This window comes from Streptomyces sp. NPDC088157 (genome assembly GCF_044741545.1).
Taxonomy (GTDB): domain Bacteria; phylum Actinomycetota; class Actinomycetes; order Streptomycetales; family Streptomycetaceae; genus Streptomyces.
The window spans coordinates 493205-880462 of record NZ_JBIUSU010000005.1; the positions used below are offsets into that span (position 1 = coordinate 493205).

A 387258-nucleotide genomic window follows, 5' to 3' on the forward strand; every position below is an offset into this window, starting at 1 on the left:
ACCGCTGCCGGCGCGGTCGAAGCTGAGGACACGGCCGAGGCTGAGGGCACGCCGGAGGCGGCGGCGGGCGTGGCTGGAGTGAGGGGGGCGGACGAGGCGGAGTACACCAGGTCGCCCACCTCCCCCTCCCTCGCGATCCGGGCCAGCGCCGCCTGGTGCAGCCGTTCGACCGCCGGACGGCCACCGCTGCGCAGTATCGTCGCGACCGCCCTCATGTACGACGGCGCGGCGACGGACCGCCGTCCCGGCGGCGGGGCGACCCGCCCGTACACGGACACCGCGGGCCCGCAGTCCAGGGCGTTCCCCCGCAGCCAGTCCCACGTCTCCGGGTCCGCGCGCAGATCGAGCACCACCGTCGTGGACCCGGCCGCGCGCAGCCGCAGCTCCTCCCGGAACCAGTGCCACGGGAACGCCGTGTACCGCACGGTCGCGGGCGTCGTACGGGCGAGCGCCAGGTGCGGCAGCCGCTGACGCCGGTCGAGTTGCAGCTGCCCCGCGACGAACAGGGTCAGCGGCCCGGGCGTCACCGCGGCGGCCCGCACCCGGGTCAGAACGGCCTGCGGTTCCAGCGGATCGGCGAGCTCGACGACGTTCGCGGTGTCGGTGCCGGCCAGCACGGGAGGCGGCACGGCGGCCAGCACGGGGAGCACGGAGGCCGCGTCCACCAGACACCCCTTGCCCATGGGCGAGGCCGCGAGCAGCAGCACGGTTCCGGGCATGGTCCCCTCCCGCATCGTCCCCTCCCCTGTCGATCACGTACCTCAGCACCGTAACCGCTGCTGCTGCAAAGGGGAGCCTCAGGACTGCAAACCTCCCCGTACGGGGCCTTCGTCGGGCTGCGGCCCCGGCGTCCCGGTCCGTACGGGCCGCACCAGCCGCACGTCACGATCCGGCCACACCCTGGCCACCCACGATCCGCCACACCCCGCAACCCAGGATCCGCCACCCCCCACCGCGCGCGATCCGCCGCACAAACCCGGTGCACCCGACTTGCCACCGCCCCCGCCCAGGTGTGCCCTGGAAGGCGGGGGCGAGGAGAGAGGAGTGCTCTCATGGCTCATGCGGCACCCAAACCGGGCATGCTGACCACGACCGCGCGTACCCGAACACCCGACGTCTTCAGCGAACGGACCCACCGGGCCGCGCAGTGGACGACAGCCGTGGGTCTGGGGCTCGTCTACGGCTACTGGGCTGCGGCCAACAACCGCTCCGGCGGCCCCATCACCGGCTGGAACCTCCTACTGGGCTTCGTGAGCGCGTTCGTGTTCGCGGCGCTCTACCTGGGCGTCCACGCCCTGGCCTCACGCGTGCGGCGCGAACTGCACGCCCTGCTGTGGGCGGCGTTCGCCGGCTGCGCCTTCGGCTTCCTGTACAGCCAGACCGACGCCGCCGTCCTGCGCTCCGCGGGCATGGCCCTGGCGATCGCGGCAGCCGTCTTCGCGACGCTGTTCTTCCGCTACTACACGCACGAGGACGCGGCTGGACACCGCATCCGCTGACCCGCCCACCGAACCCACCCACGACACGGGCCCCGGCGTTGTACGCCGGGGCCCGTGCCTTCCCTCATCCCTCCACTCACCGTCCGACCGGGATCCACTCCCAGTCGTCCGACGAGGTCCCTGACGTTCCGCCGACGCTGAAGCTCCAGGAGCCGGAGAAACTGAACGAGCCGGAGGCCGAGACTCCGAACGAGCTGTTGCTGAACGGGTCGTCCCAGTTGGTCCAGTCCCCGTTCTTCCACCGCGGGCACGGGTCGGCGCAGTCGGGGACCCGCGCGCCGTGGGTGTCCACGAGGGCGGCGCTCGCCCAGCCCTGGGCGTCGAAGAGCCAGTACCAGTCCGGGTTGCCGTTCACGCTCTGACCCTTGACCCTGCACTGCACACGGTCGTGGCTGCCTGGCGCGAGCGCGGCGACGACGGGCGAGTGGGTGGTGGGTTCCTGTCGCACGTTCAGCTCGGTGCGGGAGACGACGGTGCCCCGGATCGGACCGTTCCCGTCGCCGCCGCTGGTCGGCGGGGCCGCCGCCGCCGTGGTGCCCAGCGCCGCGCCGGCGAGGGTGCCACCGGTGAGCAGGGCCGCGGCCAGGGTCCGCAGGGCCAAAGTGGTGCGCATGATCGACCTCCTTCTCCCCAGAACCAGGAAACACCCGTTCGGGTGAACCCTCCACCGGAAGGTGTCGTCGGCGCGCCACCCGGACGGCCGCGACGGGCTCGCGCTCCCGGCCCCGAACCCGTTGCCTGGAGAGGTGTCCCGAAGCCTGCGGACCGCCCCTTCGGCCGTCCTCGTCGCACTGTCCTGCCTGCTCGTACCGTTCGGCACGCTCGCGGCCTGGGCGGCGTACGGCCTCACCGACACCCGCGGCTACGTCACCACGATGGCGCCGCTCGCCTCCGACCCCGCCGTACGGGACGCCGTCGCCGACGCGGTGGGTGACGAAATGGCACGTGAGGCCGGGATGAACCCGCTCTTCCTGCGGGACGCGGTCCGCTCGTTCACCGCGACCCGCGCCTACCGCACGGCCTGGAACGCGGGCAACGAGGCGGCCCACACGGCCGTGATGAGAGCGCTGAACGACGAGAGCGCCGACCGCGACTCCTATCCGGTGATGGTGGACCTCGCGGCCGTGACCTCACCGATGAAACGTCAACTGACCGCCGACCACGTGCCGTTCGCCGACCATCTGCCGGTGCGTCACACGCGTGTCGCGCTCCTCCCGCCAGAGGAACTGGCCGTACTCCGGAAGGGCTACCACGTGCTCGACGTAGCCGGTTTCTGGCTGCCCCTGGCAGCCGTCCTGTTCGCGGCGGCCGGTATCGCCATGGCGGCCTGCCGCCGCCGGGCGGTCACTGCGACCGCCCTCGGCACGGCCCTGGGCGGCGCGTTGCTGGGCCTCGCCGTCGCGATCGCCCGCCGTCTGACCCTCTCCGACCTCCCCGACGCGGCTCATCGCCCGGCGGCGGGCGCGGTGTACGACGCGCTCACCGCAACCCTGCGCACGGCCTCCTGGCTGCTGCTCGCACTGGGCCTCACCGTGGCGGCAACGGCCTGGCTCACCCGGCCCCACTCCCCGGCGGTCCGGCTGCTGCGACGCCGGCGAGTGTCCGCAACGCCCTTGCCAACTGCCCCTCCGGAGCCGACGCGAGTCCGAGTCTGACCGCGTCCGGGGTGCGGTGCGGGTCGACGGCGAAGGCGGTCCCCGGGGTCACGGCGATGCCGTGCGCGGCGGCAGCGGCGGTGAAGGTGTCCGCCCGCCAGGGCGCGGGCAGCTCCCACCAGGCGAAGTAGGCCCGCGGATCGGTCCGTACGGTGCCCCCGCCGAGCCGCCCGGCCAACCGCTCGGCGACGCCCTCGGTGTGGTGTTCGGTGAGGTGATCGACGAGGTGCTCGGTGAGGATCGCCTGCCGCCGGGCGACATCCGCCCGCTTCGCCTCGACGAGCCGTCGCACCACCCCGTCCGCCGTCCACCGCACGGCCGCCTCCACCGCGAACCGTCCCGCACTCCACCCGCCGGACCGCACCGCGGCTCCCACGGCCTCCACCCGCTCCTCCGGTACGACGAGAAAGCCGACCGTCAGCCCCGGCGCGACCCGCTTGGACAGACCGTCGACGACGTGGGTGAGCCCGGGGGCGTGGGCGGCGAACGCGGTGGCGTCCGGGCACAGAAAGGCCCAGACGCGGTCCTCGACGACCGGCAGGCGCCACTCGACGACCAGCCGCCCGAGTTCGCGCCGCCTTGGCTCGCTCATGGTCGAGGACGTCGGGTTGTGGAGCGTCGGCTGGAGGTAGAGCGCGGAGAGCGGGGCGGCGCGGTGAGCGGCGGCGAGGGCGTCCGGCCGCACTCCCTCCGCATCGCCCGCGAGGGGCACGAGAACCACTCCCAGCCGTCCGGCGATCTCCTTGACCAGCGGATACGTCAGCTCCTCCACCCCGAGCCGGCCGCCCGGCCGGACCAGGGAGGCGAGGGCGGCGGCGATGGCCTGGCGGGCGTTGCCGGTGAACAGGATCTGCGCGGGGTCCGGCCGCCAGCCCGGCAGGGCGAGCAGCCGGGCGGCGCTCTCGCGGGCGGCCGCGGTCCCGTCGGCGGCGCCCGGACGCATCGCCTCCGTCAGTACGTCGGCCCGCAGCAGCGGCGCGAGGGAGGTGGCGAGGAGCTCCGACTGTCCTTTGGCGGAAGGGTAGTTGAGCTCGAGGTTGACGGGCGCGGAGGTGGCCGTCTCGATGAGCGCCCGCCCCTGCCCGACGGCCGGCGCGGCTCTCACGAAGGTCCCCCGGCCCACCTCGCCCACCACCAGTCCCCGCCGCACGAGTTCGCCGTACACCCGCCCGGCCGTCGAGGGCGCGATGCGGTGCCGGCGCGCGAACCACCTTTGCGGGGGCAGCCGTTGGCCGGGGCGGAGCCGCCCGGCGGCGATGTCGTCGGCGATGCGGTCGGCGATGAGCCGGAAGTCGGCCATGGGATCTCCGGGAACCTTCCGTCGGTCTTCCTTCGGTCTTCGGTCTTCCTTCGGTCTGCGGTCTGCGGTCTGCGGTCGGGATTGCACCGAGGGCAAAGATCTTATTGCACCGAGAAGTCGGCCCGCCCTACTGTCGATCACATGGCACCCTTCCTCGCATACGAGGACAAAGGCACGGATACGCCTCCGGCGCTCCCCCTCGTCCTCGTCCACGGCCACCCCTTCGACCGCACCATGTGGGCCCCGCAGATCGAGGCGTTCTCCACCACCCGCCGGGTCATCGCCCCCGACCTGCGCGGCTACGGCGCGTCCCCGGTGGTCCCCGGCATCACGCTGCTGTCCGACTTCACCCAGGACATCGCCGCGCTTTTGGACGAACTGAAGGTGGAGGACTTCGTGCTGGCCGGGCTGTCGATGGGCGGCCAGATCGCGATGGACATCTACTGGCGGTTCCCCGACCGCGTCCGGGGCCTGGTCCTCGCCGACACCTTCCCGGCGCCGGAGACCCCCGGCGGGCGACTGGCGCGCAACGAGATGGCCGACCGGCTGCTGGCGGAGGGCATGCGGGGCTACGCCGACGAGGTCCTGGAGAAGATGGTCGCCCCGTACGCGGCCCCCGAGGTCAAGCGCCACGTCCACCGCATGATGACGTCGACGCCTCCCGAGGGCGCGGCGGCCGCCCTGCGCGGCCGGGCCGAACGCCCCGACTACCGGCCCCTGCTGACCCGCGTCACCGTCCCCGCCCTGGTCGTCGTCGGCGAGGACGACGAGTACACCCCGGTGTCGGACGCGGAGGCGATGCACGCGGCGCTCCCGCACTCCGAGCTGCGGATCGTCGAGGGCGCGGCCCACCTGCCGAACCTGGAGCGGGCGTCCGAGTTCAACCGGGCGTTGGCGGAATTCCTGGCGAAGACCGGGGCGTAGCCTTCGGCGGGATGAGGTCGATGCGAGGACGGCTCCTCGGCGCCTGGTGCGCCGGGCTGCTGCTGGCCGGGGTGAGCGTGGTCGTCGGGTGCCGCGTCGCCGACACCGATGCCGTCACCCCCGTACCGCAACTGCTCGCCTTCCTGCCGTGGCTGTTGGTGCCCGCCGGGGCCGGGGTCCTCGTCTCGCTGCTCGCCCGGTGGTGGACCGGGCTGGTGTGGGGGACGGTCCTGCTCGGGCTGCTCGCCTGGTTCGTCGAGCCCTACGGAACGGGCGGCCGGCCGGCCGGGCCGGTGCTCGCGCGGCTGCGGGTGCTGACGTCGAACGTGGAGTTCGGGTGGGCGACCGACGCCCTGATCCCGGTGGTCCGGCGCGAGAAGCCGGACATCGTGTTCGTGGAGGAGTGCGAGTACAGCTGCCAGGCGGCGGTGGAGAAGCGGCTCGGGAGCGCGTATCCGCACCGGCAGGCAGTCGCGGGCGACAGCTCCGTCGGGTCCGTCATCCTCAGCCGGTTCCCGTTGACGGCCGCCGCGGGCGTGCCCGGCAGCATGGGCATGCCGGGCGCGGTGGCCGACGTCGGCGGACACGCCGTACGGCTCCAGCTGGCGCACCCCAAGCCCCCGCTGCCCCGCCAGGTGTCCCTGTGGAAGCGGGAGCTGGGGCGGCTGCGGGACTTCGCCGCCCGGTACGACGACGGCCCGCTCGTCCTCGCCGGGGACTTCAACGCCTCCCAGGACCATGCCGCCTTCCGCCGCGTCCTCGACACCGGACTGCGCGACGCGGCCCGGCTCGCCGGTCACGACCGCGAGCCGAGCTGGCCCAGCAGCACCGCGCCCGTCCTCGGCGCCCAGATCGACCATGTGCTGGTGTCACGGGACTTCTCGGCGAGCGCCGCCCGTTTCCTCCACCTGGACGGCACCGACCACCGGGCGCTGGTCGTGGACATCACTCTCCACCAGGGCCGACGGTCCGGGCCCTGCGCCCATGCGGCCGGGGCCCGGTGCTCATAATGAGCGCATGTCCCGCGAGTTCCCCATCGGCCTCACCCCTCCCGACTGGCTGGTCCGGAACCTGCGCTCCCAGCGGTCCGCCGTCAACCGGCCCGCCGTCGCCCGCGCCGCGCTGGCCATGGCTCTGCCGCTGCTGATCGGCCTCGCCGTGGGACAGCCCGCGTACGGCGCGCTCGCCTCCATGGGCGCCCTGTCCGGAGTCATCGGCGACACCGCCGACGCCTACCGCATGCGGATCATGAACATCGCGATCCCGCAGCTGTTCGGGGCGGTGGGCGTCACCCTGGGATCGGCCGTCCACGGGCACGGGTGGCTCGCGGTGACCACCGTCACCGGCGTGGCCCTGGTCTCCGGGATGATCTCGACGATCGGGGCCGTGGCGTCCGTGTCCGGGCTGCTGCTCCTGCTCAACTCCGTGGTGGGGGCCGGGCTGTCGATGCCCGGTCAGTGGTGGCTGGCGCCGGTCCTGATGACCGGCGGCGGGCTCCTCGTGCTCCTCCTCGCACTGCTGGCCTGGCCGCTGCGCTCCGGGGTGCCCGAACGCACGGCGGTCGCCGCCACCTACCGCACGGTCGCCGACCTGCTGGCCGCGTGCGGCAGCGAGGTCCCCGGCGAGTACGAGGCCGCCCGGCACACCGTCACCCAGTCCCTGAACCAGTCCTACGACCTCGTCCTCGCCCGCCGCACCGGTTACCACGGCCGCAGCGCCGAACTGACGCGCCTCATAGCCGAGTTGAACGCCATCACCCCGGTGGTGGAGGCGGCCCCCGCGGCCCATCTGAACGGCCGCCCGCTCCCGGCGGAGGTCCCCGAGGCCGTAGTCCACCTCGCGCGGGCGGTGGAGACCGGCTTCACCGGACCGATCGGGCTCCGGCTGCCCGACCCCGGCTCCGAGACCGCGCGCGCCGTCGACCACGCCCTGCGGCACGCCGCCGAGGTGGTCGCCGCCTCCGACCCCGATCCCCGGGGCGTCGACGACCGGCTCGGCCGTCCGGCCGGCCTGCGGGTGCGCGCCGCCCGCGCCGCCCGTGACGTCGCCCTCTCCGCCGCGTCCTGGCGCTACGGCCTGCGGCTGGCCCTGTGCATCGGTCTCGCCCAGGTCCTGGTCTCGATCGTCCCGGTGCCGCGCTCCTACTGGGTGGCCCTGACCATCACCTTCGTGATGAAGCCCGACTTCGGCTCGGTGTTCTCACGGGCACTGCTGCGGGCGCTGGGCACGGTGGCCGGGCTGGTCGTCGCGGCGGCGGTGCTGTCCCAGGTGCCGCGCGGATACTGGGACGTACCGGTGATGCTGCTGCTGGCCCCGCTGATCCCGGCCCTGACACCCCGCGGGTACGGCTACCAGACCGCGGCGATCACCCCGGTGATCCTGCTGCTGTCGGACGTCCTGAACCACCAGGGCACCGCGCTCCTGCTGCCCCGCCTGGTGGACTCGCTGATCGGGTGCGGCATCGCGCTCGTGGCGGGCTACCTGCTGTGGCCGGAGAGCTGGCACACCAGGGTCGGCGACCGGCTGGCGGACGCCGTCGCGGACACCGCCCGCTACGTCGAATCGGCCTTCGGTCCGGACGTCGACCCCGCCGAGCGCGCCCGGATGCGCCGCCGCCTCTACCGCGACCTGTCCGTCATCCGTACGGAGTTCCAGCGCGCCCTGACCGAGCCCCCGCCCACCGGACGCCGGGCCGCCGCCTGGTGGCCGCTGGTCGTCGCGGTGGAACGCATCGTGGACGCGACGACGGCGGCCCGGGTCCGGGTGAAACACGGAGCCGAACCGCCGTCGGGGCGGGAGGTCGGTCATGTCACGCTGCAACTGCGTGAGCTGGCCGACGGCCTGCGCGACACGGACGTGCTGTACCCCGTCCGCACCGACCTGACCGGACCACCCGACAGCGTCCTGGAGCCCCTGCGCCAGGAGGTCGCGGCGGCGAGGGTGATCACCTCACCGCACACCGGCGGCTAGTGCCTCTCGTTCGGATCAGGCCGGGCTCTCCGGCGGCCAGGACCGGGCCCCTCGGCGAGGCGGCCATACGTCGATGTCCTCGCCGTCCTTCCGCCACACGGCCACGACGGCCGGGCGGACGATCTTCCCCGGACCGTCCGGCCAGGTGCTCGCCGGCTTGTCCACCGTCGCCCCGTCGACCTCGCCCGGGTGCTGCACGGCGACCAGCACCCGTCGGTCCTGGACAATTGGACCGCAGGTCTCCGCCCCGGTCGGCACCGTCAGGAACTGCTTCAGCTCACCGCGCCGCGAGCCGCGCGTCGCGACGCCGAACAGGCTGTCGTGCGAGCCGAGTTGGCCGCCGTCGGTGGAGATCCACAGGTTGCCGTGCGGGTCGAAGGCCACGTTGTCCGGGCAGGAGATCGGACTGACGTCGTCCTTCGGGAAGCCCGCGAAGTAGGTCGCGGGGTCGTCGGGGTCACCGGCGACGAGGAACAGCGACCAGGCGAACGAGGTGCTCTCGGGACGACTGCGCCTCTCGGTCAGCTCCAGGATGTGCCCGTGCTTGTTGGCGTTGCGCGGGTTGGCCTCGTCGGCCTCGGCGTTCGCGCCCACACCGCGATTGGTGTTGTTGGTGAGGGCGACGTACACCTCGCCGGTGACGGGCGAGGGCTGGATGTCCTCGGGCCGGTCCATCTTCGTCGCGCCGGCCTTGTCACCGGCGAGACGGGTGAAGACGACTGCCCGTACCCGTCCGGGACGGTGACGGCGTCGGCGGTGTTGGGAGCGACGGAGCTGTACCGCAGCCCGCGGGCTGCCTTGGCGGACGGCTTCCCGGAGGTTTTCCCGGAATCCCCCGAGGACTTTCCGGACGGGTCGGCGGGCGCGGCCGCCGCGGGCAGCGCTCCGGCCACACCGGCGGTCCCGGCGGCTGCCGCGACGGTGACGACCGCTGCGGCTCACACCATCGCGCGGCGGCCGATGGCCCCCGCGATGACCTCACCCACGTACGCGTTGTCGCTGGTGTTGGGAACCTCGTGGAAGCAGGCGTCCCCACACCGGAAACGACAGGTCATGGCGGAGCGTCCGCCGGGATGGGACCGGGACGGCGTTCCGATCAACGGCAGAAGCTTGCGCACCTTTAATCTCCCCTTGCATGCCCTTGGTGTTTTCTTGACGCCAGGGGCACATACGTGCGGAAGCGCTGCGGCGGGATGAACGGAGAGTGAAGCCCCGGCTGCCACAAGGGTGTTGGACTTGCGCGGAGGGGGTGCCGAGGCGGTATTGACACACCTGGATTCCTTACACTCACCCCTGCCCAAGATCGCCACTCGGGGCCGCTAACCTTACGTGTCCGTCCTGGCCAGGGATTACGGGCTTCAACTCACGCGAAGGGTTGCGCACATGGGCATTCTCACTCTCCTGCGGAACGCGTTCGGACGGTCACGCAAAGAGCGGGCCGCCGAGGCAGAGGGTGCGGAACAGGTTCCTTCGCAGGAACAGACCGCTTCTGAGGAGCGGGACCAGCAGTCGAACGGGGCCGACCCCACGTCGGCAGCCACCCCGACGCCGAAGCCGGCGCCGGAACCGACGGTCCCGTCCCCCTCCCCCGAACCCACCCCGAGGCCTACCCCGACGGCCCAGGTCCCGGAACCCCGCCCGGCTTCCGAGGACGAGCACGACCTCGTCTCAGCAGCCTTCGACAACGTCACGGTCCCCAAGCCGAGCCAGTCGACGGAGGACCTCCCCACCCCCGCACCTGCGGCAAAGGCAGAGCCCGAAGCGAAGCCGGAGGCAGCACCCGAGGCGAAGCCGAAGCCGAAAACCAGGGCCAGGGCCAAGGCGAAGCCCGTGGCCGAGGCCCCGGTCCCGGTCGTCGAGGCCGAGGCACCGGTCGAGGAGCCCGCGTCGGAGCCGGTCCCGGTCGCCGAGGCCGAGGCCAGGACCGAAGCGGAGGCAGAGCCCGTAGCCGGGGAGCCGACCGCCGAGGCGGAGCCCGCCCCGGAAACGGCCGCCGAAGCCGTCACGGAAGCGGAGCCCGAGCCGGTCGCGGCCGAGGAGCCGGCGGAGCCGAAGGCCGAGACCGAGGCCACGGCCGAGGTCAGGACCGAGGCCGAGGCACCGGTTGAAGCCGAGGCACCGGTTGAGGCCGAGGTCGAGGAGCCCGCGTCGGAGCCGGTCGCCGAGACCGCCCCCGACGTCACGCCCGGGCCGGTCACGCCCGAGCCGGTCGCGGCCGAGGAACCGGCAGAAGAGTCGGCGGAGCCGAAGACTGAGCCCGAGGCCACGGTCGAGGCTGAGGCCAAGACCGAGGCTGAGCCCGAGGCGAAGGTCGAGGAGCCCGAGGCCAAGGTCGAGGAGCCCGAGGAGGAAGCCGCAGCCGAGGAGCCCGCCCCGGAAACGGCCGCCGAAGCCGTCACGGAAGCGGAGCCCGAGCCGGTCGCGACGGAAGAGCCGGCGGAGCCGAAGGCTGACGCCAAGGCTGAGCCCGAGGCCAAGACCGAGCCTGAGGCACCGGTCGAGGAGCCCGCGTCGGAGCCGGTCGCCGAGGCCGTCCCGGTAGAGGAGCCCGCGCCCGAGCCGGTCGCAGCCGCGGCCGAGCCGGTGGCCGAGGCCCCCTCGGAGCCGGAGGTCGCGCCCGAACCCGTCGCGGTCGCCGAGGTGCCCGCTCCCGCCCTGCCGGCCGGTCTCGCCACCGCCTACCAGGCAGCAGCCACCGTCCTCGCGAACACGAACCTCACCGGCACCCGGGCCGGTGTCTACCTCGTGCTGGACCGCTCCGCGAGCATGCGCCCGTACTACAAGGACGGCTCCGCCCAGGCTCTCGCCGAGCAGACCCTCGCCCTCGCCGCCCACCTGGACCCGAAGGACACGAAGGTCCACGTCACGTTCTTCTCCACAGAGGTGGACGGCACCGGCGAACTCACTCCGGCCGACCACGAGAACAAGATCGACGAGCTCCACGCGGGCCTCGGCCGCATGGGCCGCACGAGCTACCACGTGGCCGTGGAGGACGTCCTCACGCACCACCGGAAGGAAGCCTCCGGCAACCCCGCCCTGGTGATCTTCCAGACGGACGGCGCCCCGGACGCGAAGACCCCGGCCACGCAGTCCCTCACCGACGCGGCGAAGAACCACCCCGACGTCTTCTTCGCCTTCGTCGCTTTCGGCGACCCGGAGAACAAGGCCTTCGACTACCTCCGCAAGCTGAAGCTGGCCAACACGTCCCACTTCCTCGCGGGCGAGACCCCGCGCGAGCTCACGGACACGGAGCTCTACGAGGGCATCCTGGCGAACTGGCGCCCGTAGGCCCCGCCGGCGTCCACCGGGGGGTGGACGGAGCGGACCACTCGTCCGCCTCGTCCACCCCCCGAAACGCATGTGAGTGGATCTTCGCGGGGCCAGTAGGATTTCGGGCATGGCGGCCACTGGATCCGAGAAGCAGGGTGGCAAGGCGTTCTACGTCTCCACCCCCATTTACTACGTCAACGACGCTCCTCACCTGGGCCACGCCTATACGACCGTCGCAGGCGACGTGCTCACCCGCTGGCACCGCCAGCGCGGCGAGAAGGTGTGGTACCTCACCGGCACGGACGAGCACGGTCAGAAGATCATGCGCACCGCGGAGGCGAACGGCGTCAGCCCTCAGCAGTGGGCCGACAAGCTCGTCGACGAGGCCTGGCGCCCCCTCTGGGAGCACCTCGAGATCGCGAACGACGACTTCATCCGCACCACGCAGCAGCGGCACACCGACCGCGTCCAGGAGTTCGTGCAGGACCTGTACGACAAGGGCGAGATCTACAAGGGCGGCTACGAGGGCCCGTACTGCGTCGGGTGCGAGGAGTACAAGCTCCCGGGCGAGCTGCTCGACGGCGAGGGTGACTTCGCAGGTCAGAAGCTGTGCCCGATCCACAAGAAGCCCGTGGAGATCCTCAGCGAGGAAAACTACTTCTTCAAGCTGAGCGAGTACGGCGACAAGCTCCTCGCCCTCTACGAGGCCAACCCCGGCTTCATCCAGCCCGAGTCCGCGCGCAACGAGGTCGTGAATTTCGTCCGTCAGGGCCTTCAGGACCTCTCCATCTCGCGTTCCACCTTCGACTGGGGCATCCCGATCCCGTGGGACCAGAAGCACGTGATCTACGTGTGGGTCGACGCGCTGCTGAACTACGCCACGGCGGTCGGTTACAACGAGAACCAGGAGAAGTTCGAGGCCACCTTCCCGGCCGACGTCCACCTGGTCGGCAAGGACATCCTCCGCTTCCACGCGGTGATCTGGCCCGCCATGCTGATGGCGCAGGGCCTCCCGCTGCCCGGGAAGATCGCCGCGAACGGCTGGCTGATGGTCGGCGGCGAGAAGATGTCGAAGTCGAACCTGACCGGCATCAAGCCGCAGGACCTGACCTCGCACTTCGGCGTGGACGCGTACCGCTGGTACTTCCTGCGCGCCATCGCCTTCGGCCAGGACGGCTCGTTCTCGTGGGAGGACTTCTCCGCCCGCTACACGAGCGAGCTGGCGAACGACTACGGCAACCTCGCCTCCCGCGTGGCCGCGATGGTCGGCAAGTACTTCGACGGCGTCCTGCCCGGGGCCACCGCCGACAGTGAGGCCGAGAAGGCGCTGCACGACGGTCTGGCGAACGCGGTGGCGGTGGCCGACCGGAAGATCGGCGAGGAGCTGGACTTCCAGGGCGGCATCCTGGCCGTGTTCGACTTCGTCAAGCAGGTCAACGGCTACATCACGGAGCAGGAGCCGTGGAAGGTCGCGAAGGACGACTCGGCCGAGGGCCGGGCTCGCCTCGCGACCATCCTCTACACCGCCGCGGAGTCCCTCCGTGCCGTCGCCGTACTGCTGAACCCCGTCATGCCCGAGACCTCCCAGAAGCTGTGGGACTCGCTGGGCGCCGAGGCGGTCCTGGGTGCTCTCGCGGACCAGCGGGTCCAGGAAGCCGGAACCTGGGGCACCCTCCCGGCCGGTACCACGGTCACCAAGGGAGCGGTTCTCTTCCCTCGCCTGGAGGAGAAGCCGACCGCGTAGCGCGCGGGACGAACGCCGCTGCGCGGTGACTGACGAGGGGGTCCGGGAACGAACCGTTTCCCGGACCCCGGTCGGAAGATCAGGACCCCGGCCGGAAGAAGCAGCCGTAGCCCCGTAGAAGTCTCCCCGCCTCCGGTGTGTTCCCGCCAAGCCGTATGGTTTCCGCCATGGCAGTCCCCAACGTCATTCCGATCGCCTACGAGCCGAAGCACCGCACCGAGTCCATCGGGCGGTACGCGGACGGCCAGTTCCTCGCGTCGGTCACGTACGCCTTCCCGGAAGGGTTCCGTCTCGACGACGGCTGGGAAGAGCACAAACGCCTCTACACCGTGCTGCACACCTTCGACGCGGACGGCCACTACCGCGACTCGGACATCTGGTGTGCCGGCACCTGGGCCGAGCAGCAGCGCGACCCGCACGGCGACGACTCGGTACTCACCCGGGCCCGCGTCCGCCTCGCCACCCTCCTGCGCAGCCTGCCCCGCCGCTCCTACACGGACATCGCGGTCCGCCCCTTCCACCTCACGTACGAGGGCGTCCTGTTCGGCCTGGTGATCCGGGAGGAGAAGGACGACGACGGCGAACCGGACACCTGGGCGGAGCTCTACCCGGACCGCCTGGCCTTCGCCGAACCCTGGGACGGCACGTACGACACCTGACGGGCACCGGCGGCGTTGTCTTCCCGACTCCCGACCCTGACTTCCAGTCCCCGCCCCAGCCCGCGCGAGACCGTCCGGGCCGAACTCCTTTCGTCACACCCGCGGACGCCCCGGGATCGGCCGCATCCTGACTGAGCCTCCCGGTCTCCTGCAACCAGCTGCAACCAGCCCGGAAACCACGTAGCGGCAGACACGTCGCAAGTCAGAGGCCACTGGCCCGACGCCCCACCCCCAGCCGAGCGCCCGCCCCGCAAAGTCATCCTTCGCTCCCGGGCACAGGACAGGGGGCGTGCTTCCGCGGGCGGCCGAGTAGCCGTCCGGAGCGGCGGACCGACACTGTGCGGCCGTGTCACATGAAGAACGGCACCAGTGACGCGACCAGTCCGACAACGCCGATCACGAGTCCCGCCACCTCCCAGGGATGGTCATTGATCACCGCACCGAGCCCTCGAAGCGGGGGGTCCGGGAGGCTCCACGGCAGGCCGCGCAAGCCGCCTGGGAGCATGGCCTCCAGGCGCGAGAGGGCAGTCACGTTGAGCGAAGCACGGCCGATACGGAAGTCGGGATCGAGCAAGTCGCCCTCGTCGACCCAGCGCGCCCCAGGCCCTGGTCGCAGCCGGTCCGTGTCGGTCTTCAGCAGGAAGAAGGTCATGCGGTACCCGGTGAGGGCGCCGTGGGTACGCGACGGCTGAACCGCCTCCACCACGCCGAGTTCAGTGAGGACGTCCCGGTCGGACCGGTGGGCGTAGCCGTCCAGCTCCTCCTCCAATTCCCGGACGGCGGTCGCTCGCGCGTCCGTGTCGGAAGCCCGGGCGTGGCCTCCCGGCAACTGGTACTGACGGGCCCGCTCGTCGTACTGGAGGAGATACCTGGCCCGGCTGCCACGACGCCTCAGCCGGGACTTGACCAGCACCTGGACGACGTCCACCTGGCGCAGCGGCGGCGCGGCGGGATCCAGTGCCAGCCGGTGCGTCTCGGCCAGGTGAAGGAACTGCGGGCCGGCTAGCACTTGGCCGGCCGTGAACGGCCCGGTGTCGGTCCCAGCCCGCTCCCAGTTGTCGAGGACCGTGTGTCCGGAGCGCACGTAGGCAGCCAGACATCGCAGAAAATAAGCCGCTTGGGGGCTGATCACAGCGGTGGCCGCGGCGCCGTCCGGCGTGCTCTCCTCGCGCAGCACGCCGAACGCGCCCGCGAGCGCCAGCACCACGGGCACAGAAGTACTCGCCTCGGTTGAGGTGAGCCCGGCCAGGAGGCCGAGATCCTCCACGGTCACGGGCCTGATCCCTTGCTGGTCCGCCAGGCGTTCCAGCAGAACGGCGGTCGTCGTCCGCCACTCATCGGTCACGCCTCACCTCCGGGCGTGCTCCCGCCTGCCTCGTCCTCGCCGATCCTGCGCAGGCTCCACATGCCAGGTCCGATCTCAACCGCCTCGTATCCGTACTTCTGGGCCAGCCGCCGCAGTCCCGGCCGACCGACGACTGCGCGGTAGGTCTCCACCCCCCAGCGCTCGACGAGTCGATGGCCGACGTTCACGACCGCGGCCTCCCTGCCCTCAGCAACCAGGGAGTCGATCGCGGCGGCAAGATCAGCGGCAATGTCCGCAGGCTCCACGACGGGTACCTGCGACAGGGATGCCGAAGCGGACGAGAGCTGGTCCGGATTGCCCGATTCCTCGTTCCGGCGTCGCGCCACGCGGTGCCCTGGGCGTACCTCGTACGCCTCCCAGCCCGGCTGGCTGTTCACCCACGCGGTAAGTGATCTGCCCACGACGGACGGGTAGTCCTCAGCGAGCCGTGCCCGCAGAGCTTCGCCGAGATCGGAAAGATAGGGCCCGCTCTCCTTGGCGCGCATGTCACGCACGACGGCTTCGAGCAGGGCCTCGTCGGACGATGCGGCACCTCGATCCACGCGTTCCGGCGTGCGGCGGATACGTCCCGGCCGGCCCGGCCTGTCCACCACCTCCCACCCCGGCTCCGCGAGGATGCGTTCGTGCAGCGAGCGGCCGCCGTCCGGTCCGACCACCTTGTAGTACTTCTTCCGCCCGAGCGTGTGCCGCAGCCGCTTCGTGACCATCGGGAACTCCGGGTCCGTGCCGTGCTGTTCGCGAAGGTGGTCGACCGCCTCGGCCAGGGCAGCGCCGAACGAGGCCGACGGCGTCCTGGGGCGAGCCCGAGCCTCCCCGTCGGGCTGCCCGTCGAAGCCCAGTCGGCCGAACACGGCCCGCGACTCCAGGGACAGGAAGCGGCCTCCGTCACCCGTCCTGCAGCGCAACCAGTCCAACTCACCCCACAGGCTGGACAGGTGTCCGATGCCCAACCGCTCGGCAAGGGGTATCGCTCCTACGAACTGCTCCTCGAGCCACTCGACCACCTCGGTCTCGGACACCCTCTCGCTGCCCTGGCTCGTCCAGGCGTCCATCTGGTCGCGCAGGTGGCCTTCCAGCCGTTCCCTCAGCTGATCGCCCGGGACGAGTTCGTCGTCGACGAGGGTGGAGTCCAGCGGCAGCAGTTGCACGTCCCGGGCGGCGTTCTGCCCGCGCCGGTCCAGCTCCGGCTCAAGCCATATGAGTTGGCCGTGCCGGGGTGTTGTCGCGTCTGGCTCCGGGACGTCCTCCGGCCGAACCCTGGCCAGCAGACCGCCGGAGTGCGCAACCATCCAGGTGCGAGTGGATTCCTGCACCCGCACGACCTGGCCCAGGACCCTCCGCCCGGATCGGAGAGGGGAACGCGGCGGCGCGACTTCCGTGCTCTGGTGCGCTCCCGGCCGACGGGGGGCGTCGTCCAGGAGTACCTCCGGGTCGTCGCCGCCTACGTAGCGGATCCGGCCGGTCCGGTCGAGGAGTGCCTCGATATCGACGTCATGCCGGTAAAGGGCCCGCAGTCGCTCCGTGAGCGCTGACAGCCGGGGCGTCTGCCCGACCTCCTGCCAGGCGAGCAGCAGCGACAGCAGGAACTCGATCTGCTGCTCGTCCCGGATCTCCTCGGCTCGTGCGGCCAGGACCGTGGACGACACGACGATCGTCTCCCGGTCGGGCTCCGCCGGGACCAGGCGGGGCAGCTCCGTTTCGACCGCGCTGCGTGCCGAGACGGCGTCCGGCAGATGCCCGGGTCTGGCCTCCCATGCCTGCAAGCCGTCCGGGCTCATCCCCAGGTAGAAGTTGACCTCCTGCTCCTCGTCGCTGTCCGGCAGGAAGTCCCCCTGCTTCGGCACGAAGAATGCAGTGACCGAACCGTCCAGTCGGATGAGACCCGACCAGAGACTATGCATCACGTCGATCTGGCCGTTGACGCGTCGTAGTGGTTCGGTGTTCTTCCAGAAGTTCTTCTTGCGGTCCCACTCGCCGAGGTCACTGTCCGCGATCAGTGTGTATCCGCCGGGTGCCTTGGCGAACCACAGATAGGACTGCTTGGGGCGGCCGGACACCAGCTCCCGGCTGATCCGCTGAGCCTCGCGGAACTCGGCGGTGTCATCGCTGAGTCCCTTGAACCACAGGTGGAACAGCAGGCAATAGCGGTAGTAGTGGCCGCGCCAGGCCGACAGGCGGTCCAGCCACCCGTCGAGCAGCGACAGGGCTTGGTCCGCGTCGAACTCGGGCAGCTCCTTGAACGCCTCGAACCACAACCGGTAGTCCTCCGCCCGGCCGTCGTGGCGGGAGAGGTTGCGCCGGGCCAGTTCCACGATGCGGCGAAGCTCGGGCGCACTCAGACTGCGCCATCGGCGACCCGCCCTGACGTAGTACGCCTGCGCGAGGGCCCTCTGCACCATGGGGTTGCTCCGGCGTCCGGTACTGGCGACCTCCCACGTCTCGACCACTGCGTCGAGGTCGTCGTACAGCTGGTCGATGCCGGTGCGGCACTCCACGACGAACCTGTCCTGGTCGTCAAGAGTGCCGCGGACCCTGGTCGCCTCGTGGAGGAGCGCGTTGGCCTCGCCGATCTGTTCGGCCACCCAGTCACCGGCGCGGGAGTCCAGTTGCGCGACGGAGTTCACGCGCGCGGCGGCCTTCAGCGTCCTGGCGGCGGTGATGATGGTCTGTACGTGTGTGATGTACGCGTACAGGTTCTCGGGATTGAGCCGTCGGGACGTCTCGAAGCAGTCGACCGTCCACTCGAAGTACTCATCGATGACTCCCATGACCGCCGTGACCCCGCGGGACTTCTTCCGTGTCAGCTCCTGCCTGAGGATCGCCCGCCGGGTGAGCCCGAGGGTGTGGTGATGGATGAAGTCGTCCTCGGCCAGGGAGACCGCGTGGGAGACGTACTCCTCCGCCTTGTCGAGGTCCCGTTCCAGCCGGTACATCTGGTGCCGCCCGAGGTGGTTCCAGAAGTGCGGTTCCTTCGGCATGTGGTGGGTCAGCGCGCGCAGCACCTCGTGCGCCGCGTCTACGCCGAGACGCTCGACGAGGGGGGAGAAGTCGCCGCGCTCATCGTCGTCCGCGCTGTCCACCGTGCCGCTCTGCCGGATGACGAACATCTGTTGGAGCAGTACCCGGACGGGGTCGGAGGACACGTCGGTGGTGTGGGTGAGAGCCTCGATGAAGTCGATCGCGAGGTCTTTCAGGTGGTACTGCCACTGTTCGTCGTCGTAGAGACAGGCGAGGGCCTGCTCGGCGATGAGCTGGTGCTGGAGGCGGACCCGACCTGAGCGGACCACGACGAGCCGGGCCGCGCCAGGTCCCAGTACGTCGGCGAGTTCGAGACCGGCGGAGGGGGAGGCCAGGCGCATCAGCCTGTGGACCAGCTCCGACTGGAGCCCGGTGTTGGAGTACACGGTCACCAGCGCCAGGTACTTCATCACCTCGGCGGCCCGGCCCTTGACCCGTTCCAGATGGCTGCTGACGTAGTCCGAGAGCTTGGTGAATTTCCGCTCGAATGTGATCAGACCGTAGAAGAAGGGCGTCCGGTACTGCTTGTAGGACTTGCGCGAGAGCCGTTTCAGCTCGCTGATCCGGGCCCGTTCGTCGACGAGCTCGCTGTAACGCCGCTCGAAGTCCGCGGTCTCCGTCGCGTTCAGGTGCTCGTCCACCACGAGGGCGCTGCTTCCGGAGCCGCTGACCCCACGCCGGACGTAGAGCACTGTCGTGTGCGTGCCGCGCTTGCCGAGCTCCTGGTAGAGCGCTTCGCGGTCGGACTCGCTGAGGTCTCCGGACTCCGCGACCAGAAGAACCGGCTTCTGCGTCCTCCGGTACAGCAGATTGAGTCGGTCCGCGATGAGAGGAACGCGGGCACGGTCGACGACGACGCCGTGCGGCAGCACCGCCACCGGATACTCGTGGTGCAGGTCCCACGCCGCACGCAGCGCCAGGGTCGTACCGCCGGTGCCGGGCTTGTGTTCCAGCAGGACGGTGCGGGTCCGGTGCTCCTCCAGGCTGTCGCGCAACGTCGTCGCCAGGCTCGGTGCGATCGTGCGCGGCAGGTCACGGCGCTGGTCGAGATCGGCCCAGCTGATCAGTCCGCCGCGCCAGAACTCGTCGTTGTGCCGGCCTTCCGCGGGCGGGACGGTCAACTCGATCCCGTCGTGCAGGACAACCAGGTGCTCCCACAGTTTCTGCATGGTCTCGGGAGCCAGGGCGGCTGTCCCCCGGTCAGCGGCCGGGACGGTGTAGTCCACCTCGTCGGGAGTGGTGCCGAGCGTTTCTGCGAGCCGGTCGAGCAGTGCCGACAGCCGCAGGGGCACCGTGCTCAGTTCCGCGGCGACAGCAGGCTTGGTCGGCCCCAGGTGCAGAAAGGTTCCCTTTCCCTGAAGCGCCTCGTCCACGGCGTCGATCACGAGCAGCAGGCGCTCTCGCTCGGTCCCGAAACCACGTGATCCGTCACCTTCGAGGACAAGCACACGGACCGGGGCGTCCCCGACGGACTGCTGGAAGGAGGACACCAACTGCCTCAGCGGGTTGAGGCGTTTGTAGACCCAAGTGCGCAGTTCGTCGGGCTGCTCCTTGCGCCGCACGGATCCGACGGCGAGATTCCAGGCCGTGCCCCTGCCGTAGTCGGTCGGCAGCTGCTCGCGAGTGAAGAGATGGACGGCCCGCTGGGCTTCGAGGACCGGCCCCGCCCGGTGGTACAGCCCGTCGTGGTCGGAGCGGGGGTCCATGTCCACGATCAGCGACCAGGGGATACGGCCCAGCGCGGCCACGGACGCGCTGTCCGGCATGCGTTCGGCGATCAGGACGTAGCGGGCGGCGCTCTGCGAGAAACCGGAAACGGAGTCCCACACCGACTCCCAGAGTTCGGCCTCCGCCGCCTCGCGGCGTGCAGCCTCGGACTCTGCGCTATCCGCGTCCCCGGCAGAGGTGCCGGGCGGGGCCAGGAGGCCGGCGGCTTCGGCCGTGGCCCGCCTGTACCTCTGCGCGTACCACCCGGCGTAGACGAGACAGATCTTGGCCGCCGGGCTCCCGGGGCTGAAGCGCCGTGCCCACAGCAGTCCGGCGATCACGCGGAGGAGCATGAACTGGCAGGCGAGCTGGTCCAGTCGGCCCGTCTGCTCGAGGATCCACTCCTGGATCCCCTCACGGGACTCCCGGAGGAATGCCATCAGCCAGTCGGTGCCGTCCGGGACGGTCCTGCTGGCGACGCTCTCGACGCTGGTCAGGCAGCGGTGGAGGGTCGAGAGGCGAATGTCCTGCATGAGGTTGACCAGGACACTGACCTCGAGATAGGCGAGGTCGAATCCGGCGGCTCCGTCGTGCGCTCGGTCCGTGTCGACGATCCAGTAGGCGGTGTCGCTTTCGGCCTGTTCGTCGCGCGGCACAAGCAGGTTCCTGTTGTGCAGGTCGCCGTGGCAGCACCCTCCCATCACCGGTACGGAGTCACTGCGGCCGGGGCCGAGAATTTCACGGGGGTCCAGGACGGGATAGCCGCTCTCGTCGTTGTAGAGGCCGGCCGTGAAGTAGTGCTCGGCGTTTCCGAGGCACTCCCGCGCCCTGTCCTCGCCGACCAGCTCGACCAGCAGCTCGTGCGGGGTCATCGCCCGCACTCGGTTGGGGTCGGACCAAGCGGTGAGGACGTCCCTGGCGACTCTGCGGGCCACCTTGCGTAAGCCGGTCGACTGGGTGCGGGGGGCCACGTAACGGCTCAGACTGCCCCCGGCGAGCTGGTGCAGGGTGACAACCAGGCGGTCGTCGCCCTCGCCCGTCGGATGGATGCGCAGCAGCCGGGGGATGTGCTCGTCGGCGAACGCCGGGTCGGCGTCGCGCAGCAGGGCGCTGGCGGCGAGTTCGTTTCGCTGGGCCAGCCTGTCGTCGGGCGGGCCCACCCGTAGGACGTAGCCGCCCACCGCGAAGCCGGTGGTGTCACCACTGACGTCGACCCCGACGAGTTCGGCGCCCGAGGTTCCCTGCGGCGTTTCCGTGAAATGCAGCGTGGCGTTGGGCAACCACAGATCCAACGCCTTGCGCGCAGCTTCCCGCTGACCGCTGTGCTGCAGCGGCACCCCGTTGTCCACACGTTCCCCCAAGGGTTCCTGCCCGAACACAACTCAACGGTTGTAGCACCGGCACATGCAGCGTGCCCGGAAACCGGTGATACCGAACCGTCGGAGGTCCGCACACACGCAAAAAGGGACGCGCAAAAAAGGGTGGGAGCCCTGAACTCCGGTGTCGCGGGCCCTGACCCGTCGTGTGTCCGGGAACACCGGCCGTCGTCCCGAACCCGATGTCGACGGGCTCTGCACCGGCGTCCGGAGACCGCGGTGCGGCCGCCTTGAGGGTGTAGCGCGTCACCGGGGTCCTGTCTCAGCCGGGGGACGCGCTGCCGAACCCTCCACGGCTGTCCGAGCACATCGGCCCCTTGGAGACGGCCACTGATCCCGACGATCCCCTGCTGATCCGCTTCGTCGCGGCCCAGCCCGCCGCCGGTCTGGCTCACCGGCTCACAGAAATCATCCGCGTTTGGCGCGCCGAGGCCCCCGGAATGACCGGAGCGGGACTCGCCCTGGCTCTTGCCACCGCACGCTCGTTGCCCCGGCCCCAGCCGGCCCAGGTCGTGGTGAGTGGTCCGCTGAGCGCTTCGGTATCGGCGAGACTGACGAGCGGGGTAGCAGGGGAGGTCATTCGCTCGGCGAGCACCTCGCTGTTGATCGCCAGCTTCGCGGTCCACGGAGCGCGGGAGGTCGTCGCAGAGATAGGGCGAGCCGTTGACCGAGGGGTGAGCGTGGATCTCCTGCTCGAGGAGTCCACACAGGCGTCGGCGGCCTTCGTCGCACTGCCCAGCGAGGTACGCGTCTGGCACCGGGTGGCGACTTCCGGTGTTCTGCACGCCAAGCTGGTCGCCGCCGATCGACACACCGCCCTGCTGGGAAGTGCCAACCTCACCGACCGCGCCCTGTCCGACAACATCGAGCTCGGTGTGGTGCTGCGGGATCCGTACGTGGTGGAGCCGCTGGTCGACCACTTCCACTGGCTGCTGGCCTCGGAGAACAAGGTCATGCGTCGTGCGTGAACCTCTTGTGGACGCATGCGCGGCAGGCGAACGCGAGGGCCGGGGGCTCGTGGTCTCCCGGCCCTCGCGTGTCTGGGGGTGCTACTTCAGGACGCCCGCGCCCGTCGTCGTCGCCAGCGAGGTCGGCAGGTTCTTCGCCGACGTCTCCAGGCCCGCCGTCAGGGTCGGGGTCCAGTTGACCGTGGTCTTCAGGTCCTTCGACGAGGCCGCGTTGTACGCGGCGACGAGGTCGGTGGCCATGCCGTTGACGAGGTTGCCGGTGCCCTTGACCGCGCCGGTTCCGTCGCCGCTGAGGAGCTTGGCGACCTTGCCGCCGGTCGGGATCTTCCAGTAGTTGTTCTCCGCGACGACCTGGGCCTTGGCGCGGGAGTTGATGCTGTACTGCGTCGCGTAGCCGTTGAGCGTCGTGACGTCGTAGTAGTTGTCGTAGATGTGCACCTGGCCGACCCGGGCCAGCGGGGCGCGCTGGACGATGCCCTTCCAGATGTTGTGGTGGATGGAGACGCGCAGCTTCCCGGCGGGCTCGCTGTCGCTGCTGCCGATCAGCATCGTCTTGTCGTGGTTGGTGAACTGGTTGCGCGAGACGGTCACCAGGTCCGAGCTCTTGGTGATGTCCAGGGCGCCGTCGTGGATCTGGTACTCGCGGCCGTAGTACTTGGGGTTGGCGCTGTCGAGGTGGGGCGCGTCGGTGAACGTGTTGTGGTCGGCCCAGACGTGGGTCGCGCCGCGCAGGGTGACGGAGTCGTAGTTGGAGTTCCAGTTGCCGTCGTCGCCGTCGGTCGGGTCCCACTGCGGGAAGCAGTCCTCGGTGGCGGCGAAGTTCAGGTTGCGGACGACGACGTTGTCCACGTTCTGGATCTGGAGCATGCCGCCGGATATCCCGGCGCTGGTGCCCGGCACGCCGACGACGCTGGTGTTGGCCGGCACCTTGAAGACGATGTTCTTCGCCTGCTTGGTCTGGGCGGCGGCGCGGGCCTTCTCCTGGGTGCCGGAGGGCAGCTTGGAGGTGCCGTAGGAGGAGGGATCGTACGCCTTCAGATAGGCGGAGAGCGAGTAGCCCGTGCCCGACGCGTAGTCGGCGCAGGTCAGCTTCTTGCCCGCGTCGTTCGTGTTGGCGTCGATGGTGCCCTTGACCTTGATGATCCGCGGGGTGGTGTCGGTCGCCGAACCGAGCGCCTTCACCAGCTCGGCGCGGGTGGAGACGGTGAAGGTGTGCGCGGCGTCGGCCTTGGTGCCACCGGTGGTGCCCGTGCCGGAGGAGGCCCAGCCGTCCTTGGCGGCGAGCGTCTGGTGGTACAGGTCGGCGGCCGAGGCGTTCGCGTTCATCACGACGACCCCGGCGCCGACACCCGCGGCCACGGCGGCGGCGGTGACGACGAGGACGCGGCGCGAGCGGAGGGACCGGCGGTGGGAGGGAGCTGCCACGGGGGGATCCTTACGGGGAGGAGCGGGCTTACGTCGTGTCAGTGGTCGCCGTCCGGTGAAGAGTTGCCGCCCATTGCGGATTTTTTCCGCCGCCTCCTCCGCCACTCGTTCAAACGCCTTCACGATTCCCCCACCTGCCCCCTAAGGTCGCATCGCGGACGAACACCTCCCTCCGCGGAGGGATCGCCGCACATGGACCGACGACGACGTCACCAACTGGGGGATCTTCCGTGGCACTCTTCGGCAACGCGCATCCCGTCGACCCGGCGCAGGCCCAGCAGGACTACGCCCGTCTGCTGGGTCAGGGTGAGCATGTGCAGGCCGCCTACCTGCTGATCCGCGACACCATCCTGTTCACGGACCGCCGGCTGATCCTCGTCGACAAGCAGGGGATCACCGGCAAGAAGACGGAGTACCACTCCATTCCGTACCGCAGCATCACCCACTTCGCGGTGGAGACCGCCGGCACCTTCGACCTGGACGCCGAGCTGAAGATCTGGGTGTCCGGCTCGTCCGTGCCGATCCAGAAGACGTTCACCAAGGGCGTGGACATCTACGAGGTACAGGCGATCCTCACGCAGTTCGTCGCGAAGTAGCGCCCTCGTCACGCCTTCACCCAGGACGGAGGCGGGCGTCCCGGACGCCGCGAGGCGGGGGACGGGTCCGGTACGACGGTCGCGGTCGGGACGTGAACCGCGACGGCAGGCCGGAGTACCGCGTACCGGGCGTCCGGGTCGGGCGGCGGGCACCGCGGCTGTCACGCCCGCTCGGTCACACCTGGTACGACTACTCGGTGGACCTTCTCCGACCCCACCTCCGACTCCTCGCCGAGGTCTTCGACGTGGCTGCCGCCGGCGCTCCCTGGGCGCTGGCCGGCGGCTACGCGCTCCAGGCGCACGAACTGCTCCAACGCCCGCACGCGAACGTGGACTTGGCGACGGAGAGCGCGGAGCCGATGCCCCGGCTGGCCGAGGCGCTGGGCGCGGCGCTCACCTCCAGGGGCGGCCACGTGGCGACGCTCGAGGACTCGGACCCGCTGTCCGCGCACCTTTCCGTGCTCGACCGCACCACCGACACGGTCCTCCGGTTGGCCCTGCACAAGGAGACCTTCTGGAGCCCGCCCGTCGAGACCCCCTACGGTCCGGCGCTCTCGCTCCCGGACGCGGTGGGCACCAAGGTCCGGGCGCTCTACGACCGTGGTCTGGCCGTCGACCTGATCGACGCGAGGGCTGCGTCCGCCCGCTTCACCCACCCCGACCTGGAGGAACTGGCCCGCCGCCACGCCCGGGACGACTTCGACCTGCCCACCCTCCAGGCCCGGCTGACCGGCACGGACCACTACCCGGACTCGGCGTTCACGGCGTACGGCCTGTCCGAGGACCAGCTCACGGACCTGCGCGCGTGGGCGCAGACCTGGTCGACGGACATCGCGGAGCGCCTGCTGGAGGAGGGAGCGTCACCGGACGAGTGAACGGGACGGCTCCCGCCGCACCCAGGAGGAGATCGTGCCCCGGCCGTACGCCCGGCCGTAGCGAGCCGCCGCACGACTCCCCGGCGTCGCGCTTGAACCGGTCGACGGGTGTGCGCGGTATCCGGGGAGTCGTCTCGTCCTCGGTGCCGGCTCACACTCGGCGAGCCGGATCAGCCAACGGCGCCGCTCAGCCGGCGGAAGCGGACGCCTCGGCCGACGCCGTCTCGGACGCGCCCGGCCGGACGGCGTCGTCGGTGCCCTCGTGGGCGGCTTCGGGTTCGACGCCCATGGTGATCGAACCCACGACGCCCTTGGCGATGTTCTTCTTGTCGTACTTCAGCTTGAGCAGACCGCCCTGGACGCCGCTCTGGTCGTAGATCGTGTCCTCTGTGAGGGTGGTGCGCTCGGTGGTGCTGGTGGAGTACGGCTCCACCTCGGCCGAGGCCAGCACGGACGCCTCGTCGAAGAAGAACTGGCCGGTGTGGCAGGTGTTGCCGCCCTCGTAACCGGCGTCGGTCCACTCACCGTTGACGTGCACCTTGGTGTGGATGTGGACGGTGCGGCCGCGGTACCAGCCCGGGAAGACCGTCTTGAAGGTGACCCGTCCCTGCCGGTCGGTCTTCCAGGTCCCGCGCAGATAGCGCTCGTCGTCGGTCGGCTCCTCGTGCCCACCGCCACCGCCGCCACCGGACGGCGGCTCGCCGGTCGGGGCGCCGGTCGGAGTGCCGGTCGGAGTCCCGGTCGGAGTCCCGGAGGGCGCGTCGGTGGGAGCGCCGCCACCTCCACCACCGGTGGAGAGGCTCTCGTAGCCGGAGTAGATGCCGAGGGCGTCGCAGTGCCAGACGTCCACGGCCGCGTTCACGATGGGCTTGCAGGTCGCGGAGTCGATCACCTTGAGCGCGAGGGTGAGCGGGATGCCCTCCTTGTCCTCGGTGATGTCCTGGCGGAGCTTGTCCGCGTCGATGTAGTACGGGCCTTCGGTGGTCTCGGAGGTGAGCTTGTAGCAGGCATCGCCGGCACTGGCGGAGGCGGCGGCCTTGGGCTTGCCACCGCCCTTCTCCCCGGCGAAGGCACCGGCGGCGAGCGCCCCGCCCGCACCGACGGCGACGGCCGCGCCCGCACCGGCGACGACCACCTTCCGGCGGGTCAGATCACGCTTGTGCCTGGGGCCCTGCCCGTCGTTCTCGGTACCGGCCGTGTTCGCTGTGGTTCCTGGGTTTCCCGTCATGGCCGCGAAGCTAGGAGGCGGACCTGTCAGGGGCGTGGCAACGACCTGTGGACTTCCAAGGGCAGGTAAAGATGGGCCGGTTCAGGGGTCTGTTTTCAGCCCGCTCACGGTAAAGGCGCCGGTGCCGGACGGCCCGCCGTGCGACGCGTCCCGCCCGGCGGCGTCCAGTCGGGGCACCGGGCCGACGACGCGTGGCTACCGCGCACCCGCGCCGGCCGGTCGCCGAGCCTCGGGCGTGCGGTCGTCGACGGGGGTCGGTGTGAGCCCCAGCGCCGCACGCGCCACCCGAAGCTGCTCCAGCCCCTCCTTCGCCACCCGTGTGACCTCCGCGTACTCCCCGGCCGTACGGGCCTCGTCGAGCTGAGCCCGCGCCGCCCGAAGGCACTCCGCCGCGCTGATCAGCCCCCGCCCCTCCGACTCGTCCGCGCCCGCCCAGGCCCGCGCGTCCGGCGGGACCAGGCCGCCGCCCAGGCGTAGCAGCCAGTGGTTCGCCTCCGCCTCCGCGTCCAGGTCGGACAGCCCGGACGGGTGGGACGGGCCGGACGGGCGTCGGGTGCGCGCCGCGCGGCGCTGGGCCACCACCCCCACCACCGCACCGGCGATCAGCAGCACCGAAAGCGTGATCATGAACCCCGTGGATCCCATGGCTGTGGCTTCCTCCCTCGCCCCGTCGGCCCGTGCCGGCGTACCGCTATGAAACGACGCGGCGCTGTGCCCGCCCCCCGGGCTTCCTGTGCGGCTCCGGTGAGCTTTCCAGGAGCGGGGGCGGGAGCGGGGAAGGGAGCGGAAGCGGGGGCGGTGAGCCGGGGTCGGGAGCCCGGGCCGGGAGCAGGAGCAGGGAGCAGGGGCGGATCGGAGCGGCCCATGAAGGGAGCTACGCCCCCCGAAGCGCGTCGCAACGCGTCGCAACGCAGGCCGGAGGGCGTGGCCCGAAGAAATCCGTCAGCTCCCGGAAGCCGAGGGTGAAGCCGAGGCGGCATCCGAAGCCGAAGCGCTCGGCTGCGGCGGCATGCCCTGGCCGTCCTCCGTCACGTCCGGATCGACGCCGACCGTGATCGACCCGTGGACGCCCCTCGCGATGTCCCGCGCGTCGTAGCGCAGCTTCAGCAGGCCGCCCTGGGTGCCGCTCTGGTCGTAGATCGTGTCCTCGGTGAGGGTCGTGCGCTCGGCGGTGTTGCTCGCGTACGGCTCCACCACCGCGGAGGCGAGAACGGACTCCTCGTCGAAGAAGAACTGGCCGGTGTGGCAGGTGTGCCCGCCCTCGTAACCGGCGTCGGTCCACTCGCCGTCCACGTGCACCTTGACGTGGATGTGGACACACCGGCCCCGGTACCAGCCCGGGAAGACCGTGCGGAAGGTCACCTGACCGTGCCGGTCCGTTCGCCAGGTGCCACGCAGGTAGCGGCCGTCGTCCGTGGGCTCCTGGTGGCCGCCTCCCGGGGGCGCTCCGGTGGGCGCGCCGGTCGGGGGTTCGCCGGTAGGGGGCCCACCGGTCGGAGCGGGACCGCCGCCTCCGCCACCGCCTCCGTTGCCCTGGTCCTCGTAGCCCGAGTACACCCTCGCCGCATCGCAGTGCCAGATGTCGACGGCCGCGTTCCGGATCGGCTTGCAGCTCTCCGAGTCGATCACCTTCAGGCCGAGGAGGAGCGGGACGCCCTCCCGGTCCTCCGTGACGTCCCGGCGGATCTTGTCGGCGTCGATGTAGTAGGGGCCCTCGACCGTCTCCGAGGTCAGCCGGTAGCAGGCCTCCCCGTCGGCGCCGGCCCCGGTCCGGGCCGGTCTGCCGTGCTCGCCTGCGGCGCTCGCCGCGAAGGCGGTGCCGCCCAGCCCCGCCGTCGCGATGCCGCCGGCTGCGACGGCCACGACCTTCCGCCGCGATAAGTCCCGTTCGCTGTGTGGTTTCTGAGATCCCGTCATGAGGCCGGGACGCTAGGGACGAAACCTGTCAGGAGCATAAGGAAGGGCTGTCAGTTTCCGGGGAAAACGAAAGTGGCCCGGAACCGACGCCGGTTCCGGGCCATTTCTCCACGGCTTGCTCAGGCCACCTGCCTGCCCCCTACTTCGGCTGCGGCTTGCGCACCGACAGGTGCAGCTCCCTCAGCCGGGCCTCCTCCAGCTCCGTCGGCGCGCCCATCATCAGGTCCTGGGCGTTGCCGTTGAGCGGGAAGGCGATGGTCTCGCGGATGTTCGGCTCGTCGGCCAACAGCATGACGATGCGGTCGACGCCCGGGGCGATCCCGCCGTGCGGCGGGGCGCCGAAGCGGAAGGCGCGCAGCATGCCGGCGAACTTGTCCTCGACCGTGTCCCGGTCGTAGCCCGCGATCTCGAACGCCTTGAGCATGATCTCCGGCTCATGGTTCCGGATCGCGCCGGAGGACAGCTCGACACCGTTGCAGACGATGTCGTACTGCCAGCCCAGGATGTCCAGCGGGTCCTGGGTCTCCAGGGCCTCCAGACCGCCCTGCGGCATCGAGAACGGGTTGTGCGAGAAGTCGATCTTGCCGGTCTCCTCGTCCTTCTCGTACATCGGGAAGTCGACGATCCAGCAGAAGCGGAAGACGTTCTCCTCGAAGTGCCCGGCACGCTTGGCGGCCTCGACCCGCACCGCGCCCATGATCTTCGAGACCTCGTCGAACTCGCCCGCGCCGAAGAACACCGCGTGACCGGCGGCCAGCGACAGGCGCTTGGTCAGTTCGGCGACGTTCTCCTCGGTCAGGAACTTCGCGATCGGGCCGGTCAGCGTGGGGGTACCTCCCCGGCCGTCAGGGCTTTGGGGGACGTCCTCGGTCACGCGGACCCAGGCCAGGCCCTTCGCACCCAGTGTCACGGCGAAGTCGCCGAGCTGGTCGAAGAACTTGCGGGGCTGCGCGGAGACGTCCGGCACGGCCAGCGCGCGCACGTGCTTGCCCGCGAAGGCCTTGAACTCCGAGCCCTCGAAGATGTCGGTGATGTCGACGAGTTCCAGCTGAGCCCGCAGGTCGGGCTTGTCGGAGCCGTACTTCAGCATCGCCTCCCGGAACGGGATGCGCGGGAACGGGGAGGTGACATGCCGGCCCCCGCCGAACTCCTCGAACAGCTCCGTCATGAGCTTCTCGATCGGCTGGAAGACGTCCTCCTGCTCGACGAAGCTCATCTCGACGTCGAGCTGGTAGAACTCGCCCGGCGAACGGTCCGCGCGGGCGTCCTCGTCACGGAAACAGGGCGCGATCTGGAAGTACCGGTCGAAGCCCGAGATCATCAGCAGCTGCTTGAACTGCTGCGGGGCCTGCGGCAGGGCGTAGAACCTGCCCGCGTGCAGACGGGACGGGACGACGAAGTCGCGGGCGCCCTCGGGAGAGGTCGCGGACAGGATCGGCGTCGCCATCTCGTTGAAGCCCAGTGCCGTCATCTTGTGCCGCATCGCCGAGATGACCGACGTCCGCAGCATGATGTTGCGGTGCATGCGCTCACGGCGCAGGTCCAGGAAGCGGTACTCCAGGCGCCGCTCCTCGTTGACCCCGTCCTCGGAGTTGATCGTGAAGGGGAGCGGCTGGGCCGCGCCGAGCAGCTCGACCTCGCCGACCTCGACCTCGATCTCACCGGTCGGCAGTTCCGCGTTGACGTTCTCCGCGCCGCGCGAGACGACCTTGCCGTCGATGCGGACCGTCGACTCCTTGGTCAGCTTGTCGAGGGCCTCGTACGCGGGCGTGCCCGGACGTGCGACGAGCTGCGTGATGCCGTAGTGGTCGCGCAGATCGATGAAGAGGATGCCGCCCAGGTCGCGCCGATTGTGCAGCCAGCCGCTCAGCCGGACGTCGGTGCCGACGTCAGAGGCGCGGAGCTCGCCGCAGGTGTGGGACCTGTACCGATGCATCGTCGTTCATCCAGTCTTCGCGGATCGGGGTCTGGGTTCAACCGTGAGTCCCGGTCATGAGGCTCAACCATGCGTCTCGGCCGAGAGCCTCAGCCGAGGGGTCTCAGCCGGTGTTTCACGTGAAACACCCCCAGCCTACCGGGCAGCCCAAGCGCGGCTCCCCCCAATAGCGAGTGGTGATCAGAGTGGCACTCTTCTATCGCATCTTCTTAAAGTGGGGCAATGCGCACTGGCGAGCCGTTGCCCGCCGTGGGGGAGGTCCTGGCCTCCCTCGCGACCGGCCTGTGGCACTGGGACACCGCCACCGGGCTGGTCACGGTCGATACCGAGGCGGCCCGGCTGCTCGGGCTGCCCCCGGAGGAGAGAGTCCTCACCGAGGCCCAGACCCGGGCCCGCCTGCACCCCGTCGACTGGAACGAGATCACCGGGGTGATCCAGCTCGCCGTCGCCGAGGGCACCCTCGCCGAGGTACGCATCCGGATCATGGACGACCAGGGGCGGGTCGTCCGGGTCGTGCGCAGCCGCTCCAAGCCGTCCTTCGACCCGGTGAGGAAGGCGTACGAGCTGATCGGCACCCTCCAGGAGGTGACCGAGCCGACGCCGGGCACACCCGCCGGCCGGACCGCCGTCACCGGCGACTGGCGGCGCTCGCGTGAGGCGTTCCTGCTGGACGCGGGCCGGGCGCTGGCGGAGGCGCGGTCCACCGAGGAGGTCCTGAGGGTCGCGGCGGCTCTGTCCATGCCGGGCTTCTCACCGGACGGGCTCGCCGTCTTCGGGGTGGAGGGCGACCGGCTGACGATCATCGGCCACCACGGACACCAGTCCGGCGACGAGGACCCCTTCACTCAGATGTCCATCCATACGGACTATCCGGCCGCCGAGGTGGTGCGCACCGGACGGGCCGTGTACCTGTCATCCCCCGAGCGGTACAAGGAGCGCTACCCGCTGACCTGGCCGCTGGCCTCGCACTTCGGCCGTCATTCGTGGGCGTTCCTGCCGCTGACGGTGGCCGGCCGCACGATGGGCGCCTGGATGGCCGGCTTCGCCTACCCGGTGGCGTTCACCCCGGACGAGCGGTCCGTGCTGACCACGGTCGCGCGCATGCTCGCCCAGGCCCTGACCCGGGCCGGCGCCGCGGAGACCCAGCGCGAGCTGACCGACGGCCTGCAACGCTCCATGCTCCCGACCCTAGGCCCCGAAATACCCGGCATGACCCTCGCAGCCCGCTATATACCGACCGGCGGCGGCCTCCAGGTCGGCGGCGACTGGTACGACATGATCCCGCTGCCGAGGGGCCGTTTCGCCCTGGTGATAGGGGACGTCCAGGGCCACGACGTCCGTGCCGCGGGCCTCATGGGCCAGCTGCGCATAGCGGTACGGGCGTACGCCGCCGAGGGACACCGCCCCGACGCCGTCCTCTCCCGCGCCTCCGGCTTCTTCCACGGCCTCACCGCCACGGACGGCGGGGCAGGTGCCGATCCGCGGTTCGCCACCTGTCTGTACATGGAGGTCGACCCGGTGACCGGGGTGCTGGAGGCCGCCCGGGCCGGCCATCTGGACCCCGCGATCCGGATGTCCGACGGCACCGTGCTGGTCCGCGCGACCTCCGGGGGCCTGCCCCTGGGCATCGATCCCGACGCCGACTACCCCACCACCCGGCTCGCCCTGGAACCCGGCGAGACGCTGATGCTGTGCACCGACGGCCTGCTGGAGACCGGAGGCCACGACCTCGACACCGGCTGGCGGCGCGTGCGCAAGACCCTCGAGACGCACGAGGGCGATCTGGAGGAGCTGGCCGACGCCCTGGTCCAGGCGGTGCACGGCCCTTCCTCCCACCACACCACGGGCCCCCTCGCGGACCGGCGCGAGGACGACATCGCCGTACTGCTCCTGTGCCGCCAGGGCGACGGCGCCTGCGGCCCGAGCATGTCTCCCGTGCCGGTGCGGCAGCCCGTGCGCCGCTCGATGCTGACGGTCGCGCAGGCCGAGCCCGAACGGATCGCCGCCGCCCGGCAGCAACTGCGCGAGCTGCTGCACGACTGGACCTGCGAGGACCAGATCGACTCGGCGGTCCTCCTGGTCTCCGAGACGCTGACGAACGTCCTCGTCCACACCGACGCGGACGCCCTGCTCGTCGCCGAGGTCACCGGCGCCCCCGGCGAACGCCGGCTCCGCATCGAGGTCACCGACACCGGCGACGACCTCCCGCACATGCGCCGCCCCGGCGAACTGGCCTCCTCGGGGCGCGGCCTGGTCCTCATCGAACTGCTCGCGGACACCTGGGGGGTGGCGCCACGAGGCAAGGGCAAGAGCATCTGGTTCGAGCTCGTCGAGCCCCACGAGTCCTACGAGCCCACGTCGGACGAACCGTCGCCGGACGAGCCCTCGTAGGACGAACCGTCGTAGGACTAGCTCCTGTCGGACGAGAGCTCGTCGGAAGAGCTCTCGTCGGACGACTTGTAGCGCGCCCGCAGTTCGTGCAGGACCCCGAAGGCGGCGGCCGTCAGCGGCACGGCGAGCAGCATGCCCAGGATCCCGGCGACGGACGCCCCCGCCGTGATGGTCACCATCACCACCGCCGGATGCATCTGCACGGTCCGGCTCTGGATCATCGGCTGAAGCACGTGTCCCTCCAGCACCTGCACGGCCAGGACCACCCCGAGCGCCCACAGCGCGATGACGAAGCCCCGGTCGGCGAGCGCGACCAGCACGGCGACGGCCCCGGAGAGAAATGCGCCGAGATAGGGGATGTACGCCCCGACGAACACCAGGGCACCCAGCCCGACCGCCCCCGGCACATCGAGGACGAGCAGCCCGACGGTGATGCAGACGGCGTCGATGAAGGCGATGAAGGTCGTCCCGCGCATGAACCCTTCCACGGCGCGGAAAGCCCGCCGTGCCATGGCCTCCAGCGTGTCGCCGGTCCCACGCGGAGCGACGGACCGCAGTGTGCCGACGGCCCGGTGCGAGTCCCGCAAGAAGAAGAAGACGAGCAGCAGCGCGAGCACGGCCATGGCGATGCTCTCGCCGACGACACTGACCCCGCTGATGACATTGGAGGCGGCCGTCCCCCCGAACCTCGTGAGCAGTTCCTTCGCATGGGACGCGAGGTCGTCGAGCGAGGTCCCGGCGGCCCCGAAGTGCTCGGCGACACCCCGCGACGCCGACCTGAGCGCGGCGACGATCTGATCCCCGCTGTCGATCAGCGCGGCGACGACGATGTACACGGCCCCGCCGACCACGGCGACGACGGCGACACAGGTCAGCCCCGCCGACAGCGACCGGGACACCCCCACTTCCACCAGCCTCCGGTACAACGGCCTGAGCAGCGCGGTCCCGAGCAACGCGAGCAACACGGGCGTGACGGCGGTACGCAATTCGGCGCACAGCCGGATTCCCACGTACCCGACGCCCGCCGCGAGAAGAATCACGGCGCACCAGGCGGCGAACCGGCGGGCGGGGAGCGGGAGCAGGTGCACGTGTTCAGCGGACCACGCAGGCGCCGGGCTGTCCTGACCGGACGGCCGCCTGGGTGAGAGGACGTGACCCGGCATCAGAATCGAACCAGCGGTTCCCGGCTGTGGATGTGGCGACGGTGGCGGCCTACCTGGCGCCTGCGCTCGTCCTGGGTGAGGCCAGTCACCGCATCGAGGTGATCTCCACTCGCACGGGGCTCACTCGAGCTCGCGTCTACGACTGCCTGCGCACACTGCTCAAGCGCGGGTGCACGCGGCAGGCAGGCTGCTCCGCTGACGGAGCGCCGATCCACGTGCTGCTGTACGGGCATCACCGCCGAATGAGACAGGCCCGAAGTCGCAAACCAAAGTTGCGGCTTCGGGCCTTGTCGCACCGTACCGGTTTTCCGGCGAGCCGGAGGGCTAGATGCCCTCCGCCGTCATCCCGTGCACCGCCGGAATCGTGCCCAGCCGGCCCTTCTGGAAGTCCTCGAAGGCCTGCTGGAGCTCGTCCTTGGTGTTCATCACGAACGGGCCGTAGTGGGCCATCGGCTCACGGATCGGCTGACCGCCCAGCAGCACGACCTCCAGGTCAGGCGTGTGGGAGTCCTGCTTCTCGTCCGCGCGGACCGTCAGCGAGGAGCCCGCGCCGAAGACCGCCGTCTGCCCCAGGTGGATCGGGCGGCGCTCCGCACCGACCGAACCGCGGCCCGCCAGGACGTACGCGAGACCGTTGAAGTCCTCGCGCCACGGAAGAGTGAGTTCCGCGCCCGGCGCGAGGGTCGCGTGGACCATCGTGATGGGGGTGTGGGTGATACCGGGGCCCGCGTGCCCGTCCAGCTCGCCCGCGATGACGCGCAGGAGCGCGCCGCCGTCCTGGGTCGTCAGGAGCTGTACGTGCCCACCGCGGATGTCCTGGTAGCGCGGGGCCATCATCTTGTCCTTGGCCGGCAGGTTCACCCACAGCTGGAGGCCGTGGAAGAGGCCGCCGGACATGACCAGCGACTCAGGCGGCGCCTCGATGTGGAGGAGGCCCGAGCCGGCCGTCATCCACTGGGTGTCGCCGTTGGTGATGGTGCCGCCGCCGCCCTGGCTGTCCTGGTGGTCGAAGATCCCGTCGATGATGTAGGTGACGGTCTCGAAGCCGCGGTGCGGGTGCCAGGGGGTGCCCTTCGGCTCGCCCGGCGCGTAGTCCACCTCACCCATCTGATCCATCATGATGAACGGGTCGAGGTGTCGGTAGTTGATCCCGGCGAACGCGCGGCGTACCGGGAAGCCCTCGCCCTCGAAGCCGCTGGGCGCGGTCGTGACGGTGAGCACGGGACGGGCGACGGCGTCGGCCGCTGCCGTGACGCGCGGCAGGGTCAGCGGGTTCTCGACGGTCACTGCGGGCATGTCCGTACCTCCTTGGGCGATGTGCGTCCAGTTTAGTTGAGCGTTGAACTTTCTGCCACCCGTAACGACGGAAGTCCGGAAGACATTCCCATAGGGAGACGACCGCGCGAGAGATCGGTGGCGCGCGGGAGCGCGGGCAGGGCGCGTGGGTGCGGACGGGGCGCGGGGTGCGGGCAGCGCGGGGTGCGGCCGCCGCGAGGAACCCTATGGCATGGCTGCGACAAGAGCAGGGGAGCGCCGGGCCCCGGGAACAGCCGGGCAGCACCCGGAAGGAAGCGGGCCGAAGGGAGCCGGAGGAGGGACCGATGGAGGAAGGAGCCGTGCAGGAAGGCAGCCGGGGAGGACCCTCAGCCGTACATCCGTCGCATCGCGAACTCGACCATCTGCTCGACCGCCTTCGCGTCGAACACCATCCGGTGCTCGCCCTCCATGTCGAGGACGAAGCCGTAACCGGTGGGCAGCAGGTCGATCATCTCGGAGCCGGTGATCACGAAGTACTTGGACTCCTTGCCCGCGTACCGGCGCAGCTCCTTGAGCGAGGTGAACATCGGGATCACCGGCTGCTGGGTGTTGTGCAGGGCGAGGAAGCCGGGGTTGTCACCGCGCGGGCAGTAGACCTTGGAGGTGGCGAAGACCTGCTGGAAGTCCTCGGCGGCCAGCTGCCCGGTGGTGAACGCCCGCACCGCGTCCGCGAGGGACGGCGGGGACGGCTCCGGATAGAGCGGCGGCTGCTGACCGTACCCGCCGTGGCCGCCGGGCATCTGCTGCTGCGGCGGGGCGTACTGCTGCTGTGCAGCACCGCCGTCCATGGGCTGGCCGTATCCGTACATGGGCGCAAGCGTACCGAGCGCGCCCGCCGGACGGGGCGGTACGGGGCCCCGTACCGGGCCTGCGTGACGCGTTGCGCGTCACAGATGACCGGTTCGGGGTTGCGACTTATTACCGACGGGTAGCATCATCGTAGCTACTTGTTGGTATCTGAACTAGCGCGAGGATCCCGGTCCCTCGCCGATCTCTCTTTACGGAGCCGTCGCCATGGGGCATTACAAGTCGAATCTCCGCGACATCGAGTTCAACCTCTTCGAGGTACTCGGACGCGACAAGCTGTACGGCACCGGCCCGTTCGGGGAGATGGACACCGAGACCGCGAAAAGCATCCTCGAGGAGCTGACCCGCCTCGCGGAGAACGAGTTGGCGGAGTCCTTCACGGACGCCGACCGCAACCCGCCGGTCTTCGACCCCGAGACCAACACCGCGCCGGTGCCCGCGTCCTTCAAGAAGAGCTACCAGGCCTTCATGGACTCCGAGTACTGGCGGCTCGGCCTGCCCGAGGAGATCGGCGGCACCACCGCCCCGCCGTCCCTGATCTGGGCGTACGCGGAGCTGATCCTCGGCGCGAACCCGGCCGTGTGGATGTACTCCTCCGGCCCGGCCTTCGCGGGCATCCTCTTCGACGAGGGCAACGACGTCCAGAAGAAGATCGCGCAGATCGCCGTCGACCGGCAGTGGGGCTCCACGATGGTCCTCACCGAGCCGGACGCCGGCTCGGACGTCGGCGCCGGCCGCACCAAGGCGGTCCAGCAGGAGGACGGCTCCTGGCACATCGAGGGCGTCAAGCGCTTCATCACGTCCGGTGAGCACGACATGTCGGAGAACATCCTCCACTACGTGCTGGCCCGTCCCGAGGGCGCCGGACCCGGCACCAAGGGCCTGTCCCTCTTCATGGTCCCGAAGACGCTCTTCGACTTCGAGACCGGCGAACCGGGCGAGCGCAACGGCGTCTACGCGACGAACGTCGAGCACAAGATGGGCCTCAAGGCCTCCAACACCTGCGAGATGACGTTCGGCGACCGGCACCCCGCCAAGGGCTGGCTGATCGGCGACAAGCACGACGGCATCCGCCAGATGTTCCGCATCATCGAGTTCGCCCGCATGATGGTCGGCACGAAGGCGATCTCCACCCTGTCGACCGGCTACCTCAACGCGCTGGAGTACGCCAAGGAGCGCGTCCAGGGCTCCGACCTCGCGCAGTTCGGGGACAAGGCCGCGCCGAAGGTCACCATCACCCACCACCCCGACGTGCGCCGCTCGCTGATCACGCAGAAGGCGTACGCGGAGGGCATGCGCGCCCTCGTCCTCTACACGGCCTCCGTCCAGGACGCGATCGCCGTGAAGGAGGCGAACGGCGAGGACGCGAAGACGGAGCACGCGCTCAACGACCTGCTCCTGCCGATCGTCAAGGGCTACGGCTCCGAGAAGGGCTACGAGCAGCTCGCCCAGTCGCTCCAGACGTTCGGCGGCTCCGGGTTCCTCCAGGAGTACCCGATCGAGCAGTACATCCGCGACGCCAAGATCGACACCCTGTACGAGGGCACCACGGCGATCCAGGGCCAGGACTTCTTCTTCCGGAAGATCGTCCGCAACCAGGGCTCGGCGCTGAACTCCCTCGCCGAGGACATCAAGAAGTTCCTCGCGCTGGGCACCGGCGGCGAGCGGCTGGCCGGCGCCCGTGAGCACCTGGCCAAGGCCGCCGTCGAGCTGGAGGCCATCGTCGGCCTGATGCTGACCGACCTCGCGGCCACCGAGCAGGACGTCAAGAACATCTACAAGGTGGGCCTGAACACCACCCGCCTGCTGCTCGCCTCCGGGGACGTCATCGTCGGCTACCTGCTCCTCAAGGGTGCGGCGATCGCCGCCGAGAAGCTGGAGTCGGCCTCCACGAAGGCCCTGTCCGCCAAGGACGTGGCGTTCTACACCGGCAAGATCGCGGCGGCGAAGTTCTTCGCGGCCGACGTCCTGCCGGGCGTCACCCTGGCCCGCAAGGTCGCCGCGGGCGTCGAGCTGGACCTGATGGAGCTGGACGAGGCCGCCTTCTAGCACTCAGAGGCCGCGTTCCAGGACGCATCCGCACAACCGCGCAGCACTCCACATTGTCCTCACGAGGGCCCGCTCCCCATCACCGGGAGCGGGCTCTCGTACGTCGTTAAGGTGAACCCATGAGCGCACCCTCCCGCTTCGACCGCGGCCACACCGACGACCTCATGACGTTCCTGACGGCGAGCCCATCGCCGTACCACGCCGTGGCGAACGCGGCCGAGCGCCTGGAGAAGGCCGGTTTCCTGCAGGTCTCGGAGACGGACGCCTGGGACACGGGGACGTCGACGGTGGCCGCGGCCGGAACCGGCGGCAGGTACGTGCTGCGCGGGGGCGCGATCGTGGCCTGGTACGTGCCCGAGGGGGCCGCGCCGCACACGCCGTTCCGCATCATCGGCGCGCACACCGACTCCCCGAACCTGCGCGTCAAGCCGCAGCCCGACACCGGGGCGCACGGCTGGCGCCAGGTGGCCGTGGAGATCTACGGCGGTCCGCTGCTCAACTCCTGGCTCGACCGCGACCTCGGCCTGGCGGGCCGGCTGACCCTGCGGGACGGCTCGACCCGCCTGGTCGACGTCGGCCGCCCGCTGCTGCGGGTCCCCCAACTCGCCATCCACCTGGACCGGGCGGTCAACACCGACGGACTCAAGCTCGACAAGCAGCGTCACCTCCAGCCCGTCTGGGGCCTGGGAGGCGATGTGCGCGACGGCGACCTCATCGCCTTCCTGGAGGAGGAGGCCGGGCTGGCCCCGGGGCAGGTCACCGGCTGGGACCTGATGGCGCACTCCGTGGAGCCGCCCGCCTACCTGGGCCGCGACGAGGAGCTGGTGGCCGGCCCCCGCATGGACAACCTGCTGTCCGTGCACGCCGGCACGGCGGCGCTGGCGGCCGTGGCGACCGGCGGCGGGAGCCTGCCCTGCATCCCGGTGCTGGCCGCCTTCGACCACGAGGAGAACGGCTCGCAGTCGGACACCGGCGCGGACGGACCGCTGCTGGGCAACGTCCTGGAGCGTTCGGTGTTCGCGCGCGGAGGGTCGTACGAGGACCGGGCGAGAGCGTTCGCGGGGACCGTCTGTCTGTCCTCCGACACCGGTCACGCCGTCCACCCCAACTACGCGGAGCGGCACGACCCCACGCACCACCCGCGGGTCAACGGCGGTCCGATCCTCAAGGTGAACGTCAACAACCGTTACGCGACGGACGGTTCGGGCCGGGCGATCTTCGCGGCCGCCTGCGAGAAGGCGGGCGTGCCGTTCCAGAACTTCGTCTCCAACAACTCCATGCCGTGCGGCACGACCATCGGCCCGATCACCGCGGCCCGGCACGGAATCCGCACCGTCGACATCGGTGTGGCCATCCTGTCGATGCACAGCGCGCGGGAGTTGTGCGGCGACGCCGACCCGTACCTGCTGGCCAACGCGCTGGCGGCGTTCCTGGAGGGCTAGCAAGTCGGCCGCGGCGCATGGGAGTCGGACCCCTGGGTACCCGGATCGGGTGGTGAACCGGAACGGCCGGTACACCGGACAGGAGGCGACATCATGGGCCTCGGCGGGTGCATCATCCTCATCGCCGTGGGAGCCATCCTCACGTTCGCGACCGACTGGGACATGCAGGGCGTCAACCTCGACCTGGTCGGCGTCATCCTGATGATCGTCGGTCTGATCGGCGTGACGACGTTCAGCAGCATCGCCCGGCGCCGCCGGGTGATGGTGCCTCCGGCCTCGACCACGGTGGTCGAGACGGAGCGGCACCGACGCGGCGACGGCTACAACGACGGCTACGGCGTCTGACCGTGACCCGGCTCGGGCGTCCGGTCCGGCCCGGGGCCGACGGCGGGCGGTCCGCCCGGGACCCACGGCGGCCGGTCCGCCCCGCCTCCGGTGAGGCGGACCGGCCCGGCACGACTCCGCCCGCCCGCCCGACTGACGGCGGCGGGGGCCTTCGCGCCCCTGAGGCAGCGGGGGAGGGCGCGGTGCCGGCCTGCCGGCTGACCGAGCGTGGGGAGCGGCGGCCCGACCTGGTCGCGGCCGACTGGGGTCCGGGCACTGCCGCGAAGCCGCGCGCACGCGTGCGGCGCGTGACCAGGACTCGGCCCATCGGCCTACCGGCGGCGTTTCGGACCGGCCGCCGGGGAAGCCGTGACGACATGAGATTCCTCGTACGCGACCGGCTCCTCGGCATCGGCGACGACTACTGGATCGAGGACGACCACGGCAACAAGGTCTACCTCGTCGACGGCAAGGCGATGCGGCTGCGGGACACCTTCGAGCTGAAGGACGCCCGCGGACGGGTCCTGATCGACATCCACCAGAAGATGTTCGCCCTGCGGGACACGATGGTGATCGAGCGGGACGGCGGGCCGCTGGCCACGATCCGGCGCAAGCGGCTGTCGTTGCTGCGCAACCACTACCGCGTGGCCCTGGCGGACGGCCGCACCGAACTCGACGTCAGCGGCAAGATCCTCGACCGTGAGTTCGCGGTCGAGTACGACGGCGAACTGCTGGCCGTCGTCTCCCGGCGGTGGCTGCACGTGCGCGAGACCTACGGCGTCGACGTCGTACGGGAGGACGCGGATCCGGCGCTGCTCATCGCGGTGGCGGTCTGCGTGATCCACCTCGCCGACAAGGAGCGCGAGGACTAGGGCCTCTCGTTTGGATGAGGCCGGGCCGGCCCGCCAGGAAGGGGACCGCGCCGACTAGGACCGGCGTCCGGGTGTGCGCAGTCCGAGCACCCGGTCCTTCAGGGCCGGGAACTGCTCCCGGGTCGTGGCGACCCTGGACGGGTCGAAGTCGACCGTCAGGACCTCCTCGCCGGAGCCCGCCTCGGCCAGCACCTCACCCCATGGATCGACCACGATCGAGTGACCCGCCTGCGGAACTCCGGCGTGTGTCCCGGCCGTTCCACACGCGAGCACGAACGCCTGGTTCTCGACCGCCCGCGCCCGGGCCAGCAGCGTCCAGTGCGCCCGGCGGCGCTCGGGCCAGCCCGCGGGGATGACCAGGGTCTCGGCGCCGGCGTCGACGAGAGCGCGGAAGAGTTCGGGGAAACGGAGGTCGTAGCAGGTGGCGACGCCGACGGTCGTCTCCGGGAGGCGGACCGTCACGAGTTCCTCGCCCGCGCCCATCAGCACGGCCTCGCCCTTGTCGAAGCCGAAGCGGTGGATCTTGCGGTAGGCGGCGGCCAGCTCACCGGAGGGGGAGAAGACCAGAGACGTGTTGTACAGGGGGCCCTCGCCCGTGGGGGAGCCGCTGTCGGACGGCGCCCGCTCCGGGATCGATCCCGCGTGCAGCCAGACGCCCGCGTCGCTCGCGGCCTTGGCCATCGCCTCGTACGTCGGCCCGTCCAGGGGCTCGGCCTCGCCGGCGAACTCCTCATAGGCGAACGCGCCGGTCGTCCACAGTTCCGGCAGCACCACGAGGTCGGCGGCACCGGCCTGGGCTCTTACCAGCGCGGCGACCCGCACCCGCCGCGATTCGACCGATTCGCCCTCTTCTACAGCGATCTGGATGAGGGAGGCGCGCACACTACCACCGTCCTGGCATTCGAGTCGTTCACACGGGCCTACGATCGTCACACGAAAGCACTGCCGGGGTGCCTCACAGCAGCGTAACTTGGGGGTCCCCCCGATTTGAGCGCAGCCGAGAATCGAGGGAGTTTCGAGGCACCCGCCGACACCCGCCACCTCCCGCTGGCATCGCCGCCACAACCCACCCGAGTACCGACCGCCGAGGGGTCCCGTTTCCGTGAGTCTGCATCCCACCCTCCAGCCCTACGCCGACGCCTGGACCCACTCCATCGAAGCGATATCCGAGCTGGTGCAGCCGCTGGTGGAGGCGGACTGGAACCGCCGGACGCCGTGCCCGGGCTGGTCGGTGCGCGACATCGTGTCGCACGTCATCGGGCTGGACTGCGAGATGTACGGCGATCCGCGCCCCATCCACACCCTGCCGCGCGACCTGTTCCACGTCACCAACGACTTCCAGCGCTACATGGAGATGCAGGTCGACGTCCGCCGCCACCACACGGCGCCGGAGATGACGTCCGAGCTGGAGTACACGGTCATCCGCCGCAACCGCCAGCTGCGCAACGAGTCCCGCCAGCCCACCACGGTGGTGCGCGGCCCGCTCGGCACCGAGCTCACGCTCGAGGAGTCCATGCGCAGGCACGCGTTCAACGTGTGGGTGCACGAACAGGACCTGCGCGCCGCCCTCGGCCATCCCGGCAACCTCGACTCCCCCGGCGCGCACATCACCCGCGACGCGCTGCTCGCCGAGCTCCCGGCGGTCGTCGCCGAGAAGGCCGACGCTCCGCGCAGCTCGGCGGTCGTCTTCGACGTGCACGGGCCGATCGAGTTCCTGCGCACCATCCGCGTCGACATCCAGGGCCGCGGCACCCTGGAGACGGCCCCCGCGCTGGGTCCGGCCGCCGCGTTCACCCTCGACTGGGAGACCTACGTCCGACTGGCCTGCGGCCGGGTGACGGCGGAGGCGGTCTCCGACCGGGTGAAGGCGGAAGGAGAGCCGGAGCTGACGGCGGCGATCCTGCGGAACTTCGCGGTCACGAGGTAGCCGCCGTCCGGCCCGGAGGGGCGCGGACAACGGAACGGGCCCGCCGTGTGGATCACGGCGGGCCCGGTCGCGTACGCGGTCTGCGAGGTCAGCTGATCCTCGCGTAGCCGTAGTTGATGAGCTTCTTCACGTCGGCCGTGCGGTTCGCCGCGTCGGGGGCCGTGAGGACGGTGCCCATCACGGACTCGCCGTTGAGCGTGGCGGCGAAGATGAGGCAGTACTTGGCCTCGGTACCGGAACCGGTCTTCAGACCGAGCGTGCCGTTCCAGCCGAGCAGCGTGTTGGTGTTGGCCCAGGCGCCCATGGTGCGCGTGGCACCGGTCTTGGTGATCGTCTTCGCCGTGTACGACTTGGTCTTCACGACCGTCTTGAACGTCGAACTCTTCATCACACTGCGCGCGAGCTTCGTCAGATCGCGCGGCGTCGAGTAGTTGGCGCCGTTGCTCAGGCCGTCGAACGAGTCGAAGTGCGTGTTCGTCATGCCCAGGTTCTTGGCCGTGGTGTTCATCTTGGAGATGAAGTTCTTGGTGCGGGCCGCGACCGTCGTGCCGGTACCGAACTTGTCGGCGAGGGCCATCGCCGCGTCACAACCGGACGGCAGCATCATCCCGTACAGCAGCTGACGGACGGTGACCTTGTCGCCGACGATCAGCCTGGCCGACGACGGGTAGCCCTCGGCGACCATGTAGTCGCTGACAGCCTTCGAGATCGTGACCTTCGTGTCCAGGTTCAGGTTCGCCTGGGACAGCACGACCTTCGCGGTCATGACCTTGGTGGTGGAGGCGGTGAGCCGCTTGGTGTCCGCGGCCTTGGTGTAGAGGGTCGCACCGGTCGCACTGTTCATCAGGTATCCGCCCTTGGCGGTGATGGTCGGCGTCGTGACAGCCTGCGCGGGTGCCGCGGTGAGGGCTCCGGTCGCGAGCACGGCGCCGGCGGTGACGGCAACGGCTGCGGCCCTGCGGACTCGAACGCCCTTGATGGCGGTTATCAACTGAAATACCCCGATTACGTCGAATGCCCCTGCGGTGCGGCCAAGTTGAAAGGGGAAAAGGATGGGCCGCACATGTGTGACACGTAAGTAGCACACAAAGTTGTGCGCTTGCCGGACAGAATTTCCGATTACTTGGCCCGGCTCTTACCCGGCCTCACGCGCCGACCCCCGCCCGACACCCGCGCCGACACCCGCTCCGGCCCTCGCACCGGCACCCGCCCGACACCCGTCCACGGGTCCGCATTCTGGACCGGCCCCCCGATGCGTACGTGTTGTATCTATCCTGTGGGCATGCCGTCCTCAGCCCCGCCCGCCCCCGTTCCCCTGAAGCAGCCGCCCGCCGCCGACCGCGTGTACTCCCACATCAAGCAGGGGGTCCTGGACCGCCGCTACGAGGGCGGCACCCTCCTCACGGAGGGGGAGCTCGCCGAGGCCGTGGGGGTCTCGCGCACACCGGTGCGGGAGGCGCTGCTGCGCCTCGAGGTGGAGGGGCTGATCAAGCTCTACCCGAAGAAGGGCGCACTGGTCCTGCCGGTCTCCGCACAGGAGATCGCGGACGTGGTGGAGACCCGCCTGCTGGTCGAGGAGCACGCGGCGCGCAAGGCGGTCCCCGCGCCGGCCGGTCTGATCGAGCGCCTGGAAGAGCTGCTCGCGAAGCAGAAGGCGCAGGCCGCCGCCGGCGACCTGGCCGCGGCCGCCGTGACCGACCGCTGCTTCCACGCGGAGATCGTCCGCAGCGGCGGCAACGCGATCCTGTCCAGGTTGTACGACCAACTCCGCGACCGACAGCTGCGGATGGGCGTCGCCGTGATGCACTCCCACCCCGACCGGATAGCCAAGACGCTCAACGAGCACGAGGAGATCCTGCAGGCGCTGCGGTCCGGCGACGCCGAGGCAGCCGTCGAGATCGTGCACCGGCACGTCGGCTGGTTCTCGCACCTGGCCCGTGGGGAGGTCCGATGAGCACCGCACCCCGCAGCGTGAACTCCACCCTTCCGGGTGATCCGCCGGGCGGACGACGCGCGATGGCCGTCTGGGGGATCGGCGTCTCGGTCTATTTCGTCGCGGTCATCTTCCGCACCTCTCTGGGGGTGGCCGGCCTCGACGCCGCCGACCGCTTCCAGGTGAACGCCTCGGCCCTGTCCACCTTCTCGATCCTCCAACTCCTGGTCTACGCGGGCATGCAGATACCCGTGGGCCTGCTGGTGGACCGGCTCGGCACCAAGAAGGTGCTGGCCATCGGCGTCGTGCTGTTCACGGCCGGCCAGCTCGGTTTCGCCTTCTCCCCGTCCTACGGCACAGCCCTCGCCTCACGCGCGCTGCTCGGCTGCGGGGACGCGATGACCTTCATCAGCGTCCTGCGGCTGGGGACCAGGTGGTTCCCGGCACGCCGCGGCCCGATGGTCGCGCAGCTGGCGGGCCTGGCCGGGATGGCGGGCAACCTGGTCTCGACGCTCGTCCTGGCCCGCCTCCTGCACAGCATCGGCTGGACCGCGGCCTTCGCGGGCAGCGCGCTGGCGGGAGTGGTCGTCCTGGTCCTCCTGCTGCTCTTCCTGAAGGACCACCCCGAAGGCCACGAGCCCGAACCGTTCCCGCACCAGGGCGCGGCCTACGTCCGCCGCCAGATCGTCGCGTCCTGGCGCGAGCCGGGCACCCGCCTCGGGCTGTGGGTCCACTTCACCACCCAGTTCCCGGCCATGGTGTTCCTGCTCCTGTGGGGCCTCCCGTTCCTGGTGGAGGCGCAGGGTCTGTCCCGGGCGACGGCCGGCGAACTCCTGACCCTGGTGGTGCTCTGCAACATGGTGGTGGGCCTCGTCTACGGCCAGATCGTCGCCCGGCACCACGGAGCGCGGCTGCCGTTGGCCCTGGGCACGGTCGGCGCGACCGCCCTGATGTGGGCGGCCACGCTCGCGTACCCCGGTGACCGGGCACCGATGTGGCTGCTCGTGGTGCTCTGCGCGGTCCTCGGGGCGTGCGGCCCCGCCTCCATGCTCGGCTTCGACTTCGCCCGTCCGGCCAACCCGCCCGAGCGCCAGGGCACGGCCTCCGGGATCACCAACATGGGCGGCTTCGTGGCGTCGATGACGACGCTCTTCGCGGTCGGCGTGCTCCTGGACGCGACCGGCGACGACTACACGATCGCCTTCTCCTGCGTCTTCGTCCTCCAGGCCCTCGGTGTCAGCCAGATCCTGCGGCTGCGCAAGCGAGCGGACCGGCGGGAGCGGGAGCGGCTGGTGGCGAGCCGGGTGGAGACGGTGCACGTGCCGGCGTAGGCGCACCTGTTTCACGTGAAACACGCCCCTTCGCACGTACGCCTGCCGCGCTGCCGGGAGTCACGGGGCAGGGCAGCAGCCCCCGGCGCCGGGGGTTGCGACGCGGCTGCGCAGGTCCCGCCGTCGACGAAACCCGGTTGTACGGGCGTCTGTTCGACGACTACCGTCGGGCCTCATCGACGTGTAGCTCAGCAGCCAGAGCACCGGGCTCCAGACCCGGAGGGCGCAGGGGCGGAACCTGCCACGTCGGCTCATCGACGTGTAGCTCAGCAGTCAGAGCACCGGGCTCGGGACCCGGAGGGAGCGGGGGCGGCACCCGCCACGTCGGCTTATGAACGACGACGCTGACCAGCAGCACCTCGCAGAGGCCAACCCGGGCTACGCCTCCGGCCAACTGGCCGGGGCGCTCAGGACCGCGCTCACCCACGAAGACCCCGCCACCCGCCACCGGGCCGGGGACCGACAGCGGGGGTGGCGGTCCGTACTCGCGGGCATGGCGACCGGGCTGCTCACCATCGGCTCCCGCACACCGGTCCGGGATCTGCCCGCGTGGGTCACACCCGAGGTGCTCCGGGGCGGCTGGGCCACCGGCGGGCCGAGCGCCGGCGGGCCTCTGACGGAGTACGAGGTCGAGGCCGCGCGCCGGGCCGGAGTGCCCCAGGACCGGCGGGCGCTGTTCGCATACTGGCTGTCCGAGGACGGACTGGCCCGGCTCCACGAACTCCTCGACAGCGGACGGTACGCGGTGACCGTCCCCGAGGAGGCCGCCCTGCTCACCGTGGCCTGGCTGGCCCGGGCCGGGGAGACGGACGCGGCGCTGGAACTCGTCGAGGAGATCGCCCCGTTCGCGGGACGGCTGCGGTTCACGCCACGCCCGTCCACCCGCCCGGCGCCCGACGCCGGCATGGTGCACCGCCGGACCGTCGCCGAGGCCGGCGCGAGCCTGACGCGACGGCGGTCCAGCCAGGCGGTGGAGACACAACGGGAGGCCCTCGCCGTGTGGCAGCCGTTCGGCGACGAACTGCTCGCCCACTGGCTGCGGACCGCCGACGCCGGACAGCCCACCCGGGTGTTGACGCGAGCCCCCGACGACGCCTGGCACGAGCACGGCGCCGAACTGCTGCGACGTTACCGCGAGCTGGCCGGCCGTCACACTTACTGCGGCAAGCACCGCAAGCCGAAGGAGAACCTGGCGATCCTGCGCGGAGCGCTGGAGGAGACCGTCGCCGGACGGGAGCTGGACGCGCGCCGGCTCGGACTGCTGCGGCACGCCGTCACCTCCATGGTGCGGCGGCGCGGGCTGCCCGGCTCCGCGGAGCTCACGGCGCTGCGCGGGGCACAGGCCGTCCAGGCGGCGCTGCCCTCGCACCACGCGCTGGCCCAGCTGGTGCTGCGCCGACTGTCCGTGCTCGACCAGCAGGCGGGGGTGGCCGAGGTCGCGCCGCTCGTCGCCCCGGTGAGCGAGGAGGAGGCGCGGGAGACGGGGCTGCCTTCGGGCGCGGCGGTTCCGGCCGGTGTCCGGCGGCCCGTCGAGGCCGCCCTGAGCGCGCCTCTGAGCACCCTCGTGGAACGCGGGGTCGTGCCTTCGGCGGAGGTGCTGGCCGAGCTCGTCCCGCAGCTCGTCGCCACCACCACCGCGCAGGCCTACCCCGACCCGGCCCTGCGCACGCTGGCTGCCGCCAACCACCGGGCGTTCGCGGGCCGCCGTTCACTGCTGCTGCTCAACCTCCAGCGGCAGGTGCGGGCGGAGGAACTGCCGTGGGTGCGGGCCGTGGCCGGGCAGGGCACGAACACCGAGGCGGGCACGGTGTCGGCCCTCGCGCTGCGCCAGCTCGGTGAGCTGGCCGTGCAGGCCTTCCCCGGCACGATCCTGCCCAACCCGCTGATCAGTGAGCTGTCCGTGCTGGCCCGCCGGGCCGAGCTGGACGCTCCCCTGGTCGAGGAGCTGGCCGCGGACATCTTCATGGGCACGTTCACCCCGAAGTTCCTCGCCGCGGCCCGGATCGCGGCGGAACTGCTGGGCGGCGGCTCGCTCTACGAGCGCTACTACGCCATCGACTACCGGGCCGTCCGCAACATGGCGATCGCCGAGACCGCCGGGGCGGCGCCGTCGGACCAGTGGTCCCGGGCCGCCAGGACCTCACCCGGATTCGCGAAGCTGTGCGCCGAGCGGGCCGAGGCCACCTCGTCCCGCTCGCCCCACGGAGGCGGGTCGGTCGCCGCGAACGGCAAGGTGATCGAGCAGGCGCAGATCCTCACCACGCACAACCTGGCCACGCTGGTCCGCCGGGCCGGCATCGCCCCGGCAGCGGGCTGGCCGGACCTGGCCCGTCGCTGCTTCGTCACCGTGTGCCGGCTGACCGGCCGTGTGCACGGCGACCCGCGTCCGCTGAGGACGATCAAGGACGTGGCCTATGCGTGGCGGCAGATGGTGTTCCATCTGTCCCTGTGCACACCCGGCGAGCGGGCCCGCACCCTGGCCTGGCTGTCCGAGGAGCTCACCCGCCACCCCGGCCATGTGGCGGGCCGACTGGCCCCTGCCCTGACCGGACTGCGCCAGGTCGCCGAGGGCGGCCGGGCGGACGAGGGCACCGGCCGACTGCTCCTCGGCTGGACCACGGACGAACACTGGCTCAAGGCGAACCCGACCACAGCCACTTGACACCACCACCCCCGCGAACCAGCCCCTCGGCCCCCGAGCTAGGCGATCGAGTCCGGGCGGTCGAGCCCGGGCGGGCCGAACCAGGGCGGGCCGAACCAGGGCGGGCCGAACCAGGCGGACGAGCCAGGCGGCCGGAGCCGGGCGGTGGAGCCGCGCGGTGGAGCCGGGCCGCCCGGACCAGGCGGACGACCCAGGCGGACGACCCAGGCGGCCGGAGCCGGGCGGTGGAGCCCGCGCGGTGGAGCCCGCGCGGTGGAGCCCGCGCGGTGGAGCCGGGCCGCCCGAGCCAGGCGGCCCGAGCCGGGCGTCCGGCGTGCGTGCCCCAGGCTGGCAGGCATCGCAGGTCGGCGTCTTGGACCCACGTCCAGGGTCAGCGTCCAGGGCCGGTGACCCAACCGACGTCCAGGCCGACGCCCCAAGCCCGGGCCCCGGACCGCCGTCAAACCCTCGTCACCGGGCCTCGTCCCCGGCCGAAGTCCCCAACCTTCGTCCGGTGCATCCGGCGTCCGAGGCGTCCGGCGTCAAGGGGCCGGAGGGAAGGGGCCGCGCCCCTCGGGGTGCGCGGCCCTCCCGTCGGCTAGCCCCAGGTGATCAGCTTCCTGGGCTGCTCCAGGATCGCCGCCACATCCGCCAGCACCCTGGAGCCCAGCTCCCCGTCCACCAGCCGGTGGTCGAAGCTCAGTGCCAGTGTCGTCACCTGACGTGGCTTCACCTTGCCCTTGTGCACCCACGGCTGGAGCTTGATCGCGCCGATCGCGAGGATCGCGGACTCGCCGGGGTTGAGGATCGGGGTGCCGGTGTCGACGCCGAAGACGCCGACGTTGGTGATGGTCACCGTGCCACCCTGCATGGCGGCCGGGGACGTCCGGCCCTCCCTCGCCGTCGAGACCAGCTCGCTCAGGGACTCCGCCAGCTGCGGCAGCGTCTTGGCCTGGGCGTCCTTGATGTTCGGGACCAGCAGACCCCTGGGGGTCGCGGCCGCGATGCCCAGGTTGACGTAGTGCTTGACCACGATCTCCTGCGCCGCCTCGTCCCAGGACGCGTTGATCTCCGGGTTGCGCTTGATGGCGACCAGCAGGGCCCTGGCGATCAGCAGGAGCGGGTTGACCCGCAGGCCCTGCATGTCCTTGTCCCGCTTGAGCTCCTCGACCAGCTTCAGCGTGCGCGTCACATCGAGCGTCACGAACTCCGTGACATGTGGCGCGGTGAACGCCGAGCCGACCATCGCCGCCGCCGTCGCCTTGCGGACGCCCTTGACCGGGACCCGGGTCTCCCGAGCCGTGTCGTACGACGGCACGGGCACGGACGCGGATGCTGTGACCGGTGCCTGCGTCGCCGGCCCGGCTGCCGGTGCTGCCGAGACCGCCGGAGCCGCCGGAGCCGCCGCCGCGTGGACGTCCTCGCGGGTGATGATGCCGTCCGGGCCGGACGGGACCACCGTGGCGAGATCGACCCCGAGGTCCTTGGCCAGCTTGCGCACCGGCGGCTTGGCCAGCGGACGCTCCTTCATGGCGGGTGCGCCGCCGTGGCCGTTCAGCTCCGCCTGGACCGTGTCCGGGACCTGGGGGACCGCGATCTCCGGGCCCTTGCGCGGACGGCGCTTGGTGGAGGAGGCGGCCACGCCGTACCCGACGAGGACCGGCTGTCGGCCCGAGCCCACAGGCTTGGTCGCCTCGGCCTTCGGTGCCACGGCGGTCGGTGCTGCCGTGGCCGGTGCTGCGGCCTTCGCCACCTCCGGGGTGGGCGGCACCTGCGCGGCCGCCTGCGCCGGTACCTCGGCGACCGGGGCGCCGGCCGCCCCGCCCGCCACGTCCACCGCGATGATTGGCATACCCACGTCGACCGTGGTGCCCTCGGGGAAGTGCAGCGCGCGGACCACCCCGTCGTACGGGATGGGCAGTTCGACGGCGGCCTTGGCCGTCTCGACCTCACACACCACCTGGCCGTCCGTCACCGTGTCGCCGGGCTGGACGTACCACTTGAGGATCTCGGCCTCGGTGAGCCCCTCGCCCACGTCGGGCATCTTGAACTCGCGTACGGACGCTTCCGTCATCGTCGTCACGACCCTCTCCTCAGTACGCCAGGGCACGGTCGACGGCGTCGAGCACCCGGTCCAGGCCAGGCAGGTACTCCTCCTCCAGGCGGGCCGGCGGGTACGGGGCGTGATAGCCGCCGACCCTGAGCACCGGGGCCTCCAGGTGGTAGAAGCAGCGTTCGGTGATCCGGGCGGCGATCTCCGCGCCCGAGCCGAAGAACACCGGCGCCTCATGGACGACGACCAGGCGGCGGGTCTTCTCCACCGACACCTGGATCGAGTCGAAGTCCAGTGGAGACACCGAACGCAGATCCAGGACCTCCAGGTTCTTGCCCTCCTCGACGGCCGCGGCGGCGGCCTCCTGGCAGAGCTTCACCATCGGGCCGTACGCGACGAGGGTCAGGTCCGTGCCCTCGCGGACGACCTGGGCCTTGTGCAGGGGGCCGGGGATCGCCTCGGTGTTGACCTCGCTCTTGTCCCAGTAGCGCCGCTTCGGCTCGAAGAAGATCACCGGGTCGTCGCTCTGGATGGCCTGCTGCATCATCCAGTACGCGTCGGACGCGTTGGACGGGGAGACGATCTTCAGGCCCGACACGTGCGCGAAGAGGGCTTCCGGCGACTCCGAGTGGTGCTCGACCGCGCCGATGCCGCCGCCGTAGGGGATGCGGACGACGACCGGCAGTTTGACCTTGCCGAGCGAGCGCGCGTGCATCTTCGCGAGCTGCGTGACGATCTGGTCGTAGGCCGGGAACACGAAGCCGTCGAACTGGATCTCCACCACCGGGCGGTAGCCGCGCAGGGCCAGCCCGATCGCGGTGCCCACGATGCCCGACTCGGCGAGCGGGGTGTCGATGACGCGGCTCTCGCCGAAGTCCTTGTGCAGGCCGTCCGTCACCCGGAAGACGCCGCCGAGCTTGCCGACGTCCTCACCCATGATCAGAACCTTGGGGTCCTCCTCCAGGGCGCGGCGCAGCGACTCGTTGATCGCCTTGGCCAGGGCCAGGTTCTTGGACGTCACACTCTCCGCCATGTCAGTTTCCCCCCGAACCCGCGGCGAAGCCGCTGTCAGATTCCGTCGCGAACGATGCCTGGTAGGCCGCGAACTGGGCCCGCTCCTCGTCGACGAGCGCGTGTCCGTCCGCGTACACGTTCTCGAAGATGGCGAAACGGTCCGGGTCCGGCATGGCGCGGACCGCTTCGCGCACTCGCCTGCCCAACGCCTCGCTCTCCGCTTCGAGTTCCGCGAAGAATGCCTCGTCCGTGTGGTTTGAGGCCTCCAGATGGCGGCGAAGACGCAGGATCGGGTCCTTCGCCTCCCACGCCTCGCGCTCCTCGTCGGCCCGGTACTTCGTCGGGTCGTCGGAGGTGGTGTGGGCGCCCATGCGGTACGTGTACGCCTCGACCAGCGTGGGTCCCTCGCCGTCGCGGGCCCGGTCCAGCGCCCACCGGGTCACCGCGAGGCAGGCCAGGACGTCGTTGCCGTCGACCCGTACACCGGGGAAGCCGTAGCCCTGTGCGCGCTGGTAGAGCGGTACTCGGGTCTGCTTCTCGGTGGGCTCGGAGATCGCCCACTGGTTGTTCTGGCAGAAGAACACGACCGGCGCGTTGTAGACCGCGGAGAAGGTGAAGGACTCCGCCACGTCGCCCTGGCTGCTGGCGCCGTCACCGAAGTAGGCGATCACCGCGCTGTCCGCGCCGTCCTTGGCGATGCCCATCGCGTAGCCGGTGGCGTGCAGCGTCTGGGAGCCGATGACGATCGTGTAGAGGTGGAAGTTGTTGCCGTTGGGGTCCCAGCCGCCGTGGTTCACCCCCCGGAACATGCCGAGCAGGTTGGTCGGGTCGACTCCGCGGCACCAGGCGACGCCGTGCTCGCGGTAGGTCGGGAAGACGTAGTCGTCGTCGCGCATGGCCCGGCCGGAGCCGATCTGGGCGGCCTCCTGGCCGAGCAGCGAGGCCCACAGACCCAGCTCGCCCTGACGCTGGAGGGCGGTGGCCTCGGCGTCGAAACGGCGGGTGAGCACCATGTCGCGGTAGAGGCCGCGGAGCTCCTCGGGGGTGACACCGGCGACGTACTTGGCGTACTCGGCGTTCTTCGCGTTCTTGACCCGCTTGCCCTCCGGCGTCAGCAGCTGCACGAGCTCGGGCTCGGCGGCCTTGCTGATGGTGGTGCGGGTCGTGCGCTCGGTGCCGGTGGTGCCGGCCTTGCTACCGGCGCTGCGTCGCGGCTTGCGCGCGGCAGTGCTCTCCACGGTCACGTGTGCTCCTCCGTCGGTCCGGCCCCCGGGGTCGCCGGGTGACTGGGTCCCCCCAGCTCTTCAAGAGGCTGGGGGAGCGGCTCACCTGTTTCCGACACCCGTGCACGGGGTGGGTGTCACTGGGTCGGAACAGGTGTGACAGTTGCCCCGGCGAGCGCCCTGCGGTCATCACGTTACCCAGTGCTCCACATTTCTGTGAAACCCCTCCTGACCTGCGTTTTTGCTTGGATTTCCAAGTAAAATCGGTAAAGTCGGGAGAGAGCCTGGTCACAGCCTTGCAGGAGGCCGGAGCAACGGCACGTTATCCCGGCCACCCAGTCCACGGGAAGACTGCAATGTGAGACCGGACCAACACCCGAAGAATGAAAAATCATCTTTTTTCTACTCGTCGGCCTCGAGGTCGGCCCGCGCACGGGCCACTGGATGCCGTCCTCGAGGAGCGATATCGAGGTGCCCGGCGGTCCGGCACAGCGACCGGCGCACCAGGTCGGTGACCCTCGGGCGGGACCGTGAACACCCAGGGGACGACCTGAAATGACCACCTCTGGCACCCATTGCTCTTTCGTGACTGTGTGTGACAACGCCCAGCTCACAGCGGTGGAACATGCCCTAGCATCAGCCGCGTGCCGCGCCCCTGTGTACCCCCCTCTATGCTCCTCGCGCCCCCTCTGAGCACCCTGCTCCGCCGATACGCCGCCGGCACCGCACTCGCCTGCGAACCCGTCGAAGAGGGGCTCCTCAACCGCGGCTACCGGCTGCGCACCACTCGCGGTCGATACTTCCTCAAGCATCATTGCGACCCGGACACGGCCGACCCCGCCTCCATCGCCCGCCAGCACCGGGCCACCGAGCGCCTGGCCGACCTCGGCGTCCCGGTCGCTCCCCCGCTGCCCGGCCACGACGGACGCACGGTCGCCGTCGTCGGCGGCCACGCCTACGCCCTCCACCCGTGGATCGACGGCCGCCACCGCCACGGCGCCCAGCTCACCCCCGGCCAGTGCGGGCGCCTGGGAGCGCTGCTGGGCGTGGTGCACGCCGGCCTGGAGCACGTGATGCGGGCGCAGGGCGAGCGCCCGCCCCCCGGGCACGAGGAGCAAGCGGCTCCCGCGCGGGAACAGCGTGCGTCCCGAGGGCATGGAGACAGCGCAGGGCACAGGGACAGCGCGGGGCACAGGGACAGCGCGGGGCACGGAGACGGCGCAGGGCACGGCGGCAGCGCGGGGCGCACGGACGACGCAGGGCAAGGCGGCAGCGCAGGGCTCAGGGACAGTGCTCCAAGGGCGCGCGAACCGGAACGCCGCACCACCCCTCCCGAGCACATCGCCCGCGCCGGAAGCCCCGATCACGCCGAGCACGCCACTCCTGCCGAAGACGCCACTCCTGCCAGGCACGCCATCCCTGTCGGGCACGCCGGGCCTGCCAGGCACGCCATCCCTGCCGGGCACGCTGACCCCGGCGAACACCCCGCCGCTGCCGGACCTGGCGCCCTCGGCGACACCGCCACCCCTGCCGAGCCCGCCGCCCCCGTCCCGAGCCCCGACCCCGCCGACACCTTCGTCCTCATCGACGACCTCCTCGCGCGCGTGCGCCGTCACCGCCCCGCCGACTCCTTCGACGAGCTCGCCCGCCATCGCCTCGAGGAGCGGCGCACCCTGCTGGAACGGCACGCGGACCGGCGTCCCCCGCACGGCGGCCCGGTCGGCTGGGTGCATGGGGACTTCCACCCCTTCAACCTGCTCTACCGCGGGGACGCCCCGGCCGCCATCGTCGACTGGGACCGGCTGGGCGAGCAGCCCCGCGCCGAGGAAGCCGTCCGCGCCGCCGCGATCTTCTTCGTCCGACCCGACGGAACCCTCGACCTGCCGAGGACGAGGGAGTACGCACGCGCGTACCGGCGCGCGGCCGGGGCCACGCCCTGCGAGCTCGCGGCGGCCGTGCACCGTGTGTGGTGGGAGCGCCTCAACGACTTCTGGATGCTGCGCTGGCACTACGAGCGCGGTGACACCCGCGCGGACTCCCAGTTCCCGGCGGCCTCGGCCCTCGCCGTGTGGTGGACCCGGGAGTACGACGCGGTGTGCGGCGCCTTCACGGACTGACCCGGGCCCGCACCCGAACGCACACGCGCGCGTGGAGCGCTATGTAACGCACACGCGCGCGTGGAGCCCTATGTGACGGGCCCACGCGCGCGTGAGGCGAATCGTGACGTCAGCGTGCCACCACCGCCTGGGCCGCTCGCCGCGACCCCGGCCTGCTGCGCACCTGGCGCGTACGCCGGTGGGTCAGCCGATGCTGCCGAGCGTGGTGCCGCCCTGGTCCGCACCGCTCGTGGTGCCGCCCGTCTCGCCGGTTCCGCCGTCCGTCCCCGGGTCGGGCGACTCCGTGTCGCTCGGCTCGTCCGACGGCTGGGTCTCCGTCTCCTCGTCGGTCGGCTCACTGCTGGCCGACGGGGAGGAGGAGTACGACGGCTTGGACGAGGGCGAGGAGGAGGGCGTCCAGTTCGAATCGGAGTTCGACCCGGAGCTGTCATCCGTGTTTTCGTCCGTGGACGTGTCGGACGGCTCGTCGCTCGGCGACGCACTGGCGGTGTCGTCCGTCACGGACTGCGAGATGGACGGCGTCGGCGAGGTGTCGGCGTCGCCGCTGCCCTTGCCCTGGCCGTTCAGTGCGAGCGCGACGCCCGCGGCGATGGCGATCACCGCGAAGACGGCGAGGATCCACAGCTTGCCGCGGCCGCTGCCCTTGTTGCCGTGCCCCTCGAAACCGCCGTCGTCACCGCCGCCGTAACCGGTGGGCAGGATCGGCTGCGGGATCTGCGAGGTGCTGGAACCGTCGGCGCCGTGGGCCAGCACGGTCGTGCTCGCGAAGCCGCCGGCGGACGTGCCGCGGCCGTCCTGCGCGCCGACCGGGCCGGTGTTCCAGGTGCCGGTGTGGCCGCCCTGGTCGTACAGCATCTGGAGCCCGTACTGGACGAGGCCGCGCATCTCCTCGGCCGTCTGGAACCGGTCGTCCGGATCCTTGGCCAGGGACCGCATGACGAGGCCGTCGAGCTCCGGCGGGCACTCCCCGCCCGACGTCTGCGACGGCGGCACCGGGATGTCCTGCACGTGCTGGTAGACCACCGACAGCGGCGTCTCACCGGTGAAGGGGGGTCGCAGCGCGAGAAGTTCGTACAGCAGGCAACCCGTCGCGTACAGGTCGGAGCGGTGGTCGACGGCCTTGCCGAGCGCCTGCTCCGGGGAGAGGTACTGCGGGGTGCCCATGACCATGCCGGTCTGCGTCATCGTCGTGGACGCGCCGTGCAGGGCGCGCGCGATGCCGAAGTCCATCACCTTGACGGCGCCGTTGTGCGTGATGATCACGTTGGCCGGCTTGATGTCGCGGTGCACGATGCCGTGCTGGTGCGAGTAGGCGAGCGCCTCCAGTACACCCGAGGTGATGATCAGGGCCTGCTCGGGGCCCGGCGCCTCGGCGTTGAGGAGCAGGTCGCGGATCGTGCGCCCCTCGACGATCTCCATCACGATGTACGGCACGCTCTGGCCGCCCACGAAGTCCTCGCCGGAGTCGTACACGGCGACGATCGCATGGTGGTTGAGGCCGGCCACCGACTGGGCCTCGCGCGTGAAGCGGGCCTTGGACACCGGGTCCTCGGCCAGATCGGCGCGCAGCAGCTTGACCGCGACAGTGCGTCCGAGACGTACGTCCTCGGCCGCGAACACCTCGGCCATGCCGCCACGGCCGAGTCTGCGGGTCAGCCGGTATCGGCCGTCCCCAACCAGCCCGCCGTTGCCCCAGTTCTCCGGCGCATCTGACATACCGCCGCCAGTCGCCTCGGGGTCGGACGGGCCCTGAGCGCGCTGCTGTGCCATCAGTCCTCGCCGTCGTTTCTGCCCGCGGTGCGCGCGGTGTTGTTACGGTCTCCGTCGGCCACGCTACAGCCTCCGCGCAAGCCTCCGGCCCGGGACGATCCCCGGAACACCGCCCGGGACGGGCTCGGGAGCCGGTCCGCGACCGGCCGGTCATCAAACCTGTACGCCGTACCGACGTGCAAATTCCGTGTACCGGCCGTACGGCACCTGTAACGCTTCCGCGACGCTTCTTTCTCGTAGGGTCACGGATCGGGCACCGAGCTTGACGTGTCAGTGCCCTACGGCAGACTTGGCCCGAATAGCACTATCGATCAACGACAGTCAACGGCCCCTGAGGGCCTACGGGGGACGCAGAAGATGAGCCAGGACGGCGCGCAGGGCCGGTACGCGGGGCGGGCGCTCGCCGCCGGCCGCTATCAGCTGCGCGACTTGCTCGGCGAGGGCGGCATGGCCTCGGTGCACCTCGCCTACGACGCCGTGCTCGACCGTCAGGTCGCGGTGAAGACCCTGCACACCGAACTCGGCCGCGAGCAGGCCTTCCGCGAGCGCTTCCGCCGCGAGGCCCAGGCCGTGGCCAAGCTCACGCACACCAACATCGTCTCCGTCTTCGACACCGGCGAGGACGACGTCGACGGGCTGACGACGCCGTACATCGTCATGGAGTACATCGAGGGCCGCCCGCTCGGCTCGGTGCTCGACGAGGACGTACGGCAGCAGGGCGCGATGCCCGCCGACAAGGCACTGAAGATCACCGCTGACGTGCTGGCCGCGCTGGAGATCAGCCACGAGATGGGGCTCGTCCACCGCGACATCAAGCCCGGCAACGTGATGATGACCAAGCGTGGCGTGGTCAAGGTGATGGACTTCGGCATCGCCCGCGCGATGCAGTCCGGTGTCACCTCGATGACGCAGACCGGCATGGTCGTCGGCACCCCGCAGTACCTCTCGCCCGAACAGGCCCTGGGGCGTGCCGTGGACGCCCGGTCCGACCTGTACTCGGTCGGCATCATGCTGTTCCAACTGGTCACCGGGCGGTTGCCGTTCGAGGCGGATTCACCGCTTGCGATCGCGTACGCGCACGTGCAGGAGGAACCGGTGGCTCCTTCCTCGGTCAACCGGGCGCTGCCGCCGGCCGTCGACGCGCTGATCGCCCGCGCGCTGAAGAAGAACCCGAACGAGCGCTTTCCGACCGCCGTCGCCATGCGCGACGAGTGCCTGCGCGTCGCGGCCTCCTTCCAGCCGGCCCCGCCCAGCATCGTCCCGGGCGCGCAGACGTCGAGCGGCGCGGGCGTCGGTTCCGCGGTGTTCCCGCCGGTCGGTCAGGGCACCCCGGCGCCTCAGGCCGGTGTCCAGACGCCGTACCAGCCCGCACCGACCCCGAACCCGTACGGCACCCCGACGCCGTCCCCGTCCTACGGCTACCCGCAGCAGGGCGGCTACCAGACGCCCGCTCCGGCCTACGGCCATCAGCAGGCCCCGCACACCCCGCCCGCGTACAACCTGACCCCGCAGCCGTCCACCACGGTGTCCTCGGGCGGCGGGGGCCGCAAGAACAGCAAGGCGGTGCTGATCGGCTCGGGCGTCGTCGCCCTGGTGGTGGTCGGCGGCCTCATCACCAGCCTCGCGCTGAACGGCGGCGGCAACGACGACGACGCCAAGGGCGGTACCACCAGCTCCTCGCCGTCGGCGACGAAGGCGGCGGACTACCGGGCCCCGGACACCTCCAAGACGATCGAGTCGACGGAGTGCTCCGAGCCGCAGGAGTCCTACAACGACCCGGACAAGATCCGGGTGCCGAACTTCAAGTTCAAGTACATCGACTCGGTCAAGGAGTGCTTCCAGGCAGCGGGCTGGCCGTACAAGATCACGAAGATCGACGAGAACACGTACGGCGACGGGGCGGTCATGGACCAGTTCCCCTCCGCCGGGACGGACGTCGACCCGGAGGACATGCCCGAGATCGAGCTGAAGATCTCCACGGGCAACCCGCCGTCGTGACCGTCTGACGTCATGGGAAAGGGCCCGGCGCCGAACGCCGGGCCCTTCTCTTGTACGGCCGGGGGTGCAGGTACAGGTACAGGTCTGCGGCTCTAGAGGTACGGTCCGCCCGAGCGGCCGCCCGCGCGCGGGTCGTCGGCGCCCTCGAGGCTCACTCCCGGCGGCAGGGCCCGGCGCATCTGCTCCAACTGGGCACGCGCCGCCATCTGCTGGGCGAAGAGCGTGGTCTGGATCCCGTGGAACAGACCCTCCAGCCAGCCGACCAACTGGGCCTGCGCGATCCGCAGTTCCGCGTCGCTCGGGGTCGAGTCCTCGTTGAACGGCAGGGAGAGCCGCTCCAGTTCCTCGACCAGCTCCGGCGCCAGGCCGTCCTCCAGCTCCTTCACCGAGCTCGAGTGGATCTCCTTCAACCGGGCCCGGCTGGCCTCGTCCAGAGGAGCCGCGCGCACCTCCTCGAGCAGCTGCTTGATCATGCTGCCGATCCGCATGACCTTCGCCGGCTGCTCGACCTGCTCGGTCACCGGGATCTCACGGGAGTCCTCATCAGCGTCGATGTCACCGAGCGCCATGCCGTCCTGGCCTACGACCAGGATCTTCTGGGCGTTCTCCGGCGACCTTTCGTTCCTCGGCATCTCCATGCCGTCATTCTCTCGCACACCCCCACCTCATCACCGTGGCACCCCCCGGGAAAGGTGATCCACTGTTTCCGTTCGGCGGAGTCCGGAATGCGGCGATCAATTCCCGATGTGAGGCTTGTTGCGTCTTTTCTTGGCGACTGGGCACCGGGAGGGGGTCACGGACGTGACTCCATGGCAGCAGGCGTTGTGCGCGACGCGGGCCGGCGTGGGAGTCGGGGTGGGCGTGCTGGGCGTGCTCGTACTGCCCTACGGTGGCGTCTCGTCGTACGCGGCCGTCGCGTCGTACGCCACCGCGTCGGCGCCCGCCTCCGCCACCCCGTCCCCCTCCTCCGCCGAACCGGACCGGGCCGGAAGCCGGGCGGGCGAGGGGCGGCAGCGGCCCGGCCGGGAGGGCGACCGTGCGGACGAGGAGGCGGACGAGGAGGCCCAGGACACGGAGGGCGAGGACAGCGCGGACGAGGATCCGGACGAGGCGAGCGGCGACGGCGACCACTCCGACGACACCGGGGTGTCCGAGTCTCCGGAGGCCGCCGCTCCCGTGCCTCCGGCGGCGACACGGGACGCCGTGCGGCAGGCCGCGGAGCGGGGGGATCGGTCCGACGGCCCCGTGCTGCAGATCCTGCCGCTCGGCAGCGGCCTCGTCCTCATCGGCCTCGGCATCGCACTGGCCCTCGCCGCCCTGCGCCTGCGCCGCGCCTAAGTCCCGCAATCCCTGGTGGATCAGCGCGAGGCGTCGGATGCGGTGCATCGCAAGGCGGAGGCACGCCCGCATACTGGATGTGTTCGGGCGTTCCGACAACGCGGCGAGGTGCCGTAGCTGTCGTCGTGCGCCCGCCGGGGATCACGGGACAGCCCTTACGGCCTGCCCGGCCGCCTCAGTGCCTGCCGCCTGCCGCTGCCTCGGTCAGGTCGCGCTCTCCGGCGTGACCAGCAGCACCTTGCCTACGTGACCGCTGGCCTCGACGTGCCGGTGGGCGGCGGCAGCGTCGCTCATCGGGACCTCGCGGTCCACGACGGGGCGTACGTGGCCGGCGGCCAGCAGCGGCCAGACGTGTTCCCGTACGGCCGCCACGATGGCCGCCTTCTCCTCCAGGGGGCGGGCCCGCAGCGAGGTCGCGCTGATCGCGGCGCGCTTGCCGAGGAGCGCGCCGATGTTGAGTTCGGCCTTGATCCCGCCCTGCATGCCGATGATCGCGAGCCGGCCGTTGACGGCGAGCGCCTGAACGTTGCGGTCCAGGTACTTCGCGCCCATGTTGTCGAGGACGACATCGGCGCCCGCGCCGTCCGTGGCCTGCTTCAGCTCGGCGACGAAGTCCTGCTCGCGGTAGTTGATCAGGATGTCCGCGCCCAGCTCGGCGCACTGCTCCAGCTTCTCCTTGGTGCCCGCGGTGACGGCGACCCTCGCGCCGACGGCCTTGGCCAGCTGGATCGCCATGGTGCCGATGCCGCTGGAGCCGCCGTGCACGAGCAGCGTCTCACCGGGGCGCAGGTGGGCGATCATGAAGACGTTGGACCAGACGGTGCTGGTCACTTCGGGGAGCGCGGCGGCCCGCCGGAGATCGACGCTCTCCGGCACGGGCAGCAGCTGCCCCGCCGGCACCACGACCTTCTCGGCGTATCCGCCGCCCGCGAGGAGCGCGCACACCTCGTCGCCGACGGCCCAGCCGGAGACACCGGGACCGATCGCGGCGATCCGGCCGGAGCACTCCAGGCCGGGGTAGCGGGAGGCGCCGGGCGGCGGGTCGTAGAAGCCCTGCCTCTGAAGGATGTCGGCACGGTTGACGGCGCTGGCCACCACCTCGACCAGGACCTCGCCCGCGCCGGCCACGGGATCGGGGACCTCGTCCCAGACCAGCGCCTCGGGACCACCAGGTTCGGGAATCGTGATCGCATGCATGGAGGCGACGCTACTCCTCCGCCCTCCTCGCTTTCGATCATGATCCGCCCCGTGAAAACGGCCGGACCGGAAAAGCGAGGTGCGATCACCGATGAGTTCGGGTGACGGTAAAGGTCTCCCCATGCGTAGCCCAAGTACGCGGAAGGAACCCCCATGAGCCAGCACACCGCCGGCCTGGCGATCGAGACCGCGGGCCTGGTGAAGACGTTCGGAGAGACCAGGGCCGTGGACGGCGTCGACCTCGCCGTCCCCGCCGGCACGGTCTACGGCGTCCTCGGCCCGAACGGCGCCGGCAAGACGACCACCGTCAAAATGCTCGCCACGCTCCTGCGACCCGACGGCGGCCAGGCCCACGTCTTCGGCCACGACGTCGTCCGGGAGGCCGACGAGGTGCGCGGCCGAGTGAGCCTCACCGGCCAGTACGCGTCCGTGGACGAGGACCTCACCGGCACCGAGAACCTGGTGCTGCTGGGCCGGCTGCTCGGGCACGGCAAGAAGGCCGCACGGGAGCGGGCCGCGCAGCTCCTGGCCGCGTTCGGGCTCACCGACGCGGCAGGAAAGCAGGTCAAGCACTACTCGGGCGGCATGCGGCGCCGCATCGACATCGCCGCGTCCATCCTCAGCACGCCCGACCTGCTCTTCCTCGACGAGCCGACGACCGGACTCGACCCCCGCAGCCGCAACCAGGTGTGGGACATCGTGCGGGCGGTGGTCGCCCAGGGCACCACCGTGCTGCTGACCACGCAGTATCTGGACGAGGCCGACCAGCTGGCGTCCCGGATCGCCGTCATCGACCGTGGCCGGGTGATCGCCGAAGGCACGAAGGGCGAGCTCAAGGCGTCCGTCGGCGCCGGCTCCGTCCATCTGCGCCTGCGCGACGCCGAACAGCGGGCGGAGGCCGAGCAGCTGTTGCGGCTCGCCCTCGACGCCGACGTCCAGCGGGAGCCGGACCCGGTGGCGCTGACCGCCCGCCTCGGCGCGGCGGTGGGCGACACGGCCGCCGCGCAGGCCGCCCGGGCCCTCGGCGAGCTGGCCCGGGCCGGCGTGGTCGTCGACAACTTCTCCCTGGGCCAGCCCAGCCTGGACGAGGTGTTCCTCGCCCTCACCGGACACGACACGAGGGCCGACACCGAGACAAAGGCCGACTCCGACACGGCCGACGCCGACACACCGGACCGCGGCCAGAAAGGCGAGGTGGCGGTATGAGCACCGCGACCAGCACGGACGTCCAGGATCTCGCCCCCGTCAGCGCCGAGTCGCTGACCGCGCTGCTCGTCGCGCGGGAGCGGCCGCCCCGCCCCAGCGCCCTCTCGGCCTCGCTCACCTTCGGCTGGCGGGCGATCCTCAAGATCAAGCATGTGCCGGAACAGCTCTTCGACGTCACCGCGTTCCCGATCATGATGGTGCTGATGTACACGTACCTCTTCGGGGGCGCCCTGGCCGGGTCCCCGGAGGAGTACATCCAGTTCCTGCTGCCCGGCATCCTGGTGATGTCGGTGGTGATGATCACGATGTACACGGGTGTCTCGGTGAACACCGACATCGAGAAAGGCGTCTTCGACCGCTTCCGGTCGCTGCCGATCTGGCGGCCGTCGACGATGGTCGGCTATCTGCTGGGCGACGCGCTGCGCTACACGATCGCGTCCGTCGTGATGCTCACCGTGGGCATCGTCCTCGGTTACCGGCCGGACGGCGGCCTCGCGGGGGTGATCGCCGGAATCGCCCTGCTGGTCGTCTTCTCGTTCGCGTTCTCGTGGATCTGGACGATGTTCGGGCTCCTGCTGCGCACCGAGAAGTCCGTGATGGGCGTCAGCATGATGGTGATCTTCCCGCTCACCTTCCTGTCCAACGTGTTCGTCGACCCCCGCACCATGCCGGGCTGGCTCCAGGCGTTCGTCAACAACAGCCCGGTCACCCATCTGGCCTCGGCGGTGCGCGGACTGATGGCGGGTGACTGGCCCGGCGCGGAGGTCGCCTGGTCGCTGGGGTGGGCCGGGCTGTTCGTGCTGGTCTTCGGGCCGGTGACGATGCGGCTGTACAACCGCAAGTAGCGCGACCCGAAGCCACGCTCCTCAGGCCGGCGGGAGTGGCGGGACGCCGGGCATACCGGGCGTCCCGAGGGTGGCCCGGTCACGGTCCGGGCCCACCCGCACGATCGTGACCACCCGGTCCGTCGGTTCCAGCCTGCCGATCGCCGGGTCGTCGTAGGCGAGGACCCGGTGCCCCCGGACGACGCTCACCACCAGGTCGTCCGTGTCGCGCGGCCCCCGGCCCACCTCGGCCTTGGTGACGGTCCGTTCGACGAGATCGAGCCCGTCGCCCTGCTGGATGAGGTCCTCCATGATCTTGCCGGCCGCCGGACTGAGCACGGACAGGCCGAGGAGCCGGCCGGCCGCGCCGGCGCTGGTGATGACCTCGTCGGCGCCCGACTGCCTGATGAGCGGTGCGTTCTCCTCCTCGCGGACCGCCGCCACGATCTTCGCCCCGGGGTTGAGCTGGCGGGCCGTCAGCGCCACGAGGACGGCCGTGTCGTCGCGCTGGGTCGCGATGACGATCCGCCCCGCCCGCTGCACCTCGGCCCGCCGCAGCACATCACTGCGGGTGGCGTCCCCGACCACGCCCTCGTAACCCTCGGCCGTCGCCGCGTCGATCACTTTGGCACTGGGGTCGATCACCACGACCTGCTCCTTGCGCAGGCCAGCAGCACAGGCTGTCCGGATCGCGGACCGCCCCTTCGTACCGAAGCCGACGACGACAGTGTGGTCGCGCAAGGGGACCTCCGGGATCATGGACGTCCGTGGCCTCATGGACATCCGTGGACTCATGGACTCGTGTTGCTTCACGACGGGCACGAACCCGCCGGGAACCATGGTGCCCACCGATCGGATCACCGCCACAGGGGGCACACGATGAAGGACGACGAACGACAGCCGGCCCGCCCGGCCAGGCTCTCCCTCTTCAGGTCCCTCTGGTACCGCTCACGCTCCGAAGCCCGGGACGACGCCGAGGCGGGCCGTTCCATCACGATGCCCCTGCGCATCGCCGTCCCTCCCCTCCTGCAAGTGCTGCGGCGCCTCGCCATGGGCCTGCTGGTACTGGCCGTCACCACGCTGATCGTCTACGTCGACCGCGACGGCTACAACGACAACTCGGACGGCTCCGTCGGGCTCCTCGACGCCGCCTACTACGCGACCGTCACGCTCTCCACCACCGGCTACGGCGACATCACCCCGGTCAGTGACTCGGCCCGGCTCATCAACATCCTCGTCATCACACCGCTGCGCGTGGTGTTCCTGATCATCCTGGTCGGCACCACCCTGGAGGTACTCACCGAGCGCACCCGCCAGCAGGTCCGCGTCCACCGCTGGCGGGCCCGCACCAGCAACCACATCGTGGTCGTCGGCTACGGCACGAAGGGCCGCCACGCGGTGGCGACCCTCGTCGGGCAGGGCATCGCCAAGGACCGGATCGTGGTCGTGGACGCACAGCGCAAGGCCGCGCTCGCCGCCGGCGACGACGGCCTGGTATCCGTGACCGGGGACGCCACCCGCTCGGAGACTCTTCTCAAGGCCGAGGTCCAGAACGCCTCCCGGGTGATCGTCTCCCCGCAACGCGACGACACGGCCGCCCTGGTCACCCTCACCGCCCGACAGATGAACCGGCGCGCGACGATCGTCGTCGCCGCCCGGGAGGACGAGAACGTACCCCTGCTGAAGCAGAGCGGCGCGGACACCGTGATCACCAGCTCCAGCTCCGCCGGCCGTCTGCTCGGCGTCTCGATGATCAGCCCGACCGTGGCCAGGACCCTGGAGAGCCTGATGACCCTCGGCAGCGGCCTGGACCTCATCGAGCGCCCGGTCGGCAAGGCGGAGGTCGGAGAGACGCCCCGCAGTTGCAGGGACCTGGTCGTAGCCGTCGTCCGGGGCAAGGAGCTGCTGGACTACACCGATCCCCGGCTCACCCGTCTGCAACTGGGGGACCGCGTGATCACGGTAAGCCGCGCCGTTCCGGCCGCCGATCAGGCATGACGATGTTTCACGTGAAACAGGGGCGAGCGGCGACCGTTTCACGTGAAACGCGGGTGAACCAGGACTGTTTCACGTGAAACAGGCGTCGATACCGGCCGACGCCCAGGGCAGGTCGAGGAGCTCGGTCTCCTGACCCGCCCGTGCGCCACCCGGCGGCACGACGGCGAGAGCGTCGGCAGCCGCGATGCCCCGCAGCATGGCCGGGCCGTTGTAGTGCAGCGGCACGGCATGGTCACCCCGCAGGACGACCGGGATCAGCCGGGTGTCGTACGGGTGCCCGTGCGCCGCTTGCCTCAACGGCAGCGCGTACCGCTCGGGGGCCGGGCGGGCGGCGAGGGTGCGCAGCAGCGGCTCGGCCAGCGTGAGCAGACCGGAGACGGCCGCGAGAGGGTTGCCGGGCAGTCCGACGAGGTGCTGGTCCTCCTTGAGACGGGCCAGCAGCATCGGGTGGCCCGGGCGCACCTTGACGCCGTCGACGAGGAGCTCGGCGTCGACGCGGCGCAGAGTGGGGTGAACGTGGTCGACGGGTCCCGAGGCGGTCCCTCCGGTGGTGACGATGAGGTCGGCGCCGGATGCGGTGATGGCCTTGTACAGGGCCTTCGCGTCGTCGCCGAGCCTGCGCACGGCGATGACGTCGGCGCCCAGCCCACGCAGCCACGGGGGCAGCATCGGGCCCAGCGCGTCCCGGATGAGGCCGTCGTGCGGGCGGCCTTCGGTGAGCAGTTCGTCGCCGAGGACGAGCACCTCGACCCGGGGCCGGGGAACAGCGGCCAGCGTGTCGTACCCGGCGGCCGCGGCGAGGCCGAGGACGGCCGGCGTCACCACCGCCCCGGCACGCAGCAACTGGTCCCCGCTGCGGCACTCCTGGCCGCGCGGGCGGATGTCCTGGCCGTGCTGCATCTCGCGGGTCGGGTGCAGTCGGCCGTTGTCGTCGATCCGGCCGTGTTCGCTGCGCAGTACCGCGGTGGTGTCCGGGGGAATCCGGGCGCCGGTGGCGATCCTGACGGCCTCGCCGTCGGCCAGCGACGCGGGCGCCGCGCTCCCGGCCAGCACGCCCTCTTCCCGGACACGCCAGGGGCCGGGACCGGCGACCGCCCATCCGTCCATCGCCGAGGTGTCGAAGGAGGGCAGATCGGTGAGGGCCGTCAGCGGGGCGGCCAGAACGAGGCCGAGGGCGTCGCCGAGGGTCACGGAGACAGGGGTGGGGCGGGCGGCGCCGGAGCGGGCGGCGCGGGCGGCGATCGTCCGGGCGTCGGACCAGGGGATCGCCCGGTGGCGGTGCTCCCCAGCCTCTGCCCGGTGACCGGCCTCCGGGGAGGAGGGGGAGGCCGGGGTGCTGTTGCCGTCGCCCTCGCGCCGTGCCGGGCTGCGGTCGCCGGTCGGGCGCGCGGTGCCGTTGCCGTCCTTCACGAGGGCGAGCGCCTCCTCGACGTCGAGGTCCTCGGCGTCGAGGCCCTGCCCGGTGCCGCGGGCGGTCATCCGGCGTCCGGTCCGGAGCCGCCGGGCCCTGCGCTCTTCTCCTGCCCGGGCTTCTCCTGCCCGGGCTTCTCCTGTGCGGCTTCCTCCTGTGCGGCTTCCTCCGCCCAGCGCAGCGCCAGCGCGGCGGCCTTGCGGGCGGCCTCGGCGACGGCTTCGGGGCCTCCCTGGGCCTGCGCGGCCGCGTAGCCGACCAGGAAGGTGGTCAGCGGGGCTGCGGGTCTGGCCACACCGTGGGCGGCGTCACGGGCGAGATCGAGGAGAACGCCGGTGTCGACGTCGAGGTCGATGCCCAGCTCGTCCTTGACTGCGGAAATCCATTCATCCAACACGTGGCCATGCTCCCTGATACGTGCTCTGGCGGTGGCGATGTCGTCCCAGGTGTCGCAGTCGAACGACGCGACGGGGTCGGGGACGCGGGTGAGGTCGAGCCCGGCGGTCAGTCGGCGCAGTGGCAGGCCGGTGAGGCCACCCCGGTCGGCGGAGAGCACCGCCAGTTCGCGGCGCAGGGCGGCCGTGCGGTACACGGCGACGAGCGGCTGGTCGCGGCCGTCGGCGTCGGTGAGCAGCACGCCCTCGGCTCCGCCGGAACGCAGCGCGGTCAGCAGCCGCCGTACGGTGTCCGCCGCGAGGAAGGGCAGGTCGGCGGAGAGGACGAGGACGTCGTCCGCCGCGGTCCGGCGCAGTCCCGCGTCGAGTGCGGCAACGGGTCCCGCGCCCGGCGGGTCCTCGCGTGCCCAGCGCACGGGCCGGGCGGTGGGACGGGGGTCGGCGACGACGACGGTGGTGCGCGCGTCGGCGCAGGCGCCGAGCACCCGGTCGAGCAGGGCGCGCCCGCCCACCCGCACGCCCGGCTTGTCGGCGCCGCCGAGCCGGCGGGCGCCGCCACCGGCGAGCACGACGGCGTCGTGGGCGGCGGGCTCGTTCGAGGTCACCCCCCGAGTATGCGGGCCGCCCCGGGGATGCGGGCCCGTCCGATCACGGGAAAGGCACGAATCGCCGGGGCGCCTGCGCACTCACAGGGTGCGCAACAGCACCGCCGGCCGCTCCACGCAGTCCGCCACGTAGCGCAGGAAGCCGCCCGCCGTTCCGCCGTCGCAGACCCGGTGGTCGAAGGTGAGCGAGAGCTGGACGACCTGGCGCACGGCCAGCTCGCCCTCGTGCACCCACGGCTTGGGGACGATGCGGCCGACGCCGAGCATGGCCGCCTCGGGGTGGTTGATGATCGGCGTCGAGCCGTCGACTCCGAACACCCCGTAGTTGTTCAGGGTGAAGGTGCCCCCGGTGAGGTCACCGGGGGTGAGACGTCCCTCCCGTCCCGCCTCGGTGAGCCGGGCGAACTCGGCGGTGAGTGCCTCGGCGTCCCGGGCGTGCGCGTCGCGGACGACGGGCACGACAAGTCCCCGCTCGGTCTGCGCGGCGAAGCCGAGGTGGACATGGTCGAACTGGACGACCTCCCGGGCCTCCGGGTCGACGGTGGAGTTGAGCTCCGGGAAACGGGCCAGCGCCGCGGTGCAGATACGGGCGAGAAGCGCGAGGAGGGAGATCTTCGGCCCACCGGACGCGTTCATCACCGTCCGGGCTCCCATCAGTTCGGTCGCGTCGGCGTCCACCCAGCAGGTCGCGTCGGGGATCTCGCGCCGGCTGCGGGAGAGCTTGTCGGCGACGGCGCCCCGGACGCCCTTGAGGGGGATGCGGCGGCTTCCGGTGGCTGCGGGGGACCCGGGCGACCGCTGAGCCGCCTGTTCCCGGGGGGCGGCCACCCGCAGCGCGTTCTCCACGTCCGCCCGCAGGATCAACCCATCGGGCCCCGAGCCGGTGAGTTCCCGCAGGTCCACGCCGTTCTCCCGGGCGAGCCTGCGCACCAGCGGGGAGATCACCGGAACGGGTCCGTCGGGCGCCTCGGCCGGGGCTGTCGGGAGGGCCGGGGCTGCCGGGGCTGCGGCGTCGACGGTCACGGAAGCGGCGGGTTCGGGCCGCGCCGACCGGATCCGGCGCCGGCGCGCGGGTGCCTGCGAAGTGCCGTACCCGACGAGCACGTTGCCCGAGCCCTCGGTGTGGGCGGCCGGACCGCCGGAGGCCGGCGCGCCGACCGCGACCGTGATCAGCGGGGCGCCGACAGGCAGTTCGGTGCCCTCCTCGCCGAAGCGGGCGGTGACCACACCGCCGTAGGGGCAGGGCACCTCGACCATCGCCTTGGCCGTCTCCACCTCGACGACCGGCTGGTCGACGGCGACGACATCGCCGACCTGGACCAGCCAGCGGACGATCTCCGCCTCGGTGAGCCCCTCCCCGAGGTCGGGGAGCTTGAACTCCAGCACCTGTGCCATCAGTTCTCGGCCTCCCACTGCAACCGGGCCACGGCGTCCAGGATGCGGTCGACGCCGGGCAGATGGTGGCGCTCCAGCATCGGCGGCGGATAGGGGAGGTCGAACCCCGCGACGCGCAGCACCGGTGCCTCCAGGTGGTGGAAGCAGCGCTCCGTGACGCGGGCCGCGATCTCCCCGCCCGGGCCGCCGAAGGAGTTCGACTCATGGACGACGACCGCGCGGCCGGTCCGCCGTACCGAGGCGGAGACCGTCTCGTCGTCGAAGGGAACCAGGGAACGCAGGTCGACGACCTCGAGGTCCCAGCCCTCGGCGCGCGCCGCCTCGGCGGCCTCGAGGCAGACCGGCACCGACGGCCCGTAGGTGATGAGCGTGGCGCTCCGGCCCGGACGCCGCACCACCGCGCGGCCGATCGGCTCGACGCTCTGGGGGTCCTCCGGGTTCCAGGAGTCCTTGGACCAGTACAGGCGCTTGGGTTCGAGGACGACGACCGGGTCGTCGGATGCGATGGCGGCGCGCAGCAGTCCGTAGGCGTCGGCGACCGTGGCGGGCGTGACGACGTGGAGGCCCGGGGTCGCCATGTAGTACGCCTCGGAGGAGTCGCTGTGGTGCTCGACGCCACCGATGCCGCCGCCGAAGGGCACGCGGACGGTGATCGGCAGGGGCATACGGCCGCGGGTGCGGTTGCGCATGCGGGCGACATGGCTGATGAGCTGCTCGAACGCCGGGTAGGCGAAGGCGTCGAACTGCATCTCCACGACCGGCCGCAGTCCGTACATCGCCATGCCGACGGCCGTGCCGAGGATGCCCGCCTCGGCGAGCGGGGTGTCCGTGCAGCGGTCCTCGCCGAACTCCGCTGCGAGCCCGTCGGTGACCCGGAAGACACCGCCGAGGGTGCCCACGTCCTCGCCCAGGACGTGCACCGACGGGTCGGCGGCCATCGCGTCCCGGAGGGCGCGGGTGAGGGCCTGCGCCATGGTGGCGGGCTTGAGGGCGACGGTGGTCATCAGTGCGCGCCTTCCTGCTCGGCCTCGAGCTCGGCCCGCAACAGGTCGCGCTGTTCGCGCAGTTGGGGGGTGGGTTCGGCATAGACGTGGGCGAACAGGTCCATGGGGTCGAGGACCGCGTCCTGGTTCATGCGGGCGCGCAGGTCGGCGGCCATCGCCTCGGCGGCGTCCCGCGCGGAGTGCTTCGCGTCCTCGTCGAGCAGCCCGCGCGCGGTGAGTTCGCGCTCCAGCAGCTGGATCGGGTCGTGTTCGCGCCAGGTCTCGACCTCGGCGTCGCCTCGGTAGCGGGTGGCGTCGTCGGCGTTGGTGTGGGCCTCGATGCGGTAGGTCACCGCCTCCACGAGGGTGGGGCCGCCGCCCTCACGCGCGTGCCGTACGGCGTCGGCCAGCACCTCGTGCACGGCGGCCACGTCGTTGCCGTCGACCAGGCGGCCCGGCATGCCGTACCCGACGGCCTTGTGGGCCAGGGAGGGCGCGGCGGTCTGCTTGGCGAGCGGTACGGAGATCGCGAAGCCGTTGTTCTGCACGAAGAACACGACCGGGGCCTGCCAGACGGCGGCGAAGTTCAGCGCCTCGTGGAAGTCGCCCTCACTGGTGCCGCCGTCGCCGACCATGGCGAGCGCGACCACGTCGTCGCCCTTGAGACGGGCGGCGTGCGCGAGGCCCACGGCGTGCGGGAGCTGGGTGGCGAGCGGTGTGCACAGGGGCGCGACACGGTGCTCGTAGGGGTCGTAGCCGGTGTGCCAGTCGCCGCGCAGCAGGGTGAGGGCCTCGACGGGGTCCACACCGCGTGCGACGACGGCGAGGGTGTCTCGGTAGCTGGGGAAGAGCCAGTCCCGCTCCTGCAGGGCGAGCGCGGCGGCGACCTCGCAGGCCTCCTGGCCGGTGCTGGAGGGGTAGACGGCGAGTCTGCCCTGCTTGGTGAGCGCGGTGGCCTGGACGTTGTAGCGGCGGCCGCGCACCAGCTGGGCGTACAGCCGGCGCAGCAGTTCGGGGTCGGCCTGCGCGGCCGCGTCGGTGCCGAGGACGCGGTACGGCTCCGCGTCGGGCAGCAGCGGCGCGGGGTCGGTACGGGGCTGCCAGGCCGGCGGCGGAGTCGGCCGGTACGCGCCCCGCTGCTCCATGACCGTCATGACGGCACCTCCTCGTGGGAGTGGCTACGGGAGACGCGTCGGATGTGATGCGCCCCACCTACCGATTGTTCGGTCGTCGGCACATTTTGGCTACAGGGCCCCTCAGGCTGTGGACAAACGGTTCTCCACAACCTGAGATGGGTGCAGTACGTCCATGGTAGGGAGGCGGGGGGACATGGCATCTGAACAAATGGCCGACGGATCGGAGAACGGCGCCTCGTCGCCTCCGGGCAACCCTCCGCCGCCGGCCGGTGCCCCGTCGCCGAGCAGTGCCCCGCTGTCGCCGCCGCGTCCGCTGGACGCCATCGATCAGGACATCCTCCAGATGCTCCAGGCGGACGGCCGTGCCTCGATACGGTCGGTCGCCGAGCGCGTCCACGTCTCGCGCGCCAACGCCTACGCACGGATCAACCGGCTCATCGAGGACGGCGTCATACGCGGCTTCGGCGCCCGCGTGGACCACGAGCGCGCCGGGCAGGGCACGAGCGCCTACATCACGCTGAAGATCGTGCAGAACTCCTGGCGGACGGTGCGCGAGCAGCTCAGACAGCTGCCCGGCGCCTCCCACATCGCCCTCGTCGGGGGCGATTTCGACGTCCTGCTCCTGGTGCACACGCCCGACAACAGGGCGCTGCGCGAGGTGGTGCTCACCCGGCTCCAGGCGATCCCCGAGGTGCTCAGCACGCGCACGCTGCTGGTGTTCGAGGAGGAGGACCTGGAGCCGCAGGGCTGAGCCCTGGGCGCCGCCGCGAAGCCCGCCCTGCCCGGCGGGCGGGCAGCACCGCTTCGCAGACCCGGCCTAGGAGGCCGTGCGCAGCCCCTCGAAGACCAGCCGCACCACCGCGTCGGCCACCTCGCTCTCGACCATCCCCCGGCCGCCCGGCCGGTACCACTCGACGATCGAGTTGATCATCCCGAAGACCAGCCGGGTCGCGAGCCGTACCTCCATGTCGCCGCGTACGTCCCCCTCGGCGGCGGCCGCCTTCAGCAGTTCGGCGACGCGGTGGTCGAAGTCGCGGCGCCGCTCCAGGGCCCACCGCTCGGTGTCGGTGTTGCCGCGCACGCGCAGCAGCAGTGTCACGTACGGCAGATCGCCGATGAGCACCTCGACCATGCGCCGCACGACGTACTCCAGGCGCTCCGAGGCGTGCCCCACGCGCGCGTGCTCCTCGTCGAGGATCGCGAAAAGACCGTCCAGGGCGCGGCTGACCGCCCGCCGCAGCAATTCCTCCTTGCCGGCGACATGGTGGTAGATCGACGACTTGGAGATGCCGGCGGCCTTGGAGAGGTGCTCCATGGAGGTGCCGTCGTAGCCGCGCTCGTTGAAGACCTGAACCGCGACGGAGAGCAAGGTCTCCGGGGTGTACGTGTCGCGCTTGACAGTGGTCACGAGGCGCCCTCCCGCTTCTCGGTGGCGTAGGAGTGCCGGTAGAGCGCGAGGGAGGGCGCGTAGCGGCCGGAGGGGTCCCGCTCGTGCAGGTCGTCCAGGAGGGAGCAGGCCCAGGTGCGGCCCAGTCTGCGGCTCCACTCGAAGGGGCCGAGCGGGTAGTTCACGCCCAGGCGCATCGCGGTGTCGATGTCCTCCTCGGTGGCCACGCCCTTGGCCACGGCGTCGTGCGCGAGGTCGACGATCCGCGCCACCGTACGGGCGACGATCATGCCGGGGACGTCGCCGATGACGCTGACGTCCTTGCCGAGCGCCTGGAAGAGGCCGATCGCCTCGGACATCGTCTGTGTGGAGGTGTCCTGGGAGGCGGACAGGGCGACGCGGGTGGCCTTGCGGTAGTCGAGGGCGAGGTCGAAGTACACGACGTCGCGGAACTCCACGGAGGTCTGGCCGTCGGCGAGGGCCAGCTGGCCGTCTCCGGGCAGCACCAGGCGGGTGCCGTGGTCCTCTTCCTCCTCGCGGACCTGGATGCCCGCCTCACGGATCAGCGCGAGCAGTTCGGAGGCGGGTCCCAGGTTGCCCTCGGCGACGACGTACGCGGGCGGCTGGGCCTTCTCCGCGGTGTGCGGTTCGGCCTGTTCGGCGGCCCCGGTCGCGTCGGAGTAGTCGTACCAGCCCCGGCCGGTCTTGCGGCCGAGGCGGCCCGACTCGACCAGGCGGCGCTGGGCGAGCGAGGGCGTGAAGCGCACGTCCTGGAAGAAGGACCGCCACACGGAATGCGTGACCGACTCGTTGACGTCCTGTCCGATCAGGTCGGTCAGTTCGAAGGCACCCATCTTGAAGCCGCCGGACTCGCGCAGGATCGCGTCGATCGTGGCCGGGTCGGCGCCCTGCGCCTCGTAGACGGCGAACGCCTCGGCGTAGAAGGGCCGCGCGATGCGGTTGACGATGAAGCCGGGGGTGTCGGCGCAGGCCACCGGCGTCTTGCCCCAGGAGCGGGCGGTCTCGTACGCGCGCGTGGCCGAGGTGACGTCGGTGGCGTACCCGGAGACGACCTCGACGAGCGGCAGCAGCGGCGCGGGATTGAAGAAGTGCAGGCCCACCAGGCGGCCCGGATTGCGCAGAGCGCCCCCGACGGCGGTCACCGACAGGGACGAGGTGTTGGTGGCGAGCAGACAGTCCTCGCCGACGACCTCCTCCAGCTGCCGGAACAGCTCCTGCTTGACCTCCAGGCGCTCCACGACGGCCTCGACGACCAAGGAGCAGTCCGCGAGGTCGGCGATGCCCTCCGCGGGCAGCAGCCGCGCCCGGGCGTCGTCCCGGTCGGTGCCGGCGAGGCGGCCCTTCTCGACGAGCCGGTCCAGGCGGGCGCCGATCGCGGCGGCCGCCTCGCGGGCACGGCCGGGCGCGGCGTCGTACAGCCGCACGGTGTGGCCCGCCACCAGCGCGACCTGGGCGATGCCCTGGCCCATGGTGCCGGTGCCGACGACGGCCACGGGGCTGCTGAGGTCGAGTGCTGTCATGTGCGCGATCCTCCCGCACTGGGATTTCCACAGATGCGGCAGGCCCCCTTGTCCCGACCGATCGTTCGGTTACTCTAACCCTGACTGGCTGTTTCTGCCCAGGTTTCCGCCAGGTCATGAGCTCGACGGAGAGTTCTCAAGACGAGGAGTTGGTCCCGCATGGCCGCCGCAGAACCGACCGCGCACGCTCTGATCGCCCAGCACCGGCCCACCCTCGATCAGGCCCTGGAAGCGATCCGCACCCGCGCGTACTGGTCCCCGCACCCCGAACACCCCAAGGCCTACGGGGAGAACGGCAGCCTGGACGCCGCGGCCGGCAAGGCCGCCTTCGACGCCGTTCTGCACACCCGCCTCGACCTCGGCCAGCCCGGCACCGACGACTGGGTGGGCGGCGAGGTATCGCCCTACGGCGTCGAGCTGGGCGTGACGTACCCGCACGCGGACGTGGACACGCTGCTGCCCGCCATGCGGGCCGGGCAGCGCGCCTGGCGGGACGCGGGCGCGGAACTGCGCGCGGTGGTCTGCCTGGAGATCCTCAAGCGGATCAGCGACCGGACGCATGAGTTCGCGCACGCGGTCATGCACACCTCCGGCCAGGCCTTCATGATGGCGTTCCAGGCGGGCGGCCCGCACGCCCAGGACCGCGGCCTGGAGGCGATCGCGTACGCGTACGCGGAGCAGGTCCGCACACCCGGTACGGCCGAGTGGAGCAAGCCCCAGGGCAAGCGCGAGCCGCTCGCGATGACCAAGAGCTTCACGCCGGTACCGCGCGGGATCGCCCTGCTCATCGGCTGCAACACCTTCCCGACATGGAACGGCTACCCGGGCCTGTTCGCCTCCCTGGCCACCGGCAATGCGGTCCTGGTCAAGCCCCACCCACGCGCGGTGCTGCCGCTCGCGCTGACCGTGGGCGTCGCCCGCGAGGTGCTCGCCGCCGCCGGTTTCGACCCGAACCTGGTCGCGCTGGCCGCCGAACGGCCCGGCGAGGGCATCGCCAAGGCGCTGGCCACCCGCCCCGAGATCAGGATCGTCGACTACACCGGCTCGACCGCCTTCGGCGACTGGCTGGAGACCAACGCCCGCCAGGCGCAGGTCTACACCGAGAAGGCCGGCGTCAACACGGTGGTCGTGGAGTCCACCGACGACTACAAGGGCATGCTCGCCAACCTGGCGTTCTCGCTCTCCCTGTACAGCGGCCAGATGTGCACGACCCCGCAGAACCTGCTGATCCCCCGCGACGGCATCCGCACCGACGGGGGAACCAAGACCTACGACGAGGTCGTCGCCGACCTCGCCCGCTCGGTCGACGGCCTCCTCGGTGACGACGCGCGGGCGAACGCGCTGCTCGGCGCGATCGTCAACCCGGACGTCAAGGCCCGTCTGGAGGCCGCCGCGGGCCTCGGCGAGGTCGCCCTCGCCTCCCGCGAGGTGAGCAATCCGGAGTTCCCGGACGCGGTCGTGCGCACCCCGGTGCTCGTCAAGCTCGACGGGGCGCGGAAGTACTGGGAGGGGACCGACGACGAGGCCGCCTACATGAGTGAGTGCTTCGGCCCCGTCTCCTTCGCCGTCGCCGTCGATTCCGCGGCCGACGCGGTCGACCTGCTGCGGCGCACAGTGCGTGAGAAGGGCGCGATGACCGTCGGCGCGTACACCACCGACGAGGAGGTCGAGCGGGCGATCGAGGAGGTCTGCCTGGAGGAGGCCGCCCAGCTGTCGCTCAACCTCACCGGCGGGGTCTACGTCAACCAGACGGCCGCGTTCTCCGACTTCCACGGCTCGGGTGGCAACCCGGCGGCCAACGCGGCCCTCACCGACGGCGCGTTCGTCGCGAACCGTTTCCGGGTGGTCGAGGTCCGCAGGGACGTCTAGACGCCCACGGCGTGCGGTGCGCCCCCGGTGGCGCTCCAGTGGTACAGCGTCATGGCCACACTGGTCGCGAGGTTGTAGCTGGAGACCTGGGGGCGCATCGGCAGTGCGAGAAGGTGGTCGGCACGCGCGCGCAGCTCGGCGGAGAGACCGCTGCGCTCCGAGCCGAAGGCCAGCAGGGCGTCGTCCGGCAGTTCGACGCCCCGGAGGTCGTCGCCCTCCGGGGCGAGGGCGAACACCGGGCCGGCCGGCAGCTCGTCGACGGTCAGCCGCTCCACGGCGGTCGCGAAGTGCAGCCCCGCCCCGCCGCGCACCACGGTCGGATGCCAGGGGTCGAGCGTGCCGGTGGTGACCACCCCGGTCGCCCCGAAACCGGCGGCCAGCCGGATCACCGCGCCCGCGTTGCCGAGGTTGCGCGGGTTGTCCAGAACCACGACGGGAGCACTGCGGGGCGCGTGCGCCAGCCGCTCCAGGCGGGCCTCGCGGGAGGGCCGTACGGCCAGGGCGGCGACAGCGGTGGGATGCGGGCGCGGCACCAGGGACGTGTACGTCGCCTCCGGGACCTCCGTCAGGAGCGCCTCCAGGGCGTCGCGCACGTCGGGGGCGAGTTCGTCGGCGAGGGCGAGCGTCGCCCGCCGGTCGGCGGTGACCGCTACCGGAACCTCGGCCCCGAAGCGCACGGCGTGCTTGAGGGCGTGGAAGCCGTCGAGCAGCACGGTGGCGTCGGCGAGCCGGCGCCATCGGCCGAGCGGATCGGAACCGGCGGTCACGGGGTCGGTCATGCCGTGAACCCTACGCGGGTGTGCTCGGGCTCCTCCCTGGCCTGCGGCTCCGGCGCCCCGGCAGGACCGCTGCCGGGAAACAGCCGTCCACGCGCGCGTGCCGCCCAGCCGCCCAGCCGGTGCAGGAACGTCGTCGGCAGGAAGACGGCGTCCGTCGCGATCATCGCCAGTGAGAAGAACGGCAGCCCGAGCAGCACGGCGATGACCGCGTGCTCCGTCATCATCAGGGCCAGCAGCACGTTCTTCAGCCGCCGGTTGGCGAGCGTGAACGGGAAGGCGACCTGCACGATCACGGTCCCGTAGGTGGCCAGCAGGACCATCGTGCCGCTGCCGGCGAGCAGGTCGGCGAGTCCCGGCCAGGGCGAGAAGTAGTCCAGGTGCAGGGGGTAGTACGCGGCGGTGCCGTCCTGCCAGCGCGAGCCCTGGATCTTGTACCAGCCGGCCGTCGCATAGATCAGACAGGCCTCGGCCATGATCACGACCAGGGCCCCGTTGTGCAGGATGTTGCCGATCACGTCGAGCAGGATCCGGGGCTCCGCGGGCTTCGTGCGGCGCCCGACGGCCCACCACAGCCCCTGCACCGCCCACGCCGCCCACAGGAGCGCCGGAATGGTCCAGTCGCTGTGGAAACGGCCCGCCACGGTCACCGTGACCAGGACGAACCCGGACGCGGCCCACAGGGCGGGCCCCACCCGGTCCGTGACCCGCTCCCCCCGCGCGCGTGCCTCGTCCGCCCGCCGGGCCCGCCGCGCGTCCAGCGACCACACCCGACCGCACCGCATGAACACGAGGTAGATCGACATCAGGTGCAGGACGTTGTCCCCGCCGTCACCCACGAAGACGCTGCGGTTCTGCAGAGAGAGCACACCGACCATGAACAGCACCGACATCGCGCGGGTGCGCCAGCCGAGGAGCAGCAGCGCGGCGGCGACCAGCGCGAGCAGGTACACCGCCTCGAACCAGCCCCGCCCGTCCGACCACATCAGCGCCGTGAACGCGCCGTTGGTGTCGATCAGCTGCCGGGCCAGCTCCCAGTCCCAGGGACCGTCGGGGCCGTACAGCTCCTGACGGTGGGGGAACTCGCGCAACAGGAACAGCAGCCAGGTGGCGCTGAAGCCGATCCGGACCACGGCGCTCTGGTACGGCGCGAGCGCGGACTCGGTGACGCGGGCGATGGCGGCGGACACCGACAGGGAGAACCGGTTCACCTCGTGCCTCCCTCGGTCCCGCCGTCCGGCACCGACCACCAGGACAGCTCGCGGTACACCGGGCTCATCGACACCTTCTCGGTGCTCCACTTCGGCGGGGTCACGTTGGTGGTCTGCGAACGGACCTGGATCCGCTCGATGACGCCGCCGTCACCGGTGCCCCCACGCTCCAGACGCAGCACCACGATGCGGCGCAGGTACGTCTCGGAGAGGGCGCCGCGTATGCCGACGGGGCGGTTGTCGCTGTCGTGCGTGGCGGTGAAGAAGTCCCAGGCCCGGCGCAGCTCGTTCTGCTGGGTGTGGCTCGGCAGCAGATTGCCGTCGATGGCCCGGCCGTCCTGCGCGGACAGGTCGTACCAGCCGGTGGTCCGCGAACCGCCGTCCGCGCCACGGACCTGGGCGCGGACCTGGACGGCGATGTTCTGCTGAAGCGGGTTCGGCGCGAAGAGCTTCCAGTTCTGCTCGAACTCCGGGTAGATCCAGTCGTCGATCGCCTTGCCGTGCGCCTTGGTGACGGTGTTCGACGGGGCGACGTGCAGGAACACCATCCCGACATGCACACAGACGGCCACCGCGACCACGGCCAGCGCAAGCGCGGCGCCGACCTGATAGCGGGGGGACAGGGCGGCCACACCGGTACGCGTCCCGGACCGAAGCGGCTCGCCCACGAGACCGGCTTCGGTGACGGCGGTGGCGATCTCGCGAGGAGGGGCGGGTCGACGACCCGCGTGCTCGGCAGGGGAGCCAGGCTCAGGATCAGGCCCCCCGTCCTCGGCCGAAGGGCCGGGCTCAGGACCCGCGTGCTCGGCAGCGGAGCCCCGCTCAGGCCCCCCTTCGCCGGCCGAGGAACCAGGCTCACGCTCATGCCCGCTCACGTCGGCCGCCGATCCAGGCTCACGGTCCCCGTCTTCGACCGAGGAGTGAGATTTCGAGCCCGCGTCTTCGGCCCGGGAGACAGGTACAGAGCCCGGAAGTTCGGCTCGCGGGCGGGGAACGGCGTCCTGGGCGGGTGGACTCGCCGCCACCGCCTCCCCTGACGTGTTCGGCCCCTTGGGAGAGCCAGAGCCTCCGTCGTACACGTCCATTCCGCCCCGTTCCCCGACACCGGTCGTCTTCGCGCTGCGCCGCGCAATCGCGAACGGTACTCAGCCTCACCCGTTCGGCGCAGCCCCCTCCCCGCGGCGCCCGGGCCGGGAAAGGCCGGGGCAGGTCGTCCACAGGGGATGCCCGCAGGTTATCCACAGCGGTTGACACCTTACGACGGCCGTCCCACCATGGAATCGCACGGACCGAACGATCGGTCGGGAGAAGGCTCGGGCAGAGCCCACGCCCACGGCACCGAGCCGGGGCCCAGATCAAGGGGGACCGCATGGCGACAGCGCACCAGACGGCCCGCACACAGCGGCCCACCGCCGAGGACGGCGGCGTCGGCTCCGACGCGGCGTACGAGCGCGTCTTCGACGCCACCGTGGCCGCCGACGAACGCATCGAGCCACGCGACTGGATGCCCGACGCCTACCGCGCGACGCTGGTGCGCCAGATCGCGCAGCACGCCCACTCCGAGATCATCGGTATGCAGCCGGAGGCGAACTGGATCACCCGCGCGCCGTCCCTGCGCCGCAAGGCCATCCTCATGGCCAAGGTCCAGGACGAGGCGGGCCACGGGCTCTATCTGTACAGCGCGGCCGAAACACTCGGCGTCAGCCGCGAGGAACTGCTCGACAAGCTCCACACCGGCCGCCAGAAGTACTCCTCGATCTTCAACTACCCCACGCTGACCTGGGCGGACGTCGGCGCGATCGGCTGGCTCGTGGACGGTGCCGCGATCACCAACCAGGTCCCCCTGTGCCGCTGCTCCTACGGGCCCTACGCACGCGCGATGGTCCGCGTCTGCAAGGAGGAGTCCTTCCACCAGCGCCAGGGGTACGAGCTGCTGCTGGCCCTCAGCCGAGGCACCCCGGAGCAGCACGCGATGGCGCAGGACGCGGTGGACCGCTGGTGGTGGCCGTCCCTCATGATGTTCGGCCCGCCCGACGACGAGTCCGCGCACTCCGCGCAGTCGATGACCTGGAAGATCAAGCGCCATTCGAACGACGAACTGCGCCGGCGCTTCGTCGACATCTGCGTCCCCCAGGCGGCCTCGCTCGGCCTCACGCTCCCCGACCCGGACCTGAAATGGAACGAGGAGCGGGGACACCACGACTTCGGCCCCATCGACTGGACCGAGTTCAAGGAGGTCCTCAAGGGCAACGGCCCCTGCAACGAGCAGCGGATCACGCAACGCAGGCGCGCACACGACGAGGGCGCCTGGGTACGAGAGGCGGCCGCCGCCCACGCGGCCAAACACAGCTCTGGGACGGAAGTGGAGCAGGCATGACGAACACCGACTGGCCTCTGTGGGAGGTCTTCGTGCGCTCCCGGCGCGGCCTCTCCCACACCCACGCCGGCAGCCTGCACGCGCCGGACGCCGAATTCGCCCTGCGCAACGCGCGCGACCTGTACACACGCCGTGGTGAGGGCGTCTCCATCTGGGTCGTGCCGTCCTCCTCGGTCACGGCCTCCTCGCCGGACGAGAAGGACCCGTTCTTCGAACCGGCCGCCGACAAGCCCTACCGGCACCCGACGTTCTACGAGATCCCGGAGGGGGTGAAGCACCTGTGACCACGACCGCGCACACGGACACCGCCGCCCTCGCCCTCGGCGACGACGCCCTGGTGCTCTCCCACCGTCTCGGGGAGTGGATGGGCCACGCGCCCGTGCTGGAGGAGGAGCTCGCCCTCGCCAACATCGCCCTCGACCTGCTGGGCCAGGCCCGGATCCTGCTGTCGATGGCCGGGAACGAGGACGAGTTGGCGTATCTGCGTGAGGAACGCGCCTTCCGCAACCTCCAACTGGTCGAACAGCCCAACGGGGACTTCGCCCACACCATCGCCCGCCAGCTGTACTTCTCCACCTACCAGCACCTGCTGTACGCGCGGCTGGCGGCCGTGGAGGGCCCGTTCACGGGACTCGCCGCGAAGGCGGTCAAGGAGGTCGACTACCACCGCGACCACGCCGAACAGTGGACGCTGCGGCTCGGCGACGGCACCGAGGAGAGCCACGAGCGGATGCAGCGGGCCTGCACGGCACTGTGGCGGTTCACCGGGGAGATGTTCCGCCCCGTGAAGGGCCTCGACCTCGACCCGTCGGACCTGGAATCGGCCTGGCTGGAGTCGGTGCGCAGCGTGCTGGGCAGGGCCGGCCTGGCCGTGCCGGAGGGTTCGCGCACCGGAGCCTGGCGCGCCGGCGCGGGCCGCGAGGGTCTGCACACCGAGTCCTTCGGCCGGATGCTCTCCGAGATGCAGCACCTGCACCGCAGCCACCCGGGCGCGTCATGGTGACGCTCACGCCGCTGGAGGCGGAACTGCTGGCGGTCGCCGGCTCGGTGCCCGACCCCGAACTGCCCGTGCTCACACTCCAGGAACTGGGCGTGCTGCGCGCGGTGCACGTACGCGACACGGACGCCGTCGAGGTCGAGCTGACCCCCACCTACACCGGCTGCCCGGCGGTGGAGGCGATGTCCCTGGACATCGAACGGGCGCTGCGCGAGCACGGGGTGCGGGAGGTCACCGTGCGCACCGTGCTCTCCCCCGCCTGGTCGACCGACGACATCTCCGCCGAAGGGCGGCGCAAACTGCGGGAGTTCGGCATCGCGCCGCCCCGCGTGCGCAGGGCGGCCGAACCGGTCGGCGTCACCCTGGGCCCCACCCGCACCCTCACCACCAAGCCCAAGCCCAAGCCCACGGCGACGGGTGCGGTTGCCGGGGCAGGGACGGGTGCCGGGACGGGTGCGGTTGCCGGGACAGAGGCGGACGCGGAGACCGACCCGATCCGCTGCCCGCACTGCGGCTCCGCCGACACCGAGTTGCTCAGCCGCTTCTCCTCCACCGCCTGCAAGGCGCTGCGGCGCTGCCTCGCCTGCCGTGAACCCTTCGACCACTTCAAGGAGTTGTGATGGCCCGCTTCCACCCGCTCCAGGTGGCCGCGGTGGACCACCTCACCGACGACTCCGTCACCCTCACCCTCACCGTCCCCGCCGCGCTGCGCGAGGAGTACCGGTACGCGCCCGGACAGCACCTCGCCCTGCGGCGCGTGACCGACGGGGCCGAGGTCCGGCGGACGTACTCGATCTGCTCACCCGCACCCGGTCCCGACAGCGAGGGGCCCCGCACGCTGCGGGTGGGCGTGCGACTGGTCGAGGGCGGCGCCTTCTCCACCTACGCGCTGAAAGAGATCGCCGTCGGCGACGAGCTGGACGTGATGACTCCGGCGGGCCGGTTCACCCTCGCCCCCGCGCCCGGCCGGTACGCGGCGATCGTCGGCGGCAGCGGGATCACACCGGTGCTGTCGATCGTCTCGACGCTGCTGGCCCGCGAGCCCGCCGCGCGGTTCTGCCTCATCCGCAGCGATCGGACGGCGGCCTCGACGATGTTCCTGGAGGAGGTCGCCGACCTCAAGGACCGCTACCCCGAGCGGTTCCAGCTGGTCACCGTGCTCTCCCGGGAGGAGCAGCAGGCCGGACTCCCGTCCGGGCGGCTGGACCGGGAACGGCTGACCGGGCTGCTGCCTTCGCTGCTGCCGGTGCTGGAGGTGGCCGGCTGGTTCCTGTGCGGGCCGCTCGGCCTCGTCCAGGGCGCGGAGCAGGCACTGCGGGAGATCGGGGTCTCGCGGTCCCGGATCCACCAGGAGATCTTCCACGTGGAGGTCACGGCACCACCGGCGCGCGCGGCGGCCCCCGCCCACAGCACCGTGACCGCCCGGCTCGACGGCCGGGGCGGCAGCTGGCCGGTGCGGGGCGGGGAGTCGGTCCTGGAGACGGTGCTGCGCAACCGGCCCGACGCGCCCTACGCCTGCAAGGGCGGGGTGTGCGGGACCTGCCGGGCCTTTCTGGTCTCCGGCGAGGTCCGCATGGACCGCAACTTCGCGCTGGAGCCGGAGGAGACGAAGTCCGGGTATGTGCTTGCGTGCCAGTCGCACCCGCTGACGGAGGCGGTGGAGGTGGACTTCGACCGGTGAGGAGCGCCGGGCAGGGACGAATGCGCATTGGCAGTGCGCACGGAGGAGTACGCACTGAGGAGGCGACCGACCGTTCCCTTCTTCTAGAACCTGTTCTATCTTGACGCTCCGTCAGATCAGCTGACCCGTCGGGAGGACAGGCCGTGGACTTCACCTTCACCGAGGAGCAGCAGGCAGCGGCGGAGGCGGCGCGCGGAGTGTTCGCCGGGGTCGCCCCCGACGACGTCCCGAGCCCCGCACTCACCAGGGGCGCCGTGGCCGACGACTTCGACCGCGCGCTGTGGGCCAGGCTCGCCTCGGCGGACCTGCTGAGCCTGCTGCTGGACGAGGAGTTCGGCGGCGCGGGCCTCGACGCGGTCGCGCTCTGTCTGGTGCTGCGCGAATCGGCGAAGGTGCTGGCCCGCGTACCACTGCTGGAGAGCAGCGCGGCCATGGCCGCCCTACAGGCCTACGGCGGACCGGAGTTGAGGTCGTCGCTGCTCGCCCGGGTCGGCCGGGGCGAGATCGCCCTCACCGTCGCCACCAACGGCCGCACCGGCCACGCCCCGGCCGAACTCGCCGTGACCGCGCGACAGGACGGCACGGACGACAGCAGCGGCGCCGGCGGAACCGGCGCGGGCCCGGGCGGTGGTGAGTGGGTGCTGGACGGGGTGCAGACCATGGTGCCGTGGGCGTACGACGCCGACTACGTCGTCGTACCGGCGCGCACCGGGGACGACCGGAGCGTGCTCGCCGTCGTTCCGCGCGGACACGAAGGAGTCATGCTCGCCGAGCAGATCTCCACCACCGGTGAGCGCCTCGGCGAACTGCGCCTCGAATCGGCGAGGATCCCCGCAGGGGACGTCATCACCGCCGACGGCGCCTGGGAGTGGCTGCGCGCCCTGCTGACCACGGGGACGTGCGCTCAGGCGCTCGGTCTGGGCGAGCGCGTGCTGGCGATGACCAGCGAGTACGCCGGCAAACGGGAGCAGTTCGGACACCCGATCGCCAGTTTCCAGGCCGTCGCCGTGCAGGCCGCAGACCGCTACATCGACCTGCGTGCGATGGAGGTCACGCTGTGGCAGGCCGCCTGGCGGATCGCCTCCGGCGCACCGGGCGTGCTCCCGGCCTCCGGCGACGTCGCCGTGGCGAAGATCTGGGCGTCGGAGGGCGTACGGCGGGTCGTGCAGACCGCACAGCATCTGCACGGAGGCTTCGGCGCCGACGTCGACTATCCGCTGCACCGGTACCACGCCTGGGCCAAATACCTGGAACTGTCACTCGGCCCGGCCGCGGCTCACGAGGAAGCCCTGGGCGACCTGCTGGCCGCCCACCCCCTCGGCTGACGCCCAACCCGGCGGCTGAGGCCCGCCCCCTCGGCTGACGCCCGCCGCGCCGAGCCGGGCAGCCCGGCGACTGGTGGCTGCGGCCCGGCGAAACGGACAGCGGTCCGGCGACTTACAGGACGGAGCCCGGATCGCCCGCGTCCGTGACGACCTGGCGGCCCGTGGCGGCCCAGATCTGCATGCCGCCGTCGACGTTCACGGCGTCGATGCCCTGCTGGACGAGGTACATCGTGACCTGGGCCGAACGGCCACCGGAGCGGCAGATCACATGGACGCGCCCATCCTGCGGAGCCGCCTCGGTCAGCTCACCGTAGCGGGCGACGAAATCGCTGATCGGGATGTGCAGCGCCCCTTCGGCGTGACCCGCCCGCCACTCGTCGTCCTCACGGACGTCCAGCAGGAAGTCGTCGTCCTTGAGGTCGCCGACCTGAACCGTGGGCACACCAGATCCGAAACTCATGCCCCCGACGCTACCCGACGGGGCATACCTCACGACCGGTCCGCTAGCCCACCAGCTCGGCCAGCTCCGCCTCCCGGGCGGCGACGTCGGCGAGGAGCTTGTCGGCGATCTCGTCCAGAAGCCGGTCGGGGTCGTCCGGGGCCATCCGGAGCATCGAGCCGATCGCGCTGTCCTCCAGTTCCCGGGCGACCAGCGCCAGCATCTCCTTGCGCTGAGCCAGCCACTCGAGGCGCGCGTAGAGCTCCTCGCTGGGGCTCGGGCTGCGCTCCGCGGGCACCGGACCGGCCGCCCACTCCTCGGCAAGCTCCCGCAGCAGGGCCACCTCGCCACGGGCGTAGGCCGCGTTGACGCGGGTGATGAACTCCTCGCGCCGGGCCCGCTCGGCGTCCTCCTGCGCCAGGTCCGGGTGCGCCTTGCGGGCCAGCTCGCGGTACAGCTTGCGAGCCTCCTCGCTGGGCCGCACCCGCTGCGGAGGCCGGACCGGCTGGTCCGTGAGCATCGCCTCGGCCTCCGGGAACAGCCCTTCGCCGTCCATCCAGCCGTGGAACAGCTCCTCGACCCCGGGCATCGGCATCACCCGGGCCCGCGCCTCGGCGGCCTTGCGCAGGTCCTCGGCATCACCGGTGCGGGCGGCCCTGGCCTCGGCGATCTGGGCGTCCAGTTCGTCGAGCCGGGCGTACATCGGACCGAGTTTCTGGTGGTGGAGCCGCGAGAAGTTCTCGGTCTCGACGCGGAAGGTCTCCACCGCGATCTCGAACTCGATCAACGCCTGCTCGGCGGCCCGCACGGCCTGCTCCAGCCGCGCCTCGGGCCGGGGCTGCTCAGCTTCGGGGGTCGTCACTCGTCCAGCCTAGGCCAACGCTCACCCGAACCCGCCCGGCCGACCGTCGCACAGGGGTTCCCTGCCAGGGCGCCCCCTGGCCCCGACTCCGCCCGTCCCTGCCTCACACGCCCGTCTCCGCCGCGATCCGCCCCGCCCGTACCGCCGCCACCAGATCCGAGTGGTCCGCCTCGGTCCGATCGGCGTAGGCGACGGCGAACGCGGCGATCGCCTCGTCCAGTTCCTCGTTCTTGCCGCAGTAGCCGGCGATGGTTCGGGGGTCGGCACTGTGGGAGTGGGCGCGGGCGAGGAGCGCGCCGGTCATGCGGCCGTAGTCGTCGACCTGGTCGGCGGCGAGCGCGGCCGGGTCGACACTGCCCTTGCGGTTGCGGAACTGCCGCACCTGGAAGGGGAGTCCCTCCACCGTCGTCCAGCCCAGCAGTATGTCGCTGACGACCTGCATGCGCTTCTGGCCGATGACCACCCGGCGCCCCTCATGGTCCACCTGCGGCGCCTCGAAACCGGCGGTCAGCAGATGCGGGACCAGGGCCGACGCCCGGGCCTCCTTCACCTGGAGGATCAACGGCTCGCCCCGGTGGTCCAGCAGCAACACCACGTACGACCTCGTCCCGACGCTGCCCGTGCCGACGATGCGGAAGGCGACGTCGTGGACCGCGTGGCGGGCCAGCAGGGGGTGGCGGTCCTCGGACAGGGTGGTCAGGTAGTGCTCCAGGGACGCGGCCACCGCATGGGCCTCCGCGTCCGGGACGCGACGCAGTACCGGCGCCGCGTCGACGAAGCGGCGGCCGCCGTCCTCCGTCGGCTCGGTCGACTTCGCCGCGAACCGCCCACTGGTGTTGGCCCGCGCCTTCTCCGAGACCCGTTCCAGAGTGCCCAGCAGGTCGTGCGCGTCGGTGTGGGAGACCAGTTCCTCGTCGGCGATGGCGTTCCACGCGTCCAGCACGGGGAGCTTGGCCAGGAGCCTCATGGTGCGGCGGTAGGAGCCGGCGACGCCGTGCGCCGCCCTGCGACAGGTGTCCTCGTCCGCGCCCGCCTCCCGGCCCGCGAGCACCAGGGAGGCAGCGAGGCGCTTGAGGTCCCATTCCCAGGGGCCTTCGACCGTCTCGTCGAAGTCGTTCAGGTCGATGACCAGGCCGCCTCGTGCGTCCCCGTACAGACCGAAGTTCGCGGCGTGTGCGTCGCCGCAGATCTGGGCGCGGATCCCGGTCATGGCGGTGCGGGCCAGGTCGTACGCCATGAGTCCGGCCGAGCCGCGCAGGAAAGCGAACGGCGTCGCCGCCATCCGGCCGACCCGGATCGGAGCCAGCTCCGGGATGCGGCCCCGGCTGGACTCCTCGACCGCCGTCACCGCGTCCGGCCGGGAGGCATCCGGATCGAGTACGGCATGCGCCGCACGCGGCACCCGGCCGCGCAAAGCCCTGCCCTTCTCCTTGGGCGACTTCGGGGCGGTCCTCGCCTCCGGTCCCGCGGCGGGCCGCTCGACGGGCCACTCGGCGAAACCACGCACCCGGGGAAGCCTGCGCGCCCCGCCCATCTCTGTTCCCGCGCCACCGGCCTCGGTCACCACGACCGCCTCCCCCGCACACGTACGTCCGTCGGCTCGACGAGCCGAACATCAACTCGTGCAGACCGTACAGCCCGGCGACCGAACGGCGTCAGACCCTGTGGACAACCTCCCGCCTGTGGAAAACCCCTCGCCCAATCCGCTGCGCAACCCACCCACCGAACGCCCCCGCCGCCGGCAACGACGTCACGACGGCCAGGAGGCCCGGCGTGTTTCACGTGAAACACGCCCTCATGCCGGAGCACCCGCATCCCCCACACCCCTCGGCTTCACCCGTACCCGCCTCACCACACACAAGGCAGCTCCACAGCGACCGTGGTCGGTCCCCCGACGGGGCTGTCCACGCTCACCACACCGTCCAGCGCGGCGACCCGTCGCCGGATCCCCAGCAAGCCGGATCCGACACCCTCGTCCGCGCCGCCGAGACCCTCGTCCCGCACCACCGCCCGCAACCCGTTCCGCAGCCGTTCCAGCTCGACGGTCGCCCGCGGGGAGCCGCTGTGCTTGACCACGTTGGTGAGCGCCTCGGCCACCGCGAAGTAGGCAGCGGCCTCCGCAGCGGCGGGCGCCCGGAATCCGCCGGCGCCACGAGCACCATCGGCACCGACAGAACCCCCCGAAAGGCCACGCCTCGAGCCGGGCGCCCCGTCGCCGTGACCGCCGCCGCCGTCCGCGAGCCCCTCCACCCGCACCGTCACCTCCAGCCCGCTGCCGGCGGCCAGCGCCCGTACGGCTCCCGTGAGTCCGCGGTCGGTGAGGATCGGCGGATGGATGCCGCGGACGACGTGCCGCAGTTCCGTGAGCGCCTGTTCGGCCTGGTCCTGCGCGTCGGCCATGAGTTTGCGCGCGGCGTCCGGATCACGGTCGAAGGCCCGCTGGGCAAGCCCGATCCGCATGGACAGGGCGACCACACGGGCCTGCGCGCCATCGTGCAGGTCGCGTTCGATGCGGCGCAGTTCGGCGCCGTGCGCGGTGATCGCGTCGGCGCGGGTCTCGGTCAGCGCCCGGACCCGGGCGGCGAGGCGCGCCTTGGGCGACGGTTTGAGCAGGGCCGCCGACCAGCGCGCCTCGGTATCGGCGAGCCGGACGACCAACGGCAGGACGACCGCGTCCCGGCGCAGCAGCCCGCACCGCACTCCGTCGACGACCAGCCCCACCGGCCACAGCGGCAGTGCGAGCAGCACCAGCCAGCCGTAGACGTAGTGGGCGCCCAACCAGCGCAGGTCGGCGAGAGTGCCGGGGCCCCGGACGGCTGTGCGCAGGCGCTCACGCAGGGTGCCGCTGAGCGGCTCGTAGGCCCCGGGGATCCCGCGGCCCGTCCAGTCGGCGACCTGGCGGCGTTTGGCCCCGGCGATCCGGCGGGTCAGCAGTACCGCCTCGGGCAGCATCCACGCACCGACGACGACCAGCGTGCCGATGGCCGCGATGAGGAGCACGGTGACGAAGAGACAGGTGCCGAAGGCCATCACCGCGGCGATGAGCAGCCGACCCGTGGCTCGTCCCGCCCGCCGGACCGTCGTCGCCATCGGGATCGTCTGCGCCGTACACCCAACGCTGGGCCGCACCCGCGGCGAACGCGGTGCAGCCCGCTACACCCTTACGCGGGCCCTCGGCGTCCACCCAGCCCCACCGGCCGTCACGGTTCACGACCCTGAGATGTTCCTCACACACCGTGAGCAACCGTGGCCCATACTCGCCGGCCCTCGAGAACACGTCCGGAGACACGTGAAAGCCCCGCAGGTCTGAGACCTGCGGGGCTTTCAGCTGGTGCGCGAGGGGGGAGTTGAACCCCCACGCCCTTGCGGGCACTGGAACCTGAATCCAGCGCGTCTGCCTATTCCGCCACCCGCGCATTGGGTGCGTCTTCGGGCTTGTGGGCCTTGCGGCCTGGCGCCTTCCGACACGCAGAACATTAGCACGCGGGCCAGGGTGCGTTCACATCCCTTCTGTGCGGGCAGGGAGCAGGTGGGAGGCCGTGGGCAGCCCCGTACGTCTCGGCGGTGACTGGTTCACGTATCAACCTCGTACCTAAGGCGGCCGTCTCCCCAGGAGCCGGACGAGGACCACAGTCAGGTGCGGGACACTGGTCCTCGGCCGCCTCTACGATCCTGGGCAGAACCAGGTGCGCAAGAGGGTGTCGACACCGGTCGACGAGGCCGACAGGGGGAACCAGCCGATTCACCGGCGCGTGGATACGATCAGTAAGCAGTACCAGGTAAGCAGCACGGCACGGGACGGCAGCCACTACGGAGGAGGTGCCCCATGGGAGTCCTGAAGAAGTTCGAGCAGCGTCTCGAGGGTCTGGTCAACGGCACCTTCGCCAAGGTGTTCAAGTCCGAGGTCCAGCCCGTGGAGATCGCCGGCGCGCTCCAACGCGAGTGCGACAACAACGCGACCATCTGGAACCGGGACCGGACCGTCGTCCCCAACGACTTCATCGTGGAACTGAGCACGCCGGACTACGAGCGGCTCAGCCCGTACTCCGGGCAGCTCGGCGACGAGCTCGCCGGCATGGTGCGCGACTACGCCAAGCAGCAGCGCTACACCTTCATGGGGCCGATCAAGGTCAACCTGGAGAAGGCGGACGACCTCGACACCGGTCTGTACCGGGTGCGCAGCCGTACGCTCGCCTCCTCCAGCAGCCAGGCCCCCGAGGCGCCCGCCGCCGGCCGACAGCGACCTGCCGGACCCGGTTATCCCGGGGCCGGAGCCGGTGGCGCCGCCCCGCCCATGCCCTCCGCTCCGCCGCCCGGCGCCCCCGGCGCCCGTCCCGGCGGCTACGGCTACCCGCCCGCCGCGGGCGCCCAGCGCCCGGGCGCGGCCGGTGGAGGCCTGGCCGGGGCCCCGCAGCCCGGGTCACGCACCCGCCACTGGATCGAGATCAACGGCACCCGCCACCAGATCTCCCGCGGGACGCTCGTGATGGGCCGCAGCACCGAGGCCGACGTGCGGATCGACGACCCCGGCGTCTCCCGCCGGCACTGCGAGATCCGGACCGGGTCACCCTCGACGATCCAGGATCTCGGCTCCACCAACGGCATCGTGGTGGACGGGCAGCACACCACCCGCGCTACGCTCCGCGACGGCTCGCGGATCGTCGTGGGCAGCACCACCATCATTTACCGGCAAGCCGAAGGGTGAAGCGGGGGCAATGTCAGAGCTGACCCTCACGGTCATGCGGCTGGGTTTTCTGGCCGTACTGTGGCTGTTCGTCATCGTGGCCGTGCAGGTCATCCGCAGCGACCTCTTCGGTACGCGCGTCACCCAGCGCGGTTCGCGCCGGGAGGCCGGGCGGGCGCAGCAGGCACAGCGCCAGCAGGCGCCTCCACAGCAGCGCCAGCAGCCCGCCGCCGCGGGCCGCACACGCCGCAACGCACCAACCAAGCTGGTCGTGTCCGAGGGCACCCTCACCGGCACGACCGTCGCGCTCCAGGGCCAGACCATCACCCTGGGCCGGGCGCACGACAGCACGATCGTGCTGGACGACGACTACGCCTCCAGCCGCCATGCCAGGATCTACCCGGACCGCGACGGCCAGTGGATCGTCGAGGACCTGGGCTCCACCAACGGCACGTATCTCGACCGATCGCGGCTGACGACTCCCACACCGATCCCGCTGGGCGCGCCGATCCGTATCGGCAAGACCGTCATCGAGCTTCGGAAGTAGTGCTGCATCATGAGTGAGCGCGAGCGGAGCGAGCACGCGGCGGCGGCCGGCACCCATGGCCCCGGTGTGCTCCCGACCGGAGGGTGGGCAGTGTGGCTCGACACGACCGGCTGTACCCGGGGCCGACGGGCGAGGTGCGCATGAGTCTGTCACTGCGTTTCGCCGCCGGATCGCACAAGGGCATGATCCGGGAGGGCAACGAGGACTCCGGTTACGCCGGCCCCCGCCTGCTCGCCATCGCCGACGGCATGGGCGGCGCCGCCGCCGGTGAGGTCGCCTCCTCCGAGGCCATCTCCACCATCGTCGCCCTCGACGACGACGTTCCCGGCTCCGACGTCCTCACCTCGCTCGGTACCGCCGTCCAGCGCGCCAACGACCAGTTGCGCTCGCTGGTCGAGGAGGACCCCCAGCTCGAAGGCATGGGGACCACCCTCACCGCCCTGCTGTGGACCGGCCAGCGCCTCGGTCTCGTCCACGTCGGCGACTCGCGCGCGTACCTGCTGCGGGACGGCGTACTGACCCAGATCACCCAGGACCACACCTGGGTGCAGCGCCTCGTCGACGAAGGCCGCATCACCGAGGAAGAGGCCACCACCCACCCCCAACGGTCCCTGCTGATGCGGGCCTTGGGCAGTGGTGAACACGTCGAGCCTGACCTGTCGATCCGCGAGGTCCGGGCCGGCGACCGCTATCTGATCTGCTCCGACGGCCTGTCCGGCGTCGTCTCCCACCAGACGCTCGAGGACACCCTCGCCAGCTACCAGGGCCCGCAGGAGACCGTGCAGGAGCTGATCCAGCTCGCACTGCGCGGCGGCGGCCCCGACAACATCACCGTGATCGTGGCCGACGTCCTCGACCTGGACACCGGCGACACGCTCGCCGGGCAGCTGTCCGACACCCCGGTCGTGGTCGGCGCGGTCGCCGAGAACCAGCTCCAGCTCCACGACAACGGCATCATGCAGACCCCGGCGGGACGCGCCTCGGGCCTCGGCCGCAGGCAGCAGGGGCGCGGCGGAGGCGGCGAGTTCGGCCCACCCGGCTCCGGCGACATCACCGGTTTCATCCCCACCGACGGCTTCGGCGACTACACCGACGACGACTTCGTCAAGCCCCGCAAGGGCCGTAAGTGGCTCAAGAGATCCTTCTACAGCGTGCTCGCACTCGCCGTCATCGGCGGCGGCCTCTACGGCGGCTGGCGCTGGACGCAGACGCAGTACTACGTCGGCACCAAGGGCGAGCACGTCGCGCTGTACCGGGGCATCAGCCAGGACCTGGCCTGGGTGTCGCTGTCGAAGGTGGAGAAGGACCACCCCGAGATCGAACTCAAGTACCTCCCGGACTACCAGCAGAAGCTGGTCGAGGCGACGATCGCCGAGGGCAACCTGTCCACCGCCCGGAAGAAGATCGACGAGCTGGCCGTCCAGGCCTCCGCGTGCAAGAAGCACGCCGAGACCCCCACGGCGAGCAAGACCGGGGCGAAGACCGGCGAAGGCCAGGCCGGCGGCACCACGGGAACCACGCCCGTCTCCGTCACGTCCAAGGCATCGCCGAGCCCCTCGGCAACCGCGTCCCCGTCCGCACCCGCGACCACTACTCCCACCCCCGGCCCCAGCCTTTCGGAGGAAGAGCAGAAGGTCGTCTCGCGGTGCGGTGAGCAGTAGGCAAGCCGTGAGAGGCCCCGTCACACGATGAGCAGTACAACCAACTCGCCGACGCACCACACGTCAACGATCGGCTCGATCGGCACCCCGAGCCGGCGCAACACCGAGCTCGCGCTCCTGGTGTTCGCCGTCGTGATCCCGGTCTTCGCCTACGCCAACGTGGGTCTGGCCATCAACGAGGAAGTGCCGTCCGGCCTCCTGAGCTACGGCCTCGGCCTCGGCCTGCTGGCCGGCGTCGCACACCTCGTCGTGCGCAAGTTCGCGCCGTACGCGGACCCGCTGCTGCTGCCGGTGGCCACACTGCTGAACGGGCTCGGACTCGTCGCCATCTGGCGACTGGACCAGTCCAAGCTGCTGCAGCGGATCGAACAGGCCGGTACCGCCGCGCCGCGGCAGCTGCTGTACACGGCGATGGGCATCGCGCTGTTCGTCGTGGTGCTGGTCTTCCTCAAGGACCACCGCGTCCTCCAGCGCTACACGTACATCTCCATGGTCGGCGCGCTCTTCCTGCTGCTGCTGCCGCTCGTGCCGGGCCTCGGCCAGAACATCTACGGCGCCAAGATCTGGATCTCGGTGGCCGGCTTCTCCATCCAGCCCGGCGAGTTCGCCAAGATCGTGCTGGCGATCTTCTTCGCCGGCTATCTGATGGTGAAGCGCGACGCGCTCGCCCTGGCCAGCCGCCGGGTCCTCGGCCTGTACCTGCCGCGCGGCCGCGACCTCGGCCCGATCATCGTCGTCTGGATCATCTCGATCCTGATCCTGGTGTTCGAGACCGACCTCGGCACCTCGCTGCTGTTCTTCGGAATGTTCGTCATCATGCTGTACGTCGCCACCGAGCGGACCAGCTGGATCGTCTTCGGCATGCTGATGTCCGCGGCCGGCGCGGTCGGCGTGGCCAGCTTCGAGTCGCACGTCCAGCAACGCGTACAGGCGTGGCTCGACCCGATGGGCGAGTACAAGCTCAGCCAGTCCGGCGCCCCCGGCATCCACTCCGAACAGGCCATGCAGGCGCTGTGGGCGTTCGGCTCCGGCGGCACGCTGGGCACCGGCTGGGGCCAGGGCCACTCCGAGCTGATCCGGTTCGCCGCCAACTCCGACTTCATCCTCGCCACCTTCGGCGAGGAGCTGGGCCTGGCCGGCATCATGGCCCTCCTGCTGCTGTACGGCCTGATCGTGGAGCGCGGCGTGCGTACCGCCCTCGCCGCCCGCGACCCCTTCGGCAAACTGCTGGCCATCGGCCTCTCCGGCGCCTTCGCGCTCCAGGTGTTCGTCGTCGCCGGCGGTGTGATGGGCCTCATCCCGCTCACCGGTATGACGATGCCCTTCCTGGCCTACGGCGGTTCCTCCGTCATCGCCAACTGGGCGCTGATCGGCATCCTGATCAGAATCAGCGACACCGCGCGCCGCCCGGCGCCCGCCCCCGCCTCCAACCCCGACGCCGAGATGACCCAGGTGGTCCGCCCGTCATGAACAAACCCCTGCGCCGGATCGCGATCTTCTGCGGCCTCCTGGTCCTCACCCTGCTGCTGCGCGACAACTACCTCCAGTACGTCAAGGCGGACAGCCTCGCCAGCGACACCAAGAACCGCCGCGTCAACATCACGCGCTACTCCACCCCGCGCGGCGACATCATCGTCGACGGCAAGGCCATCACCGGCTCGGTCGAGACCAGCGGCGACTACAAGTTCAAGCGCACCTGGTCCAACGGCGCGATGTGGGCGCCGGTCACCGGCTACTCCTCGCAGGCCTTCGGCGCCAACCAGCTGGAGCGGCTGGAGGACGGCATCCTCAGCGGCAACGACGACCGGCTCTTCTTCCGCAACACCCTGGACATGATCACGGGCAAGGAGAAGGAGGGCGGCAGCGTCGTCACCACCCTCAACGCCGCCGCACAGAAGGCCGCCTACCAAGGCCTCGGCGACAAGAAGGGCGCGGTCGCCGCGATCGAGCCGTCCACCGGCAAGATCCTCGCGCTGGTCTCCACACCGTCGTACGACCCGTCGAAGTTCGCCGGATCCTCCGACACGGACGCCGAGGCGTGGAACGCGGTCCAGAAGAAGAACGACCCCGACGACCCCATGCTCAACCGCGCGCTGCGCGAGACCTACCCGCCGGGCTCCACCTTCAAGGTGGTCACGGCCGCCGCCGCGCTGGAGAACGGCGAGGTCTCCGACATCGACGAGAAGACCGACACCCCGGACCCGTTCAAGCTGCCGCAGTCCAGCACCAAGCTCACCAACGAGCACGGCGCCTGCGAGAACGCCACGCTGCGCTACGCGCTCATGGTGTCCTGCAACACCGTCTTCGCGAAGATGGCCGACAACGTCGGCAACGAGAAGATGATCGAGCAGGCGAACAAGTTCGGTTTCAACGAGGCCGAACTGGACACTCCGGTGCGCGCCGCCAAGTCCGTCTACCCCGAGGACAACGCGCCGCAGAACGCTCTGGACGGCATCGGCCAGGGTTCCAACGCGGCCACCCCGCTCCAGATGGCCATGGTCGCCTCGGCGGTCGCCAACGACGGCAAACTGATGAAGCCGTACATGGTCGACCAGATCCTGGCCCCGAACCTGGACCCCTTGGACACGACGGAACCCCAGCAGCTGTCCCAGGCCGTCTCGGCCAAGACGGCGCAGGCCCTGCAGAAGATGATGGAGACGGTCGTCAACGACCCGCAGGGCACCGGCGGCAAGGCCAAGATCGACAACGTCGTCGTCGGCGGCAAGACCGGTACCGCCCAGCACGGCCTCAACAACAGCGAGAAGCCGTACGCCTGGTTCATCTCGTACGCGAAGCTGTCCGACGACAGCGCGCCGGTGGCCGTCGCCGTCGTCGTCGAGGACGGCTCCGCCAACCGCAGCGACATCACCGGCGGCGGTCTGGCCGGTCCGATCGCGAGGAACGTGATGAAGGCAGTCATCGACAGCAAGAAGTGACCCCCATCACGTCGCCTACACATCGGTGCACGTTGCGATACCGGTCCTGTATCGGGTGACGGGCTTGGCCAGGTCACAGAGCGCCATCCGGGTACGGTATGCCCGGACGGCAGCCTCCGGCCGCACACGTGTGCCGGTCGGGACCGACGGAGAGGGCTGGTAGGTAGCTATGGAAGAGCCGCGTCGCCTCGGCGGCCGGTACGAGCTGGGCCACGTGCTCGGTCGTGGTGGCATGGCGGAGGTCTACCTCGCGCATGACACCCGCCTCGGCCGCACCGTGGCGGTGAAGACGCTGCGCGCGGACCTCGCGCGCGACCCTTCCTTCCAGGCCCGGTTCCGCCGGGAGGCCCAGTCTGCCGCCTCGCTCAACCACCCCGCGATCGTCGCGGTCTACGACACGGGCGAGGACTACATCGACGGGGTCTCGATCCCGTACATCGTCATGGAGTACGTCGACGGCTCCACGCTCCGTGAGCTGCTCCACTCCGGCCGCAAGCTGCTGCCGGAGCGGACGCTGGAGATGACCATCGGCATCCTCCAGGCCCTGGAGTACTCGCACAGAGCCGGCATCGTCCACCGCGACATCAAGCCGGCGAACGTCATGCTGACGCGCAACGGCCAGGTCAAGGTCATGGACTTCGGCATCGCCCGCGCCATGGGCGACTCCGGCATGACGATGACGCAGACGTCCGCGGTCATCGGCACCGCCCAGTACCTCTCGCCGGAGCAGGCCAAGGGCGAGCAGGTCGACGCCCGCTCCGACCTGTACTCCTCGGGCTGCCTGCTCTACGAACTGCTGACGGTCCGCCCGCCGTTCGTCGGGGACTCCCCGGTGGCCGTGGCCTACCAGCACGTCCGGGAGGAGCCGCAACCCCCGAGCGTCTTCGACCCCGAGATCACCCCCGAGATGGACGCCATCGTCCTGAAGGCGCTGGTCAAGGACCCGAACTACCGCTACCAGTCCGCCGACGAGATGCGTCTCGACATCGAGGCCTGCCTCGACGGCCAGCCGGTCGGCGCGACGGCGGCCATGGGCTCGGTCGGTTACGGCGGCTACGGCGACGACCAGGCGACCACGGCCATGCGCTCCGCGGACGCCGGGGCCACGTCCATGCTGCCGCCCATGAACCCGGACGACGGCGGCTACGGCTACGACGACCGTCCCGACCGGCGCCGCCAGAAGAAGTCCAACGCCTCGACGATCCTGCTGGTCGTCGCCGCCGTGCTGGTGCTCGTCGGCGCGGTCCTGATCGGCAAGTGGGTGTTCAGCGGCGGCGTCAACAACGACACGGTGCCTGTGCCCAGCCTGCTCGGCCAGACCCAGGCCGACGCCCAGAAACAGCTGACCAACAGCGACCTCAAGCTGGGGACGGTCACCCAGAAGGCCTGCGAGGACCAGCCCAAGGGCAAGATCTGCGACCAGGACCCGGATCCCGCGACCAAGGTCGACAAGGACTCCACCGTCAACCTGGTGGTGTCCACGGGCGCGCCGAAGGTGGCCGTGCCGAACGTGATCGACAAGGACGTCGAGACCGCTACGAAGCAACTTGAGGACAAGGGCTTCGAGGTGCAGACCAAGCAGACGGAGTCCTCCCAGGAGGCGGGCACGGTCCTCAGTCAGGACCCCGACCCGGCCACGGAGCTGGAGAAGGGCTCGACGGTGACTCTCGAGGTCGCCAAGGCCGAGGAGAAGTCCACCGTCCCGGACGTCTCCAACAAGAGCTGTGACGAGGCCAAGGCCCAGATGCAGCAGAACAACCTCAAGGGCAACTGCGTCGAGGTCGACACCCAGGACCAGAACCAGGTCGGCAAGGTCATCCAGACCGTCCCGTCGATCGGCTCCCAGGCCGACAAGGGCTCCACGGTCCAGATCCAGATCGGCAAGAGCACCCAGACCCAGGTCCCGAACAACCTCCAGGGCCTGAGCGTGAAGGACGCCAAGAAAGCGCTCCAGGACGCGGGTCTGAACGTCGGCAACATCACCGGTAACTCGGACGACGACGCCCAGGTCATCAGCTCGGACCCGGCCCCCGGCAGCACCGTCAACAAGGGGCAGACGGTCAACCTGGTCGCCTTCAAGAACGGCGACAACAACAACGGCGGCAACAACGGCGGTGTCAACTTCTTCGGCGGCACCGGCGGTTAGCAGCCGCGCATGGCAGGAGCGTGGGCCCCACCGGATGCGTCCGGTGGGGCCCACGCCTTTGTGCGGTGCGAGCTCGGTCCGAGGTCCGCTCCACTCTTTCGCCTCAATCGACCGCAGCACCCGCCGCCAAAAGATCGTGTCTTCATATCTGCCGACTCGTTGATCGATTGGGGTGGGGTGTCGCGTCACAGCTCTGCCCTGGCCGCACGGCTCGACCGGAACAGAGGGGCAGACGTGATCCACGAATCGGCACTGCTTGAATCCAAGAGTCTGCGCGACAGTGCGCTCGACCGCACGGACGTACTCGACAGGGTGAAGGCACTGTCACTGCTGCCGGACGGGATGCATGTGACCACGGCGATGGTGGCGGCGTACTTCGGCGTCACCGCCGAGGCCATCCGCCAGCTCAAAGCACGGCACCATGGGGAGCTGTCGGGCAACGGAATGCTCACCCTGCAGGGCCCTGACCTGGCAGAGTTTAAGCGTGACGTCCTGTCACGCTATCCGGGGGGTTATCCACAGCCCCGGTCCAGCCTCACTCTCTACTCCCGTCGCGCGGTCCTCAACGTCGCGATGCTCCTCCGGGACAGTGAAGTCGCCCGTCAGGTGCGCACATACCTTCTCGACATGGAGTACCGGGCGCGGACGCAGCCCGTGGACAACCCGGTCCCCTCGCACTCCGTGTCCCTCGACGACCGGATCGACCAGCGCATCACCCACATCCTCGGCGAGACCGTCGTACCCATGTTCAACGCCCTGATCGAGACATCAGGCGAGCATCAGCGGGAGCTGATCGCACTCCGAGCAGGCGTCCAGCAGGTCGAAAAGCGGCTCCGGCAGCACCACGCCCGGCTGCATCGGCTGGAAGGCCCACGTGAGGACCGGCCCCTCGCCGGAGTCATGGCCTCCATGGACGCCATGAACGGACGCGAGTTCGAGGAGCACATCGCCACCCTGCTGCGCCGCGACGGCTGCACCAATGTCGTCGTGCAAGGCGGCGGAAGGGACCGCGGCGTCGACATCACCGCCCTCACGGCCCACGGGCGACGCCTCGTCGTGCAGTGCAAGAGGTTCGCGCCCCACCTCTCCATCACCAGCCCCGAGCTCCAGAAGTTCCTCGGCGCAGCCAAGGTCCTGCACGACTTTGAGGTGGCACTGTTCGTAGCCACCTGTCCCTTCACACGTGATGCCCTCAACATCGCCGCCGAGACCGGCATCACCGCCGTGCACCGGGGGCTGCTGGAGGAGTGGAGCGCTGGGGCGGCCCTGACGGTTCTCGAGTAACCACGGGCCCCAGGCAGAAGGCCCGAAGCCGCAAAAGAAGGTTGCGGCTTCGGGCCTTCATCATGCTAGGTGAAAGCTCTCCCGAAAGGAGGCCTGTCACTTCAGCTCAGTTCCTTCGGCGGGGTCCGGTCCGCGTCCACCTTCTCCACCCGCACCAGCTCCCCCCACACCACGTACCGGTACCGGCTGGTGTACACCGGCGTGCAGGTCGTCAGGGTGATGTAGCGGCCGGCCTTCTTCTTGCCGGACTCCTTCGGGACCTGGCCGAGGACCTCGACGTTGTACTTCGAGGTCTCGGGAAGGACCGCGTACACCTTGTAGACGTACCAGTCGTCCCGCGTCTCGAAGACGATCGGATCGCCCTTCTCCAGCTTGTCGATGTTGTGGAACTTCGCGCCGTGGCCGTCGCGGTGGGCGGCGAGCGTGAAGTTGCCCTCCTTGCCGCTCGTCGGGAGAGCGGCCTTGAAGGGGTCGGTGTAGTAGCCGGCGACACCCTCGTTGAGGATCTTCGACGAGGTGCCCTTCGCCACCAGCACCTCCCCGTTCCTCATCGCGGGAACGTGCAGGAAGCCGATGCCGTCCTTGGTGTCCAGCGCCCCCGGGCCGGTGTCCTCCTGCGCCCAGTTGTCGCGCACCTTGTCGCCCTGCCGGTCCGCGTGCCGGTCGGCCACGACGTTGGTCCACCACAGGGAGTAGACGACGAACAGGCCGAGCACCAGGCCCGCCGTGATGAGAAGTTCGCCGAAGACGCTGACGGCCAACGCGATCCTGCCGCCCCCGCGGCGCCGCGGCGCCGGTTCGGGCGCATCCACACGCGCGTGCTCTTCGTGCTCGGTGTCGCCGGTGGTCGCTGCCACGTTCCTCTGCCCTCGCTCGACTGCGTGCCTACTCGACGAGCGCATCCGGCTTGCCCTTGCTGCGCGGCCGTTCCTCGACCATCTTGCCCCAGACGATCAAGCGGTACTTGCTGGTGAACTCCGGCGTGCAGGTGGTGAGGGTGATGTACCGGCCCGGCCCGGTGAATCCGGAATCCGGCGGCACCGGGTCCAGAACACTCGTGTTGCTCGGCGCGGTCACCGGCAACGAGGACGCCATCTTGTAGACGAAGTACTCGTCCTGCGTCTCGACGACGATGTCGTCGCCCGCCTCAAGCCTGTTGATGTACCGGAACGGCTCGCCGTGCGTGTTGCGGTGACCCGCGAGTCCGAAGTTGCCGGTCTTCGCGTCGGGCATCGCCGTCTCCAGCGGGCTCTCGCCGTAGTGCCCCACCATGCCCTTGTCGAGCACCTTCTTGTTGCTGATGCCCTCGGCGATCGGCACCACCACATCCAGCTTCGGAATGTGCAGGATGGCGAAACCCTGCCCGGGCGAGAACACCCCGGGGGCCCCCTTGCCGCTCGCCCAGTCGTTCTGGAGGCTGCTCGCCTCCTTGTCCGCCTGCGCGTGCGCCCGCACGTTCGTCCACCACAGCTGGTAGGTGACGAACAGCAGCATCAGCACGCCCGTGGTGATGAACACCTCGCCGACCGCCCGGCTGGCGACCACGGCGGCGCCCGGCTTACGGGCCCGTTGCCGCCGGCGCGCCTCGACGCGCGACAGCGGCCGCTCGTCCTGCGCGGGCGCGTCGGCCCCGTGGTACGACTCCGAGACCTCTCCCGGGCCCCCATGACGGCCACGACGGCCCTTGGCGGCCTTTCTGCGGGCCGCACGCCCACCGGCCGGGGTGCCAGGGGCAGGAGAGCCTGTTGAGCCGCCAGAAGCGGAAATGCGGCCGCCGCCCGACATGGACGCGGGCGGCGGGATACGCAGCGCCACCGTCTCATCGTCCATCGGCGGCTGGTACGGCTCCCCGGCGTAGGGGGCCGCCCCGTAGGCATCACCGCCGAAGGACTCGTACGACGCGGTGCCGTACGAGTCCTCGCGCTCGGGACGCAGCGCGGTCACGCCGTGGCCCTGCCCACCACCGGGGCGAGCCCCGCCGACCTCGCCACCGCGCCCTGGTCGCCGCACTCCACCAGCCAGTTGGCGAGCATCCGGTGCCCGTGCTCGGTCAGCACCGACTCCGGATGGAACTGAACTCCCTCGACGGACAGTTCACGGTGGCGCAAACCCATGATGATCCCGTCGTGCGTACGGGCCGTGACCTCGAGTTCGGCCGGGACCGTCGCCGGCTCGGCGGCCAGCGAGTGGTAGCGGGTCGCCGTGAAGGGGGTCGGCAGGCCCGCGAACACGCCCCCGCCCCCGTGCTCCACCAGCGAGGTCTTGCCGTGCAGCAGCTCCGGCGCCCGGTCCACCACACCGCCGTACGCCACCTGCATCGACTGCATGCCCAGGCAGACGCCGAAGACGGGGACACCGGTGGCCGCGCAGTGCCGGACCATCTCGACGCAGACGCCGGCCTCCTCGGGCGTACCCGGCCCGGGGGACAGCAGTACGCCGTCGAAACCTTCCTGGGCGTGGGCCGTGGAGACCTCGTCGTTGCGCAGGACCTCGCACTCGGCGCCCAGCTGGTACAGGTACTGGACCAGGTTGAAGACGAAGCTGTCGTAGTTGTCGACGACAAGGATGCGCGCGCTCACTGGTTGTCCACCGTCACATCGTTGAAGGGAAGCAGCGGTTCGGCCCACGGAAAGACGTACTGGAACAGCGCGTACACCACGGCCACGACCAGCATGATCGAGATCAGCGCCTTGGCCCACGCGTTTCCCGGCAGATGCCGCCAGATCCAGCCGTACATGCCGTCCCTTCCGTCGCATCACGGCACCTGACTCACGCCGTACGCCACCAGACTAACGGCGCAAGGCCTTCGGTTCGCCTGCCTCCACGGGCTGTGTGGAGTCCAGGTGCGCCCAGACGATCAGCCGGTGACTGTGCCCCCATTCCGGATCGCACGTGGTCAACGTCAGGTACCGGCCCGGACGCGTATACCCCGACTTACGTGGCACAGCGTCGATCACCTCGACGTCCGAGGGCACGGTTTTGTACGGCCCTTTGTCGATCCGATAGGTGAACCACGTCGTCCCGTCCGTCAGCACCACCGCGTCCCCCCGCCCGAGCTTCGGAAAGTCCTTGAACGGGTCGCCGTAGGTACGGCGGTGACCTGCGACGGAGAAGTTCCCGGTCTGCCCGAGCCGCGCGCTGCCCGCGTAGTGCCCCAGTCCCTTCTTCAGGGTGCCGGCGGCGGTCCCCTCGAGCACCGGCTTGTTCCACGTGAAACCGAGCCGCGGGATGTACATCACCGCGAAGGGCTTGCCGCTCCGGTACGGCGCCGTCGCCGGCGGCACGGTGGCGCTCGCGCCGGGGGCGGGGGCGGGGCCCGCGGTCTGCCGGTCCCACTGGTCGTGGAGATCGTCGATCTGGTCGCCCATGACACGGTCGGCCTGCACACCGGTCCAGAACAGCACGTAGACGACGAAGAGGACGATGACCGTGCCGGCGGTGATGCACAGCTCGCTGAACGTCCTGACGATCACCCGCACCGACACAGGCGCCCCCCGGCGGCCGCTACCCCACTACTCCACAGGCTTGGCGTAGTGCAGATCCACTGTGCCCGAGTAGCCCGGCAGAGTCACCGCCCCGTCCTCGGTGACTTTCCAGCCGAGGCCGTAGACGTTCACGTAGACCATGTAGTTCTGGATCGCCGGAGCGTCCGCGAGCGCCTGCTGGAGCTTCTCCGGGTCGCCGACCGCCTGGATCTTGTACGGCGGCGAGTAGACGCGGCCCTGGAGGATCAGGGTGTTGCCGACACAGCGGACGGCACTGGTGGAGATCAGCCGCTGGTCCATGACCTTGATGCCCTGGGCGCCACCCTGCCAGAGCGCGTTCACCACGGCCTGGAGGTCCTGCTGGTGGATGACCAGGTAGTCGGGCTGCGGTTCCGGGTAGCCGGGGAGCTTGGCGGTGGCGTTCGGCGGGGCGTCGTTGAGGGTGACCGTGATGGCCTTGCCCTTGACCTTCTGGGTCCCGGCCTTCTTCTCCAGCCCCGCGAGCTTGTCGTCCTGGGCCCGGGTACTTCCGTCGTCGGCCTCGGCCAGGGACTCCACGTCGTCGCGCAGGGCCCCGTTCGCCTCGTCCACCTCGCCGTTCTTCTGGCTGCGTTCCTGGATGAGGTCGGACAGCTTCAGCAAGGAGGCGTCCGTGCGGATGTTGGTGCCCTTGGCCGTGTTGAAGCTGGTGAAGAAGAGCAGGCCGGCGAGGGCGAAGACACCCACTGTGAGCACCCGCACGGGCCGGAAACCGCCCCGGCGATCGTGCGAAGAGGCCTGGGACGCGGCAGGGGAGGAGGCCGGCGAGGGCTCCGGAGCGGAAACAGGGGCGGGGTCGGGGGCGGAACCCGTTGTACCCGTCCGGGGGGAGTCGGCAGAATTGCTCAACGTACCCTTATCTCCTTCGGCGCCGTAGAAGCACTACGCTAACGGACGCCCGGGGGAGCCCCTCAGTCCCCTGGCACGCAGCCCCCGAGCCCGATCCAGCACCTGCGCGGCCACGCAGCGCATCGACAGGAGAGACCCTCGTGCCGAAGTCACGTATCCGCAAGAAGGCCGACTACACGCCGCCCCCGGCGAAGCAGGCGACCGCCATCAAGCTGAACAGCCGCGCCTGGGTCGCCCCCGTGATGCTGGCCATGTTCCTTATCGGGCTCGCCTGGATCGTGGTCTTCTACGTGACCGACGGGTCACTGCCCATCGACCAGCTGGACAACTGGAACATCGTGGTGGGCTTCGGGTTCATCGCGGCCGGGTTCGGCGTCTCCACGCAGTGGAAGTAGCGCTGGAGACAGCGGGGGCGACGCGGGGCGAGTAGCTCTGCCCAGGGGTATCCCCTGAGTTATCCACAGCAGTTTTCCACATGGGGAAAAGAAAGACGATCTGTGGATAACTCATCGAAGGTTGACGCCGGTGTGACCTAACTACCGGCTTCCACCTTCACTCGAATGCCTGTTCGCCCCCTGCCTGACCTGTGCAAACGCAAGTCGGTGGCAGGGGGCACAGCTGTTCCCGCACGTTGTGCACAAGATTCGGCACAGACTGTGGACAACGTGCTCAGGTGAGCTGGACGGTCCTCAGGAGCGTCACCACCACGACGACCGCCAGCACCACCGCACAGGTTCCGTACTGCACGAGAGCGCGGCGCTCGCGGGGGGCGTGGACCATGCCGATGCCGATGACGACACCGGCGACCAGGCCACCGATGTGGGCCTGCCAGGAGATGCCGTTCCAGCCGAAGGTGATGACCAGGTTGATCACCAGCAGGGCGATGACCGGCCGCATGTCGTAGCGCTGCCGGCGCACCAGCACGGCGAGCGCGCCGAACAGACCGAAGATGGCCCCGGAGGCACCCAGCGAGGCCTGGTTGGGCTCGGCGAGCAGGTAGCTCAGCGCGCTGCCGGCCAGGCCGGAGACCAGATACAGCGCGAGGTAGCGGACCCGGCCGAGGGCCGCTTCGAGGGGACCGCCGATCCACCACAGACTGAGCATGTTGGACAGGATGTGGATGTAACTGCCGTGCAGGAACATCGAGGTCAGCAGCCGGTACCACTGTCCTTCGGCCACGCCCTGGACCTCGCCGTACCCGAGGGCGGGCATGATCGCGCGGCCGATCAGGTCGAACCGCTCGGTGAAGGTGTCGCCGACAGCCTGCTGGGCCAGGAAGAACGCCAGGTTGAGACCGATGAGGATCTTGGTGACCAGGTGGGGATCCGCGGTGACCGCGCCCCCCGCGAGCGTGCGGGGCTGCGAGGCGTCTGGCGCGTGGCCGGTGCCGGATCCTTCGCGGACGCAGGTGGGGCACTGGAAGCCGACGGAGGCGCTGACCATGCACTCCGGGCAGATCGGACGCTCGCAGCGGGTGCAGCGAATGCCGGTCTCCCGGTCGGGGTGCCGGTAACAGACGGGCAGGCCGCTCTGCGCGTCGTCCTGTCGGCTGCCAGGCGCCTGATCCATGGGCTCCCCCAAGTAAGTCGTCCGAGCCGTCGTGGTCGGAGAGGTCGGCGTACCCCGGCGTAGTCGGAAAGGAACCGCCCTGCTCATCCTTACGGACGGACAGGGCGATTGGTTCCCGGTGATTCGTCTGGTTCCCGGTGGTCCGCCGCGGGCGTCGCCTCAGCCCTTGCGGCTCTCGACGACGACCGACTCGATGACGACGTCCTTCAGCGGACGGTCGGTGCGCGCGTTGGCCGGGGTGGCCGCGATGACGTCCACCACCTTCTGGCCGGCCGGGTCGACGACCTCGCCGAAGATGGTGTGCTTGCGGGTCAGCCAGGCCGTCGGGGAGACGGTGATGAAGAACTGCGAGCCGTTGGTGCCCGGGCCGGCGTTCGCCATGGCCAGCAGGTAGGGCCTGTCGAAACGCAGGTCCGGGTGGAACTCGTCCTCGAACTGGTAGCCGGGGCCGCCGGTCCCGTTGCCCAGCGGGTCGCCGCCCTGGATCATGAATCCGCTGATCACCCGGTGGAAGACCGTGCCGTCGTACAGCTTGTCCGAGGACCGCACGCCGGTTTCCGGGTTGACCCACTCCCGCCCGCCGGTGGCGAGCTCGACGAAGTTCTTGACCGTCTTCGGGGCGTGGTCCGGGAACAGCCGGATCTCGATGTCGCCGTGGTTGGTCTTCAGGGTGGCGTAAAGCTGCTCGGCCACGGTCTGCCTTCCGTTGTCTCTCTGTGAGACCCAGATCCTCGCACGGCCCGGAGCGGGCGTCGCCCGACGGACGATCCGGTACCGGAACCGACGGTTGGGGTACGGAAAAGCGCCCGACTCGGCCGGGACGGGAGCGGGCGGGGCCGATCCGTGGCATCGTCGGCTTTGTCGCCCTGTCGACCCTCTATTGCCATTGTCCCGATCCATCCCCTATCGCATGTGATCAGCACCCGTATGCCTGCCCGCGCATGCCGCGACAGCCATTCGCAGGCATGATCCGTAAAAGGGTGGAAAGTCGAAATACCGTACGCCACCGAGGAGGAGGAACCCGTGACCCGCATCGACAGCGTGCGCGCCGCGACCGGCTCGGCGAAGGACAGCGTGCTGCACGCCGCGGAAGTGGTGGCGCCCTACGCCGACACGGCCAAGGAACGGGCCGCGCTCTACGCGCATGAGGCCCGTGTACGGCTCGCGCCCAAGGTGTCGCAGGCCGCCGAACAGGCCCGCGTGCAGTATGACGCCCACGTCGCCCCGCGTCTGGAACAGGCGAAGACACATGTCCCGCCGAAGGTCGACCTGGCCGCGCAGGAAGCGGCCGCCCGCACCAGGCTGGCCGCACGGCAGGCCGCCGACTACTCCCGGCCGAGGATCGAACAGGCGGTGGCCGCGGCCGGGCCCGTGAAGGACGAGGCCGCCGCTCGCGGCGTCGCCGCGCTGGCCGCCCTGCGCGGCCAGGTGACGCCGAAGGAGATCGAGAAGCTGGTGCGCAAGCACCGGCGGCGGGCCAAGGCGGGCAAGCTCGCCAAGGCGCTGGCCGTGCTCGGTGCCGTCGCCGGCGGTACCTACGCGGCCTGGAAGTGGTGGGACAAGCAGGCCAACCCGGACTGGCTGGTCGAGCCGCCGGCGGCCACGGAGGTACCCGCCTCGAGCGGTCTGACCTCGGTGGACGGCAGCGGCGACCCGGCGGTCCTCGACCCCGAGGTGCAGGCCAAGGAGGCCGAGGAGGACGCCGCGAACCGCGACGACCGAGGCTGAGCGACCGACGCCTGTAGCTGAGCGGTCGGCGCCCGTAGCTGAGCGGTCGGCGCCCGCACTCCACGGAAAAGACCCCTCCCACCTGCTTATCCGCAGGTGGGAGGGGTCTTCTGTGTGGAGCCTAGGGGAGTCGAACCCCTGACATCTGCCATGCAAAGACAGCGCTCTACCAACTGAGCTAAGGCCCCGCTAGAGACGTCCGGCCAGAAGAACCTCGTACTGCCGGGCGCCGCAGACCAGAGTACCGGGTCACCCGGGGTATCTCGCAAAAAGATTGGGGGTCCCCGCAGATGACCACTCTCCGTAAGATGCTCGGACCGGGTTCGCTACAGCGAACCTCGGTTTCTGGGGAAGCGATGGGGAGACGCAATGGACGCCGCACAGCAGGAAGCGACCGCGAGAGCGCGGGAACTGCAGCGGAACTGGTACGGGGAGCCGCTGGGGGCGCTCTTCCGTAAGCTCATCGACGATCTTGGCCTCAACCAGGCTCGTCTCGCGGGGGTACTGGGACTGTCGGCACCGATGCTGTCGCAGCTGATGAGCGGTCAGCGGGCGAAGATCGGCAACCCGGCGGTGGTGCAGCGGGTGCAGCTGCTCCAGGAGTTGGCGGCGCAAGTCGCGGACGGCAGCGTCAGCGCCGCCGAGGCGACCGAGCGCATGGACGAGATCAAGCGGTCGCAGGGGGGCTCGGTGCTCAACAACACCACACAGACGACCAGCAGTTCGGGGGCGCCCACGGTCAAGCGGGTCGTCCGCGAGATCCAGTCCCTGCTGCGTTCGGTCGCCGCAGCCGGCGACATCATCGACGCCGCCGACACTCTCGCCCCGACCCACCCGGAACTGGCAGAGTTCCTCCGGGTGTACGGCGCCGGCCGTACCTCCGACGCGGTCACGCACTACCAGTCCCACCAGAGCTGAGCCCTCGGCCCGGTCGCCGAAGGGGGTTCGGCAGCCGGGCAGTCGGCAGTTCGGGGGGGCTGGGAACGCAGGACGCGGCAGAGGCGCAGCAGGGGACACGGGGGCCGGGGGGTCGTATCGCTCATCGCGGGGGTAGCAGAGGGGGAGACCCGAGCGGGACAAGGGGGAGGAGCGAGGCGCAGCCATGGGTGAGGTCTTCGCCGGACGGTACGAACTGGCCGATCCGATCGGTCGCGGAGGTGTCGGTGCGGTCTGGCGCGCCTGGGACCACCGCCGCCGCCGCTACGTGGCCGCGAAGGTGCTCCAGCAGAGCGACGCGCACGCACTGCTGCGGTTCGTCCGTGAGCAGGCGCTGCGCATCGACCACCCGCATGTGCTGGCGCCCGCCAGTTGGGCCGCCGACGACGACAAGGTCCTGTTCACCATGGATTTGGTGGCCGGCGGTTCACTGGTCCATCTCGTCGGCGACTACGGTTTGCTGCCCCCGGTCTTCGTGTGCACGCTGCTCGACCAGTTGCTGTCCGGGCTCACCGCGGTCCACGCGGAGGGTGTCGTGCACCGCGACATCAAACCCGCCAACATCCTGCTGGAGGCCACCGGGACGGCCCGGCCACGTCTCAGGCTCTCCGACTTCGGTATCGCGATGCGGCTGGGCGAGCCCCGCCTGACCGAGACCAACCTCGTGGTCGGAACGCCCGGTTACCTCGCACCCGAGCAGATGCTGGGCGCCGACCCGGACTTCCCGGCGGACCTGTTCGCCGTCGGCCTGGTCGCCCTGTATCTGCTGGAGGGCGCCAAGCCGGACGCCAAGGCGCTCGTCCAGTACTTCGCGGAGCACGGGACACCGGGCGCCCCCAAGAGTGTTCCGGAGCCGCTGTGGCAGGTGGTCGCCACCCTGCTCCAGCCGGACCCGCAGGCACGTTTCCGTACGGCCACGGGGGCGCGCAAAGCGCTCGCGGCGGCCGCTGAGCTGCTTCCCGAGCCCGGCCCCGACGACGAGCTGATCGAGATCTTCGACCAACTCGGCCCGCTGCCCGCGGGTTTCGGCCCCGACGGCCCGCCAAAGCCTCCTCGGACGCCCGGCCACCGCCCCGTCCGCCGAAACACCGCACCCGACTCGGCAGACCTGGGCGCCGTTTACGCCCCGGACCGCCCGAACGCCGTACCGACCCCGGGTCTCCCGAACGCCGTACCTGATTACGGACGCCCCAACACCGCACCCGGACCGGCCGGCCAGGGCACCGCTCGCGATCCAAACCACCCGACCACCGCGCCCGTGTCGGGCGGCCCGGGCACCGGCTCGCTGCCCGCCCGTCCGGAAGCGGCCCCCGATGCGGCCCCTCCGGGCACCGGATCTTTCCCCTTCGGTCCCACGGCGGCCGCCACTCCGGTCCACCCCGGCAGGGATGATCTGCCTCCCCGGCCGGACTCGGCACCCGAGCCGGGCCGCCCGGGCAGCGGCAGCGGCAACGGCAACGGCAACGGCAACGGCAACGGCAACGGCTCGGTGTGGCCGGGCGGAGACTCCGTACGCCCCGCCTTCGGCGATGCCCCACGCTCCGTACGTTCTGCCTCAGGCCATGCCCCGGACCCTGCCCCGAGGGAGGGGCCGGACGACGCACCGCGGAACCCGGATTCGGTGCCTACCGACCCCCGTCGTCACACGCTCCCGGCCCAGGGACCGACGACCCCGGCCACCGCTCTCGGACCCGCTCCCCTCCCCTCCATGTCGGACACCGGGAGCTTCCACCTACCGCCTCCGCAACCGACGGGCGGCTCCTTCCCCGAGTCCGACTCCGCCTCCCCGGAGCCCCCCACTCCGCATCCCCCCGCCCACGCACCGGCCCCCGGCCCCCTGGCCGCGCCCCCGTACGAGCCCACGTTCGTGTTGCCCACCCGTGGTCGGCGCGGTGACGTGTCCACCGCCTCGTACACCACTCAGGACCCTCACGGCTCCCAGGCCTCTCAGGCCCCACTGGCCCCTCGTAGGCCTCATACGCCTCATGGCCAGCAGGGTCCGGCTTCCGCGCGGGCCGCCTCGCCGCACGGCGGTCGCCGGGGGCATCGCGCCGCCCGCCGTGAGCGTCCCGGTCCACCCGCCAAGGTCGCGCTGCCGCTGCTGTTCCTCGCGCTGGCCTGCTACGCCGTCGGGTTCTGGGCGTTGACGCGCATCTGAGCCGCCGCCCGGCGCCGGGCGGCCAGCGTCCATACGGCGAGCACCATCAGCAGCGCGCTCCCGGTGCCGATGCCGCCCACGGCGACCGCTGTCATCGCGGGGTCGCCGCCCGACGCACCGTCACCCGACGCGTTGCCGCCCGCCGCCGCGCCCGCCGCGGGTTCGGGGTCCGGCGCTCCGACGTCGAAGAAGCCGCGGGGCGCCGACTGCCGCGCGTATCCCGGTCCGGGCTGTGTGCTTCCGCCGACACGGACGCGCAGGGTCAGCCCGTAGGGCCCTTCGCCGAAACGGTCCGCCACCTGTTCGGCGAGGTGCACCACGAGGTAGTACGAGCCGGCGAACCGCAGGGACGTCGTCGGGTCGGTGGGGGCGTACCGGTTGGCGTACCCGACGGGCGGTACCGGGGGCAGAGAGGCCGACTTCTGGCTGCCGCCGTAGCCGATGCTCGTGTCCTTGACGTCGGCTCGCACCGGGTTGTAGAGGGTCAGGTCCAGGGCGTCGACCACGTACCCGGAGTTCTTGTCCGCGCTGCCCAGGTCGACGGTCGCGGACGGCTGCCGTCCCCAGTCGACGGGCACCTTGTAGAAAAGGGTCTGCCCGGGGACGATCTCGTCGCTCCATACACCCTCCTGCACGGCGGCCGCCCCGGCGAAGCCCGCCCCGCCCCGGACGGAGGCCGGCTCGCCGACAACGGGCGTGGGCGTCGCGGAGTCCCACGCCTCGGGCACGTTCGTGGCGGCCGCCTTCTCCAGGGGCGGTTCCGAGACGGGCGCGAGCTCGAGGTCCCAGGGCTGGGCGGCGGAGGGGTCCGTCTCTCCTTCGCCGGTTCCGGTGTCGGAACCCGTGCCGATGCGCTCGACGACGACGTAGTACGTACCGGCCTTCCGACACAGCCCCTTACCCGGCAGCAGCTCACGCGCGCCCCAGGCGGTGAGCGGCTGCGGGCTCCTGGAGGCGCCGACGGTCACGGAGTCGGAGGAGCATCTGACGCTGTCGGCGTCCTGCACGGAGACGCTGATCCCGTCGCCGGCGGAGAGCGCGGCTCCCGCGCGCGGGATCGCCGTGACGGAGACATACACGTTCGACCTGCCGTCGAGTTCCAGCCGGTAATAGACCTCGGCCTTCTCCTCGCCCTGGCTCCCGCCCTGGCTCCCGTCCTGGCTCTGGCCTGAGTCCTGGAGGGAACTCCTGTACGTCGCACCTGGCTCGAGTCGTACGGCGTCGGTGGTGCCGGTCGCCGCCGGGGCGCTGCGGACGTCGTCGGCGAAGGCGTACGGAGGGACGTCCGGCGCGGCCACCGCGACCTGTCCGGGCAGCACCGCCGACGACACGCAGAGCACCGCTCCCACGACCGTGCTCCGCACGACGGCCCGCCACACGGCCGCTCCACGCCCCGTACGCCGGGCCATCGACCCCGCCCCCTCGCCTTCGACCGAACGTGGGCCATCCTGCCCCGCACGCGCGCGTGCCACCCCCGCATCCCGTACGGGCGTCCGAAAATCCCGCCTCTAACCGCAGGCCGGGGGATCCGCAACATGGCCGGGGGGACCCGCAACACAAAACCCCGACCGCGAGCGGCGGCCGGGGTTTGCTCAGTCTTCGGTATCGATACTCACGAACCCGTGGGCACGGAGTCAGTTGCCTCCGTCCACAGATCCTGCTCGGCGCGATCCGCCTGGATCTGGCGGTACACAAGGAGCCCGCCGATGGCGGCCAGTGCGACCAGGAGAAGCTTCTTCACCGCGCGACCTCGTCTTTCTTTGACGTTGGGGACCTCTGGCGCCCGACTATACACACCGACCGATATCGATCGGTGACCTGCGTCCGGCCCTCAACTCCCGCCTTCGGCAGCGCAGTAGGACCGGATCACATCGCTCGGATCGGAGGGTGATCACACTTGGACAGACCGTGATGTTTATACCTCTTCATCCCATCTGGTCCATTTTCTCCATTTTTAGAGCGCTTTGCATGCATACGGGTGGTGTTCATCAGAACAACACCACCCCGCGAGCGTCGGTCCACCACTTCGCACCGCCCCTACACATCATGAGGAAAGTACGCAAATCGCCAGACCCGAAAGTGAGGGGCCATGACCGAGAACCGGGTCATGAAGCTGTGGACCGCCATCGTCACCGCCGTGCTCGCGCTGTGCACGGCGCTCGGACTCATCACGACGACCGCCGGCACGGCGGCCGCGCAGACCCTTCCGACGCGCGGCGGCGAGAGCGCCACCGCGGCGGACACGACGGCGTGGCCGACGGTCTCGGCCCCCTGGGTCTGGCCCCGGGCCCGATCCCTGCCCCCCACGATGAAGCAGCGCATCCGCGCCGAGGCGCACGGCAAGTCCCCCAGCTGCCGCCACCGCGGGCTCCCGGACACGGAACCCGCCGAGCACACCACGGCCTCCTGCGACCCCGCGGACCCCGCCGAGCCGGCCATCCCCCTCCAGCGCTGAGCCCCACGGCACGCCGCGTGCCGACTCCCCCGACGTAACGGCGAACTTGCGTACAGCCCGCACGAGAAGGCCCGGCAGCTCCCCAGGAGCCACCGGGCCTTCGCCGTGCTCCCGCCGCCGCATCCGTCCCGGGCTCACCGGCGACCCGCGGCCCGTCGGTCGAGGTCACCCGGAGATGCAGCAGACCCCCGGTCCACTGGACCGGGGGTCTGCTGGCTGGTGGGGCTGACAGGATTTGCCCCTGTGGCCTCATCCATATCAGGTCGATCACGGGGGTCTGCCGATCGGCCAACTGCCGCTGCGCCGCGGTCGATCGTCCACCGAGGCCCGGTGCTGACCGCTGCGGTTCGTGCTTGTTGGTGTCAGCCGCTGGTGTCAGCCGTCGCATGCGGTCTTGACAAGGCTTACTTCGCCGCTCTGCAGCACCCGTCCTACTCCTCCGGTTCCCACGCGCGGAGCAGGTCGAACAAACCTGCGTCTCCGTCGATCTGCAGTGAGTCCGCCGGGATACGGTCGTACACGAAGAGGACCAGCTCACTGGCCGTGCCGCGGACGGAGACGCCAGCCGCGTTCGGGCCCTCGTCGGCAGCAGCGACAGGCGTCGTGCCGGGCGCGGGGATACGGGTGGAGCGTGCGCCGTCGCCGTCGACCGTCAGGCGCCAGGAGTGGCCCTCGTTGGCGTGGAAGTCGAAGGCGGTGGGCTTGTGCGGCCAGGCACTCGTCGTTGCGACGCAGGTGAACAGGAACTCCTCGACACCGTCGAGTGCCACCTCATCCGGCAGCGGCTGCGGGGCACCCACAGTGACCTGGGCGTCGTAGGTGTGCACCGCGATCTGCTGGAGCTGGTGCCGGGCGACGGCGCCACAGGTCTGCGGCGACTGCGACGCACCCCACCACGTCCAGCAACCGCGATCCGGGCCGGCCTCCCGCAGTGCGTCCAGCAACTCCTGCGTCGACGCGGCCAACCAGGCCGGCAGGGCCTCGCGCTCCCGAGGCGCAGCCGGGGCGCCCTCTGGGACGGACTTGGCCGGAGCGGCAGGCCCTGCGGCTACGGTGGCGGCCCAGGAGCGGCGCCCCTCGCCGATATGCTGCGCCAGATCGGACAGCGTCCACTCCGGGCAGGTCGGCACCTGCACCTCGAGGCTGGGCGCGGAGGCTACCGCGGCGCGGAAGGCGCTCGACCGTTCGTCGATCAGTCGCAACAGCACGGGGAACGCGAGTGTCGTTGTCACATGGACTCCCTATCACCGCGTTCCGACAATCGGACAGCGATTTTCACAGCCGACGCGGCGAGCGCGCGGCACGGGCCGGGCGCCCACAGGTGACGCCGTGTCCTCATTCTGAAACGATCAATGAGTCACGTAACGCCGCAGCGGCAACGCCTCATCAGCCGCTCTTGCCATGCCCACGTTGAGGTTTCCGATCGCGGAGCAGTCCACTTCCACGCGGTCATACGCATCGACGGCCCCGACGGCGGCGAGACTCCGCCTCCGTCATGGGCCACCGCCGAGCTGCTGACCGACGCCATCGGCGCTGCCGCGTCCAGGGTCGACAGTGAGCGGGAGGCTGTGACGCTGCTCGCAGAGCTGCTGGAGGACCCGCTGATCGGCTGACCGCAGCCCTTCAGCGCCGCTGGTGTCAACCACTGGTGTCAAAAGACCCCCGGACCAATGGCCCGGGGGTCTTCTCGCTGGTGGGGCTAACAGGATTTGAACCTGTGGCCTCATCCTTATCAGGGATGCGCTCTAACCAACTGAGCTATAGCCCCGCCGCGCTCTGCGGTGTGTGTCCCGCGCGCTGACTCCTGAAGATTAGCGCACGACGTGGGCAGTCCCAAAATCGATAGTCACGGGACGCACAGCAGGGTTTGGAACCGCTACGACGGCAAAGGTCACTCGTCCTCGGCGAGCGTCAGCTCGACGCCGCCGACGAAGCCCGCGGAGAGGTTGTAGATGAACGCGCCGAGTGTGGCGAGCGCGGTCGCGAGGACGACGTCGATGACCGCGATGATCGACGTGAACATCAGGACGTGGGGGAGCGACAGGAAGGACTGGAGGTCGAAGCCGTTCGACTCGTTGGAGCCGGTCGCCTCCGAAATCGTCCCGCCGACCGTCGAGAAGACGCCCATCGCGTCCATGACCATCCACAGCACGGCGGCCGCGATGATCGTGCAGATGCCCAGGGCGATCGAAAGCAGGAAGCTGACCTTCATCACCGACCAGGGGTCGGCCTTCGCCACGCGCAGCCGGGCCTTGCGCACGCGGGGCGTGGTGCGGGCGCCGGTCCGCGGTCGCCGTACGGCGCCGGCCGCGGCCGGCGCCGGGGGCGCCTGCGTCGGGTAGGCCTGCGGCGGGTGGTAGGGCCCGGCGGGCTGCTGCTGCGGCTGCCGCTCACCGGGGAGCGGCGACGCCTCCTGCTTGGCCTGCGTGCCTCGGGTTTCCGTCACGGTTCCCCCCTGGGATCCCTTCGATCCTTGTGTGTCGGTCGAGGGTGAGGGCGAGTCGGCCGCAGGGGGTTTGATGGCCTTCAGCTGGGTCGTGTGGGTGTCCGCCGCACGCCCGTCGGTCCCCCCGGCGCCCCGCGCGTCGGTCGTACGCGCGTCCCCCGCCGCCGACGCGGCGGAGCCACGGCCGCCGCCGTTCTTACCCGTACCGGCAGACGTACCGGCGCCCGTGGCTCCGCTCACGTTGACTCACTCCTCGCTACTCGGACGAGGGCGACTCACCCTCGTCCGTGCCGGTGGTCGTGGCTGCCTCGGCGATCTCGTCCACGGCGTCCTCGCCGTCGACCTCCTCCGCCTCACGCCCCGCCTCGGCGTTACGTGCGATGCCGACGACGGCATCGCGCTTGCCCAGGTTGATCAGTTGGACGCCCATGGTGTCACGGCCCGTCTCCCTGACCTCATTGACTCGCGTACGAATCACACCGCCGGACAGCGTGATGGCGAGGATCTCGTCGGTCTCCTCGACCACCAGCGCGCCGACAAGAGAACCGCGGTCCTCGACGATCTTGGCAGCCTTGATACCCAGGCCGCCGCGACCCTGGACGCGGTACTCGTCGACGGCGGTCCGCTTCGCGTACCCACCGTCTGTGGCAGTGAACACGAACGTACCGGGTCGAACAACATTCATCGAGAGCAGCTGGTCTCCCTCGCGGAAGCTCATGCCCTTGACGCCCGAGGTGGCACGGCCCATGGGCCGCAGGGATTCGTCCGTGGCGGTGAACCTGATCGACTGCGCCTTCTTGCTGATCAGAAGCAGATCATCGTCGGCCGATACGAGTTCGGCTCCGATCAGTTCATCGTCGGAACCGTCCTCTGTCTCGCGGAGATTGATCGCGATGACACCACCGGCGCGCGGCGAATCGTAATCCTTCAGAGGCGTCTTCTTGACCAGCCCGCCCTTGGTCGCGAGCACCAGGTACGGCACCGCCTCGTAGTCGCGGATCGCGAGGATCTCCGCGATCGCCTCGTCCGGCTGGAAGGCCAGCAGGTTCGCGACGTGCTGACCACGCGCGTCACGCCCGGCGTCGGGCAGCTCGTACGCCTTCGCCCGGTAGACGCGGCCCTTGTTGGTGAAGAACAGCAGCCAGTGGTGCGTGGTCGAGACGAAGAAGTGGTCGACGATGTCGTCTTCCTTCAGCTTCGCGCCACGCACTCCCTTGCCGCCGCGCTTCTGCGAGCGGTAGTCGTCGGCCTTCGTGCGCTTGACGTAGCCACCGCGCGAGATGGTGACGACGATGTCCTCTTCGGCGATCAGGTCCTCGATGGACATGTCACCGTCGTAGGGCACCAGCATCGTCTTGCGGTCGTCGCCGTACTTCTCGACGATCGCGGCCAGTTCCGCGCTCACGATGCCGCGCTGACGAAGCGGCGAGGCGAGGATCGCGTTGTACTCGGTGATCTTCGCCTGGAGTTCGTCGTGCTCCTGGATGATCTTCTGGCGCTCCAGGGCTGCCAGTCGCCGCAGCTGCATCTCGAGGATGGCGTTGGCCTGGATCTCGTCGATCTCCAGGAGCTGCATCAGGCCCGTGCGCGCGATGTCGACGGTGTCGCTGCGCCGGATCAGCGCGATGACCTCGTCGATGGCGTCCAGGGCCTTGAGGAGGCCACGCAGGATGTGCGCGCGCTCCTCGGCCTTGCGCAGCCGGAAGCGCGTACGGCGGACGATGACCTCGATCTGGTGCGTCACCCAGTGGCGGATGAACGCGTCCAGCGAGAGGGTGCGCGGGACACCGTCGACCAGGGCCAGCATGTTGGCGCCGAAGTTCGACTGGAGGTCCGTGTGCTTGTAGAGGTTGTTCAGGACGACCTTGGCGACCGCGTCCCGCTTCAGGACGATGACCAGGCGCTGGCCCGTGCGGGACGACGTCTCGTCACGGACGTCGGCGATGCCGCCGATCTTGCCGTCCTTCACCAGGTCGGCGATCTTCTGCGCGAGGTTGTCCGGGTTCACCTGGAACGGCAGCTCCGTGACCACCAGGCACTGGCGGTTCTGGATCTCCTCGACCTCGACGACCGCGCGCATCGTGATGGAGCCGCGGCCCGTGCGGTACGCCTCCTCGATGCCCTTGCGGCCGACGACGAGCGCGCCGGTCGGGAAGTCGGGGCCCTTGATGCGCTCGAGGAGGGCGTCCAGCAGCTCCTCGTGCGAGGCGTCCGGGTTCTCCAGGTACCACTGGGCGCCGGACGCGACCTCGCGCAGGTTGTGCGAGGGGATGTTGGTCGCCATGCCGACGGCGATACCGGCCGAACCGTTGATCAGCAGGTTCGGGAACCGGGCCGGCAGGACGGTCGGCTCCTGGGAGCGGCCGTCGTAGTTGTCCGTGAAGTCGACGGTCTCCTCGTCGATGTCGCGGACCATCTCCATGGACAGCGGCATCATCTTGCACTCGGTGTACCGCATGGCGGCGGCCGGGTCGTTGCCGGGAGAGCCGAAGTTGCCGTTGGAGTCCACCAGCGGCATCCGCATCGACCACGGCTGCGCGAGGCGGACCAGCGCGTCGTAGATCGAGGAGTCGCCGTGCGGGTGGTAGTTGCCCATGACGTCGCCGACGACGCGGGCACACTTGTAGAAGCCCTTCTCGGGCCGGTAGCCGCCGTCGTACATGGCGTACAGGACGCGGCGGTGGACGGGCTTGAGGCCGTCCCGGACGTCCGGCAGCGCGCGGGAGACGATGACGGACATCGCGTAGTCGAGGTACGAGCGCTGCATCTCCGTCTCGAGCCCGACGGGCTCGATGCGCATCACGACGTCGCCGCCCTCTTCAGGGGTGACGGGAGTGTTCTCGTCGGTCATTGCTGGTGAGAATCCTTTCTGGTGCGGTCAGCTGAGACCGACTCAGATGTCGAGGAACCGGACGTCCTTGGCGTTGCGCTGGATGAAGGCGCGGCGCGCTTCGACGTCCTCGCCCATCAGGACCGAGAACAGGTCGTCGGCCTGGGCTGCGTCGTCGAGGGTGACCTGGCCGAGGACGCGGTGCTCCTGGTCCATGGTCGTGATGCGCAGCTCCTCGGCGTTCATCTCGCCGAGGCCCTTGAAGCGCTGGATCGAGTCCTCGCGCACCCGCTTGCCGCGCTGACGGCCCATCTCCAGCAGCGCGTCGCGCTCCCGGTCGGAGTACGCGTACTCGATGTCCTCCCGGCCCCACTTGATCTTGTAGAGCGGGGGACGGGAGAGGAACACGTGCCCGGCCTCGACCAGCGGCCGCATGAAGCGGAACAGGAAGGTCAGCAGCAGGGTGTTGATGTGCTGGCCGTCGACGTCGGCGTCCGCCATCAGAATGATCTTGTGATAGCGGAGCTTGGAGATGTCGAAGTCCTCGTGCACACCGGTGCCGAAGGCGGAGATCAGCGCCTGGATCTCCTGGTTCTGCAGGATCTTGTCGATCCGCGCCTTCTCGACGTTGAGGATCTTGCCCCGGATCGGGAGGATCGCCTGGTACTGCGGGTTGCGGCCGGACTTGGCCGAACCGCCGGCGGAGTCACCCTCGACGATGAAGATCTCGCACTTGATGGGGTCGTTCGACTGGCAGTCGGAGAGCTTGCCCGGCAGGGACGCCGACTCCAGCAGACCCTTGCGGCGGGTCAGGTCGCGGGCCTTGCGGGCCGCCACGCGCGCGGTGGCCGCCTGGATGCCCTTGCGGACGATGTCCGCCGCCTCCACCGGATTGCGGTCCAGCCAGTCGTTGAGGTGCTCGTAGACCGCCTTCTGGACGAAGGTCTTCGCCTCCGTGTTGCCCAGCTTGGTCTTCGTCTGACCCTCGAACTGGGGCTCGCTCAGCTTGACGGAGATGATCGCGGTCAGACCCTCGCGGATGTCGTCACCCGTGAGGTTGTCGTCCTTCTCGCGCAGCAGCTTCTTGTCCCGCGCGTACTTGTTGACCAGGTTCGTCAACGCCGCGCGGAAGCCCTCCTCGTGCGTGCCGCCCTCGTGCGTGTGGATGATGTTGGCGAAGGAGTACACGCCCTCGGTGTAACCGCTGTTCCACTGCATGGCGACTTCGAGGGAGAGGCTCCTCTCCTTGTCCTCCGCCTCGAGGTCGATCACCGTCGGGTGCACCGCCTCGCCCTTGCGGGAGTTGAGGTACTTCACGAAGTCGACGATGCCGCCCTCGTAGTGGTACGTGACGGTCTTGACCTCGTCCTTCTCGTCCGCACCCGCCTCGTCCGCCCCGGCGGTGGCCTTGGCCGACTCGCGCTCGTCGGTGAGTTTGATCGTCAAACCCTTGTTGAGGAACGCCATCTCCTGGAAGCGCCTCGAGAGCGTCTCGAAGGAGTACTCCGTGGTCTCGAAGATGTCGGCGTCGGCCCAGAAGGTGACCGAAGTGCCCGTCTCGTCCGTGGCATCGTGCTTGACGAGCGGGGCCGTCGGGACGCCCATCTTGTAGTCCTGCGTCCAGCGATGGCCGTCGGTCCTGACCTCGACCGCGACCTTGCTCGACAGGGCGTTCACGACCGAGACGCCGACGCCGTGCAGACCACCGGAGACCGCGTAGCCGCCGCCGCCGAACTTGCCTCCCGCGTGCAGCACGGTCAGCACGACCTCGAGGGCCGGCTTGCCCTCGGACGCGACGATGCCCACCGGGATACCGCGGCCGTTGTCGATGACACGGACGCCGCCGTCGGCCAGGATCGTCACGTCGATGGTGTCCGCGTGGCCCGCCAGCGCCTCGTCGACCGAGTTGTCGACGACCTCGTACACGAGGTGGTGCAGGCCGCGCTCGCCGGTCGAGCCGATGTACATACCGGGTCGCTTGCGGACCGCGTCCAGACCCTCGAGGACGGTAATGGCGCTGGCGTCGTACGAGGCGGTGACCTCGCTGCTCGAGGTGTTGGCCTCGGCGCTCGCGCCGGCGTCGGTGGACGGGATGTTCTCGTTGGGGTTGCCGGAATCGGCCACGAAGCGCCCTTTCTGGCACAGCACCAGCCAGGCTCGTCGGCAGGTTGCCGGAGCGGCTGCGGCATGTTGCGTTGGTAAGCCTTGATCAGCGTTGCTCAGAGTCTCCCGGGCGGTCCCCACGTTCGGGGCGGGATTGGCTTCCAGTCTACCGGTAGCACTGACACTGATGGGGGTTTGCCGGTACCTGAGTCCGCATGTGCCGCCCTCAACCGGTCTCTTTGGGGTCCCGATATGCGGAAGGGGGCTTCAAGAGGCTCACGGAGGCACTCAGCGCTTCGGGGTGTCAACCCTTGGCTACTTGGGAGTCAGGTCCGAATTCGCACCCGCACGCGGGCGCACAAGACGAAGGCCGGGCGGTCGCCAGAGGACCGTCCCGGCCGGAGACGCGTGACGCACGTCACCCGTAGGTATCGCCGGGACCGGTGCTCCCCGGGGCCCTCAGAGGGCCGTAGCGGCGCGCGGGACCGTTGGGACCGAGCACCTTGATCAGCCGCACCGCGCCGTGGCCGAGATCCTCGTTGAGGCGCGCGACCAGGGTCGGGGCGAGCAGCCGCAGGTTCGTCGCCCAGGCCGTGGAGTCGCAGCGCACGATCAGCGCCCGCTCCTCCTCGTCGTACTTCTCAGGCACGCAGTGCTTGGCCACGTCCTCGCCGACGATCTGCGGCCACCGTCCCATCACCCCGCCCACCGCGGCCGGCGCCTCCCACCCGCGCTCGGTGAGCAGCCGGTTGATCGCGGCGCCCAGCGCCATGGGGTCACGGCCGTCGGCACGCGCGCCGGAGCGCAGGCCACCACCCCGCCGAGCCTGCTTCTTCTGCTGAGCCGCGTCCCCACGCGCGCGTGCCTGCTCCCGGGCGGCCCTGAGCGCCACCCGCGCGAGATCGACGCCGGAGGGCTCGGGGACCCGCTTCGCGGCAGGCTCTTCGTCGCTCATACGCGTTCCACGGTCCCCTCGGCCACGGCGTACCGGGCGCCCGCCAGCACGTGCGGCACGTCGTCGTCGACGGCCGCCGTCACCAGTACCTGCTCGCCCGGCGCCACCAGCTCGGCCAGCCGCTCCCGCCGACGGACGTCCAGCTCGGCGAAGACGTCGTCCAGGACCAGCACCGGCTCGTTGCCCTCGGCCCGCAGCAGGTCGTACGAGGCCAGCCGGAGCGCCAGCGCGTACGACCAGGACTCTCCGTGGGAGGCGTACCCCTTGGCGGGCAGCTGACCGAGCTTGAGGATCACATCGTCCCGATGCGGGCCCACCAGGGTGACGCCCCGCTCGATCTCCTGCTTGCGGACGTCCGCGAGCGCGGCCATCAGCTGGCCGTACAGGTCCTCACGCGTGTGTGCCTCACCGGGCGCGGACGGCTTGTACTCCAGGGCCACGGGACCGCCTCCGGGCGCCAGCTGCTCGTACGCCTTGTCGGCCAGCGGCTGGATCGCGGCGACCAGGTCGAGGCGTTGGGCGAGCAGCTCCGCGCCCACCCGCGCGAGGTGCTGGTCCCACACGTCGAGCGTCGAGAGATCCATGGAGCGCCCGCCGTGCCGCCGGGCGAGCGCGGCCGACTTCAGGAGCGTGTTGCGCTGCTTGAGCACCCGCTCGTAGTCCGAGCGCACGCCCGCCATCCGCGGGGAACGCGCGGTGATCAACTCGTCGAGGAAGCGGCGCCGCTCACCGGGATCCCCCTTGATCAACGCGAGATCCTCGGGCGCGAACAGTACGGTTCGTACGATGCCCAGCACATCACGAGGTCTGACCTGCGAGGACCTGTTGATACGGGCGCGGTTGGCCTTGCCCGGGTTCAGCTCCAGCTCGACCAGTTGCCGGCGGTCGCCCTGCCTGATCTGCGCCCGGACGATGGCTCGGTCGGCGCCCATACGGACCAGGGGAGCGTCCGAGGACACCCGGTGGCTGCCCAGGGTGGCGAGGTACCCGACGGCCTCGACGAGGTTCGTCTTGCCCTGCCCGTTGGGACCCACGAAAGAGGTGACGCCCGGGTCCAGTGGAACTTCGACCCGGGCGTACGAGCGGAAGTCGGCCAGCGACAGATGCGTGACGTGCATGGTCGTTCGCCGACCTCCCCCAGGGTTGTGGATCGCGGGGCGACCCTGTGGACTACTTCTTCTCGACCGCGTGGCCGCCGAACTGGTTGCGCAGCGCCGCGATCATCTTCATCTGCGGCGAGTCGTCCTGACGGGACGCGAACCGCGCGAACAACGAGGCCGTGATCGCGGGCAGCGGCACGGCGTTGTCGATGGCGGCCTCGACCGTCCAGCGGCCCTCGCCGGAGTCCTGCGCGAAGCCCCGCAGCTTGTCGAGGTGCTCGTCCTCGTCGAGGGCGTTGACGGCCAGGTCGAGCAGCCAGGACCGGATGACCGTGCCCTCCTGCCAGGAGCGGAAGACCTCGCGCACGTCCGTGACGGAGTCGACCTTCTCCAGCAGCTCCCAGCCCTCGGCGTAGGCCTGCATCATGGCGTACTCGATGCCGTTGTGGACCATCTTCGCGAAGTGGCCGGCGCCGACCTTGCCGGCGTGCACCGCGCCGAAGTCGCCCTCGGGCTTGAGCGCGTCGAAGACCGGCTGCACCTTGGCCACGTGCTCCGCGTCGCCGCCGAACATCAGCGCGTAGCCGTTCTCCAGGCCCCAGACGCCGCCGGAGACACCGCAGTCGACGAAGCCGATGCCCTTGGCGGCCAGCTCCCGCGCGTGCTTCTCGTCGTCCGTCCAGCGGGAGTTGCCGCCGTCCACGACGACGTCGCCCGGCTCCAGCAGCTCGGCGAGCTCGTCGACGGTCGACTGGGTGGCCGCACCGGCCGGGACCATCACCCAGATCACGCGCGGGCCCTTGAGCTTGCCCACAAGCTCTTGGAGGCTGTGGACATCGGCGAGGTCCGGGTTGCGGTCGTATCCGACGACGGTGTGGCCCGCGCGGCGGATCCGCTCGCGCATGTTGCCGCCCATCTTGCCGAGGCCGATGAGACCGAGCTCCATCAGTTGTTCCTTAGGTCGCTGTGTGGCGTGTGAGGTGCTCTCGCACCCGTGTCCGAGCCTAAACCCGGACGGTCACGCACACCTGTGGGCATACGCGCTCAGACGTACGACCCCACCTGGGGGTTCACCGGTGGCTTCTCCCCAGGGACCGCCCCGGTCGTCCACGGCCTGTGGACAACCGGTCGGACATCGGCACCGGCGTCAGCCGCTCAGGCGCACCGGCATGATCAGGTACTTGTAGGCCTCGTCCGCCTCCGCGTCCAGCGCGGGCTTGCCGCTGAGCAGCGCCGGCTTCGTGGACGTCGTGAAGGACAGCTGGGCGACCGGGGAGTCGATGGCGCTCAGACCGTCCAGCAGGAAGGTCGGGTTGAAGGCGATCGAGATGTCGTCGCCCTCGAGCTGCGCGTCGACCCGCTCCACAGCCTGTGCGTCGTCGCTGGAACCGGCCTCCAGGATGAGCACCCCCTGCTCGAAGCTGAGCCGCACCGGGGTGTTGCGCTCGGCGACCAGGGCCACGCGCTTGACGGCCTCCACGAAGGGGGCGGTCTCGATCACGGCGACGGAGTTGAACTCGGTCGGGAACAGCGTGCGGTACTTCGGGAGGTCGCCCTCCAGGAGGCGGGTCGTCGTACGGCGTCCCGCGCCCTCGAAGCCGATCAGGCCCTCACCCGAGCCGGAACCGGACAGCGCCAGGATGACGCTGTCGCCGCTCGTGAGCGCCTTGGCGGTGTCCAGGAGCGTCTTGGCGGGCACCAGGGCGACCGCGGACGCGTCCGGGTTCTCCGGCTTCCACAGGAACTCGCGGACCGCGAAGCGGTAGCGGTCGGTGGAGGCCAGCGTGACCGTGTCGCCCTCGATCTCGATGCGCACACCGGTGAGGACCGGCAGCGTGTCGTCACGGCCGGCGGCGATGGCGACCTGGGCGGCCGCGGAGGCGAAGACCTCGCCGGGGACCGTGCCCGTCGCGTTCGGCATCTGCGGCAGGGACGGGTACTCCTCCACAGGCAGGGTGTGCAGGGTGAAGCGCGAGGACCCGCAGACCACCGTCGCCCGTACACCGTCTGTGGAGATCTCCACCGGGCGGTTGGGCAGAGCCCGGCAGATGTCCGCGAGCAGGCGGCCGGAGACCAGGACCGTGCCCTCCTCCTCGACCTCGGTCTCCACGGAGACCCGTGCGGAGACCTCGTAGTCGAAGCTGGACAGGCTCAGCTGGCCGTCCTCGGCCTTCAGCAGCAGGCCGGCGAGGACAGGCGCCGGCGGACGGGCCGGGAGGCTGCGTGCCGCCCAGGCCACGGCCTCCGCGAGTACGTCGCGTTCCACCCGGATCTTCACTCTTGCCGCCTCCTGCTGTTGCCGGCGCTTCTCGCCCTGCCTGGCCTTCGTCGTCTGTCTCGGTGTGGTGGTCCCCGCTGCGGGGCAGACCCACCGGGGACCAGTCTGACGCACCGCACTGACAGTCGGTGCCTCTCGGGGTCAAGTCGTGACGAGGGGCAGCCGGGCACCGAAGAGCGAGTTGTGCACAGGACCCCCTTCTAAACGGATTTCTCGCTCTCTCTAGTTGGGAGTAGTAGTAGGGGCTGTGGAAACGGTGGATAACTGTGTTTTCGCAGCTCAGAGGCGAGATTTTGTCCACTGGCCCTGTGGGCGGAGGCGGTGGATAACTGGGGTCTTCTGTGGAGAACAAAAAGTTCTGCACACTCCGTGCACAGGCTGAGGCGAGTTCTCCCCAGCGGCGTCCCCAGGTTTACCCACCTTTCCCACAGGCCAACCAGGCACCTTCGTGTGACGCCTTTCACTCGACCCGGTGAGGAGGCGCGTCGGGTTGCCGAACAGTGGACAGCCATGTGGAGAAACCGGAGATCGCTGGGGACAACCGGTCGCAGCCTGTGGGTTGCCGGTGGACAACTTCGTGCACAGCCTGTGGATCATTTTTTTGTCCACAGGCTGTGGAAAACCTTCGTCCACGAATCCACAGCCAGATGACCTGGCCCGATCGTCCCGCACCGGCAGCGCCTGTGGACACAGTCTGGACAACTTCCCGGTCCCCAGGGTGTGGACGGGAAAAAGTCGCCGAATCTGTGGAGAGTGGCCGTAACCCGGCCGGTAATCGAACACCGGGTGAGCGGCGGACGACCGTTGCCGACCGCGGCCCGGCCGTGAACCGGGTGCCGTCCGGCCGTGTATCAGGTGCGGCCCGGCCGTGAATCGGGTGCCGTCCGGCCGTGAACCGGCCGCGGTTCGGGCCAGGGTCCGGTTGTCGCAGGCCGGCGCTGAACGATGTGCCTGGGCCCGGGAACGACGAAGGGCGTCCCCGGATCTTTCTCCGGGGACGCCCTCAGCGACGTCCGGGACGCGTTCTGCGGGGCCGTCAGCCGTTCTTGATGCGGTTGGTCAGCTCGGTGACCTGGTTGTAGATGGAGCGCCGCTCGGCCATCAGATTGCGGATCTTGCGGTCCGCGTGCATGACCGTCGTGTGGTCACGGCCGCCGAACAGCGCGCCGATCTTCGGCAGCGACAGGTCCGTCAGCTCGCGGCACAGGTACATGGCGATCTGCCGGGCCGTCACCAGCGCCCGCCCGCGTGAGGTGCCGCACAGGTCCTCGACGGTCAGTCCGAAGTAGTCGGCGGTCGCGCCCATGATGGCCGTCGACGTGATCTCGGGGGCGGAATCCTCGCCACCGGGGATCAGATCCTTCAGGACGATCTCCGTCAGCCCCAGGTCCACCGGCTGCCGGTTGAGCGACGCGAACGCCGTCACCCGGATCAGCGCGCCCTCCAGCTCGCGGATGTTGCGCGAGATCCGGGACGCGATGAACTCCAGCACCTCCGGCGGGGCGTTGAGCTGCTCCTGCACCGCCTTCTTGCGGAGGATCGCGATGCGCGTCTCCAGCTCGGGCGGTTGCACATCGGTGATCAGACCCCACTCGAAACGGTTCCGCAGCCGGTCCTCCAGGGTGACCAACTGCTTGGGCGGCCGGTCGCTGGAGAGCACGATCTGCTTGTTGGCGTTGTGGAGGGTGTTGAAGGTGTGGAAGAACTCCTCCTGCGTCGACTCCTTGTCCGCGAGGAACTGGATGTCGTCGACGAGCAGGATGTCCATCTCGCGGTACCGCTTGCGGAAGCTGTCGCCCTTGCCGTCGCGGATGGAGTTGATGAACTCGTTGGTGAACTCCTCCGAGCTCACGTACCGCACGCGCGTGCCCGGGTAGAGGCTGCGCGCGTAGTGCCCGATGGCATGCAGGAGGTGCGTCTTGCCGAGGCCCGACTCCCCGTAGATGAAGAGGGGGTTGTAGGCCTTCGCGGGCGCCTCTGCGACGGCGACGGCGGCCGCGTGCGCGAACCGGTTGGAGGCGCCGATGACGAACGTGTCGAAGAGGTACTTCGGGTTCAGGCGGGCGGTCGGCTCACCGGGGCCGGCGGTCGGCGAGGACTGCTTGGCCGACTGTCCGGGCCCACCCGGTCCGGACAGACCGGGCCCGCCCGGGCCGCCGCGGTGCGGATGACCGGGACCGCCCGACGGGTCGGACAACTCACGCCGACCGGTGTCGCGCTGGTCGTAGTCGGAGCGTGAGGGCTCGTAGTCCGACCGCTTCTGCTCGTACGGCGACGGGTCGTACGGAGGCCGTTCCATCGACTGGGGACGGTAGTCCTGCGACGGCGGACCGTAGGGATCCTGCTGTGACGGGGCGCCGTACGGGGCCTGGGACGAAGGCCCGCCGTACGTGTCCTGCGACGAAGGCGACGCGTAGGGGTCGCGCTCCGGGAAGCCGAGCCGCTGCTGCTGCCAGCTGTACTCGTCCTGCTGCGGCCGCGGCCAGGCGCCCGGCTCCGGGCGCTGGTACTCCGAGGGGTACGCGGGCCGCGCGGTGGGCAGTTGGTCCGGACGCTGGTCCGGACGCGAGCCGGGAGGCTGGTCGCCGGGCGCCGGGGGCAGCTGTTCGGCGCGGTGTCGGCCGTAGCCCTCGTACTGGCTTTCGTACGGTTTGTCGTAGCCGGTGTCGTAGCGGCCGTCCTGACCGTCGTACCGGCCGTCCTTGCCGTCGTAGGGGCCGGCGGGAAGCTCGGGCTCCTCGTAGCGCGACTGCTGCTGCACGGGGGGTGCCGGCGGGGCCGGAGGTTCACCGGCGGAGTCGTCGACAGTGATCGCGATACGGATCGGCCGCCCGCACTCGCGGCTCAGCGTCTCGCTGACGATCGGGGCCAGGCGGCCTTCGAGGACGCCCTTCGCGAATTCGTTCGGCACGGCGAGCAGAGCGGTGTCGGCGACCAGCGCCAGTGGCTGGCAGCGTCGGATCCAGTGCTCGTCCTTCACCTCGAAACCCTGGCCGCGACCCTCCCCGAGGAGCTGCTCCAGTACTCGTGGCCACACTGCGGCAAGATCGGCAGGCACGTCAGCCACAGGGCACGCTCTCTCGTGGGTCCCACGAACGTGTGGTTGCGGGACGGTCGGGATTCATATCGGGTGGGGCCAGGGACAAAGGAACGAATCGGAGTTCAGCCACGGTAGTCAGGGCGACGGGTGCGGTTCAAGTTGTTGTCCCCAGGCTGTGGATAGTGTCTCCCCGTGACCGCCGGTTTGACCGAATGGCGCAGCCGCGCGTACCGTAACCAGGTCGAGTTGTCGATGGCTGCTGCCGCCTGCCTCCGATGGGCACAGATCACGTCAGGTGATCGGGAAGCGGTGCACTCGGGCGTTTAACCGCGAGCTACCTCGTGGGCGCACGGTGACAGCCAGGACGGCACCCCGCCACCACCGATTGATTTCTGGAGCCCCCGAGTGAGCAAGCGCACCTTCCAGCCGAACAACCGTCGTCGTGCCAAGACCCACGGCTTCCGCCTGCGGATGCGCACCCGTGCCGGTCGCGCGATTCTCGCGAACCGCCGCAGCAAGGGTCGCACCAACCTGTCCGCCTGAGCCTGATCAGGTCATGACGTCGTGCTGCCTACCGAGCATCGGCTGAGGCGGCGCGAGGACTTCGCGACCGCGGTACGACGAGGTCGTCGGGCTGGCCGTCCGACCCTCGTGGTCCACCTTCGAAGCGGTGCCACGGACCCGCACGCGCCTGGGGAGAGCGCTCCCCCGACGCGTGCGGGTTTCGTCGTGAGCAAGGCCGTGGGCGGAGCGGTCGTGCGCAACAAGGTGAAACGCAGACTGCGTCATCTGATGCGCGACCGAGTCACCCTGTTTCCCCCCGGTAGCCTGGTAGTCGTACGGGCGCTGCCCGGGGCGGGCGACGCCGACCACGCACAGCTGGCCCAAGACCTGGATGCCGCCCTTCAACGGCTACTGGGAGGGGGCGCGCGATGAAGTACCCGCTGCTGGCTCTGATCAAGCTCTACCAGTGGACGATCAGTCCGCTGCTCGGGCCGGTGTGCAAGTACTACCCGTCGTGCTCCCACTACGGCTATACGGCCATCGACCGGCACGGCGCCATCAAGGGAACGGCACTTACCGCCTGGCGAATCCTGCGGTGCAATCCGTGGTCGCTCGGAGGCGTGGACCATGTTCCGCCGCGCAAGCGCCCGCGGTGGCACGAAATGTTGCGTGACGCCTGGCGTGCACGCAGGGGCGGGACCTCCGCCGCCGAAACGGCCACCGAAGAGAACCTTCCTTCTTCTTCGAGCCCGGCCGCAGAGACACCGTCCCATGCCCAAGGAGCATGATTAGTGGACACGATTGCCAGCCTCTTCAGCTTCATCACGACACCTGTCTCCTGGGTCATCGTCCAGTTCCACAAGGTGTACGGGGCCATCTTCGGCCCCGACACCGGGTGGGCCTGGGGCCTGTCGATCGTGTCCCTGGTGATTCTGATCCGAATCTGCCTGATCCCGCTCTTCGTGAAGCAGATCAAGGCGACGCGGGCCATGCAGACGCTCCAGCCCGAGATGAAGAAGATCCAGGAGCGCTACAAGAACGACAAACAGCGTCAGTCCGAAGAGATGATGAAGCTGTACAAGGAGACGGGCACCAACCCGCTCTCCTCGTGCCTTCCCATCCTGGCGCAGTCGCCGTTCTTCTTCGCCCTGTACCACGTGCTCAACGGCATCGCCAACGGTGAAACCATTGGCGTGATCAACGAGAGCCTTCTGGCGAGCGCGCAGAAGGCGCACATCTTCGGTGCCCCGTTGGCCGCGAAGTTCACGGACAGCGCCTCGGATCTGGTGTCGTTCGACGCCTCGCTGACCAACGTCCGCATCGTCACCGCGATCATGATCATCATGATGTCGGCGTCGCAGTTCTTCACGCAGCGCCAGCTCATGACGAAGAACGTCGACACCTCGGTGAAGACACCGTTCATGCAGCAGCAGAAGATGCTGATGTACGTCTTCCCCGTCATGTTCGCCGTCTTCGGCATCAACTTCCCCGTCGGTGTCCTCGTCTACTGGCTGACCACCAACGTGTGGACCATGGGCCAGCAGATGTACGTGATCCGCAACAACCCGACGCCGGGTTCCAAGGCCCAGGCCGCGTACCTGGAGCGCCTGTACAAGCAGGTCACGCACCACGGCAAGATCCGCAGCCGCGGCGAGAAGGCCATCGTCAAGGCCATCGTGGCCAAGGGCCGCGAGCGCAACGACGCGGAGCGCAAGTTCATCAACGGTCTGACCAAGGTGGGCTTCGCCGCCCAGGCCGACGGCACCGTGATCAAGAGCGAGGCCCAGGCCGCGGTCGAGACCGAGGACGGCACGCCGACGAGCGCGGCCGCCGCCAAGCGGCAGCAGCCCAAGCGGCAGTCGAAGTCCCAGCGCCAGTCCGCGGCCCCGGCGAAGGGTGCCGGCGAGAGCATCTCGCTGAGCAAGTCCGACGAGCCCGAGGACGCCAAGCCCTCCGGGACCGCCGGTACGGCCAAGCAGGCCGGTTCCAAGTCCGGTAGCGGAGGCCGCAGCAAGGCCCAGTCCGGGCAGCGCAAGGGCGGCCCGCAGCGCCCCAAGTCCCCGTCCAAGAAGTAAGAAGGAGCCCATCCCGTGACGGAAGGCACCACCTCCGCCGCCGCCGAGGGTGCAGACACCCTGACCCGCCTCGAGCAGGAGGGCGAGATCGCGGCGGACTACCTCGAGGGTCTGCTGGACATCGCCGACCTCGACGGCGACATCGACATGGATGTCGAGGCCGACCGCGCCTCTGTGTCGATCATCAGCGACGCGGGCACCCGTGATCTGTCGAAGCTGGTCGGCCGGGACGGCGAGGTGTTGGAGGCGCTCCAGGAACTCACGCGCCTGGCCGTGCACCGGGAGACCGGCGACCGCAGCCGGCTGATGCTGGACATCGCGGGCTACCGCGCCCAGAAGCGCGCCGAGCTCTCCGAGCTGGGTGCCAAGGCCGCGGCCGACGCGAAGAACAGCGGTGAGCCGGTCAAGCTGAAGCCGATGACGCCCTTCGAGCGCAAGGTCGTCCACGACGCGGTCAAGGTCGCCGGCCTGCGCAGCGAATCCGAGGGCGAAGAGCCGCAGCGCTTCGTCGTCGTACTGCCCAACTGATCCGGTACGTACGTGTCTCCGGCCCCGTCTGTTGCGCAGACGGGGCCGAACTTTGTCAGCCTGGTTGTTCTGGTGGTCGGCGCTCGAAGCGCTGATGCGGTACGGAAGGACGGTCCCCGTGACGGAGGCAGCGGAGCTCCCCCCTGCGCCTGAGGTGGCACGAGAGGTATTCGGCGATCGCTTCGGTGATGCGGTCCGCTACGCCGAGCTCCTGGCCGAGGCAGGTGTGCAGCGTGGGCTCATCGGCCCACGAGAGGTACCTCGCCTGTGGGAGAGGCACCTGCTGAACTGCGCGGTGCTCTCCGAGGTCGTGCCCGAGGGCGTGACGGTCTGCGACGTCGGCTCGGGCGCCGGTCTGCCTGGCATTCCCCTGGCGCTCGTGCGGGAGGACCTGAAGATCACCCTGCTGGAGCCGCTCCTGCGCCGCACCAACTTCCTCACCGAAGTCGTCGAGCTCCTCGGCCTGGACCATGTGACGGTCGCACGCGGTCGCGCCGAGGAAGTCATGGGCAAGATGCCGCCGGTGCATGTGGTGACCGCTCGTGCCGTGGCGCCTCTGGATCGTCTGGCCGCCTGGGGCATCCCGTTGCTGCGCCCCTACGGCGAGATGCTCGCCCTCAAGGGCGACACCGCCGAGGAAGAGCTGAAGAGCGCGTCCACGGCGCTGAGCAAGCTCGGCGCCGTGGGCACCTCGATCCTGCATGTGGGTGAAGGCGTGGTGGAACCGCTGTCCACGGTGGTGCGGGTCGAGGTGGGGGAGAGTCCGGGTGGTGTGAGGTTCGCCGCCAAGCGGGCCAAGGCGGCCCGCACCAGTCGAACGCGCCGCCGCCGCTGAGACGTACTCCACAGAAGCTGCCAAACCTGCGCATCACGGAGTGTCGCGAGGGATCCGGCTGTCGGCGCTGTGCATCGTGTTTCACGTGAAACGTCGCTCTCTGCTCCACGGCATCATCAGCCGCGGCCGCGCCGCAGCCGAACCCCGCGACCGTAAGCCTCTCGGTTCACTCGACGAGGGACGGGAGTTGTCCACAGAGGTGGATTTCTCCACAGAACAACAGGCCTCACTGGTTCATGACCCCGAAGGCATGGGAGGCTCTGTGCATTGCGAGCCTGAAGTCGAGGAGAGTGAATCCTTGCGGTCCAACGCCAACATCGCGGGACCGATGACCGATCCGGTCCCCGGTCCCCGTACCGAGTCGTTCGGGGAGGATGTTTCACGTGAAACACCGCCCCCAATGGACGACACTCCGATCGGTCGTGCTGCCCAACTCGCGGTGGAGGCTCTGGGCCGCGCCGGCGAGGGTCTACCACGTCCTGAGCAGACCCGTGTGATCGTGGTCGCCAATCAGAAGGGCGGAGTGGGCAAGACGACGACGACCGTCAACCTTGCCGCCTCCCTGGCTCTGCACGGTGGCCGGGTCCTGGTGGTCGACCTCGACCCCCAGGGCAACGCGTCCACGGCCCTGGGAATCGACCACCACTCCGAGGTTCCGTCCATCTATGACGTGCTGGTCGACAGTCGTCCGCTCGCGGAAGTCGTTCAGCCCGTCCCTGATGTAGAGGGCCTCTTCTGTGCTCCCGCCACGATCGATCTCGCCGGTGCGGAGATCGAATTGGTGTCCCTGGTGGCACGTGAGAGTCGCCTCCAGCGAGCGATCCAGGCTTACGAGCAGCCCCTGGACTACATCCTCATCGACTGCCCGCCGTCACTCGGTCTGCTGACGGTCAACGCGATGGTGGCCGGTGCCGAGGTCCTCATCCCTATCCAGTGCGAGTACTACGCGCTGGAAGGTCTGGGGCAGTTGCTGCGCAACGTCGACCTGGTGCGGGGACACCTCAATCCCACCCTGCATGTGTCGACCATTCTGCTCACCATGTACGACGGCCGGACGCGCCTCGCGTCGCAGGTCGCCGAGGAGGTGCGCACCCACTTCGTGGAGGAGGTGCTGAGGACGAGCATTCCCCGCTCGGTCCGTATCTCCGAGGCGCCGAGCTATGGACAGACGGTGCTGACCTATGATCCGGGATCGAGCGGCGCCCTCTCGTACCTCGAGGCAGCACGAGAGCTGGCGCTGAGGGGTGTCGGGGTCAGCTACGACGCGACACACGCCCATATCGGCGCCCAGAACAACCCGAACATGGTGGAGGACATCCAGTGAGTGAGCGACGGAGGGGGCTGGGCCGCGGTCTTGGTGCACTGATCCCTGCTGCCCCGACGGAGAAGACACCGGCGCAGGCCGCAGTGGGAGGATCCTTGTCCCCCGCAGCTGTACCGGTTCTGACGACCGATCGAGGAGTGGCCGCGGCGAAGGTGGCCACGCTCCCGCCTGTTTCACGTGAAACAGAGGAGCTGTTGGCGAACGGCTCTTTGGAGACGCCCCCGCCTCCTATCGGCGCGCACTTCGCCGAGATCCCCCTGGACCACATCGCGCCGAACCCGCGCCAGCCGCGTGAGGTCTTCGACGAGGACGCGCTGCACGAGCTCATCACCTCCATCAAGGAGGTCGGCCTCCTCCAGCCGGTCGTCGTTCGCCAACTCGGCCCCGCGCGTTACGAGCTCATCATGGGTGAGCGGCGTTTCCGGGCCTGCCGCGAGGCCGGCCTGGAGGCGATCCCGGCGATCGTGCGGGCCACGGACGACGAGAAGCTTCTCCTGGACGCCCTACTGGAGAACCTCCACCGGGCTCAGCTGAATCCGCTGGAGGAGGCAGCCGCGTACGACCAGTTGCTCAAGGACTTCAACTGCACACACGACCAGCTGGCCGACCGCATCGGTCGGTCCCGCCCGCAGGTCTCCAACACACTGCGTCTGCTCAAGCTCTCGTCGGCGGTCCAGCGCCGGGTCGCGGCCGGAGTGCTCTCCGCCGGTCACGCTCGGGCGCTGCTCTCCGTCGACGACTCGGAGGAGCAGGACCGGCTGGCCCACCGCATCGTGGCTGAGGGTCTTTCGGTACGGGCCGTCGAGGAGATCGTGACCCTCATGGGTTCGCGTCCGCAGACGGCTCAGCGGGCGAAGGGGCCGCGGGCCGGCGGTCGGGTCTCCCCGGCACTGACCGACCTCGCGACCCGGCTCTCGGATCGCTTCGAAACCCGGGTGAAGGTCGACCTTGGGCAGAAGAAGGGCAAGATCACCGTCGAGTTCGCCTCCATGGAGGACCTGGAGCGCATCCTCGACTCGCTCGCGCCCGGTGAAGGCCCCGTACTTCAGAAGGGCCTCGTGGAGGGCGACGTCGAGGAATCGGAAGGCTGAGCCGCAGCTCGGCCGAGCACGGGTCGGTCGTGGGACCTGTGAGCGAGCCGTGTCCGGTGTGTACCGGAACACGGCTCGCTCTTTGCTTTCAGGCAGTATCGATGGAATCGCATCGTGGATACGATGCGATTGGGTTTGTGGCGCATCCACCTGGCAGTACCTCGGAGCGGGAGGCGGGGGCCATGCGAACGATGAGCCGGACCGGATTGGTGAGCGCCGGGCTGGGCCTGGGAGCGGTCGGCGGTTTCGTCGGCAGCCTGCTCAGGGAACGGAGCGCTCTGACAGCCGCTCGCGACGCTGCGAGCGAAGGAAGCGAGGAACAGCCTTCATGGGGCGTCGGCTCGTACCGCTCACGCTGGACAACCTTCAAGACCTTCCCAAGCGCTGTCGGGCGTGTGTCTTCTGGGAGCTGGACCCCGTCCGCGGTGCGGCCGCGGTAAAAGCGGGTACGCCCGCCCTGGAGAAGGAGTCCTGGATCTCTGCCGTCCTGCTGGACTGGGGGTCGTGCGGCCGGGTGGTCTATGTGGACGACGTCCCCGTGGGCTTTGTGCTCTACGCCCCGCCTGACTACGTCCCCCGCTCGACGGCGTTCCCCACGAGCCCGCTGTCGCCGGATGCCGTGCAGCTGATGACTGCCTTCATCATGCCGGGCTACCAGGGACAGGGGCTCGGCCGCGTGATGGTTCAGACGGTCGCCAAGGATCTGCTGCGACGGGGCTTCAAGGCGATCGAGGCGTTCGGTGACGCCCGTTGGAAGGAACCGGCCTGCATGCTCCCGGCCGACCATCTGCTGGCAGTCGGCTTCAAGACCGTGCGTCCCCACCCCGCTCACCCTCGGCTGAGGCTGGAGCTGCGCACCACGCTCTCCTGGAAGGAAGACGTGGAGATGGCGCTGGACCGGTTGCTGGGGGCGGTCCAGAAGGAGCCGGCGCTGCGGCCGCTCTGAGGCGCGGCAAAGCGTATGGGCCGGCCCTCTCGGGCCGGCCCATAGGTGTTTCACGTGAAACATCAGCCGCTTGCGGGACGGCTCAGCGCGTCACTCGGAGATGAAGGTCTCCAGGTCGCGGACGAGCGCGGCCTTCGGCTTGGCACCGACGATGGTCTTGGCGACCTCGCCATCCTGGTACACGTTCAGCGTCGGGATCGACATGACGCCGTACTTGGCGGCCGTACCCGGGTTCTCGTCGATGTTGAGCTTCACGATCTCGATCTTGTCGCCGTGCTCGGCGGCGATGGCCTCGAGTGAAGGGGCGATCTGGCGGCACGGGCCGCACCACTCGGCCCAGAAGTCCACCAGGACGGGCTTGTCGCTCTTGAGTACGACCTCTTCGAAGTCGGCGTCGGTCACATTCTTCAGGGTGCCGGCCACAGGGGGCTCCTTAATTCTCTGTGCGGTGGGGCGGGAGGGTCAGACGGAGGTCTTCTCGGGCTCTGCCTGCTCCTCGTCCGCGAGGAAGGCGAGGTAGCGCTCGGCGTCGAGAGCGGAGGAGCAGCCGGTGCCGGCCGCGGTGATCGCCTGGCGGTAGGTGTGGTCGACCACGTCGCCGGCGGCGAAGACACCGGTCACGTTCGTCCGAGTGGAGGGCGCGGCGACCTTCAGGTAGCCCTCCTCGTCGAGGTCGAGCTGACCCTTGAAGAGCTCGGTGCGCGGGTCGTGGCCGATCGCGATGAACAGGCCGGTCACCGGGAGGTCCGAGAGCTCGCCCGTCTTGAGGTTCCGCAGCTTCAGTCCGGCCAGCTTCGGGGCACCCTGGATCTCGGCGACCTCGCTGTCCCAGACGAACTTGATCTTCGGGTCGGCGAAGGCACGCTCCTGCATCGCCTTGGAGGCGCGCAGGGTGTCCCGACGGTGGACGATCGTCACGGACTTGGCGAAGCGCGAGAGGAAGGTGGCCTCCTCCATCGCGGTGTCGCCTCCGCCGATCACGGCGATGTCCTGGTCCTTGAAGAAGAAGCCGTCACAGGTGGCGCACCAAGAGACCCCGCGGCCGGAGAGGGCGTCCTCGTTCGGCAGGCCGAGCTTGCGGTGCTGGGAGCCGGTGGTCACGATGACGGCCTTGGCCCGGTGGATCGTGCCTGCGGTGTCCGTGACGGTCTTGATCTCACCCGTGAGGTCGACGGAGACGATGTCGTCCGGGATGAGCTCGGCACCGAAGCGCTCGGCCTGGGCGCGCATGTTGTCCATGAGCTCGGGGCCCATGATGCCGTCCTGGAAGCCGGGGAAGTTCTCCACCTCGGTGGTGTTCATCAGTGCGCCGCCCGCGGTGACGGCGCCTTCGAACACGAGCGGCTTCAGGGAAGCGCGCGCGGTGTAGAGCGCCGCGGTGTAGCCGGCGGGCCCGGAGCCGATGATGATCACGTTACGGACGTCGCTCACGGCTTGATTCCTCGTCTCTGGGGACTGCATCGGTCGAGCGGTGGGAGCTACTTGGACTCTCACCCCACCCAACGGATCCTAAGGGGCGTGCATTCCCGGTGTGTCCGGGCACACGGAGGGACGACGCGGTGGGGGATGCCAGGAAGGCACGACGCGCGACGGAGACGTGGGCGTCAGCCGTCAGCGCCGCGTGTAGGTGTTCGTCAGCAGCACCTTCGCCGGACTCGACGCCGGGTGTTGCACACAGGTGGTGTCCACGATGTAGGCGTCGATCCGGGTGCTGTCGGATGAGTCCGGCAGCACGACGAGCAGGGCGTTCGTTCCCTGATAGGTGCCCTGCTCGGTGGCGAGGGCTGTGTCGCTGCGACCGATGCCCGCTTGTACGCAGGGGGGAATCGTGGGTTGCAGGAGGGTCTTGGGTGAGGCGGTACCGGGCGATGCGGAGTCGGACTCGCCCTGGATACCCAGGCTCTGTGGTGAGCGGGAGCCCTGAACCTTGGTGAGCAGATCAGTGACCCGCCCTTCCAGCCCGGTCGCGGAGAAGGTGTCGGGCCCGGTGGACTGATGGGCCGAACTGCCCGGCGCCCCGCCGCCGGTGAGTGAGGACACCAGCACGGACCCGAGTCCCAGTGCCGCGGCTGTGAGGACCGCGCCGAGGACAGCGACCCTGCGGCGGCCGCCCTTCTTCCGCTCCTTACGGCCCGGGCCGGTGGTGGTGGGGCGGGCGCGCCCGGCAGGTCGGTCTGTCGCTGTCACTGTCGCTGTTTCACGTGAAACGTGGCGCGCGTCAGCATCGGCCGTGACCGCGCCGACCGGCTGGGAAGCCTGGGCGTCCTGCGGTGCCGTGGAGTTCAGCAGCGCCTCGGCGGCGAGAGCTGCATCGATTCGGTGGGCGACATCGTCCGGCATGCGCGGTGGGCCGGGGAGAGTGCCCAGAAGGCCACGGATCTCCTCGAGCGACGCATGCACGTCAGCGCAGAGCTCGCAGCCGTCCAGATGCTGACGTACGTCGGCACTCCGAGCGGGAGCGAGCAGGCCCTCGGTGAGGTCGGAGATCTCCGCGACGTCAGGGTGTCCGGCCGTGTCCGTCGTCGAGGTCACGCTCGCCCACCTCCGCCCTTCACAGCAGCTGAATCGCCTGTCCCGGCGTTGCCCGGCCCCTCGTCCCGAGGTTCCGCTGCCGGTGGGACGGATGTCCCCTGCGCCCGGTTCCGTCCTGTGCCGATTTCTCTGTCGCCTCCGGCGCCGGCCGGGCGCAGATGGGCGAGGAGCGGCAGGAGTCTGGCTCTGCCCCGCGCGCAGCGGCTCTTCACCGTCCCGGTCGGAACGTCGAGCACGTGGGCCGCCTCGGCGACCGGGTATCCCTGCATGTCCACGAGGACGAGGGCGGCTCGCTGGTCGGGCGGGAGAGTGCCGAGCGCTTCGAGGAGCTGGCGGTGAAGATCGTTGCGTTCGGCGGGGGCGGACGCCGACTCGTGCGGCTCGAGCAGCTGCTCCAGTCGCTCGGTGTCGTCGACGGGTGAGGTCTTGCGGGAAGCCGCTTTGCGGGCGCGGTCCAGGCAGGCGTTCACCGTGATGCGGTGCAGCCAGGTCGTGACGGCGGATTGGCCGCGGAAGGTGTGGGCGGCCCGGTACGCGGACACAAGAGCGTCCTGGACGGCGTCAGCGGCCTCCTCGCGGTCTCCCAGCGTGCGCAGGGCGACTGCCCAGAGTCGGTCGCGGTGACGCCGTACGAGCTCACCGAAGGCGTCGGGGTCGCCCTCTACATGGCGAGTGAGGAGGTCCTGGTCGCTCGCTCCGTCGAATCCGGCGCCATCCGCCATCGGACCTCCTCCCCCTCCGGTGAGACGTCAGCCCGTGAACCTAACGTCGGTGATGGCCTGCTTGTAGCCCTCGCGACTGTACTCATCCGCCCCCGAGCGTGGCGCGGCGGTGATCCATACGAGAACGTACCGCGTCTTCACCGGCGTCTTGGCGGAGATCTTCAGTTCCTGCCCGGACGTCTGGGCGTCGGCGATCTTCGTCATGGAGGTGAGAGACGCCGACGACGAGAGTGAATCGGCCGCGTAAAGGCTCGCGGCGGTGTAGCTGCCGCTGTAGTGAAGCCCTATTGCGGCTGCCGAGACGCTCTGCTCGGAGCCCAGGTCGTAGACGATGCCCACACCCTTCTTGAACGGCGCGAGTACGGGCCCTTCGTCGAAGGAGCGCGACCGCCAGTACGTGGAGCTGTCACCGTCATAGGTGAGCGCCACGTCGTCGGCGTGCTGGGGAGTGCCGTCCGGGTAGTACTCGGCGGCGTCGTGGATCTTGAGCGTCTTGACCGGCTTGGGCGCGCTGCTGTTCTTGTCGCCCTCGTCCGTCGTCTGTGTCTGGTTGGTGTCGTCGGACTTGTCCCGGTTCATCAGAGCGTCCGCGAGCTGCCAGCTGCCCAGTCCGAGGGCGGCGATGAGAAGGGCGGAGACCGCCCACTTCAATGCCTTGCCGGTGGGGCTCTGCAGCGGGGGCGGCGGGGTCGCCACCTGCTGGGTGACGCCCGGGTGCGGCGCGGGACGACCGTAGGTGCCCTGCTGGTACGTGGTGCGCTGGTACTCGGGCGGGGCGGTGAACGCGGGCTCCGGCGGGCGGATGCGGGGCATCTCCCCGATCGCCTTCACCAGCTCCTCCGGTGTCGTGCAGGCGGCCTCGTGCCGGGAGGCGGTCGCCCCGTCGTTGACGAGGGCGCGCATGGACAGCTCCGACAGGCCCCGGTGGACTCCGGCGCGTACCTGGTCGGGGGCGATCAGCCCGACGTCCTTGGGCAGCCCCGACAGGCCGTAGGCGTCGTTCTCGTACGGCCAGCGCTGAGTGAGCGCCGCGTACAGCAGAGCGCCGATCGCCTCGGTGTCGGTGCGTTGCGGGGTGTCGGTGGTGATGCCGCGCAGGGCGGCGTTCACCGCGAGGCCGCGGATGCGCCACTGGCCCGAGGAGGTGCGCAGTACGGCGTTGGGGTTCAGCCGCAGGTGCGCCAGGCCCTCGCGGTGGGCGGCGGCCATGGCGGAGGCGATCTGACTCACCATCTGGTAAGCGTCGTGCGGCTCCAGCGGGCCGGCCGCGAGCAACGCGGTCAGCTCGGTGGCGTCCGGCAGCCATTCATGGACGACATAGACGAGGTCGTTCTCCTCGACGGCGTCCAGCACTTGGACGAATCGGGGATCGCCGAGCAGGGCCGAGGAGCGGGCAGCTGCCAGCACCGAACGGGCCCGTGTGTGATCCGCGGGCAGAATGTGGACGCCCACGGCACGGCGGAGTTTCTCGTCGACCGCGCGCCAACTGCTGAAACCGTCCAGACGGGTGACGCACTCTTCGAGGCGGTAGCGTCTGGCGAGCTTGTGGCCGCTGTGCAGTTCCGGTGGTGAGGCCTTTCCGGGACGCTCCGCCCCGCCACTCCCCTGTGCCTCGTCGCTGTCCGTGTCCTGCTCCCGGTTCTTGACCACCCCGTCGGCCGTGGACTGGTCCGCTTGTGCGGTCAGCGGCTTGTCACCGCTGTTGTCTGCCACGTCGACGGCAGCTGTGCTCCGTTCCGCCACCGTCGTTCCTGCCTCCCCATTCGATGCGCGCCGCTGGACCTCGCCGTCCGACGCCGAACCCAATTGTGCCCACAGTCCGCCGCTATGCACGACACGCGGCGGAGGACGATGGTTGTGCGCCTACCCCCTGTATCAGCGACCCAGGCGTCCGCGGACCATGCCGACGAGTGAGTTGAGCTCCTCGATGCGCATGCGGCGGGCGGCGACGAAGAAAATGCCGAACAACAGGGCTCCTCCGGCCAGCAGCGCCGCGAAGGAACCGAGGACACCCTGACCCAGGCTGTGGCCGATGCCGTAACAGGCCGCGCCGCTGATGAGAGCGGCAGGTACGGAGGCGATGCACAGCCGTGCGTAGGTCCGCAGGACATGGGAGCCGTCGAGGTCGCCGCCGAGCCGCTTGCGCAGCCTGTTCCAGGCGACGCCGACGCCGATCGCGTACGCCAGACCGTAGGAGGCCGCCATGCCGACCACGGCCCAGCGTGCCGGGAGGACGAAGTAACAGACCGCCGAGGCAGTCGCGTTGACCGCGGCCACGATGACGGTGTTGTAGAAGGGGGTCCGGGTGTCCTCGTAGGCGTAGAAGGCGCGCAGGACGACGTACTGCACGGAGTAGGGAATCAGGCCGAGGCCGAAGGCCATCAGCATGAAGCCCATGTTCGTGGCCTCGCTGGTGCCGGAGGAGCCGAAGATCAGTGTGCACATCGGGATGCCGAGCGCGAGGAAGCCGAAGGCGATCGGGACGATCGCGACGGCCGTGGTGCGCAGTCCCTGGGAGATGTCGTCGCGGACCGCGCCGCCGTCGCCCTCGGCCGCCGAGCGGGAGATGCGGGGCAGCAGGGCGGCCATCAGGGAGACGGTGATGATGGCCTGCGGCAGGCCCCAGATCAGCTGGGCGTTGGCGTAGGCGGCGAAGCCGGTGCCGTCGACCGGCGAGTCCTTGCCCGCCGAGGTGGACAGCTGGGTGACGACGAGCGCGCCGGCCTGGTTGGCCAGTACGAAGAGGACGGTCCATTTGGCGAGGGTCGCCGCCTTGCCGAGGCCGTGGCCCTTCCAGTCGAACCGCAGCCGCGGCCGGAACCCGGTCTCGCGCAGATACGGGATCATGGCGAGGGCCTGCACGACAAGGCCGAGCAGGACCCCGATGCCGAGGAGTCGCTCGCCCTCCGGCGGGATGGTCGTGACCTGCATGCCGGAGTCGGCGGCGGTGCCGTAGACCCAGATGAACATGCCCAGCGTCACGATGATGACGATGTTGTTGAGCACCGGCGTCCACATCATCGCGCCGAACTTCCCGCGCGCGTTGAGGATCTGCCCCATCACCACGTGGACGCCCATGAAGAAGATCGAGGGCAGGAAGTAGCGGACGAAGGTGATGCCGACCTCGTTGGCCGCCGGGTCGCTGGCGACCGAGTCGGACAGGAGGCGGATCAGTACGGGCGCTGCGGCGATCGCGCCGACCGTGAGCAGGCCCAGCGCCACCATGACCAGCGTGAGCAGTCGGTTGGCGTACGCCTCGCCGCCGTCCTCGTCCTCCTTCATGGCCCGCACGAGCTGAGGAACGAAGACCGAGTTGAGGCCACCGCCGACGGTCAGGATGTAGATCATCGTGGGCAGTTGGTAGGCGACCTGGAAGGTGTCGCCGAGCAGGCCGACACCGAGTGCCGAGACGATCAGGGCCGAGCGGACGAAGCCGGTGAGGCGGGAGACCATCGTGCCCGCGGCCATCACGGCGCTGGACTTCAGCAGGCCCGACGCGCGTCCGCCCTTCTTCGCGGCGGGGGCGGCGGGGGCGGCAGGGGCCGGCGTGGCCGTGAGGTTCATGGTCTGATCCGTCGCGGCGGACGGCGTCACCGGGACCTGGTACGCCGGTACCGCTCCCTGCCCGCCCGGGGCCGACGCGGGGCCGGGTACCGACGGGGGCTCCGAGGAGCGGTGACCGCTCTGCTGCTGGTCCCGGAAGAGGTGGGCGAAGGCGTCGGGCTGGTGCTGCTCCTCACCGGAGTGCGTCACCAGATCGTCCACGCCCACGAACTGGGTCGTGCGGGGATCGTCGCCGTACGGCAGGTACTGGGTGGGGCCCTCAGGCTCGGGCGCCGGGGTCTGGGCCCATACATGCGGGTCGGGGGCGTACGGGGACTGCGGGGGCCGACCGTACAGCGGCTGCTGCGGCTGCTGCATGCCCGGCGGCGGGGGGTGCGCGGCACGGTCGTAGAGCGCCTCGGCGACCGGGTCCTGCGCGGTGAGGTCCTGGGACCGGTAGGGGTCCTGGTCGTAGGCGTCCTGGAGGTACATGTCCGCCGGGTGCTGCGGCGGCACCTGGCCAGGCTCGGGCGGCGGGCCCTCGGGGTGGCCCGAGCGGCCCGCGGCCTGACCGCGGTCACCGTCGTACGGCGCGTTCATGGTTACCCCACCTCATCGTCCCGGGCCCACCGGCCACGACATCCTCAACGGTCCACTCTCTCACCCGTGCCGGACGGGTCGGCGTTTTCCATTGCGGTGTCCGGTGTCTCGTCACTCGGCTGCTCCGGGTCGGCTGCCCCGGCTCGGGCGCCGGAATCTTCGTCGGGACGGTTCTGGTGGGGGTCGGCTTCCTCCGGGCCGTCGGCGGGCGCGCCCGCCTCGTCGGCACCGTCCTCGCCGTCCTCGCCGTCCTCGTCGTCCTCGGCGGTCTCTGCGCTCTCTGCGGCTTCTCGGGCCGCGGCGCGCTTGCGCTGGGTGTACATGCGGAAGCCGGCCAGCACGAGCAGCAGGACACCGCCGCCGATGACCAGCATCACCGTGGCCGTGATCTCGGTGACCCGCACGTCGAAGGCGACCTCGTCGCCGTACTTCTGGCCGTCCTCGGTGTACAGCTGGGCGATCACCCTCGTCTGGCCGTTGACGTTGGCGGACGTGGTGAACTTCACCGTCGTGGTGTGCCCGCCGGAGACCGTGACCCGCTCTTCGGCGTAGGCGTCGTCGGAGATCTCGAGACGGGTCGGGTTCGTCGAGGTGAGCCGCAGGACCAGGTGGTCGACGCCCTGCACCAGGTTGTTCTGCACGGTCACCGGGATCGTGGCGCTGCGCCCGGAGAGCTTGGTCTCCGACTTGTCGATCAGCTTGACCTGACCGGTGAGGGTGTCCAGATAGGCCTGCACGCCTTGGCGGAACGAGCTCGCGGCGGTGCTCCGGCCCCGCCACGACGTGGACATCTCACGGTTCATGGCCCGCCCGAAGGGGGTCACCACCCGGGCCTCGTTGGCGAGGATCACCTTGAAGTTGTCCAGCCGGTCCTGCGTGTACGCGATCTGCTCGAAGGCCGACCGTGGCAGCTCCTGCTTGCGCAGTGCCGAAGGGTACGCCGACCTCGACGGCACCTTCGTGGTGGCGCCCGGGTCGGGCTTGGCCTTGGCGGCCGCCGCGAGCTGCTGGGACTGCGACCAGGTGCCGCCCTGGAGCAGGGTGACGGCTTCCGCCAGCGACCGGGCCTGGCCCGCGGTCGGCACACGCTGCGGGGCGACGACGATGCTGCGCTGCTTGCCGGTCTGCTGGTTCAGGGCGAGGCTCTGAGCGAGGAACTCCTGCACGGCGAGCGTGGACGTGGAGGCCTTCGTCTGATCGCCCTGGAACGCCGTGGACAGCCGCGCGTCCGCGACCACCGCCGTGGTGCCGCCGCCGATGGGCCGGGCCGCGGAGGGGGTGTAGTTGAGATCACCGGTCTCCGTCAGGCTGTCGCCGCGGGCGATGACCTTGTCGGCGCCGGCCGAGGTGGCGACCTTGACGATCGACGGGTCGACGGCACCGTCCACCGGCCAGGCGAAGTCGGTGCTCGGTGTCACGTGGAGCACGGTCTCGACCGTGGTGGCGGCGACGTCGGTGGCCGCCTTGAGCTGGCTCAGTGAGCCGGCGACACCAGTGCCGTTGTGGGCGAGCGAGGCCAGGTCGGGATCTGCGAAGGGGAGCGCGACGACCTCCTTGCCGAGCACCGCGTCCTGCAGTTCGTCGAGCCACTGCTTGGCGATCGCCTGGTGGGTGCCGGCCGTGGTGGTGTCGCCGGCGCCCCGGACCCGGTAGCTGCCGGTCATGGCGTCGACGGACGCCAGCAGGTCCGGGTCGATCACCCAGGTGACATCGAGCTCCTTGCCGAGGCTCAGGAGCTGGTCCAGACGGCCGCCGGGGGCGATCTCCTCGGACAGGTCGTCGTTGAGGAAGACCGGCGTCTGTTGCGCGTTCGAACCGGTCTCCGCCGTCATGTGGACGGTGGACACCAGCGGCCACAGCACTGTCGTCCTGGTGGGCGTGTCCGCCTTCTCGGGCTGCCACGGCAGGAAGGTCCGCTGGATGCCCAGCACCCGTTCCCACGGCTGCGCGGACGTCTCGCCGGAGAGGGAGACACCGAGCGGGTAGACGCCGTCATCGCCCAGGTCGAGTTTGTCGACCGGGACGGAGATGCTGAAGTGTTCCGCCACACCCGGTGTGAGCTTGGCGAACTTGGTGACGTACTTGCCGCCCACCTCTGAGCCGTCGTCGCCGGTGAGGGCGTCCGCGTGCTTGGCGGCCGTGTCGATCGCCGAGCGGGTGGTGAACGCGGAACCCACCCGCAGATCCACGTGGGCGTCGGTGACCGCCTGCTTGCCGTTGTTGGTGACGGTGCCGGAGACGGTCAGGGTGTCCCCGTCGGTGGGGGCAGCGGGGCTGAGCGAGTCGACGGCGACGGCCACCGTGCCCGCGTCGGAGGCCTCCTTGGCGGAGGCCTGGCCGACGGCCTGCGCGGAGGCGGCGGGCAGCTGGAGGAGACCGGCCAGCAGGGGCGCCCCGGCGAGCAGTGCGCCGGTGCGCCGCAGCCACCGGCGGGCAGGTGAGGGAGTCATCCCCGGAAAGTCTGCCGCCTCGGCCACGCGTTCGCCCGTCCCTCGTCGTCGTCAGTGGTCGTCGGAATGTGCGTCCACGCATGGTAACGATGCGCGCTGAGGGGAAGTGCCGCGGACTGCTCCACAAGATCGTGGAAGACGGTCGGATCGTCCGCTATGTGTGTGTATTAAGGGGAGTGTTTGTGTAGGTGGTAAAAGGCTCCTCTGACCGGCTATCGGCGTAGATGCGATCGCGCCCCAAAACCGGGCGCCTTCGGTCGGCCGGGCCACGTACCCTCTTCTGTTGTGCCGAACGCCAACGAAGACAATCTCAGCGTCCTGAGCCAGGTGCAGCACCGTGCGGTCAGTGAACTGCTGCGGGTCGCTCCTGTCGCCGACGACCTCGCCCGCCGCTTCCAGGAGGCCGGGTTCTCTCTCGCCCTGGTCGGCGGCTCGGTCCGGGACGCGCTGCTCGGCCGGCTCGGCAACGACCTGGACTTCACGACGGACGCCCGGCCCGAGGACGTCCTGAAGATCGTCCGGCCATGGGCGGACGCCGTCTGGGAGGTCGGGATCGCCTTCGGCACCGTCGGGGTCCAGAAGGACGCCCGTGTCGGAGACACTGATCGATGCTTCCAGATCGAGGTCACCACCTACCGGTCGGAAGCGTACGACCGGACCTCGCGCAAGCCCGAGGTGTCGTACGGCGACTCCATCGAGCAGGATCTCGTCCGGCGCGACTTCACCGTGAACGCGATGGCCGTGGCGCTGCCCGAGAAGGAGTTCATCGACCCGCACGGTGGCCTCGAGGACCTCGCGGCTCGTGTGCTGCGCACTCCGGGAACGCCGGAGGAGTCCTTCTCGGACGACCCGCTGCGCATGATGCGCGCCGCCCGATTCGCCGCCCAGCTGGACTTCGAGGTCGACCCCGAGGTCGTCACGGCGATGCGGGACATGGCCGGCCGCATCGAGATCGTCTCGGCCGAGCGGGTACGGGACGAGCTGAACAAGCTGATCCTGTCGGCGCACCCGCGCAAGGGGCTGTCGCTGCTGGTCGACACCGGTATCGCCGACCATGTGCTGCCCGAGCTGCCCGCCCTGCGGCTGGAGAGCGACGAGCACCACCGGCACAAGGATGTCTACGAGCACACGCTCATCGTCCTCGAGCAGGCGATCGCCCTGGAGGAGAACGGCCCCGACCTCGTCCTGCGGCTGGCCGCGCTGCTGCACGACATCGGCAAGCCGCGTACCCGTCGCTTCGAGAACGACGGCCGTGTCTCGTTCCACCACCACGAGGTGGTGGGAGCGAAGATGACGAAGAAGCGGATGACGGCTCTGAAGTACTCCAACGAGCTGGTGAAGGACGTCTCCCGGCTGGTCGAACTCCACCTGCGCTTCCACGGGTACGGCACGGGTGACTGGACCGACTCCGCGGTGCGGCGTTATGTGCGTGACGCGGGACCACTCCTCGACCGCCTCCACGCACTGACCCGCTCGGACTGCACGACGCGCAACAAACGCAGGGCGGCGGCGCTCTCGCGGGCGTACGACGGGCTGGAGGAGCGCATCGCCCAGCTGAAGGAGCGGGAAGAGCTGGACGCGATCCGCCCCGACCTCGACGGCAACCAGATCATGGAGATCCTGGGCGTGGGTCCTGGGCCTGCCATCGGCAAGGCGTACAAGCACCTGCTGGAACTGCGCCTGGAGAACGGACCGATGGAGTACGACGCGGCGGTGGAGGCACTCAAGGAGTGGTGGACCGAGCAGGACTGAGACTGAGGAGGAGGGCGGCCATGTTTCACGTGAAACATGGCCGCCCTCCTCGCTGCCGTGGCGGTGCGTCGAGCCACGCGTACCCGTGGCGCGTCGAGGCCCCCCTGGCCCGTGCCGGCGGACTGGTCAGATCCGCACCCATCGATCTTGTTGCTCGAGTGACTTGAGGGACAAGGAAGTTGAGGAAGCTCAGTGGTCCGCTCGTGGTGAGGGCGCGGACTCTCCGTTCCGCCGGACACGCAAGAGCGCCGCATCGGGTGAGTACGATGCGGCGCTCTTGAGGTACTCGTGGGGATGTTTCACGTGAAACACCGCCCCTGACTGCGACTGCCCTACTTCTTGTAGTCCTTCAGGCAGAGCAGGAAGTTACTGCCGTCACCGCTCTCGGTGTACGAGTACTGGAAGTCCTTGGCGGCCTCTTCGCACTTGCTGTCAGCCGTGAGCTGCGTGTACGTGCCCTTGACCTTGGCCAGCACGATGAACTGCGCTTGCGAGGAGTCGCACTTGACGACCTCGAGGTCGGGGTTGTTGTCGTCGCTGTTGCCGCGGTGCATGCAGTCGCCGACAGCCGCCGTCTTGGCGTCGTCTTGGCTCGATATGAAGGCTGCGACGGCCGCGCCGATGACCGCGATGACGACGACAACTTGCATGATCAGCTTGCCGACCTTGCGGCGGGGCTGCTCCGGGGGGACCGCGCCGTAGGGGGCGGTGGGGTAGCCGGGTTGGCCGGGCTGCTGGGGGTAGCCGCCCTGGGGCGGGTACGGGGCCTGGCCCTCCGGCTGGCCGTAGGGCTGCTGGCCCTGCTGCGCATACGGGTTCTGGCCCTGGGGCGGCGGAGTCGACACTTGGGGATCCCCCTGGAAATCGTTAGACGTGTGGCGCGAAATCACTCGCGAAGTAAGACGCACGTAAGTTACCGGCCCCCACTGACAACCCTGTAACCGACGGGGAGTCTGTGTCATTGATGTGACACTTACCGACGCTCAAAGCGGGCCATAGCGCCAGCAATTGCTCCGTAGATAACGGCGATCGTGACCACCAATGCCGCGGAACGCCCGTCAGGCGGCAGCATCAGGGCGGCGACGGCGGCGGCGCCGACGAACGCGACGTTGAACAGGACGTCGTAGAGGGAGAAGATCCGGCCGCGGAAGCCGTCCTGCACGGACGACTGGACGATGGTGTCGGTGGCGATCTTCGCGCCCTGGGTGACCAGACCCAGCACGAACGCCGCCGCGAACGTGGTGACTTGTGTGAACGGAAGCATGAGGGCGAGTACCAGGACCGCGGCGGCCGCGGAGCAGACGACGATCCAGCGGACCGGTCCCAGCCGTCCCGCAGCCGACGGGGTGACGACCGCAGCGACGAAGAAGCCCACGCCGGAGATCCCCACGGCCAGCCCCAAGAGGGCCAGCCCATCGTCCGGGTCGGACGACCAGGCGTACCGGCACAGCATCAACACCATGACGGTCAGGGCGCCGTAGGAGAACCGCATCAGTGAGATCGAGCCGAGCGCCCAGGCGGCCTTCCTGCGTTTCGGCTCGGCAAGGTGGCGCAGGCCGGCGGAAAGGCCGCGGGCGGTGCCCCTGAGCGCGCTCGTCAGCCGGGGCTGGACCGGACCACGGTCGGGGCCGAGCAGATCAGCGGCCATGGTCAGGGAGACGAGCCCGGCACACAGGTACAGCGAGCATCCCAGTAGCACCACCGCCGCGTCGGAGTCGGCCACCACCAGCCGGACGACGAAGGCGAGACCGCCTCCCGCGACCGCGGCCAGCGTTCCGGCGGTGGGAGAGACGGAGTTGGCCAACACCAGACGCTCGCCGTCGACGACGCGTGGCAGAGCCGCGGAAAGGCCGGCCAGGACGAAGCGGTTGACGGCGGTGACGCACAGCGCGGAGACGTAGAAGAGCCAGTCGGGGACATGGCTGATCATCAGGACGGCCGTCACGGACGCCAGCAGAGCGCGCAGCAGGTTGCCGTAGAGGAAGACCTGACGGCGGCGCCAGCGGTCCAGCAGGACGCCCGCGAAGGGGCCGACCAGGGAATAGGGCAGCAGCAGAACCGCCATGGCGGAGGCGATCGCGCCGGCCGAGGTCTGCTTCTCCGGAGAGAACACCACGTAGGTGGCGAGCGCGACCTGGTAGACGCCGTCCGCGCACTGGGAGAGCAGTCGCACTGCGAGCAGCCGCCGGAAGTTCCGCAAGCGCAGCAGGACGCGCAGATCACCGACTACGGCCATGGGGCACAGCCTCACATACGGGGAAGGTCCCCGGGTCGGCGACCCGGGGACCTTCTCAGCCCTGGCAGGAGCGAATTTTCCGCGTGGGGTCGAGTTAGCGCTCGACCTCGCCCTTGATGAACTTCTCGACGTTGTCGTAGGCCTCGTCGTCGAAGTACTGGACCGGCGGGGACTTCATGAAGTACGAGGACGCCGACAGGATCGGGCCGCCGATGCCGCGGTCCTTGGCGATCTTCGCGGCGCGCAGGGCGTCGATGATGACACCCGCGGAGTTCGGGGAGTCCCAGACCTCGAGCTTGTACTCCAGGTTCAGCGGGACGTCACCGAAGGCACGGCCCTCGAGGCGGACGTACGCCCACTTGCGGTCGTCCAGCCAGGCCACGTAGTCCGAGGGACCGATGTGGACGTTCTTCTCGCCCATGTCGCGGTCGGGGATCTGCGAGGTGACGGCCTGCGTCTTCGAGATCTTCTTGGACTCGAGGCGGTCGCGCTCCAGCATGTTCTTGAAGTCCATGTTGCCGCCGACGTTGAGCTGCATGGTGCGCTCGAGACGGACACCGCGGTCCTCGAACAGCTTCGCCATCACACGGTGCGTGATGGTGGCGCCGACCTGGGACTTGATGTCGTCGCCGACGATCGGGACGCCCGCCTCGGTGAACTTGTCCGCCCACTCCTTGGTGCCGGCGATGAAGACCGGAAGGGCGTTGACGAAAGCGACCTTGGCGTCGATGGCGGCTTGGGCGTAGAACTTCGCCGCGGCCTCGGAGCCGACGGGCAGGTAGCAGATCAGGACGTCGACCTGCTTGTCCTTGAGGATCTGGACCACGTCGACGGGGGCCTCGGCGGACTCCTCGATGGTCTCGCGGTAGTACTTGCCGAGACCGTCCAGGGTGTGGCCGCGCTGCACCGTGACGCCCTTGCTCGGGACGTCGCAGATCTTGATGGTGTTGTTCTCGCTGGCACCGATGGCGTCCGAGAGGTCGAGGCCGACCTTCTTCGCGTCGACGTCGAAGGCGGCGACGAACTCGACGTCACCGACGTGGTAGTCGCCGAACTGCACGTGCATCAGACCCGGGACCTTGGACGCCGGGTCGGCGTCCTTGTAGTACTCGACGCCCTGTACCAGCGAGGCGGCGCAGTTGCCCACGCCGACGATGGCTACGCGAACCGAACCCATTCCGGTTGCTCCCTGTGTGTACGAGTGAGGCCCTGAACGGGCGCTCACGTGGCGGTTTCGTCGGGCAGATCCGCCCCGGGGGTGTCCCCGGGGCGGGGCAGGCCGCCCGTCGATCCAGTTGTGGTGTTCTGTTGAGCGGACTCACCGGAGCCGGAACCCGTCAGGTCCCGTCCGGCCCGCTCGCTCTCGATCAGCTCGTTCAGCCAGCGCACTTCGCGCTCCACGGACTCCATACCGTGGCGCTGAAGCTCGAGCGTGTAGTCGTCGAGGCGCTCCCGGGTGCGCGCCAGGGAGGCGCGCATCTTCTCGAGGCGCTCCTCCAGCCGGCTGCGGCGGCCCTCCAGTACGCGCATGCGAACATCGCGCGACGTCTGCCCGAAGAAGGCGAAACGAGCGGCGAAGTGTTCGTCCTCGTACGCGTCGGGACCCGTCTGCGAGAGCAGTTCCTCGAAGTGTTCCTTACCCTCCGCCGTCAACCGGTAGACGATCTTGGCGCGACGCCCTGCGAGTGGAGCGGCGAGGGCGTCCTCATGGGTGTTTCCCGGTTCCTCGATCAACCAGCCGTTGGTGACCAGCGTCTTGAGGCAGGGATAGAGCGTGCCGTAGCTGAACGCACGGAACACACCCAGTGACGTATTGAGTCGTTTGCGCAGCTCATAGCCGTGCATCGGGGACTCGCGGAGAAGGCCCAGGACGGCGAACTCGAGGATCCCGGCACGCCGGCTCATCGTCGCCTCCTCTCGGCTATGTCGCGCTGATGTATCGACTCGATACATCACGACGATAGAACGGCCTTCCGGATGGGACAAGGGGGGAGATGGTGAACGGGATCACATCGCCGATTCGTTGGAGGCGAGTTGCCTGGTTTGGGGTGAACTTCGGGGCTAGACGGGTTTTGGCGGTGCGTAGTCTGTGCGCCATGCACACCACCGGGACCCATGAGACGCCGGGGGGCGTCGAGGTCCTCGGTGCAGTACGGGTGAATGCGCGACCGACCGCATCCGTACTTCGGGGGGACAGGAAACCAGCCGCCCTTTCCAGGCGCGCACGGATGCGCCTGCCCGAGGAGTAATCGTTCGATGAGCGAGCACCGTCGCAAACCGCCGCAGCCGCAGGAAGGCGGACGTGCCGCGGCCCGACGCGGCCAGTCCGGTCCGTCCTCCGGCCGCCGAGCGGCACCGCGAGGCGCCACCGGATCTCCTGCCGACTACGGGTTGGGTTACGGGGCCGGAGGCGAGGAGCAGTCACAAGGCAGCCGCGCCGAGTCCCGGCGCGCGCCCCAGAGAGACTCGGGCGGGCGGCGCAGAGCGGCCGAGCCCGCAGGGGGCCGTCGCGGAGCCCCGGCCGGTCCCGGACGGGGCAGAGGGCGCCCGGCGCCCGACAGCAAGCGTCTGATCGACTATCCGCGCTCCGGCAAGTACGGCTGGCAGCGCTGGATGCCGTCCTGGAAGCTCGTCGCGGGTCTGTTCGTCGGCTTCGTCGGCAGTCTGGTGGCCGTGGCGGGCATCGGCTACGCCATGGTGGGCATTCCGGACGTAGCCAAGACGGCGACGGCGCAGAACAACGTCTACTACTGGAAGGACGGCAGCCAGATGGTTGCCACCGGTGGTGAGACGAACCGTCAGAACATCGACCTCTCGCAGATCCCGGAGGAGATGCGCTGGGCGGTGATCTCGCAGGAGAACAAGACCTTCTACGACGACAGCGGTATCGACCCCAAGGGCATCGCCCGCGCCGTGTTCAACATGGCCCGGGGCGGACAGACGCAGGGTGGATCGACGATCACCCAGCAGTACGTCAAGAACGCCATGCTGAACGACCAGTCGCAGACGATCTCCCGGAAGTTCAAGGAGATCTTCGTGTCCATCAAGGTGGGCGCCGAGGTCGACAAGGACGAGATCATGGCCGGCTACCTGAACTCCGCGTACTACGGACGCAACGCCTACGGGATCCAGGCCGCCGCCCGCGCCTACTTCAACAAGGACGCGATCAAGCTCAACCCGGGCGAGTGCGCCTTCCTGGCGGCCATGCTGAAGGGCGCCACGTACTACGACCCCGCCGGCACGACCTCCGTGGACCCGGTCGGTGCCACGTCCGCGGCCAACAGCAGGCGGGCCCTGCTGCAGATGCAGGACACCCTCGACAAGATGGTCGAGTACGGCCACCTGGACGCCTCGGTGCGGGCCAAGTACACCACCCTCCCCAAGTGGCAGAACCCCCGGTCGAACACCGACCTCAAGGGCCAGATCGGCTACCTCGTCGACCTCGCCAACGGCTACCTGGTCACCAACAGCAAGAAGACCGGGATCACTCAGGATCTGCTTCAGCAGGGCGGCTACTCGATCTACACGACCTTCGACAAGAAGAAGGTCAACGCGCTCGAGGAATCGGTCAAGAAGGTCCAGAAGGCCAATATCAAGCCGAAGGAACGGCCGGAGACGGATACGCACGTCCAGTTCGGCGGAGCGTCCGTGGAACCGGACACCGGTGCCATCCGGGCCATCTACGGCGGTGAGGACGCCACCAAGCACTTCACCGACAACGCCGACCAGACCGGCGCCCAGGTCGGTTCGACGTTCAAGCCGTTCGTCCTGGCGGCGGCGATGACCTGGGGTGTGCGCGACAAGGATCTGGGGTCGTCGCAGGCGCAGGACGAGCGCACCATCGTCTCGCCCGAGAGCCTGTTCAGCGGCAAGAACAAGCTCAAAATCAAGAATTACGACGGTTCGGTCTGGAAGAACGAGAAGGGCGAGGAGTGGCTGCAGACCAACGACGGCAACGTCTCCCTCGGGTCTCCGCCCAACTTCAAGATCGACCTGCGTGAGGCGATGCGTGAGTCGGTGAACTCCGCGTTCGTGCAGCTCGGCATGGACGTCGGTCTGGACAAGGTGAAGGAATCAGCCGTCAGCGCGGGTCTGAAGTCGTCCAGCCTGACCAACAGCGGCTTCCCGTCGTTCTCGATCGGCATCTCCGACCCGAGCGCGATCCGGATGGCAGGCGCGTACTCCACCTTCGCCGCCAGCGGCAAGCAGCGTGACCCGTACTCCGTGGAGAAGGTCACGAGCGAGAAGGGCCAGATCTTCACCCACGAGACCGAGACGAAGCAGGCGTTCACCTCGAAGGTCGCCGACAATGTCACGGACGTGCTGAAGACCGTGGTCGAGAAGGGCACCGGTACCAACGCCCAGTTGCCCGGCCGTGAGGTGGCCGGCAAGACCGGCACCACCGACGGCAACAAGTCGGCCTGGTTCGTGGGCTACACCCCGCAGCTGTCGACCGCGGTCTCCATGTTCCGTTACGACGACGACGAGTCGAACAAGAACCGCACGTTCTTGGAGATGTTCGGAACGGGTGGCCAGAAGAAGATCCACGGTGCCTCGTTCCCGGCGCAGATCTGGCACGACTACATGGCCGAGGCTCTGCAGGGCACGGATCCGAAGGACTTCCCCGAGCCCCAGCCCATCGGTGAGATCGTCAACGCGGAGCCGTCCCCCACTCCGACTCCTTCGGTCACCGAGACCGAGGAGGAGTCGCCGTCGCCGTCTCCGTCCCCCAGCGAGACGGAGGTCGAGCCTTCGCCCTCGGCGAGCGAGACCTGCTCGAACTTCTTCGACTGCGGCAACGTCAACGGTGGGACGACCGACGGAAACGAGAACGGCGGAACAGGGGAATCCAGTCCGACGCCGACGGACACGGAGACGAACGGCAACAGCAGAGGCAATGGAAACGGCGGCTTCTTCGGAGGCCCAGCCGGTTAGCCGCGCAGTCGCCCATCTTGCGTGTTTCACGTGAAACATCCGTATGTTTCACGTGAAACGAGGGCCGCCCCACCGAACGAGGTGGGGCGGCCCTCGGCGTTTTCCTAGGTCTGTACGGCAGGATGGCGCTCATGCCCAGTGCAGAATCGACGCCGACGCGCGCGCACGAGCCGGATTCGGTAAGGCCGACCAGCGATGACCCGGTGGCCGCGGCCGGCAGTGAGCTGATCGGCGGCCCCCTCGGCCGACGGGCCCTGACCGGGACGTCCTGGTGGACTCCCGTGCGGATCATCGCGCTCGTGGCCATCGGGATGTTCGCCCTAGGACTGATCCAGAAGGCGCCTTGCTACAACGGCGGCTGGTTCTTCGGCGCCACCTCCCAGTACACGCACGCGTGCTACTCGGACATTCCGCATCTCTACCAGGGGCGCGGCTTCGCCGACGGACTCGTGCCGTACTTCGACAAGCTGCCCGGCGACATGGACTACCTCGAGTACCCGGTGCTGACCGGCGTGTTCATGGAGGTGGCGAACTGGCTGACCCCGGGCAGCGGCAGCATCCAGGACCAGGAGCAGTGGTACTGGATGGTCAATGCCGGGATGCTGATGGCGTGCGCGGCCGTCATCGCCGTCTGCGTGGCCCGGACGCACGCCAGGCGCCCCTGGGACGGCCTGCTGGTCGCCCTGGCGCCCGCCTTCGCGTTGACCGCGACCATCAACTGGGACCTGCTGGCGGTCGCTCTGACGGCCGCGGCGATGCTCATGTGGTCCCGGGGCCGGTCCGTTGCCTTCGGCGTCCTGCTGGGGCTTGCCACGGCCGCCAAGCTCTATCCCGTCTTCCTGCTCGGTCCCCTGTTCGTGCTGTGCTGGCGTGCGGGGAAGTGGCGGGACTTCGGCAAGGCCCTGGGCGGTGCGGTCGTCGCCTGGCTGGTGGTGAACCTGCCCGTCATGCTCTTCGCCTTCGAGGGGTGGTCGAAGTTCTACCGGTTCAGCCAGGAGCGGGGCGTCGACTTCGGCTCCTTCTGGCTGATCATGGCGCAGAACTCGAAAGATCCACTCACCACCGACAGCGTCAACACCCTCGCCACCCTTCTCGTCGTGCTGTGCGCCGCGGGGATCGCCGTGCTGGCGCTGACCGCGCCCCGCCGGCCCCGCTTCGCCCAACTGGCCTTCCTGATCGTGGCGGCCTTCATCCTCACCAACAAGGTCTACTCGCCGCAGTACGTCCTGTGGCTGGTGCCGTTGGCGGTGCTGGCCCGGCCGAAGTGGCGGGACTTCCTGATCTGGCAGGCGTGCGAGGTCGCCTACTTCCTGGGCATCTGGATGTATCTCGCCTACACGATGAGCGGAGACGCCCACAAGGGCCTGCCGACCGACGGCTATCACTGGGCGATCGGCGTGCACCTGCTGGGGACGCTCTACCTGTGTGGCGTGGTCGTGCGCGACATCCTCATGCCGGAGCGGGACGTAGTGCGGCAGGCGGGTGACGACGATCCCTCGGGCGGGGTGCTCGACGGGGCCGAGGACGTCTTCGTTCTCGGTGCTGCGGCGCATCCGCCCCGGCACGCCTCCCACTTCGACGGGCCGCAGGTGGACTGGGGCAAGCAGGACGCCGTCGACAGTTCGCCCTGAGCGAACACGGTGCGATCGGGGCGACCCGGGCGGCCGAGGCTTCCGGCCCCGGCAGTAGGCCCATCGAAAAGGCCGTACGCGGAGACTCCGTGTACGGCCTTCGCCTTGCCGTGGTTGTTCGGCTCTCGCGCTTCAGCGATCCACGATCCGGTCGAACTGGGTGGTGGTGTGCCGCAGATGGGCCACGAGTTCGTCGCCGACGTGCGGCTCCGGCGCGTCCGAGGGCACGAACAGGATGGACACCTGCATGTGCGGCGGCTCGGCGAACCAGCGCTGCTTGCCGCCCCAGACGAAGGGCGAGAGGTTCCGGTTCACCGTGGCGAGGCCGGCCCGCGCGACGCCCTTGGCGCGCGGCATGACACCGTGCAGGGCCTTGGGGGCCTCCAGACCCACCCCGTGCGACGTACCGCCCGCCACGACCACCAGGAAGCCGTCGGAGGCCGCCTTCTGCTGCCGGTAGCCGAAGCGCTCGCCCTTGGCGACCCGAGTGACGTCGAGGACGGCACCGTGGTACTCGGTGGCCTCGTGGTCCCCCAGCCACAGCCGCGTGCCGATACGGGCGCGGAAGCGGGTCTGCGGGAACTGCTGCCGCAGCCGGGCGAGTTCGTCGGCCTTGAGATGGCTGACGAACATCGTGTGCAGCGGCAGCCGGGCCGCGCGCAGCCGGTCCATCCAGCCGATGACCTCCTCGACGGCGTCGGATCCGTCGGTGCGGTCCAGCGGCAGGTGGATGGCGAAACCCTCGAGCCTGACGTTCTCGATGGCGGCGTGCAACTGCGGCAGGTCCTGCTCGCTGATGCCGTGCCGCTTCATCGAGGACATCACCTCGATCACCACACGAGCGCCCACGAGGCCGTACACACCGTCGACCGACGACACCGAGCGCACCACCCGGTCGGGCAGCGGGACGGGCTCCTCACCGCGCCGGTACGGCGTCAGCACCAGCAGGTCGCCGCCGAAGAAGTCCTTGATGCGCGCGGCCTCGTACGTCGTGCCGACGGCGAGGACGTCCGAACCCAACCGGGTGGCCTCCTCCGCCAGCCGGTCGTGCCCGAAGCCGTAGCCGTTGCCCTTGCAGACCGGGACGAGTCCCGGGAACTGCTCCTGCACGTGCTTGTGATGCGCCCGCCAGCGCGCGGTGTCGACGTAGAGGGTGAGCGCCATGGCCGGACCTGGGACCTTTCTCGTGGCTGCGGTGTGGGGAAACGCGTCAGAGGTGTCAGAGGCGTCAGAGGTATGGAATCACTGAACGTGACGTCAGCGGCGCGACATGTAGATGTCGAGGGCCTTGTGGAGCAGCTTGTTCAGCGGGAAGTCCCACTCGCCGAGGTACTCCGCGGCCTGTCCGCCCGTGCCGACCTTGAACTGGATCAGGCCGAAGAGGTGGTCGGTCTCGTCCAGGGAGTCGGAGATGCCACGCAGGTCGTAGACGGTCGCGCCGAGCGCGTAGGCGTCACGCAGCATCCGCCACTGCATCGCGTTCGAGGGACGGAACTCCCGGCCGATGTTGTCGGACGCGCCGTAGGAGTACCAGACGTGCCCGCCGACGATCAGCATCGTCGCCGCCGAGAGGTTCACACCGTTGTGGCGGGCGAAGTACAGCCGCATGCGGTTGGGGTCCTCGGTGTTGAGGGCGGACCACATGCGCTGGAAGTAGGAGAGCGGGCGCGGCCGGAAGTGGTCCCGCACGGCCGTGATCTCGTACAGCCGCTGCCACTCCTCGAGGTCGTGGTAACCGCCCTGGACGACCTCGACGCCGGCCTTCTCGGCCTTCTTGATGTTGCGACGCCACAGCTGGTTGAAGTTCTTGTGGACCTCTTCAAGGGAACGGTTCGCCAGCGGCACCTGATAGACGTAGCGCGGCTGGACGTCGCCGAAGCCGGCGCCGCCGTCCTCGCCCTGCTGCCAGCCCATGCGGCGCAGCTTGTCGGCCACCTCGAAGGCGCGCGGCTCGATGAAGTCGGCCTCGATGTCGCGCAGTCTCTTCACGTCCGGGTTCTGGATGCCCGCCTTGATGGAGACGGCCTCCCAGCGGCGGATGATCACCGGCGGACCCATCTTCACCGAGAAGGCGCCCTGTTGCTTGAGGTGCGCGAGCATCGGTTCCAGCCAGTCGGCCAGATTCGGCGCGTACCAGTTGATGACCGGACCCTCGGGAAGGTACGCCAGGTAGCGCTTGATCTTGGGCAGTTGGCGGTAGAGGACGAGGCCCGCGCCGACCAGCTCACCGGTCCGCTCGTCGAACCAGCCGAGGCTCTCCGAACGCCATTCGGCCTTGACATCGGCCCAGGCCGGAACCTGCATGTGGCTCGCCGACGGCAGGCTCTGGATGTATGCCAGATGCTGCTCGCGGCTGATCGTCCTCAGGGTCAGGCTCATTCGGGGCGCTCCTCGGGCTGGTGTGTCCCCATGGGTACAGGGGCTCCGGCTCTCGCGCCGAAGCCTACTGCGCCTGGCGAGCGGCCTGACTGGGCGTACGGAACCTGCGCCCCGGCCCGTGCGCGGCCGGGGCGTTCCGTCCGGATTCGTAGGTGTCCTACGTGTCTTTCGGCGCGGGCGGGGCCCGTGGTGCGGGCTCCGGCGGCGCTCTAGGTCACCAGACTCCGCCGAAGAGGCCGCCGTGGGCCATGCCGATGAAGAAGCCGACGCCTGCGGCACCGAGACCCACGATCAGACCGAAGCGCTCACGGGTGGTCTCGGAGATCCACTGTCCGTACGCGCCGGTCAGGATTCCCACCAGGCCGGCCCAGGAGCTGAGCAGATGAAGGCTGTGGAAGAACGATGTGACGAAGGCAGTCACACCGAGCACCAGCGTCACCGCGAGCAGGGTGTCCTGGAACGGATGGGTTTTGCCGTCGGTGGCGAAGAGAGATCCGGCGGTATTGGGTCGCAATGCCTGTGCCATGTGGCACCTCCTGCGGAAGGCGGCGCATCGTAGCGCCATACACACCCGACGTGTACAGAGTGACGGTCATCCACGCCGGATTTCAACCGGAAGCGTGTGTGCAGGTAGTCTGTACCGTCTGCACCGGTGTCTGCCCAGGCATTGCCAGGGAGTCCGTCCAGCTCAAAGCGGGGAAGTCGCCAGCCGACCCCCGATTGTCAGTGGCGGCCGATACCGTTGCGTACGCATCACAACCCTCCTGCCACGGATCGACCGTGGCCGCTGAGTCCAAAGGAGGTGGGTTCCACATGCGTCACTACGAAGTGATGGTCATCCTCGACCCCGATCTCGAAGAGCGCGCTGTCTCCCCGCTGATCGAGAACTTCCTCTCCGTCGTCCGTGAGGGCAACGGCAAGGTGGAGAAGGTCGACACCTGGGGCCGTCGTCGTCTCTCGTACGAGATCAAGAAGAAGCCCGAGGGCATCTACTCGGTCATCGACCTGCAGGCCGAGCCTGCGGTCGTCAAGGAGCTCGACCGCCAGATGAACCTGAACGAGTCGGTCCTCCGGACCAAGGTCCTCCGTCCCGAGACCCACTGAGCTCTCCAGCTCAGCTGATCTCGGGATTCTGAGTAGCAGCACAAGCAGCCAGCAGCAAACCCGCCGAGAGGTTCCCCCATGGCAGGCGAGACCGTCATCACGGTCGTCGGCAATCTTGTCGACGACCCCGAGCTGCGCTTCACCCCCTCCGGTGCGGCGGTCGCGAAGTTCCGTGTCGCGTCCACTCCCCGCACCTTCGACCGGCAGACGAACGAGTGGAAGGACGGCGAGAGCCTGTTCCTGACCTGCTCGGTCTGGCGTCAGGCGGCGGAGAACGTCGCGGAGTCGCTCCAGCGAGGCATGCGCGTCATCGTGCAGGGCCGGCTGAAGCAGCGGTCCTACGAGGACCGTGAGGGCGTCAAGCGCACGGTCTACGAGCTGGACGTCGAGGAAGTCGGCGCCAGTCTGCGCAGTGCCACGGCCAAGGTCACCAAGGCCTCCGGCCGCGGTGGCCAGGGTGGCTACAGCGGTGGCGGCGGTGGCGGTGGCGGCCAGGCCGGCGGCGGCTGGGGCGGAAGCTCCGGCGGTGGCCAGCAGGGCGGCGGCACTCCCGCCGAGGACCCGTGGGCGACCGGCGCTCCCGCCGGTGGCAACCAGGGCGGTAGCGGTGGTGGCGGCGGCTGGGGTGGAAACTCCGGCAGCGGCGGTGCCGGTGGCGGCTACTCGGACGAACCCCCCTTCTAGGGCCCTTCGGGTCCGGGTTTCCGGGCCCGAACGGGTCGAGGGTGGGTCGAATCCCAACTTCTTGATCACACAGGAGAAACACCATGGCGAAGCCGCCTGTGCGCAAGCCTAAGAAAAAGGTCTGCGCTTTCTGCAAGGACAAGGTCACGTACGTGGACTACAAGGACACGAACATGCTGCGGAAGTTCATTTCCGACCGCGGCAAGATCCGTGCCCGCCGCGTGACCGGCAACTGCACGCAGCACCAGCGTGACGTCGCCACGGCCGTCAAGAACAGCCGTGAGATGGCGCTGCTGCCGTACACCGCCCAGGCGCGATAAGGGAAGGGTGACCGACAAATGAAGATCATCCTCACCCACGAGGTCTCCGGCCTCGGTGCCGCCGGCGAGGTCGTCGACGTCAAGGACGGCTACGCTCGCAACTACCTGATCCCGCGGAATTTCGCTATCCGCTGGACCAAGGGTGGCGAGAAGGACGTCGAGCAGATCCGTCGTGCTCGCAAGATCCACGAGATCCAGACCATCGAGCAGGCCAACGCTGTGAAGGCCCGGCTCGAGGGCGTGAAGGTCCGTCTGGCCGTGCGCTCCGGCGACGCCGGTCGTCTCTTCGGTTCCGTCACTCCGGCCGACATCGCTTCGGCGATCAAGGCTGCCGGTGGCCCCGAGGTCGACAAGCGCCGCATTGAGCTCGGCTCGGCGATCAAGACCCTGGGCGCCCACGAGACGTCCGTGCGTCTGCACCCCGAGGTTGCCGCCAAGGTCAACATCGAGGTCGTCGCGGCCTGATCGCTGCGCTCGGCTTGAAGAGCTGAGAAGGGGCCGCACCCGCTGGGTGCGGTCCCTTCTGTTTGCTTGTTTCACGTGAAACGCCGGTTCAGGCACCGGTTGTTTCATACGTCGCGCTGTTTCGTGCGGCGTCGGTTTCACGTGAAACGGTCAACGTGTAGCGCCGGTGATGACCCATCGGCCGGATCGGGCCCGCAGCCAGAGAGTCACCATTCGGACCGTCATCATCAGTGTCATGGCTCCCCAAACCGCGGTGAGGCCGCCACCGAGGACCGGCACCAGCAGGGCCACCGGGGTGAAGACCGCCAGGGTGAGCACCATGGCCCAGGCGAGGTAGGGGCCGTCTCCTGCACCCATCAGTACACCGTCCAGCACGAAGACGATTCCGCAGATGGGCTGGGAGAGCGCCACCACGAGAAGGGCGGGCAGCGCTGCCTCCTTCACGGCAGGGTCGCCGGTGAAGAGCGGCAGGAACAGTGGTCGGGCGATCACGACCAGCAGGCCGAGCACCATACCTACGGCGATGCCCCACTCGACCATGCGCCGGCAGACGTCACGGGCGCCCTGTGCGTCGTCCGCACCGAGATAGCGTCCGATGATGGCCTGCCCGGCGATGGCGATGGCGTCGAGAGCGAAGGCCAGCAGACTCCACAAGCCCAGGGCGATCTGGTGCGCCGCGATGTCGTCGTCTCCGAGACGGGCGGCCACGGCGGTGGCGATCAACAGAATCGCCCTCAGTGAGAGCGTGCGGACCAGCAGCGGAGCCCCGGCCTGGGCGGACGCCCTGATGCCTACGGCGTCGGGCCGCAGAGACGCGCCATGACGCCGGGCTCCTCGGATCACCACCGCGAGGTAGACCACGGCCATGCCCCACTGGGCGATCACGGTGCCCCAGGCAGAACCGGCGATGCCGAGATCCGCGCCGTAGACGAGGCCGACGTTCAGGATGGCGTTGGCGACGAATCCCCCGACCGCGACGTAGAGCGGTGTCCTCGTGTCCTGGAGCCCGCGCAGAACACCGGTCGCGGCCAGAACGACGAGCATGGCCGGGATGCCGAGTGCCGAGATGCGCAGATACGTCGACGCGTACGGAGCGGCCGTGTCCGAAGCGCCGAAGAGGTCCACAAGCGCCGGAGAGGTCGGCAGAACGGCCATGATCACAGCGGCACCGAGCAGGAGGGCCAGCCAGATGCCGTCCATGCCCTGGCGGATGGCTGCCGGCAGGTCGCCGGCGCCCACGCGACGCGCGACGGCGGCTGTGGTCGCGTAAGCGAGGAAGACGAAGACGCTGACGGCTGTCGTCAGAAGTGCTGAGGCGACTCCGAGTCCGGCCAGTTGGGCGGTGCCCAGATGGCCGACGATCGCGCTGTCGGCCATGACGAAGAGCGGCTCGGCGACAAGCGCGCCGAAGGCCGGGACGGCCAGTGCCACGATCTCTCGATCGTGCTGTCGCCGGGCGGCCCTGAGGGGCGCGGGAGCCTGTGTCATGACCACCAATCTAATCGTCCACAGGTAAGAGATGCAATCAGCTTGTGACCCTTACTCTCGCTCGCGCCGCACATCCTCTCGTGTGCCGTTCGAAGAGATCTTGGTCCGACCGGGCAACTTTTTCTTCTGCACAGCCGGTGGATGGAGAAGGTGCAGGTCAGGGGCTCTGAGCAAGAAAAGAAGAGGGCTTGTTCACAAGGCTGTCCACCGGGTCGTGCACAGGTTTTGCGGAGTTCTCCACAGCATCGGGGCCGTCGTCCACATGGCCTGTGGATAACCAGATTGGCTGACGGTGCCCACGGGCCTACCGTGGTCCGGCGTGTGCTCCGTCCGTCGGCCGACGAAACCATCATAAAACCGACGCGTCACAACCGGAGTTGGCGCTCTCAATTGTCAGTGCCGTGCCGTAGAAAGAAGGCATGGCGAGGTCCGCTCGGCGCGGACGGGAGGAGGTGGCTCGGTGAGCATTTCCGAGCCCTTGGACGACCCGTGGGCCGACAGCGGGCCCAGCGATCGTCTCCCTCCAGCCCGCCGGCGTGGAGACGGGGGGCGCGGCCGTGACGAACAGCACGATCGCGGCCGGGACAGTGGTGAGTGGGAAGGCGGTGGCACCGCCTTCGAGCGGGTACCGCCACAGGACCTCGACGCCGAGCAGTCCGTCCTCGGCGGCATGCTCCTGTCCAAGGACGCCATCGCCGACGTGGTGGAGGTCCTCAAGGGCCACGACTTCTACAAGCCCGCCCACGAGACGATCTACCAGGCGGTCCTCGACGTCTATGCCAAGGGCGAGCCTGCCGACCCCATCACGATCGCCGCGGAACTCACCAAGCGCGGCGAGATCAACAAGGTCGGTGGCGCGTCCTATCTCCACACGCTCGTCCAGACGGTGCCGACGGCCGCAAACGCCGAGTACTACGCGGAGATCGTCCACGAGCGGGCCGTGCTGCGCCGCCTGGTCGAGGCCGGCACCCGCATCACGCAGATGGGGTACGCGGGCGACGACGACGTCGACGAGATCGTCAACCGCGCCCAGGCCGAGATCTACGCCGTCACCGAGCAGCGCACCAGCGAGGACTACCTCCCGCTCGGCGACATCATGGAGGGCGCCCTCGACGAGATCGAGGCGATCGGTTCGCGCAGCGGCGAGATGACGGGTGTGCCCACCGGCTTCACGGACCTCGACTCGCTCACCAACGGTCTGCACCCGGGCCAGATGATCGTCATCGCGGCCCGTCCCGCCATGGGCAAGTCGACGCTCGCGCTGGACTTCGCGCGCGCGGCGTCGATCAAGCACAACCTGCCGAGCGTCATCTTCTCCCTGGAAATGGGGCGCAACGAGATCGCGATGCGCCTGCTGTCCGCCGAAGCCCGCGTCGCCCTGCACCACATGCGTTCCGGCACCATGACGGACGAGGACTGGACCCGTCTGGCACGCCGGATGCCCGAGGTCTCCTCCGCACCGCTGTACATCGACGACTCCCCGAACCTGTCGATGATGGAGATCCGCGCGAAGTGCCGCCGACTGAAACAGCGCAACGACATCAAGCTCGTGATCATCGACTATCTCCAGCTGATGCAGGCCGGTGGTTCCAAGCGCTCCGAAAGCCGTCAGCAGGAGGTCTCGGACATGTCCCGTAACCTCAAACTGCTGGCCAAGGAGCTCGAGGTCCCGGTGATCGCGCTCTCGCAGCTCAACCGTGGCCCCGAGCAGCGCACGGACAAGAAGCCGATGGTGTCCGACCTGCGTGAGTCGGGCTCCATCGAGCAGGACGCCGACATGGTGATCCTGCTGCATCGTGAGGACGCCTACGAGAAGGAGTCTCCGCGCGCCGGCGAGGCGGACATCATCGTGGGCAAGCACCGTAACGGCCCGACAGCCACGATCACCGTCGCCTTCCAGGGCCACTACTCGCGCTTCGTGGACATGGCGCAGACCTGATCCGCGCCCTGGGCGAAATGAGCTCGACGCCGGCCGCGCGGACGGGTGGACTGAGCCCATGACGACACCTCAGGAAGAGCTGCTGCCCGGCACCCGGCGGGCGCTGCTGCACCGGATCGCCGTGGCCCAGGCCGAAGGGCGGGCTCCGTCGCTCGTCGCCGCGGTCGTACGGGACGGGCGGGCCGTGTGGCACGGCGCGCGGACCTCGGTCGACGGCCACGCACCGGACGAGAACGTGCAGTACCGGATCGGCTCGATCACCAAGACCTTCACCGCCGTGCTCGTGCTGAGGCTGCGCGACGAGGGAGTGCTCGACCTCGCGGACCCGTTGGAGAAGTACCTGCCCGGAACCGGTGCGGGAGAGGCCACGGTGGCCGAACTGCTCGCCCATACCGGCGGGTTGGCGGCCGAGCCGCCCGGGCCGTGGTGGGAGCGGACCCCGGGCTCGCTGCGGCCCGAGCTCGCCGACATCCTGGGCGACCGGGCCGCTCCGCATCCGGTCGGCCGTCGTCACCACTATTCGAACCCCGGCTACGCGCTTCTGGGCGCCCTCGTGGAAGAGCTCCGCGGTGCGCCCTGGGACGAGGTACTGCGGCGAGAAGTGCTCGAACCTCTGGACCTTGATCGCACAACCATGCGATCGCAGGCTCCGGCCGCGGGTGGCTGGGCGGTGCATCCCTGGGCCGACGTGCTGCTCCCCGAGCCCGCCGAGGACTTCGGAGGGATGGCTCCGGCGGGCCAGCTCTGGTCGACGTCCGGCGACCTGGCGCGATTCGCCGCCTTCCTGGCGCGGGGCGACGACCGCGTACTGGGCGCGGATACCCTGCGCGAGATGTGGACGCCCGCGGCTCCGGCCGGGCTGACGGATGTGGCGGACGGTGCCGCCTATGGACTGGGGCTACAGATCCAGCACCGGGAGGGCCGCTTGCTCGTGGGCCACTCCGGTTCGGTTCCGGGATTCCTGGCCACCCTCACCATCGGTGTGGCGGACGACGTCGCCGCCGTGGTGCTCGCCAACTGCACGTCCGGGCTTCTGACATCCCAGGTGGCCGCGGATCTCGTACGCATCGTCGCCGAGGCGGAACCGCGGATTCCCGAGCCGTGGCGCCCGCTTCGCGAGGTGGACCCGGCAGTTCTGGAGTTGGCGGGCCAGTGGCATTGGGGGACCAGCCCCGTTGCCCTGCGGGTGACGGCCGACGGGCTGGTCTCCCTGGGGCCGCTGTCCGGCGGGGGCCGAAGCTCCCGGTTCCGGCCGAACGGGGACGGCACCTGGACCGGCCTGGAGGGCTATTACGCCGGAGAGCTCCTGCGGGCCGTACGACGGCCGGACGGGAGCGTGGACCACCTGGACCTCGGGTCTTTCGTGTTCACCCGTCAGCCGTACGAGGAGGGGGCTGCCGTGCCTGGTGGTGTCGACCCGGAGGGGTGGCGGGGCATCCGCTAGCCGCCCACCAGGAGGGAGCGCTCTGTTTCACGTGAAACAAGGCGCTTCTCTTTTGGGAACCACCGGACGGGCCGGGCCGAGTGCCCCGCACCGGAGCCTTCAGAGTTGCAGCTTGAAGCCCACGTGGGAGGCGACGAAGCCGAGACGCTCGTAGAAGCGGTGGGCGTCGGTACGGGCGTTGTCGGAGGTCAGCTGCACCAACTGGCAGTTCTCGCGCCGTGATTCCTCGATCGCCCACTCGATGAACCGGGAGCCCAGACCGCTGCCGCGCTCATCGGCGTGTACCCGCACGCCTTCGATGATCGACCTGGTCGAACCACGGCGCGACAGGCCCGGGACGATCGTCAGCTGGAGTGTGCCGACGACACGTCCCTCGCGGACGGCGACGACGACACGCTGGTTCGGGTCGGCGCTGAGTCGTTCCAGTGCGGCCAGGTAAGGGCTGAGATCGTCCGGTGACTCGCGCTGCGCACCCAGGGGGTCATCCGCGAGCATGGCGACGACTGCGGGGATGTCCTCGGCGACGGCGGCCCGTATTTCAAGATCTCCCATGCCCCAACCCTAGGCTCCCGTAGCGGCGGGTGTCTTCAGTGACTCCACGACCCGTACCAGCGGGGCCAGTTCAGCGTTTCTGGCGGCTTCGTCGAGTGCCTCGCGCAGGGCGGCGTCGTTGGTGGGACGGGCTTCGGCGAGCAGTTCCAGACCGGCCTCGGTGACGTTGGTGTAGATGCCACGGCGGTCGGTGGGGCACAGGTAGCGCTCGAGCAGTCCCCGGTCCTCGAGCCGGGTCACCAGCCGGGTTGTCGCACTCTGGCTGAGGACGACCGCGTCGGCCACCTGCTTCATCTGGAGATGTCCCCCGTCGCCGTCGTGCTGCCGGCTGAGCACGTCGAGCAGGGAGTACTCGCGCACGCTCAGGTCGTGCCGGGCCTGGAGTGCGCGCTCGATGTGGGCCTCGATCCTCCCGTGCAGCAGGGAGAGCGCGCACCAGCCCTGGGCGAGAGCGGTGAGTGCGGGGTCCGTCGCAGTCATGCGGGTTCTCCTCCGTCCCGGAGCGGCTGTCACCAGGATAGGGCAAGCATGCAATAGACGGCGCTTGCCTATAACCCGCGTCTGCAACTATTGTGGACGCACGCTAAGCGCATCTGCAATTGTCTGGAAGGTACTACCCCCATGCCTCTCGCGCTTCTGGCCCTCGCGATCGGGGCCTTCGGAATCGGAACCACCGAGTTCGTGATCATGGGCCTGCTGCCCGAGGTCGCGGGTGACTTCGGTGTCTCGATCCCCACAGCAGGCTTCCTCGTGACCGGCTACGCGCTCGGTGTCATGTTCGGCGCGCCGCTGATGACCGTCCTCGGCACGAAGGTCTCCCGCAAGCGGATGCTGATGCTGCTGATGGGTCTGTTCATCGTCGGCAACCTGCTCTCCGCCGTCGCCCCGTCGTTCGCCGTCATGCTGATCGGCCGTGTGGTCGCCTCGCTCGCACACGGCGCGTTCTTCGGTATCGGCTCGGTCGTCGCCGCGGATCTGGTCGCCCCACAGAAGAAGGCCGGGGCCATCGCGATGATGTTCACCGGACTCACCGTCGCCAACGTCGTGGGCGTACCGCTGGGCACCCTCGTCGGACAGAGCGTCGGCTGGCGCGTCACCTTCGCCATCGTCGCCGCGCTCGGCGTCGTGGGCCTGGCCGGCATCGCCAAGCTCGTGCCCGAACTGCCCCGGGCCGAGGATGTGCGCCTGCGGCACGAGCTGGCCGCCTTCAAGAACGCCCAGGTGCTGCTCGCCATGGCGATGACCGTCCTCGGCTTCGGCGGCGTCTTCGCGGCCATCACCTACATCGCGCCGATGATGACCCACGTCGCCGGCTTCGCTGACGGATCCGTCACCTGGCTGCTGGTCCTCTTCGGGCTCGGCATGGTCGGCGGCAACCTCGTGGGCGGCAGGTACGCCGACCGCGCGCTGATGCCGATGCTGTACGTCTCTCTGGGAGCCCTGGCGGTCGTTCTGGCGCTCTTCACGCTGACCGCCCACAACAAGGTCCTGGCGGCCGTCACGATCCTCCTGATCGGCGCCCTGGGCTTCGCCACCGTTCCGCCGCTGCAGAAGCGCGTCCTGGACCAGGCCCACGGTGCGCCGACGCTGGCGTCGGCGGTCAACATCGGCGCCTTCAACCTCGGCAACGCGCTGTCCGCCTGGCTCGGCGGTCTCGTCATCGCCGCCGGGCTGGGCTACACCGCCCCGAACTGGGTCGGCGCCGCCCTTGCCGCGGGAGCCCTGCTCCTCGCCCTCGTCTCGTCCGCGCTGGAGCGCCGCGACGACACCGCCGCTGTTGCCGGCGCCCCCAGCGCCCCCGTCGGCGGCGGCAAGCCCACCGAGCGCCAGACGGCCGTCCAGCGGTGAATCCCGCCGGTCACCCCGCTGGGCCGGGGCTGCCCGGGCGGGGTGACCGGCGCCCGACCGTCCTCCGCGGCGACCTCGACCACACCGATCCCGATGACTCACCACTTCGAAACGGCCTGCGAAGCCGATACGGCCTGCGAAGCCGATACGACCCGCGAAGCCGGAACCCCGTCAACCCGTCAACCCGTCAATCCCGCAAGGAGAAGTCCCCCTCATGAGCACCACCACCGTCGTGCCCCTGACCATCCATGACGCCGAAGCCCTCGTCACGGCCGCCTGCCGTGCCGCCGAGGCAGACGGCGTCACGGTCAGCGTCACCGTCCTGGACGCGGGTGGCCATCTGCTGGCGTTCCGGCGCGATGACCGGGCCGTACTGATCTCCGGGGAGACGAGCACGCGCAAGGCGTACACGGCACTTCAGCTGAACGCCCCCACCGCCGACCTCGTCGATGCCGTGCAGCCCGGCGGCCTCTTCCACACCCTGCCCACGGCGCTCGACCGGCCGCTGCTGTTCATTGCCGGGGGTGTGCCGGTGCGTCGAGACGGCCGCCTGATCGGCGCGATCGGGGTCGGGGGCGGCTCCCCGGAGCAGGACCACGGCTTCGCCACGGCCGCCGTGGAGACGCTCGCCTGACCCGGCGAGTGCGCGAAGAACGCCGGTCCCGACCATCGAGTCGAGGGAACCGGCGTTCTTCCGTGTCTCCCGGCTTCAGCCGGCCGCCACGGTCAGTGGAGCGAACCGGCGGCGCCAGTCGCCCGGCAACTCCGCGATCCCGTGGGCCATCACGGCGTTGAACGCGACGGATTGCAGGCCCCGTGCCTTCACCCACGTCAGCAGTTCCTCGTGCCGTACGTCGATGTCGGTGCGCAGCGGCCGGTCGGTGTGGGCGGCGAGGGAGGCCAGCAGGGCCTTCGCAGTCTCCGTGTCCCTCGCGATCAGCGGACCCACGACCTGCGTGTCCATGTTGGGCCATGCGGCCGCGTAGCCGGTGATCCGGCCCTCGTCCTCGGCGACCCGCAACCGGTCCGCGAAGGCGGGGAGGCGGGTGATCACGTGCGTGCGATCGCTCCCGAAGACCTCCTCGTCGAGCCGGAGGATCGCGGTGAGGTCCTCGGCCGTGGCCGCGCGGGTGACGACCTGCGAGGAGGGTTCTCCCGGCGTGAAACGCCCACGCACCATTTCCGCCCGGCCGATGGTCTTGAAGCCCAGCTCCTCGTAGAGCGGACGGCCGTTCGGCGTGGCGTGCAGGGTCAGCGGGGTGGTGCCCATCAGGGTGACGACATGCCGCATCAGCCGCCGGCCGATGCCCTGCCGGGCATGCCGCTCGGCGACCAGCACCATGCCGATGGCGCCGAGGGCGGGGCGCCCGGGCGGGCCGTACGCGGTGACGACGCACGCGCTGACGAGTCCCCCGTCGGGGTCGTCGATGCCGTAACCCGTTCCGGCCGAGAGGAGGAAGCCCCACTTGTGCTCCTCGCGCGGCCACCCCCGGTCCTCGGACAGGTCGGCGCAGGCGGTGAGATCGCGGTGCGTCAGACGACGGACGGGGAGAGCGGCGAGGGAAGGAGTCGGCACGCGGGTCAGGCTGTCCGACCGGTGCCGTCGGCGTCCACCTGTTTCCCCCGGACGTACGTGCTTTTGGCCATCCTGTAGCGCACGCACAACGCGTCGGCAGCGAGGCGCTGTTTCACGTGAAACAGCGGCGGACGGCAGTGTGGGAGAAGGACTCTCGGAGAGGTGACAAGGCTCCCCGTTAGCCTCGGGTCATGGCGAGACTTCACCTCTTCGACCTTGACGGCACACTCCTGCACGGGACCTCAGCGCCGTTGGAGATCTCACGTCAACTCGGCCTGGAAGCCGAGACGATGGTTCTTGAGCAGTCGATCTCGGCGGGGCTGATCGGGCCGCCGGAGTACGCGACGCGGGTGTGCGACCTCTGGACGCAACTCACTGAGGAGCATGTGACGGCGGCGTTCGAAGGCGCACCGTGGCTGACACGCATCCGTGATGTCTGGGCGGAGATCAGACGCAGCGGGGAGTACTGCGCCGTCGTGTCGCTCTCGCCTTCCTTCTTCGTGGAGAGACTCACCGGGTGGGGCGCCCATGCGACCTATGGATCCCGTTTTCCGGTGCTCCCTTTCACCGAGCCCGTGGACCCGGCGGGAGTGATGAGCGCGGCGGCCAAGGTGCTGATCGCCGACCGGCTGTGCGCGGAGTTCGGAGTGTCCCGGGACGACTGTGTGGCGTATGGAGATTCGCTCTCCGACAAGGATCTGTTCGCGACCGTTCCCGTCTCCGTGGCGGTCAACTCGGACCTTCATCTGTCGGGCCTCGCGACCCACTCCTATGTGGGGCGGGACCTGTGGGAGGCCTATGAACTGGTGCGCTGCGACAGCTGATTGAAGGAACCTGCAGCTCGTGTGCCCAGCGCGGCCCGGGGCCGGGAGGGGGCAATCGTGGGGCGGGCGGCGCCCGGTATGGTCGACTCCGGTTCTCTTCCGGGACGAAGTGCGCGAGGTGTGGTGTACACATTCCGCGCGAGCCGAGAACAGGGCAATGCAGCCTAACAGGACGGAGTGATCGAAGAACCGCATTTGCGGTCATGTGGCCGAGGTGCCCGTACAGGATGGGATGCTGCGTGAGATTGGCGCCCTCTTTCACGCACGCGCCTCATGTGCGCGTGCGCAGAGGGGATGCGGATGGACCGCGGCTGTCTCGGTGGTGGAACCGAACGGAAGAACAAGCCGTCTGCGGGGAAGCAGGCACCTTTCGATCCAGTAAGTGCGCAGACCGACCGAAATATGTTCGAGGCGAGGCACACCATGGACGCTCCGACCAGCAGGTCGGCCGACAACGGCACGTCCGGCGGCGGGGACGGATGGTTCACACCGCGCAAACAACCGGAGCCGGAGCCGGTGCCGCGGGGTGAGCAAGGGGCTTCAGAGGGCCGTCGTCTGGCAGCGCTGCGGCCGGTGGGGCGGCACACGGTCGACTCCCAGGAGGGTGTGCCCCAGGACGGCAGCAGGGACACAGGGCGCCGAATACAGCCGGAGCAGGCGGCCCCAGACGTGACGGCGGCCGCTCCTGAGAGCGCCCTGCCCCAACCACCGGCCTGGCCGGAATCCCTCATCGAGGCCCAGCGCCCGGTCGAGATGCCCCCGTCCGGGCGGCCCGGCACAGCCGCCCCGCCCGGACCGGCGGCCCCGCCCGAGGCGCCCGCCGCCGCTCAGGGCCGCGCGGAGCCTCAGGTACTCGTAGAGCCTCGGGTACGCGTCCAGCAGCAGACACCCTCCGAGACACCCACGCGGCCTCAGGCGTCCGTCGAGCCGCAGGCACCCGCAGAAGCGCCCGCGTCCCTCCGGCAGAGCGCGCCGGCCGAATCCGGTTCGTCCCTGCAGCGGTTATCGGCCTCGCCCGTCGATTCGCTGGTGCCCGTTCGGCGGTCGGCGCCGGTCAGGGACGCGTCGCCGGACGCCGTCCTCGTCCGGCGGACCATGGCCGAGGTGGCCCCGGTGGCCGACAAGGTCACGTCGTACTTCTACGCGTTGCTCTTCGTCCGCCACCCCGAGCTGCGCTCGCTCTTCCCGCCCGCGATGGACGCCCAACGGGACCGGCTTCTCAAGGCACTGCTCACCGCCGCCGAACACATCGACAATCGCCCGGTCCTCGTCGAATACCTCCAGAACCTCGGCCGTGGTCACCGCAAGTACGGGACCCGGGCCGAGCACTATCCGGCGGTCGGCGAGTGCCTCATCGGCGCGCTGAGCAAGTACGCGGGCACGGTGTGGAACGCCGATACGGAGGCCGCCTGGGTCCGGACGTACACCTCGATCTCCCAGGTCATGATCGACGCAGCGGCCGTGGACGAGCTGCGCGCACCGGCCTGGTGGTACGCGGAGGTCGTCACGCGCGACCTCAGAACGCCGGACGTGGCGGTCCTCACCGTCCGCGCGGACCAGCCCTACCCCTTCCGCGCCGGGCAGTACGCGAGCCTGGAGACGCCGTGGTGGCCACGGATCTGGCGGCACTACTCCTTCGCCTCGGCTCCCCGTTCCGACGGCCTGCTGGCGTTCCACGTGAAGGCCGTCCCCGCGGGCTGGGTCTCCAACGCTCTGGTGCACCGGGCCCGGCCCGGTGACGTCGTTCGACTCGGTCCGCCGGCCGGTTCGATGACCGTCGACCACACCAGGGACAGCGGACTGGTCTGCCTGGGCGGCGGAACCGGCATAGCCCCCATCAAGGCGCTGGTCGAGGACGTCGCCGAGCACGGCACGCGGCGTCCGGTCGAGGTGCTCTACGGCGCGCGCAGCGACCTCGACCTGTACGACATCGACACGCTGCTCAGGCTCCAGCGGTCGCACCCCTGGCTGGAGGTCCGCCCGGTGGTCGACCGGCACGGTCGGCTCCAGCTGCCTGACGCGATACGCGCCTTCGGGCCCTGGGCCGGGTACGACGCCTATGTCTCCGGTCCACCCGGCATGATCCGCAGCGGGGTGGATGCCCTGCGGGGCGTCGGCATCCCCTCGGAGCGCATACGCCATGACTCGGTCGAGGAACTGGTCGCTGCCGGGAGCTGAGGTCCGGAGCCCCGCAGACAGTCCGTGGAGCACCCGGTGACCGGGCTCCGGGCCTCAGCCGAGGTCCGGAGCGTGCATGGCGCGGACGCCCTCGATGTTGCCGTCGAGATAGTGCCGCAGAGACAGTGGCACGAGGTGGACGGAGGCGATCCCGACCCGAGTGAACGGCACGCGGACGATTTCGTACTCGCCGGCGGGTTCCTCGATCTCGGGGCCGTGCCGCAGGGCCGGGTCCATCGACTCCAGACGGCAGACGAAGAAGTGCTGCACCTTTACGCCGGTCGAACCCCCGTCCGCACCGATGTGCTCGACGGTGTCGACGAAGCAGGGCACCACGTCAGCGATCTTGGCGCCGAGCTCCTCGTACACCTCGCGGTGCAGGGCGTCCACCACGGTCGAGTCATCCGGTTCGACCCCACCGCCGGGCGTGACCCAGTAGGGATCCACACCGGGCTTGGTGCGCTTGATCAGGATCAGGTTGTCGCCGTCCAGCAGGACGGCTCGTGCGGTGCGCTTGACCACGGGTCGGACGGTCATGGGAGAAATGTGGCCCCGCTGGTTCCACGTGAAACATCGCGAGATGTCCCCGGACGAGATCATTCCGCGCAACCGATCGAAAACAGGGGTCAGTACCAAGCGGCGGCCGCCCCCAGCAGCCACTCGTGGGCCCGCGCGACATGCGGCATCGCCAGCGTTCCGGTGCGCACCACCAGGACGTAGGTCCGTAGCGGTGGCACGGCCGGCTCGTGCAGCTCGACGACTTCACCGCGTTCGAGAGCGGCAGCGCACAGATAGCGGGGCAGGACCGCCAGACCGGCGCCCGCGACAGCACACGCGAGGACCGCGCGCAGGTCGGGAACGATGACGGTGCCCGAGGCGGCGGGGCGGGAGTCGAAGACGGAGGCCCAGTAGCGGGAGACCAGGGGCAGCGACTCGTGGACCTCGACGACCGGGAGGTTCTCCAGCGCGGAAGCGCCCTTGCGGCACAGCTTCCCGGAGTCGATGCGCTCGTCCCACTGCGGGGCGGCGACCAGGACGTGCTCCTCGTCGCACAGCGGAGTGGCCGTGAGCAGTGCCCCGCGCGGTCGGGCCGTACTGATGGCCAGGTCGTGGTGCCCGGCGGACAGGCCCTCCAGGACCTCCTCGGCGTTTCCGAAGGAGGCACGCAGGGCGAACCCCTGTCCGTCGCCGCCGGCCAGCTCGGTGAGGGCGGGAAGGGCCCGCTCGGCGGTGAACTCGGGGGGCCCGGCGAGGTGCAGTGTCCGCCCGGTGGAGTCGTCGTCGAGGCCGGTCTCGGCGATCTCCACCAGGGCGTCGAGATGGGGCGCGGCCTTGTGGGCGAGCTCGTCGCCGATGCTCGTCGGCGTCACGCCGCGGGCCTGCCGCAGGAACAGCGGACGGCCCAGCTGCCGCTCCAGCGTGCGGATCTGCGAGGTGACGGCCGGCTGGGACAGGCCCAGCAGAGCGGCTGCGCGAGTGAAGGAGCCGGCCCGGTGCACGGTCACGAAGGTCCGCAGCAAGGCCAGATCCATGGAGCGTCCTCCCTCTTCCCTGCCCTTCTTCCAGCTCCGGGGCAGGGCCCAACTATAAATATGTCGATAGGTCTCTGTCGCTACTGTGATTGGACACTGACACAGAGTCAACTAGCTTTGTTCGCGCGGTTCTTCGCGTGCGGAACCGAGGGCGGTCCGAGCCACGAGGGGGGAGGCTCGGACCGTCCGTTGTGCGTGGCGGGACCGCCCTCGGGGTTCCTCGAGGCGGTCACCGTGCCGACTCCTCCAGTGCCCGCAGCACATCCGGCACCAGGTCCTCGGGATCCTCGGCACCGACGGACAGCCGAATGAAGCCCTCCGGCACCGCGTCCCCGCCCCAGCGCCCGCGCCGCTCCGCCGTGGAGCGCACTCCGCCGAAGCTCGTCGCCTCCTCCACGAACCGCAGTTCCTCGAGGAAGCGCTCGGCACGCGCGCGCGTGGACAGCGTGAAGGAGATCACGCACCCGTAGCGGCGCATCTGCTGCGAGGCGACCTTGTGCGACGGATCGTCCGGCAGCCCCGGGTACCGCAGCCCGCTCACCTCGGGCCTCCCCCGCAGCGCCTCGGCCACAGCCATGGCGGTGGCGCTCTGCCGCTCGACGCGCAACTGGAGCGTGGCGATCGACCGGTGCGCGAGCCAGGCCTCCATGGGCCCGGGGATCGCCCCGACGATCTTGCGCCAGCGCCGTACGGCCGTCATCGGTTCACCGGCCGGCCCGGTGACGTAGCCGAGGAGGACGTCGCCGTGGCCCGTGAGCTGCTTGGTGCCGCTGGCCACCGAGAAGTCGGCGCCGAGTGCCAGCGGACGCTGCCCGAGCGGGGTGGCGAGCGTGTTGTCCACGGCCACCAGGGCGCCACGCGCGTGTGCCGCCTCGACGAGCCGCCGGATGTCGCACACGTCGAGCCCGGGGTTCGACGGGGTCTCGATCCACAGCAGCTTCGCGCCGTCCAGGACGTCCAGCTGGGCATCGCCGCCGGTCGCCGCGGTACGTACCTCGATGCCGTAGGCCTCCAACTGCGCGCGCACCAGTGGAAGCACCTGGTAGCCGTCGTCGGGCAGCACGACGGTGTCCCCGGCCCGCAGCTGTGAGAACAGCACCGACGAGATGGCGGCCATGCCGGAAGCGAAGACGAGCGTCTCGACGCCGTCCCGGCCCGGCGCCTCGAGCTCACCGATGGCCTGTTCCAAATGGGTCCAGGTCGGGTTCTCGTCACGGCCGTAGGTGTACGGGCCGGTGGGCTCGCCCGGCAGGTGGAAGTGCGCTGCGAACACCGGACCGGGGAGGGTCGGCTCGTGCTTCACCGGCTCGGGCAACCCCGCCCGCACCGCGCGCGTCCCCTCGCCGGGGCCCGCGGGGAGCTCTCCCTCGGTGGATTCGTTCATGCCACTCGTCCTTCCACGTCGTCACGTACGGCGGCGAGCAGGCCGGTGCTCGCCTCCTCCACCATCTCAAGGCACTCCTCGAAGCCGTTGCGGCCCCCGTAGTAGGGGTCGGGGACGTCGAGGTCCTCGTCGGCCGGACCGGCGGGGGCGAACGGAGAACGCGTCGAGGGGTGGTCGGGTGACGGGCGGGCGTACGACCGCAGCAGCCGTACCTTCGCCGCGTCCTCCTCGGTGGGTGCGAGGAGGCGCAGGGCCTCGAGATGGCCGGAGTCGAGGGCTATCACCAGGTCGAGGCGGGCGAACCAGGACGGCTCGAAGCGCCGGGCCGTGTGGGCGAGGGTGTATCCGTGCTCCTCCAGGACCGAGAGTGCGCGCGGATCGGCGTTCTCGCCCTCGTGCCAGTCGCCCGTGCCGGCGCTGCCGACGTCGATCAACCCGTCGAGGCCGGCGTCGCCCACGCGCGCGCGAAAGACCGACTCGGCCATCGGCGAGCGGCAGATGTTGCCGGTGCAGACGAAACAGACGCGGTAGGTCATCGCAGGCTCAATCGCCGTCGGGCATGGCGACGTTGAGTGCCCAGGAGACGACGGAGATGATCAGACCGCCGAGCACCGCTGTCCAGAAGCCGTCCACGTGGAAACTCAGGTCGAGCTTGTCTGCCAGCCATGAGGTCAGCAGCAGCATCAGGGCGTTGACCACCAGGGTTATCAGGCCGAGCGTGAGGATGAACAAGGGGAAGGTCAGCACCTTGAGGATCGGCTTGACCAAGAAGTTGACCAGGCCGAAAAGCAGTGCGACGACGATGAGGGTGCCGATCTTCTTGCCCGTGCTGTCACCGGTCAGAGTGATCTTGTCGAGCAGCCAGACGGCGACCGCCAGGGCGCCTGCGTTGGCGATCGTCTTGACTACGAAATTCTTCATGTGTCTGATCGTGGCAGAGAGATCGCGAACGAGCACCGGACGAGGGCGGACAAGGTCGATGAAGGCATTCCGGTTGGATGAACTGGAGGCGGAACGAGCCGCCAACGATGGCGCGTACCTGCAGTTTCTGCGTGAGCGGAACATGTCGGTCGGGCTGTACGCGCTCGACGCGGGCGCACATGATCCGCAGAACCCGCACAACCAGGACGAGGTGTACTTCGTCGTGAGCGGGCGCGCCTCGATCACCGTCGGTCTGGAGACCACTCAGGTGGCGCGTGGCAGCGTGGTGTACGTCCCGGCCGGGGTCGCCCACAAGTTCCATCACATCAGCGAGGACCTGCGGGTCCTGGTCGTGTTCTCGCCGGCCGAGGGCTGAAGCCCTCCGTCAGGAGCGTCTCCGACTGGCGGTCGACCAGCGGTCTCGGGGTTCCCTAGGGGTTCGGTCAGGGAAGGACAAGGGGCGCGAGGCCCCCGTCGGGCCCCTCTACGGCCCTAGCATCGACGGCAGGACATCGAAACGTTCCGGCCCGACAGGGGTGCCGGACATCGACCGAAGAGGATGAGGACAAGGGCGATGCGAGAGATCTTCGCGGGACTGCCGTGGTGGGTGAAGTGGGTCGCGGTGCCGGTCATCGCCCTGGTCGTGTTCGGCGGCCTGATAGCCAGCGTCGTCGGGTTCGTGATCGGCCTGCTCTTCAAGCTGCTGGTCTTCGTGGCGCTGGTCGGCGGACTGGTCTACGTCGTAAGGAAGTTCACGTCGAGTTCCTCGTCGCGCAGCGACTGGTGAGCGGTGCGGGAGGCCGGTGATCGGTAACAGGAATCACCGGTTCCCTCGGCCGGGGGAAGTTTCCCCGACAGGCCGTCTGCAAGCGGTGGCAGGCGGTTAAAGTCCGGAACTCGTCGCGGGGACGACCCCGCGAGTGGCGTACCCCCCTCCCGTGTTCCCCGCACGGGCCGCCCCCTCGCGCTTCGGGAGTGACCCTTGGCCATGGTTGACACCGCATCCGCAGAACCGTACGCACCCCCCACCCGGCCGCGTTCCTCCGCACCCCCGCTGCAACGCCCGCCGAACACGGCCGTCTCCGAGCATCCACACCCGGCGGCCACCCTGATCGGCTCCGTCCAGCGCGCCATGCGCCTGCTGGAATCCGTCGCGGAGCACGAATTCGGGGCTCCGGCCAAACAACTCGCCCGCGAGACCGGCCTCGCGCTGCCCACGGCTTACCACCTGTTGCGCACCCTGGTGCACGAGGGCTATCTGCGCCGGGAAAAAGGGCTGTTCTTCCTCGGCGAGGCGGCCGAGCGGCTCGGTACGAGCGGAGCCGCGCAGAAACGTCGCAGCACCGTCGCCGACACCCTCGCCCAGTGGCGCGATTCGATCGGTGTGCCCGTCTACTACGCCAGGTACCGGGACGGCGAGATCGAGATCATGTGCGTCTCCGACACTCCGGGCAATCCGGCGGTCGAGGAGTGGGCCGACTTCCGCGAGACCGGACACGCGCACGCCATCGGGCAGTGCCTGCTCTCCCAGCTGGACGAGGACACCCGCCGGGACCACCTTGCCCGCTACCCGGTGCAGTCGATCACGCCGTACACCGTGCGTGACGACCGCAGTCTGCTGCGGCGCCTGGAACGGATGCGGCGTATGGAACCGGTGGTCGAGCGGCAGGAGTACGCGGTCGGGACGGTGTGTGCCGCCATCCCGATCACCGTGGGCACCACGGCGGCCACGATGGCCATCTCCCTCCCCGCCCATCATGCCGACCGGCTGCTGCCCGCGGCCCGCAAACTGCAGAGCGAGGTCGGACGGCTGCTGGGATCACTGGCGATCTCTATCAGTATCTGAAAACTCACTCCTTGTGATCTGTTGTGTACGTTCAGCAAGATGCGTGCAGTGTCAGAAGGTCCATTCCCGGCCAGTCGGCGGCAAATGACGGGGTAAGGCGATGCGCGAGTCCGTGCAGGCAGTACAGGCAGAGGTCATGATGAGCTTCCTCGTGTCCGAAGAGCTCTCGTTCCGCATCCCGGTGGAGTTGGGTTACGAGTCGTGCGATCCCTACGCGGTGCGACTGACGTTCCACCTGCCCGGCGATGCCCCGGTGACCTGGGCCTTCGGGCGCGAGCTGCTCATCGACGGGGTGGGCAGGCCGTGCGGCGAAGGGGACGTCCGCGTCTCGCCGGTGGACACCGACGTGCTGGGGGAGGTCCTGATCCGGCTTCAGGTCGGCGCCGACCAAGCGCTGTTCCGCTCCTCGGCGGCCCCGCTCGTCGCGTTCCTCGACCGCACCGACAAGCTGGTCCCACTGGGCCAGGAGGGTGCACTCGCGGACTTCGACACGCACTTGGACGAGGCGCTGGACCGGATCCTTGCGGAGGAGCAGAGCGCCGGCTGACGTGATGGCGATGAGTGGCGGCGAGTGGTGGTGGAACGCTCCGCCGTGGTCGGTGTCGTGCAGGAACGCTTCTTCTCAGCCGAGGCGGGCGCCTGCACGGCTTCTCGAGGCTCCTGGAGGCCTTCCAGGAGCGGCGCCGGCCCGCTCGAGTGTTCCGGTCGGGAGAGTGGGGCGCGCCCGGGTCAGCCGGATTCCCGGCACTCGGGCGCCCTCTCGCCTCTGCTCCGCGCTACGTCCGCCTCAGCGCTTGCGCCGTCGGCCCCGGCCGCCCCGGGTCTGGGGGGTATGTGCGGCCGTCGTTCCCGACGGAGCCGCAGGAACCGCTTCGCGGGCCACCGAGGGCGCCTTCGCAGGGCCTGACCGGTCGGCGGAGACCACCAGGGCCGCCAGGGCCGTGGTGACGGGCACGGAGGCGACCAGGCCGATCGAGCCCACCAGCGTGCGCACGATCTCCTCGGCGACCAGTTCGCTGTTGGCGACGGCGCCCACGCTGCTCTGCGCGATCGAGAAGAGCAGCAGCAGCGGCAGCGCGGCACCGGCGTAGGCGAGGACGAGCGTGTTGACCACGGACGCGATGTGGTCGCGGCCGATACGGATGCCGGCCCGGTACAGGCCGCGCCAGCCCATCGAGGGGTTGGCCTCGTGCAGCTCCCAGACCGCCGACGTCTGAGTGACCGTCACATCGTCGAGGACACCGAGCGAACCGATGATGATGCCGGCGAGCAGCAGGCCGCTCATGTCGATCGACGGGTACAGGCCATGGATCAGGCCGGTGTTGTCGTCCGTGTTGCCGGTCAGCGCGGCCCAGTCGATGAACAGCGAACCCAGGATGCCGATCAGCAGCAGCGAGATCAGGGTGCCGAGCACTGCGACGGATGTGCGGGCCGAGAGGCCGTGACAGAGATACAGGGCGATCAGCATGATGGCGCTCGATCCCACCACGGCCACGACGAGCGGGTTCGATCCCTGGAGGATCGCGGGCAGGACGAAGAAGTTCAGCACCATGAAGCTGATGGCCAGCGCGACCAGTGCCATGACCCCCCGAAGCCGCCCGACGACCACGACGGCGGCCGCGAAGATGAGGGCCAGGACCGTCATGGGGATCCGACGGTTCACGTCGGTGACCGAGTACTGGAGGTCCTTCGGCGCGGAGGGCTCGTAGGCGACCACGACCTTCTCGCCCTGTTCCAACTGCCGTGACTGGTCCGGCTGGACGATCTCGGTGAACGTACGGCCCTTGTCGCTGCCGGTGTCCACGCGGATCGTCGCCCGCTTGCAGGTACCGCTCGCCTGCTGTTGCGCCGATGAGCCCTCGGCCGTGGAGGTGTCGCCGGTGGGAGCGTCGCCCGAGGCGTTCACCGACGCACAGCTCACGCTCACCACCTTGGTGACGGTGGCCTGCTGGGTCTGCCGGTCGAAGCCGACTCCGGTGCGCTCGTGCGCCGGGGCGCCGCCGGGCCACAGCACCACGAGCCCCACCAGCACCGCGGCACCGAACGGGATGAGGATGGCCGCGATGACCTTGCGCAAGTGCCGGGAGACGGGGGTGGCCGGGCCGTGGCTGTGGCTGTGACCGTGCGCATGTCCGTGCCCGCCACCTGAACCGGAGCCGTCTCCGCCCCGCGGACCCTCGCCGTGACCGCCGCCGTGTCCCACGCCGGGACCGTCACCGGGGCCGCCACCATGACCACCGTCGTGGCTCATCTCATGACCGTGTTCGCGGTCGAAGCCATATCCGTCCCCAGGGCCGGCACCGGGACCCGGCCCAGCACCGGTACCCGGCCCGGGACGAGGACCGGCCCCGTACTCCTGCCTGCGTGCGGGGCCGGTCCCGTACTCCTGCCGGCTTCCGTATCCCTGGTCGTTCCCGGGTCCCTGCCCGCTTCCGCGTTCCCGGTCGTTCTCGGGCCGTTGCCCGTTTCCGTGACCGCGGTCGTTTCCTGGCCCCGGTCCTGGCCCTGCCGGCCCCGATCTTGGCCCCGGCGCCGATCCGGGCCCCGGGCCTTCGCCGGAGCGCGGTGCCTGACCACTCGGGGTTCCGACACGCCTCAGGCCGCCGAGCCCACCGGCGTAGCCCGGACCCTGGCCGGAACCACGCGGGTGATCGTGACCGTGGCTGAAGTCGCGATCGTCCCTCGGGCCGCTGCCGGACCCGTTGCCGGAGCCATTGCCGGAGCCATTGCCGGAGCCATTGCCGGGGCCGTCGCCGGCGCCCGGTCGGCGGGGTGGTTCAGGCGGCGGGTACGGAGGCTGGTGTGTCGTGGTCACCGACCGATCATCGCAAGAACGACAGGGGCCCTCTGTTCACCGCGCCAGAATTGACGCTAGCGTGGAGGCAACCTTTGCACACGCGGGAGCTCGGAGCACCGGGCTGAGAGGGCGCTGACCTCCGTCTTCGCGATGTTTCACGTGGAACGTCTCTCCTATCGAGTGATGTTTCACATGAAACGTCGGCAGGCGGTAGCCGCTGCGTCGACCGCCGAACCTGTTACCGGGTAATGCCGGCGTAGGGAGTAGGTCTCATGACCAACAAGGACGCACGCACGCCTGCCTTCACGCAGAACGCGACCAGCGACAGCGGGGTCGACGCGAACGCATCGGAGGCCGGGAAGTCCATCGGCTGGCACAAGGGTTATGTCGAGGGCGCTCGCCCCGACGTACGGGTGCCGGTCCGTCAGGTGCATCTCACCAACGGGCAGTCGGTCACGCTGTACGACACATCCGGCCCGTATACCGATCCACTCGCCGACACAGACGTCCGCAGGGGCCTGTTGCCGCTGCGCGAGAACTGGATCATCGGCCGGGGCGACACCGAGGAGTACGCGGGTCGTCCTGTCCGCCCCGAGGACGACGGGGTCAAGCACACCTCACCGCGCGGCGGTCTGCGCAACCTCGATGCGGTCTTCCCAGGTCGCCCGCGTCTGCCGCGCCGGAGTCGGGACGGCGAGGCGGTCACCCAGCTCGCGTACGCACGCCGGGGGGAGATCACTCCCGAGATGGAGTTCGTGGCCATCCGGGAGAACGTTTCTCCCGAGGTGGTGCGCGAGGAGATCGCGGCGGGCCGTGCCGTGTTGCCGGCCAACGTCAACCACCCGGAGATCGAGCCGATGATCATCGGTAAGCGGTTCCTGGTGAAGGTCAACGCCAACATCGGCAACTCGGCAGTGACGTCCTCCATCGAGGAGGAGGTCGAGAAGATGACCTGGGCGACGCGTTGGGGCGCCGACACGGTCATGGACCTGTCGACGGGTCGCAACATCCACACCACCCGCGAATGGGTGCTGCGCAACTCCCCCGTCCCCATCGGCACGGTGCCGCTGTACCAGGCACTGGAGAAGGTCGACGGCCGCGCCGAGGAACTGACCTGGGAGGTCTACAAGGACACCGTCATCGAGCAGGCCGAGCAGGGCGTGGACTACATGACGGTCCACGCCGGTGTCCGCCTGGCGTACGTTCCGCTCACCGCCAACCGCAAGACCGGCATCGTGTCGCGCGGCGGCTCGATCATGGCGGCCTGGTGCCTCGCGCACCACAAGGAGTCCTTCCTCTACGAGAACTTCGAGGAACTCTGCGAGATCCTCGCCGCCTACGACGTCACGTACTCGCTGGGCGACGGGCTGCGTCCGGGTTCCATCGCGGACGCCAACGACGCCGCGCAGTTCGCGGAGTTGAGGACACTCGGGGAACTCAACCGGATCGCGAAGCGTTTCCATGTTCAGACGATGATCGAAGGCCCGGGACATGTCCCGATGCACAAGATCAAGGAGAACATCGACCTTCAGCAGGAGATCTGTGATGAAGCTCCGTTCTATACGCTCGGCCCGCTGACCACGGACGTCGCGCCGGCGTACGACCACATCACCTCCGGTATCGGCGCCGCGATGATCGCCTGGTGGGGCACGGCCATGCTCTGCTACGTCACGCCCAAGGAACATCTGGGCCTGCCCAACCGTGACGACGTCAAGACCGGCGTCATCACCTACAAGATCGCAGCCCACGCAGCCGACCTCGCCAAGGGGCACCCCGGTGCGCAGGAATGGGACGACGCGCTGTCCGACGCCCGCTTCGAGTTCCGCTGGGAGGACCAGTTCAACCTCGCCCTCGATCCGGACACGGCACGGGAGTTCCACGACGAGACACTCCCGGCGGAGCCGGCGAAGACGGCGCACTTCTGCTCGATGTGCGGGCCGAAGTTCTGCTCGATGAAGATCAGCCAGAGCATCAACGAGCGGTTCGGCGCCGGGGCGGCGGACGGGGCCTCGGCGGAAGAGATCGCGGAGGGCATGTTGGAGAAGTCGAAGGAGTTCGCGGCGAGCGGAAACCGGGTGTACCTGCCGCTGGCTGACTGACGTCCGGATCGGCGCTGTCCCCTCAGGTTCGACACCGGGGACAGCGTCCTGAGCCGCCGTCATCAAGGGGGAGAACGTCGGTGTTGTTGTCGGGGGGAGAGGGACCTTGGAGCTGTTGAAAGTGACGGCGCCGGTCCGGTCGTTGGTCTGGCAGGGCGGTGAGCTGGTGGATGTGCTGGGCGGCCGCGCGTGGAGTTCCGACGGTGTGCAGCGCCGGACGGCCACCAGTCACGGACCGGGGCTCGTCGGTCCCGGCGGATGGGACGGATCCGATGGATTCGACAGGTGCGTCGTCTCGCCGTCCGGCCGGTACAGCGTCGTGTACGCCGAACGGGGAGCCGGCGCGCTGGTTCTGGAGGGGACACGCCCCCTTCGTGAACTGACCCGCGACCCCTACCACTTCGAGGAGTTCGACTACCCCGTGGCTCTGGGAGTCCTGGGGGACGGTCGGGAGATCCTGGTCCACTGCCCGCAGGAGTACGGCGTGCTCCAGATCGAGGACGTGGCGTCAGGACAGCGGCTCACCGGGGGAGCGCGCGAAGCGAGGGACGTGTTCCAATCCCGGTTGTCGGTGACCGGGGACGGCAGACATCTGCTCGTGGCCGGCTGGGTGTGGCATCCGTACGGAATCGTCGAGGTCTTCGACCTGGAGGGCGCCCTGGCAGACCCGGCCGTACTGGACGGCGAGGGGGTGCTGCCGAGGCAGTCGGGGATCGATGCCGAGGTGGTCTCGGCATGCTGGCTCGACGACGACCGGCTGGCGGTGGCGACGGGAGAGGACTTCCTCGAAAACGAGGAGGGCCTCGGCCTCGGACCCCGCCGGATCGGAGTGTGGTCGCTGTCCCGTCGCCAGTGGCTGCATCGGAGCTCTGTCGGTTTCGAGGTCGGCACGCTGCTCGCCGGGGGCGGTCGCGTCCTCTCGTTGCACGGGCATCCTCGGCTGATCGACGTCAGGACCGGTGAGGTGCCGGCGGAATGGCCCGAGGTGCAGGTGTCCCGCTGCGAGGGGGCCTACGGAGTCACCCACATACCGACACCGGTCGCGGCACTGAGCCCTGACGGCACGCTCCTGGCGGTCGCCCAGGAGGAGAGCATCGCGCTCATTCGGTTGCCTTCGGACGCCGGCTCGGCAGACTTGCCTCCATGACAGCGCGATCCATGAGCAAGGGTGCCAATCTGCCGGTCGACGCGCCCGACGTACTGGTCGAACTCAGCTGGGCGGAGGGGGTGGGCGCACCGGACATCGATGCCTCGGCGCTGCTGCTGGCGCAGGACGGACGGGTTCGTGACGACGGGGACTTCGTCTTCTACAACCAGCCGCTGCACGCGTCCGGCGCCGTGCGACACATCGGCAAGCGGAGCGATGCCGGTGTCATGACCGACACCGTCCAGGTGGATCTCCGCTCGCTGGAGGGCGCCATCACGCGGGTGGTGCTGTGTGCGTCGGCCGACGGCGGGGCCTTCGGCCAGGTGACCGGCCTGACGCTGAGACTGCTCGGCACGGGCGGGCGCTCCGAGGTGGCGCGCTTCGAGATGCAGGCCGACACGGAGACGGCGTTCATCGCCGGCGAGCTGTACCTGCGCGAGGGGCGCTGGAAGTTCCGGGCGGTCGGACAGGGGTACGCCTCCGGGCTGGCGGGGGTGGCCACGGACTTCGGGATCACGGTCGACGAGGAGCCGGAGGAGGCAGCCACGTCGCTGAGCGCACCTCCGCTCAGCTCACGGGGGCTCACTCCGCCGACGTCACCGGCGCTCACTCCGCCGACGTCTCCTCCGCTCAGCCCACCGGCCATCGCCGCGCCTCCGGTCAGCCGACCGGCGGGTGCCCGTCTGACCAAGGGGGAGGAGCGGCTTCCCGTCGACATGCGCAAGCGGTTGTCCCTGCGCAAGGAGCAGGTCGCTGTCAGTCTGAGCAAGCGTGGCGCGGTGGGAATCAGCGCGCGGGTCGTGCTCGTCCTGGACGCCTCCGGGTCCATGGCTTTCCTGTACTCGCGGGGAGTCGTGGCGGACGTCGTGGAACGCATGGCGGCCGTGGCGGCTCAGCTCGACGACGACGGCGAGATGCAGGCCTGGACGTTCGCCAGCGAGTCCGCCCGCCTGCCCGATCTCCGGTTGGGCGAACTCCCCGAGTGGCTGCGGCTGCATGTGCGGGTGGGTGAGATGAGTCTGTTCCGGCGTAGCAAGAAGCCCCGCAGGGGGATGGAACCGGGTCAGGTCGACATGCGCACGGTCGGCATCCAGAACGAGGAGCAGAAGGCGATCGCCCAGGTCAGATCGTATGTGCGGGAGAATCCGGCGACCGTACCGACCTTGGTGCTGTTCTTCTCGGACGGAGGGGTCTACCGCGACGCAGCGATCGAGCGGGAGCTGCGGGCAGCGGTCGAGGAGCCGATCTTCTGGCAGTTCGTGGGGCTCGGCCGGTCGGACTACGGGGTCCTGGAGAGGTTCGACACACTGCCCGGACGCCGCGTCGACAATGTGGGGTTCTTCGCCGTGGACGACGTCAGTACCGTCCCGGACCAGGAGCTCTACGACCGGCTGCTGTCCGAGTTCCCCGACTGGATCACGGCAGCCGGCCGGGCGGGCATCCTCTGACCGACGTACGACCGCAGCTCCCCGAACCGGTGATCCCGAGCAGCACACGGCAGTTCAAGGCAGCACAGCACAGCATCAGAGCCGCAGCCTTTACTGCGGGGTGGCCTCCGCACCCGGGCCGCCCGGCGCAGGCGGCCGGTGTGGGTGGGGGCGTACGGCTTGCGCTTCCCTCGGTGGGTCCGTGGGGGCGCAAGCCGAGTGCCTATTCCGGCTGGTGCTCCGGGCCGCCGAAGTCCGGGCTGGTGTAGTCCGGGCTGCTGAAGCTCGGGCGCGGACCGGTCGAGCGGCCGTCGTCCGGGCTGCTGAAGCCCGGACGGTCGTAGCCGATCTTCGGGAGGCGGCCCGTGGGAGCCGGTGGGGCCGGGGCGGTGTGCAGGGCGGTCGCCGTGCCGGGATCGGCGAGAGCCTCCCGGAGAAACGGCAGGATGCCGCGTTCCAGCAGGGCTTCTCGCCAGGCTTCCCTGGCCTGGTCGACCTCCTCGCTCAGTTCGCTGTACGGTCCGGCCTCCAGGGAGGGCCGGTTGCGCAGGGCCGTGAGCAGCAGCGCGACGGTGGCGACGAGGATCGCGGCCACGGCCACGGCCCCGAACGTCCAGCCGGCGGCCAGCATGGTCCGGGCGAACGCCTGCTCGGGGTCGAGCACCCTGAGTATGTAGCCGACGAGCAGGAAGATCACCGCGGCGGTCCCGGCGAGAACGGGGGTGAGGACGGCGGCGACGGCGCCCGCCCCGGCGGCCTCGGCGGCCTGGGCCGCCTCCCCCACGGTGGTGGCGAGCCCCATCGCGGCCGCGCCCGGCTCCGCGGAGCCGGTCTCGGACGACGGGGTGGACGGCGCGGGATGGCGCAGTTCCTCGCGGACCTTCACGTAGTGCTGGTACTCGGCCGCCGCCGCCACCGTGATGAGTGCGGAGGCGTTGAGTGCCATGGTGCGCAGTTGTTCGGGGTTGAGCCGCTGTCCGACAGCAGCCAGTTCCGGGTGGTGTGGGGCGGAGCGCAGCGCCTCGTCGAGGATCCGCTCGTACTCTTGGCGGTCCTCGCTGTTCAGGTGCTGCGGAACGCTGTTCATCTGCATCCCCCGATGCTCCGTAGGGCTTGGGGCTCGCATGCCAACGAGCCGTCGGGCAGAAACGGAGGGGAGCCTGCTACGGATAACCCGATGGTAGAGCGGCGACGGCATGGGGTGACAGGGGGTTTGCCGAAATTGGCCCTTGGCCTGCGGTGTCTTCGACGGGCCCGAAGTGGGGAACTTCTGCCCCGGAAATGCTCAAACTTCCAGGGGCAGTTGCTGGACCAGCAGTTTTCCGGCCATCGTCACGCCACCGTCCATCGCGATGGCCAGCCCGTCCGCGTAGACGTGCGGCCCCTCGACGTGCGGGCCGCCGCTGTCCTCGCCCTCCTCGGAGCCGACTTCGCCCAGCAGGTAGGGAATCGGGCTGTGGCCGTGAACGATGCGGGTGCCGCCGTACGTATCGAGCAGGGAGCGCACGGCGTCGGCGCCGCCCTCGTCGCGGAAGGAGAAGCGCTTGGTGAACTTGCGGAACAGGTCCCATACCTCGTCCGCGTCGTTGCGCGTGATCGTCTCGCGGACGGTGTCGTTGACCGCCTCGATCGAGTCGCCGTAGTCGAGGTAGGCGGTGGTGTCGGAGTGGACGAGCAGATGGCCGTCGACCTCCTCGACCGCGTCGAGGCGGGCCATCCACTGGAGGTGGTGGTCCTGGAGACGGTCCATGTCGTACTTCTGGCCGCCGTTGAGCAGCCAGGCCGCCTGGAAGGTGGCGGTGCCCGCGCCGGAGTTGACGGGGGTGTCACCGAAGCGTTTGGCGCCGAGCAGCAGCAGTTCGTGGTTGCCCATGAGGGCCTTGCAGTACCCGCCGGCCGCGGCGGCCTCGGCGGACAGCCGCATGACGAGGTCGATGACGCCGATGCCGTCCGGACCGCGGTCGGTGAAGTCGCCGAGGAACCACAGCCGGGCGGTGCCCGCGCACCAGTTGCCCGCGGAGTCGACCAGGCCCTTCTCCTGGAGTGCGGCCACCAGTTCGTCGAGGTAGCCGTGGACGTCGCCGACGACGAACAGCGGTCCCGGGCCGGTCGCGGGCAGCGGGGCCTGGGCGGTCGCCGGGTCCACGGCCACCTGGAGGGTGTCGCCGCGCCGGCTGATGACGGGCAGGTCGCGCTGGGTGGGCGTGTAGCCGTCCGGATGCTCCAGCGGCTCCTCGAGGGGCGGCGCGGCATTGCCGGGGTCTGTGCCGTGATCGTACGGACCGGTCTCGTTGACGTACGCGGGCACCCGGAAGTCGCGCAACGTCGCCGTCCGCTCCACCTCGGGTCCCTGACCGGCCCCCTGAGTCATCAGACCCCTCCACCATCGCGCCGCATCTGCACCCTTCGGGCTGCCTGGTCGCAGCGGCCCGCGGTGCCGTGCGTCCATCATAGGAATGCGGATCGTGCCGTGTGATGACCCAGGGGTGGTGAATCGGAGCAAGGCTCCAGTTCATCGCGGCTTTCGCCCCGATTGGGCCGGGGTTCGGCAGTCCGCGCTCACCCGGCGCACACCCTGCCCACACCCGCACACCACCCCGCCGTCGGCTCCGCCGGCTCGGCCGGGACGTGCTGTCGGCCGTGGAGAGGGTGGCTCCGGTGGTCGGAGCGAGGACGACGCGGCGGTCGGCGCCGAGGTGACGACGGTCGTATCCGGCGCCGCCCGAAACCGCCCGTACGTGCTTCCCGCTGACTCGTGTTGACGCGAACCGCCCGTTCGGCCGCGACCGCCGTGGCCGGACCTCCCCTCCCCTTCGCTCTGCTCCTCCGCCCTCCGACAAGCCGCGAGCCGCCGCTCCCGACGATCCGCGCCCTGGCGTGGGCGTGGTGCGTGGGGAGCGGCGGCTCGGGCTACTTCTCCTCCGGCGCCCGTGGTGGGCTGACCGTGGTCCGAGGGGGACGCCGCTGGGAGGAGGTCCGTACGAACAGCTCGGTCGGTATCACCTGCTCGACCGGACGGTCCGTCTCCTCGCCCTCGATCGCGTCGATGAGGAGTTGGATCACCGCTGTGCCGATACGGCGCGGCTTCAGCGAGAGGGTCGTGACGGGCGGCTCGGTGTTGGCGTACACCGCGGACTCGCTGCAGCACACGACCAGCAGGTCCTCGGGGACTCGCAGCCCGTAGCGGCGGGCCGCGGCGAGCAGGTCGGTGCCGTTGGGGTCGAACAGGCCGTAGACGGCGTCGGGGCGGTCGGGGCGGGCCAGCAGCCGGTCGGCGGCCACTGCGCCCGCGCACGGGTCGTGCGCGGGGTAGGCCTCGTAGACCGGGTCCTGACCGACCCGCTCGCACCACCGCAGGTACGCACTCGTCGACAGGTGTGTGTACGTGTCGGTGGTGGTGCCCGTGAGCAGGCCGATGCGGCGGGCGCCGGCATCGGCGAGGTGCTCGAGGATGTCGAGGACGGCGGCCTCGTGGTCGTTGTCCACCCACGCGGTGACCGGGAGCGCGCCGGCCGGACGGCCGTCGGAGACGACCGGTAGGCCCTGCCGGACCAGCTCGCTGACCACCGGGTCCTGGTCGGAGGGGTCGATGACGACCGTGCCGTCCAGGGCTACGTTGGACCAGACGTCGTGGCGCGAGGTCGCGGGGAGGATGACGAGCGCGTAGCCGCGGGCGAGTGCGGCCGAGGTGGCGGCGCGCGCCATCTCCGCGAAGTAGGCGAACTCGGTGAAGGTGAAAGGTTCATCCCCGTAGGTCGTCACGGTCAGGCCGATGAGGCCCGACTTGCCGGTACGGAGGGTTCGGGCCGCCGCCGAGGGGCGGTAGCCGAGTCGGTCGGCGACCTCGCGGACATGGCGGCGGGTGGCGTCCGGAAGCCTGCCCTTGCCGTTGAGGGCGTCGGAGACGGTCGTGATGGAGACTCCGGCGGCGGCGGCCACGTCCCTGATGCCCGCCCGGCCCGGCCGGCTGCCTCGGCGTGAGGTTTCCGCGCGGCTCACCTGGTGCTTCCCTGCTGCTGTCATGGCGAGCCGATAGTAGGGCTCATTCGGTGGGGTAGGGCGGACGCATATGCACGCATTGACAGGCACGTTTCTGCAAGGCTGGTGAGGGTCAAATGCCTGGGAAATTAAGGTAGTTGATGGCTCCTATGCCAGGACGTGGCGTGTCGGCACGGATGAGCCTGGCGAGGCACCGATGTTTCGAAGAGGTCTCAACTCACCTGCACGAGGGATGCGCGCCACGGAGTGCACTACCGGCGCGTAGATATATGTACAGCGCGCCCCCTGACGCGTACGCCTTCGTGCGACTTCGTCCGCAGAAGTCTCGGAGGTCCCTCCGTTTCGGCGTGACGGTCTCTGCCCACCTGTACGCACCCGCGCCGAATCCTCATAAGGTGAGCAGTATTGAAGCCGGTGGTGGTCACGAGGAGGACTGCGGTGAGCGAGACGAGCCCCAAGCTGCGCGCCGAGCTGGAGGGGATCCCCACCTACAAGCCGGGCAGGCCGGCCGCGGCCGGTGGTCCCTCGGCCTACAAGCTGTCCTCCAACGAGAACCCCTATCCGCCGCTGCCGGGCGTGATGGAGACGGTGACGGTGGCGGCCGCCTCCTTCAACCGTTATCCGGATCTGGCCTGCACCGTCCTCGTCAACGAGCTGTCCGAGCGGTTCGGCGTCCCCGCCTCCCACCTGGCCACGGGCACCGGCTCGGTCGGTGTCGCCCAGCAGCTCGTCCAGGCGACGGCGGGCCCGGGCGACGAGGTGATCTACGCCTGGCGGTCCTTCGAGGCCTACCCGATCATCACGCAGATCAGCGGCGCCAAGGCCGTGCAGGTGCCGCTGACCCCCGGGGACGTGCACGATCTGGACGCGATGGCCGACGCGATCACCGAGCGGACCCGGCTGGTCTTCGTCTGCAACCCCAACAACCCCACGGGCACCGTCGTGAAGCGGGCCGAGCTGGAGCGGTTCCTGGACCGGGTGCCGCGTGACGTGCTGGTCGTACTGGACGAGGCGTACCGGGAGTTCATCCGCGACCCCGAGGTACCGGACGGCGTGGAGCTGTACCGGAAGCGGCCCAATGTCTGTGTCCTGCGGACCTTTTCCAAGGCCTACGGTCTCGCCGGTCTGCGTGTCGGCTTCGCCATCGCCCATGAGCCGGTGGCGGAGGCCCTGCGCAAGACGGCGGTGCCGTTCGGGGTGAGTCAGCTCGCGCAGGAGGCCGCGATCGCCTCGCTGCGCGCCGAGGACGCGCTGCTCGGCCGGGTCGGCTCCCTGGTGTGCGAGCGCCTGCGCGTGGTCGAGGGGCTGCGTGCGCAGGGATGGACGGTGCCCGAGACCCAGGCCAACTTCGTGTGGCTGCGGCTGGGCGAGCAGACGGTTGCCTTCGCCGCCGCGTGTGAGCGGGCCGGCGTCGTGGTGCGGCCGTTCCCGGGCGAGGGTGTGCGGGTGACGATCGGGGAGACCGAGGCGAACGACATCTTCCTGAAGGCCGCAGAGGGGTTCCGCGAAGAGCTGTAGCGAGCCGTCGCACCGGTTTCCGCTGGTCGGAGGCGGTCGAAGGGGGGTTCCCGCAGGTAGCGGGGACCCCCCTTCCCTTATCGAAAATCGGTGCGGCATACTTGCTTGTGAATGTGAACGCTTTCACAAGCGTGATCCACGAGCGTGAGGTAAGGAGTGACGACGTGGACCTGGCTCTGGCGCCGGAGACCCTGGCGCGCTGGCAGTTCGGCATCACCACCGTCTACCACTTCCTCTTCGTCCCCCTGACGATCTCCCTCGCGGCCCTCACCGCCGGGCTGCAGACCGCCTGGGTGCGCACGGAGAACGAGAAGTACCTCAGGGCGACGAAGTTCTGGGGCAAGCTCTTCCTGATCAACATCGCGATGGGTGTCGTCACCGGCATCGTGCAGGAGTTCCAGTTCGGCATGAACTGGTCCGACTACTCACGCTTCGTCGGTGACGTCTTCGGCGCCCCGCTGGCCTTCGAGGCTCTGATCGCCTTCTTCTTCGAGTCCACCTTCATCGGCCTGTGGATCTTCGGCTGGGACAAACTGCCGAAGAAGATCCACCTGGCCTGCATCTGGATGGTCTCGATCGGCACGATCCTGTCGGCGTACTTCATCCTCGCGGCCAACTCGTGGATGCAGCACCCCGTCGGCTACCGGATCAACAAGGAGAAGGGCCGGGCCGAGCTCACCGACTTCTGGGCCGTGCTGACCCAGAACACCGCGCTCAGCCAGGTCTTCCACACCATGTCCGCGGCCTTCCTCACCGGTGGCGCCTTCATGGTCGGCATCGCCGCCTTCCACCTGTACCGCAAGAAGCACATTCCGGTGATGAAGACCTCGCTGCGGCTGGGCCTGATCACCGTGGTCATCGCGGGCATGCTCACCGCCATCAGCGGTGACACCCTCGGCAAGGTCATGTTCAAGCAGCAGCCGATGAAGATGGCCGCCGCCGAGGCGTTGTGGGACGGCGAGGCGCCCGCGCCGTTCTCGGTCTTCGCCTACGGCGACGTCGAGAAGGGGCACAACAAGGTCGCCATCGAGATCCCGGGCCTGCTGTCCTTCCTCGCCAACGACGACTTCAGCTCGTACGTCCCCGGCATCAACGATGTGAACAAGGCCGAGCAGGAGAAGTACGGTCCCGGCGACTACCGGCCCAACATCCCGGTCGCCTACTGGGGCTTCCGCTGGATGATCGGCTTCGGCATGTCGTCCTTCGCGATCGGCCTGGCCGGACTCTGGCTCACCCGCAAGAAGTTCCTGCTGCCGCAGCACCTGAGGGTCGGCGAGGACGAGGTCCCGCACGTGGTGCTGTTCAGGAACAAGGCGCTCAGCCCCAAGCTCACCAAGCTCTACTGGCTGGCGGCGATCTGGACCCTGGGCTTCCCGCTGATCGCCAACTCCTGGGGCTGGATCTTCACCGAGATGGGCCGCCAGCCCTGGGTCGTCTACGGCGTCCTCCAGACCCGCGACGCGGTCTCCCCCGGGGTCTCCCAGGGCGAGGTCCTCACGTCGATGATCGTCTTCACGGCGCTCTACGCGATCCTCGCCGTCATCGAGGTCAAGCTGCTGGTGAAGTACGTGAAGGCCGGCCCGCCCGAGCTGACCGAGGCCGACCTCAACCCGCCCACGAAGATCGGCGGCGACTCCCGGGACGCCGACAAGCCGATGGCCTTCTCCTACTAGGCCGAGGGAGCTGCACAGTCATGGAACTGCACGACGTCTGGTTCGTCCTGATCGCCGTCCTGTGGACCGGCTACTTCTTCCTGGAGGGCTTCGATTTCGGGGTCGGTATCCTCACCAGGCTGCTCGCCCGCGACCGGCCCGAGCGGCGGGTGCTCATCAACACGATCGGGCCCGTCTGGGACGGCAACGAGGTGTGGCTGCTCACGGCGGGCGGCGCGACCTTCGCCGCCTTCCCCGAGTGGTACGCCACACTCTTCTCGGGCTTCTACCTGCCCCTGCTGCTCATCCTGATCTGTCTGATCGTGCGGGGCGTCGCCTTCGAGTACCGGGTGAAGCGGCCCGAGGAGAACTGGCAGCGCAACTGGGAGACCGCGATCTTCTGGACCTCGCTCCTTCCCGCGTTCCTGTGGGGCGTCGCCTTCGGCAACATCGTGGGGGGCGTCAAGATCGACCGCGACTTCGAGTACGTGGGCACCGTCTGGGATCTGCTCAACCCGTACGCGCTGCTCGGCGGTCTGGTGACCCTGACGCTGTTCACCTTCCACGGCGCGGTGTTCACGGCCCTCAAGACCGTCGGCGAGATCCGGGAACGTGCAAGGAAACTGGCGTTGAAGGTGGGGCTTGTGACCGCCGTGTTCGCCCTCGTCTTCCTGCTGTGGACGCAGATCGACAGCGGTGACGCCAAGAGTCTGGCCGCCCTGTTCGTGGCGGTCGGCGCCCTGCTCGCGGCGCTCGTGGCGAACCGGGCGGGACGCGAGGGCTGGTCGTTCGCGCTCTCCGGCGTCACCATCGTGGCCACCGTGGCGATGCTCTTCCTGACGCTCTTTCCGAACGTCATGCCTTCCTCGCTCAACGAGGACTGGAGCCTCACGGTGACCAACGCCTCGTCGAGCCCGTACACCCTGAAGATCATGACCTGGTGTGCGGGGATCGCCACGCCGCTCGTGCTGCTCTACCAGAGTTGGACCTACTGGGTGTTCCGCAAGCGGATCGGGACCCAGCACCTCGCCGAGGCCACGCACTGAGTCTGATATGGGGTGTGTTTCACGTGAAACACACCCCATGAGGAGTGGGAGCGTGTTTCACGTGAAACACGCTCTTTGAGAAGAGGGTGTTTCACGTGAAACCGATCGACCCGCGTCTCCTCCGGTACGCCCGCGCCACGCGCCTCTTCCTGGCGGCGGTCGTCGGCCTGGGCGTCGTCGGAGCGGCCCTGGTCATCGCTCAGGCGATGCTCATCGCCGAGGTCGTGGTAGGGGCCTTCCAGTACAGCCTGTCCCTCACCGAACTGCGCACCCCCCTCTTGCTGTTGGTGGCTGTGGCGGCCGGCCGTGCGTCGGTCGCCTGGCTCACCGAACTCGCCGCGCACCGCGCGAGTGCCGCCGTCAAGTCGGAGCTGCGGGGGCGGCTGCTGGAGCGTGCCACCGCGTTGGGGCCGAACTGGCTCAGTGGCCGGCGCACCGGTTCGCTGGTCGCCCTCGCCACGCGGGGCGTGGACGCCCTCGACGACTACTTCTCCCGCTACCTGCCGCAGTTGGGGCTGGCGGTGGTCGTACCGGTCGCGGTGCTCGCGCGCATCGTGACCGAGGACTGGGTGTCCGCCGCGATCATCGTCGGCACTCTGCCCCTGATCCCGGTCTTCATGATGCTGATCGGCTGGGCCACGCAGTCGCGGATGGATCGGCAGTGGCAGCTGCTGTCCCGCCTGTCCGGGCACTTCCTGGACGTCGTCGCAGGGCTGCCCACGCTCAAGGTGTTCGGGCGGGCCAAGGCGCAGGCCGAGTCGATCCGGCGCATCACGGGCGAGTACCGGCAGGCGACCATGCGGACGCTGCGGATCGCCTTCATCTCGTCGTTCGCGCTGGAGTTGCTGTCGACGCTCTCGGTGGCCCTCGTGGCCGTAACGATCGGAATGCGGCTCGTACACGGCGAGATGGACCTGTACACCGGCCTGGTGATCCTCGTGCTGGCGCCCGAGGCGTATCTACCGCTGCGGCAGGTCGGCGCGCAGTATCACGCGGCCGCCGAGGGGCTGGCTGCCGCCGAGGAGATCTTCGCGGTGCTGGAGACGCAAGCCCCGCAGTCGGGCACGGCTGTGGTGTCCGACGGAGGAGTGACCTTCGAGAACGTGACCGTGCGCTACCCCGGACGGTCCACCGACGCGGTCACGGACGTGTCGTTCACCGTCGAACCCGGCGAGACGGTCGCGCTCGTCGGACCGAGCGGCGCGGGCAAGTCGACCCTGCTGAACGCGCTGCTGGGCTTCGTGCGGCCGGACGAGGGCCGGGTGCTGGCCGGGGGAGTCGACCTCGCGGCGGCCGACCTGGAGCAGTGGCGGTCCCGGATCGCGTGGGTGCCACAGCGCCCGCACCTCTACGCCGGGACGATCGAGGAGAACGTACGGCTGGCGCGTCCCGACGCAGACGACGCGGCCGTACGCCGGGCGCTGGCGGACGCGGGGGCGCTGGAGTTCGTCGAAGCGCTGCCCGCCGGGGCCGGCACCGTGCTCGGCGAGGACGGGACCGGGCTGTCCGCCGGGCAGCGACAGCGGCTGGCGTTGGCCAGGGCGTTTCTCGCGGACCGGCCCGTGCTGCTGCTGGACGAGCCGACGGCCGCGCTCGACGGGGAGACCGAGGCGGAGGTGGTGGCGGCCGTGCGGCGTCTCGCCGCCGGTCGCACGGTTGTGTTGGTCGTGCACCGGCCGGCCCTGCTGGCGGTGGCGGACCGCGTGGTGCGGCTGGCCGAGGCCGAGACACATACGCCGGTGGAGTCCGCGCCCAAGGACCCTTCGGCCCCGCCGGAAGAGGCGGCGGCTGAGACCGTCACCGGTGGGTCCGCGACGGGGCCCGCCGTGAGCGGCGGCAGCGTGCTCGCCCGGGTCCGCGCCATGGCCGGTGCCCGACGGGGTCGTTTCGCCCTCGCGTTGCTGCTCGGCAGCCTTGCCCTCGGCAGTGCCGTGGGTCTGATGGCCACCTCCGGATGGCTCATCTCGCGGGCCTCGCAGCAGCCGCCGGTGCTGTACCTGATGGTGGCCGTGACGGCGACCCGCACCTTCGGAATCGGGCGGGCGGTCTTCCGGTACGCGGAGCGGCTCGTCTCGCACGACGCCGTGCTGCGGATGCTGGCCGACACCCGGGTCGCCGTCTACCGGCGGCTGGAACGGCTGGCACCCGCCGGGCTGCGCTCGGCCCGGCGCGCTGACCTGCTGACGCGGCTCGTCGCCGACGTGGACGCCCTCCAGGACTACTGGCTGCGCTGGCTGCTGCCCGCCGGTTCCGCCGTCGTCGTCTCGGCCGGGTCCGTCGCGTTCACGGCGTGGCTGCTGCCCGAGGCCGGGGCGGTACTCGCCGCCGGGCTGCTGACGGCCGGGGTGGGTGTTCCCCTGGTCACCGGCGGCGTGGCCCGCCGGGCCGAGCGCCGGCTCGCTCCCGCCCGGGGAGTGCTGGCCACCCGCACGGCCGACCTGCTCACCGGTACCGCCGAACTGACTGTCGCGGGCGCGCTGCCCGTCCGTGCCGCAGGGGTGCGCGCGGCCGACTCCGTGCTCACCCGGATCGCCTCGCGCGCCGCGACCGCCACCGCCCTCGGGGACGGCCTGACGGCGCTCGTCTCCGGGCTGACCGTCACGGCCGCCGCACTCGTGGGCGCCCAGGCGGTCGCCGACGGACGGCTGAACGGCGTGACCATGGCTGTGGTCGTCCTCACCCCGCTGGCCGCATTCGAAGCCGTTCTGGGTCTCCCCCTGGCCGCGCAGTACCGTCAGCGGGTGCGCAGGAGCGCGGAGCGGGTGTACGAGGTCCTGGATTCCCCCGATCCCGTCCGTGAGCCGGAACGGCCCCGTCAGGCGCCCGCGTCGCCCTTCCCGCTGGTCCTCAGGGGGCTGGCCGCCCGGCACGCGGGGCAGGAGCGGGACGCGCTGGCCGGAGCCGACCTCACCCTGACCCAGGGACGCAGGGTCGCCGTCGTCGGGCCTTCCGGCTCCGGCAAGAGCACGCTCGCCCAGGTGCTGCTGCGATTCCTGGACGCCGACGCGGGCTCGTACACGCTCGGCGGGGTGGACGCGTCCGCCCTGGACGGCGACGACGTACGCCGGCTGGTCGGACTGTGCGCGCAGGACGCGCATCTCTTCGACAGCTCGGTCCGCGAGAACCTGTTGCTCGCGAAAAAGGGGGCGGGCGAGGAGGAGCTGCGGGACGTGCTGGCCCGAGTCCGGCTGCTGGAGTGGGCCGACGGGCTGCCCGACGGACTCGACACGCTCGTGGGTGAGCACGGGGCCCGGCTTTCCGGCGGGCAGCGGCAGCGGCTCGCGCTGGCCCGCGCACTGCTCGCCGACTTCCCCGTCCTGGTGCTCGACGAGCCGGCCGAGCATCTGGACCTGCCGACCGCCGACGCCCTCACCCAGGACCTGCTGGCCGCCACCGAGGGCCGGACGACCCTGCTCATCACCCATCGGCTGGCCGGTCTCGAGGCGGTCGACGAGGTGATCGTGCTGGACGAGGGACGGGTGGTGCAGCGGGGGACGTACGCGGCGCTGGTGGCCCCGGAGGGCCCGTTGCGGAGGATGGCCGAGCGGGAGGAGGCCGCGGAGCTGCTGGTGGGGGCGCGATGACCGCCGAGGCCTGTGCGATGACCACCGAGCCCTGCCGAACGCTCGGCAAGAGCCTCGTCGCGACCCTTCGGGATGCCCTTGCCCCGCGCCGAGGCGCTCGGCGGTGACGGCGCGCACGGCCCGGGCATCGGACGGACGGCGCGGGTTCCACCGTCCTGTGCCAGGTGCCGTGCTGAGCCCTCGGGGCGGGGCATCCCCCAGGCGTACGACTTGAAAGGAACCGGGACCGGGGCCGGGCGGGCGGGTCACGAGCGTTGACCGGCCTCGGTGCCGGTCGGCTACTGCCGCGGTGCCTTGCGGTTGGAGCGGCAGCGGCCGCACTTCGTGGTCGACCGGGTCACCCCGGACGAGGCGTACATCCCGGTCCGCGGTCTTCGGCAGCGGAGGTGCGCGCCACCGGCGCATCGTGCTTGTTGCTCCACCCAGTGCCATGGCCGGTGGCCCGCGAAGCACGACGTCACGCTCACCGCGGACCACCCGCAGGCGTACCTCCCCGAGAAGACCAACGGAATGTCCGGGGTACCGACCCAGCCGCCCAGCGTCCGCAGGCATCCCGGGGAGTCGCCCGCCGCCCACGGCATCCGCGGGCCGAAGCACCTCCCGCGCACCCGACTCGATCGGGCACAGGATGTCGGGTGAGGCAGGATGGCCGCCGCCTAGCGTGGTGAGCGCAACAGCGGAAGGAGACCGGTAGTGCTGGAGCGGCTCAACCAGGCCATGGACCACATCGAGGGTCACCTCGACGAGTCGATCGACGTGGCGGGGTTGGCGCGCGGCGCGGCCACCTCCGAGTACCACCTGCGCCGGATGTTCTCCGCCCTGGCGGGCATGCCCCTGTCGGAGTACATCCGCCGCCGACGGCTCACCGTCGCGGGCGCCGAGGTGCTCGCCGGAGCCGAGTCGCTGCTGGAGATCGCGGTGCGCTACGGCTACGGCTCGGGGGAGGCGTTCGCGCGGGCCTTCCGGGCCGTGCACGGCGTGGGGCCCGGCGAGGCCCGGCGCACCGGCGCCGCGCTCGTCTCACAGCCCAGGTTGACCTTCCGCCTCACCGTCGAAGGGAGCAGCAGCATGCGTTATCGCGTAGTTGACCGGCCGGCCTTCGCCGTCGCCGGCCTCAAGGCCCGGGTGCCCTTGGTGCACTTGGGACCGAACCAGGCGATCATCGACTTCGTACGCGGGATCGACCCGCAGACCCTGGAGCGCCTGGAGAGACTGTCGGACCAGGAGCCGCAGGGCATGGTGGCGGTCTGTGACGACCTGGATCCGAGCCGGGCCGAGGGCACCGAACTCGACTACTACCAAGGGGTGATCACGTCGGCGGCCGCCCCCGAGGGCATGGCCGCTCTGGCCGTCCCGGCCGGCACCTGGGCCGTCTTCACCGCCTCGGGGGCTGCGCCCCAGGCCATCCAGGAGCTGTGGCGGGACGTGTACACGCAGTGGTTCCCGTCCAATCCGTACCGCGGCCGCCCGGGTCCGGAGATCCTGCGCACCCGTCTGTCGCCGGACGGGACCGAGGCCGACGCCGAATTGTGGCTGCCGGTGGAGCGGGAGCAGGACTGACGTTCCTCGGGGTGGCTACTCCCGCTCGGCGATCAGCCGCTCGATGACGACGGCGACCCCGTCGTCGTTGTTGGCGACGGTCCGCCCGGAGGCAGCAGCGAGCACGTCCGGGTGCGCGTTTCCCATCGCGTACGACCGGCCGGCCCAGGTGAGCATCTCGACGTCGTTCGGCATGTCCCCGAACGCGACGACCTCCTCGTGGGAGATGCCGCGTTCCGCGCAGCACAGGGCGAGCGTGCTCGCCTTGGAGACGTCGGGGCCGCTGATCTCCAGCAGGGCGCTGGGGCTGGAGCGGGTGACGTTGGCGCGGTCCCCGATGGCGAGCCGGGCGACGGTGAGGAAGGCGTCGGGGTCGATCGTGGGGTGGAACGCGAGTATTTTCAGCACCGGCTCACCGGCCCCGGGCGCGTCCGGCGCCAGCAGCCGCTCGGCCGGCGCGAGGGTGTCGGGGATCTCCATGTGCATCTTGGGATACTCCGGCTCCTGGTAGAAGCCGTACGTCTGCTCGATGGCGTACATGGTCCCGGGCGCCGCCTCCCGCAGCAGTCGCACGGCGTCCAGCGCGTTCTCCCGCGCCAGCTCGCGAACCTTCACGAACCGATGGGCGCCGGGGCCGCCGTGCAGGTCGACCACGGCCGCACCGTTGCCGCAGATCGCCAGGCCGTGTCCGTGGACGTGGTCACTGACGACGTCCATCCAGCGGGCCGGGCGGCCGGTGACGAAGAAGACCTCGATGCCCGCCTCCTCGGCGGCGGCGAGGGCGGCGACCGTGCGCGGGGACACCGACTTGTCGTCGCGCAGCAGAGTGCCGTCGAGATCGGTGGCGATCAGCCGCGGCGGGAGGGCGGCGGCCGGGGTCTCGGGCTGTCGAGTCGCTGAGGTCACCGGGCCATTCTCCCGCATATGCCCGCACGCTCGTGGGCCAGCCCGCGCACACGAGGCCCCGGCGGGCGCGAATGACCGGATGCCGAGGTCAGCGCAGCTGTGCCGGGGCCTCCATGGCGATCTGCTCGAAGATCTTCTCGTCCGTGGCGAAGACGGAGTCGGCGATGGGCCAGTGGATCACGATGTCCGTGAAGCCGAGCTCCCGGTGCCGGCCGGCGAAGTCGACGAAGGCGTCGAGGGACTCCAGCGGACGGCCGCGGTCCGGGGTGAACCCGGTGAGCAGGATCTTGTCCAGCTCCTGCACGTCCCGCCCGCGCGCGGCGCAGGCGTCGGTGAGCTTCTCGACCTGGCCGCGAATGGCCTGAACCGACTGCTCGGGAGTGCCGTCCTCGTACAGCTTGGGGTCGCCGGTGGTCACCCACGCCTGTCCGTACCGCGCCGCGAGCCGCAGCCCGCGGGGCCCGGTCGCGGCGACCGCGAAGGGCAGCCGGGGGCGTTGGACGCAGCCAGGGATGTTCCGCGCCTCGTGCGCCGAGTAGTAGTCACCCTCGTACGACACGGAGTCCTCGGTGAGCAGCCGGTCCAGCAGCGGTACGAACTCCGCGAGGCGGTCGGCCCGCTCGCGCGGGGTCCACGGTTCCTGGCCGAGGGCGGTGGCGTCGAAGCCGGTGCCGCCCGCGCCGATCCCCAGAGTCACCCGGCCGCCGCTGACGTCGTCCAGGGAGATCAGTTCCTTGGCGAGGGTCACCGGGTGCCGGAAGTTCGGCGAGGTCACCAGCGTTCCCAGGCGCAGACGGTCGGTGACGGCCGCAGCGGCGGTCAGCGTCGGGACCGCGCCGAACCACGGGCCGTCGCGGAAGGTGCGCCAGGACAGGTGGTCGTAGGTGTACGCGGTGTGGAAACCGAGCTGCTCGGCCCGTGTCCAGGCGGAACGGCCCCCCTGGTTCCAACGCTGGTACGGGAGGATCACGGTGCTCAGGCGCAGATTCATGGCATCGAGCGTATGCGGCCGAGCGTGTTTCACGTGAAACAGTCACCGTGCGCGGCGGCCCAGCCACGGGCTGAGGCCGACGAGGATGAATTCCTTGTGCACCCGGTCCTGCGGCAGCGGCACCATCAGGAAGTTGCCGGGAGGGAAGCGCCGGACCTTCACCCAGGCATGGCCGTCGTAGAGAGAGCGGAGAAAGGCGGGGACGTCGTCGCGGTCGATGTCGGGGCACTCCACGCCGTCGACGGTGATCAGGGCGTCGTCCTCGGGGAAGAGCCGCACGCTCACGCTGGGGCGGCCGCCGAGCTCGACGAAGGCTTCGTGCGGCAGCGAGCCGTCCGGGTCGGTGGTGACGCCCACACCGGCTGAGGTGCGGCGGGAGGTCCGGTCGGCGCCGATGTCATGGGAGACCTCGATGTCGAGCGCGTACTCGGCGGCGATCGCGCGGAGGGCTGCGACAGCGGCCTCGGTGGAGGAGAGATGGTCCATACCTGTGATCATGCCGAAGAGAGACGCGGTGCGGCAGCCGAAGGCCTGTGTCAGTGCCGCTCCGGGAAGCGCAGGTAGGCCGCAGGCACGGCCTTCGTCAGCCACACCCCGTTCGCGCTGACGCGGAAGACATGGCCGTCCCGGTGCATGGCCTCCGCGTCGACGGCGAGGACCACCGGGCGGCCTCGACGCGCTCCGACGCGGGTCGCGGTCTCGCGGTCGGGCGAGAGGTGCACGTCATGCCGGTTCATGGGCCGCAGGCCCTCGGCCCGGATCGCGTCCAGCCAGCGGTCCACGGTCCCGTGGTAGAGGTGCGACGGCGGGGTCGCCGGGGGCAGTCCCAGATCGACCTCGACGCTGTGGCCCTGGCTGGCGCGGATCCGGGTGCCGTCGATCGCGAAGCGCTTCTTGTCATTGGCGGCGACCACATGGTCAAGCTCGTCACGGGTGAAGTGGAAGCCGTGAGCGGAGCATGCCGCGATCAGCTCGTCGATCTCCACCCAGCCGGCCTCGTCGAGAGTGAGGCCGATGCGTTCGGGCTGATGCCGCAGGTGCTTCGAGAGGTACTTCGACACCTTCACGGTGCGTCTCTCGTCCCTGTCCTTTTCATTCATCCGCTCAGCATGACGTGAGAGACACGGATCACGCATTTCGTTTTGGAGGGGAGGTTTGATCCACAACCAACTGTACTTATCCACAGGCAAGTTGGCGTTTCTGTGGACAACTGGCCGTCGCGTCGGCACTCTTCGCCAACGTCATGTGCCGGAGAACGACTTGTGGTCAAGCGGTCCGAGGGCCGTGCAGGCACGACGTGTTCGGACGCCGGCGCGACGAAGCCGACAGCCCGCTCCGGCCCAACCAGTGCTCCTACGGCCCGCATTGTCTACACCGGAAGACCGCCCAGCCCGAGGTGACGACGCTTGTCATGGTCGACCAACAGACCTACAGAGCCAACCAGTTCGGCTTCCATGGTTCGACAGGCCGTGCGGCCCTTCGAGGCGGCACGTGGAGACACGCTCGGCCGTGTGGTGAACTCCGGTAGGGAGCCTGAGACCTGCTCAACCCGATTCCCAACTCCCGCAAAGACGCCGGACGTCGACCGTGCCGCGGCTCACAGCGACGGCCCCAGCCGCGCCAGTGCCCTCAACGCCCTTGGCAGGAAACGCGCCAGCGCATACGCGCCCCGCGCCTCGACGGTGACCGGAACAACCGCCTCGTTGAGCGCCACCGCTCGCAAAATCGCCTTTGCGACCTTCTCCGGCGGGTAGTTGCGTATCCCGTACACGCGCGTGGAGCGTTTCTGGCGGCGTCGCTCCTCCTCCGCGTCCACCCCGACGAAGGTCGCGGTGGCGGTGATGTTGGTGTTCACCAGGCCGGGGCATATCGCCGTGACGCCGATGCCCTGGCCTGCCAGTTCCGCGCGCAGGCACTCGCTCAGCATCAGGACCGCCGCCTTGGAGGTGCTGTACGCGGGGAGCACCTTGGACGGCAGGTAGGCGGCCGCCGAGGCGGTGTTGACGATGTGACCGCCCTGTCCGCGCTCGGCCATCTGCCGGCCGAAGAGGCGGCAGCCGTGGATGACGCCCCACAGGTTGACGTCCAGGACCCTGCGCCAGTCCTCGGGCGTCGTGTCGAAGAACGAGCCCGACAGCCCGATGCCCGCGTTGTTCACCAGCACGTCCACCACGCCGAGTTCCGCGTGAACCTTCGCGGCGAATTGCTCCATCGCCTGCTCGTCGGAGACGTCGACCGCCTCCGCCCAGGCCTCGGGCGCGCCGATCAGCCGGGACGTCTCGGCGGTGCGAGCAGCGCTCTCCGCGTCCCGGTCGACGGCGATCACACGTGCTCCCGCCTCGGCGAACGCGAACGCCGTGGCCCGTCCGATGCCGCTGCCCGCCCCGGTGACCAGCACCAGTTGACCGCCGAAGCGCGCGGCGTACGGGCTGTCGGCCGCCTTGCTCACCGGCCCGTCCACGCCGTTCTCCCGCCCCTCTCCCGCTGCCCCGCGCTTCCGTTGCCGCTCGACCGACGTGACGAAGTCGTCGATCCAGGAAGCCAGTCGGTCGGGTCGGGTGCGCGGGATCCAGTGCCCGGCCGGGAGGGTGCGCCGGGTCAACCTCGGTACCCATTGCTCCAGTTCGTCGTACAGCCGCTCGGACAGGAACCGGTCCGCCGAGGGCGTGATGAGCTGCACGGGCGCGTGGGCGTACGCGTCGGGACGCGGGCGGCGCAGCCGGGTCCGTACGTTGTCCCGGTACAGCCAGGCCCCGTTCGCCGCGTCCGACGGCAGCGACGGTGTCGGGTAGTCGCCGGCGGGAACCTTCTCGATGCGCCGCAGGATGCCCGGCCAGCGCTTGCCGAGCGGGCCGCGCCAGGCCAGTTCGGGCAGGGCGGGGGTGTGCAGCAGGTACACGTACCAGGACTTGGCGCCCTGGCCGAGGAGTTGGGCGACCCGGCGCGGAGTGGGCTTGGCCAGACGCTTGTTGATCCAGTGGCCGAAGTGGTCGAGGGAAGGCCCGGAAATCGAGGTGAAGGACGCGATGCGGCCCCTGGTGCGCTCGACCGTCACGAACTCCCAGGACTGCACCGAGCCCCAGTCGTGCCCCACGAGATGCACCGGCCGGTCCGGGCTGACCGCGTCCACGACCGCCAGGAAGTCGTCCGTGAGCTTCTCCAGGGTGAACCCGCCCCGCAGCGGCTTCGGCGCGCCGGAACGACCGTGGCCCCGGACGTCGTACAGCACCACGTGCAACCCGCGGTCCGCCAGTCGGGAAGCGACCTCGGACCACACCTCCTTGCTGTCCGGGTAGCCGTGCACCAGGACGACCGTCGGCTGTTCGCGGTCCCCCAGCTCGGCCACGCACAGCTCGATCCCGCCGGTCCGCACCCGCCGCTCACGCACGCCCTCTGGCAACGTGTCTTCCCCTCCGTAGATCTCGCGCGGCGACCGCCGCTCGCGCCACCTCGCGCCGGATCGGCTCCCGGTGCGTCTGCGGATCGGCCGTCCCCCGGCACCGGAGGTCGCCGAGCAGCCCGCCCTGGCAGCCGCTGTCTGCCGTGTACCCCTCGTACGCCGGCGCCCGATCAAGGACGAACGGCGTCTCCCGCCATCCGGTCCAGGTCCACAGCGCTACGCGTCCGTCACGTGGCATCGCCGAATGTGACAGTTGTTAGAGGCCGCGTCAATAGGACGGTCCCGCCCCTGTCGAGAAGCCCGGACAGCGCCCCGTAGCTCTCAGGCACTGCATCCCTTACGGTCCCGTACATCTGAGGTCTGAGGTGAAGACGGCTCTGAGGTCTGACGATTTCCGTGGCGTGCGTCACTACTTTCGATGACGTGACTGTGATCGCGACCGAAAGCCTGAGCAAGCGGTTCCCCCGGGTGACCGCTCTTGACCGGCTCTCCCTGGACGTCGGGCCCGGTGTGACCGGCCTCGTCGGAGCCAACGGGGCCGGCAAGTCCACACTGATCAAGATCCTGCTGGGTCTGTCGCCCGCCACGGAGGGCCGAGCCGAGGTGCTCGGCCTCGACGTCGCGAGCAGGGGCGCCGACATCCGCGAGCGGGTCGGCTACATGCCCGAGCACGACTGCCTGCCGCCCGACGTCTCGGCCACCGAGTTCGTCGTGCACATGGCACGCATGTCCGGCCTGCCGCCCACCGCCGCGCGCGAGCGCACCGCCGACACCCTGCGCCACGTCGGTCTGTACGAGGAGCGCTACCGTCCCATCGGCGGCTACTCCACCGGCATGAAACAGCGCGTGAAGCTCGCCCAGGCCCTCGTCCACGACCCGCAGCTGGTCTTCCTGGACGAACCGACCAACGGCCTCGACCCGGTCGGCCGGGACGAGATGCTGGGGCTCATCCGCCGTATCCACACCGACTTCGGCATCTCGGTCCTGGTCACCTCCCACCTGCTCGGTGAACTGGAGCGGACCTGCGACCACGTCGTCGTCGTCGACGGTGGCAAGCTCCTGCGCTCCAGCTCCACCACCGACTTCACGCAGACCACGGCCACCCTCGCGATCGAGGTCACCGACACCGACGACCACCCGGACGGCACCCGCGCCGTCCGCGAGGCGCTGCACGCCCGCGGGGTGGACGTGCTGGACGCGAACAGCGGCCTGCCGGGCGCCGGCCACGTTCTGCTGCTGACCGCGCAGAGCGAGGAAACGTACGACGTCGTCCGGGACGTGGTCGCCGACCTCGGCCTCGGCCTGGTGCGCATGGAACAGCGCAGGCACCACATCTCCGAGGTCTTCACGGACAGCGACGCCAGCAACGACCAGCCTCGGAAGGAGACCGTCGGCCATGGCAGTTGAGCACCCGGTCACCGCCCCCTCGGGTGACCAGACCCGCATCCACAACATCGGCTACCGCAGCTACGACGGGCCCCGTCTGGGCCGCGCCTACGCCCGCCGCTCCCTTTACTCGCAGTCCCTGCGCGGCGCCTACGGCCTCGGCCGCTCGGTGAAGTCCAAGGTGCTGCCGATGCTGCTCTTCGTGGTGATGTGTGTGCCCGCGGCCATCATGGTCGCGGTCGCCGTCGCCACGAAGGCCAAGGAACTGCCCGTCGACTACACGCGTTACGCGATCATCATGCAGGCCGTCATCAGCCTGTACGTCGCCTCGCAGGCACCCCAGTCCGTCTCGCGCGACCTGCGCTTCAAGACCGTGCCGCTGTACTTCTCGCGGCCCATCGAGACCGCGGACTACGTGCGCGCGAAGTTCGCCGCGCTGGCCTCGGCGCTCTTCGTGCTCACCGCCGCCCCCTTGCTGGTGCTGTACATCGGCGCGCTGCTGGCGAAGCTCGACTTCGCCGACCAGACCAAGGGATTCGCTCAAGGACTCGTCTCCGTGGCCCTGCTCTCGCTGCTCTTCGCCGGCCTCGGCCTGGTCATCGCCTCGGTGACCCCGCGGCGCGGCTTCGGCATCGCCGCCGTCATCGCCGTCCTGACCATCTCCTACGGCGCCGTCTCCACGCTCCAGGCCATCGCCGACGCGCAGAACAGCACCGGGTCCATTCCCTGGATCGGCCTGTTCTCGCCCGTCACCCTCATCGACGGTGTGCAGTCCGCGTTCCTGGGCGCCGCCTCCGCCTTCCCGGGCGCCGTCGGCCCGTCCAACGGAGAGGGCGCCGTCTACGTCCTCGTCGTGCTCGGCCTCATCGCCGCGAGTTACGGCCTCCTGATGCGCCGCTACCGAAGGGTCGGACTGTGACCACGCTCAGCATCGACCACGTCTCCCGCTGGTTCGGCAACGTGGTCGCCGTCAACGACATCACCATGACCATCGGCCCCGGCGTCACCGGCCTGCTCGGCCCCAACGGCGCCGGAAAGTCCACCCTCATCAACATGATGGGCGGCTTCCTGGCCCCCTCCACCGGCACCGTCACCCTCGACGGACAGCAGGTCTGGCGCAACGAGGCCATCTACAAGCACATCGGCATCGTCCCCGAGCGCGAGGCGATGTACGACTTCCTCACCGGCCGCGAATTCGTCGTCGCCAACGCCGAGTTGCACGGACTGGGCGCCAAGGCCGCCCAGAAGGCGCTCGCCACGGTCGAAATGGAGTACGCGCAGGACCGCAAGATCTCCACGTACTCCAAGGGCATGCGGCAGCGCGTGAAGATGGCCAGCGCCCTTGTCCACGAGCCGTCGCTGCTGCTGCTCGACGAGCCCTTCAACGGCATGGACCCGCGGCAGCGCATGCAGCTCATGGACCTGCTGCGGCGCATGGGCGACGAGGGCCGCACCGTGCTGTTCTCCTCGCACATCCTCGAAGAGGTCGAGCAACTCGCCTGGCACATCGAGGTGGTCGTCGCGGGCCGGCACGCGGCCAGCGGTGACTTCCGCAGGATCCGCCGTCTGATGACCGACCGCCCGCACCGCTACCTGGTGCGATCCAGCGACGACCGCGCCCTCGCGGCCGCGCTGATCGCCGACCCGTCGACGTCCGGAATCGAAGTCGACCTCGCCGAGGGCGCGTTGCGCGTCCAGGCCGTCGACTTCGGCCGGTTCACCGCTCTGTTGCCGAGGGTCGCCAGGGATCACGGGATCCGGCTGCTGACGGTCTCGCCGTCCGACGAGTCCCTCGAGTCCGTCTTCTCGTATCTCGTCGCGGCGTAGGAGGCCGAAAGATGTACGACCCCACAGTCGCCCGGCTCACCTATCGAGCCCTGCTCGGCCGCCGCCGGGCCCTCATCCTGGGCGCCCTGCCCCTCCTGCTGATCGCCATCTCCGTGGTGGTGCGCGGCCTCGCCGGCGCCGACGACCAGACGGCGTCCGACCTGCTCGGCGGGCTCGCGCTCGCCACCATGGTGCCGATCATCGGCGTCATCGCGGGCACGGGCGCGATCGGCCCGGAGATCGACGACGGTTCGGTGGTGTACCTGCTGTCCAAGCCGCTGAAGCGGCCGACGATCATCTTCACCAAGCTGATCGTGGCGATCGCCGTGACGATGGTGTTCTCGGCGCTGCCCACGCTCATCGCCGGCTTCATCCTCAACGGCAACGGCCAGCAGATCGCCGTCGCCTACACGGTGGCCGCGCTGGTCTCCTCCATCGCCTACGCGGCGGTCTTCCTGCTGCTGGGCACGGTGTCCCGGCACGCGGTGGTCTTCGGCCTGGTCTACGCCCTCGTCTGGGAGGCCCTGTTCGGCTCCCTGGTGCCGGGTGCGCGCACGCTCAGCATCCAGCAGTGGTCGCTTGCCGTCGCCCACAAGGTGGCCGGCGGAGACCTCGTCACCTCCGACGTCGGCCTGACCACGGCGACGGTGCTGCTGGTCGTGGTGACCGCACTGTCCACCTGGTACGCGGGACAGAAACTGCGGGCGCTGAAGCTCGCGGGTGAGGAGTGATCGGACCCGGCGGGTGCCGGACCGGTTGTTCTTGACGGCGGCTTCACCTGGGCCCCGGCACACTGGACGAAGCGGATATGGCTAGGAGGGCGGGGATGGCGGACGACGATCCGGTGAGCGGCGGTCGCGAGCGGTCCGAGGGCGAGGTCTGGAACGACCTCGTCCTGGACGAGGAGTTCATACGGGCCGCCGGGACGTCCGAACCGTCCGCCCGGGCCCGGATGCTGGCCGCACGCTGGCGCGCGGAGGAACCCGAGCCGCAGCCCTGGCGGTCCGACGAGCCGCCCGCGGGCTGGTTCTTCAGCAAGGCACGGCGCCGCAGATGGCGCCGCCGGTAACTCGCGCCTGCAGCTCCGCCCGGTAGCTCGGTTCGGCCTCGGTGTTCGCACGGCTGTTTTATTCGGTGGCGCCCAAGTCGTCCCGCGGGCACAGTGGTTGTACCCGCAGGGCCGGAAGTGATCCGGCGTCACAGACCGGGAGAGGAGCTCGACGATGTCCATGCACGACAGTTCGTCGAGTTCCCTTCAGGGCAGCCGACGGCGGGTCGCGGAGTAGTTACCCCTCCGTCGAACCCGCACCGCACAGGGAGCTGCCCGGGGCGGCCGCTTCGAGCACGCGACGTCGCTCTCGCGTGGGCCGCCCACCCGGAGGATTGGCCGAGAGGCAAGGCACCGGCTTGCTAAGCCGTGGTCGGGGATTTCCCCGCGCACGTTCGATCCGTGCATCCTCCGCGAGGCGTTGTCACTGGGACTTGGCGGGGTTGTGCCGGTGGGCTTTTCGGGTGCGGTGCGTGTGCGGGTGCGTCGTGGCTGGTCGCGCAGTTCCCCGCGCCCCTGATCGCCTACGGCGATCGGTGCGGCCCCGTGGGCTGCGGTGGCCTACGTTCCTGGTCGTCTACGTTTCTGGTCGCCCACGGCGATGGTGCGGCCCGGCGGCCCCACGCTTCTGGTCGTCCACGGCGATCGGTGCGGCCCCGTGGGCTGCGGTGGCCTACGTTCCTGGTCGTCTACGTTTCTGGTCGTCTACGTTTCTGGTCGCCTACGGCGATGGTGCGGCCTGGCGCCCCGCGCCTCTGGTTGTCCACGGCGATGGTGCGGCCCGGCGGCCCGCGCCTCTGGTCGGCTGCGGCCACCGGTGCGTCCCCGCAGTCGTGTGTGCCTGGTCGCCTGGGGTGTGTTTCTTGTCGGCGGGTCTCCCCCGTGCCTCCGCGTTCGAGATCGTCCACGGCGGTCGGTGCGTCTCTTGCGGCGCAGGACGCGGTGCCTTGGGGTGGAGCGGCTGCGATGCCTATGCGGGGAGCAGGTGCTCCAGTGTTGAGGCGATGCCGTCCTCGTCGTTGGAGGCTGTCACCTCGTCCGCCACGGCCTTCAGTTCGTTGTGGGCGTTGGCCATGGCTACGCCTCGGGACGCCCAGGCGAACATGGGGATGTCGTTGGGCATGTCGCCGAAGGCGATCGTGTCGGCGGCCTTCAGGCCCAGGCGGCGGGCTGCCAGAGACAGGCCCGTGGCTTTGGAGAGGCCCAGGGGGAGCAGCTCCACGATGCCCGCGCCGGCCATCGCGACCGTGACGAAGCCGCCCGCGGCCCGCCGGGCCGCCTCGGCCAGCGCGTCGTCCGAGAGGTCCGGATGCTGTATGTAGATCTTGCCCAGCGGGGCGGACCAGAGATCGGACGCATCGGTGAACGGCGTCGCCGGCAGCGTCCCGGCGAGCGCGTAACCGGGGCCGACGAGCACGTCCCCGTCGAGGCCGTCACGGCTCGCCGCCAGGTGCAGCGGGCCGACCTCGGCCTCGATCTTGGCCAGCGCCACCCCGGCCAGCTGCCGGTCCAGGGTCACCGAGGTCAGCAGGCGGTGTGAACCGGCGTCGTAGACCTGGGCGCCCTGACCGCAGACCGCGAGGCCGTCGTAGCCGAGGTCGTCGAGGATGTGCCGGGTCCAGCGGACCCCGCGGCCGGTCACCACGATGTGCGCGGCGCCCGCCGCGGTGGCCGCGGCGAGGGCGTCACGGGTGCGCCGGGAGATCGACTCGTCGGAGCGCAGGAGTGTTCCGTCGAGGTCGGTGGCGATGAGGCGGTAGGGGAAGGCGGTGGTCACTTGGCCACCGGCTCCAGAACCTCACGGCCGCCGAGGTAGGGGCGCAGCACCTCGGGCACGTACACGGAACCGTCGGGCTGCTGGTGGTTCTCGAGGATCGCGACGATCGTGCGCGGGACGGCGCACAGCGTGCCGTTGAGCGTGGCCAGCGGGCGGACCTGCTTGCCCTCCCGGACCCGGATCGACAACCGGCGGGACTGGAACTCGGTGCAGTCCGAGGTCGACGTCAGCTCGCGGTACTTGCCCTGCGTCGGGATCCACGCCTCGCAGTCGAACTTGCGGGCGGCCGAGGAGCCGAGGTCACCGGAGGCGACGTCGATGACCCGGAACGGCAGCTCCAGCGAGGACAGCCACTGCTTCTCCCACGCCAGCAGGCGCTGGTGCTCGGCCTGCGAGTCCTCGGGCGTGACATACGAGAACATCTCCACCTTGTCGAACTGGTGGACGCGGAAGATGCCCTTGGTGTCCTTGCCGTGCGAGCCGGCCTCGCGGCGGAAGCAGGGCGAGAAGCCCGCATAACGCAGCGGGAGCTTGTCCGCGTCGATGATCTCGTCCATGTGGTACGCGGCGAGGGGAACCTCGGAGGTGCCGACCAGGTAGAGGTCGTCCTTGTCGAGGTGGTAGACGTCCTGTGCCGCCTGGCCGAGGAAGCCGGTGCCCGCCATCGACTGGGGACGGACCAGGGCGGGCGTCAGCATCGGGGTGAAGCCGGCCGCCGTGGCCTGGGCGATCGCCGCGTTGACCAGGGCCAGCTCGAGCAGGGCGCCGACGCCGGTGAGGAAGTAGAAGCGCGAGCCGGAGACCTTGGCGCCGCGCTCGACGTCGATCGCGCCGAGGATCTGGCCGAGCTCCAGGTGATCCTTGGGATCGAAGCCCTCGGCGCCGAAGTCGCGGATCGTGCCGTGGGTCTCGAGGGTGACGAAGTCCTCCTCGCCGCCCACGGGCACGTCGGGGTGGACGAGGTTGCCGAGCCGCTGGAGGAGCTCCTGGGTCTCGGCGTCGGCGGCGTCACGCTCGGCGTCGGCCACCTTGACGTCGGCGGCGAGCTGGCTCGCCTTCTTCAGCAGCTCGGCCTTCTCGTCCGCGGAGGCCTTGGGGATGAGCTTGCCGAGCGACCTCTGCTCGGCGCGCAGCTCGTCGAAGCGGACGCCGGACGACCTGCGCCGCTGGTCGGCGGAGAGGAGGGAGTCGACGAGCGCGACGTCCTCTCCACGGGCGCGCTGGGACGCGCGCACACGGTCGGGGTCCTCACGGAGCAGGCGAAGGTCAATCACGCGGCCAAGGCTACCCGTGTGGGGTTGCGGCTCACGACACCATTACCCACCAGGCGCGGACGGTTCCGAATCACGGCTTACGTTGCGTTATGAGTGAATTGCCCAGCGTGTCAAGGAAAAGTGTCTCACTCCCTGGGACGGGGCATGTGGCGGGCGTCTCATTGACCCGATTCCCTTGCGGGAGAGGGGACTTGGGGCAGGTGTTGTCCACAGGCACCCGCATGCTCGGAATAGTTATCCACAGGGTGTGCGAAAGATCTGTGGACATTGGAATTGATCATTCCGATACGGCCTTGCCGGGCGATGAATTCCTTGCCCAAACCCGCCTCGGACCCACTTTCGGGTGGAAATGGGTCCCCCAAAGGAATGATCGAAGGAAACAGATGGACGAAGGGTGACGCGGGGCGTGGGGGTCATGCGGGGTGCCGTAGGGCGATTTGTCGACTTGACGGCACTTCGTTGTCGACTTGTCCCCAGGTCGAGAACCATGCCTGTGGATAACTTCTGTGGATAACGAAGATGTGCAGATAAGACCAGCTGTGAGGGCAGGCCGCCACGGCTCTCAGGAGGTCCGCTACGGCCCTCAAGACCGTCCGATACCGCTGCCGGGCTCGGTCGCAACAACTGCCGTAGCCGGTCGCCACGATCCCCGAGACCGGCCGGAACCGCTCTCGGAGTCGGCAAGGACCGCTCCTAGAACCGGCCGTCCTGGCAGCGTGCCACCCAGTCCGCCGCCGCCACGAACTCCTCGTCCGAGGTCCCGGGCAGCGCAGCCGCCACGTCCGCCACGCTCACTTCCGCACGCGGGTACGAGCCCAGGAAGCGGACCTCTCGGCAGATCCGCTTCAGGCCCATGAGCGCTTCGGCCATCCGGCGGTCGGAGATGTGCCCCTCGGCGTCGATGCAGAAGCAGTAGTTGCCGATACCGGCGCCCGTCGGCCGCGACTGGAGCAGCATGAGGTTGACGCCCCGGGTGGCGAACTCGCCCAGCAGGTCGCGCAGGCCGCCGGGATGGTCGTCGCGCTGCCACAGCACGACGGACGTCTTGTCCGCGCCGGTCGGTGCCGCGGGCCGGGCGGGCCTGCCCACCAGCACGAACCGGGTCTGGGCGTTCTCTGCGTCGTGGATCCCGGTCTCCAGGGCGGTCAGCCCGTACCGGGTGGCCGCGAACTCGCCCGCGAAGGCGGCGTCGTAACGGCCCTCTTGGACCAGCCGGGCGGCGTCCGCGTTCGACGCGGCCGATTCCCAGACGGCTTCCGGCAGATTCGCCCTCAGCCAGTTGCGCACCTGCGGCTGCGCGGCCGGATGCGCGGAGACCGTCTTGATGTCCGCGACCTTTGTGCCGGGCCGGACCAGCAGCGCGAAGGTGATCGACAGCAGCACTTCGCGGTAGATCATCAGCGGTGTGCCCGCGACCAGCTCGTCCAGGGTCGTGGTGATGCCGCCCTCGACGGAGTTCTCGATGGGCACGAACGCGGCCTCGGCCTCACCGGTGCGCACCGCGTCGAGCGCGGACTGCACCGACACGTACGGGATCAGCTGCCGGGTGGCCGCCTCCGGAAGCGTGCGCAGGGCGACCTCCGTGAAGGTGCCCTCGGGGCCGAGATACGCATAGCTCGCTGGCATGACCTCACCCTAATGGCCCTTGCCGAAGCAGACGTACGTGTCTCACGACTGCCCCTCGCAGGAATGAATCCGCACGACTGGGCGTAACTTCACGCCTCCAGCAGCCGCTGCCCCACGTACTCCCCCTCAGCGGCCCCGCCCGGCACCGCGAACAGGCCGCTCGATTCGTGGCGGATGTACTTCGACAGGGCGTCACCGCGGTCCAGCTTGCGTTGCACGGTGACGAAGCCGCGCAGCGGATCCGCCTGCCAGCAGACGAACAGCAGACCCGCGTCCGGAGTGCCGTCCGGGTCGATGCCGTCGTGGTAGGAGAAGGGCCGCCGCAGCATGGCCGCTCCGCCGTTCTGGTCGGGGCGGGTGATGCGGGCGTGCGCGTTGATCGGGACGACCAGATCGCCGTTGGCGTCGGTTTTCTCGAGGTCCATGTCGGTCGTCTCGGCGCCGCCGGTCAGCGCCGCCCCGTCGGACTTGCGGCGCCCGATGACCTGCTCCTGCGCCGTGACCGACAGCTTCTCCCAGTCGTCGAGGAGCATGCGGATGCGGCGTACGACGGCGTAGGAGCCGTCGGCCATCCACGCCGGGTCCTTCGTGGTGTTCGCCGGAACGAAGATGCGCTGGTCGAAGTCGGAGTCGGCCGGCTTGGGATTGCGGGTGCCGTCCATCTGGCCCATGAGGTTGCGGGCCGTCATGGGGTGGGCGGTGGCGCCCGGCGTCCGGTTGAAGCCGTTCATCTGCCAGCGGACCTTCGCCGCGCTGCCCGCGTCCTTCTGGATCGCGCGCAGGGCGTGAAAGGCGACCAGGGCGTCGTTCGCTCCGATCTGCACCCACAGGTCGCCGTTGCTGCGCGTCTTGTCGAGGTGGTCGGAGGAGAAGTCGGGGAGCGGATCCAGGGCGACCGGGCGCTGCTTCTCCAGGCCGGTGCGGGCGAAGAAGCTATTGCCGAAACCGAAGGTCACCGTCAGCGAGGAAGGTCCGGCGTCCCGTGCCACGTCCGTGTCGTCGTGGCCGGCGGCCTCGCCGGCCATCAGCCGCCTGGCCGTCTCCGACCAGCGGCGCAGCAGTGCGGCGGCCTCCTTGCGACCCGCGCCGGCCGCGAGGTCGAAGGCGATGAGATGGCCGCGGGCCTGAAGGCCCTGGGTGATCCCGGGCTGATGTTTCACGTGGAACATCGCCTCGTCGGCGCCGATCGAGGACAGCGGCGTCGCCTGCGAGGGCGCGGCCGTGTAGCCGACGGCACCGCCGACCGCGCCGAGCGCGAGCCCGGTGGCACCGGCGGTGCCGAGCAGCCTGCGCCGCGTCAGACCCTCGGGGGAGGGGGTCTGCGAGGGGACGCCCTCTTCTGCTTCCAGGGGGGTACGGGCCTCGGGAAGGGACTGCGGAATGGACTGGTCGGGCATGGTGCGGTTCAGCCGATCTGCGCGTTCTTGGAGACGGTCACCTGGTCGATGTCGGAGGTCCGCACGGTGACGGCGACCTCCCACTCGCCGGCCATGGGGATCTGCACGCCGTTCGCCGACCAGTGGCCGGTGGCGATGTGGTCGGGGACGACGGGCAGTGGCCCGATGCTCTTCGCCTCGAGGGTGAAGGCGACCTTGACCTCGGGCACGTCGAAGGCGCGGCCGTTGGGCCGGGTCACATAGACGTGCATCTCGTTGGCGCCGGTACGTGCCGGGTCGAGGTCGACGCTGACCACGCCCTTGCCGTCCGTACCGCCGGTGTCGAACGACATGTCCAGTGTCAGGGCGCCCGAGGCGGAGTCCGCCGCGGAGGACGAGGACCGGGTGGCCTTGGCGGCGTCCTGCTCCGTACGGCCGGGTTCGGTGGACGTCAGGACGGTGGTCACGGCGAGCACCACCACGGCGACGCCGGCCTCGGCGAGCACCGAGCGACGCAGGCCGAAGCGGCGGGGGTCGGAGTCCCGCAGCCGCTTCTGCCGGGTGGCGTCGACGGCGGCCTGCTGCCGGGCGAGCTGTGCGGCCCGCTCGGTGCTTCCCGGGCCGGCCTCGGCGCTCCCGGAGTCGGACTCGGTGCTCGCGGAACCGACCTCGGTGTCGCCGGACGCCTGCTTGGCGGTGTCGCCGGCGCCTGCCGATGCCGCGACGCGTTCCTTCTCGGGTGCGGACGTCCGTACCGCTTCCTCGGCCGTCGTGTCCGCCAGCCGTGCGGTCCAGCGTCGCGAGATCCACGCGATGCCGACGAGCAGCGCCACCAGTCCGATCTTGACGAGCAGCAGTTGGCCGTAGCGGGTGTCGGTGAAGGCGGACCAGGAGCCGAGCTGGCGCCAGGACTGGTAGGTGCCGGTGGCGACCACGACGAGGACGCTGCTGAAGGCCAGCCGGGAGAAGCGGCGCGCGGCGGAGGTCTCGACGGGCCGGTCGGCGGGCGCCCGGTACAGGGCGACGAGCAGCGCGGTGAGTCCGCCGAGCCAGGTCGCGACGGCCAGCAGGTGCAGCACGTCGACCGGCATCGCGATGCCCGGCTGCAATCCGGTCGAGGCGTGCTCGGCCATGGCCCAGCTCGCCGCGAGCCCGGCGGCCACCACGGTCCCGCCGATGGCGAGTCCGAAGGTCAGGTCCCGCTTCTCGTCGCCCTCGCGCTTGTCGTACGCGCCGAAGAGCACGGCGATGAACAGCGCGGCCGCGGCGAGCAGCAGCAGCCGGGACACCAGGGCAGCGCCCGTCTTGGTCTGCAGGACCTCCCCGAGGAGGTCGAGGTCGAAGACGTCGCCGACCTTGCCGGAGGTCGTGTAGGAGCCGCGCAGGAGGAGCAGGAACAGGGTGGCCGCGGTCATCGCGAGCCAGCCGGAGACGACGAGCCGTTGCAGGGCCCGAACGCCGGTGCCGCGCTGCCAGCAGGCCAGCACGAAGGCGGCCCCGCCGACCAGCACGATGAAGCCGGCGTACGACACGTACCGGCCGAAGCCGTAGAGCCCGCCGACGACTCCGCCGCCGGCCTTCCGGTCGGACACCGAGACGCTGGTCTTGGAGGGGGAGCCGATGGAGAAGGTGTAGGCGCCGGCGACGGGGTGGCTGTCGGCGGACACCACCTGATAGGTCACCGTGTAGGTGCCGTCGGGCAGCCCCGAGTGCAGCTGTACGGCGTAGGTCGTGCCGCTGATCCCGGACGGCTTGCCGGTGTCGACCCGGGCGCCCTTGGGGTCCAGGACGCGCAGCGAGTCGTCGTTCATGGAGACGGTCTCGGAGAAGGTCAGCGACACCTGTGTGGGCGCCTCGTCGACCACCACTCCCTGCGCGGGGTCGCTGCCGGTCAGCGCGGCATGCGCGGATGCGGGCCCGGCGCCGGCCAGGAGTGCGCCGGTGACCGCCAGGAACAGCAGCACGAGCATCCGGACGCGGGGGGCGATGGTCTGCGTCAAGGTGGTCCCTCCCTCAGTGGCCGGTCTTCGGGTTGTACGTGGCGGACTCCACCGGAATCTCGACCTCGACGGGGTCGGACGTGGCGAAGTGCAGTTCGACGGTCACTTTGTCGCCCTGCACCGGCCTGCTCTTCAGCTTCTCGAACATCAGGTGGTTTCCGCCGCTCTTGAACACGAGTTGACCGTGTGCGGGCACGTCCAGGGATGTGACCTCCTCCATCGACGACCCGACGGTCTCGTGGAGGGTGACGCTGCCCGCTGCGGCGCTCGTGACGGAGGTCAGCTCGTCCTTGGCGCCGCCCTTGTTGACGATGGTCAGGAAACCGGCGGCCATGGTGTCGGAGAGCGGCTGCGGGATGTAGGCGGCCCGGACGGACAGTTCGGCTTGCCCGTCGGAGTCCGACCCGCACCCCGCGAGCAGCAGCGCGCCGGTGATCACTGCGGCGGGCACGGTGAGCAGCCGCGCGGGCCGCACGGGCTTCGGACGCCTCACGGGTTCTCGCCCTTGACGATCTTGGGGAGATCCTTGGTGTAGTCGTCGACGGTGGCGTCCTCGCCGTACAGGAGGTATCCGCCGTCCGTCTTCGGGGAGAAGGCGACGACCTGGGTGCCGTGGGTGGAGACGATCTTGCCGTTCTTGTCCTTGTGCGGTGCCTCGACGGAGATGCCGAGGGTGCGCGCGGCGGCCTGGATGGCCGCGAACTTCCCGCTCAGGCCCACGACCTGCGGGTCGATGCCCTTGAGCCACTTGCCGAGGGCGGCCGGGGTGTCGCGGTCCGGGTCGGTGGTGACGAAGACGACGCGCAGTTCGTCCTGCGCGGCCTTGGACAGCTGCTTCTTGGCGACGGCGATGTTGCTCATCGTCAGCGGGCAGACGTCCGGGCAGTTGGTGTAACCGAAGTAGATCAGCGTCGGGTGGCCCGCGGTCTCCTTGCGCAGGTCGTAACTCTTGCCCTGGGTGTCGGTGAGCACCAGGTCGGGCTTGGTGAAGGGCTGGTCGAGCACGGTCGCGGCCTGCTGCTTGCCGTCCTCGGAGACGACGGCGACGGGGCTGCTGCTGTCGCCGGTGCCGCAGGCGGAGAGGGTGAGGGTGGCGGCGGCGAGCAGCGCGGCCACGGCGAACGTCTTCTTGCGCATAGAAAAATGTCCCAGATGTGTGAACTCGGGCGTGCACCGGGGTGCGCGGGGCGGGATGTCCGACAGGGCGTACGGGCCTCGGCGCGCACCGTCGAGGAGCATGCGCCGGGCGACTGCGGTGGCCCGGCGCGGGGGTGGGTTCAGGCGTCGGCCGTGGTCCGACGGCGGCCGGCGAGCACGCCGTACGCCACACCGGCGGCGCCGACGACGATGCCGACCACGCCGAGGACCCGGGCGGTGGTGTCGCTGTTGTCGGAGTCGGAGGCCGCCTCGGTGGTGCCGGCCGCCTCGGCGTCGTCGGACTTGTCGGACGCCTCCTCGGCGCTCGCACCGTGGTGACCGCCCTCGGAGGCGGCGGCCAGGGCGAGCACCGGGGCCGGGTTCTCCGGCTCCTCCGCGCCGTCCTCCTGGACCTCGATCCAGCGCACGACCTCCTTGTTGGAGTACGTCTGGATCGCCTTGAAGACGAGTTCGTCGGCGTCCTCGGGGAGCGCGCCGATGGAGACCGGGAACTTCTGGAAGTAGCCGGCCTCGACACCCTTGCCGGTGGCGGTCCAGGTGATCTTGGAGACGGCCTCGGAGATCTGCTTGCCGTGCAGCTCGATGGGCTTGGCGAGCTTCGCCTTGGTGACGTCGATCTTCCAGCCGTTGATCGGCTCCGGCATCGCGGAGGCCAGCGGGTGGTCGGTCGGGAAGGCGACCTCGAGCTTGGTGGTCGAGGCGTTGTCCCGCTCGTTGGGAACCTTGAAGTCGACGACCGCGTAGCCGCCCTTGGCGGCGCTGCCCTCGGCGGCGACGCTGACGTGCGCGAAGGCGGGCGACGACAGGACGAGAACGGCGGAACCGGCGACGGCGGCGGCGGCGACGCGGGAGGCGATACGAGAGGCCTTCATGACAGCGAGCACTCCACTCTGAGTGAATCTGCGGGTGAGGAGAGGCGTGGGCACGAACGTGCGCACGCGCGCGTGCCGCACGACAGCGGCCGCCCCCCCCGGTGGAGTGCTGGTCGTGTCGCGTCAGGCAGCGAGGACGAGAACGGGTACGGCCGGTGGTCCGCGTCTGATCACCGAGTGCTCGAGTGCGGTGGTACGCGGTGCGGGCGCCGCGCGCAGGGCGGTGCGCGGGAGGCGCGGTCCCGCTCCGGGAGCGGCGGGCAGCCCGGCGAGCAGGGCGCGCACCAGCGCGAGCGCCCCGCGCAGGGAGCGTACGAGCGCCCCCTCGGCGACGCCGTGGGCCGACAGGGCGAGCAGCCGCAGCAGGGCCGTGTCGCCGCGTCGCAGCAGCCATCCGGCGGCGACGGCCGCGAGCACGTGGCCGAGCAGCATGGGCAGGGACGGCAGCAAGGACATCGACGAGCCGGCGGTGGCCAGCGCGTCGGCGGGATGGTGCGTGGAACCCATCCCGCTCATGCCGCTCATGTCCATGTCGCCGCCGGCGTTTCCGGTGCCGCCGGTGCTCGTGTAGAGCCGTGCGTCGACGAGGATCTTCTGGGCCTGGGCGGGGCTGATCGCCGCCGCCGTGGCTCCGCACACCAGCCGGGCCGCGCGTTCGACGAGCGTGGCGTCGGACATCACCGACGACGCGGTGGAGACGGAAGCGGAGGCCGAAGAGGACATGGAGGCGGAGACGGCGGCGGTGTGCTGACCGAGTCCGAACAGCGTGTGCAGCACGGTCTGTCCGACCGCGAGCAGCACCGCCATGCCCGGCAGCGACCGTTCGCGTCCGGCGAGCGGTACCACGACCGCGAGGACGCCCAGGAAGCCCGCGCCCAGTGTCCACAGCGGAACCGTGGCGCAGGAGGCCATGGTGTGCCCGGCGGCGGCCAGCACGACGCAGACCGCGGCGAACACCGCGGCCCGCGGCAGTCGTAGATCGCGAATGGAGCGCTCGCTGTGGGGGGCAGACATGGCGGGCTCATCATTGCACTGGCTTCACCGCGGTCGTACGGCAGGTCCACAAGGTTTGCGTACGATGCGGAAGATCACCTTCTGTGATGACTGGTGCGACTGATGACCCCTGAGTCCTACATACACCGATTTCGGGTCTGAGGGCATCCCCCATATGGGCGGCATCACGTGGAATTCGTGCTTACACAGGGTCTCCAGGGGCAATACGTATCGGTATGTCGAGCCGCGGCCAGGAGGCTGGAGCATGAGCATCTGGTGGTCACTCCATCTGCGGCGCGAAGCCGCGAGCGTTCCGCTCGCCCGCCGCCTGTTGCTCGGCACGATGGAGACGGCGGGCGTCGATCCCGACGTCAGTTACGACCTCTCCGTCGCCCTGAGCGAGGCCTGTGCCAACGCCGTCGAGCACGGCGGGGACACCACGCACGGCGGCTGTTCGGAGGCGTACCGCGTCACCGCCTACCTCGACGGCGAGACGTGCCGCATCGAGGTCGCCGACTCGGGACCGGGGTTCACCGGCGGGCGCACACCCCGCGTCGACCGCTCCGTCCACGCCGACACCTATGCCGAGCAGGGCCGCGGCCTCTACCTCATCCGGGAGCTCGCCGACCACGTCCACATCGGCAACAAGCCGGGACGAAGCGGCGCGGTGGTGAGCTTCGACAAGATCCTCAAGTGGCGCAAGGACGCTCCCCTCATGGCCGTCTGACCACGCGTCAGCGCCGGTCGCCTCCGGTTTCCCCACGGGGCGGGGATCATGGCCGGTCAGGGCGGGTACGAGCCGTCAGGGGAGCGGGAGTTCAGCTTCCTCAGCACTCACAGGTTCCTCTCAGCCTTCCCCCATGCCGCTGACGGGTGGCGTTCCTACGTTCCTGTTCATGACGGGAGCCCACAAGGACACCACCATCACCCGGCGCCGCGCCCTCGCGGTGACCGGCGGCACGGTCGCGGCCGGCGGCCTCGCCGTCGCCGGTTATCAGTCGGCCTTCGCCGACACGGTCACGGACGACGGTGCGAGCGCGTCGGCGTCCGCCACCTCCACCTCGACGAGCGGCAGTTGTATGACGCTGATGACGAGCGTCACGGAAGGGCCCTACTACCTCGATGGTGCCTTGGTGCGCAAGGACATCACCGAGGGCAAGAGCGGCGTGCCGCTGACCCTGCGCCTCACCGTCGTCGACGCCACCGACGGCTGCACGCCGGTCTCGGGTGCCGCCGTCGAGATCTGGCACTGCGACGCCTGGGGCTACTACTCCGGCTACACCACCGCCAACCCCGGCGGTTCGGCCCCGGCGGAGAGCGAGGACGGCTCCACCGCCGACGACAGCACGTACCTGCGGGGCTATCAGATCGCCAACGCCAACGGGGTCGTCAAGTTCGAGACGATCTTCCCCGGCTGGTACACCCCGCGCACCTGCCACATCCACCTCAAGGTGCACACCGGCGGCCAGAAGGAGGACGGCACCTACGAGGGCGGCAAGGTCAACTACACCGGCCAGCTCTTCTTCCCCGACGACATCGCCGAGGAGATCTTCACCCTGGAGCCCTACTCCAAGCACTCCGGCAGCTACACCACCCTCGACAACGACATGGTCTACGGCGGCGGCGGCACCTCCAGCGGCCTGCTGACCCTGAAGGCCGTGCACAAGGCCGACCCCTCCAAGGGCTACAAGGGGTCCATCACCCTGGGCGTCGACCCCGACGCCGAGAACACCGGCGCGGGCGGCGGCGGAGGCGGCGGCACGCCCCCGAGCGGCGCCCCGAGTGACGCGCCGACGGGCACTCCGCCGAGCGACGCCCCGTCGGCCTCCGCCTCCTCATAAGGTCGGTACATGACAAGCCGTGAGGACGAGGCGCTCGCGCAGGCCGCGGTGGCCGCGCTGACGGGGCAACTGGCCCTGGCTCCCAAGCCGGGCCTGCCCGACCCACGCGACCTGGCCGCCCGTGTCACCCGCAGGGACCACCGCGGGCTGCGCTGGTCGGCCAAGGCGCTCGCACCCGGCCTCGCGGCGATGGCCGCGGCCGCCCGCCGCACCGGCGAACCCACGCCCCGGCTCCGCGCGGAGCTGGGCGCCATCGGGAGGTGCACCGAGCACTCGGTGGGCCTCGCCGGCGGCGGGCACAGGGGTGCGCTGTGGACGCTCGGCCTGCTGGTCGCGGCGGCCGCCCTCGACACCCGCGCGCGAGGCGCCGAGGTCGCCGCGACCGCCAAGCGGATCGCCGCCCACCCCGACCGGGCCGCCCCACGACGCCCCTCGCGGGGCGCGACCGTCTCGGCGAAGTACGGCGCGGCCGGCGCCCGCGGCGAGGCGCGCGCCGGATTCCCGCACGTACGACGGGCCCTGGACGCGCTCGCCACGGCCCGCTCGGCCGGCGCGCACGAGCCCGAGGCCCGACTCGACGCGCTGCTCACCGTCATGTCCACCCTCCAGGACACCGAACTCCTGCACACCGCGGGCCCTCTGGGCCTGCGCCATGTGCAGGCCGGCGCCCGCGGCATCCTCGAGGCGGGCGGCACGGCGACCCCGGCGGGCCGCGCGGCCCTCACCGACCTGGACGCCGACCTCCACACGCGCGCGTGGAGCCCACGCGGCAGCGCCGGTCTGCTGGCGGGCGCACTCTTCGTGGACTCCCTGCCGGTGCCCGCACTCACCCGGGCGGCCTGAGTACGCCGGCGGCCCGGGGGTCCGGGGCGAGCCGCTCGACGCGGCTGAGCGCCGGTCCCGGTCGGCGCGCGGTGCCGGAAGACCGACGGCGGGCTCCGTCCCTCGCGCCCGTGTGCATGCGCCTGCGCGAGGGCGTCTGCGCGAGGGGCGTGCCCGGCCGCCCGGCTGTCTTCGTCGCGCCGTGCCCGCCGCAGGCGCAGCGGCGGGGGGCGTCGGTCACGCGGTGCTCAGGTGCCGGGCCCTCGGCACCTCCCCCTCGGGCAGCTCCGCCCACCCCCGGGCCGTACGCCTCCAGCAGGTCCGGGGACCATGAAGGCGTACGCCTCGAGCAGGTCCGGGGACCATGAAGGCGTACGCCTCGGACCGCCTGCCGCACGTGCCGCTCCGCGGTGGTGCTGTCAGCCGACCGGGATCAACGCCGCCGTCGGCTCCGGCCGCCGGACGGCGGCGGCCCGCCGGGCCGCCGGACCCATCGCGTACGACGCGGCGACCATCGCCGCGCCCAGCAGCAGCCAGCCCGGCGTGCCCCACTCGACCAGCAGCCAGGTCAGGACCAGCGGGCCGAGGGTGCGGGCCACCGTGACGCCGGTGCCGAACAACCCCTGGTACTCGCCGACACGGTCGGCCGGGGCCAGGTCGAAGGAGAGCTGCCAGGAGCCCGCGGACTGCCCCATCTCCGCCGCCACCTGAAGCACCGACCCCAGCACCAGCACGCCCGCCGCCACCCACGGTGAGGCTCCCGCGGACAGGGCGAACACCGCGCACGCGGCGCACATCACCCAGCCCGCACGACGCACCGCGCGCGTGGCGCTCGCCAGTCCCGTCACGCCACGCGCCGCGCGCACCTGGAACACCGTCACCGCGGCGGTGTTCAGCACGAACAGCGCGGAGACCAGCCAGGCGGGCGCCCCGGTCCGCTCGGTGATCCACAGCGGCAGCACGAGACTGAGCAGCGGCATCCGCAGCAACAGCACGGTGTTCAGCAGCGCCACGAGGGCGTACGGCCGGTCCCGCAGCACACCCAGGCCGCTCCCGCGCGGGCGGACTCCCCCGGGAGCCACCCGGGGCAGCCCGGCGAGCAGCAGCGCGCACACCAGGAAGCTCATCGCGTCGACCACGAACACCCCGAGGTACGCCGCCCGCGTCCCGGAGTGCAGCGCGAGCCCGCCGAGTGCCGCGCCCACCGCCAGACCCGCGTTCAGAGCCGCCTGGAGCCGCGCGAGCAGCCCCGTCCGCTCCCCGGCGGGCACCAGGCCGGCCAGCAGGGCCTGCCGGGCCGCCGCGAGCCCCGACTGCGCGGCGGCGTACCCGCACGCCACGACAACGAACGGCACGAACCCGCGCACGAGCGTGAAGGACGCCACCGCGAGCCCGGTCGCGAGCGCCAGCAGCACCGCCGTCCCGCGCGCCCCGCGCCGGTCGGCCAGTCGCCCCAGTGGCACCCCGGCCAGCGAGCCGACCGCCCACCCGAGGGTGAGCCCGAGCCCCACGCGCGCGGGGGCGAGACCGATCACCTGGGTGAAGTACAGGGCCGACGTCGTGTAGTACGCGCCGTCCCCGACCGAGTTGCTCAACTGGGCGAGAGCGAGCAGACGCCGCGGGGAATCCCGCCGCGCGGGACTCTGCCTCGGGGGAGTCTTGCTCGGGGGAGTCTTCGTCGTCATACAGAGGACGCTAGGGAACCGGTGGGCCGCTCGACAGCACCACTTCAGCGGCTTTTCAGTGGTCCAATCCGGCGCCTTGTCCAGGCGTCGACTCAGCCGCCGTCCAGCACCTTCACCAACACGTCGAGTGCCTCCGGATACTTCCGCTCGCCGGGAGTCCCGTAGCCCACGACCAGCCCCTGCGGACGTCCGCCGGGGCCCTCGCCGGGTTCGTGCCAGTGCTCGCCGAGACGGCCCACCGCCAGCCCCTCCGCCTCCGCGCGCGCCAGCACCTCCGCCTCGTCGCCGACCTCCACCAGGGCGTGCAGGCCGGCCGCGATCCCGCGTACGCCCCGGCGCGCCCCGACCCGGTCCAGGAGCAGGTCCCTGCGGCGGCGGTAGCGCAACCGGCACGCGCGCACATGACGGTCGTAGGCGTGGCTGTCGATCAGCTCGGTGAGCGCGAGCTGCCCGATGGACTCGGTGTGGTGGTCGCTGTGCAGCTTGGCGTCGGCGACCGCGTTCACCAGCCTCGGCGGGAGCACCATCCAGCCGAGCCGCAGCGCGGGCCCGAGCGTCTTGGAGGCGGTGCCCAGATAGACGACCTGCCCCGGCGCCATCCCCTGGAGCGCGCCGACCGGCTGCCGGTCGTAGCGGAACTCCCCGTCGTAGTCGTCCTCCACGATCAGCCCGTCACGCGCGCGTGCCCACTCCGTCAGCGCCCGTCGCCGCCCCGGGTGCAGCGTCACGCCGGTCGGGTACTGATGCGCGGGCGTGACGACCACGGCTCCCGCATCGCCCAGTTCTCCGACGCGCACCCCGCGCTCGTCGACCGGCGCCGGCGTCACGGTGCCGCCGTTGCGTCGTACGACCTCGCGGTGGAAGGGCAGCCCAGGGTCCTCCATCGCGATGCCGGCGCTGCCCAGCACGCGCGTGAGGAGCGCGAGGCCCTGCACGTATCCGGAGGTGATCACGATCCGTTCCGGCGGCGCGATGACGCCCCGCGCCCGCCCCAGGTACCCCGACAGCGCGGTGCGCAGTTCGATGCGGCCGCGCGGGTCGCCGTAGTCGTACGCCGGCGAGGGCGCCGTCGCGATGGCCCGGCGCAGCGCGCGCAGCCAGGCCGCGGCCGGGAACGCCCCGACGTCCGGGCTGCCGGGCCGCAGGTCGAAACGCGGCTCACGCGCGCGTGCGGCCGCGTCCGGCGGTTCGGCGGCGAGGGACGGCAGGGCCGCGACCCGGGTGCCCGAGCCCTGCTGCGCCGTCAGATAGCCCTCGGCGACCAGCTGGTCGTAGGCGGCCTTCACCGTGTTGCGCGAGATACCGGTCTCGGCCGCGAGCCGCCGGGTGGCCGGCAGCCTGCTCCCGGGCGCCAGCCGCCCCTCCCGTACGGCGTCCCGCAGAGCCCGCTCCAGGCCGGCCCGCCGCCCCTCGGCGGCATCCGGCTCCAGGTGCAGGTCGACGCCGACACCGGACCAGAAGTCGTTCACGCAGTCCCCCTGGACAGAAGCGTCACCCGGGCATGTGAGTGGCCGGGCACCCACCAGTACCCGGCCATCGATCGCCGATGTCAGCCCTTCAGCGAAGCCATCCAGGCCTCGACCTCGTCGGAGCGGCGCGGCAGACCGTCCGACAGGTTCCGGTTGCCGTCCTCCGTGACGAGGATGTCGTCCTCGATGCGGACGCCGATCCCCCGGTACTCCTCGGGCACCGTCAGGTCGTCGGCCTGGAAGTACAGCCCGGGCTCGACCGTCAGCACCATGCCGGGCTCCAGCGTCCCGTCGACGTACGACTCCACGCGCGCGGCGGCGCAGTCGTGGACGTCCATGCCGAGCATGTGACCCGTGCCGTGCAGCGTCCAGCGGCGCTGCAGACCGAGCTCCAGGACCCGCTCGACCGGGCCCTCGACCAGGCCCCACTCGACGAGCCGCGCGGCCAGCACGCGCTGTGCGGCGTCGTGGAAGTCTCGGTACTTGGCGCCCGGCCTGACGGCCTCGATACCGGACTCCTGGGCCTCGTACACGGCGTCGTAGATCTTCTTCTGGATCTCGCTGAAGCGGCCGTCGACCGGCAGCGTGCGCGTGACGTCGGCGGTGTAGTACGTGTGCGTCTCGACGCCCGCGTCGAGCAGCAGCAGGTCGCCGGAGCGGACCGGGCCGTCGTTGCGCACCCAGTGCAGCGTGCAGGCGTGCGGGCCGGCGGCGGCGATGGTGCCGTAGCCGACGTCGTTGCCCTCGACACGCGCGCGGAGGAAGAACGTGCCCTCGATGTAGCGCTCGCTGGTCGCCTCGGCCCTGTCGAGGACCTTCACGACGTCCTCGAAGCCGCGGACGGTCGAGTCGACGGCCTTCTGGAGCTCGCCGATCTCGAAGTCGTCCTTGATCAGCCGGGCCTCGGAGAGGAAGACGCGCAGTTCGGTGTCGCGTTCGGCGGTGACCTTGTCGGTCAGGGCCGCCTCGATGCCCGCGTCATGGCCGCGCACGACCCGCACCGGGCCGGTGGCCTCGCGCAGCTTGTCCGCCAGCTCGCGCACGTCGGAGGCCGGGATGCCGTACAGCTCCTCCGCCTCGGTGAGCGAGTGCCGGCGGCCGACCCACAGCTCGCCCTGACCCGACAGCCAGAACTCGCCGTTCTCGCGGTCGGAGCGCGGCAGCAGGTAGATGGTCGCCCTGTGGCCGTCGGCCTCGGGCTCCAGGACGAGGACGCCGTCCTCGGTCTGGTTGCCGGTCAGGTACGCGTACTCGACGGAGGCGCGGAAGGCGTACTCCGTGTCGTTCGAGCGGGTCTTCAGGTTGCCCGCGGGGATCACCAGGCGTTCGCCCGGGAAGCGCGCGGAGAGCGCGGCGCGGCGGGCGGCGGTCTCGGCGGCCTGGGCGATCGGCTCCAGGTCACGCAGCTCCGTGTCGGCCCAGCCGGACTTCATGCTCTCGGCCAGCTCGTCGGACACGCCCGGGTACAGACCGTTCTTCCGCTGCTTGATGGGCTCCTCGGACTCAGTCTCCGGGCCCGCTGCGGTAGCAGCATCATCCGGCACAGCCGGGGTGAGCTCGTCGGCCACGGTCATCCTCCTTGATACGGCACTGGACCCCCACCATCGTACGGTCGTACGTAAGGGGGCCCAGTGGCGACGGACCTGTTGCCAAGCCGGTCACCCGATGTCACCGCCGCGCTGCTCGAAGCGGGGCGGGGACACCGCCGCGCTACTCGAAGCGGGCCGCCAGCAGCACCACGTCCTCCTCGCTGTCCCGCTCGGCCGCTCCGTCCGGCAGGAGGGTGCGCAGCACGTGGTCGGCGATCGCGCCCGGGTCGCGCCGCAGGGGCTTCGGTACCCCGGCGGCGGCCGCGTGCAGCCGGGCGAAGGCGCGGTCGGCGGGGTCACCGGTGCGGTGCAGCAGGCCGTCGGTGTAGAGCAGAACCGTCTCGCCGGGCTCGGCCTCCAGTTCGACGCTCGGCGCCTCCCAGCAGGCCAGCATGCCCAGCGGGGCGGAGACGGAGGTCTCCACGAACTCCGTGCGCCGCTCGCCGAGCAGCAGCGGCGGGCAGTGCCCGGCGCCTGCCAGGGTGATCTTGCGCAGGGCGGGTTCGCAGTAGGCGAACAGCGCGGTGGCGGACCGCGCGGGCTCGGTCAGCCGCAGCAGCAGCTCCAGGTCGGACAGGACCGCGACGGGGTCCTCGCCCTCCATCACGGCGTACGCCCGCAGGGATGCGCGCAGCCGGCCCATCGCGGCGACCGCGCTCGCCCCGGACCCGGTGACGGACCCGACGGCGAGACCCAGCGCCGCGTCCGGCAGCGGCAGCGCGTCGTACCAGTCGCCGCCCCCGCGCGGGCCGGTGTGGTGCCGGGCGGCGAGCTGGACGCCGGGCACGCGCGGCAGGCGGGAGGGCAGCAGCTCCTCGGCCATCGTCTTCATGCACGCGCGTGTGCGTTCGATCTCCAGCAGCCGCGCCAGGTGTTCTGCGGCGTACCGGACGTACAGGCCGACCAGATGGCGCTGGCGCTCACCCGGCTCTGCGGGCTCGTCGTAGAGCCATACGGCCGCGCCCAGGCGGCCGTATGCACCCTCCGCCTCCAGGGGCAGCGCGTAACTGGCGGCGTAGCCGAGGCGGGCGGCCACCTCCCGGTGGCGGGGGTCCAGGCCGTCCTCCGCGAACAGGTCGGGCTCGGCGATCTCCCCCTCGCCGCCGGGCAGCCCTTCGAGGATGCGGCCCAGTGCCAGGGCACTGCGCGGCACCGTCTCGATGTGTCCGAGGTCGGCGCGGCCGAGACCCAGGCCGATCATGGTGTCCGGCCCGAGCCGGTCGGCGGGCTCGAGGACGACGAGACCGCGCCGGGCGCCCACGAGGGCGGATCCGGCGCGCAGCAGCTCCTGGAGGGCGTCCGGCAGTGCGTCCGTGCGGGCCAGGCGTTCGGTGAGTTCGTGGAGGGTGGTGAGATCGGAGACCCAGCCGGCGAGCCGGTCGGTCAGCAGAGCCCCCGGCCCCGAGGAGCCGGAGGAGGCCGCAGGGACCGTCGGGGTGCCCGGGACCACGGGCGCGGGCGCGACAGTGTGTGCGGGTGAGGGAACCGTTGAATCGATTCCAGCCACTTTCGGAGGGTGAGGGGCGTTCATGGCGTCCGGCTCTCGGACCGGAGCGTATTGCTCAAAAGCATCGCAAACCCCCATGTCATTCTGCGCCGCTAGCGGTGTCTCCACATGTACACGCACTCGTGAGGGGATGTCCAGCATTGTCCTGCTGGGCTTGCTGGTGTCCGTGGGGTCTTTGGGAGAATCGGGCACAGTTCTTCCGGCTCCCTTGCGTAACTGTAAACTTGGCTTAAAACTGCCTCGGGTAACGGGTGATTGCGGTCGACTGGGCTTGCTCCACGGAGCGTCACAACGGTCGTGATGGGTACGTACTCGGTAAGGGCCAGGGGTCGTTGGGAGCTCGTAGGGAGCCTCCCGGAACCTGGTGACCGGCCCGGGCGTCATAGTCATCGACGACCGTGCCCCATCCTCCCGTGGCGGAGGCGAAGAGAAATACGTGCGACGTTAAACGCCAGACTTCGCCACCCCACGCCACGCCCAGGCATTAGATGGACGCAAGTCGGACGAAGTGGCCGCGGAAGCGGCGACCGCTCGACCCTGACGGGTTCCCCTTGTCCTGTACAGGGGTGTGATGCGCCAACAGGTACGCACAGTGAAGTGATCGACACATGATGTGATGTGGCCCACGGTGTTGCCAGCGGTGCAACGGAAAGGAACGAGCGCTCATGCGCGAGATCCTCGGAAAGCGACGCAGGCTCCTGTCCCAGTCCAGCGACAGTGGACCTGAGTTGATCGACTCGGCCCTGACCTTCGCGACGGAATGGCAGTGGCCCGTCCTCCCGGGCGTGACGGCGGACCCGCAGGGGCGTTCCCGCTGCGGCTGTCCCGACCCGGAGTGCACGGTCCCCGGTGCTCACCCCTTCGACCCCGGCCTTCTCGCGGCCACCACCGAAGCGCGCATGGTGCGCTGGTGGTGGACCAACCGGCCGGCCGCACCGATCATCCTGGCCACCGGGGGTACGGCCCCCTGCGCGGTCAGCCTCCCCGCCCTGGCCGCCGCGCGGGCCCTCGTGGCGCTCGACCGGCAGGGCATCCGCCTCGGCCCGGTCGTCGCCTCGCCCACCCGCTGGGCGGTCCTCGTCCGGCCGTACACGATGGAGCAGCTGGGTGAGTTGCTCTATGCCAAGGACTTCGTCCCCGGCTCCCTGCGCTTCCACGGCGAGGGCGGCTACATCGCCCTGCCCCCGTCCGAGACGGGCCGCGGCGACATCCGGTGGGAGCGCGCGCCACTGCCCGGTTCGGCCTCCCCCTGGGTGCCCGACGTCGAGGCCGTGGTGGACGCCGTCGTCGACGCCCTCACTCGTACGGGTGTGAGCGCACCCGAGTTGTAGGGGTGTCGGGCGCGCGCCGGACGGGACGCCGGCGTTCGCCCTCTATCTTCCGCTACATGAACCTTCGTCTCCTCGCCCTCGGGGGCGCCGTGGCAGGCGCGATCGCGCTGCCTCTGGCCATGGCGTCCGCGGGGCCGGTCGGCGACGAAGGACGTACGGCCGACGTGGCCGAAGCGGCCCGTACGCGTGCTGCCGCCGAAGCGGCCGGTACGCGCGCCGCCGACGGTACGGATCCCAAGGCGCCCCCGGTCGCGCCCTCCCGGTCCCCGCTGCTGCTCGGCCTGGGGCTGGCCACCGCCGCCCACTGCGGTCCCGAACTCACCTCCTCGGACGGCGTGGAGGCACAGACCTGCGTGCTGTCCCAGGGTGAGGACACCTGGGCGCGCACCTACTACCGAAACGTCACCGGGCGCGCCCTGGAGGCCTTCCTGAGCCTCATGGGGCCTGCGGGCCGCACCGTGCAGACGCGCTGCGCGGTGGGCTCCGAGGACGAGCCCGGAACGTGCGAGACACCCCGTGAGCCGACCCGGGGCGGACCGGCGGCGTACACGGCGGTCACGGAATTCGCCCGAGCGGCCGGCAATGGACCGCTGCTGCTGCGCTCCGGGAGCAACTCGCAGTCGGACACGGGCAGTTGACACGCAGGCGCAACGTGTGAACGCGGCCGGACATGAAAGTACCCGGTTGCTGGCGACGGGGGATGCACCAGCAACCGGGCAACTCGAACGGTAACAAGAGATCCCGCTTACGCAAATTCGATCTCTTGTTTTCATCGGTATTCCGGACACCGCCGAAACGGCGCTTTCTGGCTCCGACTCACCTTGCGCGTACGGCAGTTGTGAGCGGTGTCACGCCGTCCGACGAGTCGGGCAGAGCCGACCGATCGGTCAGTCCCGCCGGGTTCCCGACCCTGTGCGTCAGCTGAGCGTGACCTGCCGGTTGGTCAGGCCGCCTCGCGCGCGACGCTCGTCGGGTGTGAGCGGAGCGTCCGAGGCAAGGGCGACGGCGAGCCGCTCGGCGAACTCGGTGGCCGGCTTCTCCACGTCGTCCGCGGTGACCGCGCTCGGCAGGTCCCAGACCGGCACCGTCAGGCCGTGCGCGCGGAAGGAGCCCACCAGACGCGTGCCCTCCCCGAGGCTCGAGCGGCCCGCCGCGTGCAGCCGCGCGAGGGCGTCCAGCAGCTGCTCCTCCGGGTGCGGCATGACCCAGCGCAGGTGGTTCTTGTCCGGCGTCTCGCACCAGTACGCGGCATCCACGCCGGTCAGCTTCACGGTCGGGATCGCCGCGGCGTTGGCCCGCTCCAGGGAGGCGGCCACCTCAGGCGCCGCGTTCTCCGGGTCCGGCACCCAGAACTCGAAGCCGCTGTGCACAACTGGCTCGAACGTGCCTTCGGCGTCGAGCAGATCCTGCATACGCGGGCCGTCGGCCGGGGCGCGGCGTGCCTGCACCGGAGTGCCGGGGTCCGCGGCCAGGGCCCGCCGCAGGGTGTCGGCCAGGTCCCGGCTGATGTCGCCCGACGGCGTGTCGTTCTGCAGACCGAGCAGCACCGAGCCGTCGTCGCGGCGCAGGGCGGGCCAGGCCATCGGCAGCACCGTGGCGAGCGTGACCGACGGGACGCCCTCGGGCAGGCCGCCCTTCAGCGTCAGTTCGACCGTGGCGGCGGGCACCAGCTCGCGCAGCGCCACCCAGTCGCCCTCGCCCGGCAGGCCCTCGAAGGGCCGCTGCACCAGCTCGGTCACGGCATGCGCGGCGGCCCGGCCGTGACAGGCCTTGTAGCGGCGGCCACTGCCGCAGGGGCAGGGCTCCCGCGCGCCGACGACCGGGATGTCCGCGTCGGTGAGCTGCGGCCGCTTGGCCTTCGTCTGGGGTCGCTTCTTGGCCACTGGGTGTCTCCCGGGTACGGCTCGTCTGGTACGGCGGGAGCCTAGCCGTTCCTACGCTCCGTCACGGGAACCTGTGGACAACGCGTGGGCCGTGCACGACCCGAGGGCCCCGCGCGGACGGCGGGCGCCGTCGGAAAGCCACACGCGCGCGGCCATGACTGGCGCCCCGGGATGACGCCGGGCGAACGGTGCGGGGGCTGCGGACGACGCGGAGGCTGCGGACGGTGATCCCGCCGTCCGATTCCCTCCGTTTCCGTCTGGCGCAGTTCCTCGCCGGCCCCTTTCCTGGCCGTCTCCTGGCCCTTCGCGGCCGTCGCCGGTACTTGCCCCGCGCCCTCCGGTCAGCCGCCGGCCGTCGTCGGCTCTTCCCGGGGCCTGCCCCGGCTGTCGCCGGGGTGGGTGGTGATCGTGGGTGGTTCCCTGCCCGGCCCTCCCCGGCCCGCGTCGGCCCTGGTCCGCCTACGGGACAACCCTCAGTCCAGGTCGTCGAACGCGTCCGCGAAGTCCAGGCCGGGCATCGATGCCACCGACGGGGCCGCGACCCGGGACGCGAAGTCGTCGCGTCTACAGCCGGCGTCGGGGTCGTAGACGTCCGTGTGGACGACGACCCACACCGTGACCTCGCCACGGGCGTCGTTGCGGACGCCCCAGTCGTCGGCCAGCGCCGTGATGATGTTGAGCCCGCGGCCGCCGTGCGCGGTGACGGAGGGGGTGGCGGGGGCCGGGCGGGTCGGGCCGCCGCCGTCGGTCACCTCGACCAGCAGCCGGCCGCCCGGATCGACACGCCAGGCGGCCCGGACGTCGCCGTCCCCGGCCAGGGCGTCGCCCAGTGGCCTGCCGTGCTTGCACGCATTGCTCAAGAGTTCGGAAAGGATCAGTACGGCGTCGTCGATGACCGATTCCGACACCCCGCCACCGCGCAACTGATCGCGCATGCGGTGTCTCGCGTTCCCCACGCCCGCAGGGCCATGGGGTACGGCCATGCTCGACGACGCGGGCACATCCTGTGCCACCACCAACGCCACCCCCGAGACCTCCTTCGCCCCACGCCACGGTGTGGATGCCCCATTGGCCTGTACCGGAAACCGGCCAATGCGGCCCCGGCGACGCATTCGTAATGATCGAACACGGACCGAACGCGCCGGAGCACTCCCTGTGAGGGGCCTGTCAGTGAGTGGCTAAATTTCGACGGTATGGCTGAGAACGGAGGATGCTGTAGCCGCGCTGTGTGGTCAAGAGGTGTGGATGGGACTTCTGTGACTTCTGTGACTTTCTCCGGTCGCGGCTCAGCGGCCCAGCCGGCGAAGTACCTCGCGCGGGCGGTTGGTGATGATGGCGTCGACGCCCAGCTCCAGGCAGAGGTCGACGTCCTCGGATTCGTTCACGGTCCACACGTGCACCCGATGGCCGGCGCCCTTCAGACGCTCGATGTACGCCGGGTGGTTGCGCACGATCCGGATGGAGGGGCCGGCGATCCCGACCCCCGCGGGCAGTCGCCCGTCACGCAGCCGGGGCGAGACGAACTGCATCAGGTAGACCGTCGGCACGGTGGGCGCGACGGCACGCACGCGATGCAGGGAGCGGGCCGAGAAACTCATGATCCGAACCGGGGACTCGGCCGCCGAGGCCGGCGCGTCCAGGCCGAACCGCTTCAGCAGCACCAGCAGCCGCTCCTCCACCTGTCCGGCCCAGCGCGTCGGATGCTTGGTCTCGATGGCCAGCTCCACCCGGCGCCCCGCGTCGGAGACGAGCTCCAGCAGGCGCTCGAGGGTCAGGACGGAGGTCTCCGCGCGGTCCTCGGGCCTGACCTCCCAGTCGGGATCCTCCTCGCGCGCGTGCCAGGCCTCGCGGGCCTCCCGCGTCTTCCAGGAGCCGAAGTCCAGCGCCGCGAGGTCGGCCAGTTCCAGGGCGGACACCGCCCCGCGGCCGTTGGACGTACGGTTGACGCGACGGTCGTGGACGCAGACGAGATGGCCGTCCGCCGTCAGCCGTACATCGCATTCGAGGGCGTCCGCCCCGTCCTCGATCGCCTTCTTGTACGCGGCCAGGGTGTGCTCGGGGGCCTCCTCGGAAGCTCCCCGATGGGCGACGACTTGAATGTGGTGCTGCCGTGCGTGGGTCACCGCGTCATGGTGCCACCGGCGCCCCGTCGTCTGAGAACCCTCTGAGATGTTTCGACGATGCGTGCTTATTGTTCGTAATGACCCATATAAGGAATGGCCAAGGACCCACAGCCACCGCTTATGGTGCTCTGACGGCCCGTGGGAAAAGCTGAGACGTGCAAAAGCACACGCACAGCTTCAGCGCGCCGGGTCGACGAGAAAGCGTGCGAGAAAGCGCGACGAGCGCGGACAAGCGTGACCCAGTGTGACCGACGACAACAGCCGTGGATCGAGGAGAAGAGCTGTGAGCACCGAGAACGAGGGCAAGAGCGAGGGCACCCAGGTACCCCCGGCCCCGTCCGCACCCCCCGTGCCGGTGGAATCTCCCTCGGCCTCCCCGCAGGCGGCCGCGCCCGACGCCGGCGCGCCCACGACTCCGCTGCCGGCGACGCCCGCGCAGGCACCGGAAGCCGGCCAGGCCTCCGCGGCGGCCGCACCCGAGGGCCACTGGCCGCCGCCCACCGCGCCCCAGGGAGCCCCGGCCCCGGCCGACGGCAACTGGCCGCCACCGACCGCTCCGCAGGCATCCCCCGCACCGCAGGGGGCCCCGGCCGCGGCCGACGACTGGCCGACCCAGGTTCCCGCGACACCGCTGTACGCGGACTCCGGCGCGGGCACGCACGCGTACGGCGCCGGCGGCCAGGCCGCCGGAGAGGTCGGGTCCGGCGGGGCCGGTGGCCCCGGTGGCTTCGGCTTCGGTGGCCCGGGTGGTCCCGAGGGAACCGCCTGGGGCGCCTCCTACCAGCAGCCCCAGCCCAAGTCGGGTCGCGGCCGCGGCGGGCTCGTCGCCGCGATCCTGGTCGCCGCGCTGGTCGCGGGCGGCCTGGGCGGCGGCCTCGGCTACACGCTGGCCAAGAACGACGACGACACCGGCTCGACCACCGTCTCCGCCTCGACCGACGGCGGTGCCGTCAAGCGCGACCCGGGCACGGTCGCCGGGGTCGCCGCCAAGGCGCTGCCCAGCACGGTCACCATCCAGGCCGAGTCCAGCAGCGGCGAGGGCGGAACCGGCACCGGCTTCGTCTTCGACACCCAGGGTCACATCGTCACCAACAACCACGTCGTCGCGGACGCGGTGGACGGCGGGAAGGTGACAGCCACCTTCCCGAACGGCAAGAAGTACGACGCCGAGGTCGTCGGGCACGCCCAGGGCTACGACGTCGCCGTCATCAAACTCAAGAACGCCCCCTCGGACCTGAAGCCGCTCGCCCTCGGCGACTCCGACAAGGTGGCGGTCGGCGACTCGACGATCGCGATCGGCGCCCCCTTCGGCCTGTCCAACACGGTCACGACGGGCATCATCAGCGCGAAGAACCGCCCGGTGGCCTCCAGCGACGGCACCAGCAGCGCCGCCTCCTACATGAGCGCCCTTCAGACGGACGCCTCGATCAACCCGGGCAACTCCGGCGGCCCGCTGCTGGACGCCTCGGGCAATGTCATCGGCATCAACTCCGCGATCCAGTCCACCGGCAGCGGCGGCCTGGGCGGCACCGCCCAGTCCGGCTCGATCGGCCTCGGCTTCGCCATCCCGATCAACCAGGCCAAGTACGTCGCCCAGCAGCTGATCAAGACCGGCGAGCCGGTGTACGCGAAGATCGGCGCGTCCGTCTCCCTTGCGGACTCCTCGGCCGGCGCGAAGATCACCGAAACGGCCGAGGGCGGCGCCTCCGCGGTCGAGTCGGGCGGCCCGGCGGCCCAGGCAGGCCTCAAGCCCGGTGACGTCATCACCAAGCTCGACGACATGGTGATCGACAGCGGCCCGACCCTCATCGGCGAGATCTGGACCCACCAGCCCGGCGACAAGGTGGCGATCACCTACGAGCGCGACGGCAAGTCCCACACCGTCGACCTCACCCTCGGTTCCCGCAAGGGCGACAGCTGACACCCAGCACGACCCGAGCCCCCGCCCCTCCGACCCACGCGCGCGTACCTCCCCGGTCCAGCTCCGACTGACCCCCACGCGCGCGTGCCCACCCGCCACTCCTGCGCCCGCGCCGCCGATCACCGGCGGCGCGGGCGGCCAGCCCGGGCAAGGCGGGGTTCCGGCCGCGGGAGGGCGGCGGTAGAACGCGGCATGGTCCCTCGCACCCGAGCAGCGCCCACGCCCGGTACGCTGTACCCGCTCCGCCCCAGGTGGGCCGGGGCGCGGGTGGGTTGCCCGAGCGGCCTAAGGGAACGGTCTTGAAAACCGTCGTGGCAGCGATGTCACCGTGGGTTCAAATCCCACACCCACCGCAGGTGAACGGCCCCTGACCAGGTGCATCGGTCGGGGGTCGTTCTTGTGAGCGTCGTTCACCCGTGACCGCTGTTCCCCGCTGTCCCGACCGGACGCGTGCGGGGGGGCCACGTCGACTGGGCCGCCTCTAGAAGGCGAGCAGCCCGGCGAGCGCCAAAGCCGCCACCGCATAGAAGACCCGCAGCTTCCTCCAGCCCGGACCCGAAGCCTGGCGGGTCAGTTCCCAGATGCCCACGAGGCTGCCACCGAGGCCCAGCACGCTCCGCAGCAGGAAAACGGTGGTGTGCACAGGGCACCCTCCAGGGGCCTTCGAACGGAGGGGAAGGCTACCCCCTGAGTGCGGTCGCGTGGATGGCCGGCCCGAGTTTGAAGGCCGGTGCGGTGCCCCGCAGCGATTTCGTACGGCCGCCTTGTACAGGGCGTACGAGGTCACTACGGGGCTCTCCGAGGCCGCCGTTCCCCGTCGATCCCCGAATGCATGGAGTCGTCATGTCTGCCCCAAGTGGCGATGCGCTGTCATCAGGCGCTACAGGAGTGTGGCAGGAGGGAGTGGACCGGGCTGCGGCCCTCTCGACGCGAACTGCCGGCAGGACGGTCGCTGGGGTCTGACCACCTGGTCAGTCGGTCATCCGGGGCTGGTGGTGGGCGGCTGCGGTTGGTGGGGTCGCTGTACCTGGCTGTGCTGTACTTCCCGCGTAGTAACTGCCGTTACTCGCCTGGTGGGATCCGCACGAAACCCTCGGTCCAGGTGTCTTCGTCGAGTTCGTAACCCTCGAGGACGAAGCACTCCGGTTCCTCCTGGAAGCCCGGCAGCAGCCTGGCTCGCTTCCTGCGCTCCTCTGCACGCTCCCGTGTCGAGTAGATGCCGAGCAGTTTCACGTCGTCGCCGTCCTGCTCGTCGACGAAGACGCCGCCGTCGTCGACGTGGACGGTCGACTGGTTGTCGCCGGCCTCGTTCTGGTGGCCAACATGCCAAAGCGGGTACACGATCACGTTTCCGAAGCTATCAGCGCTTGCGTTGAGTCAGGTCCTCAGCGATCTTGAAACCGTCGTGGCAGCGATGTCACCGTGGGTTGAAATCCCACATCCACCGCACGTGAACGTCCCCTGACCAGGTGAATCGGTCGAGGGGTCCTGTCTGCGCACCGGCGGAGCACGTGGCACGACGCCGGGTCGGAGCGGGTCCTACAGCTTGTCGTCGCGTGCCAGGATCAAGCTGATCGAACCGTCCTCGAGGTTGAAGCCGCTCTCAAGGTGCTCGTGGTAGCCGTCCTGGAGTTCGGGAGCGGCGAGGCCCACGAGCCGCTCGGCCAGGTCCAGCAGCCCGGCGGCGTTGCCCGCGACGGTGATTTCGGTGGCTGAGCCGTACACCTTGATCCGAGGTTCATCCATGTGGTCACGCTACGCGGCAGGCGGCAGGCGGCAGGCGGCAGGCGGCAGGCGGCAGGCGGCAGGCGGCAGGCGGCAGGCGGCACGCGGACGCGTCCGTTCTGCGCGTGAGCGCTCCGCGTCGGCGCGGGCGCGCCGGGGTGCTGTCACGGGTCAGGGTGGTGTGTGGTCATGCGTGCGGCCGACGCGATCGTCCCCTGTGCCTCCCGTGTCGTGAGGCCGGTTCGTACGGCGGCGTCGATCAGGTCGTCGGTCAACTCCGGTCCGATGCCGTCCTCGTAGGCCCGGCACGCCGCCCAGAACAGTCGTGTGTTGCGTTGCCCTTCGTGCGCGGCCAGGACGAACTGGACCAGGCCCCGGCCGTGCGCGCCGCCCGCCGTGGAGCCGGGCCCGGGGCGGGGGGAGCGCGGCGGCGGCAGCAGCAAGCCCAGGAGGGAGCGCGGGCAGGGTGCGGGGATGAGGTGGTCGGTGCCGGGGGCGGTGGCGTAGACGCCGTGGGCGGTGCGGGAGCCGGGGCCGACCAGGTAACCGCCGGCGCCCCGGATGTCGATGCCGGGGGCCAGGCGGCCGGCCGAGTTGGGGACGACGACGTCCGGCGGGCCGGTGAGCCAGAGGTGACGGCCGCCGGACGGGGTGAGGACGACGACCGTGGGCGGGATGGTGAACAGATGGCGCAGGGCCAGTTCGCGCAGGGCGGCGGTGGAGTCCGTGTCCGACTTGGTGTCGAGGTCGACGCCGATGAGGTGGTGCGGGGACAGGCCGCAGGCGATGCCGTAGCCGGTGGCCCAGGGCGCCGCGGCGAACAGTTCGCGGATGCGGACCGGGTCGGTCGAGGCGTCGTACACGCCGTGGCCGAAGCGGCCGCACTCGCCGTGGCACGGCGGTCCCGCCGGTTCGGGGGCGTCCCGGTGGGGGGAGCGCAGGGCCGGGAGTTTCGTCCGGGACAGGGGGATGACGGCCAGGCCGCGTTCGGCGGCCGACAGGGCGTGGGCGAGGGCCAGCATGGTGGCCTGCCGGGAGTACCGGTCGGTGGTGGCCATACCTCCATGGTCGTACGCATGTTCGAAAAAGGGAAGGGCGGGTGCGGTTCGACGCGCCGAGGGCAGGGTCGGCGGCCGGAAAAATGCCGTAACGCTTCGTCACTTGCGGGGCCCGGCGGATCCGTGCCTGACTTGCCGGGGATTGTGGTGTACCGGGCAGGAAAGGTGATGCTAGGGGTTTATCTACTTGTCATCACGCTTGAGTGGGAATCACGGCTTGCGGGGTGGTTCGCCGGGGATTCGGTGGGCAACCCTGGTCTCGCGACGTCGTGACCAGCGCCGGGGCGGTCGGCCAACTGCCCAGGTAAAGCCGTACTTCATGCGCTTCGGGTACTCACTTACTTCCGTTCTGGAGGAACAACATGGCAAGCATCCGTACCGCTCGCGCCATCGCCGCCGTCTCCGCCCTCCCGCTGGCAGCCGCCCTCTTCACCGGCGTCGCGGTGGCGGACAACGCCGGCTTCGCGGACGACGGATCGAACGCGGGTGTAGCGAGCATCACCGGCAGCGGTGTCGGGCGCGACAACAGCGGCAACTCGGCCACCACGCAGCAGAACGCCGTCGGATCCGGTGCCTCGAACCAGAGCAATACCGCGCAGGTCAACGGGTCCGCGTTCACCGCGGTCAACCAGGGCAACAGCACCGTGGCGGTCGCCTTCACCCCGCTGTGGTGGTGAGCTGACAGGGCCGGCGTCCGGCGCCGGCCCCGGGGGGAGTTGCGCGCCGGATGGGCTCTGTGGGGTGGGGACGCGTCTGCGCGGTGGTGCTTCGGTACCGCCGCGCAGGCGCTTTTCGTACGCGGAAGTGACCTTGACAGCCGTCCGTATCTGACGGACAGTCAGAAACTGTTCCCGGTAAGCCCTGTGAGCCCTTTCCGCGGAAGGAGTACGGCCGTGGCAGACGAGCTCCACGCGCGGCTCAAGGCCTACGAGGATTGCCCCGCGGCGGTCGCCGGCGTCGGCCGCGACCCTGTCAACGCGCCCATGATCCGGCACTGGTGCGAGGCCATGGGCGACCGGAACCCCGCGTACACCGGCCCCGGCGCGATCGCCCCGCCCACCATGCTCCAGGCGTGGATCATGGGCGGCCTGAGCGGTCATGAGGGGCGCGCGCAGGCCTATGACGAGTTGCTCTCCCTCCTCGACGAGGCGGGCTGCACCTCGGTCGTCGCCACCGACTGCGAGCAGGAGTACGCGCGTCCTCTGCGGCCGGGTGACCAGGTCGCCTTCGACACGGTGATCGAGTCGGTCTCGCAGCGGAAGACCACCAAGCTCGGTACCGGGTACTTCGTCACGACCCGGACGGACGTACGCGTGGGCGAGACGCTGGTCGGCACCCACCGCTTCCGCATCCTCAAGTACGCACCGACCGGGCCGACCGGGCGGAGTCAGAAACCGCAGGGGCCCCCACGAGCCCGGGAGCCGCAGGAGGCGCAGGAGGCGAGGGAGAGGCAGGACACGCCAGAGACGCAAGAGAGGCAGGAGGCGCAGGAGACGAAGGCGGTCGATGAGGCGAAGGGGGGCGACGAGGCGAAAGGGGCCGGGGCGTCGGAGCGGCGGCCACGTCCCGTCGTCAACCGGGACAACGCCGGTTTCTGGGAGGGAGTGCGGCTCCACCGTCTCCTCATCCAGCGCTGCACCGCCTGCGACACCCTCCGTTTCCCGTGGCTCCCCGGGTGCAACGCCTGCGGCTCGGCGGAGTGGGACACCGTCGAGGCGGGCGGCGAGGGCACGGTCTTCTCGTACGTCGTCATGCACCACCCGCCCTTTCCGGCCTTCTCCCCGCCCTACGCGATAGGGCTGATCGAACTCGCCGAGGGCGTCCGCGTCATCAGCAACGTGGTCGACGTGCCCTACGACAAGGTGCGGATCGGCATGCCGGTGGAGCTGGAGTTCCGGACCTACGACGACGGGAGCGGTGGGCACGAGGGGCACGTCGGGGGCGACGAGCTGGTGCTGCCCGTCTTCCGGCCGCGCGCGACGGAGGTGGCCGCGTGAAGGCCGGTGACGAGCTGCCGCCGCTGGAGATCGAGGTCACCCGCACCCTGATCGTCGCCGGCGCCCTCGCCTCGCGGGACTACCAGGACGTCCACCACGACCCCGAACTGGCCCGGCACAAGGGGTCCCCCGACATCTTCATGAACATCCTCACCACCAACGGCCTGGTCGGCCGCTACCTCACCGACCACTTCGGCCCCACGGCCGTGCTCCGCAAGGTCGCCATCCGGCTCGGGGCGCCCAACTATCCGGGAGACACCATGGTGTTGAGGGCCAGGGTCGAGGAGGTCGACGGAGACACCGTCGTGGTGCGGGTCACCGGGGACAACGGGATCGGCAGACACGTCACCGGCACGGTGACGCTCGCCGTCGCCGCTGCTGTCACCGTCCCGCCGGGAGGCGCGGGGTGAGCGTACGGACGCGGGACTCCCTCGGCGGCCGGGCCGCGATCGTCGGCATCGGGGCCACGGAGTTCTCCAAGGACTCGGGCCGCAGCGAACTGCGACTGGCGGCGGAGTCGGTGCGGGCGGCCCTCGCCGACGCGGGACTCACGCCCGCCGACGTGGACGGGCTGGTGACGTTCACGATGGACACCAGCCCGGAGATCACCGTGGCGCAGGCCTGTGGCATGGGCGAGCTGTCCTTCTTCTCCCGGGTCCACTACGGCGGCGGGGCGGCCTGCGCGACCGTGCAGCAGGCGGCGCTCGCCATCGCGGCGGGTGTGGCCGAGGTCGTCGTCTGCTACCGCGCCTTCAACGAGCGGTCGGGGCGCCGCTTCGGCTCGGGTGTGCGGCACCGCGAGCCGTCGGCGGAGGGCACGGCGCTCGGCTGGACGCTGCCGTTCGGGCTGCTGACCCCGGCCTCCTGGGTGGCGATGGCGGCGCAGCGGTACCTGTACGCGTACGGGCTGACCCCGGAGGACGCGTTCGGGCCGGTCGCCGTCACGGCCCGGCGGCACGCGGCGGGCAACCCGGCCGCCTACTTCCACGGCCGGCCGATCACCCGCGCCGAGCACGCGGCCTCCCGCTGGATCGCCGAGCCGCTCAGGCTGCTGGACTGCTGCCAGGAGACGGACGGCGGCCAGGCGCTGGTCGTCACCTCGGTGGAGCGGGCCCGTGACCTGGCGCATCCGCCCGCCGTGGTCACCGCGGCCGCCCAGGGCGCCGGACGGGCCCAGGAGCAGATGACCAGCTTCTACCGCGACGACCTGACGGGCCTGCCGGAGATGTCCGTGGTCGCCCGGCAGCTGTGGCGCAGCTCCGGGCTGGCGCCCGCCGACATCGACGTGGGGATCCTGTACGACCACTTCACGCCGTTCGTGCTGATGCAACTGGAGGAGTTCGGCTTCTGCGCCCCCGGTGAGGCCGCCGCCTTCGTCGTGGAGGACCGGCTGCCGATGAACACCCACGGCGGCCAGCTCGGGGAGGCCTACCTCCACGGGATGAACGGTGTGGCCGAAGCCGTACGGCAGCTGCGCGGCACCTCCGTGAACCAGGTCCCGGGGGCGGCCAGGACCCTGGTGACGGCGGGCACGGGGGTTCCGACGTCGGGCCTGGTCCTGACCTCGGACGGATGAGCACCCGGTCTTACTGACTGCGGACGGATGAGCACCGGTCCTGGGCGACCTCGGACGGATGAGCACCGGTCGTGAGTGACCTCGGACGACGGATGAGCACCGGTCCTGACCTTGGGCGGACGAGCATCGAGGACCAGCACCCAGGACAGGCGCCGAGGATGAGCACCCAGGGGTCATCCCGTAGTAGTCGCCGCCCTCTCCTCCACCTTCAGGAGGTGGGGCGGGCACCACCCCTACAACCTGAGAGGGACTTCGCTTCGGGACCTGCGGCCGATCCGCCCGAGCCGGCCCCGAACCTAGCGTGGAGTCATGACCACACCCGTCTGCACCAGCGCTTCGTACGGAATGACGCGGCCCTCTCCGTACCCGTCCTTCGCGTCGTACGTCAGGGCCCGTCAGCCGGTGCTGCTGCGCACCGCACGGTCGCTGACCGCGAACCCGAGCGACGCGGAGGACCTCCTGCAGACCGCGCTCACCAAGACCTACGTCGCGTGGGAGCGGATCGAGGACCACCGGGCGCTCGACGGCTATGTCCGCCGGGCCCTGCTGAACACCCGTACGTCGCAGTGGCGCAAGCGCAAGGTCGACGAGTTCGTGTGCGACGAGCTGCCGGAGCCGGAACCGATCGCCGAGGCGGACGATCCGGCGGAACGGCAGGCGCTGCACGACGCCATGTGGCGGGCGATCATGAAGCTGCCCGCGCGGCAGCGCGCGATGGTCGTCCTCAGGTACTACGAGGATCTCAGCGAGGTCCAGACGGCCGAGGTGCTCGGCGTCTCGGTGGGCACGGTGAAGTCGGCTGTGTCGAGGGCGCTCGGCAAGCTGCGTGAGGACCCTGAGCTGGTGCTTGTTCGATAGCGCGCCGACATGGTGTTTTGACCCGGGCTTCAACGTGACCTGATCGATCATCGTCACCTAGTGACATACCGCGCGGTATGTGCGCAGAATCAGCACAACCGTTACCACCGCGTAGGCAATGTCGCCGCCCTGGGAGGACGCCGTGCTGAGCACCATGCAGGACGTACCGCTGATCGTGACCCGCATCCTCGAGCACGGTGTGCTGGTGCACGGACGGTCCCAGATCACCACCTGGACGGGCGGCGAGCCGCAGCGGCGCAGCTTCGCCGAGGCCGGTACCCGGGCGGTGCAGCTGGCGAACGCTCTGCGCGACGACCTCGGCGTCCGCGGCGACGACCGCGTGGCCACCCTGATGTGGAACAACGCCGAACACGTCGAGGCGTACTTCGCGATCCCCTCCATGGGCGCCGTGCTGCACACCCTCAATCTGCGCCTCCCGGCCGAGCAGCTGGTGTGGATCGTCAACCACGCCGCCGACAAGGTCGTCATAGTCAACGGATCGCTGCTCCCGCTGCTCGCGCCCCTGCTGCCGAAGCTGCCCACGGTCGAGCACATCGTGGTCTCGGGTCCGGGTGACCGCTCGCTCCTCGACGGCGCCCACGCGCGCGTGCACGAGTACGAGGAGCTGATCGCGGACAAGCCGAAGACCTTCGACTGGCCCGAGCTGGACGAACGCCAGGCCGCCGCCATGTGTTACACCTCCGGGACCACGGGCGACCCCAAGGGCGTGGTCTACAGCCACCGTTCGATCTACCTGCACTCCATGCAGGTGAACATGGCCGAGTCGATGGGCCTGACCGACCAGGACACCTCGCTCGTCGTCGTCCCGCAGTTCCACGTCAACGCCTGGGGACTGCCGCACGCGACCTTCATGACCGGCGTCAACATGCTGATGCCGGACCGCTTCCTGCAGCCCGCCCCCCTCGCCGAGATGATCGAGAGCGAGAGGCCCACGCACGCGGCCGCCGTCCCCACGATCTGGCAGGGCCTGCTGGCCGAGCTCACCGCCAAGCCGCGCGACGTCTCCTCCCTCACCCAGGTCACCATCGGCGGATCGGCCTGCCCGCCCTCCCTCATGACCGCGTTCGACGACCTGGGCATGCGGGTCTGCCACGCCTGGGGCATGACGGAGACGTCCCCGCTCGGGACCATCGCCCGGCCGCCGGCCCACGCGATCGGCACCGACGAGGAACTCGGCTACCGCCTCACCCAGGGCCGCTTCCCGGCCGGCGTCGAGGGCCGCCTCACCGGACCCGGCGGCGAACGCCTCCCGTGGGACGGCGAGTCCGCGGGCGAGCTGGAGGTGCGCGGCGGCTGGATCGCCGGCGCCTACTACAACGGCCCCGACGCCGAACCCCTGCGCCCCGCCGACAAGTTCAGCGAGGACGGCTGGCTGAAGACGGGCGACGTCGGCACCATCTCCCCCGACGGCTTCCTCACTCTCACCGACCGCGCCAAGGACGTCATCAAGTCCGGCGGCGAGTGGATCTCGTCGGTGGACCTGGAGAACGCGCTGATGTCCCACCCCGACGTCGCCGAGGCCGCCGTCGTCGCCGTCCCGGACGAGAAGTGGGGAGAGCGTCCGCTGGCCACGGTCGTCCTCAAGGAGGGCGCCACCACCGACTTCGAGTCCCTGCGCGCCTTCCTCGCCGCCGAGGGCCGGATCGCGAAGTGGCAGCTCCCGGAGCGCTGGACGATCATCGAGTCGGTCCCGAAGACGAGCGTGGGCAAGTTCGACAAAAAGGTGCTGCGCAGGCAGTACGCGGAGGGGGAGCTGGACATCACCCGGCTCTGAGCACCGTCGCGGCTCCGCTGTGGATGCGGCAGCCCTCGCGGCAGCCCTTCGGCCGCCGCCGCTGCCGCCGCCGCTGCCGCGACGGCCGGCGCGTCCGTTCGCGTGAGTACGCCGGGCGGGGCAGCACCTCGCGGCCCCTGCCCGGCGTACGCCGTCCTCACCGTCGTACGGCCGTGGTCGTCCACCCGAGGATCAGCCACACCCCCGCGACCGCGACGACGCCTCCCCAGCCGAAGTGGGTGAAGGCGAGGCCGGCCAGGGCCGAGGCGGTGGCGCCGCCGGCGAATCCCGCGACGACATAGGCGCTGTTGGCGGTGGCCGGGGCGGAGGTGGTCGTCAGGGCCAGGGTCTGGTTGGCGACGTGGGAGGCGACCAGAGCCGCGTGGATCACGATCGCGGCCGCGAAGAGCGCCACGAGCACCTGCCCGCCCAGCCAGAACAGCGGGACCGAGACAGCGGCGAGAAGGTACGCGTTGCGTACGACCTTCGCGGCGCCGAAGCGGTCGACCAGGCCGCCCGCCAGCGGTGCGACGACGCTGGCGGCCAGTCCGAAGAGGCCGAAGAGTCCGGCGGTCGCGGTCGACAGGCCGTACGCCTCGCCGGTCAACAGCAGCGCGAGAGAGGTCCACAGAGCGCTCCAGGCGCCGTACATCCCGGCCTGTCGCACGCAGGCCCGCCACAGGTCGGGTGAGCGCCGCACCAGACCCGGCATCGCGGTGAGACCGGCGAAGAGGTGGCCCTCGCGCGGACGGCGGTGTTCGGAGGGAAGGGCGGCTGCCGTCAGCAGGCCCAGGAGCGTGGTGAGGGCGGCCGCGCCCACGAACACCGTCCGCCAGCCGAAGGCCTGTCCGGCCAGTCCGCCGAGGACGCGGGCGGCGACGATGCCGGTGAACAGCCCGGCGATGACGGCGGCCACGTGCCGGGCGCGCCGGTCGGTGGGCGCGCGCTCGGCGACCAGCGGCACGAGGAGCTGCGGGACGACGGTCGCGGCCGAGGCGAGGAGCACGGCGGCCGCGAGGGCGGCGGTCCCGGTGGCCATGGCCCCGGCGACCAGGGCCGCCGTGGTGACCAGGGAGAGGACGGCGACCAGCCGGCGCCGGTTCACGCGGTCGCCGAGCGGGGCGAAGAAGAGCAGCCCGGCCGCGTAGCCGAACTGGGCCACCGAGGCGATCCAGGCCACCGCCGAGGGCGTCGAGCCGAAGTCGTGGGCGATGAGGGGGAGCAGCGGGGCCGCGAGGTAGATGTTGGCGGCCGTCACGGCGGTGCAGAGAGCGATGAGGACGAGGAGGAGGTTCCCGCGGCGGTCGGTGGCGGCCACCGAGGGGACGCGCACCTCACCGGTTCGACCGGACCGTTCCGTCCGACGGGACCGTTCCGTTCGACCGGAGCGTTCCGTTCGACCGGCCCGCCCGGACTCTGTGGCTTTCCGGGTTTCCCGGGTTTCCCGGGCTGTCCGGTTTCCGTGGTCTCCGAGGTCTTTCCGGGCTTCGTGAGTCTCTGTGGCTTGGGACGGCATGGCGGGCGGTACTCCTTCGACCGGCTCTGACAGCTGGCTACCCGGCAACTAACCAGTTGGTTGGAACGGAGGGGGAACAGTCTGGGGCGAGCCTGAATTCCCTGTCAACCAACTAGTTGGTTACTTCCCTCGCTACGATGTCCCCATGGCAACCACCAGGGATCCCGAGGCCACCCGAGCCCGGATCTTCGACGCCGCCGTCACGGAGTTCGCCCGCTACGGCATCGCGGGCGCCCGCATCGACCGCATCGCCGCCGAGGCCAAGGCGAACAAGCAGCTCATCTACGCCTACTTCGGCAACAAGGCCGAGCTGTTCTCCCAGGTCCTCGGCCGCCGCATGGTGGACCTCGCCGCCGCCGTCCCCGTGGACCCGGACGACATCGAGGGCTGGCTCGACCGGCTGATGGACTACCACGCGGCCCATCCCGAGCTGCTGCGCCTCCTGCACTGGGAGGGCTTCGAGTACGGCGTCGCCGAGCTGCCCGACGAGGCGGAACGGCAGGAGCACTACGCGCTCAAGGTCGCCGCCATGCAGGACGGCCAGGACCGGGGAGTGATCTCCGACGCGATCCCGGCCCGCGACCTCTTCTTCCTGCTGATCGCGATGGCCAACTGGGCCGCCTTCGTGCCCCAGATGAGCCGCATCCTGGCGGGCTCCGAGGACACCGACCGCGACCGCCTGCGCGCCTCGATCAAGGAGGCGGCACGGCGGATGGTCGCGCCCTAGCGACGGCCGGCGCCGGCTCGTGAAGGTCCTGGCCGGGACGCGTCCCGGCCCGCAGTCCTGATGGGGCCCGACCCCGGCCCGCAGGTCCTAGTTGGTTTCGATCCCGGCCCGCAGGTCCTAGTTGGTGCCGATCCGGGCCAGCAGGTCCACGATCCTGCTCTGCACCTCCGCACTCGTCGACCGCTCGGCGAGGAAGAGGACCGTCTCCCCCGACGCCAGCCGCGGCAGGTCCGCCTGGTCGACGGCGGCCGTGTAGACGACCAGGGGAGTGCGGTTGAGCTGGCCGTTCGCCCGCAGCCAGTCCAGGATCCCGGACTGGTGCCGGTGCACCTGCATCAGGTCCATCACGACCAGGTTCGGCCGCAGCTGTCCGGCGAGCGTGACGGCGTCCGCGTCGCTCGCCGCACGCGCCACCTGCATCCCGCGCCGCTCCAGCGTCGAGGTCAGGGCGAGGGCGATCTCGGCGTGCTCCTCGATGAGCAGCACCCGCGGCGGATGCTGCTCGCTGTCGCGCGGCGCGAGCGCCTTCAGCAGGACGGCGGGGTCGGCGCCGTACGCCGCCTCGCGGGTCGCCTGCCCGAGCCCGGCCGTGACCAGCACCGGAACCTCGGCGGCCACCGCGGCCGTACGCAGCGACTGCAACGCGGTACGTGTGATCGGCCCGGTCAGCGGGTCCACGAACAGCGCGGCCGGGAAGGCGGCGATCTGCGCGTCGACCTCCTCGCGCGAGTGCACGATCACCGGCCGGTAGCCGCGGTCGCTGAGCGCCTGCTGCGTGTTGACGTCCGGCGCCGGCCACACCAGCAGCCGACGGGGATTGTCCAACGGCTCCGGCGGCAGCTCGTCGTCCAGCGGCTGCGGGCGCGGGTGATCCGCCACCTCGACGGCCCCACCGGGCCCGTCCAGCGGCTCGGGCCCCTCGGCGGCGTTCTCGTCCGGGGCTCCTATGGCGTACGACCGCCCGGCACCCTCGGTCCCCGGCCCACCGGGCACGAGCCGCGACTGACCCGCGAGGGAGGGATGCGGCACGGGCGTCGACCCGGGTGTGGGCGTGGGCGCCGCGCCCGGCGGTGCCGGGGCCGCGACGGGCTGCGCCGCCACCGGGACCTGCGGTACGACGGGCTGCTCGGCCGACGGGTGCGGACGTGCCGCCTGCTCGGGGCGCGTCGCCGGGTCGGGCGGAGTGCCCAGCTTGCGCCGCCGCCCGGACCCGCCGGGAGTGTGCGGGGCGGGGGTCGCCGAGGACTGCGCCGTCGGCAGCGCCGGCTGTGAGTGACGCATCGCTTGCGCCTGCTGTGCCTGCTGTGCCTGCTGGGTCTGCTGAACTTGCAGTGCCTGCTGAACCAGTTGTGCCTGCTGTGCCTGCTGCACCTGCGCGGCCTGCCGGGTGAAGGGCACGCCCTGACCCAGGGTGCGCACGCTGATCGCCCGCCCCTGCGTCGAGTTGGGGTCCATCGGCTGGCCGGCCGCGGCCTCGGCGGGCAGCGGCTGTGCCACCCGTGGCTGTCCCACGGCTTCGGGCGGAAGCGGGGTGCCTCCACCGGGCGTTGCCGCCGCCGGTGCGGGCTGCGGGGCAGCGGAGGCCGGGGCCGCTTCGGCCGGGAGCGGCAGCCTCTGACCGGACGCGTTCGGTACGGCGCCGGCGCCCGGGTGGACTCCAGCGGCCGGCTGACCGGGGGCCGCCTGCGCGGGGATGGGCTGACCCGCGGCCGACTGTCCGGGGACGGGCTGCCCGGGAACCGGCTGACCAGGGACGGGCACGGGTGAGAAGGCGGGCGCGGGCGCGGGAACCGGCTGAGCAGCGGCAGCGGCAGGCTGCTGGGCTGCCCCACCCTGCACAGGTACGGCCTGGCCGCCATTGCCCTGCGGCTGCGTCTGGGCTGGGGCGGCTGCCTCCGCAGGCTGAGCGACGGCCCGTCGACGGCGGCCCGTGGGGGCGCTGGTGGGGTGCGGCTGGGGCGGAGTGTGGTCGTCGGCCTGGTCGTGCGGCACGGCGTCGTGGCGCCCGTGATCGATCGCGGGAACGTCCGCGGAACGCTGCACGGGTGCCTGAGCCTGAACGGGCCCCAGAGCCTGCGCGGGACTCGGAGCTTGAACGGGCGCCTGAGCTTGAGCGGGCACCTGAACCGCTCCAGGACCCGGAATCGGACCCGGACCCGGAATCGGACCGGGAGTTGATGCCGGTACCGGGATCGGCCCCAGTGCCCGGGCCTGGCCGGCCGCACCCGTGCCGACGGGACCGTCCGTCACCCGGTCCGCCTCCGCGGGCGGCAGGGCGAACACCGCACGGGGGCCCGCCTCCTGCGCGGCGGCGCGCTCGTTCGCGGCGGCCAGGGCACGCCGTCGGCGCCCGGTCGGCTGCCCGTCCTCGGCCTCCGCCTCTGTGCCGACACCCGTACCCGCATCCGTACCCGGGCTGGTCGCCGTACCGTTACCGTTTCCAGGCCCCGAGGCCTCGGCCGACGAGCCCGCGAGCGCCGGCAGCGCGGGTGGCAACGCGTTCTGGGGCTGCTGGACGGCCGGGGCATGCGGGGCCCGCCGGCCGTCCGGCGCCGGTACTCCCTGCGGCGGAACGGTGCCGCCAAGTCCCGTACCGGAGGCCGCGGTCCCCGCCGCGTGCTCGGCGGCGGTGACGACGGCGCCCTCGCTCACCCCCGCGTCGGCGCCCATGACCATCCCCGCGTCGGCCCCGACGACGGCGACCTCGGCCGATCGCCCACGCCGCCGCCCGGTGCCGCCGGAGCCCTCCGTGCCGTCCGAGCCCTCCACCTCGTCGGGGGCGGGCGACCCGTCGCCCGGCATCTCCTCCGCCGCGGCGACCGCGGCCCGCCTGCGCCGCCGTCCGGTCGGAACCGCGGCCTCCGCGTCGGCGCCGGCCTCGGCGCCGGGGACGTCGCTCTCCAGGAAGGCGTCCACGGAGGACCGCCGGGCCCGCCGACGCCCACCGGCGCCGTACTCGCCCGGAACTTCTTCCATCGAGGCCGCCGAGGACGCCGGAGCGGCGTCCGTACCGGCCGCGAGAGCCGGCAGGGCCGAGGAGACCGCCGGGGCCGCCATGGCTCCCGCACCACCGCCCAACGGCACCTCGAGCACGTACGCGCTGCCGCTCATGCCCGGCACCTCGTGCGTCTGCAGCACGCCGCCGTGCGCCCGCACGATTCCCCGCACGATCGGTTCGTGCACGGGATCGCCGCCGGCGTACGGGCCGCGCACCTCGATGCGTACGACCTCGCCCCGCTGGGCGGCCGCCACCACGACCGTGTTGTCCATGTAACCGCCCGCCGAGACGGGCGCGTTGCCGGTGGCGTCGACGCCCGCGACGTCGGCCACGAGATGCGCGAGCGCGGTCGCGAGGAGCCGCGCGTCGACCTCGGCCTCGATGGGTGGCGCGTGCACGGCGAACTGCACCCGCCCCGGGCCGATGAGTTCCACGGCGCCGTCGACACCGGCGGCGACGACGGCGTCGAGCATCACCTTCGTGCGGGCGATGACCTCCGACCCGGTGTCGAGACGCTGGTAGCCGAGGACGTTGTCGATGAGCGTGGTGATCCGCGAGTAACCGGCCGACAGGTGGTGGAGCACCTGGTTGGCCTCGGGCCAGAGCTGACCGGCGTCGTCCGCGGCGAGCGCGGCCAGCTCGCGGCGCAGCTCGTCCAGAGGGCCGCGCAGGGAGCCCCCGAGCAGGGTGAGCAACTGCTCGTGCCGCCCGGCGAGCGCCTCGTACCGGTCCTTCTCCCGTTCCGCGAGCGCGGCGTAGCGCTCCTCGCCGGCCGCGAGCGCCTCCTCGTGCCGCTCGCGCAGCTCCTCGAGTTCGGTGACGTGCTGCTGGCGCAGCGCGGTGAGGTCGGAGGCGTGCTCCTCGGAGAGCTTCTCCAACTCCTCCGTGTGCCGCTTCTCGACGACGTCCTTCTCCTCGGCGAGGGCGTCGAAGGGCCGCCGGTCGGTGAAGGTCATGACGGCGCCGACGAGCTGGTCGCCGTCCCGCACGGGCGCGGTCGTCAGATCGACCGCGACCCGGTCCCCGCTCTTGGACCACAGCACCTGCCCGCGCACCCGGTGCTTGCGCCCGGAACGCAGGGTGTCGGCGAGCGGCGACTCGTCGTACGGGAACGGCGAGCCGTCGGCGCGCGAGTGCAGCACGAGGGTGTGCAGCTCCTTGGCGCCGAGATCACTCGCCCGGTAACCCAGTATCTGGGCGGCGGCCGGGTTGACGAGGACGATCCGCCCGTCGGTGTCGGTACCCACGACGCCCTCGGACGCGGCCCGCAGGATCATCTCGGTCTGCCGCTGCGACCGCGCCAGCTCGGCCTCGGTGTCGACGGTGCCGGACAGGTCGCGTACGACGAGCATCAGCAGTTCGTCGGAGGCGGAGGAGTAGCCGTAGCCGTCGTAGGCCTGCTGGCCGTTCTCCAGGTTGGCGCTGGTGACCTCGACCGGGAACTCGGAGCCGTCGGTGCGGCGCGCGACCATCCGGGTCGGCTTGGTCCGGCCGCGCGGATCCATGTGATCGGGCCGCCGCATGGACCCCGGGATGAGCTTGGAGTCGAACTGCGGCAGCAGATCCAGCAGCCCCCGCCCCACCAGAGCCGTACCCGGTGTCTCGAAGGCCTCGAGCGCGATGGTGTTCGCGTTGACGACGGTCCCGTTGGCGTTGACCAGCACCAACGCATCGGGGAGCGCGTCGAGTATGGCTGCGAGGCGAGCAGCGCCTCGGGATGGCCTGCTGCTCACGAGTCGCTTCCTCCCTGTTACCGCACCTTGCCGACCGTTCGGGCCATCTTGCCAACCGGCCCGCAGCGTGTCACGCGAGGGAGTCTAAGGGCTGGGGTCCCGTCGGCGGCGCCGGATGAGAGGGAGCTCGCACGACGAAGTGACACAGAACGTATGTCCTCACCTGTCGTAGCCCGTCCCTGCGCAGGCCGACCCCCTTCTGCGCCTGCCCCGCCGCCCCCTCCGACTGCGCGAGACCTTCGCGCGACCTTTACGGAACCGGTGCTTCCGCCACGAACCTCCTGTACCCGCTCGACCGGAGTGGAAAGGAAGCCGTAGACCGGAACGGGAACAGGGAAGGGAACGGGGCCGGGAACAGGGACACGGGCCGGGAACAGGGACACGGGCCGGGACGGGAACAGGGGCCGGAGCCGGCGCCAGGGCCGGGGTCGGGGGCGGAGACGAAGACCGATACGGGTCGTGTCGGGCGGCGGGCGGCGGGCGGCGGGCGGCGGGCGGCGGACGCGCGTCAGCGGGTGGCCGGACGCAGATCGGGCAGCAGCGGCACGAGCCGGTCCCACCGCTCGATCTGGCAGCCGTTGCTGCGGTCGTACGTCGCGTCGACCGGGCGCCCGGCCCAGCGGCCCGTGACATGGGCGGTGGCCGGCCCGCCGTACTGCATGGTGCACACACCGCCGCTGGGCGCGGGCGCGAAGGCGTCTCTGCCCCACCGGGTGTTGCGGTCAACGGTGCGACAGGCGCTTCCCGCGTCCGGGTGACTGCCACGCTCCGGGTGGCAGTACACCTCGAACGTCCCGTCCGCCCGCCCGCCGGCATGGCGGACCGTGACCGTGAGGTGATCACCGGAGACCCGGTCCTCCTCCCGGACGGGCGGAGGCGCGAGCGAGGCGCTGCTGCCGAGCGGGGTGAGAGGAGTGACGGCGGTGCCGGAAGCGAGAGCTGTGACGGCTTCGGCTGTCCCGGCGTACGCGGTGACGGGCCCGGTGGCCGAAGAGGCGACCACGACGGTGCAGGCGGCGGAGGCGGCGACGGCGAGCCTTCGGAGCGGGGTGACCTGAAACATGACAGGACTAACGCCACACGCCCGACGACGTTGCGCCATGACAAGCGCTTTGCCCTGCGGCCCACCTGCCTAGTACCGTGGACGGCGATTGGTGACACGCCGCTCGACTGTGTCATCATCTGCACGCACCACTCGCACACACGCGAGCGGTTGTGCTGGAGGCGTCGCCTAGTCCGGTCTATGGCGCCGCACTGCTAATGCGGTTTGGGACTTCAATCCCATCGAGGGTTCAAATCCCTCCGCCTCCGCGTGATCACCGAAGCCCCGGTCCACCCGACCGGGGCTTCGTCGTTCCCTCCGCTCGGCGTGCCGGCCCCTCACGGACCCTCAGAGAGGCGTTTCCGCAGCTCACAAGCGGTATGGCAAACGGATTTCACATGTCGGCGGCAGTCATGTAATGTTCTTCCTGTCGCCGCGAGCGGGCCGGAAGGGCCGAGAGCAAAGACAGAAAAACCGAATAAACAAGCACTCGTAGCTTAACGGATAGAGCATCTGACTACGGATCAGAAGGTTGCAGGTTCGAATCCTGCCGAGTGCACAGCAGACCAGAGGCCCTAAGGATCAATCCTTAGGGCCTCTGGTTTTTGCGTTGACGGCAGTGTTTGACGGCAACCGGGTTCGGGAGCGAATCAGACGGCTACCGGGGCACCGGCCGCGCCGTCGTCTTCGTCAGGGTCGTTGCCGTCACTCCTTAGGGCATCCCCGACGCGATCGAAGGCCGAGCGCTGCGAGTCGAGCCGTACGAAGGTGTAGATGTCCATGGTCACGCGGATCGAGCTGTGGCCGAGGACTTCCATGATCATGCGGGCGTCCGCGCCCTGTTCGTGGAGGAGCGACGCGCAGGTGTGCCGCAGGTCGTGAAAGCGGACCTTGCGGACGCCGGCCCGGACGGACAGCGCTTCGAAGGATCGGTTCAGGTTGCGCGGCTCGATGGGGGTTCCGTTGCGTGTGGTGAAGACCAGGCCCTGGCCCGTCCCCTTCCAGTTGTTGCCTGCTCCCTTCCGGTCGGCGATCTGCTGGGCGCGCTGAGCCCGGAGCGCGGTCACGCACTCGGCCGGTAGAGCCACGCGACGGGCCGAGCGCTGCGTCTTCAGGGCGACGATCAGCAGCTCTCCGCCGACTCGCTGAAGGGCCTGCCGCACGGTGAGGACGCCTTCAAGGAGGTCCACGTCTGACCAGCGCAGCCCGAGCAGCTCCCCGCGTCGTAGGCCGATGCGGACCGCCAGCTCGTACGCGGCCCACAGCCGGTTCTCCCGAGCCGCCGTCAGGAGCTGACGCCCTTCCTTGACCGTGAGCGGTTCGATCTCCCGCTTCGTTCCCATGCTCAGCTCCACGTTCCGGGCCACGTTGCGGGGCAGCTCGTCCTCACGCACGGCGTGCTGGAGAACGGCACGCATGATCACCAGCAGGAAGCGCACGGTCCGGTCAGACGGGAGCTTCTTGCAGCACTTGCCGAGAGCGCAGCAGCGACGCTTGTGCTCCGGACGCTTCTTGTCCTTGCCCTGTGCGCAGCACTGGCAGGTGACTGCCGTCTTCGCGAGGAAGGCGCGTATGTCACGAGCGGTGAGCCGGACCAGCTTCTTCTTGCCGAATTCCGGGGTGACGTAGTTGCGGACGAGGGACTCGTAGTTGACGTAGGTCGTCCTGCGGACCTTGCCTTGGGCGATGTTCGTCAGCCAGTACGTCAGGTACTCGGCGATCGTCATCTTGTTGGTGGCGACCGGGAGACCGCTGAGGGAATCGGCCTTGAGCTTGGTGAGCTTCTCGTGCGCCTCTTCCCATGTCTTGCCATAGACGCTGCGTCGCTTGTACGTGCCGTCCGTCGTCAGGACGTAGGCACTGCCCTCCCAACGGCCGTCCTTGCGCTGGTAGATGGTGCCTTCGTTGTTGGGGTTCTTCTTCGGCTTGGCCATCAGGCGGCTTCCTGTTCGGTGCGGAGGGATATGTACGCGTCCACGGCCGCTTCGCTGATACGGCGGCAGCGGCCGATCTTGAAGGAGGCGAGCTCGCGGGAGCGGATCAGGTCGTGGACCTTCCAACGGCTGATGCCGAGACGCTCGGCGACCTGGTCCACGGTGAGCACGGCCGTCGTCATGCAGGCAGCAGCCCTTCTTGCTTGGCGCGTTGGGAGTGGGCGATGTCGTGACGGACTTGGGCGGCTAGGAGCTCTTCGCCGGGGCGGTAGCCGCTGCTGAGGTAGGTCCACGAGGAGGCGGTGACGAGGGTGGTGTTCTCGTCGTCGACGGGGAGGCCGGCGCGGATGCGGGCGGCTTCGGCCTGGGCGGTGCGCCAGGCACGGCGTACGTCGCGGAGTGCGCCGAGGGTGGTCGAGTAGGCGCGCGATTTGCTGGAGAAGTGGCCGCGGAAGCCGAGCATGTGCGCCCACTTCCAGAGCTTGAGATCAACGAACTCGGGGAGGTGGCCTAGGGCCCACGCGGTGCGGATCATCTGCCGTGCGTGCTGCTGTACCGGGAGGGCGGCGAGGAGTTCGGCCTGCCCCGTGCCGTCGCAGTCGGCGCAGAGGTCGCGGAAGCCGTCAGGGCCGCGTACGTGGCCGCGTCCGGCGCAGGGACGGCATACGAGGGTGCGGTCCACGGCGCCCGCGCCCTCAGCGTTCTTGGTGGCGTACTTGGCCACGTATCCGGCGACCTTGGCGTCCGTGAGTTCGCCGTCCCCGAGGGCGGAGATCTGATCCACCTTGAAGCGGTCGCCCCACCGGATGACGCGTTCGCCGACGGCGTCCGACTCGACCGTGAGCCGGGCGCGCTCTACCGCCAGGCCGACGGCGACTCGGAGGGCGTCGAAGGTGGCCCAGGCCGGGGGCGAGGTGGTGTGACCGTCGGGACCGTCGAAGCGGACGACCGCGTGGAAGTGGACCAGGCCGCGTTGCTGGTACTCGGCGACCTTGGCGAAGGAGACGCGGAGGGCGGCATTGAGCGCCTTCTGTGTCATGCCGAGGTGCTCGGCGAGAGCGCGGCGCAGATAAGTGGTGAAGCGTGCCCACAGCGCCCCGGCGTGAGCGTTCCACAGAACGGCGCCGGTGTAGTCGTAGCTTGCCGGACGGAGCGGAGTGCCGAGCTCGGGAGCGTCCTGAGGATGGACCTCGCCGCACGCGCAGGGGCGGATCTTGCCCGCGCCAGTCGTCGGGCGGTTGTGGACGGGGCCGAAGGACGGGGCTGTGAGCGTGACGAAGGCCCGGGGATGGTCGCGGACCGCTTCGGCGACGTTCTTTCCGCCGGACAGTCCGGCCTTGATCAGGTGGTAGGTGTCGGCGGCGTACAGGCGTGAGCAGGCGGGGCAGCGGGAGGCGCGGCGGTTGCCGCAGGTGGTGAGGAGGCGTCCGGAAGGTTCGTCCTCGGAGCGGTAGGAGCGGACCACTTGCTTGGTGGTCTGGTCGGTGGTGACCGTCCAGCCGTGCAGGTTGACGGGGCTGGTGCAGCCGCGAAGGTCGCGGACCTGTTCCGTCACGCGGTCGAAGTCGTCGGTGTTGGCCAGTTCGACCAGGTCCCGCAGGCCGGGACTGATGACGTGGCGCAGGTCGAGGGGGCGGCGCATGGGTGGCGGGGTGTCCCTTCTGGCACGAGGGTGAGACCTGCGGGCAGCAGCGATTCAGTGCGCTCGGGCTGCTGCCCGCAGGCATGGCAGATCGGGCCCAGGAGCGGGCGGCGGTGGGAGGTGCCGGAGAGGCCGGCGGAAGGGTGGAGTTCTACAGAGCGGCGTGCAGCGCGGTGGCCATGGGCAGGCCGATCCCGAGTCGCGTCTTGAGCTGGGCCGCCGTAATCGGTTCGCCGTGCTCGGTGTGGTGGGACGTCGCGATGGAGCGTGCTTCGGTCAGCAGCGGCTCAGGGACCTTGACCGCAGGCGCAGCGGGAGCCGGGGCGATCTGAGGAGCGATCAGGGCCGGGGCCGGAAGAGTGAGGGGCACCGCAGGGCGGGAGGCCTCGGCTGCCGTCTCGGGCTGCGAGTCGATCTCGTCCAGCACGGGAGCCGGTACGGCGGGGCGCGCAACGCTATGGAAGGCGCGCAGGAGCTGCGGGCCGACGGAGCCCCAGCCAAGGAGGAGCAGCGGGGCCACCGCGTCGACGGCGGCACGGCCGTAGTGTCCGGCGACGATCGGTTCTGCGACGTTGAGGGCCAGGGTCAGCAGTCCGGAGAAGTGCATGAGGTGGGTGGCAGCCGTCATCTGGTCGGCGGGCAGGCCGCGCAGGGAGAGGTAGCGGAGCGCGACCAGGAGGCCGACCACGGACAGGTCCACCATCGGGGCGATGAGCGGTGCGATCGGGCCGGGGACGCCGAGGCGCAGGGCGAGGGACCAGACATTGCCGAAGGAGAAGACGAACGCCAGCGCGGCAATGACGATCATGACGGCGGTGATGATGCGCTGAGTGATCCGGTCTTCTGTCATGAGTGTTCACCTCCTCTCCGAGGCGACGGGAGCGGGCGAGGGCGGTAGGGCGGTCTGCTCAGACGTCGAGCTTCGTGAGGTCCACGTCCGCCAAGTGAAGGCCGAGGAAGGCTTCCAGGAGTACGGAGGGGTCGGCGGTGAGGTACGCAGTCTGCTCGGCGACGCGAGCGGCTTCCGCGTCGGGCACGTAGGGCGTGCGGATCCGGGTGAAGCCGGGTTGCGACTGATGGTTCATCGACGCGACGCCGACGTAGGTGGGGTCCTGGAGGTTGATCGGGTTGGCGTCCGGCCATTCCCGGATCTCCTCGCCCAGTGCGGCCACGGAGGCTTCGGCGGTCTTCTGGGCGAAGCTCAGACCCACGGGGCACACGTCGCGGATAAAAGTCGGGATCGCGTCGCCGGTGGACTTCTGAGTGGTGAGGATGACGAGCAGCCCGACGGACCGTCCCTTCTTCACCAGGTCTTCGACGAGCCGGGCGTTCTCGGCGGCGAGCGCGGCCAGCTTCTTCGTCTGCTGATCGCTGCCCTTGTGGTCGCGGAAGTAGGTGTGGGCTTCGTCGACGATCAGCACGACCAGGGGCCAGTGCTCGGACGGGCCGACGTCCCACATGGACTTCACCCCGAGCATCTGGCGCACCGACGCCGAACGGGCGCGGCGGAGCTCCACCAGGTGCCGGAACAGCTTGTTGGCTTCCTCCAGGTCGTCGCCCACGAAGGCGAACATGCGTTGGACCCAGTCCGCGTAGTCACCTTCGTAGGCAGCCGACACCTTGCCGTCCGCGCAGGCGAACTGCACTGCGGGCGAGGGTGCCCAGTCGGAGAGGAGCCGGTTGATCAGGCTGGTCTTGCCGAAGCCGGGGAGGCCGGCCACGGTCACGCCGGGAACCTGCGTGAGGTTCACGGACACGGGCTGTGCGTACTCGTCCAGGCCGAGATCCCACCGGGCTGTTTCCTCCGGTGGCTCACCCGTGGGGTGGTGCTCAGTGGGGAACTTCAGCGGGTCCAGTCGCACACCCCGGATGAGGACCTGCCCAGGCTTGTCCTGGGTGACCGCCACTCGTGTGCACCGCCAGGCGTCCGCCAGGTGCGGGCCCGCCTTCTGGAACTGCTGGAGTCCAACACCAGGCAGGCACTGTGCCCGCGCGATCACTCCGTACGCGTCGTGCCTGACCTTCAGGGAGGGGATGAGGACGCGCGGCTTGATGGGCTTGCCGTTCGTGTTTGCCAGCGACGCCAGCGCGGTCGGGGTCTTGTCCGTGGCCGCCAGCTTGAGCATCGGCGCGAGCCGCCTCCATCCCCACCGCACTCGTATGGCCTGCCGTATGGACTGCCGCGTCATGGCATCGGCGCGAACGTAGCGGACGACCCACCAGGCCGCCCATCCGACGAGCACGGCGAGCGGCAGGGCGACGACGAGGGGGACTTGACCAAAGATCCCTTCCGCCGGGGCGTTCGAGTCCTTCATCTGTGGCTCTCCAACGGGTTGTAGAGGAAGGCCGCCAGGGCCGATTCGAGGGCCGCCCGATCCGCCGACGCGTCGAGGCGGGGATAGCCGTAGCCGACGAGCACAGCCGCCACCGAGTTCACGAGTGATTCGGTGAACCGGGCATCCGGCCCGGCGTGAGGCAGCGGGTAGCTGCGCTCAGCGCCGGACCGGGAGGTGGTGACGCTCACGCCGCCTCAGCGGCCGGGGCCGCCAGGTCCAGGCGAGCCGCGCGGTAGGCGATGCCGTCCGAGAGCGAGCCGTTGAAGATCCGCGCCCACGGGGTGGCGAACAGCTCCACCGGCATGACCGGGACACCCGGCCGGAGTCCGTTGGGCAGGCCAGTCTCCGGAACGGTGATCTTCAGAGCTTCGGCACGGTCCTCCTCCATGAAGAAGACGGTGATCGTGTAGAGCTTCGCGCCGGTCTCACGGTCGGTGGCGAACTGCGTCTTCTCCTGGTCCGCGTACTTCGGCACCGGCAGGGTGCCGACCATGAACGACGAGGTGGGGAGCAGGCCAACACGGATGCGTGCCATGGGAGTTGATTCCTTTCGGTTGCGCTCCACCAGAGCGGTGGGGCGTGATCACCATTGAACATAGCTGACCTAGCAGTGTCAAGTGAATCGGGTGAGCTAGGTATCAGCTGACATAGGCCACCTATGTCAGTGGGGTGTGCTAGGGGTGCTAGAAATCGCTACTCTTGGGCCATGAGCCCCGCGCCAGAGAGCAAGCAGGACCGCCGGCCGCCGTATCAGCACGCTGCCGACGAGCTTCGGCGCGACGTCTTGCAGGGGCGGATCAAGCCGGGTGAGCAGATGCCGTCCATTCGCGAGCTGCAAGAGCGCTTCGGCGTGGCCAACATGACTGCGAGGTCCGCACTCAATGTGTTGCGTGATGAGGGCTTGATCTACACGATCCATGGGCGTGGCAGCTTCGTCGCAGACCACAGCGCCGGCGGGGAGCTCTCGGCGAACTACACCGCTCCAGCTTGGTACCTGGCGAACCAGGACGAGAAGCCCGGCCAGGCAGGGCAGGGGGAGGGCGGGCCCGACGCCACCGAAGCGGCCGAAGACGCCGGGACCACCCTTGCTGAAGTACTCACCGCACTACGTGACGAAATCCGTGTTCTCAGCGTTGATCATCAGGAACTGCGACGTGAGGTCGAGGAGCTGAAGGCAGCTCAGCAGCCGAAGCCGTAGTCCTGATCTGGGCCACTTCCTCTCGCAGCTCCCTGGTCTCCCTGCTGAGGCGGACGACCATGGCCCGCATCTCCTCGATCAGCGCGACTACCTGATCCGTGTCCCCGACGTGAATGCTGGTCGACCCCATTTCGTTGTCCGGTATGTGCTTGGTCATCGCTCCCCGCTTGCTGCCGTGCCGTCGTTCCGTGCCGCACTTGCTCGAACCGCCGGGACTTGCCCACGGCATCCGCGCCTCTCCCAGGTCGATCGACTACTGCGCTGCGGTGCTGTTCAGAGTTTCTTTACTGGATCAAGGCGGCCCGCCTACGGCGGTCCGCGCGCGCTGGCGGCCACGGGCCGCCGCCGCTCCCTGTCTCCGCCACCGCTGCGCCGGCCCCCGGCCACTCAGCGCGCAACACCGCCAAGGCAGGCAGCCAGACCAGGAAGCAACTCGCCCAGCTCGGGCACCAAGACGACGGCCAGGTCCGGGCTGAGCCCGAGCAAGCACGACCCCGCCGATTGGGTGGCCGCCGTTTCGGAAACGGGAAAGCGTGGCTGATGCCGGTACGGGGTTGCTGGAGGCATACGTGACGGGTGCTCGTTCGGCGCACGCGCCGCCGTGGCTGACTTTCGGGGGCACAGGTCAGAACCGCGCTTCCCATGGTTGGGCTTCAACCGCTCTCCTCTCCAACTCGACGACAGCCGACAGGGGTTGTAGCCGCACCCGAATCCGAGCACGCCGACCGCCCCGGTACCATCGGCACCGGGGTCCTGATCAGGGCTTCCACGACCGGACCACCCGGAATGCTGTCCAGGCTGAGGGTGGTCCGGTCTTCTGTTGTTGGCGTCCGCGCACGTGACGCGAGACGAGCTGGGGCTTCGGGATCAGATCAGCGCTTTGCCCACCTCGTAGATGGAAGGCCGATCCCCCGGCGAATGGCTGAGCATCGCGTCGACCAGTTCGCCCAGCTCACCGGGCACCTTCACGGGCCGACGTCGACCGTTGGCCACTGCCTCTCGCTGCACGGGGCGTGGAGCGTCGTCCGGGTACTCGACCGCCCGCCATCCCGTGGCGGAGATGAGCAGCGAGGCCCCGAGCGCGTAGATATCGGCTTCCGGCGTCGGCTCCGCTTGCCCGGTCTCGAGCACGCTGCGCGCGATCTCCGGTGCCTCGTAGTGGACGAGGCAGCCGCGGAATGGGAAGTCGTACCCCTTGGGGACCTGTCCGCCCTGGGCCAGGGCGAGGTCAATGAGGTGCGTTCGCTCCGGCCCGACGATGAAGTGCGCGGGCTGCACATCACCGTGAGCCCAGCCCCGCACATGCAGATCAGCCAGGGCCTCCACACATCCCAGCGCCACGCTGGTGTGCGGCTTGATGGACGAGCCCGCCTTACGGCATGGCTCCCACAGCCTGTAGAGGTCCGGCCCTTCGTGCCACGGCTGAAAGTTCCACGTACCGCGCTCCCATTCGCCGTACGCGACCTGGTCGAGCCCGAGGCGATGCAGGACGGCGCCCTCGCGTGCGGGCGCGAGCGCGGTCCAGGGCTGGGCGGGCCACTCGGCCGTGGCCTCGATCGGGTAGCCGAGCTTCACCGCGAAGTGGCCCCGATGGCTCTCCACCTCCCACACCGAGGAGCCTCGACGATTGATGACCATGCGCTGAGTCGTGGGCATGAGCGCGTCGAGCACCACGATCGGCAGTTCAGGGGTTGGGCCGGACAAGGTCTCTTCTCCTTCCGGGCGAGCGCGGCCGACCACGAGTCGAGGCCGGCCGCGTCGCTGGTGTCGTGGGCTACGCCTGACCGTACGGTCGGCCGCAGTCCGAGTCGCACTGCGCGAGGTTCGTGCCGTCCACGGTCCACAGGTCCTCGAAGACCACGAACCCGGCCGCCTTCATGGCACGAGCCGAGGCAGCGACCTTCTCCAGGTCGCGGCTCCCTCCACCTGGCTTCGGGTTGTGGTGCAGGAAGCGGCCCGCGTACCGCTCGCACAGTCCGGCGTACTCCTTCGTGTGCAGGATGAGCGCGTGAAGGCCGAAGTCGACGTCGTCGGACGGGACCATGGGAACGGTGGCAGTGGCCGCCGTGACCAGGAACGCGACCGCCTGATCCGCGATCCGCTCAGCGCGCTCGGGAGACTGGCCGTCGTGGATGACCACGAAGCGGGTCAGGCTCTCGAACAGCTCTTCACCAGCCACCGCGCGACCGGTCTTCTGATCGTTCGCTGTTGCCGTCATGTGCGATCTCCTCAGGTGAGGTGGTGCAGGACACGAACAACCCGCCCTGATCGGCGAGCTCGGCTCAGAGACGATCGGGAAGCGGGCTTGGAGGCCAGCCCCGGACGGGGACGGGGAGCCGGGCGGATCGGCACCCGTCCGAGGCGGCCGGTCTACTGGCCGGTCCCCAGGGCCATGCCGATCACCAGACCGCACGAACCGCTGATGCAGATGATGAACAGGACCCCGGCATACCGGCCGATGGCGCGCATCACAGCGGGACCTGACTGTCGTTGTTCCGCACGGCCAGGCGTGCGCTCAGTTCCTCCCGCGCACTGGGTGCCACCACGCTGCCCGGCATGGCATCCCACTCCTTGCCGCCACGGACCGGCCGCATCTGCACGCGGCCACCGATCTCACCCATGACAACGCCGATGCGCCCGGTGACACTGTCTTTCGCCAGTTCACCGATGACTGGTCTGGTCTGCTGATTGCTCGCCATGCACACGAGCATCGCGATCCGGCTACCCCTGCCAAAAGGTCAGGCTGATTACCCAACTTGGGTAATATCGCGGGAAGTAGAGAATCCGCGACGTTGCGTAGCCCTCGCAGTGTGGGAGCTTGCCCAATGCCCGACGCCGACCGGCCGCAGGAGTTACCTGCCCGGCTGCTCACCGATCCCGAGATGATCAACGCGTGCCGGGTACGGGACTTCGGCAGGATCTTCCAGCTCGTGAAGACCAGAGCGGGCATCTATCCGTCGATGATCGCGAGACGATGTGAGCTGACGCCCAGCCGCGTCGGTGAAGTCATTGCAGGCCGCCGCCAGTTGCTCCACATGGACGTCGTCGAGCGGATCGCCGACGGCTTGCGCATCCCAGGGCACATGCTCGGGCTTGCCCGGCGCCCGTGGGAGACGCCTCAGGCTCTCATCGTCACCGAGCGCGAAGCACCCCAAGTGCCAGAGCCGGAACAGCAGGCCCCCGCGTCTCTGCCGGGCCCCGATGTGGACAGCATCCTTGCGCTGACCACGCGAACCAACCTCAGCGCAGCGACACTTGCTGCTTTCCGGTCTTCCATTGAGGACTACTGGCGACGAGACGACCAGCACGGCGGGGAGGCTCTCAGGCCGGCCGTCGTTGGGCAGCTTAGGTATGTGGTCGGACTCCTCAAGGAAAGCCGGCTCCCTGCAATCCAAAACGGCCTGTACGGAATCGCGGCCGAGCTTGCACGCCTCACCGGCTGGACCTACTTCGACGCCCGCCAGTACAACCAGGCCCGCGCCTACTTCACCGAGGCCCTGCAACTCGCCAAGGCCATCGACGACCGCCAGTTCATGGCCAACGTCCTCGCCTGCATGAGCTTGCAGGCGACCTACCAGGACAAGCCCGCGGACTCCCTGGCACTCGTGACCGCCGCCCAGGACCAGGCCCGCTCAGCCGTCGACACCACCCCGCGCGTTCTGTCGATGCTCTCTATGCGGGAAGCCTTCGCCCACGCCACGCTCGGCAGCCAGACGTCCACTCACCGGGCGATCACGGAAGCGCACCACCAGTTCGAGCAGATCCAGGCGACCGACCCAGACCCGTCATGGGTGGCCTACTTCGACGAACCGAAGCTCATCGTGGACACGGGCATTGCACACGGCCGACTGGGTGAGGCCGCGACCGCTGAACCGCTGATCGCGGACGCCCTACGCCGAGAAGCCCGCAACAACCAGCGAGGCCGCGCGTTCCATGCCTTTTGGCTGGCTCGCACGCAGCTGCACCAAGGCAAGCTCGACCAGGCGTGCCACACCGCCACGCAAGCCCTGGAGTCCGCATCGGCGGTGGCTTCGGAGCGGGTGTCAGGCCACCTCAGGGAGTTCTACGACCAGTTGGCCCCACACAGGCAGGAGCCCGTAGCCCTGGCCTTCGAGGCGCGGCTACGGGAACTCCTCCCACCGGTCAGCGGATCGCTTCGTCCATGAGCACGTACAGGAGGCCGACGAGGGATCCGCTGCTCACGATCTCGCGGCGGTCGATCATCCCCCGTATCTCGCTGAGGGGGATCCACTCGATGCGGTCGGACTCGTTCTTCTCCGTGGGCGGACCCTCGTAAGTCGCCCCGTCCGCACGGTAGACGTGATGCTGCGAGTCGGTGATCCCGTTGGCCGGCTCGGCGTAGATCAGAGGCTTGATGGGACCAGGACGCCAGCCTGTCTCTTCCAGGACTTCGCGCACTGCTGCCTCCTCGGGAGTCTCGCCCTCCTCGACCAGGCCCATGGGCAACTCCCAGGCCCAGGAGTCCGTGATGAAGCGGTGCCGCCACATCATCAGCACCTCCTGGCGGTCGTTGACCACGGCAGCCACGGCCAGGTGCCGCAGGCGAACGACGTGGTACTCCCACCTGCGCCCGTCAGGCTGTTGGACGTCGACCAGACACAGATTCACCCAAGGGTTGGTGTAGATCTGTCGCTCACCATGGGTCTTCCACTGCATGAACGCCGCCCCTTTCGCGTGATGCACCTAGCATCTCAGACCAAACCAAAGACACGTACTAGATTCATGTCCAAGTGACGAAATGCTCACGCCGCAACTCGATGCGGAGAGTTCGGCAGCCTGCGCCGTTACCCGGGCGATCGTTAGCCACTCGGCATGGCATTCACGCATCAAGCGTTTCATCTAGATCATCAGCAGGCACCCATGGGCCGTCTGCAGCTTCGGGCCGTCCCGCCTGGCAGCGGTAACCCGAGCTCGACTCTCTGGCAGTGATTACGCAGAGCGGTTACAGAGAGGAAGCGACCGCAGCTGCTCCATTCGGTGGGCAAGCATCACACGCGTCATTCGATTGCAGTAGCGGCTTTAAGGAAACGGTTACAAATCTTGAACGTAGTGGAACGATCGTCGTATGCCTGAATCCATTGAAAGGGTAGCGCCGGAGTCATTGGGCGACTTCGAGGTGGGGCGTACGACTCGCTCGTGGCGTCGACTGGCAGGGAAGAGAATTATCACGCTGCGGAACCTGGCCAAGGAGATCAACGAGGAATCGGCAAAAGGTAAGAATCGGCGTGAAATCTCTCAGGCAATGGATCACCTTGATCAGGCAACGCGTGAGGTCGAGGGTAGCGACGAGTGGATGTGGTCCCGGGCGTTGACCGGGAGGTCTCAAGAACATGTAGTGGCACTCACTGACGCCGCCGAGATTAACCTTCTTCATGCAGCTAGTGACGATAGATTCGAATCCCTCGTTCCCGAAATTACTTTCCGGGTGCGCAAGAACCTATCCCCGATTGAACCTCTCCGAGAATCGTTCAATGAAATGCTGAACGAACGCCGCATTCGAAAGGTTCCTATCGATCGTGAAATTGCGATCACGGCGCTGCGCGGAGCAAATGATTCACGCCTGCGCCGTTACGCATCTGTGCGGACTTTTAATCGATTGCTACAGACCATGCTTCTCCTCCTGACGCTGACGATCTGTGCTATTACACTGGTAGGTGTATTACATCCCAGTATCTTGGACTTCTGTTTCGAGTCCGAGGGTCGTATCGCCTGTCCAATTAGCAGTGTTCCTCGCGCAGGTGATATCGGAGTGGTGGAAATTGCTGGCGTTGCCGGGGCCATGGCACTTGTGCCTGCCTCACTCAGGCGTTTTCAAGGAACCGTGCAAATTTCCATGCTGCCATTCACGTGCACCGTTCTCAAAATTCCTATGGGTGCTCTTTGTGCCATCCTGGGGTTGATGCTAATGGAGGCTGACTTCATTCCGGGGTTTGGAGGGCTGAATCAAAGGAGCGAAATTATTGCCTGGGCAGCGATCTTTGGTTGCTGCCAGGAATTCGTGACTGGAAATTTGGACAGGCAGGCACAACGGATTACCGAGAAGGCCGTAGAGCCGTTTGTCCTATTCCAGGAAGCGGACCAATGGTCCGACATCATGGATCAGCGACTGAGAGAGGCTGAAGCTAATCTCTCCGAATCCGTAGGAGGTGTGGTAGAGCGCAAAATTGCTCAGAGCTTTCGAGGCGCGGAGTTCTTTGGGCTAGCGGGTCTCATCGCCACTACAATCGGCGCCAGTGTTAAACAATCTCTCCAAGGTCCAGAGAATATTGCATTCAAAGGCTATATTGAGGTGGCAGTTCATAAGGTAGAGGGCAATAGATTGGAGGCCGACCCGTGTGGAATTACGCTGAATCCAGGGACGAATTACACATTGCGTGTCCGTCTGAGCACCGACGAACCTGAAAACAGCGTCTCCCGGTGGGAATTGATGTCAGTTGCAGGAAAGGCTGGTCAGCATGCCAGATTTGCCGTGATCCCGGAAATTGATGGTTTAATTGCTAGCCCAAGTCGCCAAGAGGTGCCGATTCAGACAGAACAGGGTGCTGCGGTATGCGACTTTGAACTTCACACTCCCTCTCGCACGGGGAATTACCCAGCCTGGGTGGCTATCTATCAGCACACGAAATTGGTGCATGTCGTTCGATTCCATCTAATCGTCAGTGCTGAGGAATGACTATGTTGCCGCCTGCCGGCCCTTCCATTGCTTTCGAAATCTGTTCGGGCGCCGAACCTATGCTGTACGTGCGCCGCAGTATCGGCGATGAAGACGTGGAGATTGCTAGATTTCCGCTCAGACACAATGCTCTCCTTGAGGCGCGTGAGCGATTTCAGGAAGCTGTGAATAAAATGCGCAGGAATCTGCACTTCAAGTTGGAGCCTGAGTGGGTTGAGGTCGAGGCCGGTCTATCCGAAGTGTACACAGCAGGCGTGAGTTCTCTCCGCATCCTGTTTGGGGGCCAGGTAGTGGAATTCATGAACATCATGCATCAATTGTTGCCAGCCGTTAGTGAAAATAGCGAAATTACCCCAGACGTTCAATTGGTATGCGACAAGGATGCTGTGCTTCCCATGGAGCTAATGCCGATTTTCCGGACGGCGGACCCCCGCCCTCCTGTCACCGATGATGATTCTTTAACCGAAACAGTTGGACGCTTCCTGGGGTACGCGACGAACGTACGACGCCACATTAGAGGCGCACCCGTGGCCTGTCTTCCGCTTTGCCGAAAAGGAGAGTCAATGATTAGTTGTCTTCCCAACTCGGCAGGATTGAAGGTGGGGGTGTTCCAGGAAGTTTCACTTACCGAGACAGCTGCGGAGAAAATGGAACTGCAAAGTCATGGCTCACGGTTGACTTTGCTCGGGACCTGGCCGTCTAGTGAGGTTGGTAGTCTCGACCAGATTCTTGCAGAGATTTTGCGTGAGCGGTGTCCACCAGGTGAGTTCGATGCTCACGTACTGCATTTTGCCTGCCATTGTTCGAGTAACGTGAACTCTCCGTCAGACGTAACCATTCGTCTTAGGGGAATCCAGATGGGGCGCATCGATGTGACTCTGGGAAAACTTATGGAGCGATCAGTAGTCCTGAGTCTACGTAGACCCGTTGGAGCTGCACCTAATCTTCCTCTTATCTTTCTTAATGCCTGCTCAAGTGCTGCTGTTGAGCCATTGACTGGAGCGTCACTCCCCGAATTCTTCCAAAGTGAAGGATATGCTGGGTTCATTGGTACCGAAGCTGCTGTGCCTGATGCTGTGGCCGCCTTCTTTTCCAAGGAGTTTTACAGGTGCTTTCTGTCGGGAGGTTCCTTAAGCGGATCCCTCCGACATAGCAGGAAGGCCTTGCTGCGCAAATATAAAAATCCACTCGGATTGATTTACGTTGCTTATGCTGACGGGGATATCTGTGTGGAGTACCCAGCTTCAGAAGGGATCTCGTGATGACAGAGGAGCGCACAGTCTCGGTTATCGGTGCCGCCGGAGAAGAGCGTTCTTTCCGATGGCGTGGCGACGTGGAGTTGGTACGAGAAGACATTCCGGTCAGCGCGCTAAGGGAGCGAATCAATGCGTTCGTAGACGCGTTGGAGGAGACACTCTCAAGTGCGCGACAAAAGGTCGGGAACTATAGACTCGAGCAAGTTGAGGTAGCAGCGGAGGTGAACGCAAAGGGTACCGTTAGCATTCTAGGAAGCGGTGGAGAAGTCGGCGGCAGTGGCGGTCTGACATTCACTTTCATTCGTAAGGATGAGGGTGAACAATAGGTCGGCAATGAATTCAGCGGTGCAGCCCGGCCGTCGGGCGGGTGCCCGTGCCTTCCCGTTGGCAGGCGAGGCTGTCCCCCTAAGTCAGTCAGAACAGGCCAAACAGAGGGCTGTGGTCGCCCCAAGCTATTCATACAGCTCAGGGTTGTGTCAGCCAGTTCACAACGGTCCCGAAAGCTGGCAGCTGAAATCGCGTCAACGTTCGAGCTTTGACGGCAGCTCTGACGGCAACGACGACACACACCGACTGTCATCCGCCCTCGACAACGATCACCACGGTCGGAGGCGGAGCGACCTTCCGGCGCGTTGCCCGATCCTACGGATCAGAAGGTTGCAGGTTCGAATCCTGCCGAGTGCACACACGTCAAAGGCCCCGGATCACTCCGGGGTCTTTGTTGTTTCGAGGGCGTACAGCAGCGAAGTACAGCAACGGTTGATGTCAGAGGCTGATGTCAGCCCCCTTCGCCGGCACCCATCGCTGCGGACAGCTTGCCGAGCGCGGCGGGCGCACCTCCTCTTCGCTCGCCTCCGCGTAGACCTCCATCGTCATGGCGATCTGCGAGTGGCGGAGGATGCCAGGTGTTCCGGAGCGGGATGACCCGGAGGCCGGCGCGGCGGGCCCGCAGGGCGAACATGCGGGTGAGGTTCCCCGGCTCGATGGGATTGATGTCGACGGCGGGGAGACCATGCACGAGGTACGGGTGGCGGGCCGGTGAGCGGCGCGGCAGCGGCCAATGGTCGGTCGTCCGGCCGAGGAGGGGGCTACGCGAACGACGAGTGTGTGGAGTGACCGACTCCCAGACGACTTTCCGGCGGGCTGGTGAGCGTGCGGGTGAGTGCGCTGGTCACCTGGGGGCTGCGTCTTGCCGGGTGGGGAAAGCCGCCGGGGGTGCGGCTCCGGTCGGAGTGGGGGATGCGGGTCCGGGGCCCGTGGGCCGGGGGCGGGCACCCGGGATGCGTCGGGCGTCGGCTCGCGGGGCGCGCCCGAGGTCCTGTCCTGTCCGTGTTGTCAGTGCCCGGGCCTACCGTGGTGGGTGATGGCACAGGCATGGAAGTGCGCGGGGCTGCGGTGGTCGGCGGAGGGGCCCGAGCTGATGTGGGACGGGGGGCGTCGTAGCCCGTTGTCCTGGGGGAAGCGGGTCTCCTTCGGCGTGGTGGAGGGGGGCGTGCGGGAGTGCGCGGGAGCTCGGGGGCATGCGTGTCCCCGGCGGGTGGTCGTGCCCGGGAGGAGCACGGGCGGGCGCTGCGAGGAGTGCGCGCGGCTGGACCGGGCGCACTCCGTCGCCGCGGACCGGGTGGCCGACGACCCGCGGCCTTACCGCGTGTACCTCGCGTGGTTCGGGCCCGGCCTGGTGAAGGTCGGGATCACTGCGGCCGAGCGGGGCTCGGCACGGCTGCTGGAGCAGGGCGCCGTCTGTTTCAGCTGGCTCGGCAGCGGGCCGCTGATGGCCGCGCGGCGCACCGAGGAGCTGCTGCGGGCCGCTCTGCGGGTGCCGGACCGCATTCCCTACGCCGAGAAACGGGCGGTGCGGGCCACGCTGCCCGAAGCGGAGGAGGAACGGGCCGGTGAGATCCGCGAGGTGTACGGGCGGGCCGTGGAACTGGGCGGCTGGCCCGAGTCGTTGGAGCGTGCGCTGTTCCGATCCGTCGATCACATGCGCGTGTTCGGGCTCGCCGGGGCACCGGCGGCCCTCGGCGAGGTGCGCGAGCTCGTCCCCGGGGGCGCGGTGAGCGGGGAGCTCGTGGCGGCCGCCGGTCCCGATCTGCATCTGGCGGCCACGGGCGGGGTGGTCGTACTCGACACACGGTTGATGCGGGGATGGCGGCTGGTTCCGGTGGAGGGCGGCGAATCAGAGCTTCGGCCCGCCTTTCCCGTACGGGCCTTCGAAGTTGCGGAGGAGCACCGTCAGGACGGGTTGTTCTGAGAGGGCCGTGCGGGGAGCGGACAGCCAGGGAAAGGGCGCAGCCTGCCGACGACTTGGGCCGGGTGGGCCGTCGGGCCGGGTAAAGAGTCGGATCCCTCCGGGATCCCTTTCGGCAAGAAGGCTGGACCGGGGCAAGGCGCCCGGCCGATCGTGGATGACATGAGCGAACAGCGCACTGCACCTGTTGCCGCACATCAACCCCCTTACTACGCCGTCGTCTTCACGTCTGTGCGCACCGAGGAGGACGCCGGATACGGCGAGACCGCCGAGCGTCTGGGTGAGCTGGTGAAGGACATCCCGGGGTTCCTGGGTGAGGACTCGGCCCGCACCCCCGGCGGACTGTCGATCACCGTCGCGTATTTCCGCGACCTCGACGGGATCGAGCGGTGGCGGGCGCACGCCGAGCACCGGGCGGCCAAGGAGTACGGGCGGGCGCACTGGTACGAGCGTTACTGCCTGCACATCGCCAAGGTGGAGCACAGCCACGGGTTCGAGCGGACGACCCAGGCGATTCTCACGGAGCGCGCGTCCTGAGGGCCGCACAGCAGGCCGTACCGGGCAAACCTTCCGCCGAAGTCGATGCGGAGCAAGTGCTTCCCAGGTGTTGCCTGAGAGGCGCCTGTGCGTTTCTCAGGTAAATCACAGATTAGTGAAAGAGTGCTCTCAGGGGGCCCGGCCAAGGTGTTCACCATGACCACGACCTCGCCCCAGGGGCGCACCGAACTGCTGAGGCCGGACGGGAGCCCCGTCCGAGTGCTTGTGGTGGACGACGAGCTGTCGATCACCGAACTGCTGTCCATGGCGCTGCGCTACGAGGGATGGCAGATCCGGAGCGCGGGAGACGGCACGGGTGCCATCCAGACCGCCCGGGAGTTCCGTCCGGACGCCGTCGTCCTCGACATGATGCTCCCCGACATGGACGGGCTGACCGTCCTGGGGCGGCTGCGTCGTGAGCTGCCGGACGTTCCGGTGCTGTTCCTGACGGCCAAGGACGCGGTCGAGGACCGTATCGCCGGCCTCACCGCGGGCGGCGACGACTATGTCACCAAGCCGTTCAGCCTCGAGGAGGTCGTGGCGCGGCTGCGTGGACTCATCCGGCGCTCCGGCGCCGCCGACCGGCGCTCCGACTCCGTGCTCGTCGTCGGGGACCTCACCCTCGACGAGGACAGTCACGAGGTGTCGCGGGCCGGGGACAACATCCATCTGACCGCCACCGAGTTCGAGCTGCTGCGCTTCCTGATGCGCAACCCGCGGCGCGTGCTCAGCAAGGCCCAGATACTCGACCGGGTCTGGTCGTACGACTTCGGAGGCCAGGCCAATGTCGTCGAGCTGTACATCTCCTACCTGCGACGGAAGATCGACGCGGGACGCGAACCGATGATCCACACCCGGCGCGGAGCCGGATACCTGATCAAGCCCGCCGTCTCATGAGCGGGCGACGACGGCCGCGTGCGCAGAAGAGACGAGCGGGACAGCCGCGCACCCTGCGGACGCGGCTGGTCGTCGTGTCCGTGACCCTGATCGCCGTGGTCTGCGCCGTGATCGGCACCGTGACCACCCTGGTGCTGCGGGATCACCTGTACGGCCAGCTCAACGGCCGACTGGGTGAGGTCGCGGCGCGTGCGGCGCCTCGCGGCGACCTCGGAGGACCGCCCAACCAGCAGAAGAGCGGCGTCGGCACGCCCAGCCAGCAGCAGGCCAGGGCGCAGGCGCCCGGCCTGGCGCAGTTGGTTCAGGGCCCCCAGTCGGACAGCACCATCGCGGCCAAGGTCGTGAACGGCACCATCACCGAGGCCGAGCGTGGCGTGAAGTCCACGGACTTCTCGATGAGCAACAAACCGCTCACGGAGGCTCAGATCAAGGTGCTCAACTCCGTCTCCCAGGACGGAAAGATGCACTCGGTGGAGATCCCCGGTCTGGGCGACTACCGCGTCAAGTACGCCAGCAACGACACCTCCAGCTACTACGTGGCCATCCCCACGGCGGAGGTCGACAACACCATCAACACCCTGATCCTCGTCGAGATCAGCCTCACCGTCGCCGGTCTCATCGCCGCCACCCTCGCGGGCACCGTCATGGTCAATGTCGCCACCCGCCCCCTCCGCAGGGTCGCCGCCACCGCCACCCGGGTCTCCGAACTCCCCCTGCACACCGGCGAGGTCAACCTCAGCGAGCGCGTCGCGGAGGCGGAGACCGATCCGCACACCGAGGTCGGGCAGGTCGGCGCCGCGCTCAACCGGATGCTGAACCACGTCCACGGCGCCCTGCACGCCCGCCAGGAGAGCGAGATGCGGGTCCGCCAGTTCGTCGCGGACGCCAGTCACGAGCTCCGTACGCCCCTCGCCTCCATCAGGGGCTACGCCGAGCTGACCCGGCGTGGACGGGAGGAGGTCGGACCCGACACCCGGCACGCCCTCGGGCGTATCGAGTCCGAGGCCGGGCGGATGACCTTCCTCGTCGAGGATCTGCTCCTGCTCGCCCGGCTCGACGCGGGCCGCCCGTTGCAGTTCGAGCAGACCGACCTGGTCCCCCTGGTCATCGACACCATCAGCGACGCCCGCGCCGCCGGACGTGACCACGTCTGGCGCCTGGAACTTCCCGACGAGCCCGCGCTCGTCTCCGCCGACGCCGCACGGCTTCAGCAGGTCCTCGTCAACCTCCTCGCCAACGCCCGGACGCACACCGCACCCGGTACGACCGTCACCGCACGCGTGCAGCAGCGCGGGCCGTGGCTGTGCGTGGACGTCCAGGACAACGGCCAGGGCATCCCGGCGGATCTGCTCCCGCACGTCTTCGAACGCTTCGCCCGCGGCGACACGGCGCGCTCCCGCACCACCGGTTCGACCGGGCTCGGCCTCGCCATCGTGCAGGCCGTGGCGACCGCGCACGGCGGCGCCGTGACGGTGGACAGCGTGCCCGGGCAGACCGTGTTCACGGTGCATCTGCCGGCCCTTGCCCCCGCCGTGCCCCAGCCCGCGCCCGAAACGAACTGGCAACTCGACTCACAGGTCGAGCACAGTGCCACCACATGGGTGCAACAGGGCGCTTGACGAAAGTCGTTGCCATGCGAACCGACTCTTCTCCCGGCACCCTGCCGGCGCGGGAGCACCTCCCGGCCGCCACAGCCGGTACGCCTGTCCTGGACGTAGTGATCCCCGTCTACAACGAGGAGAAGGACCTCCAGCCGTGCGTCCAGAGACTGCACGACCATCTGACGCGTACGTTCCCGTACTCCTTCCGCATCACGATCGCGGACAACGCGTCGACGGACACCACCCCCCTGGTGGCGCAGCGGCTGGCGGCGCGGATCCCGGAGGTGGAGAACTTCCGCCTCGAGCAGAAGGGCCGCGGCCGCGCGCTGCGGACCGTCTGGTCGGCGTCGGACGCCCCGATCCTCGCGTACATGGACGTGGACCTGTCCACCGACCTCAACGCACTGCTGCCGCTGGTGGCGCCGCTGATCTCCGGCCACTCGGACCTGGCGATCGGCTCCCGGCTGGCGCGCAGCTCCCGCGTGGTGCGCGGGCCGAAGCGGGAGTTCATCAGCCGCGCGTACAACCTCATCCTGCGAGGCTCGCTACAGGCCCGCTTCTCGGACGCGCAGTGCGGGTTCAAGGCGATCCGGCGTGATGTGGCACAGATTCTGCTCCCCCTGGTGGAAGACACCGGCTGGTTCTTCGACACTGAGATGCTGGTGCTCGCCGAACGTGCCGGCCTCCGTATCCACGAGGTGCCGGTCGACTGGGTCGACGACCCGGACTCCACGGTGCACATCGTGAAGACGGCGACCGACGACCTGAAGGGGGTATGGCGCGTGGGCCGGGCGCTGGCCACCGGTTCGCTCTCCCTGGACCGGCTGACCAGGCCGTTCGGCGACGACCCCCGCGACCGAGACATCATGGACGTACCCAAGGGCCTGGCCCGCCAGCTCGTCGGCTTCTGTGTCGTGGGTGGTCTCTCCACCCTCTTCTACCTGCTGCTCTACACCGTCTTCCGCCAGTTCGGCGGATCCCAGGTCGCCAACGCGCTCGCGCTGCTGGTGTCGGCCGTCGCCAACACCGCCGCCAACCGCCGGCTCACCTTCGGGGTGCGTGGCCGCGGCGGGGCCGTCAAGCACCAGGCCCAGGGCCTGGTCGTCTTCGGCATCGGCCTCGCGCTGACCAGCGGCTCGCTCTTCGCCCTGAACACGGCGACGTCCAGCCCCGCGCACTCCACCGAGCTGGCGGTGCTCATCGCCGCCAACCTCGCGGCGACCGTGCTGCGCTTCCTGCTCTTCCGGGTGTGGGTGTTCTCCGACCGGCGCGAGGGCGACGAGCCGACGACGACCCGCGTGCCGGCCTCCGCCGACGCCTCCCACGGCGCCCATGGTCCCCACGTCCCGCCCGCTCCCCACGGCGCCCATGGTCCCCACGTCCCGCCCGCTCCCCATGCCCACCACGCCTCCGCGCCGACGTATCCGACCGGTACTCCGGGGACCGGCGGCCCGTCCGCGCAGCAGCAGCAGCAGTCGCAGCAGCAGTCGCAGTCGTTGCCGCTGCCGCAGCGGCACATCGTGCATCCGCACGACCACGACACGACCACTCAGTTCCGCGCCGGCGAAGCCGCGGACGGCACCTGGAGGGACGCCACCATGCAGTTGCAGCCGGTGCGCCGCCCCCACGACACCGACCCGGGGGACGCCCGATGACCACCGAACTCGATCAGACGACGACCTGGGATCCGCGGCCGACCACGGCGTCGGCCGGCACCGACCCCGACGCCCGGGAGACGGCCGTCCCGGCCCCCGGATCGGGTGAGCCGAACCAGCCCCTGCACCGCAGACTGTGGCGCGGCCGCCCCGAGGACCCCCGCTGGGCACGCCCGGCCTTCCTCGGCCTGCTGGCCGCCACCCTCTTCCTCTACCTGTACAACCTGAGCGCCTCCGACTACGCCAACTCCTTCTACTCGGCGGCCGTCCAGGCCGGCAGCCAGAGCTGGAAGGCGATGTTCTTCGGCTCGCTCGACGCCGGCAACGCGATCACCGTCGACAAGCCCCCGGCCTCGCTGTGGCCGATGGCGCTGTCGGTCCGGATCTTCGGCCTGAACACGTGGGCGATCCTGGTCCCCGAGGTGCTGATGGGCGTCGGCACGGTCGCCGTCGTGTACGCCTCCGTGCGTCGCCGGTTCAGCGCCGGGGCCGGTCTGGTCGCGGGCGCCGTGCTGGCGCTGACGCCCGTCGCCGCGCTGATGTTCCGGTTCAACAACCCGGACGCGATGCTGGCCCTGCTGATGGCCGTGGCCTGCTGCACGGTGGCCCGCGCGCTGGAGGACGGCCGGACGAAGTGGCTGGTGTGGGCGGGGGTCGCGATCGGCTTCGCGTTCCTCGCCAAGACCCTCCAGGCCTTCCTGATCCTGCCGCCGCTGGCGATCGTGTACGCGGTCTGCGCCCCGGTGAGCCTGAAGAAGCGGTTCGGGCAGCTGGCCGTGGCCACCGGAGCGCTGATCGTGTCCGGCGGCTGGTGGGTGGCGATCGTCGAGCTGTGGCCGGCCTCCTCCCGCCCCTACATCGGCGGCTCGCAGAACAACTCCTTCCTGGAACTGACCTTCGGCTACAACGGTCTCGGCCGCCTGAACGGCGAGGAGACCGGCAGCGTCGGCGGTGGCGGCGGCGGTGGCAACACCGGCCAGTGGGGTGAGACCGGCTGGGACCGGATGTTCAACTCCGAGATCGGCGGCCAGATCTCCTGGCTGCTGCCGGCCGCGCTGATCCTGCTCGTCGGCGGCCTGGTCGCCACCCGGAAACTGAAGCGGACCTCGACGACCCGTGGTCTGTTTTTGGTGTGGGGCGGCTCGCTGCTGATCACCACCCTCGTCTTCAGCTACATGGCGGGCATCTTCCACCAGTACTACACGGTGGCCCTCGCCCCCTACATGGCGGCCGTGATCGGCATGGGCGCCGGGCTCCTGTGGGAGAAGCGGTCCGAGATCTGGGCCTCGATCACCCTCGCGGCCTCGGTCGTGGCGGCCGCGGCCTGGAGCTATGTCCTGCTCAACCGCACCTCCGACTACCTGCCGTGGCTGAAGTGGCTGGTCCTGATCGGCGGCCTCGCCGCCGCGCTCGGCCTGACCTTCGCAGGCCGGATCAACCGTCAGCTCGCCCTCGCGGCGGCCTCCGTGGGCCTGCTGGCCGCGCTGGCCGGACCGACGGCGTACACCGTCAGCACGCTGCAGGAGGGCCACACCGGCTCCATCGTCACGGCGGGTCCGGCGGGCGCGTCCATGATGGGCGGCGGCGGTCCGGGCGGGGGCGGCGGCCGAGGCGGCTTCGCCGGCGGCCCCGGCGGCCAGACCCAGAACGGCAACGGCGGCACGCAGGGCCAGAACCAGCAGGGCGGCGGCACGGGCGGCTTCCCCGGCGGGGGCATGCCCGGCCAGAACCAGCAGAACGGCAACGGCGGCACCCAGAACGGCAACGGCGGCACCCAGGGCCAGGGCCAGAACCAGCAGGGCGGTCCCGGCGGCCAGACCGGCGACGGCGGCGGAATGGGCGGCGGAGGCGGGGTCGGCGGTCTGCTCAACGGCGCCTCGGTCACCGACGAGGCCAAGAAGCTGCTGGAGGCCGACTCCGGCGAGTACACCTGGGCGGCTGCCGCGATCGGCGCGCAGAACGCCGCGAGCTACCAGCTCGCCACGGGTGACGCGGTGATGGCGATCGGCGGCTTCAACGGCACCGACCCCTCCCCGTCGCTGGCCCAGTTCAAGCAGTACGTGGCCGACGGCAGGATCCACTACTTCATCAGCAGTGGCTCCGGCGGCGGCATGGGCGGCAGCAGCAGCGGCACGTCCTCGCAGATCAGCTCATGGGTGGAGGCCAACTTCAAGAAGGTGACGGTGGGTTCGGCCACCTTCTACGACCTGACACAGAAGGCGAGCAGCTGACGTACCGCGCGTAGGCGAGTACGCGAGGAAGGGCGGTGACCACGGTCGCCGCCCTTCCTCGTGTTTCCCGCACGCCCCCGAACAACTTTATTGTACACCGTATGGGAGTAGATCTACGGTGTAGACCATGACTACGCCCCCGTCCCCCCAGGGCAACTCCCCGGGCCACCCCCAGCGCTGGCTGATCCTCGGTGTCATCTGCCTGGCGCAGCTCACCGTGCTGCTCGACAACACCGTCCTGAACGTCGCGATCCCCTCGCTCACCCGGGAGCTCGACGCGTCCACCGCCGACATCCAGTGGATGATCAACGCGTACTCGCTGGTGCAGTCCGGTCTGCTGCTCACCGCCGGCAGCGCCGCCGACCGATACGGCCGTAAGAAAATGCTGGTCGCGGGCCTGGCGCTGTTCGGCACCGGCTCCCTGGCGGCCGGCTTCTCGCAGACGACCGCCCAGCTGATCGCGGCGCGGGCCGGCATGGGAGTGGGCGGGGCGCTGCTCTTCACCACCACCCTCGCCGTGGTGATGCAGGTCTTCCGGTCCGAGGAGCAGCCGAGGGCGATAGGCGTCTGGGCCGCGGTGAACTCGCTGGGCTTCGCGACCGGCCCGCTCATCGGCGGCTTCGTACTCAACCACTACTGGTGGGGCGCGATCTTCCTGATCAACCTGCCGGTGGCCGCGCTGGGCCTGGTGGCCGTGGTCGCCCTGGTCCCCGAGACGAAGAACCCGCAGGGCGACCGTCCCGACCTGCTCGGCGCGTTCCTCTCGACCATCGGCATGACCTCGCTGGTGTTCGCGATCATCTCCGGCCCCTCGCACGGCTGGACGTCGTCACGGGTCCTGGTGAGCGCGGGGCTGGCGATCGTCGTCCTCGCCCTGTTCGCCCACTGGGAGAGCACGATCCGGTACCCCATGCTCGACCTGGCGTTCTTCCGCGACCGACGGTTCACGGGCGCGGCCGCCGGCACGGTACTGGTCACCTTCGGGATGGGCGGCGCGCTGTTCCTGCTCACCCAGCATCTCCAGTTCGTCCTCGGCTACGGCCCCCTGGAGGCGGGGCTGCGGACCGCGCCGCTGGCGCTGACCGTGGTGGCCCTCAACTTCACCGGACTGTCGGCGAAAGTGCTGGCCAGGCTGGGCGGGCCGGTGTCGGTGCTGGTGGGGATGGCGCTGATGGCGACGGGCCTGGTGTCCATCGCCACGCTCGCCTCCGGCGGTTACGCCGGGACGCTGCTCGGGCTGCTGCTCATCGGCGCGGGGACGGCGGTCGCCGGCCCGGCGATGGCGCACGCGATCATGAGTTCGATCCCGCCGGCGAAGGCCGGCGTGGGCGCCGGGATCAACGGGACGCTGGGCGAGTTCGGCAACGGACTCGGGGTGGCCGTCCTCGGCGCCGTGCTGAACGCGCGGTTCGCGGCGGTGTCCCTGCCGGTGGCGCTGGCGGCGGCGACCTCGGCGTCGGAGAAGACACGGCTGATCGACTCGTTCTCCTCCGGCCTTGAGACCAGTCTGCTGCTGGGGGCGTCGGCCGTGCTGCTGGGCGGGGTGGTGGCCGCGGCCCTGCTGAGCCGTGCCGAGCGCAAGGAGGAGCCCCCGGTTCTGGCGGCCCCGTAGAAGAGACCAGCACCTGTTCGGGCGGGTGGAGTCGCATGTCAGGGCGGTCCCCGACCCGCGCCCACCGGCCGCCGCGGCCTAGCATCTTCCCCAGTTACCGGAAGGAAGGTGCCCTGCCATGGCCGAGACCGCCAGGGGCGCCGCACATCACAGTGTGTGGCTGGAAGGCAAGGCACGTCGGCGTGGCCGTGGCGGGGGGCAGCCCTCGGGGCTCGACCGGGACCGGATCACCGAGACCACCGTGCGGCTCCTGGACGCGGAGGGGCTCGCCAAGTTCTCCATGCGGCGGCTGGCCGCCGAGCTGAACGTGACGGCGATGTCCGTGTACTGGTACGTCGACACCAAGGACGACCTGCTCGAACTCGCCCTGGACGCGGCTTTCGGCGAGCTGACGGAGCTGCCCGACCCGGAGGACGAGGAAGCCGACTGGCGCGAGCAGCTGCGCGCGCTGGCCTCGGCGTACCGCGGGCTGCTGGTTCGCCACCCCTGGCTGTCCCCGCTCGCCGGCCACTACCTCAACATCGGCCCGAACTCGCTGGTCTTCTCCCGCACGGTCCAGCGGATCGTCCGCCGCACCGGCCTGCCCGCGCACGGCATCACCGGCGCGATCTCGGCCGTCTTCCAGTTCGTGTACGGCTACGGGACGATCGAGGGCCACTTCTTCGCACGGGTCGCCGACACCGGCCTGACCCCGGACGAGTACTTCCAGCAGGCCATGACCGCGACCGCCGGCGCCCCGCAGACCGCCGAGATCATCGAGGAGTCGAAGAGCCTCATGGCGGCCCGCGGTGGCGACACGGTCGCGGAGATGATGGGCCGCGACTTCGCCTTCGCCCTCGACCTGCTGATCGCGGGCATCGAGGCGATGGTGGAACGCGGCTGAGCCCGAGGACTTTCGCTCCGCGGCCTCAGGACTCCCCGGCTCGCGGGCTTACGGCTCTGGCCGTGGCCTCCGGATTCCTGCGCGCGGCCTCAGGACTCCCCGGCTCGCGGGGCTTACGGCTCTGGCCGCGCCCCCTGACTCCCGCGGCCTCAGGACTCCTGGTCGGCGACCAGCCGTGCCGGGAAGCCGCCGGTCGCCACCGGCCCCCACCGCTCCGGCGTGACCCGGATGATCGACTTGCCCTGCTTCAGCATCGCCTGCCGGTACTCGTCCCAGTCCGGGTGCTCGCCGGCGATGTTGCGGTAGTACTCCACGAGCGCCTCGACGGAGTCCGGCGCGTCGATCACCTCGGCCGTGCCGTCGATCTGGACCCACGGCCCGTTCCAGTCGTCGCTCAGTACGAGGACGCCGACCCGCTCGTCCCGCTTGGCGTTGCGCGTCTTGGCCCGCTCGGGGTAGGTGGAGACGACGATCCGCCCGGAGTCGTCGACCCCGCAGGTCAGCGGCGAGGCCTGGGAGCTGCCGTCGGCGCGCCGGGTCAGCAGGATCGCGCGGTGCCGGGGCCGTACGAAGTCCAGCAACTCGTCCAGGGAGACCTTGGTGTTCGTCGCGATGTTCGGTGCCATGGAGCCAGCCTAGGCGCAGGGCCGCCCGTTCCGGCTGACCCTGCCGTGCCTACGCCCACGTCCGGCCCCACCCTCCTGCAAACCCACCCTTCTGCAACCCCGTCCTCCTGCAGCCCCACCCTTCCTGCAGCCCACCCCTGCTCCCAGCCCCATCCCTACGGCTGTCCCTACGCCTGCGGCAGTGCGTCCCCCTGCACCGCCTGGACGTCCAGTTCCACCTTGAGAGTCGTGCCGATGGCCGCGATGCCCGCCTGGACGACCTGGTTGTAGTTCATCGCGAAGTCCTCGCGGTGCAGTTCCGCCGTGGCCCGGAAGGCGGCCCGGGTGCCACCCCAGGGGTCGGAACCGGTGCCCAGGTAGGCGAGGTCCAGGTCGACCGGGCGAGCGACGCCGTGCAGGGACAGGTCGCCGTGGACGGTCCAGCGGTCGGGGCCGGCCGGGGTCAGGCCGGTGGAGCGGTAGGTGATCTCCGGGTACGACTCGACGTCCAGGAAGTCCGCCGAGCGCAGGTGGGTGTCGCGCATGGCGTTGCCGGTGTCGATGGAGGCCGCCCGGATCACCGCCTCCACGCGGGACCCGGCGACGTCGGCAGGGGCGATCTCGATCGCCGCCGAGAACTCCGTGAACCGCCCGCGCACGCTGGAGATGCCCAGGTGCTGGGCGACCGCGCCGACGGCGGAGTGCGCCGGATCGACGGTCCAGGGACCGGGCGGGGGCAGTTCCGTGCCGCCCCGCCGGGCCAGGGTCACGCTCCCCACCTCCGCGCGCCCACTGGCCGTCACGATCGCGCTGGAAGCCGCCGGAGCGTACCCGACGGCCGTGACGATGACGGTGTACGCCCCAGGGGCGAGCGCGGTCGCGTCCCGTACGGCTCCTTCCCCGTCCGCCTCGGCGCGCAGCACCTGGCCGCCCGCCATGTCGGTCACCGTGACGACCGCGTGCGACACGGCCCACCCGTCCCGCGTACGGATCTTCGCGGTCAGTCCCATCTCACGTACTCCTCAGAACTGGAACCGGCCCGGTGCGGGGGTTCGCCCCGCACCGGGCCGGAGCCGACAACTGTCCGAACTACTCGCCGGGGTGGGCGAGCTCGATGTCGTGTCCGTCGACGCCGGCGCCCGCCAGGGTCAACGCGGTGGCCACCGGCGGGTAGCCGGTCGCGATGACCGTGTACTCGCCGCCGTCGAGGTCGGCGAAGGCGTACGCCCCGTCCGCGCCGGTGGTGGCCGTGCCGACCACGTTGCCCGCCGCGTCCACGAGCGTCACGCGCGCGTCGGCCAGTGGCCCGTACGGCGCCCGGACGACGCCCTGGAGCTGGGCGCCCGCGTCGAGGACGACCTCCGTGCGGGTCACACCCGTCACGCCGATCTCCACGGGCAGGGCGCGCGGCCGGAACCCGACGGCGTTCACCGCGACGGTCACAGCACCCGGCACCAGCTCCGTGAAGGAGAACTCTCCCTGCTCACCGGTGGCCGCGGTGGCCAGCAGATCGCCGCGCACATCGGTGACGATCACCATCGCGTCCTTGACGGCCTCACCCGACTCGGCGGCGCGCACGGCACCGCTGAGCCCGCTGGTCCCGCTGAGCAGGATGTCGTACGCGACCGGCTCGCCGTTCACCACGATCGTGGACGCCTGCGGCTGGAAACCGTCGGCGGAGGCGATCAGCACATACGAACCCGTACCCGGCGCGTCCAGGGCGTAGGAGCCGTCGCCCTGCGCGACCGACCGGCCGAGCTGGCGCCCGGCGAGCGAGATCAGCGTGACGGCGGCCTGCGGGACGGGCGCGCTCTCCGCGCCGCGGACGAAGCCGTGCACCGGGATGCCGCCCGAGGGCGCCTGGGGGGCTTCGGCGGTGGCGACGGCGGCGAGCCGCTGCATGCCCTGGAGACCGGCCTCCTGACCCGGCTCGGCAGCCGTCTCGGCCACCGCCCAGCTGGGGACGTTCTCCTCGGCGCGAGCCGTGGCCGTGGCCGTGGTGGCGGTCGCAGCCGTGGTGGCGGTCACACCCTCGACGGGGGCCGTGGCCGGCGTCTCCGCCGCTGTGGCCGCCTGCGCCATCGCGCCCTTGGTCCGCAGCGGGACCTCCTTGATGAACAGGGTGATCAGGAAGGCGAGCAGGGCCAGGACGGACGCGATCAGGAACACGTCCGCGATGCCGTGGCCGTACGCGCTCTCCATGACCGTGCGCAGCGGCGCGGGCAGCTTGTCCATGTCCGGGATCTCGCTCGAGGAGCTCGAACCGGAGGCGAGGGAGGCGTACTTGGGACCGAGGTCGGCGATGCCGTCCTGGGCGTAGTCGGTGATGCGGTGGGCCATCACGGCGCCCAGCGCGGAGACGCCGACCGCACCGCCGAGGGAACGGAAGAACGTGACCGTGGAGCTGGCCGAGCCGAGGTCGGCCGGGCTCACCTGGTTCTGCGTGGACAGCACCAGGTTCTGCATCATCATGCCGATGCCGAGACCCAGCAGGGCCATGAAGACGGCCATCTTCCAGTAGTCCGTGTCATACCGGACGGTGCCCAGCAGGCCGAGGCCCGCCGTCACCAGCACGCCACCGCTGACCAGCCAGATCTTCCACTTACCGGTCCGGGTGATGAACTGGCCGGAGACCGTGGAGGAGATGAACAGACCGCCGATCATCGGGATCGTCATGACGCCCGACATCGTCGGCGACTTGTCCCGGGCCAGCTGGAAGAACTGGCTGAAGAAGACGGTGCCGGTGAACATCGCGACACCCACGAAGAGCGAGGCCAGCGACGACAGCGTGATGGTGCGGTTGCGGAACAGCCGCAGCGGGATGATCGGCTCGCTGGCCCTGGACTCGACCAGCACGAACAGCAGGCCGAGCAGGATCGAGCCGCCGACCATCGTGTACGTCTGCCACGACACCCAGTCGTACTTGTCACCGGCGAAGGTGACCCACAGCAGGAGCAGGGAGACCGCGGCGGAGATGAAGAACGCGCCGCCCCAGTCGACCTTGACCTCGCGCTTGACGACGGGCAGGTGCAGGGTCTTCTGCAGCACGATCAGCGCGATGACCGCGAACGGCACACCGACGTAGAAGCACCAGCGCCAGCCGAGCCACGAGGTGTCGGTGATCACACCGCCGAGCAGCGGGCCGCCGACGGTGGCGATGGCGAAGGTCGCGCCGAGGTAGCCGGAGTAACGTCCGCGCTCACGCGGGGAGATCATCGCGGCCATCACGATCTGCGCGAGGGCGGAGAGACCGCCGACGCCGATGCCCTGGACGACACGGCAGGCGATGAGCATGGCCGGATTCTGCGACAGACCGGCGGCCGCGGATCCCAGCACATAGATGACGAGCGCTATCTGGACGAGCGCCTTCTTGCTGTACAGGTCGGAGAGCTTGCCCCACAGGGGCGTGGCCGCGGTCATGGAGAGCAGCGCGGCGGTGACGACCCAGGTGTAGGCGGACTGGCCGCCGCCCAGGTCGCCGATGATCTCGGGCAGGGCGTTGGTGACGATCGTGGACGACAGGATCGCCACGAACATTCCGAGCAGCAGCCCGGAGAGCGCCTCCATGATCTGCCGGTGGGTCATCGGAGCGGCCTCGGCGGAGCCGTGGGACCCTCCGCCGTGCTTCGCGTGAGCCCGCACACCGGCTGGTGTGGTCGTTGCCATGGGCTTCCTTTTCTTACGTTGCTGCGGGTGTACGGGTGGTCTGCGTCTGTTCGCTTACGGGAACGGGAGGCGGGGGCGTGGGCGGGGGCGGCGGCCGGTGCGCGATCGTGCGGCAGTCGCCGAAGCTGGCGCGCAGCCGGGTCAGCAGTCCGATGAGCTGGCCGACCTCGGTGTCGGTCCAGTCGCCCAGCCGCTCCGCGAGCAGCTCGGTGCTCCGGCGTGACAGCTCGACGAGCATCGCGTGACCCTCGGGGGTGAGGTGCAGGATGCGGGAGCGCTTGTCCGCCGGATCGGGGGAGCGTTCGATCCAGCCCCGGTCGGCGAGGTGCGCGGCATGTCGGCTGGTCACGGACATGTCGACGGCGAGCAGCTCGGAGAGCGCGCTCATGCGCATGTCGCCGTGGCGGCCGAGGAGGGCCAGCACGCCGGCCGAGCCCGCTGAGCAGTCGTGCGGCAGGATCCGCCCGAGGTCCCGCTTCACCGCTCCGACGGCGCTGAGCTGACGCGCCAGCTCCTCGTACTGCGCCTGCCCCGCCATCACACCTCCCAAGTTGTTGCTTAGGGCAACCATAAGAGCGGTTGGTTGCTACAGGCAAATAAAACGGCGGCCGGTCCCGCAAAAAGTTGGCAAAGGCAAGTATTGCGGCGGTAAATGTCCAGGCAGGAGTGCTGCTGGCGGTCCTCGGGGCTCGGGTCGGCGCTGCGGGTGCCCCTGCCCAGGGGGTGGTGCGGCTGTTCGGCCGGACGGACCGGGGGCTGACGACGGTCTCGCGCATGCTGGGCCAGGCCGTCGCCGTCGCCTCGGCCCTCGCTCAGGCCGTCGCCCTGTCCCTGGTCGCTCGCCCTCTCCCTGGCTCTCGTCCTGTCCCTGGCTCTCGCAAGGTGGCCGGATGGGGCGGTGCGGGCAAGGCGACCGGTGAGGCGCCGGGCATGCCCGGACCCCGGGCGGTCGGTCGCTTCCGCAGGGTCCCCGGTCGTCCGGACTCGAGACCCCCACTTGGGCCGCCCCGCGCATTTTCGCTAGTGTCTCGGCCCATGGCTAACACGCAGGGCCCCCAGGGCAACCACGACCCCGCCGGCAGCACCCAGATGTTCCGCGCGTTCGTCGACGACGGCGCCCCCCGCGCCGCTCAGCCGGCTCCTACTCAGGCCGGGCCCCGCATCGGCCTGATCGTCGGCATCGTCGCCGCGGTCGTGATCGTCGCGGCGGTCGCCTGGCTGGCGCTGAAGTAACCGCAGGCCCACACCGGACGCTGTGACCGGGTGCGTCAACGGCCGTGTTCACCACGGCGTTACGGCGCACCCGCCACCGTTCGTCCCCTTCGCCACCGTTCGGTCCCCTCTTCGCCACCGTTCGGCCCCGCCGGTGCTGGTTCCTCATTCCCACCGGACCGAGACGTCCCGCGTCTCGATGTGCATGCCCAGCGGTACGCGCCAGGCGTCGACGCAGACCGTCCAGCTCTTCTCCTTGCGCGTGCCCGCGGCGATCGGTGTCGGGAGCGCGGCCGTCGACTCGCGCGTGGCCCAGTCGATGCCGAGCGCGTCGACGACATGCGTCCCGAAGGTGACCGTGCCGGAACGCACCGCGGTGCCACCGGAGTTGCGGAAGGTGAGGGTCACCGCCTCGCACCACCGCTGGTCCGTATCCGCGCGGACGGGATCGCTCACGGCCAGGGAGGCCGGTTCCGCGGGCGCGCTGCCCGACGGGGCCGTGGGCGCCGGTGCGGGCGAGCCGGGGGGCGTACCTCCCGTGGAGCCTGCGCTGCCGGTGGAGCCTGAGGCGCCGCCTTCGGCGGCCGGGGAGCCAGAAGGGCCCGAGACACCCGGGGCGGCGGTCTGGGAGGCGGCGCCGGGCTCCACGCCCCCCGCCGCTGTGCCCCCCGCCCCGTTTCCGGCCGTGCTCCCGGCCGTCTCTCCCGCCGTGGCGCCGGGGGAGGATCTCCTCTCGGGGGAGTCACTCGCTCCGTCCAGCGGGACGAGTCGCACCCCGCCCGTCGGGTCCGCCGAGGCACCCGGGTGCGAACCCGGCGGTGCCGTCTCGCCGGCCGAGCCGACGGCGACGTAGCCGCCCTTGTGGCCGTCGCCCCCGCAGCCGGCCAGCAGACCCGCCGCCACCACGACGGCGGCCGCCGACGCGCCCCACAAGGCGCCCCGGCGGCCACATGCCCGTGTCGGACTTCGCATCGCGTCAGTGTGTATGACGCCCCGTCAGGAAGGAAGCCCTGGACCCGATCCGGCCGATCGCTGCTCGCTAGTCGGAGATGAGGCCCTCGCGCAGCTGCGCCAGGGTCCGGGTCAGCAGACGGGAGACGTGCATCTGGGAGATGCCGACCTCCTCGCCGATCTGGGACTGGGTCATGTTGGCGAAGAAGCGCAGCATGATGATGCGGCGTTCGCGCGGCGGGAGCTTGGCCAGCAGCGGCTTCAGCGACTCGCGGTACTCCACGCCCTCCAGCGCCGTGTCCTCGTAGCCGAGGCGGTCGGCCAGGGAACCCTCGCCGCCGTCGTCCTCCAGGGCCGGGGAGTCCAGCGAGGAGGCCGTGTAGGCGTTGCCGACCGCGAGGCCGTCGACGACGTCCTCCTCGGACACGCCCAGTACCGCGGCGAGTTCGGCGACCGTCGGAGAGCGGTCCAGCTTCTGGGAGAGCTCGTCGCTGGCCTTGGTGAGGGCCAGGCGCAGCTCCTGGAGGCGGCGCGGGACGCGCACCGACCACGACGTGTCGCGGAAGAAGCGCTTGATCTCGCCCACGACCGTCGGCATGGCGAACGTCGGGAACTCAACGCCCCGTTCGCAGTCGAAGCGGTCGATCGCCTTGATCAGGCCGATGGTGCCGACCTGGACGATGTCCTCCATCGGTTCGTTGCGCGAGCGGAAGCGGGCCGCCGCGTAGCGCACGAGGGGGAGGTTGAGCTCGATGAGGGTGTCCCGGACGTACATGCGCTCGGGGCTGTCCTCGGCGAGGGTGGCCAGTCGCAGGAACAGGGAGCGGGACAGGGTGCGGGTGTCGATGGCCCCCGTGGCCGTGAGGGCCGGGGCCGGAGTGGCCTCGGGTGCCGTGACGTCGTCGAGCACGTCGAGTACGACGGGCTCCACAGGCGCGCTGGGCGCGGACTCGCTCTTCGTGAGCGTGAGCACCTTCGAGCTGCCCTGATCTGCGGACATGCCACCCCCTTTGGGTCGCGGGACGGTCGCGGCGAACATTCCCGCTTGAGGAACGTCAGCCTTCACCTGAATACCGGAGCCGAAGCCTCGGCAAACGCGCTTCCGGCAGAATGTCACATGTCGGCAACACGCTGTAGTGACATGTCGACATGTGAGTTACGAAACGGCCCTGGAAAAAGGGGGTCTGACGGTATTTCAGCCCAGATCCGTCGGAACGGCGGCTTTGAGTGATTCGCTCCCAGGGGTGACGTCTCGGTCAGGCTTGCGATCCCGGATCGAGTGACGTGTCGGAGCGTGTCAGCGTGTGCCCGCGTGGGTCCGCGTCACGCCTCGATGCGGTTCGCCGAGCGAAGCCGCTGGAAGCTACGCGCGAGTAGCCGGGACACGTGCATCTGGGACACGCCGAGTTCCGCGCTGATCTGGGACTGCGTGAGGTTGCTGTAGTAGCGCAGCAGGAGGATCCGCTGCTCGCGCTCGGGGAGTTGGACCAGGAGGTGGCGCACGAGGTCGCGGTGCTCCACGCCGTCCAGCGCCGGATCCTCGTAGCCGAGACGGTCCAGCAGGCCCGGCAGGCCGTCGCCCTCCTGGGCCGCCTCCAGCGAGGTGGCGTGGTACGAGCGGCCCGCCTCGATGCAGGAGAGCACCTCGTCCTCGCCGATGCGCAGTCGCTCGGCGATCTCGGCCGTCGTCGGGGTGCGGCCGAAGGCGGTCGTCAGGTCCTCCGTCGCGCTGTTGACCTGCACCCACAACTCGTGCAGCCGGCGCGGTACGTGGACCGTGCGGACGTTGTCGCGGAAGTAGCGCTTGATCTCGCCGATGACCGTCGGCATGGCGAACGTCGGGAACTGCACGCCCCGGTCCGGGTCAAAGCGGTCGATGGCGTTGATCAGGCCGATGGTGCCGACCTGGACGACGTCCTCCATCGGTTCGTTGCGGGAGCGGAAGCGGGCGGCCGCGTAGCGCACGAGCGGGAGGTTGGCCTCGATGAGCGCCCCGCGCACGCGGTTGTGCTCCGGCGTGCCCGGCTGGAGCTCCTTCAGTTCACCGAAGAGCAGCTGGGTCAGCGCCCGGGTGTCGGCCCCTCGGCGCCGCTCGGGCGACGGGGCGGTTTCCGGCTCGGTCTCCGGGACGGCCGCCGGAACGGCTTCCAGGGCGGGCACGGGAGCCGGTGCCGGGGTGGACGCCGGCGCGGGCGCGGAGGCGGCTTCCGAAGCGGGTGCCGGGGCGGGTGCCGGGGGTGCCTCTTCCTGAGGCGGCGCAGTACTGGCCGACACGGTCAACGCCACCTCTTCGTCAGGTCAACATCGGTCAACTCATCCGTCAAAAGCGGTCATAGCATCACAAGACATGTGCACTGTGTGCAAGCACCCCATAACCCCGTGTTGAGGGTGAAGTTGGGCCGTCGCCCCGGTTCCGGACGTGAGAAAGCCCCCCGCTGTCCGGCGGAGGGCTCCGTACTGCCGATGCGGCGTGCGGGAGGAGCGGCTCAGAACTCGTAGTCGGCGACCACCCAGGTGGCGAACTCCCGCCACAGTGCGACGCCCGCCTGGTGGGCCGGGTGCTCGAGGTAGCGCTTCAGCGCGTCCACGTCCTCGACCGCCGAGTTGATCGCGAAGTCGTAGGCGATGGGCCGGTCGCTGATGTTCCAGCCCAGCTCCCAGAAGCGCAGTTCCTCGATGTGACCGTCGAGTGCCCGGAAAGCCGCTTCACCCTGCACGACCCGGGGGTCGTCGCGCTCGACGCCCTCGTTGAGCTTGAAAAGGACCAGGTGGCGGATCATGGGCACTCCCAGCGCGTGCTACTTGGCCCCGTCGGCGAGCCAGGTGAAGAAGTCACCGACGGCCTTGGCGGCGTCCGATATGCCCTGGAAGCCTATCTGGACGTAGTCCGCCGCCTTCGCCGGGTCCGTGATGATCACGTAGAGCGCGAAGACCACGAGTACGTAGACGGCGATCTTCTTGGCGTTCACCGCCACCTGGCCTCCCCTGTATGCGCCCACTCGGGCCTGCTGCCGGCGGCGAGTGTAACCGGAAGTGCGATTTTCACACCGCTTTTTGAGTGTCCCGGCGCGTTCGTGAACCGTTCGCGGGTCCTCATCCGATGAAGGGTCGAGCGCCGACAGGCGGCGAGCGAAAACGAACAGAAGAGAAGGGAAGGGGAGGGAAATGCTGGAACTGCTGCCCGTCGTCCCGAGGACCCTGATGGTGATGCTGTCCGTCGTCCCGATGGTCCTCGTGACGTTGCTGTGCGTGAGGGCGTTCTTCGACTGCGTCCGTACTCCCGGGCAGCGCGTCCGATATCTACCGAAGCTGCTCTGGCTGCTCTTCATGCTCGGCGCCCCGGTCGTCGGCGCGCTCGCCTGGACGTACCTGGGCAAGCGACCCGAGCCCCGCGAGCGCCCGGCGAACGAGCGAAGGGCCCGGCTCATAGAGCCGGACCCTTCGTCCACAAGCGGTAGCGGAGGGATTTGAACCCTCGGTGACTTGCGCCACACTCGCTTTCGAGGCGAGCTCCTTCGGCCGCTCGGACACGCTACCGAGGGAGACCTTACAGCAATGCGGGCCCCGGTTTGAAATCGGTATTCGGGGCGGATCACCGGTCCCGGAAGAACTCCGTGAGGAGTCCGGCGCTCTCTTCGGCGAGGACGCCTTCGACGACCTCGGGTCGGTGGTTGAGCCGTCGGTCGCGGACGACGTCCCAGAGGGAGCCGGCCGCGCCCGCCTTGTCGTCGCGGGCCCCGTAGACGACCCGGTCCACCCGGGACTGCACGATCGCGCCCGCGCACATCGTGCACGGTTCGAGGGTCACCACGAGCGTGCAGCCGGACAGCCGCCACTCGCCCAGCGCGGCCGCCGCCCGCCGGACGGCGAGCACCTCCGCGTGGGCCGTCGGATCGCCGCCGGCCTCACGTTCGTTGTGGCCCCTCGCGAGCACCGTCGTGCCGTCCGGAGCCAGCACGACGGCGCCGACCGGGACGTCCCCGCCCCGGACGGCCAGCCGTGCCTCGTCCAGGGCGAGCCTCATCGCGGCCCGCCACCGGTCGCGCAGGGGATCGGGCGCCGTTCCTGGTGCGGTCAGCGGACGGTCTCCAGGACCTCCGAGGCGCCCAGGGCGTCGGCGATCTCGGTGACCGCGTCCGCGGACAGCGACCTCAGTTCCTTCTCGCCGACGCCGAGGTCGTCGAGGATGCCGGCGTCGCCGACCGGGCCGTGCGGCACGGCCTCGGCCGAGCCGTTCACGGTGCTGACGGCACCCTCGTCCTCGTCCTCGTCGTCGTCCTCGTTCTCACCGTCCTCGGTGCCGTCGAGGTCGAGGGCGTCCAGGTCGACGTCATCACCCGGGTCCCTTCCGAGCAGTTCGTCGGTGAGCAGGATCTCGCCGTACGAACTGCGGGCGGCGGCGGCGGCGTCGGAGACGAAGATGCGAGGGTCCTCCTCGCCGTCGATGCGGACGACCCCGAACCAGGAGTCCTCCTGCTCGATCAGCACGAGCACCGTGTCGTCGTCGGGAGAGGCCTCCCGGGCCAGCTCGGCCAGATCCGACAGGGTCTCCACATCGTCGAGCTCCGTGTCGCTCGCTTCCCACCCGTCTTCGGTGCGCGCGAGCAGTGCGGCGAAGTACACCGTGACTCTCCCACTGGTCTTAGGCGTGCCGGTTGGGGGTCCCCCCGGCGGAGGTTACGGGCGGAGAGAGCTCAGGCTCCGAGCCCCACCCACCCGGAATCGTGGCAGAAACAAGGCGTCCAGGGGACATCTTCGGCTCCCTGTGTCCGGTGGTTTTGATCGCACGTCCATGAGCAGGGCCATGACTACGTCCGCGAGTGACTCACCAGCGCACTCGTTGCCGCCATCAGCGGATCGTACGCGGCTTTCCCGTGCGCCACGCATGTCCACCCCACGTGACACCCGTGACGGTGGCGATCTTCCCCGTATGCCCCAAGTCCCGTACGGCCACCGCTACCAGCGGAAGGTGCGCATACGCATCGCGCGGCGCAGGCGGGCGGTCTTGGCGCGGCGCGGCTGGACCCGGTCGCGCAGTTCGCGGGCCTCGGCCAGCTCGCGCAGGAACCGGGCGCGGCGCCTTCGGCGCTCGGCGTCGGTCTCGGCCATCCGCGCCGTTTCCGGCGAGTCGTTGTCGGGCAGGTTGGGCAGCTCAGGCATCAGCACACCACCCCGGGTACCCCGGTCCGTCTCCATATCCTGCTCCCACTTTCCCTCCGACGGGCGGTTTGACGCCAGCCAACGGCCTAAGTCGGGGGGTGAGGTGCACTGTCTGTGCGGGCGTCGGGCGGGTTCGGCCCGGTTACTGTTGTGGACATGCGTCTCCACGTCGTCGACCACCCTCTGGTCGCTCACAAGCTCACCACGCTGCGCGACCAGCGCACGGACTCCGCGACCTTCCGCCGGCTGGCCGACGAACTGGTCACCCTGCTCGCCTACGAGGCCACGCGTGACGTGCGCACCGAACAGGTCGACATCAAGACGCCGGTCGCCTCGACCACCGGCGTCAAGCTCTCCCACCCCCGTCCGCTGGTCGTGCCGATCCTGCGCGCGGGACTCGGCATGCTGGACGGCATGATGCGGCTGCTTCCGACGGCGGAGGTGGGCTTCCTGGGCATGATCCGCAACGAGGAGACGCTCGAGGCGTCCACGTACGCCACGCGCATGCCGGAGAACCTCCTCGGCCGCCAGGTGTACGTCCTGGACCCGATGCTGGCCACCGGCGGCACGCTGGTCGCCGCGATCCGCGAGCTGATCCGGCGCGGCGCCGACGACGTGACGGCCGTGGTGCTGCTCGCGGCCCCGGAGGGCGTGGAGCTCATGGAGCGCGAGCTCGCCGGCACCCCGGTCACCGTCGTCACGGCAGCGGTGGACGATCACCTCAACGAGCACGGCTACATCGTCCCGGGCCTGGGCGACGCGGGCGACCGCCTGTACGGCGCGGCCGAATAAGTCGAGCAAGCCGAGCAAGCCGAGCAAGCCGCAGAAGTCGAGCAGCAGAAGAAGTGGAACAGGCCGAGTAGGCCGGACAGCCGGACGGTGCGGCGAGGGTGGAGGGGGAGGGGCTGCTCGCAGCCCCTCCCCCTCCACCCTCTTCGCGTTCTAGCAGCCCTTCTTCGTGGACGCCGTCGGCTGCGGCGCGGCCAGCGCCGTCAGTGCCTTGACCGAGGCGGCCTGGCTGGTCAGCGCCTTGAAGCCGTTGCCGATGATCAGGTCGACGGCCGCCCCCGTACGGGCGGCGTCGGTGCGGCGCTCGGCGGCGGTGAGCTGGGTGGCGAGCACGGGCAGCGAGGTGTTCAGCGAGGCCGCGGGGCCGAGCAGTATCCCGGTGCCGGTGACCTTCTTGTCGTACTGCTTGGCGGCGTTGCCCACTTCGCCGATCTTGAAGCCGCGCTTCTTCAGCTCGTCCGCGGTGGTCTTGGCGAGACCGCTTCGGGTGGTGGCGTTGAAGACGTTCACGGTGATCTGCGCGGGCTTGGGCACCGCGCCCGCAGCGGCCGCGGCGACCGACGCGGAGGCCGCGGGGCTCGCCTTGGTCGCCTTGGTCGAGCAGCCGGTTCCGGCGGCCGTGGCCGTTCCTCCGCCGCCCGTGAAGACGTCGATGAGCTGAAGGGTGCCCCACCCGGCCACGCCGAGCACGGCACCGCAGGAGACGACCACGACGACCAGCCTGCCGCGGCGTCGGTGGGGGCGCATGCGGGGGTACTTGTCCCCCGTGATCCGGTACTTGCCGCCCATGCCGGGGGGAGTCAGCATGCTCATGAGCGCAGCGTAGTGCGCCCGGGCGGCCGTGACGAATAAACGATCATCCGACACCGCTCGGGGCGCGGGAAAGCACCCGAAAGGGTCAACCGAAGGCTCGACCGGGGCGGGTGACGGGGGTTCTGGCGGAGGGTCAGTCCAGCTCGAGCACGCGCGCGTGCAGGACCTGGCGCTGCTGGAGTGCCGCCCGCACCGCACGGTGCAGGCCGTCCTCCAGATACAGGTCGCCCTGCCACTTCACGACGTGCGCGAAGAGGTCGCCGTAGAACGTGGAGTCCTCCGCGAGCAGGGTTTCCAGGTCGAGCTGCTGCTTCGTGGTCACCAGCTGATCGAGGCGGACCGGGCGCGGCGCGACGTCCGCCCACTGCCGGGTGCTTTCCCGGCCGTGGTCGGGGTACGGCCGGCCGTTTCCGATGCGCTTGAAGATCACACGGAAAGCCTACCGGTCCAGACGTTCCGGGCGCAGCCATGGAGCCGGAGTGCGACGTTGGAAAAGATGTGACGAACGTGGGTAAAACGGAACGATGGTCTGCGGATGAGCGAGTCGACGAGCACCGCCGACATCGCCGCCGGGCACGCCTTCACCGGGCCCGCCCTCACCTGGGCGCACCGTTGTGGGACGGGAAGTGGCTGCTCCAGGCTCCGGTCCGCACCCTCCTCCGCCTGCTGAACAGGCACGGCCTGATCGCGGGCGCCACCGGCACCGGAAAGACCGGGACGCTCCGGATGATCGCCGGGCGGTTCTCGGCGCAGAGGGCGCCGGTCTGCCTCGCCGATGTCCAGGTCGATCGGTCGGGTGTCTCGGCGCCTGGGGCGGCGAACGGCCGGGTGCGGGAGTGGGCGGCAGAAGTCGGCCAGAAATGGACGGCGCCCGGCTTCCCGACCGAGGTCTACGCCCTCGCGCCCTCGCCCCTTCGGCCCCTCGCGCCCTCGCCCCTTCGGCCCCTCGTGGCCTGGTGTCCTGGTGGCCTCGCGCCCAGGCGCCCAGGCGCCCAGGCGCCCAGGCGCCCGGGCACGCCGGTCGCGGCGAGCCGGTTGGGCGTGCCCGAGTCGCTGATGGACCTGGGTCGACGGGCCGGCCCTCGGCCGGGCGGTGCGGGGGTCCCCGTTCCACGAGCGCTGTGCACAGGCTGTGGACAGCGGATTCGCGTTCGCCGCGAGATCACCCACCCCCTCTCGGCACGGCACGGCACGGCACGGCACGGCACGGAACGGCGGAGGCGGTGGGCCCGCCTCCGCCGACCGGTCAGCGGCCCCGGTGCTCCGGAGGCTGCTGCGGTTTCGCTTCCTTCGCCTGCGGTTTCGGTGTGCTGCGCACGGCCTCCGCGCGCAGCAGGGCGCGCAGGATCGCATACGGGTCTGTGGGCATGACTCTTTCCCTCACATGTTCCTCGCGTGAGTGTGATCGCCGGACGGGCCTGGGGGCGGCGTCCGTCAGCAGCGCAGGACCACGGTGCGCAGGGTGTGCAGGGCGTACGGAGGCCGGGGCGGCGCGGGGTGCGGTCGGTCGGCGGGGACACCGGGCGCCGGGGTCGGCAGTGGTGCGGGCCGCAACGGCACGGCGCGACGGTGGGCGCAGGGAGCCGGTCGGAACGCCGTGTCGAAGACGTCGTATTCGACGTGTTCGACGGCGGCGACGGGTGCCGCCGTCGCGACTTCGGCGGCCGAACCCGGCATCAGCAGGGCGAGCAGCAGCACGAGCGTCCGCAGCCGGGTGCGGCTGCGGGGGAGGCGCGCTGCGGGACTCATGAGAGGTCATCTCCCCGCGACACGCCCCGTCTTCAGCATGCCGGGGCCGGATACGCCCGTTCGGCGGACAACGGGCTCACACGGTGTGCGACACCGTCCGGGTCCGGCCCCGGACGCGCGGCGAGCGTGACCGAGAGGGGCCGGTCGGCGGCTCGGTCAGGCGGCTCGGTCAGGCCCCCGGCCGGGACCGGGCGGCGCCGGCCCGCCACCCGGGGTGGCCACCCGCCCTACTTCTCGGCGGCCTCGGCGGCCTCGGCGGTCTTCGGCGCCTTCGCGGGGTGTCCCGCCTTCGCCGTCTTGGCGGCCTTCGCCGCCGCCTTCATCTCCTGCTTGTGCGCCCGCACCTTCACCAGCGACTCCGGACCGGTGATGTCGGCGACGGACCGGAAGGACTTCGGCTCGCCGTAGGAGCCGGCCGCCTCCCGCCAGCCCGTGGGCCGCACGCCGAGCTGCTTGCCCAGCAGCGCGAGGAAGATCTGTGCCTTCTGCCTGCCGAAGCCGGGCAGTTCCTCGAGCCGCCCGAGCAACTCCTTGCCGCTGCTCACGTCCTTCCAGACGGCGCCGGCGTCACCGTCGTAGTGCTCGACGAGGTACTGGCAGAGCTGCTGGACGCGCTTGGCCATGGAGCCGGGGTAGCGGTGCACGGCCGGCTTCTCGGAGAGCAGCGCGGCGAAGGTCTCCGGGTCCTGGGCGGCGATGTCGTGCGCGTCCAGGTCGTCGGCGCCGAGCCGGTCGGCGATCGTCCGGGGTCCCTTGAACGCCCACTCCATCGGAACCTGCTGGTCCAGCAGCATCCCGACCAGCGCGGCGAGCGGGGACCGCCCGAGGAGCTCGTCGGCCTCGGGGTCCTGGGAGAGGTGAAGGGTGACGTCCATGCGTCGATGATCCCGCCTGTGCCGTCAGCTCGCGCGCCAGTACCCCAGCGCGTTGAGCCGCTCCTTGGGGACGCCCAGTTCCTTGCGCAGGTGGGACGACAGCGTCCTGGTGGTGCGGGTGTCGCAGGCGATCCAGACGTACGGGTCGGGGGTGGCCGTCAGGAGGGCGGGCAGTTCGGCCTTCACCCGCTCGACCAGGTGGGCGCCGGAGTCCACCCTGGGCACGTGGCGTATCTCGTGGCGCGCGGGGTCGGTCCGGAAGGGCAGACCGTCCGCGCCGTCGGCCGAGCCCTCGAACCAGACGGTCGCCGGGGCGGAGCCGAGCGCCCCCTCGCCCCCGCCGAGCAGGGAGTTGATGGCGGGCAGGGAGGCCGGGTCGCCGATCACGAGGACGTGCGAGGGGGCCGGGACCGGTGCTTCGAAGGCGGTGCCCTGGACGGTCGCGTCGATCGTGTCGCCGGGCTTCGCCGCTCGTGCCCAGTCGCTGGCCGCGCCGGCGTGCAGCGCGAACTCCAGGGCGAAGGCGCCGGCCGCCGGGTCGGGGTCGACCAGGGTGTAGGCCCGCTGGTGCGGCCGGCCCGCGTTCTCGAACCAGAGCCGGATCCAGATCGTCGGGTGGACGCCGGTGGCGGCGAGCAGCCCGCCGTCCGAGAGGTGCAGCCGGCGGTACTCGCCGGTGACCTCCTCCACGTCCGTGACCGTGAGCGTGAAGTCCTTCGCACGCATCAGTCTGAGGACCGTGCCCTCCCAGCCCCGCCCCTGCGCCATGACCTCTGCACCCCTCGCGTACGATTTCGGCGTAATTACTTAGGCAAGCCTAACCTAAAACGAAAAGGGGTCAGAGGGTGACCACCGAGATCTACCGTGACGCCTGGGGCGTTCCGCATCTGCGCGCCGGCGACGCCCACGCCCTCGCCCGCCTCCAGGGATCGGTCACCGCCCGCGACCGCGCCTGGCAGCTGGAGGTCGAACGGCACCGGGCGCGCGGCACCTCGGCGTCCTTCCTCGGCCCCGACGCCCTCCCCTGGGACCGCTTCGTGCGCCGCGCCCGCCTCGACGACACGGCGAGACGCTGCTTCGACGAACTGGGGAGACGGGACCCGGAGACGGCGGCCTGGGTACGGGCGTACGTCGACGGGGTCAACGACGGGCTGACCACCGCCGACGCGCCCGAGTTCACCCGGACCGGCCTCGCACCCGGCCGCTGGGAACCCTGGACCCCGCTCGCCGTCTGGCTGGCCACGCACATCCTGTTCGCCGGATTCCCCGCCAAGCTGTGGCGCGAGGAGGCAGCCCGGCACCTCGGCCCCGAGGCGGTCGGCCTGTTCGCCACCGACGGACCCGGCACCTCCGGCAGCAACGGCTGGCTGCTGAGCGGCGACCGGACGGTCACCGGGCAGCCGGTCATCGCCGGCGACCCGCACCGGTTCGTCGAGGACCCCGGCGTCTACCAGCAGATCCGTCTGGCCTGCGACGAGTTCGACGTCGTCGGGCTCGCCGTCCCGGGTGTCCCCGGCATCGCCCACTTCGGCCACACGGGCACGGTCGCCTGGGCCATCACCAACGCGATGGCCGACTACCAGGACCTCTACCGCGAACGGCTGCGCCGCACCGGCGCGGGCGTCGAGGCACTCGGCCCGGACGGCGCCTGGCGGCGGGTCGCCCGGCACACCGAACTGGTGCGGGTGGCGGGCGAGGAGACCGTCGAGGTGGAGGTGCTGGAGACCGAGCGCGGCCCGGTGATCGCGGGCGGCCCGGAAGGTCTCGACGACGGCACCCCGCTCGCACTGGCCCTGCGCCACCCGCCCCGCGTCACCGCCGACCTGGGTTTCGGGGCCCTCCTCCCCCTGCTCCGGGCCCGCCGGGTCGCCGACGTGGACCGGGCCTTCGACCGCTGGGCCGAGCCCGTCAACGTCGTCCAGGCCGCCGACACCGAGGGCGGCCTGCTGCACCGGGTCGCGGGCCGGGTGCCGCTGCGCGCCGCGGTGAACGGGACCCGGCTGGTGCCCGCCTGGGAACCCGGCCACGAGTGGACCGGCTGGCAGGAGACGCCCCGCGCGGGACTGACCGACGGCCTCGCGGTGATGGCCAACCAGCGAGGCCCCGCCACGGGGCTGGGCGTCGAGTTCGCCCCGCCGCACCGCGCCGACCGTATCCGCGCGCTGCTCGGTGAGCGCCGGCAGTGGTCCGCGTCCGACATGCCGGCCATCCACACGGACACGTATCTGGCCTCCGCCGCGCCCCTGCTGGACCATCTGTCCGCCCTCGACGACCTGACCGGCCCGGCCGGTGAACTCCGCGACCGCCTGCTGCGCTGGGACCGCCGGATGGACGCCGACAGCCAGGAGGCGGCGCGGTTCGCGGCCCTGCGCGGCGCCCTGGTCCGCCGCCTCGCCGCCCACCCCGCCTTCGCGGCCCTCACCACCCCGCCCGCCTACCCGGAGGTCCTCCTCCCCTGGCTGGCCCTGGTCCCGCGCATCGGCTTCGCACTCGAACACCTCCTGCGCGCCGAGGAGCTGTACGGCATCGACCGCCGGGCGCTGGTCCGGGAGGCCGTCGAGGAGGTGGCCGGGCAGCCGGCCGGCCGCTGGGGAGACACCCACCGCCTCACCCCCTGGCGGGCGCTGCCCGACCCCTCCCGGGAGGCCCCCGCGCTGGCCGGCGACCACGACTGCGTGCTGTGCACCTCGGCCGTGCCCGGCTGGACCGACCTCGCCGCACGCGGCCCGGCCGCCCGTTACGTATGGGACCTGGCCCGCCGCGAGGACAGCCTGTGGGTCGTCCCGTTCGGCGCGTCCGGCCTCCCCGGCCACCCCCACCACCACGACCAGCTCCCCCTGTGGCTCAAGGGCGAACTGGCCCCGGTCGTCACCGACTGGGCACAGCTGAAGAAGGAGAGCGACGATGACTGACCGCCAGGACCTCGAGGACTTCCGGGACGGCCGGGACTTCCGGGACGGCCGGGACCTCCGGGGCACGTATGTGTATGAGCGGGTGGTCGACGGGTTCGGCACCTTCGGTATCCGGCCCCTGGACGCAGAGGGTGACGCGGACGTCGTCCACGGCTGGGTGAGCGAGGAGCGGGCCGCGTTCTGGGGCATGAACGGTCTGACACGCGACCAGGTCGCCGGGATCTACGCCCACATGGCGGGCCTCGACACCCATCACGCCCTCCTGGCCGAGCTGGACGGCGACCCGGTCGCCCTCCTCCAGACCTACGAGCCCACCGAGGACCGGGTCGGCGCGTGCTACCCGGTCGAACCCGGGGACATCGGCGTCCACCTGCTCATCGCGCCGGCCGGCGGGCGAGGGGCCCGGCCGGGCTGGTCGGCGGCGCTGATGGGCACGTTCGCGTCGTATGTGCTGGTCGGCCTGGACCGGCCGCGCGTCGTCGTGGATCCCGATGTGCGCAACGAGAAGGCGGTCGCCCGCTTCCTCCGGCAGGGCTTCGAGCCGGGGCCGGTCGTCACCCTGCCGGAGATCGATCTGCCGGACGTGTACCTGCCGGAGAAGAAGGCGCAACTGGCGTTTCTGCGCCGGGAGGTAGCGTTCCCCGGGTGACCTCACCGCTCACCCCCGAAGATCTCGTCGCCCACTACGGCCTGGAGCCGATCCCCCGCGAGGGGGGCCTGTTCCGCCGTACCTGGGCGGGTCCGGAGGGGCCGGACGGCCGCCCCGCCGGCTCCGCGATCGTCGCGCTGCTCACCGCCGACGACTACTCGGCCCTGCACCGCCTGCCCACCGCCGAGGTCTGGCACCACTACCTCGGCGACCCGCTCCGGCTGCTCCTCCTCGCCCCCGACGGCGCCTCCCGTACGGCGGTGCTCGGTCCGGACGTCCTGGGCGGACAGCAGCCGCAGCTCACCGTGCCCGCGCACACCTGGATGGGTGGGCGGGTGGTCGCCGGGGGCGCCTGGACCTTCTTCGGCTGCACGATGGCCCCCGGCTTCACCTACGGGGACTACGAACACGGGGACGCGGCCGTCCTCACGGCGCGTCATCCGGACCGGGCCGCCCTCATCGCGGAACTGTGCCGTCCATGACGTTGCTGACGGGCCGGGTGGCCCTCATCACGGGTGCGGGCGGCGGTATCGGGCGCGGCATCGCGCTGCGGTTCGCCCAGGAGGGCGCGTCTGTGGCGCTGCACTGCCGTACGCGGACCGAGGCGGCCCGGGCGCTCGCCGAGGAGATCGCCGACGAGACCGACGCGCGGGCCGTCGTCCTGCCGGGCGCCGACCTGACCGTCGAGGACGAGTGTCGCGAGGTGGTGGCCCAGGCCGCCGAGTGGGGCGGCGGACGGCTCGACGCGCTGGTGAACAACGCGGGCGTACAGCCGGTGCGGGCGCTGCCCGGGATGACGGCGGCGGACTGGCGGGCGGTCGTCGACACCAATCTGACCAGCGTCTTCGCCTGCACCCAGGCGGCGGCGGAGGTGATGCGGGAGCGCGGTGGAAGCATCACGCACATCGCCTCCGTCGAGGCGGGGACGCCGGCTCCCGGTCATGCCCACTACGCCGCCTCCAAGGCCGCGGTCGTGATGCACGCGCGGGCGGCCGCACAGGAGTACGGGGCGTCCGGCATCCGTGTGAACACGGTCTCGCCCGGGCTGATCGACCGCGAGGGCCTGGCCGAGGCGTGGCCGGACGGGGTGCGGCGGTGGCGGGAGGCGGTCGCGGTCCGCCGGCTGGGCCGCCCGGAGGACGTCGGCGACGCCTGTGTCTTCCTGGCCTCCCCGCTCGCGTCCTGGATCACCGGACACGACCTGGTGGTGGACGGCGGGGTGTCGGCGCGGCCGACGTGGTGAACCGGATGCCCTGTGCATGCGTACGTATCTCCGAGCACACGAGTCTCGAGTCTCAAGCAAGGCGGAGCGGTGACGTGAGCGAAGGGCGCGATGGCGGACGACACGGTCGGGGGCGCTACGCCGACGGGCGACCCGGCGGCCGACGGACGCTTCAGGGGCTGGTGCTGCTGGGCACCGTGCTGGTCCTGCTCCTCCTCGGCGGCGGACCGGCCTCGGCGCACGCGGCCCTCCGCAGCGCCGACCCCGCCGACGGAAGCGTCGTCAAGACGGCCCCCGAGGCCATCACGCTCACCTTCACCGAGTCCGTAGGCCTGCTCGACGACTCCTTCCGCGTCTTCGACCCCGACAACCATCAGGTGGAGACAGGCGACACCGGCCATGCGGACGGCCGCGCCGACACCGCGCGGGTCGAGCTCCCCGGCAAGCTCGGCACCGGCACGTTCACCGTGGCCTGGCGCGTGGTGTCGGCGGACAGCCATCCGATCGCCGGCGCCTTCACCTTCTCCGTGGGCGAACCGTCCGCGATCCCGCCGGCCCTGCCCAGCACCTCCGTGGAGAACCCGCTCACCGGAGGCCTCTTCAACATCGGCCGCTATGTCGCGTACCTCGCCGCGGCGCTCCTCATCGGCACGGCCGCCTTCATCGCCGTGTGCCGGCCGCCGGACGTCCGGCCGCTGGGCAGGCTGCTGCCGGCCGGCTGGTGGGCGCTCGTGGGCTCGACGGTGTTCCTGCTGCTGCTCCGCGGCCCGTACGAGACCGGTACCGGCCCCGCGCAGGTCCTGGACCCGTCGGGGCTGACCCGCACGCTGGGCACCCGGCCGGGGCTGGCCCTGGTGGCGCGCCTCGCACTGCTCGCGGTGGTCGCGGTCCTGCTCCTGAGGCAGCGGAAGGCCCTGCGGGAACAGAAGGCCCTGGGGGAACAGAAGGCCGGACAGCAGGGGAAGGCCCTGCCGGACGGCAGGCCTCAGGGGCCGTCGCGCGCGACCCTGCTGACGGGCGCCGCGCTGACGGTGGGCCTGGCCCTGACCTGGGCCGCCGCCGAACACGCGTCGGCCGGTATCCAGGTCCCGGCGGCGATGACGTCCTCGGTGCTGCACCTGCTGGCGATGTCGGTGTGGCTGGGCGGCCTGACGGCCCTGCTCACCCTGTTCTACCGCGCGTCCGTCCCGTCACGCGTGGTCGACCGCTTCTCGCAGGTGGCGGGTCTGTCGGTGACCGTCCTGGTGGTGACGGGCCTCTACCAGTCCTGGCGTGGCCTCGGCTCCGTGTCCGCGCTGACCGACACGACGTACGGGCGGGTCCTGCTGGCCAAGCTGGCCGCGGTGACGCTGCTGCTGGTGGCGGCGGCGCGGTCGCGGCGGACGGTGACCAGGGAAAGGACGGCGAGGAACGTGACGGTGGAGACGGCCGAGGACCGGGAGGCGCGGGAAACCCGCGTACCGGCGCCGGTGGGCGGACGGGCCGTGAGCGCGGCGGACGGCCTCGCGGGAGGCACGGCCCACGGCACGGCCCAGAGCACGGCCCACGGCTCGGTGGACGACACGGTGGACGGCTCGGCGGATGGTTCGGCGGGGGGTTCGGCACTGCCCGAGGAGCCCCGGCCGTCGGCCGGACCGGCCCTCACCCCGGCCGAGGACGCCCAACGCCGGGCGCTGCGCCGGTCGGTGCTGGCAGAGGTCGTCGTCTCCGTCGTCGTGCTCGTTCTCACGACCGTCCTGACGGGCACCCTGCCCGGCCGGGCGGCGGCCGAGGCGGCGACGGCGGAACAGTCCGCCGGGCTGCCCGTGGCCTCCGTGACCAATATCCCCTTCACCATCGACTCCGGCGCCCCCGGCGTCCGCGGTGTCAGCGGCAAGGTGCAGGTCACCCTCGACCCGGGCCAGGTCGGTGACAACGGGCTCCAGGCGGTGGTCTACGGCTCCGACGGCGGCTTCGTCAGCGTCCCCGAACTGCGCATCTCCTTCAGCCTCCCCGACCAGGACATCGGCCCCCTCGACGCCAAGATCACCAACCGGGGCGGCTACTGGGCCTCCGACGCGGTCAACCTGCCCATGCCCGGCACCTGGGAGTTGAAGGTGACGGTAAGGGTGACGGACATCGACCAGGTGAGCGAGTCGAAGCCGGTACGCATCGAGCGCTGAGGCTGCTGAGGCCGCGCCCTCCCTGAGGCGCGGCCGGTCAGCGGGCCGGCTCCGGAGTGGCGTGGCGGGCCGCGAGGGCACGTTCCTCCTCCTCGAGCCGGCGCGAGCACCGGGCGTCCGGGTCGTAGGCGACGGCCGTGCTCACACAGGTGCAGAACACCCGCGCGTCACGTGTGACACGGCTGGTGACGCGGAAGGTCGAGCGGCGCAGGTCACCGATGGTGGTGGTGATGGTGACCGGTTCCGGCTGGAGCACGAGGGGTTCCATGTAGTCGAGTTCATGGCGTGCGTAGACGAACCTGGGGCGGATCTCCTGCCCGGGCAGTCCGGGACGCAGATAGAACATGTCCATGTGGGCGTCCTGGATCATCTCCAGCAGCCGGACGTTGTTCACATGGTTCATGGAGTCCAGGTCGCTCATGCGTACCTGGCGGAGGTAGCGGTGCGGCCGACAGTCCGGCGCCTCCAGGGACGTGCGCCCGGTGCTCGTGCGGCGGATGTCGGACGCCAGGGCTTGGCTCAAGATGTCACTCCTCGGAACATCGGAACGGGGTCCCGGCACAAGGCCCGGCCACCTGGCCGGTACGCGGACCGGTGCCGGGCTGCGGGGACCGCGCGGCTACAGGGCCCGCTCGATCAGGTCGGCCGCCGCCCCCGCCCCTCCGGCCGCCTCGATCTCCCGGCGCATCGCCGACACGCCCGCGCGGATGTCCCGGTCGGACGAGACGCGCAGGACGGCCTCGCGCAGCGCCTCGGGCGTGACGCTCTCGCGCGGCAGGTGGACGCCCAGCCGGAGGCGTTCGATCCGGTCGGCGTTGACCCGCTGCTCGGCCATCTGCGGGACCGCCACCAGCGGGACGCCGTAGTGCAGGGCCTCCATCGTGCCGCCCATTCCGGCGTGGGTGACGAAGGCGTCCGCATGGGCGAGCACCGCCAGCTGGGGCACATGGGGATGCACTTCGACGGTGTCGGGCAGCGGCCCCAGCAGGTCCGGCGGGACGGCGGGCCCGACGGACATGACCACATGCCAGGGCAGCTCGGCGAAGGCCTCGACGCAGGACCGGTAGAACTCCGGCCGTCGGGTGAACTGCGAGCCCAGCGAGACGAGCAGGACCGGCAGGTCGGGCCGGGGCGGCTGCCAGGAACCCTGGTAGGAACGGTCCCCGAGGGCCGGTCCGACATACGCGATGCGCTGTGCCGCGACGGTGTCCGCCCTGCGCTGGAAGGCCCGGGGGAAGAACGCGACGGCGTGTTCGGGCCGTACGAGGTCGTGGATCCGCGCGCTGTCGATGCCCTGTTCGGCGAAGGCGGCCGCCAGTCGCCCGAAGCCCGGCAACTGGGGGAGCCCGGGCACGTCGAAGAACTCGGGGACGATGCCGTCGTAAGCGAGATGGGTGGGCGAGGACACGACGGTCGGCACCTGCCAGCGCGCCCCCAGCATCAGGCCCGCGAAGGCGTAGATGTCGCACAGCACCAGGTCCGGACGGTCCCTGCCGAACGCCCGGGTCAGCACGGGCAGGGACGCCAGCGCCACCTCGACGACCCGCGCGAACCCCTCGCCCATGTCCTCCGGCGCGTCCGAGCCGTCCCCCGGGTCCGGGTACAGGACCGGCTCGGCACCGGCCGCCTTCACCTGGTGCACGAAGTCCTCGGTGACGGCGTAACTGACCCGGTGCCCCCGCCGTACGAGCTCCTCGACGACCCCCAGCGTCGGATTGACGTGCCCGTGCATCGGAACGTTGAACACGGCGATGTGCGCGGGAACGGGCGCGGGAATGTGCGCGGGATTCCGATGAGTACCAGGCACGACACGCAACTCCTGTCCGGCATGGAGCCGGGGCGGGGGACTGGGGGGCGGTGCGCCCGAACGGCGGACGCGGAGTCCCGATTAAAGGCGCACCGACACCGTTCGTGACCGCAAACCTGCGGCAGTGTCACCCCATCAGGGAGCCTCCAAAGCCGCGCGTTGACAGTTGCGTGACCCGTGCGGGGCACCTGCGCGGCAACGGGGGAGGGTCGGCGACGCGGCGGACGTGACCGCCGGTCCGATCGGCCGTTGGGGGTACAGGACGTCGTCCCCCGGCAGCCGGCCCACTACAGGACCGGCCCACGGCGGGGACGGCTCATGACAGGAGCAGTCTCATGCCCGGATCGCATCTGCCCTTGATGGAAGAGGGGATGGCCCGCTGGCCGTTCGGCCCGCCCAACGCCGGGATCGCCCTGGACTTCGTGGGCGCCCCGCCCGCGCTGGAGGAGCTGCGGGCCCTGGTGGAGGAACGCTGGAAGGCGCTGCCCAGGCTCACCCAGACCCTGGTCGCCCCCGGCGGCGTCCGGGCCGGCCTGGCCTGGTGGGCCGGCCGGCACCGCTGGGCGCGGCGGGACGGTCACGGCCTGGCCCAGCAGGTCGGCAGCGCGGACAGCACCCTCCGGGAGGTGGTCGGCCAGTGGTTCCACAGCCCGTTCCCGGCCGACCGGCCGCCGTGGAGCCTGCACCTGCTGCGCGGGGCGGCGGAAGGGGAGTTCTCCCTGCTGTTCCGGATGCACCACAGCCTGCTCGACGGCCGTTCCCTGACGACCCTGCTGCGCGCCCTCTTCGACGACGGCCGGCCGCTGGACGAGGCGGCGTCGCTGGCGGTGCCCGGTCCCCGGCGACGGACCGTACGCCCCGGCCCGACGGCGGGCGGCCCGCCGGGCCTGCTGACCGCGGGCCGTGCGGTGCCCTTGCCGCACCGCGGCACACGGGAGCCCGCGTACACCGTCGTACGACTGCGGGCCGACGTCCTGCGGGCGGCGCGCGAAGCCGTCCTCGTGGGGGCAGCCGGTTCCACGCGCCCGGCGACCACCAACGAGGTGTTCCTGGCGACGGTCTCCGGAGTCCTGCGCTCCTGCCTGTCCGCCTCGGCCTCAGCCGCCGGATCCGCCTCCCCCGGTGGTGACCGGGGTGCGGAGCCGAGGCAGGTGTGGCTGTCGGTTCCGGTCGACGAGCGGCCCGACGACTGCGGTGAGTTCCTCGGCAACGCGTTCGCCAACGTCCGGGTGCCCGCGCCGGTGACGCTGTCCGACCCGGCGGCCCGCCTGAGCGCGTGCACCGGCCTGCTGACCACCGTCACCCGGCCCCGGCGCACCGCCGAGAAGCTGATGGAGAGCACGCTCGCGGTGCTCCCCGGGGCGGCCCTGGCGCTGGCGGGCGGAAAGATCTTCGCGCCCGCGTACGCCCCGGCGGCCTGCTCCTACGTCCATCTGCGCGAGCGGGGCCAGACCCTGGCCGGACGACCGCTGCGCCACCTCACCATCGTCCCCATGGTGCCCCCGGCCGACACGGCCACCTTCGCGCTGGGCGGCTGCACCCCCGGCCACACGCTCAGCGTCGCCACAAACTCGGGCGGTCAGGACGCCGGCCTGCTGGCGGAGGCTTTCCTCGACGAGCTGACACTGCTCGCCGACGAGGCCCGCTGACCCGCTGACCCGCCGAACGGGCGTCGGTCGCCGCCACGGAGCCGGCCGACGACCGAGACCGACACCGGTTCCGCGCGTGCAGAAGGGCCCCACCGCTCACCGTGGGGCCCTTCTGCGCGCGCGGAACCGCAACGGCCCGTGGCCGACCGCGAAGCCGCTGTCACCGGCCGGAGCTAGCTCGCCTTGCGCTGAGCCGCACCCGTGCCGGAGAGGGATGCCTGCCCGTCCTCGAGCAGGAAGATCTCGTCCTCCCCGAAGTCCGGGGCCTGGAAGGGGTTCGTCGTCGGAGGCGGCGATGCCGCGCTGGCATGGCGAGTCGCCCCTTCCGGAGCGGAGAACAGCGAGGTCGGGTCGATGAGAGGTCTCCCATTCGTTACAGGCCCGTGCAGGGACCTGGCGTGCCGTGGCCGGGCACAGCGGTCCTAGAGCTTGCTCATCTTGCTGTACGGGCTCAGGATCCGCATTTGCGCCGAACCGAAATCCACGAGCGCGGCGATTCCATCCTCGATGCCGATCACCCGGCCGAGGCCGTACATGTCGTGCGTGACCTGGTCGCCCACCTCGAAGTGCTTGGGAGACGGTGCGGCCGGGGCCTTGAAGGGACTGGTAGGCAAGTACCGCTTCGGTGCAGTTGGCTTTGTCATTGCCTCCAGTATGGGCCTGCATGTGCCACTCGTAGCGGCCGTCCGCCCTCCCTGTTCGTCACAGACCCGCTCAGTGAGCACCGCTCCGGACGGAATCCGGGCCCCCGTACGCCGCTGACCTGGACATTCGGCGAACCGGCCCGCTGATGCCCCGACCCAACCGTTATCTCCGGAACCAACTTCTCCGGGGGACGGATCCGTCCTCCCGGACATCCGGCGCGTAGTGCTCCGGCTTTCCGCGTTCGGACAGCGGCGGAAGGTTCCGTCGCGGTGTCGCCACCGGCTCGGCGTCCGGCGCGAGCTCACCGCGGGAGCGGCGCCAGCCCGCCCGGGCCCGCGGGTGGTAGCGCCGGTCGTGCGGGACAAGCCTGCACACGGCGCTGATCACCTGGCAGGCCCGGCGATGCCGCCGGGCGTCGTGGGGCGACCAGGTGAAGCCGAGCAGGTCGCGGACCTCCCGGTCGAACAGTCCGACGGTGAACCAGAGGAAGGCCCGCCCGAGCAGCGCGCCGACCGGGCGCCACAGCGCGTCCGGCAGCAAGGGCAGGAACGGCGGACTGGCGATCCCGGAGATGTCGAGCACGTCCCGGGTGGCCCTGTTGTCCTCCAGCACCTTTGTGCACATGTGCTTCCAGTAGAGCTGGAAGGCCTCCCAGCTCTCCGGGACCGGCCGCATGCTCACGCCGTACATCCGGTACCACTGCACGTGCTCGTCGAACAGCCGGCGCTTCTCCGTCTCACCGATGCCGCCCGCCAACCGGTCCGCGATCAGGATCGTGGTGACGAAGAACGTGGCGTGCGCCCAGTAGTAGGTGTCGGGATCCAGCGCGTGGAAGGGGCGGCCCCGGGCGTCGACGCCCTTGATCCGGGCGTGGTAGCCGCGTACCTCGAGCGCGGTCCGGTGTGCGCGCGGACCGTCGTAGACGACGCCGTTGATGGGATAGAGCGAGCGGAGCAGCCGCTGCCAGCGTTCCTCGAAGAACCGCGAGTGCTGTTCGACGCCCGCGCCCAGCCCGGGATGCATGTTCTGCATCGACCCGGCCCACAACGCGGCGAGAAGCCCGCGCCAGTCTCCGAAGTACTTCCAGGTCAGCGAGTCCGGCCCGAGCGGCTCCGGCGCCGCCCTGGCCGCCCACCCCCGCTCCTCGTCCGGCACTTCACTGACCGATTCCATGCTCAGAGCCTGCCCCGCAGCGCCGCGTTCCGGAAGGCCGCGCCGCGACACCGAGGTGACAGTGGCGGAAAACGAGGCGCCACGGCCGCCCACGACGCCGAGGGAACACGGAACGACGAAGGGCCCCACCGCGAACGGTGGGGCCCTTCGACATCGTGCCCGGTGAGGCACTGGCGGAGGATACGAGATTCGAACTCGTGAGGGGTTGCCCCCAACACGCTTTCCAAGCGTGCGCCCTAGGCCACTAGGCGAATCCTCCGCGGCAAACAATACAAGACGTTGAGGAGTGCTCGCGAACTCGTTCCCCCCGCTCAGATCCTGTAGCCTGTGCGCAGCCCCTCACGCGGCGCTATCTGACTGAACTCCCCCAGGGCCGGAAGGCAGCAAGGGTAGGTCGGCTCTGGCGGGTGCGTGGGGGGCGCTTGCGTTCGCGGCGGGAGCCGGGCGGGCGGGTGCGCACGGCGACCTGATGTCAGTGGTCGCCTATAACCTCGTATGCGTGTCGTCTCTCGCGCTGTACCGCCGCTATCGCCCGGAGTCGTTCGCCGAGGTCATCGGGCAGGAGCATGTCACCGGCCCGCTGCAGCAGGCGCTGCGGAACAACCGGGTCAATCACGCGTACCTGTTCAGCGGGCCGCGTGGGTGCGGGAAGACCACCAGCGCGCGGATCCTGGCCAGGTGCCTGAACTGCGAGCAGGGGCCCACGCCGACCCCCTGCGGGGAGTGCGAGTCGTGCAAGGACCTGGCCCGGAACGGACCGGGTTCCATCGACGTCATCGAGATCGACGCCGCTTCGCACGGTGGTGTGGACGACGCCCGTGACCTGCGGGAGAAGGCTTTCTTCGGGCCCGCCCGCAGTCGCTACAAGATCTACATCATCGACGAGGCCCACATGGTCACGCCGGCCGGTTTCAACGCGCTCCTCAAGGTCGTCGAGGAGCCGCCGGAGCATCTGAAGTTCATCTTCGCGACGACCGAGCCCGAGAAGGTCATCGGGACCATCCGGTCGCGGACCCACCACTATCCGTTCCGGCTCGTGCCGCCGGGAACGCTGCGCGACTACCTCGGCGACGTGTGCGGGCAGGAGGCCATCCCCGTCGAGGAGGGTGTGCTGCCGCTCGTCGTGCGCTCCGGCGCCGGTTCCGTGCGTGACTCCATGTCCGTCATGGACCAGCTGCTCGCCGGAGCGACCGAAGCCGGTGTGACGTATGCCATGGCCACCTCGCTGCTCGGGTACACGGACAGCTCGCTGCTCGACTCCGTCGTCGAGGCCTTCGCCACCGGTGACGGCGCCGCCGCCTTCGAGGTCGTCGACCGGATCATCGAGGGGGGCAACGACCCGCGCCGCTTCGTCGCCGACCTGCTGGAGCGGCTGCGGGACCTCGTCATCCTCGCCGCCGTCCCGGACGCGGCCGAGAAGGGGCTCATCGACGCTCCCGCCGACGTGATCGAGCGCATGCAGGCCCAGGCCGGCGTCTTCGGCGCCGCGGAACTGAGCCGGGCCGCCGACCTGGTCAACGAGGGCCTCACCGAGATGCGCGGCGCCACCTCGCCGCGTCTCCAGCTCGAGCTGATCTGCGCGCGCGTGATGCTGCCCGCCGCCTACGGCGACGAACGGTCCGTCATGGCCCGCCTCGACCGCATCGAGCGCGGCGTGAACTTCTCAGCGGGAGGCAGTGCGCAGGGGGCAGGGCAAGGGGTGCCCGCGATGCCGACGATGGGTTACGTGCCGGGGCCGGAGGTGCACGGCGGTGCCGCCGTGGCCGGGGGCGCGCCGGTTTCGCCCGGCGGCGGCGGGGCGGCCGCCGCCCGCGCCGCGGTACGGGGTCCGGGCCCGGGGCAGAGCGCCGGTCCGGGTCAGGCAGGAGCGGGCCAGGCGACCGCGCCTGCCGCCCCGGCGCCCGCCCAGCCTCCGGCCGCGCCGATCCATACGCCCGCTCCCGCTTCCGCTCCGGGTTCCACTCCCGCTCCGGCCGCGGCCTCCGCCCCGCCGACGGAGGAGGTTCCGTCCGCGGGCCCCCAGGCTCCTGCCCAGCCCGCTCCCGGCTCCTGGCCCACCGCGACCGCGGCGGGCAGCGGGCGCCGTCCCGGCGGCTGGCCCACGGCCGCGGCCGCGGGCGGCGGCGGACGGCCCCCGGCGACCCCCGCCTCCGGTCCCGCCGCCTCGGCCGGCCCGTCGGCTCCTGCCCCGGCCCCGGCCCCGGCAGCCGCTCCCGCTACCGCCGCCGGCGGGTACGCGCCTCCCTCCGGCGGCCTCGACCCCCGCATGCTCTGGCCGAACATCCTGGAGGCGGTCAAGAACCGCCGTCGCTTCACCTGGATCCTGCTCAGCCAGAACGCGCATGTGGCGGGCTTCGACGGCACGACGCTCCAGCTCGGTTTCGCCAGCGCCGGCGCCCGCGACAACTTCGCGAGCAGCGGCAGTGAGGACGTGCTGCGGCAGGCGCTGGCCGAGCAGTTCAGCGTCCAGTGGAAGATCGACGCGGTCATCGATCCGTCCGGCGGATCGGCGCCCCCGCCGACCGGTGGCTTCGGTGGTGGCGGTGGCGGCGGTGCGTCCGGCGGCTACGGCGGCTCCGGGGGCAACAACCCAGGGAGCTACGGCGGTGGCGGCCCGACGGCCCCGTCGGGCACGGCTGCACCCCAGGCACCGGCTGCCCCCGGCGCCCCTGCCCAGCAGGCAGCCCACCCGACATCGGCCCCCGCCCACACGGCCCCCGCCCCGGCGCCGCCCCGTCCACCGGCCCCGGAACCCGTGGCCCCCGAGGACGACACCCCCGAGGACGACGACCCCGACCTCAACGAGTCGGCCCTCTCCGGCTACGAACTGATCGTGCGCGAGCTCGGAGCGACCGTGGTGGAGGAGTTCACCAACGAGTAGACGGGCAGGCGGGCGAGCGGCGGACGTACAGAGGGGCAAGGAAGGCGACTCCCGCCCCGACACCCGCCCCGGCGTCGGGCTCGCTCATGGAGGCGCGCTTGGAGGAACACACGAGGTCCTCGGCGCCCCGCTTTCGGAAGCCCGCACAAAGCACCCCGGCCTCGGCCCGTTAGGCTGACCCCCGTGAACGTCCTCGTCATCGGCAGCGGCGCCCGCGAACACGCCCTGTGCCGCTCACTGTCCCTCGATCCCGCCGTCACCGCGCTGCACTGCGCCCCTGGCAACGCCGGCATCGCCGAGGTCGCCGAGCTGCACCAGGTCGACGCCCTGGACGGCAAGGCCGTGTCCGCGCTGGCCGTCGAGCTCGCCGCCGAGCTGGTCATCGTAGGTCCCGAGGCGCCGCTGGTCGCCGGGGTCGCCGACGCCGTGCGCGAGGTGGGCATTCCGGTGTTCGGCCCCTCGAAGGAGGCCGCGCAGCTCGAGGGCTCCAAGGCGTTCGCCAAGGACGTGATGGCCGCGGCCGGCGTACCGACGGCCCGCTCCTACGTCTGCACCACCCCCGAGGAGGCCGCCGAGGCCCTCGACGCCTTCGGCGCACCGTACGTCGTCAAGGACGACGGTCTGGCCGCCGGCAAGGGCGTCGTCGTCACCGACGACCTTGAGGCCGCCGCGGCGCACGCGGCCGGCTGTGATCGCGTCGTCATCGAGGAGTTCCTCGACGGCCCGGAGGTCTCCCTCTTCGCGATCACCGACGGCACGAGCGTCGTCCCCCTCCAGCCCGCCCAGGACTTCAAGCGCGCGCTCGACGGCGACGAGGGCCCCAACACGGGCGGGATGGGCGCCTACTCGCCGCTGCCCTGGGCCGACCCGAAGCTGGTGGAGGAGGTCCTGGAGACCGTGCTCCAGCCGACCGTCGACGAGATGCGCCGTCGCGGCACCCCCTTCTCCGGTCTGCTCTACGCCGGCCTCGCGATGACCAGCCGCGGTGTCCGGGTGATCGAGTTCAACGCCCGCTTCGGCGACCCCGAGACGCAGGTCGTCCTGGCCCGTCTGAAGACCCCGCTGGCCGGTGTACTCAAGGCCGCCGCCACCGGCGACCTCGCCGACCTGCCGCCCCTGCGCTGGAGCGACGAAGCGGCCGTCACCGTCGTCATCGCCTCGCACAACTACCCCGGCACCCCGCGCACCGGTGACCCGATCACCGGTCTCGCCGAGGTGGCCGCCGAGGACGCCCCGCACGCGTACGTCCTGCACGCGGGGACGCGGTACGACGGGGAGGACGGCGACACGGTGGTCAGCGCCGGCGGGCGCGTGCTGTCCGTCACCGCGACCGGCACCGACCTCACCGAGGCCCGCGAGCGCGCGTACAAGGCGGTCACGCGCATCGGACTCGACGGTTCCCAGCACCGGACGGACATCGCGGCGAAGGCGGCGGCGGGCGAATAGAGCGCGTTTCGGACGGGTGTGCACACACCCGTCCGGGCGGACGCTTCCGTCTCGCTGGACGTCGGCGGGCAGCCGCAGACCTTCGGGACATCCGCAGCCACCTCTGCAGCCGGGCTGCCACCTCGGCAGGCATCAGGCAGTCATCAGCAGGCATCTCTCAGGCCCCGGGCCACCATGGAACTCCGTACGGAGAGCCATGGAACCCGGGGCCTGATCGTTGCTCAGCGTCATCCACCTTTCCCCTGAGCCATTCCATCGTGTGAGCGCTGAGCTATCCGGCTGACGTGGGCCGGAGCGCCAACTAGGGTGCGGCGCAAGCGTTCCGGTACTCGTTTCCGGCACTTGGCCCACCGGCATTGCGATGTCAGTGGTCGGTGCCACAGTGGGGGAGTGAGCACTGCGAAGACAGCCGGGGGAATCAGGTCGGCAGAGAGGGGGTGAGGTCCGGACGTGACCGGTATCGGTGTGGAGATGGGCGCGCAGGCCGCGCGTGCCCGGGCGCTGGCGGTGCTGCGCATCCGCAGCCGGGCGCTCGCCGTCGCGCTGCTGCCCGCGGCCGCCGCGGTGATCCTCCTGGCCGGCGGTTCCACCGGGCACTTCGTGGGTCCGGGGTGGGACGCCGCCCGCTGGGCCGTGTCCGTCGTCGCGCTCGTCGTGCTGCTCGCCGCCGGTGTCATCGCTCTGGTCGTCGCCCGCGCGCGCCCCGCCGTCAGTCCCACGGTCGCCGTCGCCGAGGAGGCGGCTCCCGACCTGTACCGGCTGGTCCGCGACCTCGCCGACCGTCTCGACGTCCCCGCGCCCTCCGCGATAGCGCTCACGCCGGACTGCGACAGCTGGCTGGAGGACCGCACCCACCGGGCCCACGGCCCGTCCCCGTCCCGCGGCGGTGACGAGATAGTCGGCCCGGGCGGCTCCCACGGCCGCCTCCACCGCCGTCCGACAGCCGCACCCGTCCTCGTCATCGGGTCCCCGTTCCTGTGGTGGATGCGCGTCGGCGAGCTGCGCGCCGTCCTCGCCCCGGTCGTCGCCGGTACGGGCCCTTCGGCGCACCCCGACATAGCGGCGGCCCGGCGCTTCGTACGCGGGCTGGACGCCGCGGTGGCTGTCTGTGCCTACCGCGGCGACCGGTATCCCGTGCTGCGCCCGGCCTGCTCGGGCATCGGCTGGGTGGCGCGCGTGATGTTGCGCGGCTGTCAGACCCACGCCGGCGAGATGGAGCGCGGGGTGGCCGCGGCGGCCGCCGAGCGTGCACAGACCGTGGATTACGGGCTGCGCATCGTCGCCCAGGAACAGGTGGGCCTGGCGTACGCGGGCTGGGACCGTCTTCTGACGCGCGTGGCGCTGCCCGCCTGGCGGATGGGCCGCTGGCCCTCCCGGCTGGACGCGGGCGTCGTCGCCGCCCTCACCGAACTGTCCCGGCGCGACCGGCTGGCCGAGGGATTCGCCTCCCGCCTCGGTGAGCGCCCCGCCTGCGACCTGCTCGAAGAGCCGGGCACGATCGACGAGGCCGCCTCGCTGCTCGCCGCCCGCCTCTTCCACGGCGGCCCCGCGGACCCGGGCCCGGACTGGTCGCCGGTGGCCTGGGAGGACTACCCGGACGAGGTGGTCGACCGCAAGTGGCGTACCGACGCGGCCCGTCTCCACCGGGTCCTCGACACCCTGGGCGTCCGCCCCACCCCCGGCCTCACAGCCACGTCCCACCCGGGCGGCTCCAGCGGCCCCACTCTGGCCCGCGTCCTGGACCACCTGACGGACCGGCCCGACGACGCGGACGGGCCCCACCCGTCCCACTCGGCACCGACCTGCGAGTCGGCGAAGGACGCGAGCACGAGCACGCCCTTCGCCCCCGAATCCGGGCCCACACCATCCCTGCCTCCCACCGGCTCCCCGGCCGCCACGAACCCACCCCCGCACCCCGGCACCACCCCGGTCCCCGGCACCACGGCGGACCCGGGCACCGCTCCGGTCCCCGGCCCCCCGGCCGACCCCGGCACCACCCCGGTCCCCGGCGCCATGGCGGACCCGGGCACCGCTCCGGTCCCCGGCACCCCGGCCGTCCAGGGCGCCACGGCCGACCCCGGCGCCGCCTCGGTCCCCGGCGCCACGGCCGACCCCGGCGCCATCCCGGCCCCCGACGCCACGGCGGACCCGGGCGCCACCCCAGTCCCCGGCACCACCCCAGTCCCCGGCACCACCCCGCTCACCGGCGCCACGGCCGACCCCCGCACCGCCGCCGACCCCCGCACCGCCGCCGACCCCCGCACCGCCCCCGCCCCCGAGCCCGCCCTCCTCTCCGAGGATGCCGAGGACGACGAGGATCCCGTGCCTCCGAACCCTCGCAGCGTCGCTCTCGCCGCCGGGCTCGGTGCCGAGCTGGGGCGGGAGGAGGCCGCGGCCGCGGCGGCCGCGCCTCCCGTCCCGGCCGGTCCGACGCCGGGGCAGGGGCCGGACACGGCCCTCTGGGACGAGGGCGTCCCCCTGTTCCCGCTCCAGCCGCCGCGCACCGACCGCGAACTCCTGGCCGACCACGTCACGGCGATGGTCTGCTGCGCCGCGATGGACACCGTCGGCGCGATCCCGGGTCTCGACTGGCTCGACGGCCCGACCCTCCTGGTCGACGGTGAGCGCGTGGCCGACCTGACCCTCCGGGTGCTCAGTCTCGTCGAGGACGGCGACGCGCTCCCCCTGCGCACCTGGCTGGTCGAGCGCGGCATACGACCGGAGAAGCCGGTACGACTCTGCTGAGTGAGGCGAAGCCGGCGCCGTGCCGGAGCTGCCCCACCCGGCCCCCGGGACTGTCGGCGCCCGGGCTGAACGCCCCCGGACCGGCCGACCCCCCGACCGGCCGACCCCCGACCGGCCGAGTCCCGGACCGCCCTCGTGGCCCCGAGCCACCCCCGGCCGCCCCCTGCATGCGTCCCGTCACCTGTCCGACCACCACCCCCTCCAGCCAAGCCGACAGCCCTCTGCAGGCCGTCTGCCAAGCCTTATCGGAGCCCCCGATTCCACTTTCGGCCAATTCGCAACGAATAGTGACTGCCTGCGCGCGTTATGTGATGTGCTGGGATCGATCGAGCCCATGGCAAGGGCTTGCGACATAGGCCAGACGCGCAGGACGGTCACGTACGCACGATCCATCACGGGGGCACGAGGGAGGGGAGCACCATGGGACCCGGACCAGGACCAGTACCAGGACCGGAACACATCCGCCGATGGGAGTCGGGAGCACTGGCCCACGCCGTGACGGACCCCTTCGGACAGGGCCCCGTCCCCTGGCTGCGCGGCAGCGAGACGTACTTCGACGACACGGGCCAGGTCGTCCCCTGGTACGTGGACCAGGCCCCCGCCCCGTCCCGGGACGGCGCCCCCCGCGTTCCCGCCCCCCGTACCGCGCCCGCGGCGGGCGGCCCCCGCTCGGCCGACGACGTGCGCCGCCAGATCAAGGGCTTCATCTCCACCGGCGCGGTCGCCCCCGGAGACGCCGTCGACTTCCACATCACGGTCGACCCGCCCCAGGAGTTCAGCGTCGACATCTACCGCATCGGCCACTACGACGGCGACGGCGCCGCGAAGATCACCACCAGCCCGCGTCTCTCCGGCATCGTCCAGCCCCCGCCGCTGACGGCCGACCGCACCGTCTCCTGCCACCACTGGTGGCTGTCCTGGCGCCTGCAGGTCCCGTCGTACTGGAACGTCGGCGCCTACGTCGCCGTCCTCACCACCGTCGACGGCTACCGCTCCCACGTGCCCTTCACGGTCAGCGACCACCACCCCGCCGACCTGCTCCTGCTCCTCCCCGACATCACCTGGCAGGCCTACAACCTCTACCCCGAGGACGGCCGCGGCGGCGCCAGCCTCTACCACGCCTGGGACGAGAGCGGCCGCCTCCTCGGCGAGGCCGATGCGGCGACCACGGTCTCCTTCGACCGCCCGTACGCCGGTGCCGGCCTCCCGCTCCATGTGGGCCACGCCTACGACTTCATCCGCTGGGCCGAGCGCTACGGCTACGACCTCGCCTACGCCGATGCCCGTGACCTGCACGCCGGTCGCATCGACCCCACCCGCTACCGCGGCCTGGTCTTCCCCGGCCACGACGAGTACTGGTCGACGAACATGCGCCGCACCGTGGAACTCGCCCGAGACAGCGGCACCTCACTCGTCTTCCTGTCCGCCAACTCCCTCTACTGGCAGGTGGAGTTGGGTCCGTCCCCGTCCGGGGTCCCCGGCCGCCTGCTCACCTGCCGCAAACGCAAGGGGCCCGGCAAACCCGTTCTGTGGCGTGAGATCGACCGCGCCGAGCAGCAGTTGCTGGGCATCCAGTACGCGGGCCGGGTGCCCGAGCCGCACCCGCTGATCGTCCGCAACGCCGACCACTGGCTGTGGGAGGCGACCGGCGCGCTCGACGGCGACGGCATCGAGGACCTGGTGGCCGGCGAGGCCGACCGCTACTTCCCGCGCACCCCCCTCCCGCCCCACGAGAACCGCATACTCCTCGCCCACTCCCCGTACGCCGACAGCGAGGGCGTCCAGCGCCACCAGGAGACCTCCCTCTACCGGGCCCCCTCCGGCGCCCTGGTCTTCGCCTCCGGCACCTTCGCCTGGTCCCCGGCCCTGGACCGCCCCGGCCATGTGGACCCCCGTGTCCAGCGCGCCACGGCCAACCTCCTCGACCGCATCTGCAAACGCGACTGACGTCCGCCCGCCCGCTCGCCCCACCCGCTGTCCTTGACCGATCCCGATGTACGGGACAATCGACCCACTAGGACAGAACCACGGGGAGGAACCGTGTCCGGATTCGTAGAAAAGCCCGAGCCCCTTCAGGTGCCGGGCCTGGTGCATCTGCACACCGGCAAGGTGCGTGAGCTGTACCAGAACGAGGCGGGCGATCTCGTGATGGTCGCCAGCGACCGCACGTCCGCCTTCGACTGGGTGCTGCCGACCGAGATCCCCGACAAGGGCCGCGTCCTCACCCAGCTCTCCCTGTGGTGGTTCGACCAGCTCGCCGACCTGGTCCCGAACCACGTCCTGAGCACGGAACTGCCCGCGGGGGCCCCCGCCGACTGGGCCGGCCGCACCCTGGTCTGCAAGTCGCTCCGGATGGTCCCCGTCGAGTGCGTGGCCCGGGGGTATCTCACCGGGTCGGGCCTCGTCGAGTACAAGGAGTCCCGCACGGTCTGCGGCCTCGCCCTCCCCGAAGGGCTGGTCGACGGCAGCGAACTCCCCGCCCCGATCTTCACCCCGGCCACCAAGGCCGCCGTCGGCGAGCACGACGAGAACGTCTCCTACGAGGAGGTCGCCCGCCAGGTCGGCGCCGACCCCGCCGCCCAGCTCCGCCAGGCGACCCTCGCCGTCTACGGCCGCGCGCGCGACATCGCCCGCGACCGGGGCGTCATCCTCGCCGACACCAAGTTCGAGTTCGGCTTCGAGGGCGACGACCTGGTCATCGCCGACGAGGTCCTCACGCCGGACTCCTCCCGCTTCTGGCCGGCCGACCAGTGGCAGCCCGGTCGCGCGCAGCCCTCGTACGACAAGCAGTTCGTGCGTGACTGGCTGACCTCGGCCGAGTCCGGCTGGGACCGCGCGAGCGAGCAGCCCCCGCCGCCTCTGCCCCAGCACATCGTGGACGCGACCCGAGCGAAGTACATCGAGGCCTACGAGCGCCTGACGGGCACCAGCTGGACCTGACGCGAAAGGCCCCGGTCGATGACCGGGGCCTTTGCGATGGAGCGGACGACGAGGCTCGAACTCGCGACCTCAACCTTGGCAAGGTTGCGCTCTACCAACTGAGCTACGTCCGCAGTGCGCCGTGGCGCGAGGCCAACTATACCCAACCCCGCTCCCGCGCGAGCCGTACCGCCGCGTGCCGGTTCTCCGCCCCGAGCTTCGAGACGGCCGACGACAGATAGTTCCGTACGGTCCCCTGGGACAGCGCCGCCCGCTCGGCGATCTCCGCTACGGGCGCACCGTCGGCGGCGAGTTCGAGTACCTCCGCCTCACGCGAGGTCAGCGGCGAGTCACCGGCGGCGATCGCGTCGGCGGCCAACTCCGGGTCGACGTAACGGTTCCCCGCGTACACCGTCCGGATGATCTCCGCGAGCCGCTGCGCGCTCACCGTCTTCGGGACGAACCCACGCACCCCCGCCGCGAGCGCCCGCTTGAGATGCCCCGGCCGGCCGTGACTCGTGACGATCAGTGCCTGGCAGTCGGGCAGTTCGGCACGCAGGGATGTGGCGACCTTCACACCGTCGGCGCCCGGCATCTGCAGATCCAGGACGGCGACGTCGGGCCGGTGTGCCCGTGCCATCGCCAGCGCCTCCGGGCCGGTGGCCGCCTCGGCGACGATCACCAGGTCGTCCTCCAGGGAGAGCAGCGCGGCTAGCGCACCCCGGATGAGGTGTTCGTCGTCGGCCAGGAGCACCCGCACGGTCATGAAGTGACCTCTCTCACAGCAGCCTTCCCGCTCAGCGGCACCTCGGCGACGACCCGGAAGACGCCGGCTCCGACGAACCCGGCGTCCAGTGTCCCGTCGACGCCCCGCAACCGCTCCCGCAGCCCGGTGAGTCCCGACCCGTCGCCGCTTTCGGGGGCGGAGGTCCCGGCGCCGTCGTTCTCCACCGTCAGCACCACGCATCCCTCCGGCATCCGCAATGTCACCGAGCACCGCCCGGCGTCTCCGTGCCGCAGCACGTTGGTGGTGGTCTCCCGCACCACCCAGCCGAGCGCCGACTGCACCTCGGCCGGCAGCCCGCCGGTCTCCCCGCTCACCTCGCACGCGATCCCGGCCGCCCGCAGCACCCCTTGTGCCCCGGCCAGTTCGACCCCGAGGTCCACCTCCCGGTATCCCCGCACGACAGCGCGGACCTCCCTCTGTGAATCCTGCGCTATCCGCTGGACCTCGATCATCTGCTCCACGGCCTCCGGCCGCCCACGCCTTGCCAACTGCACGGCCAGCTCGCTCTTCAGCGCGATCACCGCCAGGTTCCTCCCCATCACGTCGTGCAGATCCCGCCCGAACCGCAGCCGCTCCTCCGCGACGGCGAGCCGCGCCTCGACCTCCCCGGCCCGGTCCGCCTCCCACAGCACCGCCAGGTTCCAGGCGCTGCAGCGGCAGGCGAACAGCGAGAAGCAGGTCGCGAAGGCGGTCAGGAACCCGACCATGAAGATCCCCGCCGTATCCGGTTCGGCCCAGCCGAACACGGCCATGAGGGCCAAGGCGAGCAGGGCGGAGTGCCACAGGAACCGCCGGATGGGCACCACGAGTCCGTACAGCATCCCGAAGGGCAGCAGCGCGGCTCCTATACAGAGCCGGGTCGTCACCGGGTCGGCGCCGCCCACCACGGAGAGCGCGAGGGCCAGCGCCAGTCCGAGGGCCAGCAGCCCGGCCGCGGGATACAGGGCGCGGGGCGGGAGCTCGGCGCGGTGCAGATAGTGGTCGAGGACGGGCCGCGTGAGCCGGTTCGCCTCGGCGCACTGGAGGGCGCTCGCCAGCAGGAGCAGCCCGCCGATGAGGAGCGGCCCGGGACGCTGTTCGAGCCCGCCCACCAGGGGCAGCGCGAGCCAGGCGAGGGAGAAGAACCAGGTGGTGAAGTACCAGGTGCCCAGGGTCTGCAACTCGACCCGCTCGGCCTTGCTGCGGTCCCGCCAGTGACGCCGCTGCCACCCCCGAATACGGCCCAACATCCATGTCCTCCCCCACCGTTCGACCCGCCACGATCCCGGCTCGGCCCCCTGCGGTCCCGGCTGGTCAGCGCCGGGGCTCCCAACGGAACCACCGCCGTACAGCAAACACCGCCAGCAGGGTCCAGGCCAGTGCGGTCGCCAGGGCGCCCAGGGCCTCGTACACCGACAGACTTCCGGTCCAGCCGCCGCGTATCAGGGTGATCACCGGGGACAGCGGCAGCAGTTCGCAGACGAAGGCGAGCCGGTCGGGCAGCATTTCCAGGGGGACGGTCACACCGGAACCGGTCATCGACACGAGCACCAAGGGCATGGTGGTGACCTGTGCGCTCTCCACGGTCCGGGTCACGGCCGCCGTGACGGCGGCGAGCGCCGCGCACATCGCCAGGCCCAAAAGCAGCCCCAGGAAGGCGAGATGGGGGGCCTGGGGGGCCGGCACATCGAGCAGGACCGTGCAGCCGGCCACCAGCACCAGGGACTGCACCAGCCCCGTGGCGAGGACGGGCAGCGCCGATCCGCCGAGGATCTCCGGGTCCCGCAGCTCACCGGTACGCAGCCGCTTCAGCACGAGCTCCTCGCGCCGGGCGGTGTAGATGGCCGTCAGTGCCGAGTACACCCCGAACAGCAGCGAGAAGCCGATGGCGGCGGGCAGCAGCACCAGACCGACGCTGAGACCGACGTCCTCCACGTCCATGTCCTCGACCACCGTCGCCAGGCTCACCGGCAGTACCAGCGGCACGAACACGGCCGCGATGATCGTGCTCCTGCTCCGCCCGAGCAGCTTCAGCTCGGCGCGTGCGAGGGCGGCCATCCGGCTCGCGGGGGTCGTGACCGAAGGGTTGCCCGCACGGGTCGCCGCGTCCTTCACCGTTGCCCCGCTCATGCCGCGACCTCCTCGGTCTCGTCGCTGTTCGACGCCTCCCGGGCGATCCCCAGGAACGCCTCCTCCAGCGAGGCGGACCGCACATCCAGCCTCCGCAGTTCGACCTGGGCCCGCTCGGCCCACACCAGGAGTCCGGTCGCCGCCCGCTGGAGCTCGCGGGTGCGCAGCCGTATGACGCGTCCGTCGATCTCGTGACCGCATACACCCAGTTCGCCCAGCGGAGGCAGGTCGCCCACGAAGTACCCCTCGGGCAGTTCGAAAGTGATCCGGGACGGCTGGGCGCCGGTCACCTCGGCGGGTGTCCCGGCGGCCGCGATACGGCCTTCGTGCAGGATGGCCAGCCGGTCGGCGAGGTTCTCCGCCTCCTCCAGGTAGTGCGTGGTCAGCAGCACCGTCGTACCGGCGTCGCGCAGCGCGCGCACCAGGTCCCAGGTGTCCCGGCGGCCCTCGGCGTCCAGGCCGGTCGTCGGCTCGTCCAGGAACAGCACCTCGGGTTCTCCGAGGACCGCGAGCGCCAGGTCGAGGCGCCGCCGCTCGCCTCCGGACAGCTGCTTGACCCGGACGTCGGCGCGTCCGGCCAGCCTGACGAGGGCGAGCACCTCGTCGATCGGGCGGGCGCCGCTCACGCAGCCGGCCCACATGCGCGCGGTCTCGGCGACGGTCAGCTCGGAGGGGAAGCCGCCCTCCTGGAGCATCACGCCGGTACGCGGTCGTACGGCGGCCCGTTCGGTGTGCGGATCGTGGCCCAGGACTGCGATGCGCCCGCCGTCGGGGCGCGCGAGTCCCTCGAGCAACTCGACCGTCGATGTCTTTCCGGCGCCGTTGGTACCGAGGAGCGCGAAGATCTCACCGCGGTCGACGTGGAAGGAGATCCCACGGACCGCTTCGAACCCGCCCCCGTACACACGCCGGAGGTCGGTGACCTCGATCACGTGTTCATTCGTGTTCATGCCTCAAGCCTTCCTGGGGAAGGAGACCGGCAGCAGTGCGAGGTGTCATCACTCCGCATGACAAATGTCAGACGACCGCTCGCGCGACGCCCACGATCGCGGGCCCACGATCACGACCACACGGTCGCGACCACACGGTCGCGCGCACAAGATGAAGGCACAGGATCAAGGCACACGAAAAGACCCCGGTCCATAGGACCGGGGTCTCATTCCCGAGCGGACGACGAGGCTCGAACTCGCGACCTCAACCTTGGCAAGGTTGCGCTCTACCAACTGAGCTACGTCCGCATTGCCTCCGACCGGCTTTCACCGATCGGCGCGGGCACCAGCCTACCTGATCCACAACAGTGGTCAGATCGGTGATGCAGAGCGGGTGACAGGGATCGCACACTGCGCCTTCCCCCTGGAAGGGGGATGTTCTACTACTGAACTACACCCGCATGTACTCCGTGAGCTGGGCTTTTCGGCCTGGCCCCTCGGCGTGCTCCAGACTCTAGCTGACCAGGAGGGGTGCAGCGCAAGTCGGTTCGTTCGAGGGGTGGGTGACCGGCCGTCGGCCCTCGGCTCACGGGGACTTTCAGCGGGTGCGGCTCACTGGGCGTCGGTGAACGCCTCGTAGATCTTCTTGGGGATGCGGCCGCGGGCCGGTACCTCCATCTTGTTGGCCTGGGCCCAGGCGCGGACGGCCGCGGGGTCGGGTGCGACCTCCGTCTGCTTGTACGCCTTGCCCGACCTCGACCGCTTGCGGCCGGCGTCCACGTAGGGCGCGAGAGCCTTACGCAGTTCTTTGGCATTGGCTTCATTCAGGTCGATCTCGTACGACTTGCCGTCGAGCCCGAAAGCGATCGTTTCCGCCGCTTCCGAGCCGTCGATGTCGTCAGAGAGAGTGACCACGACCTTCTGCGCCACGAATATCGGTCCCTTCGTGCGACAGCTCTGCGATGACGTGCCAAGACGTCACGGAGATGTCGACTGTCCGCCTGTTATGGGGCAAAGTATCGGCTATTGCCAATTCATTTGTACAGTGCCTGGCATTGCAATGTGAAGCCCGACTAAATCTGCCCGCGTGTCCCGGGGCAATAGGGAACGTTGGTGCACCCCGGATCTTTCCCTGAAATTTTCACGAAGGCACTGGTCCGATACCTGATCGTGATGGCGCTCACGTAGTTTCCTACAACTCTACCCGCGTAGAAATTTTGTGCGGGTAGTCTGAAGACACCTGTTGGAGACACCCGCAGGAACCTGCTCAGCACCACACCACCGGGAGTGCCAGTGGCACGCGTCGTAGTCGACGTCATGCTCAAGCCGGAGATCCTCGACCCCCAGGGCCAGGCGGTGCAGCGCGCACTGCCGCGACTGGGTTTCGAAGGCATCTCCGACGTACGTCAGGGAAAGCGATTCGAACTGGAAGTTGACGGGCCGGTCGACGAGGCCGCCCTCGCCCGCATCCACGATCTTGCGGAATCCTTCCTCGCGAACACCGTGATCGAGGACTTCACCGTCAAGGTCGAGTCGGAAGAAGCAGTCGCGGGAGCCGCGAAGTGACCGCTCGTATTGGCGTCGTCACTTTCCCGGGCAGTCTCGACGACCGGGACACCCAGCGCGCGATCCGCCTCGCGGGCGCCGAACCCGTCGCTCTCTGGCACAAGGACAAAGACCTTCATCAGGTCGACGCCGTGGTGCTGTGCGGTGGTTTCTCCTACGGCGACTATCTGCGGGCCGGTGCCATCGCGCGCTTCTCGCCGGTGATGGAGACCCTCATCGAGCAGGCGAAGGCCGGCCTTCCGGTCCTCGGTATCTGCAACGGCTTCCAGATCCTCACGGAGGCCCACCTGCTGCCCGGCGGGATGCTCGGCAACGACCACCTCCACTTCATCTGCCGCGACCAGAAGCTGCGGGTGGAGAACGCGGAGACCGCCTGGACCGTCGACTACGAGGCGGGCCAGGAGATCCAGATCCCGCTGAAGAACATGGACGGCCGGTACGTCGCCGACGAGTACACCCTCGACAAGCTCGAGGCCGAGGGCCGCGTCGCCTTCCGGTACCTCGTGCAGGGCGACGGCGCCGACGGCTACGGCAACCCGAACGGCTCGCTGCGCGACATCGCCGGCATCACCAACGAGGCCGGCAACGTCGTGGGCCTCATGCCGCACCCGGAGCACGCCGTCGAGCCGCTCATCGGGTCCGGCCGCACCGACGGCCTCCCCTTCTTCACCTCGATTCTCAAGAAGCTGGTCAACGCATGAGCCGGACGCCTCTGGACACGGTCGAGCACGCGACCGAGACCCCCGACGTCGAGCTGCCCTGGGCCGAACTCGGCCTGAAGAAGGACGAGTACGAGCGCGTCGTGGAGATCCTCGGCCGCCGTCCCACCGGCGCCGAGCTCGCCATGTACTCCGTCATGTGGTCCGAGCACTGCTCGTACAAGTCCTCCAAGGTGCACCTCCGCCAGTTCGGCGAGAAGGCCCCCCAGTCCGACGCGCTGCTCGTGGGCATCGGCGAGAACGCCGGCGTCGTCGACGTCGGCCAGGGCTACGCCGTGACCTTCAAGGTCGAGTCGCACAACCACCCCTCGTACGTCGAGCCCTACCAGGGCGCGGCCACGGGCGTGGGCGGCATCGTCCGCGACATCATCGCGATGGGCGCGCGTCCGGTCGCGGTCGTGGACCCGCTGCGCTTCGGCGCCGCCGACCACCCCGACACCAAGCGCGTCCTCCCCGGAGTCGTCGCCGGGATCGGCGGCTACGGCAACTGCCTGGGCCTGCCGAACATCGGCGGCGAGGTCGTCTTCGACGCCTGCTACCAGGGCAACCCGCTGGTCAACGCCGGTGCCATCGGCGTGATGCGGCACGAGGACATCCACCTCGCGAAGGCCTCCGGCACCGGCAACAAGGTCATCCTCTACGGGGCCCGGACCGGCGGTGACGGCATCGGCGGCGCGTCGATCCTCGCCTCCGAGACCTTCGACGACGCCAAGCCGTCGAAGCGCCCGGCCGTCCAGGTCGGCGACCCCTTCCAGGAGAAGCTCCTCATCGAGTGCACCCTGGAGGCCTTCCAGGAGAAGCTGGTCGTCGGCATCCAGGACCTCGGCGCGGCCGGCCTGTCCTGCGCCACGTCCGAGCTGGCCTCCAACGGCTCCGGCGGCATGCGCGTCACCCTGGACGACGTACCGCTGCGCGACTCCACGCTCTCGCCCGAGGAAATCCTCATGAGCGAGTCGCAGGAACGCATGTGCGCGGTCGTCGAGCCGGAGAAGGTCGCCCGGTTCCTGGAGATCTGCGACAAGTGGGACGTCATCGCGACCGTCATCGGCGAGGTGACCGACGGCGACCGGCTGGAGATCTTCTGGCACGGCGGCAAGATCGTCGACGTCGACCCGCGCACCGTCGCCCACGACGGCCCGGTCTACGAGCGCCCCTACGCCCGTCCGGAGTGGCAGGACGCCCTCCAGGCGGACGACGCGAACAAGCTGCCCCGGCCGCAGACCGGCCAGGAGCTCAGGGACCAGGTCCTGCGGCTGGTCTCGTCCCCCAACCAGGCCTCCAAGAAGTGGATCACGTCCCAGTACGACCACTTCGTGCAGGGCAACACCGTCCTCGCGCAGCCCGAGGACTCCGGCATGATCCGGATCGACGAGGAGAGCGGCCTCGGCGTCGCCATCGCGACCGACGGCAACGGCCGGTACGCCAAGCTCGACCCGTACGCGGGCGCCCAGCTGGCCCTCTCCGAGGCCTACCGGAACGTGGCGACGACCGGCGCCAAGCCGCTCGCCGTCTCCGACTGCCTGAACTTCGGCTCGCCCGAGGACCCGGCGGTGATGTGGCAGTTCGCGGAGGCCATCCGCGGCCTGGCCGACGCCTGCCAGCAGCTGGGCACCCCGGTGACCGGCGGCAACGTCTCCCTCTACAACCAGACGGGCGAGGTGGCCATCCACCCGACCCCGGTGGTGGCCGTGCTGGGTGTCATCGACGACGTCGCGCGCCGCACGCCCGTCGCCTTCCAGGAGGAGGGCCAGCTGCTCTACCTCCTCGGCGACACCCGTGAGGAGTTCGGCGGCTCGGCCTGGTCCCAGGTCGTGCACGACCACCTCGGCGGTCTGCCCCCGAAGGTCGACCTGGAGCGGGAGCGGCTGCTCGCCGAGATCCTGATCTCCGCCTCCCGTGACGGCATGATCGACGCCGCGCACGACCTGTCGGACGGCGGGCTCGTCCAGGCGGTCGTCGAGTCGGCGCTGCTCGGCCGCAAGGGCGCGCGGCTGGTCGTACCGGACGGGCTGGACGCCTTCACCCTCCTCTTCTCCGAGTCGGCGGGCCGCGCCGTGGTGGCCGTCCCGCGCTCCGAGGAGCTCCGGTTCAACGACATGTGCGGGGCGCGCGGCCTGCCCGTCACCCGCATCGGTGTCGTCGACGGCGACACGGTCGAGCTCCAGGGCGAGTTCGAGCTGTCCCTCGAGGAACTGCGCGAGGCCCACGAGGGGACCATCCCGGCGCTGCTCGCGTAGGCACCCTCAGCCGTGGCACCCGCGTCCGCGCGGGCCTCTCCGCGGCCCGGCGGTCGCGCGGCATCCGTACGACGGTGAAGGCCTCGTCCGTTCCCACGGGCGGGGCCTTCACCGTGACCGTCACACGTTCGCCGGTCCCGCACCGGCATCGGCGTGCCCGCCGCCGGGCAGGACCCTGACAACAGGACCCTCGGCACCACGCATGCCGCCGTCAGGCACGCCGTCGTCAGGCACACGCCATAAGGCACGCCGTCGTCAGGCACACGCCATAAGGCACGCCGTCGTCTGGCACGCCGTCGTCGGATCCGCCGACGGCCACCGTGCCGCGACCGCGATCCATGCCCCACGCCGCGCACGGCCCGACGGTCACGGTGTCCCCGGCGGCCACTAGGCTCACCGCCATGCCTCCGGCCAGGAAACGCACGCGCGCGTACGACCCCGCCAAGATCCGGGCCGCGGTCACCGCGCAGTTCGGCAACGTACGGCGGGCCGTGGGCACCCTCACCCCCGAGCAGCTCGCGCTGCCCACGCGGCTGGCGGGCTGGACCGTGCGGGACCTGGCCGCGCACGTGGCCATGGCGGTGGCGACCGTCAGCCGCAACCTGGACCGGGACGAGCCCCCGAAGGCGGAGCTCACGCTCCTGGAGTGGCCCTTCGCCACCGCCGCCCGGGCCGCCGACATCTCCGACGGCACCCGGGACCTCGCCGCCGCCAACCCCAACCTGGACGCGCTCTTCGCCCGCACCGAGGAGCGCGTCACCGAGGACCTCGCCGGCGCCCCGGGCGATCGCCTCCTGGCCACCCGCACCGGCGCCATGACCCTCGCCGACCACCTCGTGACCCGGACCGTCGAACTCGTCGTCCACACCGACGACCTGAACGCCGCCGTCCCCGGCCTGGACATCCCGTACGAACGCCAGGCGCTCGCCGCCGCGACCCGGCTCCTCGCCGACGCCCTCGCCGCCAAGGCGCCCGGCGGCGCGACCGAGGTGCGGATCCCGCCGTACGCCGTCGTGCAGTGCGTCGAGGGCCCCCGGCACACCCGGGGCACCCCGCCCAACGTCGTCGAGACCGACCCGCTGACCTGGATCCGGCTGGCGACCGGCCGGGTGAGCTGGGCGGACGCCGTCGAGCAGGCGAAGGTCGCCGCCGGCGGCGAGCGGGCCGACCTCACCTCGCTTCTGCCCCTGATGTCCTGAATCCGACCCCAGGTGGAACCGATCGCCCCACCTGTCCCGTCGAATCCGCATGTACAGGCAGAGGCACAGCCCTACGCACACGTACAAGCGCCGCCTGACGCTGACCGCGGCCGTTCTGCTCGTCCCGCTCGCCGCGGCCTGCGGCGGTGAGAAGGCGGACGGTGAGCAGCCCGGCAGCGGGGCCGTGAGCGCCGAGCAGCCCGTCACCGGTGTCCGCTGGAACGTCGCCAGCGTCACCGTGGACGGAACCATCCATCGCGCCCCCACAGGTGCGCACCTCGAGATCGAGGACGGCAAGGCGGCGGGCAGTTACGGCTGCAACAACTTCACCGCCAAGGTCACCGTCGAGGGCGACCACATCCGGTTCAGCGAATCCAGGTCGACCAGGATGGCCTGCACGGGCCGGCCCATGGACTTCGAGCGCACGCTGGCCGGCACCCTCGCCGAGGGCCCCCTCGGCACCGAGGTCAAGGGCTCCACGCTGACGCTCACCACGGCCGACGGCGACCAGGTCCGGCTGACCAGGAAGTGACTCCCGGACGCCGACCGGAAACGACATCCGAGCGGCCCCCGCCTCCGGTGAACCGCACCCGCCGAGCCCCATGGTGTGCGACACCTCACTCGTCCTCATGGAGCGGCTCGCCAGCACCCGCCTCCGCAGCCCGCCCAACCGCCTATTGGATCATCATATCTGGCGGCTGACCTGCGTAAATGAGTCGATCGAGGGCGCGGTGGCCGACAGGTGATCCAGTTACCGGCGGGTATCCCCAATTCGGACCAGTGGTCGATCTCGCCTACACTCGGAGGCGTGCCACGTGGTGACGGTCGACTCAGTCATGATCTGCTCCCCGGCGAGAAAGGCCCCCAGGACGCTTGCGGCGTCTTCGGGGTCTGGGCTCCCGGTGAAGAGGTCGCCAAGCTCACTTACTTCGGGCTCTACGCCCTCCAGCATCGAGGTCAGGAATCCGCGGGAATCGCGGTCAGCAACGGCTCCCAGATCCTCGTCTTCAAGGACATGGGCCTCGTTTCCCAGGTCTTCGACGAGACCTCGCTCGGTTCGCTCCAGGGTCATATCGCGGTCGGTCACGCCCGCTACTCGACCACCGGCGCCTCCGTGTGGGAGAACGCCCAGCCGACGTTCCGTGCCACCGCGCACGGCTCGATCGCGCTCGGCCACAACGGCAACCTCGTCAACACCGCCCAGCTCGCCGAGATGGTCGCCGACCTGCCCAAGCAGGAGGGCCGCTCCCCGCGTGTCGCGGCGACCAACGACACCGACCTGCTCACCGCGCTCCTCGCGGCCCAGGTCGACCAGGACGGCAAGCCGCTGACCATCGAGGAGGCGGCCCACCAGGTCCTCCCGCAGGTCAAGGGCGCCTTCTCGCTCGTCTTCATGGACGAGCACACCCTCTACGCCGGCCGTGACCCCCAGGGCATCCGCCCGCTGGTCCTCGGCCGCCTGGAGCGCGGCTGGGTGGTCGCCTCCGAGTCCGCCGCCCTCGACATCTGCGGCGCCGCCTATGTCCGCGAGATCGAACCCGGCGAGTTCATCGCCATCGACGAGAACGGACTGCGGACCTCCCGGTTCGCTGAAGCGAAGCCCAAGGGCTGTGTCTTCGAGTACGTGTACCTGGCCCGACCGGACACCGACATCGCCGGCCGGAACGTGTACCTCTCCCGCGTGGAGATGGGCCGCAAGCTGGCCAAGGAAGCGCCGGTCGACGCCGACCTGGTGATAGCGACCCCGGAGTCCGGCACCCCGGCCGCCATCGGTTACGCGGAGGCCTCCGGCATCCCCTTCGGCGCGGGTCTGGTGAAGAACGCGTACGTCGGGCGGACCTTCATCCAGCCCTCGCAGACCATCCGCCAGCTCGGTATCCGGCTGAAGCTGAACCCGCTGAAGGAAGTCATCAAGGGCAAGCGCCTGGTCGTCGTCGACGACTCGATCGTGCGCGGCAACACCCAGCGAGCCCTGGTCCGCATGCTCCGCGAGGCGGGCGCGGCCGAGGTCCACATCCGGATCTCCTCGCCGCCCGTGAAGTGGCCCTGCTTCTTCGGCATCGACTTCGCCACGCGCGCGGAGCTCATCGCCAACGGCATGACCGTCGACGAGATCGGGACCTCCCTGGGCGCCGACTCCCTCGCCTACATCTCCCTCGACGGCATGATCGAGGCGACCACGATCGCCAAGCCGAACCTCTGCCGCGCCTGCTTCGACGGCGAGTACCCGATGGACCTCCCGGACCCCGAGCTGCTCGGCAAGCAGCTCCTGGAGACCGAGCTGGCGGCCGGTCCGGCAGCCACGGCCGCGGCCGACGCGATCCGTCGCCCGTAAGTCCCGCACGTATCACCAACCCGAAAGATCCCAGGCAATGTCTGCTGCATCTGATCAGTCGACTGCGTCGACGGGCACCTCCGGCGTATCCGGAACCGGTGCTTCCTACGCGGCTGCCGGCGTCGACATCGAAGCGGGCGACCGCGCCGTAGAGCTGATGAAGGAGTGGGTGAAGAAGACGCAGCGCCCTGAGGTCCTCGGTGGCCTCGGCGGCTTCGCCGGCCTCTTCGACGCCTCCGCCCTCAAGCGCTACGAGCGTCCGCTCCTCGCCTCCGCCACGGACGGCGTCGGCACGAAGGTCGACGTCGCTCGCCAGCTCGGTGTGTTCGACACCATCGGTCACGACCTGGTCGCGATGGTCATGGACGACATCGTGGTGTGCGGCGCCGAACCGCTGTTCATGACCGACTACATCTGCGTCGGCAAGGTCCACCCCGAGCGGGTCGCCGCGATCGTCAAGGGCATCGCCGAGGGCTGTGTGCTCGCCGGCTGCGCCCTGGTCGGCGGCGAGACGGCCGAGCACCCGGGTCTGCTGGGCGAGGACGACTTCGACGTCGCCGGCGCCGGTACGGGCGTCGTGGAGGCCGACCGGCTGCTCGGCCCGGATCGTATCCGCACGGGTGACACCGTGATCGCCATGGCGGCCTCCGGCCTTCACTCGAACGGGTACTCCCTGGTCCGGCACGTCCTGCTGAAGCAGGCCGGCCTGTCCCTGGAGGCGCGGATCGACGACCTCGGCCGCACGCTCGGCGAGGAGCTCCTGGAGCCCACCAAGATCTACTCGCTGGACTGCCTGGCGCTCACCCGCACGACGGACGTCCACGCCTTCTCGCACATCACCGGCGGCGGCCTCGCGGCCAACCTCGCCCGTGTCATCCCGGACGGCCTGCACGCCACCGTGGACCGCTCCAGCTGGACCCCGGCCCCGATCTTCGACCTGGTCGGCAGGACCGGCTCCGTCGAGCGGCTGGAGCTGGAGAAGACCCTGAACATGGGTGTGGGCATGATGGCGATCGTGCCCGAGGAGGCGACGGACGTGGCCCTGGCGACGCTGGCCGACCGCGGCGTGGAGGCCTGGGTCGCCGGCGAGATCACCGAGCGCGGCGAGCACCCGACCGGCGCGGAGCTGGTCGGGAACTACGCCCGCTGAGGACCGCGCGGGCCTGCGTCCGCGCGGGGCCATGACCGGACAGGCAGCACAAGACCCGGTCGGTGACCGAAGTCACCGACCGGGTGGGTGCTCAGTACAAGGTCAAGCGCCGCGACGGTGTTGCGAGGAGTCCTCGCCGTCATCCTCGTCGTCGTCCCCGTACAGCTCGGCGTACCGTGCGTACGGGTCGTCGTCTTGCTCATCGTCATCGTCATCGTCCTCGAATGGCTCACCATTCGGCGGAATATTCGATGGCGATGCGCCCAGCTCTTCGGCCAGGCGTGAGAGATCTGTCCCGCCGCTGTTGTACTTCAGCTGGCGGGCGACCTTCGCTTGCTTGGCCTTGGCCCGGCCGCGCCCCATGGCTCGACCCCCTCAACGACGGGGCTCGACGGCCCCAGGTTGACACGCGTTCATGATCCAGGACGGTCCCTCCGTGGAGAGCCCGTCGTAGGGCTCCCACGGTACCTGAGCCCACGCCCGTACGGTACGTCGCCCGTCGTACGCGCGTGTGCGCGGCACCTTTGGGTCGCCCCGTCCTCGCTGGTCAGTGGCGATTTTAACCACTTATCGGCGGCCGACCCGCCCGGAGGAGTGAGAGTTCTCTCCAACTTTCCACCGGCCGGTACCGCCGAAACCCCCGGACGGGGCGCCGCGGAGCCCTACCGGAGCGTCACCAGCCGCGTGCCTGGGCCGCCTCGTGCATCCGCTGTTCGGCGATCCGGTCGGCCGCCGCGGCCGGTGGAATCCCGTCCTCCTTCGCACGTGCGAAGATGGCCAGCGTGGTGTCGAAGATCTTGGCCGCCTTCGCCCGGCATCGCTCGAAGTCGAAACCGTGCAGCTCGTCGGCGACCTGGATGACCCCGCCGGCGTTCACCACGTAGTCCGGCGCGTAGAGGATCCCGCGGTCGGCGAGGTCCTTCTCCACGCCCGGGTGGGCGAGCTGGTTGTTGGCCGCGCCGCAGACGATCTTCGCCGTCAGCACCCGCACCGAGCGGTCGTTCAACGCCCCGCCCAGTGCGCAGGGGGCGTAGATGTCGAGCCCGTCGACCTCGATCAGCCGCTCGGTGTCGGCGACCACACCCACGGAAGGGTGCTTGTCGACGATCCGCCGTACGGCTTCCTGGCGGACGTCCGTGATCACGACCTGGGCGCCCTCCTCCAGCAGATGCTTCACCAGGTGGTGGCCGACCTTGCCCACGCCCGCGATGCCGACCGTGCGGCCCCGCAGCGACGGGTCGCCCCACAGGTGCTGTGCGGAGGCCCGCATGCCCTGGTAGACGCCGAAGGCGGTCAGCACGGACGAGTCGCCGGCCCCGCCGTTCTCGGGCGAGCGGCCGGTCGTCCAGCGGCACTCGCGCGCCACGACGTCCATGTCGGCGACGTAGGTGCCGACATCGCAGGCGGTCACGTACCGACCGCCGAGCGAGGCCACGAAACGGCCGTACGCGAGCAGCAGCGCTTCGGACTTGATCGTGTCGGGATCGCCGATGATCACAGCCTTGCCGCCGCCGTGGTCCAGACCGGCCATGGCGTTCTTGTACGACATCCCGCGCGCGAGGTTCAGCGCGTCGGCGACGGCCTCCGCCTCGGTCGCGTACGGGTAGAAGCGGGTACCGCCGAGGGCGGGGCCCAGAGCGGTGGAGTGGAGGGCGATGACGGCCTTGAGGCCGCTGGCGCGGTCCTGGCAGAGGACGACTTGCTCATGACCGCCCTGATCCGAGTGGAACAGGGTGTGCAGTACATCAGCAGGTGCGCCGGAAACGTCGGTCACTGTGGTGACTCCCGGGTGTCTAGCGGCGGTCGGGGCGTGGGCACCGTAAGGGTGGCGGGGCCTGTGGTCCGAGAGTAGAGCCTGCGTGGCCCGCCGATCACGCAGTGTCGGGGATCACCTTCTCCCGGAGTACCGCCGTGGGACGATTCGCAGGGTTTCCCGGTCGGACCAGGGGGGAGGGAGCAGGCGTGCCCAAGGTGTCCTCGGTGATCGTTCCGTACGCGGTCTATCTGCGCGTGTACGAGCCGCTGGCCGCCTTCTCCGAGCCCGAGCGCAGCCACTGGGCGAGTTACGCCCGCCGCCCCGACCGTCCCTCCTATCAGGACGAACTGCGCCGCTCGCTGGCCGACCTGCTGCCCACCCCGCCGGTCGCGGTGCCCGTTCACGAGAGCGGCGACGCGTTCGTGGCCGAGGTGGACGGGGTGCTGTGCGTCTGTCCGTGGCGCACCCGGCTGCGCGGCTGGCTGGCCCTGGCGGACCTGGACGACGAGCTGCCCCGGACGGTCCTGGAGGCGGCGCTTCCCGAAGTCGTGCGCCAGGAGGCCGCCAAGGACCACGAGCGGTGGCTGGAACGCAACCCCGACGCCCGCCCCTGGATCCGCTCGGCGGCCTGGCAGGTGCCGCTGAACTGGTTCGTGCTCGTCTCCGACGAGGAGCGGGAGTACGAGAAGGGGACGGCGGAGCCGGCCCCCGTGCTGCGTTACCGCACGCCGATGGTGCAGGCGCGGCGCCGGGTGGCCCGGTCGCTGCGGACGCTGAAGGACGCCATGGACGAGGGCCCGCTCATCGACGGCCTGGTGGACGTGGGTCGCTGGCTGGAGGAGTTCCACCCGCGTTCGCTGGTGGAACTGGATTACGGCGGTCTGGTGCATGTGCTGCCGGCGGGTGATCTGGAGGACGATCACTCGGCGAAGGACGTGGCCGAGGGGATCGAGGCGCTGCGGACCGGGGACGGCGCGGCGGCGGGCGAGGCGTACGCGCGGCTCGTGGAGCGGTGGCGGTCCGTACGGGACCGGCGCTCGGCCAACTGACGGCGGCTCACAGGTGCTGTGAGCTGACGATGTGACAGACGCGACAGCGCTTTCATTAGTGACCTGGGTCACGGCCGTGAAGTGGCTGGACAGCGTACGGTCAACCGCACTTCACGGAACTGACGGGACGTAGGTCCCCGATCCGGGCTTATGTCGCAAGGGTGATGGAACGCACGTACACGACCCTTGCGCCGCTTGCCCCTCCTCGTGCCAAAATAGGACAAGGAGTCCGGGGAGGGCTCCGTCCGCCTGCTTATGTTCCACTGTGGGGGGAAATCTCAGCATTGCAACGCTTTGGGAGGTCTGATGCCTCCTGATCGTCCTGTGACTGATCGTCACAGTGGCGTGACTGTCCGCTATGGCATGGTCCATCGGCTTCCGTCGCCGATGAACACCTGGGGGGCAATTCCATCGGTTTGGCCGACGCGGCTGGACGGATGGTGTAGTTGTAGTGCCGAGGACAAGCCGTTCGTCCTATAACCGACTCGACTCGCGTCCGCCATTTCGGGCAACGCGGGTCAAGGTGCAGAATTTAGAGGAAAGAACCGAGAAGGTTCGGTTCTCCCGAGGAGGCCGCTCATGACCGCTCGCACCCCTGATGCTGAGCCGCTGCTGACCCCGGCTGAGGTCGCCACCATGTTCCGCGTCGACCCCAAGACGGTCACGCGGTGGGCGAAGGCCGGCAAGCTCACGTCGATTCGTACGCTCGGCGGACACCGCCGTTATCGCGAGGCAGAGGTCCGCGCACTGCTTGCGGGTATCCCGCAGCAGCGCAGCGAGGCCTGAACAAGTGAATAACCGGGCAACACGTCAGGTCCCCCAACTTGTTCGGACGCCCGAAACCTAGCTACAAGCGACGTGGGTCCTGCCCCAACAGGCCCCTCGCCCACGGGAACGTCGTCGATCGCGCTGGACTCCGCCGAGTCCAGCGCGATCTTTTTTGTGCGCTTGAGACTGATCGACGCCGCCTGACCGGTCGTATCAGGTGGCTCTGTGAGCGTCCTTGTCGGAGTCTGGGGAGGCTCTGGGAGGGTTCCGGGAGGCATCCTCCTGAGTGGTGCAATTGCACATATAAAATTGACCAGTTGTAGGAGACTGGTAAGAACCCAGGTTTTCAAAACTCATGCAGTGACACCCGTCACATGCTGGGAGTCTTGTTGCCTCCGGCTCGTGTGCGTTAAAGGAGGCTCGTGCTCCAGCGTCCCACGCGAGTACGGCGGTTGGGGAGGGCGTCGGCGTGACGGGCGGCGTGAGTACGCGGGATCACGCCGTGGAGGGGCTCTCGCCCTCCACGGTCGCGTCAGGGGTTGCCGTACCCCGTGGGGCGCCATCCATCGCCAGCCGCTGTAAGCGGTGGCAGATCGGGCAGTGGCGGGTCAGATGCCGGTAGGGCGTCGCGGCCGACAGGTGTGCGCGAAGCAGCGCCCGCGTCTCGTGCCTGACCGACTCCCCCATGTCCCACCTCCGTCGGGGCCACGCGGAAACGGCCCTGACTTCTGGGGTACCGGCGGAAAGCGGCGGCGTCAAGAGACCGGCCGGCAACGCGGAGAGCCCGGATCCGGGGATCCGGGCTCTCCATGATCGCGGTCATGACGGGATGTGCCGCACCCGATCGCGGCTGCGTCGCGGGCGCGGTCTCCACCCTGGCCGGGTGGCAGGCGGGTTGATGCAGGTCATGGAACGAGCGAGGCCCGCATCCCTTGACGGGAAGCGGGCCTCGCTCATTCACTGCGGTCCTGACGGGATTTGAACCCGCGGCCTCCACCTTGACAGGGTGGCGAGCACTCCAAACTGCTCCACAGGACCTGGAGCCCCGCCCAGGCCCTTGAGGCGCTGGGGGAGTTTTGCGGCACTTGATGTTGCGTTGCGCTGCGAGAAGGACTGTACAGGAGGGTGAGCCCGCCGGTCGAACTCACCCTCCGTACGGGAGCCGTTACGGCGCGGCCGCGTCGATCGCCTTCACGATCCGCTTGTCGGAGACCGGGTACGCCGTGCCCAGCGCGTGGGCGAAATAGCTGACCCGGAGCTCCTCGATCATCCAGCGGATGTCCAGGACCTGCTGGGGAACCGGCCGGCCCGGGGGCAGCTGCTCCAGCAGCCACGCGTACTCGTCCCGCATCTCGTGGACCTTCTCCATGCGGCTGGTGTCCCGCTGTACGCCGGTCGGCATCTGCTGGAGGCGCCGGTCCGCGGCCACCAGGTAGCGCATGAGGTCGGGCAGCCGGCGCAGCCCCGCCCAGGTCACGAAGCCGGGCTTCACGAGGGCGTCCAGCTGCCCCCGCACGTCCGCCAGGTTGGCGAGCAGCACGGGGCTGCGTACGCCCTTCAGACGGCGCTCACAGGCCTGCCAGGCGGCCAGGACCTGCTGCACCTGCCCGACCGTCCGCACGGTCGTGTCGACGATCTCCGCGCGCACCTTCTCGTAGAGCTTCCGGTACGACTCCTCGTCCCAGGCGGGACCGCCGAAGTCGGCGATCAGCCGGTCGGCCGCCGCCATCGCGCAGTCGTCGAACAGAGCCTGGATCGAACCGTGCGGATTCGCGGACAGCGCGAGCTTCTGGGCGTTCGTCAGCTTCTCGGATGCGAACTTTGCCGGGTTGACCGGGATGGTGCGCAGGATCAGCCGACGCGTGCCCTTCCACATGGCCTCCGCCTGCTCCGCCTCCGTGTCGAAGAGGCGTACGGACACGGTGTCCCCGTCGTCGACGAGCGCCGGGTAGGCCTTCACCGGCTGGCCCGCGCGGCGGGTCTCGAAGACACGGGTGAGCGAGCCGATCGTCCAGTCCGTCAGGCCCGAACGCTCCAGCGCCTCGCCGCCCTGCCGTTCGGCGGTGGCCGCGGCCGCCTGCGAGATGGCCTGCCGGGCCTTCGGTTTCAGCCGGAGCTTCAGGGCCTCGAGGTCCTTGTCCTCGGCCAGGTTGCGGCGCCGCTCGTCGACGATCCGGAAGGTGATCTTCAGGTGGTCGGGGAGCCTCGACCAGTCGAAGTCCTCGGCCTCGAACGGGACGCCGACCATCCGCTTCAGCTCACGGGCCATGGCGGTGGTGAGCGGCTCCTGCGAAGGCGCCCGCTGCTCCAGGAAGCGCTTCGCGAAGTTCGGCGCCGGTACGTAGTGGCGGCGGATCGGCTTGGGAAGGGAACGGATCAGCTCCGTCACGACCTCCTCCCGCAGACCCGGGATCTGCCAGTCGAAGCCCTCGTCCGTGACCTGGTTGAGGACCTGCAGCGGGATGTGGACGGTCACGCCGTCCGCGTCCGCGCCCGGCTCGAACTGATACGTGACCCGGAACTTCAGCGGGCCCTGCCGCCAGGAGTCCGGATAGTCGGCCTTGGTGACCGCCTCCGCCGACTCCCGGATGAGCATCTCCCGCTCGAAGTCGAGGTGATCGGGCTGCTCGTGCCGCTTGTGCTTCCACCACGAGTCGAAGTGCGCGCCGGACACGACGTGTTCGGGCACCCGCTGGTCGTAGAAGTCGAACAGCGTCTCGTCGTCCACCACGATGTCCCGGCGCCGGGCGCGGTGCTCCAGCTCCTCGACCTCGCTGAGGAGCCGGCGGTTGTCGGCGAAGAACTTGTGGTGCGTGCGCCAGTCGCCCTCGACCAGCGCGTTGCGGATGAACAGGTCGCGGGAGGTCTCCGCGTCGATCCGGCCGTAGTTGACCTTCCGCTGCGCGATGATCGGGACGCCGTACAGCGTGACCTTCTCGTCCGCCATCACGGCCGCCTGGTCCTTCTCCCAGCGCGGCTCGCTGTACGTCCGCTTCAGCAGATGCCCGGCGAGCGGCTCGACCCACTCCGGCTCGATCCGCGCGTTGACGCGGGCCCAGAGGCGGCTCGTCTCCACCAGCTCGGCGGACATCACGAAGCGCGGCTGCTTCTTGAAGAGGGCCGAGCCCGGGAAGAGCGCGAACTTGGCGCTGCGCGCGCCCAGGTACTCGTTCTTGCTGCCGTCCTTCACGTCCTTCATGCCGATGTGCGACAGCAGCCCGGCGAGGAGCGAGACATGGACGCTCTGCTCGGGCGCGTCCTCCTCGTTCAGATGGATGCCCATCTGCTTGGCGACCGTGCGCAGCTGCGTGTAGATGTCCTGCCACTCCCGGATGCGCAGGAAGTTCAGGTACTCCTGCTTGCACATACGCCGGAAGGAGGAGGAGCCGCGCTCCTTCTGCTGCTCGCGGACGTACCGCCACAGGTTGAGATAGGCGAGGAAGTCGCTCGTCTCGTCCTTGAAGCGGGCGTGCTGCTGGTCGGCCTGGGTCTGCTTGTCGGCCGGGCGTTCGCGCGGGTCCTGGATGGACAGCGCGGCCGCTATCACCATGACCTCGCGCACACAGCCGTTCTTGTCGGCCTCGAGGACCATGCGGGCGAGCCGCGGGTCGACGGGCAGCTGGGCCAGCTTGCGGCCGGTCTGCGTGAGCCGCCTGCGGGGGTCCTTCTCGGACGGGTCCAGCGCGTTCAGCTCCTGGAGCAGCTGCACGCCGTCGCGGATGTTGCGGTGGTCCGGCGGGTCGATGAACGGGAACTTCTCGATGTCGCCGAGACCGGCCGCGGTCATCTGGAGGATGACGCTCGCCAGGTTCGTACGCAGGATCTCCGCGTCCGTGAACTCCGGGCGGGCGAGGAAGTCGTCCTCGTCGTACAGCCGGATGCAGATGCCGTCGCTGGTACGGCCGCAGCGGCCCTTGCGCTGGTTGGCGCTGGCCTGCGAGATCGGTTCGATGGGCAGGCGCTGGACCTTGGTGCGGTGGCTGTAGCGGCTGACGCGGGCGAAGCCGGGGTCGATGACGTACTTGATGCCCGGGACCGTCAGGGACGTCTCGGCCACGTTCGTCGCCAGAACGATCCTGCGGCCCGTGTGCTGCTGGAAGACCCGGTGCTGCTCGGCGTGCGACAGACGGGCGTAGAGCGGCAGGACCTCGGTGAACCTGAACTTCTTCTTCTCCAGCGCGTCCGCCGTGTCGCGGATCTCCCGCTCGCCGGAGAGGAAGACGAGGATGTCGCCCTTCCCCTCGCCCATGAGCTCTTCCACGGCGTCGGTGATCGCGGTGATCTGGTCGCGGTCGGAGTCCTCGGAGTCCTCTTCGAGGAGCGGCCGGTAACGGACCTCCACCGGGTACGTCCGCCCGCTGACCTCGACGATCGGGGCTTCGCCGAAGTGCCGGGAGAAACGCTCCGGGTCGATGGTCGCGGAGGTGATGACGACCTTGAGGTCCGGGCGGCGGGGCAGCAGCTGGGCGAGATAGCCCAGCAGGAAGTCGATGTTGAGGGACCGCTCGTGGGCCTCGTCGATGATGATCGTGTCGTACGCGCGCAGCTCACGGTCGGTCTGGATCTCCGCGAGGAGGATGCCGTCCGTCATCAGCTTCACGAAGGTGGCGTCCGGGTTCACCTGGTCGGTGAACCGCACCTTCCAGCCGACGGCCTCGCCCAGGGGGGTGGCGAGTTCCTCGGCGACCCGCTCGGCCACGGTGCGGGCGGCGATACGACGGGGCTGGGTGTGCCCGATCATGCCCCGGACACCACGCCCCAGCTCGAGACAGATCTTGGGGATCTGAGTGGTCTTGCCGGACCCGGTCTCACCGGCCACGATGACGACCTGGTGATCACGGATGGCGGCCGCGATCTCGTCCTTCTTCTGGCTGACGGGGAGCTGCTCGGGGTACGAGACCGCGGGCACACGGCCGCGCCGCAGCGCCATCCGCTCCTCGACCTGTGCGACCTCCCCCTCGATCTCGGCGAGGACGGCGGCACGGGCCTCCGGCTTGCGGATCTTGCGCGCGCCTTCGAGCCTGCGCCCGAGCCGGTGCGCGTCGCGCAGTGACAGCTCGGTCAGACGGGGGGCGAGGGCGCCGAGGGCGGGAGTACCCGGAGCGGGGGTGCCGGGGGCGGGGTGCGTAGACATACGGGAACCAGGATCTCACCTCGGCGAAATCCGTGGCGAGCCCTTTTGCCCGGGACCTCTGCCCGGGACCTCTGAGCGGGACTTCTGAGCGGGACCTCTGAGCGGGATTTCTGCCCGGGGCCTCTGAGCGGGGCCTCTGAGCGGGCCTCTGAGCGGGACTTCTGACCGGAGCGGTCTTCGGGCGGCCGACGGGCGGGGCGGGCGGGTGTTCGCGGGGTCCCCGCCGACGAGGTTCGCGTACGTCGCGAATGCCCTGCGACGCGTACGTACCGGCCACTACCCTGCCAACGCGTCCACGGTGAGCCGACCGGGGCGGCGGGGGCGGGAAGGGGTTCGGCGTGGGCATCCCACTGCTCGCTCCCCGCCCCGGTCCGCGGCTCCCAGATCATCCAGCGCCACGGCACGCCTGACGCTCAGCACGGCGATCTGCACGTCCAGCCGGGCCCGCTGATAGGCGGTCAGGTTTCGGGCTGGCGCGCAACGACCGGAAGTCGGCCAGGGCCTCCTCGACGTCGTCCACGCCTCCGCGCACGGCTCGCCGGCCCGTCACCGCCCGCGCCCGGGCCAGGGACACCAGGTCCGCGGTCCGCCCCGAGGCGTCGTCCGTGTCGGCCAGGGCGGCCCGGGCCCGGTCCAGATGCCGTACCGCCGCTGCGTACGAGGTGTGCGCCCCGCTGCCGCGCACCCCTCTCAGCCGCGCGGTCCCGGCTATCAGCCCCAGAGTGGCCCGCCAGTCGCCACCGTCCAGCGCGCCCACGGCCGCGCCGTGTGCAGCTCGTCCGACGCGGGGCCGGCTCCGTCGTGGTCGGCGAGCAGCATCAGGATCGCGGCGGCCGCCATGGCGTACCGAGGGTCCTCGGGGTCCGTCCGCCGCCACCGCGCGTACGCCTCCGCGAAGCCGTGGGCCAGCCGGTGCGCTCCGCCCACGTCGTGCACGATCGCCCCTTCTGCCCACGTGTTGTGGTGGACGAACGTCGTGCCCTCGTCGATCTCCCGCTGAATCTGGAGGTAGGCGCGGACGAGCGTGTCGTTGCGCTCGGGGTCCGGCTCGGCCATGCCCCGCTGGGCCAGCTCGCTGTGGGCCGAGGCGGCCGCGCACAGCGCCAGGCGTCGGACCTCGGCGTCGGTGCCCGGTCGTACGGCCAGGCTTTCCGCGAGAAGAGCCCCTCTCCGCCGAGGGAGAGGGGCTCCGGGCCCTGAAGGGCGATGGTGGCTGGGGCCGGGGTCGAACCGGCGACCTATCGCTTTTCAGGCGATCGCTCGTACCAACTGAGCTACCCAGCCACGAGGTTTACGAGAAACCTCAGCGGTCCTGACGGGATTTGAACCCGCGGCCTCCACCTTGACAGGGTGGCGAGCACTCCAAACTGCTCCACAGGACCAAGCTTTGTGTACGACAGTGTCGCACACGGTGTTGCGTGCCCCCAACGGGATTCGAACCCGTGCTACCGCCTTGAAAGGGCGGCGTCCTAGGCCGCTAGACGATGAGGGCTATCGGCCCGCCTGGCGCTTCTCAGCGCGTCGGGGACGTGTGAAGCATATGGGATGGCAGGAGGTATCGCCAAAACGGTTTACCGGGCCGTCCCGAGGCCTGTCCCGGGGCCCGTCCTGGAGGGAGCCCCGGAGGGGCTGACGGCCGGGCTCGGCGGCGGGCTGGGCGAGGGGGTGGGTGAGGGGGTGGGTGAGGGGTCGGGGGGCGGACTGGAGAAGGGGCTCGGGGACGGGGCGGCTCCGGGGAGGTTCTCCTTGGGGAGGTGGCGGCTCACCTCGGCGGTCGTCAGGCCCAGGCCGCCGAGCTTGATCTCGTCCCAGGCCTGGAGGCGGCGGGTGTCACGGTCGAAGTAGAGGATCGACGCCTCGATGGGGTCGGGGTACTTGCCCTCGACGGCCCGCAGGCCGCTGCCGCCCGTCGAGCCCTCCACGCGCAGGCGCGTGCCCTTCTTCATGACCTCCATCTCCTCGTGGTGGAGATGGCCGGCCAGCACGAGGGGCACCTCGCCGTCCGTGCCCCGGGCGGCGGAGGGCTCGTGGGCGACGGCCACGTCCGCGGGGGCGCCGGCGGCCCGCTGGGCGCGCAGGGCGTCGGCCAGGCGGGCGCCCGCCGTCTCCTGGGACTCCTCGGCGCCCGGCGCGGAGGAGCGGTCCGGGGTGAACTGGGGGTCGCCGATGCCGGCGAAGCGCAGCCCGGCGACCGTGACCGCCCGGCCGTCGTCGAGGACGTGCACGTTCTTCATGCCCTCCAGGTAGCGCTGGGTGACGAGGGAGTCGTGGTTGCCCCTGACCCAGACGTACGGCGCGCCCAGGGTGGCGATGGGGTCCAGGAAGCCGTTCTCCGCGGCCGAGCCGTGGTCCATCGTGTCGCCGGAGTCGACGATCACATTGACCTTGTACTGCTCCACGAGCGAGGCGATGATCTTCCAGCTCGCGGGGTTGAGGTGGATGTCGGACACGTGCAGGACGCGGACGGTCGTCGGGTCCGGCTGGAAGGCGGGGAGCGTGGAGGTGACGTCGTAGAGCTTGGTCACGTTGGTGACCAGGCGGGCGAGTTCCTGCTGGTAGACGTCGAACTCGGTGACGATGCTGCGTGCGTTGCCGACGAGCGAGGGCGCGGAGGACAGCAGGCCCGAGAACCGCGGTTCCAGGACCGACTTGGGGTTCCAGGTGGCGTAGGCGGTCACGCCCGAGGCGGCCAGGAGGGTGAGGGCGAGGCCGCCGGCGGCGAGGGCGCGGCGCGGGCGGCGGTAGACGGCGAGGCCGAGCGCGGTGGCGCCGGAGACGACGGCGACGCAGGAGCGGACCGCGAGATCGAGGGTGCCGTGCTCCACATCGCGGGCGACCTCGTCCTGAAGTCCGGAGAGCCGTTCGGGGTGGTCGACGAGGGCCTGCGAGCGCACGGGGTCCAGTTGGTCGACGTTCACGTCGAGGCGGACCGGGGCGATGTGGCTGTCCAGGCTCAGCGCGCCGAGCGGGGAGATGTTGATCTTCGTGCCGCCGGTGAAGGACGGGCGCAGGGTCATCGTCGTGTTCATGGGGCCGACGGGCGTGCGGACGTCCCCGACGACCAGCAGGCCGAGCCAGGCGCCGAAGAGGACGACGGCGGTCAGACCGAAGGCGCGGAGCCACGGGTTGGGCCGGGCGGCGAGTTCGGGAACGGGGCTCCGGCGCTTGACCGGCTCGACGGGTTTGACGGGCTTGAGACGCCGCAGGGCTGCGGTGGGGAGGCGGGCGCGGACCATTGATGCCGTATGCCCGGATCCGCGAGTCGGTATGCGGACGGTTCGTGACCTCCGCCCGGCTGTGTCGTACCGGACAATGGGCCTGTGCTGGAGATGACGCGCGAGGAGTTCGAGGAACTGGTCGCCGAGGCGCTGGACCGGATTCCGCCGGAGTTGACGCGGCTGATGGACAACGTCGCGGTGTTCGTCGAGGACGAGCCGCCGGCGGAGGATCCCGAGCTGCTCGGGCTGTACGAGGGGACTCCGCTGACGGATCGCGGGGAGTGGTACGCCGGGGTGCTGCCGGACCGGATCACGATCTACCGGGGGCCGACGCTGCGGATGTGCGCCACGCGTGAGGAGGTCGTCGCGGAGACGGAGGTCACGGTGGTGCACGAGATCGCCCACCACTTCGGCATCGACGACGCGCGGCTGCACGCCCTGGGCTACGGCTGAGCCGTCCGGCACGGGGGCGCGCGTCGGCGCGTGTCTTCTTGCGGGCGCCGGGAGTTGGACACGTCGACTTCTTACGCCTGCCCCGGAGGTGGCCCCGTGCGCCCGTTGTACGTACCCGTTCGACTGGCCGCGACGGTCCTGGCCGTCGCCGCGGCAGCCGGCTGTATGAGCGTGGGGGACGAGGAGGGCGGCCGGGCCCGGCCTTCGCACTCGGCGGGGCAGCGGGGCGGTGAGGCCCCGGACGGGGATTCCGCGGGAGCGGGGGGCGGCTTCGGCATGGGTGCGGCGGGCGGTGACGGCAAGCACGGGCACGGGAAGCGCGACGGGGGGAGGGCGAGCGCCTCGGCGTCCGCCTCGGCCTCGCCGTCGGCGGGCCGGAGCGCGCCGGCCTCGGCGCGGGCGGTGAAGCCGGGGCCGAGTGAGAAGCCGGGAGCGCCGACGCCGACCGGGGCGCAGCCGACGACGCCCACGCGTGCCCCGGACCCGGAGCCGCCCGCGCCCACGCCGGAGCCTCCGTCGCCCACGCCGGAGCCGACGGTCGCCGAGCCGTCGTCCTCGGCCCACGAGGGTGACGGCGGGGCGGCGGCGCAGCTCGTGGACCGGGAGCCGGCGCCGGAAGCGGCGCCGGAGGCGGATTCACCCGTCTAGACAGGCCCTGTGTCTGGGGCCGAGACGCTGCTGAGCTGCGGTGATGGGGCTCGGTTTGCCTTCGGTGGCCCAGGTGCTTATAGTGGTAGATCGTTTGATCCCATTTGCCCGGCGCCACCGCAGAGCGCGCCGTGTGGCGCGTACTCTCCCTTGCCGTGGCTGACCGCATAGAGGCGGTCGTAGTGCAATGCGAACACGGAGTTGACGGGCGCGTGCCGACTTGAGACTCCGGAAGGTTTCGCATTCGCATGTCCATTTCCAGTACTGATCACTCCGTCGTGTCCGAGAACAACGACGAGCCGATCACCCTCGAGGCGATCGAGGTCACCGAGACCGTCGAGACCGCTGAGGCCATCGAGGCAGCAGTCGCGGCGGCCGTCGAGGCGACCCCCGAGACCCCCGAGACCCCCGAACTCACCTTCTCCGACCTCGGCCTCCCCGAGGGCGTGGTGCGCAAGCTCGCGCAGAACGGTGTGACCAGCCCCTTCCCGATCCAGGCCGCGACCATCCCGGACGCCCTGGCCGGCAAGGACATCCTCGGCCGTGGCCGCACCGGCTCCGGCAAGACCCTCTCCTTCGGTCTGCCGACCCTGGCCTCGCTGGCCGGCGGCCACACCGAGAAGCGCAAGCCGCGCGCCGTCATCCTCACGCCGACCCGTGAGCTGGCGATGCAGGTCGCGGACGCGCTCCAGCCCTACGGCGACGTCCTCGGCCTGAAGATGAAGGTCGTCTGCGGCGGTACGTCGATGAGCAACCAGATCTACGCCCTGGAGCGCGGCGTCGACGTCCTCGTCGCCACCCCGGGCCGACTGCGGGACATCATCAACCGCGGTGCCTGCTCCCTCGAGAACGTGCAGATCGCCGTCCTCGACGAGGCCGACCAGATGTCCGACCTGGGCTTCCTGCCCGAGGTCACCGAGCTGCTCGACCAGATCCCGGGCGGCGGTCAGCGCATGCTGTTCTCCGCCACGATGGAGAACGAGATCTCCACGCTGGTCAAGCGCTACCTGAGCAACCCGGTCACGCACGAGGTCGACAGCGCCCAGGGCAACGTCACGACCATGTCCCACCACATCCTGATCGTGAAGCCCAAGGACAAGGCGCCGGTCACCGCCGCGATCGCCTCCCGCAAGGGCCGCACGATCATCTTCGTCCGCACCCAGCTCGGCGCCGACCGTATCGCCGAGCAGCTGCGCGACTCCGGTGTGAAGGCGGACGCGCTGCACGGCGGCATGACCCAGGGCGCGCGGACCCGCACGCTGGCCGACTTCAAGGACGGTTACGTCAACGCGCTCGTCGCGACCGACGTCGCCGCCCGCGGCATCCACGTCGACGGCATCGACCTGGTGCTCAACGTGGACCCGGCCGGCGACCACAAGGACTACCTGCACCGCGCGGGCCGCACCGCCCGGGCCGGCCGCACCGGCACGGTCGTCTCCCTCTCGCTGCCGCACCAGCGCCGTCAGATCTTCCGTCTGATGGAGGACGCGGGCGTCGACGCCGGGCGTCACATCATCCAGGGTGGCTCCGCCTTCGAGCCGGAGGTCGCCGAGATCACCGGCGCCCGTTCGATGACCGAGGTCCAGGCCGAGTCCGCGGGCAACGCGGCGCAGCAGGCCGAGCGTGAGGTCTCGGAGCTCACCAAGGAGCTGGAGCGCGCGCAGCGGCGTGCGACCGAGCTCCGCGAGGAGGCCGACCGTCTGGTGGCCCGCGTGGCGCGCGAGCGCGGCGAGGACCCGGAGGCGGCTGTCGTCGCGGCCGCCGAGGCGGTCGTCGAGCAGAACGCCGTGACGGAGGCGCCGGCCGTGGCCGCGGTCTCGGAGCAGCCCGCCGAGCGTCCCGCGTACGAGCAGCCGCGTCAGCGCCGTGACGAGCGGGGCAACTACGAGCGCCGTGACGACCGTGGTGGCCGTTCCTTCGAGCGCCGCGACAACGACCGTGGCGGCTTCAACCGTGACGACCGCGGTGGCTTCAACCGTGACCGTCGTGACAACGACCGTGGCGGGTTCCGCCGGGACGACCGTCGTGACGACCGCGGTGGCCGTTCCTTCGAGCGTCGTGACGACCGCGGTGGCTTCAACCGCGACCGCCGTGACGACCGTGGCGGCGCCGGCCGTGACGACCGTGGCGGCCGTTCCTTCGAGCGTCGTGACGAGCGTCCCGCGGGCGGCTTCAACCGTGACCGTCGCGACGACCGCCGTGACGACCGTCGTGACGAGCGCCCCTCCGGCGGCTTCCGCCGCGACGAGCGTCCCGCGGGCGGCTTCAACCGCGACCGTCGTGACGAGCGCCCCTCCGGCGGTTTCCGCCGCGACGACCGTCAGTCGGGCGGCTTCAACCGCGACCGTCGCGACGAGCGTCCGTCCACCCACCGCGGCAGCGACCGTCCGTTCAACCGTGACCGTCGCGACGACCGCCCGGGCTTCCGCTCCGGCGGCCACGACCGCCCCTTCGGTCGCCGTGACGACCACCGTGGCACCGGCACCGGCACCGGCACCGGCACCGGCTCGGGCACGACCGGCCGCCGCGACGAGAAGCCGCGCTGGAAGCGCAACGGCTGACACGAAGCCTGACGTCGGCTCATCCGCATGAACGCCGTGGCCCCCACCGAACACCGGTGGGGGCCACGGCGTTTTCGCGCTGTACGCGGCGGCCGTACGGGCCGAAACCCCTTTCTCCGACGCTGTGAAGTGACTGTAGGATCAGCCGACTTGTGAGACGGATGCGAAGGCCGGGGGGCCGCAGGCGCCGCAGCGCGTCCAGCCCGTCTCCGTTCCCGGGGAGGGACTCTCTTGGCTCGCCATGGCTCCGCACGTCTGCGTCTCGTCGCCGCCTCCGCCGTCCTGGCGGCCGGCCTGACCCCGCTGCTGCCGTCGACCGCGGTCGCGGACACGCCGCAGGAGACGGTGGTGCCGGCGACGCTGCGCAGCACCTACACCGGGGCGGCCGTCTACGGAGGGTCGTCGTACTCCGGGCGCGACGGGGCCGGCGCCCAGGGCGTGTTCCATACCCTGGAGGGCTCCGGCCTGGTCTGGACGCGCTATGCGGACGGCACGTCCGTCAAGGTGGTCCATCCGACGGGCTACACCAACTACGCCACGACGGGCGGCGACGTCCTCGCCTATCACTACGCCGGCGGCCGGGTCGACCTGTGGAACGCGGCCGACGGCACCACGCGCACGATCCGGACGCCGGAAGGGCTGACGCTGCTCACCGTCTACGCCGACCTGGCGGTCGCCTACCGGACGGTGAAGGACGAGAACGGGACGACGGTCGACCGGGAGATGCATCTGCTGTCGCCCGAGGCCGACGGCAGCACACGGGACGTGCCGGTGACCGGAGCGCCCGAGGGGTACATCCTCGGACAGCCCAGGGGCGGGGACGCGGACGGGCTGCTCTTCAGCGCCGGACGGGCGGGCGGCCCGTACGTGTCGGTCATGGTCGACCGGAGCACGGGCCAGGTGCGGGGGTGGACCCCGCCGCGCACCAAGGTCTACGCCAATGCGCAGGTCACCACCGATCACGTGGTCCTCTTCGCGGTCGGCGACCCCGTCGTCCAGGTGTTCTCCCGCTCCGACCTGTCCGCCGCCCCCGTCGAGGTCACGCTGGCCGGCGGCGGCGCGGACCCGACGCGGGACATCGCCGTGGTGGGCGACTGGCTGGTGACCCGGCCGGATACCGCGGTGATCGCCCAGCCCGTCTCGGGCGGCCCCTCGAAGACCCTGCTGCCCGCGTCGAACCCCCGTATCTCCGCGGTGTCGGACGGCAGTGCGGTGGCCGTCGGCCGCACCGCCGCCGCCGAGGACGACTGGGGCGTCCAGCGCATCCACCCGGGCGCGGACGGCACCCCGGTCGTCACCCGGCTCAAGGCACTGCCGAGGCCGCCGTACAGGATTCAGGGGATCTCCCTGGACCAGGGGAAGCTCGTCGTCGCCGATCCCAGCTACGCCGGATTTCGCGACACCTACGGGCGGACCGTCGCCGCGACCGGGACGCCGACGTTCGGGGCGCGCTCGTCGTACGACGGTACGGACATGCTGGTGGACAACTGCCCGGTGGCGGACGTCGGATGCTCCCAGCTGTTCGGTACGGCCGGCGGGCAGGCAGTCTGGCTGGACCGCGAATCGGAGTCGTACGACCGCATCAGAGCCAACGGGCCGGCGGCGTACGACAACTGGGAGGTCGCCGTTCCCGCCGGCGGGCGGATCACGGAGGTGTCCGGGGCGTACGTGCTCTACACGACGTCCGCCCAGCAGTACGTCTACCGGATCGACGGCGGCAGCCCGGTCGTCACCCGCCCGCCGGGCCCCGCCGCCGTCTCCGGCGACGTCCTGTGGACGGCCGGCGCCACCCCCGGCACGCTCACCGCTTACGACCTGACGTCGAAGAAGACCACCGAGACGCTGACCACCGACGCCGACTGCACGCCCACCGAAGTGCAGGCACTGGGCCGCTGGCTCTACTGGAACTGCGGTGACAGGGCCGGAGTGTACGACCGTACGGCCAAGAGGTCCGTGGCCGTCCCGGCCGACGAGGCGAAGCTCGGCGACGGGTACGTCGTCACGCACGACAAGCGGGCCGGGAAGCTGACGTTGACGACGTTCGCCGACGGCACCCCCGCCGGCCGGGTGATCGGCGACCTGCCCGACACCGGGGTCTCGCAGCGGGACGTGCGCTGGACGGTCGACGAGTCGGGCGCGAACGCGGCCTATGTGGACGACAAGGAGCAGGTGCACCTCGTGCCGTCCGGGGTGGATCAGCAGCCGCTGGGGCTGCTGGAGGCCCAGCGGACCACCGACGCGATCTGGGCGCAAGCGGACAACGGCGCACTGCTCACCGAGAACGACACCCTGCTGTCGAAGCCCGTGGCGAGCTGGCAGTTCACGATCCGGAGCAAGGCGAGCGGCAAGACCGTCGTCAGCCGCGGCGGCGGTCCGGTGCGCGGCGCGCTGCCCCGGCTGGAGTGGGACGGCACCACCGGCGGCACGTACGCCCCGAACGGGCTGTACGACTGGACGGCCTCGTTCACGCCCGCCGACGGCGTCGGGGCCGCGCTCACGGTGAAGGGCACGGTCCGGCTGCAGCAGGGCGGCGCGGTGCACCACGACTACGTGGGCACCCCGAGTCTGCTTCCGGACGGGGTCGGTGATCTGGTCACCGTCGACTCCGGGGGCCTGCTGAACTTCCACCGGGGCACGGGCAGCGGCACCTTCTCCGGACGGGTCGGGGGCTGGGGCTGGGGGTCGCCCATCACTCCGGTGCCCGTGGGGGACCTGAGTGGAGACCGCTGCAACGACGTGCTGCTGCGGATGGGCAACGGGGATCTGTACCTGTACCGGCTGCCCTGTGTCCTGACGTCCACGGTCCTGACGTCGTACACGAAGATCGGCACCGGCTGGAACCAGTTCGACACCCTCACCGCATCCGGTGACGTCACCGGCGACGGCCGTCCGGACCTGATCGCCCGCAACGCCACGACCGGAGCGGTGTACCTCTACAAGGGCACGAGCACGGGCAGGCTGGCGACCGGCGTGAAGCTGTACGCGAACTGGAAGGCGTACAAGAGGGTCGTCGCGGCCGGCGACCTCAACGGCGACGGCGTCGGCGACCTGCTCACCCAGGACAAGGCGAACAACCTGTACCGGTTCTACGGGACCGGCAAGGGGACCTTCGGCCCCGGGGTGAAGCTGTTCGCCGGCTGGGGCGCCCCGTACAACGTGGTCGTGGGCGTCGGCGACATCACCGGGGACGGGAAGGCGGACCTGATCGCGCGGGACACGGCCGGGGCGCTGTACCGGATTCCCGGCAACGGCAAGGGCTCCTTCACCTCGCGCGTGAAGATCGGCACCGGCTGGCAGAACTACAAGGGCATTTTCTAGCCAAGTTGTGACGTGTGTCACGCCCCCGGTAAGGGAATTGCTGGGGGCATGACAGATGACGGCATGGTGAGTGGGCGGTCTCCCGGGACTCTCTCGGACGAAGAGCGGCTGGCCCAGCTCGGCTACACCCAGGTTCTGGCCCGCCGCATGTCGGCGTTCTCCAACTACGCGGTCTCCTTCACGATCATCTCGGTCCTGTCGGGCTGCCTGACGCTGTACCTGTTCGGCATGAACACCGGCGGACCGGCCGTGATCACCTGGGGCTGGGTCGCCGTGGGGCTGATGACCCTGTTCGTCGGCCTGTCCATGGCCGAGATCTGTTCCGCGTACCCGACGTCGGCAGGCCTGTACTTCTGGGCGCACCGGCTGGCGCCCCCGCGGTCGGCGGCGGCCTGGGCCTGGTTCACGGGCTGGTTCAACGTACTGGGCCAGGTGGCCGTGACGGCCGGCATCGACTTCGGGGCCGCGTCCTTCCTCGGCGCCTACCTGAACCTCCAGTTCGACTTCGAGGTGACGCCCGGCCGGACGGTCCTGCTCTTCGCCGGGATCCTGGTGCTGCACGGCCTGCTCAACACCTTCGGGGTCCGCATCGTCGCCCTCCTCAACAGCGTGAGCGTGTGGTGGCACGTGCTGGGCGTCGGCGTCATCGTGGGGGCGCTGGCCTTCGTCCCCGACAAGCACCAGTCGACGTCCTTCGTGTTCGGCGAGTTCGTCAACAACACGGGCTGGGGCAGCGGGGTGTACGTCGTCCTGCTCGGCCTGCTGATGGCCCAGTACACCTTCACCGGCTACGACGCCTCCGCCCATATGACGGAGGAGACGCACGACGCCTCGACGGCCGGACCCAAGGGCATCGTGCAGTCCATCTGGACCTCGTGGATCGCCGGCTTCGTCCTCCTGCTCGGCTTCACGTACGCCATCCAGTCCTACGACGCCGCGCTCGCCTCCCCGACCGGCGCGCCGCCCGCCCAGATCCTGCTCGACGCGCTCGGCGCGACCGCCGGCAAGCTGCTGCTGCTCGTGGTGATCGGCGCCCAGCTGTTCTGCGGGATGGCGTCGGTGACGGCCAACAGCCGCATGATCTACGCCTTCTCGCGCGACGGCGCGCTGCCGTACTCCCACGTCTGGCACACCGTCAGCGCGCGCACCCGTACCCCCGTCGCGGCGGTCTGGCTGGCGGCCGGCGGCGCGCTGGTGCTGGGCCTGCCGTATCTGATCAACGTCACCGCGTACGCGGCCGTCACCTCCATCGCCGTCATCGGCCTCTACATCGCGTACGTCATCCCGACGCTGCTGCGCATCCGCAAGGGTGAGGCCTTCGAGCGGGGGCCGTGGCACCTGGGCCGCTGGTCGAAGGCGATCGGCGTGGTGTCCGTGGCGTGGGTGGCCGTCATCACCGTCCTGTTCATGCTGCCCCAGGTCTCCCCGGTCACCTGGGAGACCTTCAACTACGCCCCGGTCGCGGTCCTCGTCGTCCTGGGCTTCGCGGGAGTGTGGTGGCAGGCCTCGGCCCGGAACTGGTTCCTGAACCCCGAACACGAACGGACCATCGCCCGCGAGGCGGCGCGGGCGAAGTCACCTGTCGGACCACCGCACAACTGAGCGGTGTCCGCCGGGTTCCGTGACCGATCCGGATCGCTTCGAGTCCCTCGGCGCGCCCGTGTCTCCGATACCCGATCGGAGACACGGCCACGTCCGGCTATGCTCGGGGAGACAACATCGCCTGGGCCCTTAGCTCAATTGGCAGAGCAGTGGACTTTTAATCCATTGGTTGTGGGTTCGAGTCCCACAGGGCCTACGGTTCGCGGGTGGGGTACCTCCTCTGACCTGCGGTGCAGCGTCCGGGTCGGCTTCGGCTGACTCGGACGCTGTCTTGTTTGGGGGCCCTGCGTGCGCGAGCGTGCTGGTGGCCTGCGAACCGGCTGCGGCCGATGCGCTGAAGAGTCCCCGGGCCGATCACGGGCCGGGGACTCGCCGTTTCCATCGCTGGGCCATTCGCTCGCTGCGGTCCTTCGCTCCGTGCCGGGTCAGCCGGCGTCGTCCGCTGTCCTGCCGGACGCGAGTCTGGTGATGCTCTGGCGGAGGCGGTTGGCATCCAGCGAGGCTACGGAGGTGACGGCTTGGAGGTGGGATGTGAAGAGGGCGTGGTACGGGTGCAGGGCGCCGGCAAGGTCGTGGTGAGACTCGGCGAACTCGGTCAGGTCGGCGAGGTCTCTGGTGGCGGCGTCGGAGAGGAGGCTCAGGTCGTCGAGCTGGGAGAGGAGGTCGCCGAGGTGGCCGCCGGCGGTGGCGCCGGCCAGGGCGAGGGTCAGATCCCGGGGGGAGCGCGGAGGGTGGGTGATGAGGCGCTCCACGGCCAGGGTTTGGTGGCGGTTGCGCCAGGGAGTGGGCGGAAGCCAGTGGAGGGCGCGGGACACCGACGGGGCGTCGGCGATGAGGGGTTCGCGGGCCGGCCGAACGCTGACGTTCCGTACCGGGAAACCGGCTGTCGACAGGGCCTGGCAGGCGTGACCCACTTCCCGCCACATTGCCCGGTCGTCGAGAACGATCTCGCGGGCCAGCAGGGTGACGATCCGGGCGTTGACGGCTGACGCGACCGTACCGGCATGGTGGGGCTGCAGCCGTGCCGCCAGCTGCAGCAGCAGGACTGCCGAGGGCAGGTCGACGTGTTCGACCACCCTGGTCCAGCCGGTCTCCCTGAGCGCGTCGAGCATGGCTGACGCCTTGTCATGGCTGAGGAGGCTCGTCAGGAGGGCAGCGAGTCCGATGGCCGGTTCCAGGTCGGCGACCAGGCCCAGCCGCAGCCGTCGTTCCAGCTTGCCCGGGTCGATCTTCGGGACCAGTTCGAGCGCCCACCGCCGTTCCCACAGCGCCATGGTGCGCAGGATGTCGCGGATGACCCGCGGGCTGGAGACGGTGGCGATGATGAGTCTCTTCAGCTCGTACGTCGTACTGGTCCAGTCAGCGTTGAGCGCCTGTTTGGGCCCGATCCCGATTCGGGAGAGGTTCAGCGCCGCCATGTACTGCTCGGAGGGGTTCTGCAGTAACTGCAGTTCCTCGGTGAAGATCCTCATCAGCAGGGCGTCGCTCGTGAGCCCTCGGTAGACAGGCTCACCCAGCCCGGCGATGTCCTCGAGAGCCGCGAGCAGACCCGTGGCCGCGACCGGGTTCTGGTACATCGCGGAACGGGTTCTCCAGGCCAGACGCGATTCGTCCGCCGAGCGGACGGTGCGCAGCGTGAGATTGCCGTACTTGGTGAGCTCGCGGCCCACGAAGCCCCGGTTGACGTGACTGAGGATCCGCAGGACCTGCGTGAACTCCTCGCCGGTCTTGGCAGTGTCGAGCCGGTCGACCCACACGTTCGGCCGCCCGATGATCCTGCTCGTCTTCTGCAGCAGGGTCGCTCCGGAGATTCCGTCGGTGTGCCGCATCGTGCGGGCCACCTCCCGGCAGGCTTCCGCGACGGGGATGGTCGGGGCGTTGGCCAGGCGCTGTGCCAGCTCTCGGACGTCGAACGTCTGGGCGTATCGGCGTGGGGCGTTGGGATAGAGGGCGCGAGCCAGCCGGTGGAATTCCGCCTGCGCGTCCGGAGGGGACCACACGCTCATGCCGTTCAGCAGGTCGTCGATGCCGACCCTCTCGCGCAGGCTGTGCAGGAAGCCCTGCCCGAATTCGGGGTCTTCTCCGATCCGCAGGGCGAGCCGGGGACCCCAGACCCGGCGGGACGTCGTGAGCGCCTGCTTGACGATGTCGACCATCAGTTCCAGGCCCGCCTCGCGGTACGAGACCTGCGCCTCCCACAAACCCTTGACCACGTAGTACTTCACGGAAGGCCGAGGGTCGCTCTGCAGCCAGTCCGTCACGGTCTGATCGCCGAACTCGTCTCCCAGCCGTTGGGCGAAGGTCTCGCCGTTCTGGTGGTAGGGATCCTCTACCGCATACGTCACCGACAGCAGCATGCCGGCGGCCTTGGGATCGTTCTTGGCCGCGCGAGCCAGGCTCCGGACGAACTTGTCGTCGGGCGTGAGGTCGGCAGCACTGCGCACCCGGCCCTTGGTGGGAGCCGAGAGCAGCAGACAGGCGCACCAGGCGTGGAGGCCCTGAACGACGCGCAGGAGCTCCACGACCTCCATCGGCGTGGCGCGTCGTAGGAGGTCACGGAGGGCGTTCAGGTAACGGCCCTGGTCCCAGCGGGTGTCGACAGCCCTTTTGAGGATCTCGTTGCGGTGCATGCCGGACGTCCGCCGCAACTCCCGCAGTGCGGAGATGACATCGCGTGGGCTGCTGTTGTCCAGGGCGGGTTGGAGGAGGTCCTGGTAGTCGTCGATCATCGGGGCCCACTCGGTCCCCTCTACCTGACGACGCAGCATCATCCCGGCGAGGATGACGGCGAATCCGTCCTCCGCTCTGCCCCGGTAGTCGACCAGCAGCTCTGGACCGGGCTCCTGGTCGACCGGGTGGTATCCGGCGGCGTCCTCGTAGTGGACGTCGCTGTCGTCCGCCACACGCCGCCACAGCCGGCGCTGCAGACGGAGGGCACGCAACACGAGGAAGTAGTCCGCGGGGCGGGCGGGAACCAGGTCGGTGACGACCTCCGCAACCCGTAGGACGATGATCTCGTTGAGATCGGCGTCCTGGAACCACTCGATCAGGCTGAGCAGGTGCAGGCGTTCCTGAGCGGTGCCCTCGCCGCGCGTGATCAAGGCGTTGACCTGCGTCTTCAGCCAAGATCTGGCTTCGTCCAGGGCGAGCGCGCCGGTGGACATGGCATGGCGGATGCCACGGATCACATGCACCAGGTCGTGCAGGCGCAGTGGTGAGGGGTCTTCCTTCAGCCGCTGGACGAACTTCAGGATGAAGTCCTCGGTGATCTCCTCGTTCAGTGAACTCCCCAGCGCTGTCAGGCCGCGTGCGAGTTCGGTCGCTTGCGCCCCTTGCAGCCAGTCGTCGAGTGCGCCGCTGCGCCGGGTGTGGTCGAGCAACTCGGCCGCGACCCGGGCGCGGTAGAGCCGGGCGCCGAGCAGCCGCGGCAGGACGTCTCGGGGAGCCTGGCGCATGAGCGCCTCCACACGCGGCAGCACGAGCTCGACGACCTTCGACATCACGCGCCGCTCACCCACCGAGGGGATCAGGTCGGGTTCGTCAGGATCTTCCTCGAGCTGCAGAACACGGCGCAGGATCCGGACGCTGTCCTCGGTGCTCGCGATCCTGACCAGGTCCTGTCCCGCCAGTGACTGGACGGACAGGACCTGCCGCTCATCCTCCGTGAGGTCGGTGAGTGTCTCATCGGGCACTCCCGAACGGATCACTGAGGCCGCCGCGGCCTCGGCCACCGCCTGCCTCTCCTGCAAGCCGAGTTCGTCGAAGCAGGCGAGGACGGGGTCCTTCCCTCCGCCGGTGCGCATGACCCGGATGAGGACCGCGAGATCCCGGGTGCCGTCATCCCGTTCGAGTTCCTCCAGCCCGGCCCGGCGGCTCAGGATTCCGGGGCTCTTGCTGGACATCCGCTCGACGAAGGTCTTCAGGCGCGGCTTGCCCACGCACGCCGGGACGACATCGATGCTTTCCGTGCTCCATTCGAAGGCCGCGGAGAGGTTGTACTCCAGAGCCGCGAGCACGCTCACCCGAAGGGACTCCGACACAAGAGGCAGCAGCGCGTCCACCGCGTTGTTGCCGCCCTGCAGCGGAAGGAGGCCGTCCAGGATCAGCAGGCAGGGCTTGCTCTTGTCACGGTCCAGCAGCGCGATCGCGCGCCGGCACGCCTCGATCAGCGGGTCGCGGTCGGGCAGCTCCCCGTCGAGGGACCTGATCGTCTGGACCTGCCAGTCCTGATCCCGCAACCTGCCAGCCAGCAGCCGGGCGATCGTGCTCTTGCCGCTGCGTGCGGTGCCGCCGATGACGGCCACGCGTCTGGATTGCTCCGCCAGCTTCCGGCCGGCGGCCTTCGGCTTCCCGCCCGAGCCCGTCTGCCCTGGTGACGGGGACCCCTGGAAGATCGTCTGGAGGTCGGCCACCTGGCTCACCACAATGTCGTCGGACCGGGGAGCCATCGGGTCGGGCATCCAGCCCAGGCGGCGCAGCTCGGCGCTGTTCCGGTTGTACTTCCAGTCGGCCCAGCGGCCACCCCAGACAGCGGTGGCGGCGGCGTCCAGCGTCGACGCGATCGGCACGTCGGACAGCGGCGCCCTCAGGTTTCCAGGGCCGGCCTGGACCCAGCCGCGCGCCGTCGGGGCGAGGACAACGGTGACGCCGACCAGCGCGAGCGCCTCGACCCGGCCGGCCAGATCTGCCTCTGTCATCGGTGCGAAGCTCTGCCCCTGCGTCGCGGTACCGACGGCCAGGACGGCCGGGCGGGGCAGTCCGGCGGCCTCCGCGAGCATGTCGAGCGCGTAGCCGAGCCCGATCGCCGGGTCGTCGGCGGGCTGCGAGGCGGGCCATACTCCCGCCGGAAGGGGGGGCCGTCCTCCCGCGCCGACCACTCCGAAGTCCTCGAGCAGCTTCGCCACCGCTTCCCATGCCGCCATGACGTGCGGGCCGGCCCATTCCAGAGGCCTGAGCCACCCCGGCGCGCCTGCCGAGAACGGGCCGTCCGACACCGTCCCGGCCATGGACGGCCCGTCGGCCAAGGTGATCGCGATGCGCCCCCCGGGCCCGTCGAGCACCGCTGCGTGCGCCGGGCCGCTACGAGGTTGTTCTCCGCTCGCGCACGAGGACTTCACAGGGCATTCGGCCCACAGCTCCGAGAGCTGTTCCAGGATCTCGTCATCCAGCTCGTCGATGAGCCGGTTCATCGACCCGTGCGCCTGCGCGGGGCCGCCCGGGACCCGCTGTGTCGTTCGTGCCCCGAAGCAGATGTCGACGAGGAGGGCGAGACCGCTGTTCTCGGCCACGGTCAGCCAATCGGGCAGAGAGGCGAGGGCGGCTTCGCCGGCCGGTCCCTTCTGCAGCTCGCCGACCCATCCGCCAACGAGGTCGAGCTCCGCCAGGGCGGTGGTGAGTTCCTGCTCGTCGATGTCCTGGCCGGCCGCAAGGTTCAGCAGCAGGAGGAGCCCGACCAGCCGATCGCGGACGAACGCGTTGCCGGGCGTGTGGGCCGGGGGGTGTGGCGATGCTGCCATCTGGGTTACCTCCTGGGGCCGTTGAAGCGGCATGCCGGGCTTCCTTGGTTCTGATGGGGCTCGGCGTGCAGCAGGGAGAGCGCGCGGGACGTCGCGACGATCAGTCCGTGTGTTCCGTGCGAACAGACTCCGGCCGGCAGTGCGTCGAGCGGCCAGCGGGCGCCACTGCCGTCGGTGACACTGCGGGTTTCCAGCCAGCTGCCGTCCTTGTCACCGCCGGCGAGGACGAACCAGTCGGCCGTCAGGTGGACAGCCCGCAGGTTGTGTTCGAGCGCCGGGACAGTACCCGCGAGCGGGGCCGCACCCCCCACGAACGTGCAGGTGCCGCCAGCGTCGACGATCACGGCCGTCTCGCCGTCGGCCGAGACCGCCAAGCGCACGGGGTTCGGGCACAGCGCGACTCTTCGAGGGGCGGCCCGGTGGGCCGGGGACCATCGGCGAACCACTCCGTCGAGGGTGGCCACCCAGACGACGGGATCGTCTCCCCGGCCGGCCATGGCCAGTGCGACGACGGGCTGTCGGAGCGCTTCGAGGTGTATGGGAGCGGCGCCGGATGCGGCCAGTACCTCGACGGCCGGGCCGTGACCGAGGGCGAGGAGGCCGGCCGGGTGGGACGCCGAGGGGCCGGGCAGGTCACCGGATCCCGTCCGCAGGATCTGCTCCTCGTCGACGTCCGGGGAGCACCGGAGCACCGAGCCGTCCGAGAGCACAAGGAGTGCCTGAGCACCGTCGGAGCCCGCGATCGCGTGCAGGTCGCGGACAGGACCGAGGCCCAACCGCGATGTCGACCTCTCACCGTTGGCACCGTCCCACCAGATCACCGTGCCGTCGTCGTGAGCGGTGATGAGGGAGCGGGGTCCGGGTTCCCCGGCCGCAGACACTCGTGTGGTCGTGTGGTGTTCACGGACGGCGGGGTTCGCCCAGCGCACTTCGAGTGAGCCGGGGGGAGCGACGACGGGGCCGACGGCGCTGGCGAGATCGGTGAGGCCCCTGCGGGTGGCGGTGAGCGCGAGGGCGAAACGGCGCTGGTGCACCTTCCCGCGGCGGGGCTGGTTGTTCCATACGGCGGTACGTGCTGCCTGGTCCGGGCCGCGCAGGGCCTTGACCGTTCGTGTCATGGTCAGGCGTGGCAGCGCGAGCAGGAAGTCCGGGTCGTCCATCAGGTGGCCCATGCCGCTGGTCGGGTCGGCGGCCGCGGCGGCGAGGATGTCGAGCAGGTGGGGCGGGACGTTCTCCCAGCGGCGGCGGGCCGCATCGAGTTCGTCGTACAGGTGACGCAGCACGGTACGGCGTGCCCCGCGCCCGTTCGCCGGTGCGGGGTGGGACGGCCGCCATTCGCCGTGCGGGTTCCCCGGCTCCCCACCGGTGGCGCCCCGCTGCACGAGGAATGTGCGGCAGGCGGGAAGGCAGGCCCCCAGCTTCTGCGGGGAGAGCGGGGTGCCGCCCAGGCGGGCGGCGACGGCGGCCCAGGTCCGCAGATCGAGGAAGAGGTCGTCGCCGAAGGAGCACAGCGTGGTCAGGGTGTCCGCCACGGCGTTTGCGGTGGCCGGGGGGAGGAACTCCTGAAGCGTCCGGTGGAGCAGGCCGTCGAGCCGGTCGGCGGCGGCCTCGCAGGCGTATTCCAGGGAGTCGGTGTTCTCCCGGAGCATGACGTCCGCCGCGGTGACGGCCGCCGTGAAACAGCCTCCGCAGATCTGTTGCAGGGCGGCGGTCGAGGTGGAGGCGCGCCCGCCGTAGGCGAAGCGGGTCTGCAGGTAAATGCCTACGGACGGGGGCCCGTGGTGTCCTGGTTCGTCGAGATCGACGATCGGCCGGGGCGGTTGGTCCGGCGGCTGTCGGGTGGCGCCCACGACCACCCGGACGTTCGGTAACGCGGCCAACGGTTCGACCAGTCGGGTCAGTACAGCGGCAGGCTCACGAGCTTCGTCCAGGTGATCGACGATGATCCCGCGGACGGCCCCGCCGCTCTGCCGCCTGAGCTTGGTCAGCAGGTCGGAGGCGGTCTCGTCGGTGAGCCCCAGCGACCTGGAGATGTCGGCGGCCAGCCGGTCGGTGGTCCGGCCGCGGGCATCGACCGGGGCCAGGATGAGGTCGTCGGCGGGGAGTACGCCGCGCCGGGCCACGACCGGGAGCGCGGCGCGCAGTTCGGCGGTCGCGGTGGTGACGATACGGGCCAGGACCGCGGTCTTGCCGCTGCCGTGGGAGCCGGTCAGCCACAACGGCGGTGCGGACCCGGCGCCGGTCAGGTGATCGATGACGGTGCGCAGCGCGCGTTCGCGTCCGGTGAAGTACCAGCCGGGGGTCTCCTCGTTGACGACGCCGCGGGAGGCCGGACTCCAGCCGGGCGGCAGCCAGTTGGGTGGGTCGGGCGGCATGTACATCGGGTTGGGCAGGGCCCGGCAGCGCGGATCGCCGTGGCCGGCGACGATCCTTGCCTTCTGCGAGGTGTTGCGCAGGGTGTGCTGGACGGATTCCATCACCTGCGTCAGATCCAGGTGCCGTTGGTCCCGGGAGGGAACGGCGGCGTCGCGCAGCGCGGTGATCAAGGCGTTGGAGAACACCGTCTCGAGAGCCTTCTCGGACCGCCGGGCCGCGGCCACGACCCAGAGGTCGAGCTGGTTGTCGATGGCTTGGTAAGGCGCCTGCGCGATAGTGTCCAACAACGTCTGCTCGCCGCCGGGAGCGGCGCCGCAGGCGTCCAGGACCAGCAGGACCTGGGCGAGGTCTGCGCGCTGACGCGACGCCTCGATCAGATCGGCCGGTCTGGTGACGGCCTTGGGGTCCATTTTCCGTGGGTCTGCCGGGAGTTCGTGCTCCGGCGGAACGAGTACCCAGTCCTTTCCCAGCGCGTAGCCGTGGCCCGTTGCGTAGATGACCAGGGTCGCCGTTCGTTCACCGGGATACTCACCATCGTGCTGACTCCAGTTGAACAAGGCGTCTCTGAGGCCGCTGTGGGTGAGCGCGTCGCCGTCCTCACCGGGGAACAACTCGGTCAGACCAAGGGCGTTGAGACTGCTGCGGACGGCTCGGACCTCATCCGGCAATTTCTTCAGGTCCTCGAACGATCCGCCGTAGGTCGGGCGCCCGGAAATGCAGAAGTACCCCGTGTGGTCAGCCAAGAGCTGCCTTTGCTGACTGGGCGGTGCGGACGTTCTTCAAGTAGGCGCCGGCGTCATGGGCGGTGGCACGGGAGTTGGACGCGGGAAGGTCGCGGATTTTCCCTGCGAACAGTCCGTCCAGCTTCTTGACCGTGGCGACGACGTCTTCTTTCGCGGCGACGTTGACCCAGGTGTCGATGCCGACGGGCCAGGGGGCCTGACAGGCGTCGATGTGCGGATGTAACTCGCGGAGAATGGGGCGGAGCCCCAGGGGCGAGCCGAGGGTGATCAGAGTCGACGCGGATGTCGCCGGGTGCGATCTCAGCCAGTCGTAGGCCACGACGCTGCCCAGCGAGTGAGCGATCACCAGGCGGGGCTGCGTCTCCATGGCGGCGCTGAACTCGGCGCGCACCAGCTTCTTGAATTCCGTGTCCCGCAGATAGCGGGCCACCTGCTTGATGAAACCGATGATCGCGCCGACCGTGCCGCCGAGGAACTTGCGTGACTGAAGCAAATCAATCGCCCACTGCACGCTCCGCGGCGCGTATCCCGCCTTGCCCGCCATGTCGCGCGAAGGGTCGTCGACGCCGTCGGCCAGGTCGGCCAGGAGATCCTCTTCCAGATCGGACGTCAGATCTCCGACCTCGTACTGCCAAGCGAGGCCTGCCTTGCCGTCGTTGTACAGGTGCCCGTAAAACGCGCATTCGAGCGTGAGATCTTCGACTTCGGGGAACCGCACGTTCCACAAGCCCTCACGCAGAGCGGCCAGCCAGGAATCGTGCATCTCTTCGCGGCTCGACCTGTTGGCGAGAATGCCGTGCACTGCGACAACGTCTGCCATCAACCCCCCCGGATTCGTCCTCTTGCCGCGATTATGGCAAGGGCCATGGCATCACTGTCTCCGTCTTGCCCAAATTGACCGCTGGCGCTCACCGCCTCGGCATCGGGGAGGTCGCGCGCCTGGTTCAGCCACTAGGGCGCCCAGTAGGGCGCGAGCCGGCGCCGGCCGCGAGCGGGAATGCGTCCTCACGGTCACCGGGACCTGCAGTGACACGAGGGAAGGAGCTTCCCGGAAGAGGCATTTCCGGAGACCGGTTCAGTATCCGGAACCACCCACCACAGCCCTACCAGGACTTTTAACCCATTGGTTGTGGGCTCGAATCCCACAGGGCCTACCGAAACGCACCCGGCTCAGGAGTGGTTGAGCCGGGGGCGTTCGTGATCATCCGGTGCGACGGTGGGTCAGTGGTCCGAGTAGCTGAAGTCGCCGATGGTCCAGGCGCTGACGTCCTCGATCGCCACGCGGTACATCCCGCCCGTCTCCGGGATCCCCACCGTGCCCTGCAGGATCCGGGCGACGTGGAAGTGCAGGTGTGTGGGCGGTCCCTCGTTCTTCGCGGAGGTGTCGAAGACGGCGGAGAAATCGCCCAGCTGGGCGGAGTTCGTCAGCACCTCCGACACCCTCTGCCGCCACATGGCCTCGGGGGCCAGTCGACCGGTGATGACGGCACCACCGGTGACCACGGTCAGGGGCATCTGATTGCTCTGCCCGGACTCCACGAGAGTGGCGAGGGCAACGATCAGCTCGTCAGGCTTCGGCATGAGATCGGATTCTATGTACCGGCACGCCCGAGCGGACCCGAGGGTCGAGGGCGAGGTGGCGTTTTCCGGCCCCTCGTGAACATTCTGACCGCTGTGACGCGGTCCCGCGCATCGGGGGCCCGTCGGAGGGGGCGGACCGGATGGTCGAGCGGGCCCGCGCCCGGGGCAACCGGACCTACGCCGACCTCACGGACCTCGCCGACCTCGTCGACGTCCGTGAGGTCCCCGAAGCCCGGGACGCCCGTGCCGTCGACGTTTCACGGCGCCCGCCGCAGGCCGCCGATGACCGAGCACGTCATGCTGCTCCAGTGGGCCGCGCTGGACGGCCCGTTCGGGCCGTCGGCGGTCAGCCCACGTTCAGCCCGGTGAGGTCCGCGAGCGGCAGCGTGTGCTGGGTCTGGAGGACCTTGGCGCGCAGGTAGCGGACGTTGTGCGGGGTCGTGAAGACGCCCGTCGGGACCCGGTCCTGGACGTCGATGCCCAGGTCCCGCAGCTGGTCGGCCTTGTCGGGGTTGTTGGACAGCAGGTCCAGGCCCGTGATGCCCAGGGCGCGCAGCATCTGGGCGGCGGCCGTGTAGTCCCGGTCGTCCTCGGGCAGGCCGAGCGCGGCGTTCGCCTCGTAGGTGTCCAGGCCCTGGTCCTGGAGGGCGTACGCGTCGAGCTTGTTGTAGAGGCCGATGCCGCGGCCCTCCTGGCGGAGGTAGAGCAGGACGCCGCCGGTGCCGGCTATGCGCTCGACCGCCTCGCGCAGCTGCGGCCCGCAGTCGCAGCGGGCGGAGCCGAAGACGTCACCGGTCAGGCACTCGGAGTGCAGCCGGACCAGCGGGGTGGCACCGGGCGCCGACTCGCCGAGGACGACGGCGACGTGCTCCTGGCCGTCGGTGAGGCCGTGGAAGGTGACGAGTTCGGCGTCGACGGAGTAGCCGTCGGGGAAGCGCAGCGGTACGCGGACGCGGGCGCGCGGGGTGGCGGCGGGGGTGTCGGGCATGCGGTCTCCCGGGTCCGGAGGACGGTGACAGAGCGACGCCGGGCCGCCCTGTGCTTCAGATTTGAAGCAGATCCAACGATTCGAGACCCTACCGCATGCTTGAAATTTGAAGCAACTGCTTTGTGGTGCGGCTCACGACGATGCGGCTCGTACGCCAGCGGCTGGGTTCCGGGGGGCCGAGGCTCGCGCGCCCGCCGCCGCGGCTCGCGAGGTTGCGGTTCGCCGGGTCGCGGTCACGGGGTTCCGGAGCAGGGCGAGGAGCGCCGGCGCCACGGGAGGTCCTCGGGTGCCGCCTCGCCTTCGTCGTTCTCCTGCAACCCGCGCGCGACCTGCGTGAAGATATCCTCCAGCTGGCCCACCTGCTCGGGGGTGAGCCGGTCGAAGAGGGAGGCGCGGACCGTCTCGACATGGCCGGGCGCCACGCTCTCCAGGACCGTCATGCCCTCGTCCGTCAGGACCGCCACGCTCCCGCGCTTGTCCCACCGGCACTCCTCACGTCGCAGCAGCCCGTCCTTCTCCAGCCGGGACACCGCGTAGGTCAGCCGGCTGCGGGTGATCTTCAGCCGCTCCGCGAGGTCGGTCATCCGCAGCCGCCGCTCCGTTGTCTCGGAGAGGTTGGCGAGGATGGAGTAGTACAGGTGGGGCATGCCGGCCTCCTGCTGGAGCTGCCGGTCGATCGCGTCCTCGAGGAGGAGGTAGCCGGCCACGTAGGCGCGCCAGGCGCGCTGCTCCTCGGGGGTGAGCCAGCGAGTCGTCATGCGCCCAGTGTAGGTTTGTTTCAAACTTGAACCAAGACCACTTGAACCAAGACCACCACCGTCGGACCGGCGACCGGACCGCGTCGAGGCACGTCGGACCGCGTCAGGCCGCCGTCGGACCCAGCCCGGGGAGTCGCGTCGATGCCGTACCCGTACGTCCTGCTGTCCGCCGCCGTGTCCCTCGACGGCTACCTGGACGACACCACGCCCGAGCGCCTGCTCCTCTCCGGCCGCGCCGACTTCGACCGCGTCGACGAGGTACGGGCCTCCGTCGACGCGATCCTCATCGGCGCCGGCACCATCCGCGCCGACAATCCCCGGCTCCTTGTGAACTCCCCGGAGCGCCGCGCCGCCCGGGTGGCCGCCGGACTGCCGCCGTACCCCCTCAAGGTCACCGTCAGCGCCTCCGGCGAGCTCGACCCGGCGGCGAACTTCTGGCACACGGGCGGCGAGAAGGCCGTGTACACGACGGAGAAGGGCGCCGAACGGATCCGGGCGCTCGGCATCGCGGCCGAGGCGGTCCCGCTCGGACCCGAACTGGACTGGCGCCGCCTCCTCGAACACCTCCACGACGTGCGCGGCGTACGGCGCCTCATGGTCGAGGGCGGTGGAACCGTCCACACCCAGCTGCTCCGGCAGGGCCTCGCCGACGAACTCCAGCTCGTCCTCGCCCCGCTGTTCGTCGGAGACCCGCGTGCGCCCCGGCTCTTCGGGCCGGGCGGCTACCAGGGCGGACGGCTGCGCCTGGTGGAGACCCGGCGCATCGAGGACGTCGTCCTGAACCGCTACGAGCCCACCGCCCCCGGCGCCGGACCGCTGCCCGTCGCGGCCGACCGGCACTGGCTCGCCCTGGCCTGCGCGCTCGCGGCCGACTGTCCGCCGTCGCGGACCGCCTTCAGCGTCGGTGCGGTGATCGTGGCCGCCGACGGCACGGAGCTGGCGCGCGGCCACTCGCGCGAGGGCGACGACCCGGTCGTGCACGCCGAGGAGGCCGCCCTCGCCAAACTCGACCCCGCCGACCCCCGCCTCCCCACGGCCACCGTCTACAGCAGCCTCGAACCGTGCGCCCGCCGTTCCTCCCGTCCGGCCCCCTGCGCCCGGCTCATCCTCGACGCGGGCGTGCGCAGGGTGGTCACGGCCTGGCGCGAACCGAACACCTTCGTCACGGACGCGGACGGCACCGGTCTGCTGACGGCCCAGGGCGTCGACGTCCTTGTGCTCCCGGGGTACGAGGAGCGGGCGAAGGGCCCCAACCGTCACCTCCTCTGAGCCCGCCGAGGCCCCGCCGAGGCCCCACTGATCAACCGATGTGCTTTCCGACCCGCTGATGGCGTACAGTTGTGTTCATCGCCGCGGGGTGGAGCAGCTCGGTAGCTCGCTGGGCTCATAACCCAGAGGTCGCAGGTTCAAATCCTGTCCCCGCTACTGATAGGCCGAAGGCCGGAATCCGAAAGGGTTCCGGCCTTCGGTGCGTTCACCGACCACTCCCTCACTCTTGGTGACCGGATGACCGCCCAGCGCATAACGACTGAGTCACCATCAAAACCTGTGTGACTGCTGATGCGTTTCCGGGGTATGTCGAGGCGCGGTCGGCACGCGGTCAACTCGCCCGTTTTTCACCACTGGTGGGCCGAAAGTCCAGGCCGGAAAAGTTGTTGATCAAGCAGAACAGCTTGGAATCCCGCCCCCGTGTCTATTAACGTTCGATAACGCAGCGCGGTCGTCCCAGCCGACACAAGAGTCGGCTCCGTGCGGCACGTGCCGAATCCCGCAAGGGAACCGGGGAACCATCACCTTGGGGTGAATCACGCGGAAGCCGTCGTGAGCTCGCAGAGTCCACGTCCGGTATACGCGCGTAGGAGACCTTCCCGCTCCGAACCCGTCAGCTAACCCGGTAGGCGACGGAAGGAAAGGAGCACGCCCGCGTGGCGTCCAACCCGCCTGCCCCCGAGGCCCCGCACGCGCCGGCCCAGCTGCCCACCGAGACCTTCGGCTACGGCGGCTACCGCACCGACGAGGGCCCCTGGGAGGAGTGGAACCCCACCGCGGACTCCATTCGCCCGGTACGCGGCAAGCACCGTGTCGCCAAGCAGCGCGGCGGCGGATTCGCCCGCAGCTCCACCGTCCTCGGCGTCGGCGTCATAGCCGCCGTCAGCGCGGGCGGCATGGCCAGCGCCAACACCGGCAAGGCCCCGGTCTCCATCTCGATGCCGGACCTGCCCAACGTGGGCTCGCTCATCTCCGACGACGAACCCGTCCAGGAAGCCGCGCCGGCCCTCGCCGGCTTCGGGTCCGAAGCCGCCGTGGACACCGACGAGAGCGTCGCCGACGCCGGTGAGGCCCTGCGCAGCCGGATCATGGCGCAGGCCGAGTCGCAGCAGTCCCAGGTCGAGGTCAAGGCTCTCGCCGCGGCGGCCAAGGCCGAGGCCGACGCCGTCGCCCAGGCCCAGAAGGAGGCGGAGGCCAAGGCCGCCGCCGCGAAGAAGAAGGCCGCCGAGGAAGCCGCCGCCAAGGCCGAGGCCGCGCGCCTGGCCGAGCTGGCCAAGCAGTACACGCTGCCGACCTCCTCGTACACCATCACCTCGACCTTCGGCCAGGCCGGATCCCTCTGGTCCTCCGGCTACCACACGGGGCTCGACTTCGCCGCGCCCACGGGCACGCTCATCAAGGCCGTCCACAGCGGCACCATCACCGAGGCCGGCTGGGCCGGTTCCTACGGCTACCGCACCATCCTGACCCTGGACGACGGCACCGAGCTGTGGTTCTGCCACCAGTCGTCGATCAGCGTCAGTGTCGGCCAGAAGGTCGCCACCGGTGACGTCATCGGCCGGGTGGGCGCGACCGGGAACGTCACCGGGGCCCACCTCCACCTCGAGGTCCACCCGGGCGGCAGCGCCGACGGCATCGACCCGGCGGCGTGGCTGCGCGGCAAGGGCCTCAACCCCTGAGCCGTCCGTCCCTCAGGACACACTGATCCACCCCGCAGCCCTGACGAGGAGAACCCGCGTCAGGGCTGCCGGTCTGTCGCGGCCCACCGGTGCGGAAGATTCGTTCGGTGCGGGTGATGCCTCGCGGCTCCTGGCGCGGGCGGTCCGTCGCGGCCTACGGGTGCGGGCGGGAGGCGGGATACGGCCCGGTCGGGTACCCGTAGGTGTGTCCTGCCGGGTTCCCGTACCCGTGGACCGGCCCTGCCGGGTTCCCGTACCCGTGGACCGGCCCTGTCGGGGCCCCGTACACCGGCCCCGCCCCCGCCTGGTACCCGGATCCGCCGCCGTGACCCTGGGCGGGCCCCGGTCCCGGCCCGTACGTCTGTCCCTGGCCGTACGCAGGTCCGGGCCCGTACCCGTACACGCCGTGCATGGGCCAGGGCGGCGCGACCACCCGTACCGGCGGGGCCGTCATCCGGGCCGCGTGGTCCAGCGCGGGGCGGGCGACGTCCTTGCGCCGCCACAGCTCGTTGAGCAGCTCTCGTTCGCGTACCAGGAAGTCGGCGTTCGCCCGTCCCCGGCGGCCGCGGTGCCGCAGGAACGCGAGGGACGTCGCGTACGCCTCGTAGCGCGCCACCTCCCGCTCCGCGGACTTGCCCAGGTGGCGGCCGGCGTACTCCCGGGCCAGCCGCCGGGCCCGCATCGAGCCGAGCGCGAACGGCTCGGCCGGTGTCAGCCAGCCCGCGGCCGCGTAGGCGGGCAGCTCCTCGCGTACGGTGCGCAGCTCGCGTTGGCGCGTCCACACCACCAGCCAGGTCAGCAGCCCGAACGCGGGCACCATGAACGCCGCGTACACCGCGAAGAACCCGAACTCGCCGAACGACGAGGAGCCGTTCCACAGGGCGTGCATGCCCATCGCGAGCAGTAGCCCGCACAGCGGGAGCAGCACGCGCCGCAGCTGCTGACGGTCCCCGGAGAGCGCGGCGACGCCGAAACCGATGCCGGTCAGCACGGTGAACAGGGGGTGCGCGAACGGCGACATGACGACGCGCACGAAGAAGGTCGCGGCGGTGACGGACGCGATGCCCGTGTCGCCCGTCAGCTGGTCGGTGCCGAAGGCGGTGCCGAGATAGAGGATGTTCTCGGTGAAGGCGAAGCCGGTGGCGGTGAGCCCGGCTATGACCACGCCGTCGACGATCCCGGTGAAGTCCCGCCTGCGGAAGAGGAACACCAGCAGGACGGCGGCGGCCTTGGCCGACTCCTCGACGATCGGCGCTATGACGGTCGCCCCGAGGGTGTCCGCGCCGGACGGGTCGGCGGTCGCGGTGGCTATCCATCTGGTCGCGAAGCTGTTGGCGATGATGGCTATCAGGGCGGCCGCGCACGCGCCCCAGGCGAAGGCGAAGACCAGGTTCCGCCAGGGGCCCGGCTCGACCCGGTCCAGCCACCGGAACGCGGCGACCAGCAGCGGTACGGGCAGCACGGCGAGCCCGAGTCCTACCAGGAACCCCTCCGTGCCGGTCTGTTCGCGCACCAGCGCGAGGATGACCAGGCCGGACAGCGCGAGCAGGGTGATCAGCGCCCCGTACCGCACCCTCAACCAAGCCCTCGGCCGCGCTCCGCCCCGGGGGGACCCCCACCGCTGCCACCAGTGAGCGTGCCGGAGCACACCGTCCTCGGGCGAGCCGCCGGGATGCGGCGGACAGGGCGGAAACGGAGGACTGATGGCCACGGTATCGACCCTAACGAGGGAGGGGACTGTGGTGGAGGGGAGACCGGTCGGTGAGCCCTTGGGTCCCTTGGTCGAACCCTTGACCCGGTCAGCGCTCCCCGGGCCGGACGCGATGCTGTACGCGACGGAAGAGCAGATCGTTCACGACGTGACCCTTGTCCAGCCCCTGCCCCTCGAAACGGGTCAGCGGCCGGAAGTCGGGCCGGGGCGCGAACCCGCCGTCGGCGTGGGTGTTCTCGAAGTCGGGGTGCGCGGTCAGCACCTCGAGCATCTGTTCCGCGTACGGTTCCCAGTCCGTGGCGCAGTGCACGATCGCGCCCGGCTTCAGCCGCGTCGCGGCCAGGTCGAGGAACTCGGGCTGGATGAGGCGCCGCTTGTGGTGGCGCTTCTTCGGCCAGGGGTCGGGAAAGTAGACGCGCAGCCCGTCGAGCGAGTTCGCCGGCAGCATCTCGCGCAGCAGGATGATCGCGTCGCCGTTGGCGACCCGGACGTTGGTCAGACCGGTGCGGTCCGCGAGGTTGAGCAGATTGCCCTGGCCCGGCGTGTGCACGTCCACCGCGAGGATGCCGGTGCCCGGGTCGGCGGCCGCCATCTGTGCGGTCGCCTCACCCATGCCGAAGCCGATCTCCAGCACGACGGGACGGTCCGTGCCGAACAGCTCGGCGAGGTCCACGGCATGCCCGTCGATGTCGAGCCCCCACTTGGCCCACAGCCGCTGCAACGCGTCCGCCTGCCCGGCCGTCACCCGGCTGCGCCGGGGCTGGAAACTCCGGATCCGCCGCTCGAAGTGCGACCCGGCGGGATCGGCCCTGGGCCCGTCGGGGAACCGGGGCTCCCCCTTGGCACGGGTGTGCCGAACGGACTCGCCCGGGTGGTGCTCGCCACCGGGAAAGGGCTGGGGGACTTCGGGGCTACTCACGGAATCAGACACAGTGCCGTCGATTTTACGGCGCGGTTCCACCTGCCCGCCGCCCCCGTACGAGGGCCCGCTGTCCGGCCGCTCACGCGCCTGCCAATGCTCCCAGGGCCCGTCGCGCCACCTCCCGTCCGATCGGCAGCGAGGCGGTGGCCGCCGGGGAGGGTGCGTTCAGGACGTGGACCGCCCGTGGCCCCTCCCGTATCAGGAAGTCGTCCACCAGCACGCCGTCCCGGAGCACCGCCTGGGCCCGTACCCCGGCCGTCGCCCGCACCAGGTCGGCCTCCTCCACCGCCGGCAGCAGCCGGCGCACCGCGTCCACGAACGCCCCCTTGGACACCGACCGCCGCAGCTCCCCGACCCCGTACCGCCAGTGCTGCCGGCCCATCCGCCACACCCCGGGCCAGGCCGCCGTCGCCATCGCCTCCCGGGGCCGTACGACACCCCACCCGTACCCCTCCCGGGCCAGGGCCGGCACGGCGTTCGGTCCGATGTGCACGCCCCCGTCGATCCCCCTGGTCAGATGGACGCCGAGGAACGGGAACGCCGGATCGGGCACCGGGTACACCAGCCCGCGCACCAGCTCCGGCCGCGCCAGCTCGTAGTACTCGCCCCGGAACGGCACGATCCGCGCCTCGGGCTCGTCCCCCGTCAGCCGGGCCATCTCGTCGGAGTAGAGCCCGGCGCAGTTCACCAGTACCCGCCCGCGTACGACGTCCCCGCGCGCGGTGAGCACGGCCACTCCGCGATCCGGCCGCCGGTCGATCCGCACGACCCGCGCGCCGTACCGGATCTCCGCCCCGGAGGCCTGACCCAGCTGCCGTGCGACGGCCGTGTAGTCGCAGATCCCCGTCGACCGCACGCGTATGGCGGCGAGCCCCCGGACCTCGGGCTCGTACTCCGCGATCTGGGCGGCGCCCAGCTCCCGGACCGGGATCCCGTTCTCCCGGCCGCGCTGCACGAGCGCGTGCAGCCGGGGCAGCTCCGCGCGGTCCGTGGCGACGATCAGTTTGCCGGTGACGGTGTGCGCGATGCCGTACTCCGCGCAGAACTTCGTCATCTCCGCAGCGCCCCGCACCGCGTACCGCGCCTTCAGCGACCCAGGCCGGTAGTAGATCCCGCTGTGGATGACCCCGCTGTTGCGCCCCGTCTGGTGCCGGGCCACCCCCGGCTCCTTCTCCAGCACCGTCACCCGCGTACCCGGCGCGGCGCGCGTGATCGCATACGCCGTGGACAGCCCGACGATGCCCCCGCCGACCACGAGCACATCACAGTCGTAAGCGATCTTCGGCACGTGCACCACCTCCCGGCTTCGATAGTGCACTGCGCCACTGACAGTGCCTTCAAACCCGGGGCAGGCGTCCTGCCGACCAGGGGCGGGGCCGTGCCGGTGTGCGGCTGCGCCGCGGCTCGTCCTACGCCGGGGTCATCAGCAGGGGCCGAGCCCGCTCCCGCAGTTCCACCACCCTCGGTTCGTCGCCGTAGGGCTCCAGCCGATGCAGCAGGTCCTTGACGTACTCCGTGGTGCGCGCGGAGGAGATGCGCCCGGCCACCTCCACGGCCCGCACGCCCTGCGCACAGGCGGCGTCGAGGTTGCCCGACTCCAGCTCGGCGACCGCCGAGACGACGAGCCGCAGCCCGTGCGACCGCACGAACTCCTCCGTCGGCTGCGACAGCGCCTGCTCGGTGAACCTCCGCACCTGGCGCGGTGCCTTCAGGTCGCGGTAGCACTCGGCGGCGTCCGCGGCGAAGCGGTCGTAGGAGTAGAAGCCGAGCCAGGACGGGTCGTGGTCCCCGTCGCGGGACCGCTCCAGCCAGCCCTCGGCGGCCTTCAGCGCCGCGCCGGCCGCATGCGCGTCTCCCGCGCGTGCGTGTGCGCGTGCCTCGACGAGCCGGAAGAAGCTCATGGTGCGGGCCGTGGCCAGCCCCCGGTTGCGCTCCAGGGCCGCCTGCGCGAGATCGACGCCCTCGTCGCCGAAGCCGCGGTACGTGGCCTGGAGGGACATGGAGGCCAGGACGTAGCCCCCGAGGGGTACGTCGGCCGCCGCGCGGGCCAGCCGCAGCGCCTGGATGTAGTAGCGCTGCGCGGCCTCCTGCTGACCGGTGTCGAAGGCCATCCATCCGGCCAACCGGGTCAGTTCGGCGCTCGCCCCGAACAGGGCCCGGCCGACCTCGTCGGAGTACGAGCCGAGCAGCAGCGGAGCCGCCTCCACCCGCAGGCACTCCGGCACCATGGACGAACGCCAGTCACCGCCTCCGTACTTGGAGTCCCAGCGCCTGGCGTCCTCGGCGGCCTCCCGCAGCTTCTGCACGTCGCTGTGGCCGACTTTGAGCGGTGCGCCGGAATCCTCCACGAGGTGTACGTCCCGTGCCACCGAACTGTCGGCCGGGGTTATCAGCCACCGGGAGGCGGGCGTCGCGTACGCGCTTACTGCGAACGATCCGGCCAGCGACTGCCAGATGCCCCCGGTACCGGCCCGGCGGCCGGCGAGGTCGAGACGGTAGAGCTCCGTGGCGGAGCGCACGGCCTGGTTGACGTCCCTGGGGAAGGCGAGGCCCACCTCGGGGGCGGGATCCGCGTCCGCCAGGCCGATCTCGTGGAGCGGCACCGGACGGCCGAGCTTCTGACCGATGGCGGCCGCGATGAGGTGCGGCGCGGCGCCCTGCGGCACCATGCCCTTCGACACCCAGCGCGCCACGGACGTCTTGTCGTAGCGAAGAGTCAACCCGCGTTGAGCGCCAAGATCGTTGACGCGTCGCGCGAGTCCTGCGTTGCTGATTCCCGCGAGGGCGAGAACGGCGCCGAGTTTTTCGTTCGGCCCGCGTTGCTCCCTGGACATTGCGCCACCCCTCGACACAGACGGCTGCCGCGCTGGCATAACCATGCGGCATTCGTAAACCCAGCGTAGTTCGCCGCATCCCAAGCGTTAAGGGGCATTCTTCCGGTTGGCGGGATTGTGGTCCGTACGAAAATCCGGGCGCAGGCACGGACCGTCGCGCCGTGCCCCCGCTGTGTGGCCGTGCGCCCGGCCGTGCGCTCTTCTCCGGCCATCGCGGGAGCGGTTCCATGGGCCGTGCGTGGGTCGGCCCGCTGTACTGGATCCAGTGGGCTGGGGGACACCGCCGCCTTCATCCCCGCGGGCGGCGGAACGGTCCGGGGGGCGTACCGCGCCTCCCGGGCCGACGCGAGTGTTCAAGGGCACGCGCGCGGGCACGGAGCGTGTGCGGAGCCTGCGCGGGACGCTCTCGACGCGGGGCGCGCGACGGGGATTTGGCCGAAAATCGACCCTGTGTTCTGCGGGGGACAACGCCTCCCACCATGGAAATCGAGGGCGTACAGGGCGTCTTGGGGGAGCGTACCGGGGGCGCATTCACGTCGCAGACACCGGGGTACGCATGGACGTCCCAGGAGGCGCCGGTGCGTTGACGCGGGCGCAGTCCCCGGATCGCAAGCGGCGCCGCCTCCTTCTATGGCGCGTTCTTCGTGGCAGCATGGTGAACCGTTCGTACGGTGCACTCGGTTGTCCACAGCCTGTGGAGGCGTCCATGCGGTGGTTGGTGGGATGGAGCAGCACCGCCGCGGGGGCGCTGGGCGGATCCGTCGGCTACGACGGCCGTCCCGACGACGGTGCTTCGTACGGGGGCCGGGTCGGCCACGACGGCGAGACGCTGCACCCGGTCGGCTCCCAACTCCTGTGGGGCGACCCCGATCCCCTCTGGGCCGTCGGCGACTGGCGCCCCGACGAGGTGCGCATCGTGAAGGCCGACGCCCAGACCCGGGTCGCGGTCCTCGGCACCTGCGGTGCGACCGACGAACAGCTGCGCGTCGGCCTGTTCGCCGCGCGCGGCGGGGCACTTCGGCACCTGACGGCCTGGTCGGGCAGTTACACGGCGATCGTCCAGGTCGGCCGGCGCATCACCGTCTGCGGCGATCTGGCGGGCGCGCGCCCCGTGTTCCACACTCCCTGGGCCGGTGGCACGGCGTACGCGACGGCCGCGCTGCCGCTGGCCGACCTCATCGAGGCCAACCTCGACTTCGGCCACCTGGCGGCCCTCCTCGCGACCCCCGACGTACCGGCCGCCCTGCACGACTCCACCCCGTACGACGGCGTGCGTCGCATTCCGCCGGGGCATGCGCTGATCCTTCGCGCCGGGGCACGCGAGGTCGCCGGGTACGAGCCGGTCGCCTCACTCGCCGTGGCGGCGCCCCCGGCCGACCCGGACAGCGCGGTCGGAGCCGTACGCGACGCGCTCATCGAGGCGGTACGCGCGCGTCTGTCCGCGCCCCGGCACGTCCCCGACATCGACCCCGGGCCCGTGCCCGGCATGGGACCGGCGGAACGGCGCGCCGCGCGCGGGATGCCCGTTCCCGGCATCGGCGCCGACCTCTCCGGCGGACCGGCCTCCGGCACGCTGGCGCTCCTCGCGGCGGGCCTGCCCGGCATGCCCGGCACGCTGCTGGGCCACGGCACGGGCGCGGGGGAGCGGCTGCTGGCCGTCACCTTCAACGACCTTGCCGTCGGCGGGCGCGAGGCCGAACTGGAACGGGCCGGCGCCCTCGCGGCCAACCCGCGCCTGCACCACGTCGTGGTGGCCGGCGGCGAGGAGACCCTGCCGTACGCCGACCTGGACGGCCCGCTGACCGACGAACCCGGCCCGAGTCTGGTCACGGCCGCCCGCCACCGGTCGCGCCTCGCCGCGGGCAGCGCGGACCACTTCACGGGCTACGGCGCCCGGCAGGTGCTGGACGCCCACCCGGCGCGGCTCGCGGACCTGCTGATGGACCGCAAACGCCGTCATCTGGTCCGCCCGGTGGCGGCGTTGACCAAGGCCGACGGCTCGGTACTCGTCCCCGCGCGCGTGTACGGCGCGGCCCGCCGGCTGGCCCGCACGCCGTACCGTGCGGGTTTGGAGGGCCTGGCCGAACACATCCTGCACCGCAGCTTCAGCTTCGACGACCCCGCAGGCGCCGTGGGGGCGTCCCTCGCGGCCCTCACCTGGGGTGGGGCCGGTCCCGCCGCACGCTGGCTGACAGGGGAGGCGCTGGCTGAAGTATCGGTTCGCCTCCAAGGAGCCGCGCACCGCACCGGCGCGGGTCCCGGGCAGCGTCCGGGCGACTACCGCGCGCGTGCGGCCCTCGCCCGGCACGCCATGGACCTCCGCGTCCTGGAGCAGGCCGCCGAGATCCGCTCCCAGCGACTGCACGCGCCGTTCCTCGACAACCAGGTCGTCCGCGCGTGCCGCGCGCTCCCCGAGACCCTGCGCGTGCAACCGGGGGCGCGCGCCGCGATCCTGCGCACGGTCCTGAAGGGCGCCGGCGTCACCGATCTCCCGGGCGGCTGGGGCGCCCCTTCCCAGGCGTCCGCGACCGCGGCGGCCCGGGCCGGCCTGCGGATGGCCATGGACCCGCTCCTCACCCTCTTCGAGGCCCCCCTCCTCGCGGAAGCCGGCCTGGTCGAGGCGAGAGTGGTCCGCAAGGCCCTCAGAGCCGCCGCAGCGGGCGAACCCCTTCCCCTGGACGGCCTCGCCGACCTGATCTCCCTGGAACTCTGGCTCCGCCGCCTCCTGTCCCGCAGAGGCACCTGCTGGACCGGCACACCGGCACGCGCGCGTGCGGTACCGGCGGGCATCGCGCCCCAGAGACGGGCCGTGTCCTCAGGGGGATGAGAAACCCCACCGCTCCCAAATCCCGTGCCCCACACCTCACCGCCGGTGACAATGAACCTGTGCGGTACAGAATCCTGGGCGTCACCCAGACAGCGGACGACCAGGGCACCGCCGTACCCGTCCCCGGGGCTCGCCTGCGTTCCCTCCTCACGGCCCTGGCCCTCCGCCCGGGCCGCCTCACCGCCCCGGGAACCCTCATCGACGAGGTCTGGGCCGAGACTCCGCCCCAGGACGCCCCCGCCGCGCTCCAGGCCCTGATCGGCCGTCTGCGCCGCGCCGTCGGCAAGGACAGCGTCACCTCCGCCCCGGGCGGTTACCGGCTCGCCGCGACCGAGGACGACGTCGACCTCTTCGTCTTCGAACGACTCGTGGGCCGGGGCACCGAAGCGCTGCGAGAAGGCGACGCCTCCGCCGCCGCCCGCGCCCTGGACGACGCCCTCGCCCTCTGGCGCGGCCCCGCCCTCGCCGACCTCCCCGACCGCACCGCGGCCGCCCGCCCCGAGGCCCTCCGGCTGGAGGCCACCCGCGCCCGCGCCGAGGCGGACCTCCTCCTCGGCCGCGCCCGCGAAGCCGTACCGCGCCTGACCGAACTGACCGCGGCGCACCCGTACGACGAGCCGCTGCACGCCCTCCTCATCCGCGCCCTGCGCGACTCCGGCCGCGACGCCGACGCCCTCGCCGCGTACGAGACCGCCCGTCGCACCCTCGCAGACGGCCTCGGTACCGACCCGGGCCCGCACCTGCGCGCCCTGCACACCGAACTCCTGAACGGCCCGGCCCCGACACAGGGCCCCGCATCGGTCCACGGCCCGGCCCCGACACAGGGCCCCGCATCGGTACCCGGCCTCGCGTCCGCCCACGGCTCCGCATCCGCCCATGGCTCCGCATCCGCGCATGGCTCCGCACCGGTCCATGGCGCCGCACCGGTCCAGGGCCGCGCGTCGGCTCCCGGTCCCGAGCCGGCCGATCCGCAGACGCCCCGGATGCCGCTCCAACTCCCCGAGCGGACCGGCAACCTCCGTCCGCGTCTTACCTCCTTCGTGGGGCGGGAACCCGAGCTCGGCGCCATCCGTTCCGCATTGCACAGGGCCCGTCTCGTCACCCTCACCGGACCGGGCGGCTCCGGGAAGACCCGCCTCGCCGAGGAAGCCGCCGCCGGGCTCCCACAGGCCTGGCTGGTCGAGCTGGCGCCGCTCGACCGGCCGGAGGCGGTACCGGGCGCGGTGGTCAGTGCCCTCGGTCTGCGCGAGACCGTCCTGATGACCACCGAGCTGGCGCCCCCGCAGGACGACCCGGTCGCCCTGCTCGTCGAGTACTGCGCCCCGCGCAGCCAGCTCCTGATCCTTGACAACTGCGAACATGTCATCGGCGCGGCCGCCGCTCTCGCCGAGACCCTCCTCACCCGCTGCCCCGGGCTCACGATCCTCGCCACCAGCCGTGAACCCCTGGGCGTCCCGGGCGAGGTCGTCCGCCCGGTCGAGCCCCTACTCCCCGACCAGGCGCACCGCCTCTTCACCGAGCGCGCGGCAGCCGCCCGCCCCGACGCGGCCGCCGTCCCGCGCGACGAGGAGGAGATCGCGGAGATCTGCCGGCGACTGGACGGACTTCCACTCGCCATCGAACTGGCCGCCGCCCGGCTCCGGTTGCTCACCCCGCGCCAGATCGCCGACCGCCTGGACGACCGCTTCCGCCTCCTCACCTCGGGCAGCCGCACGGTCCTGCCCCGCCAGCAGACCCTGCGGGCGGTCGTCGACTGGTCCTGGGACCTGCTCGACGAACCCGAGCGCGCGCTGCTGCGCGAGCTGTCGGTGTTCGCGGGCGGCTGGGACCTGGAGGCGGCGGAAGCCGTGTGCACCGGCCCGGTCGCGGACCTGGTCGGCGCGCTCGTCGACAAGTCCCTGGTCGTGGCGGCGCCGTGCGAGCGGAGCGGCGCGAGCGACATGCGTTATCGCATGCTGGAGACCATCCACGAGTACGCCGCCGAACGCGCCGCCGAGCTCCCCGGCTGCCGCGCGGCGGCCCGGCGGCGGCACCGCGCCTGGGTGCGCTCGCTCGTCGAGCGGGCGGACCCGCTGCTGCGCTCCGCCGAGCAACTCCCCTGGATCTCCCGCCTGGAGACCGAACTGGACAACATCCGCGTGGGGATCCGGCGCGCGCTCATGGCGGGCGACGAGGACGAGGCCGCCGCCCTCTGTCTCGCCACGGGCTGGTTCTGGTGGCTGCGCAACTACCGCCACGAGGGCGCCGAATGGACCGACCGGACCCTGCGCCTGGGCGCCGTCCTGGACACCCTCCGAGGACCTGCACCCGGTGCGCGCACCGACCCCGCCGACCCCGCCGACACCACGGCCTCCACGGCCGCTACCGATCCCACGACCTTCACCGATCCCACGGCCGCTACCGATCCCGCGGCGTCCGCCGATCCCACGACCTTCACCGATCCCGCGGCCTCCGCTGATCCCACGGCCGCTACCGATCCCGCGGCCTCCACCGATCCCACGACCTTCACCGAGCCCGCGGTACCCATCGATCCGACCCTCTCCACCGATCGCACCGTCCCCGCCGACCTCGCCGACCGTATGGCCGCCCTGGACCCCGTCGAGGCCTTCCTCAGGACGCCCGCCGCCACGGAGGAGGCCCACCCCCGGCACGCGCAGCGGATGAACCTGCGGATGTTGCACCTGTTCCTGTTGTCGGAGTCCGAGCCGAAGGGCGTCGTGGCGGACCCGCGCTACCAGGAGTACCTGGTCCGGCTGCGCGCCGACTATGAACCGGGTGGCCCGCGAGCGGCGCGGATGCCCGGCCTGCTCTGGCCGCTGACCGCCTTCCAGATGCGGGACATGGTGGACGTCCGGGGAGTCCTGGACGTGGCCGTCGCCAACTGCCGTGTGCACGGCGGCGACTGGGAGCTCGGCTGCGCCCTGATGTTCCGCACCCACATGGTCGTCGACTCGCCCGGCGGACTGCACGGCGTGGACGACGACCTGGCGGAACTGCGGGTGCTCAGCCTGCGCGTCGGCGACCGCTGGATGCGTGCCCAGGTGTGCGGCGCGGTGGGTGAGGCGGAGATGGCGCGCAGCCGCTTCGCGGAGGCGGAGCGGGAGTACCGCGAGGCACTGCGCCTCGCCTATGAGGTCGGGGCGTACGCCGAGTCGCCGTTTCTCATCGCCCGGCTGGCGGAGATCGCCTACCGCTCGGGTGACGTCGACGGCGCCATGGCCGCGCTGGACGAGGCGAACAGCGCCGCGGACCGCTACGGCGTGCCGGACGTCCGGGCGTTCGTCCTCCTGCTGCGCGGTCACATCGCGCTGCAGGAGGGGGACGTGGCCCACGCGCGCGTGTGCTGCGACGAGACCCGCGCGGCGGCCGGGGCGGGCACCCCGCCGCCGCAGTTCACGGCGGCGCTGAACGCGCTCGACGCGGGCCTGACCGCCGTCGAGTCCGGCCCGGAGCACGGTCTGCGGATGTTCGCCGACACGCTGCGCCAAGCGGTGGCCGACCAGTGCGCCGAGGCGGTCACCTCGTCGATCCTGGACGGCGCGGCGGAACTGCTGGTCCAGCTCGACGACTTCGCGCGCGCGGTCCGACTGCTCGCGGCCGCCGACGGCCTGCGCGGCCCCCATCCGCGCCCCAGTCCGCAGCGAGCCGGGGCCGAGCGGGCCGAGGCCGCGGCCCGCGACGCGCTCGGCGCCCAGCGCTACGCGGCCGAGCGGCTCCGGGGCACGCCCCTGACGGTGACCGCCGCCCTGGGCGAACTCACGGAGAGCGTGCGCGACCACCCGGCCGGAAGGCCGGTGGAGACCACTGAGGCGCCTACGAGCAGGTGAACCCGGACTCCGCCCAGTCCGCGAGCGCCACCGAGTCGAGGCCGCTGTGCGGCTCGGTCACCAGACGCACCGTGGTGCGGCCGGTCAGATCCACATGGACCGGGACGGCCGGGTCGCCGCCCTCGATCACCCCGGACGACCAGAGCCGGTTCCCGTCGGCGTAGACGGCGAAGGAGACCTTGCCGAGCTTCATCGTCAGGTCGTCGACGCCGACGAGCGCGTCGTAGGACGTGCACGCCCGGTTGAGATCGACGGTGACGGAGGAGTCGCCGTGCACGGTCACCCCGCGCTCGTACCGCCGGTCCGCGATGGACAGCCCGTACCGCTGCCACAGCCAGCTGCTGGCGCGCAGCCGGATCTCCGGTCCGGTCCCGTCGCCGGCGACGTCGAAGGACAGCCCGCTCAGCGGATAGACCGTCGGCGCGGGTGGCGGAGTGGGCGTGGGCGTGGATGTCGGAGCGGGCGGCGGAGTCGGGTCGGCTTCAGGGGGGAGAGCGGAGGTCGGGGTCGATGTCGGTGTGGGTGTCGGTGTCGGGCTGGGCGTCCGTCCCGGGACGGGGGCCGACGTCGGGGCGGCCGCCGGGACGATCACCGGCGGTGCCGGTTCGCGCTCCTTCGACGGCGTCGGCGTGGGTGTCGGCTCCTCGGGCCGCGCGACCGGGGCCGGCGCGGACGCCGAAGGTCCGGCCTCGGGCCGCCCGGCCGGGGCGTCGTGGCCGACGAGGGCGAGGGCCACCGCCGCGGCCGCCACCGCGACCACACCGGCCGCGATACCGGCCTTCACGGGCGCGCCCAGCCCCTCCGCGGCCGGCGCGCCGCTCCCGACGCCCGCCCCGCCCGAGGAACCGCTCGCGGCCGCGGCCGCGCCCGCCGCCCCGGCACCGCCGGCGATGAGCGCGACGGCCTTGGCGTACCCGGCGGCGCCGAACCAGCCGATGACCGCGAGCGGCACGACGGCGGGGATGCTGCTGGCGACCTCCTCGATCTGCAGGGCGGCCAGCCTGCACTTGGCGCACTCCTCCAGATGCTTGCGCAGGCCCCGTTCGGCGCGGGTGCGCAGCCGGCGGCGGGCGTAGCCGCCGAGCTGGTCGGCGTAGCGTGCGCACTCCTCGTCGTTGGTGAGGGTGGCGCTGACATGGGCCTGGAGATAAGCCTGCTTCAGGCCCTCACGGGCGCGGCTGGCGAGCACGCGCGTGCCGTTGGCGTCGAGGCCGAAGAGCATGGCGACCTCGCTCGGCGACTCGTCCTCGACCTCGGTGTGCCACAGCACCGCCTGCCAGCGTTCGGGCAGCGAGCGGAAGGCCTGCATGGCCATGGACTGCTCGGCCTCGTGCATCGCGCGGACGTCGGCGCCCAGGTCCAGGCCCGCTCCGAAGGAGCCGCTGGAGCCGGTGTCGTCGGCGACTTCGGAGGAGCGGGACTGCGCGGCGAACACCGCGAAGTCGTCGACGAGCTGCTCGCGCTTCGCCGACCGGGTCCAGCCGGCGGCCACCCGCCGGACGCAGGTGAGGAGGTAGGCGCGGACGGCGTACTCGGGTCCGGAGCCGCCGCGCACCGCCTGGAGCATGCGGGCGAAGACCTCGGCGGTGAGGTCGTCGGCGGTGTGCGCGTCCCGGCAGCAGGTGCGGGCGTAGCGGCGCACGGCGTCGGCGTGACGCCGGTAGAGCTCCTCGTACGCCGTGTCGTCACCCGAGCGCATCCGGCCGATCAGGTCGGTGTCGGCGGTCGGCATGTCCCGCGGCGGCAGGACGCCCTCGACGCGCCGCTCGCGCTGCGCCGGAACACTGCCCTCGGCCGGGCCGGCCGGCTGACGGGCCGGTGGACGGGCCGTCGGATGGCCCAGCGGGCTGCCCGGAGGACCGCCCGGCCGGCCGCTCGCGCGTCCACCCTGGTTCGGCACCTGCGGTGCGGCCAGGCCGTCGGCCTCCGTGTCACCGTCACCGTTCGAACCGGGTGACTCGTCCCCGCCGTCGACACTCATCGCGGAAAGCCCCCGCCGCCTGCCCCACCAGTCCTGGCCACCGGGTCAGAGTGCCATATTGGCTTTTGGTCAGGACCCCGCGCGACGAGCCATCCACTCGTCCGTGGGCAACTGACGCAGACCAGTACTGGCGGTCACCCGTACGGGGTAGGTTCAACTGCCTTGTTCTGGGCAGCAGTTGAGGATCATGACTGAAATGCCGAAGATGTCCGGCGTCATGGGTATGGGGTGAGGGCGCCGCGCCCCCACCCCACAATCACCCTTTCGAGCCACCCGCCCGGACACCGCCGACGGCGCCGGTCCCGGCCCTCACGACGAGGGACGCGACCGCAAGCCTTCCAGCAGGATGTCCAGCAGCCGCGCCGAGGCCGCCGCCTGCTGGGCCGGATCCGGCAGCGAGGGGGCCGCCGTCGCGATGACCAGCAGCACGTCCGACACCGACACGTCGGTCCGCAGCTCACCCGCCTCCCGCGCCCGTTCCACGAGCCGGCCCACGACCTGGAGCAGCGTCGCCGCCCCGGCGTCGTCGACAGCGGCCGTGGTGCCGTCGCCCGCGACGAGCCGCAGCTCGCCGCCACCCGACTGGGTCCGCTGCTGCGGCACCCGTGCCTCGTCCGCCGGCACCCCCTCGGCGCCGTCCTCCGAGACCCCGACCCGCAGCACCTGCGGCGGCAGCAGCCGCCCGGCGCCGGACGACACGGACGTCCGCAGGAAGCGCGACAGCGCCGACCACGGCTCGTCCTCCTGGCCGAGCGCCGCCCGCGCCTGATCGGTCAGCCGGGACGTCTCCTCCTCGGCTATCCGCCGCACCAGGACGTCCTTGCTCGGGAAGCGCCGGTACACCGTGCCGACCCCGACCCGGGCGCGCCGCGCCACGTCCTCCATCGGCGCGCCGTAACCCAGCTCGCCGAACACTTCGCGTGCCGCCCGCAGTACGTGTTCCAGATTGCGCTGTGCGTCCACGCGAAGCGGCGCTGTCCGCGCGCCCTCTCCACGTCCGATGCCCATCGTCGCACCGACCGCGCCGCCGGGTGGCAGTGCGGACGTGGACGACCAATGCGAGTTCTGAATGTGCATGAATGATCCCCCGGTAATGACGTCTCCCCCCGGAGACTCTCCCCGCCATCGAAAGTCGGGGGCGTGGAACACAGGGGACGGCATCCCGGGCCCGCCCGTCGCAGACCCGCAGAGCACTCCCCCTGACACCCCGTCGACACACGAACATAGTTGAGAGGGAGTCAATTCAGAAGGGGCAGGTTCCGCACGGAGCGCCCCCCGATCGGAGTACGGGTCTTATACGTCCCGATTGCGCCCCATCCCGCACCCCGGCGCACAGCCGCTGACCTGCACTCCTGCCCAGTACGCCGGTGTTTCGGCCAACCCTGCGCCCGCCCGGCTCGAGGTCACACAAATTGCCGGGGCTGTGGACAAACTCCGGCGTCCGGTGCGTCATGGGATGGTGAAGGAACGTGCGCGCATTCTCGTTGTCGGCGGCGGCTACGTCGGGATGTACACGGCCCTGCGGCTCCAGCGGAAGCTGAAACAGGAACTCGGCCGGGGCGAGGCCGAGATCACGGTCGTCACACCCGACCCGTACATGACCTACCAGCCCTTCCTCCCCGAGGCGGCCGCGGGCTCCATCTCCCCCCGGCACGTCGTCGTGCCGCTGCGCCGCGTCCTGCCGCACTGCCGGGTCGTGGTCGGCGAGGTCACCGCCGTCGACCACGCCAAGCGCACCGCCACCCTCACCACCCTCGCCACCGACGAGGAGGGCACCGGCCCGCAGCAGCTGACGTACGACGAACTCGTCCTCGCGCCCGGTTCCGTCTCCCGCACGCTCCCCATCCCGGGCCTGGCCGACCACGCCATCGGCTTCAAGACCGTCGAGGAGGCCATCGGGCTGCGCAACCACGTCATCGAACAGATGGACATCGCCTCCTCCACCCGCGACCCCGCGATCCGCGACGCGGCACTCACCTTCGTCTTCGTCGGCGGCGGCTACGCGGGCGTGGAGGCGCTCGGCGAGCTGGAGGACATGGCCCGCTACACCACGCGCTACTACCACAACGTCAAGCCCGAGGACATGAAGTGGATCCTGGTCGAGGCCTCCGACCGGATCCTGCCGGAGGTCGGCGCCGACATGGGCCGCTACACCGTCAGTGAGCTGCGCCGCCGCAACATCGACGTACGCCTCGACACCCGCCTGGAGTCCTGCGCCGACCGGATCGCCGTCCTCAGCGACGGCGCCCGCTTCCCGACCCGTACGGTCGTGTGGACCGCCGGAGTGAAACCCCACCCGCTGCTCGCCGCCACCGACCTCCCGCTGAACGAACGAGGTCGGCTGAAATGCACCCCTGAGCTGACCATCGACGGCGCCACGCACGCGTGGGCGGCCGGAGACGCCGCCGCCGTCCCCGACGTGACGGCAGGCGAGCCCGGCAAGGAGACCGCCCCGAACGCCCAGCACGCCGTCCGCCAGGCCAAGGTCCTCGCCGACAACATCGTGCGCTCCCTGCGCGGCGAAACCCTCCGGACGTACTCCCACAAGTACGTCGGCTCGGTCGCCTCGCTCGGACTCCACCAGGGCGTCGCGCACGTGTACGGGCGCAAGCTCAAGGGCTACCCGGCCTGGTTCATGCACCGCGCGTACCACCTCAGCCGCGTGCCCACCTTCAACCGCAAAGCGCGCGTGCTCGCCGAATGGACCCTCTCCGGGCTCTTCAAACGGGAGATCGTTTCTCTGGGATCCCTCGAACATCCCCGCGCGGAGTTCGAACTCGCTGCCGGTGGAAAGCCTTCTGACGAGTCTTCCGGCGACCCGAAGGGGTCGTCCTGACCCGAACCAGGAACTCCACCGGCCGCCCCCACGTCTGACGAATGTCGGCCGGACGGCGGCCACACTGCCAGACTGCTCCGTGCCCCAGCCCCTCCCGAGCCCTTCCCGCCGGGCCACCACCCGCCCCCCGACCCAAGAGACTGCTCCCCGTGCTCCACATCCCGGGTGCTGCAACAATGTGCGGTCACCGCCGCGCGGCCCCCGGAGCCCAGGCAGGGCCCGGAGCCGGCCGCCGACGACTACACGAGGCAAGGATTCGTGAACTTCACGCGCTGGAGCGCCCGGCTCCCCGGAACGCAGCGCCGCGCCGCCGCGCGAGCCGAGCACCCGGTCACCACCACGGACCGGCGGAGCGAAGGCTCCGTACCCGCGGCCCGCGCCGAACAACTCACCGACGAGCCGCCCCCGGTGCCCGCCGTCGACGAACTCCCGGTCCGTGAGGTCCTCGACCGCGTCCCGGCCCTCGTCGCCCTCGTGCACGGCCCCGACCACCGCCTCGCCTACGTCAACGACGCCTACGCGGCGGCCTTCGGCGTGCGCGTCTGCGGCGAACCGGCCGCCGAGGCCCTCCCCGAACTCCGCGACCTCGGCCTCATGCCCCTCCTCGACCAGGCCCTGCGCAGCGGCAAGCCCCGCACCCTGAAGTCCCGCAAGGCCCCCGACGGCCGCTCCTACACCTTCACCTGCACCCCGGCCGCCGAGGACAACGGCAAGGGCACCGTCCTGATCTTCGCCACCGACGTCACCGACCACGCCGAGGCCGCCGAACGCCTCAGAACCAGCGAGCGGCGCCAGCGCGAGACAGCCGTCACCCTCCAGCGCTCCCTCCTGCCCCAGGAACTCGAGGAGCCGGACGACCTGCGCATCGCCGCCACCTACCAGCCCGGCGGCACCGAGGCGGCGGTCGGCGGCGACTGGTACGACGTCATCACCCTCGGCGGCGGCCGCACCGCCCTCGTCATCGGCGACGTCATGGGCCGGGGCGTCCGCGCGGCAGCCGTCATGGGCCAGCTCCGCACGGCGGTCCGGGCGTACGCCCGCCTCGACCTGCCGCCGCACGAGATCCTCCAGCTCCTCGACGGCCTCGCCGCGGAGATCGACGCCAACCAGATCGCCACATGCGTGTACGCCATCCACGACCCCAACGAGGGCCGACTGGTGTACGCCTCCGCGGGCCACCTGCCCATCCTGGTCCGCGACGACAGCGGCACCGTCCTGCGCGCCGACGAACCCACCGGCCCGCCCCTGGGCACCGGCGGCTGGATGCACGCCTCCGGCTCGATCCCCCTGGGCCCCGGCTCGACGGCCGTCCTCTACACGGACGGCCTGGTGGAGCGCAGGGACGAAGACCTCGACGAGGGCATCGCGTCCCTGGAGCGCGCCCTGTCCGGCGCGACCGGCACCCCCCAGGTCGTCTGCGACCGCCTCGTCCGCTCGGCCGGCGTCACCGCCGACCACGACGACGACGTCGCCGTCCTGGTCCTCCAGCACCCGGCCCGCACCGGCCCCGAGGGCGAGCTGTTCCGCAACGCGGCCCTGGAGCTCCTCGGCGGTGTCGAGGCGGCCCCACGCGCGCGTGCCTTCGCCTCCGGTGTCCTGACCAGCTGGCGCTTCCCGCCCGACCTGCACGACCTCGGCGTCCTCGCCGCCAGCGAACTCGTCGCCAACTCACTCCAGCACGGCACCCCGCCCATGCGGCTGCGGCTGCGCCGCACCGACCGCCGCCTGATCATCGAGGTCACCGACGGCGACGACCACCTTCCGCGCCGCCGCCGCGCCGAACCGGGCGACGAGTCCGGCCGGGGAATCGCCATCGTCGCCACGATCGCCTCCCACTGGGGCAGCCGCCGCACCCCGGGCGGCGGAAAAGCGGTGTGGTGCGAGTTCGTCCTGCCGAAACCGGCCGACTGAGCGCAGGCCGAGAAAGGACCCGAACACCCACTTCCCCGCGCGCGGCACCTAGGCGAACACGCCGCCCGGTGCTAGTAGCTCCCCATGGCAGACGCAACGGGCTTCGACCTCAAGGGAAGCGCTCCCGAGCGCTACGAACACTACGTCGCGCCCCTCATGGCGCCCTTCGTCACCGCACTCGTGGACGCCGTGGACCTCTACCCCGGCGCCACCGTCCTCGACCTCGCGTGCGGCACGGGCTTCGCGGCCCGCTCAGCCGCCGCGCAGGCCGGCCCCTCCGGCCGGGTCGCCGGCGCGGACGTCAACGAGAGCATGCTCAAGATCGCCGTGGCGTGCCACCCACGCCTCTACCCGGACATCGAGTTCACCGCCGCCCCCGCCGACAACCTCCCCTACCCCGACGCGACCTTCGACGCCGTCCTCTGCCAACAGGGGGCCCAGTTCTTCCCCGACCTCGACGCGGCCCTGACGGAAACGGCCCGCGTCACCCGCCCCGGAGGACGCTTCGCCGCCACCGTCTGGGCCCGCCTGGACGAGTCCCCGTACTTCGTGGCCCAGCACCGGACCCTCGAACAGTTCGACGGCCGGGAGGCGGCGGACACCTTCCGGGCCGCCTTCGCTGCCGCGGACCGCCTGACCGCCGCCCTCGACCGCGCCGGCTTCCACTCCACGACCCGCCGCGACCTCACCTTCGCCATCGACCTGCCCCCGCTGGAGGACTACGTCGCCGGACACCTCTCCGCGATCCCCTGGGGCCAGGCGCTCGTCGACGCCGGAGGCGACGACGCCCTCGCCCGCGCCGCAGACACGATCCGCGCCCAGCTCCCCGACGCGACGACCACCTTCCCGTTCACGGCGACCCTGGTGACGGCGATCCGCTGAGCGCATGAGACGAGAGAGGCGGCCGTCGCCTTTCGGACGACGGCCGCCTCTCTCCGTTCGATGCGCTCGGTCTGCTCGGGAGCCCTCAGGCCTCCGCCGCCACGGGCTCCACAGCGGTCCCACCGCGGGCCACCACCCGCTGCCGCACCAGCCACGGCTGGTCCTGGACGGCGGTCAGCTGTCGCCCGAGCCGCAGCGCCAGGTAGGTGATCCCCAGCGAGAACAGCAGGAACGTCACGATGTACGGCGCGTGCAGCGAAGCACCCATCGGGCCGCCCACCGCCGGCCCGACGGCCAGCGCGAGCTGCTTCACCAGGGCGAACGCCGAGTTGTACTGTCCCGCCAGGCCGGCCGGCGACAGGTCGGCCACCAGCGGCGCGACCGTCGGCGACAACATCGCCTCGCCCAGCCCGAACAGCGCGTACGTCGACACGAACGCGGCCGTCGCCATCTCCCGACTGCCATGGCCCAGCCCGGCGTACCCGGCGACGACCCACGCGACGGCCCAGATCAGCCCCACGGCCGCGATCACCCGGGACCGCTTCTGGCGCTCGACGAACTTCAGCACGGCGAACTGCGCGACCACGATCATCGCGGTGTTCGCGGCGAGCGCGGTCCCGAGCGCGGACGTCGAGATGCCGGCGGCCTCGACCCCGTACGCGCTCAACCCCGACTCGAACTGCCCGTAGCAGGCGAAGAACAGCACGAAGCCCAGCACACACAGCTGCACCATGGCCCGATTGCCGAGCAACTGCTTCCAGCCCCCCCTGGCGGACCGCGGGGCGTCGCCGACCCGCGGAGCGTGCGGCAGACGCACGGTCGACATCACCACGGCCAGCAGCAGGAACATCGCCGCCTCGATGGCGAACAGCAGCGTGAACGAGGACACGCGCGTGGTGTCGACGAGATGCCCGCCGATCAGCCCACCCACCCCGAGCCCGAGGTTCTGGAGGAAGAACTGCGTCGCGAACGCCCGCGACCGGGTCTCCGCGGTCGAGCAGTCCACGATCATCGTCGCCAGCGCCGGCTGCATCACGGCCTGCCCGGCTCCCAGCGCGGCCGCGGCGGCCAGTACGGCGGTGGCGTTTCCGGCGAGCCCCAGGCCCAGCGCGCCCAGCGCGGCGGTGACCAGGGCGGCGAGCAGGACCGGCAGTGGACCGCGCCGCACGATCGCCCGGCCGGCGAACGGCAGCACGATCAGCGCGGCCACGGCGAAGACGGCGAGGACGAGCCCCGCCGTCATGGCACCCAGTCCCCGCACCTGCGCCACATAGACGTACAGGTAGGGGACGGTGAAGCCGAGCCCGAACGCGCTGAGTGCGTTACCCACGTGGATCCGGCGCATCGCCGCGCCCCTCGCCCTGGTCACGTTCACCTCTCTCAGGTATGTCGTCGTCATCGGTACTGGTGCGGCGTCAGTACTTCCGCTACCTCAGTACTTAGCGCCGAAGACTTCGAAGCTAAAGTTAGAAGCTAAACTGTACACCTCGAAGGACTTCAATGCGAACGAGCTCCGTGCGATACTCGGTCCATGGGCGACACCCCCGGCACGGTCGGCACCGGCATCGGCGGCGAGCCGACCCTCGAAGAGCAGATCGCGGCCTATCAGCGCGAGTTCCAGGACCTCGACCCCCAGGTCGAGAAGATCGTCTCGGCGCTGTCCCGCCTCAACCGCCGGATGAACGTCGCCTATGGCCGCCAGACCGCGGACCTCGGCATCAGCAACGCCGAGTGGGAGGTCCTCAAGGCCCTGGTCCTCTCCGGTGCCCCCTACCGTCTGGGGCCCGGCGACCTGGCCAAGCGTCTCGGCCTGACGCCCGCGGCGATGACCCACCGGATCGACCGCATGGTCGCCGAGGGGCTGGTGACCCGCGAACGGGACGAGTCCAACCGCGTTCGCGTGATCGTCGAGCTGACGCCCGAGGGCCGCGAGAAGTGGCTCGAGGCGATGCACATGGCAACGGTCTTCGAGGAGGATCTGCTCCAGGACCTCTCCGCGGACGAGCGGACGGTCCTGGGTGAGGTCCTGACCAGGCTCCTGCGCCGGGTGGAGCACGCTCAGCCGGACGCCGGCGGCCGCCTCAGTGACCTGGACTGAGCTGCCCTCCACCCGGCGGGCCAAAAGATCTTGACAGGGGTGGTTGACACCCCCCTTGGGGAGCCCGTAGAGTTCTTCGGGTTGCCGGGGAGCTGTAACGGTTCTTCGACAGCACCTCCGCCGCAGTAGCGGCACCACAAACCACAGCACGATCTCCCAACGGGATTGAATTCGGCGTGCCCGAATTCAATTCGATTTGGGGCCGGCAACCCGATTAGGAGCTGCCGGGCGGATCCGCTAAGGTTTGAGACGTTGGAACGGCCGAACAGCCGGGAAGACAAGCCCCCTCTGACTGGGAATCAGCGCCGAAAGGATCTGATAGAGTCGGAACCGCCGGAAAGGGAAACGCGAAAGCGAGAACCTGGAAAGCACCGAGGAAATCGGGTCGAGAAAAGATCTGATAGAGTCGGAAAC

311 protein-coding genes, 20 tRNA genes, 1 other RNA gene, 7 pseudogenes and 2 riboswitches are annotated in these 387258 nt (G+C 70.4%); of the genes and pseudogenes, 158 read left to right on the forward strand and 181 right to left on the reverse strand.

Going from position 1 to position 387258, the window contains the following annotated elements; translation table 11 throughout:
• Positions 1 to 719, reverse strand: a pseudogene (locus tag ACIPFH_RS22375) (hypothetical protein); the annotation flags it as partial.
• Positions 720 to 1052: 333 nt separating this feature from the next.
• Here ACIPFH_RS22375 and ACIPFH_RS22380 point away from each other — a divergent pair.
• On the forward strand, positions 1053 to 1499 hold the full coding sequence (locus ACIPFH_RS22380; protein ID WP_401828689.1) for a hypothetical protein: 447 nt from the start codon (positions 1053 to 1055) through the stop codon (positions 1497 to 1499).
• Positions 1500 to 1575: 76 nt separating this feature from the next.
• Here ACIPFH_RS22380 and ACIPFH_RS22385 read toward each other — a convergent pair whose 3' ends face one another.
• Positions 1576 to 2112, reverse strand: a complete 537-nt coding sequence (locus ACIPFH_RS22385; protein WP_401828692.1) for an SH3 domain-containing protein — start codon at positions 2110 to 2112, stop codon at positions 1576 to 1578.
• 133 nt (positions 2113 to 2245) lie between these two features.
• On the opposite strand from ACIPFH_RS22385, the gene ACIPFH_RS22390 reads away from it, so the two are divergent.
• Positions 2246 to 3154, forward strand: coding sequence for a hypothetical protein (locus ACIPFH_RS22390; protein ID WP_401828695.1), 909 nt, complete (start codon positions 2246 to 2248; stop codon positions 3152 to 3154).
• On the opposite strand, the gene ACIPFH_RS22395 is transcribed toward ACIPFH_RS22390, so the two are convergent.
• Positions 3051 to 4454 (reverse strand): PLP-dependent aminotransferase family protein, encoded by a 1404-nt coding sequence (locus tag ACIPFH_RS22395; RefSeq protein WP_401828697.1) that lies wholly within the window; start codon positions 4452 to 4454, stop codon positions 3051 to 3053. The genes ACIPFH_RS22390 and ACIPFH_RS22395 overlap by 104 nt on opposite strands.
• Positions 4455 to 4595: 141 nt before the next feature.
• Here ACIPFH_RS22395 and ACIPFH_RS22400 point away from each other — a divergent pair, with 141 nt between their 5' ends.
• From ACIPFH_RS22400 to ACIPFH_RS22410, 3 genes are read left to right on the forward strand one after another with little or no spacing between them, the layout of a single operon-like run.
• Entirely contained in the window at positions 4596 to 5378 is a 783-nt protein-coding gene (locus tag ACIPFH_RS22400; protein ID WP_401828698.1) for an alpha/beta fold hydrolase, read from the forward strand.
• Between the two features lie 11 nt (positions 5379 to 5389).
• Positions 5390 to 6388 (forward strand): endonuclease/exonuclease/phosphatase family protein, encoded by a 999-nt coding sequence (locus tag ACIPFH_RS22405; protein ID WP_401828700.1) that lies wholly within the window; start codon positions 5390 to 5392, stop codon positions 6386 to 6388.
• Between the two features lie 7 nt (positions 6389 to 6395).
• The gene (locus tag ACIPFH_RS22410) at positions 6396 to 8348 is read left to right on the forward strand and encodes an FUSC family protein (protein ID WP_401828703.1); all 1953 of its coding nucleotides are present in this window, start codon (positions 6396 to 6398) and stop codon (positions 8346 to 8348) included.
• A 15-nt stretch (positions 8349 to 8363) separates the two neighbouring features.
• Here the strand turns inward: ACIPFH_RS22410 and ACIPFH_RS22415 are convergent.
• A pseudogene (locus tag ACIPFH_RS22415) lies at positions 8364 to 9466 on the reverse strand (alkaline phosphatase PhoX).
• Positions 9467 to 9731: 265 nt separating this feature from the next.
• Between ACIPFH_RS22415 and ACIPFH_RS22420 the strand changes: the two are divergent.
• The 3 genes from ACIPFH_RS22420 to ACIPFH_RS22430 all read left to right on the forward strand — a co-directional run bounded on the left by ACIPFH_RS22420 (position 9732) and on the right by ACIPFH_RS22430 (position 14021).
• Entirely contained in the window at positions 9732 to 11636 is a 1905-nt protein-coding gene (locus ACIPFH_RS22420; protein ID WP_401828705.1) for a VWA domain-containing protein, read from the forward strand.
• Positions 11637 to 11745: 109 nt separating this feature from the next.
• Complete coding sequence (gene metG / locus ACIPFH_RS22425; RefSeq protein ID WP_401828707.1) at positions 11746 to 13362, forward strand: methionine--tRNA ligase; 1617 nt, start codon at positions 11746 to 11748, stop codon at positions 13360 to 13362.
• A gap of 167 nt (positions 13363 to 13529) precedes the next feature.
• On the forward strand, positions 13530 to 14021 hold the full coding sequence (locus tag ACIPFH_RS22430; protein ID WP_401828710.1) for a hypothetical protein: 492 nt from the start codon (positions 13530 to 13532) through the stop codon (positions 14019 to 14021).
• A gap of 349 nt (positions 14022 to 14370) precedes the next feature.
• Here ACIPFH_RS22430 and ACIPFH_RS22435 read toward each other — a convergent pair whose 3' ends face one another.
• Positions 14371 to 15366: an NUDIX hydrolase gene (locus tag ACIPFH_RS22435; protein WP_401828711.1), complete on the reverse strand. Its 996-nt coding sequence runs from the start codon at positions 15364 to 15366 to the stop codon at positions 14371 to 14373.
• Positions 15363 to 21473, reverse strand: coding sequence for a hypothetical protein (locus ACIPFH_RS22440; protein ID WP_401828713.1), 6111 nt, complete (start codon positions 21471 to 21473; stop codon positions 15363 to 15365). Before ACIPFH_RS22440 ends, ACIPFH_RS22435 begins: the two co-directional genes overlap by 4 nt.
• Positions 21474 to 21805: 332 nt before the next feature.
• Here ACIPFH_RS22440 and drmC point away from each other — a divergent pair, with 332 nt between their 5' ends.
• Positions 21806 to 22456, forward strand: coding sequence for a DISARM system phospholipase D-like protein DrmC (drmC, locus tag ACIPFH_RS22445; RefSeq protein WP_401828716.1), 651 nt, complete (start codon positions 21806 to 21808; stop codon positions 22454 to 22456).
• 81 nt (positions 22457 to 22537) lie between these two features.
• Here drmC and ACIPFH_RS22450 read toward each other — a convergent pair whose 3' ends face one another.
• On the reverse strand, positions 22538 to 23881 hold the full coding sequence (locus ACIPFH_RS22450) for a polysaccharide lyase family 1 protein (protein ID WP_401828719.1): 1344 nt from the start codon (positions 23879 to 23881) through the stop codon (positions 22538 to 22540).
• Positions 23882 to 24111: 230 nt separating this feature from the next.
• Here ACIPFH_RS22450 and ACIPFH_RS22455 point away from each other — a divergent pair, with 230 nt between their 5' ends.
• Positions 24112 to 24477, forward strand: coding sequence for a PH domain-containing protein (locus ACIPFH_RS22455; protein ID WP_401828720.1), 366 nt, complete (start codon positions 24112 to 24114; stop codon positions 24475 to 24477).
• Positions 24478 to 24674: 197 nt separating this feature from the next.
• The gene (locus ACIPFH_RS22460) at positions 24675 to 25352 is read left to right on the forward strand and encodes a hypothetical protein (protein WP_401829234.1); all 678 of its coding nucleotides are present in this window, start codon (positions 24675 to 24677) and stop codon (positions 25350 to 25352) included.
• Between the two features lie 187 nt (positions 25353 to 25539).
• Here ACIPFH_RS22460 and ACIPFH_RS22465 read toward each other — a convergent pair whose 3' ends face one another.
• The 4 genes from ACIPFH_RS22465 to aspS form a co-directional block, all read right to left on the reverse strand.
• Positions 25540 to 26580 (reverse strand): intradiol ring-cleavage dioxygenase, encoded by a 1041-nt coding sequence (locus ACIPFH_RS22465; RefSeq protein WP_401828721.1) that lies wholly within the window; start codon positions 26578 to 26580, stop codon positions 25540 to 25542.
• A gap of 195 nt (positions 26581 to 26775) precedes the next feature.
• Positions 26776 to 27225 carry a hypothetical protein gene (locus ACIPFH_RS22470; protein ID WP_401828723.1) on the reverse strand — a complete coding sequence of 150 codons (450 nt, stop codon included), beginning with the start codon at positions 27223 to 27225 and terminating at the stop codon, positions 26776 to 26778.
• Positions 27226 to 27522: 297 nt separating this feature from the next.
• Positions 27523 to 28497: an intradiol ring-cleavage dioxygenase gene (locus ACIPFH_RS22475; RefSeq protein ID WP_401828726.1), complete on the reverse strand. Its 975-nt coding sequence runs from the start codon at positions 28495 to 28497 to the stop codon at positions 27523 to 27525.
• Between the two features lie 139 nt (positions 28498 to 28636).
• Positions 28637 to 30433 (reverse strand): aspartate--tRNA ligase, encoded by a 1797-nt coding sequence (aspS, locus tag ACIPFH_RS22480; RefSeq protein WP_401828729.1) that lies wholly within the window; start codon positions 30431 to 30433, stop codon positions 28637 to 28639.
• A 222-nt stretch (positions 30434 to 30655) separates the two neighbouring features.
• Between aspS and ACIPFH_RS22485 the strand changes: the two genes are divergently transcribed.
• Positions 30656 to 32824 carry a SpoIIE family protein phosphatase gene (locus ACIPFH_RS22485; RefSeq protein WP_401828730.1) on the forward strand — a complete coding sequence of 723 codons (2169 nt, stop codon included), beginning with the start codon at positions 30656 to 30658 and terminating at the stop codon, positions 32822 to 32824.
• A 17-nt stretch (positions 32825 to 32841) separates the two neighbouring features.
• Here ACIPFH_RS22485 and ACIPFH_RS22490 read toward each other — a convergent pair whose 3' ends face one another.
• The 3 genes from ACIPFH_RS22490 to ACIPFH_RS22500 all read right to left on the reverse strand — a co-directional run bounded on the left by ACIPFH_RS22490 (position 32842) and on the right by ACIPFH_RS22500 (position 36113).
• A complete protein-coding gene (locus ACIPFH_RS22490) occupies positions 32842 to 33912 on the reverse strand; it encodes an AI-2E family transporter (RefSeq protein ID WP_401828732.1) in 1071 nt (356 codons plus the stop codon).
• Between the two features lie 399 nt (positions 33913 to 34311).
• A complete protein-coding gene (locus ACIPFH_RS22495) occupies positions 34312 to 35283 on the reverse strand; it encodes a pirin family protein (protein ID WP_401828733.1) in 972 nt (323 codons plus the stop codon).
• A gap of 347 nt (positions 35284 to 35630) precedes the next feature.
• On the reverse strand, positions 35631 to 36113 hold the full coding sequence (locus tag ACIPFH_RS22500) for an SseB family protein (protein ID WP_028806966.1): 483 nt from the start codon (positions 36111 to 36113) through the stop codon (positions 35631 to 35633).
• A 205-nt stretch (positions 36114 to 36318) separates the two neighbouring features.
• On the opposite strand from ACIPFH_RS22500, the gene ACIPFH_RS22505 reads away from it, so the two are divergent.
• The 4 genes from ACIPFH_RS22505 (at position 36319) to ACIPFH_RS22520 (ending at position 40798) form a co-directional block, all read left to right on the forward strand.
• Positions 36319 to 38160, forward strand: a complete 1842-nt coding sequence (locus tag ACIPFH_RS22505; protein ID WP_401828735.1) for an acyl-CoA dehydrogenase — start codon at positions 36319 to 36321, stop codon at positions 38158 to 38160.
• Positions 38161 to 38279: 119 nt separating this feature from the next.
• Positions 38280 to 39602 (forward strand): M18 family aminopeptidase, encoded by a 1323-nt coding sequence (locus tag ACIPFH_RS22510; protein ID WP_401828737.1) that lies wholly within the window; start codon positions 38280 to 38282, stop codon positions 39600 to 39602.
• Between the two features lie 93 nt (positions 39603 to 39695).
• Complete coding sequence (locus ACIPFH_RS22515) at positions 39696 to 39947, forward strand: DUF6458 family protein (protein ID WP_356252325.1); 252 nt, start codon at positions 39696 to 39698, stop codon at positions 39945 to 39947.
• A gap of 356 nt (positions 39948 to 40303) precedes the next feature.
• Entirely contained in the window at positions 40304 to 40798 is a 495-nt protein-coding gene (locus ACIPFH_RS22520) for an LURP-one-related/scramblase family protein (protein WP_401828740.1), read from the forward strand.
• A gap of 54 nt (positions 40799 to 40852) precedes the next feature.
• On the opposite strand, the gene ACIPFH_RS22525 is transcribed toward ACIPFH_RS22520, so the two are convergent.
• Positions 40853 to 41680, reverse strand: a complete 828-nt coding sequence (locus ACIPFH_RS22525) for a carbon-nitrogen family hydrolase (protein ID WP_401828743.1) — start codon at positions 41678 to 41680, stop codon at positions 40853 to 40855.
• Between the two features lie 220 nt (positions 41681 to 41900).
• Between ACIPFH_RS22525 and ACIPFH_RS22530 the strand changes: the two genes are divergently transcribed.
• Positions 41901 to 42725, forward strand: a complete 825-nt coding sequence (locus tag ACIPFH_RS22530; RefSeq protein WP_401828745.1) for a maleylpyruvate isomerase family mycothiol-dependent enzyme — start codon at positions 41901 to 41903, stop codon at positions 42723 to 42725.
• An 88-nt stretch (positions 42726 to 42813) separates the two neighbouring features.
• On the opposite strand, the gene ACIPFH_RS22535 is transcribed toward ACIPFH_RS22530, so the two are convergent.
• On the reverse strand, positions 42814 to 43716 hold the full coding sequence (locus ACIPFH_RS22535) for a D-alanyl-D-alanine carboxypeptidase family protein (protein ID WP_401828746.1): 903 nt from the start codon (positions 43714 to 43716) through the stop codon (positions 42814 to 42816).
• A 291-nt stretch (positions 43717 to 44007) separates the two neighbouring features.
• Here ACIPFH_RS22535 and ACIPFH_RS22540 point away from each other — a divergent pair, with 291 nt between their 5' ends.
• The 5 genes from ACIPFH_RS22540 to ACIPFH_RS22560 all read left to right on the forward strand — a co-directional run bounded on the left by ACIPFH_RS22540 (position 44008) and on the right by ACIPFH_RS22560 (position 48651).
• Positions 44008 to 44679 carry a GntR family transcriptional regulator gene (locus ACIPFH_RS22540; protein ID WP_401828749.1) on the forward strand — a complete coding sequence of 224 codons (672 nt, stop codon included), beginning with the start codon at positions 44008 to 44010 and terminating at the stop codon, positions 44677 to 44679.
• Positions 44676 to 45989 carry a nitrate/nitrite transporter gene (locus ACIPFH_RS22545; RefSeq protein WP_401828750.1) on the forward strand — a complete coding sequence of 438 codons (1314 nt, stop codon included), beginning with the start codon at positions 44676 to 44678 and terminating at the stop codon, positions 45987 to 45989. The genes ACIPFH_RS22540 and ACIPFH_RS22545 overlap by 4 nt, the downstream gene beginning before the upstream one ends.
• A 177-nt stretch (positions 45990 to 46166) precedes the next feature.
• Positions 46167 to 46239, forward strand: a tRNA-Trp gene (locus ACIPFH_RS22550).
• Positions 46240 to 46244: 5 nt separating this feature from the next.
• Positions 46245 to 46317: transfer RNA gene (locus ACIPFH_RS22555), tRNA-Pro, on the forward strand.
• Between the two features lie 3 nt (positions 46318 to 46320).
• Positions 46321 to 48651: a hypothetical protein gene (locus tag ACIPFH_RS22560; protein WP_401828752.1), complete on the forward strand. Its 2331-nt coding sequence runs from the start codon at positions 46321 to 46323 to the stop codon at positions 48649 to 48651.
• Positions 48652 to 49228: 577 nt separating this feature from the next.
• Here the strand turns inward: ACIPFH_RS22560 and ACIPFH_RS22565 are convergent.
• Genes ACIPFH_RS22565 through pdhA (ACIPFH_RS22575) form a run of 3 tightly spaced genes read right to left on the reverse strand, consistent with a single transcriptional unit; the run spans position 49229 to position 52941 of the window.
• Positions 49229 to 50713 (reverse strand): dihydrolipoamide acetyltransferase family protein, encoded by a 1485-nt coding sequence (locus tag ACIPFH_RS22565; RefSeq protein WP_401828754.1) that lies wholly within the window; start codon positions 50711 to 50713, stop codon positions 49229 to 49231.
• 10 nt (positions 50714 to 50723) lie between these two features.
• Positions 50724 to 51716, reverse strand: coding sequence for an alpha-ketoacid dehydrogenase subunit beta (locus tag ACIPFH_RS22570; RefSeq protein WP_401828757.1), 993 nt, complete (start codon positions 51714 to 51716; stop codon positions 50724 to 50726).
• 1 nt (position 51717) lies between these two features.
• Positions 51718 to 52941, reverse strand: coding sequence for a pyruvate dehydrogenase (acetyl-transferring) E1 component subunit alpha (gene pdhA, locus ACIPFH_RS22575; RefSeq protein ID WP_401828759.1), 1224 nt, complete (start codon positions 52939 to 52941; stop codon positions 51718 to 51720).
• A 650-nt stretch (positions 52942 to 53591) separates the two neighbouring features.
• Here pdhA (ACIPFH_RS22575) and ACIPFH_RS22580 point away from each other — a divergent pair.
• Positions 53592 to 55037 (forward strand): phosphotransferase, encoded by a 1446-nt coding sequence (locus ACIPFH_RS22580; protein WP_401828761.1) that lies wholly within the window; start codon positions 53592 to 53594, stop codon positions 55035 to 55037.
• 183 nt (positions 55038 to 55220) lie between these two features.
• Here the strand turns inward: ACIPFH_RS22580 and ACIPFH_RS22585 are convergent, their stop codons facing one another.
• Positions 55221 to 56753: a protein kinase gene (locus ACIPFH_RS22585; RefSeq protein ID WP_401828763.1), complete on the reverse strand. Its 1533-nt coding sequence runs from the start codon at positions 56751 to 56753 to the stop codon at positions 55221 to 55223.
• Between the two features lie 411 nt (positions 56754 to 57164).
• Between ACIPFH_RS22585 and ACIPFH_RS22590 the strand changes: the two genes are divergently transcribed.
• A complete protein-coding gene (locus tag ACIPFH_RS22590; protein WP_401828765.1) occupies positions 57165 to 58805 on the forward strand; it encodes a protein kinase in 1641 nt (546 codons plus the stop codon).
• 92 nt (positions 58806 to 58897) lie between these two features.
• On the opposite strand, the gene ACIPFH_RS22595 is transcribed toward ACIPFH_RS22590, so the two are convergent.
• Positions 58898 to 59443, reverse strand: coding sequence for a bacterial proteasome activator family protein (locus ACIPFH_RS22595; protein ID WP_356251067.1), 546 nt, complete (start codon positions 59441 to 59443; stop codon positions 58898 to 58900).
• Positions 59444 to 59606: 163 nt separating this feature from the next.
• On the opposite strand from ACIPFH_RS22595, the gene ACIPFH_RS22600 reads away from it, so the two are divergent.
• Positions 59607 to 60143 carry a hypothetical protein gene (locus ACIPFH_RS22600; protein ID WP_401828766.1) on the forward strand — a complete coding sequence of 179 codons (537 nt, stop codon included), beginning with the start codon at positions 59607 to 59609 and terminating at the stop codon, positions 60141 to 60143.
• A gap of 204 nt (positions 60144 to 60347) precedes the next feature.
• Here the strand turns inward: ACIPFH_RS22600 and ACIPFH_RS22605 are convergent, their stop codons facing one another.
• Complete coding sequence (locus tag ACIPFH_RS22605) at positions 60348 to 61340, reverse strand: NAD(P)H-quinone oxidoreductase (protein WP_401828768.1); 993 nt, start codon at positions 61338 to 61340, stop codon at positions 60348 to 60350.
• 153 nt (positions 61341 to 61493) lie between these two features.
• Between ACIPFH_RS22605 and ACIPFH_RS22610 the strand changes: the two genes are divergently transcribed.
• Together ACIPFH_RS22610 and ACIPFH_RS22615 are read left to right on the forward strand one after the other, a co-directional pair.
• Entirely contained in the window at positions 61494 to 62546 is a 1053-nt protein-coding gene (locus ACIPFH_RS22610) for an ATP-binding cassette domain-containing protein (RefSeq protein WP_401828771.1), read from the forward strand.
• Positions 62543 to 63391: an ABC transporter permease gene (locus ACIPFH_RS22615; RefSeq protein WP_356251011.1), complete on the forward strand. Its 849-nt coding sequence runs from the start codon at positions 62543 to 62545 to the stop codon at positions 63389 to 63391. The genes ACIPFH_RS22610 and ACIPFH_RS22615 overlap by 4 nt, the downstream gene beginning before the upstream one ends.
• Positions 63392 to 63412: 21 nt before the next feature.
• On the opposite strand, the pseudogene ACIPFH_RS22620 reads toward ACIPFH_RS22615, so the two are convergent.
• Positions 63413 to 64111: pseudogene (locus ACIPFH_RS22620) on the reverse strand (potassium channel family protein); the annotation flags it as partial.
• Positions 64112 to 64249: 138 nt separating this feature from the next.
• Between ACIPFH_RS22620 and ACIPFH_RS22625 the strand changes: the two are divergent.
• Positions 64250 to 65368: a potassium channel family protein gene (locus ACIPFH_RS22625; protein ID WP_401828773.1), complete on the forward strand. Its 1119-nt coding sequence runs from the start codon at positions 64250 to 64252 to the stop codon at positions 65366 to 65368.
• A gap of 69 nt (positions 65369 to 65437) precedes the next feature.
• Here the strand turns inward: ACIPFH_RS22625 and ACIPFH_RS22630 are convergent, their stop codons facing one another.
• From ACIPFH_RS22630 to pdhA (ACIPFH_RS22650), 5 genes are all read right to left on the reverse strand, one after another.
• Complete coding sequence (locus ACIPFH_RS22630) at positions 65438 to 66847, reverse strand: molybdopterin molybdotransferase MoeA (RefSeq protein WP_401828776.1); 1410 nt, start codon at positions 66845 to 66847, stop codon at positions 65438 to 65440.
• On the reverse strand, positions 66844 to 67779 hold the full coding sequence (locus ACIPFH_RS22635) for an NTP transferase domain-containing protein (protein WP_401828779.1): 936 nt from the start codon (positions 67777 to 67779) through the stop codon (positions 66844 to 66846). The genes ACIPFH_RS22630 and ACIPFH_RS22635 overlap by 4 nt, the downstream gene beginning before the upstream one ends.
• A gap of 81 nt (positions 67780 to 67860) precedes the next feature.
• On the reverse strand, positions 67861 to 69174 hold the full coding sequence (locus ACIPFH_RS22640) for a dihydrolipoamide acetyltransferase family protein (protein WP_401828781.1): 1314 nt from the start codon (positions 69172 to 69174) through the stop codon (positions 67861 to 67863).
• Positions 69174 to 70178 carry an alpha-ketoacid dehydrogenase subunit beta gene (locus ACIPFH_RS22645; protein ID WP_359123490.1) on the reverse strand — a complete coding sequence of 335 codons (1005 nt, stop codon included), beginning with the start codon at positions 70176 to 70178 and terminating at the stop codon, positions 69174 to 69176. The genes ACIPFH_RS22640 and ACIPFH_RS22645 overlap by 1 nt, the downstream gene beginning before the upstream one ends.
• Positions 70178 to 71311 carry a pyruvate dehydrogenase (acetyl-transferring) E1 component subunit alpha gene (gene pdhA, locus ACIPFH_RS22650; RefSeq protein WP_401828783.1) on the reverse strand — a complete coding sequence of 378 codons (1134 nt, stop codon included), beginning with the start codon at positions 71309 to 71311 and terminating at the stop codon, positions 70178 to 70180. Before pdhA (ACIPFH_RS22650) ends, ACIPFH_RS22645 begins: the two co-directional genes overlap by 1 nt.
• Positions 71312 to 71486: 175 nt before the next feature.
• On the opposite strand from pdhA (ACIPFH_RS22650), the gene ACIPFH_RS22655 reads away from it, so the two are divergent.
• Positions 71487 to 72044 (forward strand): Lrp/AsnC family transcriptional regulator, encoded by a 558-nt coding sequence (locus ACIPFH_RS22655; RefSeq protein ID WP_401828785.1) that lies wholly within the window; start codon positions 71487 to 71489, stop codon positions 72042 to 72044.
• Positions 72045 to 72110: 66 nt separating this feature from the next.
• Here the strand turns inward: ACIPFH_RS22655 and ACIPFH_RS22660 are convergent, their stop codons facing one another.
• On the reverse strand, positions 72111 to 72701 hold the full coding sequence (locus ACIPFH_RS22660; RefSeq protein WP_401828787.1) for a TetR/AcrR family transcriptional regulator: 591 nt from the start codon (positions 72699 to 72701) through the stop codon (positions 72111 to 72113).
• Positions 72698 to 74221, reverse strand: coding sequence for a 3-hydroxyacyl-CoA dehydrogenase (locus ACIPFH_RS22665; protein ID WP_401828788.1), 1524 nt, complete (start codon positions 74219 to 74221; stop codon positions 72698 to 72700). Before ACIPFH_RS22665 ends, ACIPFH_RS22660 begins: the two co-directional genes overlap by 4 nt.
• Positions 74222 to 74380: 159 nt before the next feature.
• On the opposite strand from ACIPFH_RS22665, the gene paaN reads away from it, so the two are divergent.
• Positions 74381 to 76090 (forward strand): phenylacetic acid degradation protein PaaN, encoded by a 1710-nt coding sequence (paaN, locus tag ACIPFH_RS22670; RefSeq protein WP_356250981.1) that lies wholly within the window; start codon positions 74381 to 74383, stop codon positions 76088 to 76090.
• Here paaN and ACIPFH_RS22675 read toward each other — a convergent pair.
• Genes ACIPFH_RS22675 through ACIPFH_RS22685 form a run of 3 tightly spaced genes read right to left on the reverse strand, consistent with a single transcriptional unit; the run spans position 76087 to position 79162 of the window.
• On the reverse strand, positions 76087 to 76869 hold the full coding sequence (locus ACIPFH_RS22675) for a TrmH family RNA methyltransferase (RefSeq protein ID WP_401828790.1): 783 nt from the start codon (positions 76867 to 76869) through the stop codon (positions 76087 to 76089). The genes paaN and ACIPFH_RS22675 overlap by 4 nt on opposite strands.
• Entirely contained in the window at positions 76866 to 78077 is a 1212-nt protein-coding gene (locus ACIPFH_RS22680) for an HTTM domain-containing protein (protein WP_401828792.1), read from the reverse strand. The genes ACIPFH_RS22675 and ACIPFH_RS22680 overlap by 4 nt, the downstream gene beginning before the upstream one ends.
• Positions 78074 to 79162: a DUF5819 family protein gene (locus tag ACIPFH_RS22685; protein WP_401828793.1), complete on the reverse strand. Its 1089-nt coding sequence runs from the start codon at positions 79160 to 79162 to the stop codon at positions 78074 to 78076. Before ACIPFH_RS22685 ends, ACIPFH_RS22680 begins: the two co-directional genes overlap by 4 nt.
• A gap of 284 nt (positions 79163 to 79446) precedes the next feature.
• Between ACIPFH_RS22685 and paaA the strand changes: the two genes are divergently transcribed.
• The 6 genes from paaA to ACIPFH_RS22715 all read left to right on the forward strand — a co-directional run bounded on the left by paaA (position 79447) and on the right by ACIPFH_RS22715 (position 84457).
• Positions 79447 to 80454 (forward strand): 1,2-phenylacetyl-CoA epoxidase subunit PaaA, encoded by a 1008-nt coding sequence (gene paaA / locus ACIPFH_RS22690; protein ID WP_401828795.1) that lies wholly within the window; start codon positions 79447 to 79449, stop codon positions 80452 to 80454.
• Positions 80451 to 80738: a 1,2-phenylacetyl-CoA epoxidase subunit PaaB gene (gene paaB, locus ACIPFH_RS22695; RefSeq protein WP_327316435.1), complete on the forward strand. Its 288-nt coding sequence runs from the start codon at positions 80451 to 80453 to the stop codon at positions 80736 to 80738. Before paaA ends, paaB begins: the two co-directional genes overlap by 4 nt.
• Positions 80735 to 81457: a 1,2-phenylacetyl-CoA epoxidase subunit PaaC gene (paaC, locus tag ACIPFH_RS22700; protein ID WP_401828796.1), complete on the forward strand. Its 723-nt coding sequence runs from the start codon at positions 80735 to 80737 to the stop codon at positions 81455 to 81457. Before paaB ends, paaC begins: the two co-directional genes overlap by 4 nt.
• Positions 81451 to 82071 (forward strand): 1,2-phenylacetyl-CoA epoxidase subunit PaaD, encoded by a 621-nt coding sequence (gene paaD, locus ACIPFH_RS22705; RefSeq protein WP_401828799.1) that lies wholly within the window; start codon positions 81451 to 81453, stop codon positions 82069 to 82071. The genes paaC and paaD overlap by 7 nt, the downstream gene beginning before the upstream one ends.
• Positions 82071 to 83132 carry a 2Fe-2S iron-sulfur cluster-binding protein gene (locus ACIPFH_RS22710; protein WP_401828800.1) on the forward strand — a complete coding sequence of 354 codons (1062 nt, stop codon included), beginning with the start codon at positions 82071 to 82073 and terminating at the stop codon, positions 83130 to 83132. The genes paaD and ACIPFH_RS22710 overlap by 1 nt, the downstream gene beginning before the upstream one ends.
• A gap of 143 nt (positions 83133 to 83275) precedes the next feature.
• Positions 83276 to 84457, forward strand: a complete 1182-nt coding sequence (locus tag ACIPFH_RS22715) for an acyl-CoA dehydrogenase family protein (RefSeq protein ID WP_401828802.1) — start codon at positions 83276 to 83278, stop codon at positions 84455 to 84457.
• 112 nt (positions 84458 to 84569) lie between these two features.
• Here the strand turns inward: ACIPFH_RS22715 and ACIPFH_RS22720 are convergent, their stop codons facing one another.
• The 5 genes from ACIPFH_RS22720 to ACIPFH_RS22740 all read right to left on the reverse strand — a co-directional run bounded on the left by ACIPFH_RS22720 (position 84570) and on the right by ACIPFH_RS22740 (position 89174).
• Positions 84570 to 84899 carry a rhodanese-like domain-containing protein gene (locus ACIPFH_RS22720; RefSeq protein ID WP_359123520.1) on the reverse strand — a complete coding sequence of 110 codons (330 nt, stop codon included), beginning with the start codon at positions 84897 to 84899 and terminating at the stop codon, positions 84570 to 84572.
• A gap of 61 nt (positions 84900 to 84960) precedes the next feature.
• On the reverse strand, positions 84961 to 85758 hold the full coding sequence (locus tag ACIPFH_RS22725) for a J domain-containing protein (RefSeq protein ID WP_401828805.1): 798 nt from the start codon (positions 85756 to 85758) through the stop codon (positions 84961 to 84963).
• 103 nt (positions 85759 to 85861) lie between these two features.
• The gene (locus ACIPFH_RS22730; protein WP_401829236.1) at positions 85862 to 87292 is read right to left on the reverse strand and encodes a DUF2252 domain-containing protein; all 1431 of its coding nucleotides are present in this window, start codon (positions 87290 to 87292) and stop codon (positions 85862 to 85864) included.
• Between the two features lie 314 nt (positions 87293 to 87606).
• Positions 87607 to 88848, reverse strand: coding sequence for a histidine kinase (locus tag ACIPFH_RS22735; RefSeq protein ID WP_401828807.1), 1242 nt, complete (start codon positions 88846 to 88848; stop codon positions 87607 to 87609).
• A gap of 239 nt (positions 88849 to 89087) precedes the next feature.
• Positions 89088 to 89174 (reverse strand) — tRNA-Leu (locus ACIPFH_RS22740).
• 410 nt (positions 89175 to 89584) lie between these two features.
• On the opposite strand from ACIPFH_RS22740, the gene ACIPFH_RS22745 reads away from it, so the two are divergent.
• The 7 genes from ACIPFH_RS22745 (at position 89585) to ACIPFH_RS22775 (ending at position 99016) form a co-directional block, all read left to right on the forward strand.
• Positions 89585 to 90463 carry an FhaA domain-containing protein gene (locus ACIPFH_RS22745; protein WP_401828810.1) on the forward strand — a complete coding sequence of 293 codons (879 nt, stop codon included), beginning with the start codon at positions 89585 to 89587 and terminating at the stop codon, positions 90461 to 90463.
• A gap of 10 nt (positions 90464 to 90473) precedes the next feature.
• Positions 90474 to 90989, forward strand: a complete 516-nt coding sequence (locus tag ACIPFH_RS22750; protein ID WP_020130618.1) for an FHA domain-containing protein — start codon at positions 90474 to 90476, stop codon at positions 90987 to 90989.
• A 140-nt stretch (positions 90990 to 91129) separates the two neighbouring features.
• Positions 91130 to 92650 carry a Stp1/IreP family PP2C-type Ser/Thr phosphatase gene (locus ACIPFH_RS22755; protein ID WP_401828814.1) on the forward strand — a complete coding sequence of 507 codons (1521 nt, stop codon included), beginning with the start codon at positions 91130 to 91132 and terminating at the stop codon, positions 92648 to 92650.
• A gap of 27 nt (positions 92651 to 92677) precedes the next feature.
• A complete protein-coding gene (locus ACIPFH_RS22760; protein ID WP_401828815.1) occupies positions 92678 to 94120 on the forward strand; it encodes an FtsW/RodA/SpoVE family cell cycle protein in 1443 nt (480 codons plus the stop codon).
• Positions 94117 to 95586: a peptidoglycan D,D-transpeptidase FtsI family protein gene (locus ACIPFH_RS22765; protein WP_401828817.1), complete on the forward strand. Its 1470-nt coding sequence runs from the start codon at positions 94117 to 94119 to the stop codon at positions 95584 to 95586. The genes ACIPFH_RS22760 and ACIPFH_RS22765 overlap by 4 nt, the downstream gene beginning before the upstream one ends.
• 169 nt (positions 95587 to 95755) lie before the next feature.
• A complete protein-coding gene (gene pknB / locus ACIPFH_RS22770; RefSeq protein ID WP_401828818.1) occupies positions 95756 to 97732 on the forward strand; it encodes a Stk1 family PASTA domain-containing Ser/Thr kinase in 1977 nt (658 codons plus the stop codon).
• A 234-nt stretch (positions 97733 to 97966) separates the two neighbouring features.
• Positions 97967 to 99016 (forward strand): restriction endonuclease, encoded by a 1050-nt coding sequence (locus ACIPFH_RS22775; protein WP_401828821.1) that lies wholly within the window; start codon positions 97967 to 97969, stop codon positions 99014 to 99016.
• A gap of 101 nt (positions 99017 to 99117) precedes the next feature.
• Here ACIPFH_RS22775 and ACIPFH_RS22780 read toward each other — a convergent pair whose 3' ends face one another.
• Genes ACIPFH_RS22780 through ACIPFH_RS22805 form a run of 6 tightly spaced genes read right to left on the reverse strand, consistent with a single transcriptional unit; the run spans position 99118 to position 103389 of the window.
• Complete coding sequence (locus ACIPFH_RS22780) at positions 99118 to 99918, reverse strand: class E sortase (RefSeq protein ID WP_401828822.1); 801 nt, start codon at positions 99916 to 99918, stop codon at positions 99118 to 99120.
• Positions 99902 to 100960, reverse strand: a complete 1059-nt coding sequence (locus tag ACIPFH_RS22785) for a class E sortase (protein WP_401828823.1) — start codon at positions 100958 to 100960, stop codon at positions 99902 to 99904. Before ACIPFH_RS22785 ends, ACIPFH_RS22780 begins: the two co-directional genes overlap by 17 nt.
• The gene (locus ACIPFH_RS22790; RefSeq protein ID WP_401828825.1) at positions 100957 to 101595 is read right to left on the reverse strand and encodes an aminodeoxychorismate/anthranilate synthase component II; all 639 of its coding nucleotides are present in this window, start codon (positions 101593 to 101595) and stop codon (positions 100957 to 100959) included. Before ACIPFH_RS22790 ends, ACIPFH_RS22785 begins: the two co-directional genes overlap by 4 nt.
• Positions 101592 to 101753, reverse strand: a complete 162-nt coding sequence (locus tag ACIPFH_RS22795; RefSeq protein ID WP_142265183.1) for a hypothetical protein — start codon at positions 101751 to 101753, stop codon at positions 101592 to 101594. The genes ACIPFH_RS22790 and ACIPFH_RS22795 overlap by 4 nt, the downstream gene beginning before the upstream one ends.
• 52 nt (positions 101754 to 101805) lie before the next feature.
• Positions 101806 to 102495 carry a class E sortase gene (locus ACIPFH_RS22800; RefSeq protein ID WP_401829238.1) on the reverse strand — a complete coding sequence of 230 codons (690 nt, stop codon included), beginning with the start codon at positions 102493 to 102495 and terminating at the stop codon, positions 101806 to 101808.
• Positions 102496 to 102528: 33 nt separating this feature from the next.
• Complete coding sequence (locus ACIPFH_RS22805; RefSeq protein WP_401828826.1) at positions 102529 to 103389, reverse strand: DUF881 domain-containing protein; 861 nt, start codon at positions 103387 to 103389, stop codon at positions 102529 to 102531.
• A 140-nt stretch (positions 103390 to 103529) separates the two neighbouring features.
• Here ACIPFH_RS22805 and crgA point away from each other — a divergent pair, with 140 nt between their 5' ends.
• Positions 103530 to 103784: a cell division protein CrgA gene (gene crgA / locus ACIPFH_RS22810; protein ID WP_069769324.1), complete on the forward strand. Its 255-nt coding sequence runs from the start codon at positions 103530 to 103532 to the stop codon at positions 103782 to 103784.
• A 274-nt stretch (positions 103785 to 104058) separates the two neighbouring features.
• Here the strand turns inward: crgA and ACIPFH_RS22815 are convergent, their stop codons facing one another.
• Both ACIPFH_RS22815 and ACIPFH_RS22820 read right to left on the reverse strand, forming a co-directional pair.
• Positions 104059 to 104958 (reverse strand): rhomboid family intramembrane serine protease, encoded by a 900-nt coding sequence (locus ACIPFH_RS22815; protein ID WP_401828828.1) that lies wholly within the window; start codon positions 104956 to 104958, stop codon positions 104059 to 104061.
• Positions 104959 to 105117: 159 nt separating this feature from the next.
• The gene (locus tag ACIPFH_RS22820; RefSeq protein ID WP_401828830.1) at positions 105118 to 105651 is read right to left on the reverse strand and encodes a peptidylprolyl isomerase; all 534 of its coding nucleotides are present in this window, start codon (positions 105649 to 105651) and stop codon (positions 105118 to 105120) included.
• A gap of 330 nt (positions 105652 to 105981) precedes the next feature.
• Between ACIPFH_RS22820 and ACIPFH_RS22825 the strand changes: the two genes are divergently transcribed.
• A complete protein-coding gene (locus ACIPFH_RS22825) occupies positions 105982 to 106686 on the forward strand; it encodes a DUF5324 family protein (protein WP_401828833.1) in 705 nt (234 codons plus the stop codon).
• A 115-nt stretch (positions 106687 to 106801) separates the two neighbouring features.
• Here the strand turns inward: ACIPFH_RS22825 and ACIPFH_RS22830 are convergent.
• Positions 106802 to 106874, reverse strand: a tRNA-Ala gene (locus ACIPFH_RS22830).
• Positions 106875 to 107055: 181 nt separating this feature from the next.
• On the opposite strand from ACIPFH_RS22830, the gene ACIPFH_RS22835 reads away from it, so the two are divergent.
• Together ACIPFH_RS22835 and ACIPFH_RS22840 are read left to right on the forward strand one after the other, a co-directional pair.
• Entirely contained in the window at positions 107056 to 107604 is a 549-nt protein-coding gene (locus tag ACIPFH_RS22835) for a DNA-binding protein (protein ID WP_356261279.1), read from the forward strand.
• 184 nt (positions 107605 to 107788) lie between these two features.
• Positions 107789 to 109780: a protein kinase gene (locus ACIPFH_RS22840; RefSeq protein ID WP_401828835.1), complete on the forward strand. Its 1992-nt coding sequence runs from the start codon at positions 107789 to 107791 to the stop codon at positions 109778 to 109780.
• Here the strand turns inward: ACIPFH_RS22840 and ACIPFH_RS22845 are convergent.
• Together ACIPFH_RS22845 and ACIPFH_RS22850 are read right to left on the reverse strand one after the other, a co-directional pair.
• On the reverse strand, positions 109744 to 111189 hold the full coding sequence (locus ACIPFH_RS22845; protein WP_401828838.1) for a hypothetical protein: 1446 nt from the start codon (positions 111187 to 111189) through the stop codon (positions 109744 to 109746). The genes ACIPFH_RS22840 and ACIPFH_RS22845 overlap by 37 nt on opposite strands.
• A 203-nt stretch (positions 111190 to 111392) precedes the next feature.
• Positions 111393 to 111521, reverse strand: coding sequence for a DLW-39 family protein (locus ACIPFH_RS22850; RefSeq protein ID WP_003999697.1), 129 nt, complete (start codon positions 111519 to 111521; stop codon positions 111393 to 111395).
• Positions 111522 to 111869: 348 nt separating this feature from the next.
• Here ACIPFH_RS22850 and ACIPFH_RS22855 point away from each other — a divergent pair, with 348 nt between their 5' ends.
• The gene (locus tag ACIPFH_RS22855; RefSeq protein WP_401828841.1) at positions 111870 to 112235 is read left to right on the forward strand and encodes a DUF6344 domain-containing protein; all 366 of its coding nucleotides are present in this window, start codon (positions 111870 to 111872) and stop codon (positions 112233 to 112235) included.
• Between the two features lie 431 nt (positions 112236 to 112666).
• Here the strand turns inward: ACIPFH_RS22855 and ACIPFH_RS22860 are convergent, their stop codons facing one another.
• Positions 112667 to 113467 carry a maleylpyruvate isomerase N-terminal domain-containing protein gene (locus ACIPFH_RS22860; protein WP_401828844.1) on the reverse strand — a complete coding sequence of 267 codons (801 nt, stop codon included), beginning with the start codon at positions 113465 to 113467 and terminating at the stop codon, positions 112667 to 112669.
• 120 nt (positions 113468 to 113587) lie between these two features.
• On the opposite strand from ACIPFH_RS22860, the pseudogene ACIPFH_RS22865 reads away from it, so the two are divergent.
• Positions 113588 to 113788: pseudogene (locus ACIPFH_RS22865) on the forward strand (replication initiator); the annotation flags it as partial.
• 138 nt (positions 113789 to 113926) lie between these two features.
• Here ACIPFH_RS22865 and ACIPFH_RS22870 read toward each other — a convergent pair.
• The 9 genes from ACIPFH_RS22870 to dnaA all read right to left on the reverse strand — a co-directional run bounded on the left by ACIPFH_RS22870 (position 113927) and on the right by dnaA (position 127014).
• Positions 113927 to 114003 (reverse strand) — tRNA-Ile (locus ACIPFH_RS22870).
• A gap of 123 nt (positions 114004 to 114126) precedes the next feature.
• Positions 114127 to 114921 (reverse strand): DUF3566 domain-containing protein, encoded by a 795-nt coding sequence (locus ACIPFH_RS22875; protein WP_401828846.1) that lies wholly within the window; start codon positions 114919 to 114921, stop codon positions 114127 to 114129.
• Positions 114922 to 114937: 16 nt separating this feature from the next.
• Positions 114938 to 117532 (reverse strand): DNA gyrase subunit A, encoded by a 2595-nt coding sequence (gyrA, locus tag ACIPFH_RS22880; protein ID WP_401828847.1) that lies wholly within the window; start codon positions 117530 to 117532, stop codon positions 114938 to 114940.
• Positions 117533 to 117574: 42 nt separating this feature from the next.
• Positions 117575 to 119659 carry a DNA topoisomerase (ATP-hydrolyzing) subunit B gene (gene gyrB, locus ACIPFH_RS22885; RefSeq protein WP_401828848.1) on the reverse strand — a complete coding sequence of 695 codons (2085 nt, stop codon included), beginning with the start codon at positions 119657 to 119659 and terminating at the stop codon, positions 117575 to 117577.
• A gap of 373 nt (positions 119660 to 120032) precedes the next feature.
• Entirely contained in the window at positions 120033 to 120569 is a 537-nt protein-coding gene (locus tag ACIPFH_RS22890; protein WP_356260517.1) for a DciA family protein, read from the reverse strand.
• Positions 120566 to 121687, reverse strand: a complete 1122-nt coding sequence (gene recF / locus ACIPFH_RS22895) for a DNA replication/repair protein RecF (RefSeq protein ID WP_401828851.1) — start codon at positions 121685 to 121687, stop codon at positions 120566 to 120568. Before recF ends, ACIPFH_RS22890 begins: the two co-directional genes overlap by 4 nt.
• Positions 121688 to 121739: 52 nt before the next feature.
• Complete coding sequence (gene gnd, locus ACIPFH_RS22900; RefSeq protein ID WP_401828852.1) at positions 121740 to 122615, reverse strand: phosphogluconate dehydrogenase (NAD(+)-dependent, decarboxylating); 876 nt, start codon at positions 122613 to 122615, stop codon at positions 121740 to 121742.
• Between the two features lie 201 nt (positions 122616 to 122816).
• A complete protein-coding gene (dnaN, locus tag ACIPFH_RS22905) occupies positions 122817 to 123947 on the reverse strand; it encodes a DNA polymerase III subunit beta (RefSeq protein ID WP_356260508.1) in 1131 nt (376 codons plus the stop codon).
• A gap of 1036 nt (positions 123948 to 124983) precedes the next feature.
• Positions 124984 to 127014 carry a chromosomal replication initiator protein DnaA gene (dnaA, locus tag ACIPFH_RS22910; protein ID WP_401828854.1) on the reverse strand — a complete coding sequence of 677 codons (2031 nt, stop codon included), beginning with the start codon at positions 127012 to 127014 and terminating at the stop codon, positions 124984 to 124986.
• 378 nt (positions 127015 to 127392) lie between these two features.
• On the opposite strand from dnaA, the gene rpmH reads away from it, so the two are divergent.
• The 9 genes from rpmH to ACIPFH_RS22955 all read left to right on the forward strand — a co-directional run bounded on the left by rpmH (position 127393) and on the right by ACIPFH_RS22955 (position 134290).
• Positions 127393 to 127530 carry a 50S ribosomal protein L34 gene (gene rpmH, locus ACIPFH_RS22915; RefSeq protein ID WP_020130646.1) on the forward strand — a complete coding sequence of 46 codons (138 nt, stop codon included), beginning with the start codon at positions 127393 to 127395 and terminating at the stop codon, positions 127528 to 127530.
• 21 nt (positions 127531 to 127551) lie between these two features.
• Complete coding sequence (rnpA, locus tag ACIPFH_RS22920; RefSeq protein WP_078615780.1) at positions 127552 to 127923, forward strand: ribonuclease P protein component; 372 nt, start codon at positions 127552 to 127554, stop codon at positions 127921 to 127923.
• Positions 127920 to 128279, forward strand: a complete 360-nt coding sequence (gene yidD, locus ACIPFH_RS22925) for a membrane protein insertion efficiency factor YidD (RefSeq protein WP_356260501.1) — start codon at positions 127920 to 127922, stop codon at positions 128277 to 128279. The genes rnpA and yidD overlap by 4 nt, the downstream gene beginning before the upstream one ends.
• 3 nt (positions 128280 to 128282) lie before the next feature.
• Entirely contained in the window at positions 128283 to 129566 is a 1284-nt protein-coding gene (gene yidC / locus ACIPFH_RS22930; protein ID WP_356266124.1) for a membrane protein insertase YidC, read from the forward strand.
• Positions 129567 to 129581: 15 nt separating this feature from the next.
• A complete protein-coding gene (locus ACIPFH_RS22935) occupies positions 129582 to 130094 on the forward strand; it encodes a R3H domain-containing nucleic acid-binding protein (protein ID WP_062644858.1) in 513 nt (170 codons plus the stop codon).
• A gap of 118 nt (positions 130095 to 130212) precedes the next feature.
• Complete coding sequence (rsmG, locus tag ACIPFH_RS22940; protein ID WP_356260254.1) at positions 130213 to 130929, forward strand: 16S rRNA (guanine(527)-N(7))-methyltransferase RsmG; 717 nt, start codon at positions 130213 to 130215, stop codon at positions 130927 to 130929.
• A 250-nt stretch (positions 130930 to 131179) separates the two neighbouring features.
• Positions 131180 to 132253: an AAA family ATPase gene (locus ACIPFH_RS22945; RefSeq protein WP_356260281.1), complete on the forward strand. Its 1074-nt coding sequence runs from the start codon at positions 131180 to 131182 to the stop codon at positions 132251 to 132253.
• The gene (locus tag ACIPFH_RS22950; protein WP_401828857.1) at positions 132250 to 133344 is read left to right on the forward strand and encodes a ParB/RepB/Spo0J family partition protein; all 1095 of its coding nucleotides are present in this window, start codon (positions 132250 to 132252) and stop codon (positions 133342 to 133344) included. The genes ACIPFH_RS22945 and ACIPFH_RS22950 overlap by 4 nt, the downstream gene beginning before the upstream one ends.
• A 328-nt stretch (positions 133345 to 133672) precedes the next feature.
• Positions 133673 to 134290, forward strand: coding sequence for a GNAT family N-acetyltransferase (locus ACIPFH_RS22955; RefSeq protein WP_356260260.1), 618 nt, complete (start codon positions 133673 to 133675; stop codon positions 134288 to 134290).
• Positions 134291 to 134380: 90 nt separating this feature from the next.
• Here ACIPFH_RS22955 and trxA read toward each other — a convergent pair whose 3' ends face one another.
• The 7 genes from trxA to ACIPFH_RS22990 all read right to left on the reverse strand — a co-directional run bounded on the left by trxA (position 134381) and on the right by ACIPFH_RS22990 (position 144164).
• Positions 134381 to 134713 (reverse strand): thioredoxin, encoded by a 333-nt coding sequence (gene trxA / locus ACIPFH_RS22960; protein ID WP_351761935.1) that lies wholly within the window; start codon positions 134711 to 134713, stop codon positions 134381 to 134383.
• A 39-nt stretch (positions 134714 to 134752) separates the two neighbouring features.
• Positions 134753 to 135721, reverse strand: coding sequence for a thioredoxin-disulfide reductase (gene trxB / locus ACIPFH_RS22965; protein WP_401828860.1), 969 nt, complete (start codon positions 135719 to 135721; stop codon positions 134753 to 134755).
• Positions 135722 to 135901: 180 nt separating this feature from the next.
• On the reverse strand, positions 135902 to 136822 hold the full coding sequence (locus ACIPFH_RS22970) for an anti-sigma factor family protein (protein ID WP_401828861.1): 921 nt from the start codon (positions 136820 to 136822) through the stop codon (positions 135902 to 135904).
• Positions 136819 to 137544: an RNA polymerase sigma factor SigM gene (gene sigM / locus ACIPFH_RS22975; protein WP_401828864.1), complete on the reverse strand. Its 726-nt coding sequence runs from the start codon at positions 137542 to 137544 to the stop codon at positions 136819 to 136821. The genes ACIPFH_RS22970 and sigM overlap by 4 nt, the downstream gene beginning before the upstream one ends.
• 27 nt (positions 137545 to 137571) lie before the next feature.
• Entirely contained in the window at positions 137572 to 139287 is a 1716-nt protein-coding gene (locus ACIPFH_RS22980) for a protein kinase family protein (protein ID WP_401828866.1), read from the reverse strand.
• Between the two features lie 132 nt (positions 139288 to 139419).
• On the reverse strand, positions 139420 to 141687 hold the full coding sequence (gene murJ, locus ACIPFH_RS22985; protein WP_401828867.1) for a murein biosynthesis integral membrane protein MurJ: 2268 nt from the start codon (positions 141685 to 141687) through the stop codon (positions 139420 to 139422).
• Between the two features lie 44 nt (positions 141688 to 141731).
• Positions 141732 to 144164: a DUF6049 family protein gene (locus ACIPFH_RS22990; protein ID WP_401828870.1), complete on the reverse strand. Its 2433-nt coding sequence runs from the start codon at positions 144162 to 144164 to the stop codon at positions 141732 to 141734.
• Positions 144165 to 144422: 258 nt separating this feature from the next.
• Here ACIPFH_RS22990 and ACIPFH_RS22995 point away from each other — a divergent pair, with 258 nt between their 5' ends.
• The gene (locus tag ACIPFH_RS22995) at positions 144423 to 145889 is read left to right on the forward strand and encodes a CCA tRNA nucleotidyltransferase (protein ID WP_401828873.1); all 1467 of its coding nucleotides are present in this window, start codon (positions 144423 to 144425) and stop codon (positions 145887 to 145889) included.
• Between the two features lie 332 nt (positions 145890 to 146221).
• Here ACIPFH_RS22995 and ACIPFH_RS23000 read toward each other — a convergent pair whose 3' ends face one another.
• From ACIPFH_RS23000 to ACIPFH_RS23015, 4 genes are all read right to left on the reverse strand, one after another.
• A complete protein-coding gene (locus tag ACIPFH_RS23000) occupies positions 146222 to 146734 on the reverse strand; it encodes a hypothetical protein (protein WP_356246818.1) in 513 nt (170 codons plus the stop codon).
• 128 nt (positions 146735 to 146862) lie between these two features.
• Entirely contained in the window at positions 146863 to 148125 is a 1263-nt protein-coding gene (locus ACIPFH_RS23005; RefSeq protein WP_401828876.1) for an MFS transporter, read from the reverse strand.
• Between the two features lie 94 nt (positions 148126 to 148219).
• Positions 148220 to 149302 carry an inositol-3-phosphate synthase gene (locus ACIPFH_RS23010; protein ID WP_401828878.1) on the reverse strand — a complete coding sequence of 361 codons (1083 nt, stop codon included), beginning with the start codon at positions 149300 to 149302 and terminating at the stop codon, positions 148220 to 148222.
• 44 nt (positions 149303 to 149346) lie between these two features.
• Positions 149347 to 150030, reverse strand: coding sequence for a helix-turn-helix transcriptional regulator (locus ACIPFH_RS23015; protein ID WP_356246824.1), 684 nt, complete (start codon positions 150028 to 150030; stop codon positions 149347 to 149349).
• Positions 150031 to 150381: 351 nt separating this feature from the next.
• Between ACIPFH_RS23015 and ACIPFH_RS23020 the strand changes: the two genes are divergently transcribed.
• On the forward strand, positions 150382 to 153060 hold the full coding sequence (locus ACIPFH_RS23020; protein WP_401828880.1) for a transglycosylase domain-containing protein: 2679 nt from the start codon (positions 150382 to 150384) through the stop codon (positions 153058 to 153060).
• Positions 153061 to 153191: 131 nt separating this feature from the next.
• On the forward strand, positions 153192 to 154691 hold the full coding sequence (locus ACIPFH_RS23025; protein ID WP_401828882.1) for a glycosyltransferase family 87 protein: 1500 nt from the start codon (positions 153192 to 153194) through the stop codon (positions 154689 to 154691).
• A gap of 132 nt (positions 154692 to 154823) precedes the next feature.
• Here the strand turns inward: ACIPFH_RS23025 and ACIPFH_RS23030 are convergent, their stop codons facing one another.
• From ACIPFH_RS23030 to ACIPFH_RS23040, 3 genes are all read right to left on the reverse strand, one after another.
• A complete protein-coding gene (locus tag ACIPFH_RS23030) occupies positions 154824 to 155855 on the reverse strand; it encodes an alanine racemase (protein WP_356246830.1) in 1032 nt (343 codons plus the stop codon).
• 93 nt (positions 155856 to 155948) lie between these two features.
• Positions 155949 to 157070, reverse strand: coding sequence for a peptidoglycan bridge formation glycyltransferase FemX (femX, locus tag ACIPFH_RS23035; protein ID WP_356246832.1), 1122 nt, complete (start codon positions 157068 to 157070; stop codon positions 155949 to 155951).
• Positions 157071 to 157284: 214 nt separating this feature from the next.
• Positions 157285 to 157596 (reverse strand): hypothetical protein, encoded by a 312-nt coding sequence (locus ACIPFH_RS23040; protein WP_356246834.1) that lies wholly within the window; start codon positions 157594 to 157596, stop codon positions 157285 to 157287.
• Positions 157597 to 157883: 287 nt separating this feature from the next.
• On the opposite strand from ACIPFH_RS23040, the gene rpsF reads away from it, so the two are divergent.
• From rpsF to rplI, 4 genes are all read left to right on the forward strand, one after another.
• Positions 157884 to 158174: a 30S ribosomal protein S6 gene (gene rpsF, locus ACIPFH_RS23045; RefSeq protein ID WP_006604399.1), complete on the forward strand. Its 291-nt coding sequence runs from the start codon at positions 157884 to 157886 to the stop codon at positions 158172 to 158174.
• A 78-nt stretch (positions 158175 to 158252) separates the two neighbouring features.
• On the forward strand, positions 158253 to 158858 hold the full coding sequence (locus ACIPFH_RS23050; protein ID WP_401828884.1) for a single-stranded DNA-binding protein: 606 nt from the start codon (positions 158253 to 158255) through the stop codon (positions 158856 to 158858).
• Between the two features lie 83 nt (positions 158859 to 158941).
• On the forward strand, positions 158942 to 159178 hold the full coding sequence (rpsR, locus tag ACIPFH_RS23055; RefSeq protein ID WP_020130672.1) for a 30S ribosomal protein S18: 237 nt from the start codon (positions 158942 to 158944) through the stop codon (positions 159176 to 159178).
• An 18-nt stretch (positions 159179 to 159196) separates the two neighbouring features.
• Positions 159197 to 159643 (forward strand): 50S ribosomal protein L9, encoded by a 447-nt coding sequence (rplI, locus tag ACIPFH_RS23060; protein WP_328480941.1) that lies wholly within the window; start codon positions 159197 to 159199, stop codon positions 159641 to 159643.
• Positions 159644 to 159793: 150 nt separating this feature from the next.
• Here rplI and ACIPFH_RS23065 read toward each other — a convergent pair whose 3' ends face one another.
• Positions 159794 to 161146, reverse strand: coding sequence for an MATE family efflux transporter (locus ACIPFH_RS23065; protein ID WP_401829241.1), 1353 nt, complete (start codon positions 161144 to 161146; stop codon positions 159794 to 159796).
• 445 nt (positions 161147 to 161591) lie between these two features.
• Here ACIPFH_RS23065 and dnaB point away from each other — a divergent pair, with 445 nt between their 5' ends.
• Together dnaB and ACIPFH_RS23075 are read left to right on the forward strand one after the other, a co-directional pair.
• Positions 161592 to 163070 (forward strand): replicative DNA helicase, encoded by a 1479-nt coding sequence (dnaB, locus tag ACIPFH_RS23070; protein ID WP_328480943.1) that lies wholly within the window; start codon positions 161592 to 161594, stop codon positions 163068 to 163070.
• A 58-nt stretch (positions 163071 to 163128) separates the two neighbouring features.
• Entirely contained in the window at positions 163129 to 164514 is a 1386-nt protein-coding gene (locus ACIPFH_RS23075; RefSeq protein WP_401828886.1) for a serine hydrolase domain-containing protein, read from the forward strand.
• 99 nt (positions 164515 to 164613) lie between these two features.
• On the opposite strand, the gene ACIPFH_RS23080 is transcribed toward ACIPFH_RS23075, so the two are convergent.
• Positions 164614 to 165066 (reverse strand): GNAT family N-acetyltransferase, encoded by a 453-nt coding sequence (locus ACIPFH_RS23080; protein ID WP_401828888.1) that lies wholly within the window; start codon positions 165064 to 165066, stop codon positions 164614 to 164616.
• Positions 165067 to 165075: 9 nt separating this feature from the next.
• The gene (locus ACIPFH_RS23085) at positions 165076 to 165546 is read right to left on the reverse strand and encodes a MarR family winged helix-turn-helix transcriptional regulator (RefSeq protein WP_401828891.1); all 471 of its coding nucleotides are present in this window, start codon (positions 165544 to 165546) and stop codon (positions 165076 to 165078) included.
• Positions 165547 to 165687: 141 nt separating this feature from the next.
• Here ACIPFH_RS23085 and ACIPFH_RS23090 point away from each other — a divergent pair, with 141 nt between their 5' ends.
• Together ACIPFH_RS23090 and ACIPFH_RS23095 are read left to right on the forward strand one after the other, a co-directional pair.
• Entirely contained in the window at positions 165688 to 166914 is a 1227-nt protein-coding gene (locus ACIPFH_RS23090) for an MFS transporter (protein WP_401828893.1), read from the forward strand.
• A 214-nt stretch (positions 166915 to 167128) separates the two neighbouring features.
• A complete protein-coding gene (locus ACIPFH_RS23095) occupies positions 167129 to 167548 on the forward strand; it encodes a heme-binding protein (protein ID WP_401828894.1) in 420 nt (139 codons plus the stop codon).
• 75 nt (positions 167549 to 167623) lie between these two features.
• Here the strand turns inward: ACIPFH_RS23095 and ACIPFH_RS23100 are convergent, their stop codons facing one another.
• Entirely contained in the window at positions 167624 to 168490 is an 867-nt protein-coding gene (locus ACIPFH_RS23100) for a GNAT family N-acetyltransferase (protein WP_401828896.1), read from the reverse strand.
• 191 nt (positions 168491 to 168681) lie between these two features.
• On the opposite strand from ACIPFH_RS23100, the gene ACIPFH_RS23105 reads away from it, so the two are divergent.
• Positions 168682 to 169314 carry an HAD family hydrolase gene (locus tag ACIPFH_RS23105; RefSeq protein WP_401828898.1) on the forward strand — a complete coding sequence of 211 codons (633 nt, stop codon included), beginning with the start codon at positions 168682 to 168684 and terminating at the stop codon, positions 169312 to 169314.
• A 402-nt stretch (positions 169315 to 169716) separates the two neighbouring features.
• Complete coding sequence (locus ACIPFH_RS23110) at positions 169717 to 171492, forward strand: globin domain-containing protein (protein ID WP_401828900.1); 1776 nt, start codon at positions 169717 to 169719, stop codon at positions 171490 to 171492.
• Positions 171493 to 171546: 54 nt separating this feature from the next.
• Here the strand turns inward: ACIPFH_RS23110 and ACIPFH_RS23115 are convergent, their stop codons facing one another.
• The 5 genes from ACIPFH_RS23115 to ACIPFH_RS23135 form a co-directional block, all read right to left on the reverse strand.
• Positions 171547 to 172029: an NUDIX hydrolase gene (locus ACIPFH_RS23115; RefSeq protein WP_356246855.1), complete on the reverse strand. Its 483-nt coding sequence runs from the start codon at positions 172027 to 172029 to the stop codon at positions 171547 to 171549.
• Positions 172030 to 172118: 89 nt separating this feature from the next.
• The gene (locus ACIPFH_RS23120) at positions 172119 to 173024 is read right to left on the reverse strand and encodes a LysR family transcriptional regulator (protein WP_401828903.1); all 906 of its coding nucleotides are present in this window, start codon (positions 173022 to 173024) and stop codon (positions 172119 to 172121) included.
• Positions 173025 to 173253: 229 nt separating this feature from the next.
• The gene (locus ACIPFH_RS23125) at positions 173254 to 174408 is read right to left on the reverse strand and encodes a cystathionine gamma-lyase (protein WP_401828906.1); all 1155 of its coding nucleotides are present in this window, start codon (positions 174406 to 174408) and stop codon (positions 173254 to 173256) included.
• A complete protein-coding gene (locus ACIPFH_RS23130) occupies positions 174405 to 174944 on the reverse strand; it encodes a low molecular weight protein-tyrosine-phosphatase (RefSeq protein WP_401828907.1) in 540 nt (179 codons plus the stop codon). Before ACIPFH_RS23130 ends, ACIPFH_RS23125 begins: the two co-directional genes overlap by 4 nt.
• A 7-nt stretch (positions 174945 to 174951) precedes the next feature.
• Positions 174952 to 175329, reverse strand: coding sequence for a phage holin family protein (locus ACIPFH_RS23135; protein WP_401828909.1), 378 nt, complete (start codon positions 175327 to 175329; stop codon positions 174952 to 174954).
• A gap of 58 nt (positions 175330 to 175387) precedes the next feature.
• On the opposite strand from ACIPFH_RS23135, the gene ACIPFH_RS23140 reads away from it, so the two are divergent.
• The 4 genes from ACIPFH_RS23140 (at position 175388) to ACIPFH_RS23155 (ending at position 177722) form a co-directional block, all read left to right on the forward strand.
• Positions 175388 to 175705 carry a cupin domain-containing protein gene (locus tag ACIPFH_RS23140; RefSeq protein WP_020130690.1) on the forward strand — a complete coding sequence of 106 codons (318 nt, stop codon included), beginning with the start codon at positions 175388 to 175390 and terminating at the stop codon, positions 175703 to 175705.
• A gap of 198 nt (positions 175706 to 175903) precedes the next feature.
• A complete protein-coding gene (locus ACIPFH_RS23145) occupies positions 175904 to 176116 on the forward strand; it encodes a DUF5326 family protein (protein WP_356246864.1) in 213 nt (70 codons plus the stop codon).
• 201 nt (positions 176117 to 176317) lie between these two features.
• Positions 176318 to 177175 carry an IclR family transcriptional regulator gene (locus ACIPFH_RS23150; protein WP_401828912.1) on the forward strand — a complete coding sequence of 286 codons (858 nt, stop codon included), beginning with the start codon at positions 176318 to 176320 and terminating at the stop codon, positions 177173 to 177175.
• A gap of 100 nt (positions 177176 to 177275) precedes the next feature.
• On the forward strand, positions 177276 to 177722 hold the full coding sequence (locus tag ACIPFH_RS23155; RefSeq protein WP_401828915.1) for an SsgA family sporulation/cell division regulator: 447 nt from the start codon (positions 177276 to 177278) through the stop codon (positions 177720 to 177722).
• Between the two features lie 240 nt (positions 177723 to 177962).
• Here the strand turns inward: ACIPFH_RS23155 and ACIPFH_RS23160 are convergent, their stop codons facing one another.
• A complete protein-coding gene (locus ACIPFH_RS23160; protein ID WP_401828917.1) occupies positions 177963 to 179426 on the reverse strand; it encodes a YibE/F family protein in 1464 nt (487 codons plus the stop codon).
• A 636-nt stretch (positions 179427 to 180062) separates the two neighbouring features.
• Positions 180063 to 180252, forward strand: a riboswitch (TPP riboswitch).
• On the opposite strand from ACIPFH_RS23160, the gene thiC reads away from it, so the two are divergent.
• The 3 genes from thiC (at position 180245) to ACIPFH_RS23175 (ending at position 184666) form a co-directional block, all read left to right on the forward strand.
• Entirely contained in the window at positions 180245 to 182071 is a 1827-nt protein-coding gene (gene thiC, locus ACIPFH_RS23165) for a phosphomethylpyrimidine synthase ThiC (protein WP_401828919.1), read from the forward strand. (Overlaps the previous riboswitch by 8 nt.)
• A 106-nt stretch (positions 182072 to 182177) precedes the next feature.
• Positions 182178 to 183218 carry a hypothetical protein gene (locus ACIPFH_RS23170; RefSeq protein WP_401828921.1) on the forward strand — a complete coding sequence of 347 codons (1041 nt, stop codon included), beginning with the start codon at positions 182178 to 182180 and terminating at the stop codon, positions 183216 to 183218.
• On the forward strand, positions 183215 to 184666 hold the full coding sequence (locus ACIPFH_RS23175; RefSeq protein ID WP_401828923.1) for a VWA domain-containing protein: 1452 nt from the start codon (positions 183215 to 183217) through the stop codon (positions 184664 to 184666). Before ACIPFH_RS23170 ends, ACIPFH_RS23175 begins: the two co-directional genes overlap by 4 nt.
• A 202-nt stretch (positions 184667 to 184868) precedes the next feature.
• Here ACIPFH_RS23175 and ACIPFH_RS23180 read toward each other — a convergent pair whose 3' ends face one another.
• The 3 genes from ACIPFH_RS23180 to ACIPFH_RS23190 form a co-directional block, all read right to left on the reverse strand.
• The gene (locus ACIPFH_RS23180) at positions 184869 to 185738 is read right to left on the reverse strand and encodes a hypothetical protein (RefSeq protein WP_401828925.1); all 870 of its coding nucleotides are present in this window, start codon (positions 185736 to 185738) and stop codon (positions 184869 to 184871) included.
• A gap of 192 nt (positions 185739 to 185930) precedes the next feature.
• A complete protein-coding gene (locus ACIPFH_RS23185) occupies positions 185931 to 187016 on the reverse strand; it encodes a metallophosphoesterase (protein WP_356246880.1) in 1086 nt (361 codons plus the stop codon).
• Positions 187017 to 187555: 539 nt separating this feature from the next.
• The gene (locus ACIPFH_RS23190) at positions 187556 to 188668 is read right to left on the reverse strand and encodes a LacI family DNA-binding transcriptional regulator (RefSeq protein WP_356246882.1); all 1113 of its coding nucleotides are present in this window, start codon (positions 188666 to 188668) and stop codon (positions 187556 to 187558) included.
• A 414-nt stretch (positions 188669 to 189082) separates the two neighbouring features.
• Between ACIPFH_RS23190 and hisC the strand changes: the two genes are divergently transcribed.
• From hisC to ACIPFH_RS23215, 5 genes are all read left to right on the forward strand, one after another.
• A complete protein-coding gene (gene hisC / locus ACIPFH_RS23195; RefSeq protein WP_401828927.1) occupies positions 189083 to 190162 on the forward strand; it encodes a histidinol-phosphate transaminase in 1080 nt (359 codons plus the stop codon).
• A 164-nt stretch (positions 190163 to 190326) separates the two neighbouring features.
• Complete coding sequence (locus tag ACIPFH_RS23200) at positions 190327 to 191835, forward strand: cytochrome ubiquinol oxidase subunit I (RefSeq protein ID WP_356246887.1); 1509 nt, start codon at positions 190327 to 190329, stop codon at positions 191833 to 191835.
• A gap of 20 nt (positions 191836 to 191855) precedes the next feature.
• Positions 191856 to 192860 (forward strand): cytochrome d ubiquinol oxidase subunit II, encoded by a 1005-nt coding sequence (gene cydB, locus ACIPFH_RS23205; protein ID WP_401828930.1) that lies wholly within the window; start codon positions 191856 to 191858, stop codon positions 192858 to 192860.
• 95 nt (positions 192861 to 192955) lie between these two features.
• A complete protein-coding gene (gene cydD, locus ACIPFH_RS23210; RefSeq protein WP_401828932.1) occupies positions 192956 to 196444 on the forward strand; it encodes a thiol reductant ABC exporter subunit CydD in 3489 nt (1162 codons plus the stop codon).
• A 693-nt stretch (positions 196445 to 197137) separates the two neighbouring features.
• Positions 197138 to 198004 (forward strand): GyrI-like domain-containing protein, encoded by an 867-nt coding sequence (locus ACIPFH_RS23215; protein WP_401828934.1) that lies wholly within the window; start codon positions 197138 to 197140, stop codon positions 198002 to 198004.
• A gap of 15 nt (positions 198005 to 198019) precedes the next feature.
• Here ACIPFH_RS23215 and ACIPFH_RS23220 read toward each other — a convergent pair whose 3' ends face one another.
• The 5 genes from ACIPFH_RS23220 to ACIPFH_RS23240 form a co-directional block, all read right to left on the reverse strand.
• A complete protein-coding gene (locus tag ACIPFH_RS23220; protein WP_401828937.1) occupies positions 198020 to 198907 on the reverse strand; it encodes an HAD hydrolase family protein in 888 nt (295 codons plus the stop codon).
• Between the two features lie 70 nt (positions 198908 to 198977).
• A complete protein-coding gene (locus ACIPFH_RS23225) occupies positions 198978 to 199880 on the reverse strand; it encodes an LLM class flavin-dependent oxidoreductase (protein WP_401828940.1) in 903 nt (300 codons plus the stop codon).
• 42 nt (positions 199881 to 199922) lie between these two features.
• On the reverse strand, positions 199923 to 200366 hold the full coding sequence (locus tag ACIPFH_RS23230) for a hypothetical protein (protein WP_401828942.1): 444 nt from the start codon (positions 200364 to 200366) through the stop codon (positions 199923 to 199925).
• Positions 200367 to 200416: 50 nt separating this feature from the next.
• On the reverse strand, positions 200417 to 200980 hold the full coding sequence (locus ACIPFH_RS23235; RefSeq protein WP_401828943.1) for an RNA 2'-phosphotransferase: 564 nt from the start codon (positions 200978 to 200980) through the stop codon (positions 200417 to 200419).
• Positions 200981 to 201477: 497 nt separating this feature from the next.
• On the reverse strand, positions 201478 to 203280 hold the full coding sequence (locus ACIPFH_RS23240; RefSeq protein WP_401828944.1) for an SDR family oxidoreductase: 1803 nt from the start codon (positions 203278 to 203280) through the stop codon (positions 201478 to 201480).
• A gap of 429 nt (positions 203281 to 203709) precedes the next feature.
• Between ACIPFH_RS23240 and ACIPFH_RS23245 the strand changes: the two genes are divergently transcribed.
• The 6 genes from ACIPFH_RS23245 (at position 203710) to ACIPFH_RS23270 (ending at position 207955) form a co-directional block, all read left to right on the forward strand.
• Positions 203710 to 204687, forward strand: a complete 978-nt coding sequence (locus ACIPFH_RS23245) for an ABC transporter ATP-binding protein (protein WP_356246977.1) — start codon at positions 203710 to 203712, stop codon at positions 204685 to 204687.
• Positions 204677 to 205585: an ABC transporter permease gene (locus ACIPFH_RS23250; RefSeq protein ID WP_356246903.1), complete on the forward strand. Its 909-nt coding sequence runs from the start codon at positions 204677 to 204679 to the stop codon at positions 205583 to 205585. Before ACIPFH_RS23245 ends, ACIPFH_RS23250 begins: the two co-directional genes overlap by 11 nt.
• Entirely contained in the window at positions 205582 to 206493 is a 912-nt protein-coding gene (locus ACIPFH_RS23255) for an ABC transporter ATP-binding protein (RefSeq protein ID WP_356246905.1), read from the forward strand. Before ACIPFH_RS23250 ends, ACIPFH_RS23255 begins: the two co-directional genes overlap by 4 nt.
• Positions 206494 to 206504: 11 nt before the next feature.
• Positions 206505 to 207224, forward strand: a complete 720-nt coding sequence (locus tag ACIPFH_RS23260) for an ABC transporter permease (protein WP_356246907.1) — start codon at positions 206505 to 206507, stop codon at positions 207222 to 207224.
• Between the two features lie 95 nt (positions 207225 to 207319).
• On the forward strand, positions 207320 to 207562 hold the full coding sequence (locus tag ACIPFH_RS23265) for a hypothetical protein (RefSeq protein WP_401828947.1): 243 nt from the start codon (positions 207320 to 207322) through the stop codon (positions 207560 to 207562).
• A 308-nt stretch (positions 207563 to 207870) separates the two neighbouring features.
• A tRNA-Ser gene (locus tag ACIPFH_RS23270) sits at positions 207871 to 207955 on the forward strand.
• 556 nt (positions 207956 to 208511) lie between these two features.
• Here ACIPFH_RS23270 and ACIPFH_RS23275 read toward each other — a convergent pair.
• The 9 genes from ACIPFH_RS23275 to ACIPFH_RS23315 form a co-directional block, all read right to left on the reverse strand.
• Positions 208512 to 209318: an HAD family hydrolase gene (locus ACIPFH_RS23275; protein ID WP_401828949.1), complete on the reverse strand. Its 807-nt coding sequence runs from the start codon at positions 209316 to 209318 to the stop codon at positions 208512 to 208514.
• Positions 209315 to 210592 (reverse strand): serine--tRNA ligase, encoded by a 1278-nt coding sequence (serS, locus tag ACIPFH_RS23280; RefSeq protein WP_401828951.1) that lies wholly within the window; start codon positions 210590 to 210592, stop codon positions 209315 to 209317. Before serS ends, ACIPFH_RS23275 begins: the two co-directional genes overlap by 4 nt.
• Positions 210593 to 211285: 693 nt before the next feature.
• Positions 211286 to 212218: a prephenate dehydratase gene (gene pheA / locus ACIPFH_RS23285; RefSeq protein WP_401828954.1), complete on the reverse strand. Its 933-nt coding sequence runs from the start codon at positions 212216 to 212218 to the stop codon at positions 211286 to 211288.
• Positions 212219 to 212307: 89 nt separating this feature from the next.
• The gene (gene efeB / locus ACIPFH_RS23290; RefSeq protein WP_401828955.1) at positions 212308 to 213615 is read right to left on the reverse strand and encodes an iron uptake transporter deferrochelatase/peroxidase subunit; all 1308 of its coding nucleotides are present in this window, start codon (positions 213613 to 213615) and stop codon (positions 212308 to 212310) included.
• A gap of 8 nt (positions 213616 to 213623) precedes the next feature.
• Positions 213624 to 215594, reverse strand: coding sequence for a copper resistance CopC/CopD family protein (locus ACIPFH_RS23295; RefSeq protein WP_401828957.1), 1971 nt, complete (start codon positions 215592 to 215594; stop codon positions 213624 to 213626).
• A gap of 13 nt (positions 215595 to 215607) precedes the next feature.
• On the reverse strand, positions 215608 to 216087 hold the full coding sequence (locus tag ACIPFH_RS23300) for a copper chaperone PCu(A)C (RefSeq protein ID WP_401828960.1): 480 nt from the start codon (positions 216085 to 216087) through the stop codon (positions 215608 to 215610).
• Positions 216084 to 216731, reverse strand: a complete 648-nt coding sequence (locus tag ACIPFH_RS23305; RefSeq protein ID WP_401828962.1) for an SCO family protein — start codon at positions 216729 to 216731, stop codon at positions 216084 to 216086. The genes ACIPFH_RS23300 and ACIPFH_RS23305 overlap by 4 nt, the downstream gene beginning before the upstream one ends.
• Positions 216732 to 216871: 140 nt before the next feature.
• The gene (locus tag ACIPFH_RS23310) at positions 216872 to 217624 is read right to left on the reverse strand and encodes a YcnI family protein (protein ID WP_401828964.1); all 753 of its coding nucleotides are present in this window, start codon (positions 217622 to 217624) and stop codon (positions 216872 to 216874) included.
• Between the two features lie 123 nt (positions 217625 to 217747).
• Positions 217748 to 218638 carry a hypothetical protein gene (locus tag ACIPFH_RS23315; RefSeq protein WP_401828967.1) on the reverse strand — a complete coding sequence of 297 codons (891 nt, stop codon included), beginning with the start codon at positions 218636 to 218638 and terminating at the stop codon, positions 217748 to 217750.
• Positions 218639 to 218882: 244 nt separating this feature from the next.
• On the opposite strand from ACIPFH_RS23315, the gene ACIPFH_RS23320 reads away from it, so the two are divergent.
• The 3 genes from ACIPFH_RS23320 (at position 218883) to ACIPFH_RS23330 (ending at position 221301) form a co-directional block, all read left to right on the forward strand.
• Positions 218883 to 219344 carry an ATP-binding protein gene (locus ACIPFH_RS23320; protein ID WP_356246929.1) on the forward strand — a complete coding sequence of 154 codons (462 nt, stop codon included), beginning with the start codon at positions 218883 to 218885 and terminating at the stop codon, positions 219342 to 219344.
• Positions 219345 to 219513: 169 nt separating this feature from the next.
• The gene (locus ACIPFH_RS23325; protein WP_401828968.1) at positions 219514 to 220458 is read left to right on the forward strand and encodes an intradiol ring-cleavage dioxygenase; all 945 of its coding nucleotides are present in this window, start codon (positions 219514 to 219516) and stop codon (positions 220456 to 220458) included.
• 9 nt (positions 220459 to 220467) lie between these two features.
• Complete coding sequence (locus ACIPFH_RS23330) at positions 220468 to 221301, forward strand: triphosphoribosyl-dephospho-CoA synthase (protein ID WP_401828971.1); 834 nt, start codon at positions 220468 to 220470, stop codon at positions 221299 to 221301.
• A 398-nt stretch (positions 221302 to 221699) separates the two neighbouring features.
• Here the strand turns inward: ACIPFH_RS23330 and ACIPFH_RS23335 are convergent, their stop codons facing one another.
• The 4 genes from ACIPFH_RS23335 to ACIPFH_RS23350 form a co-directional block, all read right to left on the reverse strand.
• On the reverse strand, positions 221700 to 222965 hold the full coding sequence (locus tag ACIPFH_RS23335) for an MFS transporter (RefSeq protein ID WP_401828974.1): 1266 nt from the start codon (positions 222963 to 222965) through the stop codon (positions 221700 to 221702).
• A gap of 92 nt (positions 222966 to 223057) precedes the next feature.
• Positions 223058 to 224434: a PLP-dependent aminotransferase family protein gene (locus ACIPFH_RS23340; protein WP_401828976.1), complete on the reverse strand. Its 1377-nt coding sequence runs from the start codon at positions 224432 to 224434 to the stop codon at positions 223058 to 223060.
• Between the two features lie 80 nt (positions 224435 to 224514).
• A complete protein-coding gene (locus ACIPFH_RS23345; protein ID WP_401828979.1) occupies positions 224515 to 226008 on the reverse strand; it encodes an aminopeptidase P family protein in 1494 nt (497 codons plus the stop codon).
• 136 nt (positions 226009 to 226144) lie between these two features.
• Complete coding sequence (locus tag ACIPFH_RS23350; protein ID WP_401829244.1) at positions 226145 to 227671, reverse strand: PP2C family protein-serine/threonine phosphatase; 1527 nt, start codon at positions 227669 to 227671, stop codon at positions 226145 to 226147.
• Between the two features lie 524 nt (positions 227672 to 228195).
• On the opposite strand from ACIPFH_RS23350, the gene ACIPFH_RS23355 reads away from it, so the two are divergent.
• Positions 228196 to 228861 carry a bifunctional DNA primase/polymerase gene (locus ACIPFH_RS23355; RefSeq protein ID WP_356246939.1) on the forward strand — a complete coding sequence of 222 codons (666 nt, stop codon included), beginning with the start codon at positions 228196 to 228198 and terminating at the stop codon, positions 228859 to 228861.
• Between the two features lie 56 nt (positions 228862 to 228917).
• Positions 228918 to 229499, forward strand: a complete 582-nt coding sequence (locus ACIPFH_RS23360; RefSeq protein WP_401828982.1) for a hypothetical protein — start codon at positions 228918 to 228920, stop codon at positions 229497 to 229499.
• 279 nt (positions 229500 to 229778) lie between these two features.
• Here ACIPFH_RS23360 and ACIPFH_RS23365 read toward each other — a convergent pair whose 3' ends face one another.
• From ACIPFH_RS23365 to ACIPFH_RS23375, 3 genes are all read right to left on the reverse strand, one after another.
• Positions 229779 to 230744 (reverse strand): DUF5926 family protein, encoded by a 966-nt coding sequence (locus ACIPFH_RS23365; protein ID WP_401828984.1) that lies wholly within the window; start codon positions 230742 to 230744, stop codon positions 229779 to 229781.
• 473 nt (positions 230745 to 231217) lie between these two features.
• Positions 231218 to 231856 carry an ATP-binding protein gene (locus ACIPFH_RS23370; RefSeq protein WP_401828986.1) on the reverse strand — a complete coding sequence of 213 codons (639 nt, stop codon included), beginning with the start codon at positions 231854 to 231856 and terminating at the stop codon, positions 231218 to 231220.
• 174 nt (positions 231857 to 232030) lie between these two features.
• Positions 232031 to 232867 (reverse strand): glycerophosphodiester phosphodiesterase, encoded by an 837-nt coding sequence (locus ACIPFH_RS23375; RefSeq protein WP_401828989.1) that lies wholly within the window; start codon positions 232865 to 232867, stop codon positions 232031 to 232033.
• Between the two features lie 283 nt (positions 232868 to 233150).
• Between ACIPFH_RS23375 and ACIPFH_RS23380 the strand changes: the two genes are divergently transcribed.
• Together ACIPFH_RS23380 and ACIPFH_RS23385 are read left to right on the forward strand one after the other, a co-directional pair.
• Positions 233151 to 234788, forward strand: coding sequence for a trypsin-like peptidase domain-containing protein (locus tag ACIPFH_RS23380; protein WP_401828990.1), 1638 nt, complete (start codon positions 233151 to 233153; stop codon positions 234786 to 234788).
• Between the two features lie 266 nt (positions 234789 to 235054).
• A tRNA-Ser gene (locus ACIPFH_RS23385) sits at positions 235055 to 235141 on the forward strand.
• A 128-nt stretch (positions 235142 to 235269) separates the two neighbouring features.
• Here the strand turns inward: ACIPFH_RS23385 and ACIPFH_RS23390 are convergent.
• The 4 genes from ACIPFH_RS23390 to ACIPFH_RS23405 form a co-directional block, all read right to left on the reverse strand.
• On the reverse strand, positions 235270 to 235431 hold the full coding sequence (locus tag ACIPFH_RS23390) for a hypothetical protein (RefSeq protein WP_401828993.1): 162 nt from the start codon (positions 235429 to 235431) through the stop codon (positions 235270 to 235272).
• Between the two features lie 419 nt (positions 235432 to 235850).
• A complete protein-coding gene (locus ACIPFH_RS23395) occupies positions 235851 to 236135 on the reverse strand; it encodes a hypothetical protein (protein WP_401828994.1) in 285 nt (94 codons plus the stop codon).
• A gap of 192 nt (positions 236136 to 236327) precedes the next feature.
• Positions 236328 to 236534, reverse strand: a complete 207-nt coding sequence (locus ACIPFH_RS23400; protein ID WP_401828996.1) for a hypothetical protein — start codon at positions 236532 to 236534, stop codon at positions 236328 to 236330.
• Positions 236535 to 236677: 143 nt separating this feature from the next.
• Positions 236678 to 237571 carry a bifunctional DNA primase/polymerase gene (locus ACIPFH_RS23405; RefSeq protein WP_401828997.1) on the reverse strand — a complete coding sequence of 298 codons (894 nt, stop codon included), beginning with the start codon at positions 237569 to 237571 and terminating at the stop codon, positions 236678 to 236680.
• Positions 237572 to 237933: 362 nt separating this feature from the next.
• Here ACIPFH_RS23405 and ACIPFH_RS23410 point away from each other — a divergent pair, with 362 nt between their 5' ends.
• The 6 genes from ACIPFH_RS23410 (at position 237934) to ACIPFH_RS23435 (ending at position 243797) form a co-directional block, all read left to right on the forward strand.
• Positions 237934 to 238248, forward strand: coding sequence for a hypothetical protein (locus ACIPFH_RS23410; RefSeq protein WP_401829000.1), 315 nt, complete (start codon positions 237934 to 237936; stop codon positions 238246 to 238248).
• A 216-nt stretch (positions 238249 to 238464) separates the two neighbouring features.
• Positions 238465 to 239568: a bifunctional MaoC family dehydratase N-terminal/OB-fold nucleic acid binding domain-containing protein gene (locus ACIPFH_RS23415; RefSeq protein WP_401829003.1), complete on the forward strand. Its 1104-nt coding sequence runs from the start codon at positions 238465 to 238467 to the stop codon at positions 239566 to 239568.
• Entirely contained in the window at positions 239565 to 239978 is a 414-nt protein-coding gene (locus ACIPFH_RS23420; RefSeq protein ID WP_401829005.1) for a MaoC family dehydratase, read from the forward strand. The genes ACIPFH_RS23415 and ACIPFH_RS23420 overlap by 4 nt, the downstream gene beginning before the upstream one ends.
• On the forward strand, positions 239975 to 241144 hold the full coding sequence (locus ACIPFH_RS23425) for a lipid-transfer protein (protein ID WP_401829007.1): 1170 nt from the start codon (positions 239975 to 239977) through the stop codon (positions 241142 to 241144). The genes ACIPFH_RS23420 and ACIPFH_RS23425 overlap by 4 nt, the downstream gene beginning before the upstream one ends.
• Positions 241145 to 241453: 309 nt before the next feature.
• Entirely contained in the window at positions 241454 to 242002 is a 549-nt protein-coding gene (locus ACIPFH_RS23430) for a SigE family RNA polymerase sigma factor (protein ID WP_401829010.1), read from the forward strand.
• A 142-nt stretch (positions 242003 to 242144) separates the two neighbouring features.
• Positions 242145 to 243797, forward strand: coding sequence for a long-chain fatty acid--CoA ligase (locus ACIPFH_RS23435; protein ID WP_401829247.1), 1653 nt, complete (start codon positions 242145 to 242147; stop codon positions 243795 to 243797).
• 157 nt (positions 243798 to 243954) lie between these two features.
• Here ACIPFH_RS23435 and ACIPFH_RS23440 read toward each other — a convergent pair whose 3' ends face one another.
• Positions 243955 to 245115 (reverse strand): MFS transporter, encoded by a 1161-nt coding sequence (locus tag ACIPFH_RS23440; protein ID WP_401829012.1) that lies wholly within the window; start codon positions 245113 to 245115, stop codon positions 243955 to 243957.
• Between the two features lie 343 nt (positions 245116 to 245458).
• On the opposite strand from ACIPFH_RS23440, the gene ACIPFH_RS23445 reads away from it, so the two are divergent.
• Positions 245459 to 246040, forward strand: a complete 582-nt coding sequence (locus ACIPFH_RS23445) for a TetR family transcriptional regulator (protein ID WP_356246969.1) — start codon at positions 245459 to 245461, stop codon at positions 246038 to 246040.
• Between the two features lie 117 nt (positions 246041 to 246157).
• Here the strand turns inward: ACIPFH_RS23445 and ACIPFH_RS23450 are convergent, their stop codons facing one another.
• The gene (locus tag ACIPFH_RS23450) at positions 246158 to 250771 is read right to left on the reverse strand and encodes a PAS domain-containing protein (protein ID WP_401829015.1); all 4614 of its coding nucleotides are present in this window, start codon (positions 250769 to 250771) and stop codon (positions 246158 to 246160) included.
• A gap of 508 nt (positions 250772 to 251279) precedes the next feature.
• Positions 251280 to 251834 (reverse strand): SSI family serine proteinase inhibitor, encoded by a 555-nt coding sequence (locus ACIPFH_RS23455; RefSeq protein WP_401829017.1) that lies wholly within the window; start codon positions 251832 to 251834, stop codon positions 251280 to 251282.
• A 157-nt stretch (positions 251835 to 251991) separates the two neighbouring features.
• On the opposite strand from ACIPFH_RS23455, the gene ACIPFH_RS23460 reads away from it, so the two are divergent.
• Both ACIPFH_RS23460 and ACIPFH_RS23465 read left to right on the forward strand, forming a co-directional pair.
• Positions 251992 to 252082: transfer RNA gene (locus ACIPFH_RS23460), tRNA-Ser, on the forward strand.
• Positions 252083 to 252299: 217 nt separating this feature from the next.
• A tRNA-Arg gene (locus ACIPFH_RS23465) sits at positions 252300 to 252372 on the forward strand.
• 91 nt (positions 252373 to 252463) lie between these two features.
• Here ACIPFH_RS23465 and xerC read toward each other — a convergent pair.
• The 7 genes from xerC to ACIPFH_RS23500 form a co-directional block, all read right to left on the reverse strand.
• A complete protein-coding gene (gene xerC / locus ACIPFH_RS23470; protein WP_401829018.1) occupies positions 252464 to 253747 on the reverse strand; it encodes a tyrosine recombinase XerC in 1284 nt (427 codons plus the stop codon).
• A complete protein-coding gene (locus tag ACIPFH_RS23475; protein WP_132835788.1) occupies positions 253747 to 253929 on the reverse strand; it encodes a helix-turn-helix domain-containing protein in 183 nt (60 codons plus the stop codon). The genes xerC and ACIPFH_RS23475 overlap by 1 nt, the downstream gene beginning before the upstream one ends.
• Entirely contained in the window at positions 253926 to 255389 is a 1464-nt protein-coding gene (locus tag ACIPFH_RS23480) for a replication initiator (protein WP_401829020.1), read from the reverse strand. Before ACIPFH_RS23480 ends, ACIPFH_RS23475 begins: the two co-directional genes overlap by 4 nt.
• Before the next feature lie 151 nt (positions 255390 to 255540).
• Positions 255541 to 256239 carry a DUF2637 domain-containing protein gene (locus ACIPFH_RS23485; protein WP_401829023.1) on the reverse strand — a complete coding sequence of 233 codons (699 nt, stop codon included), beginning with the start codon at positions 256237 to 256239 and terminating at the stop codon, positions 255541 to 255543.
• 58 nt (positions 256240 to 256297) lie between these two features.
• Positions 256298 to 257704, reverse strand: a complete 1407-nt coding sequence (locus ACIPFH_RS23490) for a cell division protein FtsK (protein WP_401829025.1) — start codon at positions 257702 to 257704, stop codon at positions 256298 to 256300.
• The gene (locus ACIPFH_RS23495; protein WP_401829028.1) at positions 257701 to 257913 is read right to left on the reverse strand and encodes a hypothetical protein; all 213 of its coding nucleotides are present in this window, start codon (positions 257911 to 257913) and stop codon (positions 257701 to 257703) included. Before ACIPFH_RS23495 ends, ACIPFH_RS23490 begins: the two co-directional genes overlap by 4 nt.
• On the reverse strand, positions 257910 to 258260 hold the full coding sequence (locus ACIPFH_RS23500; RefSeq protein ID WP_401829030.1) for a hypothetical protein: 351 nt from the start codon (positions 258258 to 258260) through the stop codon (positions 257910 to 257912). Before ACIPFH_RS23500 ends, ACIPFH_RS23495 begins: the two co-directional genes overlap by 4 nt.
• 171 nt (positions 258261 to 258431) lie before the next feature.
• On the opposite strand from ACIPFH_RS23500, the gene ACIPFH_RS23505 reads away from it, so the two are divergent.
• A complete protein-coding gene (locus ACIPFH_RS23505; protein ID WP_401829032.1) occupies positions 258432 to 258923 on the forward strand; it encodes a GntR family transcriptional regulator in 492 nt (163 codons plus the stop codon).
• 867 nt (positions 258924 to 259790) lie between these two features.
• Here the strand turns inward: ACIPFH_RS23505 and ACIPFH_RS23510 are convergent.
• The 3 genes from ACIPFH_RS23510 to ACIPFH_RS23520 form a co-directional block, all read right to left on the reverse strand.
• Positions 259791 to 260627, reverse strand: coding sequence for a protein kinase (locus tag ACIPFH_RS23510; protein WP_401829034.1), 837 nt, complete (start codon positions 260625 to 260627; stop codon positions 259791 to 259793).
• Positions 260628 to 260697: 70 nt separating this feature from the next.
• Complete coding sequence (locus ACIPFH_RS23515; protein ID WP_401829036.1) at positions 260698 to 261141, reverse strand: glycine-rich domain-containing protein; 444 nt, start codon at positions 261139 to 261141, stop codon at positions 260698 to 260700.
• A gap of 250 nt (positions 261142 to 261391) precedes the next feature.
• Entirely contained in the window at positions 261392 to 261634 is a 243-nt protein-coding gene (locus tag ACIPFH_RS23520) for a hypothetical protein (RefSeq protein WP_401829039.1), read from the reverse strand.
• Positions 261635 to 261748: 114 nt separating this feature from the next.
• Between ACIPFH_RS23520 and ACIPFH_RS23525 the strand changes: the two genes are divergently transcribed.
• Positions 261749 to 263089, forward strand: a complete 1341-nt coding sequence (locus ACIPFH_RS23525; RefSeq protein WP_401829041.1) for a hypothetical protein — start codon at positions 261749 to 261751, stop codon at positions 263087 to 263089.
• On the opposite strand, the gene ACIPFH_RS23530 is transcribed toward ACIPFH_RS23525, so the two are convergent.
• Complete coding sequence (locus tag ACIPFH_RS23530) at positions 263067 to 263600, reverse strand: NUDIX hydrolase (RefSeq protein ID WP_401829043.1); 534 nt, start codon at positions 263598 to 263600, stop codon at positions 263067 to 263069. The two genes, ACIPFH_RS23525 and ACIPFH_RS23530, sit on opposite strands and share 23 nt — an antisense overlap.
• A gap of 409 nt (positions 263601 to 264009) precedes the next feature.
• Between ACIPFH_RS23530 and ACIPFH_RS23535 the strand changes: the two genes are divergently transcribed.
• The gene (locus ACIPFH_RS23535; RefSeq protein ID WP_401829046.1) at positions 264010 to 265617 is read left to right on the forward strand and encodes a hypothetical protein; all 1608 of its coding nucleotides are present in this window, start codon (positions 264010 to 264012) and stop codon (positions 265615 to 265617) included.
• 2 nt (positions 265618 to 265619) lie between these two features.
• Positions 265620 to 266879, forward strand: a complete 1260-nt coding sequence (locus tag ACIPFH_RS23540) for a CHAT domain-containing protein (protein WP_401829047.1) — start codon at positions 265620 to 265622, stop codon at positions 266877 to 266879.
• Between the two features lie 772 nt (positions 266880 to 267651).
• On the opposite strand, the pseudogene ACIPFH_RS23545 reads toward ACIPFH_RS23540, so the two are convergent.
• Positions 267652 to 267861, reverse strand: a pseudogene (locus ACIPFH_RS23545) (site-specific integrase); the annotation flags it as partial.
• Positions 267862 to 268004: 143 nt separating this feature from the next.
• Between ACIPFH_RS23545 and ACIPFH_RS23550 the strand changes: the two are divergent.
• The 9 genes and pseudogenes from ACIPFH_RS23550 to ACIPFH_RS23590 form a co-directional block, all read left to right on the forward strand.
• A pseudogene (locus ACIPFH_RS23550) lies at positions 268005 to 268316 on the forward strand (HGxxPAAW family protein); the annotation flags it as partial.
• Positions 268237 to 269124, forward strand: coding sequence for a DUF2797 domain-containing protein (locus tag ACIPFH_RS23555; RefSeq protein WP_401829049.1), 888 nt, complete (start codon positions 268237 to 268239; stop codon positions 269122 to 269124). The pseudogene ACIPFH_RS23550 and the gene ACIPFH_RS23555, both read left to right, overlap by 80 nt.
• 159 nt (positions 269125 to 269283) lie before the next feature.
• Positions 269284 to 269658, forward strand: coding sequence for an antibiotic biosynthesis monooxygenase family protein (locus tag ACIPFH_RS23560; RefSeq protein ID WP_401829052.1), 375 nt, complete (start codon positions 269284 to 269286; stop codon positions 269656 to 269658).
• Positions 269659 to 269814: 156 nt separating this feature from the next.
• A complete protein-coding gene (locus ACIPFH_RS23565) occupies positions 269815 to 270555 on the forward strand; it encodes a response regulator transcription factor (protein WP_062645116.1) in 741 nt (246 codons plus the stop codon).
• A complete protein-coding gene (locus tag ACIPFH_RS23570) occupies positions 270552 to 272174 on the forward strand; it encodes an ATP-binding protein (RefSeq protein WP_401829055.1) in 1623 nt (540 codons plus the stop codon). Before ACIPFH_RS23565 ends, ACIPFH_RS23570 begins: the two co-directional genes overlap by 4 nt.
• A 14-nt stretch (positions 272175 to 272188) precedes the next feature.
• Positions 272189 to 273811, forward strand: coding sequence for a glycosyltransferase (locus tag ACIPFH_RS23575; protein WP_401829058.1), 1623 nt, complete (start codon positions 272189 to 272191; stop codon positions 273809 to 273811).
• Positions 273808 to 276042: an ArnT family glycosyltransferase gene (locus ACIPFH_RS23580; protein WP_401829061.1), complete on the forward strand. Its 2235-nt coding sequence runs from the start codon at positions 273808 to 273810 to the stop codon at positions 276040 to 276042. The genes ACIPFH_RS23575 and ACIPFH_RS23580 overlap by 4 nt, the downstream gene beginning before the upstream one ends.
• Positions 276043 to 276169: 127 nt before the next feature.
• Positions 276170 to 277654 (forward strand): MFS transporter, encoded by a 1485-nt coding sequence (locus tag ACIPFH_RS23585; protein ID WP_401829064.1) that lies wholly within the window; start codon positions 276170 to 276172, stop codon positions 277652 to 277654.
• Positions 277655 to 277772: 118 nt separating this feature from the next.
• Entirely contained in the window at positions 277773 to 278537 is a 765-nt protein-coding gene (locus tag ACIPFH_RS23590; RefSeq protein WP_359121831.1) for a TetR/AcrR family transcriptional regulator, read from the forward strand.
• A gap of 149 nt (positions 278538 to 278686) precedes the next feature.
• Here ACIPFH_RS23590 and ACIPFH_RS23595 read toward each other — a convergent pair whose 3' ends face one another.
• The 4 genes from ACIPFH_RS23595 to ACIPFH_RS23610 form a co-directional block, all read right to left on the reverse strand.
• A complete protein-coding gene (locus tag ACIPFH_RS23595; RefSeq protein ID WP_356248534.1) occupies positions 278687 to 279163 on the reverse strand; it encodes a PPOX class F420-dependent oxidoreductase in 477 nt (158 codons plus the stop codon).
• A 167-nt stretch (positions 279164 to 279330) separates the two neighbouring features.
• Complete coding sequence (locus ACIPFH_RS23600) at positions 279331 to 280152, reverse strand: YceI family protein (RefSeq protein ID WP_401829067.1); 822 nt, start codon at positions 280150 to 280152, stop codon at positions 279331 to 279333.
• A 79-nt stretch (positions 280153 to 280231) separates the two neighbouring features.
• A complete protein-coding gene (locus tag ACIPFH_RS23605) occupies positions 280232 to 282808 on the reverse strand; it encodes an MFS transporter (RefSeq protein ID WP_401829070.1) in 2577 nt (858 codons plus the stop codon).
• A gap of 13 nt (positions 282809 to 282821) precedes the next feature.
• Positions 282822 to 283346 (reverse strand): MarR family transcriptional regulator, encoded by a 525-nt coding sequence (locus ACIPFH_RS23610; protein WP_356248537.1) that lies wholly within the window; start codon positions 283344 to 283346, stop codon positions 282822 to 282824.
• A gap of 497 nt (positions 283347 to 283843) precedes the next feature.
• On the opposite strand from ACIPFH_RS23610, the gene ACIPFH_RS23615 reads away from it, so the two are divergent.
• Positions 283844 to 284041, forward strand: a complete 198-nt coding sequence (locus ACIPFH_RS23615; protein WP_328481029.1) for a hypothetical protein — start codon at positions 283844 to 283846, stop codon at positions 284039 to 284041.
• A 144-nt stretch (positions 284042 to 284185) separates the two neighbouring features.
• On the opposite strand, the gene ACIPFH_RS23620 is transcribed toward ACIPFH_RS23615, so the two are convergent.
• The 5 genes from ACIPFH_RS23620 to ACIPFH_RS23640 all read right to left on the reverse strand — a co-directional run bounded on the left by ACIPFH_RS23620 (position 284186) and on the right by ACIPFH_RS23640 (position 287946).
• On the reverse strand, positions 284186 to 284992 hold the full coding sequence (locus tag ACIPFH_RS23620) for a hypothetical protein (RefSeq protein ID WP_401829073.1): 807 nt from the start codon (positions 284990 to 284992) through the stop codon (positions 284186 to 284188).
• Positions 284993 to 285059: 67 nt separating this feature from the next.
• Positions 285060 to 285971, reverse strand: a complete 912-nt coding sequence (locus tag ACIPFH_RS23625; RefSeq protein WP_356248539.1) for an RNA polymerase sigma factor SigF — start codon at positions 285969 to 285971, stop codon at positions 285060 to 285062.
• Between the two features lie 323 nt (positions 285972 to 286294).
• A complete protein-coding gene (locus ACIPFH_RS23630) occupies positions 286295 to 287245 on the reverse strand; it encodes an RNA polymerase sigma factor SigF (RefSeq protein WP_401829076.1) in 951 nt (316 codons plus the stop codon).
• A gap of 212 nt (positions 287246 to 287457) precedes the next feature.
• Positions 287458 to 287751, reverse strand: coding sequence for a Dabb family protein (locus ACIPFH_RS23635; RefSeq protein ID WP_356248541.1), 294 nt, complete (start codon positions 287749 to 287751; stop codon positions 287458 to 287460).
• Positions 287752 to 287769: 18 nt separating this feature from the next.
• On the reverse strand, positions 287770 to 287946 hold the full coding sequence (locus ACIPFH_RS23640) for a hypothetical protein (RefSeq protein WP_200728596.1): 177 nt from the start codon (positions 287944 to 287946) through the stop codon (positions 287770 to 287772).
• 190 nt (positions 287947 to 288136) lie between these two features.
• Between ACIPFH_RS23640 and ACIPFH_RS23645 the strand changes: the two genes are divergently transcribed.
• Positions 288137 to 288442 (forward strand): PLDc N-terminal domain-containing protein, encoded by a 306-nt coding sequence (locus ACIPFH_RS23645; protein ID WP_401829079.1) that lies wholly within the window; start codon positions 288137 to 288139, stop codon positions 288440 to 288442.
• Here the strand turns inward: ACIPFH_RS23645 and ACIPFH_RS23650 are convergent.
• The 4 genes from ACIPFH_RS23650 to ACIPFH_RS23665 all read right to left on the reverse strand — a co-directional run bounded on the left by ACIPFH_RS23650 (position 288424) and on the right by ACIPFH_RS23665 (position 290131).
• Positions 288424 to 288508 (reverse strand) — tRNA-Ser (locus ACIPFH_RS23650). The genes ACIPFH_RS23645 and ACIPFH_RS23650 overlap by 19 nt on opposite strands.
• A gap of 55 nt (positions 288509 to 288563) precedes the next feature.
• On the reverse strand, positions 288564 to 288995 hold the full coding sequence (gene tadA, locus ACIPFH_RS23655; RefSeq protein WP_356265929.1) for a tRNA adenosine(34) deaminase TadA: 432 nt from the start codon (positions 288993 to 288995) through the stop codon (positions 288564 to 288566).
• A 50-nt stretch (positions 288996 to 289045) separates the two neighbouring features.
• Entirely contained in the window at positions 289046 to 289594 is a 549-nt protein-coding gene (locus ACIPFH_RS23660; RefSeq protein WP_401829082.1) for a hypothetical protein, read from the reverse strand.
• A 333-nt stretch (positions 289595 to 289927) separates the two neighbouring features.
• Positions 289928 to 290131 (reverse strand): hypothetical protein, encoded by a 204-nt coding sequence (locus ACIPFH_RS23665; RefSeq protein ID WP_401829259.1) that lies wholly within the window; start codon positions 290129 to 290131, stop codon positions 289928 to 289930.
• Between the two features lie 156 nt (positions 290132 to 290287).
• Here ACIPFH_RS23665 and upp point away from each other — a divergent pair, with 156 nt between their 5' ends.
• Positions 290288 to 290923 carry a uracil phosphoribosyltransferase gene (gene upp / locus ACIPFH_RS23670; RefSeq protein WP_356265920.1) on the forward strand — a complete coding sequence of 212 codons (636 nt, stop codon included), beginning with the start codon at positions 290288 to 290290 and terminating at the stop codon, positions 290921 to 290923.
• Between the two features lie 150 nt (positions 290924 to 291073).
• On the opposite strand, the gene ACIPFH_RS23675 is transcribed toward upp, so the two are convergent.
• Positions 291074 to 291709 (reverse strand): LytR C-terminal domain-containing protein, encoded by a 636-nt coding sequence (locus tag ACIPFH_RS23675; protein ID WP_401829249.1) that lies wholly within the window; start codon positions 291707 to 291709, stop codon positions 291074 to 291076.
• Positions 291710 to 291866: 157 nt separating this feature from the next.
• A complete protein-coding gene (locus tag ACIPFH_RS23680) occupies positions 291867 to 292163 on the reverse strand; it encodes a type II toxin-antitoxin system VapB family antitoxin (RefSeq protein WP_004943146.1) in 297 nt (98 codons plus the stop codon).
• 105 nt (positions 292164 to 292268) lie between these two features.
• Here ACIPFH_RS23680 and ACIPFH_RS23685 point away from each other — a divergent pair.
• Positions 292269 to 292633: pseudogene (locus ACIPFH_RS23685) on the forward strand (helicase HerA-like domain-containing protein); the annotation flags it as partial.
• A 346-nt stretch (positions 292634 to 292979) separates the two neighbouring features.
• Here the strand turns inward: ACIPFH_RS23685 and ACIPFH_RS23690 are convergent.
• From ACIPFH_RS23690 to ACIPFH_RS23705, 4 genes are all read right to left on the reverse strand, one after another.
• Positions 292980 to 293102 (reverse strand): hypothetical protein, encoded by a 123-nt coding sequence (locus ACIPFH_RS23690; protein WP_356261971.1) that lies wholly within the window; start codon positions 293100 to 293102, stop codon positions 292980 to 292982.
• 65 nt (positions 293103 to 293167) lie between these two features.
• Positions 293168 to 293482 carry a hypothetical protein gene (locus tag ACIPFH_RS23695; RefSeq protein ID WP_401829085.1) on the reverse strand — a complete coding sequence of 105 codons (315 nt, stop codon included), beginning with the start codon at positions 293480 to 293482 and terminating at the stop codon, positions 293168 to 293170.
• Between the two features lie 227 nt (positions 293483 to 293709).
• On the reverse strand, positions 293710 to 294357 hold the full coding sequence (locus ACIPFH_RS23700) for an HhH-GPD-type base excision DNA repair protein (protein ID WP_401829086.1): 648 nt from the start codon (positions 294355 to 294357) through the stop codon (positions 293710 to 293712).
• 24 nt (positions 294358 to 294381) lie between these two features.
• Positions 294382 to 295125, reverse strand: coding sequence for a siderophore-interacting protein (locus ACIPFH_RS23705; protein ID WP_401829088.1), 744 nt, complete (start codon positions 295123 to 295125; stop codon positions 294382 to 294384).
• 77 nt (positions 295126 to 295202) lie between these two features.
• Between ACIPFH_RS23705 and ACIPFH_RS23710 the strand changes: the two genes are divergently transcribed.
• From ACIPFH_RS23710 to ACIPFH_RS23730, 5 genes are all read left to right on the forward strand, one after another.
• A complete protein-coding gene (locus tag ACIPFH_RS23710) occupies positions 295203 to 297269 on the forward strand; it encodes a penicillin acylase family protein (RefSeq protein ID WP_401829090.1) in 2067 nt (688 codons plus the stop codon).
• The gene (locus tag ACIPFH_RS23715) at positions 297262 to 297918 is read left to right on the forward strand and encodes a GNAT family N-acetyltransferase (protein WP_401829092.1); all 657 of its coding nucleotides are present in this window, start codon (positions 297262 to 297264) and stop codon (positions 297916 to 297918) included. The genes ACIPFH_RS23710 and ACIPFH_RS23715 overlap by 8 nt, the downstream gene beginning before the upstream one ends.
• Positions 297915 to 298400: a cupin domain-containing protein gene (locus tag ACIPFH_RS23720; protein WP_401829094.1), complete on the forward strand. Its 486-nt coding sequence runs from the start codon at positions 297915 to 297917 to the stop codon at positions 298398 to 298400. Before ACIPFH_RS23715 ends, ACIPFH_RS23720 begins: the two co-directional genes overlap by 4 nt.
• Complete coding sequence (locus ACIPFH_RS23725) at positions 298397 to 299161, forward strand: SDR family NAD(P)-dependent oxidoreductase (protein ID WP_401829096.1); 765 nt, start codon at positions 298397 to 298399, stop codon at positions 299159 to 299161. Before ACIPFH_RS23720 ends, ACIPFH_RS23725 begins: the two co-directional genes overlap by 4 nt.
• A gap of 161 nt (positions 299162 to 299322) precedes the next feature.
• Positions 299323 to 301302 carry a copper resistance CopC/CopD family protein gene (locus tag ACIPFH_RS23730; RefSeq protein ID WP_401829097.1) on the forward strand — a complete coding sequence of 660 codons (1980 nt, stop codon included), beginning with the start codon at positions 299323 to 299325 and terminating at the stop codon, positions 301300 to 301302.
• 37 nt (positions 301303 to 301339) lie between these two features.
• On the opposite strand, the gene ACIPFH_RS23735 is transcribed toward ACIPFH_RS23730, so the two are convergent.
• Both ACIPFH_RS23735 and ACIPFH_RS23740 read right to left on the reverse strand, forming a co-directional pair.
• Positions 301340 to 301825 (reverse strand): acyl-CoA thioesterase, encoded by a 486-nt coding sequence (locus ACIPFH_RS23735; RefSeq protein WP_401829100.1) that lies wholly within the window; start codon positions 301823 to 301825, stop codon positions 301340 to 301342.
• A gap of 96 nt (positions 301826 to 301921) precedes the next feature.
• Positions 301922 to 303079, reverse strand: coding sequence for a macrolide family glycosyltransferase (locus ACIPFH_RS23740; RefSeq protein WP_401829251.1), 1158 nt, complete (start codon positions 303077 to 303079; stop codon positions 301922 to 301924).
• 365 nt (positions 303080 to 303444) lie between these two features.
• Between ACIPFH_RS23740 and ACIPFH_RS23745 the strand changes: the two genes are divergently transcribed.
• The gene (locus tag ACIPFH_RS23745; RefSeq protein WP_401829102.1) at positions 303445 to 304758 is read left to right on the forward strand and encodes a wax ester/triacylglycerol synthase domain-containing protein; all 1314 of its coding nucleotides are present in this window, start codon (positions 303445 to 303447) and stop codon (positions 304756 to 304758) included.
• A 422-nt stretch (positions 304759 to 305180) separates the two neighbouring features.
• Here ACIPFH_RS23745 and ACIPFH_RS23750 read toward each other — a convergent pair whose 3' ends face one another.
• From ACIPFH_RS23750 to ACIPFH_RS23760, 3 genes are all read right to left on the reverse strand, one after another.
• Positions 305181 to 305402, reverse strand: coding sequence for a hypothetical protein (locus ACIPFH_RS23750; RefSeq protein ID WP_356249332.1), 222 nt, complete (start codon positions 305400 to 305402; stop codon positions 305181 to 305183).
• Positions 305403 to 305565: 163 nt separating this feature from the next.
• Positions 305566 to 306576, reverse strand: coding sequence for an oxygenase MpaB family protein (locus ACIPFH_RS23755; RefSeq protein ID WP_401829105.1), 1011 nt, complete (start codon positions 306574 to 306576; stop codon positions 305566 to 305568).
• A 171-nt stretch (positions 306577 to 306747) separates the two neighbouring features.
• Positions 306748 to 306835, reverse strand: a tRNA-Ser gene (locus ACIPFH_RS23760).
• Between the two features lie 71 nt (positions 306836 to 306906).
• Here ACIPFH_RS23760 and ffs point away from each other — a divergent pair.
• The 6 genes from ffs (at position 306907) to ACIPFH_RS23790 (ending at position 316588) form a co-directional block, all read left to right on the forward strand.
• An RNA gene (ffs, locus tag ACIPFH_RS23765) (signal recognition particle sRNA small type) lies at positions 306907 to 307005 on the forward strand.
• 70 nt (positions 307006 to 307075) lie between these two features.
• Entirely contained in the window at positions 307076 to 309457 is a 2382-nt protein-coding gene (locus ACIPFH_RS23770; protein ID WP_401829107.1) for a DNA polymerase III subunit gamma and tau, read from the forward strand.
• Between the two features lie 183 nt (positions 309458 to 309640).
• On the forward strand, positions 309641 to 310903 hold the full coding sequence (gene purD, locus ACIPFH_RS23775; RefSeq protein ID WP_401829110.1) for a phosphoribosylamine--glycine ligase: 1263 nt from the start codon (positions 309641 to 309643) through the stop codon (positions 310901 to 310903).
• Between the two features lie 471 nt (positions 310904 to 311374).
• On the forward strand, positions 311375 to 313648 hold the full coding sequence (locus ACIPFH_RS23780) for a hypothetical protein (protein ID WP_401829253.1): 2274 nt from the start codon (positions 311375 to 311377) through the stop codon (positions 313646 to 313648).
• Positions 313649 to 314068: 420 nt separating this feature from the next.
• Complete coding sequence (locus ACIPFH_RS23785) at positions 314069 to 315595, forward strand: N,N-dimethylformamidase beta subunit family domain-containing protein (RefSeq protein WP_401829113.1); 1527 nt, start codon at positions 314069 to 314071, stop codon at positions 315593 to 315595.
• Between the two features lie 93 nt (positions 315596 to 315688).
• Entirely contained in the window at positions 315689 to 316588 is a 900-nt protein-coding gene (locus ACIPFH_RS23790) for a phosphoribosylaminoimidazolesuccinocarboxamide synthase (protein ID WP_401829115.1), read from the forward strand.
• 37 nt (positions 316589 to 316625) lie between these two features.
• Here the strand turns inward: ACIPFH_RS23790 and ACIPFH_RS23795 are convergent.
• From ACIPFH_RS23795 to ACIPFH_RS23830, 8 genes are all read right to left on the reverse strand, one after another.
• A tRNA-Gly gene (locus ACIPFH_RS23795) sits at positions 316626 to 316701 on the reverse strand.
• Positions 316702 to 316724: 23 nt separating this feature from the next.
• Positions 316725 to 317333 carry a response regulator gene (locus ACIPFH_RS23800; RefSeq protein ID WP_401829118.1) on the reverse strand — a complete coding sequence of 203 codons (609 nt, stop codon included), beginning with the start codon at positions 317331 to 317333 and terminating at the stop codon, positions 316725 to 316727.
• Positions 317330 to 318583 carry a sensor histidine kinase gene (locus tag ACIPFH_RS23805; protein ID WP_401829119.1) on the reverse strand — a complete coding sequence of 418 codons (1254 nt, stop codon included), beginning with the start codon at positions 318581 to 318583 and terminating at the stop codon, positions 317330 to 317332. The genes ACIPFH_RS23800 and ACIPFH_RS23805 overlap by 4 nt, the downstream gene beginning before the upstream one ends.
• A 64-nt stretch (positions 318584 to 318647) precedes the next feature.
• Positions 318648 to 319463: an ABC transporter permease gene (locus ACIPFH_RS23810; RefSeq protein ID WP_401829121.1), complete on the reverse strand. Its 816-nt coding sequence runs from the start codon at positions 319461 to 319463 to the stop codon at positions 318648 to 318650.
• Complete coding sequence (locus tag ACIPFH_RS23815) at positions 319460 to 320413, reverse strand: ABC transporter ATP-binding protein (protein WP_401829124.1); 954 nt, start codon at positions 320411 to 320413, stop codon at positions 319460 to 319462. The genes ACIPFH_RS23810 and ACIPFH_RS23815 overlap by 4 nt, the downstream gene beginning before the upstream one ends.
• Positions 320414 to 320628: 215 nt before the next feature.
• Positions 320629 to 320701: transfer RNA gene (locus ACIPFH_RS23820), tRNA-Gly, on the reverse strand.
• A gap of 80 nt (positions 320702 to 320781) precedes the next feature.
• Positions 320782 to 320853, reverse strand: a tRNA-Gly gene (locus ACIPFH_RS23825).
• Between the two features lie 151 nt (positions 320854 to 321004).
• On the reverse strand, positions 321005 to 321322 hold the full coding sequence (locus ACIPFH_RS23830) for an Lsr2 family protein (RefSeq protein ID WP_401829126.1): 318 nt from the start codon (positions 321320 to 321322) through the stop codon (positions 321005 to 321007).
• Between the two features lie 363 nt (positions 321323 to 321685).
• Between ACIPFH_RS23830 and purS the strand changes: the two genes are divergently transcribed.
• The 7 genes from purS to purM all read left to right on the forward strand — a co-directional run bounded on the left by purS (position 321686) and on the right by purM (position 329598).
• Positions 321686 to 321958 carry a phosphoribosylformylglycinamidine synthase subunit PurS gene (gene purS / locus ACIPFH_RS23835; protein ID WP_020131278.1) on the forward strand — a complete coding sequence of 91 codons (273 nt, stop codon included), beginning with the start codon at positions 321686 to 321688 and terminating at the stop codon, positions 321956 to 321958.
• Positions 321955 to 322659 (forward strand): phosphoribosylformylglycinamidine synthase subunit PurQ, encoded by a 705-nt coding sequence (gene purQ, locus ACIPFH_RS23840; protein WP_356249356.1) that lies wholly within the window; start codon positions 321955 to 321957, stop codon positions 322657 to 322659. Before purS ends, purQ begins: the two co-directional genes overlap by 4 nt.
• Positions 322656 to 324914 (forward strand): phosphoribosylformylglycinamidine synthase subunit PurL, encoded by a 2259-nt coding sequence (purL, locus tag ACIPFH_RS23845; protein WP_401829128.1) that lies wholly within the window; start codon positions 322656 to 322658, stop codon positions 324912 to 324914. The genes purQ and purL overlap by 4 nt, the downstream gene beginning before the upstream one ends.
• Positions 324915 to 325315: 401 nt before the next feature.
• Positions 325316 to 326113 (forward strand): sterol carrier family protein, encoded by a 798-nt coding sequence (locus tag ACIPFH_RS23850; protein ID WP_401829131.1) that lies wholly within the window; start codon positions 325316 to 325318, stop codon positions 326111 to 326113.
• 49 nt (positions 326114 to 326162) lie between these two features.
• Positions 326163 to 326645 carry an META domain-containing protein gene (locus ACIPFH_RS23855; protein ID WP_401829134.1) on the forward strand — a complete coding sequence of 161 codons (483 nt, stop codon included), beginning with the start codon at positions 326163 to 326165 and terminating at the stop codon, positions 326643 to 326645.
• Between the two features lie 276 nt (positions 326646 to 326921).
• Positions 326922 to 328448, forward strand: a complete 1527-nt coding sequence (purF, locus tag ACIPFH_RS23860) for an amidophosphoribosyltransferase (protein ID WP_356249368.1) — start codon at positions 326922 to 326924, stop codon at positions 328446 to 328448.
• 37 nt (positions 328449 to 328485) lie between these two features.
• Positions 328486 to 329598 carry a phosphoribosylformylglycinamidine cyclo-ligase gene (gene purM / locus ACIPFH_RS23865; RefSeq protein ID WP_401829137.1) on the forward strand — a complete coding sequence of 371 codons (1113 nt, stop codon included), beginning with the start codon at positions 328486 to 328488 and terminating at the stop codon, positions 329596 to 329598.
• 102 nt (positions 329599 to 329700) lie between these two features.
• Here the strand turns inward: purM and ACIPFH_RS23870 are convergent, their stop codons facing one another.
• On the reverse strand, positions 329701 to 329961 hold the full coding sequence (locus ACIPFH_RS23870) for a DUF3073 domain-containing protein (protein ID WP_020131270.1): 261 nt from the start codon (positions 329959 to 329961) through the stop codon (positions 329701 to 329703).
• A gap of 310 nt (positions 329962 to 330271) precedes the next feature.
• Positions 330272 to 331372: a Leu/Phe/Val dehydrogenase gene (locus tag ACIPFH_RS23875; RefSeq protein WP_401829139.1), complete on the reverse strand. Its 1101-nt coding sequence runs from the start codon at positions 331370 to 331372 to the stop codon at positions 330272 to 330274.
• 188 nt (positions 331373 to 331560) lie between these two features.
• Here ACIPFH_RS23875 and ACIPFH_RS23880 point away from each other — a divergent pair, with 188 nt between their 5' ends.
• Positions 331561 to 332403 (forward strand): hypothetical protein, encoded by an 843-nt coding sequence (locus tag ACIPFH_RS23880; protein WP_401829142.1) that lies wholly within the window; start codon positions 331561 to 331563, stop codon positions 332401 to 332403.
• Between the two features lie 579 nt (positions 332404 to 332982).
• A complete protein-coding gene (bldC, locus tag ACIPFH_RS23885; protein ID WP_003949541.1) occupies positions 332983 to 333189 on the forward strand; it encodes a developmental transcriptional regulator BldC in 207 nt (68 codons plus the stop codon).
• A 477-nt stretch (positions 333190 to 333666) separates the two neighbouring features.
• Here the strand turns inward: bldC and ACIPFH_RS23890 are convergent, their stop codons facing one another.
• The 8 genes from ACIPFH_RS23890 to ACIPFH_RS23925 all read right to left on the reverse strand — a co-directional run bounded on the left by ACIPFH_RS23890 (position 333667) and on the right by ACIPFH_RS23925 (position 341541).
• A complete protein-coding gene (locus ACIPFH_RS23890) occupies positions 333667 to 333858 on the reverse strand; it encodes a DUF6274 family protein (protein WP_401829143.1) in 192 nt (63 codons plus the stop codon).
• 276 nt (positions 333859 to 334134) lie between these two features.
• Positions 334135 to 334209 (reverse strand) — tRNA-Asp (locus ACIPFH_RS23895).
• A gap of 127 nt (positions 334210 to 334336) precedes the next feature.
• Entirely contained in the window at positions 334337 to 338305 is a 3969-nt protein-coding gene (hrpA, locus tag ACIPFH_RS23900; protein WP_401829144.1) for an ATP-dependent RNA helicase HrpA, read from the reverse strand.
• Between the two features lie 711 nt (positions 338306 to 339016).
• A complete protein-coding gene (locus ACIPFH_RS23905) occupies positions 339017 to 339361 on the reverse strand; it encodes a hypothetical protein (protein WP_401829146.1) in 345 nt (114 codons plus the stop codon).
• A 151-nt stretch (positions 339362 to 339512) separates the two neighbouring features.
• Positions 339513 to 339589 (reverse strand) — tRNA-Phe (locus tag ACIPFH_RS23910).
• 23 nt (positions 339590 to 339612) lie between these two features.
• Positions 339613 to 339687, reverse strand: a tRNA-Asp gene (locus ACIPFH_RS23915).
• Between the two features lie 37 nt (positions 339688 to 339724).
• Positions 339725 to 339797 (reverse strand) — tRNA-Glu (locus ACIPFH_RS23920).
• Positions 339798 to 339876: 79 nt separating this feature from the next.
• Positions 339877 to 341541, reverse strand: a complete 1665-nt coding sequence (locus tag ACIPFH_RS23925; RefSeq protein WP_401829148.1) for a metallophosphoesterase — start codon at positions 341539 to 341541, stop codon at positions 339877 to 339879.
• 84 nt (positions 341542 to 341625) lie between these two features.
• Here ACIPFH_RS23925 and ACIPFH_RS23930 point away from each other — a divergent pair, with 84 nt between their 5' ends.
• The 6 genes from ACIPFH_RS23930 to ACIPFH_RS23955 all read left to right on the forward strand — a co-directional run bounded on the left by ACIPFH_RS23930 (position 341626) and on the right by ACIPFH_RS23955 (position 350301).
• Positions 341626 to 341976 carry a metallopeptidase family protein gene (locus ACIPFH_RS23930; RefSeq protein ID WP_356253275.1) on the forward strand — a complete coding sequence of 117 codons (351 nt, stop codon included), beginning with the start codon at positions 341626 to 341628 and terminating at the stop codon, positions 341974 to 341976.
• A 96-nt stretch (positions 341977 to 342072) separates the two neighbouring features.
• Positions 342073 to 342624, forward strand: a complete 552-nt coding sequence (locus ACIPFH_RS23935) for a hypothetical protein (RefSeq protein ID WP_401829150.1) — start codon at positions 342073 to 342075, stop codon at positions 342622 to 342624.
• Positions 342625 to 342872: 248 nt separating this feature from the next.
• On the forward strand, positions 342873 to 345185 hold the full coding sequence (locus ACIPFH_RS23940) for a DEAD/DEAH box helicase (protein WP_401829152.1): 2313 nt from the start codon (positions 342873 to 342875) through the stop codon (positions 345183 to 345185).
• A gap of 231 nt (positions 345186 to 345416) precedes the next feature.
• On the forward strand, positions 345417 to 348503 hold the full coding sequence (locus ACIPFH_RS23945; RefSeq protein WP_401829154.1) for an FG-GAP repeat domain-containing protein: 3087 nt from the start codon (positions 345417 to 345419) through the stop codon (positions 348501 to 348503).
• A gap of 48 nt (positions 348504 to 348551) precedes the next feature.
• Positions 348552 to 350105 carry an amino acid permease gene (locus tag ACIPFH_RS23950; RefSeq protein ID WP_401829155.1) on the forward strand — a complete coding sequence of 518 codons (1554 nt, stop codon included), beginning with the start codon at positions 348552 to 348554 and terminating at the stop codon, positions 350103 to 350105.
• Between the two features lie 123 nt (positions 350106 to 350228).
• Positions 350229 to 350301 (forward strand) — tRNA-Lys (locus ACIPFH_RS23955).
• Positions 350302 to 350530: 229 nt separating this feature from the next.
• Here the strand turns inward: ACIPFH_RS23955 and ACIPFH_RS23960 are convergent.
• From ACIPFH_RS23960 to ACIPFH_RS23985, 6 genes are all read right to left on the reverse strand, one after another.
• Positions 350531 to 355621, reverse strand: coding sequence for a hypothetical protein (locus tag ACIPFH_RS23960; protein ID WP_401829158.1), 5091 nt, complete (start codon positions 355619 to 355621; stop codon positions 350531 to 350533).
• 5 nt (positions 355622 to 355626) lie between these two features.
• Positions 355627 to 358665: a hypothetical protein gene (locus ACIPFH_RS23965; RefSeq protein WP_401829160.1), complete on the reverse strand. Its 3039-nt coding sequence runs from the start codon at positions 358663 to 358665 to the stop codon at positions 355627 to 355629.
• A 67-nt stretch (positions 358666 to 358732) separates the two neighbouring features.
• The gene (locus ACIPFH_RS23970; protein ID WP_401829163.1) at positions 358733 to 359542 is read right to left on the reverse strand and encodes a hypothetical protein; all 810 of its coding nucleotides are present in this window, start codon (positions 359540 to 359542) and stop codon (positions 358733 to 358735) included.
• A 419-nt stretch (positions 359543 to 359961) separates the two neighbouring features.
• Positions 359962 to 360321 carry a hypothetical protein gene (locus ACIPFH_RS23975; protein WP_401829165.1) on the reverse strand — a complete coding sequence of 120 codons (360 nt, stop codon included), beginning with the start codon at positions 360319 to 360321 and terminating at the stop codon, positions 359962 to 359964.
• A gap of 346 nt (positions 360322 to 360667) precedes the next feature.
• Positions 360668 to 361309 carry a GTP cyclohydrolase II gene (ribA, locus tag ACIPFH_RS23980; protein ID WP_401829168.1) on the reverse strand — a complete coding sequence of 214 codons (642 nt, stop codon included), beginning with the start codon at positions 361307 to 361309 and terminating at the stop codon, positions 360668 to 360670.
• Positions 361310 to 361542: 233 nt separating this feature from the next.
• Entirely contained in the window at positions 361543 to 362067 is a 525-nt protein-coding gene (locus ACIPFH_RS23985; protein ID WP_401829170.1) for a MarR family winged helix-turn-helix transcriptional regulator, read from the reverse strand.
• 141 nt (positions 362068 to 362208) lie between these two features.
• Between ACIPFH_RS23985 and ACIPFH_RS23990 the strand changes: the two genes are divergently transcribed.
• The 3 genes from ACIPFH_RS23990 (at position 362209) to ACIPFH_RS24000 (ending at position 365015) form a co-directional block, all read left to right on the forward strand.
• Positions 362209 to 363336: a dihydrofolate reductase family protein gene (locus ACIPFH_RS23990; protein WP_401829172.1), complete on the forward strand. Its 1128-nt coding sequence runs from the start codon at positions 362209 to 362211 to the stop codon at positions 363334 to 363336.
• 82 nt (positions 363337 to 363418) lie between these two features.
• Positions 363419 to 363492, forward strand: a tRNA-Met gene (locus ACIPFH_RS23995).
• A gap of 324 nt (positions 363493 to 363816) precedes the next feature.
• A riboswitch (cyclic di-AMP (ydaO/yuaA leader) is annotated at positions 363817 to 363985 on the forward strand.
• Positions 363986 to 363992: 7 nt separating this feature from the next.
• The gene (locus ACIPFH_RS24000) at positions 363993 to 365015 is read left to right on the forward strand and encodes a M23 family metallopeptidase (protein ID WP_401829174.1); all 1023 of its coding nucleotides are present in this window, start codon (positions 363993 to 363995) and stop codon (positions 365013 to 365015) included.
• A 154-nt stretch (positions 365016 to 365169) separates the two neighbouring features.
• Here the strand turns inward: ACIPFH_RS24000 and ACIPFH_RS24005 are convergent, their stop codons facing one another.
• The 4 genes from ACIPFH_RS24005 to ACIPFH_RS24020 all read right to left on the reverse strand — a co-directional run bounded on the left by ACIPFH_RS24005 (position 365170) and on the right by ACIPFH_RS24020 (position 370482).
• Positions 365170 to 366726, reverse strand: a complete 1557-nt coding sequence (locus ACIPFH_RS24005; RefSeq protein ID WP_401829177.1) for a PrsW family glutamic-type intramembrane protease — start codon at positions 366724 to 366726, stop codon at positions 365170 to 365172.
• Between the two features lie 88 nt (positions 366727 to 366814).
• The gene (gene trmB, locus ACIPFH_RS24010; protein WP_401829179.1) at positions 366815 to 367657 is read right to left on the reverse strand and encodes a tRNA (guanosine(46)-N7)-methyltransferase TrmB; all 843 of its coding nucleotides are present in this window, start codon (positions 367655 to 367657) and stop codon (positions 366815 to 366817) included.
• A 70-nt stretch (positions 367658 to 367727) separates the two neighbouring features.
• The gene (lhgO, locus tag ACIPFH_RS24015; protein WP_359125716.1) at positions 367728 to 368945 is read right to left on the reverse strand and encodes an L-2-hydroxyglutarate oxidase; all 1218 of its coding nucleotides are present in this window, start codon (positions 368943 to 368945) and stop codon (positions 367728 to 367730) included.
• A gap of 112 nt (positions 368946 to 369057) precedes the next feature.
• Positions 369058 to 370482: an MFS transporter gene (locus ACIPFH_RS24020; protein WP_356253303.1), complete on the reverse strand. Its 1425-nt coding sequence runs from the start codon at positions 370480 to 370482 to the stop codon at positions 369058 to 369060.
• A gap of 706 nt (positions 370483 to 371188) precedes the next feature.
• Here ACIPFH_RS24020 and ACIPFH_RS24025 point away from each other — a divergent pair.
• Together ACIPFH_RS24025 and ACIPFH_RS24030 are read left to right on the forward strand one after the other, a co-directional pair.
• Positions 371189 to 373309, forward strand: coding sequence for an asparagine synthase-related protein (locus tag ACIPFH_RS24025; RefSeq protein ID WP_401829181.1), 2121 nt, complete (start codon positions 371189 to 371191; stop codon positions 373307 to 373309).
• Positions 373310 to 373368: 59 nt separating this feature from the next.
• Positions 373369 to 377136, forward strand: coding sequence for an AfsR/SARP family transcriptional regulator (locus ACIPFH_RS24030; RefSeq protein ID WP_401829184.1), 3768 nt, complete (start codon positions 373369 to 373371; stop codon positions 377134 to 377136).
• On the opposite strand, the gene ACIPFH_RS24035 is transcribed toward ACIPFH_RS24030, so the two are convergent.
• Together ACIPFH_RS24035 and ACIPFH_RS24040 are read right to left on the reverse strand one after the other, a co-directional pair.
• Positions 377123 to 379117, reverse strand: coding sequence for a sigma-70 family RNA polymerase sigma factor (locus ACIPFH_RS24035; RefSeq protein ID WP_401829187.1), 1995 nt, complete (start codon positions 379115 to 379117; stop codon positions 377123 to 377125). The two genes, ACIPFH_RS24030 and ACIPFH_RS24035, sit on opposite strands and share 14 nt — an antisense overlap.
• A gap of 309 nt (positions 379118 to 379426) precedes the next feature.
• Positions 379427 to 380194, reverse strand: coding sequence for a TetR/AcrR family transcriptional regulator (locus tag ACIPFH_RS24040; RefSeq protein ID WP_401829190.1), 768 nt, complete (start codon positions 380192 to 380194; stop codon positions 379427 to 379429).
• Positions 380195 to 380573: 379 nt separating this feature from the next.
• On the opposite strand from ACIPFH_RS24040, the gene ACIPFH_RS24045 reads away from it, so the two are divergent.
• From ACIPFH_RS24045 to ACIPFH_RS24055, 3 genes are all read left to right on the forward strand, one after another.
• Positions 380574 to 381953, forward strand: a complete 1380-nt coding sequence (locus ACIPFH_RS24045; protein WP_401829192.1) for an NAD(P)/FAD-dependent oxidoreductase — start codon at positions 380574 to 380576, stop codon at positions 381951 to 381953.
• Positions 381954 to 382211: 258 nt separating this feature from the next.
• On the forward strand, positions 382212 to 383864 hold the full coding sequence (locus ACIPFH_RS24050; protein ID WP_401829194.1) for a SpoIIE family protein phosphatase: 1653 nt from the start codon (positions 382212 to 382214) through the stop codon (positions 383862 to 383864).
• An 84-nt stretch (positions 383865 to 383948) separates the two neighbouring features.
• Positions 383949 to 384746 (forward strand): class I SAM-dependent methyltransferase, encoded by a 798-nt coding sequence (locus ACIPFH_RS24055; protein WP_401829197.1) that lies wholly within the window; start codon positions 383949 to 383951, stop codon positions 384744 to 384746.
• 85 nt (positions 384747 to 384831) lie between these two features.
• On the opposite strand, the gene ACIPFH_RS24060 is transcribed toward ACIPFH_RS24055, so the two are convergent.
• The gene (locus ACIPFH_RS24060) at positions 384832 to 386121 is read right to left on the reverse strand and encodes an MFS transporter (RefSeq protein WP_401829254.1); all 1290 of its coding nucleotides are present in this window, start codon (positions 386119 to 386121) and stop codon (positions 384832 to 384834) included.
• 156 nt (positions 386122 to 386277) lie between these two features.
• Here ACIPFH_RS24060 and ACIPFH_RS24065 point away from each other — a divergent pair, with 156 nt between their 5' ends.
• Positions 386278 to 386844, forward strand: a complete 567-nt coding sequence (locus ACIPFH_RS24065) for a MarR family winged helix-turn-helix transcriptional regulator (RefSeq protein ID WP_401829198.1) — start codon at positions 386278 to 386280, stop codon at positions 386842 to 386844.
• Positions 386845 to 387258: the final 414 nt, after the last annotated feature.

Excerpts from the sequence above, each read along its gene's own strand:
- ACIPFH_RS22380 (WP_401828689.1), top strand. The coding sequence starts at position 1,053 with ATGGCTCATGCGGCACCCAAACCGGGCATGCTGACCACGACCGCGCGT.
- ACIPFH_RS22385 (WP_401828692.1), bottom strand. The coding sequence starts at position 2,112 with ATGCGCACCACTTTGGCCCTGCGGACCCTGGCCGCGGCCCTGCTCACC.
- ACIPFH_RS22395 (WP_401828697.1), bottom strand. The coding sequence starts at position 4,454 with ATGGCCGACTTCCGGCTCATCGCCGACCGCATCGCCGACGACATCGCC.
- ACIPFH_RS22400 (WP_401828698.1), top strand. The coding sequence starts at position 4,596 with ATGGCACCCTTCCTCGCATACGAGGACAAAGGCACGGATACGCCTCCG.
- ACIPFH_RS22405 (WP_401828700.1), top strand. The coding sequence starts at position 5,390 with ATGAGGTCGATGCGAGGACGGCTCCTCGGCGCCTGGTGCGCCGGGCTG.
- ACIPFH_RS22410 (WP_401828703.1), top strand. The coding sequence starts at position 6,396 with ATGTCCCGCGAGTTCCCCATCGGCCTCACCCCTCCCGACTGGCTGGTC.
- ACIPFH_RS22420 (WP_401828705.1), top strand. The coding sequence starts at position 9,732 with ATGGGCATTCTCACTCTCCTGCGGAACGCGTTCGGACGGTCACGCAAA.
- metG (WP_401828707.1), top strand. The coding sequence starts at position 11,746 with ATGGCGGCCACTGGATCCGAGAAGCAGGGTGGCAAGGCGTTCTACGTC.
- ACIPFH_RS22430 (WP_401828710.1), top strand. The coding sequence starts at position 13,530 with ATGGCAGTCCCCAACGTCATTCCGATCGCCTACGAGCCGAAGCACCGC.
- ACIPFH_RS22465 (WP_401828721.1), bottom strand. The coding sequence starts at position 26,580 with ATGACGGGAAACCCAGGAACCACAGCGAACACGGCCGGTACCGAGAAC.
- ACIPFH_RS22470 (WP_401828723.1), bottom strand. The coding sequence starts at position 27,225 with ATGGGATCCACGGGGTTCATGATCACGCTTTCGGTGCTGCTGATCGCC.
- ACIPFH_RS22475 (WP_401828726.1), bottom strand. The coding sequence starts at position 28,497 with ATGACGGGATCTCAGAAACCACACAGCGAACGGGACTTATCGCGGCGG.
- aspS (WP_401828729.1), bottom strand. The coding sequence starts at position 30,433 with ATGCATCGGTACAGGTCCCACACCTGCGGCGAGCTCCGCGCCTCTGAC.
- ACIPFH_RS22485 (WP_401828730.1), top strand. The coding sequence starts at position 30,656 with ATGCGCACTGGCGAGCCGTTGCCCGCCGTGGGGGAGGTCCTGGCCTCC.
- ACIPFH_RS22495 (WP_401828733.1), bottom strand. The coding sequence starts at position 35,283 with ATGCCCGCAGTGACCGTCGAGAACCCGCTGACCCTGCCGCGCGTCACG.
- ACIPFH_RS22500 (WP_028806966.1), bottom strand. The coding sequence starts at position 36,113 with ATGTACGGATACGGCCAGCCCATGGACGGCGGTGCTGCACAGCAGCAG.
- ACIPFH_RS22505 (WP_401828735.1), top strand. The coding sequence starts at position 36,319 with ATGGGGCATTACAAGTCGAATCTCCGCGACATCGAGTTCAACCTCTTC.
- ACIPFH_RS22510 (WP_401828737.1), top strand. The coding sequence starts at position 38,280 with ATGAGCGCACCCTCCCGCTTCGACCGCGGCCACACCGACGACCTCATG.
- ACIPFH_RS22515 (WP_356252325.1), top strand. The coding sequence starts at position 39,696 with ATGGGCCTCGGCGGGTGCATCATCCTCATCGCCGTGGGAGCCATCCTC.
- ACIPFH_RS22520 (WP_401828740.1), top strand. The coding sequence starts at position 40,304 with ATGAGATTCCTCGTACGCGACCGGCTCCTCGGCATCGGCGACGACTAC.
- ACIPFH_RS22540 (WP_401828749.1), top strand. The coding sequence starts at position 44,008 with ATGCCGTCCTCAGCCCCGCCCGCCCCCGTTCCCCTGAAGCAGCCGCCC.
- ACIPFH_RS22545 (WP_401828750.1), top strand. The coding sequence starts at position 44,676 with ATGAGCACCGCACCCCGCAGCGTGAACTCCACCCTTCCGGGTGATCCG.
- ACIPFH_RS22560 (WP_401828752.1), top strand. The coding sequence starts at position 46,321 with ATGAACGACGACGCTGACCAGCAGCACCTCGCAGAGGCCAACCCGGGC.
- ACIPFH_RS22570 (WP_401828757.1), bottom strand. The coding sequence starts at position 51,716 with ATGGCGGAGAGTGTGACGTCCAAGAACCTGGCCCTGGCCAAGGCGATC.
- ACIPFH_RS22580 (WP_401828761.1), top strand. The coding sequence starts at position 53,592 with ATGCTCCTCGCGCCCCCTCTGAGCACCCTGCTCCGCCGATACGCCGCC.
- ACIPFH_RS22585 (WP_401828763.1), bottom strand. The coding sequence starts at position 56,753 with ATGTCAGATGCGCCGGAGAACTGGGGCAACGGCGGGCTGGTTGGGGAC.
- ACIPFH_RS22590 (WP_401828765.1), top strand. The coding sequence starts at position 57,165 with ATGAGCCAGGACGGCGCGCAGGGCCGGTACGCGGGGCGGGCGCTCGCC.
- ACIPFH_RS22595 (WP_356251067.1), bottom strand. The coding sequence starts at position 59,443 with ATGGAGATGCCGAGGAACGAAAGGTCGCCGGAGAACGCCCAGAAGATC.
- ACIPFH_RS22605 (WP_401828768.1), bottom strand. The coding sequence starts at position 61,340 with ATGCATGCGATCACGATTCCCGAACCTGGTGGTCCCGAGGCGCTGGTC.
- ACIPFH_RS22610 (WP_401828771.1), top strand. The coding sequence starts at position 61,494 with ATGAGCCAGCACACCGCCGGCCTGGCGATCGAGACCGCGGGCCTGGTG.
- ACIPFH_RS22615 (WP_356251011.1), top strand. The coding sequence starts at position 62,543 with ATGAGCACCGCGACCAGCACGGACGTCCAGGATCTCGCCCCCGTCAGC.
- ACIPFH_RS22625 (WP_401828773.1), top strand. The coding sequence starts at position 64,250 with ATGAAGGACGACGAACGACAGCCGGCCCGCCCGGCCAGGCTCTCCCTC.
- ACIPFH_RS22630 (WP_401828776.1), bottom strand. The coding sequence starts at position 66,847 with ATGACCGCCCGCGGCACCGGGCAGGGCCTCGACGCCGAGGACCTCGAC.
- ACIPFH_RS22640 (WP_401828781.1), bottom strand. The coding sequence starts at position 69,174 with ATGGCACAGGTGCTGGAGTTCAAGCTCCCCGACCTCGGGGAGGGGCTC.
- ACIPFH_RS22645 (WP_359123490.1), bottom strand. The coding sequence starts at position 70,178 with ATGACCACCGTCGCCCTCAAGCCCGCCACCATGGCGCAGGCCCTCACC.
- pdhA (WP_401828783.1), bottom strand. The coding sequence starts at position 71,311 with ATGACGGTCATGGAGCAGCGGGGCGCGTACCGGCCGACTCCGCCGCCG.
- ACIPFH_RS22655 (WP_401828785.1), top strand. The coding sequence starts at position 71,487 with ATGGCATCTGAACAAATGGCCGACGGATCGGAGAACGGCGCCTCGTCG.
- ACIPFH_RS22665 (WP_401828788.1), bottom strand. The coding sequence starts at position 74,221 with ATGACAGCACTCGACCTCAGCAGCCCCGTGGCCGTCGTCGGCACCGGC.
- paaN (WP_356250981.1), top strand. The coding sequence starts at position 74,381 with ATGGCCGCCGCAGAACCGACCGCGCACGCTCTGATCGCCCAGCACCGG.
- ACIPFH_RS22675 (WP_401828790.1), bottom strand. The coding sequence starts at position 76,869 with ATGACCGACCCCGTGACCGCCGGTTCCGATCCGCTCGGCCGATGGCGC.
- ACIPFH_RS22685 (WP_401828793.1), bottom strand. The coding sequence starts at position 79,162 with ATGGACGTGTACGACGGAGGCTCTGGCTCTCCCAAGGGGCCGAACACG.
- paaA (WP_401828795.1), top strand. The coding sequence starts at position 79,447 with ATGGCGACAGCGCACCAGACGGCCCGCACACAGCGGCCCACCGCCGAG.
- paaB (WP_327316435.1), top strand. The coding sequence starts at position 80,451 with ATGACGAACACCGACTGGCCTCTGTGGGAGGTCTTCGTGCGCTCCCGG.
- paaD (WP_401828799.1), top strand. The coding sequence starts at position 81,451 with ATGGTGACGCTCACGCCGCTGGAGGCGGAACTGCTGGCGGTCGCCGGC.
- ACIPFH_RS22710 (WP_401828800.1), top strand. The coding sequence starts at position 82,071 with ATGGCCCGCTTCCACCCGCTCCAGGTGGCCGCGGTGGACCACCTCACC.
- ACIPFH_RS22730 (WP_401829236.1), bottom strand. The coding sequence starts at position 87,292 with ATGGGCGGGGCGCGCAGGCTTCCCCGGGTGCGTGGTTTCGCCGAGTGG.
- ACIPFH_RS22735 (WP_401828807.1), bottom strand. The coding sequence starts at position 88,848 with ATGGCGACGACGGTCCGGCGGGCGGGACGAGCCACGGGTCGGCTGCTC.
- ACIPFH_RS22745 (WP_401828810.1), top strand. The coding sequence starts at position 89,585 with ATGGGAGTCCTGAAGAAGTTCGAGCAGCGTCTCGAGGGTCTGGTCAAC.
- ACIPFH_RS22750 (WP_020130618.1), top strand. The coding sequence starts at position 90,474 with ATGTCAGAGCTGACCCTCACGGTCATGCGGCTGGGTTTTCTGGCCGTA.
- ACIPFH_RS22755 (WP_401828814.1), top strand. The coding sequence starts at position 91,130 with ATGAGTCTGTCACTGCGTTTCGCCGCCGGATCGCACAAGGGCATGATC.
- ACIPFH_RS22760 (WP_401828815.1), top strand. The coding sequence starts at position 92,678 with ATGAGCAGTACAACCAACTCGCCGACGCACCACACGTCAACGATCGGC.
- ACIPFH_RS22765 (WP_401828817.1), top strand. The coding sequence starts at position 94,117 with ATGAACAAACCCCTGCGCCGGATCGCGATCTTCTGCGGCCTCCTGGTC.
- pknB (WP_401828818.1), top strand. The coding sequence starts at position 95,756 with ATGGAAGAGCCGCGTCGCCTCGGCGGCCGGTACGAGCTGGGCCACGTG.
- ACIPFH_RS22780 (WP_401828822.1), bottom strand. The coding sequence starts at position 99,918 with ATGCGCTCGTCGAGTAGGCACGCAGTCGAGCGAGGGCAGAGGAACGTG.
- ACIPFH_RS22795 (WP_142265183.1), bottom strand. The coding sequence starts at position 101,753 with ATGTACGGCTGGATCTGGCGGCATCTGCCGGGAAACGCGTGGGCCAAG.
- ACIPFH_RS22815 (WP_401828828.1), bottom strand. The coding sequence starts at position 104,958 with ATGGATCAGGCGCCTGGCAGCCGACAGGACGACGCGCAGAGCGGCCTG.
- ACIPFH_RS22835 (WP_356261279.1), top strand. The coding sequence starts at position 107,056 with ATGGACGCCGCACAGCAGGAAGCGACCGCGAGAGCGCGGGAACTGCAG.
- ACIPFH_RS22840 (WP_401828835.1), top strand. The coding sequence starts at position 107,789 with ATGGGTGAGGTCTTCGCCGGACGGTACGAACTGGCCGATCCGATCGGT.
- ACIPFH_RS22845 (WP_401828838.1), bottom strand. The coding sequence starts at position 111,189 with ATGGCCCGGCGTACGGGGCGTGGAGCGGCCGTGTGGCGGGCCGTCGTG.
- ACIPFH_RS22855 (WP_401828841.1), top strand. The coding sequence starts at position 111,870 with ATGACCGAGAACCGGGTCATGAAGCTGTGGACCGCCATCGTCACCGCC.
- gyrA (WP_401828847.1), bottom strand. The coding sequence starts at position 117,532 with ATGACCGACGAGAACACTCCCGTCACCCCTGAAGAGGGCGGCGACGTC.
- ACIPFH_RS22890 (WP_356260517.1), bottom strand. The coding sequence starts at position 120,569 with ATGAGCGACGAAGAGCCTGCCGCGAAGCGGGTCCCCGAGCCCTCCGGC.
- recF (WP_401828851.1), bottom strand. The coding sequence starts at position 121,687 with ATGCACGTCACGCATCTGTCGCTGGCCGACTTCCGCTCGTACGCCCGG.
- gnd (WP_401828852.1), bottom strand. The coding sequence starts at position 122,615 with ATGGAGCTCGGTCTCATCGGCCTCGGCAAGATGGGCGGCAACATGCGC.
- yidD (WP_356260501.1), top strand. The coding sequence starts at position 127,920 with ATGAAGTACCCGCTGCTGGCTCTGATCAAGCTCTACCAGTGGACGATC.
- ACIPFH_RS22945 (WP_356260281.1), top strand. The coding sequence starts at position 131,180 with ATGGGAGGCTCTGTGCATTGCGAGCCTGAAGTCGAGGAGAGTGAATCC.
- ACIPFH_RS22955 (WP_356260260.1), top strand. The coding sequence starts at position 133,673 with ATGGGGCGTCGGCTCGTACCGCTCACGCTGGACAACCTTCAAGACCTT.
- sigM (WP_401828864.1), bottom strand. The coding sequence starts at position 137,544 with ATGGCGGATGGCGCCGGATTCGACGGAGCGAGCGACCAGGACCTCCTC.
- murJ (WP_401828867.1), bottom strand. The coding sequence starts at position 141,687 with ATGAACGCGCCGTACGACGGTGACCGCGGTCAGGCCGCGGGCCGCTCG.
- ACIPFH_RS23005 (WP_401828876.1), bottom strand. The coding sequence starts at position 148,125 with ATGGCCGTAGTCGGTGATCTGCGCGTCCTGCTGCGCTTGCGGAACTTC.
- ACIPFH_RS23010 (WP_401828878.1), bottom strand. The coding sequence starts at position 149,302 with ATGGGTTCGGTTCGCGTAGCCATCGTCGGCGTGGGCAACTGCGCCGCC.
- ACIPFH_RS23015 (WP_356246824.1), bottom strand. The coding sequence starts at position 150,030 with ATGAGCCGGCGTGCCGGGATCCTCGAGTTCGCCGTCCTGGGCCTTCTC.
- ACIPFH_RS23020 (WP_401828880.1), top strand. The coding sequence starts at position 150,382 with ATGAGCGAGCACCGTCGCAAACCGCCGCAGCCGCAGGAAGGCGGACGT.
- ACIPFH_RS23025 (WP_401828882.1), top strand. The coding sequence starts at position 153,192 with ATGCCCAGTGCAGAATCGACGCCGACGCGCGCGCACGAGCCGGATTCG.
- ACIPFH_RS23030 (WP_356246830.1), bottom strand. The coding sequence starts at position 155,855 with ATGGCGCTCACCCTCTACGTCGACACCGCGCGCTGGCGGGCGCATCAC.
- femX (WP_356246832.1), bottom strand. The coding sequence starts at position 157,070 with ATGAGCCTGACCCTGAGGACGATCAGCCGCGAGCAGCATCTGGCATAC.
- ACIPFH_RS23040 (WP_356246834.1), bottom strand. The coding sequence starts at position 157,596 with ATGGCACAGGCATTGCGACCCAATACCGCCGGATCTCTCTTCGCCACC.
- rpsF (WP_006604399.1), top strand. The coding sequence starts at position 157,884 with ATGCGTCACTACGAAGTGATGGTCATCCTCGACCCCGATCTCGAAGAG.
- ACIPFH_RS23050 (WP_401828884.1), top strand. The coding sequence starts at position 158,253 with ATGGCAGGCGAGACCGTCATCACGGTCGTCGGCAATCTTGTCGACGAC.
- rpsR (WP_020130672.1), top strand. The coding sequence starts at position 158,942 with ATGGCGAAGCCGCCTGTGCGCAAGCCTAAGAAAAAGGTCTGCGCTTTC.
- rplI (WP_328480941.1), top strand. The coding sequence starts at position 159,197 with ATGAAGATCATCCTCACCCACGAGGTCTCCGGCCTCGGTGCCGCCGGC.
- ACIPFH_RS23075 (WP_401828886.1), top strand. The coding sequence starts at position 163,129 with ATGACGACACCTCAGGAAGAGCTGCTGCCCGGCACCCGGCGGGCGCTG.
- ACIPFH_RS23080 (WP_401828888.1), bottom strand. The coding sequence starts at position 165,066 with ATGGGAGATCTTGAAATACGGGCCGCCGTCGCCGAGGACATCCCCGCA.
- ACIPFH_RS23085 (WP_401828891.1), bottom strand. The coding sequence starts at position 165,546 with ATGACTGCGACGGACCCCGCACTCACCGCTCTCGCCCAGGGCTGGTGC.
- ACIPFH_RS23090 (WP_401828893.1), top strand. The coding sequence starts at position 165,688 with ATGCCTCTCGCGCTTCTGGCCCTCGCGATCGGGGCCTTCGGAATCGGA.
- ACIPFH_RS23095 (WP_401828894.1), top strand. The coding sequence starts at position 167,129 with ATGAGCACCACCACCGTCGTGCCCCTGACCATCCATGACGCCGAAGCC.
- ACIPFH_RS23105 (WP_401828898.1), top strand. The coding sequence starts at position 168,682 with ATGGCGAGACTTCACCTCTTCGACCTTGACGGCACACTCCTGCACGGG.
- ACIPFH_RS23110 (WP_401828900.1), top strand. The coding sequence starts at position 169,717 with ATGTTCGAGGCGAGGCACACCATGGACGCTCCGACCAGCAGGTCGGCC.
- ACIPFH_RS23115 (WP_356246855.1), bottom strand. The coding sequence starts at position 172,029 with ATGACCGTCCGACCCGTGGTCAAGCGCACCGCACGAGCCGTCCTGCTG.
- ACIPFH_RS23120 (WP_401828903.1), bottom strand. The coding sequence starts at position 173,024 with ATGGATCTGGCCTTGCTGCGGACCTTCGTGACCGTGCACCGGGCCGGC.
- ACIPFH_RS23125 (WP_401828906.1), bottom strand. The coding sequence starts at position 174,408 with ATGAACGAATCCACCGAGGGAGAGCTCCCCGCGGGCCCCGGCGAGGGG.
- ACIPFH_RS23130 (WP_401828907.1), bottom strand. The coding sequence starts at position 174,944 with ATGACCTACCGCGTCTGTTTCGTCTGCACCGGCAACATCTGCCGCTCG.
- ACIPFH_RS23135 (WP_401828909.1), bottom strand. The coding sequence starts at position 175,329 with ATGAAGAATTTCGTAGTCAAGACGATCGCCAACGCAGGCGCCCTGGCG.
- ACIPFH_RS23140 (WP_020130690.1), top strand. The coding sequence starts at position 175,388 with ATGAAGGCATTCCGGTTGGATGAACTGGAGGCGGAACGAGCCGCCAAC.
- ACIPFH_RS23145 (WP_356246864.1), top strand. The coding sequence starts at position 175,904 with ATGCGAGAGATCTTCGCGGGACTGCCGTGGTGGGTGAAGTGGGTCGCG.
- ACIPFH_RS23150 (WP_401828912.1), top strand. The coding sequence starts at position 176,318 with ATGGTTGACACCGCATCCGCAGAACCGTACGCACCCCCCACCCGGCCG.
- ACIPFH_RS23155 (WP_401828915.1), top strand. The coding sequence starts at position 177,276 with ATGCGCGAGTCCGTGCAGGCAGTACAGGCAGAGGTCATGATGAGCTTC.
- ACIPFH_RS23160 (WP_401828917.1), bottom strand. The coding sequence starts at position 179,426 with ATGAGCCACGACGGTGGTCATGGTGGCGGCCCCGGTGACGGTCCCGGC.
- thiC (WP_401828919.1), top strand. The coding sequence starts at position 180,245 with ATGACCAACAAGGACGCACGCACGCCTGCCTTCACGCAGAACGCGACC.
- ACIPFH_RS23175 (WP_401828923.1), top strand. The coding sequence starts at position 183,215 with ATGACAGCGCGATCCATGAGCAAGGGTGCCAATCTGCCGGTCGACGCG.
- ACIPFH_RS23180 (WP_401828925.1), bottom strand. The coding sequence starts at position 185,738 with ATGCAGATGAACAGCGTTCCGCAGCACCTGAACAGCGAGGACCGCCAA.
- ACIPFH_RS23185 (WP_356246880.1), bottom strand. The coding sequence starts at position 187,016 with ATGACTCAGGGGGCCGGTCAGGGACCCGAGGTGGAGCGGACGGCGACG.
- ACIPFH_RS23190 (WP_356246882.1), bottom strand. The coding sequence starts at position 188,668 with ATGACAGCAGCAGGGAAGCACCAGGTGAGCCGCGCGGAAACCTCACGC.
- cydB (WP_401828930.1), top strand. The coding sequence starts at position 191,856 with ATGGAACTGCACGACGTCTGGTTCGTCCTGATCGCCGTCCTGTGGACC.
- ACIPFH_RS23220 (WP_401828937.1), bottom strand. The coding sequence starts at position 198,907 with ATGCGGGAGAATGGCCCGGTGACCTCAGCGACTCGACAGCCCGAGACC.
- ACIPFH_RS23225 (WP_401828940.1), bottom strand. The coding sequence starts at position 199,880 with ATGAATCTGCGCCTGAGCACCGTGATCCTCCCGTACCAGCGTTGGAAC.
- ACIPFH_RS23230 (WP_401828942.1), bottom strand. The coding sequence starts at position 200,366 with ATGGACCATCTCTCCTCCACCGAGGCCGCTGTCGCAGCCCTCCGCGCG.
- ACIPFH_RS23235 (WP_401828943.1), bottom strand. The coding sequence starts at position 200,980 with ATGAATGAAAAGGACAGGGACGAGAGACGCACCGTGAAGGTGTCGAAG.
- ACIPFH_RS23250 (WP_356246903.1), top strand. The coding sequence starts at position 204,677 with ATGGCAGTTGAGCACCCGGTCACCGCCCCCTCGGGTGACCAGACCCGC.
- ACIPFH_RS23260 (WP_356246907.1), top strand. The coding sequence starts at position 206,505 with ATGTACGACCCCACAGTCGCCCGGCTCACCTATCGAGCCCTGCTCGGC.
- ACIPFH_RS23265 (WP_401828947.1), top strand. The coding sequence starts at position 207,320 with ATGGCGGACGACGATCCGGTGAGCGGCGGTCGCGAGCGGTCCGAGGGC.
- pheA (WP_401828954.1), bottom strand. The coding sequence starts at position 212,218 with ATGCCAGCGAGCTATGCGTATCTCGGCCCCGAGGGCACCTTCACGGAG.
- efeB (WP_401828955.1), bottom strand. The coding sequence starts at position 213,615 with ATGCCCGACCAGTCCATTCCGCAGTCCCTTCCCGAGGCCCGTACCCCC.
- ACIPFH_RS23305 (WP_401828962.1), bottom strand. The coding sequence starts at position 216,731 with ATGCGCAAGAAGACGTTCGCCGTGGCCGCGCTGCTCGCCGCCGCCACC.
- ACIPFH_RS23310 (WP_401828964.1), bottom strand. The coding sequence starts at position 217,624 with ATGAAGGCCTCTCGTATCGCCTCCCGCGTCGCCGCCGCCGCCGTCGCC.
- ACIPFH_RS23315 (WP_401828967.1), bottom strand. The coding sequence starts at position 218,638 with ATGTCTGCCCCCCACAGCGAGCGCTCCATTCGCGATCTACGACTGCCG.
- ACIPFH_RS23320 (WP_356246929.1), top strand. The coding sequence starts at position 218,883 with ATGAGCATCTGGTGGTCACTCCATCTGCGGCGCGAAGCCGCGAGCGTT.
- ACIPFH_RS23325 (WP_401828968.1), top strand. The coding sequence starts at position 219,514 with ATGACGGGAGCCCACAAGGACACCACCATCACCCGGCGCCGCGCCCTC.
- ACIPFH_RS23330 (WP_401828971.1), top strand. The coding sequence starts at position 220,468 with ATGACAAGCCGTGAGGACGAGGCGCTCGCGCAGGCCGCGGTGGCCGCG.
- ACIPFH_RS23335 (WP_401828974.1), bottom strand. The coding sequence starts at position 222,965 with ATGACGACGAAGACTCCCCCGAGCAAGACTCCCCCGAGGCAGAGTCCC.
- ACIPFH_RS23345 (WP_401828979.1), bottom strand. The coding sequence starts at position 226,008 with ATGACCGTGGCCGACGAGCTCACCCCGGCTGTGCCGGATGATGCTGCT.
- ACIPFH_RS23350 (WP_401829244.1), bottom strand. The coding sequence starts at position 227,671 with ATGCTGGACATCCCCTCACGAGTGCGTGTACATGTGGAGACACCGCTA.
- ACIPFH_RS23355 (WP_356246939.1), top strand. The coding sequence starts at position 228,196 with ATGCGCGAGATCCTCGGAAAGCGACGCAGGCTCCTGTCCCAGTCCAGC.
- ACIPFH_RS23360 (WP_401828982.1), top strand. The coding sequence starts at position 228,918 with ATGAACCTTCGTCTCCTCGCCCTCGGGGGCGCCGTGGCAGGCGCGATC.
- ACIPFH_RS23370 (WP_401828986.1), bottom strand. The coding sequence starts at position 231,856 with ATGCGTCGCCGGGGCCGCATTGGCCGGTTTCCGGTACAGGCCAATGGG.
- ACIPFH_RS23400 (WP_401828996.1), bottom strand. The coding sequence starts at position 236,534 with ATGGATGAACCTCGGATCAAGGTGTACGGCTCAGCCACCGAAATCACC.
- ACIPFH_RS23405 (WP_401828997.1), bottom strand. The coding sequence starts at position 237,571 with ATGGCCACCACCGACCGGTACTCCCGGCAGGCCACCATGCTGGCCCTC.
- ACIPFH_RS23410 (WP_401829000.1), top strand. The coding sequence starts at position 237,934 with ATGGCAAGCATCCGTACCGCTCGCGCCATCGCCGCCGTCTCCGCCCTC.
- ACIPFH_RS23430 (WP_401829010.1), top strand. The coding sequence starts at position 241,454 with ATGACCACACCCGTCTGCACCAGCGCTTCGTACGGAATGACGCGGCCC.
- ACIPFH_RS23445 (WP_356246969.1), top strand. The coding sequence starts at position 245,459 with ATGGCAACCACCAGGGATCCCGAGGCCACCCGAGCCCGGATCTTCGAC.
- ACIPFH_RS23455 (WP_401829017.1), bottom strand. The coding sequence starts at position 251,834 with ATGTTTCAGGTCACCCCGCTCCGAAGGCTCGCCGTCGCCGCCTCCGCC.
- xerC (WP_401829018.1), bottom strand. The coding sequence starts at position 253,747 with ATGGCCAAGCCGAAGAAGAACCCCAACAACGAAGGCACCATCTACCAG.
- ACIPFH_RS23475 (WP_132835788.1), bottom strand. The coding sequence starts at position 253,929 with ATGACGACGGCCGTGCTCACCGTGGACCAGGTCGCCGAGCGTCTCGGC.
- ACIPFH_RS23480 (WP_401829020.1), bottom strand. The coding sequence starts at position 255,389 with ATGCGCCGCCCCCTCGACCTGCGCCACGTCATCAGTCCCGGCCTGCGG.
- ACIPFH_RS23485 (WP_401829023.1), bottom strand. The coding sequence starts at position 256,239 with ATGACAGAAGACCGGATCACTCAGCGCATCATCACCGCCGTCATGATC.
- ACIPFH_RS23490 (WP_401829025.1), bottom strand. The coding sequence starts at position 257,704 with ATGAAGGACTCGAACGCCCCGGCGGAAGGGATCTTTGGTCAAGTCCCC.
- ACIPFH_RS23500 (WP_401829030.1), bottom strand. The coding sequence starts at position 258,260 with ATGGCACGCATCCGTGTTGGCCTGCTCCCCACCTCGTCGTTCATGGTC.
- ACIPFH_RS23505 (WP_401829032.1), top strand. The coding sequence starts at position 258,432 with ATGAGCCCCGCGCCAGAGAGCAAGCAGGACCGCCGGCCGCCGTATCAG.
- ACIPFH_RS23515 (WP_401829036.1), bottom strand. The coding sequence starts at position 261,141 with ATGACGGCAACAGCGAACGATCAGAAGACCGGTCGCGCGGTGGCTGGT.
- ACIPFH_RS23520 (WP_401829039.1), bottom strand. The coding sequence starts at position 261,634 with ATGCTCGTGTGCATGGCGAGCAATCAGCAGACCAGACCAGTCATCGGT.
- ACIPFH_RS23525 (WP_401829041.1), top strand. The coding sequence starts at position 261,749 with ATGCCCGACGCCGACCGGCCGCAGGAGTTACCTGCCCGGCTGCTCACC.
- ACIPFH_RS23530 (WP_401829043.1), bottom strand. The coding sequence starts at position 263,600 with ATGCAGTGGAAGACCCATGGTGAGCGACAGATCTACACCAACCCTTGG.
- ACIPFH_RS23535 (WP_401829046.1), top strand. The coding sequence starts at position 264,010 with ATGCCTGAATCCATTGAAAGGGTAGCGCCGGAGTCATTGGGCGACTTC.
- ACIPFH_RS23540 (WP_401829047.1), top strand. The coding sequence starts at position 265,620 with ATGTTGCCGCCTGCCGGCCCTTCCATTGCTTTCGAAATCTGTTCGGGC.
- ACIPFH_RS23555 (WP_401829049.1), top strand. The coding sequence starts at position 268,237 with ATGGCACAGGCATGGAAGTGCGCGGGGCTGCGGTGGTCGGCGGAGGGG.
- ACIPFH_RS23560 (WP_401829052.1), top strand. The coding sequence starts at position 269,284 with ATGAGCGAACAGCGCACTGCACCTGTTGCCGCACATCAACCCCCTTAC.
- ACIPFH_RS23565 (WP_062645116.1), top strand. The coding sequence starts at position 269,815 with ATGACCACGACCTCGCCCCAGGGGCGCACCGAACTGCTGAGGCCGGAC.
- ACIPFH_RS23570 (WP_401829055.1), top strand. The coding sequence starts at position 270,552 with ATGAGCGGGCGACGACGGCCGCGTGCGCAGAAGAGACGAGCGGGACAG.
- ACIPFH_RS23575 (WP_401829058.1), top strand. The coding sequence starts at position 272,189 with ATGCGAACCGACTCTTCTCCCGGCACCCTGCCGGCGCGGGAGCACCTC.
- ACIPFH_RS23580 (WP_401829061.1), top strand. The coding sequence starts at position 273,808 with ATGACCACCGAACTCGATCAGACGACGACCTGGGATCCGCGGCCGACC.
- ACIPFH_RS23585 (WP_401829064.1), top strand. The coding sequence starts at position 276,170 with ATGACTACGCCCCCGTCCCCCCAGGGCAACTCCCCGGGCCACCCCCAG.
- ACIPFH_RS23590 (WP_359121831.1), top strand. The coding sequence starts at position 277,773 with ATGGCCGAGACCGCCAGGGGCGCCGCACATCACAGTGTGTGGCTGGAA.
- ACIPFH_RS23595 (WP_356248534.1), bottom strand. The coding sequence starts at position 279,163 with ATGGCACCGAACATCGCGACGAACACCAAGGTCTCCCTGGACGAGTTG.
- ACIPFH_RS23600 (WP_401829067.1), bottom strand. The coding sequence starts at position 280,152 with ATGGGACTGACCGCGAAGATCCGTACGCGGGACGGGTGGGCCGTGTCG.
- ACIPFH_RS23605 (WP_401829070.1), bottom strand. The coding sequence starts at position 282,808 with ATGGCAACGACCACACCAGCCGGTGTGCGGGCTCACGCGAAGCACGGC.
- ACIPFH_RS23610 (WP_356248537.1), bottom strand. The coding sequence starts at position 283,346 with ATGGCGGGGCAGGCGCAGTACGAGGAGCTGGCGCGTCAGCTCAGCGCC.
- ACIPFH_RS23615 (WP_328481029.1), top strand. The coding sequence starts at position 283,844 with ATGGCTAACACGCAGGGCCCCCAGGGCAACCACGACCCCGCCGGCAGC.
- ACIPFH_RS23620 (WP_401829073.1), bottom strand. The coding sequence starts at position 284,992 with ATGCGAAGTCCGACACGGGCATGTGGCCGCCGGGGCGCCTTGTGGGGC.
- ACIPFH_RS23625 (WP_356248539.1), bottom strand. The coding sequence starts at position 285,971 with ATGTCCGCAGATCAGGGCAGCTCGAAGGTGCTCACGCTCACGAAGAGC.
- ACIPFH_RS23635 (WP_356248541.1), bottom strand. The coding sequence starts at position 287,751 with ATGATCCGCCACCTGGTCCTTTTCAAGCTCAACGAGGGCGTCGAGCGC.
- ACIPFH_RS23645 (WP_401829079.1), top strand. The coding sequence starts at position 288,137 with ATGCTGGAACTGCTGCCCGTCGTCCCGAGGACCCTGATGGTGATGCTG.
- tadA (WP_356265929.1), bottom strand. The coding sequence starts at position 288,995 with ATGAGGCTCGCCCTGGACGAGGCACGGCTGGCCGTCCGGGGCGGGGAC.
- ACIPFH_RS23665 (WP_401829259.1), bottom strand. The coding sequence starts at position 290,131 with ATGCCTGAGCTGCCCAACCTGCCCGACAACGACTCGCCGGAAACGGCG.
- upp (WP_356265920.1), top strand. The coding sequence starts at position 290,288 with ATGCGTCTCCACGTCGTCGACCACCCTCTGGTCGCTCACAAGCTCACC.
- ACIPFH_RS23675 (WP_401829249.1), bottom strand. The coding sequence starts at position 291,709 with ATGGGCGGCAAGTACCGGATCACGGGGGACAAGTACCCCCGCATGCGC.
- ACIPFH_RS23690 (WP_356261971.1), bottom strand. The coding sequence starts at position 293,102 with ATGCCCACAGACCCGTATGCGATCCTGCGCGCCCTGCTGCGCGCGGAG.
- ACIPFH_RS23695 (WP_401829085.1), bottom strand. The coding sequence starts at position 293,482 with ATGAGTCCCGCAGCGCGCCTCCCCCGCAGCCGCACCCGGCTGCGGACG.
- ACIPFH_RS23700 (WP_401829086.1), bottom strand. The coding sequence starts at position 294,357 with ATGGACGTCACCCTTCACCTCTCCCAGGACCCCGAGGCCGACGAGCTC.
- ACIPFH_RS23705 (WP_401829088.1), bottom strand. The coding sequence starts at position 295,125 with ATGGCGCAGGGGCGGGGCTGGGAGGGCACGGTCCTCAGACTGATGCGT.
- ACIPFH_RS23715 (WP_401829092.1), top strand. The coding sequence starts at position 297,262 with ATGACTGACCGCCAGGACCTCGAGGACTTCCGGGACGGCCGGGACTTC.
- ACIPFH_RS23725 (WP_401829096.1), top strand. The coding sequence starts at position 298,397 with ATGACGTTGCTGACGGGCCGGGTGGCCCTCATCACGGGTGCGGGCGGC.
- ACIPFH_RS23745 (WP_401829102.1), top strand. The coding sequence starts at position 303,445 with ATGCCCGGATCGCATCTGCCCTTGATGGAAGAGGGGATGGCCCGCTGG.
- ACIPFH_RS23750 (WP_356249332.1), bottom strand. The coding sequence starts at position 305,402 with ATGACAAAGCCAACTGCACCGAAGCGGTACTTGCCTACCAGTCCCTTC.
- ACIPFH_RS23755 (WP_401829105.1), bottom strand. The coding sequence starts at position 306,576 with ATGGAATCGGTCAGTGAAGTGCCGGACGAGGAGCGGGGGTGGGCGGCC.
- ACIPFH_RS23780 (WP_401829253.1), top strand. The coding sequence starts at position 311,375 with ATGGGCGCGCAGGCCGCGCGTGCCCGGGCGCTGGCGGTGCTGCGCATC.
- ACIPFH_RS23785 (WP_401829113.1), top strand. The coding sequence starts at position 314,069 with ATGGGACCCGGACCAGGACCAGTACCAGGACCGGAACACATCCGCCGA.
- ACIPFH_RS23800 (WP_401829118.1), bottom strand. The coding sequence starts at position 317,333 with ATGACCGTGCGGGTGCTCCTGGCCGACGACGAACACCTCATCCGGGGT.
- ACIPFH_RS23805 (WP_401829119.1), bottom strand. The coding sequence starts at position 318,583 with ATGTTGGGCCGTATTCGGGGGTGGCAGCGGCGTCACTGGCGGGACCGC.
- ACIPFH_RS23810 (WP_401829121.1), bottom strand. The coding sequence starts at position 319,463 with ATGAGCGGGGCAACGGTGAAGGACGCGGCGACCCGTGCGGGCAACCCT.
- ACIPFH_RS23815 (WP_401829124.1), bottom strand. The coding sequence starts at position 320,413 with ATGAACACGAATGAACACGTGATCGAGGTCACCGACCTCCGGCGTGTG.
- purL (WP_401829128.1), top strand. The coding sequence starts at position 322,656 with ATGAGCCGGACGCCTCTGGACACGGTCGAGCACGCGACCGAGACCCCC.
- ACIPFH_RS23850 (WP_401829131.1), top strand. The coding sequence starts at position 325,316 with ATGCCTCCGGCCAGGAAACGCACGCGCGCGTACGACCCCGCCAAGATC.
- ACIPFH_RS23855 (WP_401829134.1), top strand. The coding sequence starts at position 326,163 with ATGTACAGGCAGAGGCACAGCCCTACGCACACGTACAAGCGCCGCCTG.
- purM (WP_401829137.1), top strand. The coding sequence starts at position 328,486 with ATGTCTGCTGCATCTGATCAGTCGACTGCGTCGACGGGCACCTCCGGC.
- ACIPFH_RS23870 (WP_020131270.1), bottom strand. The coding sequence starts at position 329,961 with ATGGGGCGCGGCCGGGCCAAGGCCAAGCAAGCGAAGGTCGCCCGCCAG.
- bldC (WP_003949541.1), top strand. The coding sequence starts at position 332,983 with ATGACCGCTCGCACCCCTGATGCTGAGCCGCTGCTGACCCCGGCTGAG.
- ACIPFH_RS23890 (WP_401829143.1), bottom strand. The coding sequence starts at position 333,858 with ATGGGGGAGTCGGTCAGGCACGAGACGCGGGCGCTGCTTCGCGCACAC.
- hrpA (WP_401829144.1), bottom strand. The coding sequence starts at position 338,305 with ATGTCTACGCACCCCGCCCCCGGCACCCCCGCTCCGGGTACTCCCGCC.
- ACIPFH_RS23905 (WP_401829146.1), bottom strand. The coding sequence starts at position 339,361 with ATGGCCGAGCCGGACCCCGAGCGCAACGACACGCTCGTCCGCGCCTAC.
- ACIPFH_RS23925 (WP_401829148.1), bottom strand. The coding sequence starts at position 341,541 with ATGGTCCGCGCCCGCCTCCCCACCGCAGCCCTGCGGCGTCTCAAGCCC.
- ACIPFH_RS23940 (WP_401829152.1), top strand. The coding sequence starts at position 342,873 with ATGTCCATTTCCAGTACTGATCACTCCGTCGTGTCCGAGAACAACGAC.
- ACIPFH_RS23950 (WP_401829155.1), top strand. The coding sequence starts at position 348,552 with ATGACAGATGACGGCATGGTGAGTGGGCGGTCTCCCGGGACTCTCTCG.
- ACIPFH_RS23960 (WP_401829158.1), bottom strand. The coding sequence starts at position 355,621 with ATGGCAGCATCGCCACACCCCCCGGCCCACACGCCCGGCAACGCGTTC.
- ACIPFH_RS23975 (WP_401829165.1), bottom strand. The coding sequence starts at position 360,321 with ATGCCGAAGCCTGACGAGCTGATCGTTGCCCTCGCCACTCTCGTGGAG.
- ribA (WP_401829168.1), bottom strand. The coding sequence starts at position 361,309 with ATGCCCGACACCCCCGCCGCCACCCCGCGCGCCCGCGTCCGCGTACCG.
- ACIPFH_RS23985 (WP_401829170.1), bottom strand. The coding sequence starts at position 362,067 with ATGACGACTCGCTGGCTCACCCCCGAGGAGCAGCGCGCCTGGCGCGCC.
- ACIPFH_RS23990 (WP_401829172.1), top strand. The coding sequence starts at position 362,209 with ATGCCGTACCCGTACGTCCTGCTGTCCGCCGCCGTGTCCCTCGACGGC.
- ACIPFH_RS24020 (WP_356253303.1), bottom strand. The coding sequence starts at position 370,482 with ATGTCCAGGGAGCAACGCGGGCCGAACGAAAAACTCGGCGCCGTTCTC.
- ACIPFH_RS24025 (WP_401829181.1), top strand. The coding sequence starts at position 371,189 with ATGCGGTGGTTGGTGGGATGGAGCAGCACCGCCGCGGGGGCGCTGGGC.
- ACIPFH_RS24035 (WP_401829187.1), bottom strand. The coding sequence starts at position 379,117 with ATGAGTGTCGACGGCGGGGACGAGTCACCCGGTTCGAACGGTGACGGT.
- ACIPFH_RS24040 (WP_401829190.1), bottom strand. The coding sequence starts at position 380,194 with ATGCACATTCAGAACTCGCATTGGTCGTCCACGTCCGCACTGCCACCC.
- ACIPFH_RS24045 (WP_401829192.1), top strand. The coding sequence starts at position 380,574 with ATGGTGAAGGAACGTGCGCGCATTCTCGTTGTCGGCGGCGGCTACGTC.
- ACIPFH_RS24055 (WP_401829197.1), top strand. The coding sequence starts at position 383,949 with ATGGCAGACGCAACGGGCTTCGACCTCAAGGGAAGCGCTCCCGAGCGC.
- ACIPFH_RS24065 (WP_401829198.1), top strand. The coding sequence starts at position 386,278 with ATGGGCGACACCCCCGGCACGGTCGGCACCGGCATCGGCGGCGAGCCG.